This is a genomic window from Simplicispira sp. 125 (assembly GCF_003096555.1).
Lineage (GTDB): Bacteria > Pseudomonadota > Gammaproteobacteria > Burkholderiales > Burkholderiaceae_C > Simplicispira.
Genome location: NZ_QEKM01000001.1, coordinates 395,691 through 857,063, shown reverse-complemented (window position 1 = coordinate 857,063; position 461,373 = coordinate 395,691). Strand labels below are relative to the sequence as shown.

Below are 461,373 nucleotides of genomic sequence, written 5' to 3'. Positions count from 1 at the left end.
TGTCGAACAAGCTGGTGCAGAACCTCAAGCTGATCGATCTGCTCGTCGGCACCGGCACCGAGCACATGCGCCGCCCGCGCCTGCCGGTGATTGGCGAAGAACGTGCGTTCATTGAGCGCATTGTGAAAAAAGCGCTGGAAACGCGCCCAAGCAAGTACCAGTCGGTCGCCTGAGAAGGTGCATGGACAGGGGTGCAACGTTGCCTGGCGCTACACCCCTGAGAGCATTTCTAATAGAAGCACTGGAAATGCATTTAAACCAGGTTCACTCTGTATCCTGCCCCGTTTCACCGAAAGGATTCCTGATGAAATTTGCCATTTCCAGTACCGCTGTACTCGTCGCACTCGCCTTCGCTGGCACCGCCCAAGCGGACGAACAAGTCATCACCATTGGCCACAGCGGCCCGCTCTCTGGTCCGAACGCCTTTGCCGGCAAGGACAACGAGAACGGTGTTCGCATGGCCATTGAAGAACTGAACGCCAAAAAAATCGCCGTCGCAGGCAAGACGCTCAAGTTTGAACTGGTCTCCGAAGACGACCAGTGCGACGCCCGCACCGGTGTCAGCGTTGCGCAAAAGTTCGTGGACAGCAAAGTCCAATATGTGCTCGGCCCTTACTGCTCGGGCGTCACCATCCCCGCATCGCGCGTCTACAGCCAAGGCGGCACGATGGTCTCCACCGTGGGCACCAACCCCAAGGTCACGCAAGGCGGTTACAAGAACCTGTTCCGCATCATCGCCAGTGATACGCAGATCGGTTCGAACATGGCGGTGTACGCTGCCAACGTGATGAAGGTGAAGAACGTCGCCGTCATCGACGACCGCACGGCCTTTGGCCAGGGCGTAGCCGAAGAGTTCACCAAGGAAGCCAAGAAGCTGGGCCTGACCGTCGTCGGCCAGGAGTTCACCACCGACAAGTCCACCGACTTCCTCGCCATCCTGACCAGCCTGAAAGCCAAGCAGCCGCAGGCCATCTTCTTTGGTGGCTATGCGCCCCAAGCCGCTCCCATGGCACGCCAAATGAAGCAACTGGGCATCAACGCCAAACTGCTGGGCGGCGACACCCTGTGCAGCCCCGAAGTGGGCAAGCTCGGCGGCGATGCGGTCAATGACACCGTGATCTGCGCCCAGGGCGGCACCATGCTCGACAAGGTCGAAGGCGGCAGCGCCTTCAAGGCCAAGTACAAGGAGCGCTTCAAGCGCGACGCGGATGCTTATGCCGCCTCTTACTACGACCAGACACAGTTCATTGCCCATGCCATGCAAAAGGCCAACGCCACCAGCCCGGACAAGGTGGGTGCACAGATGTACCAGTTGAGCTACAAAGGCGTTGCAGGCACTTACGCCTACGACGACAAAGGCAACCTGAAGCAGGCCCCCATCACCGTGCTGACGTTCCGCAACGGAGCACCGGTGCCACTGGCAAGCTACTGATCGTCTCCTGCTCCCGCCTTGCGCGGGGGCTTATGGCCTGCAGCTATGTAGGCCTTTTTTTTGGATTTTTTATGCACCGCATCCCAATCATCGACTCCCACACCGGCGGCGAACCCACGCGGCTGGTGGTGGGCGGCTTCCCCGATCTGGGCAAAGGCAGCATGGCCGAGCGCCGCGCCCTGCTGGCCGCGCAGCACGACCGCTGGCGCACCGCCACGGTGCTGGAGCCACGAGGTAACGACGTGATCGTTGGCGCCCTGCTCTGCCCGCCGGTTGATGCGCGCAACGCTGCGGGTGTGGTGTTCTTCAACAACAGCGGGTATCTGGGCATGTGTGGCCACGGCACGATTGGCCTTGTTGCGTCGCTCGCCCACATGGGTCGCATCCAGCCCGGCGTGCACGGCATCGAAACGCCCGTGGGCACCGTGCAGACCACGCTGCACGACGACGGCTCCGTCAGCGTGCGCAATGTGCCGGCCTACCGCCTGCAGCACCAATTGACCGTGGACGTGCCCGGCCACGGGCCCGTGACCGGCGACGTGGCCTGGGGCGGCAACTGGTTCTTCCTGGTGACAGCGCACCAACAGCGCGTGGAGAGCAGCAACCTGGCCGCACTCACGGCCTTTGCCATCGCCGTGCAAAAGGCCTTGGAGGGCCAAGGCGTGCGCGGCAGCGACGGCGGCCTCATCGACCACATCGAACTCTTTGCCGACGACGACCAGGCCGACAGCCGCAACTTTGTACTTTGCCCCGGCGGCGCCTACGACCGCTCGCCTTGCGGCACCGGCACCAGCGCCAAGCTCGCCTGCCTGGCGGCCGACGGCAAGCTGCAACCGGGCCAAGTATGGCGCCAGGCCAGCATCATTGGCAGCCAGTTCGAAGCCAGCTATGCCATGGAGGGCGACCAGCTCATCCCCACGCTGCGCGGCCGCGCTTTCATGAGCGCCGAGGCCACGCTATTGATTGATTCGAACGACCCCTTTGGCTGGGGCATTCAGCTCTAACGCCGCATGCGCAAACCTGACGTCATCGTCATCGGCGCCGGCATCGTCGGCGCAGCGTGTGCCCATGCGCTGGCCAATGCGGGCCAGTCCGTTCTGGTGCTCGACGCACGCCTGGGCGGTGCCACCAACGCCGGCATGGGCCACCTGGTGGTCATGGACGACAACCCCGCCGAGCTGGCCATCAGCCAGGCCTCGCTCACCCAGTGGCACGCCTGGGCGCCACGCATGGCCGCCGAGGCGCCCAGCACGGCTTTCACCCACTGCGGCACGTTATGGGTCGCGGCCGATGCCCAGGAGATGCAGGAAGCCGAGCACAAACGCGCACGCCTGCACGCGCATGGCATTGCTTGCGAGTTGCTCAGCGCCCCACAACTCGCCGCGCTGGAGCCTGTGCTGCGCCCCGGCCTGCACGGCGCCCTGCGGGTGGGCGGCGACAGCATGGTCTATGCCCCCAACGCCGCCGAATGGCTGCTGGGCCATGCCTCAACCCCTATCCAGGTCGAAAATCTGCGCGTCAGCCGCATTGAAGGCCGCCGCTTGCACTGCCAGGACGGCAGCGTGCGCGAAGGTGGCGCCGTGCTGCTGGCCGCTGGCATCCACGCCACGCAGTTCTGCCCCGAACTGCCCATTCGCCCCAAGAAGGGGCACCTGGCCATCACCGACCGGGGTGGCGCGGTCGTACGGCACCAGCTGGTCGAGCTGGGCTACGTCAAAAACGCACACCAGACCGAGGGCACTTCGGTGGCCTTCAACCTGCAGCCACGCCCCACCGGCCAATGGCTGCTGGGGTCGTCGCGCCAGTTCGACACACTGGATCCGGCGGTGGACAACGCCGTGCTCGCGAAAATGCTGCGCCGGGCCATCGAATACGTGCCCTCACTGGCCGAGCGCAACGCCATCCGCACCTGGACCGGGTTTCGCGCTGCCACGCCCGACGGCCTGCCCATCATCGGACGCCACCCAGAGCACGAACACTTGTGGCTCGCGGTGGGGCACGAGGGCCTGGGCGTGACCACGGCGCCTGCGACGGCCAGCCTGATTGCATCCAGCATGCTCGGCACGGCGGCACCGATGGACCCAACACCCTATGCACCCACACGGTTTGTGCAGGAGCACGCCGCATGAAAAACACAGCAACCATGGTCGAAGTGCAGGTGGGTGGGACGCGGGTGCGCATACCTGTAGGCAGCAGCGTGGCCGCCGCTCTCGCGCAGCAACCACCGGGCCGCACGCGCCTGTCGGTCAGTGGGCAGTGGCGTGCACCGCTGTGCGGCATGGGCGTGTGCCACGAGTGCCGCGTACTGATCAATGGCCGCGAACGCCTGGCCTGCCAGACAGTGTGCGAGGACGGCATGCTCATTGCAACCAGCACCGCACACACGGGAGGTGCCACATGACACCCACACCGCAGGCCCGTTGCGACCTGCTCATCATCGGCGCAGGCCCTGCCGGGATGGCGGCGGCACTCGCCGCAGCGCCCAGCGGTATGCGCATCACCGTCGTGGACGACAATCCCGCCCCCGGCGGGCAGATCTGGCGCGACGGTCCCGGCGTGCAACTGCCGCCGCTGGCACGCCAGTACCGCGAAGGCCTGGCACACCACCCCAACATCGAAGTGCTCAATGGCACCCAAGTGGTCGGCTTGGGCGACCGGGCCAACGCAGGCGATGCGCCCGCCCTGATTCTGGAAAACACCACGCGCGGTTGGACACAGCACGCGGGCCAGATCATCCTCTGCACCGGTGCGCGCGAACTGCTGCTGCCCTTCCCCGGCTGGACGCTGCCCGGCGTTACGGGTGCCGGGGGACTGCAGGCGCTCATCAAAGGCGGGGTGGATGTGCTGGGCCAGCGCATCGTGATCGCAGGCACCGGCCCGCTGTTGCTGGCAGCCGCAGCCACCGCACGCAAGGCAGGCGCGCATGTGGTGCGTGTGGCCGAACACACACCGTGGCGTGACCTTGCCGCGTTTGCGGCGCAACTGGTTCGCTGGCCCGCCAAAGCCCTGCAGGCGCCGACGCTGCTGCACCCCAGCCTGCGCGCCAATACCCATGTGCTCGAAGCTCTGGGCAGTACCCAGGTCGAACAGGTACGCCTGCAACGCGGCAGCGGCACGGAGCTGCTGGACTGCGACCGCGTTGCCTGCGGTTTTGGCCTGGTGCCCAACACCCACCTGGGGCAAATGCTCGGCTGCGCGCTGGGCGACCGCCACGGCCTGCAAGTTGATACGTTGATGCAAACCAGCGTACTCGGTGTGTATGCCGCTGGCGAGTGCACCGGCTTTGGTGGCAGTGAACGGGCGCTGGTGCAAGGTGCCATGGCAGGCCACGCCGCCGCAGGCAATGCAGAGGCTGCGCAGACCTTGCAAAACACCTTGGTGCGCTGGAATGCATTTGCCGATGCGCTGCATCGCCACTTCCCGGTGCGCGCGCAAGTGCTGGCCGCCCTGCCCCTCGCCGACACCCTGGTCTGCCGCTGCGAAGATGTGGCACACAGCGACCTGCAACAGCGCAGCGGGTGGATAGACGCCAAGCTGCACACCCGCTGCGGCATGGGCGCCTGCCAGGGCCGCATTTGCGGCGCGGCGGCCCAGGTGCTGTACGGCTGGGCGCCGCAGCCCGCGCGGCACTTGCTTTCACCCGCACGCCTGTCCACCCTCGCGTCTGCAGCCCCCGACTTCATTCACGAACCTATTACCGAAAGCACTTCCAAGGCATGAACCCTACTCCCTCCCCCTCCCCAGCCATGGTGCATGTCCCTGAAGCGGAACTGAGCAACCTCGTTCACCGCGCCTTGGCCCGCATGGGCCTGTCTGATGCGCATGTTCAAGCGATTGCCAAAGTCATCGTCGCAGGCCAGCGCGACGCTTGCCAGTCGCACGGGGTGTACCGGCTGATCAGCTGCGTCGATGCCGTGCGCGCAGGCAAGGTGCAATTGGAGGTGGAGCCCGTGGTGACCGCCAGCGGCGGCCCTATCGTGCAGGTCGATGCGAAGTATGGTTTTTCGCCGCTGGCCTTCGAGCGCGGTCTACCAGCGTTGGTCGAGGCCACGCGCCGCCACGGCCTGGGTGCGCTGGTCATTCGCCATTGCTTTCATTTCTCGGCGCTGTGGCCCGAGATTGAAGCCATCACCGCGCACGGCTTGGCAGCCCTGGCACTGACACCCAGCCACGCCTGGGTAGCACCAGCCGGCGGCAGCAAGCCGCTTTTTGGCACCAACCCTATCGCCTTCGGTTGGCCGCGTCCCGGCCCGTATCCCTACGTATTCGACTTTGCCACCAGCGCCATCGCCCGCGGCGACCTGGAGCTGCACCGCCGCGCCGGCCAGCCGCTGCCCGAAGGCTGTGGCGTGGACGCCGATGGCCAGCCCAGCACCGACCCCGTCGCCGTTGCGCGCGGCGCCATGCTGGCGTTTGGTGGGCACAAGGGCTCTGCGCTCTCGACCATGGTGGAACTGATGGCAGGTGCCCTGATTGGCGACTGGACCAGCCGTGAATCGCTGGCCTTTGACGACGGCGCAGGCGTCACTCCCTGCCACGGCGAGCTGATTCTTGCGTTCGATCCGCTGGCCTTGGGCGGTGGCGACGCAGACGCCCAGACCGCACGGGCCGAACACCTTCTGCACGCCATCTCCGACCAGGCCCGCCTGCCTTCACAGCGCCGCTTTACAGCGCGGGAGCGCAGCCAGGCAGAAGGCATTGCCGTACCGGCAGCGATGTACCGGGACATCGTGCAACTCGCTGACTGAGCGCGAAGCCCTGTGCGCTGCGGCGCGCGTACAGGGCTAAAAAATTGGAGAAATCACTGGTTTTCCCTAGTAAGAATGCTTGTAATTTACTAATATATTTACAGCATATCTTCAAAATACCTGCACGACCAAGTCCGGTCTGCACCTTCGCTCCATGTCTGACCGCCCAGTGCCTTCCCCCTCCCTCGCAGCGTCACATGCACCCGTGCGCTGGGCCATGGCTTTGTCTACTGCTGTCTTGCGCGCAGAGCGCGCCGCACTCACAGTCTTGATGGGGCTGCTGGTGCTGCTCATCCTGCTCAACGTCGTCACACGCTACTCCGGCACCCCCATTTACTGGGTGGATGAGGCAGCAGTGTTCACCATGGTCTGGCTCACCTTCGTCGGCGCATCGGTCATGACGCGTTTGCGCATGGACTTTGCGGTGGGGCTGGTGTCCGACCAACTGCCGCCCGGCGGCGCCAAGGTACTGAAAGTCATCGCCACCCTCGGCGTGCTGGTGTTTGCACTGGCGCTCGTGTGGATGTGCTGGGTGTGGATGGACCCGCGGGGCATTGCTGCAGCCGGTTTCAATGCCAAGGACTACGCCGAGGCCAGCTTCAACTTCATCTACACCGAGCACACCCAGACGCTGGAGTGGCCCACCTGGGTGCTGCAGCTGATTCTTCCCCTCTTCTCACTCACCCTCACCGTGCACGCCTTTGCCAATCTCCTGGAAGAGCTGGAAGCGTCTCCACGGCTGGTGCACCCCGGTTTCGATGTGGTCAGCGCAGACGCGGTGAACTGATTTTCAACACGGCACACAACCCTGGTCACACCCTCCCATGATCACCAGCCTCTTCTTTCTCGCCATCCTGCTTGTGGGTGTGCCCATTGGCATTTGCCTGTGCCTGGCAGGTGCCGTCTTTATTCTCAACTCGGGCAGCACCGTGCTGTTCCAGTCGTTTCCCTTGCAGATGTTTGCCGGGGTGGACAGTTATGGGCTGATCGCCATCCCCCTGTTCATCCTGATCGGCGAAATCATGAACAGCGGTGGCATCACGCGGCGGCTGGTGGAGCTGGCCATGGCCTTCATTGGTTCGGTCAAAGGGGGCCTCGCCTACGTGAACATCCTGGCCAACATGATGGTGGCGTCCATCATCGGCTCGGCCACGGCGCAGGTGGCGATCATGTCGCAGGTGATGGTTCCCGAGATGGAAAAGCAGGGCTACGACAAGACCTTTGCAGCGGGCATCACGGTCTACGGCGGCATGCTGGGGCCGATCATTCCGCCCTCGGTGATGTTCGTCGTGTACAGCGTGCTGGCCCAGGTGGCCGTGAGCGACATGCTGATTGCCGGCATCATCCCCGGCATCCTGCTCACGCTGCTGTTTTTTGTGGTGATCGCCTGCATGGGCTTCTTCTACAACTACCCGCGCAGCGAATACCGCACCTTGCGCCAGCGCGCCCGCACCGCCCTGGGCGCCAGCCCCACGCTGCTGATCCCCATCGTCATCGTCGGCTCGATTCTGGGCGGCTTTGCCAACCCCACCGAAGCGGCTGCCGTGGGCGCCGTGGCGGCTGCCCTGGTGGGGCGGTTTGTGACCAGGGAATTTTCGTTTGTCAGCATGCCGCGCATCCTGCTGCGCTCGGCCATGTATTCGGCCATCGTGCTGTTCCTGGTGTCTGCCGCCGCAGTGTTCTCGTGGCTGCTGATCTACGGCAAGGTGCCGCAGGCGGTGGCCGCCTGGATCCAGACCGTGGCCCACGACCCAGTGACCTTTTTGCTGCTGACTAACGTCATCTTGCTCGTCATCGGTACGGTGATTGACGGTATCCCGGGCCTGATCATGACGGTGCCAATCCTGCTGCCGATTGCCACCGAGGTCTATGGCATCGACCCCCGTCATTTTGGTGTGGTGGCCGTTATCAACCTGGTGCTGGGCCTCATGTCGCCGCCCGTGGGATTGAGCTTCTTCGTGGCGTCTGCCGTGACCGGCGCGAAGCCCGGAAAGATGTTCATCGTCACCCTGCCTTTTTTCATCATCAGCTGCGTAGCGCTGGTGGTGCTGTCGCTGTTCCCCAGCCTGTCGCTCGGCCTGCTCAAGTAGCACTGTGCGTTGATGTGCCCGCCTGTTTCACCCTCACCCTGACCCACCCCCCGGAGACGCCAATGACAACCACCCGCCGCCACTTCATCCAGACCTCTGCTGCCGCCTTGGCAGCAGCCTCGCCCCTGGCTTTCCCGTCGCTCGTGCGCGCCGATTCGGCCAAGGAATTTCGCCTGGGCCTGATCACGCCCGCCGGGCACTCATGGAACCGGGCCGCGCTGCAGTTTGGCGAAGCGCTGAAGAAGGAAACCAACGGGCGCCTGAGCGTCACGGTCTTCCACTCGGGCCAGTTGGGCAACGAGGCGGCGATGATGCAGCAGATGCAATCGGGCGCGCTCGACATGGGCTGGATCCAGGCTGCCGAACTGGGCACGCGCGTCTCCAGCGTGGCGGCCATCAACGCGCCCTACCTGGTGCGCTCGACACCGGCCGTGGCCAAGCTCGTCAAAACACCCCAGGCCTTGAAGCTGCTGGACGTGCTGCCGCGCGAGACCGGCACCATCGGCCTGGGCTGGGGCATTACCGGCATGCGCGCCGTGTTTGCCACCAAGGATGTGAAGGTGCCCACCGACCTCAAGGGCCTGAAGCTGCGCATCAACCCCACCCCGGTGTACCGCGACTTCTACCAAATGCTGGGCGCCGCGCCCACGCCCATCCCCACGCCTGCGGTGTTTGACGCCATGAGCAACGGCCAGGTCGACGGGCTGGAGGCCGACATCGAGTTCTCGTGGAACCAGCGTTTCGACAAGGTGGCGAAATCCCTGCTGCAGATGAACGCACTGTTCATGCCCTTCGCGCCGCTGGTGTCGGGCCGCATCTGGCAAGGGCTCGAGGCGAAGGACAAAGACCTCATCCGCCGCCTGGTGGCGCAGTCGCTGGACGCACAGATCAACGACATCGTCACCACCGAAGCCGGCCTGATCGAAAAATTCAAGGCCACGCCGATTGCATTTCACACGGCGGCAGACTTCAAACCAGACAGCCTCATCGCGGAATTCGACAAGCTCTGGCTGCCCAAGGCGCCGCAGATTGCCGAGCTGCGCAAGGCCGGAGCAGCGCTCTGACCAGGCCCTGCGCAGGGCGGGCGCATAAGATCTATCCCTTATGCGCTCTGCCCCGTTTGCTCCGTCCATGACAACATCTACAGCACCCCACATCTCCGAAATGCAACCCAAGCGGCGTGCCGCTGACGTCGCCTACGACGCCATCGAGGCCATGATCTCCACCCTGCAACTGCAGCCCGGCAGCCCCGTGGTGGAAGCAGACATTACCGACAGCACCGGCCTGGGCCGCACGCCGGTGCGCGAGGCGCTCTTGCGCATGGTCTCCATCGGGCTGATCGTGCAGTTGCCGCGCCGGGGGCTGCAGGTCTCCAACATCGACCTGGCCGACCATCTGGATGTGATCCAGACGCGCCGCGCGCTCGAGCGCCTGCTGGCCTCCTGCGCGGCCCGCCGCGCCACCTCGCCCCAACGCGCAGCCATTCTCAGTTGCGGGCAGGCCATGGTGCTGGCCGCCGAGCGCGGCGATCTGGACGACTACATGCTGGCCGACCACCAGCTCGACATCGTGGTGCACCAGGCCAGCCAGAACCATTCCGCCGTGAAATGCGTGGCTCCGCTCATCGTGCAGTGCCGCCGCTTCTGGTATGCCTACCAGCACGAAGGCGATGTGGCCGAAGGCGCCCGCGCCCACATGCACCTGGCACAAGGCATTGCCACCGGCAACGAAGACCATGCCGTGGCCGGTGCCAACCAGTTGATGGACTACCTGGAACACTTTGCCCGGCGCATCATCGACCAATGACCCTGCACTGCGTTCCGGCACGACGGAAAGCTACGAATTCAATAGCTATTAACGCTCGTCAGCAAAGCGTTACAAGCCAAAAAGACTCATATTTTTGCAACGCTGACAAAGACCGCCTGCGTGACACCCACCTGCACTCTTTGTCTTTACCCTTGACCTTTTTCCCCGGAGTGAAACCGCTATGTCCACGCCCCTCGCCACCCTCAAAGACCCCAGCCTGCTCAAGACCCAAGGCCTGATCAACGGCCAGTGGGTCGCTGGCGCCAGCCACTTTGCCGTGCATGATCCGGCCACAGGAGCCCACCTGGTCGATGTTGCCAACCTGGGCCCCAAAGACGCCCAGGCCGCCATAGCCGCCGCCAACGCCGCCTGGCCTGCCTGGCGCAGTAAGACGGCCAAGGAGCGCAGCAGCATCCTGCGCAAGTGGTACGACCTGCTCATGCAGCACCAGGACGATCTGGGCCGCATCATGACGGCCGAGCAAGGCAAGCCTTTGCCCGAAGCCAAGGGCGAGGTCGCCTACGGCGCGAGCTTCGTCGAGTGGTTTGCCGAAGAAGCCAAGCGCGTCAATGGCGAAACCCTGCCCCAGTTCGACAACAGCCGCCGTTTGCTGGTCTTGAAGCAGCCCATCGGCGTGTGCGCCGCCATCACGCCCTGGAACTTTCCGCTGGCGATGATTACCCGCAAGGTGGCTCCTGCGCTGGCCGCTGGCTGCACCGTGGTCATCAAGCCAGCCGAGCTGACTCCGCTGACCGCCCTGGCCGCCGCCGAGCTGGCCCAGCGCGCGGGTATTCCGGCCGGTGTGTTCAACATCCTGTGTGCGGATGCGGACAACTCCATTGCCATTGGCAAGGTGCTGTGCGAGAGCCCCATCGTGCGCCACATCAGCTTTACGGGTTCGACCGAAGTGGGCCGCATCCTGATGGCGCAAAGCGCGCCCACCATCAAGAAGATGTCGCTCGAACTCGGTGGCAATGCGCCTTTCATCGTGTTCAACGACGCCGACATCGACAGCGCTGTGGAAGGCGCCTTTGCCAGCAAGTACCGCAACGCCGGCCAGACCTGCGTGTGCTCCAACCGTTTCTATGTACAAAGCGGTGTCTACGACGAGTTTGTGCAGAAGTTTTCCGCCAAGGTGGCGACCGCAAAAATAGGCAACGGCTTTGACGAAGGTGTGAACCAGGGCCCGCTGATCGAGGAAGCGGCCCTCGTGAAGGTGCAGCGCCATGTGGATGACGCCATCGCCAAGGGCGGCAAGGTGGTGACCGGCGGCAAGCGCCTCAAGACGCTCGGCTCAGGCCAGTTCTTCGAGCCCACCGTCATCTCCAACGCCAGCGCCGACATGCTGTGCGCTACCGAGGAAACCTTTGGCCCCTTTGCCCCGGTCTTCAAGTTCGAGACCGAGCAGGAGGCCATTGATGCGGCCAACAACACCGAGTTCGGGCTGGCCAGCTACTTCTACAGCCGCGATGTGGGGCGCATCTTCCGCGTGGGCGAGGCGCTCGAATACGGCATGGTGGGCATCAACGTGGGCATTTTGGCCACCGAGCACGTACCCTTTGGCGGCGTCAAGCAGTCGGGCCTGGGGCGCGAGGGCTCGCACTACGGCATGGACGACTATGTGGAGATCAAGTACCTGTGCCTGGGCGATATCCAGAAGTAAACGGCGCCTTTTATTTCGCACAAAGCACCCGGCCCGTGCGGTCGGTGTGCCTATAATCGCCAGCTTCGCGGGTGTCGTTCAATGGTAGGACTCTTGCTTCCCAAGCAAACAACGTGGGTTCGATTCCCATCACCCGCTCCATTTTTGATAGCTAGAGGCGCTTATCCACCAAGCGCTACAGCCCGATTTCCTTAAAAATCGGCGCACCCAATCCACTCCCCCTCGTTTTTCCAGGCTGCTCAGCCCAGCGGCGGCAGGCGGCGTGCGCTTTCAAAATGGCGGCGCTCACCGGTCAGCGGGTCGGTAAATTCCAGCGATTGCGCCAGCAACTGCAGCGGCCTTGAATAGTCACCCTCGGGCGGGTCATTGACCACCGGGTACAAGGCGTCGTTGCGCAGCGGCAAGCCCAGCGCCGCCATGTGCACGCGCAGCTGGTGGCGTTTTCCCGTGATGGGCGAGAGGCGGTAGCGCGCCCAGCCACCGGCCACCTCCAGCACGTCCATGCGGGTATGGGTATTGGGCGTACCGGGCACCTCGTGCATGCGAAAGAACTGTGGGCTCTCTTGCATGCGGCTCTTGTGCTCACGCGGAAATGCCACTTCGTCACGCCACGGTGCCACGGCTTCGTATTGCTTGGTGATTTGCCGGCCGCTGAACAATGCGTGGTACAGCCCGCGCGTGGGGCGCTGCACCGAAAACAGCACCAGCCCCGCTGTTTCACGGTCGATGCGGTGCAAGGGGACGAGGTCCTCCAGCCCCAGGCGATGCTTGAGCCGCACCAGCAGTGTCTGGTGCAGGTAGTGGCCCGAAGGCGTGACGGGCATGAAGTGCGGCTTGTCGGCTACCAGCAGATGCTCATCCTGGTACAGCACGGTCTCTTCAAACGGCAACTGCGGCTCGGCGGGCAGACTGCGGTAGTAATACAGCCGAAGGCCAGGCTCGAACACACGCGCGGGCGTGACCACCTCGCCGCGCTCGTCCACCACGTCGCCGGCTTCCAGGCGAGCCTGCCATTCGGTGCGGGTCACATACGGCAAGCGTTGTGCCAGAAAATCCAAAATGCGGCCCTGCCCCACCGGAGGGAGCGCCACGCAGCTGGGGCCTACCCCGTTGCGCAGGGGTAAAACAGGAAAAGGGTGGTTTTTGTGCATGGTGTCGCAGAAATGCGCTGCGCCCCGCAGGCACTGCCCAGAACACGAATACGCGCTTATGCGGCGATAGCGCCGCGTGCCTGGGCACGCACCCAGTCGCACCACCGCGCCACGGCCTGGTCCGCCGGTTGCGGCCCCTCCAGCACACCGGGCCATCGGCGCTGGCAGCTGTTGACGATGCTTTCGAGCTGCCACAGCGCCTCACGCACCACAAAAGCCACTTCGGCCAGCCCCTCGGCGTCGCCTTGCAATTGTTCGATGAGTTGCACCTGGTGGTTCGGGTGGGCACCGGCCTCGGTCAAGGCTTTTTGCAGCGCCTTCAGCCGCCCTTCGACAAAGGCCGCCGGGCTGTCTTTGTCCAGCAGTGCTGCGCCTTGCGCGGCCTTGGCACCGTCCCATTGTTCGAAAGCCTGCATCAGCGCACGGGCCATGGCATTGATGTGTTCGCCCGTGGGCAGCGCCTGGCTGCGGTCCTGGTCCAGCTCATCTTGCAGCACGGGCAGCACGTGGGCCACCAACTCAGCAGGAAACTTGCGGTGGTTCAGACGCAGCGCCAGCGACAGTTGCTGCGCGGGCATATCGATGGCTTTTTCGTAGAAAGCCGCCACCATTTCAGCCAGCATGAGGATGCGGCCCAGGGTCGATATCTGCGCCCCTGCCAGACCCCGTGGGTAGCCCGTGCCATCCATGCGTTCATGGTGCTCCAATACGGCTTCTTCCACCGCGCGGCTGTACACCTGGGCATCGCGCACCATCAGCATGGCGGTGATGGGATGGGCCACCAGCTGTCGGCGCTCCACACCAGACACCTTGTTCTGCGGATCGCGCCATTCGGGGGCCATGTGCAGCACCCCCATATCGTGCAGCAGCCCTGCGGCGGCCAGCGGAACGCAGTCGCGTTCGCTCATGCCGCATTTAATGCCCAGAAACAGTGCCACCAACATCATCTGCAGACTGTGGCGAAAGAGTTCGGGACGCTGCTCGCGCATCACGGTGAGCTTGAAAGCGATGGGTCCGGTCAACGGTAAAAATCGCAAAGGCGCCAGCAGACGATCGTGCGAACCCAGCGCCTTCACCAACCGCTGCAAGGGTTGCTGCTGGCACATGGCCCGCGCTGTCTCCAGCAGCGCATCCACGCTGACCACATTCTCGACCGAGAGGTTTTGATCAATCGGCTCACGCAGCTTGTGCTGCACCAGCCGGTCGTACAGGCGGCTGTCAATGCGTGCGCCCTTCTCCACCAGCTTGATGCCATTGGCGCTGTAGATCGCGTCCTGCGTCACCACAGCGCAACGCTCGGCCATGTCGGTGACGGCACGCAGGAAATTGGGGTTTTCAGTGGCGCGGGCACCAGCCTCAAGCAGGGTGTCGGTCATGGGCAGCAAGAGCGAAAAGACAAAGCATATACATATACAGCCCACGCTCAGCTGACAGCAGACAAAAGGCCCGCATTTGCGGGCCTTCTTGATGCAAATCAATGTTGCGGGATCACTGGATCAGCGGTACGCCCGTCTTGGACTGCAGGAACTCAAACGTCACGCCGGGCGCCAACTCCAGCACCTTCACGCCCTGGGGGGTGATGTCCATCACGGCCAGGTCGGTGATGATGCGGTCCACCACGCCCACGCCCGTCAGTGGCAGCGTGCAGCTGGGCAGGATCTTCATGTCTTCGGCCCCGTCCTTCTTGCGCGCCACATGTTCCATGAGCACGATCACGCGCTTGACGCCTGCCACCAGGTCCATGGCACCGCCCATGCCCTTGACCATCTTGCCCGGAATCATCCAGTTCGCCAGGTCGCCCTTTTCGCTGACCTGCATGGCGCCCAGAATGGACAGGTTGATCTTGCCGCCACGGATCATGGCAAAGCTCTCATGGCTGCCAAAGATGGACGAGCCGGGAATGGTGGTGACCGTCTGCTTGCCCGCGTTGATGAGGTCGGCGTCCACGGCGTCCTCGGTGGGGAACGGGCCAATGCCCAGCATGCCGTTCTCGGACTGCAGCCACACTTCCTTGTCACCGGTGAAATTGGCCACCAATGTGGGAATGCCAATGCCGAGGTTCACATAAAAACCGTCTTCGAGTTCCTGTGCGGCACGCGCCGCCATCTGGTCTTGGGTCCATGGCATGGTCGATCTCTCCTGTATGTTGGAAACAGCGCTGGCCGCTGCGCGGCTGCGGGCTGTCCCGCAAAGTTATTTGGCTTCGGTGATGGTGCGCTTTTCAATGCGCTTTTCGGGGTTCGGGTTGTGCACGATGCGGTGCACATAGATGCCGGGCAAATGCACCTGGTCGGGCACCATCTCGCCGGTTTCGACAATCTCTTCCACTTCCACGATACAGACCTTGCCCGCCATGGCTGCCGCTGGATTGAAGTTGCGCGCCGTCAGGCGGAACTGCAGGTTGCCCGACTTGTCGGCGCGGTGCGCCTTCACCAGCGCCACCTCGGGCACCAGCGCGCGCTCCATCACGTAGGTTTCGCCATCGAACTCGCGCAGCTCTTTGCCCTCGGCCACGATGGTGCCCACACCCGTCTTGGTGAAGAAGGCAGGGATGCCCGCGCCACCGGCGCGCAGTTTTTCGGCCAGCGTACCCTGGGGCGTAAATTCAAGTTCCAGTTCACCAGCGAGAAACTGGCGCTCAAACTCCTTGTTCTCACCCACATAGGACGAGATCATTTTCTTGATCTGACGGGTCTCGAGCAGCTTGCCCAGACCAAAGCCGTCCACCCCCGCGTTGTTGGAAACCACGGTGAGGTTCTTGACACCCGAATCGCGCAGCGCGTCGATCAGAGCCTCCGGAATACCGCACAGGCCAAATCCACCCACGGCCATGAGTTGGCCGTCTGCGACCACGCCCGCAAGCGCCTCGGCCGCCGAGGGAAATAATTTGTTCACGAAGGTCTCCTCAACAAGATTAGGTACGCTACGATACTACTTAGATTTATAAGTAGTTTTCCCTAAATATTTGCACTATGGACGTTGACTACAGACTCGCATTCGAAATGGCTCCCGTGGGCATGATCCTGTCGCGCAACCGGGCGATGGTGGACTGCAATCGCCATGTCTGTGAGATGTTCGGTTTCTCGCGCGAGTTGCTGCTCGGCCAGTCTTTCCAGATGCTTTACCCCAGCCCGGAAGAGTACGAACGCCTGGGCGCCCACATGGCGCCCATCCTCAACACCAAGGGGCTGTACGCGGACAGCCGCATCATGAAACGCGCCAATGGCGAGATGTTCTGGTGCCATGTTTCGGGGCGTGCACTCAACCGAGAAGCGCCCCACGAATCGGGCATCTGGAGCTTTGAAGACTTGAGTTCACAGCGCCCAGTGAAGGCCGAACTGACCGGGCGCGAGCGCGAGGTGGCCGCACGCCTGCTGCAAGGCCTGACCTCCAAGGAAATTGGCCGTGCCCTGGAGATCAGCCACCGCACGGTGGAAATCTACCGCGCACGGCTGATGCGCAAATACGGCGCATCCACCGCTGCCGATCTGGTGCACAAGCTGATCACGGGTTAGCGCGGCCAACAAAACTCTTCCGGCGTCGTTGCCGCGTCTTGTCGTACTGCTCGTACTGCCTGCGGCACAGCGCCTGGCCAGAACCGCTTCGCTGAGTTTTGTTACCCGCTTTGAGTCGGCGACTCCACCACGTCGGCGGCCGCGCGAAATGCATCGACCGCCAGTGGAACACCACAGTAAATCGCGGCGTGCAGCAGCACCTCCTGGATTTCGGCCACGCTAGCGCCGTTGTTCATCGCGCCGCGCACATGGCCTTTGAGCTCATGGCCCCGACCCAAAGCGGTCAGCATGGCCACCGTGACCAGGCTGCGCGTCTTGCGGTCGAGCACACCGCGCTGCCACACATCACCCCAGGCCGCACGGGTGATGTGCTCCTGCAAGGGCTCCGTAAATTCCGTCATGCCAGCAAAGGCGCGGGCCACAAAGTCCTCTCCCATCACCTCCCTGCGGGTCGCCAGCCCTTTGTCGAACATCGCTTGCTGCGCTGCGTCCATCTGCTTTCTCCTTCAAAAATGTGAACCTGCCTTGCCCATGGCCTGCACCAAGACTATGAGCGACTTGGGGAAATACTATGGCTGCAGGCTTGCAAAGCCCATAGAAAAAGAAAACAATAAATTATGACTCGATAGCAATTGACTCATCCCGCAATCCTGCGGAACCCGGGCGGATTGCGCCACACCACGAAAGGGAATTGCCATGTCCAAACTGACCACCGCCGCCGGCGCACCCGTGCCCGACAACCAGAACGTGATGACTGCAGGCCCGCGCGGCCCCATGCTGCTGCAAGATGTGTGGCACCTCGAAAAACTCGCGCACTTTGCCCGCGAAGTAATCCCCGAGCGGCGCATGCATGCCAAGGGCTCGGGCGCGTTTGGCCACTTCACCGTCACACACGACATTACGCGCTACAGCAAGGCCAAGGTCTTCTCGGCCATCGGCAAGAAAACGCCGCTGGCCATGCGGTTTTCCACCGTCGCCGGCGAGCGCGGCGCGGCCGACGCCGAGCGCGACATCCGTGGTTTTGCCATGAAGTTCTATACCGAAGAAGGCAACTGGGACCTGGTGGGCAACAACACCCCCGTGTTCTTCCTGCGCGACCCGCTCAAGTTTCCCGACCTGAACCGGGCCGTCAAGCGCGACCCGCGCACCAACATGCGCAGCGCCGAGAACAACTGGGACTTCTGGACCCTGCTGCCCGAAGCGCTGCACCAGGTCACCATCGTGATGAGCGACCGCGGTATCCCGAAGTCGTACCGCCACATGCACGGCTTTGGCAGCCACACGTTCAGCCTGCTCAATGCGCAAAACGAGCGCTTCTGGGTCAAGTTCCACCTGGTCACGCAGCAAGGCATTGAGAACCTGACCGACGCCGAGGCCGCTGAGCTCGTGGGCCGCGACCGCGAAAGCTCGCAATCCGACCTGCTGAACGCCATCGACAACGGCGACTTTCCACGCTGGAACCTGAAGATCCAGGTCATGCCCGAGAAAGATGCTGCCCACTACCCTATCAACCCGTTCGATTTGACCAAGGTCTGGCCGCACGGCGACTACCCGCTGATCGACGTGGGCGTGCTCGAACTCAACCGCAATGCCGAGAACTACTTTGCCGAGATCGAGCAGCTCGCCTTCAACCCGGCCAACGTCGTGCCCGGCATCAGTTTCTCACCCGACAAGATGCTGCAGTCCCGCTTGTTCAACTACGGCGACGCGCAGCGCTACCGCCTGGGTGTCAACCACCATCAGATCCCGGTGAACGCGCCGAAATGCCCGTTCCACAGCAACCACCGCGATGGCCAGATGCGCGTGGACAGCAACAACGGTGCCGAGGTGGGCTACGAGCCCAACAGCAAGGGCGCACTGCAGGAGCAGCCTGATTTTTCCGAGCCACCGCTGTTGCTCGAAGGTGCTGCCAGCCGCTGGAATCACCGCGAAGACACCGACTACTTCTCGCAACCCGGCAATCTGTTCCGTCTGATGACCCCAGCGCAGCAGCAGGTGCTGTTCGAGAACACGGCACGCTCGGTCGGTGGTGCCTCAGAAGCCATCCAGCAGCGCCATATCGCGCACTGCACCCAGGCCGACCCTGCCTACGGCGCAGGAGTGGCGAAGGCATTGGCAGCGCTCAAAGCAGGCTGATCCACCGCCCATGCTGACCCCAACGCCCGGCCTGTGCCGGGCGTTTTTCATGGCATAAGGTCTGCGCACGTATCATTCATCGCCCCCATGAAACCGAGGAGAACCCCATGAGCGCACGCTACCCCGTTCCCGATCTCAATACCCTGCCTGAAGACATCCAAGCCAAAGTGCTGGCAGTGCAGGAAAAGGCCGGCTTCATCCCCAACGTATTTCTGGGGTTTGCCCGCCGCCCGGCCGAATGGCGCGCCTTCTTTGCCTACCACGACGCGCTGATGGAGCCCGAAAGCGCCGGCCGCACCAGCAACCTCACCAAGGGCGACCGCGAAATGATCGTCACCACCACCAGCGCCGCCAACAAGTGCCTGTACTGCGTGGTGGCGCACGGCGCCATTTTGCGTATCTATGAGAAAAAGCCGTTCGTGGCCGACCAGGTGGCGGTCAACCACCGCAAGGCCGACATCACCCCGCGCCAACGCGCCATGCTCGACTTTGCAATGAAAGTCTGCCAACAGTCGCATGAGATCAGCGACGCCGATTTCGAGCCGCTGCACACGCATGGCTTTGACGACGAAGACATCTGGGACATCGCCGCCATTACCGCATTTTTTGGCCTCAGCAACCGCATGGCCAGCTTTGCCGGCATGCAGCCCAACCCCGAGTTCTACCTGATGGGACGGGTGCCACGGCAGAAGTGAAACTCCTGTATTGATAGCTGCCAGCGCCCACTGGGTAAGCGCTAGAGGCTAATTGAGCTTGAATTTATAGTAACGCTGCGCTTGCCCGCCGCAAGTGCGCTTCAGGCCGTCACCAGCGCCCGCATCCAGTCCGGCAGGGTCATGGCTTTTTGCTGCGGAAAGTCCACCCAGATGGTGGTGGCCCCACCTGCGGCGTACACCACGCCCGGCTGGTCGCTGCGCTCCAGCGTGCACCAGGCTTCGAACGTGGTGCGCCCGGGGTCGCTCACATACATCTTTGCCAGCACATCGCCGGGGTATTCCAGCTGCTTGTAGAAATTGCAAAAGGCGTTGACGATCACCGGCCCCTGGCCCTGCGGATCGGGGTTGCAGCCCACGGCACGCATCCACTCGATACGCACCGTTTCCATGTAGCGGAAATACACGGTGTTGTTCACGTGTCCCATGGCATCCATGTCACCCCAGCGGATGGGGAGACTCATCTCAAACACCAGCTTCTTTTTCTCGGGAATTTCAATCTTCACAACCAGCGCCTCCCGCAAAAATCACACTGCAAAACCATCGTCCGCAGCAATGACCGCGCCGTTGATGAAGTGGCTCTGGTCGCTGGCCAGCATGACGATGAGGGCGTCGAGATCCTGCGGCTGCCCGACGCGCTTGCGCGGCAGCATGGCGATCAACTTTTGGCCCTGCTCGGTACGCCAGTGGTCGTGATTGATCTCGGTGTCGATGTAGCCCGGGCACAGGGCGTTGGTATTGATGCCAAAGCGCCCCCATTCCAGCGCCATGGCCTTGGTCATTTGCACCACCGCTGCTTTGCTCATGCAGTAGGCACCGATCTGCGGCAGCACCTTCAGACCCGCCATCGAGGCGATGTTGATGATGCGCCCGCCAGTAAAGCTGCCGGGTGCGGCGCCGCGCGAGCGGGCCAGCATGCGCTTGCCCACTTCCTGCGCCACAAAGAAGGCACCCTTCACGTTGGTGTCGAAGATGAAGTCATAGTCGTCGGGTGTCACGTCCTGGATGCGCTGCGTGGTGCTCACGCCCGAGTTGTTGACCAGGATGTCGATGGAGCCCATTTCAGTCTCGGCATGTGCCACGGCAGATTTGATGGAGTCATGGTCGGTCACATCCAGCTCCACCACATGCGCGTCGCCGCCCTCACCCTCGATGCGCGCGCGCAGTTCCTTGAGCTTTTCAATGCGGCGGCTGGCGAGCACCACACCGGCACCGGCACGGGCCAGGGTTCGGGCAAACTGTGCGCCCAGGCCGCTGGAAGCCCCGGTAACAAACGCCACACGTCCGGACAAATCGATGCTGTAGGCCATTTAGAGTCTCTCCACTGAACAAAAAAGAACGGTCGTTCGATTGTCCATATTCCGTGAATACAATCAGTCGCACGACGGACAGGGATTACGGCCCCTGTTTGTAGAAAATCATCCCATTATCAAATGCCCGACGAGAAGCACATGACAAACGAAGAAATCCTCGCTCAATTTGGTCCGCGCGAAGCCATGGAATACGACGTGGTGGTCGTGGGCGGTGGCCCCGGCGGCCTGGCCACGGCCATCCGCCTCAAGCAGCTGGCGGCTGAACGCGGCCAGGATGTCTCGGTCGTGGTGCTGGAGAAAGGCTCCGAGCCCGGCGCGCACATCCTCTCAGGCGCCATCATGGACCCCAAGGCTTTGACCGAGCTGATTCCTGACTGGAAAGAGCGCGGCGCGCCTTTGAACCAGCCAGTGACCGAAGACGCCTACATGTTCCTGAGCGAGCGCTCGGGCTTTCGTGTGCCCAACATGGTGCTGCCCCCGTTTGCGCACAACCACGGCAACTACATCGTCAGCCTGGGCAACGTCAGCAAATGGATGGCCGAGCAGGCCGAGGCCCTGGGCGTGGAAATCTTCCCCGGTTTTGCCGCCGCCGAGGTGCTCTACAACGAACAAGGCGCCGTCAAGGGCGTGGCCACCGGCAACATGGGCGTGGGCAAGGAAGGTGAACCCACGGGCGACTTCCAGCTGGGCATGGAACTGCACGCCAAGTACACCGTGTTTGCCGAAGGCGCGCGCGGCCACCTGGGCAAGCAGTTGATCGCACGCTACAAGCTCGATGAAAACCGCGACCCCCAAAGCTTTGGCATCGGCATCAAGGAGCTATGGGAAATCGACCCGTCCCGCCACCAGCCCGGCTTTGTCATGCACTCCGCCGGCTGGCCCATGGACAGCAGCACCTATGGCGGCGCCTTCATGTACCACATGGAGGACAACAAGGTGGCTGTGGGTTTTGTCACCGGCCTGGGCTACACCAACCCCTACCTGAGCCCGTTCGAAGAATTCCAGCGCTGGAAGACGCACCCCAACGTCCGCTACTACTTCGAAAACGCCCAGGGCGAAATCACGGCCAAGCGCCTGTCGTATGGCGCGCGCGCCATCAACGCCAGCGGCATCAACTCGCTCCCCAAGACAGTGTTCCCGGGCGGTGCGCTGGTGGGCTGCAATGCCGGCTACCTGAACGTCAGCCGCATCAAGGGCAGCCACGCAGCCATCAAGACCGGCAAGCTGGCCGCCGAAGCCGCGTTTGATGCCATCGTGGCCGGTCGCCAGCACGACGAACTGAGCGCCTACCCCAAGGCTTTCGAGGCCAGCTGGCTGCACACCGAGCTGAACAAAGACCGCAACTTCAAGAACTGGTTCAAATACGGCCTGACCACGGCCACGCTGATGAACGGTTTCGAGCATTTCGTGCTGCGCGGCCATATTCCATGGACGCTGCACCGCGACAAGCCCGACCACGCCTACCTCAAGCCGGCCAGCGAGTGCAAGCCCATCGTCTACCCCAAGCCCGACGGCAAGCTCACCTTCGACCGGCTCTCGAGCGTGTTCATCAGCAACACCAACCACGCTGAAAACCAGCCTTCGCACCTCACGCTCAAGGATGCCAGCGTGCCGGTCCAGATCAACCTGGCAAAGTACGCCGGGCCCGAAGCCCGCTATTGCCCCGCTGGTGTGTACGAGTTCGTGCCCGACGAAGCCAAGGGCGGCAACGCGCAGCGCCTGCAGATCAACGCGCAGAACTGCGTGCACTGCAAGACCTGCGACATCAAGGACCCGACGCAGAACATCGTGTGGGTCACGCCCGAGGGGGGCGGGGGACCGAACTACTCGGGCATGTAAAAAACCATAGCGCTTTGCGCAATAGGGGCCTGCGTTGCAGGCCCTTTTTTATGCAGAAATGACCGCAGCAGATAACGCCGAGTGCTTACAACAGCACAGAGCCCCCCAAGACCAGGGCAATGCTGCGCTGCAGTAGACTTCCCCACGAGGCCCGGCGACCCTCCTGCGCCGGCCTTCTTTACGACAAACAGGAAACAACGATAGCAAGGTTGGAGATAGCAATGAAGCAAATGTCTTGGGCACCCCTGGGCGCATTGGCCCTGGCTGTGATGGCGGTGGTAGCACCCGCCCATGCCCAGCAGAAATCGGTCGCCGTGACGGCCATCGTCGAACACCCCGCGCTGGACGCCGTGCGCGATGGCGTGCAGGCCGCTCTCAAGGATGCGGGCTTCGAGTCGGGCAAGAACCTGAAGTGGCAGTACCAGAGCGCCCAAGGCAACACCGGCACGGCCGCGCAGATCGCGCGTAAGTTCGTGGGGGACAAGCCCGATGCCATCGTCGCCATCGCCACGCCCTCGGCACAGGCCGTGATCGCCTCTACCAAGTCCGTGCCCGTGGTGTTCTCGGCCGTGACCGACCCCGTCGCCGCCAAGCTGGTGCCCAACTGGGAAGCATCAAAGAACAACGTGACCGGCGTGTCCGACCTGCTGGCGCTGGACAAGCAGATGGACCTGGTCAAGCAGGTCGTGCCCAACGCCAAGCGCGTGGGCATGGTCTACAACCCCGGTGAAGCCAACTCGGTGGTCGTGGTCAAGCAGATGAAGGAGCTCCTGCCCAAGCTGGGCATGACGCTGGTCGAAGCGGCCGCGCCGCGCTCGGTCGACGTGGGCAGCGCCGCGCGCAGCCTGATCGGCAAGGTCGACGTGATCTACACCAACACCGACAACAACGTGGTCTCGGCCTATGAAGCGCTGGTCAAGGTCGGCCAGGAAGCCAAGATCCCGCTGGTGGCTTCGGACACCGACAGCGTCAAGCGCGGCGCCATTGCCGCTTTTGGCATCAACTACCGCGACCTGGGCGAGCAAACCGGCCGCATGGTGGCGCGCATCTTGAAGGGCGAAAAGCCCGGCGACATCAAGCCCGAAGTGAGTACCAAGATGGAACTCTTCGTGAACCCCGGCGCCGCCGAAAAGCAGGGCGTGAAGCTGTCTGACGCGCTGATCAAATCAGCGGCCCAGGTCGTTCAGTAATCCATTGACCGCACCCAGGGGCTGCAACCTTTGCAAAGCCCCGCTGCAGGAGCCATGCACCGCGTGGCTCCTGCTTTCTTTTCACCCACTGCCCTGCTGCCCATGTCTCTCTTTTCCTTGCTTGGCGCCATTGAAATCGGCCTGATTTTCAGCCTGGTGGCGCTGGGCGTGTTCATTTCGTTCAGGCTGCTGCGCTTTCCCGACCTGACCGTGGACGGCAGCTTTCCGCTCGGTGGCGCCGTCTGCGCCATCCTGATCTCCCACGGCACCAACCCCTACCTGGCCACCCTGGCCGCCATGGCCGCCGCTGCCGCCGCAGGCCTGCTCACGGGCTGGCTCAACGTTCGGCTCAAGATCATGGACCTGCTGGCCAGCATCCTGGTGATGATCGCGCTGTACTCGATCAACCTGCGCATCATGGGCGGGCCCAACGTGCCGCTGATCAATGACACCACCCTGTTCACCCTGCTGCAGCCCGAGGGCATGGAAGACTATGTGGCGCGCCCCCTGCTGCTGGCCGTCATCGTCATCGCCGCCAAGCTGGCACTCGACTGGTTCTTCGCCACCGAGCGGGGCCTGGCGATCCGCGCCACCGGCTCCAACGCGCGCATGGCGCGCTCGCAGGGCGTGAACACCGGCGCCATGGTGCTGCTGGGCATGGCCGTGTCCAACGCCCTGGTGGGCCTGGCCGGCGCGCTGTTTGCCCAGACGCAGGGCGGCTCCGACATTTCCATGGGCATCGGCACCATCGTCATCGGCCTGGCTGCCGTCATTGTGGGCGAGAGCATCCTGCCCTCGCGCCGCCTGATCTACGCCACGCTGGCCGTCGTCATCGGCGCCATCGTCTACCGCTTCTTCATCGCGCTGGCGCTCAACAGCGACTTCATCGGCCTCAAGGCGCAAGACCTGAACCTGGTCACCGCCGTGCTCGTCACCATCGCGCTGATCATCCCGCAGATCAAGCGCAAGCTGGCCAAACGCCGCTGAAATGAAGCACATCCCCCTGAGTAACCGTCTTCAAAGTCAAGTCCTATGAAGCGAAGCCCCACGGGCAAAGAATAGGAAACGCACCATGCTGAGCGCCCAAAACCTCGAAATCACCTTCAACCCCGGCACACCAATAGAAACGCGCGCCTTGCGCGGCATGTCGCTGAACATTCCCGCCGGGCAATTCGTCACCGTGATCGGCTCCAACGGTGCCGGCAAGTCCACCTTTCTCAACGCCATCTCGGGCGACCTGGGCGTGGACAGCGGGACCATCACCATCGACGGCATGGACGTGACGCGCCAGCCCGTGTGGGCGCGCGCATCGCGCGTGGCGCGTGTGTTCCAGGACCCCATGGCCGGCACCTGCGAAGACCTCACCATCGAGGAAAACATGGCCCTGGCGCAGCAGCGCGGCACGCTGCGCGGCCTGCGCAGCGCCGTCAAGGCCGCGCTGCGCGAGACCTTCCGCGCGCGCCTGGCCACGCTCGGCCTGGGACTGGAAAACCGCCTCACCGACCGCATCGGCCTGCTCTCGGGCGGCCAGCGCCAGGCCGTGAGTCTGCTGATGGCGGCGCTGCAGCCCTCACGCATCCTGCTGCTTGACGAACACACCGCCGCGCTCGACCCGCGCACCGCCGACTTCGTGCTGCAGCTGACCTCGCGCATCGTCGCCGAGAACCAGCTCACCACCATGATGGTCACGCACAGCATGCGCCAGGCCCTCGACGTGGGCGAACGCACCGTCATGCTGCACCAGGGCCAGGTGGTGCTCGACGTATCGGGCGAGGAGCGCAAGCGCCTGGACGTGCCCGACCTGCTCAGGATGTTCGAAAAAGTGCGCGGCGAAAAGCTCGCCGATGACGCCCTGCTGCTGGGCTGAACCCGTGGCTCCCTTCTGCGGTCTGTCCCGGGGCTGCAGGTTGATCTTAAATATCTAAATTAATAGCTGCTGACGCTTTACCAGCAAGCGCTAGAGGCCGATTAGGCCTCAAACAGGTTCAATCAGAGAACAGCGGCAGGTCGGCTTTTTTGAGCGTGCGCAGCACGAAGCTGGAGCGGCTGTGGCGTATGCCCTTGATCTTGTAGAGCTTCTCGCGCAGCAGGCGCTCGTAGTCACGCGTGTCCTTGACCACGATGCGCAGCAGGTAGTCGTAGTCGCCCGAGACCAGGTGCGCCTCGATCACCTCGGGAATACTGGCCAGGGTTTCGCCAAACTTCTCCAGCGTGTTGTCGGAATGGCTGTCGAGCGTGACCTGCACCAGCACCGTGTCGGCCAGGTCCAGCGACTGTGGATTGATCCGCACCGTGTAGCCCTGGATGACACCGGCCTCCTCCATCTTCTTGATGCGCCCCCAGCACGGCGACGGGCTCAGGCCCACGGCCTGGCCGATCTCTTGCAGGCTGGCGCGTGCATTGCCCTGCAGCACAGCGAGAATTTTTCTATCCAGTCGATCCATCGGCCTGATTATTCAGCAAAACCTATATTTGCAGAAAAATATTCTGCAAATATGCGCGAATGGCCCGATTTCAGCAAATTCATCTTCGCCCCACGGCGCATACTTCTTACATCAAGGCGCTCTTACCGGAGTGCACGAACTGACAAGGCCCCGGCTGGTTATCGCCAGCACGGGGCCCTTGGCATTTCGGGGCCGGGCGCGCAGCCAAGAACCCTGCGCCTTGCAGACAGGTTTCTGCAAGTTAATAAGCACGCTTACCGCATAAACCCCGATGCCCGCCGCGATGCTGCAGCACCATAATTTGCGAGAAGCAGGAGCGCATTCGCCCCTCTGACCCCAAGCGATCGCCCACCATCCACAGGAGACACCATGCAACTGACCAAACTCGTCGTCGGCCTGAGCCTTGCGCTCGGCTTTGTGGCCGCCGCTGCCGCGCAGACCACCATGCGCATCAGTATCTCGACCGCGCAGAACTCGCACCAGGGTGTCGCCATCGACGTCTTTGCCAAGGAAGTGGAAAAACGCACCGGCGGTCGCTACAAGGTACAGACCTTCTACAACGGCGCCCTGGGCGGCGAGCGCGAGTCGATCGAGGCGGTGCAGTTGGGCACGCAGGAGCTGGCTTTCAGCTCCACCGGCCCGGTGCCCAACTTCGTGCCGGAGGCCAAAATCCTCGACGTGCCCTTCCTGTTCCGCGACAAGGCGCACGCACGCGCCGTGCTTGACGGCCCCATCGGCCAGGAAATGCTGACCAAGTTCGACGCCAAGGGCTTCAAGGCGCTGGCCTGGGCGGAAAACGGTTTCCGCCACATGACCAACAGCAAGCGTGATGTGAACACGCCCGAAGACCTCAAGGGCCTGAAGATGCGCACCATGGAGAACCCGGTGCACATCGCCGCCTACAAGGGTTTTGGCATCATCACCACCCCCATGGCCTTCCCGGAAGTGTTCACCGCGCTGCAGCAGGGCACGGTCGATGGGCAAGAGAACCCACTGCCGGTCATCATCTCGGCCAAGTTCGACCAGGTACAAAAGCACCTCACGCTGACCGGGCACGTGTATTCGCCCTGCATCTTCCTGATGAACAAGGCGTCATTCGACAAGCTCTCGGCGGCCGACAAGCAGGCCTTCCTCGATGCAGCCAAGGAAGGCACGAAAGCGAACCGCGCGCGCGTGGACGAGGACGATTCCAAGGGCGTGGCCGATCTGCGCGCCAAGGGCATGACCGTGATCGACAACATCGACAAAGCCAAGTTTGTCGCTGCACTGGCGCCCGTGAACGCCGAGTTTGAAAAGCAGTTCGGCAAGGCCAACCTGGACAAAATCCGCAACTACAAGTGATTTAGCTACATTTATTGTAGCAATTAGCGCCCGTATCTATTAAGATAACGGGCGTTTTCATTTGAAATCACGACACCGACTGCGAACCTGGCGACTGCGCCCCATGAAAACCGCCTTCCTGACCTTTGAGCGCTGGACCAGTGCCCTTTCCCTGTGGTGTGCCTGCGCCATGCTGGTCCTGGCGGCTGCGCTGGGCATGTTCCAGATCATCATGCGCTTCGTGCTGGAGCAGCCGGCCGAGTGGACCGAGGTACTGATCCGCTTCAGCCTGATCTGGATGGTGTTTCTGGCCATCCCCACGGCCTTCCGCCAAGGAGCCATGGTGAGTGTGGATGTGCTTTACCGCTGGAGCCCGCCGCGCCTGCGCCGTGTGCTCGATGGTGTGGTGGCGCTGGCAGCGCTCATGCTCATTGCCATCATCGTGTGGTGGGGCTGGGACTACGCATTGCGCGGCCGCGTGCAGACCATGGCGGGCCTGGAGTCGCTGTCGATGTTCTGGGCCTATGTGGCACTCCCGGTGGGTGGCGTATTCAGCGCCCTGGGCATTGTGGGCAACCTGATCGACCCGCGCCGCATGGAATTGGAGACCGCGCAATGAGCGTTGTCATGATCTCCACCATGGTGCTGTGCTTTGCGCTCACCATCTCCGTTGCGGTGTCGATTGGACTGGCATCCATCCTCGGCATCCAGGCGTCCAACGCCCACATGCTCATCTCCGTCAAGGAGATGTTTGGCGCCATCAACAAGTTTCCGTTGGCGGCCATTCCGTTTTTCATCCTGGCCGGTAACCTGATGGAAGCAGGCGGCATCTCACGCCGACTGGTCGAGTTTGCCAAAAGCCTGGTCGGCGGTGTGCAAGGCGGCTTGCCCATGACCTGCGTGCTCACGTGCATGATTTTTGCCGCCGTTTCGGGCTCGTCGGTGGCCACCACCTTTGCCATTGGAGCCATCCTGATCCCGGCGCTCATCAAGCACGGCTACCCGACCAGCTATGCCGCCGCCCTGCAGGCCACCAGCGCCGAGCTGGGCGTGATCATCCCGCCGTCGATTCCGCTCATCCTGTACGGCGTGAGCGCCGAGGTGTCGATCGGCGAGCTGTTCATCGCCGGTTTTGGCCCAGGCCTCTTGATCAGCGGCGCGCTGATGCTGTTCGTCTGGGCGTATTGCAAGTGGAAGGGCTGGGGCAAGAACGATGGCGAAGGCCGCATGCCGCTGGGCCGCGCCACGCTGCAGGCGGGCTGGGCACTCTTCATGCCCGTCATCATCCTGGGCGGCATCTACGGCGGCGTTTTCACGCCCACCGAGGCCTCGGCCGTGGCGGTGTTCTATGCGCTGGTGGTGGGGGTGTTGATTTACCGGGAAATCGGCATCAAAAGCCTGGCGGCCGTGCTGCGGCGTTCGGTCATTTCGTCTTCGGTGATCATGTTCATCATCGCCAACGCGGGCCTGTTTGCCTTTCTCATCACCCGCGCGGGCGTCCCCGACGCCATTGGTCATTGGCTCGAAGCGGTGCTGCAGTCACCTGCGCTGTTTCTGCTGGGCGTGAACGCGGCGCTGTTCTTCATCGGCATGTTTATCGAGACCAGCGCAGCCATCATTGTGCTGGCGCCCATCCTGGCGCCCGTGGCCCAGCATTTTGGTGTGGACCCGGTGCATTTCGGCCTGATCATGGTGGTGAACCTGGCGCTGGGCATGGTTACGCCGCCCTTTGGCGTGAACCTGTTTGCTGCATGCACCGTGGCACGCATCTCGCTGGACCGCATCGTCGGGAGCCTGCTGCCGTTCGTGCTGGTGATCCTGGGCTGCCTGCTGCTCATCACGTACTTTCCGTCGATTTCGCTGAGTTTGCGCGATATCGTCTATGCAAAATAGGTAGAATTCGCCCGGTCAGGAGAGAGCGCCCCGCACTTCACCACGAAGCACGAGCGGCGCCGCCGAAGGCGCAGGCCCCCGCCGAACGCTCAGGCAAAAGGACTGACAAACGCCCGCAACGATGCCGGCGTACCCTAGCTGGAGAGAGATGTCCGCGCCCCAGGTGCAGGCCATCCACCGAAGGAGCAAACCGCACGGCCAGCCAGGGCGTTGCGGCGAATCTCTCAGGTAAAGCGGACAGCAGGCAAATCCCGCAGCCCCATGGGCTGTGGCCCCTATTTGCCCCGGAGTCCGCCATGTCTGCCACCGCCCCCCTGCTCACCACGCCGCTCAACGCACTGCACATCGAACTGGGCGCCCGCATGGTGCCGTTTGCCGGTTATTCCATGCCCGTGCAATACCCCGCAGGCCTGATGGCCGAGCATCTGCACACCCGCCAGGCCGCGGGCCTGTTCGATGTGTCGCACATGGGCCAGCTGCACCTGGTGGGGCGCGATGCCGCTGCCGCATTCGAGACCCTGATGCCGGTGGACGTGATCGACCTGCCCGTGGGCAAACAGCGCTACGGCCTGCTGCTCAATGACGAGGGCGGCATCATCGACGACCTGATGTTCTTCAACAAAGGCAATGGCGAGATCTTCGTCATCGTCAACGGCGCCTGCAAGGTGGGCGACATTGCCCACCTCCAGGAACGCATCGGCATGCGCTGCCAGGTGGTCCCCATGCCCGACCACGCCCTGCTCGCCCTGCAAGGCCCGCAGGCCGCCACGGCATTGGCCCGCCTGGCACCCGGCGTGGAGCAACTGGTGTTCATGACGGGGGGCAACTTCACCATTGCAGGCTGCACCTGCTTTGTCACCCGCAGCGGCTACACCGGCGAGGACGGCTTTGAAATCTCCGTGCCCGCCACGCAGGCTGAAACCCTGGCCCGCGCCCTGCTGGCGCAACCCGAGGTCAAGCCCATTGGCCTGGGCGCACGCAACTCGCTGCGCCTGGAGGCGGGGCTGTGCCTGTATGGCAACGACATGGACACCACCACCACCCCCGTGGAAGCAGGCTTGAACTGGGCCATACAAAAAGTGCGGCGCACCGGCGGCGCACGCGCCGGGGGCTTCCCGGGTGCCGACAAGGTGCTGGCGCAACTGGACAACCCCGCCAGCCTCACGCGCAAGCGCGTCGGCCTGGTCGCTACTGAGCGCGTGCCAGTGCGCGAGCCCGCCGTACTGGAAAACATGGACGGCCAGGAGATCGGCCAGGTGACCAGTGGGCTGCTGAGTCCTTCGCTCAATCAACCCATAGCCATCGCTTACGTCGGCCCGGACTACACCGCGACAGGAACCGAGATTTTTGCCATGGTGCGCGGCAAGCCCGTGCCCATGAAGGTCAGCACCACACCTTTCGTTCCCACACGCTATTACCGCGGCTGACCACCAGGTCATTCCGTTTTTCAATCAATCGAATACGCGAAGCCGACAAAGTCATCGTTTGATTTAGAAATGGAATAAGCAGCGGCTACATTCCCCTTTCCATCATCTTTCCAGGAGACATCCCATGACCGTCAAATTTTCCAAAGACCACGAGTGGATCAACATTGCCGACACCAACGCCGCCGTGGTGGGCATCACCGTGCACGCCCAGGATGCCCTGGGTGACGTTGTTTTCGTCGATCTGCCCGCCGTGGGCGCCAGCTTTGCCCAGGGTGACGTGGCCGGTGTGGTCGAGTCCGTCAAGGCCGCTGCCGACATCTACATTCCCGTCGCGGGCGAAGTGGTGGAAGTGAACGAGGCCCTGCGCGCCGACCCCTCGTTGGCCAACACCGACCCGCTGGGCGCTGGCTGGTTCTTCAAGGTCAAGCTGTCGGACCCGTCGCAGCTCGACACCCTGATGGACGAGACCGCCTATTCGAGCTTTGCCGCCAGCGCCTGAGCGTCACGACAACAAAAACCATAGCAGTTCGCGCTTGAATTCAGGCACTTTCAAAATATAAAGTGCCTGAATTCTTTTAGAAACAAGCGCAAGATGCTCTCTTTTTAATAGCCTTTCAGACTGGTTCCCGCCATGCAGATGCCTGCCGCCCTGCCCTTGTCCGCACTCGAAAACACCACCGAGTTTCTGCCCCGCCACATTGGCATCGATGCGGCCGATGAAGCGCACATGCTGTCGGTGATCGGCGAGGCCTCGCGCCGCGCCCTCATCGACTCCATCGTGCCGCGCTCCATCGCGCGCAGCCGCGCCATGGATGTGCCGCCCCCGGCATCGGAAGCTGCGGCGCTGGCCGAGCTCAAGGCGATTGCATCACGCAACCAGGTCCTCAAAAGTTTCATCGGCCAGGGCTACTACGGTACGCACACGCCCGGCGTGATCTTGCGCAACATCCTGGAGAACCCCGCCTGGTACACGGCCTACACGCCCTACCAGGCCGAAATTTCGCAGGGCCGCATGGAAGCCTTGGTCAACTTCCAGACCATGGTGTGCGACCTTACCGGCATGCCCATTGCCAACGCTTCCATGCTCGACGAAGCCACGGCCGCCGCCGAGGCCATGACGCTGGCCAAGCGCTCGGTCAAAAGCAAAAGCCACCGTTTCATCGTGGCGGGCGATGCCCATCCACAAACCATTGAGGTCATCCAGACCCGTGCCGCCCCCATGGGCATTGAGGTGGTGCTGGCCAACTCGCTGGAGGAATGGAACGCCGCCCTGGAAGGCGAGTACTTCGCCGTGCTAGCCCAGTACCCCGCCACCAGCGGCCGCATCGACAACTTGCGCGCCGACGTGGAAAAGGCCCACGGCAAACAGGCCGCCTTCATTGCCGCCGCCGACCTGCTGGCCCTCACGCTCATCACCCCGCCCGGTGAGTGGGGCGCCGACATTGTGGTGGGCACCACACAACGCTTTGGCATGCCCATGGGTGCGGGCGGCCCGCACGCAGCCTACATGGCCTGCCGCGACGACTTCAAACGCTCCATGCCCGGTCGCCTGGTGGGCGTCAGCGTGGACGTCCATGGCAAGCCGGCCTACCGCCTGGCACTGCAGACCCGCGAGCAGCACATTCGCCGCGAAAAAGCCACCAGCAACATCTGCACCGCGCAAGTACTGCCTGCAGTAATCGCCAGCATGTACGCCGTGTACCACGGCCCGCAAGGCCTGCGCCGCATCGCGCAACGGGTCGCCAGCTACACCGCCATCCTGACCAAGGGCCTGGAGCAATTGGGCGCCCCAGTGCGGGCACAGGCCACGTTTGATACCGTCAGCCTGAAAACCGATGGCGCTACCAAAACAATAGCTGCTCGCGCAGTACAGATGGGCGTTAACCTGCGCATTTACTTCGAAAATTACCTGTGCATCTCGCTGGACGAAACCACCACGCGCGAAGACATCGCGCTGCTGTGGAAGATTTTCGCCAAAGACGGCCAGGCACTGCCCAGCTTCGACGCCTTTGAACAGGGCGTGGAGTCGCTGATCCCCAGCGCGCTGCGCCGCACCAGCCCCTACCTCACGCACCCGGTGTTCAACACGCACCACTCTGAGACGGCCATGCTGCGCTATATCCGCCAGCTGTCCGACAAGGACCTGGCGCTGGACCGCTGCATGATCCCGCTGGGCAGCTGCACGATGAAGCTCAACGCCACCAGCGAGATGATTCCGATCACCTGGCCCGAGTTTGCCAACGTGCACCCCTTCGCACCGGCCCACCAGCTGGAGGGCTACCGCCTTCTGGACGAGCAGCTGAGCGCCTGGCTGTGCCAGGCCACAGGCTATGCCGGCGTGAGCCTGCAGCCCAATGCGGGCAGTCAAGGTGAATACGCAGGGCTGCTGGCCATCAAGGCCTGGCATGCAGCCCAGGGCCACAACGATCGCAACATCTGCCTGATCCCCAGCAGCGCGCACGGCACCAACCCCGCCAGTGCGCAGATGGTGGGTATGCAAGTGGTGGTGACCAAGTGCGACGACAACGGCAACGTGGACATGGCCGATCTCCAGGCCAAATGCGAGCAGTACAGCGCGCAGCTGGCCTGCATGATGATCACCTACCCCAGCACGCACGGCGTGTTTGAAACGCAGGTCAAAGAACTGTGCGAACTGGTGCACCAGCATGGTGGCCGCGTCTACGTAGACGGCGCCAACATGAATGCATTGGTTGGCGTGGCCGCCCCCGGCGAATTTGGGGGTGACGTGAGCCACCTGAACCTGCACAAGACCTTCTGCATCCCGCACGGCGGCGGCGGCCCCGGCGTAGGCCCGGTGTGCGTGGTGCAAGACCTGGTGCCTTACCTGCCCGGCCATGCCACGGCGGGTTTGGCGGGTGGCGTGGGCGCTGTATCCGCAGCCCCGCTGGGCAATGCCGCTGTTCTACCCATTAGCTGGATGTACATCCGCATGATGGGGGCCGAAGGCCTGCAGGCAGCGACCGAAGCGGCCATCCTCTCTGCCAACTACATCAGCGCACGCCTGAAGGACCACTACCCCACGCTCTACGCGAGCGAAAACGGCCATGTGGCGCACGAGTGCATCCTGGACCTGCGCCAGCTCAAGGACACCAGCGGCGTGATGGCCGAAGACGTGGCCAAGCGCCTGATTGACTACGGCTTCCATGCGCCCACGCTGAGCTTCCCGGTGCCCAACACACTGATGGTGGAACCCACTGAGAGCGAAAATCTATTCGAGATCGACCGTTTCATCGACGCGATGATCGCCATCCGCAATGAAATCCGGCAGATCGAATCAGGTGCCTGGCCGCAGGACAACAACCCGCTCAAGAACGCGCCGCACACCGCTGAAAGCCTGCTGGGTGCCGAATGGAACCGCCCTTATGCCCGCGAGACCGCCGCCTACCCCGTGGCCGCCCTGCGCAGCAACAAATACTGGTCGCCGGTGGGCCGGGTGGATAACGTGTGGGGTGACCGCAACCTGAGCTGCAGCTGCATCCCGGTAAGCGACTACGCGTAAAGCCTGCTGATGCAGCGCTGTGATGGTGCAGCCCTCTGAAACAAAGGCCCGTCACCGGGCCTTTGTTTTGTGCCCTACAAGGCGTCCAGCGGGCTCAAAATGCCGCGCCCGCCCTTGTTCAGCACATGCGTGTAAATCATGGTGGTGCTCACATCGGCATGGCCCAGCAGCTCTTGCACGGTGCGAATGTCGTAGCCGCCTGAAGCAAATGCGTGGCAAACGAATGCCGCAGCACATGGGGAGACACCGGCTTGGCGATCTGCGTACGCCGCGCCGCCTCGCGCACAGCGCGCTGCACCGATTCGAGGTACACATGGTGGCGCCGCTCCAGCAGCTCGCCCGTGCAGGCATCGGGGCGCGGATCGGTGGAGCGCACCGGCGACGGAAACACCCACTGTCAGGCCCAGCTTTGGTCGGCCTGGGGGTATTTGACGGCCAGCGCATGCGGCAGATACACACAGCCAAAACCAGCGGCCAGATCCTTTTCGTGCAGCGCGCGGGCCTTTTGCAATTGCGCATGCAAAGGCGCAATCAAGTTCTCCGGCAGCACCGTCACCCGATCTTTGTTGCCCTTGCCCTCGCGCACCACGATTTCGCGGCGGGCAAACTCCACATCCTTCACGCGAACGCGCAGCGCCTCCAACAGGCGCATGCCCGTGCCATAGAGCAACTGCGCAATCAGGCCCGTGCTGCCATCCATGTGCAGCAATAGCGTGCGCACCTCTGTGGGCGTCAGCACCACTGGTAGACGCTTGGGTGTTTTGGCTTGAACCACCTCATTGAGCCAGGGCAAATCCGTCTTCAGCACCTGCTTGTACAAATACAGCAACGCCGCCTTGGCCTGGTTTTGGGTGGAAGCAGAAACATTGCGCTCCACCGCCAAATGACTCAAAAATACCTCCACCTCAGCCGCACCCATCTCTTGCGGGTGGCGCTTGCCGTGAAACACGATAAAACGCCGTGCCCAATCGATATACGCCTCTTCGGTGCGAATGCTGTAATGCCGCGTGCGCAGGTGAATGCGCATACGTTCCAGCAGCTTGGGCGGTCGGGGCGCGGCGGGGTCGCTGGTGGGCTGTGAGGATTCAGCGGGGCGCTCTGTAATCCGCGAAATTTTAGGGTTGCCTAATTTTTCGGATGCCGGGGTTTACGCGAGACTTCTGTTCCGGTGGTTGTCTTGGCGGACTGATCGGGCTACCATGCTTGTCGTCTAAATCTAGTTCTTCGACATTAGAGCTGCGCCACATAATTAAATAGATGCGACCGATAACACAAACAACGGGTATTTATAAAGCAAGAAAAAACTGATAGCGTGTGCTGCACTTTCAAGTGCGCGACATAAGCGAGCTTATGTGGACGCATCTTTACAGCGCAGCATGAGAATCAGGCATTGTTTGGGCCAGTGGTTCACATCGTCTGCTTATAAAAAAACAGATTTTTTGGGCGCCCCGCCCCAACGTCGCAGAACCCGTCATTGAAGCAACGTTGCGCCTCGCGCCACATTGCTTAATTATTTTCGTTATGCCGCATTTTCTTCCACCCACCCCATTCGAAGGAGTTGTTCCATGAAGATGATTAGCATTATTGTTTTAAACGTCGCGCTTGCCGGATGTGCTATTAACCAAGGTACACCAAGCAATACACAGGCATCGCGCACAGAGAGTTGCAAAGCCACCTCAGAGCAAGAGATTGCAGAACTGTTTGATCGTTGGAATCAGTCGCTGCAAACTGGCGATCCTCATAAGGTAGTCGCCAACTACGCAGTACGATCAATTCTCCTTCCCACAGTATCAAACAAGCCGCGCCTTACCCCTGCAGAGAAAGAGGACTATTTCCACCACTTTCTAGAAAACCGCCCTTCCGGAAAGATTGAATTGCGCAGTATCGAGATAGGGTGTAACTCCGCCGTTGATGCTGGGCTCTATACATTCACTTTCGCCAAAACGGGAGCAATCGTCAGTGGCCGCTACAGCTACACATATCGTTGGGACGGGACACAGTGGTTAATTACAAGCCATCATTCGTCCGCCATGCCAGAGAAAATGTAACTGAGGCATAACTCGCGCGCCCAGTGGTGGGTGCCGGAGCACGCTTCCACGCCGATGAGGCAAGGCGGCAGCGCGGCAATGAGTTCGAGCAACTTGCCGCGCGGCACGCTGGGGCGCACCAGCGCGCTCTTGCCTGTGGCATCCACGCCGTGAACAGCAAAGACGTTCTTGGCGAGATCGATTCCAATGGTGACAATGGCAGACATGGACTTCCCCTTCCACAAAAACGAGTGAGTTGATGAGAGGTTGCACTTCCCATCGTGGCACTTTGATGCCGTACCCCGCAACTGCGCGGATCACTCGGGACGGGGAAGTCCCTTTCATTCGTTAACCGCTGAGGTTTGCCGTGCTGACTTAGTGTGTTTTCTGGCTCTAGCGCTTACTCCGCAAGCGCAAGAAGCTATTTTTTTCGTAGCATCTGCTTCTTCTGTCCTTTTAGCGCACCAGCGGCACAACCCCACCCCTCGCCTCAAACAGCCTACCATCGGGCCTTTGTTTTCCTCTGGAGCTTCCCTTCATGCGCGTTCTTTTCGCCCTGCTCGTCTCGCTGGCCATCGCCCCCGCCGCCATGGCACAAGCCAAGCCCACCACCACGGCCAGCGGCCTGGTTTATGAATCGCTCAAGGAAGGCACGGGCGATTCGCCCAAGGCCACGGACACCGTCAAGGTGCACTACAAAGGCACGTTCCTGGACGGCAAGGAGTTCGACAGTTCGTACAAGCGCGGCGAACCCACTGAGTTCCCGCTCAACCGCGTCATCCCCTGCTGGACCGAAGGCGTGCAGCGCATGAAACCCGGCGGCAAGGCCAAGCTGACCTGCCCACCCGCCATTGCCTACGGCGAGCGCGGTGCGGGCGGCGTGATTCCGCCCAACACCACGCTCAACTTCGAGGTCGAGCTGGTTTCCGTGCGCCGCTGATCCTTGCACTTGCAGGCCTGCGCGGGCGTACACTCGCCTGCACAGGCCGCGGCCTCGCTGCGCGGGGACATCTACCGAGGCCGGAGCCCCTTCGCCCATGAGCCTTCCTGACCTGTCCTTTCTGCTGCACGCCCAGTCCCCGCGCGACGGTCCGGGTGATACCCCCTTGCCAGAGCCCAGCGCGCCCGATGAAAGGATCGCATTGCAGCCCCAGGAGGCCCTGCCCGGGCTGATCGCCGAGCTGCGTGCCTACCAGGCAGAGCTGGAAGCGCAAAACAAGGTTCTGCAGTACAGCCAGGCTGCCGCCGAGAGCGCATCCGAGCGCTTCGAAGCCTTGTTTTCCAGCGTACCGCTGGCGCTCATGGTGCTGGACGAATATGACGTGGTGGTCCAGGCCAATGCCATGGCACACCGTTCGTTCCAGCCCACCGAGCAAGATCGCCCGCTCACGGCACTCATGCCATTCCTGCATGCCCGCGATAGCAGCCGGGTCCAGGACGCCTTTCACACCGCACGCCACCAAGGCCACAGCGAGGTGACCGAGATCGTTTTTTTGATCGGTAGCGAAGGGCACATTACGGGCGACCTGCACATTGCCTGCATCGAAGTGGCCCAGGAAAGCGACGCACCAGTGCACCAGTTTTTGTGCGCCGTGATCGATCAAAGCCCACTGCTGGCCGAGCGCCAGGCCTTGCAAGAACGCAACGAGCAGCTGCACGCCAGCGAAAAGCGCCTGGAAGCCGTCATCAACTCTGCCCTGGACGCCATCATCTGCGTGGACCAGCACCAGCGCATCACCGTTTTCAACCCCACGGCAGCGGCGCTGTTCCAGTGCAGTACGAGCGACGCGCTGGGTAGCCCACTGGGCCGATTTCTGCCCGACGCGGTGCAGGCCCTGGGGTTTGCCCAACTGGCCACCCAGGCCCTGCTGGGCGAGATGACCGCACGCACGGCGGCCGGCCGCGAATTGGCGGTCGAGGTGAGCGTGTCCTTCGAGCGCCATGCCGAAGGAGAAACCACCACGGTCTTTGCGCGCGACCTTACCGGCCGCAAGAAGGCCGAGGCGCACCGCACCGAGCTGGAAGCCCAACTGCGCGAGTCGCACAAAATGCAAGCCATCGGCACCATGGCCGGAGGCATTGCGCACGACTTCAACAACATCCTGGGCGCCATCCTGGGCAACGTGGAACTGGCCAAGGCCGACTGCGGAAGCCAGTCTCCAGTGCTCGAGAGCCTGATCGAGATCGAAAAAGCCGGCCGCCGCGCGCGCGACCTGGTGCGGCAAATCCTGACCTTCAGCCGCAACGAACCGCCCCGGCGCACAGCCGTCGCGCTGGCTGAGGCCATGCATGACACCGAGCGCCTGCTGCGCGTCACCTTGCCCCCCACGGTCGAGTTGCACATGGATCTACCGAGGGACATGCCCCCGGTGCTGGCCGATCCGACCCAGGTAGAGCAGGCCTTGCTCAACCTGTGCACCAACGCCATCCACGCACTGGGCACGAACCGGGGCATCGTGCAGGTAGCCGCTACCCCTGCCCGTCCAGACCAACGCCTGTGTGAACGGCTCGGTGTGGCGCCCGGCGACTATGTGGCCATCACCGTGCGCGACAACGGCCCGGGGATGGATGCCTCCACGATTGAGCGGGTTTTTGAACCCTTCTTCACGACCAAACCTGTCGGCCAAGGGACGGGGCTGGGCCTGTCCGTCGTGCATGGGGTGATGGGCAACCATGCCGGAGCGGTCGATGTGCAAAGCACACCGGGCAAGGGCACCCTTTTCACCCTGTACTTTCCGGCGGCCATGCCCTCGGCGCAGACGCATGCCGGCACCGAACCGGCAACGCCGCCCGTCACCACAAACATCACCGCATCCGCCATGCCGCAGCGCAGCCGCCATGTGATGTACGTGGACGACGATCAGGCACTGGTTTTTCTGGTGCAGCGCCTGCTGCGGCGGCGCGGTTACGAAGTCAGCGGTTTCACGGACCCCCGCGAAGCCGCTGCAGCCTTGCGCGCCGCCCCGCAGAAGTTCGATCTGCTGGTCACCGACTACAACATGCCTGGCTATTCGGGTGTGGATCTGCTGCGCGAGGTGCGCGAGATCCGCGCGGACCTGCCGGTGGCACTGGCTTCGGGCCATGTCACCGCCGAGATCGAACACAGCGCGCTGGCCGCAGGCGCCCGCGCCCTGATCCACAAGCCCAACGACGTGCAGGAGCTCTGCGACACCGTAGACCGGCTGGTCAATGGCGACGCCTGAGGGCCTGCCGCTGACTGCGGGCGAGGTGGTCTGCATGCATGCCGATGCAGAGATTCTCGTTCTGGACAAACCAGCAGGCCTGCTGTGTGTGCCCGGGCGTGGCCCGGACAAGCAGGACTGCCTGAGCCGCCGTGTTCAGCAGACATGGCCGGAGGCACTCATCGTGCACCGCCTCGACCAGGCCACGTCGGGCCTGGTGCTGATGGCCCGCAGCCCCGAGGCACAGCGGCGTCTGAGCCGGGCGTTCGAGTTGCGCCAGGTGCACAAGCGCTACCAGGCCGTCGTGGCGGGCCGCATGGAGGCTTTGCCAGACGGTGCCTGGGGCAGCATTGATCTTCCCATTGCCGCAGACTGGGAACGCCGCCCGCTGCGGGTCATCGACTCCACCACCGGCAAGCCCAGCCAAACCCGCTGGCAAGTTATGGCGCACGATGCGGTGGCTGACACCTCGCGCATTGCGCTGGAACCCGTGACCGGCCGCACACACCAGTTGCGCGTGCACCTGGCTGCTGTCGGCCATGCCATCTTGGGCGATGCTCTGTATGCAGACCCTGCCGTCTGCGCCAGGTCACCCCGTTTGCTGCTGCATGCGACATGGCTCGCCTTCGAACACCCCGGCACAGGCCAGTGGATGGAGTTTGCATCGTCTGCGCCGTTCTGATACGGGTGCCATCCGGTTCCTGTGCAGGCGCTGAAAGCACCGGCGTTTTCCCCGTGCGCCACCACTGAAGGGCCGTGGCGCAGCGCAGCGCGTTGCGCGGCAAGAGGGGTACCATAGGGTCATGTCTCAACACCTCACCATCCTGACGGGAGCCTCGCGCGGCATGGGTTTGGCCATGGCGCACCAGTTGCTGCAACCCGGGAACACGCTACTGTGCATCTCGCGCACCGCCAATCCCGTTTTAGCCCGTGAAGCCGCCGCCAAAGGCGCCACGCTCCTGCAATGGGAGCTGGATCTGACCCATGCCGAACCGGCCGCACAACAGCTGCGCGACTGGTTGCAGACAGCCACCGCAGACCGTTTTGCCAGCGCCACCCTCATCAACAACGCGGGCGTGATACCGCCTATTGCCCCTCTTTCGGCCAGCGTTCCGGGCGACTTGGCCGTGGCATTGCGCGTGGGGCTCGAGGCCCCCATGTTGCTGTGCGCAGCATTCCTGGGTGCCACGGACGACTGGAACCTGCCCCGCAAGGTGCTGAACATTTCCTCAGGCCTGGGCCGCCGCCCCATGGCGTCGCAAGCGGCCTACTGCGCGGCCAAGGCTGGTATGGACCATTTCACGCGCTGCATGGCGCTGGACGAAGAACGCAAACCCCACGGCGCCCGTGTTTGCTCTCTGGCGCCCGGCGTGATCGACACAGACATGCAGGTGCAACTGCGCTCGGCCCACCCGGATGCTTTTCCGGATGTGCAGAACTTCGCACAGCTCCAGCGCAGCGGCATGCTCAGCAGCGCGCACGATGCGGCCACCCGGGTTCTGGGCTGGCTCAATCGGCCCGACTTCGGCACCCAACCCGTCGCTGATGTGCGGGACGCCTGAGCCGCAATCACTTTGTTTTTGATAGCTACTTGCGCTTACCCATATTGCGTTAGACCCATTTTTTACCTTAAAAGGATTGAACCATGACCCGTGAAGTCGTCGTCGTCAGTGCCGTGCGCACCGCCATTGGAACCTTTGGTGGCAGCCTTAAAGACGTAGCCCCCACCGAACTGGGCGCACTTGTCGTGCGTGAATCACTGGCGCGCGCCAGCGTGGAAGGCAAGGATGTGGGGCATGTGGTGTTTGGCCATGTGGTCAACACCGAGCCCAAGGACATGTACCTCTCGCGCGTGGCAGCCATCAACGGCGGCTGTGGCGAAGGCACGCCTGCGTTCAACGTCAACCGCCTGTGCGGTTCGGGCCTGCAAGCCATCGTGTCGGCTGCACAAAGCATCCAACTGGGCGATGCCGATGTAGCCATTGGCGGCGGCGCCGAGAACATGAGCCGCGTACCCTTTGCCAGCCTGAACATGCGCTGGGGCGCCCGCATGGGCGACACCAAGATGGTGGACATGATGATGGGCGCGCTGCACGACCCGTTCCATAACATCCACATGGGGGTCACAGCCGAGAACATCGCCGCAAAATGGGGCATCACCCGCGAAGACCAGGACCGTTTGGCCGTGGAGAGCCACAACCGCGCCGAGCGCGCCACACAAAACGGTCTGTTCAAAGACCAGATCGTGCCCGTCACCCTGAAGAGCAGAAAAGGTGACGTGCAGTACGCCACCGACGAGCATTTCCGCCCCGGCGCCACCATGGAAGACCTGGCCAAGCTCAAGCCTGTTTTCCTCAAGGAAAACGGCACGGTGACCGCTGGCAACGCCTCGGGCATCAACGACGCCGCTGCCGCCGTGGTGCTGATGGATGCCGATACCGCCAAAGCGCGTGGCGCCAAGCCCCTGGCGCGCCTCGTGGCCTATGCCCACGCCGGCGTAGACCCCAAGTACATGGGCATTGGCCCAGTGCCCGCCACACAGCTGGCACTCAAGAAAGCGGGCCTGACGGTGAACGACCTGGATGTGATCGAAGCCAACGAGGCCTTTGCCGCCCAGGCCTGCGCCGTGACGCGCGACCTGGGACTGGACCCAGCCAAGGTCAACCCCAACGGCTCGGGTATTTCGCTGGGCCACCCCATCGGCGCCACCGGTGCTCTCATCACCGTCAAGGCTATTCACGAACTGCAGCGCATCCAGGGCCGCTACGCGCTGGTGACCATGTGCATTGGCGGCGGCCAGGGTATTGCGGCAATCTTCGAGCGCATCTGAGCGCCCCATGCCTGCAACCCCTCCACCCACTGACGATTCGCCCGCGAGCCTGCGCGCCCCGCGGCTGATCGCTTTGGGCGCTGCACTGGTGGTGCTGGCGCTGCTGTATGCGGCCTTTGCCGCACGCGCGCAGCCAGCGCGGCTGCTACCCGCGCCCGCAGGGCCTGCAGCAATGGGGCTGCAAAGTGCTGCGCACGCCAGCGTGGTGCTGGCGGGTGGGTGCTTCTGGGGGGTACAAGCCGTTTTTCAGCACACGCGCGGAGTGCTCAATGCCGTCTCGGGCTATACCGGCGGCACACCGGAACAGGCCAACTACCCGGCGGTCAGCAGCGGGAATACCGGCCACGCAGAGGCCGTACAGATCACCTACGACCCGAAGCAGATCACGTTGGGAGAGGTCTTGCAGGTTTTCTTCTCGGTCGCGCATGACCCCACGGAACGCAACCGCCAGGGGCCAGACCTGGGGCCACAGTACCGCTCTGCCGTGTTCTACACGGACGACGCCCAGCGCAATGTGGTCCAAGCCTATATCGCACAGCTCGACGCTGCCGCCGTACTGGGCGCCCCCATCGCAACCGAGGTTGTGCCGCTCACCGCGTTTTACCGTGCCGAGCCGGGGCACCAAGATTACGCAACCAGCAATCCTCACGCCCTCTACATTGCCACCTACGATGCGCCCAAACTGCGCAATCTGCAGGCATTATTACCAGAGCGTTATCGGGAAACCCCCGTGCTGACCGACGCCGTGGGCACCCCCTAAAAAAGGCGCCCACGGCGCCTTTCTTCAAGATGCCAAGGTACGGCGATCAGTCGCGCACCACCAGCACAGGCACACGCACCAGTCCCAGAACGCGCTGCGTCACACTGCCCAGCACCAGCTTTTCAATACCGCGACGACCATGGGAGCCCATGACGAGCAGATCGGCGCCGGTGCTCTCCAGCGCACGCGAAATTCCTTCCTGCACCGCATGGCCCTCGCCCACCACGGTATTCGCCTGCACCCCGGCATCCAGCATGGCCATCTTCGCAGCATCGAGTGCCGTATTCGCCTCGGCCGTCGCGGCGCTGAGGTACTGGGCCTGGCCGTAGGCAAAATCAGCACCCACGCCCGTGAAGGGATACGGATCGATCACATACAACACCGTCACCGCGCTACCAAAAGCCTTGGCCAAACCTGCTGCCTTGGATACCGCGAGCATGGAGGTGGGTGAACCGTCCACAGGAACCAGAATGTGCTTGAACATCGAAACTCTCCTTGGGTTGATGAAAACAGGTTGCGCCCTGATTCAGGCAGACGCGCATGGCTGGTTTCAAGTGTAGCGCGAGCCCCCTCCTCTGGCCATGATCTGCGTCCACAACCGCCTGAATAGCCAACACCATTGCCCCGTAGGAGATAAAGCCACAGGCGCCGGAAGGCGCTATCGATGATAGCTCTGAAATTTGAATAAAAACAGGCTCTAACGCTTATTTAGCAAGCGTTGAAAGCTCTCATTTTTATAGTCATTGAACGCCCATCAGCCAGCGCGGGAACACCGCAGGGCGGGCGGCACTCAGCGAGCCCGACAGAGATCGCACAAGAGCCCGAGCAAAACCCCCATGAGCAAGGCCCATGCGTGTAGCATGGCAGCTATCCACAGCCCCGCACCGCACCTGCCATGCCCCACGAACGCCGCCATTTCATTCGCGTGCACTTTGATGCACCGGCCTTGCTGGCCACGGCAACCAATACGCTGAGCGTGCAGGTGCTGGACTTGTCGCTCAAAGGCGCCCTGGTATCTCTTCCGCCGGGCACCGCGCTGGAATCAGGCACGCTGTGCCAATTGACCGTGCCACTGACCAGCACCAGCGACCACATCGCCATGTCCGTCGAAGTGGCCCACATCGAAAACCATTGCGTCGGCCTGCTGTGTCGCAGCATCGACCTGGACAGCGTGACCCACCTGCGCCGCCTGATCGAATTACAGCTGGGCGCGCCTTCACTGCTCGAAAGGGATCTGGCGGAGTTGACTGCACCCCTGCCGTAACGCCTGTCAGCGCCCGTTGCCACGGGTCGCAGGGATCAGGACGCGGGCGCCTCGGCCTCCTGCAAGGCTCGCCACATCACCTTGCCACTACCGCTTTTAGGGAGTGCGTCCACGATCTGCACCGTGCGCGGCGCCTTGTAGGCAGCCATGTTGGCACGGCACCAGTCGATGATTTCCTGCTCAGTCGTCTCTTGGTGGGTGCTGCGCAGTACCACCACCGCCTTCACGCTTTCGCCACGATAAGCATCGCGTGTCCCAATCACGCAGGCTTCTTGAATAGCGGGGTGACCAAACATCAAGGCCTCGACTTCGGCGGGCCAGACCTTGAAACCCGACGCATTGATCATGCGCTTGAGCCGGTCGGTCAAAAAGAAATAGCCATCGGCATCGACATGCCCCAGGTCTCCGGTCCGGAAAAACCGCTTGCCGTCCCTTTCAAAGAAAGCGGCCTGCGTAGCGTCGGGCCGGTTCCAGTAGCCTTCGAAAACTTCAGGCCCATGAACGACGATTTCCCCCTGCTCTCCCATCGGCAACTCAGCCAGGGTTTCGGGATCGACCACGCGCGCTTCGGTGCTCATGAAGGGAATCCCCAGACACTGCTGCTTGGGTGCGTCAGGTGGGTTCGAATGCGAGGGCGCAGCAGTTTCCGTCAGACCGTAACCTTCGGCATAGCGCAAGCCATACTGGTCCAGCAAGCGCTGGGCCACAGCCTGCGGCATGGCGGCACCCCCACCGCCGATGTAAACGAGGCTGCTGAGGTCGTATTGCGCAAAATTCGGGCTTCCCAGCAAATCGATGATCATCGTAGGCACATTGGTCCAGTTGGTCACCTTGTGGCGGGAAATCATGCGCCCTGCAAGATCCCTGTCCCAACGCGGCATCAGCACCAGTGTGCCGCCACTGTAGATGGTGGTGTGCATCACGCTCACCATGCCAGTGATATGAAAGATGGGCAGAACCGCCAGCGCAACGTTTTCGGATGACCCCGAGCCCCATAGCGCACTGGCAATGGCGTTGTGCATGATGCTGCGGTGCAGGTGCATGCATCCTTTGGGGAGGCCGGTCGTACCGCTGGTGTAGGGCAGGATGGCCAGGTCGCGAGCACCCACCGCATGCGCGGGTGCAGGCAAAGTGCAGGCCAAAGCCTTCTCCCAGCGCAGCACTTCGCCACCAGCCAGCGCAGGCACGGCATGCGCTGCGGTCAACCAGCCTATCCACGCAGCGGGTGGCGCATCCTCACCCTGTGCTGTGGAATCAAAGGCATCGGTGTAGTGCGTGACCACCAGATGCGTCAGGCCCTGCCCTGCCGGCAAGGCATTGCTGGCTGCTGCCAATTCGCCCGCCAGATCAGCCGTGGTGATGGCTACACGCGCCTGCGGGTCGGTAATGTAGTGCTTGAGTTCCTCGGCGCGGTTCATGGGGTTGACCGGCACCACCACGGCATTGGCACGCAGGATGGCAAAGTGGGCCATCACCAATTGCGGGCAGTTTTGCATGCACAAAACCACCCGGTCCCCGCGCTGCACACCCAGTGCATGCAGCTGGGCCGCCAATCTTTCAGCGCCTTCGGCCAGCTGGCGATAGCTGATCGCAGCGCCAAAAAACACCAACGCTTTCTTCTCCGGGTAGCGCCGAGCGTTGACGGCCAGGTTATCCCACAGAGATGTCTCGGGAACAGTGATCTTTTCAGGAAGACGGGCGGGCCAGAAAGCATGGTGCGGACGCATGAAAAACTCCTTTGTCCGGCAGTCTAGGACGACACCCCACCAACCTTTCGCGGGTTTGCACTAGGATGCTGTCGCCTGGGGGTCAGCTTCCTATCGACTCAAGTCAATCCACTGAAATAAGGGATTTTTACCTTGCACAACCCAGATTTAGCTTTGCTTAAATCAGTGAGGATTGACGTATCCCGCTGAAAGACCGTTCAGGACATCCCTCAGGTTCTTTCAGGGCAATGATCCTTTGAAGGAGTAGGACGATGCTCGACGCTACCCAAGCCACAAACCTCTTGCAATCGCTCGGTGTGTCCAGTTCGATGGCGTCAAAAGCTGTCGAACGAACAGCCCAGAACGACGCGACAAAGGATCCGCTCGCATTCCTTCAGGAACTGCAGGCCACCCTCAAATCACTCACCGCGGCCGCACAACAGTCTCAGGAGACCCCTGCTGCTTACGCCGTTTCGACTAAAGCCAACCAACAGTCAACGGTAGATGCCTTCCAGGGGACACAGAAACCTTTGCGTAATTCACCTGCAGAATCCAACGAAGCACTCGTTAAAGCACCGTTCAGCAATTTTGAAGAATTCAAGAACTGGGAAAAAGGGCTAGGGCATACATTCGCCGAAGACTACAAAGCACCTGACTACATTCACGTAATGGGCCTGTCTCTTGGCGGTGGAGACAGCGAAGCATTCAAGCGCTACGTTTTCTTTAAGAACAACCCCGAATGCGCCGTTGACTATGAAGGCATACGCAGCGGAAAATTATCGACATTACCGACTGATAAATCAACACTGATTAAAAGTGATTTATCAAAAATGCCAGTAGAGACCGCTGCTTTTTATCGAGAAAATCCAGATCAGCTCTTGCTGGCAGAAGGATTTAATATGGATCCCACCCTCTATAAAATGAGCAGGGATGGAGAAATCACCATCCCGAGCGATGTAGATGCATCGGAATGGTTGACGCAAAATAAATGGACGCCTGATGGCATTGTTGCCAATAACAATCGGGTCACTTTTGCGCAAGCCGACTTTCTAGGCATCAACGGCGACAGCGCTGGAAACTACCGTTTTGCAAAGTACGACTCTGCTACTGGTTTCATTGTTGACCTAGACGGTCAGAGCTACGATCCCACCACCGGCGAAGCCATGGCATAAGGGTGCTCTATCCCTTGGATAGAGCAAGTAGGCATACCGAGACCGGCGTCAGATCTCCCACTCCATCATCAACAAGGTCTCCGAAACCCGCGTGGTTAAAGGGATTGGCTGTGATCAACATAGGGCGTTACCGTCACTTTTACCGTAAGAAGCGCACATCTTTTGCTGGCGCGGGAGATGGAGCGATTTGCGGGGGAGCGACGTTTTCGACATCGTCATCAATCAGCTACAAGCATACCGAAAAACGCACCGCATCCCAAGATTCGCCGAGATCCGGTCATTCTGGTTGTAGTGGATCCCGAGGGCCTCGCCCAGTTGCGTGAGAACGGCTGCACGGCCGCCATCTTTTCCGAGTACGTTCAGAACGTCTTTTTCTTGCTTTTGTCCTTGGTACCAATGCACCAAGCCGTGAACAACGCCATGTCTCCTCCTGCCAGTTCTTGAGTTCCGGTTGGGATGGCTGCCCATCGACCGCTCCGGTTGACTTCGTCGTCCATCATCCCGCCGTCTTCGCAGGCAATTCAATTTCATATGCCTGGGCGATGCGGGCCACCAACTCGGTGACGGCGACGTTGCCGAGCTGCAGCGTTTTCGGGTCGATGGACGTGTCGGCAGAGACGGCGATAAGGAACCGCGTCATGTCTGCGCCGATCTTTTTATCGATCGGAATGCGTGTGGCTGGCGCCAGCAGTTGGGAAAGGCGCAGTACATCATTGAGGTGCTTGCGCACGTCCTTGGCGTCCACCTGGGCGCCCTGCTCTTTTCGCGCAGTCAGTTCAAGCCACGCGATGGCTTTGAGCGGAATCAGGCGGTCTTCGCCGACCCAGGGCAGGCCATCGACTTCGCGGCGCCCAGCCATGATGAATGCGTAGTAGACCTCGTCCAGCAATATGGCAGACAAGCTGGAAACGGCTTCATCCAGCGGTATGGGTGTGAGTTGACTGCCTTCGGCCGGTTGCAATCCGTCGGGAGCGCGCGCGAACAGTTCGACCATCGCCGGGTAGCGATCATCAGCGGGTTTCTGGAACCGGTAAAAGATGGGTTTTCCGGTGTCGCTGGCCTGGCGGATTTCGTAGCCTCCGTCCTCGACGAATTTCCAGAAAGCCTCGCCAAATGCCGGGGTCAGTGCCTCCACATGCAGGACGATGTCCAGATCTTTGGTAGCTCGGAATTCCAGCCCAGCCTCCTCCATCGTCAAGGTCGCGGCCGTGCCGCCAATCAGGACGTACTGGTCGACATATGCCGCAAACCGCTCCTGGAAGATGTCCAAGCCTCTCACCACGGGAGTTGTCCTTTCAGTTCGTCCAGTGCGAGTTGGATTCGGTCGTCCGCGTTCTCTTGCAGGCTGAGCGTCAGCGAGAGCGGGTCCACCGTGTTGGCGTCTGGCACCAATGCCGGGCTGTAGCTCCACAGCTGCCATTCTTGGGCACCCGCTTCGGGCTCAAGCAACTCGCGAACGCCGGCATCCGTCGCAGCCTTCCAGTCGGCGGCGGTCAACGCATACACCGGCCACTTCGGCTCGGTCAGCATGGAATAGCGCGCGAGCGCGCTCAGACCCGCGATGCGGCTGGGCCGATGTGCGACGAGCCCATGGGCTTTCACCCAGACCGTACGCCTGACCGGCGTTCGCAGTGCGGGCTTCGCACGCTCCCAGGTCTGCTCCGGTGGGAGTTCCATTCGTAGCCAGCGCGAGCGGCCGATCGTGTATGCGGTAGCCAGCCCTGCCGCAGTCAGTTCCTTGACTGCACGTGACAGTGTCATGGGCGTGTACCCCAAGGCGACTGCGACCTTGGAAGGCTGCCAACCGGGTTGCCACGGCTGGCGAAGCAAGGCCGTGATCAGCATGGCTTGCGCGGACGGGCTCAGCGCCGCTTCCGTGGCCGGAGCGCGCTGCCGAAAATACTCACGCAGGTCCAGACCTAGGTCCGGCAGATAGAGTTGGTTACCCGGAACGATGAACGGGACTTTTTGCTCGATCAAACGCCGCCGTTCATAGGAGGCCAGTGCGTCGGTGACGTAGACCGCCGGCTGACCGGCCAGCGCCTTAACCTTGTCCAGCCAGGTCCGGACTTCGCTGAGGGACTGCTTAGCCTCCGCGCGCCTTATCGCCAGGACAACGGGCTGCCCCACCAACTCTAGCTCGCTGAACTGGAAAGCGTCGCGCAGGAAGTACGGGAGTTCGTTTGCGCGCGCCCACGGCTTCACACCTGGCGCGTCAATGCCCAGGACCTCCTGAAGGTAGTGCAGGACGGCGGTCGCGAGGGTCGGCAAGGTCTATCCTATTTAACTTCAATTTTGCACAATAACACACTGACCGTTATCGTGCAAAATGGCGTTATGATGGCGTTTTTGATTCTCCCGCCCCCTACACCAAGCCGTCCGACGAAAGGAAACGACATACCTGCCGCGCGTCGCATAGCGCCTCGGAACGCCGCCGACCAGGATGCGCCTGATCGACCCGAAACGGCAGCTACATAGTCGGCCGTCGACTTGCACCACCATCACAGCACCGGGCCTGAGTGCAGATGCACCGCATTCATCACCCCGTACCATCGGCGCATGAGCAAGGGATCACAATCTGAACGAGCGCAACTGGTCGACATCGGCGTCAACTTCCACGCGGCGCACCGAAGTGCAAGCAGTTTTGATATCGCGCGATCAAGTCAAAGCGGCCAGTGGCGCCGGTCGCACTGCTACTCCGAAATGAAGAAAACGATCCCATTTTCTCTATGCAGCCCCTGTAGAATTTGTAACAGCTAAAACTCAATAGAGCCAAAATGGCCGTAGAGAAGAACTCGCTGCTTGGCCAAGGTCGGCGCATTGAACCGGGGGGTAGGGGAAGCCTTCGGACACACACGGACAACGTCAGCAGGTTGCTCCGGGAGATGGCGCACGCGTGACGGATACGCTGCTTCAAGACAAACCCCAACTGAGCCGATTTCTTAGAATGGCCGTGGTTGCGGGCGTCGAGAGCGCCGTCCAGATCCACATCAACCGCGGCGACGACCTCAACGCACGCGACGAGAAGGGCCAAACGCCCCTCATGCTCTCCGCAGCCCGCAATAAGGCCACCATTTGCAAGCTGCTGCTTGCAGCTGGAGCCGACTGTGGTTTGCGCGACCCATTGGGGCGTGACGCACTTGGCATCGCCCGGGCGGCCGGTGCGTATGCGGCAGCCTCAGCCATCGAGGCTGCGTGCATGCCTCAGACCTTGGAGGACGATGGTGCCGCGCTTGCGCAGGCCGCCAGCAATGCCTCAGCCTTCGAGTTCACGGACCTTAAGCCCGATCAACCCCCTTCACCAACTGCAGTTTCAGCACCGCCGGAATCTACCTTGATGGCCTTTGACGAAGGTCTCGGGTTCGATCTGAGCGGGTGGGAGTCCGAGGAGGAGCAAGCGCCCCCCGAAGGAGATCCGACCCTCGCCGTTGTCGCGATCGGAATTCAGGCGGCCATCACCGAACACCAGCCCATCGACACATCCGCCGACTGGGACAACTTTGACACCTTCTTGCCCGAGCGGGCGACTCCGCTACCTCGTACCGACGACGCTGAAGCCCGCGAGCGACTGCGTCTAGTCCTGCTTCGCGCCATCCGCGAAGGCAGCGTCCCGCAAGCGGACATTGAGGATCTGACGCGCGGCGGAGATAGAGAGTTCGACGCCGAGGCCTGCGCGCTACTTGGCATGGTCGTCAACGACCTCGGAGCCGAAATCGACGAACGTTTTGAGTATTCGACGCCTTACGAGAACTTTGAGGTCTTCGTCGTACCTGACGAGAAGCCCGATGAAGAAAGCGGAGTCGCCGACGCCTTGGCGTTTCTGGACGACTTAGCTGCGCGCCGCAACGAGCCCTTGCGCCTCTATCAGCGCGAACTCCAGCGCGAGGCCCTACTCACAGCCGAGGCCGAAGTCACGCTTGGCCAATCCATGGAGAGCGACGTCGAGAAGGCACTTGACGCCCTAGCCGCGTGGCCCACTGGCATCGCAGCAACGCTTGAGATCGCCCGTCAAGTGGCCAAAGGCGGCAAGCCGCTGCGCGCGATGTCCACCGGACCGCAAGTCGAGCCCCGGGACCCGCTATCCACGGCCACCACCGAAATTTTCCCGGACGCCGCATTGGAACCGCTTGTAGCCGAGGGCGAGTCCGCAGGCTCCGAGGACGATCCCGACTCGCAATTTGGCCTTGATCCTAAGGAGTCCACCGACGAGCTGGCAGAGTTTTGCGCCAACGCTGAGCTCTTGTCGGGCCTGCCTATCGGCGCGAGCCAGGATGCAACCGAATGGAGGGCCTGCCGCGGCGCGCTTGCCTCGATGGGCCTGACTCGCAGCTTTCTGATGGAGCTGGCCGACTCCAGGCTTGTCGGTGAGGAAGCGCCCGCCCATGCGTTCAACCACGCGATGCGGGCCTATAGGCACGCGCGCGACCGCATGGCCGTCGCCAACTTGAAGCTCGTCTACTCCATCGCCAAAAAATACCTGTTCAGCGGCGAGCCGCTCGACGACCTGCTGCAGGAGGGGAACATCGGCCTCATCAAAGCCGTGGACCGCTACGACTGGCGCAGGGGCTTCAAGTTCTCGACCTATGCGACTTGGTGGATTCGCCAGCAGGTCGGGCGCTTCGTCGCCGACAAGGGCAAGACCATCCGCATCCCAGTCCACGTCTACGAGAAGACCCAGCGCATCGCGCAGGCGGCCAGAACCTTCGAGCTCAGACATGGCCACGCACCGACGCTCGAAGAGATCGCCGACCAAGTCGAGCTGCCCGTCCGCAAGGTCGAGGCCCTGTCCCGCCTGGGCTTGGAGCCGCTGTCCCTCGACGAATTGCCCGACATCGACGGCCTCATTGCCGTCCACGCCAAGGACCAATTCGCCGGCCGCGATCCGATGGAATGCGTCGAAGACATCCAGTTGGGCGAGTCGGTGGACTACTTCCTGAGCACGCTCAAGGTCAAAGAAGAAAACGTGCTGCGCATGCGCTTTGGACTCGGCATTCAAGAGTCGATGACTTTGGAAGAAGTCGGCGCGAGGCTCCACGTGACCCGCGAGCGCATTCGGCAAATCGAAGCCAAGGCCCTGAGGCAGTTGAAGCACCCATCGCGACTTGATCGATTCCTGATTGAAATCGGAGTGACGCCAGAGCCGCGCCAACGCGCCCAAGCGCAGGGCGATGCCGACGCCGGTGGCGAAGACGAAATGGGCGAACCAACCGAGCAGGCGAAAGCCTCCGACAAGAAGCCCGCGCCGGCTGTGCAGGCCGGCGCGCGGCCCCAGCGGCGGTCTGGCTCCGATCCCACGGCGCTCGAAAAGCTACTGGAGCACATTCGAACCATCGGCTTCGCCATTGAAGACACTCTCGACGGCCCTGATCGAAGAATCTGGGTCCACATCACCGAGACCCCCGACAACCACTCTCGCAAGATCGTCCGAAAGCTGATCGAGCTTGGATTCGAATTCTGGCCAGGGAAAGGCTATTGGCGATGAAGCCCAAGACACGAAGCGCGCCGCCGCGCGCGATGGCGATGCTCGAGTCCCTCCGGGGCCTGGGCTACTCGACCGGCGCGGCCTTGGCCGACATCATCGACAACAGCGTCTCGGCCGGCGCCACGGAAGTCCGCGTCGATTTCGCCTGGGACGGCAAGAGCAGCCGCGTGGCGATCCTCGACAACGGGCGCGGGATGGACGATGCCGAGCTCGAGAGCGCCATGCGCCTCGGCGACAAGAATCCGCTCGACGCGCGCTCGGCCCACGACCTGGGCCGCTTCGGCATGGGGCTAAAAACGGCCTCCTTCTCGCAGTGCCGCCGCCTCACCGTCGCCTCCGTCAAAGGCGGCGCCACAAGCTGCCTGCGCTGGGACCTTGACGAGCTCGCGGCAGACCCTGACGGAGGCTGGCTTCTGTTCGAGGGGCCGGCCCAAGGCTCCAAGCCATTCATCGCGGCCCTGAAGGGAAAGAAGGCGGGAACCCTCGTGCTGTGGGAGTCGATGGACCGCATCGTTACCGCGGGCTACGGGTCAGACGACTTCCACGATCTCATGGACACGGTCGAGTCCCACTTGGCGATGGTTTTCCACCGCCTGCTCCAAGGGTCTCGCGCCAAGCTCAAGCTGCTGCTCAATGGCCGCGCCGTGACGCCGTGGGACCCCTTCATGTCGGGACATCCCGCGAAACCCTGGTCGTCGCCGCCTAGCAACCACCCCACCGACTACGGGACGGTCACGGTGCAGGCGCACGTCCTGCCGCACCGCGACAAGCTGACGGCCAAGGAGTTTGAGGACAACGCCGGGCCAGCCGGATGGACCGCGCAGCAAGGCTTCTATGTCTACCGCAACGAGCGCCTGCTGGTCGCGGGCGGCTGGCTGGGCCTGGGCGGCTCGCGGGCGTGGAACCGCGAGGAGGCCCACCGCCTGGCGCGCATTCGCCTGGACATCCCCAACACCGCCGACGCCGACTGGAAGATCGACGTTCGCAAATCGACGGCCCGGCCGCCCGTGTCGCTACGCCCCTGGCTCACCCTGCTGGCCGAGAACACCCGCGAGCGCGCGCGGCGCGTGTTCGCCTACCGCGGCACGCCCGCGCCCGCCAAAGGCAATGTCCCCATCGAGCAGGCTTGGCGCGTGGAGCGGGTCAAGGCCGGCATGCGCTACCGGATCGACGAGGCGCACCCATCCGTATCGGCCGTTTTGGAGAGCGCGGGCGCGCTCGCGCCGCTGGTCAAGTCGATGCTGCGCGTGATCGAGGAGACGGTGCCCGTGCAGCGCATCTGGCTCGACACGGCCGAAAACAAAGAGACCCCGCGCACGGGCTTTGAAGGCGAGCCCAACGCGGCCGTGGTCGAAGTCGCCAGCGTGCTCTTCAACGACCTGATCGAGCGCAAGGGCCTGAGCGTCGAAGAGGCGCGCAAGTCGATGGCGCGCACCGAGCCGTTCCAAAAATATCCGGCGCTTGTCGCAAAACTAGGGAGCAAGAAATGACCGCAGCAGAAGAGGCCGCAGCGCAAGCCCAGTTGCTTGAAGATGTCATCGCCACCGCGCAGCGGCTGGTGAAGGCGGAGAAGGACTCCTCCAAGATCACTCCGGCCTACATCGCCGAGAAAGTGAAGCTCGCCGCTGCGATGTTCGCCAGCGATCCGCCCGTGCCGCTCGACGAGGCCAAGGCGGTCTCGACGCTGATCCAGCGGTTCAGTCACCGCATGGGCAAGGCCACCACGCTCAAGGACGACGCCGGCCACATCGACTGGCTCAACGCCGCCCGCAAGAAGGACTGGCACTACTGGCGCCGCTACCGCGACTACCAAGAGTCGAAGCTCTCGGACGTGGTGGTCGATGGCCTCGACGAATCCACCAGCGACATCCTGGGCTTGCTCGAAGACCCGCTGCGGGCCGATCCGTGGGACCGGCGCGGCCTGGTCGTCGGGCATGTGCAGTCGGGCAAGACCAGCAACTACACGGGCCTCATCAACAAAGCCGCCGACGCCGGCTACAAGATCATCATCGTGCTCGCGGGCCTGCACAACAACCTGCGCTCGCAGACCCAGATTCGCCTCGAGGAGGGATTCCTGGGCTACGAGACGACGCAAGGCGGCGACCCCGGGGCGTCCATCGGCGTGGCCGCGTTTGGCGAAGACCTCAAAACCAACTCGGCGACGACGCGCGCGGAGAACGGAGATTTCAGCAAGGCCATCGCCAAACACTTCAACGGCATCTCGCCCGAGGAGCGGCCCTGGGTGTTCGTGATCAAGAAGCAAAAGACCGTCCTGACCGAGCTGCTCAAGTGGATTCAGAAGCGGGTGGCCGACACGCCCCACCCGCTCCCCTACTCGCTCCCGCTTCAGCACCCGATCCCGGACGGAAAGGACTGGAGGCTCGTGACGAAGCTGCCGCTGCTGGTGATCGACGACGAGGCGGACAACGCGTCGGTGGACACGGGCGAACAGCTCTTCAACGAGGACGGCACGCCCGACGAGGAGCACTCGCCCAAGACCATCAACAGCCTCATCCGTCGGGTTCTGCACTCGTTCAGCCGCAAGGCTTATGTGGGCTACACGGCCACGCCATTCGCCAACATCTACATCCACCACAAGGGCGCGACCGTCGCCGAAGGCCCGGACCTCTTCCCCAAGGCCTTCATCATCAACCTGGCGGCGCCGTCGAACTACGTCGGCCCCGCCCGCATGTTCGGCAAGCTCACCAAGGAGGGCCGCGTCGGCGCGCTGCCTCTCTCGCGCAGCATCCTCGACCACTACGACCCGGAGGCCGAGGCCGGGTGGATGCCGCCCAAGCACAAGAAGACCCACGTCCCGGTCCACAACGGCCAGGAGACGATTCCCCAGTCCCTGCGCGAGGCGATCCATTCCTTCGTCCTGGCCTGCGCGGTGCGCGAGCTGCGGGGCCAAGGGCTCGAGCACAGCTCCATGCTGATCCACGTCACCCGCTACGTCGCGGTGCAGGACCATGTGCGCGAGCAGGTCGAGGAGGCCGTGCGCCGGATGCGCCAGAAGATCACCCGCGGCAGCGGCGCCGACGAGCTGCTCGCTCAGATGCGCAAGCTATGGGACGAGGACTTCGTCCAGACCCGCGACAAGGTCGCCGAGCTTTCGACGCCCGAGGAGCTGCCTCCCTCGATACCCTCCTGGGACGACGTACTCGACAAGCTGCCCGACGTGCTCGACGACATCGACGTGCGCTCGATCAACGGCATGGCCAAGGACGCGCTCGACTACGCCACGCCCGGCGCCGCCCTCAAGGTCATCGCGGTCGGCGGCGACAAGCTGGCGCGGGGCCTGACGCTCGAAGGCCTCTGCACCAGCTACTTCGTCCGCACCACGAAGATGTATGACACGCTGATGCAGATGGGCCGCTGGTTCGGCTACCGGCCCGGATACCTGGACCTCTGCCGGCTCTACACGTCGCCGGACTTGGTCAAGTGGTTCGGCCACATCGCCGACGCCTCCGAGGAGCTGCGCGAAGAGTTCGACTTCATGGCCAAGGCAAAGCTCACGCCTGAGCAATACGGCCTCAAGGTCATGTCGCATGAGACGCTCACGGTCACGTCGCCCTTGAAGATGCGCAACGCTCAGACGCTCTCGCTGACCTACAGCGGCACGCGACCGCAAACCATCCTCTTCCACCGCGACGCGGCGATCCAACAGGCAAACCTCGACGCGACCGGCGCGCTGGTCGCGTCCCTGGGGACGGCGTTCGTGGACGCGCCGAAATACCCGCGAGACGGCGAGGCTGACTCTTGGCCCGGCGCGCGGCTGTGGCAAGACGTGGACGCGTCCCATGTCCTCGCGTTCCTCGCAGCCTACGCGACCCATCCGAACGCCACCACCGCCAAAGCCGCGGTGATCTCCGACTTCATCGCCAAGATGCTCGACATCGGCAAGTTGAAGAAATGGAGCGTCGCCCTGCTCTCCGGCGGCGATGGCGTCGGCGAGCCCTGCGCCTTCCCCAATGGCTTTGAGACCAAGTCGCTGCAAACGCGCAAGATCGACGACGCGCCGGGCGCGAAGGACGCAGGCGTGTTCGCCATCGGAGTTCTGACCGACCCGAAGGACGAGGGCATCGACCTCGACGACGACGCGTGGCGCGACGCGCTCGCCCGCACCCGCGCGGCGTGGAAACCCGACCCTGCGCGAGGCCGCGTCAATCTGCCAACGAGCCCGAGCGGCAAGGGCATCCGCGAGGCTCGCGACCGGCTCGGCGGCGACGCGGACCGCGGCCTGCTGCTGCTCTACACGCTGTCGCCATACAAGGGCAAGGCGGCCACGCCCGAGAACCTCGTCGTGCCCGGCTGGGACAAGCCCATCATGGCCTTTGCCATCGCCTTCCCGTCGGCCGAGCACGGCATCCGCGTGGAATACGAAGTGAACCTCCTCTACTGGATGCAGGAATATGGCCCGTCCGAGTAACGAATTCCTGATGGCCTGGTCGTCGCTCACCAGCGTCGACGCCGAGCCTGGCTGGCTGGCCATCGCCCTGCCCTCCGCCGGGCCGCTGCCGCTTCGGGCGGGCCGGCGCTCGCCTGACAACGCAGAGGCGGTTCTGGTGTGCTTTCCCAGTGCGAAGCTCGCCGCCGCCGACAAGCTGCCTGAAGGCCAGGGCTTTTCCGTCGAGCGCGCGGACCCCTATGGCAGCGGCAAGCTCTGGCTCGCGCTGACGCGCAAATCGGCAGGCAGCGCGGAGCTCTTCGCGTCCATGGCCTGCGATGTCGTGGGCGCACTGGACGACTCGGTCGCGGCCGGTTCCGACGAAGGCAAGCTCCTGCGCGTCTTCATCGGCCGCGTCGGCGCCTGGCAGGAGTTCATGCGCAAGGGGAGCCAGGCCCTGAGCCCCGAGGCCGAGGTCGGCCTCATTGGCGAGCTCACGCTGCTGCGGGCCATCATCGAAGCGGGCGTGGCTCCTGCCACGGCTATCGAGTCGTGGGTAGGGCCGCTCGACGGCATCCAGGACTTCGAGATCGGCGCAGGAGCCTTGGAGGTCAAGGCCACGCTGTCGTCAACGGGATTCCCCGCCCGCATCGGCTCGCTTGAGCAACTCGACGACTCCACGCGCCAACCCCTCTTCGTGGCCGGCGCGCGCCTTCGGCAATCGGAGGGTGGACAGAACCTGCCGGACATCGTCGAGGCCATGCGGCAGGCGATCAAGGGCGATGGAGAGGCTGAGCGGCTGCTGTCCGAGCGCCTGCTCGCGGCCGGCTACATCGACTCCCATGCCGACCGCTATTTGAGGAAGTTCGAGCAGGCCGGCACGCGCGTCGTGGAGGTCGGGGCCAACTTCCCCCGCATGACCGCGGGCTCGGTGCCTGCGGGCATCATGAAGGCCATGTATGAAATCGACCTCGACAAGGCGCCGGGCGAAAACGTCGGCGCCGAGGGCGCATTGAAGAAGCTGGGAGCGATCTAAGAATGAATTTGCCTGAATTCCTGCGCGAGACGCAGGCCGCCGTCCGCTCGCAGATGCGAGACGGCGCGCTCTATGAGGAGCTGGTGTTCTCCGGCATCGTGATGGACCACATGTCGGACATCGGCATGACGTTCGAGCCGGTCGAGTGCCACTTTGAGGGCAAGGTGGGCAACGCCAACCTGCGCCTGAGCGGCTATTCGCTGTCCGAGGAGAGCGACCAGCTCGACTTGTTCGTGAGCCTCTACGCCAACGTCGATGTCCCGACGCCCGTGCCGGACTCGGAGACCAAGACCGCCGTCGAGCAGTGCCTGCGCTTTCTGACGCTGTGCGCCGAGGGCAAGATGGCTCCCAAGCTCGACCCGTCCAGCGACGTGCGCTCGCTGGCCGAGACGCTGCAGGCCATCTACGACGACTTGGAGCAAATCCGCGTCTACGTCATCACCGACCGCGTCGCCAAGTCCAAGAGCTTCAAGACCCGCGACATCGGCGGCAAGGCCGTGCGCCTGGAAGTGATGGACATCGAGCGGCTGCACCGGCATTGGTCCGAGGGAAAGCCGCGCGACGAGTTGGTGGTCGATTTCACGGAAGTCTCAGGCGCGCCTCTGCCATGCGTGTTCGTGCCTGGCGAGAGCGACGACTACGACTACGCCCTCACGGCGATCCCTGCTGAGGCGCTGCGCCTGCTCTACGAGAAGTTCGGCGCGCGCCTGCTCGAAGCCAACGTGCGGTCGTTCCTCAGCGTCAAGGGCAAGGGCGTCAACGCCGGCATCCAGAACACGCTGCGCTCGGCCCCCGAGCGATTCATGGCCTACAACAATGGCATCGTCATCGTGGCCGACGAGATGCGCCTGGGCAAGCCCGGGGACGGCTCCGCCGGCATCGCCTGGCTCAAAGGCCTCCAAATCGTCAACGGCGGGCAAACCACCGCGTCGATCTACTTCGCAAAGAAGAAGTATCCCGACACGGACCTCAGCCGCGTGCGGGTGCCAGCCAAGATCATCGTCATGCGCGCGCAGGACTCGGCCAAGGAAGAGGCCCTCGTCTCGGACATCTCGCGCTTCGCCAACAGCCAGAACGCCGTGCGGCAATCAGACCTGTCGGCCAACAAGCCTTTTCATGTCGAGATCGAGAAGCTCTCGCGCTCGGTCTACTGCCCCGACGGCGTCGGCCAATGGTTCTACGAACGCGCCTCGGGCAGCTACAACACGCTGCTCGCCCGCGAGGGCACCACCCCAGCCAAGCTCAAAGCCTTGAAGGAGGCGATCCCGACGGCCCGCCGCGTCACCAAGACCGACTTGGCCAAATACATCACCGCCTGGGATAAGAAGCCCGACATCGTCAGCCTCGGCTCGCAGAAGAACTTCGACAAGTTCATGGCGGGCCTGACGCCGGCCGACGGCCAAGAGGCGCCGCTACCCAGCGTCGCCGACTTCAAGGCCATGATCGCCAAGGCGAAGATTTACCGCGACGCGCAGAAGCTATTGCGGCCGATGTTCCAAGCCTTTCAGGCCAACGTGACCGCCTACACGGTGTCGCTGGTCGCCGAAAAGCTCGGCGACCGCATCGACCTTGAGCGCATCTGGGCCAAGCAGGCGGCGTCTCCCGAGCTGCTCGCGCAAATCGCCGTCTGGGCCAGGGAGGTCAACGACGTGCTGCACTCGTCGTCAGGCGGCAAGATGGTCTCCGAATGGGCCAAGCGGCCCGAGTGCAAGGAGGCCGTGATGGGCGCGAGCTACTCTGCCCCGGCCGCCAACATCCCGGAAGTGAAATAGGCCAATTCGTAAGGATCCCCTCGAAATCTTCTCCACGAAGCTCATGCATGAAGCAGATGACACCGCGCAGTCGGCGGTGAAACTAGAGTTGCCCAACGACGCTCAGACGCTGACCGACGTCGTCACAGAGTTCTTGCTCGCTATCTCCTCGGGTCACGCGTTTGCCGTTGACGTCCCACTCCCCTCCGTCGGGAGTTCGAACTCGCATCTGGATCTGGCCGATGACTTTCTGGACGCGTCCCTTATCGCCGAGCGTCTGGGTGCCTATGCAACACGACGATCGATGTCGTGGACGAAGGTCGAGCATTTGAATGTGATCCGGCTTGAACTTGACAGCTACGACCCGCATGCGATGGCGCTGGAACTGGCGCGGATGGCGATATTCGTCGACTATCCCGATCACGAGACCGATGGTCTGCGCGGAGAATTCGAGCAAATCCGGGAAGCGAGATACGACTACGAGGAATCCCTGGAACAGAGCGAGCTCATGTTCCCCGAGATCGCCGATCACTACGTCGGCAACCTGATCATGTCGTATGGAGAGTGGGAGGACACCGAGGCGCTGAAAGAGCATCTTCAGCGCCATCCGGAACGGCGGTATGGCTTTTTCGTTAGTAGGTCCATCCGCGCAGGTGGTCGGGCCGTTCTTTTGTCGGATGGCGAGTTGATCCTACCGGCGGACGCGTCACTCGCAGAGGTGCTCGAGAGCGTGGGTTACAGCGGTGAAGCGCTCCTGCCTGCACGGATGGTCATGACCGAGCAAGAGGCCAGTTTCATTGGCGGGCATGTAGTTGTCGGTGTGCCTTCAGAGCTCGTCACTCAGGCGATCGCCTGCGGCGACGAGTTTGTTCGACGTACGCAGTCCGAGCCGGACTCCTATGACCTCGTTGCCTTCAAAGGGCGGGTCGCCGGGTCCGATGACGAGCCGTCCGCTTGGGTCGGCGATTTTTCGGGGTTTGCCGCACTCAGGTGCTCCGGATTCACCATCGTCTTCTTTAGCGAACACCAGCGCCCCACCCCGGGGCGCGCTGCTCAGGCCGAAGTCCTGCAATCTCTGGCAACAAGCCTGCACGATGGCGGGTCGGCCAAGTCGGCGCCCGATCTTCCGTGGGAGATTCTCGACGATGAGCTTTTCGAGCAGCTTTGCTGGGACTACCTGTACACATCGCCGCAGTTCGATCGAAACCGGCTGGAGAAGATCGGCAAGTCACGCTCGCGCGATGGCGGGCGGGACATAGTGGCCTGGACAAACCGCGCCCCCCCTTTCTATCGCCCCCCGGTCAAGTGGGTCTTTCAGTGCAAACACATCCGTGCTGACGACTCGCTGACTCCAAAGCACATCAAGTCCATCGGCGATGTGATCGAACAATACGATGCCGAGGGATACGGCGTGATGACCTGCGGGTACATCGACGCTACTCTCCACGACAGGGTCGATTCGATCTGCGGGAAGCGCGACGTGGAAGTGCGCAAGGTCGATCGCTTTCTACTTCAAGCTTTCGTATCGGCTCGCCCCCATCTCGTCGATAAGTATTTCCGGGTGCGCGGCCCAGTGAAGGGCTGATTTAGCCGAACGAGCCTCGGACAAGTCGTATTTCGTGACCGCCGTCGCTTCCTGAGCGTCTACGGGACGACGACACGCCAGACCAGGGGCGAACAAATCGGCGCTGCGAAATGAGTCACAATGGGCACGGCGTTCGGGCTCCACAGAATGTTGTCAGATGCAGCGCTGAATAGCGCAACCGGGAGTTGGCGTTTCTCACTGCGATTCGAAGGGGAAAGGGCGTCTGTTCGCAGTTCAAGCCATAGCGCGCAGGAAAGTCCCGGTGGGGCGCGCGGACCATGAAAACGTCCGTTCACCACGAGCCTCGGCGAGGCACCCGCCAAGGCTGACTGCTACACGTAACATCTAACGGTTGAACTAGAGAGTCGCACGTGCACAAGAGCGTACCATTTAGAGTCCAGTCGCATGTCCTGAAGCTGCTCGGTGATCAGCTCATCGGCCACGACCGGCTGGCCGTGTTCGAACTCGTCAAGAACTCCTACGATGCCGACGCAAAGACGGTGACCGTCACCCTGGATCTGCAGGCCCCCGTGCCGAAGATTAGCGTCAGAGACGACGGCATCGGGATGTCCGCCGACACCATAGAGAACGCCTGGTTGCAGGTTGGCACGGACTCTAAGCGGAACGCCGGGGCACGCAAGCGAAGCCCGCTTGGCCGGCTCCCCCTTGGAGAGAAGGGCGTAGGGCGTCTGGCGGTGCAGAAGCTCGGCGACACCATTCGCCTCGTGACAAGGCAGCAGGGCAAGCCCGAGCACTCATTCAAGATATCCTGGGGCCCCTTGATCGCTAGCGCACGCTACCTCGGCGACGGGCTGGCGGTGGAGGTTGAGGAGCATGCATCGCCCGAAGAATTCAAGTCCTCTTCCGAATCCGGTACGCTCGTCGAGATCACCGACCTGCACCACACGGACTGGTCGCGACGCGAGATCCGCGATCTCTACAGGCTCGTCACCTCGCTGTGCAACCCGTTCGATGACGAGTCTTCCTTCAAGGTCAACCTCGAACTGCCGGGAAACGAGGCGGCAGTGGCGGACCTCCCGACCCTCCAGGATATGCTCGCATCGGCCGCCTGGGAGTTCGAGTTCAAGATCGATGAGAGCGGAATGATCACCTGGGACTACAAGTTCCGTCCGCCCAAGTTCAAGAATCTAACTCCCCAGACCAAGGGGCCCATCACCGAAAAGCTAGCTCTGATCCCCGCAGACCCGGACGAAGTGCGTCCGCGACCAGCTCAACCCAAGGCCGTTGCGGATAAGGAAGACGATCACGTTCTTCTGTGGCCTGAAGATCTCGAAGGCATCGGTCCGATCAGCGGCGCCATCTACGCGTTCCACCGCCGTGACGAGATTTTGAAAGCCTCCGGCGCGCCACAGCAGCTGAAGAAGTGGCTCGACCAGCAGACGGGAGTCCGCGTCTACCGCGACAACATTAGGGTGTTCAACTACGGCGAGGCTGGAGAGGACTGGCTCGGGCTCGACACACGCCGGATCAACAGGCCTGCAGGAAAGCTCGGCACCCAGAGCGTGATTGCGCAGATTTCACTGGATCTGGCGAACAGCGCGGAGCTGAAGGAGAAGACCAATCGTGAAGGGTTCGACGAGAACGCGGCGTTCCGTCGCCTGAAACGCATCGGTGTCAGCGTATTCGATCTGTTTCAACGCCATCACGCGGAGGACCGCGCGGCAATCGACCGTGCATTGAAGGGCGACGATGAGCCGCCACCGGTGCAGGCCGCGTTGGCGCGCCTTGAGGCGCTCGGCAAAAAACACAACATCGAAAAGGAGGTCAAGCCGGTCTTACAGGCCATCAGGGCTGAGCTGAAGTCCTTTCAGGAGGTGATGGTAGCGTCCGGCCTCGCCGGCATGAATCTCGCGCTCATATTCCACGAGATCGTGCACAGCATCGACCGGATGCAGCGGCGGTTGCAGGCTGGCGTCGACCCGGAGGAAGTGCGCAAGGAAGTCGATCATCTGCGCAAGCTCATGGAGACGTTCAAGCCACTGCTTCAGCGCGACCCGGCAAGAAACGTCCCCGTTGATGATCTGGTGCGACGCGCGATCGGTTTCCATGCTGACCGCTTCGCGCGGCACGAGGTCGTGATGTCCAACTGGACTGCGGACCCGGACAAGCGCCATGACTTCTCTGTGAGCGTGCCCCGCGGCTTGGTGGTCGGAGCCCTCAGCAACGTAGTCGACAACGCCATCTACTGGACTCGATTCCGCAGAGAACGTGACAGTAGCGGTACGGCCGCGATCCTGGTGCTGGCGTCCTGGGATGAGGAGGCCGGCGGAATGATCGCAGTCTGCGACAACGGGCCCGGATTTCAACTGCCACGAGACTTTCTTGGCAAGCCGTTCTCGTCAACGCGAGCCGGCGGAATGGGGCTCGGGTTGTTCTACTGCAAGGCAGTGATGGAATCCATAGGAGGGAGCCTGGAAGTGGTGGATGCATCCGAACTGAACGACGTAGTGGCCCTACCGGCTGCCTACGACGGTACGGCCGTCGTCTTCAGGTTCCAGAAACAATGATTCCGCGCTATTCGCGAGTCGTGGCGATAGACGACAGAGAAGACCATCTGAAGGCCATCACGTGGGGGCTCAGCCAAGCCGGCTTCTGCCCGGTGCCGTTCCTCTTCGATGACGGTGACCTTCTGCCTGCACCCGAGGCGCCGATCACTGGCATGCGGATAGTCTTCACCGACATCCATATGGCTCCTGGGAACCTCGCCAACCTCAAGATGCACTCGGCCGTAATCATCCAGTGCCTTAACAAAATTGCCGCCGTGGGTCCCTACGCGTTGATCTTTTGGTCGATGTATCCGGGGGACGTTGAGCAAATGAAGAGCCTCATCGAGGCCGATGGCCCCAGCACGGGTCTTACACCGCCGATCGCCTTTGGCACTATCGACAAGAACATGGTGCTGGGCGCTGGCGGCTCAGGAACCTTCGATGCGGAGGCGTTGCGCAGCCTGATCGCCGAGCAGATGGAGAACTTCCCAACACTGGCGACAGCCGCGCAGTGGGAGATGCGCGCGGCACAGGCCGCCGCCAAGACGACGGACGCCGTACATTCCCTGACGCAAGCGCCTGTCGCAGAGCAGCGCACCGCGGAGTGGGAGAGTCTGCTTGCTTTTCTTGCTGCTGAAGCAGTCGGCCCGGACGTTGCTCCACTCAATATCGATGGCGCCCTAGATTCGGCATTGCTTCCGATTCTCGAAGATCAGCTCAGCTTCGTTGGTGGAACTTCCGAGACACCGATTCCCGAGACGCACCCGCTGCGCATTGCGATGTCAGTGAATCCCCGTCCGCCACGCCCCGATGGAGTATCGGTCGCGCGACTCAACGCGAGCTATCTCATCGACGAGGCAGGAGCGGCATCGCCCAAGGGTGAATTCGAACGGGGAATGGTCATCCAGCTTCCAAAAAGCTACATCAATTCGGGCCCGTTCATACGTCAGTTCGGAAAGGAAAGGTCTGATCTGGTGCGCGCGGAATTCCTGCTGAAGGACAAGGCAAGGATAGCCTCCGCCGAGGATATCGGCAAATTGGCGCTTCACGTCGTCGAGCTCGGGCCCGAGTGCGATCACGTCCAGGGCAAGGTATCCACTCACCGGTATCTGCTGGCGCTTCTCGTACCTTCAGCGTTAATCAGCCTTTGCCGGACGAAATCCGGCGTACTCAACAACGCGAGCGTGATCGATGCCGGCCTTATGGCCTTCAAGAAGGCGCCAGAGGAAGAATTCCATCTGCTCATCTCGACGAGGTGCTACATGACTCTGGCGCCGGGCTCCGCATTGGGCGGCCTGTGCAAGTTCAGACTACGTCGGCTGTCCATCGACGAAGTGGTACACCACTACACGACCCACGCAAGGCGCCCTGGCGTCATGCGATTCTGATTAGGACGACTAGAGGTGTCGCACGCATGTTCGGGGCCTGGCCGCCTTGGGCTTGGCGATCACTTCCACGACGGGTTCACCCTGACCCCGAAATTTCATGTTCTTCGAGCCCTGACACGGCGCACTGCCTTTTCGGTACCAGCGCATGGTTGATGTCGTCTCTCCCGCTGACCGCAGCCGGATGATGGCCGGCATCCAAGGCAAGAACACCAAGCCCGAGCTGATCGTCCGCCATATGCTCTTTGCCTCGGGTTACCGCTTTAGGCTACATCGGCGCGCCCTGCCTGGCGCTCCCGACATCGTGATGCCGGGACGCAAGGTAGCCGTGTTCGTCCACGGCTGCTTCTGGCACATGCACGAGGGATGCCGATTCGCCAAGATGCCGGCTACGCGGCCGGAGTTCTGGAAGACCAAGCTCGAGGCGAATGTAACGCGCGACCGCCGCGCAGTCGAGAATCTGCGAGCTCTCGGCTGGCGGGTGCTGTGCGTTTGGGAATGTTCGACGCGCGATGTCCACGCCGCTGCGGGCCTGCAAGCCGCCATGAGCGCCTGGATCGAGGGTGGCGCTCAGGTCGGCGAGATCGGCGCGCCATCGCGAGGCTGAGCCATGCCCGACTCAAACGCCCAAGCCCTCCGCGACCTGGCCGAAGCGCATTTAGCGGCGGTCCTCACGCGATTGCCCACCGACCGCATGGGCCGCTTTGTCCTGTTCATCGAAGTGGTCCGCGCGATGGATTACTGGGGCATCAGCGCTTATCCCGACAGCTTGGAGAAGGCAAAGGTCGGCCAATCGCTCGATCTCATGTATTGGGGGTGGAACAGAGCCGTCGCCGAACTCTTTGAGCCTCTGGATCAGCCTGGCGCCTTCCCACTCATGGAGAGCACGCCAGAGTCTCGTGGCTTCGCCGCTGGGCTCATGCAGGAGTTTGGCAAAGCGTCGCTCGCGCGCAGGCTGGCCGACATGTGCGAGCGGGGGATCATGGAGATCGCCAGGGATGGCGACGAGTTTCAAATCCGCATGAGCGAAGACGCGAAAGCGCAGTTCGCTGACGCAATGGAACATGACCGACTCAAGACGGCCGAGGAGCGCGCGCCTTCGTCGAACTCAGGCTGGACCATGGCCTCCATGCGCGACGCCTTGCGCTTCCCCGGCATGCCCGGGAACTACCTGGCCTTGGCCAACGCGCCGGTAAAGCGCTGGATCAGGGCCGACATCGAGGAGCTCATCAAGCCGCTCGTGCGGCCATGGGACACGGGGCGCGGCGTCATGGTGGCCTACGACGCCCGCATCGAGGTGGACAAGCACTACATGGCCGAGGCCCTTGCTCTGGCGACGCCATGGCGCGAAGACTCAGGCATCCACGCCGACGCAAAGCTCGGCTCCATCACTGGCGCCGACCTCGCGGGCGTGGGCGCAGCGCTTATCAGCCTTCACGTCAAGCATTTCGGTTGCGTGTCGGCCGCCAAGAAATTGTTTCCCGAAGTGTCGCTCGCCCAGAGCCTGACCATCTGGGGGCCGAGGGATGCGCTTGAACAATCGATCTCGACAATGAGCGGCAGCACCGAGCCTGTGGTGCACGCCGTCTTCAATGCGGTGGCGATGACGTCGGAGCAGGCCAAGAGGCTGGCGGATCACTCGACGCCATTGATCCCCCTGCTCTTCGACTTGGGCAACGGCTTTATCCTCCGACCGGTCTCGTGCCTTACCCGAAACCCCTTTACCGCTGCAAGGACACAGCATCAGTGGCTGGAGCCGCGCGCAGAGCACGGCGTCGCCGCCGACCGCGAAGCATGGATGCGCGAGCAGCTCTACGGCATGTTCGGCGGCAAGCGATATATCCGCTTTCCTGGCAACCTTAAGCTCCGCCGTGGCGGCGCGGTCCTCACCGACATCGACGCGATCATCTATGACCGGCTGACCGGCGACGTGGGGCTCTTCCAATTGAAGTGGCAGGACTACTCCACCAACGACGTGCGCCAGCTCCGAAGCAAGGCGGCCAATCTCTCAGCAGAGCTGGTGGACTGGTCGGGCAAGGTTAAGTCGTGGATCGAGGAAAACGGCATGTCGGCGCTCGACAAGTCGCTGCGGCTCAAGCAGAAGCGGCGCGAGGCCGTCAGGGGCGTGCTGCTCTTCGCCATTTCAAGGTCGTCGGTCCGCACGCAAGGCTATGGCGTCAAAACCGACGCGCCTGACTTGGCGATGGCCGTTTGGCCGCAGTTTGTTCGCGCCCGGATGGAAATTGGCCCCACTTCTTGGTCCATGCGAGACGTTCATGCGCGCCTGCTCGAAGAGCATGGGCGGGTGCCCAACGTCTACCCGCTCCCGGCGTCGTTGCGCGTGGCCGGCGCCACGCTTCACATTCACGACCTGTGGAATAGAACGGACGACGACGCACCTGCGGGCCGCGAGGCTGACGCCCCTATCCGCGCGCTATAACGGCCCATCGCCTCCTCCTACTGTGCCATGACGCCCACCGCCGACGCTCTCGCCCTCGAATTCAGCCAAGGACTCCATGCGTGCCTGGGGCGTGAGCAGATGCGGGAGGTTTTCGAGCGCAACCGCGCAGAGACAGCTCCCGGCGTCTGCCACTCGCATGACTTCTGCGACGCCAACATGGTCCTCTACGAAGTCTTCATGAGGCACAGCATGGACCCCGTCAGCGAGGAAGGCATGGAGCGGCACGGCGCCTTGTGGGACCAAGCCTGGAACTTGGCCAAGTCGCGGGAGTTTCGAATCGCGGACTGAACCGGCGCGCTCGGCGCCGCAGCTCACTTGCGAGGCGACGTCATGAACTTGTAGATAATTTCGGCGATCTGCTTGGCCAGCAGTGGCGGGACCGCGTTGCCGATCTGCCCGTATTGCTCGGTGCGGTTCCCCTCGAAGAAGTAGTTGTCGGGGAAGGTCTGCAAGCGGGCGGCCTCGCGCACCGTCAGGCTGCGGCACTGCGCGGGGTCCGGGTGGATGTAGTAGTGCCCGTCCTTCTTGATGTGGGCCACAACCGTGGACGATGGGTGCTTGCCCATCTGCACGCGGAACCGATCCTTGAATGGGATCGTCTCATCGTCCACGTTCCCATGGTCCGGCAACAGCTTGGGCGGGAAGTTGTGGAGGTTAGGCGCGTATTTCTGCGTGGCCGCGAAGCAGGCCGCGAACATGTAGCGGTGCAGGTCCGTCCGCATGTGACTGCGCGTCTCATGTTGCAGCACGCCTCCCACCTTCGGGTCCAAATACCACTCGCGAAGGTCTTTCGGCATGGCTTCCCCTGGGGCGACGTCCATGGGGATGAAGGTCGAGCCAAAGGTCGTTTGCTTCTCAGCGCGCTTGATGAATTTCTCCATCGCGGCCTCGATCTCACTGCGCACTGGAAGGCGCCAACCCACGAGTGAAGCCGGCGACTCGCGCACCGCCTTGATCCAAGCCTTCTGCGAGTCAGGCTCTTTGGACAAGCGGCTGCGCAGCGCCGGCAAGCCAGCCAGCGCGGCGCTCACGCCCACCTTCTTCTTCAACTTCGTGAGCAGGAAGCTCTCCGGGTTCTTGGCGAGCGCAGTGGTCGCCGCAGCGACATCCGAGCGAACACCGAACAGGATCACTCGGTGGCGGCTCTGCGGAATGCCGTGGTCGTCGGCCTCGATCACATAGTCGGTGGGGTCGAGCTCGCCCTCCTCTTTGTGGACCACAAGCGACCTGACCTCGTAACTCAGATCCTCTCGCGGAGATTTAAGGTCAGCAAGAATTCGCTCAAAGATGCGCTTGCCAGAGTTGGTGGAGTTGAGCATCCCTTTGACGTTCTCCATCACGAAGACAGCCGGGGCAAATTTCTGGATGATCCGCAGATATTCAGTGTAGAGGAAGTGCTTGGCGTCGGCCTCGAACTTTTTCGGATCCTTGCTGCGCAGGCGCGAGCGTCCTGCCAGTGAATAGGCTTGGCACGGCGGACCACCGATGAGTACCCAGTCGGTTTGGTTGCCCAGGGCTGCCCGAATCCAGCCATCTACCTCCTCGGATGGAGTGGCGCCAAGCTCCGCACAGCGCGCCTCCGTGGCTGCCTGCTCGGCCGCGTCCTTGATGTCGGGATGGGCCAGGAACGCATCGCGGGTGATCTTCCCGCTGATGTAATCGTAATAGCAGCTCGGGACCTTGCCTTTGGGAAACTTGCGAAAGATCGACCGCAGCAGCAGCGTCCGGTGGGCGATGGGGTCCATCTCGACCGAGACCTTGACGGCGAAGCGCCGCGCCCCGGTCTCGTCAAAGATGGACGAAAAGCCTTCGCATAGCCCTCCAGGCCCAGCGAACAGGTCGATCACCGGAATCTCACTGCGCCGCGACATCAGTTCTTTTTCTCATTCAGGTCATGGAGCCACCAGCCCCGCCCAATGGAGCGCATAACAGGGCCGACAGCGAAAAACTTGGACAAAGTCCAGGCAACTTTCTATCTTAGCGGTTTTCATGGAGCACTTCACCCGGTGCCCCTCACATGCGCTGCGCATTCGCGTCACCTCAGGACGGCACATTCAGAGGGGTTTTATTCTCCCGGCTTATTCTTCGAAAAGTTCGTAACTACCCTTTGCCCCCCAAAGCTCTCGAACATATCGCCGCCTCTTCTACGCATCCTGACGCAGCCAATCTCGTCGTCAGGCGTCTGGCGATTTAGTCAATGAAGTGCTTTGGGGCGTTCGTCTTCTTCCAAATGCTCGATCCCCTGCCATGAACGCTTCCAGCATGTGCGGGATCAGCGTCACTGCATCGATCGCCCCGCCATAGGTCTGCGCGTGCAGCGCGGCGTAGCGGTCAAGTTCAGCCTTCAGACTTGTCTGACAAGAGAACGTGATCTTCGTGCTCTCGGCCTTGGGCAGCGGCCCTATCCGCAGCTTCCTGGCCCCGTTCATTTCGCAGTTCCACGGTTGAAGAACATCGGCTGGTACTCCCGCAGCACAAGGTCCCGGTTCACGATGATCCGAACCCGCAGCCCAGGCCGCGCCGTGAGCGTCGGCTGGATGTTCATGTTGCGCCGGGTGATCTCCTGCCCAATCTGGTTCACGCTGTCCTGCACACTATCGCGCCCGGCAATGACGATGCGGTTTCCATCCTGCCGGTTCTCGGGCGCGGCCAGCTCGGCCCCCATGCCCAGCAGCGTGGTCAGCGCCGCACCCGCCAGGATGCGCCCCCAGTGCCGGTCCACGCCTTCCTCCAGCCCGGCATAGCCCGCCGGATCAGTGCCCACGAGGTTGTCCAACGTCAGCGACGAGGTATCGGGCAGGATGACGCGGTTCCACACCATCTGCACCCTGCTCTGCCCATAGCTCACCTGACTGTTGTACTTGCCAAGGATGCGTGAGCCCTGTGGGATCAGCAGGAATTTTCCCGTGGCCGTGTCGTAGACCGGCTCCGTCACCGTGGCAATCACATCGCCCGGCAGGTCGGACTTGATGCCCGTCACCAGCGCTGCAGAGATCACCGTCCCTGCCATGACCTGGTAGGGGGACGCCGGCATCTGCAGATTGCCGGAATTGCGGGTTTCCGTAGTTCCGGCTTTCTGGAATCCCTCTTTCTGGTCCTGCCGGTTCTGCACAGCCGTTGGATCGGAAGGCTGGGCCGCCGTCGAGGCAAGCCCCGCCGCGAGCGGGTCGAAGCCTGCCAAGCCGGCTGCCAGGGTGTTCGGTGCGGCGGCAGCCTGCCCTGCAGGTGCAGCAGCAGTACGCTGGCTGGCCGAGCGGAAGAACACCGATGAAGCCGCTGCCGCCTCCGCTTCCTTGCGCAGCGCGTCCTCGGGGTCGTGTCCGGGTGGCCCGTACACAGGCTGTTGGGACTTCACGATGGCCGGTCCCAGATCGCCCGGCAGCGGTGGCCCCAGTTCAGGCACCTTCCGCAGTTTCGAGTAGTCAGATGGAAGCTGGTCCAGTCCTTCCGACTTCGAGACGCGGTCCACGTTGAACAACTCGGTCTGCTCGCCAGCGCCGCGCCGATGCGGCTGCAGCGACCAGATCATGGCGCCGAGCACGGCGACCGACAGGCCACCGGTCAACATGGCCAGCGTGCGCCGGTTCAAGCGTGTCACCGGGCGGGGCTGGGCGCGCAGCGCTACGGCTTCAGGTGCCACCTTGCCTGCTTGCGGCGTGGCGAGAACGGGTGCGTCGTCCTGGCTCATACTCAGCCTCCCCGCTTGCCATCCGTGCGCTCGATCCGCACCACCTCGCCCTTGTCGCCACCCAGGCGCAACTCCGCTGCGCCGAACAGCCGATCCACGATGTAGTACGGTGCGCGAAACCGGTAGTTCACCAGTTGCCCATCCCCCTGCGCTCCGATCACAAACAGCGGGGGCAGCTCGCCTTGTGCGATGCCCTGCGGGAACTGGATATAGACCTTCTCGCCATCATCGAAGGCTCGCAGCGGCTTCCACGGCGGGTTGCTGCCGCTCACCGCATAGCGAAAACGGATCTTCTCCAGTGTCAAGCCAGACTCCACCGGCGCCGCAGCGCTGGCCGCCTGCGCCTGGCGCTGCAGGGCCAGCATCTTGTCCTTCGGGTACTCCCAGGACACCGAGGCCATCCAGGCCTTCTCGGTCGAAGTCAGCTCGACCAGGTAGGTCCTGCGGTTGGTCGTGATGACCAGGTTGGTCTTGAGCCCCGAGCGGATCGGCTTGACCATCACGTTGACGCGCAGCGCATCGCCCGCGCCGCTGGAGGTGTCACCCACGATCCAGCGCACCGTGTCGCCAGCGGCCACCGTTACCAATTCCTCGCCCATCTGCAGCGAGATCACCGTCACGCGCCCCACGGCCGCATAGACCTGGTACAGCGCACCATCGGTGAAGGGCCAGACCTGGATCGCGTTGACAAAGCCCTCGCGCGTGGGCGCGACACGCGCCTCGGCGTTGGCGCGTGAGACCCGTTGCCTTTCATCGGGGGACTCGGGCGGCGCCTTGACCTCGCCATCCCCCAGTGGCTTCATCTGCGCGGGCATCGGCAGCACCTTCGGCACCTCCACCACTTCGACCGGCTTGGGCAGCTCGGGCAGTGGACTGGCCTGAACTGGCTCGTCGAGCGCGATGGTCGGCGGGGGCTTACCTGGCGTGGCGCAAGCCGACAGGATTGCGACGACCACGAATGCACAGATGCGAGAAAGCAGTTTCAAGGGATTCATCATTTGGCTCCTTCGTTGGCATCCAGCTCCCGGCTCCACGACAGGCCGTTGACATAGATGCCCAATGGGTTCTTGCGCAGCCGCTGCTCGGTACGTGGGGCTTGCAGCACCGTGGAAACCACGGCGTTCCAGCGCTCCGTGCCGGCGGGCGCACCGTTGACAAAGCGCTGCTCCGTCCAGCGCACGTTGAACGAGGCATCGCTCGCCCGGACCACGCTGGTGATCTGCACCGACACCGACTCCTTGCCGATGCGGGTGAACGGGTCATTCACCCGTGCGTAGTCGTTGAGCACAACCGCGCCCTTGTCAGTGGTGTAGTCATAAGCGTCGAGCCAGTTCTGCCGCACCACGATGGGATCGATGGACAGCGAACGCACGAGGCCGATGAAGCGCCCCAGGTGGTAGGCCACCTGGGCATCGCTCGGTCGGTAGGGCGTGGCAGCCTCGCCCACCGCGCGCACCTGCCCGGCCTCGTCCACCTCGATCACATAGGGGGTGACGATGGACTGCGCCGAGCGCCAGACCAGGCCACCGGCCATCAGCAGCGCCAGCGACAGGCAGCCAAAGGCCATCAGCCGCCAGTTCTTTGCCTGCACGCGGGCCGAGCCAATGCGCTCGTCCCAGACCTGGGCGGCCGATTGGTAAGGGGTAGCAGGCTGCGGCGTATCGCCATAGCGCACCTGCGGTCGTTTGAATCGCATGGGGGTTCTCCTTGAGGATCAGGAATCGCTTCATTCATCAGGACGCAAGCTGGGCCCCTGGCTGGAGCCGCCGCCGTCCCCACCGCGCAGCGAGTGAGCGGCGGCCGTGGCGGCATGGGTAAGCTGCTGCCGGCGATGCAGGCGCTTGGCCCATGCCGGCTGCTCGGTGGCTGCGGCCGGGGCATTGCTTTCGGCGGCAGCGCTGCTGGATGTCGAGGCAGCGTCCTCAGGCCGGAACGCGGCAGCCGCGCGCTCCTTCAGCGAACGCGCTCCATCCGCTACCTTCTGCCCGGCGGCTTGCGCGCCGGCCTTGGCGACGTTGCCCACGCCGGCCGCAGCACCCCGGACGCCACCGCCCGCAGCCGCGGAGCCTTCGTCGAAGGCCGCCTTGGCGCCGCGCGCACCGTTGCCCGCAAGCCGGGCTGCTCCGGGTGCCATGCGAGCCCCAGCAGCCACCGCACCGCCAACACCGGCTGCGGCAGCCCCTAGGGCAACGGCAGCGCCTGCAGCTCCCACCGCCGCGCCGGCCATGGCTCCCGCGCCAAGCTGCGGGCCTCCAGAGACCAGCCCCGTCGCTATCCCAGGCCCAAAGATCCCGAGTGCCAGCAAGCTAAGTGACGCCAGCATGATGACCAACGCATGGTCGAGGGACGGCTCACTGGGATGCACCCGGAACTCGGCGAATAGCCCCGAGCCGATGCCCACGATCACCGCCAAAACCAGCACCTTGATGCCCGAGGACACCACATTGCCCAGCACCTTCTCCGCGAGGAACGCCGTCTTGTTCCAGAGCGCGAACGGCACCAGCACGAAGCCCGCAAGTGTCGTCAGCTTGAACTCGATTAGCGTCACGAAAAGCTGCACCGCCAGCACGAAGAAGCTCAAGACGACGATGAACCACGCAATGAAAAGCACCACGATGGGCGCGAGATTGACGAACACTTCGGGGAAGCCGGCCAGGTCGTTGATCTGCTTGAGGATGGGCGTTCCCGCGTCGATGCCCGCTTTCGCGAGCCGCCCTGGCTGCAGAAAATTACCCATGCTCAGGGACGAGCCGCTGGCCGTAAGCCCCAGTCCCGCGAAAGACCGGAAGACGATCCCCGCGAGCATGTTGAAGTTGCCGATGATGTAGGCGAAGGCCCCCACATACAGCACCTTGCGCAGCAGTTTGGTGAGAACGTCCTCACCCTGGCCGCTGGCATGGCCCATCGCCCAGAACAGCCCCGCCAGCGTCATATCAATGACGATCAGCGTAGCCGTCAAGAACGCCACTTCCCCCTGCAGCAGCCCGAACCCCGAGTCGATGTAGCGCGAGAAGGTATTGAGAAAACGATCGATGACCGTCACGTCGTTCATGGCCTGACCCGCTCAGTTGCCGTAGAAGCTGGTGGCCTGCGGCGAGTACGGGGTGCCCGTGCCCATGAACCTGCGCGTCACCTCCCGCCCGCGCTCGGCCGCCGCCGTCTGGCGGGCCAGTTCCAGCGATGCCGCCCGGTCTTGAGTGATCTGCAGCCGCTGCACCTGGATGGACTGCTTGGCCTGCAGGGCCAGCAGCTGGTTCGTGGCCTGCATGGCCTGCAGGGCGCCCACCGCCGACTGGCTCTGGCTCACCAGATCGGCCAGCACGCCTTCGTCCTCGCCCAGGTTCTGCGATGCCTGTGCCTGCATGCGCAAGGTGGTCTGCAAGCCTTGCAGCGTGTTCTTCCAGCGCTCCTGCGCATCGCGGTACATCTGGTCGCCACTGACCGTTGCGGCGTACTGCTCGGGGTACAGGCGCGCGAAATCCCGGTCCATGGTCGCCAGCTCAAAGGCCAGCCCCTTGGCCTGCGCAATCAGGCGCTGGGTGGTCGCCAGGTTGGCGCGCAGCCGGCCCACCGCATTGAATGGCATGCTGGCCAGGTTGCGCGCGTCGTTCTGCAACTGTTTGATCTGGTTGTTGATCTGTTCCAGCGTGCGGATGGCCGTCAACGTGTTCTGGACATAGTTAGACGGATCAAACACGATGCGCTGGGCCAAGGCTGGCTGCGCGGCGGCGAAGGCCAAAACGCCGGCGGTGACCAATGCGGTACGAAGGTTCATGGCAGTTCTCCTAGGGGTGGACGGGAAGGGAAGCAACTGCAGGCGCTGACGGCAGCAGCTCAGCGGCCCAGTGCAGGCCGCGATGTCGCAGCCATGCGTCCGCGAAGGGCGAAGACGATTGAGCGGAGGAAGCCGCAGACGCCAGCACCGTGTCGATGGCGTTCTGGTCCTGTGGCGTGGAGGCCCCCACGAAAGCCAGCGTGGCGGGCCCCAGGTCGAGGTCGAACAGGCGATTGCCCAGGCGCGACTGGTAGTAGTAGTCCCGTTTGGGCTCAGCGGTCGCGACGATCTCGATCTGCCTGGTGTTCAGCCCGAAGCCCTCGTAGATCGTACGGATCTGCGGCTCGGCGGCCTGCGGGTTGGGCAGGAAGATGCGGCTGGGGCAGCTCTCGATGATGGCGGGCGCGATGCTCGAATCCTTGATGTCCGCCAGGCTCTGCGTGGCGAAAATCACCGAGACGTTCTTCTTGCGCAGCGTCTTGAGCCACTGGCGGATGCGTGCGGCGAACACCGGGTCGTCGAGGAACAACCAGGCTTCATCGAGGATCAGCAACGTGGGCGCTCCGTCGAACCGCTCGTCGAAGCGTGCGAACAGATAGCCCAGTACGGCCAGCACCGCGGCCTTGCTGTGCATCAGCTCTTCCATCTCGAAGCACTGCATATCGGCGTCGCCCAGCCGGTCATGGTCCGCATCAAGCAGCTTGCCGTGCGCGCCCCCGAGCACATAGGGCGCCAAGGCCTGGCGCAGCGCATTGGACTGCAGCAGTACCGACAGACCTGTCAATGTGCGCTGCTCCAACGGTGCGCCAGCGAGGCTGAGCAAGGCCGACCAGATGGCGGCCCGCTCCTCGGGGCCGACCGCCACACCTTCTTGAAGCAGCCTCCCTTCCACCCACTCGGCAGCCCAGGTACGGTAGCCTTCGCGGTCGATACGCGCGAGTGGCTGGAAGGCGATCTCTCCGTCTGCGCCGAGGTCGTAGAACTCCCCGCCGAGGCCCAGCACCGTAGCCCGCATCGAGCGCCCCATGTCGAAGGCGAAGACGCGCGAGCCGGGATAGCGCCGGAACTGCAAGGCCAGCGTGGCCAACAGCACTGATTTGCCCATGCCCGTTGGGCCGGCCACCAGCGTGTGACCCACGTCCCCGATGTGTGTCACCAGCCGGAACGGCGTGGCGCCCTCGGTCCGCGTGACGATCAGCGGTGGCCCGCCGAGATGCACGTTCTTCTCCGGCCCGGCCCACACCGCAGACACCGGCATCAGGTGCGCCAGGTTCAGCGTCGAGACAATGGGTTGGCGCACATTGGCATAGGCATTGCCCGGCACCGACGACAGCCACGCTTCCACCGAGTTGAGGGTTTCCGGAATGGTGACGAAGCCCCGTCCCTGGATCACACGCTCGACCATGCGCAGCTTTTCGTTGGCCACGGCCGGGTCGGCGTCGAGCACCGTCAGCGTCGTGGTGACGTAGCCGAAAGCGACCTGGTCGCCGCCGAGCTCCTGCAGGGCCGCATCGGCGTCCGCTGACTTGTTGCTGGCATCGGTATCGACCAGTGGGGACTCCTGCTGGAAGATGGTCTCGCGCAGCAGCGCCACGATGTTCTTGCGCTTGGCGAACCACTGGCGGCGCAGGCGGCGCAGCTCCTTCTCGGCCTCCGCCTTGTCCATGCACAGGAAGCGCGTGCTCCAGCGGTAGGCAAAGCCCAGGCGATTGAGGTCGTCCAGAATCCCCGGCCAGGTCGTGGTGGGAAAACCCCGAATCGTCGCCACGCGGATGTGCTGGTCGCCCAGCATGGGTGCCAGGCCGCCCACCAGTGCGCAATCGGCCAACAGCGCATCAAGGTGGAATGGAACCTCGGGCACCGACGGCGCGTAGCGCCGTGTGGATACGGTTGCGTGCAGATAGGTCAGCGTCCGGCTGTCATCGAGCCAGGCCATCTCGGGCATCACGCCGTCGAGCAGGTCAAAGATGCGGTCGGTCTCCGCAATGAAAGCGGCCAGGCGCTCGCGCCAGTCCACGCCCTGTGTCGGCGTGTTCTCGTAGAGCATATTGGCCGCCCTCGCACGGGACTCTTCCGGCGGAAGGTAGACGAAGGTCAGGTGATAGCCGCTCTCGAAGTGCTGGCCCGATCCCTCAAAGGCAGCCCGGCGCTCCTCATCCACAAGCCAGGACAGCGGCTCCGGAAAGTCGGAATGCGGATAGTGCGCGGCAGGCCGCCGTTCGGCCTCGATGAACAGGGCCCAGCCCGAACCCAGCCGGCGCAGCGCGTTGTTCAGCCGCGCCGACGTGGCGATCAACTCGCCCTGCGTGGCGCTGTCCAGGTCCGGCCCCCGAAACCGCGCGGAGCGCTGGAACGCTCCGTCCTTGTTCAAGACGACGCCCGGCGCCACCAGGCCGGCCCAGGGCAGCCAGTCGGCCAGCAGAGCGGGCCGCTGGCGGTATTCGGCAAGGTTCAGCATGGCATCCCCTCACACATCCAACAGCGGCTTGTGCTTGATGTGCCGCGCGAAGACCTGCATGAACTGCGGATCCACGCGTGCCCCCAAAACCGCCAGCGCATGGCCGGTAATCCAGAGCACGGCTCCCGGAATCCACAGTTGCAGGCCCAGCCCCACGGCAGCGGACAGCGTGCCCATGGCGATGGCCACGGTGCGGGGCGCGCCGCCCAGCAGGATGGGCTCGGCCAGTGAGCGGTGCAGCGGTACCTCGAAACCCGCCGAGATGCTTTCGCGCGGGCTCATACGACCGCCCCGCCCGAGAAGCTGAAGAACGACAGGAAGAACGAGGACGCCGCGAAAGCGATGGACAGGCCGAAGACGATCTGGATCAGCTTGCGAAACCCACCCGACATGTCGCCAAACGCGAGCGCCAGCCCGGTCGAGATGATGATGATCACCGCGATGATCTTGGCCACCGGCCCCTGGATGGACTCCAGGATGGCTTGCAGCGGCCCCTCCCAGGGCATGCTGGAACCCGCGGCCTGCGCGGTGCCGGCCAGGAGCAGCAGCAGCGCGCCCAGCAGCAGGCCCTGCATGGCAGGACGGGCGAGGACCTGGAGCCCCGAAAACTTGGAATGCGGATTTGCAGAAAAACGGAAAGCAGTAGCGTGTGTCATGGAAGTTCTCCAGGTTGGGTTGAGGAAGGGACGGGAACGGAGGGAAGTGGTTGCGCCAGGGCGTCGCCGAGCTGGTAGCTGGAGGCGTCGAAGCCGACCACACGGGCGATCTGGGCGATGCGGCGCCTGTACCCACGCCCGGCGATGTGAATCACGACATTGACGGCCTCGGCGATCAGCGCGCGGGGCGGATTGACCGCCACTTCGAGGATCAACTGCTCCAGGCGCAGCAACGCGCCCAGCGCGGAGCCCGCATGGATGGTGGCGATGCCTCCGGGGTGGCCCGTGCCCCAGACCTTGATAAGGTCCAGCGCCTCGCCGCCGCGCACTTCGCCCACGACGACACGGTCCGGGCGCAGGCGCATGGAGGAACGCACCAGCTCCTGCATGGACACCACGCCCTGGCGCGTGCGCAGCGGCACATGGTCACGGGCCGCGCATTGCAGCTCTACGGTGTCTTCAAGCACCAGCACACGGTCGCCGGTGGCGGCAATCTCGGCCAGCAAGGCATTTGCGAGCGTGGTCTTGCCAGTGCTGGTACCCCCAGCGATCAGGATGTTTTGCCGTTCGCGCACGGCCTCCACCAGAAAGCTCGCCTGGTCGGCGGTCATCATCCCGTCGGTGACATAGCGCGCCAGCGGGATCACGCCCACAGCGCGCTTGCGCAACGCAAAGGCCGGCCCCGGCGCGGCCGGCGGCAGGATGCCCTCGAAGCGCTCGCCGGTTTCTGGCAGCTCTGCGGTCAGCAACGGCTGGCCGCGATGCACCTCCGCGCCGACGTGGGCCGCGACCAGGCGGATGATGCGTTCGCCGTCCGCTTCGGACAGCTCCACGCCCAGCGGTGCACGGCCCGACGACAGCCGGTCGATCCAGAGGGTCCGGTCGGGGTTGAGCATGATTTCCACCACGTCTGGGTCTTCCAGTGCTGCTGCGATCACCGGCCCCATGGCCGTGCGCAGCATGCGGATGCGACGGTCCAGCGAGGTCGCCATGGGCGATGGGGGAGCGCCACTCACTGGGATCGCTCCTGCGCTTCGGCCTTGGCTGCCGTCTCATGGAGCCGCGCGGTGTCGGGTTGAAGCTCTTCGACCACGTCGCGCACCAGGCTGCGCCCGCGCAGCAGGTGACGGCCCAACTGTTCGACGAACTGCTCGAAGCGCGCCTTGCCCTGGGCTCGGGCTGCTTCCTGGTGCGCCTCGGGCACCGGCGTGCTGACGGTCAGGAAGTAGCGGATGAACAGCGCCAGCGTTTCGATTTCGATGTTCTGATCGCGCTCCAGCCGCTCGAATTGGCGGGTCAGTCGGTCGAGCCGCTTGGCGATGGCCGCCTCGCGCTGGTCGCCCGCGTCCGGCGACAGCCAGGACGCGAGCGCTGCCGCGACGATGGACGACTTGGAGATCCCCTTCATAGCGGCCAACTCGTCCAGGCGCTTGGCGTGCTCGGGTTGAATGAAGAGATTGAGGCGGGTTTGGCTCATAGCTGGATTCCGTCGTCAGGGTCGAGGGACGCCAGTCGGGCCGTGCGCTGCATGGCCGGATCGAGCTGACGGGGAAGGGGTAGTGGCAGGTCGTCGTCATCGAGCAGCGCCAGGTCGTTGGCCTGCGGAAACTCTTCATGGCTGTACTCGGCAGCCTCGGACAGCTCGGGTTGCCGGCGCGGACTACCGTCATCGGCGGTGCCGGTTTCACCATCGGCCAGGCCTGCGGCTGGTGTCGTTGGGGCGGCTGGGATGGCCAGACCGCTCCAGTCGTCGGGCCGTGTGGGCGGCGCATCGGTGTAGTGGCTGGGTGCAAGCACAGGCGCAGGCAGCACGCGCTGTTTGAAATTGGCGTCCGCGAAGTAGCGCAGCTTCTTGGCCTTGATCGGTGCAACGCCCGACACCATGATCACCGCTTGATCGGGTGGGAGCTGCATCACCTCCCCAGGGGTGAGCAGCGGCCTTGCCGTTTCCTGGCGCGAGACCATCAGGTGGCCCAGCCACGGAGAGAGCCGATGGCCTGCATAGTTGCGCTGCGCGCGCAGTTCCGTGGCCGTTCCGAGGGTTTCGGAAATGCGCTTGGCCGTGCGCTCGTCGTTGGTGGCGAACGTCACCCGCACATGGCAGTTGTCGAGGATCGAATGGTTCTGACCGTAGGCTTTGTCGATCTGGTTGAGCGACTGCGCGATCAGGAAACTGCGGATGCCGTAGCCGGCCATGAACGCCAGCGCCGTCTCGAAGAAGTCCAGGCGACCCAGCGCAGGGAATTCGTCGAGCATCAACAGCAGTTTGTGGCGGCGTGCGATGCCGTCCGAGCCGTCGAGCGATTCGGTCAACCGCCGACCGATCTGGTTGAGGATCAGGCGCACCAGCGGCTTGGTGCGGCTGATGTCGGATGGAGGGACCACCAGGTACAGCGATACCGGGTGCTCGGCAGAAATCAGGTCGGCAATGCGCCAGTCGCAACGCGAGGTGACTTCGGCCACCGTGGGGTCGCGGTACAGACCAAGAAACGACATGGCCGTAGACAGCACGCCCGAGCGCTCGTTGTCGCTCTTGTTGAGCACTTCGCGTGCGGCTGAGGCGACGACGGGATGCGGCGCATCACCCAGGTGCCGCGTCGTCATCATCCGGTGCAATGTCAACTCGAACGGGCATGCCGGATCGGACAGGAAATTGGCGACGCCGCGCAACGTCTTGTCTTCGCCTGCATAGAGCACGTGCAGGATGGCGCCGACCAGCAGTGCGTGCGAAGTCTTTTCCCAGTGGTTGCGGCGCTCCAGGGCGCCTTCGGGATCGACCAGGATGTCGGCGATGTTCTGCACGTCGCGCACCTGATGTGCGCCGCGCCGCACCTCCAGCAGCGGGTTGTAGGCGGCCGACTTGGCATCGGTGGGGTTGAACAGCAGGCAGTGCGAGAAGCGGGAGCGCCAACCTGCGGTGATGGACCAGTTCTCGCCCTTGATGTCGTGGATCACGGCGGAAGCCGGCCAGGAGAGCAGCGTGGGGACCACCAGGCCGACACCTTTGCCCGAACGTGTCGGCGCAAAGGTCAGGATGTGTTCGGGGCCTTCATGTCGGAGGTATTGCCCGTCATGCTGGCCGAGGAAGACACCGTCAGGCTGGGTCAGCCCGGCCTCGCGGATGTCAGTGGCATGGGCCCAGCGTGCCGAGCCGTAGGTGGTGACCAGCTTGGATTGCCGCGAGCGCCATACCGACATGGAGATGGCAACCACCACAGCCACCAAACCGCTGCTACCTGCGATTGCGCCTCCGATGTCAAAGACATGCGGTGCGTAGGCATCGAAGAAGAACCACCACTCGAAAAGCCGCCAGGGGTGATAGACCGGTGTGCCAGAGAAATCGAACCAGGGCGAGCCAAGGCGTGCTTGATAGCCCAGGGTGGCGGCAGTCCATTGTGTGGCGCTCCACACGCCAGCGACCACGATGCCGAAGACAGCGGCGATCTGCCCGAATAGCACACCTTGACCTTGCATCCTGACCTCCCAATTTCTCCTGCGCGGCAAGAGGCACGAAAACGTGCCGCACACTCGAGACTGAGGGCTGGATCAAAGTCGGTCAAAGACCGTTATCGGAACAACGATGCTCTACAAGGCATCAATTCCCGTAGCGGCGAAGCCAATAAAAATGCCGCGAGCGGCGGCATGCTGCGGCGTATCGAGCAAATAATGCAGCTTTTTTGCAATTCGTCCAAGATCAGAACTTGGCAGGATCTTTCGGTGGTGTGTCGGTTGTTTTACGATCACCGAGAAAGCGTCGGTTCGTCGCTTCCGCCACCCGGTTACAGAGTTCATCGCCGAGCTTGGCGCGCTCAAGTTTGCATTGCAGGCGCAGTGCCTTCAGTCGTTCGGGGTTGGCAGCAAGCGATTCCACCGTATCGATGGCCGGGGAAGGGCTGCACGCAGACAACACCAGCGTAAACAACAATGTGGAGAAGTGGGACAGAGGTTTCATCGCGGTCACCATACAGAAGGTGGGCTATCGGACTGGCCACACCGGATTAATTCGTTCGATAAAGCGGCTCAATTCCTGCGGCGGCTCAGTATTTCGGCGCAGCAGGTATGTCGTAAGCAGGGGCGTGCGGCCCGCAAGCGGACGGGTCACGATGGCGGGGTGATTGCACGTCGACAGGTGTGCCTCGGTAGCAAAGCCGAGGCCGAAGCCGGCAGCTACCAACGTGATCATCAATTCGTGGCTCGCTACCTGTTCAGCCACAATTGGCTCTCGGTGGTTGGAACGCAGCACCTTGGCGAGTTGTCGGCTACACCCTTCACTGACATCTGGGTCGCACAGCACCAATGGGTAGCGCAGTATCTCGTCCAGCGGCAGCTTCTTGTATGCGAGCAAAGGATGCCGCACCGGGACAGCGACGACCATGGGATCATTCCACACGGGTAATGCAATCAAACCGTCGTCCACCTCTGCCGATTGTGCGAAACCGGCATCGTACAGGTCGCAGCACAAGCCTCTCATCTGCTGCGCAAAGGGCACCTCGTACAAGCGTATATCCACCTCGGGCTCCTGCTCTCGGCACAGGGTCAGTAAGGCTGACAAACGAGCTTGAGACAGGCAGTCCGACAATGCAATTCGCAATTGCCCATAGTAGCCTGCCGCCACAGCCTTCACACTTTCACGAGCTTGTTGCAGTGCAGCGAAAATACGGGGTACATGCTCCAGGAACACCCGCCCTGCGTGCGTCAACCGCGTGCAGCGGGTGGTGCGCTCGAACAACAGAACACCCAGATCGGATTCAAGTTCCTTGATCGCTCGCGACAGGGGTGATTGTTCGATGTGCAGCTTCTCTGCCGCGCGCGCGAAATGGAGTTCTTCTGCCACGGCCACGAAACAACGCAAATGCCGAATTTCCATTCTGCCCTCTCGGATGCTGCTACCGAATCGTGCACGAGCACATGCTGGTGTTCATAGGAAATGACTCAGCGCGATTTTCGTGAACGCCAGGTAGATAAGTGCAAATGCACAACTACGTCTCGTCCCGCATAAGTTCGCGTTCATTAGGGCGACGCAGAACAAGTAGCAGCGGGTGGCAACGCTATCGCAGTCTCGATCGAATTTGATGGTCTCGAGGCAGCATTGCAGGTTGCTGAAGTCCCCGGCTTGAGAAGCCATGATCGCTACCATCGCTCTCTGGGTGGCGTAGGCCATGTCGCCATAGCTACGACACTCCTTTCCGCACCACTGATTTGAGAATCGATCATATTGGCATTACCTGCACGCCGATATCGACCGGTAGAGCATGGTGAAGGCTACTGGTGACAAGCGCATCAACGCCAGTGGCGGCGTAGTCGGCGGCGTTGTGCCCGTTGATGCCGCCAGCCGCCAGCAAGGCCATATGCGGGTGCTGCGCCCGGAATAGCGGACACCACTCGCGCAGTTGGTCTGCACTGGCTTTGTCGAACTGCACAACGTTGGCGCCGACTTGGGCCGCCAGCAAGGCCTCTTCCAGCGTATGCACTTCGATTACGCATTTTTTCTCAGCGAGCGCCGGGGCCACAGCCGTCAGGCGCATTTGCAGCGCACTCCAATCGCCCAGCAGTGCGCGGTGCTGAGGGAATACCAAAACCGTCTCGCCAACACTGAGTCGATGTGGAAAGGCCCCACCGCAGAGTGTGGACTTGAGCGCAATGCGGCGCAGGCCGGGTGAATGTTTGCGCGTGGTCAACACCGCCACACCAGGCGCTGCGGCATGCACCGCCTGCACCATGCGCGCCGTGGCACCAGCCACGCCGCAGGCATATTCGAGCAAGTTCTGCACCACTTTCCATGCGCGCAAAAGGCTTGTCGCTTGACCGGTAGCGACCAACAGCACATCGCCCGCTACCACCCGCGTGCCGCTAGGCAAGCAGCGCTGCACCTCGCCACCACAATGCTGCACCACGCGCGCTGCCTCTTCGGTGCAGGCGGCCATGCAGGACTCGCGCACGGAGAAGCAAATATCCGCCTGCTGCGTATCGATCTGCAGCAGGTGCGTGGTCAGGTCGAGCAGAGGCGCATCCTCGGCAATCCAGGCATCGATGGTGGCGTGGTCAAAAAAAACGGAATTCATAGCGCTCCCAAACGGCGTAACAGAACAAAAGCCAGCAGCGCGGCCACCGCCAGCACCAGCGACAACGTGTTGGCACAAGCCAGGTTGCCGTCCAGCACATGGTTGTAGATGGCCAGCGACAGCGTTTCGGTGCGCCCGGCGATGTTGCCGCCCAGCATCAGCGACAGCCCCACTTCGCCCAGCCCGCGCCCGCCCGCCAAAATCACCCCGGCCACGACGCCGCGCCGCGCCAGCGGCAGGTCGACGCGCAAAAACACCGACCACGGGCGGTGGCCCAGCATGGCCGCCGCCTCGCGCAGGCGCGGCGACACCCCGGCAAACGCCGCCTGCGCGGGCTTGACCATTAAAGGCAGCCCGGCAATGAATGCCGCTGCCACCAGCCCAGTCTGCGTAAAAACGATGTCGGGCCGCAATCCCTCGGGCAGCCACTGCGTGAGCCAACCCTGGCGCCCCAAAAGCAGCAGCAATCCATAGCCCAGCACGATGGGCGGAAACACCAGCGGCAGTGTCACCAGGGCGTCGAGCAGGCCGCGCCCGGCAAAGCGGCGCCGCGCCAGCTGCCAAGCCAAGCCACCGCCCAACACCAGTTGCAGCGCCATGCTCCAAGCCACCACGTTGAACGTGAGAGGCAGCGGCGCGCCGGGGCAGCCGTTGAGCACGTCCATTCAGGCCTCCATGCTCACAGGCCGTGGCGCTCCAGCACGCGCCGCGCCTCGGGGGTTGCCAGGTAGTTGAGAAAGGAGCGAGCACCAGCGCTGCCGCTGCGCCCTTTGATCACGCCCACGCTCAGCTCGATGGGGTCGTAGCAGCTGCCCGGCACATCCAGGCGCGCATACGCGCGCCCGTCCAGCGCCAGCGCCTCGGTCAGGTTGATAAAGCCCGCATCGACCTCACCAGTGGCCACGTAGGTGCTTACCTGCGGTACCGTTGCCACTTCCAGCAGCTTGTCGGCCAGCGCGTGGTCCAGGCCCAGGCGCTGCAGGCAGGTGGCGGCAGCGTTGCCATACACCGCCTTGGTCCGGTCGGGCAGCGCAATGCGCTTGAAACGAGGCTCTTTCAGCTCAGCGATAGTGCCGATGGCCTGGCCGCGCGCCAGCACCAAAACCAGCCGACCCTGACCAAGCAACACATAGCGCTCGGCCAGTTGCATGGACTCCATGAACACCCGGTCACCAACGATGAATGCGACGTCGGGATTCTGCTGCGCCTGCGTCTCGACCTGCTTCATATTCCCGAAGCTGGCTTCCGCGCGGACGCCACTGACCTTGCTGAAGTTCGCCAATAGCTCCAGCACGGGTTTGCGATAGCCTGCGCCTGCAGCGAGCAGCACGCTATCGGCAGCCCGAATGGGGCTCGACGTCAGGACCAGCATGGCAATAAGAAGATGGCGCAACAGCATCAGGTTTTCCAGGTTTTCATGAAATAGTGGTTCAAGGCGACATCGCAGCTTGAGTCACGAAACCGACACGCGTCAGGCCATGGCGCGCGAGCGCGGACAAGGTTCGGGCCATGTCGCCATAAGGTACGGCTTCATCGCCTTTCAGATGCACTTCGGTGTCTGGTGCTCTGGCGGCGAGTTGGTCCGCGCGCTGCTCCAGTTCGGTGAGCGTGATGGGCACGCCGTTCCAATGCAATTGACCCTCTTTTTGCACCGCAATTTCGATTTGCTCGGCCTTGCTCACATTGGGGCGGCTACTGGCCTGCGGCAATTCCAGCTTGACGGCATGTGTGAGCAAGGGCGCCGTGACGATGAAAACCACCAGCAGCACCAGCATGACATCCACCAAGGGGATGATGTTGATTTCAGAGGTGGGACGGCCCGCGCCGCCCGCACCCAGTGTTCCGAGTCCCATCACACGGCCTTTGCAAGATGCAGGGGCTTGGCGCCCGGCTCCACCAAAGGATATGGCGCGAGCGAATTGGCCCCTGGCGTGCTGCGCACTAGCGGTGCGCCAGTCACGACCATGGTGAGCACGTCGTGGCCAAAGGCATCGAGCTGGCACAACGCCACACGGTTGCGCCGCCCCAGGGCGTTGTAGCCCAGCACGGCGGGAATCGCTACGGCCAAGCCGATGGCCGTCATGATGAGTGCCTCGCCCACAGGGCCAGCCACCTTGTCCAACGTGCCCTGGCCCGAGATGCCGATCGCCAGCAAGGCGTGATAAATCCCCCAGACGGTGCCCAGCAGGCCGACGAAGGGGGCCGTGGATCCGACAGAGGCCAGAACAGTCAGGCCCCGTTCCATGCGCTGCGCCTCATCCTCAATGCCCTGGCGCAGGACGCGGGTCAGAAACTCCGACAAACCACCGGCCCGGTCGATATGGCTGGCATCGTGGGCGTCGTAGTGGCGAACGGAATCGAGCGCCAGATGAACCAGTCGCGTGCAAGGCACATCAGCGGCTGAAGACAGGCCTGCGATGGCTTCTGGAAAGTTTCTCGCCCGGTGGAATCGGGCCAGAAACGCCTGGCTTTGGCGGCGCATCCGAAAGTTATCGATCAAGCGATCAACGATCAGTCCCCAGGTGACCACAGAGGCCACTAGCATGAAGCCAAGGATGAACCGGGCGACCACGTCGGCCTGCCCTAGAAAATGGGAAAACCCCAGCATGGAGTCATTCATTACGAAACCCTCATTACAAAAGAAACGGGCACCAGCACCCAGGCGGCAACCACTTCATCGCCGCGCCGTGCCGGCACGAAACGCCAGTCCTGCACCGCGTCCATCGCAGCGCGGTCCAGCCGGTCAAAGCCGGACGAGGTCTTGATCTCGACACGCTCAGCACGCCCCTTTGCAGAGACGTACACACGCAGCATCACCCGGCCTTCTTCACCCATGCGCCGCGATGCCGGTGGGTATTGCGGCACTGGGTTCTCAAGGTAGTTGGCGTTGAAGACCGGTGGCACCAACGGTGCCGGCGGAGCCGCAGGCGCGGCGATGACCGGCCCAGGATCCACCGCAGCAGCAGGAGTCGGCTCTACCAGCGCAGGAGCCGCCACAAAAGACTCCGGAGCCGCATCGGCACGCGGTACAGCCGCAAGCACAGGGGCGGGACGCGGCGGTGGCAGCACACGTTGCCTCTTCGGTGGCGATTGGGGTGCCGGTGGCTTGGGCTGCTCGGGTGGTGCCACCGGCAACGACTGGGGCAATATCAGGCTTGCCTGAATGACCTGGTCAAGCGCCTGGCGCGCCTGCGGCGAGATGCTGAGCACGAGTGCCACCACCACCCCGTGCGCCAGCACAACCGCCAACCACGAACCCGCACGCCGCTGCCAGCGCGCGGCGTGGCGGGCCACCGCCGGAGTCGGGCCCAATCCATACATGAATTCTTCAGCAACAAACATCACGCCCGCGGCCGCAAACGTAAGGTGACGCGCTCCACCGTCTTGCCAAAGAAGTGGTAGCCCGACCCGCCTTCGGCCAGCAAGTCGAGCAGCACATCGGGGTTGAGAACACGTGTTCCACCGACGACAGTGACGCCGCGCAGCGCATACGGCTCTGTCACCAGCGTGGCCGTCGGGCCAATGATGGCGGCCTCGGCCCCAGGGCGCAGCAACTTCAAGAGGCCATCCAGGGAGCCATTGATGAGCGTGGTGCCTGTCGTGATGAAAACATCCGCCTTGGGAATCACCTCAGGCGCACTCTCGGCAGGCATGTAGAACGGTAACTCTTCGGGTTTGAGCGTGGAGAGGTCAAGCTCCAGTACATGGAAAGGTTGCCCCCGTTTGCGCAGCTCGCGCATATAGGGCGGAAAGGCCCCCACCAGGGCCACCTGATCGCCGGGTGCCAGCGGCAAGGCATCGAAGGCATCGCTAGTGTGCAGCTCTACGTGGGCTGGCGGCCCATCGCGCAGCCACAGCGTTTCGGCCAATGCGTTGAGCGTTGCAATAGCGAGCGCACGGCGCAGGTCCTGTGTGCGGTAAAGGTCTTCCAGCACGTCGACCGCACGGCGTCCGGCAATCTTGCCCGGTGTGGGCATGGCCATGGCAGAACTGGGGCAGCACACCGCTTCGGGCACGCTTTTGATGGGCGTGGCGCATAAACCGCCAGCGCCGTTGTTGAGCTTGACCCCGGTAAAGAAGATGCCCATTACGGCGCGTTCGATCAGCAGGGTCTCGACCTGATCGCCCAGGCGGTCACACACGGCTGCGTGCAGTTCAGACAACAGCGAGGTCGTTCGTGGTTTGTTGCGGGTTGCAAGGTCTTGCATCGCACACTTTCAGCAGCCACACCCGCCACCGGTGCGGCGAGCGAAATGAAGCTTGGTGTTGCCATAGTCGCCAGCAAGGTCGGCGCGTTCCGCGTCTACCAGACCGGCATCTTCGAGCCGCTGGCAGAACTTCTCGACCCCGCACAGGGGGTGGCTGTCGGTGAGCACCGCTTTGTCAAGGTCACGCAATCCCCCAGGGGCAGACTCGCAGGCCTCCAGGCAAAACCAGTGTGCACAGCACAACTCGCCACCGGGCGCCACGCGCGCAGCCGCCGCAGCCAACGCATCGGTAGTGGACTTGCGCACCGGATACAGGCTGTGGAACAACACCACTTTGTCAAAGGTCTCGTTGGTCACAGAATCCAGCGGTGTACCCACCAGTACCTGGCAGCGCTCAGCCACACCACATTCGAGCAACACCTTTTCTGCGCGCTGCTGCGCACCGGGCGCCACGGCCACCGTTGCACGCACTTCGGGTAATCGCTGGCACAGCGCAGCCGCCAGCAGACCATCACCACCGTCAAAACACAGAAGTGATTTCATCGTGGCTCCGCTGCATCCGCCGGAGCGACGCGATGCGAGGGTGGCCGCCAGTTTCTGGGCCTCGGCCAGGAAGGGATGCAATGCCAGCGTCTGTGGTGCCTGCCACGTTTTGGGTGGCCAGCCTTCCGTCATGAAGGCCTGCATGTCTGCCCAACCATTGGACGGCGCCAGCAAGGCTTCGAGCGTCGCCGCTTGGCACCATGGGCTGCTGGTCGTCAAAGCCTCTTTCATTCCTACAGGCAAGGTGTAGGCTGTTGCTTCACGCGCCAGGAGACCAAGATCTTCCAGTGCTTGTAGAAACGCGCCCAAATGCGCTCCCCGCAGATTTAGTGCGGCGCCAATGGTGGCCTTATCCGCGGGACCGTTCTCTTCCAGCCAGTCAAACAAGCCGCTGCCATAGCCTGCCAGCAAAACCTGAAACTCCTTGAAACCATTGACAATGCCGCGTACCGTGGCAAGTGCGGGCGGTGCTGTCAGAGAGGCGAGTTCGGTTCTTTCAAGTACTTGGTTCATTTTCAAGCTCCAATTTCATGTGAATGCGGTCAGCGGGTGACCGGCAGGCCACGCGGCCCACCTGCCAGGATTTCGTCGACCTGGGCCGCAGACAGGTCGATACCGAAAAGGTCGCTATAAAAGCGCTGCGTCTCCTGTTGGATGGAAACGTGGTCAAAAATGCGCGGGTGGAAATGGGAGGCGGCCCACAACACGGTGAGCGGCTGTTCAGAAGTTCGATTGCTCCAGGTATGTGCACCGCAAGGGGCCACCAGCACGCTGCCAGAATGCACGGCCTTGAGACCTGCAAAACGTGGGTCTTGCAAAACGGCTGCAGCCTCTTCACGGCCAGAAACAATCAAGAAATCTGGATCCCAAGCCAGCAATTGCTCCAGCGTGAAACTGCGTGTTTCCATTTGCCGGCCGTCATCTGTCACGCTGTCACCACCGGCAGCGCGAATCCACCATTCGGCGATCAGGTGGGGTTGGCGCAACGTAGCGGGACTGAAATACAGCACGCGCGGCCGTTTGGGCGCCTCTCTCTGCAAGACTGCATCAACCCGCCCCAGGATTTCGTCAAAGCGCGCTGCATAGCGCGCAGCCGCCTCAGGCTTGTTGAACAATTGCCCCAGCAAGCGCACTACGGCTTTGACGTCCTCTGGCTTGCGCCATGCAAGGTACAAGGCCGGCAGACCTGTTCGGTTGAGGGTCTCCGCCGTGGCGCGGTCCATCGTCAACACCACATCGGGCGCTGCCTGCATCAGTGCTTCCAGGTTGGGCGCATAGTCCGGGCTTTGCATGGATGGCAGCAGTGCCGTATGGGGAGCAAAAACCGTCTGGTAGCCCCATCGGGGCTTTTGTGCGAATACGGGCAAGCCATTGACGATGCGCCGCCCCTCGCCCACCGCAAACACCAGGCTGTTGAGCACAGGGACAGAACCCACGGTCGCGACATGTTCGATCGGCACCGGTACGGTGACGGTACGGCCCGCCATGTCCTGCAGCGTGTGCACAGGCGCGGCGTAAACCCAGGGTGCGCACCACAAGAAGCACATGAGAAAAAATCGGGCAATCATCTGGAGCCTCCTAAAACATCAAAGTCGCAAGACACAGGCCACGGCCTGTGCATCTTGTTGCAGCACATCCACCGCCGTTCCGTACAAAGCTGTGAGGGTGTGTGCCTGCAGCACCTCTTGCGCGGGCCCGGTGGCCGCCAGCCGCCCAGCGGAAATCGCCACCACTTGGGCATTGAGCAGCAGTGCATGCTCTGGCTGGTGCGTGGTCATCAGCACCGTCATGCCATCGGCGGCCAGGTCGCGGATGGTGCGCAACACCCGCGCCTGGTTCCCCAGGTCCAGGCTGGCCGTCGGTTCATCCATCATGAAAAGCCGTGGCTGTTGGGCCAGTGCCCGGGCGATCAATGCCAATTGACGCTCACCACCGCTGACCCGGTTGAATGGACGGGTTGCCAAGTGAGGGATACCTACACGCGCCAGCGCAGCGTGGGCAATGTGTGTGTCGTGCCGACCCGGCAAGGCCAGGGGTGGCAAATGGGGGGTGCGCCCCATCAAGACGGTGTCAAGCAGAGACAGACCACTGTCGCCTGCGGCTTGCGGCACATACGCCATCTTGCGGGCCATCTCGCGTGTGGCGGTATAGGCCTGCCCGTCGATGCGTACCTCTCCACGCTCTGTTTTCAGCGCTCCAATCAGGCAGCGCAGCAAGGTGGTCTTGCCGGTGCCATTGGGACCGAGCAGGCACAGGATTTGCCCTGCGTTCAGTTGCAGATCGATCCCATCGAGCACAGGCGGTAGCCCTGGCGCACGGCGGTATGCCAAGTCTTTGACGGTCAAGACCATTGGCGCCTCGCCCGCATCAAGACGGCAACAAAAACCGGCGCACCCAGCACCGCCGTGACAATGCCCAGAGGCAGCTCGGATGCAAACGCGCTGCGGCACAGGTCGTCTACCAACAACAGGTAACCGGCCCCCATCAACGCCGAAGTCGGCAATAAAACGGCGTAGGCGGGGCCTACCAACAAGCGCGCCAGGTGCGGCACCAGCAAACCTACCCAACCCACCGTGCCGGAGATGCTGACCGCCGCAGCCGTCATCAACGTGGCCGCCAGAATCAGCAATGCGCGCAGGGCGCGTACTGGTATACCCATGGTGCGGGCCTCGTCATCCCCAGCCTCCAGCACCTGGGTCGGCCAGCGCAGCAAGAACAGCGAAGCCATGCCGGCCAGCGCAAACGGCGCAGCCCACGCGAGATCCGTCGTAGTAACCCGCCCGAGGCTACCCATCAACCAGAACACGATGGCAGGCAAAGTATCCAGGGGATCGGCCACGTATTTGAGCGCCGAAGTAAATGCCATGAACAGGGCCGAGACCACCATCCCCGCCAATACCAGCACCAGCGCGGAGCCTTGACCCAAGCGACCCGCAATGAACATGGCCGCGCCCACCGCCAACACACCGCCCGCGAATGCCGAGCCCTGCACCATCAACGCGCCCGCATGCAACAGCATGGCCAACGCGGCTCCAAACCCGGCACCTGCAGAGACGCCCAGGATGGCGGGTGACGCCAAGGGGTTGCGAAACAGCGTCTGGTAGGCGGCACCGGCCGCAGCCAGGCTCGCGCCGACCAGCATCGCGGCAAGAACGCGCGGCAAACGGACGGATAAAACGACGTTGTCCACCATCAGCGGTTGCCCAGAGTCAGTGCCTGACAGCGCTGCCCACAACACCTTCAACACCATTCGGGATGACAGCGGGTAGTGACCCAAGCCCATCGAAAAGACAGCAAGGGCCAAAACACATAGCCCCAGCAATACCAGCGGCGCCAGTCGCTGGCGGACTGACACGAAAGACGGGCGACCGATATGCGGCACGGGCATCGCGTCAAGACGCGGCCTGGCATCCAAGGCGTTGGAATGATCCATGTGCTCTCCGCGACTCAAAACTTCCCGCTTACCGTGAGCGCCACCGCACGCGGAGTGCCCGGCAAGTAGGTAGGGAGGCCCCCTACGGCGTAATCCGACGTATTTATGAGGCCGATGTAGCGCCGGTCAAAGAGGTTAGAGATGCTCAGGCCAATGTCCAGGCGCTTGAACCCCAAAAGGTTCCGGGCCTGATAGTCAATGCCCAGATCGGCCACGGTGTATCCGGAGACCACCTGTTTTTCCTCGGTATCGCCAAAGCGCTTGCCCGTGAACCGAACAGAGGGTGCGATCGACCAAGGGCCTATCCGCCATACGGCACCCACCTTGGCCATGTGCTTGGGCGCGTCCTGCATCTGCATGCCCTTGACGTTGACTACTTTGTTGCTGCCCGTGAGGGCGTCGTCGTCATAAACCGCCTGGTTGTAGGCGTACGAGAAGTACACATCCAGGTTTCTGAGTGGTGCAGCCCCCACCTCCAGCTCCAGACCGTTGGCGTGGGCCCGCGTTACGCTTTGGTGGTAGGCGACGCCCACGGCAGGATCAAACAGACTCAGCTGTTTGTTTTTGTAGCGGGTATGGAAGAACGTCGGTGCGATATAGGCGCTCCCTACATCAAAGCGTGCTCCCAGATCGAAGTTGTCCGATATTTCTGGTTGCAACTTGTACCAGAGGTCATTGAAACGGATACCTGCGGCATCAAAGGCAGCGCGGTTAGAAGTGAAAGCGCTGGCCACTGAGCCCCAGTTCTGGCGGCCGTAGGTGCGGCCATAGCTTCCCCGTAAAAGTGCTGTATCGGCCAGTGGATAGGTAAAACCAAGGTTTGGAAGTGCTTCCTGGAACGTGCGGCCGGTCGAATACATGCCTGCATCAGGCTGCGGCTTGTGGTCGAAAACTGACCCATAAGACACATCGGGCGCGGTTTTTCCAAGGTAGTACGCGAACGATGGATCGCGGTAAATCATGTACCGCAATCCCGCCGTCAACTCCGCCTTGCCAAGATGTGTCGTCGCCGAGATATAGGGGTTGTTGTAGATATGGCGCGTGGTTTTCGCCAAGGTGCTCCACTGCTCAAAGCGCAGACTGCCATCGGGCTGGATGCGATACAAGCGCTGGGAAGTGGGTGGTGGTGGTGCCGAGCTGCTTTGGTACCAATAGCCTACGGTCAAGTTACCCCAGCCATGCTTGGATTCATGGCGCAAATCAAACCCATAGGTATCGTGAACGATCTCCCACCACGTCACGCCTGGAGCACCCAGGGTGTTGGCGCTGCCCGAGAGCGAGTAACCAGTCTCTTTCCAGTAATAGGGCTTGAACACAAGGCTGGCATCCTCACCCGTGCGCAAGGTGGTTTTGCCGAGCAATGCGTTGTTGGTGAAGTCCTGGCGATTGAAGCCGTAGTAAAGCGCATCGGTGGCAGGTTTTCCTGTCAGCGCTCCATTGAACTCCACGTTCCTGTAAGAGGAAGGGGCCTGCACTTGTGCGTAGCTCAATGCTCGGTAGTCGTTCCAGCCCACCTTGTGGTGAACGCCGGTCAATTCGATGGCCAGGCGTTCGTTGACGTCCGTTTGCACTCCAAATTCAACGTTGGTACGGCTCTGATCGCCGGGGCCGCGCCATTTGTCGCTTCCCATGTCCGAAGCAGATACAAAGAAACGCAGAGGAGCAGACAGCTGCCCTGAATCAACCCGTACAAAAGTGCGGCGGAACTTGTCTGATCCAAAAGACTGGGAGGCCTCAACACCAAACGCCTTCTCCGGCCCGCGCAGCGTCATGTCTACCACTGACGAATTGGAAAAACCAAGGCCACTACCCGCCGGTACAGCACCCCGAAAAAGAGTGATGTCATTCATGTTCTCCATGTCGAACAAGTCGCCGCCACCTTTGCCACTGGCAAATCCCGGCTCCCCGGCGATGGGCAGGCCGTTGACAGTGCGACCTATATGCGAAGCACTCTTTCCGCGCACGCGCATGCTCAACTTGTTGCCCAGGCCATTGGAGTCTGCACTTTGCAGATTGACCGAAGGAGCCATTTGCAGGGCCTTCCAAGGATTACTTTGTGCGGGGCCACCCAATGTCCGAATGCCCTCGCGGCCAATCGTGGTGGCGGTATTGGCACGGCTATCGGGCGGCAGCACCATGGGTGCGGGTGCCTCACCGCTCACCGTGACTTCTTCGAGCAAGGCATCAGACCTATCGGCTTTGCCCGGATCCGCTGCCATGGAAAGGGTCGGCGCCCCACAGATCAATAGGGCGATGGCAGTAGCTATCGGGGTACGCATGAGCAATGTCCTCTGAGAATGAAAATTTCTGGAATTCGGCTACTGAGGCCTCGATGGAGCGGCCGCGTTCTCAACCCCTGCCAGCGCTACCGGCGTAAACCCAAGTTCCGCCAGACGCCGCTGGCCAGCGGGCGAAAGGATGTAGAGAGCCAAATCCGATGCCCTCGGATTGGCCGTACGTGCGAATGCTTATTTCTCCCACGAAATGAACGCCCAACGCATGGGGCTTCCCATGCGTTCATTGGGTGTGGCGCGCTCATACCAGGCATGCAGGCGACAGATTTCGTAAGCATCGAGCTCCCCCATCGACCAAGCCACCCGGCGCGCGAAGTCATCAAAATCCACCGCATCAGCGAGTCGGTTTTCGTGCGCGATGTAGTCCAGCCGAGGGTGGACACCCATGCGGTGCAGGATGTTCAGCAGGTAGATGTAGTCGGGCACGCTGGGCACCTGGCGGCCGATGACGGCCTGGATGGCCGGGTCGGTGAAATGGCCACCGACCAGGTGCGTGAGGTAAACGCGCAGGCGCGCCTTGGCGTGCAGACGCTCTAGCGCAGTGGAAATGTCATCCACCGTGGTCGAGCGTGAAGCGACCACGATGTCGCACTGCGGCACGTCGCTCCAGCATTCTTCCCAAGCGCGGTGCAAGGTTTCGACATTGCTCAACCTCATCTCTTCGGCTTTGGCACGCATAGCTTCCAGCATGGCGCAGCTGTAGTCCAGACCGACCACGCGCTGCAACTGCCCGGCTACCGCCAAACCAATCGTGCCAGGGCCGCAACCCACGTCGAGCAGAGAATGCGCGCCGGTCAGATCCATACGCACGATGAATTCGTCGGCATAGCTGCTGCGCAGCGCCTTGCTTGCCATGTCTGCGGCGCGGCGATCCCAAGCGCTTGCATCTTTTCGGGTACGCTGGGTGGTGGCCAGGTGGTCGCGGTAGAGACGGCCAAAGTCGATAGCTTCGATAGTCATACAGGGCTCATAAGGATGGTGATGGTGGGGAGGTGTTCAAGCTCGCGGCCACAGCGCGTTCGCTCACGCCATACAAAGCCGCCAGGCGCTCTGGGGTGGCTGTGCTTATCGGTGCGCCGACGGCCACTAGGCGGCCACCGCCGAGCAGGGCAATGCGATCGGCAATGCGCAGCGCGTGTTCGGGCTGGTGGGTGGAGAGCAGCACGGCCATGCCTTGCTGGCGCAGCTGGGCAATGTGTTCGAGCACGCGGATCTGGTTGCCAAAGTCGAGGCTGGCGGTGGGCTCGTCCATCACCAGCAGCACGGGCTCTTGCGCCAGCGCGCGGGCAATCAGCACCAGTTGGCGCTCGCCGCCGCTGATGGCGGTGTAGATGCGCTGGCGCAGGTGGACAATGCCAAGCGTTTGCAGGCAATGCAGGGCATGCTCACGGTCCTGCTGCGCGGGCGCTGCAAAACGGCCAATGCGGGCGGCGCGGCCCATCAGCACCACGTCTTCGACCGTGTACGGAAAGATGCCGGCATGCGCCTGCGGCACATAGCCCACATGGCGCGCAAAGGCGTTGCGCGACCAGGCAGACACGGGCTCGCCCAGCACCAGCACCTCGCCTGCCAGCGGCGCCAGCAGGCCGAGCAGGGTGCGGAACAGTGTCGTTTTGCCGCTGCCATTGGGACCGAGCAGGCACAGCACTTCGCCGGGCGCCATCGCAAAATCCAGGTCGCTGCCCACACGCCGCTTGCCGTGGCCGATGGTGAGGGCGCAGGCTTGCAGCACCGGCGCAGTGGCTTTCGTCGATTGCGGCGCGGCGCTCATTCGCCCCGCCCCGGCCGCGCCAGCAAGAACAAAAAGAACGGTGCACCCACCAGCGCCGTGAGGATGCCCAATGGCAGCTCGATGCTGGCGACGGTGCGTGCCAGTGTGTCGGTAGCTACCAAGAAACCGCCGCCCAGCAAGAGTGATGCTGGCAGCAGACGCGCAAAGTTGGGCCCCACCAACAGCCGCGCCACATGGGGAACCACCAGGCCAATCCAGCCGATGATGCCGGTCAGCGACACCGCCGCCGCCGTGCTCAAAGTGGCAGCCGCCACCAGCAGCAGACGCAGGCGCACGACGGAGATGCCCAGCGCCTGCGCTTCTTCGTCGGCCAGGCTCAACAGGTTCATGCGCCAGCGCAAGAGCGCCATGGGTACCAGGCCCACCAGCATGACCGGCGCCGTCACCGCGAGGTCGGCCGTGGTCACGGCGTTCAGGCCACCCAGCAGCCAGAAGGTGATGGAAGGCAGTTGCGTGGTCGGGTCGGCCAATATCTTGATGAGCGAAATGCCCGCGCCCAGCAGTGCGCCCACCGCAATGCCCGCGAGCACCAGCACCAGCACCGGGTCGTGCCGCCGCACCAGCCCCGCCACGCCCACCACCGTGCCGACTGCGAGCAATCCGCCCACGAAGGCCAGCGCCTGCACCACCGCCAGCGGCAGGCTCAGGTAGATGCCCAGCACCGCGCCCAACCCGGCACCGGCCGACACGCCCAGGATGTCGGGCGAGACCAGCGGGTTGCGAAACATGCCCTGGTAAGCCGCGCCCGCCGCCGCCAGCCCCGCGCCCACCAACAACCCGGCGGCAACGCGCGGCAGGCGGATATTCCAGACCACGGTTTCCTGGGCGGGCGAGAGGCCCGATTCCGTCCCCGTGATGCGCGCCAGCACGGCGCGCAACAGGTCGGCCGGGGCCATGGGGAACTTGCCGAGCGCAAACGCGGCGACCACCACGGCCGCCAACAGCACGCCTGCCACGGCCCAGGGCAGCCAGATGGCCCGGGCTGGCGGGCAGAGCATGGCGCTCGCCTGCGGAGCCTCTTTCACGCAGGTTGTCATAGGCGTATGACTACCAAATTGATAGCTAATAGCGCTTGATACATAAGCGCTAGAGGCCAATTTATTATCAATTTCACGCCGTACCTTCCAGCAAGGCCGCCACCGCTTTCTGCGACAGATCTGCGCCGTAGAACAGGCGGTAAAAGCGCTGCACAGCCACGGGCAAAGGTTCGAGCGCACGCACCGCCGGGTGCGCGGGGTGCAGCAGTTGCACCAGCCAGTGCACGCCGATGAGCCGGTTCACGCCGGGCGGGCCATCGAGCCAGCCAAACGGCATGCTGGGCGCGCAGTGCACGCGGCGCTTGCGCACGGCGGTGAGCGATTGCCACAGCGGGTCGCTCAAGGCACGGCGCGCAAAGGCAGGGTCTTGGGTGACGATGACCTCAGGGTCCCAGCCCAGGATCTGCTCCATCGAGACGCGGGTGAGCGAGCCCTTGCCGGCGGCAGCGGCCACGTTGCGGCCCCCGGCAAAGTCGAGCACCTCGAGGTTGATGGAGCCTTCCAGCCCTGTCTCCAGGCCGTCGGCGCTGCGGCCAAAGTACACGCGCGGGCGCTCACCCGGCGGCACGGTGACACGCACCTGGGCCGCCAGCGCCAACACCGTGTCGGCATAGGCGGCCAGGCGTTGGCCGCGTTCGGCCACGCCCAGCAGTTGCCCTACTTCGCGCAGCTGCGCTGGGTGGTCGGCCAGACGGCCGTGCACCAGCACGCAGGGCAGGCCGGTCTGCTCGGTCACGCGCTGGGCGGCCGAGATGTAGGTGGCGTCGGCCGTTCCGGAATCGAGGATCACATGGGGCTGCAACTGCACCAGGGTTTCCATGGGCACTGTGCTGCCCCGCCCGGCCAGGCGCCCCACAAACGGAAGATCGCGCAGCGGCGCGCCGAGCAGGCCGCGGGCGGCGTCGCTCAACTGCAGCGGCCAGCCCACCAGTTTTTCAGGGGCCAGAGCGGCCAGCAGCACGCCCGCAGGCGCACCCGCTGCAAACACCCGGCGCACGCGCTCGGGCGGTGGCAGTTGACCAAAACGGGCCGCGATGGTGCTGCCCGCCGGGCCTGCCCAGGCGGGCACACCCCACCAGGCAGCGGCCAGCCAAGGCAGGCCCGATTGCAAAAGGAGGCGTCGCTTCATCGTTCCTCCCACTCCATCGCCGTTTGGCTCTTTTGCATGTCGATGGCCAGGGAAAACCAACTTTGCAGCGCAGAAACGCGGGGCGGCAACTCTTCGCCCAACCCGCCGGTGAAGCGGCGCCAGGCTGGCAAATGTTTTTCACCGACCACCGTCAGCAGCGGGCGCTCGTCGGCCATCAGCGCCAGCAGCTCGGCGGCAAAACCACCGCCCGCCGCCTCCAGCGCGCCAAAACGGTTGGCCACGGTCAGATCAACCCGATCGCGCAGCGCCTGGCGCAGCGCACCGCTGGCTTGCGCCACACCGGCAGGGTCGATGCAGCACGATTGCGACTGCGCGCCCAGGTCTTGCGAGATGGAAAACTCCTCCCCGGTGCGCAGGTCCTGCAACAGCATCCATTTGCCGCCCCCGGGGCGCACCCGGTTGGCCTGCACCACCCCGCCCACGCACCAGCCCTGGGCCTGGAGGCTGCGGCAGAAGTCGGCGAGCAAGCTATCAACACCGCCAAGATGGTCGGGGTGCACGATGGCGGCCAGGGGCGAAGGCGGGATGATGCTCATGGCTTGGGTCCTACATACATTTTCAAAAGCGGTAGCTGCCACGAACAAACCAGGTGCGCCCGGGCAGCGGGAAGCCATCCGACAGCTCATACCATTTGTCGCCCAGGTTGGCCACGCCAAAGTCCAGCGCCATGTCTTTGCGCGGCTTCCAGGTGGCCTTCACACCCACAATCCCAAAGCCAGCCAGGTCGCGGTAGATGGTTTTGCCCGACCCCGCAAAAGCGACCTTGCGGCCCTGCTCGGTCTCCAACGTAGTGCGCAACTCCCAGGCGTCACTGGGCGCCCAAGTCAACGCCGTGTACAGGCGGTGGCGCGGTGTGTCGGTGAGCTGCACGCTCGCATCGCTGAGGTTGCGGCGTGCCAGATAGGTGTAGGCACCGGTCAGCGTCCACTGGCGCGCAAGGGCCTGGTCGAGCGACAGCTCCAGCCCCGCGTGGCGCGCGCGGCCCACGTTCTGGGCCTGTGCGCAGGTGTTGCTGCCCGCGCCACAGGTGCCCACCGGCGCCGCCACATAGACGTTTTGCATCAGGTCGGTGATGCGGCTGTAGAACACCGCCGCCTGGCCCTTGCCACCGGTCCAGGGCGATCCTTTGATGCCCAGCTCCAGGTGGTTGGCCACCTCGGGTTTGAGGTCGGGGTTGGGCAGCGCCGCGCCCATGCGGGCAGAGTAGCGGTCCTTGATGGTGGGAAAGCGCGTTTTGTGCGAGGCAATGGCATAGGCCTCGCTGCCGTGGTCATCGAGCAAGCGGGTCAATTCGACCAGGCCATTGGTGGCGCTGGTCGAGCCGGTGGGCCAGTCATACACCTCTTTGGCATCGCGCTTGTCGTGCGACAGGCCCACGCGCAAGCGCCAGTTTTTGGCGAGCGTGATGCTGTCTTCGACCGCCAGCGACGTGGTGGTGTCGCGGTAGTTTTTGGTCGGCGACGAAGGGTTGGAGTCGTTGTGCTTGTCTTCCTTGATGTGCACGGCCAGGCGCAACTCGTGGTTGGCCACCGCGTAGTTGGCCAGCTCCAGCGATGCGCCGGTGGAGCTGTCGTTGTACACGCTGGGGAAGCTGGTGTTGTTCAGCTGCGTGGCGTAGCTGGCGTTACTGAAGGCAAGAATGCTGTTCTTGTAGGTGTCGTGGAACACCCGGGCCTTGAGCACATTGTTCTGGCCGATGCGGGTGCTGCTGATGAAGTACACACTGTCCTTGTCCCAGAAAGGCCACTGCCAGTAGCGGATGCCGCTGGTGGACTGGCCGGTGTACACCGGGTTGCCTTTTTCGCCGTCCTGGCGCACGTAGCCCAGCGCGTATTCGTCGGTCGCATTGGGCGTGAGGCCCACTTTGAACGACAGGCGCTGGTCGGTGCGGTAGGCGTTTTCGCGCTGGCTGCCGGTATCGGTGGGCTTGGCCTTGTAGTCCTTGAAACCCTTGGGCAGCGGAAAGCCGTCGGCATCCAGGTACGACAGGCCCAGCTGCGCGTACCAAGCACCCTGCTGGGTGCCGAGGTTGACCGCACTCATTTTTTCGGAACCCGAGCCCACGCCCAGCCGCACATCGCCTTCAAAAACGCGCACCGGCTTGCGCGTGACCAGATTGATGGCGCCGCCCAAGGTGTTGGGGCCATAAAGCAGCGATGCGCCACTGGTGGCCACACGGATCTCGGCCAGGTCAAACGTGGTGAACCGCCCAAAGTCCACATAGCCGTCGTAGGGCACATAGAGCGGCACGCCATCGACAAACATGGGCACCTGGCGCGCATCAAAACCGCGCAGGTACACCGTGTCCTCGTTGCGGCTGTTGCGGGACAAACTGACACCGGGCATCTTGGAAACCGCCGCCCCCACCGTGTCACTCCCCGTGTTCTGTATTTCTTGCTTTTCAACGATGCGCTCATCCCCTGAAGACACATCGCCTGCACGATCCCCTGCACGTCCCGTAACCACCACCGTTCCCAATTCAAAGGCCCCCTCGGCGGCCACTGCGGGCAAGGCGGTGGAGAAAGCCAGAACGATATGCACCACCAAAGGCCGAACCACATGGCACGCCCTACTCCCACTATGGTGGACAGACATCACATTCGCGTGTGCTCTCGTGGCGGCATATCCGTTTTTTTCAAACACGCTTTTCCCCCTCATTTTTCATTCCTTTTCATTTGGCGTCATGCAAAAATGCTTGCGAAAAGCACATCACATGACGGATAAGAAGCCATAAATTTTCACATCGAAATGTTTTTGAAAACATAACGATATCCAAAAAAAGCCTCGCGGATCTGATACCCATCAAAAAAGATTGAAAGTTCCGTTCATGACATTGATGTCCATCCGCATGTATCGATGTGGTTGTCGCGATACATTACCTCCGCGTCACCCCTCACCGCCTCGTATCGCCATGAAATCAAAAGTCCAATTCCGTGTGCGTATTTACCGCGACGACTGCATTGCCATCGGCCCCGGCAAGGTACAACTGCTGGAGTGCATTGCCGAGACGGGCAGCATCTCCGCCGCCGCCCGACAATTGGACATGTCTTACCGGCGCGCCTGGCAGCTAGTGTCTGAAATGAACAGCGCATTGATTGAACCCGTCGTCAACACAGCAAAAGGGGGTGCCCACGGCGGCGGTGCCGGCCTGTCATCCACCGGCATCCGACTCATCAAGCATTACCGGGCCATGGAGGCTGCTGCGCGCGCAGCAGCGTCTGCGGATATCGCCGCACTCAACCGGCTCCTTGCGCCGTAGGGTAGGGAGTGCTGCATGCCGCTAGTACGACGGTCGGCATCGCCGCCACCGACAGGCCCGTCGACTCAAGGTAGGAGCCGTGGCGTTGTTGCTCACGCGGCCATAGTTCACCTGCTACTGTACCGAGACCAGCTCCAGCGATAGCGGTCCAAATGCCGTAGAGGATAGGAATTGGCTCACAGGCCCTCCCTGGTAGGGACTGTCTCCACCTCGTTCAGCCACGCGGTAAATACAGCCCGTGCCACCTGCGGCAAGCCGGATTGCAGAGCTTGCGCTTCGCTGCGCAAGGCACGCGCGTCGATGCCAGCCTGCGCCAGTTCGCAGGCATGACCAACGAGCCAGCGCTCAATTTGGCGCGGGTTGGCCTCCAGATGGCATTGCAGGGCCAGCACATTCGCCCTATGCTGAAAGCTTGATTGGCACAGGTTTGTGTCCCCGCCAGTCTCGTTGCTCCGTCGGGAATGCCGAAGTGATCGCCATGCCAGTGCAGCACCGGCGTTTGGCACAGCGCCGCCAATGGTGACCCCTCGCCATCCTGGGTCAGTGTCAGTGGCGCAAAGCCGATTTCCTTGACACCCATGCTGGCAACACTTGCACCAAGTGCGCGGGCAATCAGCTGTGCCCCCAGGCAGATGCCCAGCAGCGGGCGCCTGCTTGCCAGCCACTGCTGAACTACCGCCAGTTCGTCGCGGACGAAAGGGTAGATGTGGTCATCGAAGGCGCCTATGGGACCACCCAGTACCACCAGCAGATCAGCCGCTGCCATGTCAAGGGCATGCAAATCATCGGTGGTGGCATCTACATAGCGCACCGCATAACCGCGCGCCACCAGCAGGTGGCTCGAGCGTACCCAGGTCTTCAAAATGCAGATGTCGCAGGGCAATGACGGTTTTCACGGGCGTGGCTCCTTGGTACTGGGCTCGCCGGGCCAATAGTAGCTATCCGGCAAGGGGCGAGCGCCAAAGATGGCTTGGCCAACACGAACCACCGTGGCGCCTTCCTCGATGGCGATCTCGAAATCGCCGGACATGCCCATGGACAGCTCCTCCAAGGCGATGCTGGCGGGCGCACTCTGGCGCAACTGGTCGCGCAAAGTGCGCAGCAGAATGAAGCACTGGCGCACCCGCTCAGCATCGGAAGAAAACAGCGCGAGCGTCATCAGCCCTCGCACGCGCAGTGCCGGGAAAGCGGGCAGCGCGCGCAGGAAGGCCGGAACGTCCTCGGGCGACAGCCCGTACTTGCTGATCTCGCCCGAGGTGTTGACCTGCACGAACACATCCAGCGCGCGGCCCTCAGCCTGCAGGCGTCGCTCCAGCGCCTCGGCCACGCGCAGACTGTCCAGTGCCTGGAACTCACTGGCGAAGCGCGCCACCAGCCTGGCCTTGTTGGTCTGCAGATGGCCGATGACCGACCAGTGCAGATCAGTCAGATCCTGCATGGCCTCCCATTTGCCGAAGGCTTCCTGCACTTTGTTTTCACCCAGCACGCGGCAACCCGCCGCGTAGGCCAGGCGCAGGCTGGGCTCAGATTTGGTCTTGCTCACCGGCAGCAGGCGGACCGTTGCAGGATCGCGCCCGGCACGGTAGCAGGCGGCGTCCATGCGGGCGCGCACCGCAGCCAAGTTGTGCCGGAAGTCATCGACCGTGGCCGCCTGCGGATAGCGGCCATCCTGGTTGTGACGGGTCTGTGTGTGCGATGGCTCAGGCATTTGCTCTCTCCTCGTTGATCGCGGGTTTGGCAGTCGGTGCCGCGATGGCCTGTCGCCCATGGCGCGGCCGTTGTCCATTGAGCACGGCATGGGCCACCAATCCAATTACCAGGCCCCAGAATGCGCCACCGATGCCCAGCAATGTGATGTTGGCCGCCGAAGCCAGGAAGGTGATCAGAGACGCTTCTCGCGTCTTCATGTCGGCCAAGGCGGTGGCCAGGCTACCGCCAATGGTACCCAGCAGCGCCAGGCCCGCCAGCGTCGTGATGAAGGTCGCCGGAAGGGCCATGAAGACGGCGGCCAGTGTCACGCCGAACACGCCCACGAGGATGTAGCTCACGCCTGCGGCGATGCCTGCAATCCAGCGCTTGGACGGATCTTCGTGCGCTTCCCGGCCCGTTGCGATGGCTGCCGTGATGGCCGCAACGTTGAAGGCGTGTGAGCCGAACGGCGCCATCAGCAGCGAGCCGAGCCCGGTCAGCGTCACGATGGGATTGGCGCTGGTCTTGAACCCGTCGTTGCGAAGCACCAGCATGCCCGGCATGTACTGGCCGGTCAGCGTGATGACGAACAGCGGCAGTGCGACGCCCAGCAGCGCATTGAGCGAGAACACCGGCATGGTGAAGACCGGCGCGGCGAGCTTCAACGCCAACCCCGACAGGTCCACCCGATCCTGCATCAGCAGAAAGAGCAGCCCCAGCACCAGAATGCCAACGACGGCATAGCGCGCGCTGAATCGCTTGAGCACCACGTAGGTCACGATCAGCAAACCGGCCAACAACGGATCGATGCTCATGCCGCCGAAAGCCTTGATACCAAATTGCAGCAAGATGCCTGCGAGCAAACCTGCCGCCACACCATGTGGAATCAGTCGGATCAGGCGCTCGAACCATCCCGATAGGCCTAGCACCACAAAAGCAGCGGCTGAAATCAGATAAGCGCCCACCGCTTCGGCATAGGGCGTGGTCGCCAGCGCCGTCACCAGGAACGCTGCAGCCGGCGTGGACCACGCGGTAATGATCGGCTCGCGCGTCAGCCAGCTCAGGATGATTCCCGTGGCGCCCACGCCAATCGAAATCGACCACACCCACGATGCCGTCAACTCCGGGCTCAGGCCCGCCACCTTGGCCGCCTGGAACACCAAAATGAAAGTCCCGCCATAGTTGACGATGACCGAAATGAGACCCGCGACGATGGGATGGGTGAGGTCGAGCAAGCGGGAGGATGGGGAGGACGAGGCGGATGACATGGCTTGTATCGGGCTCTTGAGAGTGATCTATTGGACTGAATCTGGTAAGGATTTATAGATCTTTAATGGCATACTGCGCCCCACCAATTTTTTGATGCGATACCGGCCAATTGTTCAAGCATGCACAACTCGAATCCGTAAAAGCCTGGGTCCTTGATCCGGCAAATGGAGCGTTGCCCTTGCACGCGCGCATTCAACGCGCGATTCGGCAACTGATACTCGACGGTGCACTCGATGTCGCCACACCGTTGCCGGCTTCCCGCGCCCTGGCGAAGTCGCTGGACGTGTCACGCGACACAGTGGAGTCGGCATACAGCCAGTTGCATGCTGAGGGTTTTATCGAGCGACGCGTGGGCAGCGGCAGCTTCGTTTCGGAGCGGGCTTTGCGTTTGCCTGGACGTGGCACGGCGCGGCGCCTTGGACCACAGCGGGTACCTCTGCAGCTGAGCCAGCGCGGTGCGACCATGTACCGTGCTGGCGGGGTACGAGACTTTCTGACTCCTCGCCCGTTCGCTCCTGGCGTTCCGGAAACGCGCACTTTCCCACTGGCCACCTGGGAGCGGCTGGAGCGGCAGGTATTGAAGGACTGGGGCACCACAGCGCTGCTGCACAGCCCCCCGCAAGGGATGGAACCGCTACGGCGCGCGATTGCCAACTACGTCAACCTCGAACGCGGCGCGCATGCCACCCCCGAGCGTGTGCTGGTGGTCACCAGTTCCCAGCAAGCCTTGACCCTGTGCGCTACCGTGCTGCTGGACGCTGGCGACCGCATCTTCACTGAAGACCCCGTGTACCACGGCGCGCGCAAGGCGTTCGACGCCGCGGGGCTGGAATGCGTGCCCGTCCCGCTGGATGCCGAGGGAATGCAGGTGGGGCACCTGCGCAAGGTGCGACAACCGGGCAAGGCGGTGTTTCTTACGCCTTCGCACCAATTTCCGACCGGAGTCACGTTGGCACTGGACCGGAGGCTGGGCGTCATCGAATGGGCCCAGCAGCACCATGCCTGGATCATCGAGGATGACTATGACAGCGAGTTCCATTACGCGGGCAAACCCACGGCCTGCGTACAGGGGCTGGACCCGCATCAGCGAACGATCTACATCGGCACGTTCACCAAGTCGATGTTTCCGGGCTTGCGCATTGCCTTCATGGTGCTTCCGCCTGAGCTTGTGGCGCCGATGACCGCCGCACGCACCTTGCTGGATGGACACAGCGCGCCAATTGCGCAACTGACCCTGGCGCGTTTCATGGAGGGTGGGCATTTCGGGGCGCATGTGCGAACCATGCGTGCCGTCTATTGTGAGCGGCGCGATGTCCTGGCGCAGCTCGTGCGCGAGCACCTGGCAGACTTCGTGGAGCCAGAAGTGCCGGACGGCGGCATGCAAATGCCTTGTCGGCTAATTCGCGATATTTCCGAACTGGAAGTCATGGGCGCAGCGCAGCGTGCCGGTATCGATTTGCTGGGGCTTACGCCATTGCATGCATCGGGCGCTTGCCGACCCGGGTTCCTCATGGGCTTTGCCGCGTATGCGCCGAAGGAACTGGAGATCGCGGTGAAGAACCTTGCGGTTGTACTGCGTGCGCTAGACCGCTGAGTCTACTCGTCCAGTCAATTAGCCGATGCCAGGGCCACACTGTCGCCCGATCTCCCACGACACCCCGTCGCCGCGCAGCATCGCAGCTATCTGCTGCCCCAGTCGCTGTTCGATCACCGGCTTCCACGGCACCAAGCAAAGCCCCATCTCATCCTGTAATCGAGCATCGCATAGCGCCTGCTGGCGAGCATGGCACTGCGGCGGAAGATGCCCGCCACGCGCTGGCCGCGCCGCTCGGCCAGTCCCCATTCGGACAGGAAGTCGGCGCGCAGCTGCAGCGCCTCCCTGACTTCGCAGCCAAAGCCCAAGTCCCCCACCCCTTTGCCGCCGCCGATCAACTGTTGGTCCAGCCAGGTGGCGCCAATCACGCGCGCCTGCCGCTCGATGGGCAGGTGCGATTTCAGCTCCACGGCCACGCCGCCCAGGCGCTGCACATCGTAGCGGCGGCCCTGTTCGGGCAACTCGCCCGGCATCTTCCATAGCCCCTCAGTCACGCGCTTCACGATGCCGCCCCCGTGAAGGGGCTTCGAGCAGTGGATGTGGCCCGCAACGGCTTCAAACGGATCACGGCCCGGCCCGACCTAACTCGACGACTAGGTGATGATCGGTGACCGCGCTAGTCGAGCAAGCGGCGTGCCATAGCGTTGATGGCCAGATCAATCGCCGCGCACTCGCCCTCGTCGTCGCCCTCGTCGTCGCCCTCGTCGTCGCCCTCGCCGTCGCCATCGTCAATGAACCAGGCTGCCGACAAGCCGGTCCATGCAACGATCCAGCGCAGAAGCCGTTCCGGCTCGAGCCCCGGTCTCGGCGGCCACAATGCGGAGCCGGGCCTCCAGCCTGCCCGGCAGGACCGCAAGCGGCCGATCAGGGTCGCTGAGGTCCGGATTCGTGAAGATGTTGACATAGTCGAAGGTGCGCTCGCCCAGCAGCCCGTGCGGGTCGATGGCCAGCCACCCGCGGTCGCCGAAGTCGAGCACATTCTCGTGGTGCAGGTCGCCGTGGAGCGGGCACACCTCGCGTGGCGCCGCAAGAAGTTGGCGCGCCACGCTGGCGGCGGGCGCAAGTGCTGCGTGCTCAGCGGCCAACCTGAAAAGCGGCTGGAACCATTCCTGTAGGGGATGGAGCTCGGGCAGCGGTCCGGGCCGCGGAGCATGCAGGCGAGCGGCGGTGTCGCAGAGGATCTTGCAAGCGTCGTCGTCCTGGCCGGCCCAGGCCATCCGGGCAAGGTCACCAGCTCCGAACGCGCGCTCCATGAGCAGAGCGCCCGCCGCCGAGGCGAAGACCCGTGCGGCGCCCTGCCCGTCCCACCAGGTTAACAGGCGGTAACCCGCCTCTTCATCGGAAACGCGTGCGACCTTCAGCACCGCCGGTATGTGCCCCTGGCGAACAGCAAGCACCCAGCTCGAGTGGGTCGTGAGCAGCGCACCGTCGCCCTGCAGGCGCCAGCGCTCCATCCACGCAGTGACCTGGGGCGGAAAACGGGAAGGCGCGCTCATGAGATGCCTGCAAGCTATCCGTTCTGTATCAACCGCAAGAGCGTGCCATCCGGATCGACCAATGCGGCCATCGTGCCTCCCCACTCCTGCAGTTCGGGGGCGTGGATGCGGGGACAGCCTCTGCTGGTTTCCTGGATGCCGACGGATTTGCACCGCTCGTAGAACCCAGCGAGGTCGTCCAGCCTCAGGCAGCAACTGAACCAACTCGCGAGGGGATCGAGCTCTGGGTGGGCGAAGAACTCCAGCCTGAGATCCCCCCGCTTGAGGATCATCCAGCCGGAGTCCCGAAAAACGCTCCTGAAGCCCAGCTTTTCATAGAAGGCGGCGGTGGAAACGAAATCCCGTGATGGCAGGTTGGGCGTCGCTTGGTCGGTCATTTCGAACCCCAGAGCCCCGCTCAGAAGAACTCGTCAAGAAGGCGATAGAAGGCGATGCGCTGCGAATCGGAAGCGCCGATACCGTAGCGCACGAGGAAGCGGTCAGCCCATTCGCCGCCAAGCTCTTCAGCAATATCACGGGTAGCCAACGCTATGTCCTGATAGCGGTCCGCCACACCCAGCCGACCGCAGTCGATGAATCCCGAAAAGCGGCCATTTTCCACCATGATATTCGGCAGGCAGGCATCGACGAGATCCTCGCCGTCGGGCACGCGCGCCTTGAGCCTGGCGAACAGTTCGGCTGGCGCGAGCCCCTGGTGCGCTTCATCCAGATCATCCTGATCGACAAGGCCGGCTTCCATCCGCGCACGCGCCCGCTCGACGCGATGCTTTGCCTGGTGGTCGAACGGGCAGGCAGCCGGATCAAGCGCATGCAGCCGGCGCAGGGCGTCGGCCATGAGGGATACCTTCTCGGCGGGAGCAAGGTGAGACGACAGGAGATCCTGTCCCGGCACTTCGCCCAATAGCAGCCAGTCCGTTCCCGCTTCAGTGACAACGTCGAGCACAGTTGCGCAGGGAACGCCCGTCGTGGCCAGCCACGATAGCCGCGCTGCCTCGTCCTGCAGTTCATTCAGGGCACCGGACAGGTCGGTCTTGACAAAAAGAACCGGGCGCCCCTGCGCTGACAGCCGGAACACGGCGGCATGGGAGCAGCCGATTGCCTGATGGGCCCAGTCATAGCTGGATAGCCTCTCCACCCAAGCGGCCGGAGGACCTGCGTGCAATCCATCCTGTTCAATCATGCGAGACGATCCTCATATATCGTCGGTCAACGCCGGATGGGCAAAATACCAGGCAACCCGACTGGCGAAGAATTTGATTGCAAGGGGAAGATATGGTCATTAATTAGATCACTCTGGGGTGGAGCCTTACACAAAAAGACCAGTGATCATCCATGGCAACATCATGATGCAGCGCCGTGAATGACCGGGCGGGCGCTCACCATTTACGGAATAGCCATGCTGTGCATCCCTGCGACGATACGAGAAAAACTGCACGATGCCCTCTGTGCCTGCTCTGCTGAGAATCATATACAGCCTTCCAGATTACATTCCGGTCATGTGCAAGCGCCTACTTTGGCATGCCACCATCGACCTTCTATCGGGGTTGACCGGAATGCGACCGGATGCCCACGCAGTACTGCTCGGTCAATTCAAATAGCGGACATTCAGTGATGGCGACTATCCCAAGGCAGGCCCTCTCTGCCGTCCGATCTCCCACGACACCCCGCCGCCGCGCACCGTTGCGGCGATCTGCTGCCCCAGCCGCTGTTCGATCACCGATTTCCACGGCACCAGGCTGAACCCCGTGCCGTCATCGAGCATCGCGTAGCGCCCGCTGGCGAGCATGACGGAGCGCCGGTAGATGCCGGCAACGCGCTGGCCGTCCGTGACGGGCCGGTGCGCCAGGCCGGTTTCGACCGCGATGTCCTTCGCGGCTCGCTCCAGTTCGCGGCCACGCAGCGTGCCCAGCAGATTTCGGGTGAGGATCACGCGCTGCCCGCGCCGCTCGGCCAGTCCCTGTTCGGCCAGGAAGTCGGCGCGCTGCTGTATCGCCTGCTTGGCCTCACTGCCAAATCCCAGGTCGCCCAGGCCCGAGCCACCGTCAATCAACTGATGGTCGAGCCAGGTGGCACCGATCACGCGGGCCTGCCGCTCGATGGGCAGGTGCGATTTCAGCTCCACCGTCACGCCACCAAGACGCTGGGCGTCATAGCGGCGGCCCTGCTCGGGCAGGTCGGCGGGCACTTTCCATAGCCCCTCGGCTACGCGCTCCACGATGCCCGCCCGGCGCAGGGCTTCCAGGCGCCGGACGTGGGCTGCCACGACCTCCTGCGGGTCGCGGCCGGGCATGGCCTGGCCCTGCGCGATGGCGAGGTGATGGTCGGTGCGATACAGGCCATCGCTCGCCAGCGCGGCGATGTTGCGGTCGGCCGCCCGCACGTCGGCCGATCTCTTCACTTCCACCACGGCGCCGGTCGGATAGTTCGCCAGCTCGTCGCGGGCGTTGAGCGCGACGTAGTGAGCCTTGCCGTCCACCCCGTCGATGACCAGATAGCTCCGGTCGCGCAGCTCGTCGGCCAAGCCCTTGGCGGCCACGCGACCGACGATGGTTCGGCCATCGTTACCCGGCTCGAACACCGCCAGCTCGCGCGGCTCGCCGCGCATGGCCCGCTGCATGGTGCGGATGATGTCACCACGCTCGCCCAGGGCGCGTAGGGTCTTTTCCGCGTCGGCATGGACGGCCCAGGTGCCCGGCTGCATTTCGTCGGCCAGGCCCAGGAGCTGCAAGCGTTGCAGGCGGCCGATCAGCAGCAGACGCTGGCGTTGCAATCTCGGCTCGTTGAAGCGTTCGACATGCACCCGGCCATCGTCGCCGGCTTCACGCTTGAGCGTGCGATCCAGACTCGTCCACCGCTCCTGTTCCACCTCGCGCCGGAAGGACTGCTGGATCTCCAGCTCGGTGCGCGGCCCCAGCCATTCGGTCGCCAGCTCGGCGGCCCGATGACGGAAGCCATTGGCGATATAGTCGCCCGCGATGATGAGGTCTTTGCCGGTGTCGTCGCGCCCGCGCACGACGATGTGCGTGTGCGGGTTGTCGGTGTTCCAGTGGTTGACGGCCACCCATTCCAGTCGTGTGCCCAAGTCGGCTTCCATGCGGCCCATCAGGTGCCGCGTATAGGTGCGCAGGTCTTCCAACTCGGCGCCGTCCTCCGGCGAGAGGATGAAGCGGAAGTGGTGCCGGTCGTCGGCGCAGCGTTCCTTGAAGGCGTCGAGGTCGGCAGCATCGGTCTGCGGCCCGTAGGCTTGGCCTGGCTCGCCATCGCGGCCCACGCCATCGCGCTCGATGTAGCGCAGGTGCTTGGCAAGCGACTGCGGGCTGGCCTGGCGCTGGTTGACCAGCAGCGTCTTGATGGTCACGCGCCGCGACATGGGCGTCAGCTTCGCCCCGGCAAAGCGCGCCGCCGTGTGGCCGCGGCCCAGGCACGAGCCGGGCCGATGCCCGGTTCCTGCGCCCTTGCCAGCTCTCCCAGGACGGCGCACCGAGGACTTGCCGCTACTGGCCTTGCCCGCCTGCTTGAGCACCGTGGAAACGAAGCCCTGGCCCCGGTTCTTCGGGGCGCTGGGACGGATGCGGAAATCGTCGTCGCGGCGGTCGCTCATGGCTGTCTCTCCGTAAAGCTACGGCGTGTCCGGTCGTGCGAAGCACGCGGCCATGCCTGCATGGGCGCGGGCTTCGCGCCACAAGCGGCACGGCGGCGAAGCCGTTGCGTGCCGCGCCACCCCCATGTGCAGACTGGCTTTGCGGGCCGATAGGGGCCGCACCCTTTTGTCTTGCCTTCCGCCTTTGCCCCTCGCTGGCGCTCCGGGCGTCGGCGGCCCGGCGGCGCTGTACTGCTTGCAGCCAGCGCGCCGGCGAACGCGGCCATGGCCGCAGGCCGGGCGCGTTCGAGGCAAGACACCTGCACATGTGGAGGCGGCGCCGGATGTCGTGCGAAGTGCGGTACTAACGCACACGCACTGCACGCGCAGCGACACTGCGACAGCCGGCAGAACGACGCGCCCGATGGCACGATGAAGCGCAGCGAATTGGTAGCCGTCATGGTCGTGCTTCCGGCCAGATCGGATGCGCAACACCGATCACGGTGGATGCAGGAATCGGCCCGAAGTATCGGCTGTCGAACGACGACGGATTAGTCGCGCTTAGCAGGAACAACTCGCCGGGACGAAGCTGCCGACACTGCTGCCAGGATGGCAGCGGCCGGCCCATGCGATCCACAGGCAAAACAGCGGCCACCGGCACGCCATCGATATACACGCTGCGGCCGACGATGCACGCCCCCTGCAGTTCCACCGCCCCCACGCGCTTGAGCAACGGAACGCGCGTCGGTAGGTAGCCGCGCTGCGCAGCCAGAGCGGCGGCATCGGCCGGAAGCCGGACGAGCGCGACGCTGCCCACGGCCAATAGCTGTGGCTGCGAATCGGCTTGGTGGTCGATCAATTCGACGCGATACCAGCCGACCGCCACGCTGTCGGACGGGTTGTAGATCAGGCGCGGCAGTGCCGGCGCGCAGGACGCCCAGGCCAGCGCAGCGAGGCCGCAGGCGGACAGGCCCGCCAGTCCGATGCGATTGCGCCAGCGCGAGGGAGAAAGCGGCGCGGTTCCCGTGGTGTTGGCGGACGTGAAAGCCGTCGTCATGGCAGCCCCCGCCCCGCTAGCCACGCCGCGTGCCGTTCGGCGGTGTATTCGGGCAGCGCCAGGAATGCAGCGAGCCGGTTGCCCAGCGTGCGCCAGTACGCGGGCGACACGTCGATGGTGGCGATACCCAGTGCCTCGACGGCGTCGATCCGTGCCAGAACGGCGCGCACGGCCGGCTCGCCCTCGGCATGCAGTAACAGCCGCGCACCGGGCAGAACGCCAGGGATGCGCTGCGCCGCGTCCAGCGGCGTGCATGCCTGCATCACCATGAGTTGCCATCGGATCGTGCCGTAGTCGTTGGCATGCCAGCGAATGCGGCAGAACAGCGCACCGGGCGGGAACATCGCAACACGCCGCCAGCGATCGAGCCGAATGGTGCGCGCCGGTTCGCCGAAGCGCAGGTAGAGGTTGATGCGCTGCTCGACGTGGGCGAGCGATACACGGGTCAGCGGTGCGGCGCCGGCCCACCCGGCGAGCACTGCGAGAGGCGGCGTGACCGCAGGTAACGTGGCGGGCATGTCTGCCAGAGCGTGAGCGTTCATGGTGTGTTCTCCGGGAACTCGCGTTCCAGCAACCCGCGCAGAAGTTCGGCCACCGTCACACCCTGTGTGAAGGCCGAGACCTTGATGCGTGCGCGCATCGCGGGTGTGATGTCGAGGGTCAGGCGCGCGGTGTAGAGGTCGCCTTTCTGAAGGCCGTCGGCTTCGCCCTGTCGAACCCACGCCTCGGCATGCGGGTTCCCGGGCGGACGGGCGCCGATGCCTATGCGCTTGCCGCGCGTGGGTTGCTCCGAGGTCATGCCGGCCACCGCAGCAATTCATCGACCAGCGCGGCGATCTCGCGCGTGGCGGCGCTGTCGGGTGCCGTCTCGCGGGCCAGTCGGCCAGCGGCCACGCTGTCGGCGAAGACGATGCGTTGATGCACCTCCGAACACAGCGCGGGCAACGGCTGGTCAGCGAGCGCCTGGCGCGCCTCGCGGCCGATGATGGTCGTGCTGACGCGCCGATTGATGGCGAAGGCCGCGCGCAGTGCCGGCCGGAACACCTGCGCCTCGCGGATCAGCGCCACCATCTCAGCAGACGCCCACAAATCGTAGGGGCTGGGCTGCACCGGGATCAGCACGCGCTCGGCTGCGAGCAGCGCGGAGCGTGCCAAAGCGGCAATGCGCGGTGGGCCGTCGATGACGACGTGATCGGCCCGGCGCGCCAGCTCGGGGGCTTCCTGGTGCAGCGTCTCGCGTGCGAGGCCCACGGCGCTGAACAAGCGCGGCAAGCCCTGTTGGGCGCGCCGCTGCGTCCAGTCCAGCGCCGAGCCTTGGGGATCGGCATCGAGCAGAACGACTTGCTGGCCGCGCATGGCCAGCTCGCCCGCGATGTGTGTGGCGAGCGTGGTCTTGCCCACACCGCCTTTCTGATTGAGCAAAGCGATGATCATGGCGCGGCCCTCCTTTCTGGAAAGCCGGGTTTCCCTTGCCGTGCGAAACGCTGCGCGTCGTGCCGTTGGGCAGTTTTTCACCGAAACGGCGCGCTTCTACTAAAAGTTAGAGAAGTAAAGTTAGGGAAGTTAGACGGGACTGAAACCCGCGCCGTTATTGGCGTTCCGGCGGTTTCGCACGCCTGATAGCACGATAGGGACACGCCCGATAGCACGATACCCGGCACGCCTGATAGCACGAGGCCGTTCACAGGTTTTTCCTGAGTTATCCCCGTGCCGTCCGCAGCACGGGCCGGAAGGTCAGCAGTTCGGCTCCGTCGTCCGGCATTCGCTCGATGCCCAGGACGTAGCCCGGCATCGACTGGCGCGCCACCAGCGCGCGCAGGTCGCAGGCGAAGTCGTAGGGCTTGGCCGTGCTGCCCGACTTGCGGTGCAGGTGTTTGAAATCGAACTGCCAGCCGCCCGGCTGCTTGCCGCCGTGCTTGCGCACCAGGCGGTACAGCCAGCGCTCGATGCCACCCGTGAGCTTGAAATAGGCTGGGTCGATGGTCAACACCAGCGCCGCATCGAGCACGCCTGCGTAGAACCAGTCCGGCAGGATCAGCTCGATGCCCAGCGGCGTGCCGCGGGCGTCGGCCAGTTCCTTCCATTCGTTGATCCACGAGAAGCGATGCAGGCGCCGCCCCGTCGTCTCGCGGATGGAGGTGGCCACCGTGGTCGATTGCAGCCGATCCAAGGCTGCCTTGAGGCGCTGGTAGTCGCGCAGCGATGTGCCCCGCCCGATGAAGCGCAGGATCTCGTAGGGTGTGGCGCGCATGAGCCGCGACGGGCGGATGCCCGCGTCGCGTGCTTCCACGATCTGGCTCGCGGCCCAGATCAGGATGTCGGCGTCCCAGATCGTGGCGATGCCGTGCTCCAGCGTGCCCTCCACGCGGATCGTCACGCCGCTGGAGCGGAAGTCGATAGGCTGGATGCGCTTGGACTTCGCCAGCGAGAAAAACGGAAAGGCCATCAGGTCCTGGCTGTCGCGCGGCGCCATGTCGCCCGGCAGCGCGCGGAACAGGTCGAGCTGCTCGCGCTCCTGCGCTGATCGCTGCCCCGAGGATCGGGACGGCAGCGAAGGGCTGGGCATGGCGACGGCCACCGGCGAAGCGCCGATCACCGCGCACGGCTGTCGGCCGAGTGGTGCTCGGCGTATTCGGGATCGGATGTGGCCTCGAAGCTGCGCTCGTCGGCCCAGGCGTCGAGGTCGGCCACCGCGTACATCACACGACGGCCGAACTTGCGGAAGCGCGGGCCACCGCCGATCACGCGCTGTTTCTCCAGCGTGCGTGGCGACAGGCGCAGGTGTTCGGCCGCCTCGTCGTTGGTCAGATAGCGCTGGGGTTGTGCAGTAGCAGCGGGTTGCAACGCCGTGGTGTGCGCGGCAGCAGGCCGTAAGGGAGTGGGTCGCATTGGGTAAGCCTCCATCGGTCGGAATAGACCGGCCGCACCAGCGCAGCCAGATGGAGGCAGTCTCAAGAAAGGGATGCGTTTCGCTCAGGGTCGTTTTGCGACGAAGGCAAAACGACCCTGCCCAAGTCATTGGAGTTGGGCCAGGCGGCGATAGCCGCCGCGCATCAGTGTCAGGCCGCGTCGCACCAAGCGGCGCACGCGGGAGCGCAATCCGCCATCGGCGTGCCAGTCCGCGAGCACCACCTCGGTGCCGAACAGCCCTTCGGCGATCTCGCGCAAGGAGGCCCCCGCCAGCGTTGCGTCGAGCGTCTGCAAGGTGTGCAGCTCCTGCAGGGCCGTCGGCGCCGGCCGTGGCCGCGCCACTGCTGTAGGTGCTTCGTCGGGGGCAGTGGCCAACTTGTCCACCTCGGCACGGAACACACAATCGTGTGAGGAGGGCAAGGTACATGTGCGGGTGGCGTAGACGTAGGCCATGCCATCCTCCAGATGGGGTGCCAAGGTTAGGCGCAGACAGCAGCCCGGCCAGTGCGCGGCGAGCATCAGCCGCCGGCCATCGTGGATGAGGTTCTTTTCACCGGGAATGCGCCAGAACTCGAACCCCGTGGCATCCGGCGGAGGATCGATGTCGGGATGGAGCTGCGCCACGCAGGGGTGGCCGGCGACCCAGGTGGGATGGGCATCGCGCGCATCCAGGGCCGGATCTTCCATGAGATGAAGCCCCCAGGTGGAAGCAGTCTCCTGCGGGTTGCCCCGCTGCAGCCAGGCGCGTTGGTAGTCGGGATGGCGGCGCAAATACTCCCAGGCCAACGCGAGGTCGTCCAGGTGCAGCACGTAGAGGTACGCGGCAGTGGGATACCAAGGCTCAGTGCTTCGATCAACCATCAAACAACCTCCCGTTGGACAGAGATCGCCGCGACGGTGGTTGGGGGCTGGAGCTTCGCCAGGACCCATCGACACCATTCCAACAGAGGGATAAACTCAGCTGTAACTAGCGGTGTCAATTGTCAAGACTGATTGACTCCGAAGACTTGCACGACCTGTCCGAGTGCGACGGCTGCACATCCCCAAAATGGGGCGCAGCACCAGGTACCGTGCCGCAAGCCGCGCCGTGAATTGAGTCCGTTTGGGTCAGGACTGCACCGTGTTGGCGCAAGAGTGCTGATTCAGACCCCATATGTCTTGAATCAGACCGAGAAAGCCACAATGCGCTTTCTCAACCCCTTTTTTTGATGTCCCTGCCCGGGAATTTGTGGCTTGAACTAGTCAGGGATTGATCCGTCAAGCTGCGCCAATCGGACGTATTCCGACAGCGGGCGCGATGCTCGGAAGTACAGGTCGCGCAGAACGGGCTTTTGATGCGGTCCGACGATGCCTGCCAGGTCGGACAGCTTGACGGTTCCCAGTTCAGGCATGCCGATGCCGAGGTCAATGAGTCCCCAGGCCGTATCGCCATCGGCCGGATCGAGTGCAGCCAGCAACCAGGTTGCGCGCGCATCTGGAGTGAACAGCCGAACCACGGGTAACGGGTCGGTGTCGTTGCCGGCGGCGCGGGCCGCGCCGTTGGCGAGCAGTTGTGCTCGCAGGTCGGCGGTGGTGAATGGCTGGGTCATGGCCAGGATTCCTACGAAATCGAGGATGCACGGCAGTGCTTTTGCGTAAAAGCGGGAAACCACTGAACCGGATGCGCGCTTTCGTGCGCAGACACGGAAGCGCAACTCGCCGAATCCGTACATCCACGGACACGGAAAAGCGCAATTGTGCGAATCAACGAAGACACAGATATGGCTCCCCGGTTCTGTAGACGTCCACAGATGCGTTTTTGCGTAAAAGCACGAAAGCACGAAAGCACACAAAAGTGCACTCAATGAGTTAAAGATAACGTGGTTTTAATTGTCTCTAAATTGGACGCTTCTGTCGATGCAGAAGCGCTCAGTTCAGCCCGGCCGACCGGCCGGCGTCACCACCTACGATGCCGAACTGGCGAAAGCCTTCGGCGCTGCGGTGCGTGCGCTGCGCACAGGACGAGGCATCGCACAGGAGTCGCTGGCGAATCTGGCCAGCATCGAGCGTTCCCATTTGGGCAAGGTCGAACGCGGTGAGCACATGCCCACGCTGGCGATCATCTTCAGGATCGCCAATGCGCTGGAATACAGTACCGCTGCATTGATGGCCGAAACCGAAAGCCAGCTCGCTACGGCCAAGCCATAGCAGTTTTTGTGCTGCGATATGCGGCGGGGCGCTGGCCCGGCCGATCCGGCAACGCCGGTTCGGCGGTATTCGAGGGGGCGCCAAGCTGCGCGCGGCGGGGATGGGTCTTGCGCCGATCCCCTGGAGGCAAGCGGAGCGCGCAGCGCCGCAGGCGCGAAGGCGTGAGGGATTGAAGCCGAATGGCCGTGACGGAGAAGTCGGCATGGGGCGCAGCCCGAGAGCCCGGCGGCGCATTGCGCCGACACGCCCAAGGTATTCAACCGAACAGCGCAGACGGAAAGCGCTATGCCTTGCTGGCCTTCCACTTGGCAAACCAATGCGTGGCCGAACGATGCGAAATCCTCACCAGGTAAGCCACAGCCAACGGGGTCGCATGGGCTTCAAAGAGCTGGAAAACACATTCCGCTCCACGTTTGCTCAAGCTGCCGTTTTCCTTGATGTTCCTCGGATGGCCGGGTTGGGCGGATGCCATGACCGACCCAGGGATGGCCTGCATGATGCGGTCGTTTCCGCAATCACCTTGTTGGCCTTCTCGATACCTTGGTTGACCCGCTTCTTCAGCCGCTCAATCTCCGCAATGTAGGTCTTCTCCGCCGCTTCAAAGGCCAGGAAGTCGAGCGACGCCATCATCACGAACTTCTTCATCATTCCCGTACTCACCTTTTTCCGAAGCGCCTTGGCTCAAAAGCCCGGATTTTGAGAATGTCGGCCTCCCATGCAGTAGGACCTTCCCCGCGCGGACGATGTTCTTTACTCATCGGATATTGCCTCCCATATCACTTCACTTTAATAGAATCGTCGTTTATGGAGGCAATGGAAGAAGGCATCGCGCATGTGCGATGCCGTCAACGTCGCCGCCTGAGCGACAGGCCAGGCGGCGACGTTTTGATTAGGCTCTTCGGCTTCAAATCCGGGCGCGGCCACTGCCGCGCCCGGATTTCTGCGTTCACCACGCAGAGGGCGGAACGGTCTGGGCGCGGTGCTGATTGCTGCTATTCCTTCGTCTCAATTAGCCGCCACACGGCACGCGGCAAGGCGCGGCCGTGATGGGGTGAACATCCGTGAGTTCGGCACGGGCAGTCCAGCCCGAGCGCGGCCGATAGCCGCGCACTTCGCCCTCACCGTGCCAGCGGCGGGCACGCACCGCGCCGGGCGCATAGTTCGCCGCCATGCGCGAGCGGCTCGTGATGTTGGCAGTAGACATTTCTGACTCTTTGCAAGCCAACGCCCCGGCCGAGGCCGGGGCGTTGCTCTGCGTCAAGGGTCAAGCGGTCAATGCCTCGACCGGTTCATCCACCACAGCGGCGGCTTCATCCGCACCATCTTCCGGTCCTACCTCCCGCAGCCTTTCGCCCTTGAAGATTGCAGGCATCCAGCCCGTGCCCTCGACCAGCCGTTCGGCTTCGCTGGCAATGTCGGCCTTCTTGAGCTTCGCCAGCCGGTTGACCTGATCCGGTGCGAACTCGCCAACAGCTTGCAGAATCACCGCCTTGGGCACATGCCGGAAATACCCCTCGGCAGTCGGCTTCCACCATACAGTCATGTCGAGGCCCGCGGCTTGCGCCAGTTCCTCGCCCGGTTGCTGTCGCGCGGCGCGGGGCGTCACCACATCCACCGTAGCGGCCACGCACACAGCCAGCAGTTCGACCAGCTCGCCTTGCTCCATCGCCAACAGCACAGCGAACAGTTCGGCGCTGTCATGCGGCAGCTTGTCGCCCCATGCCTGTTGCAATTCGTTGAGTGCCACGGCAGCGGGGGACTCTGGCCAGTCCGCGGCCATGCCTTCCAACCGATCCTGCACGGTCAGGCGCAGCCCCAGCGGCAGGTCGTGCCCATAGCGGCGATCCTGCAGGACGGTCTGCACCATGCCATGCACCAGCGCGGCCAGCGCCACCTGGGGATGCCGGGCCATCTCGATCTGCAGCGCAGCGGTGCGGTGCTCACTCAAGCGCTGGGCCAGCCGGTCCGACACGGGGAGAGCCTTTGCTTCATCCGCTTCGCCGTCGGCACCCTCGGCCCCATCTTCCACACCGCCAAAACCCTGGCGCAGCTTTTCCAGCGTGCGCAGCGCCTTGGCCTCGGCCTCGCGCAGCAGCCCGCGATGGATCACGGCTTCGCCGTTACGGTCGATGGTGACGATGGCCCCAGCGGTGGCCTTCATGCTTGCGCTGTATCCCTCCAAGGCCTCTTCCAGCGCCTGCAACTGTTCACCCAGGGCCTCGCCCTTTTCCTGCAGGGCATCGGCCCTGTCCTCGTCCTCCGCATCCAAGGCCTCTGCCACTTCCCGCATCTTGGCTTGCAGCTTCTCGATGCGTTGCGCTTCGCGCTTGTTCGGCTCGCGCCGCTCCTTCGGGGCACGATGGAAGGCATGCAGGTCGGCGTGGGTCATGGCGGGTGTCGAATCCACCCAGGCCCATCCTTCACTGCGCACCTCAGCGGCAATGGCCTCCAGCTTGTCTTGCACCAGCCGTTCCAGCAAAGCGGTGTCGTTGAGGTACACGCCCGCATCACCCTCCGCGAACAGGTCGCGGCGGGTGCCGCCGCCTGCGGCTTCATAGGCGTTCAGCCCGAAGAAGCGCACCAGCGGATGCGATGCCCCGATTTCCCGCTCGGTGAAGTGTTCGCGCAGCGCGGACGGCGTGCGCTGCCACTGCGGTGCATCGTAGAACGCACTTTCCTGCGCGGCATGGTCATCCGTGATGGCAAGGGCCATCAACTGGTCCAGTGTGACGGCATCCGCCCGATAGTCGGCCATTAGCCGGGGCGAGACATTCGCCAGCTTCAAGCGGCGTTGCACCACCAGCGGCGTGACGGAGAAATCCGCCGCAATGTCTTCAATCGGTCGGCCCTCGCCCACCAGCGCCGCGAAGGCCTCGAACTGGTCCGCTGGGTGCATGGCCTCGCGCTGCACGTTCTCCGTGAGGCTGGCGGTGCGGGCCGTGCCATCGGCCACCTGCAGGCAAGGCACGTTCCAATCCTTGGCGATGCGGCGTTTCTTCGCCAGCAGCTTGAGGGCGGCAAGGCGACGGCCACCAGCCACCACCTCGTAATGCACCCCATCGCTGGCAAGGATCACGATCAGGTTTTGCAGCAGGCCCACGCGCAGGATGCTCGCTGCCAGTTCGGTGATGGACATGCGCGGCGTCTTGCGCACATTGCGGCCCGTGGGACGCAGGACCAGCCGCGACAGGGGAACCAGAATCATGTTCTTGGTCGGATCAGCAGCTTCCAGCGTGAGGACAGCAGGGGCTTCGGTGTGGGTAACAGCGTTCATGATGAGACTCCAATCAATCGAAAAACAGACAAGGAATGGAGGGGACGCCCCTCCGGGCGGGGGAAGGGGTCAGTCCTTGAGCTGGCGCATGCCATCGGCCAGCAGCCACAGGGCACGGTTCAGGCGGATGTCCGAATCAATGCCTTGCACGGGGCGCGTGCTCTGGCGGCGTCCGTTGGCACTGCGCCCGGACAGGCCGCCTTTGGTCAGGTTCTCCTGCGTGCGGTTGAACACGCTCCACAGGTCGGGGCGGCGGTCATCGAAACGGCGCGGTGCCAGGATTTGCGATTCCGTGATGGGCGCGGGCTTGTCCGGGTCGTCATACTTGAGGGCCAGCGCGGCGCGGGCGAACACTTCGGATTCACCATCGTCCAGCGTGATGCCGCGCATCAGGTCGCGGGATTCCTTCACCTGCTCAAAGCCGCTCAGCACCTGATAGGCGCCTTCGATGACATGCCCCGCCACATCGCCTTTGTGCGGCACGCGCACATCGGCCATGGTGTCACCGCACACCAGCCCGTTGGCACAGACGAAGCGGAACATGCCGGCCAGCATCTGGTAGCTGCTGGTGCCGTCATGGGAGTTCAGCAACACGATTTCCTGGGCTTCCGCGCCGTTGATCTGGCTGGCATGGCGCATCCTCAGCATGTGTTTCGTGTGCTCGCGCTTGCCTTCATCGCGCACGCGGGTTTGCGCCACCATGAAGGGCTGAAACCCCTCCTTGCGAAGCTCGGTCAGCACCGAGGCGGTGGGGATGTAGCTGTACCGCTCGGAACGGCTCTCGTGTGGGGCGTCCGCAAAGATGGATGGGGCCACCCTGCGGATTTGGTCATCGGACAATGGGGAGTCGCTGCGCAGTGCGGGGGAACGGGAAGCGAAACGGGATGCGAGTTGCACGGTCTTTCTCCTGATGAAGTTGGCTGTTGAAAAAGCCTCACCGGATTCCTAGATTCAGAGCCCTCTTCGGGCTTCCGGTGGGGTCGGCACGAAGAACCCGGTTGGCCTCGTTGCCACCGTCTTTCCTGAGTTCATCGCCCGCGACGGTCAGGAGCGCGCGGACGGGCGCCGTCAAGGAAGCAAGCGCAGGGTTGGTGCGGCCCGCAGGCGTAGCCGAGGACACGGCCCTGCGCGCCTTGATGGCGCACGGGAGCGGGCTACAGTCGCGAGCAAGGTGATGGATTCAGGAAAGATGGCTGGACAGGCAACGGCCGCTCGTCACGCCGATCCCACGCAAGCGAAGCGCGCAGCGCCGCAGGCGCGAAGGCCGATCCGGCACGGCCGGTTCGGCGGTATCACAGGGGCGCCAAGCCCAGCGCGGCGGGGATGGGCTGCATAGCCGATCCCCTGGAGGCAAGCGCAGCGCGCAGGTCCGGATCAACGAGCCGGGCCGAAGGCGTCAGCCGAGCAGAGCGAGGGAACGATGGAAGCCCGAAGGGGGCGAAACCCCGCAGGGGGTTCGATGCGCAGCACGACAGCGCGACCGGCCATGCCATGGCCGGGGACGCCCGGACTTCAGTGTGGACTAAACAACTGGAGCAGCATGAACTCACACTCAAGGCATGGCGAGGTTGGTTCTGCCACTACCGCTGCAACTTTTGAAGGCAGTTCCGCTACATAGGGGCAAAGCCAGAAAACTCGACGGTGTTTCACCATACAGCTCCAGCGCATCAACATGTAGCTCGTCTACTGCACCACGATCGTGCGGAACACCTCTGTGAAATGCGATGGAAACTCACGCAAGACTGCCTCAAAGTCACTGGGATACTTGCGTATCAATCTGCGAGCGCCATCCCTAGTCTTGGCAGATTCCCAGAGCATGTCATCGGACAACTCCTGCGCAATCACCCGCTCTGAGAATCCTGCTTCGTAATATGCGACGCAGTCTTGATCGGGCAAACCATACTTCAATCGCTTTTGCAGAAGATCGAAATGATCCGAGAGAGTATCTCCGGCCACTTCGATTGCACGGGCCAAGTACGACTCTTTCACTGACGCGAGCAGCAACGCGAACTCAAAGCCAAAGGTCTGTTCACAGAGATCGACAACCAAATCCAGGTCGAAGGCCCTAGCATTCTCCCCATAAGGGTAAGTGGCGTCTTGCGCATCAAGCCCCTGCAGGAGTTCGGCGAACGATTGACCTGCCAGCCATCCCGCAGCTAACGTCCTAAGCGCACCGACAGGAGTCGTGTCGGTCAACCGCTTCTCAGAAGAAAGCGTGGTCAACAGAGGCCACACCAATCCAAACAAATCATCGATCGATTCTGTTCCGCCGATCTTCTCTTCATTCTCAGTTACCCAAGCCTCGACTGCCAGAGCATGATCAATTCCCAAGAGGGTGCGCCCGAAGCGATGTTGGTTTTCAACATTGGGGACATGCAACTCAATGCGGCGCGCGATGGATTCAAATACTCCAGTCAATAGCGTCTTCTGTTCTTCGGTGGCGAGAGAAAAGGCCAACGTTTCGCTTGCCAGTACCTTGGCGTTGGCAACAAAAGTTTCGGCATCACCATCGCCGCGATAGGTCATCAAGAAGCTCTCAACGGCCTCGACGATTTTTTTCTTGGCCTTGAGCTGTTCCCGCAACGATCCGACAGAGAATTTCTTGCTTTGAAGATCAGCGGAAATATTGCCAATCGCCTCATACAGGCGTTCCCAATCGTCAACGATCATGGTTGCGAACTCGGCTGGGCTGGGTTTACCCAACGTTCGAGTTCCCGTCTCGTTTTTCATCGGATCGAAGAGCGACAGCAACGTACTTCCAGTTGGCTCAGCACTGTCGGGATTGATCAGCTTGACAGAGTTATCCCATCGACGTGATTCGGTGGCTCGCTCGTCGTACAGACGGTGGTCCGTGAAGATCACCGTGCCCTCACCATACATCCCGGCGCGCCCCGCTCGACCCATCAGGTTATGAAAATCTCGCGCCTTGATCAATTCTCGCCCCTGCATGGCGCTCGTCACAAGCAGGTATCGGATAGGGAGGTTGACACCCTGTGCAAGAGTTGATGTGCAGACGATCATACGGATGAGCTTTTGCCGCATCGCGTGTTCGATCGCAATCCGAATCCCTTGCGGGGTATTGCCATGGTGGGCGAAGATGCCGAGAGAAGCACCCTTCGTCAAGTAAGACTCAGCGCCAAAGTTTCTTGAGTAGAGATTTACGAAGCGGCGAATCTCTTCAGGATCACTGTGCGTTGATGGCGGCGCCAGCGATATTCCGCGCCGGAACGTTTCCCCAACTGCATCTCTCACAATTTTTGCAGCGGAAGCCTTTCGACCCGCATAAATCGCAACACCGCCATTTTCTAGAAGGCGCAAGCCAAGGTACAGCGCGATGGAGCCACTCTCTTCTGTTGGGAAGTATCGATCCTTCTTTTCTCTGGGAAGGCGTGGCTGCTTTTCGGGAACGATGACTCGGGGAACGAAAAAGTCCTGCTCACTATCGGATGCGACATTGAATTGCAGTTGACCATCTTTGCCATGAGGAAGGCTTGCGAACGCGACCAGTCGTCTGGCTTGCAAGGATTTGTCTGAAACCACCCGCGCACCATCCTTGAGGAGCCAGGTGGCAACAGCCGCCGCGTTCTGGATGACCGCAGAGATCAGCATGCTCTGGGCCGAATCCGGCAACAGTCTTTTGATCGAGGTAAGCAGCAGTTCGTAAGTCACCCCCCGAGTGCCGGTGTCGAATTGGTGCCCCTCGTCATAAACCACCAGACCAGCCTTCTGTACGATGTCGGGCTCCTGCCGCAACGTGTAGAGGAGCTTCTCCGGTGTAAGCACAACAACCTTAGGCGCCGACTCGATCGACATGTCGAAGATATCGAAATCGATGTCCGGCTGCAGCGCTTCGCTCAGTTGGTTGACGTTGTAGCCGTCGTCCTTGAATGCTCTTTCAAGATCGGTTGCAATCTCTTGGCATAGAGCACGGAACGGTGCGACAACCAAGGCCAGTTTGGTCCGCGACGACAGGAACGCCGACCGGATGACGAGTTCAGTTGCCCTGGATTTCCCGGCGCTTGTGGGCATCTGAACGACACCCGATTGTCCCTTGTAGAGGCCAGCCTCCCCTACCATTCTTTGGGATGGCCACATCTCTTTGATTGATCCGGGTCGGGATAGATAGGGTTGCCAGCTATCTCCACTCAGTTCACTATATTGCGGCAGCAAGGTCCAAGCCGAGTTCGCGATGCGTGTCGCGCTCACAGCGCCGAGCAAATCTGCCATCAGCAGTTCGTGCGCTGAAGCGCTTGCATATGCCCAACTACGCAACCTTCTGATCGCTGCGATAGCTCCTTCGCTCCCGCCGCCGGTCTTAAAGTGTTCGCCCAGCGCACCAAGGATGGCTGTGGCATAGGACGATTCAAGAGTGTTGTCTGCCTGGCTCCAGGGTTTGTCCATTGCGACCTTTGCAGCAAGAGCCAGTGGGTCGCCTTCCGGGTTTTGGAGCTGCGCGAGCTTGGATATCTGTACCGCAGCATTTCCCGGTACGTCGCCAAGGTAGAAGCCTGCAGCGGCTAACAAGCGCAGATTGAACGAAAGATCCTGGTTGAGTAGCGAATCATCAAATGCTTGAAGGACCTGCGCCGAGAAGATGACTTCGTCTCGAGGTGTGTGTGCATCGTCTTCCGCTCCAATGGCCTTCGCCACAGCTTCAGACGCAAAGTCCCCCACGGTTCCGACGGCCAAGGGAAATTGCATCTCCAGGTCTAGCCCTTCAGGAAGTGCAATGTGATCGTCCTCCGGTACACCGTACTCGTACATCTTGCCCTTCGAAAGGGTGACAGCAGCGGCGAAACGAGCGCGTCGTTCAGGCTTCATTGGCGGCCCTTTCGTAGAGCGCATGAACAAACGCCATGAGCGTAGCGGAATGCACGACCACGAGCATGAGATTGTTCATGTTTTCGTGCCCCGTGCAGTCGGTCTTGGATATCTGGCCAGGGTCGTAGACACTCGTGCAAAAGATAGCGGCGGCGCCCGATACACGGATGTAGGGCACCTCAAGTCCATCCTGGAACCGCTCTACTCGATCCGCACCCTCATCGTCTTCCCGCGCAATCAGGCGACGCTTCATAGCATTGAGCGACTCTGATATACGGTACACATCCTTAGCTGAATCACTGACTGCGTCCTGCAATCGTGCCTTTGCCTTCTTGCCACTGAGTTGTGCTTTGGACTCGAAGGAAATGAGGGTATCTTTTTTGGACGGCTTGGCAGGACCAACGCCACCGAACTTGAACCCGAGCACATCGGTGCCCTTCGGCGACTCGTTCCGCACCAACTTGTCATCGTAGCGGGTACGCGGTATCCAGAAACCCATCTGACTGTCAAGAAGATCTGCGATTAGGATTTCCGCGAAATCTCCAGAGCGCGTAGCGGGGCCGAAATCTTCCGATTTATCTGGAAAAACCAGGTCCAACAAGTATTGCTCGCGTGACTTCTTCGTGCCCTTTCTAAGGCGGTCAATCTGGCTATCCAAGCAGTAGTGCTCGCGAAAGTGCCTTGCCCAAGCCGTGAGAGTTGGGCTGTCGGCGTGATCGATGGTGAGCTCATATACAGCGACGGCCACCCCATCCACTGTTTGGATTTTGGCTCCAGTTTTCTTGAGCCAGTTGGTATGCGGTTTTGTCATCCCTATTTTTTCATCCTGTCGCCGCCCCTCGAAGCTGACGCCCCCGACTTCAATTTACAAATGAAACCTATTGATCCAGTGTAAGCCGGTTCGTTCGGCTTGCCAGGCGGAATTGCCCAGCCCTTCCAGCTCTCGGCGCAGCGCAAGCAGTCAAGGGTCTACGACGGCCGCAGGCCGCCAGCGTGCAAAGCCCGCGCAGCCCTTGCACGGCGAGCACGCCGTGGCACCATGAAGGGAACAGCAAGCCACCCCTCCTCAACAAGGGAACGCACCCATCCGATCCGGCGCAGCCGGTTCGGTACCTTCAGGGGCGCCAAGCCAGCGCGGCGGGGATAGCCCTCAGGGCTTTCCCCCGGAGGCAAGCGAAGCGCGCAGGCCCAAGAGGCCGCAGTACGCTAAGAACCGAAGCCAAAGGACCGTCAGTCGGGCCTAGCCTTCTTCTCGTACTGCGTGGCGAATTGGCGCCACCTCTGGTTATCGATAAGCGACGAGTGGTTCACCGTGAACGCAGCCCCTCCGCGTTGGGATTCGATAGTGGTTCGAACCGACTCGAAAACAGGCTTCGGCATCCACGGATTGAGGCTGATCCGTTCGATGATGTTGAGGTCGATCTCGACCTGCTTCAAGTGATCTTCTGCAGCCTTATTCTTGTAAACGGCACGGTACTCGCCCTCGTCGCCGAAGCCGAAACGCTTCAGGAAAGGTAGCGTTTCGATGGGGTGGTCATCGGCAACGAGCTGATCCAACTTCAGGTAATTGACCTTTTCGACCTTCACGCCGGCAGCTCGCATGGCCTGCTTGAACTCGTCTCGTCGAAAGTGGATGCAGACGCCATTGCTCTTATCAGTGAAGACCTTCCAGTGGTGATAAGTCTCGCCCCGGCTAGTCAAGCACAGGGCCAGCAGTGTCTTCAGCTCCAAGCAGTCCGCGTAGGTCTTCATCATGAGCCGATCATTCCGGTCGTCCCAGGTATCTGGCCTCAGAAGTGTGATGGCCCTGCGACGGAGCATATCGAGCAGTGACGCCAAGTCGGTGTAGCGGCGAAACACCTTGCTTGATTCGGTCATAGGGTAGGCCTAGTGAGGCTTGGTTTTTGTGAGCCAGTCCAAGTAGGCAGTATGCAGCGCCGTCTTGAGTGCGTCGATCTGCTCGGCCACTGGCCGAGTATCGGTTCGACGAACTGCGACCTGCCTGGCTTCATGGAGGATCTGCCAAGCCTCGTAGTCGTGAAACGGGTTCAAGCCCATGACGTTGCCCTCGGTGCCGTCCGCGGCGGGCGGGAGCGCCGTCAGACGCGCGAAAGCCGAGCTGGCTCGGGCTACGTCCCAGTTGTTCATGAACAGTAGCAGCGCGCATAGAGCCAGAAGCCCACGCCCCGCCGATTTAAGGCCGTCGATTCGCCAATGGTTCTTTGGCTTCTCGCCCACCTGATGGTAGAGGTAGATCGCTGCAAACTCCGACAACTGCACCACAGTCTCATATTTCTCTCGAAGAGCGGTTGGGTCAAGGACAGTGGCACTGCCTTTTAGTTCGATCAGCTTGAGCGCGCGCTGAATCGCCTCCGACCTGAAATGCACTCGTATCGGCCGTTCTTCGAACAGTCCGGCGTTTCGGCGGCACCATTCGCTTTTGGCCGCTTGAGTCCAATCGAAACCTGGCATTTGCCCATGCTCAGGCTGGAAAGGCAACTCCCGAGCAAACCTTGCGCCATCCATATCGACGCACCAGTTCAAGAGTTCGGGCGTCACGTCCAAGGGCATCGCATGCGCAATTTTCTCATCAAGGAACCATAGCCGCGTACGGCGGATATCGCCTTGACCGAAATGCCCTGCACGGATGCCCCTGCACACCAAGTCACGGACGACTCGGGTGAAAGTCGACTTATCGCTCGCGAAGTTCACGAGGTAGTCCGCATTGCGTGGTGCCTGTTCGTCGAAATAAAAGTCGCAGAACGGATGGTGAGGGTTGGCACCACCTGCTGTGCCGAATCGAAAGTGCCCCTGACTCACACTGCGGCCCACGCCACGTTGGCGGCCAACTGCCACCAGCATCGCACCGTGTGCACGGCAGCCACTGCATTCGATGTCGCGCGCGGCCTTCTCCCTCAGCTCGACCGGCATCCGCTCAAGCAACGGGTCGCCTTTGATCGAATAGTGGTTCAGCGTCAGCCACTGCTCAAGATCGACCTCGCGTGCAGCCTCTTTTGAATATGCTGTTATTGGCATTCGTACTCCCCAGCTCGAAAAACAAGGCACTGCTTCGGCCATTTGCACGACTATAGGGCAGCGTTCGCGAGACCGGCCGCGCCCGAAGTTGAGCCAGGACCAGTAAGCGGTCGATCAGATTTGCCTCACTTGTGTGCCCGAAGGCAAGGACATGGATACCGTCGCCATGCTCTCCCCCGCTTCCCTTGGCTACTTGTCTCCAACACGCCTCTCTACGCTCCTGTGAGTTTCCGCGATTGCCAATGAAAGCCACCATATCGTCATGCGATGGCAACCCATGCATCGCCGAACAATCACGGAGTTCGACATGGAGAGTAACCCGTTAGGAAAAATCGATCAGCACACCGACCTAGCGATGCGCCCGCAGCCCGCATCCCTCCCCTTGCCCGGCTCAAACGCCTACGACGATCTCCCGCAGTTTCCCAAACATGCCGCTTTGCCATTTCGGCGCACCATTCGCCGCCATGAGTTGCGGCAGATCGTCCCCCTGGCCGAAACGACGATCTACGAAATGGAGCGACGCGGTGAGTTTCCCCGGCGCTTCAATCTGACGCCGCGCTGCGTAGTGTGGGACCTGGCCGAGGTAGAGGCCTGGATCGACGAACGCAAGCAAACCCCGCGCACCGGCGCCACCAGGCCGGATGTCCACCTGCGAAAAACCCGCCCTGTTCGGGCGGGTTCCGCTCAGGGATGAGGCTGGCAACAGCCTCTCATCCAACAAGAGCGTCAAGCTCCTTGGAAGCCGAACGCGATAGCCGCCGCCCTTCCTTGGCCACATTGACCTGCAAGGCCGCGCGCGCCACCTCCAGAACGTCCAAGGCCAGCGAGTAGCTGCCCTTGGCCTGCAGCCAGGTCAACACATCCGCCAAGTGCCAGATCGACGCACTGCCCTCATGCACCGGCGCCGGGAAGCTGCCCGGATGGGCCAGCATCAGCTTGCGCATGTTCTGCCGCGACACGCCCACGATGTCGGCCACATCGGTCAGACCGACCAAATCCGGCGCGACCTCGATCAGCCTGGCCGACGGTACGGCGCGCCGCACGTCGGCCAGCGCGCTGCGCACAGCCGCGTCCGCACTGTCCGCCTCGCGCGTGAACTCCAGGGCGAGCCGGCCCGGCTGCCCGATGCCAACCAAGGCATCGTCGCAGCCGGCCTCGCCCAGGCGCTCGACCAGCGCATCCGGATCGCGGTCATCGTCGGCGAGTTGGTATTTCAGGGTGAAGGTGTATTCCATCGTGCTACTCCTCGGCATCGTCTGCCGCCTCCTGCTGCTTGCGGTGCGTGGTGCAGTTGTCCACGACGCGCCGCAAGGCGCGCGCGTGGTTGCCAGGGTTCTTTGGCGTGCTCCACACGCTGGTGATACAAAACTCGCCACAGCGACACTCCGCGTCGTTGTACGGGCAATAAATCCGCCCCCAGGCATGGCTGCCACCGACTTCCACGCGCCAGCCTTGCCCTTCAGCGTGCCTGAGCGCTCCCTCGACCTCTTTCTTCGGATGAGAGGAACGTGCCATCAACAGTCTCCAGTATGGGAAGAATCAGCAAGGTTGTCAAGTGACAACCTTGGCTCCACATCAAGCCAACGCACTCAACACCGGCACGACCACGTTGTCCGGCATCAGCTTCGGCACGTAGGTCTGCCCGTCGATCCAGGCATCGACCATATTGGCCCACTCCTGCAGCATGTGGCGCCGCTGCTCGGCGTACTCAGCCTTGTTGTAGATCGAGCGCGAGGAGCGCCCCTCCTCGTGCGCAAGGCACTTCTCGATCCAGTCACGGTTGAACCCGATCTCGTTGAGCAGCGTCGAGCCCGTGCGGCGCAGATCGTGGACGGTGAACGGCTCCAGCGGGAGGCCTGAAGCCTTCGCCCGCTGCGCCACGATCTGCGTGACCCGGTTGAGGGTCGCGTGGGACATGCAACGGTCGGAGTCGTAGCGCGACGGCAGCACGAACTTCGATCCGGCCGCACAGGTGTGCAACGCCACCAGGATGTCCAGCGCCTGGCGCGACAGGTAGACCACATGCGGGTTGCGCCCCTTCATCCGCTGCTTCGGAATGGTCCAGGTCGCGTTTTCGAAATCGACCTCGTCCCAGGTAGCCTCGATCAGCTCGCTCTTGCGCACCAGCGTCAACAGGATCATGCGCAACGCCAGCCGGATGGTGGGATAGGTGGCCACCGACTCCATCTGCCGCGACACCAGGCGAATCTCCAGTGGCGACAAGGCACGGTCCTTGGGCACGAAGGTCGCGATCGACGCCGCGCCCACGTCGGCCGCCGGGTTGTCCAGCTTCTCACCATGCAGGATGGCGAAGGCATAGACCTGCTTCACGATGTCGCGGACATGCACCGCGGTAGCCGGGGCGCCCCGCCCCTTCACCTTGCTGCACAAGGCGCGCAAATCATCGGCGCTGATTTCATTGAGCAAGCGGTTCTGGAAGGCCGGCAGGATGTCCCGATCGACGATGCTCTTGCGCATCGCTCGCGTGCTGTCGGCCATCCTGGCGCCGACCAGCCATTGGGCGGTCATGTCGCCGAAGTTCTTGGCGGCGGTCAGGCGACGCTTCTCACGCTGCTTCTCGTACGCCGGGGACTTGCCCTGGGCGACGGCCTTCTTGGCATCCAGCAGCTTTTCGCGGGCCATCGCCAGCGAAATACCGGACAGCCCATATCGGCCAATGGTCAGCGTCTCGCGCCGGCCGTTGAGACGGTAATCGAAGCGGAAGGTGACGGTACCGGTGGGCGATACCGTCACGTACATGCCGTCACGGTCGGAAGCCTTGTAAGCCTTGGACTTAGGCTTGAAGTTGCGCAATGCGGTGTCGGTAAGCATCGAGGTTTTTCCTCCTGTTCATGACGGCTTTTACCGTCAGGGGTCAGGAGACCTGCTGATGCCCGGAAAGCCGCATGAAACAAGCTTTCCAGAGGAATGATTTACCGTCAAAGACCGATTTGGTCTCGATAGTAAACAAGGGGGTCTTAATCCGGCCTCCGGTTCTTACCGTCACCTCTACCGTCAATCCGCTGCGCTGCCCGGCGATAGTCACCGATAGCTGCCGTGACGTATTTCCTTTGAAATCAAAACGTTACGACGAATTTTCGATTGGTGGCGATAGTCTCCGAAGGACCTGATTTCACTCCCACTCGATCGTTGCAGGCGGCTTGGAACTCACGTCGTAGGTCACTCGATTGATACCACGCACTTCGTTGATGATGCGGCCCGATACCTTCTTCAGCAGGGCGTAAGGCAGTTCAGCCCAATCGGCGGTCATAAAGTCACTGGTCTGCACGGCGCGCAGTGCGACGACATAGTCGTAGGTGCGGCCGTCGCCCATCACGCCCACACTTTTCACTGGCAGGAACACCGTGAAGGCCTGGCTCGTCAAGTCGTACCAGGTCTTGCCCGACGCAGCGTCGGTGAAATTGCGTAATTCTTCGATAAAGATGGCGTCTGCACGGCGCAACAGATCGGCGTATTCCTTCTTCACTTCGCCCAGGATGCGTACACCCAGGCCAGGGCCAGGAAAGGGGTGGCGGTAGACCATTTCGGGCGGCAGGCCCAGGGCCACGCCCAGCTCACGCACCTCGTCCTTGAACAGGTCGCGCAGAGGCTCCAAAAGCTTGAGGCCCAGCTGCTCTGGCAGGCCGCCCACGTTGTGGTGGCTTTTGATGGTGACGGCCTTTTTGCTCTTGGCACCGCCGGATTCAATCACGTCGGGGTAGATGGTGCCCTGGGCCAGCCACGTCGCGCCTTTGACGGTGCGACCTCCCGCCTCGCCCTTCGCTCCGTCGCCCTTGAGCTTGGCGGCCTCTGCCTTGAACACATCGACAAACAGACCGCCAATGATCTTACGCTTGGCTTCGGGCTCGCTCACACCGGCGAGCTTGCCCAGGAACAGCTCGCTGGCATCCACGCGGATGACTTTGGCGTGCAGCTTGCCGACGAACATATCCATGACCATGTCACCTTCATTGAGGCGCAGCAGGCCGTGGTCCACGAACACGCAGGTGAGCTGGTCGCCAATGGCACGGTGGATGAGCGCTGCGGCCACGGACGAATCCACACCGCCCGAGAGACCCAGGATGACTTCTTCATCGCCCACCTGCTGACGGATCTTTGCTACGGCCTCGGCGATGTGGTCGCGCATCACCCAGTCGGGTGTGGCGCCACAAATACCTAGCACAAAGCGCTCGAGAAGCGCCTTGCCCTGGACGGTATGCGTAACTTCAGGATGAAACTGCACACCATAGAAGCGCCGATCCTCGTCGGCCATGCCGGCAATGGGGCAGCTGTCGGTACTGGCCATGAGCTTGAAGCCCGGGGGCAATTCGGTAACCTTGTCGCCATGGCTCATCCACACATTGAGCATGCCATGGCCTTCGGACGTGGTGAAGTCGGCAATGTCCTTCAACAGCGCAGTATGGCCGCGCGCACGTACTGCAGCAAAACCGAACTCACGCTGGTGGCCGCCTTCTACCTTGCCACCGAGCTGGTGCGCCATGGTTTGCATGCCGTAGCAGATACCCAGCACAGGAATACCCAGCTCAAATACGGCCTGAGGAGCCTTGTCAGTGGTGTCCTCGTACACGCTGGCGTGGCTACCAGACAGGATCACCCCTTTGAGCGCACCGTCTTTGGCGTAATCACGCACCCATTCATCGGTCACATCGCAGGGATGCACTTCGCAATAAACATGGGCCTCGCGCACACGGCGGGCGATGAGTTGGGTGACCTGGGAGCCGAAATCAAGGATGAGAATTTTCTGGTGTTGCATGGCAGGCGACAGGAAAAAATGACAAAGGCCCGAACACCGTGGACTGGGTTCGGGCCTGCGGGGCTGCTGTATCAGTCAGCGCGGTAGTTGGGTGCTTCCTTCGTGATCTGCACGTCGTGCACATGGCTTTCGCGAATGCCTGCCGTGGTGATCTCAACAAACTCGGCCTTGTTGTTCATGTCTTCAATGGTGGCGCAACCGCAGTAGCCCATGGCAGCGCGCACACCACCAGCCATCTGGTAGACGATGGACACCATGGAGCCCTTGTAGGGCACACGGCCCTCAATGCCTTCGGGCACCAGTTTGTCGGCGTTGGGATTGCCCGTGCTCGACTCCTGGAAGTAGCGGTCCGCACTGCCCTGCTGCATGGCGCCAATGCTGCCCATGCCGCGGTAGCTCTTGTAGCTACGGCCCTGGAACAGAATGACCTCACCCGGAGCCTCTTCGGTTCCGGCAAACATGCCGCCCATCATGATGGTGCTGGCACCAGCGGCCAGGGCCTTGGCAATATCGCCGCTGTAACGCACACCACCATCCGCAATCAGCGGAACGCCTGTGCCCTTGAGGGCAGTGGCCACGCTGTCGATCGCCATGATCTGGGGCACACCCACACCGGCCACGATGCGGGTGGTGCAAATCGACCCGGGACCAATACCCACCTTGACAGCATCGGCACCAGCCTCGACCAGCGCCAGCGCGGCGGCGCCGGTAGCGATGTTGCCGCCGATCACATCGACCTGCGGATAGTTCTGCTTGACCCAGCGCACCCGCTCGATCACGCCCCGGCTGTGGCCGTGCGCCGTATCGACGACGATCACGTCAACGCCTGCCTTGACCAGCGCCTCTACGCGCTCTTCGGTACCCTCGCCCACACCGACTGCAGCGCCCACGCGCAGACGACCGGAGGCGTCGCGTGCGGCATTGGGAAAGCTGGTTTGCTTGGTGATGTCTTTCACCGTGATCAGGCCCTTGAGTTCAAAGGCGTCGTTCACGACCAAGATACGTTCAAGCTTGTGTTTGTTGAGCAGCGCCTTGGCCTGCGCCGGAGACGTGCCATCACGCTCATTCACCGTGATGAGCTTCTCTCGGGGCGTCATGATCTGGTGCACCTTGACGTCGTAGCGTGTTTCGAAACGCAGGTCGCGCCCGGTCACGATGCCGACCACCTTGCCCCCATCGCACACAGGAAAGCCCGAAATACCGAGCTGCTCAGAAAGCTGCAGCACTTGCAGCACTGAGTGCTCGGGCGTGATGACGACCGGATCCTGCACGACACCCGATTCATAGCGTTTGACTTTGGCCACGTGAGCGGCTTGTTCCTGCGCAGTCAGATTTTTGTGCACGATGCCGATGCCACCCTCCTGGGCAATGGCAATCGCTAGACGCGCCTCGGTCACCGTGTCCATGGCGGCGGACACCAGAGGCAGATTCAGCTGGATATTGCGGGAGAGTTTTGTCGCGAGGGACGTGTCCTTTGGCAGGACCTGGGAGTACGCTGGCACCAACAACACATCGTCGAAGGTGAGCGCTTTTCCAAGAAGGCGCATGAGAAGGCTCCAAAAGAAAGATTGTACCCGTGACAAGGGGTTACCCCGAGCTTGGCACTCAGAGATAAACTTGCAACATGAAATTGCACAAATACATTCTGATGGCAGTGGTCTGCGTTTGGTCCGCGGGGGCCATGGCGCAGTGGCAATGGCTGGACAAGGATGGGCGCAAGGTTTTCAGTGACCGCGCTCCTCCACAGGATATTCCAGAAGGCAAGATCCTGAAGCAACCTCGCTTTGTTCCAGCAGCCCGAACGGCACCGACCAACGACGCGGGCGAGACCGACGCGGCGGCTGCGCCTGCGCCAGCAAAACCCGCCAGCGCACCTGCTGCCTCCGGTAAGGACAAGGAGCTAGAGAAGAAGAAGGCCCAGGCTGAAGCCGACGAGGCAGCCAAAAAGAAGGCTCAGGACGAAAAGCAGGCCGCTGTCCGCGCAGAAAACTGCAAGCGGGCGCAGCAAGCCAAGGCTGGCCTGGAATCCGGCACACCCATGAAGCAGACCAACGCCCAGGGCGAACGGGTTTTTCTTGACGAAGCCGGCCGCAATGCCGAGATCAAGCGCATCCAGGGCATCATTGACGCCGACTGCAAACGCTGATCCCTTGTGTGCCAGGCGTCAATAACCCGCCTTGCCGCCCGGCCTTTGCCGGGCAAACAAGCCGGTGGTGCGGGCACCCTGGCGCGCAAAACGCTGCCGCCGGGCCGTTTTGGGGTCAACAGTGAGCGGGCGGTACATCTCCACGCGGTCACCCGCGCGCAGAACGCAGTCCTGCTCCACCACACGGCCCCAGATACCGCACACTGCACCGGGCCAAGGTGCCAAGCCCTCCAGGCAACTGGCGGCCAGTGCATCCGCCACGGTGGCCCCCTCTGGCAAGGTCACCATACATTCCTGCACGTCCCCCGGCGCCGCCGAGGCGACCACCGTGATGTGCAGAACCGCCTGAGAGGCGCTCGGATCACCCATAGACCTGCTCAGCACGTTTGACGAAGGCATCGACCATGCTCCCGGCAATGCGGTCAAAAACCGGCCCTATCAGCGCTGCCAAGGGTGCGCTATCAAAGCCGTAGTTCAGCTGCAACTCGACACGCGAAGCACGCTGGCTACCATCCCCCACACCATGAAAATGCCAATCGCCGTCGAGACGCGAAAATGGCCCCTTGACCAATTGCATCTGAACCCGTCGCCCCGGGTCGTGCAGATTACGGGTCACAAAGGTCTGACGAATGCCACTGAGCGAGATACCCACCTCGGCCAGCATGCCACTGTCGTCCTGCTCCAGCACCCGCGCCCGATCACACCAGGGCAGAAACAGCGGGTACTGGTCCACCCCGGTGACCAGGTTGAACATTTCTTCGGGGCTGTACCAGATCAGAACAGACTTGTTGACGGTTTTCATGCAGGTGCGCTGGGATGCGGACAAAAAACGGGCAAAGGCTGTGCGCAAGGCACGACGCCCTAGAATCGCTGCTGCGCGATGGTTGCAATTGTAGGGAGCGCTTTGATCTCCCGGCTTCCGACGCACCTATTTCCGATGGCCAAGAAACCCGATACCTCCTCCCGCATTGCCGACAATAAAAAAGCGGCCTACAACTATTTCTTTGAAGAACGCCATGAGGCGGGCATGGTGCTGCAAGGCTGGGAAGTGAAAGCACTGCGCGAAGGCAAGGTGCAGTTGACCGACGGCTATGTGGTGATCCGCGAAGGTGAGCTTTACCTGATCGGCTGCCAGATCAACCCACTCAAGACAGCCTCCACCCACGTCAACCCCGAAGCCGCACGCACCAAAAAGTTGCTCCTGCATAAAGAGCAAATCAAGCACCTGATCGTCAAGGTCGAGCAAAAAGGCTACACCCTGGTGCCCCTGAATCTGCACTGGAAAGACGGCCGGGTGAAGTGCGAAATCGCGCTGGCCAAAGGCAAAGCCGAGCACGACAAACGCAACACCATCAAAGACCGTGAAGGCAAGCGTGAAGTCGAGCGCGTCATGAAGAGCAAACACCGCTGACGAAGTGCCTGGCCCATGTCGGCGTTTTGCCTGACAGCGTGCCGGGGCGATAAGTCCTAAACTGATCCTCTTTTCTTTAGGAGCCTGGCATGAAAAACATCCTGATTGCATCCCTGTTCACCACCGCCCTGCTGGCCGGATGCGCGGGTGGCTCTTCATCATCGGCAAAAATGACGCCAGACATGCCTACTCGCAGCAGCGATGGCATGCTGATTGGACCGAACGGGCACACCCTGTACACCTTTGCCAAGGACACCACCAACGCCGGAACTTCAGCCTGCTACGCCCAGTGCGCACAAAACTGGCCACCCCTGGCCGCAGCGCCTGCCGCCAACGCCACTGGCGACTACAGCATCATCACCCGCACCGATGGGACCCGCCAGTGGGCGTTCAAGGGCCAGCCGCTGTACTACTTTGTCAAAGACGCCAAACCCGGCGACAAGGTGGGTGACGGCGTCTTGAACGGTGCGTGGAAGATCATCAAGCCCTGATCAAAACGACCGCGCCCATTGGGCGACAAGCATAAAAAAGCGATGCCCAGCATCGCTTTTTTGTTTCAGCACAGGCCGTTATTGCAAATGCGCCAGCGGATGCGCATGCGTTGGCCACGGGCTGATGAAGAACGGTGCCACCATCTCCGGCGTGACATCCTCGATACGCCCTGGCTGCCACTGCGGCGCATGGTCTTTGTCCACGGCCAGCGCGCGGATACCTTCCAGCGTTTCGCTCTGGCCGGGGCGCAGATAAAAACAATGGCGGACCAAATCGCGTTCCATGCGCAAATCGTCGGCCAGACCCATATTGCGAGCGCGGCGGATTTGCTCCAGCACCACATGCTGCATCAGCGGCGAGCGCTTGCGCAGCGTGGCCGCCGTGGTGCGTGCCCAATCGCTGTCGGCCGCCTCCAGCGCGGCCACAATGGCACCCACGCTGTCCAAAGAAAAATATCGGTCAATTTCAGCTTTAGACATTACTGGCTCTGCGCTACCAGCTATCAATTTTAAAGAAACAAAGTCTTTGACCGCGGCGCCGTCAGCAAACGACTCGCTGCCCAGCAGCTGCCACAACGGCTCCTGCTGATCGAGGTCGATGCGCCGATCGGCAAGGCCACAGGCAATGGCCTGCTCCGCACCAATCGTCTCGCCCGTCAAGGCCAGCCACTCGCCCACATGCCCCGGGCAGCGCGACAGAAAATAGCCACCGCCGACATCTGGAAACAGGCCAATCGCCGTCTCTGGCATCGCCATCTTGGTACGCTCGGTAACGATGCGCAGTGCAGCACCCTGGCTGATCCCCATGCCCCCGCCCATGACGATGCCGTCCATGAAAGCGATATAGGGCTTGCTGTAGTTGTGGATCAGATGGTTGAGCGCGTATTCCTCGGTGAAGAAGTCCTCAATCTCAGGATTACCTGTGCTGCCCGCCCGGTGCAAAAAGCGGATATCGCCACCGGCGCAGAAGGCGCCAAACGCACCCTCCTTGTTGCTACCCCGGATGGCCACGGCCAGCACGCGCGGATCGTGCTGCCAATCCAGCAATACCGTCATCAGGTCACGCACCATGCCCAGCGAAAGGGCATTCAGGGCCTTGGGGCGATTGAGCGTTATGCAGCCCACCTGGCCACGCACCTGCGCAAGCACCTCACCGGTCATCTCCGTCATTTCTGTTCCTTCCATCCCAAAATTTCATTAAAAACCAACGCACCAATCACCAACGCCCCCCCGGTCAACACGGCAGGCCCCGGACGCTCTCCAGCGCCCAGCCAGGCTAGCACAATGCCAAAAATCACCTCGAGCAGGCCCAGCAGTGCCATCTCGGGCGCCTTGAGTACGCGCCCGCAGCGCACCACCAGCAAACAGGGAATAGCCAGTTGCACCAGACCCAGAAAGGCCAGCAGCCAAAGATCATGCGAGGATGCTGCAAAGGGCCAAGCCAGTGGTGCCGTGGCCAGAGTGGACAGCACGGCCCCCACCAGCACGGCCGGCATCAGATCCACCGCGTGTCCTCGGCGCTGGGCATGTTGCACCACCGTCCAGTTGACGGCAGCGGCCAGCGGCACGCACAGAGCAACCAGAGTGCCCACCAGGGGCACATCGCGCACCTGGGTGCCAAACATCCAGGCAATGCCCAGCCCGGCCACCACAATGGCGCCCCAGGTGCGAGGGGCAATGCGGTGACCAATGAAAACACGTGCGACCAGCGCAGTAAGCAAGGGCCCCGAAGCCATGGTGACGAGTACGTTGGACACCGGCATCAGCGTGATCCCCACCATGAAGGCGGTGAACATCACGCTCCAGCACAGGCCCGAGAGCCACAGTGCCCGACCCCCATGGCGCAGCGGTGCAAAGGCGGTGCGCCCCTGCAGTGCAGGCAGCAGGATGAGCAACGAGATCAGCGTGAAAACGCTGCGCCAGAACGTCACTTCGAAACTGCGCGCATGCTCTAACTGGCGCGTCACCACGCCGGCAATCGACCACATAAAGGTGGCCGCCACCATCACCCAGACCGCACGCGCATGCGTGAGGACCGCAGGGGCCGATGCTCGCAGCGGCGCCTGTGCGGTATCAATCACGGTTGGCGCGCTTACGGTCACTTTCTTTCAGGTGCCGCTTGCGCAGGCGAATCGACTTGGGCGTGATTTCGACCAGCTCATCGTCCTCGACGAACTCCACGCCGTATTCAAGAGACAAATCGATGGGCGGCGTGATCTTGATCGCATCTTCCTTGCCGGACACACGGAAGTTGGTCAACTGCTTGGTGCGTGTGGCGTTCACGATCAGGTCGTTGTCGCGGCTGTGAATGCCGATGATCATGCCTTCGTACACGGGGTCATTCGCTTTCACGAACATGCGGCCACGGTCATCAAGCTTGCCCAGGGCGTAGGTGAAGATTTCACCATCGTCCATGGAGATCAGCACACCGTTCTTACGGCCGCCGATGTCGCCCTTGTGGGGCTCGTAGCTGTCGAAGATGTTGGAGATCAGGCCCGAACCACGCGTCAGGTTCATGAATTCGTTGGTGAACCCGATCAGGCCACGGGCCGGGATGCGGTATTCCAGGCGCACGCGGCCGCGGCCGTCCGGCTCCATGTTCACCAGCTCGCCCTTGCGCTCGCCCAAAGCCTGCATCACGCCGCCCTGGTGGGTTTCTTCGATATCGGCCGTCACCAGCTCGATAGGCTCGCACTTCTCGCCGTTGATTTCACGGAACACGACGCGCGGCTTGGACACGGCCAGCTCGTAGCCTTCGCGGCGCATTTCTTCGAGCAAGATGGTCAAGTGCAACTCGCCGCGGCCCATGACTTCAAAAATACCGTCTTCGTCGGTTTCCTTGACGCGCAGCGCCACGTTGGAGCGCAGCTCGCGCTGCAGGCGGTCCCAGATCTGGCGGCTGGTCACGAACTTGCCTTCACGGCCTGCCAGCGGGCTGGTGTTCACGCAGAAGTTCATGGTCAGGGTCGGCTCATCGACCTTGAGCATCGGCAGCGGTGAGGGGTTGAGCGGATCGGTCAGGGTCACGCCAATGCCCAGGTCGGCAATACCGTTGACCAGCACGATTTCGCCCGGGCCGGCTTCCGTCACCTGCACACGGTCCAGCCCCTGGAAGGTCAGCACCTGGTTGATGCGGCCTTTGTAGGATTTACCGTCCAGGCCTTCCATGACCAGCACGTCGGTGTTGGGCTTGATGGTGCCCTGGCTCACGCGGCCCACGCCAATGCGGCCCACGAAGGTCGAGAAGTCAAGCGCGGAAATCTGCACTTGCAGCGGCGCATTCGGATCACCCTTTTGGGTGGGCACATGCTTCAAAACGGTGTTGAACAGGGCCGACATGTCGGGGCCCCATTGCTCGCCGGGCGCACCTTCTTCCAGCGACGACCAGCCGTTGATGCCCGAGGCATAGACCACGGGGAAGTCCAGCTGTTCATCGGTGGCACCGAGCTTGTCGAACAGATCGAAAGCGGCGTTGACCACAAAATCGGGACGCGCGCCGGGCTTGTCCACCTTGTTGACCACCACGATGGGCTTGAGGCCCAGGGCCAGCGCCTTCTTGGTCACGAAGCGCGTTTGTGGCATGGGGCCTTCTTGCGCGTCGATCAGCAGCACCACGCCGTCGACCATGGACAGCGCACGTTCCACCTCGCCGCCGAAGTCGGCGTGGCCGGGCGTGTCCAGGATGTTGATGTGGGTGCCTTCCCAGCTCACGGCGCAGTTCTTGGCCAGGATGGTGATGCCGCGCTCGCGCTCGATGGCGTTGTTGTCCATCACCGTGTCAACGACCTTTTCGTGCTCGGCGAAGGTACCGGACTGGCGCAGCAGCTGGTCGACCATGGTGGTTTTGCCATGGTCCACGTGGGCGATGATGGCGATGTTGCGGATTTGTTTGCTCATAGTTTTTCCAATGTGCCGCTGGCTTTTAAACGCGGCGTGTTTTCAAGGATTTGTTGAATTTCCAGCGGACTCAGGAGCCTGTCGGGCACCAGCTCCCCCCCGGCGATATGACCCACACCCAGCAGGGCGTGGGGCTGTTGGCCGAACACTGCCACAGCGGGCGTGTCGGGCCAGGAACCACGGCGGCGCAGGCCCGAGAGAAAGCGCCCGGCATTCTCGCTGTCGAGTGTGATGCGCTCATGGTGCACCAGCAAGGACTCGGGCAGCTCCAGGCAGGCCAGGCGCTCGTCCTCATCCATGGCTTCGAGTTGCGCCAGCGTGATGCAACGCTCCACACCAATGCCCCCCGTATCGATGCGCCGCAAGAAGACCAAGTGCGCGCCACAACCCAGCGCGGCACCAATGTCTTCACCCAGCGTGCGAATATAGGTACCCTTGCTGCAAGTAACTATTATTTTAATAGCTGCTTGCGCTTTCTCAGTGTGCGTTAGAGCCAGATTTAATGCATGAATTACCACTGGACGCGGTGCACGCTCGACTTCTACGCCTGCGCGTGCGTATTCGTAGAGGGCTTTGCCATCCTTCTTCAGCGCGCTGTACATGGGCGGCACCTGCACGATGTTACCGGTGAACTGCTGCTGCACTGCAGCCAAGCGCTCGGGGGTGATCTGGCTGGGCTCCACAGCTTGCTGCTGCAACACCTCGCCCTCGGCGTCGCCGGTGGTCGTGGTCATGCCCAGCAGGGCGATAGCTTCGTAGGTCTTGGCGGCCTCCAACTGCAACTGGCTGAACTTGGTGGCAGCGCCAAAGCACAGGGGTAGCACGCCACTGGCCAGCGGATCGAGCGTACCGGTGTGGCCCGCTTTTTCAGCGCGCAGCAACCATTTGGCCTTTTGCAAGGCCTGGTTGCTGGTCATGCCCAGCGGTTTATCGATCAACAGCACCCCGTGCACAGGGCGCCGGACGACCCTCGTGCGCGGCGCGTTCATGGCTATTCGTCCGCTTCTTTGGCTCGGGAAGAGATCGCCTTGGCGATCAAGGCGTTCATGTCGGCGGCACGCTCTTGCGTGCGGTCAAACACGAAGTGCAGGGTCGGCACCGTGTGGATGTGCAGCCGCTTGAACAAGCCGCTGCGCAGAAAGCCCGCCGCTTGGCTCAAAGCCTCCTGCGTCTGCTGCGGGTCTCCGGTCAGCAGGCTGTAATAGACCTTGGCGTGAGCGTAATCGGGAGTCACCTCCACGCCCTGCAACGTCACCATGCCCACGCGCGGGTCTTTCAACTCGCGCGCGATCAGCTCCGTCAGATCACGCTGGATCTGATCGGCCACCTTGAAGGCGCGGTTAGGGGTAACAGATTTCTTCGCAGCCATATCAATTCCCCCCCTGAGTCGCTGCGCGCCTTCCCCCTGCAGGGGGACGACGCCCATGGCCTGGCAAAGCCAGTTCCATGGCGCCCGCTGGCATGGCTTGCTCCGCAGCCTTCGGAGAGGCTGTGTGCAATGCCTCGCTGACGAGGCGCTGGCTGAAGGGAATGCGAGAACTTTGCATCAAAGCGTCCGGGCGATTTCCTTGATGTCGAAGAACTCCAGCTGATCACCTTCTTTGATGTCGTTGTAGTTCTTGAGCTTGATACCGCACTCGAAGCCTTCCTTGACTTCCTTGACATCGTCCTTGAGGCGCTTGACCGAATCGACTTCGCCTGTGTAGACCACGACGTTGTCGCGCAGCAAACGGAACTTGGCATTGCGATGGACCATACCGGACGTGATGTACGAACCGGCAATCGTGCCGATTTTTGTCGCCACGAACACCGTACGAATCTCGGCCGTACCGATGATTTCTTCGCGCTGCTCGGGAGCCAGCATGCCGGACATCGCCACCTTCAGGTCATCCACCGCGTCGTAGATGATGCCGTAGTAGTGGAGATCGACATCATTGGCTTCGGCATGCTTGCGCGCACCGGCGTCGGCACGCACGTTGAAGCCGATGACGATGGCCTTCGACGCAATTGCCAGATTGATGTCGGACTCGCTGATACCACCCACACCGGTGTAAACCAGCTGCACCTTGACCTCGTCGGTCGAGAGTTTGAGCAGCGACTGCGACAGCGCTTCCTGCGAACCCTGTACGTCGGCCTTGACGATGATAGGCAGCATCTTCACTTCGCCTGCCGTCATGTCCGAGAACATGTTCTCCAGCTTGGCCGCCTGCATCTTGGCCAGCTTGGTATTGCGGAACTTGCCCGCACGGTAGGTCGCGATTTCACGGGCACGGCGCTCGTCCGTCAGCACCATGAATTCGTCGCCGGCTTGCGGCACTTCGGTCAGACCCTGGATTTCAACCGGAATCGAAGGACCAGCCGTCTTGGCTGGCTTGCCGTTCTCGTCCAGCATGGCGCGCACGCGGCCAAAGGTCTGGCCTGCCAACACCACATCGCCCACCTTCAGCGTGCCGGACTGCACCAGGATCGTGGCCACTGGGCCGCGTCCCTTGTCGAGGCGCGCTTCAATCACAAGACCCTTGGCCAGCGAATCCACCGGCGCCTTGAGTTCGAGCACCTCGGCCTGCAACAGCACCTGCTCCAGCAGGGTGTCGATACCCATGCCGGTCTTGGAAGACACGGGCACGAAGGGTGAATCACCGCCGTATTCTTCAGGCACCACCTCTTCGACCACCAGCTCTTGTTTGACACGGTCGGGGTTGGCATCGGGCTTGTCGGACTTGGTGATGGCCACCACGATAGGTACACCGGCCGCCTTGGCGTGCTTGATGGCTTCCTTGGTCTGGGGCATGACACCGTCGTCGGCCGCAACCACCAGAATCACGATGTCGGTAGCCTGCGCACCGCGGGCACGCATCGCCGTGAAGGCTTCGTGACCGGGGGTATCGAGGAAGGACACCATGCCGCGCGGCGTTTCCACATGGTAGGCGCCAATGTGCTGCGTAATGCCGCCGGCTTCACCCGTCGCCACCTTGGTGCGCCGGATGTAGTCGAGCAGCGAGGTCTTGCCGTGGTCCACGTGGCCCATGACGGTGACCACGGGAGCACGCGGCAGCAACTCGACATCTTTGTGTTCGGTCTCGTCCTGGGTGAAGGCTTCCGGATCGTCCAGTGCCGCCACGACCGCCTTGTGACCCATTTCTTCCACCACAATCATGGCGGTATCCTGGTCCAGCGGCTGGTTCATCGTGACCATCTGGCCCATCTTCATCAGCGCCTTGATCACCTCGGATGCCTTGATCGCCATCTTGTGCGCCAGTTCGGCCACGGTGATGGTCTCGGGCACATGCACCTCGAGGATGCGCATCTCGGTCGGTGCGGCGTGCGTATGCTGGCCGGAGCGGTCACCGCGATCGTTGCCACGTCGGCCACCGCCTCCGCGTGCGCCGCTGCGCCATGCACCGGCGGCTGGACCACGCCCACCCGAGGTATCGCCACGGGTAGGAATACCCTTTTTCTTGGCCGCATCGCCGGCCCAGCTGGAGGACAGCTTGGCCGACTTGACTTCTTTGCCAGCGCCCGCAGCAGGTGCAGCACCGGCGGGACCGCGCGGAGCGGTGCCTGGCGTGCCTGCGGGTTTGTGCAGGGTGCCCTTCTTGGCATCCGCACCCACAGCACGCACTGCGGGCTTGGGTTCTTCGGGCTTTTTGGCCACCAGCACCTTGGCAGGTGTCGACATCATCGAACGGATGGCGGCGGCTTCTTCCAGCGCCTTGCGACGGCGCTCATCCAGATCGCTGGCGCGGGCGTTTTCTTCCTCGGCACGGGCACGAGACTCGGCCTCGGCCTTTTCACGCGCCTCGGTCTGCGCAGCCACGCGTGCAGCGGCTTCGGCGGCTTGCTCGCGGGTGGCCTCCTGCTTCACGGCAGAGGCCTGGGCTTTCTTGTCGGCTTCTTGGGCTGCGTAGGCGGCTGCACGCTCGGCGGCTTCGCGTTCACGCTGCTCACGCGCTTCGCGTTCGCGGCGCTTTTCAACCAATTCAACTTCCTGGCGGCTGATCAACTCTGCCTGGCGGCGCGCCTCTTCTTCACGACGCACCAATTCAGGGTTGGGGGCCTGGGCTGGTGCAGGCGCGGCGGCCTGCTCTTCAGCCACTGCGGCCGATTCGCTGGCGGGCGCTTCAGCGCTCTCGTCTCGCTTGACGAAGGTGCGTTTTTTGCGCACCTCCACCTGGATGGTGCGCGCCTTGCCGGTGGCATCCGCCTGCTTGATCTCGCTGGTGGACTTGGTCACCAGCGTGATCTTCTTGCGGTCTCCCTGGGCCACACCATGGCTGGCCTGCAGGTGCGCCAGAAGCTTTTGCTTATCTGACTCGGTCAGGACATCGGAAGAAGCGGTCTTGACGACCCCTGCTGACTTGAGTTGTTCAAGCAGGACTTCCGGGGTTTTCTTGAGTTCGGTTGCAAACTCGACGACGGTATTACTGGACATATGTGGTTCGTGCCTCCCTGACCTTTACTCTTGCCCCGCGAACCAGTGTTCGCGCGCCTTCATGATCAAGGCCTTGGCTTCTTCTTCAGACTGTCCGGTCAGTTCGGTCAGTTCATCAATGGCCAAATCGGCCAGATCGTCACGTGTATGTACGCCGCCTTCGGCGAGTTTGGCGACCAATTCCGGGGTCACGCCCTCCAGGTCACGCAGATCCTGGGAAACGTTCTCCACGCTGTCTTCGCGGGCGATTTCCATCGTCAGCAGCACATCCTTGGCACGAGCGCGCAGTTCATTGACGGTTTCCTCGTCAAAACTCTCGATCTCCAGCATTTCCTGCAAGGGCACATAGGCCACTTCTTCCAGGCTGTTGAAACCTTCTTCGATGAGAATGTCGGCAATTTCCTGGTCCACATCGAGCTTTTCCATGAACAGACGGCGGGCCGTATCGGTCTCGTCAGCCTGCTTCTGGGCCGACTCGGCGGCGTCCATGATGTTGATTTTCCAACCGGTGAGGTCGGATGCCAGGCGCACGTTCTGGCCGCCGCGGCCGATGGCGATGGCGAGGTTTTCTTCGTCCACCACCACGTCCATGGCGTGTTTTTCTTCGTCCACCACGATGGACTGCACGTTGGCCGGGGCCAGCGCGCCAATCACAAACTGCGCCGGGTCTTCAGACCACAACACAATGTCCACACGCTCGCCAGCCAACTCGTTGGTCACTGCGTTAACACGGGTGCCGCGCACACCGACACAGGTGCCGATGGGGTCTACGCGGCGGTCATGCGACAGAACCGCAATTTTGGCGCGGCTGCCGGGATCGCGGGCGCAGCTCTTGATTTCCAGCAGACCTTGCTCGATTTCGGGGACTTCATGGCGGAACAATTCCACCATGAACTCGGGCGCCGAGCGCGAAAGGATGATGGGTGCGCCGCGCAGCGTCAGATCCACCTCCATGATCATGGCGCGCACACGGTCGCCGCTGCGCAGGTTTTCCTTCGGAATCATTTCGCTGCGGCGCAGACGGCCTTCGACACGGCCGGATTCAACGATCAGGTCGCCCTTGTCCATGCGTTTGACGGTGCCGGTGAAAATCTTTTCGCCGCGCGACATGAAGTCGTTGAGCAGCATCTCGCGTTCGGCATCGCGAATTTTTTGCAGAATGACCTGCTTGGCCGCCATGGCGCCAATGCGCCCGATGGGCACCGATTCAATGCCTTCTTCGATGTACTCACCCACCTCGACATCTGGTACGCGCTCGCGGGCGTCCATGAGCATTTCTTCGGCTTCCGGGTTCTGCAGACCCGCATCATCAGGCACCACCAGCCAGCGACGGAAGGTTTCGTAGTTGCCGCTGTCACGGTCCACCGCAACGCGGATATCGACTTCGCCTGAGTACAGTTTTTTCGTCGCCTGGGCCAGGGCGGCCTCAACGGCACCCAGAACCACATCGCGCTCGACACTCTTCTCGCGCGAAATGGCTTCAACCAACATCAACAATTCGCGATTCATGCAACGACTCTCCTGTTTCTATCACCCCGGAATCTCCGCTCTGCGGCAGTCCCGGCAACCATCCATCCAGCGACGCAACCCGGAATTCACCCAGGTTTCGCCCCCCGACCCTTGAAATCGACAATGGGCGCCAGCCGCGCATCGCGCAACTCGTCCAGCGTAAAACCCAGTACCTGCAACGGGGCTGGCGCGCGCTTTGCGCTGACCTTCTGGCCCGGCTTGATCGGCGGCTCATCACTCCAGATGATTTGCCAGCCACCCGCCTCGGCACGCGAAAGCGTGCCGCGAAATTTCTTGCGCAGGGGACTGACCTGCCCTGCTGCTGCCGCCCCCATGGGCGCCTTGAGCGCAATGTCGATCACCGATCCTGCAAAGCGCTGAAAATCCTGCTCATGGCGCAAAGGCCGATCAATACCGGGCGAGGACACCTCCAGCCGCGCGTACTCCACCGCATCCACCTCCAGTGCAAACTGCAGCTGGCGCGTGACCTTTTCGCAGTCTTCCACGGTGATGAACTGTTCTGGCAAAGGCTCCTCACCCTCCGCAGGCGCCGCCCATGGCAGATCAATAGTGATGCGCAGCAAGCCACCCGGGCAACGCTCGATCTCGACCAGGTCATAGCCCAGGCCAGCGACAATTTGCTCGACGATTTGCTGCAGTGCCACGTTGTTTGATTCAGTCCCGGAAAAACAAAAAACCCGATAACCCCCTGAGGCCTCGAGCTCCAAAAGCAAACGGCCAAAAAAAACGGGCGGTTGGTACCCGCCCGTTTGGTCGTGAGGGGCGTATTGTAGCCTGTAACGCCTTGATTTGCAAAGCGGCACTCACTCTTTTGATCGTCCTGCACGCCACCCGCTGCGGGCGCTTTAATTTATGACAAAAACCGGGCTGCGCGCTTTACCATCAATCGCCTGCAGCTATCAAAATAATAGTTCACAGTGCGCACTGTCAGCCATGGGCTGCAAGCACGCGCTCAAACACCGCCTGGGCTTGGGCGTCTGCTTGCAAGCTCCCAGAACCGGCCTGCAGGCTCTCCAGCAGCCTCGCCAGCACGGCCGCCTGGGGTAGCAAGGGCCCGAGAAAGCGCGCGGTCTGGCCGTCGGCAATCAGCAAGGTGGGGAAGGTTTCCACATCCAGATCACCGGCCACATCGGCCTCATCCTCAATATCGATCCAGACAAAGCGTGCAGAGGGATGCTCATGGGCCAGGCGATCGAACAAGGCGCGGTAGTCGCGGCAAGTGCCACACCATTGCGCGCACAGGCACACCACCCACCATGGGCTGGCCGAAGCCAAAGGGGCGGGGGCGGGCGTCGCAGCCGGGCTTTCCATCAACACTACTCCTTCGGGTTGGACTGGCACCGATGGTACCCACACCCGGATCGCCCGCGAGAATCACGCGCGCAGCTGCCCCACCTGAGCCAGGCAGTTCTCGCTTTGTCCGAGACGCCCGTGGGCGTTTGGGCTTTGCGTGAAGTGGTACACCGGGTACGCTTGGAAGCTAGGCCACCCACATTTCAGAGACATAACAGCCATCAGCGCACACAACACATGCACCAAGGAGAACTTCCATGAACAAGGTTTACGCCTGCATTGACGGCCTGGACACCACCACTGCGGTGGTCGACTGGGCCGCCTGGTCGGCCTTGCGGCTGCAAGTACCGCTGGAATTGCTGCACGTACTGGAGCGCCCGCCCCAGATGCCCCATGTGGGTGACTACAGCGGCGCCATTGGCCTGGGGGCGCAAGAGGTGCTGTTGCAGCAACTGAGCGCCCTGGACGAACAACGCGGCAAAGTAGCCCAGGAGGCAGGCGAACAGATGCTGGCCAAAGCCCGCGAGCATGCCGCTGCAGCCGGGGTCCAGCAACTGGACGCGCGCTTGCGCCATGGCGAGCTGGTCGACACGGTGCTGGAGTTCGAACCCGACGCCCGGCTGTTCGTGCTGGGTGCGCATTACCGAGCCAGCTCGCGTGCCCGCATCCACCTCGACCACCATGTCGAGCGCGTGATACGGGCCGTGCGGCGACCGGTGCTGGTGGCAACCACCGGGCAATTCAGTGCACCCGAACGGTTTGTGGTGGCCTATGACGGCAGCACCACAGCCAACACAACGGTAGAAATGGTGGCGCGCAGCCCGCTGCTCAAGGGCCTACCTGCGCTCGTCGCCATGGTAGGCGCAGACACTGCGCAGGCGCAGGAGCAACTTGCTGCTGCAGCCGAACAACTGCGCGCAGCCGGGTTCGCAGTGCAAACGCAATTGCTGCCCGGCGAACCCGAGCAAGCACTGCCCGATCTGCTCGCCAGCCAGGGCGCAGCCCTGCTGGTCATGGGCGCTTATGGCCATTCGCGCATTCGCCACTTGATTGTGGGTAGCACCACAACCACGCTGCTGCGGTTGTCGCAAGTGCCTGTATTGATTTTGCGATAACTCTGTTTTTGATAGCTGCTTGCGCTTATCCAGTAAGTGCTAGAGCTATTTTTGCTTACAATTTTTCCTAGACAGGCACCGCAACTCTGCGCCCCGCCCGGTTGACCAGTGCCACCAGCGAGAGCATCACCGGCACTTCCACCAGCACCCCAACCACCGTGGCCAGCGCCGCGCCCGAGTGCAAACCAAACAGCGAAATCGCCACGGCCACGGCCAGCTCGAAGAAGTTCGAGGTGCCGATCAAACACGCCGGCCCAGCCACCTCGTGCGGCAGACGGAGCCAGCGCGCGCCCCACCACGTAATCGCAAAAATGCCGTAACTCTGCACGATGAGCGGCACGGCAATCAGCGCAATCACCAGCGGCTGCGCGACGATGGTGCCCGCCTGAAAACCAAACAGCAGCACCACAGTGGCAATCAGCCCGGCGATCGACCAGGGCTTGAGGCGCGCGACGAAGTCGCCCACGGCATGCGCCGAGCGCCGTTGCAGGAGCGCCCGCGTGGCCATGCCCGCCGCCAGCGGCAGCACCACGTAGAGCACGGTGGAGAGCACCAATGTCTGCCAGGGCACCGTCACATCCGTCACGCCGAGCAGAAAAGCAGCAATGGGCGCAAAGGCGACCACCATGATGAGGTCGTTGACGGACACCTGCACCAGCGTGTAGTTGGCGTCGCCCTTCACGAGTTGGCTCCAGACGAACACCATGGCCGTGCACGGCGCCACGCCCAGCAAAATCATGCCGGCGATGTATTCGCTGGCCGATTGCGGGTCCACCCAGGGCGCAAACACGTAGCGGAAGAACAGCACGCCCAGCGCCGCCATGGTGAAGGGCTTGATGAGCCAGTTGACCACCAGCGTCAGCAACAGGCCGCGCGGCTTCTGGCCCACGTCCTTCACGGCGCTCCAGTCGATCTGGATCATCATGGGGTAAATCATCACCCAGATGAAGACGGCCACCACCAGGTTCACGTGGGCGAGTTCCAGGGCGGCAATGGCCTGGAAGGCGCCCGGAGCCAGCAGCCCCAGGCCCACGCCGGCCAATATTCCCAAGCCGACCCACACCGTCAGGTAGCGTTCAAAAAGACCCATTTCAGACTCCAGCCGCTTGTGCTTGAAATTGAGACCCGGCAAGCTCCAGCAGGCGCGCAATGCCCACCGGCTCCTCGCTCAGCAGCGGCACGATGGCCCAGCGCGTGGCGTGCTGCGTGGTCACGGCATCGATCTCGCGCAGTTCGTTGCGGGCGCGCTGACGCAGCAGCGGCGAGGTGACCCGAGCAGCCGCCACGCTGTTGTTGATGACCCAGGCCCAGGGCTCGATGCCGGCGCGGCGCAGGTCGTTCTGCAGGTTGGCGGCTTCCAGCACGGGCGTGGTCTCGGCCAGCGTGACCAGAACCACCTTGGTCTGCTTGGGGTCCTGGAGCTGCATCATCGGCGTGGTGAAGTGCACGCCCGTGCTGCCCATCTGGCGCACGATGTCGCGGTGATAGGCGCCCGTGGCGTCCAGCAGCAGCAGCGTGTGGCCGGTGGGGGCCGTGTCCATCACGACAAATTTCTTGCCCGCTTCGCGGATGGTGCGCGAGAAGGCCTGAAAGACGGCGATTTCTTCCGTGCACGGCGAGCGCAGGTCTTCTTCAAGCAGTGCGCGCCCTGCGGCATCAAGCTTGGCACCCTTGGCTGCCAGCACCTGCTGGCGGTAGCGCTCGGTCACTTCGTGCGGGTCGATGCGGCTCACGGTGAGGTTCTCCAGCGCGCCGCCCAGCGTTTGCTCCAGGTTGGCCGCCGGGTCGGATGTGGACAAATGCACCGCAAAGCCCCGGTGCGCGAGTTCCACCGCGACGGCGGCGGCCAGCGTGGTCTTGCCGACGCCGCCCTTGCCCATCAGCATCACCAGGCCGTGGCCGTCGGCGGCGATGCCGTCCACCAGCGCGGCCAGGCGCGGCAGGTCGATGTCGGGTTGCGCACCGGCATCGCCAGGCACTGGCGCCACCGCCGTTTCCACCAGCAACTGGCGCAAGGCCTCGCGCCCCACCAGGTTGAAGGGCTTGAGCGCCACGAGATCGGTGGGCAGCGCCTGCAAGGCGGGCGGCATGGCGGCGAGCACGGCCTGCTCGCGCCGGCAGATGGCAGCGGCCAGCGGGTCTTGCGCCGCTTCGCCGGGCGGAAACACGCCATTGACCACCAGGTACTGCTGACCCAAACCGATGGCGTGCAGTTCACCGTGCGTGCGCGCGGCCTCGCGCAGCGTGGACTGCTGCGCTCGGGCCACCAGCACCAGCCGGGTGCGCGTGCCGTCGGCCAGTGCCGCCACAGCCGCCTGGTATTGGCTGCGCTGCTTTTCCAGCCCGGCCAGTGGGCCGAGGCATGAGGCATCGCCCTTGCCAGACTCCAGAAAACCGCTCCAGGCCCCCGGCAATTGCAGCAGGCGGATGGTGTGGCCGGTGGGCGCGGTGTCAAAAATGATGTGCTCGTAGCGCGCGTCCAGGCTGTCGTCGGTCAGCAGCGCGGTGAATTCGTCAAACGCGGCAATCTCGGTGGTGCAGGCGCCCGAGAGCTGCTCTTCAATGCCCTTGACCACGTCGTCCGGCAGCACGCCGCGTACCGGCCCGACGATGCGGTCGCGGTAGCCCTGCGCGGCAGCCTGGGGGTCGATCTCCAGCGCCCACAGGCGCGGCACCTCCGGGACTGCCGTGACCTGGTTGCCTATGGCGACGCCAAACACCTGGCCCACGTTCGACGCCGGGTCGGTGCTGACCAGCAGCACGCGCTGACCCTGCGCGGCCAGTTGCATGGCCGTGGCGCACGCCAGCGAGGTCTTGCCGACGCCACCTTTGCCGGTGAAAAAGAGAAAACGCGGGGCGTTGTCGAGAAATTTCATAGGGTCTTTCGGCTCAGCAGCAGGCGCCGCCCGAGCAGTAATTGCCCGCGGACGGCGACTCGGTGGCAGGTAGCGCAATGCCGGCCCAGCGCGCCAGATCGCTGCGGCTGGGGTAGCGGCCGGCCAGCGCCACTTCGCCTGCCACCAGCGTGAGCGGCAGGGCTTCCTGGCCGGAGCGCTGCAGAAAGCCTTTCACCAAGGGGTTCTCGGCAAACGCCAGGGGTTGCTGCGCGAGGTTGAAGCGCTCGATCTGCGCGCCGTTCTGACGCGCCCAATCCACGTCGGCCGACGCATTGACGAGGTTCTGGTCCACCTCGGTGCCGCACACGCCGCTGCTGCAGCACAGGGCCGGGTCAAAAATCTGGATGGCACTCATGGTGAACTCCTAATTTTCAGTGGCAAGACAGGCCGCGCGCGGTGTCCTGCAACAGGTTTTTTTCCAGCTTTTCGGGCGGCAGGCTCAGCAGCAACTCCAGGCGGCGTTTGATAGCGTGCAGCGTCTGGCGGAAGGCCTCGCGTTTGACGGCATCCGGCGCATCGCCCGCCGACGGGTCGGCATAGCCCCAATGCGCGCTGGCCGGGTGGCCCGGCCAGATCGGGCACACCTCGCCCGCCGCGCCGTCGCATACGGTCACGATCAAATCCATGTGCGGCGCGCCGGGGGCGGCGAATTCATCCCAGCTCTTGCTGCGCAGGCCATCGGTGGAAATGCCGGCGTTTTGCAGCGTCTCCAACGCCAACGGGTGGGGCTGCTGCCCGGGCCGGGGGCTGCTGCCAGCCGACCATGCCCGCCAGTGCTGCGTGGGCGCTTGGGCGTCCAGGTGGTTGAGCAGCGCCTCGGCCAGGATGCTGCGGGCAGAGTTGTGGGTGCAGAGAAACAGGACATTGCGCATGGGGTGGGCCGATCAGAAGGATGGTGGAGTGAAAAGGAGCTGCGTTTTGCACGCGTCAGGGGCAGTTGGTGCAGGCGGCCATGGCGCCGGCCGGCAGGCAGGCCTCGGGGTGGCCGGCGCAGCATTCGTCGGTCAGGTAAGCAATCAGTTCGACCATCAGGGCGATGTTGGCGCGGTAGCGCTGGTAGCGCCCTTCTTGCGTGGCGCTCAGCAGGCCGGCCTGCGTCAACGCCTTCAGGTGGAACGACAAATTGGTGGCTGGCACCCCCAGCGTGGCCGCAATCTCGCCGGCCACCAGGCCTTCCGGGCCTTGCTTGACGAGCAGGCGGAAGACATCCAGGCGGACGCCCGATGCCAGCGATTCAAAGACAGTGGTGGCGGTGGTTTTGTCCATTCATTAATTATTCAACAATAATTGAATAATTGCAATGACAATCCAAAAATACCATCTATCACGCCTCAAAAGCTATCTATTGAATAGCTACCAACGCTTTCCTGCTATGCGCTAGAACCCGATTTCTCTTGATTCTCAGCCACGCCTCACTGCACCTGCTCGAAGTCGATGAACCCGCGCTCCACATTGGTGTCCACCAGCTTGACGCGGAGTTTGTGACCCACGTCCAGGTGGGTGCCGCCGCCCACCAGCATGCCTTCGGCGGGCGGGGAAAAGATGCGTACCCACATGGCGCGGTCGGTGACGCCGGTGACGACGGCGTCAAATTTTCTGCCCACCAGGCCCTGCAGGTACAGCGCCGCTTCGGACTTGCGCACGCTGCGCTCCACCTTTTGTGCGGCGTCTTCCTGCTGCGTGCAGTGCTCGGCCAGAAGCTCCAGCTCCGCCGCGCCGTAGGGCGAGCGCTCGCTTTGCAGCAGCGCTTTGACCATGCGCAGACTGACCAGATCGGGGTAGCGGCGGTTGGGCGCGGTGGAATGGGTGTAGTCGCGCACCGCCAGACCAAAGTGGCCGATGGGCTCGCCGTGCGGGTGCTCGACCACGTATTCGCCCGAGCCCATCAGCTTGATGATGACCAGCGACAGATCGGGAAAGCGCAGCGGATCGGCCTTGCGCTGGCGTGCCAGAAAGCCCTCCAACGCGCGTGAATCGGGCGTTTTGGGCAAGGATTCGCCGTATTTGCTGGCCACTTCGACGATGCGCAGCCAGCGCTCGGGCGAGCGCACCACCCGGCGCAGGGCACTGCCGCCGTGTTGCGCCAGGAACTGCGCCGTGCAGGTGTTGGTGGCGATCATGAATTCTTCGATCAGTTGGCGCGCACGGTTTTGCACCTGCTGGGCGATGCCCACAACGCGCTCGCCCTCGAACACGGCGCGCGGCTGGAAGGTTTCCAGTTCCAGCGAACCCTGGTCACGTCGGCGCACGCGCATGCGCTGGGCCACGGCGTCCTGCGTACGCAGTTGTTCGTCCATGTCTGGCACGGCGCGCGCTGCCTCAGGCAAATCACCCTCGCCTTCTATCCATGCGGCGACCGCGTCGTAGGCCAGTTTCGCCTGGTTGCGCACGCGGGCGCGGTGCACGGTGCTGTGCGTCACCACGCCATCCTTATCGACCACCATCTCGGTGACGATCGCTAGGCGTTCCTGCCCGTCATTGAGGGACGTCAGATCCGTGGAGAGACGCTCGGGCAGCATGGGGAATATCCGCGCCGAGGTGTAGACCGAGGTGGTGTTGGTGCGCGCATGCAGGTCAATCGCGGAGTTCTTCTTCACCAGCGCGTCCACATCGGCCACGGCGACAAAAATCTTCACCGCGCCGCCGCCCATGGCCCCGCAGGCGGTGAGCTGGTCCAGGTCGAGCGAGTCGTCGTTGTCGATGGAGCACCAGGGCAGCGCGGTCAGGTCGCGGATGGTGGGACTGGTGTCCACGCCCGGGCCGGTGAGCGCTGCCAGCTCGCGCAGCGCGCCTGCGGGAAACTCAGGCTCCAGGCCGCGCTCTTTCATGGCCTCGGTGGCAATGCGGACCAGATCGCTGCGGCGGAAGGTTTGTGGATGGCTCATGGTGTCACTGTAGGGCAGTCGTCAGCGCATGGGATGCGCGGCAGGCCGCACGCGCACAAAAATCACCATGGCCGCCAACGCCAACGCGGTGGCCAAGCCAAAGGCAAGGCTAGGAGACACCGTCCACAGCGCCCCTGCCACCAGCGAGGCCGGCAGGTACAAAGTCCCGGTGACGAAGTTGTAAGCCCCCATGGCCGTAGCGCGGCGCTCGGGCTCGATGTCGGCAATGAAGGCCTTGCTCTGCGACTCTTCAATCGCATAGAACACGCCATAAAGACAGAACACGGCCACCATCTCCCAGCGCGTGCTGGCAAACACCATCCACAGGTTCAGGCCGGCGTACACGGCGTAGCCCAGCAACACGATGCGGCTGCGCCCCACCCGGTCGCCCAGGTGGCCCACCAGCGGCGCGGCCACCACGCAGGTGGTGTTGAACAGGGCGTAAAGCAGCACCACATCCGTCAGGCTAAAGCCCACGCCGTGCGCGCGCAGCAAAAAGAAACCCAGGCTGAAGTAGGCCAACGCAAACACACCGGCGGGCAGCAGAAAGCGCTTGAAACCGGGGCTGAGTTGCTGCCAGTTCTCATGCAGGCTCTCGCGCGGGTGGGGCTGGCCCGGCGGGTTGTGGATCAGCGTAAGCACCACAACGCCCAGCACCGCAGGCACGACAGCCACCAGGAACAGCACACTGTAGGTGCTGGCCGATTCGCCCAGCCACTTCAACAAACCGTAGGCCACCAGGGGGCCGAATACGGCGCCCGATTTGTCCAGCGCCTTGTGGACCCCCAGCGCAAAACCGCGCGAGGACTCACCGGCCACCGACACCAGCCAGGCATCGCGCGGTGGCCCGCGAAAGCCTTTGCCCAGGCGCTCGATGACGCGGAACGCGGCCAGCCCGGTGATGGACGAGGACACCAGCAAAATCATCTTGGCCAGCGCCGAAAACCCATAGCCTGCGGTCGCGAACCATTTGCGCTGGCCAGTGCGGTCCGACAACCATCCAGCAAGGTAGTTGAGCGACGAGGCAGAGAAATCGGCCAGCCCTTCGATGAGCCCCAGCAGCGCACTCGACGCCCCGGCGACCGTGGTGAAGAACACGGCGAACACCGAGAAAATCATCTCCGAGCTCAGGTCGGTGAGAAAACTCACCAGGCCGAGTTTGAGCACATCGGGGTGCACCTGGGGCATGCGCTTACCTGGATGGGGCTGCGGGGCAGCCTGATCGTTGGATGGAAGGGATGGCATAGCGCGATCTGGGTTTGTGTGGCTCGGGCAGCGCGCAGGCGCCATGGGCAAGGAAACTCTTTAAATCATAGCTGCTCCCGCTTATCCAGAAAGCGTTAGAGCCACTTTTCATTCAAGCTGTCAGCATGCTGAGTGTGACGCTCAATGCCTCACGGGCTGGGCGCAAAGTCGATAAATCCCTGGGCCACATCGGTGCTGATCAGCTTGACGCGCAGCTTCTCGCCCACGTCGACCTCGGGCCCGGCATTCATCAGCTTTCCCTCAACCGGTGGCACAAGCGTGCGCACCCAAGTGCCCCGGTTGTTTTTGCCGGTGACGATGGCGTCGAACTCGGCACCCCTCTTGTCTTGCAAGAACAGCGCAGCCTCGGATTTGCGCAGGCTTCGTTCCACTTTTTTGGCAGCGCTTTCCTGGCGGTTGCAGTGCTCGGCCAGGGCCTGCAGCTCAGGCACGCTGTAGGGCGAATGCAGGCTCGCCAGCACGGCCTTGACCAGCCGGTGGCTGATGAGATCGGGGTAGCGGCGGTTGGGCGCGGTCGAGTGTGCGTAGTCCCGAATCGCCAGGCCAAAATGGCCATAGTCTTCGACCGCCACGGTTTTCGAATGGTCCACCGGGGCGCCAGGCTGGGCATCTTCAACCACGTATTCGCCCGCGCCCATCAACTGCACGATGGTGAGCGACAGGTCGGGAAAGCGCAGCGGGTCGGCCTCGCGGCGGCGCTCCAGAAAGGCTTCCAGTGCTTTCGCGTCGGGCTCGGCGGGCAATGTGTCGCCCAATTTTTTGGCCACCTCGACCACGCGGCTCCAGCGCTCGGGCGAGCGCACCACGCGGCGCATGGCCAGGCCACCGTGTTTCTCCAGAAACTGCGCGGTGCAAATGTTGGTCGCCACCATGAATTCTTCGATCAGCTGGCGCGCGCGGTTGTGCGCACGCTGGAGGATGGCGACCACCTGCTCGCCTTGCACCTGGGCGCGCGCCTCAAAAGTTTCGAACTGCAGCGCACCGTGTGCGGTGCGGCGTTTGCGCAGCGCCTGGGCGGCAGCGTCCTGACCTCGCAGCTGCGCATCCATACCGGGTACTGCGCGGGCGGCAGCGGGCAGCTCGCCATTGCCGTCCAGCCAGGCCGCGAGCGAGTCGTAGGCCAGCTTGGCCTGGTTGCGCACCTGGGCACGGCAGATTCTGAAACTGCTCACCTGCCCCTGCGCGTCCACCACCATTTCTGTGACGATGGCCAGGCGATCCTTGTGCGCACCCAGCGAGGTCAGGTCGGTGGAGAGCCGCTCGGGCAGCATGGGAAACACGCGCGCTGCGGTATAGACCGAAGCAGTGTTGACCTGCGCATGCAGGTCGATGGCCGAGTCTTTGTGCACCAGCGCATCGACATCGGCAATGGCGACCAGCACGCGCCAGCCGTCTTTTGCTTCGTGGCAGACGCTCAACTGGTCGATGTCCTGCGAATCATCGTCGTCAATCGAGCACCACAGCAGCGCGCGCATGTCCTCGATACCGGCGCCCGACTCCTGCGACGGACCGGCAATGGCCGCCATTTCGGCCAGTGCGTCGGCAGAGAACTCAGGGGCCAGTCCATGTGCCTGCATGGCCACCACGGCAAGCCGCACCAGATCGCTGCGGCGGGCAATGGTGGCGGTGGATGCGAGGGCGGCAGTTGGGTCGTTGGGGGTATCACTCATGCCGCGATAGTAAAACGTCCACGGCTTGCGCGGGCACCACCGGCGCGTGGTCGCGGTTCAAGCGGCGGCTCTGGCACGCACTGGTCCATTGCGTTCGTTTTTCCTTCGCCGTGCAAGGCCATCTGCTTTGGCGACAGCATCGAAAATATAAAAACAATAGCTGCTTGCGCTTGATAGACAAGCGTTTGAGGCCTATTTCATCTAAATTCTAAAAATCGCCAGATCCCCCCCTCTGGCGGCCTGTCTACACTGGCAACAGACCACACCCTGGATTGTTAGGGCCGAAAGCTGTGTACCCTGGCCCAGAGAAAAATCACGATGCCCGCCAACCAAGCCCCCCCACCCGGCACAATGCCACCCCAAACCGGCCTGAGCGCCGCCGAGGCAGCGCGCCTCCTGGCCCAAGAGGGCCCGAATCTGCTGCCCGGCAGCGCACCCAAGACCACCTTCGCCATCGTTCGCGATGTGCTGACCGAGCCCATGTTCCTCATGCTGCTGGCCGCAGGCGGCATCTACCTGGCGCTAGGCGACCGCGCCGAGGCGATCTTCTTGCTCAGTTTCGTGTTCGTGGTGATTGGCATCACGCTGGTGCAGGAGCGCAAAACGCAGCGCGCACTCGAATCGCTGCGCGACCTGTCTGCCCCGCGCGCACTGGTCATCCGAGACGGACAAGAGCAGCGCATTGCCGGGCGCGACGTGGTGTGCGGCGACCTGCTGGTGCTGCATGAGGGCGACCGCATCGCCGCCGACGCACAACTACTGGAAGGCTTGCTGGAAGTGGACGAATCGCTGCTGACGGGTGAGGCAGTGCCCGTGGCCAAACTGCCTGCTGCGCAAGGCGCACAGGGCTCTGCCAGCGCGGGGGCAACGGCCGCCAGCGCCGGGCCGCCCCAAGCCAGGCCAGCCCCCTTGGAGGGCAGCGCAGCACACGAAGTGGCAAGCGTGGGGGCTATGTTGTTCGCCAGCACCGTAGTGACCCGCGGCGTGGGCGTGGCGCAGGTGCAGGCCACCGCCGCCCACACGGCCGTAGGAAGCATCGGCGCCGACCTGGCCGCTACCACCGAGGCGGTGTCCGCGTTGCAAGAGGGTTCGCGCAAACTGGTGCGCCGGCTGGGTGCAGGCGCCTTGGTGCTGGCCAGCGCTCAAATCTTGCTGAACTGGGGGTGGAATGGCCGGCCTATGCTCGAGAGCCTGCTCTCGGGCATTGCCCTGGCCATGGCCATCCTGCCCGAAGAAATCCCCGTCATCCTCACCGTGTTTCTGGCGCTGGGTGCGTGGCGTATTTCGCAGCAAAAAGTGCTGACGCGGCGCATCACCGCCGTCGAAGCGCTGGGCGCCATCACGGTGCTGGCGGTGGACAAGACCGGCACGCTCACCACCAACCGCATGGCCGTCGCAGCACTGCAGACGGCGGAAGCGCAGTTCACGCCCGAAGGCGCCAGCGACAGGCCCGAGGAATTGCCCGAGGAATTCCACCGCCTGGTCGAATTCGCCATGCTGGCCACGCCAGGCGACCCGTTCGACCCGATGGAAAAGGCCATTCAGCACTTTGGCCACCAGTGGCTGGCCGGCACCGAGCACGTACACGACGGGCGCGAGCCAACCTTTGAATACGCGCTGTCGGGCGAAATCTTGGCCATGACGCGGGTGTTTGCCAGCACCCGCCCTGCGCAATATCTTTTGGCGACCAAGGGCGCGCCCGAAGCCGTGGCCGACCTGTGCCACCTTGGCACCGACCAAAGAGCCGCCATCCAGCGCCAGGTAGAAGCCATGGCCGAGCGCGGCCTGCGCATGCTGGGGGTGGCGTGCGGGCGCTGGAACGCGGCCCCATCGGGCCAGGACGGCGCCCCGCCGTGGCCGCAGAGCCAGCACGATTTCGACTTTGAATTCCTGGGCCTGGTCGCACTGGCCGACCCAGCGCGCCCCGAAGTGCCCACCGCCCTGGCCGAATGCCGGCGCGCCGGCGTGCGCGTGATCATGATGACGGGCGACCACCCCGCCACGGCCCGTGCCATCGCGCAGCAGGTGGGACTGTCGGAGCGCCCCGACGTCATCACCGGCGCCGAGATGGAGGCCATGAACGATGCCACCCTGCGCCAGCGCCTGCAACATGTGGACCTGTGCGCACGCCTCAAGCCCCAGCACAAGCTGCGCCTGGTGCAACTGCTGCGCGTCTCGGGCGAGGTGGTCGCCATGACGGGCGACGGTGTGAACGACGCCCCCGCCCTCAAGGCCGCCGACGTGGGCATCGCCATGGGCGAGCGCGGCACCGACGTAGCGCGCGAAGCCGCCGCACTGGTGCTGCTGGACGACAGTTTTGCCAGCATCGTGGCCGCCATCCGACAGGGTCGGCGCATTGACGACAACATCCGCAAGGCGGTGCGCTTCGTGTTCGCCGTGCATATTCCCATCATCGCCTTGGCGCTGGTGCCCACGCTGCTGCACTGGCCGGTGCTGCTGCTGCCGGTGCACATTGTGCTGCTGGAGCTGCTGATCGACCCGGCCTGCTCCATCGTTTTCGAGGCTGAGCCCGAGGCCGAGGACCTGATGGAGCGCGCGCCGCGCCCGGTGGCTGATTCGCCGTTTGCAGCCGCGCCGCTGCTCTACTCGGTATTGCAGGGCCTCGGCATGGCGGCTGTTCTGCTGGCCGGGCAGGCCTGGCTGATCGACCAGGGCTGGAGCCATGCACAAGGTCGCAGCGTGGTGTTTGGCACGCTGGTGCTGGGCGTGATGCTGCTCATCTGGGCCAACCGTGACCTCTCGCGCCCTGCCTGGTTTGGCTTCACCGACCGCAACCCCTGGCTGTGGGGCATGGCCGCCGGCATGGGCTTGCTGCTGCTGGCCGTGCTGGGCATCCCGTGGCTGCGCGCACTCATGGGGCTGGAGCTACCCGGCCGCCAGGGCCTGGCCGCGGCCGCCGTGCTGATCGCGCTGTGCCTGGCCTGGCTGGAGCTGGTGCGCACCGTGGGCCTGCGCTGGCGCCGCAACCGGCTCGCACCGCCCGCCACCACCTGACCCGCGAGGCACAGCCGCGCCCTGCGGTGCGGGGCGGCTTACTCTTGTGCGGTACTGCCGCGCACGGGCAGCGGCGCATGGTCCAGATCGGGCTTGCGCCAGGGGTCCACATGGGTCATCAGGTTGAGCACGCGGTGCCTTTGCAGCACCCGCTGGCGCGCCAGTACGGCAATGTCGTGACCTGCCTCGACAGTGAGCGCGGCGTTGACCTCCAGGTGCGCATCCACCACGACCATGTCGCCCATTTTGCGTGTACGCACATCGTGTACGCCACTCACACCTGGGGTGTCGAGCAGCGTTTGGCGGATGGCCTGCACCTCCTGCTCGTCCACCGAGCGGTCCATCAGGTCGTGCAGCGCGTCCCAGCCAAACTCCCAGCCCATTTTGGCCACCATAAAACCGACGATCAACGCCGCAATCGGATCCAGGAGCGGGTAGCCCATCAGGTTGCCGGCAATGCCGATCCCCACCACCAGCGACGAGGCCGCATCCGAGCGGGCATGCCAGGCATTGGCCACCAGCATGCTCGACTTGACGCGCTTGGCCACCGCCAGCATGTAGCGAAACAAAAGCTCTTTGCCCACCAGCGCCGCGCCAGCCACCCACAGGGCCATCACGTGCACCTTGGGCACTTCGGCGGGGTTTTCCAGCTTGATGGCGGCCTGCCACAGCATGCCTACGCCCACGCCCAGCAGCAACAGGCCCAGCACCAGTGAGGCGGCGGTTTCAAAGCGCTGATGGCCGTAGGGGTGCTCCTCGTCGGCCTCTTTCTGGGCATGGTGGTTGGCAAACAGCACCACGAAGTCGGCCACCAGGTCGGACAGCGAGTGAATGCCGTCGGCAATCAGGCCTTGCGATTTGGAAAAAACGCCCACCACGATCTGGATGCTGGAAAGCACCAGGTTGACCCCCACGCTCACCCAGGTGCTGCGCGACGCAGCGGCCGTGCGCTCTGCGCGGCTGTGTTCGGTGTCTTCGTGGCTGTCTGCGAGGTCGTTGAATTGCATGGTCTATGGCTGCCTGAGTGACGGCAAGGCATGCACCCTTTGCACGCCCTGCAGGCGCTAGCTTACCCGCACCCACCAGCGCTGCAGCCCCGCCCTGCCTGACATCGAATGCCAGCGTCGGCCTACAGGCACTGTTTGGCGGCCCGCCTAAAGTCAGGCATGCGCTGCTTTTGGCGCCTGTGCACAACACATCGACAAAGAGAGCACCCATGCATTTGCCTCCCCCTCTGCGCCGCGCCCCCTGGCTGCCCCTTGTCCTGGGCGGCGGCGCACTGATTTGCGTTCTGGCGCTGAGCGCCTGCGCCACGCGCGTGCCGCCGGGCATACAGCCGGTGGACTTTGATGTGGACCGCTACGCGGGCCACTGGTACGAGGTCGCGCGCATCGACCATATTTTTGAAAAAGGCCTGGTGCGCACCGGCGCCGACTACCGCCGCAACGACGACGGCACGATCCGCGTGGTCAACCGGGGCTTTGATCCCGAGCGACGGCAGTGGAAGCAGTCGACAGGCAAGGCTCGCTTTGTGGGTGCGCCCACGCAAGCGGCGCTGAAGGTGTCGTTCTTTGGCCCGTTTTATGGCGGCTACAACGTGGTGGCGCTCGACCCGCAGTACCAGTGGGCGATGGTGGTCGGCTCCAGCCTGGATTACTTCTGGATCCTGTCGCGCACACCCACACTGGCCCAGGATGTCAAAGACAAACTCATGGATCAGGCCCGTGCACTGGGCGTGGATGAGCAGCAGGTCCTGTGGGTGCCGCAAGAGGGTGCGAGCACCACAGACTGAAAAAAACCGCTCTGCTGCAACTATATTTTTAATAGCTGTCAGCGCTTACTGTATAAGCCTTAGAGTCATTTTTCTCTAAAAATTCGCATCAGCCACGCCAGCAGCAGCCACCAGTCGCTGGGTGTAAGGGTGGCGCGGCGCATCGAGCACCTGTGCCACCGGGCCGTTTTCAACGATTTCACCGTCTTTCATCACCAGGACCTGGTGCGCCATGGCGCGGATCACATCCACGTCATGGGTGATGAGCACGTAGCTCAGGCCCTTTTCACGCTGCAGCCGTTGCAGCAAGACCAGCACCTGCTGCTGGATGGTGACATCGAGCGCGCTGGTCGGCTCGTCGAGCACCAGCACCTGGGGCTGCACGATGAGCGCGCGCGCAATGGCCAGGCGCTGGCGCTGGCCGCCCGAGAATTCGTGCGGGTAGCGCGCCAGCAGGCCGGGGAACTGGTCTTCGCTCAAACCCACCTCATGCAGCGCCGCTTCGACCCGCTGGCGCAAGTCGGCCGCAGGCAAACCGGGCGCATGCACACGCAAACCCTCGCCGACAATTTCTTCCACCGTGAGGCGTGGAGAGAGCGACGAGAACGGGTCTTGGAAGACCACCTGGATCTGCTGGCGAAGGCGCTGGTTGTGCTGGGTATTGCGCGCTGCTGGCGCCTGCCAGGCGCTTCCGGCCACTTCCACGCTGCCTTGGTGCGGCAGCAGGCCCAGCAATGCCTGCGCGAGCGTGGACTTGCCCGAGCCCGATTCACCCACCACACCCAGCGTGCGACCAGGGAGCAGGCACATGTCGGCTCCGTCCACAGCAATGAACTCGCCTTTCTTGAACCACCCGCGCACGCCCGGCAAAGGCGTTGGATAAACAACGCGCAGGTTGTGCGCACGCAGCACAGCCTGTGCGTGCGCATCGGGCTCCTCTTCGACCACGTCGCGCTGGGGCTGGCTGGCAATCAGGCGGCGCGTGTAGGCGTGTTGGGGGTTTGCGAATACATCGGTCACCACCCCCTGTTCCACCAAAACGCCCTGCTCCATCACCGCCACGCGGTCGGCAAAACGGCGCACCAGGTTGAGGTCGTGCGTGATGAGCAGCACGGCCATGCCCGTCTGGCGCTGCAGGTCGGCCAGCAGGTCGAGAATTTGGCCGCGCAGCGTGACGTCGAGCGCAGTAGTGGGTTCATCGGCCAGCAGCAGCGCCGGTCGGCTGGCCAGGGCCATGGCAATCATGGCGCGCTGGCGTTGCCCGCCCGAGAGCTGGTGCGGGAAGGCCGCGGCCCGCCGCTCGGGCTCGGGGATGCCGGTGCTTGCCAGCAATTCAATCGCGGACTGCCAAGACTGTGCCTGCGACAGCGCCTGTTTCAGCTCCAGCACTTCACTGATTTGTCGGCCCACGGTCATCAGCGGGTTGAGCGCCGTCATGGGTTCCTGGAAAATCATGGCGATGTCGCCGCCGCGCACGCCGCGCATTTCGCGCTCAGAAAGCGCCAGCAGGTCGCGGCCCTTGAACACGGCACTGCCTTGCAAGACGGCATCGCTCGCCAAGCGCAGCAGGCTGAGCGCTGTAATGGTTTTGCCCGAACCCGACTCGCCCACCAGTGCGAATTTTTCGCCTGGCGAGATGTCGAAGCAAACATCCCGAACGACTTCTTTCGCGCCAAAACGCACGCGCAGACCACGCACTTGCAGCAGAGGGCTACCCCATGCTGTCGTCATTTTTCAGCCTTTCGAGGGTCGAGCGCATCGCGCAGCGCATCGCCCATAAAGGTCAGCAGCAGGAGCGTGACCACCAATACCGCAAAGGTGGACAGCGAGATCCACCAGGCATCGATGCTGTTCTTGCCCTGGCTGAGCAATTCACCCAGCGATGGTGTCCCCGGCGGCACGCCTAAACCGAGAAAATCGAGCGATGTCAACGCCAAAATGGCCGCACTCATGCGAAACGGCAAAAACGTGACCACCGGCGTGAGGCTGTTGGGCAGGATGTGGCGCCAGATGATTTGCCAATTGCCCACGCCCAGGGCCCGCGCAGCCTTCACGTAATCGAGTTGGCGGTTGCGCAAAAACTCGGCACGTACGTAGTCCGACAGGCCCATCCAGCCAAACAAACTCAGCAAGATGAGCAGCAGCGAAATGCTGGGCGCAAAAACGGCGCTGAAAATGATGAGCAGATACAGCTCAGGCATGGAGCCCCAGATTTCGATGAAGCGCTGAAACGCCAGGTCGGTCTTGCCGCCAAAGAAACCCTGGATGGCGCCAGTGACCACCCCCAATAGCACGCCGGTCACCGTGAGCGCCAACGCAAACAGAACACTGACCCGAAAGCCGTAAAGCAGCTGCGCCGCCAGATCGCGCCCCCGGTCATCGGTGCCTAGCCAGTTGTCCGGTGTGGGCGCAGAAGGGTTGGGCGCCTTGGCAAAATAGTTCAGCGTGTTGGGGCCGTAGGGGTTGAGGGTGTAGAGCGCCCAGTTGCTGCCTTGGCTGAGTTTTTGTTGGATGAACGGATCGAGATAGTCGGTGGGCGTGAGAAAGTCGCCGCCGAACGTGGTCTCGGGGTAGTCCTTGAGCATCGGGAAATAGGTCTGCCCCTCGTAGCGCACGATCAGCGGCCGGTCGTTGCTGACCAGCTCGGCGCACAGGCTCAGCGCCACCAGCACGCAAAAAACCACCAGGCTCCAATAGCCCAGGCGGTTGCGCTTGAACCGCAGCCAGGCGCGGCGCGAAGGGGAAAGGGAGGGCGCAACAGAAGACATCACGCTTTTGGGCGCCCAAGCAATACGGCTTGGCTGTATTGCAAGAATTCGTCAAGATGCTTCTCGATGATGGCCACGGTAATGGGAAGCTGAAGGGCTTTGTAATCGTGCACCGCAATGTTGCGAAAGCCCACCATGCGCTTCAACCCTTCGGCGAGGGCGAGAGCGATCCAGCCGCCTTGCGCCAGCAGTGCAAAGACATCGCGCGCACTTTGCGGTATGCCCAAGCGCTCGCGCCGTATCAGGTGCTGGCCCATGTCCAGCGCCGCTTCGCAGGCACGCTGTATGTTGAGGATGGCGGCGTCCTGCCGAGTGAAATCCGTGCCAAAGCTGCCGGGATCGCGGAAATACTCTTCCCGCGCTCGCGCCACGCAGCGCTCAATCGTTGCCACCTTGTTGATCAATACGTCATCATGCATACACGGTTCCACGCAGGGCAATGTCACCCAGCAATCCCGCCCTGGCCGTATCCAGGGCCGTTTTCTCACTCAGGATAGCGCTCTCGAACAAGGCCGCCTGTGCGTCCTTGGCCCACCAACGCACCCCGGTCGTGATGATCTGGTACTGCATCACGGTGGAAGCGGCGCGCAAATCCAGCAGATCGACCGCACACCCGGCGATGTCTGCCAGTTCGCCCGAGAGTTGCCAGAGCAGCAGAACGTCGGCATATCCCGCCACGAGTACAGCCATGTCGAGGTCACTGTCGGCACGCGCCGCGCCTTGGATCCGGCTGCCAAATCCGTAGACGGCAAGCAGCCCGGGCACGCGACGCTGCAGCATGCCTACGATGCGTTCGACCGTCTCTTGCGCCACAGAAATATCTATTGCCATGCGCCTGCAACCTTTCAATCGAACTTGACCCGCGGGTCTACCCACACATAACAAAGATCAGAGATCAGCTTGGTGAACAGGCCGATCAGCGTAAAAAGGTACAGCGTGCCCAGCACCACGGGATAATCCCGCCGAATCACGCTCTCGTAGCTGAGCAGACCCAGGCCATCGAGCGAGAACAGTGTCTCGATGAGCAGCGAGCCGGTAAAAAACGCCCCAATGAACGCCGCCGGGAAGCCCGTAATGATGGGAATGAGCGCATTGCGAAACACATGCTTCCAAAGCACCTGGCGTTCCGAGAGCCCCTTGGCGCGCGCCGTCAGCACATACTGTTTGCGGATCTCTTCCAGAAAGGCGTTCTTGGTCAGCATGGCTGTCACCGCAAAGCTGCCCAGCACCATAGCGATGATGGGCAGGGTGATGTGCCAGAGGTAATCCACGATGCGCGCACCCCAGCCCAGTTCATCCCAGTTGCTCGACGTCAGTCCGCGCAGCGGAAACCACTGCAACTGCCCACCAAAGATGACCAGCAAGGCCACCCCGAGCACGAAGCCGGGAATGGCATAGCCCACCAGGATGAGCAGCGTAGTCACCAGATCAAAGCGCGACCCGGCGCGCACCGCCTTGGCCACGCCCAGCGGCACGGCCACCAGATAGCTGATGAAGAAGGTCCAGAGCCCCAGGCTGATCGACACCGGGAGCTTCTCTTTCACCAGTTGCCACACATCCTTGTTCTGGAAAAAGCTGCGGCCCAGGTCGAAACGTGCGAACTGGCCCAGCATTTGCACAAAGCGCTCGGCCGGCGGCTTGTCAAAACCGTACTGCGCCTTGATCTGCTCCAAGCGCTTGGGGTCCACACCCTGCGCGCCCCGGTAGCCCATGCCACCACCTTCCGCGCCCGCCGCTCCGGCCTTGGCCTCGGCCAGGTACTGCTCCACCGGCCCGCCGGGAACAAACTGCACCACGGCAAAAGTAAGCAGCAGCACGCCCAGCAGCGTGGGCAGCATGAGCAGGATGCGTTTGAGGATGTAGGCAAACATGGCTCAGTGTGCGGTTGGCGTGGTCTGTGCAGACCGCTTTGCCCACCAGGTGTTGATGACCCAGGTCTCCCCCGGAGAATACGGCGGCACCATGTCCGGTTTGGCAAGCCGCCAGGCGTTGTAGGCCATGCGGTGCGTTCCCGCGGTCCACTGCGGAATCAGGTAGTGGCCCGCGACGATGATGCGTTCGAGCGCATGGCAGGCGGGCAAAAGCTGCTCCTGCGTCTTGGCGCTGGTCATGGCGCGGATCATGGCGTCCACGGCCGGGCTCTTCACGCCGGTGAAGTTGCCTGAATCCTCGGTGTCGGCAGCCTTGCTGCCAAACAAGTCCGCGAACTCCTGACCGGGGTTGTTCGTGCCCTGGTAGGCAATCGAGGTGATGTCAAAGTCGAACTTCTGCAGGCGCTGCTGGTACAGCGCGAAGTCGACAGAGCGAAAACGCAAGGCAATGCCGAGCTTTTCCAGGTTGCGCATCCACGGCGTGACAGTGCGCACGCCGCCCTCGTTGCTGTCCATGTATTCGAGCACCAGGGCTTCGCCCTGCGCGTTGCGCAGCGCCCCGTCCTTGACGGCCCAACCGGCTTCGTTGAGCAAGGCTTTGGCACGGCGCAGGTTGTCCCGCAGGCTGTGCGAACCATCCGTGCGCGGGGGCTGTGGCATGGGGCCGAAGGCAGCGGGCGGGATGCTCTTGCGCCAAGGCTCCATCAGTGCGAGTTCTTGCGGCGACGGGCTGCCGTGTGTCTCGCAGCGGGTGTTGCCAAACAGGCCGTGCACGCGCTGGTAGGCGTCGTAGAACAGCTGGCGGTTCATCCACTCGTAATCAATCGCCAGGCCCAGGGCTTCGCGCACGCGCTCGTCCTGCAAAAACGGCCTGCGGGTGTTGAGCACGTAACTCTGAAACCCTGAGGGCAGCTTGTGCGTGAATTCACCCTTCACCAGCTCGCCGGTATCAAATTTTTTGCCATTGACACGTCGCGCCCAGTCGCCTGCGCTGAAGAAACGCATCAGGTCAAATTCGCCTGCCTTCAAGGCTTCGAGGCGTGCCGTGGCGTCTTTGTAAATCTTCACCTCGATGCGGTCGAAATTGTTCTGACCCCGGCGTACGTTCAAGTCACGCGCCCAATACTGGGGATCACGCACGTAGGTAATGTCCTTGCCAAAGCGCACCGGGCCGATTTTGTAGGGGCCGCTGCCAATGGGAATGTCGGTCACAACCTGGTCAAAGGGCTTGTGCTTATCGCCTTCCATACCCCAGGCGCGACTGAAAATGGGCAGCCCTCCAACGGTCAGGGGCAGCTCGCGGTTCGGGTTTTTGAATCGAAACCGCACTGTGCGGTCATTTACCACATCCACCCCTGCAACATCGATCAGCAGCGTCTTGTAGGCGGGCGAGGTAAACGGCCCCACCAGCGTTTCATACGACCAGGCCACGTCCTGCGCCAGCACCGGATCGCCGTTATGAAAGCGCGCCTCGGGCCGCAGGCGAAAAGTGGCAGAGAGGCCATCGGACGCCACACCCACATCCTCGGCGAGCAGACCGTAACCCGTGGCGGTTTCGTCCAGCGAACCGGTCAGCAGGCTGTCGAACATCAGTTCGCTCAGGTAAGCGGGCGCGGCGCCACGCATGGTGAACGGGTTGTATTTGTCGAACGTGGAGGTGCGCACGTTGCTCACCAGGCGCAGGTCTCCGCCTTTGGGTGCATCTGGATTGACATACGCAAAATGAGTGAAGCCCGCCGGATACAGGGGCTCGCCCCAGAGTGCATACGCATGCGCAGCCCACGCCGGTACGGCGCAGACCCAGAGCATGAAAAGAGCCAAGTACCGCATGCGACAATTCTGCCCTACGTCGGCAGCATTTTTGCGCAGGCAGCGGGGTGAACGCCCCTCGGCCAGTGGTCTGCCGATATTCCGCATTCCACAGGAGAACAAACATGGGTTTTCTGACCGGCAAGAAGCTGCTCATCACGGGCGTACTGTCCAACCGCTCCATCGCCTACGGCATCGCCCGTGCCTGCCACCAGCAAGGCGCTGAACTCGCGTTCAGCTATGTGGGCGAGCGCTTCAAAGACCGCATCACCGACTTTGCCGCCGAGTTTGACTCGAAGCTGATTTTTGACTGCGACGTGGCCAGCGACGAGCAGATCGAACGCATGTTCACAGACCTCGCCCAGGCATGGCCTAAATTTGACGGTTTTGTGCACAGCATTGGTTTTGCGCCACGCGAAGCGATCGCCGGCAACTTCCTCGAAGGCCTCTCGCGCGAAGGGTTTCGCATTGCACACGACATCAGCGCCTACAGCTTCCCGGCCATGGCCAAGGCAGCGTTGCCTTACCTGAACGACAAGTCGTCGCTGCTGACGCTGTCGTACCTGGGTGCGCTGCGCTCCATCCCCAACTACAACACCATGGGCCTGGCCAAAGCCAGCCTAGAGGCCAGCGTACGCTATCTGGCCGAAGCCGTGGGCCGCACCGAGGATGGCCGTGCCATCCGTGCCAACGGCATCAGCGCCGGACCCATCAAGACGCTGGCAGCCAGCGGTATCAAGGACTTTGGCAAGCTGCTGGGCCGCGTGGCCGATGCCGCGCCCCTGCGCCGCAACGTGACGATTGAAGATGTGGGAAATGTGGCGGCATTCCTGTTGTCCGACCTGGCCAGCGGCATGACGGCCGAAATCACCTATGTGGACGGCGGCTTCAGCCAGACGGCGGGCCTTTCCGCCGACCAGGTCTGACCCGCCCCGCAGGATTAGCAGTAAAAATGGCTGCTAGCGACCACCCATAAAGCGCAAGCAGCTATATCTTCAATAGCACCCTCCATTGCGTAGCATGCGCCGCAGACACTGTCTGACTTGGCTGGCACTGTCCGCCCTGCCCGGCATTGGGGTCTATGCCGCGGATGCGCCAGCCTTGCTGCTGGCGACTGTGTACCGGCCAGGCATGTTGCTGGCCGACTACTGGGTGAGCGAAAAATACGACGGCGTACGCGGCTACTGGGACGGGCACACGCTGCGCACCAGGGGTGGTGAAACGGTGGCAGCGCCAGCATGGTTCACCACCGGCTGGCCTTCGACGCCCATGGACGGCGAACTGTGGGCCGGGCGTGGGCGCTTTGCGCATGCCCAGTCCACCACCCGCCAGCAGCGGCCTGACGACACCGCCTGGCGGGCCATGCGCTTCATGGTCTTTGACTTGCCCCAAAACGCGGGCACCTTCGACGAACGGATTCCCGCGCTCAACGCTGTGGTCGAACGCATCGGCCAGCCCTGGGTGCAAGCGGTGGCACAAAAGCGGGTCGCGACCGACACAGCGCTCCAGGCCCTTTTGCAACGCACTGTGCGCGCGGGCGGCGAAGGACTGATGCTGCACCGGGGCAGCTCGCGGTACCAGTCAGGCCGCAGCGACGATCTGGTCAAGGTCAAAACCCACGAAGATGCAGAAGCCCGCGTCATTGCCCACCTCCCAGGCAAAGGTCGCCACACCGGGCGCATGGGGGCTTTGCTGGTGGAGATGCCATCAGGCCAGCGGTTTCGACTGGGAGCCGGTTTCACAGACACACAACGACAGACGCCACCCCCGGAGGGAAGCTGGGTGACGTACCGCTTTCGCGGTACGCACGACGGCGGATTGCCGCGCTTTGCCAGTTTTGTGCGGATGCGCGAAGACATGCCACACTGATCGATAGCTACATATTTAATAGCTACCAGCGCTCTGCCACATTGCGCCAACGGCACTTATCACCAAAACTTTCACACCCCACCCGACGAGATGAGGCAGCATCGGGTTGCGGCAGCCCTCCAAGGCCTGCCCTGCAGGATCAGACGTTGCGACCGTAGGGCCCATCGTCACCTACCTGCACCAGATTCTTGGCGGTGGCCAAAGGCTTGGGGTTCTTCGGCGCGTTGCTGTCCGCCACGCAGTCGGCGTAATAGCGCACCTGTCCAGATTCATCTTCGACCTCGACCAGGCCGTGGATATCTGTCTCGAAGCCAGGGCACAGCTTGGCGAATTCGCGGGCGAACTTGAGATAGTCCACGATTTTCTTGTTGAACACCTCGCCCGGAATCAGCAGCGGAATGCCCGGAGGGTACGGTGTGACCAAGCCCACGGTGATGCGGCCCTCCAGGTGGTCGATTTCCACGCGCTCGGTTGTGCGGTGCGCGATGTGTGAGAACGCATCCGACGGCTTCATGGCCGGGGTCAGATCCGACAGGTACATCTCGGTGGTCAGGCGCGCAATGTCGTACTTGGCGTACATCTCATGCACATGCTGGCACAGGTCCTGCAAGCCCATGCGCTCATAGCGTTTGTGCTGCTGGCAGAACTCGGGAAGGATGCGCCACATGGGCTGGTTCTTCTCATAGTCGTCCTTGAACTGCTGCAGTGCGGTCAGCAAGGTGTTCCAGCGGCCCTTGGTGATGCCGATGGTGAACATGATGAAGAAGCTGTAGAGCCCTGTCTTCTCCACCACCACGCCATGCTCGGCCAGGTACTTGGTGACGATGGACGCTGGAATACCGGTCTTGTCGAACTTGCCGTCCAGGCTCAGGCCTGGCGTAACGATGGTCGATTTGATCGGGTCGAGCATGTTGAAGCCATCGGCCAACTGGCCAAAGCCATGCCACTTGCTGCCGGCTTTCTTGCTCTTGCTGTCGCTGCGGATGATCCAGTCTTCGGCGCGGCCAATACCTTCTGCCACCAGTTTTTCTGGCCCCCAGACCTTGAACCACCAGTCTTTCTTGCCAAACTCGGCTTCGACTTGGCGCATGGCGCGGCGGAAGTCGAGCGCTTCGAGAATGCTCTCTTCCACCAGCGCGGTGCCGCCGGGCGGCTCCATCATGGCGGCCGCCACATCGCAGCTGGCGATGATGCTGTACTGAGGGCTGGTGCTGGTGTGCATCAGGTAGGCCTCGTTGAACAGGTGGCGGTCGAGCTTGGTGGTCTGCGAGTCCTGCACCAGCACATGGCTGGCCTGGCTGATGCCGGCCAGCAGCTTGTGGATGGACTGCGTGGCGTAGGTCACCGAATGCTGGGGGCGCGCGCGCTTCTTGCCCATGGCGTGGTAGCTGCCATAGAACGGGTGGAAGGCCGCGTGCGGCAGCCAGGCCTCGTCAAAGTGCAGGTTGTCCACGTAGCCATCGAGCATGCCCTTGATGGTCTCGGTGTTGTAGAGCACGCCGTCGTAAGTGCTCTGCGTAAGCGTGAGCACGCGCGGCTTGACTTTTTTCGCGTCCACGCCCTTGAGCAGCGGGTTGGCCTTGATCTTGGCCTGGATGGTGGCCGGCTCGAACTCGCTCTGCGGAATCGGCCCGATGATGCCGAAGTGGTTGCGCGTCGGCTTCATGAACACGGGGATGGCCCCGGTCATGATGATGCTGTGCAGGATGGACTTGTGGCAGTTGCGGTCCACCACCACCACGTCGCCCGGCGCCACGGTGTGGTGCCACACCATCTTGTTGCTAGTAGATGTGCCGTTGGTCACGAAGAAGCAGTGGTCGGCGTTGAAGATGCGCGCGGCATTGCGTTCGCTCTCGCCGATGGCACCGTTGTGGTCCAGCAGCTGGCCCAGTTCTTCCACGGCATTGCACACGTCAGCGCGCAACATGTTCTCACCATAGAACTGGTGGTACATCTGGCCCACGGGGCTTTTCAAAAATGCCACGCCGCCCGAATGACCGGGGCAATGCCATGAATAGGAGCCGTCTTCGGCGTAGTCCAGCAGCGCCTTGAAGAACGGTGGCTTAACGCCTTCAAGGTAGCTCTTGGCCTCTCGGATGATGTGCTTGGCCACGAATTCGGGGGTGTCCTCGAACATGTGGATAAAGCCGTGCAGCTCGCGCAGGATGTCGTTGGGCAAATGGCGGCTGGTCTTGGTCTCGCCGTGCACGTAAATCGGCACTTCGGTATTCTTGCGGCGCACCTCACCAATGAAGTTGCGCAGGCTCAGCACGATGGGGTCCAGCCCTTCACCTACAGTGAACTCTTCATCGTCAATCGACAGAATGAAAGCACTGGCCCGGCTTTGCTGCTGCGCAAACTGCGACAGGTCACCATAGCTGGTGACGCCCACCACCTCGAACCCCTCGGCCTCAATGGCCTGCGCAAGCGCGCGGATACCAAGACCCGAGGTATTCTCGGAGCGATAGTCTTCATCGATGATGATGATAGGAAAACGAAATTTCATGCGCAGCCTCCGTGCAAACGTGCCCTGCCCGGCTAAAAAACGAATCAGGCGCGAAGTGTAAGGAATAAGCCTGACGAGCCTTTGAATAGCACCGCTTTTGACCCAGAATGTGGTGCACTAAAGACAAGTTCTTGTGGAGGTCAATATGGAGGAATCCACCATCTGGTGGTTGCTGGCGGGAGGTGTGATCGTTGCCGAGCTGCTCACCGGTACTTTTTACCTGCTGATGGTGGCCCTGGGTCTGGCTGCAGCCGCCCTGGTGGCCCACACGGGCCTGCCTTTGACGGGCCAAATCGTCACGGCTGCCGCAGTCGGTGGCGGCGCTGTCGTAGCCTGGCACTACGCCAAAAGAAGGCGCCCCGGCGATCCATCGGCCCGCGCCGACCGCAGCGTGAACCTGGACGTCGGCGAAACGATCGTCATCGACAGCTGGAACGCCGACGGCACCACCACCGTGAAATACCGGGGCGCCACCTGGACAGCCATCCATCGCCCCGGTGTCACCCCTTCCACGGGCATGCACCGGGTCGCAGAGCTGGTGGGCAGCCGCCTGCTCGTCGATCCGCTATAAGCCCTGACTGCATCACCCTCCCCTCGAAAGGTTCCCCAATGGAAATCGCCATCGTCCTCCTTGTCATCGCAGTGATCTTCATTGCACGCTCTGTCAAGGTGGTGCCCCAGCAGAACGCCTGGGTGAAAGAACGCCTGGGCAAATATGCAGGCACCCTCACGCCGGGCCTGAACATCCTGGTGCCCTTTATCGACCGCGTGGCCTACAAGCACAGCCTGAAGGAAATCCCGCTCGATGTGCCCAGCCAGATCTGCATCACGCGCGACAACACGCAGCTGCAAGTCGATGGCATCCTGTATTTCCAGGTCACCGACCCCATGCGCGCCAGCTACGGATCAAGCAACTACATCATGGCGGTGACCCAGCTGGCACAGACATCACTGCGCTCGGTGATCGGCAAGCTGGAGCTGGACAAGACCTTTGAAGAACGCGACATCATCAACGCCCAGGTCGTCCAAGCCATTGATGAGGCCGCACTGAACTGGGGCGTAAAGGTACTGCGCTACGAAATCAAGGATCTGACCCCACCGAAGGAAATCCTGCACGCCATGCAGGCGCAAATCACCGCAGAGCGAGGAAAGCGCGCACTGATCGCCGCCTCCGAAGGCCGCCGCCAAGAACAGATCAACATCGCCACCGGCGAACGCGAAGCCTTCATTGCCCGCTCAGAAGGTGAAAAACAGGCCGTCATCAACAAGGCCCAGGGCGAAGCTGCCTCGATCACCGCCGTAGCAGACGCTACAGCACATGCTATCGAACGGATCGCCGCAGCGATTCGCCAACCGGGCGGACAAGAGGCCGTGCAGCTCAAGGTTGCAGAGAAAGCCGTCGAGGCTTACAGCAAAGTGGCCTCCGACGCCACCACCACCCTCATCGTACCCAGCAACATGACCGAGGTATCGGCGCTGATCGGCTCAGCCATGAAGATGGTGCAGGCCAGCACAAAAACTGCCTGAAAGTAGTCTGCGAAGAAAGACGCACTGCTTTTTTGCCGTCTCCGCCGCTGTTTCTCTATATGCCCACACTCCTGTGGCTATAATCAAAGGCTTCGGAGAGGTGGATGAGCGGTTTAAGTCGCACGCCTGGAAAGCGTGTGTGGGTTTATCCCCACCGCGGGTTCGAATCCCGCCCTCTCCGCCATATACAACCCTAAGTGATTGATTCACTTAGGGTTTTTTCTTTGGTGATTGACATTCCCGCCCAAAGCGACTTTATTGTACAAAGGCGATCTTTTGGGCTGATAGCCTCGAACCCAAGGGCGCCAAGACCCGCTACAAAACAACCAAATGGGCTGCGTACAACGCTGCGCTCAAAGCCCGAGGGACGTCGATCTGGCTGGACAAAGACATGCAGAGGATCATCTCATCGACCTTCCGACTGGTGCAACAAAGCCCCAGCACAATAACCTGCAGCTTTAGGTGCAATGCAGCCGTGGCCCCTGCCCCGCCATATCAGACTGCATGCGCCCCACGATGGCCGCTTGCGCGAAACCATCGCCATGAAAAGCGCGCAGCACGGCATCCACAGCGCCCGGCGCGCAGCCCACTAACAGGCCGCCGCTGGTTTGCGGATCGGTGAGCAGGGTGCGCTGCCATTCGTGCGCAGTCTCAGGCCAATGCACCTCGGCACCGTAGGCGGCCCAGTTGCGGCCCGATGCACCCGTGGCAAGGCCGTCTTTGGCCCAAGCCACAGCACTGGCAATCAGCGGCAGGCTCGCCAAATCGATGTGAGCAGACAACTGCGAACCTCGGCAGATCTCCAGCAGATGCCCCGCCAGGCCAAAGCCGGTCACATCGGTCATGGCGTGCACACCGTCAATCTGCGCCAGTGCCACGCCCACACGGTTGAGCTGGGTGGTGTGGCACAGCATTTCGGCATAGCCCTCAGCGTCCAGCACTCCTTTTTTCAAGGCAGCAGAAAGCACGCCCACCCCCAGGGGCTTGCCCAGCACCAGCACATCGCCATCCCGTGCAGCGGCATTGCGGAGTACGCGCTGCGGGTGCACCAGGCCCAGGGCGACCAGGCCGTAGATGGGTTCAAGCACGTCGATGCTGTGTCCCCCTGCGATGGGGATACCGGCCTCGCGGCATACGGCGGCGCCGCCTTCGAGTACGCGGCCTATGACCTCGGGCGCCAGCTTGGCGATGGGCATGCCCACAAGCGCCAGTGCGAGGATGGGCGTGGCACCCATGGCGTAGATGTCGGACAGCGCATTGGTCGCGGCAATGCGGCCAAAGTCATACGGGTCATCAACAATGGGTGTAAAAAAATCCGTGGTTGCCACCAGTGCTTGCTGGTCGTTCAGGCGGTATACAGCGGCGTCGTCACTGGTCTCGGTGCCTACCAGCAGTTCGGGCGGCACCAGGCCCTGCGGTGCGCGTGCCAAAATCTCACGCAGCAAGCCCGGCGCAATTTTGCAGCCACACCCTCCGCCGTGGGCGAACTGGGTGAGCTTGACGGTTTCCTCGATCACGGGTGAGAAGTCATTCATGGTAATGGTCATTGTGCCAGCCATGCCACGGTCTTGCCCTTCTCCACTGGAGTTTTCCCATGAGCCACCGCAGCCCTGTGCGCGTGCAAGACCGACATGCGTTCGACGCACTGATTGACGCCCGCTCTCCGGCCGAATACGCGCTGGACCACTTGCCCGGCGCCATCAATTGCCCGGTGCTCGATGACGAGGAGCGGCGCATCGTGGGCACGCTGTACAAACAGCAAGGCGCCTTCGAGGCACGGCGTGTGGGCGGTGCTATGGTTGCGGCCAACCTGGCGCGCCACCTGCGCGAGCAGTTTGCCGACAAGTCCGCTGCCTGGAAGCCGTTGGTGTACTGCTGGCGCGGCGGCATGCGCAGCGGCTCGATGGTGACCTGGCTGCGCATGGTGGGCTGGGATGCGCAGCAACTGGCCGGGGGCTACAAATCCTGGCGGCGCCATGTGATCGAGCGCATTGACGCCCTGGCACCCCAACTGCCACTGCGCGTGCTGTGCGGTCCCACCGGCAGCGCCAAGACGCGGGTGCTGCAGGCCCTGGCCGCACGCGGCGCGCAGATGTTGGACCTGGAGGCCTATGCCCGGCACCGCGGCTCGGTGCTGGGCGCATGGCCCGGCGTGGCGCAACCATCGCAAACGGCGTTCGAGACCTTGCTCGCGCAGGCCCTGGAGCCGCTAGACATGCAACGCCCGATCTTTGTGGAAGCCGAAAGCAGCCGCATCGGCCGTGTGTCGGTACCGCAAGCGCTGGTACAGCGCCTGCGCGCTAGCCCCTGCATTGAAATCCAGGCGACGCCCTCGGTGCGCCTGGAGTTTTTGCTGCGCGACTATGCCAACCTGGGCGACGACCCGGCGGCCCTGGCAACACAGCTGGGTACCCTGCGCGAGTTGCATGGCAGGCAGACCATCGACCGCTGGCAAGCCTGGGCCATGGAGGGCGCACTGGCACCCCTGTTTTCCGAACTGATGGCCTTGCATTACGACCCACTCTACGCACGGTCGCAAAACGCACATTTGTTCCAGTGGCCGCAGCGGCAGACCGTGCAGGCGGCGGATTTGTCGCCCAGCGGCATTGACACGCTGGCAGAGCAGGTGCTGGCCCTGCCTGCAAAAATTGAATAAAAAGTGGCTCTAACGCTTATCTGTAAAGCGCTATCAGCTATATTTTTTATAGTATACAAGTGGGTGGGCTCAGACAGGGCCCACACACCTGTGCCATACCTTACTGCCGCACAAAGTCAATGACGATGGCGCCCGGCTCGCGCTGGCGGTATTCAATGTGCACCGCCTCGCCATAGCGCATCTGCAGTTGCTGCAACAAAGGCAGCGGGTCGTGGTCATTCACGAAGCGCATGGTCTCGCCGGGGTTGAGAGAATCAAGCGCGCCAAAAATGGCCGCATGGCGGAATCGTTTGGCAACGCCGCGTGCGTCAAAGGGATAGATAGCGTCGGGCGAGGTATGGACGTGGTTCATGGTGATGAAGCGGTGGTTTGCGCTAAAGATTCATATTTAATGAATTTAAAGTATACAGCGCGGCCCTGCCATCCACACCATCGCCCCTGTCGCCACAAGGGCGACACGCGGCACGCAAAGCGCGGGCTACACCATGCGGGCCGGTTGCACCCAGGCGTCGAACTGCTCGGCAGTGACATGGCCGCTGGCAATGGCGGCCTCGCGCAGGCTCAACCCCTGCTGGTGCGCTGCCTTGGCGATCTGCGCGGCCTTGTCATAGCCAATATGCGGGTTGAGCGCCGTCACCAGCATGAGTGAGCGTTCCACCAGTTCTGTGATACGCGCACGGTTCGGTACGATGCCCACAGCACAGTGGGCGTTGAAGCTGCGCATGCCATCGGCCAGCAGGCGCACGCTTTGCAGAAAGTTGTGCGCAATCATGGGGCGGAACACGTTCAGCTCAAAGTTGCCAGCTGCCCCTCCCATGTTGATGGCCACGTCGTTGCCCATCACCTGGCAGCACAGCATGGTCAACGCCTCGCATTGCGTAGGGTTGACCTTGCCAGGCATGATGGAGGAGCCCGGTTCGTTCTCGGGGATGGCAATCTCGCCCAGGCCGCTGCGTGGCCCGCTGGCCAGCCAGCGCACATCGTTGGCGATCTTCATCAGGCTGGCAGCCAGCCCCTTGAGTGCACCGTGGGCATGGACCAGGGCGTCGCAGCTGGCCAGGGCCTCGAACTTGTTGGGGGCGGTGACAAAAGGCAGGCCCGTCAGGTCGGCCAGGTCCTGCGCCACAGCCTGCGCATAGCCCGGCGGGGCATTCAGGCCCGTGCCGACGGCTGTGCCCCCGAGCGCCAGTTCGTACAAATGCGGCAACACAGCCCGCACATGCTGCTCGGCATGCTGCAGCTGCGCGGCCCAGCCCGAAATCTCTTGCCCCAGGGTCAGCGGCGTGGCGTCCTGTAAATGCGTGCGGCCAATTTTCACTACGTCGGCGAAAGCCTCGGCTTTGCCAGTCAGGGTGGCGCGCAACATATGCAGGGTCGGCAGCAGTTGGCGCGTGAGCGCATCGACCGCTGCCACATGCATGGCCGTAGGAAAAACGTCGTTGCTCGACTGGCTCCGGTTCACCTCGTCGTTAGGGTGCACGAGCCGCGCCGGGCCTCTGGCGCCACCCAGCATCTCGCTGGCGCGGTTGGCCAGCACCTCGTTCATGTTCATGTTCGTCTGGGTCCCTGAGCCGGTCTGCCAAACGACCAAGGGAAACTCGTCGCCCAGTCCCCCATCGATCACCTCGTCCGCCGCCGCCACGATGGCCGTGGTTTTGGCAGCATCCAGCAAACCCAATGTGTGGTTCACGTAGGCACAGGCGCGCTTGACCTGGGCCAGCGCACGCAGCAGTTCAGGCGCAATGCGCTCGCCCGAAATGGCGAAATGCTCCAGAGAGCGCTGCGTCTGCGCGCCCCATAGGCGCCCGGTTGGCACCTCGATGGGGCCAAAGCTGTCGAACTCGGTACGCAAGGCGGCTTGGGGCATCTTGGGGTCAGACATGGCATCTCCTGTGCAGTGGCGGCCCCCGCAGGATACGCCTTCCGAATACCCGGTGACAGATCCGCGCAAGCCCAGCAGAGGATAATTCGAGGCTTCGCGTAACCTGCTCTTCCCCACGCCATGACGACTATCCGCCAAGCCGACCTGATCGAATCCATTGCCGCCGCACTGCAGTACATCAGCTACTACCACCCGGCCGACTACATCCAGCATCTGGCCCGTGCCTACGAGCGCGAGCAAAGCCCCGCCGCCAAGGATGCAATGGCCCAGATTTTGACCAACAGCAAGATGAGCGCCACGGGCCACCGCCCCATCTGCCAGGACACCGGCATCGTCAACGTGTTCCTCAAGGTCGGCATGGACGTGCGCTGGGAAGGCTTTACCGGCAGCCTGGACGATGCCATCAACGAAGGCGTGCGCCGTGGCTACAACCACGAAGGCAATACGCTGCGCGCCAGCGTGGTGGCCGACCCGCTGTTTGCCCGCAAGAACACCAAGGACAACACCCCCGCAGTGATCTTCACTGAGATCGTGCCGGGCAACACGGTCGATGTGACCGTGGCCGCCAAGGGCGGCGGTTCGGAGAACAAGAGCAAGATGGTCATGCTCAACCCCTCCGATAGCGTGGTGGACTGGGTGCTCAAGACCGTGCCCACCATGGGCGCTGGCTGGTGCCCGCCGGGCATGCTGGGCATCGGCATCGGCGGCACCGCAGAGAAGGCCGTCCTCATGGCCAAGGAAAGCCTGATGGACGACCTGGACATGTATGAACTGCAGGCCAAGGCTGCCAAGGGCGAGAAACTCACCCAAACAGAAGAGCTGCGCCTGGAACTGTTCAACAAGGTCAACGCCCTGGGCATTGGCGCGCAAGGCCTGGGCGGCCTGACCACGGTGCTGGACGTGAAGATCAAGATGTACCCCACGCACGCTGCCAGCAAGCCTGTAGCCATGATCCCCAACTGCGCCGCCACGCGCCACGCGCATTTCGTGATGTACGGCAGCGGCCCGGTCTATATGGACCCACCGAGCCTGGACCTGTGGCCCAACGTGAACTGGGCGCCCGACACGCAAAAGAGCAAGCGCGTTCAGCTTGACACCCTCACGCCCGCCGAGGTGGCCAGCTGGAAGCCCGGAGACACCTTGCTGCTCAACGGCAAAATGCTCACCGGCCGCGATGCCGCGCACAAGCGCATCCAGGACATGCTGGCCAAGGGCGAGAAGCTGCCCGTAAACTTCACCAACCGCGTCATCTACTACGTCGGCCCGGTCGATCCCGTCAATGACGAGGCCGTAGGCCCCGCCGGCCCCACCACCGCCACACGCATGGACGGCTTCACCGAAATGATGCTCAGTGCGACCGGCCTGATCGCCATGATCGGCAAGGCCGAGCGCGGCCCGGTGGCCATAGAAGCCATAAAGAAACACAAATCTGCCTACCTGATGGCCGTTGGAGGAGCGGCCTACCTGGTATCCAAGGCCATCAAGACCGCCAAGGTGGTGGGCTTTGCCGACTTAGGGATGGAAGCCATCTACGAATTTGATGTGGTGGACATGCCCGTCACCGTGGCCGTGGACGCTGGCGGCACCAGTGCCCACATCACCGGCCCGGCCGAATGGCAAAAGCGCATCGCCACGGGTGAATTCAAAGGTATCGGAGTTTCCGCCACCTGAAGGCGACTTCCCTCCTGCCGGCCACGCCGGCTGGCAGGCACACGCACATGCCCACATCCCAGCAGCCTATCGGTGTTTTCGACAGCGGCGTCGGTGGGCTGAGCGTGCTCCAGGCGCTGCGCGCAGAACTCCCCCACGAACGTTTTGTGTACCTGGCCGACAGCGGCAATGCCCCCTACGGCGAGCGGGGCGACGCCTTTGTAGTCGCGCGCACCCATACCATCACCGACTACTTGCTCCAGCACCACCACATCAAGGCACTGGTGGTGGCCTGCAACACGGCCACGGCCGCAGCCATCCACGAGGCCCGCACGCGCCACCCCACACTACCCGTGGTGGGCGTAGAGCCTGCACTCAAACCTGCTGTCGCGGCCAGCAAAACCGGGCGCATCGGCGTCATCGGCACGCGCGGCACACTGACCAGTGCCAAATTTGCCAAATTGCTGGCGTCGTTGCACGGCCAAGCTGAGTTCATCGTGCAACCCTGTGACGGACTGGCCCATGCCATTGAGCGCAGCACCACTTTGGCCATCCCCGAGACACTCACCGCCACGGAAACCCTGGCACTGTGCGCGCGCTATACAGATGCCATGGGCAAATTTGGGACCCAGCCTGGAGAAATAGACACCTTGGTGCTGGGCTGCACCCATTATGTTTTCGTGCAGGACGACTTGCGCAGCCTGCTCGGCCCATCAGTCCAGCTGATTGCAACCGGCGAGCCGGTGGCACGGCACACGCGACACTTGCTAGATGCAGCCGATATGCTGGCCCGGGCGGCCGAAACGCCCGACTCCGCTGATGCCATTATTCTTTTAACTACGGGCACGCTCGCGCCATTGCAAAACGCGGCACAGCGCTGGCTACAGCTCCCCCCACGCTGCTGTGCAACTGTCGATTTACCAATGGACAAAACTGGGCCTGCCCAATAGCTAGTTGAAATGCACTTCCGTCGCCCATTGGTAGGTGCAAGCAGCTATTCGCTATGGCTGCAATTGAGCGATTCGTACCAAATCCAAGTCTTTTAGAAGCTTGTGCTGTCCCATAAGCGCTCTCCATCCAACTCCAGGTGCGTCAGGTACAGCCGCACATCCAACTCATACTGGTGGTAGCCGGGCTCCATATGCTCGCACAACTGGTAGAACGCCTTGTTGTGTTGCTTTTCGCGCAGGTGGGCCAATTCGTGCACCACGATCATCCGTAAAAATTCGTCCGGCACCTGCTTGAACATCGAGGCAATTCGAATTTCGTGTTTGGCCGCTAGCCGACTCCCTTGCACTCGGGACAGACTGGTATGCAGACCCAGCGCATGCCGCACAACATGGATCTTGCTGTCAAACAGCACCTTGTTCACCACATCGGCATTGCGCAAATGCCGGTTCTTGATCTCAGTGGCGTACTGGTACAAGGCCTTATCGGTTCGCACAGCGTGCGGCTGCGGGTACTTGCGCATCAGCAGCGGTGCCAGTGCACCACGATCCCCGTGCAACAAGTCGCGAACTTGCTCCTGTAGCGAGGAAGGGTATGCACCCAAATAGATCAATTCAGTCTGCATGGCGTGTGCTGCGCGCCCTGGCTGTGGCGCCAGAGCGATTCGTTCAAACGACCATTAATGCAGATGGCGTGGACGGCGGCCGCCTCCACTGCCATGCCCGCCACCGGAACCACCAGGGCCACGCGGAGGCTTGCCGATCTCCAGTGAATTCACCAAGGCATCAAAGCGCTGGCTGAACAGCTTGTCGATCTCAGCCACCACACCACCCAGTTCGGAGCCATCAAAATGACGCTCCATCATGTTAATCACATCTTGCACCAACAGATCGCGCTGTACCTGCATGATGGCCGCAGGCGTCGGCCCCACAAACAGCATGATGAAATCATCGCGTGATTCCGAGCCCTCATCGGCCTCATCTTCGTCAAAGTCCACATCGTAAAAAGTAACCTCAACGGCCGCACCTTGCTCAGCGAGGTCGTTCAGGTTCATGCACATTTCATCCAGAGACTGGCGAAAATCCTCATCCCCGCGCACCGTCCAGCACATCTGAAGCATGTGGCCCTTTGCGTCGAATTGGATGCCTGGCTCTTCCTCGTACACGCTGGCAGCCCCGTCGGCCAAGGAACGGGCCCCGGCATACTTCCAGAGGGGTTTGAGAGCCTCCTGCAACTGCTCATACCCTGTATCAGCACGCAGCGTAACCTGACCATGGACATGGATTTCGAATGGAGCGTTGTAATGTGACATGACTAAATAGTAATGGTGGTGCCCCGAGCCGGGATCGAACCGGCACGCCCCTTTTCAGGAAGCGGCGGATTTTAAGTCCGCAGTGTCTACCAATTTCACCATCGGGGCCTGCCGCTGCACAGCACCGGTGACAGCGTACCCCCGGTTTCGCACATACACAATGCCTCGGCGCGATGCCATGAGCCCTTGCACCAAATAGAAAAGGGAAGCCGAAGCTTCCCTTTTAAAACTGGAGCGGGAAAAGAGTCTCGAACTCTCGACCTCAACCTTGGCAAGGTTGCGCTCTACCAACTGAGCTATTCCCGCATTTAACCTATGTGCACTGTTTAAATACCACAGTGCTTTTCGGCAAGTCTCATATTATAGCGCAAAAATTCCTTGCCAGAAAAGTTGCAAAAGATTTTTTGAAGACCGCCAAGGCCGATCCCAGAAACAGGAACGCCCCGCTCATTGCTGAGAGGGGCGTTGCTGCGCTGTAAGAGCCTGACGATGACCTACTTTCACACGGGAACCCGCACTATCATCGGCGCAAAGTCGTTTCACGGTCCTGTTCGGGATGGGAAGGAGTGGTACCAACTTGCTATGGTCATCAGGCATAACTTGGTGCTGGGCAGTTTTTGAGGACTGCCTGGCGAATTCATAGAGTTTGGAATCAGCTTATATTTTGATTGCGACAACTTGGCATAACATCCCTGATCTGGAGAGATCAAAGTTATAGGGTCAAGCCGCACGAGCAATTAGTACTGGTTAGCTTAATGCATTGCTGCACTTCCACACCCAGCCTATCAACGTCCTGGTCTAGAACGACTCTTTAGGGGGGTCAAGCCCCCGGCAGATCTCATCTTGAAACGAGTTTCCCGCTTAGATGCTTTCAGCGGTTATCTCTTCCACACTTAGCTACCCGGCGATGCCACTGGCGTGACAACCGGTACACCAGAGGTGTGTCCACTCCGGTCCTCTCGTACTAGGAGCAGGCTTCCTCAAATCTGCAGCGCCCACGGAAGATAGGGACCAAACTGTCTCACGACGTTTTAAACCCAGCTCACGTACCTCTTTAAATGGCGAACAGCCATACCCTTGGGACCGGCTACAGCCCCAGGATGAGATGAGCCGACATCGAGGTGCCAAACACCGCCGTCGATATGAACTCTTGGGCGGTATCAGCCTGTTATCCCCAGAGTACCTTTTATCCGTTGAGCGATGGCCCTTCCATACAGAACCACCGGATCACTATGTCCTGCTTTCGCATCTGCTCGACTTGTCAGTCTCGCAGTTAAGCACGCTTATGCCATTGCACTATCGTCACGATGTCCGACCGTAACTAGCGTACCTTCGAACTCCTCCGTTACGCTTTGGGAGGAGACCGCCCCAGTCAAACTGCCTACCATGCACTGTCCCCGATCCAGATAATGGATCTAGGTTAGAACCTCAAACGCACCAGGGTGGTATTTCAACGTTGGCTCCACCAGAACTAGCGTCCTGGCTTCAAAGCCTCCCACCTATCCTACACAGATCCGTTCAAAGTCCAATACAAAGCTACAGTAAAGGTTCATGGGGTCTTTCCGTCTTTCCGCGGGGAGATTGCATCATCACAAACATTTCAACTTCGCTGAGTCTCAGGAGGAGACAGTGTGGCCATCGTTACGCCATTCGTGCAGGTCGGAACTTACCCGACAAGGAATTTCGCTACCTTAGGACCGTTATAGTTACGGCCGCCGTTTACTGGGACTTCAATCAAGAGCTTGCACCCCATCATTTAATCTTCCAGCACCGGGCAGGCGTCACACCCTATACGTCCACTTTCGTGTTTGCAGAGTGCTGTGTTTTTAGTAAACAGTCGCAGCCACCGATTTTTTGCAACCCCTTTGGGCTCGCCTTGTACAGGTTCACCTACTTGGGGCATACCTTCTCCCGAAGTTACGGTATCAATTTGCCGAGTTCCTTCTCCTGAGTTCTCTCAAGCGCCTTAGAATACTCATCTCGCGCACCAGTGTCGGTTTGCGGTACGGTCGTCAATAGCTGAAGCTTAGTGGCTTTTCCTGGAAGCAGGGTATCACTCACTTCGTCTGCAAGCAGACTCGTTATCACCCCTCATCTAAGCCCGGCGGATTTGCCTACCGGGCACGACTACAGGCTTGAACCAACATATCCAACAGTTGGCTGAGCTAACCTTCTCCGTCCCCACATCGCACTATTGATCGGTACAGGAATATTGACCTGTTTCCCATCAGCTACGCATCTCTGCCTCGCCTTAGGGGCCGACTCACTCTACGCCGATGAACGTTGCGTAGAAAACCTTGCGCTTACGGCGAGGGGGCTTTTCACCCCCTTTAACGCTACTCATGTCAGCATTCGCACTTCTGATACCTCCAGCACCCATTACCAGGCACCTTCACAGGCTTACAGAACGCTCTCCTACCACGTGCAATAAATTGCACATCCGCAGCTTCGGTAACTGGCTTAGCCCCGTTACATCTTCCGCGCAGGACGACTCGATCAGTGAGCTATTACGCTTTCTTTAAATGATGGCTGCTTCTAAGCCAACATCCTGACTGTTTTAGCCTTCCCACTTCGTTTCCCACTTAGCCAATTTTAGGGACCTTAGCTGGCGGTCTGGGTTGTTTCCCTCTTGAGTCCGGACGTTAGCACCCGGTGCTCTGTCTCCCAAGCTGTACTCGTCGGTATTCGGAGTTTGCATAGGTTTGGTAAGTCGCCATGACCCCCTAGCCTAAACAGTGCTCTACCCCCGACGGTAATACTTGAGGCACTACCTAAATAGTTTTCGGAGAGAACCAGCTATTTCCAAGTTTGTTTAGCCTTTCGCCCCTATCCACAGCTCATCCGCTAATTTTGCAACATTAGTCGGTTCGGACCTCCAGTACCTGTTACGGCACCTTCATCCTGGCCATGGATAGATCACTTGGTTTCGGGTCTACACCCAGCGACTATGTTCGCCCTATTCGGACTCGATTTCTCTACGGCTTCCCTATTCGGTTAACCTTGCCACTGAATGTAAGTCGCTGACCCATTATACAAAAGGTACGCAGTCACCCCTTTCGAGGCTCCTACTTTTTGTAAGCATGCGGTTTCAGGATCTATTTCACTCCCCTCCCGGGGTTCTTTTCGCCTTTCCCTCACGGTACTGGTTCACTATCGGTCGATGATGAGTATTTAGCCTTGGAGGATGGTCCCCCCATATTCAGACAGGGTTTCTCGTGCCCCGCCCTACTTGTCTGCAGCCTAGTACCACACGTCGGTTTTCGCATACAGGGCTATCACCTGCTATGGCTGGGCTTTCCATCCCATTTTGCTAACCGTCGTGCTATCACTGCACGGCTTCTCCGATTTCGCTCGCCACTACTTTCGGAATCTCGGTTGATGTCTTTTCCTCGAGCTACTGAGATGTTTCAGTTCACCCGGTTCGCCTCGCAACCCTATGTATTCAGGTTGCGATACCCCTAAGGGTGGGTTTCCCCATTCAGATATCTCCGGATCAAAGCTTATTTGCCAGCTCCCCGAAGCTTTTCGCAGGCTATCACGTCTTTCGTCGCCTATCATCGCCAAGGCATCCACCACATGCTCTTAGTCACTTGACCCTATAACTTTGACGTCTCTTGCGAAACATCTCCATCTAATTTTTCAAGGACTTGCAAGGTCTTTCACCTTGCGCGTTATGCCGTAATATGAATGTTTCTTCGGTATTGCTACCTAGAGAACAATTCGTCATTACTTGAATAAAACAAAGTTTCATTCGTGTTGACGCAATCAAATTTCATGTTGCTGATGGCACGGTGCATCTTTCGATGCTTTCCATCAGCAACGCTGATTCGACTCTATGAATTTTTAAAGAACAGCCGATTGATCGAACTATCTCGATCAACAACAAAACAGCCTTTTGCAAAGCTGCTTTGGTGTTGATTTGCTGCACTGCCTTGTGCAACTTTGGATGTTGGTGGAGGATGACGGGATCGAACCGACGACCCCCTGCTTGCAAAGCAGGTGCTCTCCCAGCTGAGCTAATCCCCCAGGAACCGCATTGTCTTCTCACGTGTCGCCCGCAGCACTTGGTGGGTCTGGGTGGTCTCGAACCACCGACCCCCGCCTTATCAAGACGGTGCTCTAACCAACTGAGCTACAGACCCAGGCCTGCCTCTACTCACTCACATGCTTTCACATATGCGCTTGCAGCGACTTTTTCCAACAACCGATAAGTGTGGGCGTTCAATTAGAACTGCAGTTTTCCAGAAAGGAGGTGATCCAGCCGCACCTTCCGATACGGCTACCTTGTTACGACTTCACCCCAGTCACGAACCCCGCCGTGGTAATCGCCCTCCTTGCGGTTAGGCTAACTACTTCTGGCGAGACCCGCTCCCATGGTGTGACGGGCGGTGTGTACAAGACCCGGGAACGTATTCACCGTGACATTCTGATCCACGATTACTAGCGATTCCGACTTCACGTAGTCGAGTTGCAGACTACGATCCGGACTACGACTGGCTTTATGGGATTAGCTCCCCCTCGCGGGTTGGCAACCCTTTGTACCAGCCATTGTATGACGTGTGTAGCCCCACCTATAAGGGCCATGAGGACTTGACGTCATCCCCACCTTCCTCCGGTTTGTCACCGGCAGTCCCATTAGAGTGCCCAACTAAATGTAGCAACTAATGGCAAGGGTTGCGCTCGTTGCGGGACTTAACCCAACATCTCACGACACGAGCTGACGACAGCCATGCAGCACCTGTGTTATGGCTCTCTTTCAAGCACAATCGCGTCTCTGCGATCTTCCATACATGTCAAAGGTGGGTAAGGTTTTTCGCGTTGCATCGAATTAAACCACATCATCCACCGCTTGTGCGGGTCCCCGTCAATTCCTTTGAGTTTTAACCTTGCGGCCGTACTCCCCAGGCGGTCAACTTCACGCGTTAGCTTCGTTACTGAGAAAGTAAATTCCCAACAACCAGTTGACATCGTTTAGGGCGTGGACTACCAGGGTATCTAATCCTGTTTGCTCCCCACGCTTTCGTGCATGAGCGTCAGTGCAGGCCCAGGGGATTGCCTTCGCCATCGGTGTTCCTCCGCATATCTACGCATTTCACTGCTACACGCGGAATTCCATCCCCCTCTGCCGCACTCCAGCTATACAGTCACTAATGCAGTTCCCAGGTTGAGCCCGGGGATTTCACATCTGTCTTATATAACCGCCTGCGCACGCTTTACGCCCAGTAATTCCGATTAACGCTTGCACCCTACGTATTACCGCGGCTGCTGGCACGTAGTTAGCCGGTGCTTATTCTTACGGTACCGTCATGGACCCTCTGTATTAGAAAGAGTCTTTTCGTTCCGTACAAAAGCAGTTTACAACCCGAAGGCCTTCATCCTGCACGCGGCATGGCTGGATCAGGGTTTCCCCCATTGTCCAAAATTCCCCACTGCTGCCTCCCGTAGGAGTCTGGGCCGTGTCTCAGTCCCAGTGTGGCTGGTCGTCCTCTCAGACCAGCTACAGATCGTCGGCTTGGTAAGCTTTTATCCCACCAACTACCTAATCTGCCATCGGCCGCTCCGTCCGCGCGAGGTCTTGCGATCCCCCGCTTTCATCCGTAGATCGTATGCGGTATTAGCCACTCTTTCGAGTAGTTATCCCCCACGATCGGGCACGTTCCGATGTATTACTCACCCGTCCGCCACTCGTCAGCCACCAAAGTGCTGTTACCGTTCGACTTGCATGTGTAAGGCATGCCGCCAGCGTTCAATCTGAGCCAGGATCAAACTCTACAGTTCGATCTTGATAAATTTAAAGTCTTCCGACTTCACTCATAAAAACGGAATTGAAGTGAACTTCACTTCTATCTCCATGAGCGTTTAAAGTCTTGCGACTTCAGTTCCAAAAGAACTTCGCAATTCGCTTCAAACGCCCACGCTTATCGGCTGTATATTTTTAATGTTCCCGCAAAAACCAGATTTGCATCTTTGTTTTTGCCAACTCCGCCGCGATCAGCAGAGCCTCAAATTATAACAGGTTTTTTTATTTCCTGTCAACACAAGGGGTCTTTCAACCCCCTGCATCTTTTCACTTCCCATCAGCACCGCAAGCAGCACTTCCGTTCAGCGAAGCCTTGCATTGTATACCGGGTTTTTACTCCCCACCACGCAAAACCGAAGATTTTTTATCCGCCCCTCTCAACAATCTCAGCCCAGGCTCTTCAACCCCCAGACCAGATCGGCTTAGTCGCTCTTCCTAGGAAGAACTTCTGTGCAGCGAAGCCCTCGACTGTAGCACAAGAAGGGAGGGTAAAACCAAAATTCCGAACTTCCCTTCACTTTCCTAGAACCTACTCTTCTTTGCTACACACGCCATTTCTCCAACAGCTTCTCAGGGCTCAGACTGTCGTATGTCTCAAAGGGCTGGTGAATCCATGGATTCGTCGGCAAAAATTCTACGGAATAGTCTGGCTGAAACGTAGACATACCTTTTGTCCAAATGACTGCACTTCGCAGCTCAGTGATCGGATCGTAGCTCGTCTTGAGCATATCGATCACCGCGTGCAATGTGTACCCAGTATCGGCCAAGTCATCGACGAGCAAGACACGCCCTGCAATCTCTCCTTTGGGCGTGGTGATAAACCGTGCAAGGTCTAGATGTCCTTGTACCGTGCCGGCTTCTGCCCGATAGGAGCTGGTCGACATGATGGCCAGAGGCTTGTTGAAAATCCGACTCAGGATGTCTCCAGGACGCAAGCCCCCACGAGCAAGACAAAGTATGGTGTCAAATTGCCAACCTGACTGGTGCACCCGGAGTGCCAGTTTCTCAATGAGGCTGTGGTACTCGTCGTAACTGACGTACAAGTGTTTGCCATCTTCGGTCAACATCTCAACTCCTAAATTGATAGCTTTTAACGCTTTATTTATAAGCGCTCATGGCTGAAATACCCTTAAACCGAAAGGTAGGGATGCTGCATCATGATGGTGTGGTCACGGTCCGGGCTGGTGGAGATCAATGCCACAGGCACGCCCGTCACATGCTCGATGCGTTGGAGATACAAACGAGCATTCACGGGTAACTTCTGGAACTCGGTCACTCCGACAGTAGATTCACTCCAGCCATCCATCGTTTCATATATCGGGATGCATCTAGTGATGTCATCTGCCCCCATTGGAAGCAAATCAATGTGCTGACCATCGAGCATGTAACCAGTACACAACTGCAACTCTTTCAGCCCATCCAATACATCCAACTTCGTAATGCAGAGACCGGAAAGGCCGTTGACCTGCGCACTGCGCTTGAGCAACGCAGCATCAAACCAACCACAACGGCGGCTGCGCCCCGTCGTTACTCCTTTTTCAGCGCCCACCGTGCTCATGTGGTAGCCCGGCGTTCCTGGAGTCTCCCAATCAAGTTCTGTAGGGAACGGGCCACCACCCACACGGGTGCAATAGGCCTTGGTAATTCCAAGAATGTAGTGCAGCAAACCCGGGCCCACCCCTGCACCAGCTGCCGCATTTCCAGCAACGCAGTTGCTGGAGGTGACATAGGGATAGGTTCCGTGGTCCACATCAAGCAGCGTGCCTTGGGCACCTTCGAAGAGAAGGTTTTCACCATTCAGATGTGCTTCATTCAACTCGCGGGACACATCTGCCATCATCGGCCGAAGCATTTCGGCATGTCGCATCGCTTCCTGGAATACTGGCTCAAATTGAATCTGTCCATCCTGCAGATATGGTTGGAGCGACTCAGCAAACACAAACTGAGAAGAATTCAGGAAAGTCCGAAGAACGTGGTTATGCAGGTCAAGCAATTCGCGCAACTTGGCAGAGAACCGTTCAGGGTATTTCAGATCCTGCACGCGCAGAGCTCGCCGTGCGATCTTGTCTTCATAGGCGGGTCCAATACCACGCCCCGTCGTTCCAATTTTTTCCGTACCGCCTTGTTCACGCGCCGCTTCACGCGCCACATCCAAGGCCACATGGAAAGGCAATATCAACGGACAGGCTTCGCTCACACGCAACCTTGAACGAACCTCGACGCCCGCTTTTTCCAAGCCCTCGATTTCCTCAAACAGCTTGGCCGCTGATACGACAACACCGTTACCGATATAACACTTCACCCCCGCCCGCATGATGCCGCTGGGGATCAGATGCAATGCTGTTTTTATGCCGTTGATGACCAGCGTATGCCCAGCATTGTGTCCGCCCTGAAAGCGCACCACGCCTTGCGCACTTTCTGTCAGCCAGTCGACAAGCTTGCCCTTGCCTTCATCGCCCCATTGGGTGCCCACTACAACGACGTTGCGACCTTTGGTTGTTTTCATTTCAAACCCGATTCAAATGTCTGAAGGCATCAAATAGACCTGACGGTCCAACTTCCTGCTTCCTTGAGAAGTTCTCGGTCACAGTGAAACTCATTCACTTCACTCTCATGACCAGGGAGAACACATACGACGGTTTCACCGCAGCGCCTAAGTTCTGCAATGGCCGCTTGAACATCTTTGGCTTCATTCCAGGCCACCCGGATAGCCAACTTAGGTGCACGAGCAGGCACGGCACTAACCAACTGCTTCAGATCCAGACTGAAGCCGGCCGCCGGACGATTGCGCCCGAATACCGCCCCCACTTCATCGTAACGCCCACCACGAACCAAAGCGTCACTGGCACCGTCGGCGTAAATGGCAAATCTTGCCCCACTGTAGTAGGAGTAGCCGCGCAAATCGGACAAGTCAAAAGTCACACGTGCACCATCTAGGCGCTCAGCAAGCCAGCGCAAATCGGACAGCAGCGCACCAATGCCAGGTGTACCGGAGAGAGCCTTTTCCGCCTCTTGAAGAACGGACTGGTCGCCATACAAGTTCAACAAGGCACGCAGCCCATCGCGGGAAGCATCAGGGAAATTGCGGGTGAGTGCAGACAGCTCGCTGGCATCCTTGGCAGCCAACGCGGCATAGACACGTCGCAGAGAGTCAGCAGACGCATTCACCCCATTCAACAAGCTACGCACGATGCGAACATCGGCCATGTCGACGGTAGCCGCACGCACACCCGCAACAGCCAGACAGGAGCGCGCCAACTCCAAAGACTCCAGATCAGCTTCAAGACCTGCATGACCATAGATTTCTGCGCCGAACTGCAGAGGCTCACGCGTTGCATGCGGGCGATCCGGCCAAGTGTGCAACACGGGCCCGCAATAGCAAAGGCGAGCGACGCCTCGACGATTAAGTAAATGCGCGTCAATGCGTGCGACCTGCTGTGTGGTGTCGGCACGCAAACCCAGCATGCGCCCCGAAATTTGGTCCACCAATTTGAAAGTTTGCAGATCGAGCGCCTCTCCGGTGCCTGTGAGTAAAGACTCCAGGTGCTCCAGCAGCGGCGGCATTACCAACTCATAGCCATAGCTACGTGCAGTATCGAGCAATCCTCGACGCAGCTCTTCGATGTGCCTGGCCTCTGAGGGCAGTACATCGGCAATATGATCCGGCAGGACCCAAGCAGACATGAAATATGAGGCGCTGTTAAAAAAGAGATTCTACCGGCATGAGCAATACACGTTGAAGCAGGCCCCCCTCTGAACACGCCTGCATCACGCTAGCACAAGCATCGCCACGCCAATGGCGACGCCTAGTAACGCAATGAATCGGATCTGCCCATCGCGCAACTGCATGAATTGAACAAACATGCGGCGCCAACCGGTAGGCGACACGAGAGGCAGAAGCCCCTCGATGACAAAGACCAGACCAACAGCAACCCAGATACCATCACCCCAGTCCATGCAGCGGAAGGTCTGGATTATTTACGAGGACTGGATGATGCAGTGGCGGCACCCGCCCCCCGCAACGACTTAAAGAACTCTGAAGAGGCAGGATCGAGCACCATGACGTCGCTTTTCTTGTTAAAGCTGGCTTTGTAGGCGTCCAGGCTTCTGTAGAACTGCGCAAACTGCGGATCACGTCCAAAGGCCTCTGCATACACGCGGGCAGCTTCCGCATCCCCTTCGCCTTTGACCTTTTGAGCATCACGATATGCATTGGCAATGGCGATTTCCCGTTGCCGGTCTGCATCAGCCCTGATTTTTTCACCCTCTGCCGCCCCCGTAGAACGCAGCTCATTGGCGACCCGCTTGCGCTCAGCCTCCATACGCCGGTATACCGACTCGGTGATCGCCTCTACATAGTCCACGCGTGTGATCCGCACGTCTACGACGTCAACACCCCAGGGCTTTGCTCCACGCACCGACTCCAGAACCTCGCGCTTAACATCGGACATCAGCGCCTCTCGCTTGAGAGACAGCAGTTCCTTAACGGTTCTTTTGTTGATTTCTTCCTGAAATGCATTTCGCACAACGCGGTTCAACTGCAGAGCACCTGAATTCTCATCCAGCCCCACATTTCGGATGTATTCCGAAGGTTCTGAGATGCGCCAGCGAACATACCAGTCAATCACGACGCGCTGTTTTTCAGCCGTCAACATGGGCTCGGTATCTGAGCTGTCCAGCGTCAAGAGCCTTTTGTCGATGTATGACACATTTTGGAAAGGCGGAGGCAGCTTGAAATTCAAGCCTGGCTCAGTGATGACTTCCTTGATCTGCCCCAATGCATAGAGCACGCCAAACTGGCGTTGATCGACCACAAAAACCATCGAACTCAGCAGCGCAAGCGCTACCAGTATGGAGGTTGCAAAAAATCCTACCCTGTTCACTTGGCTCTCCTAGCGCGATTCACGATCACGCGTGCGGCTGGTGTCTCGCGCACGGGCATCATTGGACAAAGGGGGTGGCATCGCCGGAACGGCGGCTGGTGCCGTTGATGCGGGCACATCCGTCAGACCTGCTGTCGAAGTCGCTCCTTGCAGTATCTTGTCGAGTGGTAAGTACAACAGATTCGAACCCTGGCGCGAATCTATGAGCACCTTGGAAACACTGCTATAAATTTGTTGCATGGTGTCCAGGTACATACGGTCGCGCGTCACTTGTGGTGCCTTCTGATACTCAGCCAGCACCGCACTGAACCGCTGCGAGTCACCTTGGGCCTGTGCAACGATGCGCGCCTTATAAGCGTCTGCTTCTTCTTTCAGACGCGATGCCGAGCCCACTGCACGCGGCACAACATCATTGGCATAGGCTTGTGCCTCGTTCTTCGCCCGCTCGCGCTCCTGGCCGGCCTTCAAGACATCATCAAATGCTGCTTGCACCTGCTCCGGCGGCCTCACACCACCTTGTTGCAGGTTGATGCCTACCACCTCGACACCCACTTTGTAACGATCCAGAATGGTTTGCATCAAAGCACGCACACGCGGCGCAATCTGATCACGTTCTTCAGCAAGCGCAGTATCCATTTTCATCTTCCCGACAACTTCGCGCACCGCCGTTTCGGCTGCCTGAACAACGGCATCCCCCGGGTTCTTGCTCTCAAACAACCAAGCACGCGCATCATTCAATCGGTACTGAACGGCAAACTTGATCTCAACGATGTTTTCATCTTCCGTCAGCATGGCTGATTCGCGTAAACCGGTGGCCTTGATCACCGTGTCACGACCTACATCCACTGAGCGAATTTGAGTCACAAACACCAGTTCATGTCGCTGAACAGGATATGGAAGTCGCCAGTTGAAACCAGCACCTGCCGTACTTTTGTATTTTCCAAATTGCGTAATGACGGCCTGCTGCCCTTCCTGCACAATGAAAAAACCTGTTCCTAACCAGATAAGAACGGCAATCCCGGCAATCAAGCCAACGCCGACACCTGCATTCTTCATGTCAGGCTGGTACCCGCCACCACCCGTACCGGGGCCGCGTCCGCCGCCATTCTTTCCACCAAAGAACCCAGACAACTTACGGTTTAGATCACGCCACAATTCATCCAGATCTGGAGGCTGCCCACCTTGTTTGGGATTGCGATCATCCCGCCCCCCAGAAGACTGGGGCGGCGGGCGCCCACCATCGTCCCGAGCGTCATCGTTTGATTTATCGTCGCCTCGACCCCAGCGAGGATCGTTCAGATTGAACATTCCTCGCAGACTTGCAGGCAAGAGAGCCCAGCGGCGGGCACTGTTTGGTGCATTCATGCGCAAATTCTCTAGTTTTCAAAAATTGGAGTGCACGGGCTATTGTGCCCAATCAAGGTTCCTGCGCATCCACAGGAACATCACATCCCGAGTGCATACCCAATGGATACGCATTCATCACAGTAGCAGCAAGGTGGGCACGCAATGTGTCCAAACCCTCCGCCCCACGGGCACTGACGAAGATGCGCGGAATCTGCTTTCCATCAATTTCAAAGGTGTCGCTCAACTGTACAGGACGGTTGTGCAACTCCAAGGCGTCGAGCTTATTGAACACAAGTAGTTGCGGGACATCCGCAGCGCCGATCTCATGGAGCACTTTCTGCACCTGCTCGATCTGCTCAGGAAAATGAGGATTGGCCGAATCCACCACATGTAGCAACAAGTCGGCATCGATGGCTTCTTGAAGCGTAGCCTGAAATGCATCTACCAAACCATGCGGCAAATCACGAATAAATCCCACGGTATCCGACAAAGACACCGATCGACGTGCCTCTGCTAAATACAACTGGCGCGTTGTGGTGTCAAGCGTGGCAAACAATTGATCTGCAGCATAAGCACGCGCCTTCACCAGCGCATTAAACAGCGTGGACTTACCTGCATTGGTGTAACCCACCAAGGAAATGTTGAAGGTGTCTTTGCGGTCGCGTTGACGCCGCTGAGTTGTGCGCTGGCGTTTGACCTTGACCAAGCGCTCTTTGATCCTTTTGATAGATTCATCGATCATTCGACGATCCAGCTCGATCTGTTTCTCGCCCGGGCCCCCACGAACTCCAGCGCCTCCAGTCTGACGCTCCAGGTGGGACCAACGCCGCACCAAGCGCGTGCTGAGGTATTGAAGCCGTGCCAACTCCACTTGCAGCTTGCCTTCATGGCTGCGCGCACGTTGCGCGAATATTTCAAGGATCAGAAACGTTCTGTCATAAACAGGCAGTTCCAGACTCCGCTCAAGATTGCGCTGTTGTGCCGGGCTGAGTGCTTGATCAAACAACACCTCCACAGCACCATGCATTTGGGCCAGAGTTCGAATTTCGTCAGCTTTACCACTTCCTACGAAGAGCGCAGCATCAGGCGCTTTGCGTTTACAGATTAAGCGGGCTACAGGCGTGAGCCCCGCCGTCTGGGCAAGCAGGCCAAGCTCCTCCAAATCGGCATCAAAATGGGGAAGCCCGAGATCCACCCCGACCAGAAGGACGGGGGCAGCCATGCGATCCGTTGTATCAGTAGTGCTCAAATCAGCGAGGATATGGCAGCCGATCGAAACGCATTTCCGAAGGATCGATCGAGCAGATCAAGTGCGAAATCAAGCATCTGGGTTCGCGTTTGCATCCGAAGCGTCACTTGTAGAAAAATTGACGGCCCGCCCGGGTACGATCGTTGAAATGGCATGCTTGTAGACCATTTGAGTCACCGTGTTGCGCAGCAGCACAACATACTGATCAAAAGACTCGATCTGACCCTGAAGCTTGATGCCGTTGACAAGATAGATGGAAACCGGCACATGCTCGCGGCGCAGGGCGTTGAGAAAGGGGTCTTGAAGAAGCTGACCTTTATTGCTCACGATATTCTCCGTGTTCAGAATTTTGTTGTAAACCAGCACCTTACCACAGCTGCCCTCTCATGCACCCGGTCGGAGCACGTTCCCACAGCGCACTACAGGACAAAGGGCAACTCAGGAATGATCCCCGTCGGTAAATGGGTTGTGGGAGGTTTTCATTTCAATCCGCAATGGCGTTCCGACCAAATCGAACTCCTTGCGAAAACGCCCTTCGAGGAAGCGTTTATAGGCATCTGTTACATGCTCCAGGGAGTTGCCATGAATCACAATGACCGGAGGGTTCATGCCTCCCTGGTGGGCATACCGCAGCTTCGGGCGAAACATTCCTGCGCGCTTGGGACTCTGGAACTGAACAGCTTCCAAAAGCAACCGCGTCAACACAGGTGTTGACATCTTGCACATCGCTGCCTTGTGCCCCTGCACAATGGATGCCCACAGTGGGCCCAGTCCCTGCCGCTTCTTGGCTGAAATGAAATGCAGCGATGCGAACTTCAAGAAAGTCAGTCGCGTCTCGATGGAGCGCTCCAAAAGTTGCTTTTGGTAGTCATCCACAGCATCCCACTTGTTGACCGCAATCACAACGGAGCGCCCGCTTTCTAGGATGTAGCCTGCAATATGGGCATCCTGATCCGTCACGCCCTGGGTTGCGTCTAGGAGCAGTAGCACCACATTAGCGGATTCAATCGCCTGGAGCGTCTTGACCACAGAGAATTTTTCGATCGCCTCAAACACCCTCCCCTTGCGACGCAAACCAGCGGTATCAATCAATTCGAATCGCTGTCCGTTACGCTCAAAAGGGACAGAGATTGTGTCGCGCGTTGTACCAGGCAAGTCGAAGGCCACTAAACGCTCCTCACCCAACCAGGTGTTGATGAGCGTTGACTTCCCGACATTGGGGCGTCCCGCTACCGCCAACCTGATAGTGGATTTGTCAGCCGGTTCGGCATCTTCCTGCGCTTCGGGCAAATGCAACAACTCCAAGGCAAGTTCCACGAGATCGCGGATCCCCTGCCCATGGGCCGCTGAAATGCCATGCACATCGCCCAGCCCCAGCTCATAGAACTCGGACAATTGCACACCCTCAAGCATGCCCTCTGCCTTGTTGGCAACCAGAACACAAGGTTTACCAAGACGGCGTAAATATTTCGCAATCTCATGGTCCTGCGCTGACACGCCAGCACGGGCATCCACCACAAAAACGACAACGTCCGCTTCAGCTACGGCTTGCTGCGTTTGTTTCGCCATCTCGCGGTAGATACCACTGACCGCATCGGGCTCAAACCCCCCGGTATCGATAACGATGTATTCATGCTTGCCCTGCTTACCGTTACCGTAGTGCCGGTCACGTGTCAGTCCGGCAAAGTCCGCAACGATGGCATCCCGGGATTTGGTCAGACGATTAAAGAGAGTCGATTTCCCGACATTGGGACGCCCTACCAAGGCAATCACTGGCTTCATGGAATACTACTTTTCATCAGTCCGGTCGATAGCCAAAAACACTTCCGTTGCGCGTAACAACGATCAGCGTGTCAGCCGCAACCACAGGCGTGACAGTAATACCAGAACCATCCGTCTGAACCCGGTTCAAAGGGGCGCCATCATCGCGCGACAAAAAATGCACCAGACCAGATTCATCACCAACAACGACCGATCGCCCCAGCACCAATGGCGCCGTCAACTTGCGGTATTGCAGTCTATCCGTCGACCAAAGTTTCCGGCCATCCCGACGACTCCAGGCCACCACGACTCCATTGCTTTCGGTTCCAACGACCAGCTCCTCATTTCCTTGGATGCCTTGACCACCAGAGGCCTTTTGCACCCAATCCACCATTCCACGGCCCACATTCACACACCCAACAGCCATTTGAAATGCGCGAACGCAGACACTCGAATCCACTCGGCTCACTGGTGCGACGAGATCTACGAGACGCTCGACATCGTTGGTTCCACGCGAGCTGGCAAGTGGAGCCTCCCAGCGGACAACGCCGTTGTCAGGGTTCAAACCAACTAGCCTGCCCGACGAACCCGTTACCAAGGTGTCATCCACCGCAAGCAGAACACCCGGTTGACGAAGCACCAAGGGCTCACCCGGCCTTGCCACATTCCACAAGCGCCCCCCATTGGCGGCATCAAATGCAGTCACAGATCGATCGGCGCCGAGCACGAAAACCCGCGCTCCAGCAACCAGCGGTGCGGTATACACCTGCGATGACAACCGCTTGCGCCAAAGCTCGCGTCCCGATTCCAGCACGACTATTTCATTGCGACCGGTAACCACCGCCGTCCATTTACCATCGCTGCCGACGCCCGCCGCCAGCGACTCATCCAGCGCAGTGCGCCAGAGATCTCCACCAGTACGTGCGTCAATACTGGCAACCATGCCATCCGCCGACGCCACACTGATCGTACTAGCTTGGACATGAACCATCAGCGGCATGCTCTTCAAGCCGCCAATCTGCGCAGCCCAGGCTTGACGCACTCCTAGAACCGGAACGTTTGCCCCGAGATCTGCAGGCTTCGGTTTTTCCGCACCGCCGCCCCACAAAGAACATCCCACCAAGGTCGAGGCCAGCAGAACCCCCACCGTACTCCGACCCAGAAAACCTGCTGTGCGCTTGATCGCCTTCACTTGCTTGACTCCAGGGGTGCGGCTATCGCCACAGCCTGCGGGCGCTCGCCCAAAGCGTTAAGTTTGATTTCCACCAAACGCCGATATTCGACATTGTCAGGAAATGCCTTGTAGGCCTTCAAATATTCGGCGACGGCTTCTGATCTTTTTCCTTGCAAAGCAAGTACATCACCCTTTCGATCAGCTACGACGGCTGCGTACTCCAACGAAAATGGCGCAGACAATCGCTGCAGCGCCTCGTCATAAGATTGTTGTGCCATCAGCAAACCGGACAGGCGAATCCGCGCCAACTCCTTGTGCCCATCATCAGCAGCATGATCGGCAATCCAAGTCAATGCTGACTTGGCCGCATCCAAATTGCCTTTGGTCGCTTCCATCTTGCTCACCAAAAAACCAGCCTGACTCGCCTGGATGGTGCCCGCATATTTGCCACGAAGATCTGAAAACGCTTGCTCCCAACGCCCTTGGTCACCGGAAGCAACCGCAACCTCCACCGCGTCATATAGCGCCGCTGCCTGCGTGGCTTGTCGGGCCTGCCAGAACTGGTATCCATTCCAGGCGGCCAACGCAGAGACGACCACCAACAGGACCGAGCTGATCAGCGTGCCCCAGGTGTTCCAGAAATGCTTGAGCTGATCTAATTGCTCTTGTTCTTCAAGATCGAGATGATTTGCCATGCTAGATGCTTCAATTAAGTGGTGGATTGTAGGGTGCTGGCCCAGTCCGCGACCTGGTTGATCGGGTGCTCGACTTGTTCACTGCCACTATCGCGGAGCGATTTCACAATCACACCACCGCGCGCCAGTTCGTCAGCCCCGAAAACCAATGCATAACGTGCACCACTGGCATCTGCTTTTTTAAACTGCGATTTCATACTTCCCATGCCCTCACCACGGATGCCAGGACTGTGCATCTGAACGCTGACGCCCAGGCCCCGCAATTTCTGTAGCAAGGCTATAGCGATCGGCAGCGCAGCCGCATCGGGAATAATGGCATACGCCATGGGTGCTGGCGGTAGTTGCGCCGCGCACTGCTCCTTGATCAGCTCAAGCACCCGCTCGACGCCGAGCGCCCAGCCCACGGCTGGCGCAGGCTTTCCGCCAATTTGCTCGATCAAATAGTCGTAACGCCCGCCTCCGCAAATGGTTCCTTGCGAGCCGAGTTGATGGGTCACAAATTCGAAAACGGTCAAATTGTAATAATCCATCCCTCGAACCAGACGAGGATTGAACTTCCATGCAACACCATTCGCATCCAGGATAGTTTTGACTACATTGAAGTGAGCTAGTGACTCCGCTCCAAGGAAATCGATCAATCGGGGCGCCTTTTCCACCAAGTCCTGCATGCTCGGGTTCTTGGTATCCAGAATACGCAAAGGGTTACTGTACAACCGCCGCCGCGCCTCTTCGTCCAGCAGGTCTATCCGCCCTTCCAGATAGCCAATCAATGCCGTCCGGTGTGCCTTACGCTCGTCCGGTTGTCCCAGGCTGTTGATTTCGAGTTGCACATCCTTCAGACCTAGCTCTTTCCATAGAGCGTCCGCCAAGAGTATGAGTTCGGCGTCCATTTCCGCCCCAGGAAAACCCAACGCTTCGGCACCGATCTGATGAAACTGGCGATACCGACCGCGCTGAGGCCGCTCATGGCGAAACATCGGCCCCATGTAATACAGCCGCTTGCCACCGTCGTACAGCAAAGAATGCTCCACCACTGCACGCACCACACCTGCGGTGCTTTCTGGGCGTAACGTAAGTTGCTCTCCGTTGAGTTTGTCTTCGAAAGAATACATCTCCTTCTCAACGATGTCTGTCACCTCTCCGAGGCCGCGAATGAACAACGCCGAAGGTTCAACAATAGGCGTACGGATGTTACGGTAGGCATACCGCTCCATCAATGATCGAATTTTGCTTTCCAGCCACTCCCATTGAGCGGAATCCGGAGGGAGGATGTCATTCATCCCCTTAACAGCCAAAAGACGCTCTGGCTTTGCAGATGGCCTATCTTTATCAATACTCACGACGTCAATTTCACTGGTATATAAAAAGAATGACGACTTAGTCATCGTCTAAAAAAATATGATTCTTACTGCATTAGCAGTTATTTATTTCGGACATCACGAATTTCTTGGTGGGCCAAAGCGCTGCTCGATGTATTGCTGCACCAGCTGATGAAATTCATGTGCAATATTGTCGCCACGCAACGTCAATGCCTTTTCCCCATCGATGAACACGGGAGCTGCAGGAGCCTCGCCAGTACCCGGCAGGCTGATGCCGATATCGGCATGCTTGCTCTCACCTGGGCCGTTCACGATGCACCCCATGACTGCCACTTTAAGCGCTTCAACACCTGGGTACTGTTTGCGCCAAACAGGCATTTGCTCTCGCAAATAGTCATCAATCTGCTTGGCCAACTCCTGGAACGTGGTGCTGGTCGTTCGACCACAGCCGGGACAAGCCGTCACACTGGGCACAAACATACGAAGCCCAAGCGACTGCAGGATTTCCGATGCAATCACCACTTCCTGCGTTCGTGATTCGCCAGGTTGAGGGGTTAAAGACACACGGATGGTGTCCCCAATACCATCCTGGAGCAACACCGCAAGAGCGGCGGCCGACGCCACTGTGCCCTTGGTCCCCATACCTGCTTCCGTCAACCCCAAATGCAGGGGATAGTCGCACCGCTTTGCCAATGCTCTATAAACCGACACCAGATCCTGCACACCACTGACTTTGCAGGACAAAATAATCTGGTTGCCGTCAAGGCCGATGTCTTCTGCCCGGCGCGCCGACTCGATCGCCGAAGTGATCAGCGCCTCATACATTACTTGCTTTGCATCCCAAGGCTGGGTGCGTGCGCTGTTGATATCCATCAACTGCGCCAGAAGCTCTTGGTCCAAACTACCCCAATTGACACCGATACGCACCGGTTTTTGCCAACGGATGGCGGCTTCAATCATTTGCCCGAATTGCTTGTCCCGCTTGTCGCCCTTGCCCACGTTGCCAGGATTGATGCGGTACTTGGACAACGCTTCTGCACATGCGGGATAATCGGTCAAAAGACGGTGGCCGTTGTAATGAAAGTCGCCGATCAGGGGCACATCGATCCCCATGCGATCGAGTTGTTCCCGCACATAAGGCACTGCAGCTGCCGCCTCGGGCGTATTCACGGTGATGCGCACCAGTTCAGAACCCGCTAGAGCGAGCTCTTTGACCTGAATGGCGGTTCCCACCGCATCGACGGTGTCCGTATTGGTCATCGACTGCACGCGCACCGGAGCATCTGCCCCAATCGTCACGACACGAATTCCCCAGGCTACGCGCGCCTGGCGCGTATGCCGTGCCAGCGGCGCTGCCACCGTCACAGGAGAAGTAGATTGATCTATCAAATTCACGGTTTCACCTCAAACCGGGCAACGTTATCTTTGGACACTGAAGCCAGATCAAAAACCTTGCCACGCACCAGCACTTCCGTCACGTCTGCCTTGCCCACCACCACCGAAAATGGTGGCTTTCCAGGCGCGACCACGGAGTCACCAGCGGTAAGGAGCTTTTGAAGAACCGTTGCACCCGAGGCATCCCGAACCTGAATCCAGGATTCATTTCGGGTACGAAACACGAGAATCTGGCTTTGCGCCTCATCCACTGAAACCATCGCGGCCGATGCACTAGGTGCTGGCGCAGATGCAACGAGAGCCATTGACTCCGCTGCTGCGGATGGACGGGTCAATCCCGCCTCTACGGCAGCAACCACAGCATCAGTAACGGGCTGCACCACCGAACTCTCAGTTACCGATGGCGCAACAATTGGAGAACCTTGTTTGCTGAGTTCGCTCACCATAGGCAGCGCCTGCTCTTGCGAACGAGGATAGAAAACCAAAACGGCAGCGCCCAGCAACAACGCCATCGCAGCCAGAAATGCAGGTCGCATCATGCGCGCCAACGCGGGTCCCATACGGGAATGCTCAGTACCGTCCTTGAATGCGGCATTGATACCCGCAGGATCGACAGACAGCTTGGGTGCTCCGCTTTGCGGCATAAGGGCCAGAACGGGTGCAGGATCCAGCTTCAACGACCGACAGACACTGGAGGCCAAGGCCCGCACGAACACTGCGTCCGGCAAGGCTTCAAAGTTATCCGCTTCCAATGCCTCCAACTTACTGATCGGCACCTTCAGCGACACAGCTAAAGCCTCGATATGCATCCCTGCCGCTTCGCGCGCTGCACGCAGCATGCCACCTGGAGAAACTTGGTGTGACGGGGTCAACTCTGGCCCTCCCGGTGAAAACTGTCCCTCTTCAGTCATTGAAAGCGCCCCGATCCAATGCAGACAGTTCACGTGAATCAGGGAACCGCTTGCGCAACTGCTCGGCCAACTGCCGGACGGCCACGGTATCACCAAGGCTGCGCTCTATCTTGATACCCAGCCACAAGGATTCGGCATTCGCGAACTCACTGTTATTGATACGACGGATATAAAACTGCGCTCGCGCCACATCACCACGCCGTACCAGCAGATCGGCAAGGTTGTAGCCAACCACGGGGTTGCCCGCATCCAGCTCATACGCGCGCAGCAAGGTCTGCTCCGCAACCGCGTTGTCACCTGCCCGCGCCTGACAGAGCCCCTGTGCCATCAGCGTCTTGCTGCGTGCAACATAGGTGGGGTTGGCCAAAACCTGGGCAAATTGCTTGTCGGCTTCCGCATATTTCTGCTGTTGGCACAGCAGCCATGCGTGGTTGTGCAATACGTTAGGGTCTAAAGGACGAATGGCAAGCGCCCTGCGAAAGCTGTCCTCGGCCTGTCCCATGTCATTGAGACGCATGTAAATCAGGCCGCGCAAATTGTAGGCATCGGCATACGTCGGATCATTGGCCAGCGACTGCTTGACCTCATCCAATGCCACCGCGGCCTTACCCATTTCAAAGTAATTGACCGCCAGTTCCAATCGGATACGGGCACGCCGCCGTACCTCAGGCTCATCAGACGGCGTAATGACCTCTTGACTGAACCCTGACCCAGCACCTCCTGCCGGCGTGGCACACCCCGTCAGCCCCACCAAACCCGTTAGCAACACAAAGACTGCCAGCGGCCCTTTGATTCTGATCTGGTGCCAGAGAGCTACGGTTTCTGCCATGTCATGTTTCCTTGTATGTCGGGGCTCCCGTGTCAGCCAACTGAATGTTGATGGTACGGCGCTTCGCCATACGCTCCATCACACGGGTTCTGTCTTGGACCTCGCCTGCCAACTGACCGCAGGCTGCATCAATGTCATCACCACGGGTTTTGCGCACCGTCGTCACAATTCCAGCATCACTCAGCATTCTTGCGAACGCCAGCACCCGCTCAGCTCCCGAACGATGCAAACCCGACGCAGGAAACGGATTGAAAGGAATCAGGTTAAATTTGCACCACACCCCTGGCCGAGCATTCTGTTTCACCAGTTCAATCAGCTGCACGGCATGCTCTGGCTGGTCGTTGACCCCATCCAACATGCAATATTCAAAGGTAATGAAATCCCGCGGCGCATACTCTAAGTAGCGGTTGCAAGCGTCCATCAACTCCTGGATGGGGTATTTGCGGTTCAACGGAACCAGGTCGTCGCGCAATATGTCACTCGGCGCATGCAGCGACACCGCCAAGGCGACGGGACAATCCTGGGCCAGACGGTCGATCATGGGGACGACGCCCGATGTGGAAACCGTCACCCGCCTGCGCGACAAGCCATAAGCATGGTCATCGAGCATGACCCGCAATGCAGGCACGAGCGCAGAATAGTTCTGCAAAGGCTCTCCCATGCCCATCATGACCACATTGGAAATCACCCGATCGGTCGTGCCCTGCCGCTTGCGGAGCACATGCTCGGCAAACCACAACTGGGCGACAATTTCGCTCGTCGTCAGATTTCGACTGAACCCTTGGTGCCCCGTTGAACAGAATCGGCACCCTACCGCGCAGCCGGCCTGGGATGAAATGCACAGCGTACCCCGATCGTCTTCCGGGATAAAGACTGCTTCTACCGCGTTGCCGGCACCCATATCAAACAGCCATTTGACGGTGCCATCGGCAGACTGGTGCTCACTGATCACTGGCAGTGCCAGCACCTGTGCACACCCTTGAAGCTTTTCGCGCAGTGACTTGGCCAAGTCACTCATTTGATCAAAATCGTCGGCACCACGCTGGTGTATCCAGCGAAACAACTGCGTGGCACGAAACCGCTTTTCTCCGAGCCGCTCACAAAAAGCGGCCAACCCATCAAGGTCGAAATCCAGAAGGTTGACCTTCATGGGCGGCCACCACCTTTGCCCGCGCGCAAACTCCAGGCGCACGACCACCCGCTACGGAGCGAAAAGTGCAGCCGGAGAAGTGCCATCTCAGCGGGAGTAAATTGCCAGACCAGGGAAGAAGAAGGCAATTTCTGCCTGCGCCGTTTCCGCAGCGTCAGAACCATGCACTGCGTTGGCATCGATGCTATCGGCAAAGTCGGCGCGAATGGTGCCGGCATCGGCCTTCTTCGGGTCGGTTGCACCCATCAGTTCGCGGTTCTTCAAGATGGCGTTTTCACCTTCAAGAGCCTGGATCATGACGGGGCCAGACACCATGAAATCCACCAGATCCTTGAAGAAGGGGCGGGCCTTGTGCACAGCATAGAACTGCTCGGCTTCCAGACGGGAAAGGTGCGCCATGCGGGCGGCCACAACCTTCAGGCCAGCCGCTTCAAAGCGAGCATAGATCTGGCCGATGACATTCTTGGCCACGGCGTCGGGTTTGATGATGGAAAGAGTACGTTCGATAGCCATTTTTCGATTCCTGGATAGGTATTGGTTGATTATTTTGCCTTGCAGACAAAGCCTTTGATTCTAACCCGGCGTCCTTCAAAGAGAAGCTCAGCGCCCGCCTCGACCGCCACCACGCCCACCCAAGCCCCCACGACTGTCTCGGCGTTGGGCCTGGCGCTGGCGCGCAAGACTGTCGGTACCGATATAGCCTACCGAGGTTTTTAATGGATCGGGCTGGGCAGAACCGCCTTGATTGCGCGTCGCATCGGAGTTTCTGTTCCTGACAGGCGCCGGGCGACCCTGCATACCCCGTCCTGCATCGCCTGAGTTACCACCTCGCCCGCGGGCATTTCTATCGTTGCGCCGCGATGCAGGCGCATCACGAGCCCCCTCCACCCGAGGCGCACGCTCTGCTCCGGCGGCTTTCATCAAAGCAGCAATATCCGATTCCTCCAGCTCCATCCAGGCCCCACGCTTGAGCCCCTTGGGCAAAACCATGGCACCGTAACGGATACGAATCAGTCGGCTGACGGCATGGCCCACCGCTTCCAGCATGCGCCGAACCTCGCGGTTCCGTCCTTCGGAAATCGTGACACGGTACCAGCAGTTGGAACCCTCCCCTCCACCGTCCTCAATCGATCCAAAAACCGCCATCCCGTCATCCAGCTGCACGCCTTCCAGCAACCGTGCTTTCTCTTCGTTGCTGAGAGCCCCCAGCACCCGAACGGCATACTCCCGCTCCAGACCAAAACGAGGGTGCATCAGATTGTTGGCAAGCTCCCCGGAGCTGGTGAACAAGAGCAAGCCTTCGGTATTCAAATCCAGGCGTCCCACCGACTGCCACTTGCCTTGCTGCAGACGCGGCAGTTTGCGAAAAACCGTGGGGCGATTTTGGGGGTCGTCATTGGTGACAACCTCGCCTACAGGTTTGTGATACGCAATAACACGGGGCGGTGGCGGATCGATACGGTAACGAATGGGCTTGCCATTGACCTTGACCTGGTCTCCATACTGAATCCGCTGGCCTATGTGCGCAGGCTCATTGTTGACCGAAATACGCCCTTCCAGAATCAGTTGCTCCATCTCCAGACGCGAGCCCAACCCGGCTTGCGCCAACACCTTGTGGAGCTTGGGTGTTTCGACCTGGGGCAACAGCACCCGCTTCACAGGTGTGATGTCGTCACTGGCTTCGTCTGCATCAAACTGCCCTGAGACGACGTCGGAAAACTGGTAGCCCTGGGCAGCCTTGCCCCGGGGTTCGGGAGCTTTGCCCGAGCGACGTTGCCCCCCCGCTGTTCGGGGCTGCGGCCCACCCCGCGCTGGCCGGTTTACCTCGTTGCTTTGCGGCCCGATGGCTGCGCCGGACTCGACAGGCGGGGCGCCACCTGCATCGTTATGCGACTCCATGGGAAGATTCTCTTTGCGCACCGGCTGCTTCGCGTCAGCCACATCAGACCCCACCAAGGGAGAAGCCTGCGCGATCCCGTCGTCGGTTGGCATATTGTCGTTCATGGTCATTATTCCAGGATGCTGCCTGCAGCATCTTCATGGTTAGGGATCGGGGCATCCGCATCACTGGGCTTGACAACTTCCGTCAAATTTCCAGCCCCCATCTCGTGGTCGTTGGCTGCATCCAAGGCCGGCAGCTCCGGCTGCGCCAACATTTCATCTTCGCGCAATTGCAGGGATTGCAGCACCCTCTCCTGCACCGATGGCTCATCAAGAACCGGCAATTGATCGAGTGATTGCAATCCAAGGTCATCCAGAAAATGCCGGGTCGTCGCCAGCAACGCCGGACGCCCCACCGTTTCTCGGTGACCAATCACTTCAACCCAACCCCGGTCTTCCAACTGTTTGATGATCAAACTATTGACCGTCACACCGCGGATGTCTTCAATATCGCCCCGCGTCACTGGTTGGCGGTAGGCAATGATGGCCAGGGTTTCCAGCGTAGCGCGGGAATAGCGCGGCGGCTTCTCCGGGTGCAGGCGATCCAGATACTCCCGCATTTCAGGACGGCTCTGGAAGCGCCAGCCGGTTGCCACCGGCACCAATTCCACGCCACGCAAGGCCCAATCCTGTTGCAAATCCAATAGCAGCGTCTTGATCGTATCCGACCCCAGCGCATCATTGAAAAGCACGCGCATATCACGCACAGCCAAAGGTTGCTGTGCACAGATCAACGCAGTTTCAAGAACCCGTTTGGCATCCACCGTATTCATGGTTCAGCAATTCCGGGAAAAGGGTGCGGCTCACGCACGAGCAGGGCACCAAACCAACAGAAAAATCGATCAATGGGGACTGTAGGGGTACAGGTATCACACCGCACCAACACCTTGCGGGAATCCGCCGGCATGCGAGCAAAGCCAAAAATGGCCGTCAGGCGCCATTGTATCTCAGCCCCAAAACATCCAGAGCCGAACGCATGTCTGTCGGAACAGGGGCCAAAAACTCCATCGCCTCGCCCGTCACCGGATGCGTGAATGCAAGGCGGAAGGCATGCAGCGCCTGGCGCTGCATGCCCGCCAAGGATGTTCCGCCATACAACCCATCGGCGACCAGCGGGTGGCCCTTGAAGGCCATATGCACCCGAATCTGGTGTGTGCGCCCGGTGTGCAGCGTGCAACGCACCCAACATACCTGTGTGCCGTTGGCCAGCAATTCCACATCGGTCCGCGCCACCTTGCCCGCATGCATAGCCAGATCGACTACAGCCATGCGCAAGCGGTTGCGGGGGTCGCGGCCAATCGGGGCATCTACAGCGATCGATCCCGCGGCTTTCCAGGGCCGGTGTGCCAACGCCAAATACTGGCGATGCACCTGCCTTTGCGCGATCATGTGGACCAAGGCATCCATGGAGGCACGGGTACGGGCAACCACCATCAGGCCACTGGTGTCCTTGTCCAGCCGGTGAACGATGCCTGCGCGCGGCACCAGCGCACTTTTCGGGTCGCGCGCCATCAGGCCATTGAGCAGCGTCCCACTCCAGTTTCCTGGCGCGGGGTGCACAACCAGTCCTGCAGGCTTGTTCACCACCAGCAGGTGTTCGTCTTCATGCACCACATCAATGGCCATGGACTCGGGTCGGAAGGCCTGGCTTTCCAGTGTCGGGCGCATTTCCAGCACCACCCGATCCCCGGCCTTGACCTTCTGGGCCACCTTAAAGAAGACGTGGCCATTGAGCTGAACCGCCCCATGCTCCAGCAATTGCCGAAGATAGCTGCGCGAAAACTCGGGAACCCTGTCGGCCAGCGCCTTGTCCAGGCGTTCGCCATGCTGGGCTATGCCCATGTCAATGACCCGCGATTCGGTCTCCGACAAAGCCGGTGATTCATCCTCGACCAGGTCTTGCGCCGAAACCTCGTCCAGCGCCACCTGGCGATCGCCCACCATGGTTAGCGCGAAGGCAGGAAACGCGCCGGATCGACCGGTTTGCCCTGGCGGCGAATCTCGAAATGCAGCTTCACGCGATCAGCATCGGTGCTGCCCATCTCGGCAATTTTCTGCCCCTTGCGCACGGACTGGTCCTCCTTCACCAGCAAGGTCTGGTTATGGGCATAGGCTGTCAGGAAGGTGTTGTTGTGCTTGAGGATGACGAGGTTGCCATACCCACGCAGGCCTGCGCCTGCGTACACAACCCGGCCATCGGCGGCAGCCAATACCGCATCACCGGCCTTGCCGCCAATATCAAACCCCTTGTTGCGCGCTTCGTCGAAGCCCGCCAACAAGGAACCGGAAGCCGGCCAGATGAAACCCATTTCGTCATCCCCGGCCGCTGGCGAAGGGGCTGGCGTTACTGCTACCGGGGTTGGTGCAGGCGCGGCCGGTTTTGCGGCGGACGCCGAAGTGGCTGGTGCTGGCGCAACACTGGAAGACGTCACAGGCCGTGTCACGACACCGCCGCTGTCATGCACAACAGGCGCAGCCACCACTGCCGCAGGAGAAGTAACCCGCAACACTTGCCCCACCTCAATCAGGTTGGGGTTGTCCATGTTGTTCCAGCGGGCGATGTCTTTCCAGCTCTGACCCGTGTCCAGGCCGATACGGATCAGGGTATCTCCTGGCTTGACGGTGTAGTAACCGGGGCGACCCGCGTTCTCGGCACCTGGCAAAGGTTTGACGGCCGACGAGGCCGCCACCTCACCCGACTGCACAACCACAGCGGTGCCCCGATCCTCCACGGGAGCCCTGGTCATGCGGGTACCGCAGCCCGCCAGTACAAGGCTTGCCAGCGCCACAGAAACCCACACCCCACGACTACGCGATACCAACATAAGCAATTTCCTTCAAGCAACGCCTGATTTTAGAGGGACAAAGTGCACTGGCTCGAGCACGGTTTGTTTCAATCCGTGCGCCGTCTTGTCGACTACCAACAACATTTGCTGCCCGTCGGCTCCGGCAATGGGGGCTACCAGCCGCCCGCCCACCGCCAACTGTTCACACCACTGGGGCGGAATCGCTGCACCGCCTGCAGCCGCCACGATACCGGCGTAGGGCGCACCCTGGGCAAAACCGACCATGCCATCGCCGAAAAGCAGGTGCACATTGGCAAGCCGCAAAGGGCGCAAATGAACACGCGCCTTGTCGTGCAGGCCTCGCAGGCGCTCAATGCTGTAGACCTCGCGGGCCAGTCGACTCAGCACAGCTGCCTGGTAACCACAGCCAGTGCCGACTTCCAGTACGCGACCGAGTGATCCTGACGAACGAATGACCTCGGCCCCCAGCAGCAATTCAGCCATGCGCGCCACGATGCTGGGCTTGGAGATCGTCTGTCCCAGCCCGATGGGCAGGCTGGTGTCCTCGTACGCCTGATTGACCAGGCCCGAATCAACAAAACGGTGCCGCTCCACTGCACCCATGGCTTGCAGCACCTTGGGCGACGTGATGCCGGCAGCCCCCAGGCGCTGCACCATGCGTGCGCGTACCGCCGCTGAATCGAGTCCCAGGCCCGTGGGCATGGCGACTGCCTGCGGCAACCCCGTCCGCACCGCAGGCGCAGCCACCGGCTTGCCTACGCCGGGAGCCGATGGAAGAATGCGTGCCGGAAATCCGGGGCGCCGTTGCTGCATCAGCTGCCTTCAGAAGCGGCGTCACCTGCCGCCAGGTGAGCGGCGGTCTGCGCCCAGTAACCCAGATTCTGGTAGTCGGTGAGATCCACCTTAAGGGGAGTGATGGACACATGCCCGTTCGACGTGGCATGGAAATCTGTGCCCTCGGCGTCGTCCTTGGCCGCACCAGCGCTGCCAATCCAGTACATGACTTCACCGCGTGGGCTTTCCTGGGTAATCACCCGTTCGGCGGCGTGGCGACGCCCCAGGCGGCACAGCTTCAGGGAGCGCATCGCATGCATCGGCAGGTTGGGAATATTGATATTGAGCAGCCAGGGCGCCTCACCCACCAGCTTCCGTGCAGCCATCTGTCGAACAATTTCTGCCGCCTTTTGTGCTGCGGCCTCGATCTCGCCCCAACCTTTGTCCACCTGCGAGAACGCAATCGCCGGAATTCCAAACAGATAGCCCTCCATCGCAGCACCCACGGTGCCGGAATAGATGGTGTCGTCGCCCATGTTGGCGCCGTTATTGATGCCCGACACCACCAGGTCGGGCCTATACCCTAGCAAGCCGGTCAACGCGACGTGAACGCAGTCGGCCGGTGTGCCATTGATGTAGCGAAAACCGTTGACCGCCGTTTGGACATACAGGGGGGAATGCAGCGTCAGCGCGTTGGACTTGGCGCTGTTGTTGTGTTCGGGCGCCACCACTTCCACATCAGCGACCTGGGCCAGTGCCGCATGGAGCGCCACGATGCCGGGAGCCTGATAGCCATCGTCGTTGGAAATAAGTATCTTCATGGTGCGGTATCGAGTGGCTGGATTGTAGGCGCCCACCCGGTACGGCAGACCGTCATAGCGGGGTCGCTCAAGGGACATGGAGTGCCTGCGGCACAGACCTATCATTTCGGTTTGCAACGACTGGAGACACCCCTCATGCACGCATGGCTATGCACCAACCCCACCGGCGTCGAAGCCCTGGCCTGGACCGAGTTGCCCACACCGACCCCCAAGGCGGGCGAGGTTCTGGTCGAGATCAAGGCCGCCAGTCTGAACTTTCCAGACCTGCTGATGGTCCAGAACAAGTACCAGATCAAGCCGCCACTGCCGTTTGTGCCCGGGGCCGAATACGCCGGCGTGGTGCAGGCCGTGGGCGAAGGTGTGACGCACCTCCAGCCGGGACAGAGCATTGCCTGCCTGTCGGGCACGGGGGGTTTTGGCACCCACACCATTGCACCGGCGGCCCTGTGCATGCCCCTGCCACCCGGTTTTTCCCATGTGGATGCAGCCGCGTTCATCATGACCTATGCCACGTCCCACCATGCCCTGGTGGACCGGGCGCAGCTCAAGGCCGGCGAGACCGTGCTGGTGCTGGGTGCCGCAGGCGGTGTGGGAACCGCTGCCATTCAGATCGCCAAGGCCCTGGGTGCCACCGTGATTGCTGCAGCCTCCACGGACGAAAAGTGCGCGCTGTGCTCCTCGATCGGTGCAGACAGCACCATCAATTACCAAAAAGAAGACCTGCGCGAGGCCGTCAAGCGCCTGACGGGCGGCAAGGGCCCGGATGTGGTGTACGACCCCGTTGGCGGCGACTTTGCCGAGCAGGCCTTCCGTTCGATCGCCTGGCGCGGTCGCTACCTGGTGGTCGGCTTTGCGGCGGGGCCTATTCCGGCACTACCCCTGAACCTGCCCTTGCTCAAGGGCGCATCCATCGTGGGTGTGTTCTGGGGTGAGTTTGCCAAGCGCGAGCCCAAGGCCAATAGCGCCATGATGATGGAATTGGCGCAGTGGTATGCCCAGGGCAAGATCAAGCCGGTCATTGACCGCACGATGCCCATGGCTGAACTGCCCGCCGCTTTTGCCCACATGGGCTCGCGCAGCGTGCAGGGCAAGCTCGTGATGGTGAACTAGGGTGTAGAGCGCGCGCCACGCACCTGCAGGCGCGCGCAGCGCACACCCTGTTCAAGCCCGGTGGCCTCTGTCACACTTGCGGCTTCCTGCATTTCCTGCCCTGGTGGCTGTTCATGGCCGAGAGACTTCCTTCGGATATCGCGCGCGAAACCCTCAAGCAACTGGCCTTGCGCAGGCTGACGCCCACGCCGGACAACTTCAGAACGTTGTACGACGAAATCTCCGGGAACATCACCCCACCGCCATTTCCTGAAGGGCAACTGCGGCAGATTTTGCGGGTGGTTCCCGGCCAGACACCCGCGCAAAAGCGCCTGCTCGGGCAATTTGAAGCCGCTGTGGCCCAGAAAGACTGGCAAGCCATGCAAAGCGTGTTTGTAGGCTACGCCAAATTAGGTGCCAGTGCACCCATCGAAGTGGGTGAGCCCGGTACTGACATGCCCGGAACCCCGGATGCATCCGCTGTCGCACCCACCACCCTCCTCCTCACAAGGACCCCGACCACGATCCCGGACGAACTGGCCGAACAGCTGGCGCGCATGGTAGAGCACACCCTGCATGGCCTGAGCAGCGATGACGCGCGCGTTCATCTGCTTGGCGGTCAGTTGGTGAAGTTTCTGCGCCAGCCTGCGCCGCCGATCAGCACGCTGCAGATCATGCTGGCCAATTTCAGCTTCCGTCTGTCGTTCGCCACCGAAGACCAGGCCTCCGTGCGCGCCATGCTGCTGGAATTGCTGCACATGGTGTTTGGCAACATCGCCGCGCTGAGCATCGACGACCGCTGGCTTCAGGGCCAGGCCGAGGCTCTGGTGGCCGCCACCGCCCAGCCACTCACCCTGCGCCGCCTCGACGATGTGCAACGCCGCCTGAAGGATGTCATCTTCAAGCAGACCGAGGCCAAGGGCCGCATGGTCGAGGCCCAGGAGCAGATGAAGGAGATGCTTTCTACCTTTATCGAACGCCTGTCCGACATGACCCAGGCCAGCAGCGGCTACCAAAACAGGATGGAGCGCTACTCCGAGCAGATCTCGCGGGCCAGTTCGCTGGCAGAGATCACCCCGGTCCTCAAGGAACTGGTGGGTGCCACGCGCTCCTTGGCGCTGGACAGCCGCGTGGTGCGCGACGAACTCACCGACCTGCGCGGACGCGCCCAAGAGAAGCAGACCGAAATGGTGCGGCTGCAACAGGAACTTGACCGCGTGAGCACCCAGGCCCGCCACGACCCGCTCACCGGCTCGCTCAACCGCAAGGGGCTCGACGAAGTCATAGAACGCGAAATTGCGCGCGCCCACCGCACCAATACCCCGCTGTGCGTATCCCTGCTCGACGTGGACAACTTCAAGCTGATCAACGATCGGCTCGGCCATGAGTCCGGCGACGCTGCCCTGGTGCACCTGGCCGATGTGGTGCGCGAAGTCATGCGCCCGCAAGACATGCTGGCACGCTACGGTGGCGAAGAATTTGTGGTGGTGCTGCCCGATACCGCACTGACCCAGGGCGTCGAAGCCATGCAGCGCCTGCAGCGCGAGCTGACCACGCGCTTTTTTTTGCGCAACAACGAAAAAATTCTCATCACCTTCAGCGCCGGCGTGGCCCAGCTGACCAGCACCGAAACCGCGGCCGAAGCCATCCACCGTGCTGACCAGGGCATGTACCTTGCCAAGCGCTCCGGCAAAAACCGCGTGATGCCTGCCTGACACCGCTGCGGGCACGCTTGCACAGCTTCCCCAACATGCACCAGCGCCGCCAGTTCCTGCACCTGGCCCGCAACGCCGCTGCCATGGCCGCCCTGCCCCGCTGGGCATGGGCTGGCAGCACACTGCGGCACAACCCCTTTGGCCTGGGCGTGGCCAGTGGCGAGCCTGCGCCCCAGGGCGTAGTGCTCTGGACGCGCCTGCTGCCCAGCATCTCCAACACCCCCGCCAGCCTGGCCGATACCCTCACCGTGCGCTGGGAAGTGGCCAATGACGAAGCGTTCCGCCGCATCGTGCGCCACGGCACAGCCCCCGCATTGGCTGCGCTGGGACACAGCGTGCATGTCGAGCTCACCGGCCTGGAACCCGACCGCTGGTATTACTACCGCTTCATGCTGGGCGATGCCATCAGCCGCACCGGCCGCACACGCACCGCCCCCTTGCCTGGGGCCATGCCCAGGCACCTGCGCCTGGCCTTTGCGTCTTGCCAGCGCTGGGAAGACGGCCACTATGCCGCCTGGCGGCACCTGTGCACCGACACACCCGACCTGGTGCTCTTCCTGGGCGACTACATCTACGAATACGCATCGCCCCGCGACACCACAGGCCTGGCGCGCGTGCACAGCCTGCGCCACGCCACCACGCTGGCCGACTTTCGCGACCGCCATGCCCTGCACAAAAGCGACCCGCACCTGCAGGCCGCCCACGCCAGCTGCCCCTGGGCCGTGACCTGGGACGACCACGAAATACAAAACGACTACGCGGGCAGCGCAGGCAAAGGGGATCCCGCCGCCTTCCTGGCCTTGCGCAGTGCGGCCTGGCAGGCTTTTTACGAGCACATGCCGCTGCGCGCATCCAGCCTGACTGCCCGCGGTTTTGCGCTGCACCGCCGCCTGGACTGGGGACAGCTGGCCCACATCCACCTGCTCGACACCCGCCAGTACCGCGACCTGCAAGCCTGCCGGCGCCCCCGGTCGAGCGGCGCGGGTGCCGTGCGCCCGGACGACTGCGCCGCCCTGCAAGACCCGTCCCGCAGCATGCTGGGCACCACCCAAGAGAAGTGGCTGGACCAGGGCCTGGCGTACGACGCACACACCCAGGCGCGCTGGAGCGTGCTGGCGCAAACCACCCTCTTCTCCCCACGCCACTACCCATCGGGACTGCGCTCGACCGACACCTGGGACGGCTACCCCGCCGCACGCCAGCGCCTGCTGAACGCCATAGAGCGCCATGCACCGCGCAATACCGTGCTGCTGGGCGGCGACATCCACCAGAACTACGTCTGCCGCGTTCCCGCCCACCCCGACCGGCCAGACGGGCCCACACTGGCCAGCGAGTTCTGCGGCACCTCCATTTCTTCACGCTCGGGCACCACGCAACAGAAAGTCGATGCCGTGGCCCGCCACAACCCCCATGTTCTGCTGGCACGCTGCGACCAGCGCGGCTATGGCCTGGCCGACCTGACCCCGGCACGCTGGACCACCACCCTGCGCTGCGTGGACGACCCACTGCGCGAGGACAGCGGCGTCCACACCCTGGCGCGCTTTGTGGTGCAAGACGGCAAGCCCGGGCCTCGACAAGACGGATGAAGCCGTACAAATTGCTATTATTTTTATAGCTTTTAGCGCTTGCCCTCAAAGCCTCAGAGGCCAAAAACACTGAACTTTTTGGATAACGCCATCCCCCGTTGGGCATAGCGCCACAGTGGCGTTTACCATGGCTGCCTCGCCTTGATCTCTGGAGATTGCCATGCCCCACTGCATCCCCGCGTTTCGTATCGGCCTGCTGGCCACCGCTGCCTGGCTGGCGGGCTGCGCCAGCACCCCCGCTTTGCACTACACCGTTCCCGCACAGCCTGAGGGCGCCTCGGGCTACACCGAGAAACCCGGCTGGGCCACAGCCCAATTTGCCGTTGCGGCCGCCAACCCGCTGGCGACCGATGCGGGCTACCAGGTCCTCAAGGCTGGTGGCTCGGCCATTGACGCCGCCATCGCCGTGCAGATGGTGCTCACCCTGGTGGAACCCCAATCGAGCGGTATTGGCGGTGGCGCCTTCCTGCTGCACTCTGATGGCCAATCGATCGAAGCCTACGATGGCCGCGAAACTGCGCCCACCAGCGCGGACGAAAAACTTTTCCTCGATGCCAACGGCAAGCCCATGGCTTTCCATGATGGCGTGGTAGGCGGCCGCTCGGTCGGTGTGCCCGGCACCCTGCGCATGCTGGAAATGGCCCACCGCGCGCACGGCAAGATGCCCTGGGCCGCCCTGTTCCAGCCCGCCATCGTGCTGGCCAAAAGCGGTTTCAAGGTCAGCCCACGGCTGCACACCCTGTTGGCGAATGAAAAATATCTGTCGAAGGACCCCGTGGCGGCAGCGTATTTCTATGACGCTAGCGGAAAGCCCTGGCCCGTGGGCCATGTGCTGAAGAACCCCGAACTGGCCGCCGTTCTGCACAACATTGCCACCGAAGGCAGCCGCGCGCTGCACGAAGGGCCGCTGGCCCAGGCCATCGTCGATAAAGTGCGTAAACACCCCAGCAACCCCGGCCAGCTCTCTTTGGCCGACCTGGCGGGCTACCAGCCCAAAAAGCGCGAGGCGCTGTGCCACGACTACCGCGCCCGCGCCCACGACTATCTGCTTTGCGGCTTTCCACCGCCCAGCTCAGGCGCCCTTGCCATCGGGCAAATCCTGGGCATCCTGAACCAGACCCAGGCCGCCACCCTGCCGCTGGACCAGGGCCTGCCATCACACCAGTGGCTGCACCTGTACACCGAGGCCTCGCGCCTGGCTTTTGCTGACCGCGCCCTGTACGTGGCCGACCCCGACTTTGTGCAGCCCCCGGGCGGCAGCTGGATGAGCCTGCTCGACCCTGCCTACCTGGCCGAACGCGCCGCGCTGATAGGCGCGCAAAGCATGAAAGTGGCGCAGCCCGGCACACCCGGCGCCCTCAAAACCAGCCAGGCCCCCATGCCCGAGCAGCCCGAATACGGCACCAGCCACATCAGCATTGTGGACAGCCAGGGCAACGCACTGGCCATGACGACCACCATCGAAGACGCCTTTGGCTCCCGGCAGATGGTGACCACCAACACGGCCCGCAGCGGGGGCTTTTTGCTGAACAACGAGCTGACCGACTTCAGCTTTGCCCCCACCGACGCGCAAGGCCAGCCCATTGCCAACCGTGTGCAGCCTGGCAAGCGCCCCCGCTCGTCCATGGCGCCCACGCTGGTGCTCGACAAGGCCACGGGCCAGGTGCTGATGAGCGGGGGCAGCCCGGGTGGCGCGCTCATCATCCACTACACGGCCAAGACCCTGTACGGCGTGCTCAACTGGGGGCTGACCCCACAAAAGGCCATCGACCTGCCCAACTTTGGGTCACTCAACGGCCCCTCGCTGCTGGAGGAAAACCGCTTTCCTGCGGCCACCGTGCAAGCGCTGCGCGAGCGCGGCGCCGAGGTGCGCGAGATGAACATGACCAGCGGCCTGCAGGTCATTACCCGCGGCCAGGCCCATGGCAAAACCCTGTGGCTGGGCGGTGCAGACCCCCGGCGCGAGGGTGTGGTCATGGGTGATTAATTTTAATAAAAACAGGCTCCAGCGCTTGATAATTAAGCGCTAGCAGCTACAAACAAAATAGCAAAAAACCCCTGCACGCCCAGCACGGCCGTGCAGGGCGGGTCAGACATCAATGGCGTCAGCCGACCCGGCGCGCTTGCGCAATTCAAACTTCTGGATCTTGCCGGTGCTGGTCTTGGGCAACTCGCCCATTACCACCGCACGCGGCACCTTGAAGCCAGCCAGGTGTTTCTTGCAGTGCGCCACGATGTCTTCCGGCGTGGTTTGCGCGCCCAATTTCAGTTCAACGAAGGCGCACGGCGTTTCACCCCACTTGGCATCGGGCCGCGCCACCACGGCAGCGGCGAGCACGTCGGGGTGGCGGTAAAGCACGTCTTCCACTTCGATGGACGAGATGTTCTCGCCGCCCGAGATGATGATGTCCTTGCTGCGGTCCTTGATCTTGATGTAGCCATCGGGGTATTGCACGGCCAGGTCGCCGCTGTGGAACCAGCCACCGGCAAACGCTTCTTCGGTCGCCTGCGGGTTCTTCAGGTAACCCTTCATGGCGATGTTGCCCTTGAACATGATCTCACCCATGGTTTCGCCGTCCTGTGGCACGGGCTGCATGGTTTCGGGGTTGAGCACGCGCACATCGCGCTCCAGGTGGTAGCGCACACCCTGGCGGGCATTGAGCCGGGCGCGCTCACCAATGTCCAGTGCATCCCAGGCGGCATGCTTGGCGCACACCGTGGCGGGGCCATATACCTCGGTCAGGCCGTAGACATGGGTCAGGTCGAACCCCATCTTCTCCATGCCTTCGATCATGGAAGCCGGTGGTGCAGCGCCCGCCACCATGGCCTGGATACCCGCGGGGACACCCGTCTTCATGGCCTCGGGTGCGTTGACGAGCAGGCCGTGCACGATGGGCGCACTGCAGTAATGCGTGACGCCGTGGTTACGCATGGCGTCAAAAATCGACTGCGCATCCACACGGCGCAGGCACACGTTGACACCCGCGCGCGCCGCCACCGTCCACGGAAAGCACCAGCCGTTGCAATGGAACATGGGCAGCGTCCACAGGTACACCGCGTGCTTGGGCATGTCCCACTCCAGCACGTTGCTGATGGCGTTGGCCGCCGCGCCCCGGTGGTGGTAGACGACGCCCTTGGGGTTGCCCGTGGTGCCACTGGTGTAGTTGAGCGCAATGGCATCCCACTCGTCGCCCGGCAACTCCCAGGCGAACCGGGCATCCCCCGTGGCCAGAAAAGCTTCGTAGGTGGTGCTGCCCAGTGTTTGGCTGGCTGGGCCATACAGGGCATCCTCCACATCGATCACCAGCAGCGGCGCCGTGCTTTGGCGCAGGGCCAGGGCCTTGGCCATGACGGGGGTGAACTCCGGGTCCACGATCACGGCCTTGGCCTCGCCGTGGTCCAGCATGAAGGCGACGGTCTCCGGATCCAGCCGGGTATTGATGGCGTTGAGTACCGCGCCCGCCATGGGCACCCCAAAGTGCGCCTCCACCATGGGCGGGGTGTTGGGCAGCATGACGGCCACGGTATCGTTCTTGCCAATGCCGCTGCGCTGCAGGGCGCTGGCCAGCTGGCGGCAGCGGGCATAGGTTTGCGCCCAGGTCTGGCGCAAGCTGCCGTGCACGATGGCCAGGCGTTCCGGGTACACCTCGGCCGTACGCTCGATGAAGCCCAGGGGCGACAGGGGCGCAAAGTTGGCCGCATTGCGGGGCAGGTTCTGGTCAAAGATGGAAGTCATGGGTAGTGCTCAGGAGGAAATGTGACTTTAGGACAGGCCATTGCGGCGGTTCATTTTGACCCGGTACATGGCAGCGTCGGCGCTGGCCAGCAGGGTATGGGCATCCTGCGCATCGCGCGGGAACAAACTGAGGCCCACACTGGCGCGCACGGCATAGGGTGTGCCCTGGATATCCAGTGGCTGCTCAAAGGCCTGCTGCAGCTTGAGGGCAATCTGCTCGGCGGCGGCTTCAGAATCGACGTTCTCGCACAGCACGGTAAATTCATCGCCGGCCAGTCGGGCCACGGTATCCACCTGGCGCACCGCCTCCAGAATTACCCGCGCCGTCGCCTTGAGCACAGCGTCGCCCACCGCATGGCCCAGGTTGTCGTTGATCGGCTTGAAATCATCCAGGTCCACAAACAACAACGCGCAGGGCCGGGTGCTGCGCCGCGACATCTCCAGCGCCTGTGTCAGCCGCTGCTCAAACATGCGGCGGTTGGGCAGGCCGGTCAAGGGGTCGTGGTAAGCCAGGTGCTCCATGGCGTCGCGGCTGGCATTGAGTTCGGCCATCTGCAGGCTGATCTGCTGTTCCATGTCGCTGAAACTGCGGGCCAGGTCGCCCAGTTCATCGTGCCGCCGCACCGGCAGCTCCCCATGCGCGCGCCCCTGCGAAAACGCCCGGGTCGCCCGCACCACCGCCTGCAGTGGCCCGGTCACCACACGGGACACCCAGGCCGCCAGCAGCACCCCTGCCAGGCACAGCGCCAGCAGCACTTTGAGAATGCTCTGCCCCAACCCGCCCACGTCGCTCTGGATCACAGCCATGGGCTGCGACAAGCCCACGACCAAAAACCGGCCATCTTCCTGAAACCCCAACGGCATGCGCACAAAAGCCAGCACCTGGGGGTTGCCATCATTGCCCAAATGCTCCAACACCACCTGGCGGCTTTCTCCCTGAAGAATTTGCCCAATCCCGGGCATGCTTTCCTGCGCCAGAATGCGTTGCCCGCGATCAAACCCATAGGTCTGCTGCCGATCGGAATGCGCCAAAAAATCGCCCCAGCGGTTGGTCAGGTAAAAAGCATAGGGCGGCGGAAGGCCTGCGCTGAAGTTGGCAAAAAACCCGCCAGCAGCCACCCGGATGACGACCACGCCCAGCACGCGCCCGTCCTGCACGACATTGGCCGCCATGTTGAACACTGGCTGCTCCGTGCCCTGGTCTGCACCACCTTCATGGTTGAGACCAAACTCGGACATATAAATGGAGTTGGCATCGAGCTTCAGCGTTTCGAAAACGAACGGGAAATGGGCTTTTTCCTGCAGCGCATCGCCCTCCACGCGCACCAGCCCCATACCGGAACGCTCCACGCGCACGAGTTCCAGGCCGTGGTCTTGCGCGCTGATCCACCGGATCTGCAGGTACGAAGGCCGCGCCACCAGCATGGCCTTGAAGGCGCTGGCAAGCCGGTCCCTTTCCAGCACCTGCGCATGCACATCGCCCGGTGCAACGACGGCCTGGGTTTGCGCCACCAGGGATGCCAGCATGGCCGTGTCGCGCGCCACGCTGCCAAACCCGGTCTGCATATGTTGCGTCAGAATCTGCGTGGCCACCAACAGAGAGCTGCGAGCCCGGTCGTTGAGCACGTCGCGGCCTGCCACAAAGGTGAAATAACCCACCAACAACGCCGCAATGATGCTGAAACCAGCCAGCAGCAGCCCCAGGCGAAAACCGATGGTCCAGCGCATGCGTCAGAACCTTTCGGGCCGGTCGCCCGAGACAATGCGCTGCCACAGCCTTTGCCGCCGCTCGGCATCTCCCACAGGCTCCAGCCAAAGGATGGGCCCCTTCACAGCGTCTCCCGCCAGCGCTTCTGGTTCTTCCAGCGTATTGGCCAGCCCCTGGCGGCGCGTCAGTTCACGGCCCACCTGCAGCTCAAGCATGTAGTTGATCCACTGCGCAGCCAGGGCCTGCTGCCTGGAGCGGCTGGAAATAGCCCAACAATCGAGCCATGCCAGCGCTCCCTCGCGGGGCACCACATAGCCGACATCCAGCCCGGCGTCCCGGAACAGCTTGAGTTGCTGCTGGCCATAGTTGGCATGCATCACCGCCACCCCATGCCGGCGGAACAGGTCCAGCGACTCTTCGGGCAGGTTGTAGAACGACAGCAGGTTGCGGCGCAGCGCGACCAAGTCCCGTGACACGGCACCCCACTGCGCCGGGTCCACGCGAAAAGGGGACATTCCCTGGTGCAGGGCCGCCAGCGAAAAAGCATGGCTACTGCCGTCAAAAGCAAGCACGCGCCCTTGCCAGCGCGGGTCCCACAGTACGGCCACCGAATCGGGGGGCTCTGGCAACTGCTGGCGGTCATAGATCAGCCCCATCTCGGAATAGGTATAGGGCAGTGCATACACCAGCCCTTGCCGCGTGATACCGGCAATGGCATCAAGCTGGCGAAAACGGGGCAGTTGCCGCGCCGCATTGGGAATGTCGGCCATGGGCAGGGGCGCCAGTTGCTGCAGTTCCACAAAACGGGCGATCTCGACCGTATTGGCGGCCACCACATCAAAGGCCGGCGCCTTGGTGTCTGCCAGTTTGGCGCGCAAAACATCGTCCGACCCCACAATGGTGACCTCTACCCGCACGCCATGGCGTTTTTCAAACACCGCCACCAGGTCCGGGTCGGCATAGCCAGACCAGGTCAGCACCCGCAAGGTGGTGGGCGCCGCCTGCGCCGAGCCCGCCAGCAAGGCCCACACCAACGCCATCCAAACGGGCAAAACCCACCAGCACCGCATCCGGATCGCGTTCAACGACATGCACAGTCCTTGGGGTGTAACCATAAGCAACGACAAGTTTACGCGGACAATAGCCGGGTGACGATCCCTCAGTCTTTTATCCAGGAACTGCTTGCGCGCGTTGACGTGGTAGAGATCGTCGGCCGCTACGTTCCGCTGAAAAAAGGCGGCGCCAACTTCATGGGACTGTGTCCCTTCCATGGCGAAAAATCCCCTTCTTTCAGCGTCAGCCCATCCAAGCAGTTCTACCATTGTTTTGGCTGCGGCAAGAACGGGAATGCCATCGGTTTTCTCATGGAACACGCCGGCATGGGCTTTGTCGAGGCCGTTCAGGACTTGGCACAGCAAGCTGGTTTACAGGTTCCGGACGATGACGTATCGCCCCAGGAAAAAGAACGCGCCGCCGCCGCGCGGCAAAAGCAGGCCACGCTCACCGATGTGCTGGAAAAGGCCGCCCAGGCCTACCGTGGCCAATTGCGCGTATCCCAGCGGGCCATTGCCTATTTCAAGGCGCGCGGAGTCTCCGGCGCAGTGGCCCGCAGCTACGGGCTGGGCTATGCACCCGAGGGCTGGCGCAACCTGGCCAGCGTGTTTCCCCAATACGACGACCCGCTGCTCGAAGAAAGCGGGCTCGTCATCGTCAACGCGGACGACGGCGACAAGCGCTACGACCGTTTTCGCGACCGGGTGATGTTTCCCATCCGCAACGTCAAAGGCGAATGCATCGGCTTTGGCGGGCGGGTGCTGGGCGACGACAAGCCCAAATACCTCAACTCCCCCGAAACCCCGGTATTCCACAAGGGGCGCGAACTGTATGGCCTGTTCGAGGCGCGTACCGCCATCCGGGAACAGGGCTACGCGCTGGTGACCGAGGGCTACATGGACGTGGTGGCGCTGGCACAGCTGGGTTTTCCCAACACAGTGGCCACCCTGGGCACCGCCTGCACCCCCGACCATGTGCAAAAACTCCTGCGCTTTACGGAGGCAGTGGTGTTCAGCTTCGATGGCGACAATGCGGGCCGCCGCGCCGCCCGCAAGGCACTCGACGGCGCCCTGCCCCATGCCAGCGACACACGCAGCATCAAGTTTCTTTTCTTGCCCCCCGAGCACGACCCGGACAGCTTTGTGCGCGCCCATGGCAGTGACGCCTTCGCCCGCCTGATCGGCGATGCCGTGCCCCTGAGCCGTTTCCTGGTCGATGCCGCCAGCGAGGGCTGCGACCTGGGCACCACCGAAGGGCGAGCCCACATGGCGAGCAACGCACGCCCCTTGTGGAGCCTGCTGCCCGACGGCGCACTCAAGCGGCAACTGCTGGGCGAACTGGCAGAACTGGCGCAACTCGACGTGCGCGACCTGTCCGACCTGTGGCAACAAGCCCATGCACACGAAGCAACCCGACGCCCTGCCGCGACAGCGAGCGACGCCCCTCACTGGGACAACCCGCCCCCCGATGCAGGCTGGTTTGCACCCAGCGACGCAGGCTATGGAAAGCCCACCGGACGCAAGAGCGGCGATTGGAAAAACAGCCGCGGGCCCCGCAAAAACGCCAGCCCCTGGCCGCCCCAGCCCCGCATGCCGCGCAGCCCCGCCACAGGCCGCATCGATCACGCCGCGCGGCTGCTGCTGTCCCACATGGATTTTCTCGAGCACCTGGGCCATGAGGACCACGCTGTGCTATGCGCCCAGCCCGCACCCCATGGCCTGCTCTTCGCCTGGCTGGAAGACCAGTTCCACAACCAGGGCGCCCAGCCCTGGGCCGTGCTGCGCGAGAGCCTGCGGGGCCATGCCTGCGAAGACCTGGCACAGAAGGTGATGACCGGGTCACACGCCCAGACCGAGGGTGACCTGCAGGAATTACGCCTGGAGCTGCGCGACCTGCTCGACCGCATGCTGATCGACGACATCAAGGAACAGCAAAAGACGTTGATCGCGCAGGCAACCCAAGACCCGAGTGCGCTCGAGCGCTACCGCACACTGGAACAAAAACGTAACGCCTTGCAAACAAAAATGGGCAGCCCGTCTTGAAATTTCCTGCTCTTGGTATAATTTAGGGTTGATCGGCAAGAGCGACAGCAGCACCTCCGGGCCGGGCCACCGTGACACACACGCACAACCGCCCAACATACCGCAAGGACTGCACTCCAAATGTTCGCCCAGACATCTTGCCTTTAAGGGTTTACCCCTCGAACCGCAAAGGCTCTGCCTTTGCCGTATCTCCCGCGCCGGAATCCGTGGCGCTTGCGTTTTCTTTGTTTCCTTTTTGATTCTGAGGTTGTCCATGCCCGCTCAAAAGCCCGCGAAGTCGCCCAAGTCCACCCCCGGCACCGCCGCCAAGGCCGCTTCCGCAACTGCCAAGAAACCACCAACCAAGACTGCAACGCCCGCCAAGAAGAGCGCCGCAGTGGCCCCGGTGGTCAAGAAAGCCAAAACTGTGCCCGTGACCAAGCCTTCCGCCAAGACAACCGCTACCGAAGAAACCAAGACCACCCGCGCCAAGACCGCGGTGGAAGCCGACGCAACCGAAACGCCCAAAAAACGCCCGGGCCGCCCTGCCAAAACCGCAGGTGACGCCACGACCAAAGCCCCGGCCAAGCGCGGACGCAAACCCAAGGCCGGCGCTGAATCGGTCGATAGCGACGACGCCGATCTGTCCGACATCGAATCCGACCTGGAAGGCGAAGTCGAGGAAAGCACCGAGACAACGGCCACGGTCGAAAAGGTCAAACCCCTGCGCATGAAAATCAGCAAGGCGAAGGAACGCGCCTTGATGAAGGAATTCGGCCTGGACGAAACCGTCCTGTCCGAAGAAGACATGGCCAAGCGCCGTTCGCGCCTCAAGACCCTGATCAAGCTGGGCAAAACGCGCGGCTACCTCACGCACGGCGAAATTTCCGACCACCTGCCCGACAAGCTGGTGGACCAGGAAACGCTGGAAGTCGTGATTTCGATGCTCAACGACCTGGGCGTGGCGGTGTACGAGCAAACGCCCGACGCCGAGCAGCTTCTGGTCACCAACACCGCCCAGACCGCATCTACCGAAGAAGAAGCCGAAGAAGCCGCCGAAGCCGCCCTGTCTACCGTGGACAGCGAGTTTGGCCGCACGACCGACCCCGTGCGCATGTACATGCGCGAGATGGGTACGGTCGAGCTGCTCACCCGCGAAGGCGAAATCGAAATCGCCAAGCGCATCGAAGGCGGCCTGATGGCCATGATGGAAGCCATCAGTGCATCCCCGGCCACGATTGCCGAAATCCTCAACATGGGCGAGGACATCCGCGAAGGCAAGGTTGTCATCACGACCATCGTTGACGGTTTCTCCAACCCCAACGAGGCCGACGACTACGTGGCCGAGGAAGACTTTGACGAGTTCGACGAAGAAGACGACGACGACGGCAAGGGCGGCAGCAAAGCCCTGACGAAAAAGCTCGAAGAACTCAAAAATGAAGCGCTGCGCCGTTTCGACAGGATGCGCGAGCTGTTCGAGAAGGTCCACAAGATCTACGACAAGGAAGGCTATGGCACACCAGCGTATGTCAAGGCGCAAAGCGCCCTGTCCGCCGAGCTGATGACCATCCGCTTCACCGCCAAAACCATCGAAAAGCTGTGCGACATGGTGCGCGGCCAGGTCGACGACGTGCGCAAAAAAGAGCGTGAACTGCGCCGCATCATCGTGGACAAGTGCGGCATGCCGCAGGAAACCTTCATCAAGGACTTCCCTGCCAACCTGATCAACCTCAAGTGGGTCGAAAAGCAGGCAACCGCTGGCAAGCCCTGGAGCACGGTGATGGGCCGCAACATTCCGCCCATCCAGGACCTGCAGCAAAAACTGATGGACCTGCAAGCGCGCGTGGTGGTGCCGCTGGCCGAGCTCAAGGGCATCAACAAGCGCATGAACGAGGGCGAAGCCACCTCGCGCGACGCCAAGAAGGAGATGATCGAGGCCAACCTGCGCCTAGTGATCTCGATTGCCAAGAAGTACACCAACCGTGGCCTGCAATTCCTCGACCTGATCCAGGAAGGCAACATCGGCCTGATGAAGGCGGTGGACAAGTTCGAATACCGCCGCGGCTACAAGTTCTCGACCTACGCCACGTGGTGGATCCGCCAGGCCATCACGCGCTCGATCGCCGACCAGGCGCGCACCATCCGCATCCCGGTGCACATGATCGAAACCATCAACAAGATGAACCGCATCTCGCGCCAGCACCTGCAAGAGTTTGGCTTCGAGCCCGATGCGTCCGTGCTGGCCGAGAAGATGGAGATCCCCGAGGACAAGATCCGCAAGATCATGAAGATCGCCAAGGAGCCGATCTCGATGGAAACCCCCATCGGCGACGACGACGACAGCCACCTGGGCGACTTCATCGAGGACGGTGCCAACACCGCCCCCATCGACGCCGCCATGCAGGCGGGCCTGCGCGATGTCGTCAAAGACATCCTCGACGGCCTGACACCGCGTGAAGCCAAGGTACTGCGCATGCGCTTTGGCATCGAGATGTCTACCGACCACACGCTGGAAGAAGTGGGCAAGCAGTTCGACGTAACGCGCGAACGCATCCGCCAGATCGAGGCCAAGGCGCTGCGCAAGCTCAAGCACCCCAGCCGCTCAGACAAGCTACGCAGCTTTATCGATTCGCTCTGACACCTGATTGAGTCAGGCTAAAAGCGCCTGTCTCCTTACGGAGGCAGGCGCTTTTGTTTTGGTTTTCAGGAATTTATGGCTCCAACGCATAGACAGCGGGTGCGAGCAGCTATCACATAAATAGCAAATCAAATCGCCATTAACGAACCGCGGCGGCTGCGCGCAGCGACTCCACATCCTCAAGTGCATACCCCAGCTGCGACAAAAGCTCCTGCGTGTGTGCGCCCAGCACCGGCGGCTGCAGCCGCACGCCCAGGCGCTGGCCGTCCATGCGCAGCGGGAACAAGGTAGTGCGCGCAGTCTGCCCGGCGCGCTCGCCGTCGGGCAGGGTGATGTCGGCCAGGCCGCCCGTGGCGTTGAGGTGCGGGTCGTCGTAGAGCTGCTCGGGCCGCACGATGGGTGCATACGGCAGGCCGTTGCGCTCGAACAGGTCGGAGAGTTCGGCCGCCGAACGCGTTGCCAGGCGGCTGCGCAGCTCGGGGAGCATCGTGGCACGCTGGCGCACGCGGTCGTTGTTGGTGGCCAGCTGCGGGTCGGCCTTGAGGTCGGCAAAGCCCAGCGCATCGCAAAAGGTGTTCCACTGCGCATCGCTCACCGCGGCCAAGAAGATCTGCTCGCCATCCTTCACACTGAACACGTCGTACAGGCCCCAGGACGAAATGCGCTCGGGCATGGGCGCGGCGGGCTGGCCGGTGACGGCGTACTGCAGCATGTGCTGGCCGACGAGGAAGACGTTGTTCTCGAACAGGGCCGAATCCACCTCCTGCCCGCGCCCGGTAATGCCGCGCTGCATGAGTGCGGCCATGGCACCGATGGCGCCAAACATGCCGCCCATGATGTCGTTCACGCTGGAGCCTGCGCGCAGCGGGTCGCCCGGGCGGCCGGTCATGTAGGCCAGGCCGCCCATCATCTGCACCACCTCGTCCAGCGCGGTGCGGTGCTCGTAGGGGCCAGGCAAGAAACCGGTGTGGTTGACGTAGATAAGGCGCGGGTTCACTGCGCTGAGTGCGGCGTAGTCCAGCCCGTACTTGGCGAGAGACCCGGGCTTGAAGTTCTGCAGCACCACGTCGGCCGACGCGGCCAGCTTTTGCGCCACGGCCATGCCCTGCGGGTGGCGCAGGTCGATGGCAATGCTTTTCTTGTTGCGGTTGAAGAGTGGAAAAAACCCCGCCCCTGCCCCCAGCAGGTGGCGCGTGCGGTCGCCCTCAATGGGCTCGACCTTGATGACCTCGGCCCCCAGGTCGCCCAGCACCATGCCGCAGGTGGGGCCCATGACCATGTGCGAGAACTCGACCACGCGCAGGCCGCTCAGCGGCAGCGCCGGGCTGGGCGTTGCCGCAGTGGCGCTGTGTGAAGCTGTCATGAAAATTCCTTCAAAAGCACCTGCCGCTCAAGCGCAGGCCGATACAGCCCGCCACGGCGGGCACCGGGATGATGCCAGAGCAATTCGTGGCAGAGTTGCAACACTTGTATGGCTTGTGCAGCTTTCTCCCATGCATGCGCCGCTGGCATGCGTTTGGAGCTATTAAACTTGTAGCAAATACGGTTCGGCGCTATAGTGCCCCACGCGCCCCGCCACAAGGCACCGCACCGCCACCCATCCCTTCATGCGCTAGGAGAAGCCTCATGAGCTCCAAAGAAAACGTCGCCATTTTCCAATTGTTCGAGCGGCTTGAGTGCCGGTACGCCCTGCGCGTGCTGTGGGCGCTGCGCGATGGCCATCCGCAAACCTTCCGGCTGCTGCAAGACAGCGTGGGTGGCATCACACCCAACACGCTCAACACCCGCATCAAGGAACTGCGCGAGGCCGGCCTGATCGACCATGGCAGCGATGGCTATGCCGTCACCGCGTCGGGCAGCGACCTGCTCAAGCGGCTGAGCGATGTGCAGGCCTTTGCCAACCGCTGGGCGGCCAACCGCGCCAAAAAATAATTCCATTTCTAAATCATCCGTGTCGTTGTTGCTGCGCCTTGTCGTACTGCAGCACTGCCTGCGGCTTCGCGCCGAGACACGAATGATTTGGAAACGGAATAAGGCAAACGCTCTGCCCTGCTCACCAGGGACTTTGAAAGAAATTGGCCTCCAACGCAATACCATAAAGCGCTGGAAGCTATTATTTTTATAGCTTATAAAAGGAAATCACCATGGCATTCACCACCACTGCCTCCGGCCTGCAATACGAAGACACCACCGTGGGCGAAGGCGCCGAGGCGGCCAAGGGCCAACAGGTCACGGTGCACTACACCGGCTGGCTCTACAACGACGGCTTGCAAGGCGCCAAGTTTGATTCCAGCCGCGACCGCAACGATCCCTTCGTGTTCGGCCTGGGCGCTGGCATGGTCATCAAGGGCTGGGACGAAGGCGTGCAGGGCATGAAGATTGGTGGCCAGCGCACCCTGATCATTCCGGCAGCACTGGGCTACGGCGCACGCGGCGCAGGCGGCGTGATTCCCCCCAATGCGACGCTGAAGTTCGACGTGGAATTGCTCAAAACCGGGCGCTGAACTAAATACCCCCTGCGGCGCTTCGCGCCTTCCCCTTCTCTCGCTTCGCTGCGCGATGCGGGAAGGGGGACACCGCCAGCGCCCGTACCGAGGATTGCTGGCGGCCCTTGCGCGGCGGTCACTGGCTTCGGCCACGCCGGTTTCAAGGGCTGCGGGCACCGCACAACGGCAGGCCCATCGCCTGGGCCTGTCGCCTACATCTCTAAGCGCACCGGGGGCCGCAGCGGCGGCGGCCTGGTCAGCCAGCTCACCAGCACGGCCGACACCAGCCCCGCCGGCACACCAAACACCCCCGCTGAAATGGGCTGAATGCCAAACCACAGGCCATCGGCCAGCAACCCGTGCGGCAAGACTGCCCGCAGGCTGGACACGTGCGAGAGCATGTAATACGCCGCCAGCCCCAGGCCACACAACATCCCGGCCACAGCGCCCTGGCGCGTGGTGCCGCGCCAGAAGATGCCCAGCACCATCACCGGCACAAACGCCGATGCCGCCAGCGAGAACGAGGCCGACACCAGCGGCAAAATGTCCGACGGCTTGAGTGCGGCCACAAACGCTGCCGCCAGCGCCACGGCCAACAGCGTGAACTTGGTCAGTATCACGCGCTGCTCGGGCGAGGCGTTGCGCGGCTTGGCCTGGAAATACAAGTCGCGCACCAGCGCATTGCTGATGGTGAGCAACAAGCCATCGGCGGTGGACAAGGCAGCCGCCAGCCCCCCGGCTGCCACCAGGCCCGACACCACATAAGGCAAACCGCCCAGCTCCGGCGTGGCCAGCATGATGAGGTCGGCGCCCAGGTGGATTTCGCCAAACTGCACAAGGCCATCGCCATTCATGTCTTCAATCGACAGCAGCGAGGCATCGACCCGCGCCCACTGCGCTATCCAGTTCGGCAAGGCGTCGAAATGGCTGCCCACCAGGTTGTTCATGACTTCAAACTTGACCAGAACGGCAAGGGCCGGGGCACTGAGGTACAGCAAGGCAATGAAGAACAGCGACCAGGCTACCGAGGCACGTGCCCCCGCCACCGTGGGCGAGGTGTAGTAGCGCATGAGCAGATGCGGCAGCCCGGCAGTGCCCACCATCAGGCAGAACATGAGCGCCAGAAAATTGCGCCGCGAATCGGTGAATGCTGCCTGCTCCTCCGGCGTGCCGTCGGGGTAGCCCGCATACGCATGGCTGTGCCGCGGCAGACCGCCCAGGGGCTGCGCACGCTCGTAGTTCTCCTGCATCAGCTTTGTCCAGCGCTCGCGCGCCGCCGTGGCGTCGCGTGGCAGGGCCGCCAGTTCGCGGCTAGCGGCAACGATCAGGCCGACATCGGCATTCTTGGCGCGCAGTACGCGGATTTTTTCGCGGATGGCGATGCGCTCGTCTTCCAGTGCGGCCTCGACGTTCTCCAGGCGTGCTTCGTAATCACGCGCCCGCGCCAGGTACGCAGCCACCACCTCGTATTCGGCAGGCGATGCCAGCAGTTGGGCCTCCATATCGGCGATCTTGCTGATCTGCGTGCCATAGACCAGAGGCGCCACGGGGTTGCCCAGCTGCTTGTAGGCCAGCCACGACACAGGAATCAGAAAAGCCAGCAGCAGCACCACATACTGCGCCACTTGTGTCCAGGTAATGGCACGCATGCCCCCCAGAAAGGAGCAGAGCAGCACCCCGCCCAGGCCGAGCATGATGCCGATCTCGAACTGCACCCCGGTCAGGCGCGAAGCAATCAGGCCCACGCCGTAGATTTGCGCCACCACATAAGTGAACGAACACACCACGGCGGCCAGCGCGGCAATCACCCGGGGCCAGCGCCCGCCAAAGCGCACCTGGAAAAAATCAGGCACGGTGTACAGCCCCATGGCCCGCAGGTGGGGCGCCACCAGAATCGCCACCAGACAAAACCCGCCCGTCCAGCCCAGCAGGTAGGCCAGCCCCCCGGCGTGGCCCGGCGTGCCCGAAAAGCCCTGCAGGTACAAGGCCCCCGAGAGGCTGATGAACGAGGCCGCGCTCATCCAGTCGGCGGCGGCCGCCATGCCGTTGTACATGGGCGGAATGCGCCGCCCGGCCACGTAGTATTCCTCGGCGTCGGTGGTGCGGCCATAGACCCCGATACCGGCGTACACCATGACGGAGAGGAACAGGAAGATCGGCCCGATCCAGTGGCGCGACAGGCCCCGGCTTTCGGCCCAGGTCATGAGCGCCAAAAATCCCAGAACCCCGAGCACGTAAGCACCGAGGATGCGGTGCAGCCGCCAGAGATAGGCCTTGTCGCCGTCCGCCGCGCCGTTTTCAGCCATGGCGGGTTGGTGGTGGCGGAGATGCCGAGGGCAGATCGGCCTGGGCCGCGTCCTGTCGCTCAAAGCGGTTCATGGCCCAGCAATAGACCACGACAATGGCCATGAACACCAGCACGGCGCCCTGTGCCGCGATCCAGAAGCCCAAAGGCCAGCCGCCCACCACGATGGTCTCCAGGTCGCGCGCAAAATACATGGCCACAAACGACACCAGCACCCACAGCAGCAGCAACCCCCCTTTGAGCTGCAGATGCCGCACATCGTGCAGATCGGGCGGGAACGGGCCCGCCAGCTCAGCCTCGTGGGAAGGTGGTGGCGGCTGCATCATGGGGTTTGCTGCGGGCACCGTGCGCAGGGGGTCTGGCCTGGCTCAGCGCGCCAGCTGCTGCCAGGTGGCAATCACGCTGTCGGGGTTGAGCGAGATGGACGTGATGCCCTCCTTGGCCAGCCACTGGGCAAAGTCTGGGTGGTCGCTGGGGCCCTGGCCGCAAATGCCGATGTATTTGCCCTGGGCAAGGCAAGCCTTGATGGCCATGTGGATCAAGGCCTCGACAGCGGGGTCGCGTTCATCGAAGTCGCGTGCCAGCAGCTCCAGGCCCGAGTCACGGTCCAGGCCCAGGGTGAGCTGGGTCAGGTCGTTGGAGCCGATGGAGAAACCGTCGAAGAAGGCGAGGAACTGCTCGGCCAGGATGGCGTTGCTCGGGATCTCGCACATCATGATGAGCTTGAGCTCGTTCTCACCGCGTTTCAAGCCATGCTGCGCCAGCAGTTGCGTGACCCGCTCGGCCTGGCCCAGCGTGCGCACAAAGGGCACCATGACCTGCACGTTGGTCAGGCCCATGTCGTTGCGCACGCGCTTCAAGGCCTCGCATTCCATGGCGAAGGCCTCGCCAAACTCCACGCTCACATAACGCGCCGCGCCGCGGAAGCCCAGCATGGGGTTCTCTTCCTCTGGCTCGTAGCGGCTGCCGCCGATAAGCTTGCGGTACTCGTTGCTCTTGAAGTCCGACAGGCGCACGATGACCGGCTTGGGCCAGAAGGCCGCGGCAATGGTGGCCACGCCCTCGGCCACTTTGTCCACATAGAAGGCACGGGGGCTGGCGTGGCCGCGCGCCACGGATTCCACGGCTTTCTTCAGGTCCGAATCGATGTTCGGATAATCAAGAATGGCCTTGGGGTGCACGCCAATGTTGTTGTTGATGATGAACTCGAGCCGCGCCAGGCCCACGCCTTCGTTGGGCAACTGGCAAAAGTCAAACGCCAACTGCGGGTTGCCCACGTTCATCATGATCTTGGTGGCAATGGACGGCATGGTGCCGCGCTGCACCTCGGTCACTTCGGTCTCCAGCAGGCCGTCGTAGATGTGGCCGGTATCGCCCTCGGCGCAGCTCACGGTGACCAGGGTGCCGTCCACCAGCTTGTCGGTGGCGTTGCCGCAGCCCACCACGGCCGGAATGCCCAGCTCGCGCGCAATGATGGCGGCGTGGCAGGTGCGCCCGCCCCGGTTGGTGACGATGGCGCTGGCGCGCTTCATCACCGGCTCCCAGTTCGGGTCGGTCATGTCGGTCACGAGCACGTCACCGGGCTGCACCTTGTCCATCTCGGAAATGTTGTGCACCAGCCGCACCGGGCCGGTGCCGATCTTCTGGCCAATGGCGCGGCCTTCGGCGAGCACCGGGCCCGTGCCCTTGAGCTTGTAGCGCAGTTCGGCCTGGCCCTGGACCTGGCTCTTCACGGTTTCGGGGCGCGCCTGCAGGATGTAGAGCAGGCCGTCTTCGCCGTCCTTGCCCCATTCGATGTCCATCGGGCGGCCGTAGTGCTGCTCGATGACCAGCGCGTAGTGCGCCAGTTGCTGCACGTCGGCGTCGGTGAGCGAATAGCGGTTGCGCTGCTCGGCCGGCACGTCGGTGGTTTTGATGAGCTTGCCTTTGAGCGCGCCTTCGGCTTTTTCTTCGGGCGTGGTGAACACCATCTGGATCAGCTTGGAGCCCAGGTTGCGCCGGATCACGGCCTGCTTGCCCGCTTTGAGCATGGGCTTGTGCACATAAAACTCATCCGGGTTCACAGCGCCTTGCACCACTGTCTCGCCCAGGCCGTAGCTGCTGGTGATGAAAACCACGTCCTCAAAGCCCGATTCGGTGTCGATGGTGAACATGACCCCTGCCGCGCCCAGGTCGGAGCGCACCATGCGCTGCACGCCCGCCGACAGCGCCACCACATCGTGCGCAAAACCCTTGTGCACGCGGTAGCTGATGGCGCGGTCGTTGTAGAGGCTGGCAAACACCTCTTTCATCTTGTGCAGCACCTCTTCGATGCCATGCACATTCAAAAAGGTTTCCTGCTGGCCCGCAAACGAGGCGTCGGGCAGATCTTCGGCCGTGGCGGACGAACGCACGGCGAAACTGGCGTGGGGGTTGTCGGCAGAGAAGCGGGCAAACTCGTCCCGAATGGCCTGCTCCAGATCGGCCGGAAAAGGCTGGATCTCGACCATGGCGCGGATCTCTGCGCCCACCTGGGCCAGCGCGCGCACATCCTCGGTATCGAGGCTGGCAAGCTTCTGGCTGATGCGATCGGCCAGGCCGTCATGCGCCAGAAACTGGCGAAACGCATGGGCCGTGGTGGCAAAACCGGTAGGCACACGCACGCCCTGCGGCAGTTGCGAGATCATCTCGCCGAGGGAGGCGTTTTTGCCGCCCACCGACTCGACGTCGGTCATTCTCAGGTTTTCAAACGGTACGACCAAGGCGGTCGCGTTGAACAATGCAGACATGGGAAAGCTCCAGAAGTTGAAACCGGGTCTGCGCCCACGCCCTGGAGGAGCAATGGGCGAGCGTCCAGGCGCGAGGCTCGGCTTTGTCGTTGTGGTTGTAGACCGACGGCGCGCATGGTGAGAATTCGGATAATGTTCACAATTGTAGGCCCGCGCTTCTGGCAAAGGGCTGACGCTTCTAAAAAGGCCCCTCATGCATTCGCGCACCGTGTTTTTTGTCTCTGACGGCACCGGCATCACCGCCGAAACCTTTGGCAACGCCATCCTGGCCCAGTTCGAATTGGTACCGCGCCGGGTGCGCCTGCCCTTTGTCGACACCGTGGACAAGGCGCACCAGGCCGTGCGCCAGATCAATCACACGGCCGAGATCGAAGGGCGCAAGAGCATTGTTTTCACCACCCTGGTGAACATGGAAGTGCTCAAAGTGATCCAGGAAGGCTGCAAGGGCAAGCTGCTGGACATGTTTGGCACCTTTGTGCACCCGCTGGAGGTGGAGCTGGGCGTCAAGTCGCACCACCGCGTGGGGCGCTTCTCGGACATCAGCCGTAGCAAGGAATACCACGACCGCATCGAAGCCATCAACTACAGCCTGGCGCACGACGACGGCCAGAGCCACAAGAACCTGGAAGCCGCCGACGTGATCCTGGTCGGCGTCAGCCGCAGCGGCAAAACCCCCACCAGCCTGTACCTGGCCATGCAGCATGGGCTGAAGGCCGCCAACTACCCGCTCATCCCCGAAGACTTCGACCGCCGCCAACTCCCCCCGGCTTTGGTGCCACACCGCAAAAAAATCTTCGGCCTGACGATCAGCGCCGAGCGACTGTCCGAGATTCGCAGCGAACGCCGCCTCGGGTCGCGCTACGCCAGCCTGGAGAACTGCCGCATGGAGGTGCAGGAAGCGGAGTCCATGATGCGCCGCTCGGGCATTCGCTGGCAGTCCACCACCACCAAATCCATCGAAGAGATCGCCACCACCATCCTGCAGGAACTGCACCCCGACCGCCTCAACTACTGAATTGATAGCTGCCAGCGCCTGTATCCATTGCCTTATCGGCTATTTTTACTTAAATTTTCCAGTACCCACCGGCCAGGCCAGCCTCAGCCCATCTGCGCAATCGCCTGGCGGAAACGGCGCAGCGACAGGGCAAACATCACCGCGCCAATCAGCAGCAGCGCCACGAAGGATGGCCACACCACAGCCAGGCCCGCCCCGCGGAACAAAATGGCCTGGCCCAGCTCGGTGAAATGCGTGGTGGGTGCGAGCGACATCACCGCTTGCACCCACTCGGGCATGCTCTCGCGCGGCGTCATGCCGCCCGAGAGCATTTGCAGCGGCAGCATCACCAGCATGACCAGCAGGCCGAACTGCGGCATGTTGCGTGCCAGCGTCGCCATGAAGATGCCCAGCGACGTGGTGGCAAACAGGTGCAGCACCACGCCACCAAAGAACAGCCACAGCGAGCCCTCCACCGGCACCCGCAGCAGCCCCAGCACAACGCCGTGCAGGGACAGCAGCGTCGCCACCACCACCACCAACCCCATGGCCCACACCTTGGCCAGCATGATTTCGGTGGGCGTCACCGGCATGACCAAGAGGTGCTCGACGGTGCCATGCTCGCGCTCGCGAATCAGCGCCGCGCCGGTCAGGATGATCGAGAGCATGGTGACCTGCGAGACCAGTTCCATCAGGGAACCAAACCACACATTCGAGAGCGTGGGGTTAAAGCGCATGCGCGTCACCAGCTCTACCGGGGGAGCCTGCGTGCCCCGGTTGCGCTGCACGAACTCACCCACCTCGCCCGCCACGATCTGCTGGGCCAGGCCGCTGCCTGCAAACGCCTGGCTCATGCGCGTAGCGTCCACATTGAGCTGCACAGTGGGCGAGCGCCCGGCCAGCACATCGCGCTGCAGGTTCGGCGGAATGACCAGCACCAGCGTGTAATGGCCTGCATCCAGCGCCGGATCGACCTGGGCATTGGTGATGCGCACCGGCGCATTGAACGCAGGCGGGTAAAACGCACTGAAAATACGCGCCGACAGGGCCGAATCGTCCTCGTCCACGATGGCCATCGGCGTGTGGTGCAGCGTTTCGGGCATGGCCGTTCCCGCGGTGTAGATCGCCACGGTAAAGGTGTAGACAATCAGGACCAACATCATCGGGTCGCGCCACAGGCTCCATAGCTCCTTGACGCCCAGCAGGCGGATGTTGGTCAGGTGGTGCAGCAGGCGGCGCATGCTCACTTTTCCTGCTTGCGCAGCAGCAGCACCGCCACGCCCAAAATCACCACCGGCGCCACGGTCAGCGGCCAGAACGAGGCGGCCAGGTCGTGAAACCCCAGCGCCTTGTTGAACACCCCCCGGCTGATGGTGAACATGTGGCTGGCCGGATAAATCTCGCCGATCCAGCGCCCCGCACCCTCCAGCGACGACACCGGGTTGATCAGGCCGCCAAACTGGATGGCAGGCAGCATGGTGCCGATCATGGTGAAGAACATGGCCGCAAGCTGGCTGCGCACCAGGGCCGACGCCAGCAGGCCCAGCCCGGTGGCGCTGATGGCAAACAGCAGCGTCGCCAGTGTGAGCGTGGCCAGGCTGCCGGTGACAGGCACGCCAAACACGGTCACGGCCAGCAGCAGCATCATGGCGAAATTGAGCATGGACAGCGCGAGATAGGGCAACTGCTTGCCCAGCAGAAACTCGGTGCGCGTGGTCGGTGTGACGTAGAGATTGATGATCGAGCCCAGCTCCTTCTCGCGCACCACGGCCAGCGCGGTCAACATGGCCGGCAGCATGAGCAGCAGGATGGGGATGACCGCTGGCACCATGGCCGGCAGGCTCTTGACGTCGGGGTTGTAACGAAACCGCGTTTCCACGTTCACGTTGCCCACAGGCGCTGCGCCGGTGCGCGCTGCAATCGTCTGCACCAGCCAGTACTGGTGCATGCCCTGCACATAGCCGGCCACGGTTTCCGCGCGCTGCGGCATGGCACCATCGATCCAGGCGGCGATCTCGGCCTGCTCGCCGCGCTCCGCATGGCGGGCAAAGCCGCTGGGGATTTCCAGCGCCAGCGAAATTTTGCCGCTGCGCAGGCGCTGGTCCATGTCGGCATCGTCCAGCAAAGGCGGCTGCTCGCTGAAGTAGCGCGAGCCCGCAAGCTGCAGCGCATAGTCGCGGCTCAGCGCGGTCTGGTCGCGGTCGAGCACCGCAAAGCGCAGGTCTTCGACATCCATGCTGATGCCGTAGCCCATCACAAACATCAGCAGCAGCGAGCCCAGCAGCGCCAGCGCGCCGCGCACCGGGTCGCGCTGCAACTCCAGCGACTCGCGCCAGGCATAGCTGTAGAGGCGCCGCAGGCTGCGCCGCCAGGCGGGCTCGCGGGGCGGCGCAGCAGTGGTAGCGAGCGGGTCCTGCGTGGCTTCGGGCGTATCCGCCGCGCCGCCGCCGGCCTGCACCAGGCAATCGATAAAGGCCTGCTCCAGCGTCTGCGCTGCGTGCGCCGCCACAATGGCCTGCGGCGTATCGCTGGCAAGCACCCGGCCCGCGTGCATGAGCGAAATACGGTCGCAGCGCGCAGCCTCGTTCATGAAATGGGTCGAGATGAAGATGGTCACCCCATCGCGGCGCGAGAGCTCGATCATGAGGCGCCAGAAGTTGTCGCGCGCGATCGGGTCGACGCCCGAAGTCGGTTCGTCGAGGATCAGCAGCTCGGGCTTGTGCACCATGGCGACGGCGAGCGAGAGGCGCTGGCGGTGGCCGAGCGGCAGTTTCTCGGGCAACAGATCCAGAGAGTCCTGCAGGCCAAAGCGCTGCGCCATCTCGGCGGCGCGGCCCGCGACTTGCGCTTCGGGCACATGGAACAGGCGCGCGTGCAGCAGCAGGTTCTGCTCCACCGTCAGTTCGCCATAGAGAGAGAAACCCTGCGACATGTAGCCCACGCGCTGGCGCGTGGCGATGTCCTTGGGGTCCACCGCATGGCCGAACAGCAGCGCACTGCCCTCGGTGGCGGGCAGCAGGCCCGTGAGCATCTTCATGGTGGTGGTCTTGCCGCAGCCGTTCGACCCCAAAAAACCAAAAATCTCGCCCCGGCGGATGCGCAGGCTGACCGCATCGACTGCGGTGAAATCGCCAAACCGCATGGTCAGGCCCTGCGCCTCGATGGCCACCTCTTGCGCCTGGGCGTCGGACAGGGGCGGAATGTCGACCGCCCGGTGCCCGCGCCGCCGCTCCTCGGGCAGCAGGCCGATGAAGGCGGCTTCCAGATCCGCAGCACCCGTGCGCTCCAGCAGGCCACCGGGCGTGCCTTGCGCCAGAATGCGGCCCTCGTCCATCGCGACGAGCCAGTCAAAGCGCTGCGCCTCGTCCATGTAGGCGGTGGCCACCACCACGCTCATGCCGGGGCGCTGCTGGCGGATGCCCTCGATCAGGTCCCAGAACTGCGCGCGGGCCAGCGGATCGACGCCGGTGGTGGGCTCATCGAGAATCAGCAGGTCAGGGTCGTGGATCAGCGCGCAGCACAGGCCGAGCTTTTGCTTCATGCCGCCCGAGAGCTTGCCTACAGGGCGCACCAAAAATGGCTGCAAGCCGGTGGCGCGGGTGAGCTGGTCGATGCGCCGGCGACGCTCCCGCGCGCCATGGCCGAACAGGCGCGCAAAAAACTGCAGGTTCTCTTCGACCGAGAGCGTGGGGTACAGGTTTTTGCCCAGGCCCTGGGGCATGTAGGCAATGCGCGGGCAAACGCGGCGCCGGTGGCCAGCACGCGCCATATCGCCCCCCAGCACCTGCACCCGCCCCTGCTGCACCACGCGTGCCCCCGCCATCAGCGCCAGCAGGCTGGACTTGCCCACCCCGTCGGGGCCGATCACGCCCACCATGCAGCCTGCCGGCACGTCCAGGTCGATATCGGCCAGGGCCTGTACCTGCCGGTAACGCAGCCCCACACCCGCCAGCCGCGCCACGGGCGCCAAGCCCGCGTCGTTCACGGCTGCCCTTTGATGGCCAGGTGCTCGGGCCACGCGGCCTGCGGGTCGGTGCGGATCCAGGCCATGCCGGGCAGCCCGGTCTTGACCTGCTCGATGTGGCGCAGCAGCAGTTCGCGGTCGATCTGAGCACGCACGCGGAACATGAGTTTTTGCCGCTCGCTGGCGGTTTCCACGGTCTTGGGGGTGAACTGGGCCGTGCTGGCCACAAAGGACACGCGCGCCGGAATCACGAACTGCGGCGCGGCATCGAGCACGATGCGCACCTCGCTGCCCAATGCCACCCGGCCTGCCACGGTCTCCGGCAGGAAGAAGGTCATGTACACATCCGACAGGTCGACAAGGCTCAGCACCCTGGCGCCCCCCGCCACGATTTCCCCAGGGTGTGCAATGAGAAACTGCACGCGGCCGTCGCGCGGGGCCTTGAGCTCGCTCTCCGCCAGATCCACATCAATGCGCTGCAGCGTCGCCTCCATGGCCTGCACATTGGACTGGGCGGCTGGAACCTGGGTGCGTGCGGCATCCACCCCGGCCTGGGCCGCACGGGCCTGGGCCTGGGCGGCGCTCAGGGCGGCCTGCAGGTTGCGCACCTTCCCCCGGTCGTCGTCGAGCGCCTGGTCGGACAGAAAGCCGTCGCGGGCGAGTTGCTCGGTACGCGGCAGGCGGCGCTGAGCCATCTGCAGATCGGTTTCGCGCTGCACCACCTGCGCCAGCACTGCCTGGTGGTTGCCCAGCGCCTGCGCCACCTGCACCTGGCTGGTGGCCACCGCCTGGCGCGCCTGCTGCAGCCGGGCCAGCGCCTCATCGCGCTGTGCCTGCAAACCGTCGAGCTGCAAGCGGGCCAGCACCTGCCCCGCCTTGACGAAATCGCCCTCGGACACCAGCAGTTCGCGCAAGCGGCCAGGCTGTTTGCTGGCCACGGCGATTTCCGTCGCCTCGATGCGGCCATTGCCGCCCACCAGAGCGGCCTGCGTGCCATCGGCGCGCCAGGGTGCCCAGGCGGCCACCAGCGCAGCGCCCACCACCAGCAGCGCACCCGCCGTGAATGCGGATTTCCATTGGATCTTCATGGGACTATTGTCCTGCGGATTGAGGCGCCTGCTTCGGCGCAAAGGGATTGCAGACCTCCAAACCCAACGCATGAAAGTCGGCCACGTTGCGCGTAGCCACGGTCAGCCCATGCACCTGGGCCGTGGCGAAAGTCATGGCGTTTTCATAAAGCGCGTCCGCAAGCAGCCATTGCTTGAACGACGGGCACGCAGCCGCCCGCAAGCATCGCCGCCTTTAATTTGATAGCTGCTAGCGCTTAATCCATCAGCGCTAGAGCCATATTTTCTTCAAACTCAAGCCGGTGCCGAGGTCCGGATCAGGTGGTCAAACGCGCTCAGCGCGGCGGTGGCACCTGCCCCTGCGGCAATCACGATCTGTTTGTACGGCACCGTAGTGCAGTCACCGGCAGCAAACACGCCGGGGACGTTGGTGCGGCCATGGGCATCGATCACGATTTCGCCGAACTTCGACAATTCGACCGTGCCCTTGAGCCAGTCGGTGTTGGGCAGCAGGCCGATCTGCACAAAAATGCCTTCCAGCGCGATCTGTCGCACCTCGCCGCTCGTACGGTCCTTGTAGGTGATGCCGTTGACTTTATGACCGTCGCCGTTGACCTCGGTGGTCTGGGCATTCAGGATGATGTTGACGTTGGGCATGCTGCGCAACTTGCGCTGCAGCACGGCGTCGGCCTTGAGTTCCGGCGCGAATTCAAGCACGGTGACATGCGCCACCACGCCCGCCAGGTCGATGGCGGCCTCGATGCCCGAGTTACCGCCGCCGATCACCGCCACGCGCTTGCCCTTGAACAGCGGGCCGTCGCAGTGCGGGCAGTAGGTGACGCCCTTGGTGCGGTATTGGTCCTCGCCGGGCACGTTCATGTTGCGCCAGCGCGCGCCGGTGGACAGGATCACGGTGCGGCTGCGCAGCGTGGCGCCGCTTTCGAGCTGCACCTCGATCAGGCCGCCTTCGGTGGTGGCAGGCGTCAGTTGCTTGGCCGCTTGCAGATTCATGATGTCGACCTCGTAGTCGCGCACATGGCGCTCCAGCGCGGCGGCGAACTGCGGGCCTTCGGTCTTCTGGATGGAGATGTAGTTTTCAATATCGACCGTGTCGAGCACCTGGCCGCCAAAGCGCTCGGCCGCCACGCCGGTACGGATGCCCTTGCGCGCGGCATACACAGCGGCCGCGGCACCCGCAGGGCCACCGCCGACGATGAGCACATCAAACGCCTCTTTGGCGTTGAGCTTGGCCGCGTCTTTGGCAGCAGCGCCCTTGTCGATCTTGCCGACGATTTCAGCCAGCTCCATGCGGCCTTGGGCGAAACGCTCGCCGTTGAGAAAAACCGTGGGCACGCCCATGATTTCGCGCTCGGCAATCTCGCTCTGGAACAGGCCGCCGTCGATGGCGGTGTGGGTGATGCGCGGGTTGAGCGCGCTCATGAGGTTGAGCGCCTGCACCACGTCAGGGCAGTTGTGGCACGAGAGCGAGTAATACGTCTCGAAGTGGAAATCCCCGTCGAGCCCCTTGATCTGCTCCAACAGTTCAGCCGCTTCCTTGGAAGGGTGGCCGCCCACATGCAGCAACGCCAGCACCAGGGAGGTGAATTCATGGCCCAGGGGCACGCCGGCAAAGCGCACGCCACTGTCCACGCCGGGGTTGGTGATGAGGAACGAGGGCTTGCGCACGCCCGGGTCGTTCTTCTCGACCACGGTGATCTTGTCCGACTGGGCGCAGATGTCTTCCAGCAGCTCGCGCAGCTCGTTCGACGTGGCGCTGTCGTCCAGCGTGGCCACCAGTTCTACCGGGCGCTGCAGGCGTTCCAGGTAGGCTTTCAACTGGGTTTTAAGGGTGTCGTCGAGCATGGCAAAACTCCTGAATTTTCGATTTATGGGCGTAAAAAAGCCCGGGCGCCAGGCACCCGGGCGTCTTGGTCAATGCAACTGACGGGGTGGCGATCCGCTTAGATCTTGCCAACCAGGTCGAGCGACGGGGCAATGGTCTTGGCGCCTTCGTTCCACTTGGCGGGGCAGACTTCGCCAGGATGCGCTGCCGTGTACTGGGCTGCCTTGAGCTTGCGCAGGGTTTCCTTCACATCACGGGCGATTTCGTTGGAATGCACTTCCATGGTCTTGATGATGCCATCGGGGTTGACGATGAAGGTGCCGCGCAGTGCCAGGCCTTCTTCTTCGATGTGCACGTCAAAAGCACGCGTCAGCTTGTGCGTGGGGTCGCCCACCAGCGGGAATTGGGCTTTGCCGACCGCAGGAGAGGTCTCATGCCAGACCTTGTGCGAGAAATGCGTGTCGGTGGTGACGATGTACACCTCGGTGCCGGCCTTCTGGAACTCGGCGTAGTGCTCGGCGGCGTCTTCCACTTCAGTGGGGCAATTGAAGGTGAAGGCGGCGGGCATGAAGATCACCACAGACCACTTGCCCTTGAGGCTTTCTTCGGTCACGGTGACGAATTTGCCGTTGTGAAAGGCTTCGGTCTTGAAGGGCTGGACTTGGGTGTTGATCAGGGACATGGTTGCTACCTTTCATGGATGGAATGTGAACACAGGGGAGAGTATGGGCCGGTTTTGCGAATAATTCCAATCAATTGATTGAATGACATCAATCGTTTTTAGCTATTCAATGCAATACCCCTATGGTTTTGGCTGTGCTGCTCCCCTACGGCGCCCAGTGGAGTAGGCTTGCAAATTCACGGCAGGCCGCTGCCCTCCTTTTTTTGAACCTTTCAGGAGTCACCCATGCAAGGCGATCCCCAAGTCATTGGCCATCTGCAGGCCCAGCTCAAAAACGAACTGACCGCCATCAACCAGTACTTTCTGCACTTTCGCATGCTCAAGCATTGGGGCTTCGACAAGCTGGCCAAGAAAGAATACGAAGAGTCGATTGGCGAGATGAAGCACGCCGACCTGCTGATGGACCGCATCTTCATGCTCGATGGCCTGCCCAATCTGCAGGACCTGGGCAAGCTGCAGATCGGCGAGGATGTGGCAGAAATCCTGGCTTGCGACCTGCGCGCCGAACAAGGAGCCCAGGCCACGGTCAAGGCGGGCATGGCGCATTGCGAGACCGTAAAGGACTATGTATCGCGCGACCTGCTGCAAAAAATTCTGAACGACACCGAGGAGCACATTGACTTCCTCGAAACCCAGATTGCCCTGATCGACAAGGTGGGCCTGCCCAACTACCTGCAGTCGCAGATGGGCGAGAACGAATAAGCTTGCGCCCTGCCCACGCAGGCCAGTGCTTCCAACGGGCTTCGGCCCGTTTTTTATGCCCGACCCTGGCTCCGCTCAACGCCTTATCCTTGCACCCATGAATGCCACCGAGCCCACCCCCGCCGACGACAGCCACGCAACCCCTGCGACACCGGCAAGCGCTCCGCCGCGCCCGCAGCAGCCGCGCAACCCTTTGCACGGCGTGACGCTGGAGGCCATGGTGACGGCACTGGCCGAATACTTTGGCTGGGAGGGCCTGGGCCAGCAGATCCCCGTGCGCTGCTTCCAGGTGGACCCCAGCGTGGGCTCCAGCCTCAAGTTTTTGCGCAAGACGCCTTGGGCGCGCGAGAAGGTCGAGAGCCTTTACCTGTTCATGCTGCGCGAGCAAAAGCGCAGCGCCGCCAGCGGGCGCTGAACAGCGCCTTATTCCGTATCCAAATCATTGGTGTCTAGGCGCAAAGCCTACGATCAGTGCTGTAGCACGGCTAGGCGAAGCAACAACGACACGGATGGTTTAGAAATGGAATTACCCGCCCGGGGTCGCCAGGAAGTCACGGCTGATGCCATCGCCCAGATCGCTCACACGGTCCAGAAACTGGGTCAGAAAGGCGTGCATGCCCGTCGCCAGGATGTCATCGATACTGCCGTACTGCAGGTCGGCCAGCAGCCGCCCGGCGCGCCGCTCGGTGTGGTGCGAATGTTCATTGGACACCAGGGCAAGGCTGTCCACCACCTCGCGCAGGCTGGCATGCAAGGAGCGCGGCATGTCGCGCCGCAATATCAGCAGCTCGGCCACGCGCTCAGGCGTGATCACATCGCGGTACACCTTGCGATAGACCTCGAAGGCAGACACGCTGCGCAGAATGGAGCTCCAGTGGTAGAAATCGGCCTCCGGCTCACGCCCACTGGCGGCGCCATGAAAATCGTTCGCCACGGCGTGGAACTTCACATCGAGCAGGCGCGCCGTGTTGTCGGCCCGCTCCAGAAAAGTGCCCAGGTGCAGAAAGTGGAAGGCCTCATCCTGCAGCATGGTGCCCAAGGTAACACCGCGCGAGAGGTGCGAGCGGTACTTCACCCACTCAAAGAACTGGCCCGGGTCGCGCTCGAAGGCGCCGCTGGCCAGCAAGCGGTTCAACTCCAGCCAGGTCTGGTTTTGCGTTTCCCAGACCTCGGTGGTGAGCGCACCGCGCACGGCGCGCGCATTCTCGCGTGCGCCGCGCAGGCACGAGAGGATGGACGATGAATTGCCGCCGTCGCGCACCATGAAGTCCAGCACGCCTTCGCGCGTGACCGTCCCGTGGCGTGCCGTGTAGGCGGGAATCAGCTCGCTGATCGAGAGCATGCCCAGCCAGCCCGCCTGGGCGCGTGCGGCGGACTGCGGCAGCAGTGCGGTCTCGTAGCCCACGTTCAACATCCGGGCAGTGTTTTCTGCCCGCTCGGTGTATCTCGACATCCAGAACAGGTGGTCAGCGGTACGACTCAGCATGCAACCTCCTCGGGCAGAAAACCCCGCACGCGCTGCGCGCGTCGGCCGTGTTTTAGTGAAAGCCCGCCTGCGACGGTCTTTTGGTGAACGCATAACAAGTGCTTCGCACAGTTGTTAGCGTCCCCCCTGTTTACTGGCGTAAACAGAACTGCCCGCTCGGTGTATCTCGACATCCAGAACAGGTGGTCAGCGGTACGGCTCAGCATGGCGTGCTCCCTTCTTCCTGCAGCACCCAGGTGTCCTTGGTGCCGCCCCCTTGCGACGAATTGACAACCAGCGAGCCCTCCTTGAGCGCCACCCGCGTCAGCCCCCCGGCCACCATCTGCACTTTTTCGCCCGACAGCACGAAGGGCCGCAGGTCGATGTGGCGCGGCGCGAGACCACTGTCCACAAAGGTCGGGCAGCTCGACAGGCTGAGCGTGGGCTGCGCGATATAGCGGGCCGGGTCGGCCACCAGAGCGCGGCGGAAATCCTCGATCTCGGCGCGCGTTGCCGCCGGACCGATGAGCATGCCGTAACCTCCCGCACCGTGCACCTCCTTGACCACCAGCTCGGGCAGGTGGTCGAGCACGTAGCGCAGATCGTCCGGTTTGCGGCACAGCCACGTAGGCACATTGGCCAGCAGGGGTTCCTCGCCCAGGTAGAAGCGGATCATCTCGGGCACATAAGGGTAGACCGATTTGTCGTCGGCCACGCCCGTGCCCACGGCATTGCAGATCGCCACGTTGCCTGCGCGGTAAACCTCCATCAACCCGGCGCAGCCCAGTGTGCTGCGGGAGCGAAACACCTGGGGGTCTAAAAAATCGTCGTCCACGCGGCGGTAGATCACGTCCACCCGCTGCAGGCCGCGCGTGGTGCGCATGTAGACGAACTTGTCGCGCACCACCAGGTCCTGCCCTTCCACCAGCTCCACCCCCATTTGCTGTGCCAGAAAGGCATGCTCGAAATAGGCGCTGTTGAGCATGCCGGGGGTCAGCACCACCACGGTGGGCTCAGACGCACCTGCGGGGGCGCTGGCGCGCAGGGTGTCGAGCAACAGGTCGGGGTAATGCGCCACGGGCGCCACCGGGTGCATGCCAAACAGGTCGGGGAAGAGCCGCATCATCATCTTGCGGTTTTCCAGCATGTACGACACGCCCGAGGGCACGCGCAGGTTGTCTTCCAGCACGTAGTACACGCCTTCGCCCTGCGCGTTGGCGGCGCGCACGATGTCGATGCCGGCGATATGCGCGTAGATGTCCCGGGGAACCTGCAGTCCGACCATTTCGGGGCGGTACTGGGCGTTGTGCAGCACCAGATCGGTCGGCACGATACCGGCGCGCAGGATGTCCTGGCCGTGGTACACGTCGCGAATGAAATGGTTGAGCGCAGCCACGCGCTGCACCAGCCCGCGCTCCAGTTGCGTCCACTCCTGCGCTGGAATGATGCGCGGCACGAGGTCAAACGGGATCAGGCGCTCGTTGCCCGCCCCGCCTTCGTCCTTGTCGCCATACACCGCAAAGGTGATGCCCACGCGGCGAAAAATCATCTCGGCCTCGGCACGGCGCGCCTCCATGGTTTCGGGCGCCTGGCGCGCAAGCCAGTGGCCATAGCGCTTGTAATGGGCGCGCACATCACTGCCATCAAAGGGCAACAGGGCGTACATCTCGTCAAATTTCTGCATCGCAGGCCTCCTGGGGTCAGGATAGCAAGTTGTACACCAGCTCTGTGCCCATCAGGGAACGCGGTGCTGCCAGTAGCGGGGATGTTCGTCCCGCTCACAGCGCGCCAGCCCCGGCTGGGCCGAATGCCATGTGGCAGCCCCGCAATGCGGCGAGACCACGGCATCGATACCCTGTGCCTGCAGGCGCTGCAAGACTTCAGGCGCAGGGTGGCCGAAGCGGCTGCGATAGGCCGCCTGCACCAACGCGGTGCGTGGCTGCACCGCAGAAAGAAAGACGGCACTGGACGAGGTTTTGCTGCCATGGTGGGGCAACAACAGCAGGTTGGCCTTCAAGGGTGCTGCGCGCGCCACCAGGGCCTGTTCTTGTGCGCTTTCGATGTCCCCAGCCAGCAGCGCTGCGGTTCCGTTGGCCGACGTGATGCGCAGCACACAGCTGAGGGTATTGGGGCGTACGGCGCGCTGGCCCGGAGCCCCTTCAGTCGCACCCGGCAAGGGGTGCAGCACTTCGAATGCCACGTGATCCCAGGTCCAGCGCTGGCCTGCTAGGCAGGGCGCAGCAGGCCCCAGCGCGCGCAGCGTTTCATCCCCGGCAATGGAGCCCGTCAGCACGGCCTGGGGCTGCTGTGCCATGACGGCCGCTGCCCCGCCGGTATGGTCGCTGTCGCGGTGGCTGAGCATGAGCATGTCGAGGCGCACGCCCAGCGCCCGCAGCAGCGGCACCAGCACGCGGCCACCGGCATCGCTGTCCACCCCGAAGCGCGGGCCGGTGTCGTACAGCAGGCTGTGCGTGGCGGTGCGTACCAGCACGGCATTGCCCTGGCCGACATCGGCTGCCAGCACCTCAAACTGCCCTGGCACCGGGCGCGGCGACTGCCACAGCAACACCGGCACCAATAACGGAACGCCCAATGCACGCACCGGCCACGGCAGCCGCAAGGCCAGCAGCACACCGCCGGCCACCCCTGCCACGCCCGCCCACAAAGGCGCCGCCGGTAGCCACAGCGAGGCCCAGGGCCAGGCCGCCAGCCATTGCAGCACGGCCACCAGCGGCAGCACTGCCGCACCCGCCCACTGCCACAGCGGTGCCCACAGCACACCCGCCAACGCCAGCGGCGTTACCACCAGGGTCACCCAGGGAATCGCCAGCAGATTGGCCACCAGCCCCACCAGCGACACCTGCCCAAACAGCAGCAACCCCAAGGGCGTGAGCGCCAGCGTGACGATCCATTGTTCACGCAATAAAGCATTAAATCTGCCTCTAACGCCCGCTGGATAAGCGCTAACAGCTCTACTATCAGTAGCAAACAAAACAGCCACCGCCACAAAGCTGAGCCAAAACCCCGCTTGCAGCAAAGCCCACGGATCGGGCACCACCACCACCGCGCAGGCCAGCAACCACACCTGCGGCCAGGGCCAGCGCCGCCCCGACAGGCGCAGCAGCGCCACCGTGGTCAGCATCAGCACGGTGCGCTGTGCCGGCAGCCCCCAGCCACTGAACAGGGCATACAGCGCCGCCAGCAGAACGCCACAGACCAGCGCGGCCGAAGGCGCCGGCACGGCAAGGCACAGGCGCGGTGAACGGCGCCAGAGCCACTGCACAGCCGCAGCGGCCAGCCAGGCAAACAGCGTGATGTGCAATCCAGAAATACTCATGAGGTGCGCTACGGACGTGGCGCGGAAAACATCCCAGTCGCCGCGGTCGATGGCGCGCTGGTCGCCCGTGACCAGCGCCGCCACCACACCGGCAACACGCACCGCCTGCGCATCCGTGCGGTCGGGCGCCAGGCGCGTGGTGATGGCGTCGCGTACCGTCTGGCGCAGGCGCTCAACCGGGTGCCGCCAGGTTTCCCCGATGCGCTGGGGCGGCGCATCCCGTGGCCCTGCACGCACATAGCCCGTAGCCTGCACGCCTTGCTCCCACAGCCAGAGTTCGTAATCAAACCCGTGCGGGTTGCGCGCCCCGTGCGGGGCCTTCAGGCGCACCATCATCTGCCAGCGCTCACCAGGGCGCATGGGCAGCGGCTGGCGCTGCAATGTGGCCAGATCCGGAGTCTCCTGCCACAAGCCCCGGTACCAGGCCAGGTCGATCAGCGTGGGCAGGCGCACCGGCTGCCCGTTCTGGTGTGCGGACTCCACCTCCAGGCGCAGCCGCAGCGCTGCATCGCCCAGCTGCGGCATGGTGGCCACGATACCGGTCACCTGGATGTCCTGGCCCTCCAGCGATGGCGGCAAAGATTGCGCGGCGAAATGCGCAGCGCGCAGTCCTGTCAGCGCCCCGACCAGCAGGGCCGCCAGCCCGGCCCAGGCCAGCGCCCGCCCCCACACCGGGCCGCGCTGCGGCGCCCAGCGCCACAGCACCACGGCGCTGATGCCTGCAAGACACAGCAGCACGCCATACACCCAGCCAGGCCATAGCGCTGCCTGCTGCATTTGCAGGGCGGCCCCCAGCACGGCGCCCAGCAGCGCCGACGCGCCCCCATCACTGTGCCGTGCAGCGGTATGCGGCGCTGCGGTGTCGGACAGGAGCGGGCGATCAGAAAGCAATGGCATGGACGCATGCTACGGCAGGCCCTGTGTTCTGAAAATGGCGGTCAACGCCACCTGGGAGTCTGTCGGGCTTGGGGCGTCGAAAGCGAGAATTGGCCCCAGCGAGGACAGTTTTTGCCGGATTTGCAGCCCCATAGCCCGGCTATGGGGCAAAAAGACGGTAAAAAATGGACCGCTGCGGCCGATTTGCAGCCGACGATTTCCAAGCCCGACAGGCTCCTGGGTCTGCGCAGCAAGCACGGGGCTGTGTAACATGCCAACCCTTGGCCCGGCCCTGCACGCAAAAATCCGTCTGCGTGGTGGAGCGCCCCGCTCCCGCAATGCCGGAATCTATTTTCTTCAAGGAACACCATGAGCGTTTACGACCAGCTTTCCGCCCTGAACATCACCCTGCCCCCCGTCAGCGTACCGGCGGCGGCCTATGTGCCCTATGTGCAGACCGGCAACCTCGTCTTCCTGAGCGGCCACATTGCCCGCAAGGACGGCAAGCCCTGGGTTGCACAGTTTGGCAAGAACATCACGACCGAAGAAGGCAAGGCAGCTGCCCGCGCTGTCGCCATCGACCTGATGGGCACGCTGCAAGCGGCAGCGGGCGGCGACCTGAACCGCGTCAAGCGCATCGTGAAGGTGATGAGCCTGGTGAACTCCACAGGTGACTACACCGAGCAGCACCTGGTGACCAATGGCGCCAGCGAACTGCTGGGCCAGGTGTTTGGCGAAGCCGGTGTGCATGCGCGCAGCGCCTTCGGCGTGGCGCAGATCCCCATGGGCGCCTGCGTGGAGATAGAACTGATCGCCGAACTGGCCTGATCGTCAGAGCCGGTCAGGTTCAGGGGCGGCATCCACCGCCGCCGCCCCTCTCACGTTCAAAAGGATTCCCAGTCGTCGTCACTGGCAGCAGCTTGGGCCCGCGGTGGTGCTGCCGGGGGCTGCGCAGCCGGTTTGTGGGCTGCAGGCGACGCCTTTGCTGAGGCCAGACGCACAGCAGGTGCCTTGGCCGCCGGGGTACGCAGCGGAGCCGGTTTGGCGGGCGCAGGCACGCCGCGCGCCGGGGCAGGTGCTGCCACCGGTGCACTGCGCCGCACGGGTTGTGCGGGTGGCAGACCCGAAGTATTGACCTTGAAGATCGATACCACCTGGGCCAGCTGCTCAGCCTGCTCGCGCAGGCTTTGGGCTGCGGCCGCACTCTCTTCCACCAACGCTGCGTTCTGCTGCGTCATTTGATCGAGGTTACCCACGGCCTGGTTCACCTGGGAAACACCCGCGCTTTGCTCGGTGGATGCAGCGGTGATTTCGCCAATCATGTCGTTCACGCGCTGCACCGACTGCACGATATCCTGCATGGTGGTACCCGCGTCCTGCACCAGGCGCGAGCCGGCTTCGACCTTCTCGACCGAGGTGTTGATGAGCTGCTTGATCTCCTTGGCCGCTTCGGCGCTGCGCCCGGCCAGGCTGCGCACCTCGCTGGCCACCACGGCAAAGCCCCGGCCCTGCTCGCCCGCACGGGCGGCCTCAACGGCCGCATTGAGCGCCAGGATGTTGGTCTGGAAGGCAATGCCGTCGATCACGCCAATGATGTCGGATATTTTTTGGCTGCTGTGCTGGATGGCCTCCATGGTGGAGACCACCTGGGTCACCACCTCGCCACCACGCTGCGCCACACCACTGGCTCCCGCCGCCAGGCTGCTGGCCTGCTGCGCACTGCTGGCGCTTTGCTGGATGGTGCTGGTGAACTCCTCCATGGCGGCCGCTGTTTCCTGCAGGTTGCTGGACGTCTGCTCGGTGCGCGCCGACAGGTCATGGTTGCCCGCCGCAATCTGGGCGCTGGCCGTGGCAATGCTGTCGGTGCTCTGGCGCACCTGGTGCACCATGCGTCCGAGAGAATCGCTCATGGCGTAGAGCGAGTGCAGCAGTTCGCCGAATTCGTCTGCCCGCGTGATCGTTTCACGCTGGCTCAGATCCCCCTCAGCAATGCGCCCCGCCAAGGTTGTCGCCTGCTGCAGCGGCTGCACAATGCTGCGAATCAGGTAGTAGGCCCCAATGATGATCGCCAGCAGCAAGGCTCCCACGGCCGCCCCAGCCATTTTGACGGTATCCATACCGGCACGGCCCAACTCATCGCGGGTTTCCTGCATGATCTGCTTTTCCAGCTGCACGAAGTCCCGCAGGGTTTGCAGATAGGCCGCCGAGGCCGGGTTATAGGTCTGGCGCACAAAGGTTTCGGCCTGGTCGCCCTGGCCATCGGCCTTGAGTTTGCGCGCCTGGTCGCGCTGCGCCACCATATTTTTGCGGGCTGCGGCAATCGTGTCCATCTGCGCTTTTTCACGATCTGACAGCGCCAGCGCCTCCAGCGACTTTTGCACCTCGCTGATCTTGGCCGAAGTAGCAGCCATGGCATCCTTGAACTCGGCCTGCATCGCGGGGTCATCACTGAGCACCAACGCCAGGGTGCGCACCGCGTTGGTTTCCGTCAGGCCCGCCCATTGCACGACCGCATCATGCCGCTGGACGGTTGCTTGCAAGATCACGTCGGCGTCGGCACGTGTCTTGGCCGACCGATAGCCCGAAAACCCAACGACGGCCACCAGCAACACCACAATGACCGTGACGGCCAGCCACAACTTGTGGCCCATTTTCAATTGCTGAAACATCGGAGTCTCCCTTCTTGCATTGAAACAATTTGTGCTTGTTACAGCGATATTGCACTGTTTTCTGTTGAAGCACAAAACCAGCATGCGCACACAGGAACATGCGCGACTCCCTGTAGCTTGAGAGCTACTCTATCCGCGTCACAGTGGCCGGCTTGAATCCAAGGTCCGCAGCCTTGCCCTTGCGTCCCCGTGCGGCGCGGGCGTTGTTGAGCGAGCGGATCTCCAGCGTTTCATCGCGCTGTTTTCCGCCCCGGCCCACGCCGTCGAGGCGGATGCTGCGGGTATAGGCCGCCGCACCCGCAAGCTGGTCCTTGTCTTCCAGGTCGATCAGCATCAGGCCACGACCGCCGTTGGCCATGGTTTTCAGCTCGGTGATCTCGAACGTGAGGATGCGCCCGCCCGTGGAGGCACAGGCCACATGCGTGGCCGGGGCCAACACCTGGCCCCCGCTGGAGCCTGCGGCGTGCGAAGGCGCGCACACGGTCTCGCCTTCGCCCAGCGTGAGAAACGCCTTGCCCCCCTTCTGGCGTGACACCATGTTCTCCACCGCCGCCAGAAAACCATAGCCGCCCGAACTGGACAACAAAAGCGTGGCGTTGGCCGGGCCCGCAAAATAATGCTGCACCTGCGTACCCGCTTCCAGCTCAATGAGCGTGGTCACCGGTTGACCATCACCGCGCGCACCGGGCAGCAGCGACACGGCTACCGAATAGATACGCCCATTGCTGCCAAAGGCGAGCAAGGTATCGACCGTGCGGCATTCAAACGTGCCATACAAGCCGTCGCCCGCCTTGAAAGCAAAGCTGGCCGCCTCATGCCCATGGCCGTTGCGCGCACGCACCCAGCCTTTTTGCGACACGACCACCGTGACGGGCTCGTCCACCACCTTGACTTCGGCCACCGCCTTTTTCTCGGCCTGGATCAGGGTGCGGCGCGGGTCGGCAAAGGTTTTGGCATCCGCCTCAATCTCCTTGACCATGGTGCGGCGCAGCGTGCCCGGGTTGTTCAGAATGTCTTCGAGCTTGCCCTGGCTGTCGCGCAGTTCTTTCAGCTCTTGCTCGATCTTGATGGCTTCGAGCCGCGCGAGCTGGCGCAGGCGAATTTCAAGAATATCCTCGGCCTGCCGGTCGCTCAGGTTGAAGCGTGCAATCAGCGCGGCCTTGGGCTCTTCGGCCGCGCGGATGATGGCGATCACTTCGTCGATGTTGAGCAGCACGGTCTGCCGCCCTTCAAGGATATGGATGCGGTCGAGCACCTTGTCCAACCGGTGCTGGCTGCGCCGCGTGATAGTGGTCTGGCGGAAGGTGATCCACTCTTCGAGCATCTGCCGCAGCGACTTTTGCACCGGTCGGCCATCGAGCCCCACCATGGTCAGGTTGATGGGCGCCGAGGTCTCCAGGCTGGTGTGCGCCAGCAGCGCGGTGATCAGCTCTTGCTGCGGCGTCTTGCCGGTCTTGGGCTCGAACACCAGGCGCACGGGCGCGTCCTTGCTCGACTCATCGCGCACCACGTCGAGCACGGCCAGGATGCTGGCCTTGAGCAGGACCTGGTCCTGACTCAGGGCCTTTTTGCCAGCCTTGATCTTGGGGTTGGTGATTTCTTCGATTTCTTCGAGCACCCGCTGCGTGCTCACACCGGGCGGCAGCTCGCCCACCACCAGTTGCCACTGGCCACGCGCCAGGTCCTCGATCTTCCAGCGCGCGCGCACCTTGAGGCTGCCACGGCCCGTGCGGTAGGCGTCGGCGATGTCGCCCGCACTGCTGATGATCTGGCCGCCCCCCGGGTAATCGGGACCGGGCACCAGCGCCAGCAACTCGTCCTGGCTCAGCGTTGGCGTCTTGATCAGCGCCACGCAGGCGTCGGCAATCTCGCGCAGGTTGTGGCTGGGGATTTCGGTGGCCAGACCCACGGCAATGCCGCTGGCGCCGTTCAGCAAGGCAAACGGCAGGCGCGCGGGCAGCTGGCGCGGTTCCTCCGTGCTGCCGTCGTAGTTGGGCATGAAATCGACCGTGCCCTCGTCGATTTCATCGAGCAGCAGGCTGGTGATGCGCGACAGCCGTGCCTCGGTGTAGCGCATGGCGGCAGCGCCATCGCCGTCACGGCTGCCAAAGTTGCCCTGGCCGTCGATCAGCGGGTAGCGCTGCGAAAAATCCTGCGCCATGCGCACCAGCGCGTCGTACGCCGACTGGTCGCCGTGCGGGTGAAAACGCCCCAGCACATCGCCCACCACGCGGGCACTTTTGACCGGTTTGGGCGCGCTGCTGCGCGTGGGGCCGCTGTACGACAGGCCCATGCGGTCCATTGCATACAGAATGCGCCGCTGCACGGGCTTGAGGCCGTCGCACACATCGGGCAGCGCGCGGCCCTTGACGACAGAGAGCGCGTATTCGAGGTAGGCACGTTGGGCGTAGCTGCCCAGGCCCGGTTCGTCGGGGGTCTCGGACGCGGAAAAGGCAAGGCCGGGTTGCTCACTCATAGGTCAATCACTATCTTTTTCATAGCTACTAGCGCTTGATGTATAAGCGCTAGAGGCCAATTTTGCTTGAATTTTGGCGATACTAAATAAATCACTGCGATGGCGCGCGCCGTGCTTCGGGATGGGATGCAAGGCGCAAACCGCCGTCATAGCCATCGCTATGGCGAGGATTTGCAACGCAGCAGACCGCCCGAGGCACGGATGCGCGGCGCGTGAGGGACTTGTTCAGCATGGCCTTAGAACCTGTTCAACATCTTTTGGGAGATCGCATTGGAGTGCAATCGGGAGGAGTGGGTGCTTCGGATGCGCCGCATGGGCTCGTGCCCATGCAAGCAGCCGGGGCGTCCAATCGCCCGATTTCACTCCAACCCTTCGGGCAAGTGCCTTGCCGGGCGGTCTGCGGCGTTGCGGCGCTTGTTGATAGCCGGGCTATCAACTGCACACCGCGCCTTGCATCCCATCCCGGCAAGGTACTTGTGCGACTCCAAAAAGACATTGAACAGGTTCTTAAACATCGATCTCGACGCTGTCACCGTGCAGCTCCATCAACTCGCGCCGCGACCCCGCCTCGCCCTTGCCCATGAGCTTGGTGATGAGGCCTTCGGTGGCGGCAAAGTCCATGCTGCCCAGCTGCACCGGCAGCAGGCGACGGGTGTCGGGGTTGAGCGTGGTGTCCCACAGCTGCTCGGCGTTCATTTCACCCAAGCCTTTGAAGCGGCTGATCTGGCACTTGTCGCGCGCCACGCCGTCTTTTTCGGCCTTGTCGAGGATGGCTTGCAGCTCGCCGTCGTCCAGCGCGTACTGCTTGGCCGCCGGTTTTTTGCCGCGCGCGGGCACGTCCACACGAAACAGCGGCGGGCGTGCCACGTAGATGTGGCCGGTTTCGATGAGTTTAGGAAAGTGCCGGAAAAACAGCGTGAGCAGCAGCACCTGGATGTGCGAGCCGTCCACGTCGGCATCTGACAGGATGCACACCTTGCCGTAGCGCAGGCCCGACAAATCAGGCGAATCGTTGGGGCCGTGCGGGTCCACGCCAATCGCCACCGAGATGTCGTGGATTTCGTTGTTGGCAAACAGCCGGTCGCGCTCGACCTCCCAGGTGTTGAGCACCTTGCCACGCAGCGGCAGGATGGCCTGGCTTTCCTTGTCGCGGCCCATCTTGGCGCTGCCGCCGGCCGAGTCGCCCTCAACCAGAAACACTTCGTTGTGCGCCAGGTCGCGGCTTTCGCAATCGGTCAACTTGCCGGGCAGCACTGCCACCCCCGAGCCCTTGCGCTTTTCGACCTTCTGGCCTGCCTTCTGCCGCGTTTGCGCGGCCTTGATGGCCAGTTCGGCGAGTTTCTTGCCATATTCGACATGCTGGTTCAGCCACAGCTCGAGCGCCGGTCGCACAAAGCTCGACACCAGCCGCACCGCGTCGCGTGAGTTCAACCGCTCCTTGATCTGGCCCTGGAACTGCGGGTCCAGCACCTTGGCCGAGAGCACGTAGCTGGCGCGGGCGAACACGTCTTCGGGCAGCAGCTTGACGCCCTTGGGCAACAGGCTGTGCAGCTCGATGAAGCTTTTGACGGCGGTGAACAGACCATCACGCAGGCCGCTCTCGTGCGTGCCGCCCGCGCTGGTGGGGATGAGGTTGACATAGCTCTCGCGCACCGGCTGGCCGTCTTCGGTGAACGCCACGCACCAGGCCGCGCCCTCGCCTTCGGCAAAACTCTCGTGCCCGCCATCGGCAAAACCTTCGCCCTCGAACAGCGGGATCACCGGTTCGCCGTTCAGGGTCTGCTGCAGATAGTCGCGCAGGCCGCCCTTGTATTGCCAGGTCTGGGTGTCACGGGTTTTTTCGTTGACCAGCGAAACGCTCACGCCCGGCATCAGCACCGCCTTGCTGCGCAGCAGGTGCGTGAGCTCGTTCATGGGCAGGTGGCTGGACTCGAAATATTTGGCGTCGGGCCAGGCACGCACCGTGGTGCCCTGCTTGCGGTCGCCTTCGCCCTTGGGCTGCGTGGTCAGCGGCTCGATCACATCACCGGCCGAGAACACGAGGCGCGCGACCTGGCCTTCGCGGTAGCTCGTCGCTTCGAGCCGGGTGGAGAGCGCGTTGGTCACGCTCACACCCACACCATGCAGGCCGCCCGAGAAGCTGTAGGCGCCGCCCTTGCCTTTGTCGAACTTGCCGCCCGCGTGCAGGCGCGTGAAGACCAGCTCGATCACCGGCGCGTTTTCTTCCGGGTGCAGGCCAAACGGGATGCCTCGGCCATCGTCTTCCACGCTCACCGAGCCATCGGCGTGCAAGGTGACCTTGATCTTTTTGCCGTAGCCGGCCAGCGCTTCGTCGGCGGCGTTGTCCAGCACTTCCTGGATGACGTGCAAGGGGTTGTCGGTGCGGGTGTACATGCCCGGCCGCTGCTTGACGGGCTCCAGGCCCTTGAGCACGCGGATCGAGCCTTCGGAGTATTCGCTATTGGAGGAAACGGGAGAGGGTTTGGCTGCCATGGGGGCGGATTGTAGTGTGCTGCTGCGCAAACAGCTGGATGAATACACAGGCACAAGATCTGCAGCCCATGGTTTTTGCCGCGTACCGGTCACCCGTGTTCCGGCGCATTTTGGACAAAATCGCTACATTTATGCGTATGCATACGAATTCCCAAAAATTGTCCATGTTCCAGGTGCTGGCGTGCGGCGCAGCCATTGTCACGCTGTCCATGGGCATTCGCCACGGCTTTGGTCTGTGGCTGCAGCCCATCACGCAGGAGATGGGCTGGACACGCCAGTCTTTTGCACTGGCCATCGCCATCCAGAACCTGTCCTGGGGGTTGATCGGCATCTTTGTCGGCATGGTGGCCGACCGTTTTGGCGCCTTTCGCGTGCTCGTTGCCGGTGCCGTACTGTATGCCTTGGGCCTGGCGGGCATGGCCCTCTCGCCCACCCAGACGCTGTTTGCCCTGACCACGGGCGTGCTGATTGGCGCGGCGCAGGCGGGCACCACCTATGCCGTGATTTATGGCGTGCTGGGGCGGCAGATTGCCCCCGAGAAGCGCTCGTGGGCCATGGGCGTGGCGGCGGCGGCGGGATCGTTCGGCCAGTTCCTCATGGTGCCGGTGGAGGGCCTTCTGATTGCCAACCTGGGCTGGCAAACGGCGCTGCTGGCGCTCGCGTTGATGGTTTTACTGATCGCGCCGCTGGCCTATGGGCTGCGGGAACCGGGCTTTCAGGGCGCGGCACCTGCACATCGCCAGCAAAGTATTGGCGAGGCGCTGACCGAAGCGGTGCGCAACCCCAGCTTTTTGCTGCTGACAGCGGGCTATTTTGTCTGCGGCTTCCAGGTGGTGTTCATTGGCGTGCACATGCCCAGCTACCTCAAGGACCACGGCCTGTCCCCCCAGGTGGCCAGTTTTTCACTGGCGCTGATCGGGCTGTTCAACGTGTTTGGCACCTATATCGCGGGCACGCTCGGCCAGCGCATGCCGCGCCGCCATATCCTGGCCTTCATCTATTTTTCCCGCGCCGTGGTCATCACCATTTTCCTGTGGGTGCCCCTGTCGCCCACGTCGGTGTATGTGTTCTCTGCGATCATGGGTGCACTGTGGTTGTCCACGGTGCCGCCGACCAACGCCACGATTGCGCAGATTTTTGGTGTGCAGCACCTCTCCATGCTCGGCGGGCTGGTGTTCTTCAGCCACCAGATCGGCAGCTTCATGGGCGTGTGGCTGGGGGGTTATCTGTACGACCGCACGGGCAGCTACGATATCGTCTGGCAGATCGCCATTGGCTTGGGGTTATTGGCTGGGCTGGTGAACCTGCCGATCCGCGAACAGCCCCTTGAGCGCGGCGCACCACAACCGGCCTGACCATGTCGATCACCCCCAACACCCCCACATCTGCACAGCGCAAGCACCGCCGCTGGATGGCCTGGGCGCTGGCCGTGGTGGCGCTGCTGGCGGTGTTTGCGCTCTATAGCCAGCCGGAATTCATGGTGATGCTCGCCGACCAGGTGTGGGCCTGTTTTTAGACAAATTGGCCTCTGGCGCTTATGCAGCAAGCGCAACCAGCTATGAATATGAAAGCAACCTATTCCCCACCCGTTGCGCTGGACAACGCTTCTGAATGGGTGCGGCGCTGGTCACACCTGGTGCCGCCGCAGGCGCCCATGCTCGATGTGGCGTGCGGCCAGGGCCGCCACCTGCGCTGGTTCCACACCCTGGGTCATCCGGTGACCGGCATTGACAGCAACCCACAAGCCATCGACGCAGCGGCCTCCGTGGGTGAGGCGATTGCCGCCGACCTTGAAAGCGGCCCCTGGCCGCTGCCCGGGCGCCTGTTCGGCGCGGTCGTGGTCACCAACTACCTCTGGCGCCCACTGCTGCCCATGCTGGTGCAGAGCCTGGCCCCGGGCGGGGTGCTGCTGTACGAAACCTTTGCCTGCGGCAACGAAACCGTGGGCCGCCCCGCGCGGGCAGACTTTTTGCTGCAACCCGGGGAACTGCTCACGGCCTGCGCCAGTCTGCAGGTGGTGGCCTACGAAAACGGATTTCTCGACCCCCCCGCACGCTTCGTGCAACGCATTGCCGCCGTGCGTATGCCACCGAGCGGCGTTTCACCGGCACGCCATCCGCTGCGCGCGCACTCCTAGTTAGAATGCTCTTTTACCGTTTACCACTGCGGACATGACCTCTTCCACCGTCCCCCTCACCGGCAGCATCGTCGCCCTCGTCACCCCCATGCACGAGGACGGCAGCGTGGACTACCCTGCCCTGCGCAAACTGATCGACTGGCATATCGCAGAAGGCACCGACTGCATCGGCGTGGTGGGTACCACGGGCGAATCGCCCACGGTGGACGTCCAAGAGCACTGCGAGATCATCCGCGTCAGCGTCGAACAGGCGGCGGGCCGCGTACCGGTCATGGCCGGGTGCGGCGCGAACTCTACCAAAGAGGCCATCGAGCTGGCCCGCTTTGCCAAGGGCGTGGGCGCCGACAGCCAGCTCCAGGTAGTGCCCTACTACAACAAGCCCACCCAAGAGGGCCAGTACCAGCACTTCAAGGCCATTGCCGAGGCCACGGGCGACCTGCCCATCGTGCTCTACAACGTGCCCGGCCGCTCGGTCGCCGATATGCAGCACGACACCGTGCTGCGGCTGGCGCAGGTGCCCGGCATCATCGCCATCAAGGAAGCCACGGGCAACATCGAGCGCGCGCAGTGGTTGATCCGCGACCTGCCGAAGAGCTTTGCCGTGTATTCGGGCGACGATCCGACCGCTGTGGCCCTGATGCTCTGCGGCGGCCACGGCAACATCAGCGTAACGGCCAACGTAGCGCCGCGCCTGATGCACGAACTGTGTGTGGCTGCCATTGCAGGCAATGCCCGCCGCGCCATGGAAATCCAATTCCAGCTGATGCCCGTGCACAAGCACCTGTTCGTCGAAGCCAACCCCATTCCCGTCAAGTGGGCCATGGCCCGCATGGGCCTGTGCGGCGGCACCATGCGCCTGCCCATGACGCCACTGAGCCAGGGCAACGAGGCCGTGGTCGAAGGCGCACTGCGCTCCGCACGTCTGCTGTAACCAGCCCCCCGATACTCAAGAGGATTTCCGCGTGAACCAAACTGCACGACTGGGCCTGCTGGGCCTGACCATTGCCTTGTCCGCCTGCTCGGTGCTGGAAGGCGAGAAGATCGACTACAAGAGCGCCAGCAAGGGCTCTTCGCTGGAGGTTCCGCCCGATCTGACGCAGCTCTCGCGAGAAACCCGCTACGCCGTGCCTGGCGGCGTGGTTTCGGCCAATGCGCTGCAGGCGGGTCAGGCAACGCAGCCCTCCGGCCCGCAGACAGCGCTGGCGCAAATGGGGGATGTACGCATCGAGCGCAACGGCGACCAGCGCTGGCTGGTCATCAATCGCCCGGCCGACAAGCTCTGGGAACCGGTGCGCGAGTTCTGGCTGGAAAACGGTTTCACGCTCGCGCTGGACCAGTCCAAGCTCGGCATCATGGAAACCGACTGGGCCGAAAACCGCGCCAAGATTCCGCAAGACATCATCCGTAGCACGCTGGGCAAGGTGCTCGATTCGCTCTACTCCACGGGTGAGCGCGACAAGTTCCGCACACGCATGGAACGCGCTGCCGATGGCAGCACCGAAATCTATGTCAGCCACCGCGGCATGGTGGAAGTCTTCAACAGTGCCACCAAGGATTCCACCGTGTGGCAGCCGCGTGCGGCCGATCCGGAGCTGGAAACAGAATTCCTGCGCCGCATGATGGTCAAGCTGGGCGTGAGCAAGGAGCAAGCGGCAGCCGTAGCGACCGCCTCCGCACAGCGCCCGCCCGCCGCGCGCGTGGCGACCGTGGGCGATGTCCCTGTGGTGCAGATTGACGAGGGCTTTGACCGCGCCTGGCGCCGTGTCGGCCTGGCCCTGGACCGGACCGGCTTTACGGTGGAAGACCGTGATCGCAGCCAAGGCGTGTATTTCGTGCGTTATGTAGCCCCCAAGGACGACAAGAAAGAAAAGGGCTTCCTGGGCAAGCTGTTCAGCTCCGAGAAAACCGTTCCGCCACTCAAATACCGCATCGTTGTCCGCAGCCAGGGCGAGGCCACCACGGTGTCGGTCCTCAATGCCGCTGGCGCACCCGAAACCTCGGCCAACGCGTCGAGCATCGTGCGCGTGCTGGCAGACGATCTCAAATAATTCACCCCGAATACGGCCTGGCCGCGGCGGCCAGTGCCGTGATCAAACCGCTATGAAGTTTTGATGCCGCTCTCGCCACCCTGGCGACACCATGGCAGGAAAAGCCGCTGCAGACGTGCGGCATAAGACCGACACAGCAAGAAAAAACCAGCCGGTCAGCATCCATTGCAGGGCGAGAAGCCTGCAGATGCTGAACCGGCTGGTTGGTTCAAGCCAAGATGCTCCCGGCTCGTTCCGTGCTTAGAGCTTCTGGCGCTGCATGAAGCTGTCGAAGGTACCTTCGGCAAAGCGGAACCACAGCACCTGATCGCGCTGGAAGTTCAGATAGTCGGCGTGGATCTTCTTCCAGTCCGGATTTTTTTCATTGAGCTCGGCAAAAACTTCCTTGGCGGCTTTGTACGAAGCGTCCATGACCGACTGCGGGAACGGCAGCACCTTGGCCTTGGCCGCCACCAACTGCTTGAGGGCACCTGGATTGCGTGCGTCGTAACGCGCCTGTGTGGTCACATGCGCTTCGTGCGCAGCGGCCTGGACAATAGCCTTGTTCTCACTCGACAGGCCGTTGAATGCCTTGTCATTGATGTAGAACTCCAGATTCAGACTGCCTTCCCACCAACCGGGGTAGTAATAGAAGGGCGCGACTTTGTTGATGCCCAGCTTCTGGTCATCGTAGGGTCCGATCCATTCGGCGGCGTCAATCGTGCCTTTTTCCAGAGCCTGGTAAATTTCTCCGCCCGGAATGTTCTGCGGCACGCCGCCCATGCGCTCGATAACCTTGCCGGCAAAACCGCCGACACGGAACTTGAGCCCCTTGATATCAGCGGGCGACTTGATTTCCTTGCGGAACCAGCCCCCCATTTGCGCACCCGTGTTACCGCCGACAAAGTTAACAATGTTGTATTGCGCATAAAAATCGCGCATGAGCTTGTGGCCGTTGCCATCCACAACCCAGGCGGTCAGTTGGCGCGAATTCATGCCGAACGGAATGGCACCACCAATGGCAAAGGCCTCGTTCTTGCCGAAAAAATAGTAAGGCGCTGTGTGCGCCATCTCCACCGTGCCACTCTGCACGCCATCGACCACACCAAAGGCAGGCATCAACTCGCCCGCTGCATGGACCGACACTTCAAACTTGCCACCCGACATTTCCTTGACGGCCTTGGCAAACACCTCGGCCGAGCCAAAGATGGTGTCCAGCGATTTAGGAAAACTCGATGCCAGACGCCAGCGCACTGCAGCTTGTGCATGCACCGCTGGCGCGACACCTGCCGCAAGCACCCCGGCAAGGCCGGCATTTTTGATAAGGGAACGACGATCCATTACAAGTCTCCTGTGGATTAAGAAAAGGTGCTGGCGGCGCTTGTGGCGCCCCAAAAAAAAGCCGAAGCCCGGCCCACACTTCTGCGGGCCGAAATCTCCGGCACTTGGGCGATCGCTGCATTGATCGCGCGATCGCAACAAGACGGTAACGGTTTACAGCTTGACCGTGGCCATGTAGCTGTCAAAGCGGAATTCCGAGAAACGACCCCACAGGATCTGGTCGCGCTGGAAGGCGCGCATGTCCTGGTGGATCTTCTTGAATTCGGCCGACTTGGCTTCGTGCTCGGCAAACACTTCCATCGAGGACTTGTAGCCGGCATCCATGAGTTCCTTGGAGAACGCCTTGAGCTGCGTCTTGGCGCCCACGAGCTTCTTGAGCGCGATAGGGTTGTAGGCGTCGTACTTGGACGTCATGTCGCGGGCTGCCACCGCTGTGGCGGCATCCACCATGGCCTGGAATTCGGGCGTCAGCGCGGCGTAGGCCTTGGCGTTGATGAAGAACTCCAGCTCGGCGCCACCTTCCCACCAGCCGGGGTAGTAGTAGTAAGGCGCGACCTTGTTGAAGCCCAGCTTTTCATCGTCGTAGGGGCCGACAAATTCACAGGCATCGAGCGTGCCCTTTTCGAGCGCCTGGTACACATCGCCCGCAGGCATGTTCTGTGGCACTACGCCCAGCTTCTGCATGGATTCACCAAACAGGCCTCCCCCCATACGCATCTTCAAACCCTTGAGGTCTTCGACGGTATTGATTTCCTTGCGGTACCAGCCGCCCATTTGCGTGCCGGTATTGCCTGCGCTGCGGCTCTTGATGTTGTACTTGGCATAGAACTCGTCCATGTACTTGCGGCCATTGCCGTGCTCCATCCATGCGTCCATCTGGCGAGCCGTCAGGCCGAATGGAACGGCACAGCCGAAGGCGAAGATGGAGTCCTTGCCGGTGAAATAGTAAGGTGCGGTCTGCGCCATTTCCACCGTACCGTTTTGCAGCGCGTCGACCACGCCAAACGCGGGCATCAGTTCGCCAGCGGCGTGCACGGACACGTCAAACTTGCCACCAGACAGTGCCTTGACAGTTTTGGCGAACATTTCGGCGCTACCGAAAATGGTATCGAGCGACTTGGGAAAGCTCGATGCCAGGCGCCAGCGCACTGCGGCCTGGGCATGCACAGCAGGAGCGACCCCTGCGGCCAGTACGCCAGCAATGCCAGCATGTTTGATGAGTGAGCGACGATGCATGAAAACCTCTTGATAAACGGGGTTGCAAGAATGCCGAACACGTGGCGAATCCGCCGCGCGGCACGGCCACTTTAGCAGCCCTCGGGGGATTGTAAAAATGTGCTTTGCATCGTCCGTGCGGGTTTTCCCGCGAAAATTGTCGGCCTTCAGGGTTCTGCAAGCATGCACTGATTCTGTTTCCAAATCATTCGTGTCCAGGCGCGAAGCCGCAGACAGTGCTGTAGCACGGCTAAGGCGATGCTGAATAAGTCACCGCGATGATGCGCGCCGTGCATCGGGATGGGATGCAAGGCGCAAACCGCAGCCATGGCCGCAGCTATGGTGAGGATTTGCAACGCCGCAGACCGCCCGAGGTACGGATGCGCAGCGCGTGAGGGACTTGTTCAGCATTGCCCTAAGCCAAGCAACAACGGCACGGATGGTTTAGAAATGGAATGACGATGGTTCATGCAGCGACCGCCGAACGCGCGCAGATGCAGAACACGCACACGGCGTGTTCTGCAAAATTCCAGGTGAATGTGCGAGCCTGTTTCCTGCGGTGGCGCAGGAGAAAACTCTCAGGCGGCGCGCTGGCCGATGGCGGACGACGGAGCGTCAAAGCGCGCGCGCACCGAAGCCTCGATACCTTGCGCATCCAAACCCTGCAACGCCAGGAGGCGCGCCGGATCACCATGCTCAATGAAGACATCGGGCAGACCCAGCTGCAACACCGGGCGCAGCACTCCTGCTGCAGCCAGGGCTTCCAGAACAGCGCTGCCTGCACCGCCCATGAGAGCGCCCTCTTCCACCGTCACCAACACGTCGTGGCTGGCCGCCACTTCCAGCAGCAAATCCACGTCCAGCGGTTTTGCCCAGCGCATGTTGACCACGGTAGCATCCAAGGCCTGTGCGGCCTGCAACGCCGGGTACAGCAGCGTGCCAAAAGCCAGGATGGCAATGCGCGTGCCAGTGCGATCGGCACGCCCTTCTCGCATGCGCCGAATCTCGCCCTTGCCATAAGGCAGCGCATCCAAACCGGGCAAGGGCTCGACACCCGCCCCCGCACCGCGCGGGTAGCGCACGGCCACAGGATGGTTCTGTGCGAAAGCGGTGCTGAGCAGTTGGCGGCATTCACGCTCGTCTGCAGGGCAGGCCATGGCCATATTGGGGATGCAGCGCACGAAAGGAATGTCGTAAGCGCCGGCATGCGTGGCACCATCGGCGCCCACCAGGCCCGCACGGTCGAGGGCGAACACCACGGGCAGGTTTTGTAGCGCCACGTCGTGGATCATCTGGTCATAGCCGCGCTGCAGGAAGGTGGAGTAAATGGCCACCACGGGTTTGACACCCTCGCAGGCCATGCCCGCCGCAAAGGTCACGGCATGCTGCTCGGCAATACCCACGTCGTAGTAGCGGTCTGGAAAACGTTTATGGAATTCGACCATGCCCGAGCCTTCGCGCATGGCGGGTGTGATGCCCACCAGCCGCTCGTCCTGGTCGGCCATGTCGCACAGCCATTGGCCAAACACCTGGGTGAACGTTTGTTTTGGAGGGGTGACGGGCGCCGTCAGCCCCACAGAGGGGTCAAACTTTCCGGGGCCGTGGTAAGCCACGGGGTCGGCCTCGGCCAGCTTGTAACCCTGGCCTTTTTTCGTGACCACATGCAGAAACTGCGGGCCCTGCAGGCCCTTGATGTTCTCCAGCGTGGGAATGAGCGAATCCAGATCATGGCCGTCAATGGGGCCGATGTAGTTGAAGCCGAACTTCTCGAACAAAGTGGCAGGCACCACCATGCCCTTGGCCTGCTGCTCCAGGCGCTTGGCCAATTCCAACAGCGGCGGCGCATTCTTGAGCACGCTCTTGCCCACGTTCTTGGCCGCCGCGTAGAACTGGCCGCTCATGAGCTGGGCGAGGTAGCGGTTGAGCGCACCCACGGGCGGGCTGATGCTCATGTCATTGTCGTTGAGGATGACGAGCAGGTTGCAATCCTGCACGCCCGCGTTGTTCAAGGCCTCGAAGGCCATGCCGGCCGTCATGGCGCCATCACCGATGATCGCCACCGCACGCCGGTCTTCGCCCTTTTGACGGGCTGCCAGGGCCATGCCCAGCGCAGCCGAGATGCTGGTACTGGAATGCGCCGTACCAAAGGTGTCGTAAGCGCTCTCGGCGCGCTGCGGAAACCCCGAAATACCGCCCAGTTGGCGCAGCGTGTGCATGCGGTCGCGTCGGCCCGTCAGAATCTTGTGCGGATAGGTTTGGTGGCCCACATCCCACACCAGACGGTCGTAAGGGGTGTTGAACACATGGTGCAGCGCCACGGTCAGCTCCACCGTGCCCAGGTTGGAGCTCAAGTGCCCCCCCGTCTTGGCAACACTGTCAATCACGAAGGCACGCAACTCCGCGGACAGCACCTTGAGCTCGCCGCGCGAGAGGCGGCGCAGCTCGGCAGGGTCGTTCACACTCGTGAGCAGGGGATAGGGGGTCGTTGACATTACTATTACTTTAATAGCTGCCAGCGCTTAGCAGACAAGCGCTGGTAGCTTTTTTCGTGGAACGGCATCAGTGTGAGCGGCTCACAACCATATCGGCCAGAGCCGCCAAAGCACGGGTGTCGGGCAGTGCTGTTTGTGCCAGCGCGGAATGGGCCTGATCGAGCAACTCCTTGGCCTGCGCTTTCGCGCGATCGAGCCCCAGCAGAGAGACATAGGTCGGTTTGTCCTGCGCGGCATCCTTGCCCGCTGTCTTGCCTAGCGTAGCGGAATCCTGCGTAACGTCCAGAATATCGTCGACCACCTGGAACGCCAGCCCTAAAGCAGCCCCGTAGGCCGATAGCCCTTGCAAGGCGGCGGTGCTGGCTTGCCCACAGGCTGCGCCCATCATCACGCTGGCCTGCAGCAAGGCGCCGGTCTTGAGGCGGTGCATCTCGCGCAGGCGGGCCTCGTCCAGCACCACACCCACACTGGCCAAGTCGATCGCCTGACCGCCCGCCATCCCGGAGGAACCCGCCGCATGCGCCAGCAAACGGCACAGCCGCGCCTGCACCGTCGCGGGTATTCCGACATCTTCGGGTGTCAGCAATTCAAAAGCCAGCGCCTGCAATGCGTCGCCCGCCAGCAAGGCCTGTGCCTGGCCAAACTGCACATGCACCGTGGGCTTGCCACGGCGCAGCACATCGTTGTCCATGCAGGGCATGTCGTCGTGCACCAGCGAATAGGCATGGATCAGTTCGGCGGCACAGGCCGCGCGCAAGGCCGCTTCCTGATAAACCGCAGCATGCTGCGCATCGCTGCCATCGGCCACGGCCTCGCGGGCCGCCATCACCAGCAGGGGACGCAGCCGCTTGCCGCCATCGAGCACGGCGTAACGCATGGCTTGCCCCAGGCCCGCCGGGGCATCTCCCCCGACCCAGCGCTCCAGCGCCTGCTCCACCCGCGCCAAATGGGCGCTGCTCCAAACTTGCAAAGACGCCTGATCCATGCCGCTCATTCCTGTGTCCAGGGTTGCAACGTGCCACCGTCGAGGACGCGCACCTGCTCCTGCACGGCCTCCAGCCGGTCGCGGCAGAACGCCAGCAGCGTGGCGCCGCGCTGGTAACCCGCCAGCAACTGATCCAGCGGCATCTGGCCCGATTCAATACGCACCACCAGTTGCTCCAGTTCTTCCAGCGCAGCTTCGTAGCTGGCCGGGTCGGCATTTTTGGGTTTGGGCATGGGCAGCGGGGCGGAAAGCAAAACAGGTGATTTTAGGCTGATACCGGTGTGCGCATCCCCGCGCCCAAGGCAGCCCCAAAACCTATGTGCCCTACCGAAGTCGGCCCACAGTCCAATACACGCATGGCCGCTGCGGGAATGGGCCGCTGCAATAACCCCACGTCCTATAATCCCATTCCCTACAGACCGGCGCCCTGCCGGTTTATTTTTTTCTCTCCGCGCCTCGAGCGCATCTCCCTGTGGGGAGTCTTTAGGTCAGGTCACCCATGTCTGATTTAAGTCTTCGACTGCAGCAGGCCGCAAGCCAACTACCAGTTTCAAGCTACTTTGACGAGGCGCTGTTCCAGCGCGAGATGGCAACGCTCTTCCAGCGCGGCCCCCGTTACGTGGGGCATAGCCTGAGTGTCCCCAACGTGGGCGACTACCATGCCCTGCCCCAGGAGCTCGGAGGCCGCGCCCTGGTGCGCAACGCCCAGGGCGAGGTGGAACTCATCTCCAACGTCTGCCGCCACCGCCAGGCCATCATGCTGCAGGGGCGCGGCTCGCTGCAGCAGCACCAAAAGGGCAGCGCCGGTGGCAACATCGTCTGCCCTGTGCACCGCTGGACCTACAGCCCCAGCGGCGAACTGTTGGGCGCGCCCCATTTCGCGCACGACCCCTGCCTGAACCTGAGCAACTACAAACTGCGCGAATGGAACGGCCTTCTGTTCGAGGACAACGGCCGTGACATCGAGGCCGACCTGGCCGGCATGGGCCCACGCAACGACTTGTCCTTTGAGGGCTACACCCTCGACCGTATCGAACTGCACGAGTGCAACTACAACTGGAAGACCTTCATCGAGGTCTATCTGGAGGACTACCACGTCGGCCCCTTCCACCCCGGGCTGGGCAACTTCGTCACCTGCGACGACCTGAAGTGGGAATTCCAGAAGGAATACTCGGTGCAGACAGTGGGCGTGGCCTCTACGTTTGGCCAACCCGGCTCTGCCGTCTACAAGAAGTGGCACGAGGTGCTGCTCAAATACCGCCAAGGCAAGCTGCCCGAGCGCGGTGCCATCTGGCTGACCTACTACCCGCACATCATGGTGGAGTGGTACCCGCATGTGCTCACTGTCTCCACGCTGCACCCCCTCAGTGCCCACAAGACGCTGAACATGGTGGAGTTCTATTACCCCGAAGAAATCACCGCCTTCGAGCGCGAATTCGTGGAAGCCCAGCAAGCGGCCTACATGGAAACCTGCATCGAGGACGACGAGATCGGCGAGCGCATGGACGCGGGGCGCAAGGCACTGTTCGAGCGTGGCGACAACGAGGTCGGCCCCTACCAGAGCCCCATGGAAGACGGCATGCAGCACTTCCACGAGTGGTACCGACGCGCCCTGGGCGACGCTGTCCCCAAGGGCTGACAGCCAGCGCACCACACTCTCATTACAATAGCTGCCAGCGCTTGCCCAATAAGCGCTGGCAGCTATTTTTATTTGAACCCCCCCGCACCTATGCAAGCCCTCTGGATGGTTCTGGCCGCCTTCATGTTTGCCAGCATGGGGGTGTGCGTGAAGCTGGCATCGGAGTATTTCAACCCTGCCGAACTGGTGTGTTACCGGGGGTTTATCGGCATGGCGATCCTGGCATTGCTGGCGCGCTCACAAGGCATCACGCTCGCCACCCGCTACCCTGGCATGCACGCCTGGCGCAGCCTGGTAGGCGTGACTTCGCTAGGGGCCTGGTTTTATGCCATTGCCCACCTGCCGCTGGCCACGGCCATTACCTTGAACTACATGAGCAGCGTGTGGATCGCCGCCTTTCTGGTGGGCGGCACGCTGCTGGCCTGGCGCCCCACGGCTGCAACGCCCCGGCCTGCCCTGCAGGGGCCGCTGATCCTCACGGTGCTGGCCGGTTTTGCCGGAGTGGTCATGATGCTGCGGCCCAGCATCGATCAAAGCCAGGAGCAGGTTTTCGCTGGCCTGGTGGGCTTGCTCTCAGGCCTGTCGGCCGCCTTTGCCTACATGCAGGTGGTCGCGCTCTCGCGCATGGGGGAGCCCGAAACGCGCACCGTGTTTTATTTTGCCGTGGGCTCTGCCGTGGCCGGCGGCGCGGCCCTGCTGGTCACGGGCACCTCGCCATGGCCTGGCTGGCCTGGACTATGGCTATTGCCCATTGGGGTGCTGGCCGCCGGCGGGCAACTGTGCATGACACGCGCCTATGCCAGCGCGCACACCCAGCGCGCCACGCTGGTCGTGGCCAACCTGCAGTATTCGGGCATTGTTTTCGCATCTCTTTTCAGTGTGCTGCTGTTTGACGACATCATCACCCTGCTGGGCTGGGTGGGCATGGCGCTCATCGTGGGCAGCGGCATTGTCGCCACCGTGCTGCGGGCCCGCGCAGCACCCGGCGCACCGGCCGAAGAACACTGAATCGGCGGAAGGCTCCATCAGCGAGACCACAATGACGTCTGCACCTTCTTTCACACGTTCATGTCCATGCACTACACCACGCTGATCTCCGTTCCTGAACTGCAAGCTCTGACGGCCAGCGGCACACCGCTGATGGTGTTCGACTGCAGCTTTGATCTGGCTGCCCCTGGCGCGGGCGAGCAGCAGTATCTTGCAGAACACATCCCTGGTGCCGTCTATGCCCACCTTGACAACGCACTCTCGGCCCGCCATGGCGCGCCAGGCGCTAGCGGCACCATCATTGCCACAGATGCCGACACACCCGCATCGGGCGGTCGCCACCCCTTGCCCAGCCGCGAAAAGTTTGCGGCCTGGCTCAGCAGCGTGGGGTTTTCCAACGATATGCAGGCCGTGGTGTACGACCGCAACGCCAGCAGTTATTGCGGACGCTTGTGGTGGATGCTGCAATGGCTGGGCCATGCCAACGTGGCCGTGCTCGATGGCGGGCTGCAGGCCTGGAAGGCGGCGAACGGGCCACTGTCACACGGCAGCGAACCGGCGCATTTCCAGTCACTTTTCCGCGTAGCGGCGCCTCTGCGCACGCTAGCCACCGTGGGCGACGTGCTGCAAGGCCTGGGGCAGTCCAGTCAAACCATCATCGACGCCCGCGCCGCACCACGCTACCGCGGAGAAGTGGAACCCCTGGACCCCGTGGCTGGCCATATTCCGGGGGCACTCAACCGCCCTTTCAGCGACAACTTTGGTCCAGACGGCCGCTTTAAAAACCCTGAGGTGCTGCGCGCCGAATTCCTGGCGCTGCTGGCGGGGCGCGACCCTGCCAGCGTAGTGCACCACTGCGGCAGCGGCGTCACCGCCAACCCGAATGTGCTGGCCATGGAACGGGCGGGGCTCGGAAAAACCACGCTCTTTGCAGGCAGCTGGAGCGAATGGTGCAGCGACCCTGCCCGCCCGGTCGAGCGCGGATAGGCAGCGGATTGGCTGCACGGGCAGCAGGCCTCATCACAGGCGTGACAGCGTTGATTGGCCCGCCCCTTGTAAGGCAAATTCCTACACGGCAGGCCGCGAAACCAGACGCGCAGCACAGCCAAACCCCGACTTAATTTTTGATTGGGGCGAATTCACAATCCATTTCAACGGATCGCGAAAACTTGCATGCGGCAAGTAGCCAACGATCCGGGAATGGAAAGGATGCCCCCATGACCAACGAACAACTGCTCGCCGAAATCCGCGAAGCCAACCTCACCTACCTGATGCTGGCGCAGACCCTGATCCGCCAGGACAAGGCGGAAGCAGTTTTCCGTCTGGGCCTGAACGAAGACGCCGCCGATATTTTGTCATCCCTGTCTGCCGCGCAAGTGATGAAACTGGCCTCCAGAAACACCCTTCTTTGCAGCTTCCGGGTGGACGACAACCTGGTGTGGAGCCTGTTGACCAACCATTCAGCCTCGAAGGTAGGCAACGAGGCCACGAACACGCTGCACGCCAACATCCTGATGGCCAGCCGGGTCTCCGAGGTGCTCTGAGCACCCCCGATCCTGTACAGACCACGCTGCCACCCCCACGACCAGGAAACGCCATGACCGCCACCACCACTCCCCCCAAAGCCGCCAAGCCCGCCGCCAAGAGCGTGCTCAATGAATCCCGGCAGATCGAACGCGCAGCCATGCTGATCGAGATGGGCGCACGCATGCAGGTATTGGAGTCGGAGACCACGCTGTCGTACGAGCGCCTGATCCGTCTGTACAAGGAAATCGCAGGCAAGTCCCCTTCCAAGGGACAGCTGCCGTTTTCCACCGATTGGTTTCTCACCTGGCAGGAGAACATCCACAGCTCGCTGTTCCTCAACATCTACGAGTACCTCTCCAAAGGCGTGGATCTGGACTCGGTGGAACTGCTGACCAAGGCCTACCGCCTGTACAACGAGCAAATTGTTGCCGCACAAGTCGAGCCCTTGCTGTCATTCACGCGCGCATGGCGCCTGGTGAAGTTTGTCGACGCCGGCATGCTGACCCGCACCAAATGCACTCAATGCAGTGGCCAGTTTGTGACCGAGCTGTACGAGAACCGCCACTTCACCTGCGGCCTGTGCAACCCACCGGCCCGGGCCGGCAAAAGCAAGAGTGCCGGCGCGCTGATGTTGCACTGATAAGAGCAAGCTCCAAAATATCCATAAAATATGCCTGTAGCGCTTATGTACAAAGCGCCAACAGCTATCATATTTAAAGCATCAATCAACGCCCCTGCAACAACCCACGGATGTTGTCATCCATCGGCAGCGCATAGTCACTCGCTGCCACCACTTGGTTGCCCAGCGGGTTAACAAGTTTGAGGCTCACGTACACCATGGCTCCAGACACCGCATAGGTGCCCACCACCACGGCCTGGGCATCATGCGCCTGGCTGACCTCGCGCAACTCGCGCGAGAGCAGCAATTCTCCATGTGCCGGCTGCAGCGCCAGTTGCTCACGCAGGCGCACTTCGGTGACGGGTACACCACGCTGCACGAGGCGACCGGCAATCTGCTCCGAGAAAAGCCGCCCCAGACGGGACGACTCATGGAGCCGGTCCACATTCACGATCGTGGAAACCAGCACGCTGCGCCGTGGATCCAACGGCGCGTTCTGGAGCAGGCGATCGGCCGCATCGTAGTTGGTCTTGAGCACATCCGTGCGCTGCAGAACGCCACCGCGCTCGCCGTAGTAATACTGCGCGCACCCCGAAGTTGCCAGCACCGCAGCGCACAGAACACCCCATCGCATGCGGCGCATCATGGCGTCACCACTTTCCAGGTTTTAACGGGAGACAGCGGCGCCACAGGGGTCGGAGGTTGGTACAACACGGCATCGGCACGCTCGATGTAATACATGTCTGCCGAACCGGCCAGATAGCGGTCGTGGGACTTGAGCGTGGTGGTAATGAGCACTTCGGTGCGCGTGGGTCCGCCCGCCGCATCGCCTTGGGTATGGCGCTGCGCCAAATCCAAGGCCAAGCCGACACCCACCCCGATCACGGTTGCCACACCGGGCAGTAACGTCCGATCGGAGTAATGCACATCCCAGTCGCGCCACACACCTACGCCCGAAGCCAGCATGGTCCAAGGCAGGGGAATGGGTGAATTACGGGGCCCGGTCGCTTCATGCTGTACCAGTTGCGTCTGCACCTCCAACTCAACGTCTGTAGGCACCACAGACAAAACCACGCCTCGATCCAACAAGCGCACGCGCAAAAGACTCAAAAAACCCTGATCGAAGCTGGAGCTGTTCGCCGCCTTGACATAAATGGGGTATTCCCCCGCAGGCCAAGCAACGATTTTTTCCGCGACGCGCGAAGCCACGTCATCGGCAAGCACGCTCCAGTGATGAACAGCGCGCGCCTTCTTCTGGCCGGTGGCAGGGTAGTTGTCAGCACGCGGCACATCCAAGGTACTGCAGCCAACCAATAACACCGCTGCGAGCAGCGCTGAAATACGGCAAATGGGTGAAGACATGCACGCCATCGTAGCGATTCGGGCCTGCTGCGATCGGTGCAACAGAGCACTTTTTTCAGGCCAGAACCAAGGCTTGGCACCGCCCCGCTGCAACAACAACCCGGCACAATGGCACCTGAAAATTCCATGGAGACTGTATGCACCATCACGTTCACTCCCCCTACCGCCTTGCCGCTGCACCCCTGTTTCTCGCTGCCATGCTGGCGGGCTGTGGGGGCGGTACCGAAAAAAATCCGCCTGTTCAACCCCCTCCGTCCGGAGTGGTCAGCCTGCGCTTCCTGAACGACATCCATGCCAACGTGTTCGACCAGGGGTCCACCTCGAACACTTTGTCTGTGCAAGCCACCAAGGATGGCGGCAATGCAGACGACGTTACGGTCGTTTTCTCGGCCACCCAGGGCACAACCAGCCCCGTATCAGTCCTGCCGAGGGGTGGGATTGCCTCGACCACGCTGAGTGTGCCTCTGGCCGCCACGACGGGCGCCATGTCCATCACGGCCAAGGCCACGGCGACCAATACGGTCCTTGAAAATTTTGCTGCCTACGTGCGCCCCGCCCCGGACAAGCTGCAAGTGCTGGTGCCCGCTTATTTCAGCGCCAGCACCAACGCCGCCGTTTGGACCGCGCTCACCACCGCAGCCCAAAGCTATCCAGACGTTCAGATCAACGTCATCGTGAAGCCCGACAACGCTGTCAGCGGCATCATCCCCACTGGCACCTACACACCGGACAGCGCGCTCGTCACCGCCATCGGCGCGCTCAAAACCGCACACCCCCGCACCAAGGTGCTGGGCTATATCGCCACCGGGGGCGGCACCACCGGCACGATCTCTTTGACCGACGTCCAGACCACCATCGACCAGTACAGTGCGGGCTACGGCACCAAGATCGACGGTTTCTACCTGGACGGCATGGCCGTTGACCGCAACCTCATCGCGTCGTTCTACCAACCCCTCACCGCCCGCATCGCAGAAAAAACGGGCCTGGGAACCACACCGCCCCTCGTGGTCGGCAACCCTGCCACCTACCCCGCCAAAGAGTACGCGGCCCTCGTCAACGTACTGGTGACCCACAGCGGCTCGGCCACCAACTACCAGACCACGGATCCGCAGACCGCCAGCGCCTCGTGGGTCTACGACAAGCAGAACGTCGCGCAGGCCATGCAGGTGCATTCGGCCAGTACCTGCTCGGACATGAAAGCAGCCGTGGCCCGGGCCCATTTGCCACGCATGAATACGGGCTGGATCTTCGTCACCGACCAGGCCGTTGGCGCCCCCTGGTCTACGCTGCCGGCCACCGCTTACTGGAAATCCTTCCTGGGCACCGTGGACGCCACCAACAAGGGCAACCCCCTTCCCACCTGCTGACGGCCTCGGGTGGCGCCTTGCGTGCCACCCGCCCCATCACCCCGTATTGCGCAACCCCGCCGCAATCCCGTTGATGGAAATGTGGATACCCGTCTGCACCCGCTCATCCCCCTGCCCCGCGCGCCAGCGGCGCACCAGTTCGACCTGCAGGTGGTGCAACGGGTCGATATAGGGAAAGCGGTGGCGAATCGAACGCGCCAGGGCGGTGTTGTGCGCCAGGCGCTGCTTGTCGCCGGTGATGCGCGTCAGCACGTCGGCCGTGCGGTGCCACTCTTGCTCGATGGCGCCGAACACCTTCTTGCGCAGGCGCGCATCCTGCACCAGCTCGCTGTAGCGTGAGGCCAGGGCCAGGTCGCTTTTGGCCAGCACCATGTCCATGTTGGACAGCAGGGTGCTGAAAAACGGCCACTGTCGGTACATCTTGCGCAGCAGCGCCAGCTGTGCCTTGGCGTCGTGTCCATCGGCGTTCAGAAAACTCTCTACAGCCGAGCCAAAACCGTACCAACCGGGCAGGGTCAGGCGGCACTGCCCCCAACTGAAACCCCACGGAATGGCGCGCAAGTCCTCGATCTTCTGGCTGGGCTTGCGCGAGGCGGGGCGCGAGCCGATGTTCAACTCGGCGATTTCGCGGATCGGGGTCGCGTTGAAAAAGTAGTCGGTAAAGCCCGGGGTTTCGTACACCAGCGCACGGTAGGCGGCCATGCTGGTCTGCGACAGTTGCGCCGCTGCCTGCAGAAAAGCGGGCGTGGCTGACTTGGTGGGCTGCAAAAGCGTGGCCTCCAGCGTGGCGGCCACCAGGGTTTCGAGGTTGCGCCGGCCAATTTCGGGGTTGGCGTACTTGGACGCAATCACCTCGCCCTGCTCGGTCAAACGGATCTGGCCGCGCACCGTGCCTGGCGGCTGCGCCAGGATGGCCTGGTAGCTGGGGCCGCCGCCGCGCCCCACCGTGCCGCCACGGCCGTGGAACATGCGCAGGCGGATGTGGGGCAGCTCGTCAAACAACTCCACCAGCGCAATTTCGGCGCGGTACAGCTCCCAATTGCTGGTGAAGATACCGCCATCCTTGTTACTGTCGGAGTAGCCCAGCATGATGTCCTGCTCGGCGCCCGAGCGCTGCACCAGGGCCGTCACGCCGGGCAACTGGTAGAACGCACGCATGATGGGCGCGGCGTTGCGCAGGTCTTCGATGGTTTCAAACAGGGGCACCACAATCAGGTCGGCGCTGGCTTCACCATCGAGGGTGCCGCGCATCAGGCCCACTTCTTTTTGCAACAGCAGCACTTCCAGCAAGTCGCTCACCGTTTCGGTGTGGCTGATGATGTAGTGGCGGATCGCCTCGGCCCCATAGCGCTGGCGCATGCGCAAAGCCGTCTCAAAAATGGCCAGCTCGCCCCGCGTGTGTTCGGAGTATTGCGTGCCCATCACGCGCAAGGGGCGGGCGTCCTGCAGCAGGCGCAGCAGCACGGCGCGGCGTTGCTCCTCGGACAGCGCGCTGTAATCAGGCTCGATGCGCGCCACGGCCAGCAGTTCAGCCACAACGCGCTCGTGCTGGTCGGAGCTTTGGCGCAAGTCCACCGTGGCAAGGTGAAAACCGAAAACCTCGACAGCGCGGATCAGCGGATGCAGGCGCTGCGCCGCCAGCGGCGTGCCGTGGTGGGCCTGCAGCGACGCCTCAATGGTGCGCAGCTCAGCGAGGAAACCGGCAGCGTCCGGGTAGGGGTTTTGCGGCGCCACGGCATGGCGTGCGGCGGCGCCTCCACTGAGTGTCTCCAAGGTAGCCGCCAGGCGTGCATAAATGCCGGTCAGCGCCCGGCGGTAGGGCTCGTCCTGGCGGTGCTCGCTGGTATCGGGCGAGCTGTTCGCCAGGGCCTGCATCGCGGGAGAAACGTCGACCAAGCGCGCCGACAGCGACAACTCGCCGCCCAGCAGGTGCACCTCTGTCAGATAGTGGCGCAACGCCACCTCGCTCTGGCGGCGCAGCGCCTGCGCCAGTGTGTCGGCGCTGACATTGGGGTTGCCGTCGCGGTCGCCGCCGATCCACTGGCCCATGCGCAAAAAACTGTGCACGGACTGGTCGCCCAGCTCACGCTCGAGCTCTGCGTAGATCTTGGGAATCTCGCGCAGAAAGGTGGCCTCGTAATAAGAAAGTGCGTTCTCGATCTCGTCGGCCACGGTGAGCTTGCTGTAGCGCAGCAGGCGTGTCTGCCACAGCTGCGCCACGCGGGCGCGCAACTGGGCTTCGTTGGCGGCCAGGGCGCGCGGGGTCAGCGCATCGCGGGCGGCGTTATAGATCTGGGCGCGCTCGGCGATGTCGTCGCGCACGGTGAGCAGTTGGGCGATGTCGCGTTCGGCATCCAGAATGCTCTTGCGCTGCACTTCGGTGGGGTGGGCCGTGAGCACCGGTGCCACGTAGCTGCTGGCCAGGGTCTGCGCCACCTGCTGCGATGAAATACCGGCCCAGCGCAAACGGGCCAACGCCACCTCGATGCTGCCCTCCTGCGTGTCGCCAGCGCGCTCGCGGATGGTGCGGCGGCGAATGTGGTGGCGGTCTTCGGCCAGGTTGGCCAGGTGGCTGAAATAGGTAAACGCCCGGATCACGCTCACCGTCTGGTCGGCCGATAGGCCCTTGAGCAGCTTTTTCAGTGCCTTGTCGGCCTCGTGGTCGGCATCGCGCCGGAAAGCCACGGAAAGCTGGCGCACCTGCTCGATCAGCTCGAACGCGGCCACGCCCTCCTGTTCGCGGATCACATCGCCCAGGATGCGGCCCAGCAGGCGAATATCTTGGATCAAGGGGCGGTCTTTGTCGGTCTTTTTGGTATTCACGGCGTTGTCTCCTGGTCGCACCCCCGCACCGGCAAGGCTGCTGCAGCGCAGCATGCTAGCATCCCGCGCTGGACCTTTCCCTGCAAAAGCATGACGCCCCAAAGCCCCCCTCTCCCACCCATCGTGATCGCCACCCGCGAGAGCCGCCTGGCCCTGTGGCAGGCTGAACATGTGCAGGCCCTGTTGCGCGCGCGCGGCCACCACGTATCGCTGCTGGGCATGACCACGCTGGGCGACCAGATTCTGGACCGTTCTTTGAGCAAAGTCGGCGGCAAAGGCTTGTTTGTCAAAGAACTTGAAACCGCTCTGGAAGACGGCCGAGCCGACATCGCCGTGCACTCGCTCAAGGATGTGCCCATGGTGCTGCCCGAGGGCATGCTTCTCGCCTGCGTGATGGAGCGCGAAGACCCGCGCGACGCTTTTGTCTCGCCCCGCTACGCCCGCCTGCAGGACCTGCCCCACGGCGCTGTCGTCGGCACCTCCAGCCTGCGCCGCCAGGTGCTGCTGCAGGCGCTGCGCCCCGACCTGAAGATCGAGCCGTTGCGGGGCAATCTCGACACGCGCCTGCGCAAACTCGATGAAGGCCAGTACGACGCCATCGTGCTGGCGGCGGCCGGCCTCAAACGCCTGGGCCTGCAGGAACGCGTTCGCACCGAATTCGACCGCACCGAGATGCTGCCCGCCGCCGGGCAAGGCGCTTTAGGCATTGAGGTGCGCAGCGACCGCCAGGATCTGGTGGCCGCACTGGCCCCACTGGCGCACATGCCCACCTGGCTCACCGTGACCGCCGAGCGCGCCGTCAGCCGCTGCATGGGCGGCAGTTGCTCAATGCCGCTGGCTGCGCACGCGCGTTTCGAAGGTGGTCAACTCCACATCGATGCCGCCTGGGGCGACCCCGAGGGCCGCATGGCCTTGGTGCGCGCCAGTGCCCAGGGCCCCGTCACCACGCTGGAGCAGGCCAACACCCTGGGCGAAGGCGTAGCAACCGAGCTGCGGGCAGGCGGCGCCACAGGCTGATACCATGCCCCGCGTGATCGTCACCCGGCCCGAGCGCGAGGCCCTGCAGTGGGTGGCCGCACTGCAGGCGCGCGGCATTGCTGCGCAGGCCCTGCCCCTGATTGCCATCTCCCCACCGACCGACGCAGATGCGCTACAGGCCGCCCGCGACCACATCACGAACTACCGCGCCGTGATGGTCGTCAGCAGCAACGCCGCACAGCATTTTTTTGATCAAAATACGGCTCTAACGCTTACTGGACAAGCGCAAGCAGCTATCAAAACAAGAGTCTGGTCACCCGGCCCAGGAACAGCCCACGCGCTGCAAATGCTGGGAGTGGATGCCGCCTGCATCGATCAGCCCGCTGCCGACGCTGCGCAGTTCGACTCCGAGTCGCTATGGGCCCAGGTGCAGCGGCAGATCGGCCCGGGCGACGCTGTTCTCATCGTGCGCGGCACCGAAGCGGGTGCCCACCAACAAGGCACGGGGCGCGACTGGCTGGCGCAGCAGATCACCGCCGCAGGGGGGCGCGTAGATTTTGTGGTTGCCTATACCCGTGGCGCTCCCGACTGGACCGAGGCGCAGCGCACACAGGCCCGCACGGCAGCCAGCGACGGTGCCCTGTGGCTGCTGAGCAGCTCCCAGGCCCTGGACAACCTGCGCGCAGCTCTGCCCGGCCAGGCCTGGGACCGGGCCCACGCACTGGCCACCCACCCGCGCATTGCGCAAGCAGCACGCGCCCTGGGCTTTGCCAGCGTGCACGAATGCCGTCCGGCGCTGACCGATGTCGCAGCCTCGATAGAATCGATGCCATGAGCGCCGCCCACCAACCTGACCCCACCCGCCACGCCCACGCGGCGCCTGCGCACGGCACCACGCCAAGCGCCCAGGGCAGCAAGGCACTGCTTTACGCGGTGGGAATCGTGGCCGTCGTCGCCCTGGCGGCCAGCGGCCTGTTGTGGCAAAAACTCAGCACCATCCAGGAAACCCTGGCTCGCCAGAGCCAGGACGCCAATGCCCAGGCCATCGAGGCGCGCACCATCGCACGCCAGGCCCAGGAACAAGTCGCCGAAGCCAGCGCACGCCTGACAGTACAGGAAACCCGTGTGAGCGAGGTGGCTCTGCAGCGCAGCCAGCTCGAAGAACTGATGCAGAGCCTGTCGCGCTCACGCGACGAAAATCTGGTGGTGGACATCGAATCAGGCCTGCGCCTGGCACAGCAACAGGCCCAGCTCACTGGTAGCCTGGAGCCTTTAATCGCGGCGCTCAAAAGCGCCCAGCAACGCATCGAGCGTGCCGCCCAGCCCCGGTTGGCACCCGTGCAGCGCGCCATCAGCCGCGACCTGGAACGCATCGCCAGCGCCAGTGTGGCCGACACGGCGGGCCTGCTGGGGCGCCTGGACGATCTGGTGCGCCAGGTGGACGACCTGCCCCTGCAAAACGACGTTGCCCAGGCAGCGGCCACACGCCGCATGAATGCCCGTGCAACCGCACCGGCACAAGCCTCCGGTCCAGCGCCCGAAGACCAGGCCTGGTGGCAGGCGGTGCTGCAGCGCAGTTGGGAAGTGGTGCGTGACGAAGCGCGTGGCCTGGTGCGCGTAAGCCGCATCGACCAGCCCGATGCCATTCTGGTATCGCCCGACCAGGCCTTTTTCCTGCGCGAAAACCTCAAGCTCAAGCTGCTCAATGCCCGCCTGGGCGTGCTGGCCCGCCAGACCGATGCGGCCCGCAACGACCTGGCCGGGGCCAGTGCAGCGCTGAACAAATACTTCGACCCGGCATCGCGGCGCACGCAAAGCGCGGCCACGGTGCTGCAGCAGGCCCAGGCGCACATCAAAACGGCCGAAATGCCGCGCCTGGATGAAACCCTGTCCGCCCTGGCCACAGCGGCCGCCGGACGCTGAAGACGCGCCAGGAAAACCCCATGCGCGCAGCTCTCTGGCTCCTGGCCCTGTTTGGCGTAGCGGTCGCGGCGGCACTGTTTGCCGGCAACAACCAGGGCACGGTCACGCTGTTCTGGCCACCGTACCGCGTCGATCTTTCCCTGAACATGGTGGTGCTCTCACTCACCCTGGGCTTTGTCACGCTGTATGCCGCTCTGCGCGGCCTCGCTGCGCTGCTGGAGCTGCCCCGCCAGGCGCAGCGCTGGCGCCAGCAGCAAAAAGAACGCGCCATGCACGGCGCCCTGCTGGACGCCCTGGCACAACTGCTGGCCGGGCGTTTTCTGCGTTCACGCAAGGCGGCGCTGACCGCGCTGGAACAGGAAGGAGCCCTGGGGCACGCCGGCGCCACAGTGCCCCACGGCCACCAGTTGCGTACCCTGGCACACATGGTGGCCGCCGAGACATCGCATGCGCTGCAAGACCGCACCCAGCGCGAACACCATCTGAACCAGGCCCTGGGCCATGCCACCGAACGCCGCACCGCGCAGGCGCAGGAACTGCACGAAGGCGCGCACATGCGCGCAGCACGCTGGTCACTGGACGACCGCGAGGCCGAAGCGGCGCTGGAACGCCTGGCCAACCTGCCGCACGGCGCTGCACGGCGCACACTGGCCTTGCGCATCAAGCTCAAGGCGGCACGCCTCTCAGGCCAGACACAGAACGCACTGGACACCGCCCGCCTGCTGGGCAAACACCGTGCGTTCTCAGCTTCTGCGGCACAAAGCATTGTGCGCGGCCTGGCCACCGAACTCATCCACGGCGCCCACGACCCAGCGCAGCTACAGGCCACCTGGCTGTCGTTCGAAGCCAGCGAGCGCGCCATGCCGGAGCTGGCCATCCACGCCGCCCAGCAATTGGCCCGGCTGGGGGGTAGCGCAGAACAAGTCCGCCAGTGGCTGCTGCCGGTATGGCAGCACATGGTGGACCTGCCGGGCTCCTTGGCCGAAAACAATGCACTCAAACTCATCCTGGCCCTGGAATCCGGCCTGGACGATGTGGACGCCGCCTGGCTGGCACGCATCGAAGCCGCGCAGCAAGCCAACCCGCGCGATCACCGACTGCAATACCTGGCGGGTATGGCCTGCGCGCAACGCCAGCTTTGGGGCAAGGCGCAGCAACTGCTGACCCAGGCGGCCCCGCAACTGCACGATGCCGTTCTGCGCCGCAATGCCTGGCGCAAGCTGGCCACACTCGCCGAGCAACGCGGCGACGCCCAAGCTGCAGCACAGGCCTGGAAGAAGGCCGCCCTGGCCGACTGAACAGCGATGGTGCGGTGGCCTGCTTTCCCCTCAGGCCCGCAATCACTACACTGGCACACCGGCCCAGCTTGGGCGAAGGCGATCGCCAACCACGGCCCCAGGATGGCGCGTTCGCACCCTGCCGTATCAGATCCGGTGTGAGTGCAGGTGCTAAGCAATGGGTATCTGGAATAAGAGCGGATAACACAACTCAGCAACGCGGTTCTGGCCAGGCGCTGTGTCGCAGGCAATACGGGTAGCCCGACCAGACGCGGCAACGACGCCAGAAAAGTTTTGTGAGCCGCTCTCAAAAGAACAACGGAGAAACAGCATGAATTTCACTCTGGCCAGCGACGACATCCAGATCATCATCCACCTCGTCAGCGCACTCACGGCCGGCGCCATCATCGGGCTGGAGCGCAGTTTCCATGGTCGCCCGGCCGGGTTTCGCACCCATGCCCTGGTGTGCCTGGCATCGAGCCTGCTGATGATGGTCACCATGTACCAGTCGCGCTGGATACCGGCGGGTATTGCAATCGAAACCATACGCACCGACCCCACCCGCATGGCCCAGGGCATCATGACCGGCATCGGTTTTCTCGGCGCCGGGGTCATCTTCAAGGAAGGGCTGTCCGTGCGCGGCCTGACGACCGCCGCGTCCATCTGGATCACTGCGGCCATTGGCGTCTTGATGGGTATCGGCTTTTACATGCCGGCCATTCTGGCCACCGCGCTGACGCTGGCCACCCTGTCCATCTTCCGCTGGATCGAAGCCCGCATGCCGGCCCATTTCTATGCCCACCATTTCGTGCGCTTTGCCCGCGAGGAGGTCATGCCGGAACCGCTGTTCAAGACCTTCCTGGCGGAGCATGGTTTCACTGTGGCCAATATGAGCCAGCGCCTCACCGACGACGGCCTGTTCTACGAATACCGCATGGTGATACGCACCCACAAGCCAGAAAACCTGTCAAAAATTGCAGTCACCCTGCGCCAGATGCCCAGCGTCCGGGCCTTTGGCATCTCCCCCACGGGAGATTGAACTGGCAGCGCCATTCGATTCAAAATATTCGAATAATGGCGTCAATCGTGTTGAAACCGAACGGGGCCTGGACTTCCTACACTGGGGGCAAGCACAGCAGCAAAACTTCCTCCCCTCGCTAGACCCCCATGCAACGCTCTCCCTCCGCTCCAGACACCGGCCGCTACAACGCCACGGCCATTGCCCTGCACTGGCTGCTGGGCCTGGTGCTGGTGGGTTTGTTTGGTCTGGGCACCTACATGAGCGACCTGCCCTTTTCCCCCCAGCGCCTGAAGCTCTACAACTGGCACAAATGGGCGGGTGTGGCAGTGCTGGCCCTGTCGCTTGTACGCATTCTGTGGCGTCTCACCCACCGGCCACCGGCGCTGCCTGCGGCGGTGGAGCAAGCCATGCCCGGCTGGCAGAAGTGGGCGCACCACGGCACACATCTGGCGCTGTATGCATTGTTCATCGCCGTACCGCTGGCAGGTTGGGCCTATAGCTCAGCGGCGGGTTTTCCGATCGTGTTTCTGGGCATCGTCCCGCTGCCCGATTTTGTTCCAGTGAGCAAGCCACTGGCCGATTTCCTCCAAGCCACCCACGCCACGCTGGCCTTTATGCTGGCAGGGCTGGTGCTGGTGCACGTGGCAGCGGCCCTCAAGCACCACTGGATTGATAACGACGGCCTGCTGCAGCGCATGCTGCCCGGCCGCCGCTGACCTCCGACACCCCCACAACCCAATGAACCTCAAGAAGCTTCGCTCCATCCCCAACCTGGCCTTCGCCAGCGCCCTCCTGTGGGCCAGCGTGCCCGCCCAGGCCCAACAACAGTTGGTACCCGCTCAAAGCAGCATTGAATTCAGCGCACGCCAGATGGGCGTCCCCCTGCAGGGCCATTTCAAAAAATTCGATGCACAACTGGCCTTTGATCCTGCCAAGCTGGCTTCGAGCCGCATCCGCTTTACGGTGGACACCGGCAGCGCCACCATGGGCGCGCGTGAAACCGATGCCGAACTACCCAAACCGGTCTGGTTCAACGTAGCCCAGTTTCCGCAGGCTGTTTTCGAGTCTTCCAGCATCAAGGCGCTGGGTGGCGGCAAGTTCGATGTCTCAGGCAAGCTCAGCATCAAGGGCACCTCGGCCGATGTGACGGTACCTGTGGTGCTGACCCAATCGGGCGCCACCACCACGGCCACTGGGAGCCTGCCCCTCAAGCGCCTGGTTTTCAAAATTGGTGATGGCGAATGGGCCGACACCTCGATGGTGGCCGACGAAGTTCAGGTGAAGTTCAAGCTGGCCCTCACTGGCGTGGGCAAGCTCTAACACATCTGCCGCCCACCCATTTTTCTCCCACGTTCTTCCCACCCTCTACAGGAGCTCTCCCATGCGCACTTCCTTCATCGCCCTGGCCGCAGCCGCAGCCCTTGTCACCGGCGTGGCCCAGGCTGAATCGGCCAGCTACACCATCGACCCGACGCACACCTTCGTCACCTTCGAGATCAACCACTTTGGCGCCTCCGTCAACCGCGGCCGCTTCGACAAGAAGGAAGGCACGGTGCAATTCGACCGCGCGGGCAAGGCGGGCAAAGTGGAGATCAGCTTTGACGCCACGTCCATCAACTCCGGCACCCCGGCGTTCGACAAGCACCTGCAAAGCGCCGATCTGTTCAACGCAGCGCAGCACCCCAAAATCACCTTTGTGTCCGACAAGTTCAGCTTCAACGGCGACAAGGTCAGCGAAGTGAGCGGCCAGCTCACGCTGCTGGGCAAAACCGGCCCTGTGACGCTCAAGGCCAACCAGTTCAACTGCTACCAGAGCCCCATGCTCAAGCGCGAAGTCTGCGGCGGCGACTTCGAGGCCACCATCGACCGCACGCAGTGGGGCATGAACTACGGCGTGGACTGGGGCTTTGCCAAGAACGTGCGCCTGGTGGTGCAGGTCGAGGCCGTCAAACAATAAACCTGTCCCCAGGTCGCCAACCCGCCACCCGTGCATTGCGGCTGGCGGGTTTTTTACACCCACAATTTACTCATCTATTGATAGCTGCAGACGCTTGACAGGAAAGCTTCAGAGGCCATTTTGTATCATTTTTTTATCACGCACCGATGCTCGGCTGGCTCCGCAGCGGAACGCACGGGACAGCGCTCTTTCGTCAAGAAAATCCTGGTACCTTGAACCAACCCTCGAACGCAATGCGCTCGTCGGCCCACTCCCGGCAGGGGTCACCTGCGCTCCTGCCGCACGGCCAGGCCATCGGTCTCTTACCCCAGTCATACCCGCCAGCCATCGGCCAGGGCGCGCAGGGGCTTGTGCAGCCTGGTGATCGCATAAAATGGTCGGTTCCCGACCTCTTATCCAGCCACGCCCGGTGGCCCAGCGGCATCCCCAGGGGTGCCGCTGTTATTTCAAGAAGACCCAGCGTACCCATGAACGATCCTGTCCAGCAACCCGGTCTGCAATCCCTGTCCAAATCCTTCGAACCCGCTGCGCTGGAAGCCCAGTGGGGCCCCGAATGGGAAGCCCGCGGCTATGGCAATGCAGGTTTCCGGGGCACCGGCATGCCCCAGGCGGGCGAGCCCGCGTTCTGCATCCAATTGCCGCCCCCCAACGTGACCGGCACGCTGCACATGGGCCATGCGTTCAACCAGACCATCATGGACAGCCTCACGCGCTACCACCGCATGCGCGGCTTCAACACGGCCTGGGTGCCCGGCACCGACCATGCGGGCATTGCCACGCAGATCGTGGTGGAACGCCAGTTGCAGGAGCGTGGCATCAGCCGCCACGACATGGGCCCCACCCCGCCCGAGGCGCGCAAGAACTTCGTCGCCAAAGTCTGGGAGTGGAAGGAACAGAGCGGCAACACCATCACCACCCAAATGCGCCGCATGGGCGACAGCGTGGACTGGAGCCGCGAATACTTCACCATGGACGAAAAGCTCTCCAAGGTGGTGACCGAGACCTTCGTGCGCCTGTACCAGCAGGGCCTGATCTACCGGGGCAAGCGCCTGGTGAACTGGGACCCCAAGCTGCAGTCCGCCGTGTCCGACCTGGAAGTGGAGAACGAAGAAAAAGACGGCTCGCTGTGGCACATCGCCTACCCGCTGGTTGACCCCGACGGAAGCCTGACGGCTTCGGGCTCGACCCAGCTCGTGGTGGCCACCACGCGCCCCGAGACCATGCTGGGCGACGTGGCCGTGATGGTGCACCCCGAGGATGAGCGCTACAAGCACCTCATCGGCCAGATGGTCAACCTGCCGCTGTGCGACCGCCAGATTCCGGTGATTGCCGACGACTACGTGGACCGCGAATTCGGCACCGGCGTGGTCAAGGTCACGCCCGCGCACGACCAGAACGACTACGCCGTGGGCCAGCGCCACAAGTTGCCCATGATCTGCGTGCTGACACTGCAGGCCACGGTGAATGACAACGCCCCGGCCAAATACCAGGGCATGGACCGCTTCGTGGCCCGCAAGGCCGTGGTGGCCGACCTCGAAGCCCAGGGCCTGCTGGTCGAGACCAAGAAGCACAAGCTCATGGTGCCCATCTGCACCCGCACCGGCCAGGTGGTCGAACCCATGCTGACCGACCAGTGGTTTGTCGCCATGAGCAAGGTCAGCGACCAGGACCCTACGGGCAAGAGCATCGCGCAAAAGGCGATCGACGCCGTGGCCAGCGGCGAGGTGACCTTTGTTCCCGAGAACTGGGTCAACACCTACAACCAGTGGATGAACAACATCCAGGACTGGTGCATCAGCCGCCAACTGTGGTGGGGCCACCAGATTCCAGCGTGGTACGACGAAGACGGCAAGGTGTATGTCGCCAAATGCGAAGCCGATGCCCAGGCCCAGGCGCCGGGAAAAACCCTGCGCCGCGACGAGGACGTGCTCGACACCTGGTACTCGTCCGCCCTCGTGCCCTTCAGCACCATGGGCTGGCCTGAACAAGGCGATGCGCCCACCGACGACTACAACCTGTATTTGCCCAGCAGCGTGCTGGTGACGGGCTACGACATCATCTTCTTCTGGGTCGCCCGGATGATCATGATGACCACGCACTTCACGGGCCGCGTGCCGTTCAAGCATGTCTACATCCACGGCCTGGTGCGCGATGCGCAAGGCAAGAAGATGAGCAAGTCCGAGGGCAACGTGCTCGACCCGGTGGATCTGATCGACGGTATTGCGCTCGAACCCCTGCTCGCCAAGCGCACCACCGGCCTGCGCAAGCCCGAAACCGCGCCCACCGTGCGCAAGAACACACAAAAGGAATTCCCCGAGGGCATACCGGCCTATGGCGCCGATGCGCTGCGCTTCACCTTCGCCGCGCTCGCGTCGCTAGGCCGCAGCATCAACTTCGACAGCAGGCGCTGCGAGGGCTACCGCAACTTCTGCAACAAGCTCTGGAACGCCAGCCGCTTCGTGCTGATGAACTGCGAAGGGTTTGACTGCGGCCTGGCCGAGCCCGGCAGCGCGGTCTGCAACGCAGATTTTCTGGCCTTCAGCCAGGCCGACCGCTGGATCGTCTCGCGCCTGCAGCGCGTCGAGGCCGAGGTGGCCAAGGGCTTTGCCGACTACCGCCTCGACAACGTGGCCAACACCCTCTACGACTTCGTCTGGAACGAGTTCTGCGACTGGTACCTGGAAATCGCCAAGGTACAGATCCAGACCGGCTCTGCCGCGCAACAGCGCGCCACCCGCCGCACGCTGATCCGCACGCTCGAGACCATCCTGCGCCTGGCGCACCCCATCATCCCCTTCGTGACCGAAGCGCTGTGGCAGACCGTGGCCCCCGTGGCCGGGCGCGCAGGCCCCTCGGTCAGCGTGGCCGCCTATCCCGAAGCCCAGCCCGAACGCATCGACGTGGCGGCCGAAGCGCACATGGTGCGCCTCAAATCGCTGGTGGACGCCTGCCGCACGCTGCGCGGCGAGATGAACGTCTCGCCCGCCACCCGCCTGCCCTTGTTCGTGGTGGGCGACCAGGACTTCATGCGCGGCGCGGCCCCCGTGCTGCAGGCGCTGGCCAAACTCAGCGAAGTCAAGGTGTTTGACGACGAGACCGCCTGGCAAGCGGCAGCGCAGGCTGCCCCTGTGGCCGTGGTGGGCGAGGCCCGCCTGTGCCTGCACATGGAAATCGACGTGGCCGCCGAGAAGGCCCGTCTGTCCAAGGAAATCACGCGCATCGAAGGTGAAATGACCAAAGCCAACAACAAGCTCTCCAACGAGGCTTTCGTCGCCAAGGCCCCCGCCGCCGTGCTCGACCAGGAAAAGAAGCGCCTGACCGACTTCGGCGCCCTGCTCTCCCGGCTGCAGGAGCAGTTGGTCCGGCTGGGTTGATATCAAAAAGAGAGCTGTCAGCGCTCTCTGGATAAAGATTTAAGATCAAAAACCATTTCAATTCCTTTATCTAAAAGCGCGAGCAGCTCATTTTTCAGGAGCACCTACTATGCACCAATCTTTCGTCCGCAAGGCCGTTTTCCCCGTGGCAGGCCTCGGAACCCGCTTCCTGCCTGCCACCAAGGCATCCCCCAAAGAGATGCTGCCCGTGGTGGACAAACCCCTGATCCAGTACGCCGTCGAGGAAGCCTACGCAGCCGGCATCCGGCACATGATTTTTGTCACGGGTCGCAGCAAGCGCGCCATTGAAGACCATTTCGACACCGCCTACGAGCTGGAAAACGAGCTGGAAACGTCAGGCAAGCACGATCTGTTGGCACTGGTGCGCTCGGTGCAACCCGACGACATGGACTGCGCCTTTGTGCGCCAGCCGCGCTCGCTGGGCCTGGGCCACGCGGTGCTGTGCGCCGAACCATTGGTCGGGAAAGAGCCCTTTGCCGTACTGCTGGCCGACGACCTGATGATGGGCCCCCAGGACGGCGAACCCGTGTTGGCGCAAATGGTGCAGGCCTTCCGGCAGCAAGGCCGGTCGCTGCTGGCCGTGCAGGAAGTGCCCGCAGACCAAGTGAACCGCTATGGCATCGTGGCGGGCGAACCGGCGGGCGGGCAGTTGATCCGCATCGACCGCATCGTGGAAAAACCCGCGCCGCGGAACGCACCGTCGCGCATGGGCGTGGCCGGCCGCTACATCCTCACGCCTGCAATTTTTGATGAAATCCGCAACCAGCCGACGGGTGCGGGTGGCGAGATCCAGCTCACCGACGCCATCGCCCGCCTGATGGAGCATGAGGCTGTCTACGCCTTTCAATACCAGGGCAAGCGCTACGACTGCGGGAGCAAGGAAGGCTTCCTGGAAGCCACGGTGGAGCTGGCGCTGCAGCACCCGCAGGTGGGGGAGTCGTTCCGGGAATACCTGAAGGGTCTGGCACTGTAAGTTGCTCTGCAACCAGTCGCGCCATGTGCACCCCGGATAGGCTGGTGATATGCGACACGATTCGTCGCACACCGGCGCCATGCACGTCCGGGAGGGATTCGTACAGGCAGGCAATGTCTTTCTGATTGCCACCGACGGCCTGCACGACACAGTAACCGTAGGCGGCACAGGGAGAGTACCTCGCGAATTGGGCTCGTGCACTTGGAGCCAGACGGCGAGCGGCTCGTCCCGTATATCGAACGGAGAACACCATGGGACACTTGACCTTCAGTATCAACGTCACCCTGGACGGCTGCGTCGACCACCAGGAAGGAATCGCCGACGACGAGACACACGCCTTCTTCACCCGCCTCATGGACGAGAGCGGGGCGATGCTGTGGGGGCGCGTCACCTACGAGATGATGGAGAGCTACTGGCCAGCGGTCGCCCGCGGCGACACGCAGGCACCGCCGGCGATGCGCGAGTGGGCGCTCAAGCTGGAGGCCAAGCCGAAGTACGTGGTGTCCAGAGCGCGAAAGGACTTCCCGTGGACCAACAGCCACCACATCACAGAAGACCTGCGCACGGGCGTACAGAAGCTCAAGGACGCAACCCCAGACGGCGTACTCCTCGGTAGCAGCAAGCTCGCGACCGCATTGGACCGGCTGGACCTGATCGACGAGTACAAATTGCTCGTCCACCCCAGAATCGCCGGTCACGGCCCAACCCTGTATCAAAGCGGGCTGCCCAGCACGCGACGGCTCGAGCTGGTCTCGGCGAAACCGCTGCGCAACGGCGCGGTCGCCATGCACTACCGGCGCGCACGCTGATGCAGAGATGGGTCATGTCGCTTCATTCCTTTTCCAAGTCATTCGTGTCTAGGCGCGAAGCCGCAGGCCGTGCTGTAGCACGGCAAGGCGAAGCAACAACGACACGGGTGATTTAAAAATGGCATAACAACAATGCGCTGCGCTCGAGCGGACCTCGCGTTGCCCGACTCTCCGATGAGCGCAGGTGTTCGAGCCCATGAGACACGTTCAAAAATCCGTAGCGACAACAGCACGGCTCCTGGTCTCTGGCCTGCCGTCGCATATGCTTCGAACGGCGTACTCATCTTGGTTGTCGGCATTCCGCTCCTGCCCGCTGCGTGCGCGTTCTGGGCGCTCATGCTGGTTTTTCGGTCACGCAAACCCGCCCAAAATGGCGTCCGCTGTTCTGTTTGCTCCGACGCTTGCCCACAGTCTGTACGTCTCGCTCGACGCCGTTGAATTGCCCAAGCACATCGGCTCAGAGAATCCCATGGTTGGGCTCGCCTTCTTTGGTCTGCTCATCCTGTCATGCGTGCTCTTCTACCTTGTCGTTAGTAGCCGGTCGGCCCGTGGGTAGTGGCTGCAGGTCGGCACTCACCGTTCAATCCGAGGCCACTTCCCCCGGCGATCCAATCCACTCTGGCCTCCACACCCGCCTGTGACTGCGGCCGGGCAGAACACTCACCCGACAAAACCTCACAGCAGCACGATGTCGTACTGCTCCTGCCCGAGCGCGGCTTCCGATTGCAATGAGATCGGCTTGCCAATAAAGTCCGACAGACCCGCCAGATGGGTGCTTTCCTCGTCCAGCAGCAGCTCCACCACCTGCGGTGCGGCCACCACGCGGAACTCGCGGGGGTTGAACTGGCGGGCTTCGCGCAGGATTTCGCGCAGGATGTCGTAGGCCACGCTGCGCGACGTACGTATGGCACCCCGGCCCTGGCAGGCGGCGCAGGGCTCGCACAGCATGTGCGCCAGCGATTCGCGGGTGCGCTTGCGCGTCATTTCCACCAAGCCCAGTTGCGAGAAGCCCCCCGACATGGTTTTGACGCGGTCGCGCGCGAGTTGTTTGCGAAACTCGGTCAGCACGGCGTCCTGGTGGCCGCTTTGCGCCATGTCGATGAAGTCCACGATGATGATGCCACCCAGGTTGCGCAGGCGCAGCTGGCGGGCAATGGCGCCCGCTGCTTCCAGGTTGGTCTTGAAGATGGTGTCGTCAAAATTGCGCGCGCCGACGTAGCCGCCGGTGTTCACATCCACCGTGGTCAGCGCCTCGGTCTGGTCGATGATGAGGTAGCCGCCCGATTTGAGATCAACCCGCCGCCCCAGTGCCCGGGCGATTTCTTCGTCAATGGAATACAGGTCGAAAATGGGGCGCTCGCCACGATAGTGCTGCAGCTTGCCCGCAGCGGCCGGCATGAACTCCTGGCCAAAGGCGCGCAGCCGGTGGAATTGCTCGGCCGAGTCGATGCGAATGCCCTGGGTGTGCTCACCCACCAGGTCGCGCAGCACGCGCTGCAGCAGGTCCAGGTCTTGGTGCAAGAGGGAAGTGGGCGGCAGGCGCAGCGAGGCCTCTTTGGTGCGCGCCCAGGTCTTGCGCAGGTAGGCAATGTCTTCGGCCAGCTCGGCGTCGGTCGAATCCTCGCCATTGGTGCGCAGGATGAAGCCCCCTCCGCCGCCCGTGGACTTATCGCCCACCAGGGCCTGCAGGCGGGCGCGCAGGGCATCGCGCTCAGCCACCGGGATTTTTTGCGAGATGCCGATATGGTCGTCCTGCGGCAAAAACACCAGCAGGCGCCCGGCAACGCTGATTTGCGTGGACAGACGTGCGCCCTTGGTGCCCAGGGGGTCCTTGATGACTTGCACCATCAGCGACTGGCCCTCGAACACCTGCTTCTCGATCGGCACCTGCGGCTCACCCTTGCGCGCGAACATGGGGGCTTCGCCGCCCTCCTGGCGCTGCCACACGTCGGCCACATGCAGAAAGGCCGCGCGCTCCAGACCAATATCGATGAAGGCCGACTGCATGCCCGGCAGCACGCGCGAGACCTTGCCCAGGTAGACATTGCCCACCAGGCCGCGCTCCAGCGTGCGTTCAATGTGCATCTCCTGCACTGCGCCATGCTCGACCACTGCCACGCGGGTTTCCTGGGGCGACCAGTTGATCAGAATGTCTTGTTGCATGGTGGGCATGGGGGTGTCACAACTTGTGGATCTCAGAAGGCAAAACCTGCGGTGCGCAGCAACTGCGCCGTCTCGTACAGCGGCAGGCCCATGATGCCCGAATAGCTGCCACTCAGGTGCGCAATCAGCGCCGCTGCACGGCCCTGGATGCCATAAGAACCGGCTTTGCCCAAGGGTTCGCCCGAATCCACATAGGCCGCAATGCGCGCAGGGGAAAGCTCGGCGAACGTGACCTGCGAGACCGACAGCGCCGCCCAGCGCTGTGCCCCGGCTTGCAAGGCCACGGCAGTCAGCACGCGGTGCGTGTGGCCCGATAGTTCGGCCAGCATACGCCGGGCATCGGCCGCGTCCACCGGCTTGCCATACAGGGTGGTGCCCATGGTGACCGTGGTGTCGGCGCACAGGATGGGCGCATCCGGCAGCCCCCGGCGCGCCCGGCGCTGCACGGCTGCGCCCAGCTTGAGGGCGGTCACGCGCTGCACATAGTCGTCAGGCGCCTCGTCGGGCAGGGCAAGCTCGATGGCTTCGGTATCTTCAGCCACGTCGCCCTCCACATTGGGCAGCAGCAGGGTGTGGCGCACGCCCAGTTGGTCGAGCAACTGGCTGCGCCGGGGGCTTTGCGAGGCGAGGTAGATGAATGCAGACATGCGGAAATTTTAATAGAAATAGGCTTCTAGCGCTTACTCAGTAAGCGCTAACAGCTATATATTCAATAGCACAACAACGAGAAGGTGCGCTATTCCCGGTGGTACGGGTGCCCGGCATTGACCGACCAGGCGCGGTAGAGCTGCTCGATCAGCAGCACGCGCACCATGGCATGCGGCAGGGTCAGGTCAGACAGGCGAATGCGCTCGTGCGCTGCCTGGCGAAAACCGGGGTCGAGCCCGTCGGGCCCGCCAATGACCAGGGCCACATCGTCCCCGCCCAGTTGCCAGCCTTGGAGGCGCTCGGCCAGCGCCTTGGTGGTCAGGCTGGTGCCGCGCTCATCCAGCGCCACCACACGGGTGCCCCGGGGAATGGCGGCTTCGATGCGCTCGCGCTCGGCGGCGTAGAGGGTTTCCAGCGACTTGGAGCCGCGCGGCTCGGTTTTGACTGCTTTGAGCTCCACCTTGAGCTCGTGCGGAAACCGCTTGGCATAGTCGTCGTAAGCGGTTTGCGCCCAGTCGGGCACCCGTTGCCCGACTGCGACGATCAGCAGCCGCATGGCCCGGGTCAGGCCTTGCGGGCGGGTGCTTTACGGGCGGGGGCCTTGGCAGCGGCCTCGGGCTTGGTCCGTGTCGTCTTGGCAGGCGCTTTGCCCGTGGGCTTGGTGGCCTCACGCGGCTTGACCACCACGGTCTTCATGGGGGTCTTGGCGGCCGGTACCTTGGTGGTCTTGGTTGCTGGCTTGGTGACCTTGGCCACTGGCTTGGCGGTCGTTTTGCTGACAGGGGTCTTGACCGCTGTTTTGGTTGCGGGGGTCTTCACGGCAGTCTTGGTGGCCGGTTTGCGGGCCACCTTGGCAGCGGGTTTGCTGGCAGGTTTGGCCGCGCTGGGGGCTGCTGCAGTTTTGGCGGCGGTGGCCTTGGCGACCTTGGCAGCCACCTTGCGGCCGGACTGGGCGGGCACAGTGCCCTGCTCGGCCGCAGCCTTGGCCGCACGGCGGGCGGCGGTCTTGGCGGGTACCTTGGCCGCAGCCGGGGCCGCGGGCTTGGCAGCGCCGAGCTTGAGGCGCACCGGGGTGTCGCCCCAGAGCTCTTCCAGGCGGTAATACTGGCGAATCGTGGGCTGCATGATGTGGGCCACGGCGGCGCCGCAGTCCACGATGATCCATTCGCCGTTGTCTTCGCCCTCGATGCGGGGCTTGACGAACCCGGCTTCCTTTACCTTGTCGCGCACACTGGCGGCCAGCGCCTTGGTCTGGCGATTGGACGTGCCCGAAGCCACGATGACGCGCTCGAAAAGCGGCGACAGGTGCTCGGTGTTGAAGACCTGGATGTCTTGCGCCTTGACATCTTCCAGGCCATCAACGATCGCGCGCTGGAGTTTGGCGACGTCTTTTTTGGCGGCGGATTCCGAGGTTTTGGTGGTGGTCATCAGGCAGTGGTTCAGAGGTGATAAGGTCAATATAACGTGCAACGCCGCAGGTCACCAGCGGAATGCTCCGCAGGTGTTGCGCATGCGCGCCGCACGGGTTTTTGGGTGTTTTTGGCCTTCAGGGCAAATGGGGCAAGCGCTTCAAGCTATTGAAATTATAGTAGACCAGCATCAAAGCCAGTCGCGCCGCACCAGGAAGCGGCGCGTGAGTTCGGCCTCAGGGCTGCCCTCGGGGGCCTCACGGCGGTACTCCCAGCTCGCCAGCGGCGGCATGGAGAGCAAGATCGATTCGGTGCGCCCGCCCGACTGCAGGCCGAAATGCGTGCCCCGGTCCCACACCAGGTTGAACTCGACATAGCGGCCCCGGCGGTAGAGCTGGAAGTCGCGCTCGCGCTCACCAAAGGCTGTGTTCTGGCGCCTCTCAACGATGGGCAGGTAGGCACCCAAAAAGGCATCGCCCACGGCCTGCGTCATGCCCAGGCTTTGTTCAAAACCCAGCTCGGAAAAGTCGTCGAAGAAGACTCCGCCCACACCGCGCTGCTCGTTGCGGTGCTTGAGGTAAAAATATTCGTCGCACCATTGCTTGAAACGCGGGTACTTGTCCTCGCCAAAAGGCGCCAGGGCATCACGGCAACTGCGGTGGAAGTGCACGGCATCTTCTTCGAAGCCGTAGTACGGCGTCAGGTCCATGCCGCCGCCAAACCAGCACACGGGCTCCTGGCCGAGATGCCCGGCCGCAATCATGCGCACGTTCATGTGCACCGTGGGCACATAGGGATTGCGCGGGTGGAACACCAGCGAAACACCCATGGCCTCGAACGGTGCACCGGCCAGTTCGAGCCGGTGCTGCGTGGCCGACGGCGGTAGCTGCGGGCCGCGTACATGCGAGAAGCCGCAGCCCGCGCGCTCGAACACGCGGCCGCCTTCGATGATGCGGGTAATGCCGTCGCCCTGCAGCAACTCACCCGGCGCCTTGTGCCAGGGGTCGGTGACGGCGCGGGCGCCGCGCGCGCCCTCTACCGCTTCGAGCGCACCGATGATGCGCGCCTGCAAATCGACCAGGTAGCCGCGCACACGGGCCACGGTGCTTTCGGTGTTGAAGGCTTGACTCATGGGTTCTTGATGGCGCGGTAGCCGATGTCGCGGCGCATCTGCGCACCATCGAAATGGATGCCGCGTGCCAGATCGTAGGCATGCTGCTGGGCCTGGCGCACGCTGTCGCCCAGGGCCGTAACGCACAGCACGCGCCCGCCGCTGGTGCGCACCACGCCGTCCACCAGCTCGGTCCCGGCATGGAACACCATGGCGTCGTCCTGGTCTTGCGGCAGGCCACTGATGGCGTCGCCCTTGCGCGGCGCCTCGGGGTAACCATGCGCGGCCATCACCACGCCCAGCGCAGTGCGGCGGTCCCACTGCAGCTCCACCTGGTCGAGCTTGCCATCGACGGCCGCGCCGAGCAGCTCACACAGGTCGCTTTTGAGGCGCATCAGGATGGGCTGGGTCTCGGGGTCACCCATGCGGCAGTTGAATTCCAGCGTCTTCGGGTGGCCCTGGGCGTCGATCATCAGGCCCGCATACAGGAAGCCTGTGTAGGGGATGCCGTCCTTTTCCATACCGCGGATGGTGGGCAGGATGATTTCGCGCATGGCACGGGCATGCACATCGGCCGTGACAACCGGCGCCGGCGAATACGCACCCATGCCGCCCGTGTTGGGGCCCTGGTCGCCATCCTGCAGGCGTTTGTGGTCCTGGCTGGTGGCCAGCGCCGCAACGTTCTTGCCGTCGCACAGCACGATGAAGCTGGCTTCTTCGCCCTCCAGAAACGCTTCGATGACGACGCGCGCCCCCCCTTCGTTGTGCACCGCGCCGTACTTGTTGTCCACCAGCATGAAGTCCACCGCATCGTGGGCCTCCTGCAGTGTCATGGCCACCACCACACCCTTGCCCGCTGCCAGGCCGTCGGCCTTGATGACGATGGGCGCGCCCAGGCGGTCCACAAAAGCGTGGGCCTGTGCCGGGTCGGTGAAAGTGTCGTAGTCGGCCGTGGGGATGGCGTGGCGGCGCATGAAGGCCTTGGAGAAGGCTTTGGAGCTCTCCAGCTGCGCGGCCGCCTTGGTGGGGCCGAAGATGCGCAGGCCATGGGCACGGAATTCATCGACCACGCCAGCGGCCAGCGGCGCCTCGGGGCCGACCACGGTCAGGCCAATCTTTTCCTTCTGCGCCCATTCGCGCAGAGCGCGCACATCGGTCATATCGATGTTCTGCAGATCGGCCGACAGCGCCGTGCCCCCGTTGCCCGGAGCCACATACACCTGGGTGACCTTGGGCGACTGCCGCAGCTTCCAGGCGATGGCGTGTTCGCGGCCACCGCCGCCAATGACAAGTACTTTCATTTTTCCGCCTGACTCAGAGGGCTGCGTTGTGAAAGACTTCCTGCACGTCGTCGAGGTCTTCGAGCACGTCCAGGAGTTTCTGCATGCGTTCGGCATCGTCGCCGGTCAACTCAATGGTGAGGTCGGGCCGCATGGTGACGCCTGCGTCGGCGGGAACCAGTCCCGCCGCCTCCAGCGCGTTTTTCACGGCCTCGAATTCGGTTGGCGCAGTCAGCACCTCGATGGCGCCTTCTTCGTCGGTGACCACATCGTCGGCGCCAGCTTCCAGTGCCACTTCCATCACCTTGTCCTCATTGGTGCCTGGCGCAAAAATCAGTTGCCCAACGTTCTTGAACTGGAAAGCCACCGAGCCTTCCGTGCCCATGTTGCCGCCATGCTTGCTGAAAGCGTGGCGCACTTCGGCCACGGTGCGCACGCGGTTGTCGGTCATGGTATCCACAATGATGGCCGCGCCGCCGATACCGTAGCCTTCGTAGCGGATTTCCTCGTAGTTCACACCTTCGAGCGTGCCCGAGGCTTTGTCGATGTTGTATTTGATGCGGTCGGCCGGCATATTGGCCGCCTTGGCCTTGTCCACCGCCAGGCGCAGACGCGGGTTGGTCGACAGGTCACCGCCACCGGCACGCGCCGTTACGGTGATCTCGCGGATGATGCGCGTCCAGATTTTTCCGCGTTTTTCATCCTGGCGCCCCTTGCGGTGCTGAATATTCGCCCATTTGCTGTGTCCTGCCATGGGAAGTCCTTCGTATTGATTTAATCTACTGTGCCCGATTTTACTTTTGCCCGCACCGCGACCCCCGAGGAAACCCGAAATGGCCGAACCCCTGCTGATTGCCAAGCACGACACCATCGAATGCCACCTGCTCCCGGGCCTGGCCAACCGCCATGGGCTCATCACCGGCGCCACCGGCACGGGCAAAACCGTGACCCTGCAGACCTTGGCCGAGAACTTCTCGCGCATCGGCGTACCCGTATTCATGGCCGACGTGAAGGGCGACCTCACCGGCATCAGCCAGCCCGGCAAGATCGCCGACAAGCTGGCCGCCGTGCTCAAGGAGCGCGGGCTGGAGCTGCCCACACCCGGCGCCTGCCCTACCACGCTGTGGGACGTTTTTGGCGAGCAAGGCCACCCCGTGCGGGCCACGATTTCAGACATGGGCCCACTGCTGCTGGGCCGCATGCTCAACCTGAACGAGACGCAGCTGGGCGTGCTCAACCTCGTGTTCAAGATTGCCGACGACAACGGCATGCTGCTGCTGGACCTGAAAGACCTGCGCGGCATGCTGCAATATGTGGGCGACAACGCGAAAGAATTTACAACCGAATACGGCAACATCAGCGCCGCCAGTGTGGGCGCCATCCAGCGCGGACTGCTGCAGATCGAGCAACAAGGCGGTACGCAGTTCTTTGGCGAGCCCATGCTCGACATCCAGGACTTCATGCAGACGGTGGACGGCCAGGGCGTGGTCAACATCCTGGCGGCCGACAAGCTCATGAACTCGCCACGCCTGTACGCCACCTTTTTGCTGTGGATGCTGTCCGAGCTGTTCGAGCAATTGCCTGAAATCGGCGACCCCGAAAAGCCCAAGCTGGTGTTCTTCTTCGACGAAGCCCACCTGTTGTTCAACGAAGCGCCCAAGGTGCTCATCGAGCGCATCGAGCTGGTGGTGCGCCTGGTGCGCTCCAAGGGTGTGGGCGTGTACTTTGTCACCCAGAACCCGCTCGACATCCCCGACAGCGTGCTGGCACAGCTGGGCAACCGTGTGCAGCACGCGCTGCGGGCCTTCACGCCGCGCGACCAGAAAGCGGTGAAAGCCACGGCCACCACCATGCGCCAAAAACCGGGGCTGGACATTGAGGCAGCCATCACCGAACTGGCGGTGGGCGAAGCCCTGGTGAGTCTTCTGGACGCCAAGGGACGGCCCAGCGTGACCGAGCGCGTTTATGTGCTGCTCCCTGGCAGCCAGCTGGGGCCCATCACGCCGCAGCAGCGCCAAAGCCTGGTGGCAGGCTCGCTGGTGGCGGGTGTCTACGAAAACACCGTCGACCGGGAGTCAGCCTACGAAAAACTCAAGAGCCGCGCCGCCGCCGCCGCAACACAAGCCCCGACAGGCAGCAACAAAGGCACTCCCCCGGCCCCTGCCAACGAAGGCGGTGGAATGATGGGTGGCCTGAACGATGTCTTGTTTGGCACCACAGGCCCGCGCGGCGGCCAGCGCGATGGACTGGCGCAAACCATGGCCAAGTCCGCTGTGCGCACCATGGGCACCACGCTGGGCCGCGAAATTTTGCGCGGCGTGTTGGGCAGCATCTTTGGCGGACGAAAGCGATAACACCATGCTTGCAAGCGCCAAAGTGGCACCGACCATGACCGGTTTTGAACACCTGCTGCTGCGGGTCTCCGGCCTTCTGGTGCCTTTGGCCGCCGTCCCCTGGGTCATCGCACTGGTCGGCGTACCGGTAGGCTGGTGGGAGCCCGAGGGGCGCTGGACCGTCTACCTGGTTTGCACGCTGCTGGCCGTCATGGGTGCCCGGCGCTGGGCGCTGGCCGTGCGCGAACGTTTCATACGCGAAGCCCCCCTGCCCCAGCTCCTCAAGCGCAAACTGCGCGACACCTATCCGCTGCTGAGCCCCAAGGACGCCGACCTGGTTGAGCGCGGCCTGCGCCAGTTTTTCATGGCCTGCCTGCGCAGTGACAAGCATTTTGTGGCCATGCCCTCGCGCGCCGTGGACGCCCTGTGGAACGCCTTTAGCCAAATTCCCCAGGCCTATCAGCACTGGTGCCAGAACGCGCTGGGCTACGTACCCGAACACTCACCCGCCCAGGTGCTGGGCAAAAAGGCCCACCACAACGATGGGCTGCGCCGCGCCTGGTACTGGGCCTGCAAGGACGAAGCGATCCACCCGCGACTCCCGAGCCGCCTCCCCCTGCTGTTTGCGCTTGATACCAAGCTGGCCATACCCGACGGTTTTCACTATGCGCCTGGGCCCCAGGGTATCGCCAAGCCCGATGGCCACCACAGACCCGCAGGCACGCCGTACTTCGGCACCGATTTTTCGGACAGCAATTTCACTGGCAACTTCTTGGACTTTGGGGGCGCCGAACCCGCACGAAGAAAAACCAGCGGCAGTGATGGCGGCGATAGTGGCTTTGGCGATGACGGCGACAGCGGTGATGGCGATTGATTCATCAAAATCCATAGCTGCAAGCGCTTTATTTACAAGCGCTACAGGGTATTTTCTTTGCTAAACACCGTGGTTCACCCTAAGATACCTCTCGGCGCAACACCTGCGCCCATGGCCCGAGGAAACTGACATGAACGTCCTGCCAGACCTGATTGCACCGACCGCCCACGATGTCGTGGAGGCCGCCCACAAGCTCAAGGGTGTTGCGCACCGCACGCCCGTGCTGCGTTCCAGCTCGATCGATGAAATGCTGGGTGCGCAACTGTTCTTCAAGTGCGAAAACCTGCAGCGCACCGGCGCCTTCAAGTTCCGGGGGGCCTTCAACGCGCTGGCCCAGCTGGACGCAGACCAGCGTGAACGCGGTGTCATCACCTTTTCGGCAGGCAACCACGCACAGGCCATCGCCCTGGCCGCACGGCTGCTGGACATGCCGGCGCTGGTGCTGATGCCCGACAACGCGCCCACCGCCAAAATGGCCGCCACGCGCGAATACGGCGCCCAGGTGTTGACCTACGACCCCGCCGCCGAAGACCGCGAAATCATTTGCCAGCGACTGGCCCTGGAGCGCGGCATGGTGCTGATCGCCCCCTCAGAGAACCGCCACGTTATCGCCGGGCAAGGCACCGCTGCACTGGAGCTGCTGGAAGAAGTGCCCCGGCTGGACTACCTGTTCGTGGGCGTGGGCGGCGGTGGGCTGCTGGCAGGCAGCCTGCTGGCCACCAAGGCCGTGGCACCGCTGTGCCGTGTTTACGGCGTGGAGCCCGAAGTAGCGAACGACGGCCAGCAATCGCTGCGGGCCGGACACATCGTGCGTATCCCGCTGCCGCGCAGCACCATTGCCGACGGAGCGCTAGCGCAGGCACTCGGCCCCATGGTGTTTGACATCGCCCAGCGAGAGGCCGAAGGCATCGTTACCGCCAGCGACGAGCAACTGGTGCAAGCCATGCGCTTTTTTGCTGAGCGCATGAAGATCGTGGTCGAGCCCACTGGCGCATTGGCCCTGGCGGGTGCACGGCATGCCGGGCTGGACATCCGCGGCTCCCGCGTGGGCATCATCATCAGCGGCGGCAACGTCGACCTGCCGCGCTACGCCCGCTTTCTGGCAGACTGAAACCTGCTTTTTATCCACCGAGTTTTCCCCCATGAGCAACGTCCACCTCATCGACCACCCCCTGGTACAGCACAAGCTGACCCTGATGCGCCGCAAGGACGCCAGCACCAACAGCTTTCGCCGCCTGCTGGGCGAACTCAGCACGCTGATGGCCTACGAAGTCACGCGCGACATGCCGTTGCAGGACATCGAGATTGAAACACCGCTGGAGACCATGACCGGCAAGGTCATCGACGGCAAGAAGCAGGTGCTGGTCTCCATCTTGCGCGCCGGCAATGGTTTTCTGGACGGCATGCTCAACGTGATTCCCGGCGCGCGCGTGGGCCACATTGGCCTGTACCGTGACCCGGCCACGCTGCAGCCGGTGGAGTACTACTTCAAGATGCCGTCCGAGATGGAAGAGCGCGACATCATCGTGGTGGACCCCATGCTGGCCACCGGCAATTCGGCCGCCGCCGCCGTGGCGCGCCTCAAGCAGACACACCCCAAGTCCATCAAGTTTGTCTGCCTGCTGGCCGCTCCCGAAGGCATTGCGACAATGCAAAAGGCCCACCCCGACGTACCCATCTACACGGCGGCCATCGACCGCGAGCTGAACGACCACGGCTACATCCTGCCGGGGCTGGGCGATGCGGGCGACCGGATTTTTGGCACCAAATAAGTGCCGCGGCCGCCCACCGGCGGCGCTCAGTCCTTGAAGCTGGGCGTCTGCTTGGTCATGCTGGCCGTCATTGCAGCGGTGAGGTCTTCGCTCATCAGCATGGCCGCGTTCCAGGTGGCGATGTAGTTCAGGCTGTCGGCCACCGAGTGGTCGCGGGCGTAGGTGATCATTTCCTTGGTGCCGCGAATCGACAGCGGTGACTTGGCGGCAATGGTGGCGGCAATCTCTTGCACACCTGCGTACAGGGCATCTCGCGAGTCGAAAACACGGTTCACCAGACCCATCTCTTTGGCTTCTGCCGCATCAAACTTGCGGCCGGTGTAGGCCAGTTCGCGTGTGATGCCCTCGCCCACCAGCTTGGGCAGGCGCTGCAGCGTGCCGACGTCGGCCGTCATACCGATGTCGATTTCCTTGATGGTGAAGTAGGCGTCGCTGCTCGCGTAGCGCATGTCGGCGCAGGTGATGAGGTCGATTCCACCGCCCACGCAGGCGCCATGGATCGCAGCCAGCACGGGCTTGCGGCAGCGCTCCAGGCTGGTAAGCGTGTCCTGCATGTCGAGAATGACGCGGCGCAGCGCCTCGCGCTTGCGCCCTTCGCAGTCGTTCTGGATCTGCGGGCCCAGGCCCATCATCATTTGCAGGTCGATGCCGGCGGTGAAGAGTTTGCCTTCGCCTTGCAGCACGGCCACGCGGGCCTCGGGGGTGGCATCGATCCATTGAAATGCCTGGCGGATCTCCTGCCACATGGCGGCATTCATGGCGTTGGCCTTGTCCGGGCGGTTCAGGCGCACAGTAGCGATGTGGTTTTCCAGCGAGACGGTCAGCGTTTCAAATTGCATGGAGGACTCCAATATTTAAGTTTTTTGGCCTCTAACGCTTGTTCAGCAAGCGTTACAAGCTATCAATTAAGTAGCGTTTCGTTATGCCTTGGCGCCCTTCATGGCGGCCAGATAGGGCGCCAGGCGCTTGGCCATCTCGTCACCCAGGGCCTGCAGGCCGCTCATGGGGCGCACCATGACTTCGAAGTCGACGATTTTTCCTTCGTCGTCGAACTGGATCATGTCGATGCCTTTGAGCTCTTTGCCGTTCACCTTGGCGCTGAACTCCAGCACCACGCTCTTGCCGTCGGCACTGGCCATTTCGCGGTGGTAGGCGAAGTCTTCAAACACCTTGACCACCGTACCCAGAATCAGCTGCACCGCCTGTGCGCTCGGGTACGGCGTGTGCGCCATGGGCGAGCGAAAAACCGCCTTGGGGTGCAGGATGGAGGGCAGCTCGGCCAGGCTAGCCTCAGCCACCATGGCATGCCATTTCGCCAGGCTCTCAGCCACCCTCGGCGTCAGCATCTGAGCGAAGCCCTTGGCCTGCGGGGCTTCTTCCTTCTTCGCAGAAGGGTCCAGGCGCAGTGCCAGTTCGGTGCCCTGTTGGATGGCCCGCTTAGCGTCGAGTTCGACCGCCTTGTCGGCGCCGCCAATCAGGTGCACGGTGCAACCTGCGGCTTCGAGTGCGGCCTGCAGTTCGCGCTGCGGGTCTTGCCCGGCGCAGAGGATGACGTTGTCCACCGGCAGCACGCTGTCTTTGCCGTCCACGGTGATGTGCAGGCCGGCGTCGTCCACCTTGCGGTACTGCACGCTGGGGACCATTTCCACATGGCGATTCTTGAGTGAGGTGCGGTGAATCCAGCCGGTGGTCTTACCCAGGCCCTCGCCCACTTTGCTGGTCTTGCGCTGCAGCAGGTAGATCTTGCGGGGAATCTCGCCCAGGTGGGCTTCTTGCAAGCCGCCCCGGTTGGCGCCCGTGGTGTCCACGCCCCATTCGGCGAAGAACTTCGGCTTGCTCAGGCTGGGGCTTACGCCCTCGTGCAGCAGGTATTCGGAGACGTCAAAGCCAATGCCGCCCGCGCCAATCACGGCCACGTTCTTGCCCACAGTTTTCTTGTCGCGCAAGACATCGAGGTAACTCAGTACCTTGGGATGGTTCACACCCTCAATTTCCGGTGTGCGCGGCACGATGCCGGTGGCGAGCACCACCTGCTTGAAGCCCTCAGCGACCAAATCGTGCGCTGCCACCTTGCGGCCCAGTTGGAGCTTGACGCCCGTCAGCTCGATCTGCTTGCCGAAGTAGCGCAAGGTCTCGTAGAACTCTTCCTTGCCCGGCACCTGCTTGGCGATATTGAACTGGCCGCCAATCTCCTGCGCCGCATCGAACAGCGTCACATCCAGGCCCCGGCGCGCTGCTTCGGTAGCAAACGCCAAACCTGCCGGGCCGGCACCCACGACAGCAACGCGCTCTTTGCGGGTCAAGGGCTGCATCACCAAAATGGTTTCGTGGCAGGCGCGCGGATTGACCAGGCACGAAGTGATCTTGCCGCCAAAGGTGTGGTCCAAACAGGCCTGGTTGCAGCCGATGCAGGTGTTGATCTGGTCTGACTGGCCGGCAGCCGCCTTGTTGACGAACTCGGGATCGGCCAGGAAGGGCCGCGCCATGCTCACCATGTCGGCCATGCCGCCCGCCAGAATCTCTTCGGCCACTTCGGGTGTGTTGATGCGGTTGGTCGCGACCAGCGGAATACCGACCTTGCCTTTGAGCTGCTGCGTGACCCAGGCAAACGCGCCGCGCGGCACCTTGGTGGCTATTGTTGGAATGCGCGCCTCGTGCCAGCCGATGCCGGTGTTGAGGATGGTAACGCCCGCTTTTTCCAGCGCCTGCGCCAGTTCGATCACCTCCTCGGTGGTGGAGCCGCCTTCTACCAGATCCAGCATGGAGAGGCGGAAGATCAGGATGAAGTTGGCCCCCACCCGGGCGCGCGTGCGCCGCACGATTTCCAGCGGGAAACGGATACGGCTGGCATACGGGCCACCCCATTCATCGTCACGGTGGTTGGTCTGCTGGGCGATGAACTCATTGATGAGGTAGCCCTCGGAGCCCATGATTTCCACACCGTCATAGCCAGCGCTTTGCGCCAGGGCAGCGGCATTGGCGTAGTCTTCAATCGTCTGCTCGACTTCTTCACTCGTCAACGCATGCGGACGGAAGGGACTGATGGGCGCTTTCAAAGCGCTGGGCGCCACCAGTTCGGGGTGGTAGGCGTAGCGGCCAAAATGCAGGATTTGCATACAAATCTTGCTCCCCGCATCGTGCACCGCCTGCGTCACCACCTTGTGCTTGTCCGCCTCGGCCTGGGTGGTCATGGCAGCACCGCCCGGCATGGGGCGTGCGCGGTCGTTGGGTGCAATGCCGCCCGTCACGATCAAGCCGACACCGCCACGCGCACGCTCGGCATAAAAGGCGGCCATGCGGGCAAAGCCGTCTTTGGCTTCTTCCAGGCCGACGTGCATGGAACCCATGAGCACGCGGTTCTTGAGGGTGGTGAAGCCCAGATCGAGGGGCGCGAGCATGTGGGGGAAGGCGGTCATCGTGGAATCCTTGTGGAAGTAGGAAAATCCAGTTGTCTATGCAACCAGTTGCACAAAAGTGTACGGGCGTTTTTTTATTTATGCAACCAGGTGCATAGTTTTTTGACGACGCTACACTTTGCCTATGTCGCTGGCCCATGCTGTTCTCACGTCATTGCTCGAAAAACCCTCCTCGGGCTACGATCTGGCGCGGCGGTTCGACAAATCGATTGGCTATTTCTGGCACGCCACGCACCAGCAGATTTACCGCGAACTGGCCCGCATGGAAGGCGCAGGCTGGATCGCCAGCAGCATCCCAGCCGATGCAGGCAAAACGCGAAAGAAGGAATATCGGGTCCTGGTGGCGGGTCGTGAGGAGCTGGCACGCTGGGCGGAGCAGCCCTCGGCACCCATGGACCTGCGCGATGAATTCATGGTCAAGCTGCGCGCAGACGCTGTGTTGTCGGAAATAGACCTGCGCCCGGAACTGGCGCGCCACCTGCAACTCCACCGCGAAAAGCTGGCGCACTACCAAACCATTGAAATGCGCGATTTTCCAGTCGGCCGCACGCTTTCCCGCCACGCACAAATCCAGCACATGATCCTGAAAAAGGGCATTCTGTACGAGCAAGGCTCCATCGCCTGGGCGCAGGAAATGTTGGGCGTTCTGGCGCAACTGGCAGCGCCCGAGGCAACTTCCACCCCATAAACAAAAAAGGCCACCAAATCCTCAGGGATCGGTGGCCTCGTTGCACGATACAGGCCCAGAGGCCTGCGCGCGCATTTGCACGATCAATACACGTCGTGCTGCGTGTTGTGCACGTTGAAGTGGCCGGTAGGCGTAATCAGACGTGGATCCTTGATCACCTTCTTCAGCTTGAGCGTCTTGTCGTCCACGATCACCATTGCGCTGATCTTGTTCTTGGCACTCCACACCGAGAACCAGACTTCGTCGCCGGCCTTGTTGAACTCAGGCTGCACGACGCGCTTGGCACCGTCGTCCTTGATGTCTGCCCACTCGGCGATCGGCAGCGTGACATAGCCCTTTTCCAGGTTCTTGATGTCGTACACCACCACCGACTGGGAAATCTTCGGATCAGGATTCAGAGGCGCATCCGAATACAGGTGGTTGGACTTGGGGTGGCTCTTGATAAACAGAGCGCCACCGCCAGGGCCTGTCAGCTTGGCCACTTCCTTGAAAGCGTACTGCTTGTTCTTCTTGGGATCGGTGCCGATCAAAGAGATCGTTTCGTCACCCAAGTGGCCCGTAGCCCAAACAGGACCAAATTTCGGGTGCGTGAAGTTCGCGCCGCGGCCGGGATGGGGAATCTTGCCCACATCGACGATGGCCGCCAGCTTGTCTTCTTTCAGGTCAAAAACCGAAATCTTGTTGCTGTTATTGGCCGCCACCATGAAGTAACGCTTGGTGGAATCCAAACCGCCATCATGCAGGAAAGGAGCCGAACCGATTTCGGTCATCTTCAGTGCCTTCAGGTCGGAGTAATCCACCATCAGCGTCTTGCCGGTCTCCTTGACGTTCACGACAAACTCAGGCTTGAAGTGGCTGCCCACGATGGAGGCCACACGGGGCTCGGGGTGGTATTCCTGCGTGCCCACCACGTTGCCGCGGGTCGAGACGATCTTGAGGGGCTCCAGCGTGTCGCCATCCATGATGACGAATTGGGGCGGCCAATAGGTTCCGGCAATCGCGTACTTGTCTTCAAAGCCCTTGAACTTGCTGCTCTCGACCGAACGCGCTTCAAGGCCCGTGCGGATTTCAGCCACGGTGTCGGGCTTTTCCATCCACATGTCAATCATGTTCACCTTGGCGTCGCGGCCAATCACGAACAAGTAGCGGCCCGAGGCCGACATGCGCGAGATGTGCACGGCATAGCCAGTCTTCAGAACGCTGATGATTTCCTTGGTGTCGCCGTCAATCAGCGCAATCTCACCCGCATCGCGCAGCGTGGTCGAGAAGATGTTGCTGATGTTGTAGTTGTTCATCTTCTTCTTCGGACGCTGGTCCGGAGGAATCACAACCTTCCACGTCTTCTTCATGTCTGCCATACCGAATTCCGGCGGGACAGGGGGATCTTGCTGCACGTAGCGAGCCATCAGATCCACATCGGCTTCGGTCATTTCACCGGAGGTTTGCCAGTTAGGCATACCAGCGGGTGAGCCGTAGGCAATGAAAACCTTGAGGTAATCCGTGCCCTTTTCCAGCGTGATATCGGGTGTCAGGGGTTTGCCGGTAGCACCTTTGCGCAACACGCCGTGGCAACCAGCGCAGCGCTCGAAATAGATTTGACGGGCCCGATCAAACTCGGCCTGCGTCATCTTCGGCGCCTTGGGGTTCGAACTCTGGTACATGGGCACGTCACCCAATGGCGACGAACCTGCCTGGTAATTCACCTCAGGGGCAGACATGCCCGGCTTATTCGTGCCTTGGGCCGTGGCAGCCAGTGCCAGCGTGGAAAGTGCCAGGGCCGTGAGTTGCGCCAGCTTGCGGGTTGTCATGGAAAGACTCCTTATATGCCGCTGCCCAGAAGGAGAGACCCTTCAAGGGACTGCCCGCTGAGGGCTGCGACGACTAATCCAGCGGGGCTTTCCTATATTATTCCTACTGATGATAAGGTCATTCATTGATCCAGAGCAAATTCACACGTGATCTGCAACTTTATGCAATCACGACCCCCAATAATTCAACAACGGCGCCACTCGGACGTGCCGACCACTCCCAAAACTCCATGTTCGCATTGAATTTTCACCGCCGACAAAAGGCTGCGCCCCTGCGCAGCTTGGTCGCACTGCTTTGGCTTGCCGGCCTGGCCCTGAGCACGGCCCAAGCACAGAGCAGCGCGCAAACCCATAGCGCACCAGCTACCCTGGGCGAAGTGGTGGTCAGTGGCTCACGCAACGAAAAAGCAGCGGACGATCTACCGCTGTCGTTCGATGTGATCGACGCGCGTGCGATGGGTGACCAGCAAAACCGTACCCTGCGGGAAGCCCTGCAGGATTTGCCCAATGCATCGGTCAAGCGATCCCCCTCCCGGTTTTCGGTGGGCGGCACCACCGCCAGCGCTGGGCGGGATGGCAACGTGGGCATCAACATCCGCGGCTTGGGGGGCAACCGGGTTTTACTGATGGTCGATGGTGTGCGCATGCCGCGCAGTTATGCCTTCCGCACCACCACATTCGACCGCGAATACCTGTCGCTGGAACTGCTCAAGCGGATTGAAGTGGTGCGTGGCCCGGCGTCCGCCCTGTATGGCTCCGACGGCATGGCCGGACTGGTCAACTTCATCACGATGGAGCCAACCGATTTCCTGGCGTCCAAAGATGGTGGCGCGCCACGCACCCTGGGGGGCCGCGTGTCTGCAGGCTGGAGCGGCGATGACAACGGTCACACGCTGGCTGGTACGGTGGCCGGTCAAGCCAGCGATACCCTGCAGTGGATGCTGACCGCCACCACGCACGGCGCCCACGCCATGGACAACATGGGCAGCAATGGCGAGCCCAACAGCAACCGCACCCAGCCCAATCCACAGCGCGACCGCGACAACGCATTACTCGGAAAGATCGTGCTGCGGCCACATGCCGGGCAACGACACATCTTCACGCTGGAACATGTGGAAAAGAAAACGGATGTCAACCTGCTTTCAAGCCGCGCACCCTTGCCGCTGCGGGGCACACCCGCCCAGATCGCAGGAGCCATCGTGGACGAATACTCTACGCGCTCGCTAGAGCGCGACCGCCTGACCTGGAATGCCCACTTCGACCTGGGCGCGCCTTGGGCCGACACCGCCCAGACGTTGATTGCCGTGCAGCATGCCGCATCGCGCCAACTGGGTACCAGCGTGCGCAATACCCTGCCCTTGCGCGTACGTGACAATTCTTACAGCGAAAAGACTTGGCAAGCCGGTCTACAGGCCGACAAAACACTGCGCAGTGGCGACTGGGCCCACAAAATCACCTACGGACTGGACCACGTGCGCAGCGACATCAGCAATGTGTACACAGGCCTGGAGCCACTGCCGCCCGAGGTGTTTCCTCTCAAGCGATTCCCCGATACCCGTGAGACCACGAGCGCGCTGTATCTGCAGGACGAATCGGTGTATGGAAATTGGAGCTTGACCCCCGGTTTGCGCTTCGACCACTTCGATCTCAATGTCACCAGCCAAGCCGGTTTCTCCCCACCTGCGAAACAGCCCGGCCAGTCACTCTCGGGATCTGCCCTGTCACCGAAAATCGGTGCGCTGTACCGTGCCACACCTATCTGGAGCGTGTTCGGCCAGTACTCAGCCGGCTTCCGTGCCCCTGACGCGGGTCAGGTCAATGGCTACTATGAAAACATGGCGGAACAGGTCGTCATCATCCCCAACCCCAACCTCAAGCCTGAGAAGAGCCGGGGATTTGAAGTTGGCGTACGTGGCCGAATGGAGCGCCTGAGCCTGGATGTGGCAGCGTTCACCAGCAACTATTCGAACCTCATCATGGACACTGTGCTTATACGGGGCACAGGCACGGCTGCAGATCCTCGCATTTTTCAGACCATCAACACTGAGCGTGCGCGCATCAGCGGCTTCGAAGTCAAGGGCCAATACGATTGGGGACGTTATGCCGGCGGACGCTGGGCAACCCCGTTCTCTTACGGGAAAACGCGCGGCGTAAACCGCGCTACCGGAAAACCGATCAACTCGATTGACCCGGCGCAGCTGGCCCTGGGCGTCAAGTACGACACCGCTGCCTGGGGCATGCGTCTCGACATGCGCCACCATGCAGCCAAAGCAAGCAAGGACATCGACAGCGCATCTTCTGTCAAGCTACCCAACACGCAGTTCACCATTCCATCGGCAACAACGCTCGACCTGTCCGCGCAATGGCGCTTTCAGAAGAACATGCGCTTAAATCTGGCAGTGCACAACCTCACCAACCAGAAATACTGGATGTGGCCCGACGTCTATGGCCTGACGGCAGCATCTACTACCAACGATGCCTATACCCAGCCTGGGCGCAGCTTTCACGTCGCTTTGGTCATGGATTTCTGAAGGCGCACGGCGCGTTCCGCGCGTCGGCAATAAAAATGCCGCTGCGCTCTCGATAGAGCCAGCGGCTTTTTATTGGGGAATATTTTTGGAGGCGCGGTCCGGAGTCGAACCGGACTAACCGGATTTGCAATCCGGGGCATAACCGCTTTGCTACCGCGCCAGAGAACCGTGTAATTTATAAAAAAGGGAAGCAATTGCTTCCCTTTTTTGAAAATTGGAGCGGGAAAAGAGTCTCGAACTCTCGACCTCAACCTTGGCAAGGTTGCGCTCTACCAACTGAGCTATTCCCGCATTTACTACAGCCTCACATTGTATAACGTTTGTCTGCAGTGAAGGTATTGTAGCGCAATTTTTTAAGGGCGCCAGAAAAAATCATCAATGTTTTACAGATTCCACCGACACGGCCACTGACGGTGCCGCCGCGACCGCCACCACAGCAGCAGCGGCAGCCACCTCGGCATCGGTCAGAGGCACGGGCTGGCGCTCCAGCGCCACGTCCAGCACTTTGTCGATCCACTTCACCGGCACGATCTCCAGGCCGCTCTTGACGTTGTCCGGAATCTCCTGCAAATCTTTGACATTTTCTTCGGGGATCAACACTGTCTTGATGCCTCCACGCAGGGCGGCCAACAGCTTCTCCTTCAAGCCCCCGATGGCCGTGATTTCACCGCGCAGCGTGATTTCACCAGTCATTGCCACATCACCACGCACGGGAATGCCAGTCAGCGCCGACACAAAAGCCGTAGCCATCGCTGCGCCAGCACTCGGGCCATCCTTGGGAGTCGCGCCATCGGGCACATGGATGTGCACGTCCTTCTTTTCGAAGGCTTCGTCCTTGATGCCCAGCATGCGCGCACGGCTGCGTACCACGGTGCGCGCTGCCTCAACCGACTCCTTCATCACATCACCCAGTGAACCCGTGCGGGTAATGACACCCTTGCCTGGCATGGTCACTGCCTCGATGGTCAGCAAATCACCACCCACCTCGGTCCAGGCCAGCCCAACGACCTGACCAACCTGGTTCTTTTGCTCTGCCCGCCCAAAGGTGTACTTACGCACGCCCAGAAAATCTGGAAGGTTGTCAGCCGTGACCACCACCTGTGGCTCCAGCTTCTTGAGCAACAGTGCCTTGACCACCTTGCGGCAGATTTTGGAAAGCTCACGCTCGAGCGAGCGCACACCGGCTTCGCGGGTGTAGTAGCGCACCATGTCGCGCACTGCAGCTTCGGTGATCTGCAGCTCCTCGTCCTTCACGCCATTGTTTTTGAGCTGCTTGGGCAGCAGGTACTTCATGGCGATATTGGTTTTCTCTTCCTCCGTGTAGCCCGACAGGCGGATGACCTCCATACGGTCAAGCAGCGCCGACGGAATGTTCATCGAGTTCGAGGTGGCGACGAACATGACGTCGCTCAGATCGAAATCCACCTCCACGTAGTGGTCGCCAAAGGTATGGTTCTGCTCGGGGTCCAGTACCTCCAGCAGGGCGCTCGACGGATCGCCCCGGAAGTCTGTGCCCAACTTGTCGATCTCATCGAGCAAAAACAAGGGATTGCGCGTTTCGATCTTGCCCAGGCTTTGCAGCACCTTGCCCGGCATGGCACCGATATAGGTGCGGCGGTGGCCACGGATTTCAGCCTCGTCGCGCATACCGCCTAGCGCCATGCGGACATACTTGCGCCCTGTGGCCTTGGCAATGGACTGGCCCAGCGAGGTTTTACCCACACCCGGTGGCCCCACCAAACACAGGATGGGCGCCTTGACCTTGTCCACGCGCTGCTGCACGGCAAGGTATTCCATGATGCGGTCCTTGACCTTCTCCAGTCCGTAGTGGTCCTCGTTGAGCACCGTTTCGGCATGGCCCAGGTCGTGTTTGATCTTGGTTTTCTTGCTCCAAGGCAGCGACACCAGCACATCGATGTAATTGCGCACCACGGTGGCCTCGGCCGACATGGGCGACATCAACTTGAGCTTCTTGAGCTCGCCCTCGGCCTTCTTGCGCGCTTCGGCCGGCATCTTGGCCTGCTTGATTTTTTTCTCGACCTCTTCCAGGTCAGCGCCCTCTTCACCTTCACCCAGCTCTTTCTGAATGGCTTTGACCTGTTCGTTCAGATAGAAGTCGCGCTGATTTTTCTCCATCTGGCGCTTGACGCGGCCACGGATTTTCTTATCGACGTTGAGGATGTCCACTTCACGGTCGAGCTGCTCGAACAGGTTTTCAAGCCGATCCTTGACATCCGAGAGATCGAGCACGGCCTGCTTGTTTTCCAGCTTGAGCGGCAGGTGCGCGGCAATGGTGTCGGCCAGGCGGCCCGGGTCATCAATGCTGGAGATCGAGGTCAGGATTTCGGGCGGGATCTTCTTGTTGAGCTTGACATACTGGTCAAACTGCTGCATTACGGCTCGGCGCAGTGCCTCAACTTCGCTAGGGCGGTGCTCGCCTTCTGCCAGTTCAACCGGCGTCACCGTCGCAGAAAAATGGGAATCGGCATCCTCGATCGCACCCACCGAGGCACGCTGCTGACCCTCGACCAGCACCTTCACGGTGCCATCAGGGAGCTTGAGCATCTGAAGGATGGTCGAGATGCAGCCCACATCAAACATATCGGTGACCGAGGGCTCATCCTTGGCTGCTGCCTTTTGAGCCACCAGCATGATGCGGCGGTCGGTCTCCATGGCCAACTCCAGCGCCTTGATGCTCTTGGGGCGCCCCACGAACAAGGGAATGACCATGTGAGGGAAAACAACGACATCGCGCAGCGGCAACAGCGGCAGCTCGAGGGGTGTAGCAGAAAGGGGGACGTGTCCGGACATGGAGATCCTCATGAAACTACAGGGAATATGGTCCGCAGACAGAAACTTTCAACCCCTGGTGCGCAAAATGCCGACACAGGGGCTCGTGACGGGCATGGGCGCCACAACGCCCACGCCGTGTAGTCAAGCCTTTTTCGCTGCTTCGCGGTACACCAGCAGTGGTGGCTTGTTTTCATCGATGGTGGACTCATCCACCACCACCTTGTCCACATTGCTTGTATTGGGCAAGTCAAACATGGTGCCCAGGAGCGCCTGCTCCAAAATAGAACGCAAACCACGTGCGCCCGTCTTGCGTGCCAGGGCCTTGCGGGCAATGGCTTTGAGGGCTGCAGGCCGGATTTCCAGCTCGGCACCCTCCATGGCCAGCAATTTGCTGTACTGCTTAACCAGGGCATTCTTAGGCTCGATCAGGATCTGCACCAGTGCATCTTCATGCAGCTCGGCCAGGGCCGTGACTACAGGCATACGCCCGACCAGCTCCGGAATCAAGCCGAACTTGATGAGATCTTCGGGCTCGATTTCCTGGAACACGTCCGACAATGAGCGTTGCTTCTTGCTCTTGACGGCCGCGCCAAAACCGATGCCTGAGGCCTCGGTGCGGTTCTCAATGACCTTCTCAAGGCCCGCGAACGCGCCGCCGCAAATGAACAGGATGTTGGTCGTGTCGATTTGCAGAAAATCCTGGTTGGGGTGCTTGCGCCCGCCTTGGGGCGGCACGCTGGCCATGGTGCCCTCGATGAGCTTGAGCAAGGCTTGTTGCACGCCCTCACCCGACACATCCCGCGTAATGCTGGGATTGTCGGATTTGCGCGAGATCTTGTCGATCTCGTCGATATAAACAATGCCGCGCTGGGCGCGCTCGACCTCGTAGTTACAGCTTTGCAGCAGCTTTTGGACGATGTTCTCCACGTCCTCGCCGACATAGCCTGCCTCCGTCAGCGTCGTGGCGTCGGCCATGACAAAAGGCACGTCCAGCATGCGTGCCAAAGTCTGCGCCAGCAGCGTCTTGCCCGAACCCGTGGGACCAATGAGCAGGATATTGCTCTTGGACAGCTCCACCTCGTCCTTGCCTGCCTTGTCTTTGTAGCGCAGGCGCTTGTAGTGGTTGTAAACAGCCACTGCCAGAGTGCGCTTGGCAATTTCTTGGCCAATGACGTAGTTGTCCAGGTTTGCCTTGATTTCGGCGGGCGTCGGCAAATCGGTACGCGCCTCGCGATTCGCGTCGCCCGGGGGCAATTCGTCCCGGATCACCTCATTGCACAGGTCGATACATTCGTCGCAGATAAAGACCGACGGACCGGCGATCAGCTTCTTCACTTCGTGCTGGCTTTTGCCGCAGAACGAACAGTAAAGCGTTTTTTCGCTGGAGGAGCCTTTTTTCTCGGCCATGGGGGCTTTACCTTGTATTACAGATAGTGGTCAGAATGATACCCAATGAAAAACAGGGTTGCCCGGAACGAAAAAAGTCCGGGCACGCCCTGCGCGCCACGGTCAGGGACGCTTGGAGATCACCTGGTCGATGATGCCGTAGTCCTTGGCTTCATCGGCGGTCATGAAATAGTCGCGCTCGGTGTCACGCTGAACCTTCTCCAGCGTCTGGCCCGTGCGCTCGGCAAGAATGCGGTTCATTTGGTCCTTGGTGCGCAAGATGTCGCGCGCATGGATCTCGATGTCCGTGGCCTGGCCGCGTGCGCCGCCCAGCACCTGGTGGATCATGACCTTGGAGTTAGGCAACGAAAAACGCTTGCCCTTGGCCCCTGCAGCGAGCAGGAACGCGCCCATGCTGGCGGCAAAGCCACAGCACAGCGTGGACACATCGGGCTTGATAAAGTTCATGGTGTCGTAGATCGCCATGCCGGCTGTAACGCTGCCCCCGGGCGAGTTGATGTAGAACGAAATGTCCTTGTCCGGATTCTCACTCTCCAGGAACAACAACTGTGCCACCACCAGGTTGGCCGTCTGATCATTGACCTCGCCCACGAGGAAGATCACGCGCTCTTTGAGAAGGCGCGAATAGATGTCGTAAGACCGCTCACCGCGGCCCGACTGCTCGATGACCATCGGGACCATTCCCAAGGCCTGTGTTTCCAGTGCACTCATATTTACTCCTGTCAGGCGGGTACTGTACCCAGAAATGAATTGGGGCTTGTGAACGTTGTCACAAGCCCCTGAAGGCGCAATACCCGGACACGGCCACCAAAAATGGGCCGCGTTCAAGCAGTTATCAGCCCTGTCCAGCCATCAGTTCGTCAAAGGACATGGCCTTCTCGGTCACCTTGGCCTGTGCCAGGACGAAATCGGCGACATTGTTCTCGATGACCACAGCCTCGACTTCGCCCAAGCGCTGGCGGTCGCCAAAATACCAGCGCACCACGTCTTCGGGCTTCTCGTAGCTGGCGGCCAGTTCGTCGATATGGGCCTTGAGCTGCTCAGGCTTGGCATGCAGGTTGTTGGTCTTGACCAGTTCTGCCACCACCAGGCCCAGGCGCACGCGGCGCTCGGCCTGGGCGCGGAAGATGTCGTCAGGGATTTCTGCCTTGTCGGCATCCTTGACACCACGCTGCTTGAGGTCAGCGCGTGCGCCTTCCTTCAGGCGATCGATTTCACCCTGCACACTGGCATTGGGCAGATCGAGTTCGGCCTTGGACAGCAGGGCTTCCATCACGGCTTGCTTGTTGCGTGCCAGCAAGCGGAACTTGACCTCACGCTCGAGGTTGGTCTTGATATCAGCGCGCAGGCCCGCCACGGTGCCGTCGGCAATACCGAGCGACTTGGCCAGGGCATCGTTCACTTCAGGCAGGTGGGCGGCTTCAATCTTTTTAACGGTGACCAGGAAGTCAGCGGTCTTGCCTGCCACATCCTTGCCGTGGTATTCCTCGGGGAAAGCCAACGGAAAAGTCTTGCTCTCGCCCGGCTTCATGCCGCGCACGGCATCTTCAAATTCCTTGAGCATCTGGCCTTCGCCCACCAAGAACTGGAAGTCCTCGGCCTTGCCGCCCTGGAAGGTCTCGCCGTCGAGCTTGCCTTCAAAGTCCACGGTGACGCGGTCGCCGTCCTGCGCTGCGGCGTCCATGGCGCGCTGTGCGAAGCTGCGGCGCTGCTTGCGCAGGATGTCAACGGTCTTGTCGATGGCGCCATCGTCCACAGCGGCCGACAGTTTTTCGATTTCGGCGCTGGTCAGGTCCCCAATTTTGACTTCAGGAAACACCTCGAACACCGCGTCAAAGGCGACCTCGCCCTCGGGCGCACCGTCTTTTTCAGTAATGCGCGGCTGACCGGCCACGCGCAGACTGGCTTCGTTGGCCGCCTGGGCAAAAGCCTCGCCGACCTTGTCGTTGAGCACTTCGTACTGCACCGAGTAGCCATAGCGCTGCGAAACCACATTCATGGGCACCTTGCCGGGACGGAAGCCGTCCATCTTGACGGTGCGGGCCAGGCGCTTGAGGCGCGTTTCCACCTCGCTCTGGATGGCGGACAGGGGCAGGCTCAGCGTGATCTTGCGTTCGAGCTTTTCAAGGGTTTCAACGGTAACAGCCATGGCTACTCCTAAATTTTTGGTTAAACGTGACCACTGCCGTGCAGTGACACCGTGTCCGGACTAGTTTCAAAAGGGGTGGTGCGCGGGGGGGGACTCGAACCCCCACAGTGTTGCCACCGTCAGGACCTAAACCTGGTGCGTCTACCAATTTCGCCACCCGCGCGGTCATCAAACAAGCAGGCGGCAAGAAAAACTGCCGCCTGCATGAAACTGGTTAACTTTTAATTTTAACCTGATACTGGCCCATCTCCGATGACAGGTTCCGGTCGGCGCACGCGGAACCAGGCCGCATACATGGCGGGCAGGGCCAGCAGCGTCAACACCGTGGCCACAATGAGCCCGCCCATGATAGCCACAGCCATAGGGCCCCAAAACACGCTGCGGGACAGCGGAATCATGGCCAGAACGGCCGCCGCAGCGGTCAGTACGATGGGGCGCAAGCGGCGCACGGCCGCCTCGACAATGGCGTCCCATGCCGGCACGCCGCGTGCGCGGTCTTTTTCTATCTGGTCGATCAGAATGACCGAATTGCGCTGGATCATGCCCATGAGCGCAATCACACCCAGCAGCGCCACAAAGCCGAACGGACGCCCCAGCAAAATCAGCGCCCCGGCCACCCCGGCGATGCCCAGCGGGCCGGTCAGGAAGACCAATACAGCCCGGCTGAAGCTGTGCAGTTGCAGCATCAGCAGGGTGAACGTGATGAACAGCATGATGGGCACACCTGCCGCGATGGACGACGAGCCCTTGGAGCTTTCCGCCACGGCGCCAGCCACCACGATGCGATAGGCCCCCTGCCCGCTTTGCTGCCATGCGGCCTCGATCTTTCGCAAACCAGGCAGCAGCATCTGCGTCACCGTAGCGCCCTGCATGCCCTCGACCACATCGCCCTGTACCGTGATGGCGTATTCACGGCCCTCGCGCCACATCACGCCTGGCTCCCAGGCAAACACCGGCTTGGCAATCTGCGTCAGCGGTATCGACTTGCCCGACGCCGTGGGCAGATAAGCGTTGCCGATATCGGTGATGGCGCGGCGCTCGTCCTCGGGCTGGCGCAGCACGATGTCGATGAGCTTGTCGTCTTCGCGGAACTGGCCTACCGTCATACCCGACTGCATGACCCGGGAGGCCTGGGCGATGGACTGGCTGCTCACGCCCAGGGCACGCGCCTTGTCCTGATCGACCTTCAGGCGCAACACCTTCACCGATTCGTTCCAGTTGTCGTTCACGCCGCGCATCTTGGCGTGTTCGCGCATCACGGCTTTCACTTCGTCGGCATGTGCGCGCAGCACCGTCGGGTCCGGCCCCACCACGCGGAACTGCACCGGATAAGGCACTGGCGGCCCATTGGGCAGCAGCTTGACGCGGCCGCGCACCTCAGGAAACTCCTGCGCCAGAACGGTCGGTAGCGTCCGCAGCAAGGCACCGCGTTTTTGGAGATCTTGCGCCAGCACAATGAATTGCGACACATTGCTTTGCGGAAACACCTGGTCCAGCGGCAAATAGAAACGTGGCACGCCCGAACCCACCCAGCCACTGACCGATGCCACGCCGGGTTGCTCCATCAGGCGCTTCTCCACGCGGCGGGTGACCTCCTCGTTTCCTGCAAAAGAGGTGCCCTCGGGAAACCACAGGTCGACCAGCACCTCAGGCCGGTTCGAATCGGGGAAAAACTGCTGCTGCACCACACCCATACCGGCAATGCCCAGCGCAAAAGTGAGCAGCGTGGCACCAATGGTGGCCCAGCGGTGCTCCACGCACCAGTGCACCAAACGGCGGAAGGCTTTGTAGAACGGGCTGTCGAACACCTCGCGCGGATCATCAGTGATGCCCGCTGCGGCCACATGCGCAGGCAGATCACTGGCCCCCACACTCGCCACTGCCTGTGCTTCGCTGCCCCCCAAGGGGGCGCCAGCCGCCTTGGGGCGGCCCGGCGGCGGCTGGAGCAGCAATGTGCCCAGGTACGGCACGAAATACACCGAGGCCAGCCAGCTCAGCACCAGCGCGATCACCGTCACGGCGAAGATGGCGAAGGCGTATTCGCCCACAGACGACCTGGCAATGCCAATGGGCAGAAAACCTGCCGCCGTGATGAGTGTGCCCGTGAGCATGGGCATGGCCGTCAGCTCATAAGCGAAGGTGGCGGCGCGCATCTTGTCGTAGCCCTCCTCGAGCTTGAGCACCATCATCTCCACGGCAATGATGGCATCGTCCACCAACAGGCCCAGGGCGATGATGAGCGAGCCCAGCGACACCTTGTGCAACCCAATCCCCCAGTACCACATGGCCAGAAAGGTCACGCCCAGCACCAACGGAATGGTGATGCCTACCACCAGCCCCGGGCGCGGGTCGATATACCAGCGCCGCCACCAGGGCTGCTGGCCTGCCCGCTTGTGCAGGCCCAGGCTGACAAAACTCACAGCCAGCACGATGGCCACGGCCTCGATGAGCACCTTGACGAATTCATTGACGGAACGGGCCACGGCCTGGGGTTGGTCCTGCACATTGGCCAGGCGCACTCCGGCGGGCAGTGTTTTTTCGATATCCGCCGTCGCACTGCGCAGGGCCTTGCCCAGACGGATGATGTCGCCGCCCTTGGCCATGGAGACCCCCAGGGCGACCACCTCGCGCCCCTCATGCCGTACCTTGACGGCGGTGGGCTCGACATACCCGCGCTGGATCGTGGCGATATCCCCCAGGCGCAACTGCGCACCCGAAGCGCCGCGAATCGGCATGGCGCTCAAGTCCTCCATGGCCCGGAACTGCCCGGCCACACGCACCTGCAACTGGTCCTGCGGCGTCTGCACAATGCCCGCACTTTCCACCGCGTTCTGCTGGCCCAGTTGTGCCAGCACCTGGTTCATGTCCAGCCCGAGCTGGGAGAGGCGGCTTTGCGAGATCTCGATATAGAGCTTTTCATCCTGCACGCCAAACAGCTCGACCTTGGCAACATCGGGCACACGCAGCAGCTTCTGGCGCACGTCGTCGGCAAACTGTTTGGCCTCGGCATAGCTGAACCCGTCGGCCTCCAGCGCATAAATCACGCCGAATACATCGCCAAAGTCGTCGTTGAAGAACGGGCCCTGCACGCCTTGTGGCAAGGTGTAGCGCATGTCGCCCACCTTCTTGCGCACGCTGTACCAAACGTTGGCGACCTCGTTCGAGCGCGAGCTGTCCTTGATTTCCAGAATGATCTGCGACTCGCCCGGCTTGGAATAGCTGCGGATCTTGTCGGCCAGCGGCACCTCCTGCAAGGTGCGCTCGATCTTGTCGGTCACCTGTTCGGCCACCTGCTGCGCCGTGGCGCCAGGCCAGTAAGTGCGCACCACCATGGCGCGGAAGGTGAAGGGCGGGTCCTCGTCCTGGCCAAGCTGGAAATAAGCGGCAATGCCCATCACCATCAGCACCACCATGAGGTAGCGCGTTAGCGGGGCATGGTTGATGGCCCAGGCCGAGAGGTTGAAGCCGTTGTTCTGTGGCGTTTGCTTCATGGTGCGCTCACCGGGTCGCCGAAGCAGAAGCCGCCGCAGCCGACGCTGGGGGCACAGACACTACATTTTTTGTAGCTGCTTGCGCTTTACCAGAGAGTGATTGAGCCGATTTTTGCTCAAAAATACTGACCTTCTGCCCTGGCGTCAGCACATGCACGCCGGTACTCACCACCTGCATGCCGGGCACCAGTCCGTCCGTAATCACAGCCTCATTGCCATCGGCCGTAACCACTTGCACCGCTTGTGAGCGCACGGTGCCTGTATCCGGCTCATACACCCACACAGCGGTTGCCGCGCCTTCCTGGCGCAGTGCCGTGGTGGGCAGCTTGATGGCGGACCGGCCTACCGCGCCGAGGGCTTCCGGCGTGACATGCACCGTGGCCCCCAGGGGCGGCACCTGGCCCGCCTCGATACCGGCCTTGACGACAAAGGTGCGCGTCACCGGGTCGGCACTGGCCGCCACCTCGCGCACGCGGGCCTGCAGGGTCTCGCCCCCGGACCACGAACGCACAGTGACTGCCTGGCCCACCCGCAGACGGGTGACCTTGTCTTCGGGCACGGCAAACACCACATCGCGTGCACCGTCCTGGGCAATGCGCAGCACCGGCGTGCCCGCACTCACCACCTGGCCCACCTCGGCATCCACGGCAGTGACGACACCGTCCACATCGGACACCAGCCGGGTGTAGGTGGCTTGGTTGCCCTGCGCCGAAGCCTGTGCCCGGGCCTGCGCCAACGTGGCCCTGGCGGCCTTGAGCGACGCTTCGCGCCGGTCCAGCTCGGCACCGCTGATGAAGTTCTGCGCTTTCAGGGCCGCAAACCGCTGGAAATCCGCTGCCGCCAGATCATGCTGCGTCTGCGCGGCGGACACCTGGGCCTGCGCTGCCGACGCGGCCAACTGGTAGTCCTGCGGATCCAGCTGGGCCAGCGCCTGCCCGGCACGCACGCGCTGCCCCAATTCGGCCTGGCGCTGCACGATCTTGCCTGCCACGCGAAAGCCCAGGCGCGACTCGGTGCGCGCGCGCACCTCACCCGAATAATCCTGGTACGCCTGCAAGGCCTCCACGCCAACGGTCACCAGTTTGACGGCCCGCACAGGCTCTGGCGGAGGCTCCGCAGGCGTGCAGGCGGCCAAAAACAAGGCGACTGCACCCACGCCACTGGCGTACCGCAGAAGTCGAAACGGGCCGAAAAAAAGCCCCTGCTGGGGCAACGGTGCTTGCGGTGTGCGCATGGAATGGGTCCGGAATATTACTGACTGACTGGTTAGTAATCTATGTGATCGTCCTTTTCTTGTCAAGCGACAATCAGCACCGTGAACACCCCCGCCCCTCAGCCCCCAGCCCCGCCCCAGGCCATTACTCACTACGAGAACTTTCCCGTGGCCTCGTGGCTGTGCCCGCCGCATCTGCGCACGCCCATTGCCGCCATTTACGCCTTTGCCCGCACCGCCGACGACCTGGCCGACGAAGGCAACGCCAACCCGGCCGAACGCCTGCACGACTTGGCCGCCTACCGGGCCGACCTGCATGCCACCGCCACGGACAACGCCGTATCGGCCCGCTGGCCCGAGGTGTTTGCACCCCTTGCAGGCGTTCTGCGCAGCCACCACTTGCCCGTACCCCTGCTGGACGACCTGCTCAGCGCCTTTGTGCAAGACGTGGAAAAAACCCGCGACAGCGCGGGTTATGCCAGCCGTGCCGAGCTGCTGGACTACTGCCGCCGCTCTGCCAACCCGGTGGGCCGTCTGCTGCTGCACCTGTACGGCGTGCACAGCGCGCAGGCCCTGCAGGAGAGCGATGCCATCTGCACCGCGCTGCAGCTCATCAATTTCTGGCAAGACCTGAGCGTGGACATTCCCCGGGGGCGCTTCTATTTGCCCGACGACGACTGCGCCGCCCACGGCGTGAACCGTTCGCAGTTGCAGGCACTGCAGCCGACGCCTCGTACCACCGCGCTCATCACCGAACATGCCCGCTGGGCACGCGCCACGATGCTGGAGGGCGCGCCGCTGGTGCACCGCCTACCGGGGCGCATCGGCTGGGAATTGCGGCTGGTGGTGCAAGGGGGCTTGCGCATCCTCGACAAGGTGGATGCGCTGCACGGCCACAGCCTGTGCCAGCGGCCGCGCATCCGGGGGTGGGATGCGCCGGTGATGCTGGGGCGGGCGCTGGGGATGTGAGAAGCTGGCCGGTTTTTGGTGTTTTTGGCATCTGTCGCTTGTTGGTCATACGTCAGCAGCTATATTTTTTGCAGCTATCAGCGTGCCTTTGCAAGGGGCGGGAGCCGGGGTGTGCGCCCGGCGGCGCAGTAACTTTCTTTCGCTTCGCCGAAAGAAAGTCACCAAAGAAAGGGCGACCCTACAGTCTGCGTCCCTTCGCTTCGCTGCGGGCAACCTGCGGTGCGCGGTCACGGGGTGCGCCGTGGAACTCGCTTTGCGCCTTCGGCGCGCCGCTCGAACAACCACGGCGAGTCAGATCACGAAGCGGGTGTGTCCTGCGGCACACCCGCCACCCCGCGCCCTGCGCTCCTCGGCGCATACAGAAGGGGCAGGGAAAGTCCAAACAGCCGCACGGGCCATCGCTTTGCTCGGCCTGGCCTGCGCAGCGCGAGGCGCTTGCGCCCGCGAATGCAGGGGCGAGCGCAGCGATGGCCCGTGTGGATTGCGGTCTTCAAACCCCCTTCTGGCTGCGCCTGCGGCGGGGCGTTTGCGGGGTGAGCATGCGCGCCCCCGCGCGCATGCTTCGTGAACTGACTCGCCGCGTCTGTCTGAATGGAGCGCCGCAGGCGCGCAGTGAGTTACGCGGCGCACCCCGCAAGCGCCCCGACGCAGGTTTGCCCCTTCGCTGCGCGAAGGGGTCGCAGACTGTGGGGCGCGTTTCTTTGCCTCCTTGCTTATCGCGCGACAAGAAAGGAGGTCGCCCGCCGGGGCGAGACCCGGCCTCCGCCCTCAACCGCCCCACCCGGCGCCTCTAAAAGAAAGATTCATGCCCCGCAATCCCAGCTGAAGTAAGTCCCAAATATTTGAGGCAGAACAGCCTCTAACGCTTACCAATAAAGCGCAAAAAGCTATTTATTTCATAGCAACCACACCACCTCCACCGCACAAGGCGCCCCACACGCTCAGGGATAGCGATCTTGCAGCCCCACTCGCACACACCTACCGTCAGCACCACCGATCCACGGCACCCACGGGGTGCCTTTTTGTTGGCCCCTTTTGCGCCCGGCCCCCGCGCACCCCACACACCATGACCGTCAGCGTTTTCGACCTCTTCAAAATCGGCATCGGCCCGTCCAGCTCCCACACCGTGGGCCCCATGATCGCGGCGCGCCATTTCGCCTGCCAGCTGCAACAGATGCCGGGGCTGGCCGCCGTGCATGGCGTGCGCGTGGAGCTGTTCGGCTCGCTAGCCGCCACAGGCATCGGCCACGGCACCGACCGCGCCATCCTGCTGGGGCTGGCCGGACACGAGCCCGACCAGATCGACCCCGAGCACATCACCCCGGCCATCGACACCATCCGCAGCCAGCAACGGCTGGCACTGCTGGGCGAACACCCTGTGCGCTTTGTGGAAAAGGAACACCTGCTGTACCGCCGCAAAAGCCTGCCACGCCACCCCAATGGCATGCGCTTTGCAGCCCTGGACGCGCAAGGAGCCGAAACCACCGTGGCCGAGTACTTCTCGATCGGCGGTGGCTTTGTGGTGGATGCGGCGGGTGAGCGCGTACTCAATGGCAGCGCGCCTGGCAACGCCACATCCACGGCACCCTACCCCTTTACCAGCGGCGCACAGCTGCTGGCACAGTGCCAAACCAGCGGCCTGGGCATCGCGCAGATCATGCGTGCCAACGAAGCGCAGTGGCGCAGCCCCGACGAAGTGCAGACGCAGTTGCGGGCCATCTGGCACACCATGGCTGGGGCCGTACGGCGCGGCTGCGCTACAGGCGGTACCCTGCCCGGGCCAATGCGCATCCGGCGCCGGGCTGCAGAGCTGCAGCGCAGCCTGAGCAGCAACCCCGAGGCTGCGCTGCGCGACCCGCTCTCCATGCTGGACTGGGTCAACCTCTACGCCATGGCCGTGAACGAGGAAAACGCTGCCGGGGGCCGCGTGGTGACGGCGCCCACCAATGGGGCGGCCGGGGTGATCCCGGCGGTGCTGCACTACTACATTAACTTTGTGCCGGGCGCCAACGAGGCGGGCATTTTCGACTTCCTGCTCACGGCAGGCGCCATTGGCAGCATCTACAAACTCAACGCCTCGCTCTCAGGCGCCGAAGTGGGCTGCCAAGGGGAAGTGGGCGTGGCCTGCTCGATGGCAGCCGGGGCTCTGGCCGCCGTGCTGGGTGGCACACCCGCGCAGGCAGAGAATGCGGCCGAGATCGGTATGGAGCACAACCTGGGCATGACCTGCGACCCCGTGGGCGGGCAAGTGCAGATTCCCTGCATCGAGCGCAACGCCATGGGCGCCATCAAGGCCATCAATGCCGCGCGCCTGGCACTGCGCGGCGACGGCCAGCACGTGGTGTCGCTCGATCAGGTGATCAAGACCATGGTGCAAACTGGCGCCGACATGATGTCCAAGTACAAGGAAACCTCGCGCGGTGGCCTGGCCGTGAACGTGGTGGAATGCTGAAAGATAGACACACCCCTATATCGCTACACGCTGCAAGAGAAGGGGGGGGAGCCACCAGCGCGCAGGGCAAGCCTTTGCGCGGTGGCCCCTGGCACAGGCTTGCCCATTTCACGCGCCGAGCAGCACGCTTACCAGCGGTCTGACCGCATGCGCAGCTCCCAATTGCCGCGCCGCAGTTCATACACGCCCACGGCGGCGTAGCGCTGCTCGCCTTTATCGTCCCAGGTCATGGTGCCGGTCACCGGTGCATAGCCGTTGATGGAATGCATCGCGGCCGTCACATCCTTGGGCTTGGCCGACTTGGCCTTCTGCAGCGCTGCCGACAGCACATACATGCTGTCGTAGGTGTAGTGGCCGCCATACGCCGGGGGCTTCTTGAAAGCCTCAAGGTACTTCTCCAGGAACTGGCGACCGGTGACGAATTCCTTGGCCTCCAGCACCGGCGAGGTGGCAAAAATACCTTCGATGATGCCGGCCGCCTTGGCCATATCGGTGGTTTTGATCGTGTCACCGCCGAGCAGGCGTACCCGGGTGTAGTCGATCTTTTTAAGCGCCTCAATCAGGGCCACAGCCTGAAAGTCATTCAACGTGGAGACGATGACCTCGACATTTGCGGCCTTGATTTCCTCCGCCAGCTTGTCAAACGCCACCGTCTTGTCGTCAAACGACTGGCGCAGCACCACCTCGCGCTTCTCGGCCTTGAGCTGGACCACGGCGCCATCGGTCAAGCCCTTGCCATAAGGCGTCCCATCGTCCAGCGCGGCATAGCGCACAGCCCCAAACTGCGACGCAGCAAACGAGCCAATGGCACGTGCCTGCAGATCGTCGTTAGCCACCATGCGGAAAGTGGTGGACAAGCCCAGCTGCGTGAACTTTGGGTTCGTGGAGATCGCAATCTGCGCAATATCCTTGGCACCGTAAATGGGCGCTGTCTCGATGCTCACGCCCGAATTGAGGTGCCCAATGACAGCCACGATCCCCGCATCCACCAACTGCTGCGCCACGGCTTTGCCTGTGGCAGCGTCGGCCCGGTCGTCCATTGCAACCACCTCCAGCGTGACGCGTTTGCCGTCAATGGCGTAGTTGTTCTTATTCAACTCGCTCACGGCCAGGTTCACGCCATTGAGCAAATCCTGCCCCAGGGCGGCCAGCGGGCCACTCAACGGCTGCGCTACCCCGATCTTGATGATGTCAGGGATATTGCTGCAGCCCGTCAGCAAGCCGCTGGCCGCCAAAGGGGCAAGCGCCAGTCCGGCAGTGAAATGGCGCCGTTTCAAAGAAGTCGTCATGCAGGAAACTCCGTCCAAAAAATGTTTGTGACTGGGTGTATACAAGGGCCTTGACCTCAGGCGTGACCGGGAAAGCCCTGCCATTAGCAAGTTTCAGGCATGAAAAGGCCGTGCAATACATCTTTCTGTACGGAACTTGCGATAACACCGCCATAAATGGCTTACGTATCGTGGCGAAGATCCTGGCCGTGACCGGCCTATTAGCATGCCCAGCCGCTGGCCAATCGCTTGCGGCAGCAGGCCACATTACCCATCAAACAAGGTGACTTGGAGTGTCAAATCCGCTGATTCATCCCGCATCAGCTGCATCGAAGGCTGATCTAAAGCCAGTGGACTACCCTCAGTCAAAGAGGCAAACCCGACCCAGGGGGGCTTGCCGTCGTTCAGCGGCGACCACCTGTGATGTAGTGCTCCAGCTGCTCGATGATAAATTTCTGCTCGGAGATGATGTCTTTCACCAAGTCACCGATGGAGATCATGCCCAGCAGCTTGCCGTCGTCCACCACCGGCAGGTGGCGCAGGCGCTTGCTGGTCATCAGCTGCATGCACTGCTCGCTGGTCTGGGTGGAATGCACGCACAGCACAGACGTCGTCATCACGTCGCGCACCAGGGTTTTGTCCGAGGTACGGCCCATGAGGGCAATCTTGCGGGCGTAGTCGCGCTCGGTGATGATGCCCACGATGGCGTCGTTCTCCATGACCAGCAGTGCGCCAATGCCCTTGTCGCCCATACGGCGCAGCGCTTCTAGAACAGTGTCCGTGGGCCCGATGGACTGCACGATGGAATCCGGTTTGGACTTGAGAATTTCGGCTACGACGGTCATGGAACACCTCCCTCGGGATAACAGGCTGCAAAAGCCTATTTCAGCCCATCCACGCCCATAGCGCAACGGGGCCTTGTACCAAGTTGTGTGCTGCCGTGTATACGCCCGATTTCTCACCCCAGACACGCCAATTATTCCAAATACCGGAATAGTCAATTATAGACTGAGTAGTTTTTTCATGACCAATAGGGGCGTACAGTTCAACCCATCGATGAGACGAACCCGCTAAGGCGACTCACCGAAACCGCCCCGCAGGACTCGATGGCTTCTGCGGCCAGCGGATCCACAGAGTACGTTTGAAAGGACACCATCATGAACACCGCACGCATTCTCTCTATTGCCGCCGTTGCCGCTTTTGCCTCGATCGGCGCACAAGCCGCCGAACTCAATGGCGACCTGTACGGCACCGACTTCGAAGCCCGCGTCCAGTCCACCCGCAGCAGCGCCGATGTGCGCGCCGAAGGTCAGCAGGCACTGGCTAGCTTTGCCAAGGGCCCTGTGGCCGACCACGCAGCCCGCGCTGTCAGCACCCAGGACCGCACCGCTGTGCGTGCAGAGGCCGTGACCGCCGCCCGTGCAGGCCTGATCGCCACTGGCAACCGCAGCTAAAAACCCCGGCGCCTGCAGACCTGGCAGGCGCCTTGAGCACCCCACCATTTTTTCTGCATCAAGGACACCACCATGAACACCGCACGCATCCTCTCCATTGCCGCCGTTGCCGCTTTTGCCTCGATCGGCGCACAAGCCGCTGAACTCAATGGCGACCTGTACGGCACCGACTTCGAAGCCCGCGTCCAATCCACCCGCAGCAGCACCGAAGTGCGCGCCGAAGGCCATGCAGCACTGCCTAATTTCGCCAAGGGCCCTGTGGCCGACCACGCAGCCCGCGCTGTCAGCACCCAGGACCGCACCGCTGTGCGTGCAGAGGCCGTGACCGCTGCCCGCGCCGGCAAAATCGCCACCGGCAACCGCAGCTAAACACTGCATTCCGACGCCAGAATTCTGGCGCCCCACAAGGCCCGCACCGTGCAAACGGTGCGGGCCTTTCGCTTTCTCTCTCGGTATGTGCGCCGCCATGGCGCAGACGCACCTTGCGACGCACCAGGCGCTGGCACAGCACCCCAGCATGGTGCAAACGCCTCAGGCACCGCACGGTTCTGGCCTACCGCACTGCCAGGGTGCGCACTCCTGTACCCATAGACAAAGCACACAAGCATTTCAACGCTGGCACGGTCATTGCATTGCAGTGCATACAGGCGCACATCCAACGCGCCCATGTTCTGCAATGCAATTGCCCAGGGAGGGGCTCCGATGAAAAAACCCAGGCTGGTCATGGTAGGCAACGGAATGGCCGGTGTGCGCACGCTCGAAGAGCTGCTCAAGATCGCACCCGGCCTGTACGACATCACGGTGTTCGGCGCCGAGCCGCACCCGAACTACAACCGCATCCTGCTCTCGCCCGTGCTGGCGGGGGAGCAGACGGTGGACGAGATCATCCTCAACGACTGGTCCTGGTACCAGGACAACGGTATCACCCTGCACACGGGCTGCACGGTCACCGATGTAGACCGCGTGCACCGCGTGGTGCACGGCACCAGCGCAGCGGGCGAGCAGATCAGCGCCGAATACGACCGCCTTATCCTCGCCACGGGCTCCAACCCGTTCATCCTGCCCTTGCCGGGCAAGGAGCTCGACGGCGTGCTGGCCTACCGCGACATTGCCGACACGCAGGCCATGATCGATGCGGCGGCCACCTACCAGCATGCGGTCGTCATTGGTGGCGGCCTGTTGGGACTGGAGGCCGCCAACGGCCTGATGAAACGCGGCATGCAGGTGACCGTGGTGCACGCCAGCGAATGGCTGATGGAGCGCCAGCTCGACAGCGTGGCCGGCAAGATGCTGCAAAAGTCGCTGGCCGAGCGCGGCATGCAGTTCCTCATGCAGGGCCAAACTGCTGCGCTGCTGGGCAACGAGAACGGCCGTGCAGACGGGGAAGAGGCCCCGTCGAAACAACGGGTCCGGGCCGTGCAATTCAAGGACGGCACCGAGGTGCCCGCCGACCTGGTGGTGATGGCCGTGGGCATCCGCCCCAACACGCAGCTCGCCGAAAAGATGCGCCTGCACGTGAACCGTGGCATTGTGGTGAGCGACACGCTACAAACCACCACCGACGCGCGCATCTACGCCGTGGGCGAGTGCGCGGCGCACCGGGGCATTGCCTACGGTCTGGTGGCGCCGCTGTTCGAGCAGGCCCGCGTGTTGGCCAACCACCTAGCGGAGTTTGGCATTGACCGCTACCAGGGCTCGCTCACGTCCACCAAGCTCAAGGTGACGGGCATCGACCTGTTCTCGGCCGGGGACTTCCAGGGCGGCGCGGGCACCGAGGAGATCGTCATGAGCGACCCGAGCGGCGGCGTGTACAAGAAACTGGTGCTCAAGGACGACAAGCTTATAGGCGCTTGCCTGTATGGCGACACGGTGGATGGCAGCTGGTACTTCAAGCTGCTGCGCGACGCCCGCCCCGTCGGCGACATCCGCGACAAGCTGATGTTTGGCGAATCCAACATGGGCGACGCCGGCCACCAGGGCCACAACAAGGCCGCCGCCATGCTGGACAGCGACGAGGTGTGCGGCTGCAATGGCGTCACCAAGGGCACCATCTGCAAGGCCATCAAAGACAAGGGCCTGTTCACGCTGGACGAGGTGCGCAAGCACACCAAGGCCAGCGCGAGCTGCGGGTCGTGCACCGGCCTGGTCGAACAGATTCTGATGTTCACCGCCGGGGGCGACTACTCGGCCACGCCCAAAACCAAGCCCCTGTGCGGCTGCACCGACCACGGCCACCAGGCCGTGCGCGACGCCATCCGCACGCACAAGCTGCTGAGCACGGGCGCGGTATTCCGTTTCATGGACTGGAAGACCCCCAACGGCTGCCCCGGCTGCCGCCCGGCCATCAACTACTACTGCATCAGCACCTGGCCCAAGGAGGCGCAGGACGACCCGCAAAGCCGCGCCATCAACGAGCGCAGCCACGCTAACATCCAGAAGGACGGCACCTATTCCGTGGTGCCCCGCATGTGGGGTGGCGAAACCACGGCCGACGAGCTGCGCCGCATCGCCGATGTGGTGGACAAATACAAAATTCCCACCGTCAAGGTCACGGGCGGCCAACGCATCGACCTGCTGGGCGTGAAGAAGGAAGACCTGCAGGCCGTGTGGCGCGACATCGGCATGCCCAGCGGCCACGCCTACGCCAAGGCGCTGCGCACGGTGAAGACCTGCGTGGGCAGCGAGTGGTGCCGCATGGGCACGCAGGACAGCACCCAAATGGGCAAGGACCTGGAACGCGCCTTTGTGGGCATGCACGCACCGCACAAGGTCAAGTTCGCCGTCAGCGGCTGCCCGCGCAACTGCGCCGAGAGCGGCATCAAGGACGTGGGAATCATCGGCGTGGACAGCGGCTGGGAGATGTACGTGGCGGGCAACGGTGGCATCAAGACCGAGGTGGCGCAGTTCTTCGTCAAGCTCAAAACCGCCGAGGAAGTCATGGAGTACACCGGCGCCTTCATGCAGCTCTACCGCGAGGAAGGCTGGTACCTGGAGCGCACCGTGCACTACGTAGCGCGCGTGGGTCTGGACTACGTGAAAAAGAAAGTGCTCGACGACCACGAAGGCCGCAAAGCCCTGTGGGCGCGCCTGCAAGGCGCGCTCGAAGGCGCGCCCGACCCCTGGTTCGATTTCGACAAAGCGCGGGTGGACCAGCGCCAGTTCACCCCCATCGCCGTAGTCTGAACAATATTTATACAAAAACAGCCCATAGCGCTTTATAGATAAGCGCTACCAGCTACAAAAGGAATAGCGATGACCACATGGAAACCCATTTGCCGCGTAGACGACATCCCTGTGCTGGGCGCACGCCGCGTTCAGCGCGCCCAGGGCCTGGAGGTGGCCGTGTTCCGGACCGAGGCGGGCGAGATCTTCGCCCTGCTCGACCGCTGCCCGCACAAGGGCGGGCAACTGTCGCAGGGCATCGTGTTCGGCCACAGCGTGGCCTGCCCGCTGCACAACTGGACCATCGGCCTGTGCGACGGCCAGGCCGCAGCGCCCGACGAGGGCTGCACGCCGAAGTTCCAGGTCAAGGTGGAGGACGGCCAGGTGTTCCTGGACGCCGACGAACTGGCGCACCACGCCACCACCGAGACGCGCCCTCTCGCCGGGCCCTGCCAGCGCAGCGCCACTACAGCCACCACGGCGTAACACCTTTTCGACCCCGACTACCGCAGAAAGAACACCATGGCCTACCTCGTCCCTTCCGAATTCGTCACCAAGATGGTGGATGCCGGTGAATCCAAGGTCTACATGTCCACCCGCGACACCCTGATTCGCGCGTATATGGCGGGCGCCATCCTGTCGCTGGCAGCCGTGTTTGCCGTCTCGGCCACCGTCATGACAGGCTCGGCGCTGGTGGGCGCCATCCTGTTCCCCGTGGGGTTTTGCATGCTCTACCTGCTGGGCTTCGATCTGCTGACCGGCGTGTTCGTGCTCACCCCGCTGGCCTGGCTCGACAAGCGCCCCGGCGTCACGGTCAAGGGGGTGCTGCGCAACTGGGGGCTAGTTTTTGTCGGCAATTTTCTGGGGGCGCTGACCGTGGCCTTCATGATGGCCTTCATCTTCACCTACGGTTTTTCGGTGCCCCCCAACGAGGTGGGCACCAAGATCGGCCACATCGGCGAGGCGCGCACCCTGGGCTATGCGCAACACGGCTTGATGGGCTGGATCACCATCTTCATCCGCGGCATGCTGTGCAACTGGATGGTGTCCACCGGCGTGGTGGGGGCCATGATTTCCACCACCGTCAGCGGCAAGGTCATCGCCATGTGGATGCCGGTGATGGTGTTTTTTGCCATGACCTTCGAGCACTCGGTGGTGAACATGTTTCTGTTCCCCTCGGGCCTGATGATGGGCGGCAACTTCTCCATCCTCGACTACTTCCTCTGGAACGAAATCCCCGTGGTGCTGGGCAACCTGGTCGGCGGCCTGGCGTTTACCGGGCTCACGCTCTACGTCACGCACATCCGCACGGCCCCCAAGCGCAAGCTGGTCTGACCAGTGGCCGACACCCTGCGCGTGCACATCGGTCAGCATTCGGACAAGGGCCACCAGGAGATCAACCAGGATTTCCATGGCGCCTGCGTCCCCGAAGGCCCGGCCCTGGCCAGCAAGGGCGTGGCCCTGGCGCTGGCCGACGGCATCAGCAGCAGCGACGTCAGCCACATCGCCAGCGCAGCCGCCGTGCATGCATTGCTGCAGGACTACTACTGCACGTCCGACGCCTGGAGCGTGCGCCGCTCGGTGCAGTGCGTGCTGGCCGCCACCAACTTCTGGCTGTACGCACAAGACCGCAATGGCCCCCACCGCTTCGATGCCGACCGGGGCCATGTGTGCACCCTCAGCGCACTGGTTCTCAAGTCGGCCACCGCGCACCTGTTCCATGTGGGTGATGCACGCATCTACCGCGTGCAGGGCAAGGCGCTGGAGCAGCTCACGCAGGACCATCGCGTGCAACTGCCCGGTGGCCACAGCCACCTGGCCCGCGCCATGGGTTTTCACCCCCAGCTCGACATCGATTACCGCGCGCTGTCCGTCGAGCCTGGCGACACCTTCGTGCTGGCCACGGATGGCGTGCACGAGCATGTGCCCGCCCCCTTCATCCTCCAGACGCTGCAGGACCACGCGTGCGACCTGGACCAGGCCGCACGCGCCATCGTGGCCGAGGCACTGCACCGGGGCAGCCCCGACAACCTGACGCTGCAGGTGGTGCGCATCGACGCACTGCCCCTGCAGGACAGCAGCGAACTGCAGCGCCAGCGCGCGGCCCTGCGCCTGCCGCCGATACTGGCCCCGCGCGACACCCTGGACGGCTACCAGATCGTGCGCGAGCTACATGCCAGCCACCGCAGCCACATCTACCTGGCCATGGCCCCGGAAAGCGGCGAACAGGTGGTGCTCAAGACCCCTTCCATCGACCTGCAAAGCGACGAGGACGCCCTTGACCGCTTTCTGCTGGAGGAATGGATTGCCCGCCGCATCCACAGCCCCCATGTACTGCGGGCCGTGGCCAGCACCCACCGGCGCGAGCACCTGTTTGTCGCACTAGAGCATGTGCAGGGCCAGACACTGGCGCAGTGGATGATCGACCACCCCCGCCCCGCGCTTGCCGAGGTGCGCAGCATCGTGGTGCAGATCGCACGCGGCCTGCAGGCCTTTCACCGCAGGGAGATGCTGCACCAGGACCTGCGCCCCGAGAACATCATGATCGACCACACCGGCACGGTGAAGATCATCGACTTTGGTGCGGTGCACGTGGCCGGGCTGGCTGAGACCGCCGTACACGGTGACAGCACGGCCATTCTGGGCACCGTGCAATACACCGCGCCCGAATATTTCTGGGGCGGGCCCAGCACACCGCAATCAGACCTTTTTTCACTCGGCGTCATCACCTACCAGATGCTCACCGGGCGCCTGCCCTACGGCACCCAGATGGCGGGCCTGCGCAGCCGCGCCGCCCTCACGCGGCTGCGCTATGCCAGTGCACTGCACGACGAAAGCCGGCCCATTCCCGCCTGGATCGATGCCGTGCTGGAACGTGCGGTGCACCCCAACCCGCTCAAACGCCAGGCCGAGCTGTCCGAGTTCGTGCACGAACTGCACCAACCCGGCGCAGCCACCCTGGCCCGCACGCGCCCGCCCTTGGCCGAGCGCAATCCGCTGATGTTCTGGCGCGCCACGGCATTGGTGCTGGCGATCACCGTCATCGCGCTGCTGGGTGTGCTCCACGCGCGGGGCTGAAGCCCAGGCACAAGGCTTGCCTGGTGTCCGGCACAGCACCGCACAAGAAACACCGCCATGCCCCACACGCATCCCGACCCACTTGGGGGCCGCCTGTACAGCAAGGCACCAGCCTGCACCACGCACGGCAGCGCCGCCGGAGCTTCATGGTGCGGCTGCAATCTGGCGCTGTACCCGACCGGCGCACTCCCCCCTGCGCAGCGCGCGCTGCAGTGCGGCTGCACTTGCACGACAATGCGCTCCCCACAGCAATACAGGCGTCAGACCCATGGGCATTAGCCAATACCTCAAAGTGATCGGACGCGGCAAAGTGGGTGCACGCAACCTGCCGCGCGACCAGGCCACCGACCTGATGGGCCAGGTGCTTGACGGCACGGCCAGCGACCTTGAAGTGGGCGCCTTCTGCATCGCCATGCGTATCAAGGGCGAAACACCAGAAGAAATGGCGGGCTTCCTCGACGCCGTGCACGAGCGCCTGGAGATGCTGCCCGCCAGCGCCCGCCCGCTCGTGGTGCTGCCCAGCTACAACGGCGCGCGCAAGCTGCCCGTGCTGACCCCGCTGCTGGCCCTGCTACTGGCACGCAACGGCCTGCCCGTGCTGGTGCACGGCACGGCCACGGAAGACCGCCGCGTCTCCAGCCAGGACGTGCTGGCCGCGCTGGACATTCCGGCATTGCAGGAACTGGACGAAATCGACAACGGTCAGGTGGCCTTCGCCCCCACCGCGCTGCTGCTGCCGGGCCTGGAGCGCCTGCTGGACGTGCGCCGCACGCTGGGCCTGCGCAACAGCGCCCACAGCCTCGTCAAGCTCATGGACCCTCTCTCGCCCGTGGCGGGCGACAGCCTCATCGTGGGCAGCTACACGCACCCCGAGTACGCCGAGTCGATGGCTGCCACCATCGCCCTCACGGGCGCCGATGCCCTGCTGCTGCGCGGCACCGAAGGCGAGCCCGTGGCCGATCCGCGCCGCACGCCGCAGATGGATGGCTTTCTCTCCGGGCGCGCCGTGCGCCTGCAGGAAGCCCAGGGCGGCCCGCTGACCGCACTGCCCACACTGCCCGCCACCACCGAAGCTGCCAGCACTGCGGCCTACACCCGCGCCGTGCTCAGCGGCGAACTGCCCGTGCCCGAGCCCATCGCACGGCAGGTGGAACATCTCTTGCATCTCGTCCAACAGATTGCACGATAGGCACCCCATGGCCCTTCCGCACAGTCCACTCCTCGGGAACGGACCACTGGGTACCCAAAAGCACTGGGCCAACCGGGGCGACGGCCACTGCGGCGACCCACACAGCGTGCACCTGAAACTGCGCGCGAAGTTCTGTGCGTGCCTGTTCAGAGTCCTTCCAGCTCCTTCTCCAGCGCCTTGAGCTGCTTGCGTAGCTCCTCGGAGCGCGCCTCGCAGGCAGCCTTGTCCTTGGTGCTGGCCGCCTCCAGCTCTTGCACGAACTGGGAGCCTTGCGGCAGGTTGCCGCGCCGCAGCGGCCCCGCGTGGGCGACGGCCTCTGCCGACGCCGCCGCGCATTCACTCTGGTTACGCTCAAGTGCCGCGCGCGCCTGCGGGATGCCCTGGGCTTGTAGGTAGTTCTTGCGCTGCCAGGTCGGCCCGAACGCGCCTTCTTGGGTGATGGAACGCGGGGGCTGGATGGGGGCGGCGCCCTTTACGACTGGCCGCACTTCAATCTTCTCGCCCTGGCCTTCGCAGGGTGCGTCTTGGAAAGACACCTTGCCATCGGAGGCGGTGCATTTGTTGATGGCCCACGCCGGGGCCAAAAAGCCCAGCGCCAGAGCGCAGACGGCACAGCGGATTTGATGCATGGAACATGCCCTCGGCAGATCAATGGCACATGCTAACGCACCGCACAACAAGCGGCGAACTCTGCAATCCGCCGCCCCATGACCGCAATGTCCCTGTACCAGGGGCGCTGTGCCAATGGGAGATAGGTCTGAGGCGTATACAAGGCCTGCGGACCCCCTGCAACCATCTGCACCTGCCCATTGGCATCGATCGTGCCAACGAGGGCATTGCCGTTTTCTCTCTCGTTACTGATCGTGTTGAGAAACGCAAAATAACGCTTGGCAAACCACAGCAGCCCCGCCGTCTCGGTCCGCAGGACTTGTACGTCCAGGTTGAGGAACATCCCTGTGGAAGCAAAATGGCTGGAACTTGTCCAGGTCAGCCAAGCAGCCAGCAGAGACGGCACAATCAGCGCCTTTGCCTCACCGCTTCCGACTGCCGTGCCGACGCTTCCCTTTTTTGATACCGTGATCGTCGGCGCAGGCGCCGCCGGTTTGTTTTGCGCAGGCCAGGCGGGCCAGCGTGGCCTCAAGGTGCTGCTCATTGACCATGCGCAGACAGTGGCCGAGAAGATCCGCATCTCGGGCGGCGGGCGTTGCAACTTCACCAACCGCGATCTCGACCCCACGGCCCCGCACAAATACTTTGTGGGGCAGAACCCGCAGTTTTGCCGCTCAGCCCTGTCACGCTATACCCCGGCAGACTTCATCGCCCTGCTGCAAAAGCACGGCATCGCGTTCCACGAAAAGCACAAAGGCCAGTTATTTGCCGACCGCTCGGCCGAGGACATCATCGCCATGCTGCTGGCCGAATGCGCCGCAGGTGGCGTGACGCACTGGCAACCCTGCAGTGTCAAAAAAATAGCCTTTTTGGCTTCTAGGGCAGAAGATACAAGCGCTGGAAGCTATCAAATTGATACTGATCGCGGCACGGTGCAGGCGCGCAGCGTGGTCGTGGCCACAGGCGGGCTTTCCATTCCAAAAATCGGCGCCACTGATTTTGGCTACCGGCTCGCACAGCAGTTCGGCATTCCGCTCATCGAACGCCGCCCCGGCCTGGTGCCGCTCACCTTCGACGGCGACGCCTGGGCGCCTTACGCGCAGCTCGCCGGCCTGGCGCTGCCGGTGCAGATCAGCACGGGAATCCAGGAAGGCCCCCACGCTCCACCGCTTCGCGGGTCGCTGCCCCCCGAGGGGGCCGCTTTTGCCTTGGGGCGACCCAGCGGCAAAAGAAAAACGCGCATGGCTTTTGACGAAGATCTGCTGTTCACGCACCGGGGGCTGTCGGGCCCGGCGGTGCTGCAAATCTCCAGCTACTGGCAGGAGGGCACGCCGCTGTCCATCAACCTGGCACCGGGGGCCGACCTGCCTGCCGCGCTGGCGCAGGCCAAGCTGCGATCACGCAAACTGCTGGCCAATGAACTGGCGCAGTGGGTGCCCAGCCGCCTGGCCGACGCCTGGGCTGCGCAAAGCAGCGACTGGCAGCGCCCCGTGGCCGAGGCCTCGGACAAGGCCCTGGCGCGGCTGGCAGAGCAACTGGCGCACTGGCAGCTCACGCCCACCGGCACCGAGGGCTACAAAAAGGCCGAGGTCACGCTGGGCGGCATCGACACGCGCGCCCTGTCGCAACAAACCATGGAGAGCAAGGCGCAAAGCGGCCTGTACTTCATTGGCGAGGTGGTGGACATCACCGGCTGGCTGGGGGGCTATAACTTTCAGTGGGCCTGGGCCAGTGCACATGCGTGCGCGCAAGCGTTGCCTGCCGCTTGATGCCTGGACACCCGCCGGACAAGCGCTATAATGTCCGGCTTTGCTGGCATCGCCCCGTCGGCCAAATACTAGTTACAGACGGGGAACACCGCCACGCAAGGTCTTGAGGCCCGATCTCCCCAAGACCCTCTGCGGGCAAAATTTTTGGAAACCATTAGCTAATGACCACCATCCGTGTAAAAGAGAACGAGCCCTTTGACGTTGCCCTGCGCCGTTTCAAGCGCACCATCGAAAAGCTGGGCCTGCTGACCGACCTGCGTGCCCGCGAGTTCTACGAAAAGCCCACCGCCGAGCGCAAGCGCAAGAAGGCAGCCGCCGTCAAGCGCAACTACAAGCGTATCCGCAGCATGCAGCTGCCCAAGAAGATGTACTGATCTTCGGCTCCGGGCTCTGCTTGGAACCTGGACTTGTCACCACAGGTCCCAACCCGCGCTAGGGACGCCAAGCGCGGGTTTTTGTTTTTTTGGGTCTGCACAAAGCCCCTCTGGCGTCGTTACAACGCCTTGCCGTAGCAACACTACTGTCTGCGGCGCTGCGCCTAGCCAGAGGGGCTTTGTGCAAACCCGACACCTCTGCCTAACCCACAAAAGGAAGCCGCCATGAGCCTCAAGGACCAGATCACCGAAGACATGAAAACCGCCATGCGCGCCAAGGACAGTGAGCGCCTGCTGACCATCCGGGGCCTGCTGGCCGCCTGCAAGCAAAAAGAGGTGGACGAGCGCGTGGTACTCGACGATGCGGCCGTGGTCGCCATCGTCGACAAGCTCGTCAAGCAGCGCAAGGACTCGATCGCTGCCTTCGAGGGCGCGGGCCGCCAGGACCTGGCCGACAAGGAAAAAGCCGAAATGGCGGTGTTGCAGGGCTACCTGCCCGAGCGCATGTCGGCCGAGGAAACCGCCGCAGCGGTGCAAGCCATCGTGATCGAGCTGGGCGCCAAGGGCCAGGGCGATATGGGCAAGGTCATGGGCGTGGTCAAAACCCGCCTGGCGGGCAAGGCCGATATGGGCCAGGTGTCTGCCGCTGTGAAAGCCGCGCTGGCGGGCTTGAGCGCCAACTGATGGGGGGGCCGCCATAGCGGCCCGGCGTGTCAAAGGCCTGGCGCTACGATAGCGGTCTGATCGTCTTTTTTGAGCGAACCCCACCGCCATGCCCGCCCACAATCCCTTTAAATCCGCCCTGGCCGCAGGCCAGCCCCAGATCGGCCTGTGGCTCTCCATGGCGGACGCCTACCTCGCAGAAGTGGCCGCCACGGCCCGCTTCGACTGGCTGCTGATCGACGGCGAACACGCCCCCAACGACCTGCGCAGCATGCTGGCGGCGCTGCAGGCCATCGCGCCCTACCCTTCGCACCCCGTGGTGCGTGTGCCGCAGGGCGACACAGCCCTCATCAAACAGGTGCTCGACATCGGCGCCAGGTCGCTGCTGGTGCCCATGGTGGACACGGCCGAGCAGGCCCGCGCCATCGCTGCAGCCACACAGTACCCGCCGCAGGGCGTGCGCGGCGTGGGCAGCGCCGTGGCGCGCTCGTCGCTATGGACCAGTCGCGCCGACTACATGGACATTGCCGATGACGAAATATGCCTGCTGGTGCAGGCCGAAACCGTCACCGCGATGCACAACCTGCCCGAAATCTGCGCGGTGCAAGGCGTGCACGGCGTCTTCATCGGCCCGGCAGACCTGTCCGCCTCCATGGGCCACCGCAGCAACCCGGGCCACCCCGAAGTGCAAGCCGCCATCGACAAGGCCATCGCCACCATTGTGGCCAGCGGCAAGGCGGCCGGCATCCTCACATCGGACCCCGCGCTGGCCCAGCACTACCTGCAATTGGGCTGCACTTTTGTGGCAGTGGGCGTAGATGTGCTGGTGTTTGCCCAAGCGGCGCGCCAGTTGCGCGCGCAGTTTGGTGCCCATCCCCTGTCCGCTGCTGTCAAGGCCACGAGCGCTGCGTACTGAAGCTCACAGCCGACCTGAGCACCACAACGGCCCCTCCAACCACGAGAGTGGCACCGGGGATTCAAATCCAAGGCCCGACAGACGTCGCCATCAGCTCCCAGCCACCGTCATGCGATTGACCAGAATCGACCCCACGGTCTTGGCACCGTAGTTATAGGTGTCGGCACCCACGGCCACAATGCCCTTGAGCATGGTCTTGAGGTTGCCTGCGATGGTGATCTCGTGCACCGGGAAGGCGATCTCGCCGTTTTCCACCCAGAAACCGCTGGCGCCGCGGGAGTAGTCGCCCGTCACGTAATTGACACCCTGGCCCATGAGTTCGACCACGAACAGGCCGGTCCCCAGCTTTTTCAGCATGGCGTCCAGATCGTCGCCTTTTTTGGTACGGCGCGATGTCAGCACCAGGTTGTGCGAGCCACCGGCGTTGCCGGTGGTTTTCATGCCCAGCTTGCGGGCCGAATAGCTGCTGAGGAAGTAGCCCTGCACGCGCCCGGCGTCCACCACCTTGCGGGGCTGCACGCGCACGCCTTCTTCGTCAAACGGCGAGCTGCCCTTGCCGCACAGGATGAACGGATCTTCAAGAATGTCGATATGCGCAGGAAAAACCGGCTTGCCCAGCGAATCGAGCAGGAATGTGCTCTTGCGGTACAGCGCACCGCCGCTGATGGCCTGCACAAAACCGCCCAGCAGGCCTGCGGCCAGCGATGACTCGAACAGCACCGGGCATTCGGTGGTGGCGATTTTGCGGCTACCCAGGCGGGACAGGGCCCGCTGGGCCGCATAGCGGCCTATCGCGGCAGGCGCTGCCAGTTCGGCCGCGCTGCGCTGGGAGCTGTACCAGGCGTCGCGCTGCATTTCGCCGTTCTTGCCCGGCAGCGAGGCAATGGGCGAGACCGACAGGCTGTGGCGCGAAGTGGCATAGCCACCGCGAAAGCCCCGCGTGTGCGCGCTGAAAAAATGGCTTTGCTGCGCCGACACGCCCGCGCCTTCACTGTTGGTGATGCGCCGGTGAGTGGCAAACGCTGCCGCCTCGCATTCGAGCGCGATGCGCGTCGCCTCTTCGCTGGTCAAGGCCCAGGGATGGAAAAGGTCAAGATCGCGGTGGGTTTCCGGCGGGGCGATGTCGTCGGCATCCGGCAGGCCGGCCATCGGGTCTGCGGCGGTGAAACGGGCGATGTCGTAGGCGGCTTGCACCGTGCGCTCGATCGCGGCGGACGAAAAATCGGACGTGCTGGCATTGCCCCGGCGGTGGCCGATGTAGACCGTCACGCCCAGCGATTTGTCGCGGTTGCGCTCCACGGTTTCCAGCTCGCCCTTGCGCACGCCCACGGAGAGGCCGCACCCTTCGGAGGCCTCGGCACCCGCATCGGTGGCGCCCAGCTTCTTGGCGTGCGCCAGGGCATGGTCCACGAGTTGTTCAAAAAACGGGCGGGAATAGCTGAAGCCCGTGTCGGCGGAGGAATGCGTATGGTTCATGGCGACGGCTATGATACTTGCCGCAGTGGCACCCGCCTGGCACGGCACCGTCGCCCGCTCCACGAGACCCTTTTCCCCCGGATTCCACCATGTCACGCAAACCCACCAAAGGCTACTTCGTGAAGGGCCAGTTTGTTGCCGAAGGCAGCGAACTTGACCTTGAGCTCAAGGCCGAACTCAAAGGCACCCACGATGCCAGCCGCACCGATCTCAAGCGCGAGAGCGACGAGCTGCAAGAGCTGGGCAAAGAGCTGTTGACCCTGCGCGCCGACCTGCTCACCCGACTGGACCTGCCCGACAAGCTGGCAGAGGCCTTGCGGGAAGCCCGGCGCATCACCAACTTTGAAGGCAAGCGCCGCCAGATGCAGTTTGTCGGCAAGCTCATGCGCAAGCTCGATCCCGAGGCAGTACAGGCCGTGCGCGACGCGCTGACCGAACAGCGCAGCGGCTCCGCCAAAGAAAAACTGGCCCTGCACCAGGCCGAGCAGTGGCGCGACCAGTTGCTGGCCCAGGACAGCGCCCAGGCCGAATGGATTGCCCACTACCCCGGTACCGACATCCAGCAGCTGCGCGCCCTGATCCGCCAGGCACGCAAGGACGCACCCACCGAGAACAACACCACCGTCTCGCAAGGCCTGGCCCCCCGCAAGGGCCGCGCCTACCGCGAGCTGTTTGCGCTGGTGCGCGAGCAGGTGTCAGGCGCCAGCACCGAGGAGCCCGACACCGCCTTGGACGAGGATTCCGATGGCAAATGAAACACTGGCCTGCGACCCGGTCAAGATCGGCATCGTCTCCGTGAGCGACCGCGCCAGCAGCGGCGTGTACGAAGACAAGGGCTTGCCCGCTCTGCAAGACTGGCTGGCACGCGCACTGAAAAACCCGCTTACGTTCGAACCCCGGCTGATTGCCGACGAACAGGACCGCATCAGCGCCACACTGATTGAGCTGGTAGAAGCGGGCTGCAGCCTGGTGCTGACCACCGGCGGCACGGGCCCTGCGCTGCGCGACGTGACCCCCGAGGCCACGCTGGCCGTGGCGCACAAGGAAATGCCGGGCTTTGGCGAACAGATGCGCCAGATCAGCCTGCGCTTTGTGCCCACGGCCATCCTCTCGCGCCAGGTGGCGGTGGTGCGGGGCCACAGCCTCATCATCAACCTGCCCGGCCAACCCAAGGCCATTGCCGAAACGCTGGAGGGTCTGAAGGACGCGGACGGCCAGCAGCTCGTGCCCGGGATTTTTGCTGCTGTGCCCTACTGCATCGACCTGATTGGCGGCCCCTACCTGGAAACGCACGACGCCGTGTGCAAGGCCTTCCGGCCCAAGAGCGCTGTGCGGCCCAGGGCGGCCTGAACACCCCCCTTTTTCCATCGCATCCACCATGCCGATTTACCGCTGCAACCAATGTGGTTTCGTCTCCGAAGAAGCCAGCACCCCCATCGGCACCCAGATGCCTTGCGCCCGCTGCGGTACCGCCGCAACGGTTTTTGGCACGGTCTTTTATGTGGAAAAGCTCGTGGAACGGTATTTTTCAGCCATGCGGGAAATCAAGGCGCTACAGCAGCCCGACGCGCCGCCCGAAGGCATGATGGATTCCCACGCAACGCCGCAGGCCACGCAGGCGCCCGAGAGCCCTGCGGCCGACGCCTCGCCGCTACAAGACGTCAACCTGCACAACACCAGCCTGCTGGCCACGGCAGAGCAGCACGCACCGCTGCAGGCCTGGTTCGCCGCGCGCCAGATCGAGGCGCAGTTTGACTATGCGCAGGTCGACACCAGCGGCTTCTTTGACGACGCAGCGCGCATGGTGGGCACGGGTTACACCCTGTTTTCCGAACTGATGGACCGCGTGTGCTTCGCCTATCGCAAAAGCCATAGCTGGGTCAACCTGGAACTCGCCAGCCTGTCCCAAAAGGATGCGCAGGCCATCAACACCCTGTGCCGCCAGCTCTATAGCCACACGTTTTTTGCCCGCTACCACTACCAAAAACCCGAGAAAATCGTGCGGCTCACACTACAGACTGCGCCCGCCGTGCGCCAGTTTTTCGATGGTGGTTGGCTGGAGTGGCATGCCTTCATCACCCTGATCGAGCTGGCCCAGCAACGCGGCAAAGATTTCTCCTGCGCACGCGGGGTCAAAGTGGTGTTCCCCAACGAAGACCTGCATGAACTCGACGTGGTGTGCCTGCCTGCAGGCCAGCCCCCGATCTGCATCGAATGCAAATCGGGCGAGTTTCGCCGTGACATCGACAAATACCTGCGCCTGCGCAAGCGCCTGGGACTGGACCGCCAGCGCTTCGTGGTCTGCGCCGCCGACCTCACACAGGAACAGGCGGCAGGCCTGACGGCCATGTACGAACTGACGTTTGTCAACCTGGAAACACTGACACCCCACCTGGCCACGCTGCTGTAACGGGTGCGTGCACCCTTGCTACGTTGTACTTAATTGATAGCACGTAGCGCTTGAATCTATTGGGTTTCAGATATTTTTCTATCTAAAACCCAATAGATTCAAGCGCAAGCAGCTCTCTTTTCAGAAGCAATCACTCGCCCACGAGGTCGTTGAGCTTTCCTGCCTCGAAGTGTTCTTGCAGCGCCGCATCGCGGGGCACGCAGTCGCGGGCTTGCTGGGGGCCGGACGACAGCTTTTCGATGGCCTGCCACAGCAGCGCAATCTGGTGCTCTTGTGACGAGGCGTTGTCGATCAGGCCGCGCAGGGCCTGGGAGAGCGGGTCGTCTTCCTGGGTGATGCCGTAGGCCGTGAACTTGGGCGCCTGCTGCGGCTCGGTCACGTCGGCGCTCTGGCCTTCCTTGGAAGGGATGATGCGCGCCGGAATCCCCACGGCGGTGGCGCCCGCAGGCACGGGCTTGATGACCACGGCGTTGCTGCCAATCTTGGCGCCATCGCCTATCTCGAAGCCGCCCAGCACCTTGGCACCAGCGCTCACCACCACGTCACGGCCCAGCGTGGGGTGGCGCTTGCTGCCTTTGTAGAGCGAAGTGCCGCCCAGCGTGACGCCCTGGTAGATGGTGCAGCCATCGCCAATCTCTGCCGTCTCGCCCACCACCACGCCCATGGCATGGTCGAAAAAAACACGCTCGCCAATTTTTGCGCCAGGGTGGATTTCAATGCCGGTCAGCCAGCGCGAGCTATGCGAAATAAAGCGCCCCAGCCATTTGAACCCGTGGTTCCAGCACCAGTGGGCGCGCCGGTGCAGCACCAATGCGTGCAAGCCGGGGTAGCAGGTCAGCACCTCCCAGCGGCTGCGCGCGGCAGGGTCGCGCTCAAGAATGCATTGGATGTCGGAGCGCAGGCGGGTGAACATGAAAGATGGTGCTGTGCAACAAAAGAACGCTCAGTCTAGCGCTTTGAATCGGCCGTCTCGATCATGGCCTTGGCAACACCGCGCAGGATGTGGATTTCTTCAGGCGCCAGTTGCGCACGGTTGAAAAGCTGGTTGAGCCGGGGCATGAGTTTTTTGGGCGCTGCCGGGTCGAGAAAGCCGATGGCGGTAAGCGCCTGTTCCCAGTGCGCCAGCATGCCCGCCACCTGGGCGGCATCGGCCAGCGTCGCCGTGGGCGTAGCCTCCTGCACACCAAAACCACCCAAGGCCTGGCGCCATTCGTAGGCCACCACCTGGATGGCCGCCCCCAGGTTGAGCGATCCAAAGCCGGGATTGGTGGGGATGGACAGCGCCACATGGCAGCGGTACACGTCTTCATTGGTCATGCCAAAACGCTCGGAGCCAAACAGGAAACCGATGCCAGCCTCGCCAGGCGACTCCGTGTTTTCTTGATTCATTTTTGCCTGCAAAGCTTTACCATCAAGCGCTGGCAGCTCCTTTTTCAATAGCATTTCAAAATGCGTACGCGGCGCGCGCGTGGGCGGGCCAAAGTCGCGCGGCGTCATGGCCGTGGCGCACAGGTGGCTGATGCCGTCCAGCGCCTCGTCCAGCGTTTCGACGATGCGCGCGTTGTGGAGCACGTCCAGGGCTCCGCTGGCGCGCTGGATGGTCTCCTCGCGCCGCAGCACATTGGGCCAGCGCGGGGCAACCAGCACCAGGTCGTCAAAGCCCATGGTTTTCATGGCGCGGGCGCAGGCGCCCACGTTGCCGGCATGGCTGGTATGGATCAGGATAAAACGGGTCTTCATGGGCGCGCAGGCACAGTCGATGGTGGGGGCGGGTAAAATACCGGGCTTATTGTCGCCGCCCGCATCGCCAGGCTGCGATATTTTCTGTTCCTGGCCCGCGCAACCACGCCACAAGCCGTGTTGCGCACACCTGCACAATCTATGTCGTCCAACCTGCACCCCATGCTCAACGTGGCCATCAAGGCCGCCCGCGCCGCCGGCGCCATCATCAACCGCGCGGCCCTGGACGTGGAGGCAGTGCGCATCTCGCAAAAGCAGATCAACGACTACGTCACCGAGGTGGACCACGCCAGCGAGGCGGCCATCATCGAGACGCTGCTCACAGCCTACCCCGGCCACGGCATCCTGGCCGAAGAGTCGGGCAACCAGCATGGCGCCAAGGATTCGGAGTTTGTCTGGATCATCGACCCGCTGGACGGCACCACCAACTTCATCCACGGTTTTCCCGTCTATTGCGTGAGCATTGCCCTGGCCGTGCGCGGCAAGATCGAGCAGGCCGTCATTTTCGACCCCTCGCGCAATGACCTGTTCACCTCGACCAAGGGACGCGGCGCTTACCTGAACGAGCGCCGCATCCGCGTGAGCAAGCGCACCCAACTCAAGGAGTGCCTGGTCTCGACGGGCTTCCCGTTCCGTCCGGGTGACAACTTCAAGAACTATCTGAGCATGATGGGCGACGTGATGCAGCGCACCGCCGGCCTGCGCCGCCCCGGCGCGGCCGCGTTGGACCTGGCCTATGTGGCCGCCGGTTACACCGATGGTTTCTTCGAGACCGGCCTGAACATCTGGGACGTGGCGGCCGGTTCGCTGCTGGTGACCGAGGCGGGCGGCCTGGTGGGCAACTTCACGGGCGAGTCTGATTTCCTGGAACAGAAGGAATGCCTGGCAGGCAGCCCCCGCATTTACGGGCAGCTGGTGCAAATCCTGGGCAAGTACAGCAAGTTTGCCGGTGCGGGCGACAAGGCCGCACTGCGCCAGGCGGCGCAAGAGCCCACTGCAGAAGATGCTGCGGAAGTGCCTGCCGACAGCGCAACCGACACCAGCGCCCCCGAAGACGACGCCCACGTCTGATCTGGCGGGCTGCGCGTAGCCCTGTTCAGTCCGGGTACTTCAACGCGATGTCGCGAAACTCTTCTGCGATATCAATGAAGGCATCCACCACATCGGGGTCGAATTGCGTGCCCCGCCCCTTCACAATGGCGCTGCAGGCCTGTTCGTGCGTGCTGGCACTTTTGTAGATGCGCCGGCTGATGATGGCGTCGTACACATCGGCCAGCGCCATCAGGCGCCCGGGCACGGGGATGGCATCACCCGCCAGGCACAGCGGGTAGCCCGTGCCGTCCCAGCGCTCGTGGTGGCAGCAGGCCATGTCCTTGGCCACGTTCAAAAACCGTACCCGCATGCCCAGGCGGCGCTCGGCACCCTCGATGGCCTTGCGGCCCAGCAGGGTGTGTTCTTTGACGACCTCGAACTCGTGGTCGGTCAGTTTGCCGGGTTTAAGCAGGATGTGGTCCGGGATACCAATCTTGCCAATGTCGTGCAGTGGCGCTGATTTGTAGATCAGATCAATCATCTGGGTGTTCAGAACGGCCTCGAAACGCGGGTGCGTGCTCAGCCGCTCGGCCAGGGCTTTCACGTAGAGCTGCGTGCGCCGGATGTGGTTGCCCGTTTCATCGTCGCGCGTTTCGGCCAGCGACGCCATGGCCATCATGGTGACGTCCTGCAGAGCCTGCACTTCGAGAGTGCGCAGTGTCACTTCGCGTTCCAGGTACGCGCTCTTGTCGCGCAGGAAATCAGCCGTGGCCTTGAGTGCCAGGTGGGTCTGCACCCGCGCCAGCACAATGGGCGGGCTCATGGGCTTGGTGATGTAGTCCACCGCGCCCAGCTCCAGGCCCAGGCGCTCGTCGTCGCGGTCGGCGCGTGCGGTCAGGAAGATGACGGGAATATCGCGCGTGGCTGCCGACGCCTTGAGCTGGCGGCACACCTCGTAGCCGTCCATCTCCGGCATCATGATGTCGAGCAACACCAGATCGGGCACGGGATCAGTCTGCGCGGCCTTGAGCGCACGCGCCCCACTGTTGGCCACCTTGACGCGGTAATGATCACCCAACAATTCGGACACCAGCACCAGGTTGTCTGGCGTGTCGTCTACCACCAGCACGGTGGGCGTCTGGCGGTTGCGCCAATCGACAGGTAGATCCTGCATTTCTTCACGCTGCATGGCTGCTCCCTTTTCGGCTGTGCCCGGTGGGGTGCCCAGGCCTCTGCGGTGGTTGTGCCAGCCACCCGGTCAGGGCGGCCAGCGCGGGCTCGAAATCAAACTGATCGATAGGGCCTTGCACGCCCGCCAGCGCCGGACCCAGCGCCTGGGCCAGCAGCGCCGCATGTTCCCGGACAAAACTGCGGGCGGCCGGGTCGTCGCGCTGCAAGAGCAGGTGCAGCTGCGCGACCGCCGCATGCGCCTGCTCATGGGGCGCGCAGGGGGCCTCGTTGCTGTGCTGCGTCTCAGCGGCCTGCGCACTATGCCAGGCCAAGAGCGGTTGCACCAGCGCATCCAACGCCGTGCGCAGCGTGTCCAGCAGGGAGTGGACTTCGTCAGAGGACATGGCGACCGGGCTGCGCAGGCCATCTTCCAGACGAGCGGCAGCATCTTGTAAGGCGATGGCTCCCACGGTGCCCGCCAGGCCGCGCAGGGTATGTGCGTCGCGCGCCGCCTGTTCCTGGTGGCCCTGTGCCAGGGCTTGCGCAATGCGCTCCGCCACGCCTCCCTGGCTGTCCATGAAGCGGTGGAGCAACTCGGCATAGAAGGCGGGCCGGCCCAGGGCATTGCGCAGGCCCTGGGTCATGTCGAGCTCCGGCAGGGGGGGCGGCAGCAACCCATCGGGCAGCGGGCCACGCTCAGCGCGCAATGCGGGGGCGGCCAGCGCACTGGACGCCGAGGCCGCAATCCAGCGCTCAAGGGTTTCCCACAACCGCGCGGGAACAATCGGTTTGGCCAGGTGGTCGTTCATGCCGGCGTCCAGGCAGCGCTGGCGGTCAACGTCCAGGGCGTTGGCGGTCATGGCGACAATCGGCAGCTTTGCCAGGCGCGGGTCGGTGCGCAGCTGGCGCGTGGCCTCCAGGCCGTCCATCACGGGCATCTGCATGTCCATCAGCACCAGGTCGTAGGGTTGGCTGCGCGCCAGGTCGACGCCTTGCTGGCCATCGGCGGCCACATCCACCTGCACACCCGCTTCCTGCAACAGCTCGCGGGCGACCTGCTGGTTGAGTTCGTTGTCCTCCACCAGCAGCACGCGCGCGCCCTGCAGCACCGGGCAAGCCTGCGGTGCGCTGGCCGGTTGTGCCGCGTCGTCCGGCAATAGCTGGCCCAGCACCTGCATGAGGGTGTCGAACATGACCGAGGCGCTCACGGGCTTGATGAGCACCTCTTCGATCCCCTGGCGCTGCGCCGAGCGCAGCACATCCTCGCGGCCAAAGGCGGTCACCATGACGCGGTGAGGCAAGCGGGGCAGACTCAATTCACCAATGCGCCGCCCGAGCTCCAAGCCATCCATACCGGGCATCTGCCAGTCGAGCACCACCAGGTCAAAAGGCCGCTCCTGCGCAGCCGCCTGCTGCACAGCCTCCAGCGCCTGGGCGCCGGAATGCACCTGCTGCACATCAAAGCTCATGGACTGCAGCATCTCGGCGATCACCGTAGCGGCATGGGCGTTGTCGTCCACCACCAGCACGCGCAGGCCGCGCAGATCGGGCGCTGGCAGCAAGGGCCGCGCAGGCGCACCCCGCTGCAGCGGCACGGTAAACCAGAAGGTGGAGCCCTGTCCCAGCTGGCTGTGCACGCCTACCTCGCCGCCCATCAGTTCGGCCAGACTTTTGCTGATGGCCAGGCCCAGACCGGTGCCGCCATAGCGGCGCGTGGTCGAGGTGTCGGCCTGCTGAAAGCTCTGGAACAGGCGCTCGATTTGATCGGCAGCGAGGCCAATGCCCGTGTCGCGCACCTCGAAGCGCAGGAGCACCTGGTCACCCTGCTGCTCCTGCATGCGCACCACGATGCCCACGTCGCCGCGCTCGGTGAACTTGATGGCGTTGTTGGTGTAATTGATGAGAATCTGCCCGATGCGCAGGGCATCACCCACCAGATTGGGCGGCACATCGGCCGCCACATCGCAAATCAGTTCCAGCCCCTGCGCACTGGCCTTGTGGCTGATGACGTCCACCACGCCACCCAACACCTGGTCGAGTACAAAGGGACATGTCTCGATATGCAGCTTGCCCGCCTCGATCCGCGAGAAATCAAGAATATCGTTGATCACGCCCATCAGGTGCTGACCGGCCTGCTGGATTTTGCTCACGTAATCGTACTGGCGTTGATTGAGCCCTGACTTGAGCGCCAGGTGCGACATGCCAATGATGGCGTTCATGGGCGTGCGGATTTCATGGCTCATGTTGGCCAGAAAATTGGACTTGAGCGCCGTCGCCTCCTCGGCCAACTCCTTGGCACGGCGCAGCTCCTCTTCTGCGTGCTGGCGATCGGTAATGTCGGCAAAAGTCCCGATGACCCCGCCCGGCGCACCATCGGGCCGGCGAAAACCCTGCAACCAGAAAAGCGTGCGGTGCATCTGGCCATCGGCATAGGGCATGTCCACCTCACGGTGCACCGCTTCGGTGCCATGCAGTGCAGCGATGGCATCCGCCTGAAACAGGTTGCGCTTATCGGCGGACAAGTGTTCCAGGCTCTGCACGGTCTTGCCCAGATAATCCTCACGCCGGATGCCAAATGCCTGCTCGTAAGCCCGGTTGAACCCGAGGTAGCGGCCTTGCTCATCCTTGTAGAAGATAGGCACAGGAATGGTGTCCATCAGCACATGCTGGAATTGCACCTGGGCCGCCACCTGCTCTTCGAGCTTCTTGTAGGCGTCGATGTCCACGTTGACGCCAACGATGCGTTCGGCTTTGCCTGATGCATCGCGCAGGATGTGGGCCGTGCAGGCATACCAACGCACACCGCCTTCAAAACGCTGCAAACGCCAGGCGTCGTGGAAACTGCTGGCATTGCCCTGCAGCGCGGCCTCCATGCGCGCCATGGCCGTAGCGACGTCTGCCGGCCACAGGCGCTCTTGCCAGGTGGTTCGCCAGTTTTCAAACACCCGCTCGGTAATGCCCTCCACGCCATCGACTTTCTGGCGCCAGATGCAGCGCCCGGTGCGCAGGTCGATGTCAAACACACTGGTTTTTCCCGCCTCCTGCACCAGCTCCAGGCGTTCGCTTGTCTCGCGCATGACCTGCTCGGCAAGGCGGGCCTCGGTCACGTCCTCGATCACCCACAGCGCGGCGCTGGCGTGGCCATCGACCTGCACAGCACGGCCCGACATGCGTACCTCGATCATCTGGCCATCAAGCCGCCGCACCCACCAATGCTCGCGCACCTGCAAGCCCTGCGCAAGCTGCGGTCCCACGCGCGCAGCGAATGCCGCATGCTGCTCCAGGCTGCCAAAGAGCATGCTCACACGCTGGTTCTGCAACTGGGCAGATGTACCTCCCACCAGGGCGATAAAGGCCGGGTTGAAGAGATGCATGACACCGTCACACGACAACAACACGGGCGGCGCACTGTCAAAAATGGCGTTCTGCTGTTCCAGCAGCTCCTTGAACCTGCGCTCGCTGCGCTGCAGCTTTTCCTGCTCGCGCATACGCTGCGTCACTTCCTCATGCAGACCCACCATGCCCACACAAACGCCGCGCGCATCGAGCACGGGCGAAAGCGTCGCCTCCTCGTGGTATTCGGTTCCGTCCTTGCGCCGGTTGATAAAGTGCCCCTTCCAGGAGTGGCCCGTCACAACGGCCGCCCACATCTCGCTGAAGGTTTCCATTGGCGTCTTGCCGCTGGCCAGCAGCGAGGGTTTTTGGCCCCGCACCTCGTCCAGGCGATAGCCTGTATTGCGCTCAAACTCGGGATTGACCCATTCGATCGTGCCCTGGGCATCGGTCACCACCACGGCCAGCGGGCTGTTCTCCAGCGCAGCGCCCAGCACCAACAGGCGCTGCTGCGTGGCCACCATGCGGGCCCGATTGCGCAGCAGCTCGAGCACCAGCATGCCCAGCAGGGCCAGCAAGGCAAAGGCCACGCCGCCATAGCGCCAACGATCGGGCAGCGGCATCACCTGCGACACATCTTCCAGCACCACCAGCGACCAAGCTCCTCCCGGATCGCTCCAGTCCACCACACGGCGCTGCACGGCATGCTGCACGCCGTCCATCAGCACCTCGGGCGACAAGGGTGAAAACGGCAGAGCCGAGGCGACCCCGTTGTCAAAATGGTGGCCAAACTGGCGCAGCCGTGCGATGTCGTCAATGCGGCTCTGGGTCAAAGGGGGCGCCACGGCATACATCCACTCCGGGCGGGTGGCTGAGATGACCACGCCTTGGGGCGACAGCAACAGGGTGGGCAAACCGGTGTGCGCCAGCAAGGCATCAATGGGCGCAAACGGCATCTTGAGCATGACCACGCCCAGTACGGGCGTCTGCGCGCTGGCCCCGGCATACAAAGGCGCTGCCACGTACAGGCCCCGTTCGTACGTGTGCGAGCCAAGGGCGGCATACACATTCACCCGGCCTTGCATGGCCTGCTGAAAATACGGACGAAACGCCACATCGGTACCAGTGGAATGGGACCCGGTCGTTTCGTGCGCCACGATGATTCCATTGGCGTTAATGACATAAGCGCCGTCCAGCCCAAAACGCTCCCGCGCTGTGGCAAGGGCTTCGAGCGCCGCTGGCGCATCGGGCACCTGCACGCCTTGCGCCACGGCCTTGAGTACCGGCTCAGTCAGGCCCATGAGTGCAGCCGCTCCCACCAGTGGGCCCCGGGTGGTTTGCTCATCCAGGGCAGCACCCGTTTGTTCGAGCACCTTCTGCCGCTGCACCTGCCGCTCGTCCAGGCGCTGGTTCTGCAGCACATCGACCATCAGTACCGCGCCGGCCAAAGACAGTGCCAACACGACCAGCACTCCGCTCAGCCAGGAGATGCGCTGCTTCGGGGCGTCACCCATCAACATAGGCAACTCCTGAGGGAATCGCACAGCGTAGCCGTTGCGGCCTTAGATCGTGCCATCGGCCAGCGCCTCCACATCCGAGGCAGGGCCAGGCCGCCCAAACAAAAACCCCTGGAACTGCTCGCAGCCATGCAGCCGCAAAAAGCCCAGCTGCCCCGCCGTCTCCACCCCTTCGGCCACCACGTCCAGGTCCAGGCTTTGCGCCAGCGCCAGGATGGTGCGCACGATGGCCGCGTCGTTCGGGTCGGTCAGCACGTCGCGCACGAAGCCCCGGTCGATCTTGACCTGGTCCAGCGGCAGGCGCTTGAGGTAGCCCAGGCTCGAATACCCGGTGCCAAAGTCGTCCAGCGCAAAGCCCACGCCTTCGCGCTTGAGTTGCACCATGCGCTCGATGGTGTCGTCCATGTCGCCCAGCAGCAGGCTTTCGGTCAGTTCGAGTTTCAGGCGCTTGGGGTTGGCACCGGTCTCGCGCAGGGTGTGCAAGACTTGCGCGGCAAAGTCGGGTTGGCGAAATTGCCGGGCGCTGACGTTGACGGCAATGCTCAGGTGGGCGGTTGCCTGCTGGGCGGCCCAGCGCACGAGTTGCTGGCAGGCGGTGTGCAGGATGTGCTGGCCCAGCGGCAGGATGAGGCCGGTCTGCTCGGCCAGGGGGATGAATTCCATCGGTGCGATGGCGCCGCGCTCGGGGTGGTTCCAGCGCGCCAGGGCTTCGGCGCCTTTGACGTGGCCGTGGTGGTCGACCACGGCCTGGTAGTGCACGAAGAGTTCGCCGCGCTGCAGGCCCTGGCGCAGGTCGGCTTCCAGGCTGGAGCGCTCGTGCAGGGCTTGCTGCATGCCAGGGTCGAAGAAGCGGTGGGTGTTGCGCCCGGCGGCCTTGGCTTCGTACATGGCCAGGTCGGCGCGCTTGAGCAGTTCGTCCACGCTCTGGCGTTCCTGGCCAAAGAGGGTCAGGCCGATGCTGGGGGTGCTGTAGTGCTGCTGGCCTGCCAGCTCAAAGGGGTTGTTCAGGGCCAAAAGCAGTTTGCGTGCCACGGCTTCGGCCTGGCGGGCGGCGTGGTCGGTGTCGGTGTCCAGGCCTTCGAGCAGGATGACGAATTCGTCGCCGCCAAAGCGCGCCACGGTGTCGCATTCGCGCACGCTGGCCGAGAGGCGGGCGGCCACTTGCGTGAGGAGCTGGTCGCCCATGTCGTGGCCCAGGGTGTCGTTGAGGTCTTTGAAGTTGTCCAGGTCGATGAACAGCAGGGCGCCGTGATGGTGGGTGCGCTGGCTGCTGAGCACCAGACGGTGCAGGCGGTCGAGCAGCAGGCGGCGGTTGGGCAGCTGGGTGAGGGCGTCGTAGAAGGCCAGGCGTTCGATTTCCTGGGCAGCACGCTTGCTGTCGGTCACGTCCAGCGTGTAGCCGTGCATCAGCACCGCACCATCGGGTTCGGCCTGCAAGGCCGCACTGGTCATCTGCCAGCGCACGTCACCGTCGGGCGCCCGCACCCGGTATTCGCAATGCCAGGGGCTCAGGTTGCGCACGGCACGGCGCATGGTACGGCGCACCCTGGGCAGGTCTTCCTCCAGCACATTGCGCTCCAAGGCCTGAATGTCTTGCCGCACCAGTTGGTCAGACACCCCCATCAAATCGTTCACGGCCTCGCTGACATAAGGCAGGCTCGGACTGCCGTCCGGGCGAATGCGGCACTGGTAGATGAAGCCGGGAATGTTGCTGGCAATGCTCTGGATGAAGTCCAGCTGACCGCGCAATTGCTCAGCAGAGCGGTGTTCCTCGGTCACATCCTGCACCACCCCCATCTCCACCATCACCCCGCCCTGCTGCGACGGACGGCGCACGCGCGAGCGCATCCAGCGCACCTGCCCGTCGGGGCGGCGCCAGCGGTATTCAATGTCGCCACCGTCCTGAGCGGCCTGGGCCGATGCGACGATATGCCGATCTTCGGGCAAGATACCGCTGAGGGAGCGTTCGGGACTGATCCATTCCTGGCGCTCAAAACCGGCGATGTCACACAGCCCGGGCGACCAAAGCAACACGGTCTCGCCCTCATCCCAGATGCGGCGCCAATAGCCCGTTCCCGCCATGCTCTCCATGGTGCCAAAGACCTCGGTCTGCTCGTCCAGTTCACGCCGTGTGTCTTGCAACGCCTCGTCGGTGCCCGCCAGCGTGATGCGCAGCAGCTCAGCCTCTGAAACGTCCTGCACGGTCACCAAAATACTGCCGATGCCGGTGGACTGGGCATGGATCTTCCAGGCCAGCACCAGCCGCCCCTGGTCGCGCAGCACGTGGCGGCACTCCAGCGGTTCGCCCGTGCGTGCCGCGGCATGGAGCTGCTCCAGCACATGGGTTTGCGCCAACAGCAAAAACACCTGGGCGGCAGACACTCCACTCGTACTCGCCGAACGCAGCCCATGCAGGCGGCGAGCGGCCGCGTTGGCGGAAACCAGTCGCAAGTCCCTGCCTTGCAAATGAAAACCCAGCAAGGCCACAGGAACAGCATCCAGCATGGACTGCAGGCTGGACTGCCCCACCTGCGCGGCAGTGGCTTCTGTAGGCAGGATGGAAGGCTCTGGCTGTACTGACGGGGTGACGTTCACGTAGAAGCCTCTCACAAAAAACACATGACACAGCAACGCAAAAATACTGCGCCCGCGACCCAAGCAAGCCATCGTATGGCAAAGCGTAACAACATGTACTGCCGTCGTAACAACTTACGGGTAAACACGCACATGCAACCATGGGTCGGTTGGCAGCATAGCCTCTGTACGGCCAGCCCCTCCCCACCGCCGCTAGACCCCTGCATCGAGAAGCGGGCCCAGGCCAGGTCTGCCTTCTGCCGCACGGCCTCCTAGAATGCGCATTCTGCGACCAGAACCCAGCCGCCCGGCAACCGCCTCTCCCACCATGCAAGAAACTGTGCCCCACGGCGCCCACCAACGCCCCCTGCTCTGCGTCAGCGAACGCGCTGCCATTGACCGGGGCCGCTGGTTTGCCGCGCTCTCCCCCTCGCTGCGGCACGACATCTTTCGCCTGGGTACCGTCACGCGCTATTCCCATGGCGAGATGATCGTAGAGCAGGGCCAACTGGCGCAGCACTGGTTTGCCTGCGCCAGCGGCGCCATCCGCTTTCGCCGTACCTCTCCAGGAGGACGGCAGGTGACCCTGGCCTATGTGGAGCCGGGCATCTGGGTCGGCGAAGCCGAAGTGCTGCACCGTGGCCCCAACACCTACGACGCCCATGCCCACGGAAACACCACCCTCCTGGGCGTGGCCGAGACCGTGTTCCGGCAACTCCTGCACGAACATGCCGAATTCGGCGAAGCCCTGCTGACCTTGCAGGCGCGGCGCATGCGCTTTCTCTACTGGATGATGGAAGACATGGCCACGCTGCCGCTGCGTGCCCGGCTGGCCAAGCAATTGCTGCACTTCATGCGCCGCTTTGGCCCCCGTACCCCGCAGCCCACGTGCGAGATGCCGGTCGGCATCAGCCTGGTGCAGGACGAAATGGCCCAGTTGCTGGGCTGCTCGCGCCAGCGCGTCAACGTCGAACTCAAAGCCATGGAGCGCGACGGCGTGATCCGCATGGCCCAGCGCGGCATCACCATCCTGGACCTGGCGCAACTCGAAGCTCTGGCACAACAGGAAAACCAGGCCTGACCCATCCCGCATGACCGACGACCGCAAAACCGCCCTGCCCACGGGGCTTGAAAACCACACCCCCATGATGGCGCAATACTTGTCCATCAAGGCCGGGTACCCCGACACCTTGCTGTTCTACCGCATGGGCGACTTTTACGAGGTGTTCTGGCAAGACGCCGAGAAGGCCTCGCGCCTGCTCGACATCACCCTCACACAACGCGGCCAGTCTGCGGGACAGCCGGTACTGATGGCAGGCGTGCCCTTCCATGCACTGGAAAACTACCTGGGCCGCCTGATCAAGATGGGCGAATCGGTGGCCATTGCCGAACAGGTGGGTGACGTGGCTACCGCCAAGGGGCCGGTGGAGCGCAAGGTGGTGCGCGTGGTGACCCCCGGCACGCTGACCGACGCCGAACTGCTGTCCGACAAGGCCGAGGCCCTGCTGCTGGCCGTGCACCAGGGCGCGCGGGCGCGCTGCGGTCTGGCGTGGCTGAGCGTGACGCAGGGCCGCGTATACCTGGCCGAATGCGCGCACGACGAGCTGGGCGCCTGGCTGGCGCGGGTGGCTCCGAGCGAGCTGATTTACAGCGCGGGCGTCACCGACCGCTTCGAGCAACAACTGCAGGTGCTGCGCCAGAGCGGCAGCTACGCCTGCCCCGCCAGCCCCCGGCCCGACTGGCAGTTTGACGGCGCCCTGGGCGAACGCAAGCTGCTCGAACACCTGGGCGCGGCCAGCCTGCAAGCCTGGAGCGCACAAGACCTGCACCACGCCCACGCCGCAGCCGCTGCCCTGCTGCAATACGCCGAACACACCCAGGGCCGCGCGCTCACCCATGTGCACAGCGTGCAGGTGCAGTGTGCGGACGACCTCATCGACCTGCCCGCCAGCACGCGGCGCAACCTCGAACTGGTGAAGACCTTGCGCGGCGAAGACGCCCCCACGCTGTTCTCGCTGCTCGACACCTGCATGACCGGCATGGGCAGCCGCTTGCTCAAGACCTGGCTGCTCGAACCCCCACGCGACCGCAGCGCCGCCCGCCAGCGCCTGGCGGCCACCACCGCCCTGCGCGGCCCCGGCGGTGCAGGCGGCGGCCACGGCCCCTGGAATGCCCTGCGCAGCGAACTCAAGGGCGTGAGTGACGTCGAGCGCATCACCGCCCGCACCGCACTGCGCCAGGTGCGCCCGCGTGAATTGGTGGCACTGGGCAATACGCTACAAAAAGCAGAGCTTCTAGCGCACAACGCACAAGCGCCAGAGTCCTATTTGGCTCAAATTTTCAGTCACCTGCAACCGCCGCCAAACTGCACCGACCTGCTGCAGCGTGCCATTGCCCAAGAGCCCGCCGCACTGGTACGCGACGGCGGCGTGATCGCCAGCGGCTTCGACGCCGAGCTGGACGAACTGCGCGCCATCCAGAGCAACTGCGATGCCTTCCTGCTCGACCTGGAAACCCGCGAGAAAGCCCGCACCGGCATCCCCAATCTGCGCGTACAGTTCAACAAGGTGCACGGTTTCTACATTGAAATCACCGGCAGCCACCTCGACAAGGTGCCCGAAGACTATCGCCGCCGCCAAACGCTCAAAAACGCCGAGCGCTTCATCACCCCCGAGCTCAAAGCCTTCGAAGACAAGGCGCTGTCGGCCAGCGAACGCGCCCTGGCGCGCGAGAAGTGGTTGTACGAGCAGGTGCTCGACCAACTGCAACCGCATATCCCCCAGCTCACCCGTCTGGCCCAGGCCCTGGCCACGCTGGATGTGCTGTGCACCCTGGCCGAACGCTCCCTCACCCTGGGTTGGTGCGCGCCACAGTTCGCGGGCGACCCCTGCATCGAGATCGAAGGCGGCCGCCACCCCGTGGTGCAAGCGCGCCTGGCTGAAACGTCGAGTGGCGCCTTCATCGCCAACCACACGCGGCTCAACGCCAACACCCGCATGCAGATCATCACCGGCCCCAACATGGGCGGTAAATCGACCTACATGCGCCAGGTAGCGCTCATCGTTTTGCTCGCCAGCATGGGCAGCCATGTGCCGGCCACCAGTTGCCGCCTGGGCCCCATCGACGCCATACACACCCGCATTGGCGCCGCCGACGACCTGGCCAACGCGCAATCGACTTTCATGCTGGAGATGGTGGAGGCCGCGCAAATATTGCACGCCGCCACGCCGCACAGCCTGGTGCTGATGGACGAAATCGGCCGCGGCACCAGCACCTTCGACGGCCTGGCGCTGGCCAGCGGCATTGCCACGCACCTGCACGACAAAACCCACGCCTTCACCCTGTTTGCCACGCACTACTTCGAGCTGACCGAGCTGCCTGCCAAGGCGCGCCACGCGGTCAACATGCACGTTGCCGCCGCCGAGGCAGGGGCCGACATCGTGTTCCTGCACGAACTGCAACCCGGCCCCGCCAGCCGCAGCTACGGCATCCAGGTTGCAAAATTAGCCGGGGTGCCCGCCCCCGTGCTGCACCACGCGCGCCACGCGCTGGCGGCACTGGAAGAACGCGCCAGCGAAGGCGAACTGCAGGTCGACCTGTTTGCCGCCCCCGCCGCCCTGGAGACCGCAGGCGCCAGCCCGGTCGAAGCGGCCCTGGCCGCCATCCACCCCGACCAGCTCAGCCCCCGCGAGGCGCTGGATGCGCTGTACCAGTTGAAGGCAGTCATGGGGAAAACGCCCCCGGCTTGACCCGCCCTTTTTCATGCCGCATGATGGCATGAAATTATTTGAAGGAGCACGCCATGCTCAAGGAAGTCGGGGCCAGCGGCCAGATATCGCTGGGCAAGAAGTACGCCGGGCAGTTGTTCGAGGTGCAAACAGCACCCGACGGCACCATCACCCTGATGCCGGTCAAAGTAGTGCCCGCGCCCCTCCCCGCACAGGAAGAGCCCGCCCGCTACGCAGCAGCGGCGGGCACTGCAGACGGCCGGCTCACCCCCGAACGCCTGGCCCGCCGTGCCGCAGCCGCTGCACGCAGCCCGGCTGAAAGGGAAGCAGCACGCACCCAATGGGAAGAAGACAACAAGGAAGCCATTGAGGCCATGAACCAGCGCATGGCCAACATTGGCTCCATGGCGCGCCGCATTCACGAGTGGCGCAAGGCCAAAGCGCAGCAGGCAGTGGCGATCGATGGCGCAGTTTGACGTTTACCCGCACCCGTTGGAGGAATTGCGCGCCACCCACCCCTACGTGGTGCAAGTGCAAAGCCATTTCCTCAAGCGCCCTGTAGCCGTCATGGCCGTTCCACTCGCCCCCCTGGACACCCCACAACACGCCACCGTGCTGAACCCCATGCTGGAAGTGGCAGGGCAAGCTTTCGTGCTGGAGACTTTGGCCATCGGTTCCTTTGAACCTGGCGAACTCTGCAGCCCACTGGCCAATCTCGGTCAGGATGCCCAGGCCATCTGGGACGCACTCGACTACGCCCTGCACGGCTACTGACCACCCACGGTGCCCCCATGTGGCCGAAGACCAGCCCGACAAGCTCGCCCTGCTGCGCCGCATCTGGACAGCGCCGGGCAGCTTCAAGCCACGCCAGACCAGCCGCGACATCACCGAAGCCGCCGCCCAAAGCTTTGCCGCCCTGGCCGAAAACCTGCGCCAGCGCGGCGCCACGGACGGAGAAACCGCCGCCGCCCGCCAGCAGCGTGCCAACCAGGAGGCGCACTTCCTCACGCAATGCCTGTTCTGCTTCTTTGCCGAAGACGTGGGACTGCTGCCGGGCCGCATGTTCGAGCGGCTGGTAGCCCACAAACAAATCACCCCCGAGCGACTCACCCAAGGCCTCACGCAGCTTTTCACCACCATGCAGACCGGCGGCCTGTATGGCGTGGACGACATTCCCTGGTTCAACGGCGGCCTGTTCCAGGCCATCGCGGTGCCCGCCCTCTCGGCACCCGACCTGGACTGGAGCGCCATCGACGTCTCCATCTTTGGCACCCTGTTCGAGCGCGGGCTCGACCCCGCCAAGCGCAGCCAGCTCGGCGCCCACTACACCAACCCGGCCACCATTGAGCGCCTGATCGACCCCGTTATCCGCTGCCCATTGCTACAAAAATAGGAGCTAGTAGCGCTTAATCTAAAAGAGCTTGCAGCCAAAATCACCAAAAAAAGCGACAAGCACTACCGCGCAGCGCATGCACTGTTCGTCACCTGGCTCGACGAACTCAAAAACTACCGTGCCCTCGACCCGGCCTGCGGCAGCGGCAACTTCCTGTTCCTGGCCCTCAAGTGCCTCAAAGATGTGGAGCACCACAGCCACCTGCAGGCCGCCGAACTGGGCCTGGACCGTGAGGCCGACCTGGTGACCGGCCCGCACAACGTGCTGGGCATCGAACTGAACGAATACGCCGCCGAACTCGCCCGCGTCACGGTATGGATCGGCGAGCTGCAATGGCGCCTGGCGCACGGCTACGAGTTCAAGACCAACCCCGTGCTCGACACCCTGGAACACATCGAATGCCGCGATGCGCTGCTGGACTGGGGCACAGCCCCGAGGTGCCCGCCGCCGTGCGCGCCAAGGTGCAGGCCCTGGCCCAACCGGGCGACCACCTGTGGCGCTGCCCGCGCCGCGCGGGCAGCTCGGCATTCTGGGTGTGGGCCAGCGCGATGTGGTGATCGAGTGGTGGCTGCTGGATGCGCAGGGCGAGCTGATCGAGGCGTTCTGGGAATTTTGAATGAAATAAACCTCTGGCGCTTACTGGATAAGCGTTAGCAGCTATTATTTTTATACCAACCTTCCGTAAAACGGAATCAGTGCAGGCTTGTTCTGGCGCAGCACTACACTCAGGGTTTTTCCTCTTTCACGCATTTCCCCATGACGTATTGCGTCGCCATCAAACTCAACGCCGGGCTGGTTTTCCTGTCCGATTCGCGCACCAATGCCGGGCTCGACCAGATCAGCTCGTTCCGCAAGATGATGGTGTACGAGAAAGCGGGCGAGCGCTTCATGGTGCTGCTGTCGGCGGGCAACCTGAGCATTTCGCAGTCGGTGCGCGAGATTCTGCAAACCACGCAGATCAAGGACGAGGTGGACGGCGAGCCCATCACCATCTGGAACGCGCGCAGCATGTTCGACGCCGCGCGCGTGCTGGGCGCAGCGGTGCGCCATGTGCACGAGCGCGACGGCGCCTCGCTCAAGCGCTCGGGGGTGGATTTCAACGTTTCGCTGGTGCTCGGCGGGCAAATCCAGGGCGAGGGCATGCGCCTGTTCCAGGTGTATTCGGCCGGCAATTTCATCGAGGCCACGTCCGAGACGCCGTATTTCCAGGTGGGCGAATCGAAGTACGGCAAACCCGTGCTCGACCGCGTGCTCACGCCTGAAACGCCGCTGGACGATGCGGCCAAGTGCGCGCTGGTGTCGATGGACAGCACGCTCAAATCCAATCTATCGGTGGGCCTGCCGCTGGACCTGGTGCTGTACGAAGCGGACCGCTTTTGCTCCGACAAGATCGTCTGCATCACCGAGGACAACCCCTACTTCCGCATGCTGCACGACAGCTGGGGCGAAAAGCTGCGCCAGGTGTTCGACAGCATCGAAAGCCCCAACTGGGGCGGCGAGGCGACCGAGGTGCCCATTTTGGTGGCTCCGGTGCGCTGCAAGCCACTCAAAAAAATCACTACGCCGCGCGACAAGCTCATCTGAGCGCGGCCCCTGCATTCACAAGGTATGACAAAAATCGTTTTCTCCCACGGAAACAGCTTTCCCTCGGGCACCTACAGCGTACTTTTTGACCACCTGCGCCAGCGCGGTTTCGATGTCAGCGCGGTGGACCGCTTTGGCCACGACCCGCGCTTTCCTGTCACCAACAACTGGCCCAACCTGGTGGAGCAGCTGGCCGAGTTCGCCGCCGAGCAGGTGCGCGCCTCGGGGGGACCGGTGTACCTCGTGGGCCATTCGCTGGGAGGCATTCTGAGCGTGATGGCCGCTGCCATGCACCCCGAGCTGGCACGCGGCGTGCTAATGGTTGACTCGCCCCTGATCAGCGGCTGGCGTGCCACCACGGTGGGCATGGCCAAGCGCACCCAGGTGGTGGGTTCGGTGTCGCCCGGCCGAGTGAGCCGCCTGCGCCGCAACAGCTGGGCCAGCACCGAGGAGGCCTTCGAGCATTTCCACAAGAAAAAGGCCTTCGTCCGCTGGGACCCGCAGGTGCTGCGCGACTATGTGACCCACGGCCTCTACGATGAAGAAGACCGCCGCGTGCTGGCCTTCGACCGCGCCGTGGAGACGGCCATCTACAACACCATGCCGCACCACCTGGGCGGCCTGCTGCGCAAGCACCCGCTGCGCTGCCCGGCCGCCTTTATTGGCGGGCGCGCATCGGCCGAGCTGAAACAGGTGGGCATGGCACTGGTGCAGCGCATCACCCAGGGGCGTATTTCCATGGTCGACGGCAGCCACCTCTTTCCGATGGAAAAACCGAAGATGACTGCCGCCGCCATTGAGGCCTCGCTGCTCAACCTGGCATCGCTGAACGGTTCGGACTGACCCGCTGCACTGCAGGGGCCGCCCAGCCAGAGTTTCGCTTTTAATTTACACTTTTTCACACTGGCCGCCTTGGCGCTGCCACAACCCCGACCCGCACACCTTCGCCCTACCCGCCATGAACCGCTCTCTTGCCTTGCGGCGCCTGATGCTCTTGACTGCAGGTACACGGTGCAGGGCGGGCATCCAGGGGATGGCCGTGTTGTGGGTGCTGCTGGCGCTGCTGCTGACAGCGCCCTGGGCCCGGGCGGACCAGGCCCTTGTGGTGCTGGACGACAACGCGCGATCCATCACACTGTGGTCGGCTCTGGCCATGTTGCCCGACCCCGAGCGCCGCTTCACGGCCCAGGAGCTGCTCGATCAAAACACCGATTTTGTCCCCATGCCCACCACCCAGGGCACCCTGGGCGTGCGCCCCGAGGCCGTCTGGCTGCGCGTTCCGCTGGCTCTGGCGCCCCAGTCGGACGGGCAATGGATACTGTCTATCGATTACGCTCCGCTCAACCGCATCGATGTGTTTCTGGCACGGGACGGACGCATCGTCCAGCAAACGGCTCTGGGCAACCTCGTTGGGTCGGCGCTGCGCCCACTGCCCAGCCGGGTGCCTACGGTGGCGCTGAGCCTGGCGCCGGACGCACAGCACGAACTGCTGCTGCGCGTGCAGGCCCAGGGCGCCATGATTTTGCCCATCACCCTGAGCAAACCCCCGGCATTGCTGCACCAGGCGTTGCAGGAGCAAATGCTGCAAGGTGTTCTCACCGGTCTGGCACTGTGCCTGCTGGCTTACAGCCTGGCCCTGTGGATCAGTCTGCGCGATGTGTTGTTCATCCAGTACGCCGTGCTGATTTCGGGAAGCCTGCTTTTTTCACTGCAATTCTTCGGTGTGGGTGCGCAGTACCTTTGGGGCAGCAACCTCTGGATGGAACAGCATGCCAGTGGCCTCTCAGCCCTCCTGGCCACCTGTGGCTCCTTTCTGTTCTTCGGCCAGGCACTGGCCGCAGACGACCCACGCAACCGACTCATGCGGGCCATGCGCGTAGGCGCTGCATGCACTGCCGCTCTGGCCGCAGCTTTTGCGCTGAACCTGTACGACACTCGAAAATTGACCGCCATCGTCAGCATCCTGGGCCTGTTGCCCGCGCTCATGGGCATTCCCGGTGCGGTGGCACGCATGCGCCAGGGCGACGCCGTGGGGAGCACGCTGCTATGGGCCTGGTTGATTTACTTTACGACCACCGCCACGGTGATTGGCGTCATCCGGGGCTGGGTCCCGGTGAACTTCTGGACTCTTCACTCCTTCCAGTTTGGCGCGACGATCGACATGCTGCTGTTCATGCGCGTGCTCGGCCTGCGCTCCAAAGCCCTGCGCACCGCTGCTGAAAGTGCCCGCGCCGAGCGCGACACCTTGCATTCACTCGCACACACAGACCCCCTGACCGGCCTGCCCAACCGCCGTGGCCTGGGCCTGGCCTTGTCAAGTGCCCTGGCGCACTGCAGCACCGAGCACATGGTGGCGGTCTTCGTGATGGACCTGGATGGGTTCAAGCCCGTCAACGACTTGCACGGCCATGATGCGGGTGATGAGCTGCTGGTAGCCGTGGCCCAGCGGCTGCAGGGCCAGGTGCGCCAGAACGATCTGGTGGCTCGCCTGGGCGGCGACGAGTTCGTCATCATGGTCAGCCAGATCACCAGTGCGCAGCAGGCACACGACCTGGGGCACAAGCTGCTGGAGTCATTCCATGTGCCATTCTCGCTGGGAGCGCAGCAAGTGCAGGTCGGGCTGACGATCGGCTACGCGCTGGCCCCGCAGGACAGCCAGGACGCTGTGGGCCTGCTCAAGCTGGCCGACGCCGCGATGTACGCGGGCAAACAACGCGGCAAGTTCTGCGTGCAGCGCAACCGGGGTGACCTGGCGCTGGCTTCGCGTTGAATACCGGCAACGCTGTCAGCGGCAGCAGCGGTAGGCCAGCCCGAACGAAACCCCATAACTGTCGGGCTTGACGGCCAGCGGACTGCGCCGCGCGTCGCCGCGCAGTTGCTGGTAACGCACGCCGCCAAACACCACCCAGCGGCCCGCCACGGCGGTCTTGATTTCCAGCCCCAGGTCGGTGCTGTGCATGCCGCTGCCAGGCCGGTACGCGGGCAGCGGGGTGGTCACACCGGCAGCGCCCACCGGCACGCCCATATAGCTGCGCATGTAGGTGGCATCCGCCATGGTGAAGCCCGCCGCGAGCGAGATTTCGGTACGGTCGCTGATGCGAAATTCGTAGCGTGCCGACGTCTGCAGCGTGGCCCCGCCCCCATGGCCCAGCAAGTCCTGGTTCAGGGTACTGCGCAGCGACAGGCGCCCTGGAAATTCATAAATGGCGCTCAGGCGTCCGCGCAGAGTGCGATCCACATCCGGCAGACCGCTCAGGATGGGATCGCCCTCACCCTTGCGGCCGCCATCGAGGCGCAGACCGGCACTCAGGCGAAAGTGGTCCCATTCAAACAGGCGGGCGGTCAGCCCGGAATCGCGGGCATCCAGGTCAAAATCAAGCAGCGAACCGCCGCCACCCGAACTGATGGTGTAGCGCCCCACCTCCAGGCCAATGACGGGGCGCACACCGGTGCTGCGCTCAGTGCTGCCCGGGTAGCTGGGGCCGTTGGCCAGATAGGCACCCAGCGCCCAGGTGTAGCCCTTCTCAGTCTCCTGGGCAGGCACGGGCCGCAGTTGGGCCATGGCAGCCAGGGGCAGCACCAGCAGCAATGCAACGGCAAGCGGTCGCCCAGGGTGAAATGCAAATAGATTCATGCGAACGATTATCAGCCTTCCCAGCGCACCCAGCCCATGCCCGCTGTCACAAGAACAAGCACCCCAAACACGATGCGGTACCAGGCAAAGGGCACAAAACTGTGGCTGCTGATGTAACGCAACAGCCAGCGCACGCAGATCCAGGCACTCAAAAAGGAAAACAGCAAACCAACCGCAAACAGCGGCGCATCCCCCATAGACAGCAGCGCACGCTCTTTGTACAGACTGTAGACACCCGCGCCGATCAAGGTGGGCATGGCCAGAAAAAACGAGTAATCGGTGGCCGCCTTGCGCGAGAGCCCCAGCAGCATGCCGCCAATGATGGTGGCGCCGCTGCGGCTGGTGCCCGGCACCATGGCCAGGCACTGCACCAGGCCCACCTTGAGCGCATCCAGCGGCGACATGTCGTCCACCGACGTCACCCGCGTGGCTACGGGTGAGCGCCGCTCGGCCCACAAAATGATGAAACCGCCCAGAATGAAGGTGCTGGCCACCACCACCGGGGTGAAAAGGTGCGCCTTAATGACCTTGCCAAACGCCAGGCCCAACACCACGGCGGGCAAAAAACCAATGAGTACATTGAGCGCAAACCGCTGCGCCTGGCGCGAGTTGGGCAACGCGGCCACGGTGGCGCGAATCTTTTGCCAATACACCAGGATGACGGCGAAGATGGCGCCGGTCTGAATGGCAATGTCGAACACCTTGGCCTTGTCGTCATCGAAACCGAGCAGTGCGCCCGCCAAGATGAGGTGGCCCGTGGAGGAGATGGGGAGAAACTCGGTCAGGCCCTCGACCACGCCCATGATGGCGGCCTTGACCAGCAAAACAATATCCACGCGCGCGTCCTTTGGCTTGAACAGCCGGATCAAAAACGTGGATTATCCCTTCTCCGTCACGGACGAAGCCGCCCGCCGGTGCATTTGCAGCCGCCGCAGTCAATGGAGGAGCACCACGGCCGCAACGGCACCTCGCCACTGGCGAGCCGCCCAGCGCAACTGGCGGTGCCAAAGCCGCATTTCGTCGCAGCCGCATAGCCAAGCCCGGCTTTGGCGACGACAGTCAGGCCTTCGCTCTTCCATTCGAAAGGTTTGCCATGCTTTTGACCCTTGCAACGCAGCAGCCACGCATGCTGATCACCATCGTCCAGCACACACCCACCTGGGTGTGGCTGCTGCTCGCCGCCCTGGTCTGGCTGGGCGCCAGCCAGTTTTTCGCGCGCAGCGCCGGCCTGCGCCGTGTGCTGTTGATGCCCATCGCCATGGCCGTCTTTTCCGCCTGGGGCTTGGGCTCTGCATTTGGGGCAGCGCCGCAGCTGGCGGGCGTGCTGGGCGCCTGGCTGGCTGTGGCCTGTGCGGTGGCCGGGCTTTCACTATGGCTGTTCCGTACACCGCCCGCAGGCACCCACTACGACGCCGCACACCAACGCTTTGCGCTGCCGGGAAGTGGCTGGCCTATGCTGCTCATCGTCGGCATCTTTCTGGTGAAGTGGGCGGTGGGTGTGGAGCTCGCATTGCAGCCGCCACTGGCACGCGATAGTGGCTTCGCGCTGCAGATCGCACTGGTCTATGGCGTCTTCAACGGTGTGTTTGCCGCCCGCACCGGGCGCCTGCTGCGCCTGGCAAAAGACCGCGCCCCGGCACAGCGCGTTATGGCCGCCTGAAAGGACAAGCCATGGCCCACGCCCCTTCTTCCAAAAGCGACGATCTCGAACGCCTGGCGCGCAAGCGCGCGGGTGCCAAGCTGGGCTGGTACGCCCATGCCTGCGTGTATGTGCTGGTCAACCTGTTTCTGGCCTTTCTTTCCTCGCGCAGCAACTACCCCTGGGCTGTGTTCCCGGCGCTGGGCTGGGGCCTGGGCCTGCTGATCCACGGCGCCGCCGTGTGGGTTGCCATGCCCGGCGGCAGCCTCTATGCCCAGTTGCTGGAGCGCGAACGCGCTGCGCTGCACCGCCAGCCACCGCTATGAGAACGCGGACGGCCTGCCGCACAATGGCAAGCCACACCCGCCCACCACGCCTCATGCCGCACTTTGACCTTCGCCCGCTTGCGCGCCACGGCCTGATCACGGCCGTGCTCTGCTGCCTGATCGCGCTGGCACTCACGCTGTCCAAAAACGGTGCCTGGGATGTGCAACTGGTGTATTCGCTCGGCATCGGCCTGACCAGTTGGCTGGTCATCGAGCTGGGCCGCCATGGGCTGCGAGGGCCCAGCAACACACCCTGGCCCATGGGCTGGCGCGGCATCGTGCTGGTGGCCTGCGGCATGGGCGTTGGCTTCGTACTCGGCACGGCCCTGGGCGATGCCTACAGCGGCAGCACCGCAGGTCTGCTGCAGGGCCGCGATGTGGTGCCTTCGTTGCTCATCACCGTCGCTGCCAGCGCCGCCATTTCGTTCTTCTTCTACAGCCGGGGCAAGGCCGCCTACCTGCAGGCCCATATCGCCCAGGCCCAGCGCGACGCCACCGAGGCACGGCTCAAACTGCTGGAGGCCCAGCTCGAACCCCACATGATGTTCAACACCCTGGCCAACCTGCGCGTGCTGATCGCTACCGACCCGCCGCGCGCCCAGGCCATGCTGGACCACCTGATCGCCTACCTGCGCGCCACCTTGGGCGGCGCGCGCTCTGCGTTGCACCCGCTGGCCGACGAGTTTGCACGCCTTGCAGACTATCTGGAGATCATGGCCGTGCGCATGGGTTCGCGCCTGGCCTTCACACTGGACCTGCCCGAGGCACTTCAAAGCACACCTGTACCGCCGCTGCTGCTGCAGCCGCTGGTAGAAAACGCCATCCGCCACGGACTCGAACCCCAGGTGGGGGGTGGCCACATCCATGTGCGTGCCAGTACCTTGCCCGGCCCATCCGGCACGCTGCTGGTCCTCGAAGTCGCGGATACGGGGGTAGGCTTGGCGCCGCTGCACACAGACCACACCGACAGCACCGCCAGCCACTTTGGGTTGGCGCAGGTACGCGAGCGCCTGGCCACTTTGTACGGCCCGCAGGGAACTCTTGAATTGATAGCTACCAGCGCTGGCGGGACAAGCGCCAGAGTCACTTTTCCCTTGAATTTTTCAGCCCCATGAACACCCCCGCCCCACGCGCCCTGATCGCCGAGGACGAGCCCCTGCTGGCCGCAGGCCTGCGCCACGAACTGGCCCTGGCCTGGCCTGCGCTGCAGGTGGTGGCCACCGTCGGCGATGGCCTGGCCGCCGTGCGCGAAGCATTGGCGCTGGAACCCGACGTGCTGTTTTTCGACATCCGCATGCCCGGGCAGAGCGGTCTGGACGCAGCCGCCGAACTGGCGGACGCCTGGCCGCAGCACAAGCCCTTTCCTGCGCTGGTCTTCCTCACCGCCTACGACCAGTACGCCGTGCAGGCGTTTGAGGCGCAGGCGGTGGACTATTTGCTCAAGCCCCTGCAGGCTGCGCGCCTGCAAAAAACGGTGGCGCGCGTGCAGCAGCACCTCACCGCGCGCACCGCCAGCACGCCGCTGGGCGATGACCCCGCGCTGGAGCAATTGCGCAAACTGCTGGCCAGCGCCGGCACGCCCGCGGCCGCCGCGCCGCTGCGCTTCATTCAGGCAGGGCACGGAAGCCGTATCGAAATGGTGCCGATGGACGATGTGCTGGTGTTCGAGGCCGCCGACAAATACGTGCGCGTATTGACCGCCCAGCGCGAGCATCTGATCCGCACGCCGCTGCGCGAGTTGCTGGCGCAGCTGGACACGCAGCAGTTCTGGCAAATTCACCGCGGCACGCTGGTGCGCGCGTCGGCCATCGCCAGCGCGGTGCGCAGCGAGAGCGGCAAGCTCAGCGTGCAGCTGCATGGCCGGTCAGAGGCATTTCCCGTCAGCCGACTGTATGCGGCGCAGTTTCGGGCCATGTAGTAAAAACTTTGGATCTTTTCGCCTGATTAGCGACATACCTCAGTTCGTCGTGAACGTTCCGCCATTGCCAGCCCTCCAACAACCAGTGCCGAGTCATCGGCCAAGGAGCAGGCAATGTCAATGAATGCCATCCAGTTCCAGCGCGGCCTGTCGCTGCCCCAGTTCCAAGCTCTCTACGGCTGTGAAGAACAGTGCGAGCGCGCCTTGGTGGCCGCCCGCTGGCCCCACGGCTGGCAGTGTGCCCACTGCGGCTGCAAGCGCTTCTTTCTCACCCGCAATGGCATCGGCCGCCAGCTGTGGGAGTGCTTTATCTGCGGCTACCAGAGTTCGAGCATCGTGGGCACCGTGATGGAGCACACCCATCTGCCCCTGCGGCTGTGGTTCCTGGCCATGTATTTGCTCACCCAGCACAAGAACGCCATCAGCGCCCTGGCGCTCAAGCGCCAGTTGGGTGTGTCCTACAAGACAGCGTGGCTGCTCAAACACAAGCTGATGCAGGCCATGGGCCAGCGCGATGCGCGCTATCTGCTGAGCGGGCGTGTGGAGATCGATGATGCCTACCTTGGGGGCGAGCGCGCAGGCAGTATCAACGGTGGACGCAAGGCGGCCAACAAATCCGCCTTTGTAGCTGCCGTACAGACCAGCGAGAACGGCAGGCCGCTGTACCTGCGCTTGGTGCCAGTGGCGGACTTCACGAATCAGGAGATGGCGCAGTGGGCGCAGCGCTATCTGGCGCCCGGCTGTCATGTGGTCAGCGATGGCACACCTGCCTTTGCCCAGGTGCGCCAGGTGGGCGCTATTCATGAGCCCCACGTCACGGGAGGTGGCCGCCAGGGGGCGCAGACGCCCCAGCTGCACTGGGTCAACACCCTGCTGGGCAATCTCAAGACCAGTGTGGCGGGAACGTACCACTCGTTTGATCATGCCAAATATGCTGCACGCTACCTGGCGGAGTTCTGCTACCGCTTCAACCGCCGCTTTGACCTGCCCGCCATGCTGCCAAGGCTGCTGCGGGCGCTAGTAACCACAAGGCCTCTTCCATTGAAAATGTTGCGGGTGTCTGAGGTACGTAGCTAATCAGGTCTTTTCGGCCTCCAGCGCAATACCATCAAGCGCTGACAGCTATCTTTTTTGAATGGGTTTGCACCGCATTGGGCAACACCCGTTGCGCAGCCCAGGGCGCGACCTCCAAAGGCACACCGTGCGCCACCCCGCTGATGCAGCCCAGCCAAGACACGCCATGCACCCACCTGTAAGGGCCTTGCACGGGAGCGACCTGGCGGCCCCACCACGGTAAAATCGCCCCTCTCACGCACAGCCGCCCTACGGCTAAAGCTCTTTATTCAGAAGCGACCAGCGCAATACCCGCAGGACTTCGACACCCCCTAGAAGGCTCCTTCATGGTCACCATCCCGCTCGACATCGCCCAGACCGTAGGGCTTTCTGCCGTATTGCTCGTGCTCGGTGAATTCATCAAAAAGCACGCCAGCATCCTGGCGCGCTACTTCATCCCCGGACCGATCATTGGGGGCGTGCTGTTTTCGGTGCTGACGCTCGTCGGCCACCAAACCGGCAGTTTCGAGTTCATCTTCAACGACAGCATCCGCGCCTTCTTGCTGCTGGTGTTTTTCACCACCATTGGGTTTTCTGCCAGTTTCGAGCTGCTGAAAAAAGGCGGCGTAGGCGTAGCGCTGTTTCTGGGCGCTGCGGTGGTGCTGGTGCTGATCCAGAACACCGTCGGCGTGGCCATGGCGAGCAGCATGGGCGTGCACCCGCTCATCGGCCTGGCCGCAGGTTCTATCTCGCTGACCGGTGGGCATGGCACTTCGGCGGCTTTCGGCCCGCTGCTGGAACAGGCCGGCGCTGTGGGCGCGCTGCCGGCCGCCATTGCCGCCGCCACCTACGGGCTGGTGGCCGGCTGCCTGATCGGTGGGCCGGTGGGCACGCTGCTGATGCGGCGCAACAAGCTGCAGCCGACCGTGGCGGCAACATCTGCAAGCGCTTCACCGCTGATCAAGGACACCGGCGAAGCCGATTCGCACGATACCGTGATGTACGCCACCATTTTGCTGGCACTGTCGATTGGCGCCGGCACCCTCCTGGTCAACTGGCTCAAGGACCTGGGCGTCACGCTGCCCGCCTACCTCGGCCCCATGCTGGTGGCCGCACTGATGCGCAACGTGATCGACTGGCGCGACTGGCACCTGCCGCTGCGCCAGTTCGAAGTGGTGGGCAACGTTTCGCTGGCATTCTTCCTGGCCATGGCACTGATGTCGATGAAGCTGTGGGAGTTGGCCCAGGTGGCTGGCCCGCTGCTGGCCATCCTGCTGGTGCAGACGGTGGTGATGTTTGCGTATGCCTACTTTGTCACCTTCCGCGTCATGGGCAGTGACTACGACGCTGCAGTGATTGCCGCCGGTCATTGCGGCTTCGGCATGGGCGCCACGCCCAACGCCATGGCCAACATGCAGGCCTTTGCGGCAGCCAACGGGCCGTCCATCAAGGCGTTTTTCGTCATTCCGCTGGTGGGCTCCCTGTTCATCGACTTTTTCAACGCCGTGATCATCACCGGCTACATGAACTACCTGCGCTGACCGCGCACGGGCAGCACACCCGTCAAGGGGCATCGGTCCAGCCGCCGCCCAGATTCTTCAGCAAGGTATTCACCGCCACCAGCTGCTGGCGTTGCAGCTCGATCAGACTGCGCTGACCCGCCAGCAAACTCGCCTGGGCGGAAAGCACATTGAGGTAGCCGACGATACCGGCCCGGTACTGGTTTTGCGCCACGGCAAGCGCACGCTGCGCAGCCGCCACGGCAAGCTGCTGCGCCTGCGCCTGCTGCTGCACGAAGGCACCGGTGCTCAATGCATCTTCCACCTCCTGCAAGGCGGTGATGACCACACCCCGGTAAATGGCCGCAGCCAGGTCCACATTGGCCATCGCGCCCTCCACGGCCGCTGTGCGTGCGCCGTTGTCGAACAACGCCAGTGCCAACTGTGGCCCCAGCGACCACACCAGGTTCGGCGCCGAAATGAGCGACGCGAAGCTGCTGGCACGGTAACCCGCGCTGGCCGAGAGCGTAAGGGCCGGGAAGAAGGCGCTGCGCGCCACACCCAGCTGGGCATTGGCAGCCGCCACGTTCAGTTGAGCGGCTGCGATATCAGGGCGGCGCTGCAGCAGTTCTGCGGGCAGCGCCAGCGGAACGGCGGGCGGTACTGGCAGTTGCGCCGTGGGCTCCAAAGAAAAAGTGGAAGCTGCCTCACCCAGCAGCGCGGCCAGGGCGTGCTCCCACTGGACGCGGGTGGCCTGCGCCTCCAGCCATTGGGCGCGCGTGCTCTGGTACTGGGACTCTGCCTGGTCGGCGTCGGACGGCGACGCCACCCCGGCCTGCACGCGGTTGCGCGTGAGCGTGCGGCTTTCGTCGTAGGCGGCAAGGGTGGCTTGCAACATTTGCTGCTGCGCTTCGGCGGTACGCAGTGCGAAGTAGCTTTGTGCCACCAGCGCCTGCAGCGACAAGAGGGCCGCTGCCAGGTCGGCGCTGCTGGCCTGGGCGTTGGCCTGGGCCGCATCGACCATTCCTGCCACGCGCCCCCACAGGTCGATTTCCCAACTGGCGGAAACACCCAGCGACTGGCTGTTGACCGGGCCTGCACCCGGTGTCGCCTGTGCACGCTGGCTGCTGGCCGAAATGCCCAGCTGAGGGAGCAGCGGTGCACGCGCACCGCCCACCGCCGCCTGTGCCGCCCGCAGGCGCGCTGCACTTTGCGCCAGGCCCGGGTTGCCGCTCTGCGCCCTGTCTTGCAGCGCATTCAGCGCCGGGTCGCCATAGCGCATCCACCAGTCGGCCTGCACGCCCTCCCCCGGCGTTGCCGGGTGCCAGAAGCCGGGCTGCGCGGCGGCACCCTCTTTCCATGCGGCGGGCACCGGCGCGTCGGGCAGCGCGTGCTGCACGGGCGCGGCGCAACCCGCAAGCAGGCCTGCGAGCGCCAGCGCAGCCGGGAGTGCGCCCGGCACACACCGCAATGATAAAAATTCAGACCACAGGGGCAGGACAGCCATCAGAGAGTCTCCAGACGGGGCACGGGAGCCCGCGGTCGCGGCAAGCGCCGCATCTGCACACGCTGGCGCAGGCGCTCAAACACCAGGTACACCACGGGCGTGGTGTAGAGCGTGAGCAACTGGCTCACCAGCAGCCCCCCCACCACGGCAATGCCCAGCGGCTGGCGCAGCTCGGCACCGTCGCCCCGCCCCAGCGCCAGCGGCAGCGCGCCAAAAATGGCGGCCATGGTGGTCATGAGGATGGGGCGCAGGCGCAGCCCGGCCGCGCGGTAAATGGCCTGGGCCGCACTGGCATGGCCACCGCGCTGGCGTGCCAGGGCAAAGTCGATCATGAGAATGGCATTTTTCTTGACGATACCGATCAGCAAGAAGACGCCAATGAGCGCGATGAGCGAAAACTCGGTTTTAAACAGCATCAGCGCCAGCAACGCGCCAACACCCGCCGAAGGCAGGGTCGAGAGGATGGTCAGCGGGTGCACCAGGCTCTCGTACAGCATGCCCAGCACCAGGTAAATGGTGGCGAGCGCCGCGAGAATGAGCAGCGGCTGGTTGGCCAGCGTCTTTTGAAAGGCGCCCGCGTTACCGCCAAAACTGCCACGCACCGACACCGGTACGCCCAGGCTGGCCACCGCCTGCTCGATGGCACTGGTGGCATCCGACAGCGACATGCCTTGCGCCAAGCCAAAGCTGATGGTGCTCGCCGGGGAGCCGCCTTCGTGGCTCACGGACAGCGGCGTGACGGTGCTGCGCAGCTTGGCAAAGGCCGAGAGCGGCACGCGCTGGCCGGTTTTTGAGATAAAGAAGAAACCGTCCAGCACTTTGGGGTCTTGCAGAAAACGCGGCGCCGCCTCCATCACCACGCGGTACTGGTTCAGCGGGTTGTAGATCACGCCCACCTGGCGCTGGCCGAATGCGTCGTTCAACGTGGCGTCCACCTGCGCCATCGTGAGGCCCAGGCGCACGAGAGCATCGCGGTCGATGTCCAGCGTCGTCTGCTCGCCGTGGTCCTGCACATCGCTGTTGACGTCTTCGAGCTGCGCCAGCGCCGCCAAGGCTTCGCGGATGCGTGGCTCCCAGGTGCGCAGGTCGGCCACGTCGTCGGCCTGCAGCGTATAGTCATAAGAGCCGCTGCTTTGGCGCCCGCCGATGCGAATGTCACGCTGGGGCACCATGAACAATCGCGCACCGGGCTCGTCCTTGAGCTGGCCGCGCAGGCGCGTGATCACGGCGTCGGAAGACTCTTTTCGATCGGTCTTGAGCGTCATGAACATGGCGCCCGCGTTGCGCTGGCCGCCGCCGGTAAAACCCGTCACATTTTCGACCGCGGGGTCGGCCTCCACAATGGCCAGAAAACGCTTGATACGCCGCTCCATCGCCTGGTAGGAACTGGCTTGGTCGGCGCGAATGAAGCCCATGATGCGGCCCGTATCCTGCTCGGGCATGAAGCCCTTTTCGATGGTGGTGTAGAGAAACACATTGAGCACGATGACACCGCCCAAGAGCAGCAGCACCAGCGGCTGGCGGCGCAGGCACCACGCAAGGCTGCGGCGATAGGCGCGCATGCCGCGCGCAGCCCGGGCGTCCACCCAGCGACCGATGCGCGTAGGAGCGTGCACCGCGCGGGGTTTGAGCAACAGCGCGCAGAGCGTGGGCGTAGTGGTGAGCGAGATAACCAGCGAGATCAGGATGGCTGCCGACATGACGACGGCAAACTCCCGAAAGAACCGCCCCACCACATCGCCCATGAACATGATGGGCACGAACACGGCCACCAGCGAAATGCTCATCGAGAGCACCGTGAAGGCAATCTCGCGCGAACCCACCAATGCCGCCTGCAGTGCGCTCTTGCCGTTCTCCATGTGGCGGGCAATGTTCTCCAGCACCGCAATGGCATCGTCCACGACAAAACCCGTGGCAATGGTGAGCGCCATGAGCGAGAGGTTGTCCAGCGTATAGCCGGCCAGGTACATCACGCCAAACGCACCCATGAGCGATGCCGGAACGGCCACGCTGGGCACCAGCGCGGCGCGGGCACTGCGCAAAAACAAGAAAACCACCATCACCACTAGCGCCACCGCCATGACCAGCGCGCGCTGCACCTCGCGCACCGAGGCGCGCAGCGTGGGCGTGCGGTCCGAGACGATCTGCACGTCGATCGCTGCCGGGATGGAGGCTTTGAGCTGCGGCAACAAGGCCCGCACGCGGTCCACGGCATCGAGAATGTTGGCACCCGGCTGTTTGTAGATCTGCAGCAGGATGGCCGGTTTGCCATTGGCCACGCCATAGTTGCGCGTGTCCTGCACGCCGTTGGTCACCTCGGCCACATCGCGCAGCAGCACCGCGCTGCCATTGGCGTTCCAGCGCAGCACCAATGGCGCGTAGTCGGCAGCAAGGCTCGCCTGGTCGTTGGCAGCAATCTGCCAGTAGTGGTCTTCGCGCTCTACGCCCCCCAGCGGCCTGCGGCCATTGGTGTTGCTGATGGCGTTGCGCACCTGCTCCAGAGAAATGCCGCTGGCCGCCAGACGCACCGGGTCAAGCTCGACGCGCACGGCCGGCAGCGCGCCCCCGCTGACCGTGGCCTGGCCCACGCCCTCCACCTGCGAGAGCTTTTGCGCCAGCACGGTCGAGGCCGCGTCATACATCTGGCCCCGGGTGAGCGTGGACGAGGTCAACGCCAGCATCAGGATGGGGGAATCCGCCGGGTTCACCTTGCGGTAGCTCGGGTTGCTGGGCATGCCGCTGGGCAGCAGCGTGCGCGAGGCATTGATCGCCGCCTGCACATCACGCGCCGCGCTGTCGACGGTGCGGCTCAGGTCGAATTGCAGCGTGACGCGCGTGCTGCCCTGGGCCGAGCTTGACGTCATCTCCGTCACCCCGGCAATGGCGCCCAATGCGCGTTCCAGCGGCGTGGCCACGGTGGCGGCCATGGTGTCGGGGCTGGCGCCGGGCAAGCTGGCAGATACGGAAATGGTGGGGTAATCGACCTGCGGCAGCGGCGCCACCGGCAGCTGAAAGTACGCCACGCTGCCTGCCAGGACCAACGCCAACGTCAGCAGCAGGGTGCCTACCGGGCGGTGGATGAAGGGGGTGGAGAGGCTCATGGGTTGAGCTTTCTTCCAGATTTATAGTGTTTTTGGCCTCTAGCGCTTATGGGTATTGCGGTAGCAGCTATATTTTTTGACGGTTTGTTTTTACTGAAGGCAGAGGCCGGGGTGTGCGCCCTCAAACCAGGCAAGAAATTGGAATCAGCCCCCACTTCCAAATCACTATGCTTTTTGACTGCCTCACGCAGGCAAGACGTGCGCTGGCGGCCGATTTTGCCTAAAAAATCAGGCAGGTGCATGGCCCGATTCCTTACGCGCCCGGCGCGCGTGCCAACGCTCGGCGGCATGCTCAAACGTCAGATAAATCACCGGCGTCGTGAACAAGGTCAACAGCTGGCTGACGATCAGCCCGCCCACCACCGTCACCCCGAGCGGAAAGCGCAACTCGCTGCCCACACCACCACCCAGCATCATGGGCAGCGCGCCAAACAGTGCCGCCAGCGTGGTCATGAGGATGGGCCGAAAGCGCAACCGGCAAGCCTCCACAATGGCGGCGCGGGCGGGCAGGCCGCGCTCGCGCTGCGCATCGAGTGCGAAGTCGATCATCATGATGGCGTTCTTCTTGACGATGCCAATGAGCAGCACGATGCCGATCACGGCCACGATGTCAAGCTCGGCGCCCGCCAGCTTGAGCGCCAGCAGCGCCCCCACCGTGGCCGAGGGCAAGGTCGAGAGAATGGTCACCGGGTGCACCACGCTCTCATAGAGCACGCCCAACACGATGTACATCGTGACCACCGCCGCCAGAATGAGCAGCAGCGTATTGGACAGTGACGCCTGAAAAGCCAGTGCGGCCCCCTGAAAGCGGGCATCCACCGCAGCGCTGACATCACCGCTGGCACGGGCATCCCCCAGCGCCTTTTGCACCTGGACAACCGCGTCGCCCAGCGCTACGCCCGGCGCAGCGTTGAATGACAGCGTGGCGGCCGGCAACTGGCCCACATGGTTCACGGCCAGCGGCATGCTGCGCTCTTGGACACGCGCCACCGCCGAGAGCGGTACCGGCGCACCACCGGCCACCGGCACATAGATACCCGCCAGCGCCTCAGGCCCAACGGCAAAGCGCGGCGCGACTTCCAGCACCACGCGGTACTGGTTGGACTGCGTAAAGATGGTGGAAATCAGGCGTTGGCCAAAGGCGTTGTAGAGCGCGGTATCTATCGCCGCCACGGTGACACCGAGCCGGCTGGCCTGCGCACGGTCGATGGTCACATAGGCTTGCAGCCCCTTGTCCTGCAGGTCGCTGGCCACATCGGAAAGCCCTGGCAACGCGCGCAGGCGCTCTTGCATCCGTTGCGTGGCCGCCTTGAGCGTGGCCGCGTCGGGCGACGACAGCAGCAACTGGTACTGGGTGCGCGCAACGCGGTCTTCAATCGTCAAATCCTGCACCGGCTGCACAAACAAGCGGATACCGGCAAGGCTCTGCGTGGCGGTCACCAGCCGCTGCTGCACCACCGGGGCGGCGTCGCGGGTACTGTGCGCCTTCAGGTTGATCAGCAGGCGGCCGCTGTTGAGCGTGGTGTTCTGGCCATCGACTCCAATGAACGAAGACACGCTTTGCACCGCAGGGTCTTGCAATATGCGCGCGGCCACGGCCTGCTGGCGCTCGGCCATGGCGGCGAAAGAAATGGACTGATCGGCCTCGGTGGTGGCCTGCAGCAGGCCCGTGTCCTGCGTCGGGAAAAAACCCTTGGGCACCCAAAAATACAGCAGTACGGTGAGCGCCAGCGTGGCCATGAAAACCACCCAGGTCAACACACTGTGGTCCAGCACCACTTCGAGCATGCGTCCATAGGCGGCGATGGTGCGGTCAAAGAAACGGCCGGTGGCGTGGTACAGCCATCCGTGGCGTTCATTTTCTGGTGCGCGCAGCAGGCGGGCACTGAGCATGGGCGTGAGGGTGAGCGAGACGACGGCGGAAATCACGATGGACACGGCCATGGTGATGGCAAATTCGTGGAATAGCCGCCCCACTACGTCGCCCATGAACAGAAGCGGAATCAGCACCGCAATCAGCGAGATCGTCAACGAGATGATGGTAAAGCCGATCTGGCGTGAACCCTCCAACGCAGCCTGTAGCGGCGTGAGGGGCACGGCGCCGGGCTCCTCCAGGTGCCGGGCAATATTTTCGATCATGACAATCGCATCATCGACCACAAAGCCCGTGGAAATGGTCAGCGCCATCAGCGTGAGATTGTTGATGGAAAAACCCGCCAGGTACATCACGCCCAACGTTCCCACCAGCGACAACGGCACCGCCACAGCGGGAATCAGCGTGGCCGAGGGGCTGCGCAGGAAAACGAAAATAACCGCCACTACCAGCGCAATCGCCAGCAACAGTTCGTACTGCATGTCGCGCACCGAGGCGCGGATGGTGACGGTGCGGTCGGTCAGCACCTGCACGTCGAGCGAGGTCGGCAGCGTGCTGCGCAGCTGGGGCAGCAGCGCCTGGATGCGGTCCACCGTGTCGATCACGTTGGCGCCAGGCTGGCGCTGGATGTTGAGGATGACACCGGCGCGGCTGCCCATGTCCGGCGTACCAGCCCATGCCGCCAGGCGCGTGTTCTCGGCGTCGTCCACGGTGGAGGCAATATCGGCGAGGCGGATCGGCGCGCCATTGCGAAACGCGAGCACCAGGTTGCGGTACTCAGCCGCCGACTGGAGCTGATCGTTGGCATCGATGCTCGACGCGCGGTCTGGCCCGTCGAACCCGCCCTTGGCCTGGCGCACATTGGCAGCAGCGATGGCCGTGCGCACGTCGTCCAGCGTGAAGCCCAGGCCCGCCAACGTGGCGGGGTTGACCTGGATGCGTACCGCAGGCCGGCGCCCGCCCGCCACCGCCACCAACCCGACACCAGGCACCTGCGACAGGCGCGGTGCCAGGCGGTTTTCCACCAGATCATTGACGCGAATGACCGGCAACGAAGGCGATGTGATCGCCAGCGTCATGATGGGCGCGTCCGCCGGGTTGACCTTGCTGTAGAGCGGCGGCATGGGCAAATCTGGGGGCAGCAGGTTGCTGCCGGCGTTGATGGCCGCCTGCACCTCCTGCTCGGCCACGTCCATGGCGATATCGAGTGAAAAACGCAGCGTGATCACCGAAGCACCACCCGAGCTGGTGGACGACATTTGCGCCAGCCCCTGCATCTGACCGAACTGGCGCTCCAGCGGCGCAGTGACGGTGGCGGTCATCACATCCGGGCTGGCGCCAGGGTAAAGCGTGGTGATCTGGATGGTCGGGTAATCGACCTCGGGCAGGGCCGACACCGGCAGCAGGCGCATCGCCAGCAAGCCGCTGAGCAGCAAGGCGAGCATGAGCAGCGAGGTTGCCACCGGCCGCAATATGAAGGGGCGCGAGATATTCATGCGCGAAACCGTCTGGACTGAGGCCGCCGCGCTTCAGGGCTTGGCCTTGCTCTCGGGGGCGCTGGCCGGGGCACTTGCGGCCAGCGCAGGCGCCGAGGCAGCAGCCTTGGCCCGGCGCTCGGTAATAAACGCGCGGCGCTCCTCTGGCGACATCTTGGCCAGCTTCTCACGCACCTCGGGCGGCAGCGTGGACGGATCAAACCGGCGCGCCTTCGCTACCGGCGCAGCACCTGGCACGGGGGGCGTGATCACGTTCACCTTGGCGCCATCGCGCAGGCGGTCGAGCCCGTCGGTCACGACCTGCGCGCCCACCGACAAGTCGCCCTGCACGCTCAGGCGATCACCATCCTGCGGGCCGGCGCGCACCGCCGTCCAAGCGACGGTGCCGTCATCCTTCACCAAGTACACATGGCCGTTTTGCAGGGCGGTGGCAGGCACGGTCAGCGCGTTCTTGAGCGTATCGAGCTGCAGCTTGATGTTGACGAACTGGTTGGAAAACAGCGCACCGTTCTCGTTGGGAAAGGCCGCCTTGACGCGGATGCTGCCCGTAGTGGTGTCAATGGCGTTGTCCAGCGCGCTGACCACGCCTGTCCCCAGGCGTTGGCGCATCTCACGGTCCCACAGCTCGACGGGCAGCGGGGTTTTGTCCGCCAGACGAGGGGTTATCTGCGACAGCAGACCCTCGGGCACCGAGAACACGGCGTCAATGGGCCGCACCTGGGCAATGGTGACGATGCCGTTCACATCTCCTGGCGACACCACGTTTCCGCGGTCAGCCTGGCGTAGGCCCAGGCGCCCGGAAATCGGTGCTGTGATGCGCGTGTACGAAAGCTGCAGCTGCGCTGCATCGCGCGCGGCGCGGTCTGCGGCTACAGTGCCTTCGAGCTGGCGCACCAGGGCAGCCTGCGTGTCCACCTGCTGGCTGGCAATGGAGTTCTGCTGCTGCAAATCACGGTAGCGCACGAGATCGATGCGTGCGTTGGCGAGCAGCGCCTCGTCGCGCGCCAACGCGCCCTGCACCTGGCCCAAGGCGGCGTGGTAGCTGCGCGGGTCCATTTCAGCCAGCAAAGCACCGGCCTTGACCTCATCGCCTTCCTTGAAATGCAGCGCGATCAACTGGCCCGTCACTTGTGCACGCACCACCGCCGTGGCGCGCGCGTTCAGGGTGCCAATGGCGCTCACCTGCACACGCACGTCCTCACGCCGCACCTCGCCGACCGATACGGGCTGTGCCGGGCTGCCACCAAACCGACCCGGGCCACCGGCCTTGCGTCCGTCGGAACCAGGGGCACCCGCAGGGGCGGCAGTCGCACCCTCACCCGCCTGACGGTGCATCCACCACCCACCACCACCGGCCAGCGCCACCACGAACAGGCCCAGGAGCCACCAGCGTGCGCGTCCCGACTGGCGCAATGCAGGGCTGCGGGGCCGGTGGATCAGACGGGAGGAGCGCATGGTAAATGCATGGCAAAGTGAAACCAAGGCGTATGGTAGCCAGCGCACCGCACCTGCGCTTGGCACGCCAGCGGGTTTACCTGGGCTTTACCGAGGCGCCAGCCAGCGGGCTCCCGCGGGTTCTGTGCGCAGCGAATGGCACGCCGCAAACGGCAGTCCAGTATCGTGGGTCGCATCAAGCATCAGGCAACTCCAGAACCTGGGACCAGGGAACGCCCGGCAGAGCCTCGTAATGGGCAACGACCAGGGCGCGTGGCTGCTGTGCATGGCGGGTCAGCGCGCGCTGCAGGTAGATCACCGAGGGCCGGTCCAGGCCCCCCACGGGTTCGTCGATCAGCGTGAGCGCAGCCCCCGAGGCCAGTGCCGCCGCCATCAGCACCTTGCGCCGACTGCCCGTGGACAGCATGTAAAAAGCCTTGTCCAGGTGAGGCTCCAACCCAAAACCGCGCACATGATCGGCCATCGCCTGCGCATCCCAGGCAGGATGCAGTGCGGGCAACGAATCCAGCCAAGCCTGCACAATGAGCGGATCAATGGCGTCCGCACGCGGATCGACCCAGAACACCTGCTGCCGATAGGCTTGTGGCGCATCGGCCAGCACCGTGCCGCGCAGCGCCAGACGACCACCATCGGCCGCCAGAGCACCTGCGAGCAAGCGCAGCAGCGTGGTTTTTCCGCTGCTCTCTCCCCCTTGCACCAGTATCACGCCAGCGCCAAATCGGGCAGACAAGCCCGCAAAAAGCGGGTGCTGCGGGTAAGAAAAACAAAGGCCCTCGACCTGCAGGACCGGTACCGTATCGTTCATGGTTTCACTTTCCGTGTGGCATGGTTCAGGGCCTGCATGCGCTTGCCGGACAATGCCATTTTCTGTCTTGCATCGCCGCACACCATGACCCTGCTTTACCTCGATTTTGACTACAGCGAAGACGATGAGGGCACAGGTACCTGGGATGCCATGGCATCGGTCACTCCCAAGCAGCTTTCAGCGCTGCTGGCCGAAATCGAGTGGGTGCTGGCGTGGGCCCACGAGGTTTTCCCTGGACGCTGCGGCGCCATCGAGGACGGAGGTGACTGGGACTATGACCTGCAAACCCTCTGTGAGGCGGCAGACACAACACCCTTGCACTTGGGCTACGACGCAGCCGAACATCACATCACCGTGCAGGGTGACCCCGCCCATGCTAGCTGCCATATCGTGACGCTATCGCTCAGCGGAAGGCCTGCTTTTGGCGCTGCGCTGCGCGCGCGCTTCGCCATCGACTGACAAATTTTTTTGGCTATGCATCGCCCCGGTCGCGATGCGCAACGCCGCTGTCGCTTACGAGACTTTGCTTTACGTCACCAACGGAAAACCCTTAACGACAAGACTGCGATGCCCCGCTATAAACCGGGACGCATTCACAAAACAGGGAGTCAACAGCGTGCAGTTTTTGCAGTTGGTCATCAGCGGTGTCTCGCAAGGCTGCATTTATGGCCTCATCGCGCTGGGTTTCGTGCTGATTTACAAAGGCACAGAAACCGTGAGCTTCGCCCAGGGTGAACTCATGATGCTGGGCGCCTTTGGCGGCCTGGCATGCATGACGCTGATGGGGTTTCCCTTTTGGCTTGCCGTGCTCAGTTCCATTGCGGGCATGGCACTCTTTGGCATGGCGATCGAGCGGGTCATCGTGCGCCCCATTCTGGGCCAGCCCGCGTTCTCCATCGTGATGCTGACCATCGGTGTGGGCTACACGGCGCGCGGCATCATCACCATGATTCCGGGCATCGGCACAGAGACCTATGTGCTGCCGGTGCCCTACAAGGACGAGATCTGGACCCTTGGCACACTGGTGGTCAACGTCGAGCAGTTCGTCATCATTGCCGCCACGGCCGTGCTGTGCATTCTGTTGTTCGCCTTGTTCAAGTACAGCAAGCTGGGCATTGCGATGCAGGCGTCTTCGCAGAACCAGCTGGCGGCCTACTACATGGGCATTCCGGTGCAACGGCTCAACGGCCTGGTGTGGGCACTGGCCGCAGCGGTGGCAGCCGTTGCCGGTCTGCTGCTGGCGCCCATCACCTTTGTGCATGCCAACATGGGCTTCATCGGCCTCAAGGCTTTTCCCGCCGCCGTGGTGGGGGGCTTTAGCAGCCTGCCCGGGGCCATCGTTGGCGGGCTGGTGATTGGCCTGGTCGAATCGTTCTCGGGCTTTTACTTGCCCGATGGCTTCAAGGATGTCGCCGCCTATGTGGTGGTGCTGATCATGCTGATGGTCCGGCCCAACGGGCTGTTCGGCGAAAAGCTCCGCAAGAAAGTCTGACGGGGCCAAACAACATGCGTTTCATTTTCAAAACCGATTACCGGCAGGACATCCGTCTTGCCAAGCACCCTGGCCACGTCTTCTGGTACAGCGCCCTGGGGCTGCTGCTGCTGGCCGCGCCCTGGCTGTTTGCCGAATACTGGCTGGCGCAGCTGACCTTTGTACTCATCTATGCCATCGCCGGCCTGGGCCTGATGCTGCTGGCGGGCTTCACCGGGCTGTTTTCGCTCGGCCATGCCGCCTTTTTGGGCGTGGGGGCCTACACCCAGGCGGTGTTGGTGGGCATGGGCTGGCCCTTTCCCCTGGCGCTGGCTTGCGCCGCCGGACTGTCGGCGGCCGTGGGGCTGGTGGTGGGGTTGCCTGCGCTGCGCGTCAAGGGCATCTACCTGGGCATGGCCACACTGTCCTTTGGCTTCATCGTGGAAGAAGTGTTTGCCCGCTGGGAATCGGTGACCGGCGGCAACGCGGGCATGCACGTGAAGGCGCCAACGCTCGGGGGATGGTCACTGTCGGGCGGTGATGCGTTTTATTTTCTCTGTCTGGGCATTACTGTGGCGGCCACGCTGGGCCTGCTCAACCTGCTGCGCGCGCCCACAGGACGAGCGTTCGTGGCCATCCGCGACTCGGAAATATCGGCGCAAAGCATGGGTATTCACCTGGCGCGCTACAAGACACTGTCGTTTGCCCTGTCGGCCGGGCTGGCAGGCATTGCGGGTGCGCTGTATGCGCACAAGCTGCAGTTCATTTCGCCCGACCAGTTCAACATTCTGCAATCGATCGACCTGCTGCTGATGATCGTGATTGGCGGCCTGGGTTCGGTGCATGGCGTATTCCTCGGCGCCATCTTTTTGATCACCATGCCGCAGGCCATTGGCATGGTCAAAGACCTGCTGCCCGATGCCATCGGTCAGGCGCCAGGTCTGCAGGCCGCCATCTACGGCATGGTGCTGGTTTCCTTCGTGCTGTTCGAACCCAACGGCCTGTATGGCCGCTGGCTGAAGATCCGAACCTGGCTGCAACTCTTTCCGTTCTACCGCAAAGGCATGTTCAAGCGGCAGAAGTCCTTCCAGAAATCGGACCGCCTCAAGTGAAACACTCCCCTATGTCGCTTCGCTCCTCCGTGCAGCCGCCAGAGGCAGCGGCCCCTCGGGGACGCCCCCAGCGCGGCGGGGCAGCCCTTGCGCGGGGGCCACTGGCCTGGGGCGCGCCGGTTTCCTGCGCCGCGCGTGGCACACGCATCGAAAGAAATCTTTGAGATGAGCGATATCCTCCTTTCTGCCCGCAACCTGAGCGTACGCTTCGGTGGCGTACTGGCCGTCAACAATGTCAGCTTCGACGTCAAGCGTGGTGAGGTGTTCACACTCATCGGTCCCAACGGCGCCGGCAAGACCACGGTTTTCAACCTGATCAGTCGCATCTACCAGCCCACCACGGGCGAAATCACCTACCTGGGCAAGAAGCTCACCGACCAGCCGGCGCACGCCATTGCCGCCATGGGCATTGCGCGCACCTTCCAGAACATCGAGCTGTTTGAGCACGCCACGGTGCTGCACAACCTGCTGATCGGACGACACACCCACCGCAAGACCGGTTTTCTGCGCGACATGTTTTTCACCGCCACGGCGCGCGAGGCCGAACTGCAGGCCCGCCTGAAAGCCGAGGAAGTGATCGACCTGCTGCACCTGCAGCATTACCGCGACACCCTGGTGGCCGGCTTGCCCTATGGCGTTCGCAAAGTGGTGGAACTGGCGCGCGCACTGTGCACCGAACCCCAGCTGCTGCTGCTTGACGAACCCTCATCGGGTCTCAACGTGGAGGAAACCGACGATATGGCGTTCTGGATCCAGGACATCCAGCAAGAGCTGGGCATCACGGTGCTCATGGTGGAGCACGACATGTCGCTCGTCTCCAAGGTGTCCGACCGGGTACTGGCCATGAACCAGGGCGAGGTGCTGGCCATGGGTACACCACGCGAGGTGCAGACCGACCCGGCCGTCATCGAGGCCTACCTGGGCACCGTGGACGATGTTTCTTCATTGCGGAGGGTTGCATGAGTACGCTGACCGACCGCGACGACGGCGCCCAGGCGCCCATGCTCAAGCTGCTGAACGTCGAAAGCTCCTATGGCCCCATCAAGGCCATCCGGGGCGTGAGCCTGAAGGTGCGCCGGGGCGAGATTGCCACCGTGCTGGGCTCCAACGGCGCCGGCAAGTCCACCATTCTCAAGACCATCTCGGGCATCCTGGACCCGCGCAAGGGATCGGTCGAATTCAAAAGCCAGGACATCACGGCGAAAGACCCCGCGTTCATCGTGCAGCAGGGCCTGGTGCACGTACCCGAAGGGCGCGAAGTGTTTCCGCTGCTCTCGGTGCACGACAACCTGCTCATGGGCGCCTACACGCGCAAGGACCGCGACGGCATGGCCCGCGACATGGAGATGGTGTACGGCTACTTTCCCATCCTGAAGGAACGCTCACAACAGGATGCCGGACTGCTGTCGGGCGGGCAGCAACAGATGCTGGCCATCTCGCGCGCCCTCATGGCCAACCCCGATCTGATTCTGCTCGACGAGCCCAGCCTGGGACTATCACCCAAGCTCACCAAGGAGATTTTCGAGATCGTGGTGCGCATCAACCGCGAGCGTGGCACCACCATCCTGCTGGTCGAACAAAACGCCAACATGGCCCTCAACGCCTCGGATTACGGCTATGTGCTGGAGAACGGCCGCATTGTCATGGAGGACTCCTGCGAGCGCCTGCGTGAGAAGGACGACATCAAGGAGTTCTACCTCGGCATGAAGGAAACAGGCGTGCGCGGCGAGCGGCGCTGGAAAAAGAAAAAGACATGGCGGTGAAGCAATGAGCAATTTGTGGGATGTAAGCCATATCCAGCCCCGGCAAGATATCGTCGTGCCGGGCGAGACCATTTCCGCTGTGTTCTGGAACGCGGTGGCCCTGCGCGGCGATCAGATCTGGATGCGGCAGAAAAAACTGGGCATCTGGCGCAGCTGGACCTGGCAGGAAACCGGCGTGGCGGTGCGCGAAATTGCGGGTGGCCTGATGGCCCTGGGGTTTGAGCGTGGCCATACGGCCTCGATCCTCGCCAACACCGTGGTCGAATGGGTGCTGGCTGACGTGGCCGTACTCAGTTGCGGTGGTGTCTCCAACGGCATTTACCCCACCGACGCGGCTTCCCAGGTGCATTACCTGTGCGAGGACTCGGCGACGCGCGTATTGTTTGTGGAAGATGACGAGCAACTGGACAAGGCCTTGGAAGTGCGCGAGCGCCTGCCTTTGCTGCAGAAGGTGGTCGTATTTGACATGAAGGGCCTGCGCGACCTGGACGACCCCGGCGTGATGTCGCTCGACGCCCTGCGGGCCCTGGGCCGCGAATGGCTGGAGAAGCGCCCTGACGCTGTGCAGCAAAGTGCGGCCGACTGCCAACCTGACGACCTGGCCATTCTGGTCTACACGTCGGGCACCACAGGCAAGCCCAAGGGCGCCATGCACAGCCACCGCGGACTGGTCTACACCACGCGCGGCTTCAACACCCTGGTGGCGCAAGACGAGCGCGATGAACGCATGTGCTTTCTGCCCCTGTGCCACATTGCAGAGCGCATGGGGGGCGAGTACTTTGCGCTCTACACAGGCGCCAAGCTGAACTTTGTGGAGAACCCCGAAACCATTCCCGAAAACGTGCGCGAGATTGCGCCCACCGTTTTTACCGCCGTTCCCCGGGTTTGGGAAAAATTCTATTCGGGCGTGATGATCACGCTCAAGGAGTCGAGTGCACTACAGCGTGCCGCCTACGCTTGGAGCATTGGTGTAGGCATGCGCATTGCCGAGAAGGTCATGGCCGGCGAAGCGGTGAACACCGGGCTGCGGCTGCGCTTCACGCTGGCGCGCTGGCTGGCCCTGAACAACACCCGTAAACTGATCGGCATCCACCGGGCGCGTTTTTGCGTCACCGGCGCGGCGCCGATCTCACCCGAGCTTGTCAAGTGGTACATGGCCCTGGGCGTTCCCATGCTGGAAGTGTGGGGCATGACGGAGACTTGCGGCGCCTCGACCGGCGTGCCGGCCACGCGCATGAAGCCTGGTTCCATCGGCCCGGCCGCCAGTTTCAATGAAGTGCGGCTCGACCCTGCCACAGGCGAGATCCTGGTGCGTGGCACCAACGTCTTCATGGGTTACCTGAACCTGCCCGAAAAAACAGCCGAAACCATTGATGCAGACGGCTGGCTGCACACCGGGGATGTGGGCGTGGTGGACGATGAAGGGTTCTTCCGCATCACCGACCGCATGAAGGACATCATCATCACGGCCGGTGGCAAGAACATCACGCCCAGTGAACTGGAGAACGAACTCAAGTTCTCGCCCTACATCACCGATGCCGTGGTCATCGGCGACAAGCGCCCATATCTCACGGTCATCGTCATGATCGACCAAGAGAACGTAGAAAAATTCGCCCAGGATGAGGACATACCCTTCAGTAATTACGCCAGTTTGACACGCGCCCCTGAAGTGCAAGAATTGATCCAGAACGAGATCAATCGGGTGAACCAGAAGTTTGCCCGCGTGGAGCAGATCAAGAAATTCTTCCTGCTCGACACCCAGCTCACGGCCGAAGATGAAGAACTCACTCCGACCATGAAGCTCAAGCGCAAGCTGGTAGAACAGAAGTACGCGGCACAGATCGATGCCATGTATTGACACAATTCAAAAGGAGACAGGACATGAAAATGACATCGACCGCAGCCTGGGCCGCGCTGGCATGCGCTGCCGCCATGAGCACGTCCGGGGTACAAGCCCAGGAAAGCCAGGGCGTGAGCAAAACCGAGATCACGCTGGGTTCCATCCAGGATCTGTCTGGTCCTCTGGCAGGCTTTGGCAAACAGTTGCGCAACGGCATGATGCTGCGCGTGAACGAAGTTAACGAGCAAGGCGGCGTCAACGGACGCAAGCTCAACCTGCTCGTGGAAGATTCAGGCTACGACCCCAAGAAAGCCGTTCTGGCGGCCCAAAAGCTGGTCAATCAGAACAAGATTTTCATGATGGTGGGCCACCTGGGCACGGCGCAAAACCTTGCCGCCATGCCCGTACAGTTTGAAAAGAACGTCATCAACTTCTTCCCGGTGACGGCTGCGCGTGAGATGTACGAGCCTTTCCACAAGCTCAAGTACGCTTTTGCTGCCACCTACTATGACCAGATGAAGGCTGCTACGCCGAAGCTGGTCAAGGAAAAGAAGGCCCAGAAGGTGTGCTCCATGTACCAGGACGACGAGTTCGGCCTGGAAGTACAGCGCGGCGCAGAAGACGGCCTCAAGGCCATCGGCATGACCATGGTCGAAAAAACCACGTTCAAACGCGGTGCCACCGACTTCTCTTCGCAAATGTCCAAGCTCAAGGCGGCCGAATGCGACATGGTGGTGCTGGGCACCATCATCCGCGAGACGATTGGCGGCATTGGTACAGCGCGCAAACTGGGTTTCAACCCGATCTTCCTGGGTTCCAGCGCAGCCTACACCGACCTGATCCACAAGTTGGGCGGCAAGGCCATGGATGGGCTCTACGCCACGATGACGGTGCAGAACCCCTACCTGGACGACGCATCGCAACCCATCCGTTTCTGGGCCACCAAATACAAGACGGCCTTCAACGAAGACCCTGCTGTGTTCTCGGTCTATGGCTATCTTGCGATCGACAGCTTCATCCGCGTCGCGCAGAAGGCGGGCACCAACCTGAGCACCGACAGCTTCATCAAGGCCATGGACACCATGGAAATCCCGCGCGACATCTTTGGCAGCGCAGTGCAGAAGTTCGGACCGCAAAAGCGCCTGGGCAGCAACCTCTCGCGCCTGTCGCAACTGCATGACGGCCGCTGGGTCATCGTGTCGAACTACATTACCGAATAAGTTCGCAAGTGTGCGCCCATGCTGGGCGCACCACAAAAAAACACCGCCCGGCTTGAACCGGGCGGTGTTTTTTCATGGACGCAAACAGCGATTCACTGGCCGTACCAAACCACCTTCTTGCCCGAGGTTTCCCAGCGCTCATAGTTGGCGGAATAAATGTCTTCGATGCGGTTGCGCTTGACCTTGAAGGTGGGCGTAATCAGATCGTTGTCCACCGTCCAGGGCGTGGTCACCAGGACGATGCATTGCAGTTGCTCATGCGGGTCCAGCGTGGCATTGACACTCTTGAGGTGCGCTGTCAGCGAGGCCTCCAGCGCGGCTTTTCCCTGCGGTTGTTCTGCCTTGGCCACAGCATCGGCATTGAGCATCACGATTCCGAGTGGCTGGCCCAGGTTGGCACCCGTCACCACACACGCTTCGACCGACTCGTGCGTGCCGAGTTTGTCTTCAATGGGCGCGGGAGCCACATATTTGCCCTTGCCGGTCTTGAACAAATCCTTCACGCGGCCCGTGATGTGCAGGCAACCCTGGGCGTCGATGCGCCCCTTGTCGCCGGTGCGCAGCCAGCCATCAGCAGTGAAGGCGTCGCGGCTTTGTTCCGGCTCCTTGTAGTAACCCAGCATCAAGGCAGGGCTGCGCATCTGGATTTCCCCGGTCTGCGGATCGGTGCGGTGTTCCACACCGTCGTAGGCCGGGCCTACGCTGCCTTGCTGGTTTTTGCCCGGCACGGTAATGTGCGAGACGGCCAGATTTTCCGTCATGCCATAGCCTTCATTGATATCCAGGCCCAGCTTGCTGTACCACTGCAGCAGGGACAAAGGCATGGGCGCCGCGCCCCCTGCTGCAATACGGCAATGGTTCAATCCCAGGGCTTTTTTCACCTTGCTGCGCACCAGGCCGCCAATCAGTGGGATGGACAGCAGGCGGTTGAGCTTGGCCGGTGGCATCTTGTGGTGAATGCCCTGCTGGAATTTGACCCACAGGCGCGGCACCGAGAAGAAAATCGTGGGCTGGGCCCGCTGCAAGTCCAGTGCAAACGTCTCCAGCGTTTCCGCAAAAAACAGCTGCATGCCCGTGCGCAGCCAGCCATGCTCCACCAGCACACGTTCAACCACGTGCGCCAGCGGCAGGTAGGACAGCATGCGGTCTTCCTGGCCCATGGGAATGCGCTTGATCCCCGAGCCCAGTGCCCAGGCGAAATTGCCGAAACTGTGCATCACCCCCTTGGGCTTGCCCGTGGTGCCCGAGGTGTAGATCAACGTGGCCAACTCGTCCGCACCGCGTACCGGCGCACCCTGCAGTGGCGGGGTGCGTGCGCAGATGGCATCCCAGCCTTCGTAGTTCTTGCGTGCATCTTCAGGCGACAAAGCGTAGCTGATGCAGGGCATGCCTTCAGGAACACCCGGCTTCATGCCTTCCCAGCCATCGAGCTTGCCAATGAAACACGCCTTGGCTTCGCTGTGCGTGAGAATCTGGTTCACCGTGTCGTGCGCCAGTGTGGGGTACAGCGGCACCGACACATACCCCGCCATCCAGATCGCCAGGTCGCTCATCAGCCACCAGGCACAGTTTTTGGACAGAATGGCCACCCGCGACCCGGGCTCCCAGCCTTGGGACTGCAGGTGTGCGGCCATGCGGCGCACCTGGTCGGCCAGCTGACCCCAGGTGAAATCCTGAACCACGCCCTGGCCCATGGGCTGGGTCAACGTCACGCGGTTGGGTGCTGCCTGCTCCCAATGGTAAAGGCGCTGCAATGCCAGCGTATCGGGTGCTACAGAGCTCATGAGTGCGTATCTCCTGTCATATGGGTTACAGGCGGGTCTGCGCCCACCCCGGGGCAGTATAGGAGTGCTTGGGCGCCGAAAACCCTCCTTATCCGCCCCCCGTGCTAGCGATTTACCCACCCCCGCCAAGGGGGCCACAGGACATGAAACAAGGCGTTTTACACCCTGGTGATAACCCTTATAGCTACAAAATCAATAGCACAGAATCAAGTCATTGCTGCGGGATAACACCGTCACGCTGCCGTCAGACTCCTATTAGAGTGCTCCGTAGAATCGCGCCGTTGCAAAAAGTTGCCGTACCCCTTGCCATACCTACGGCAAATCTGCAGCGCGACGCGCCCACATTTGATTGGAGACACCATGCAGGCATTACTGAAACTATCCAGAGGAATCGACTGGCTCAGTACCCAGATCGGCAAATACGTCATCTGGCTCATCCTGGCCTCGACGCTTATCAGCGGTCTGAACGCCCTCTCTCGCAAGCTGTTCAATCTCAGCTCCAATGCTTTTCTGGAAGTGCAGTGGTACCTGTTCGCCGCTTCCTTCCTGATTGCGGCCGGCTACACCCTGCTGCAGGGCGAGCACGTGAAGGTGGACGTGATCACCAGCCGGTTCTCCAAGCGCACCCAGATCTGGATCGACGTCGTGGGCTTTACGACCTTTCTGACGCCCATGTGCCTGGCCATCCTGTGGTACGGCATCCCTTTCTTTGTGCGTGGTTTCGAATCGGGCGAGATGTCGAACAACGCCGGAGGGCTGATCCGCTGGCCGGTGTACGCCATGATGCCGCTCGGCTTTGCACTGCTGCTGCTGCAAGGCTGGTCTGAACTGATCAAACGCATCGCTTTTCTCATGGGTCTGATCGAAGACCCGACCTTAAAGAAGGGCGACGAAAAAACCGCAGAACAAGAGCTTGCTGAATCCATCCGTCGCCTGGCCGAAGCGGCCAAGAGCAACGGCAAGGCCATCTGAACGCAGAGCACACACCATGGAATTCTTCACCACCAACCTCGCCCCGATCATGTTCGGGGGGCTGATCCTGTTTCTGCTCATGGGCTTTCCGGTGGCTTTCAGCCTCGGCGCCTGCGGTCTGTTCTTCGCATTCATCGGTATCGAGCTGGGCGTCCTGCCCGAAGCCCTGCTGCAGGCCCTGCCCTTGCGCATTTTCGGCATCATGCAGAACGACACTCTGCTGGCCATTCCCTTCTTCACCCTGATGGGGCTGATACTGGAACGCAGTGGCATGGCCGAGGATTTGCTGGAGACCATTGGCCAGCTCTTCGGCCCCATACGCGGCGGACTGGCACTGGCCGTGATCTTCGTGGGCACGCTGCTCGCTGCCACCACGGGCGTGGTCGCTGCCTCGGTCATTTCCATGGGCCTGATCTCATTGCCCATCATGCTGCGCTACGGCTATGACCGGCGCCTGGCCGCCGGCGTGATTGCGGCCTCGGGAACGCTGGCACAGATCATTCCTCCCTCGCTGGTGCTGATCATCCTGGCCGACCAGCTGGGCCGCAGCGTGGGCGACATGTACAAGGGCGCCTTCATTCCCGGCCTGATGCTGTGCGGCTTCTATGCCACCTACGTGATCTTGCTGGCCATCTTCAAGCCCCAATGGGTACCTGCCTTGCCACCTGAAGCGCGCACCCTGCGTGAAGACAGCGGCAAGAGCGGCATCACCTCGCTGCTGATCCTGACAACCATCTGCACCGCCGCATCCATCTACGTTGCCAAGAACATGCCTGCGCTGCACAGCTGGTGGTCGGGCGAGGTGGTGGAGAAGGTGGCACTGGACGAAACCATTGTCGTAGCCATGTGCTTTGGCGTGATCCTGGCTTTCATGGCCGCCAGTATCAACAAAATCACCCGCATGGGGCTGCTCTCGCGCATGGCCGAGCGCGTCACGTTTGTGCTGATCCCGCCGTTGCTGCTGATTTTCCTGGTGCTGGGAACCATTTTTCTGGGCATCGCCACACCGACAGAAGGCGGCGCCATGGGTGCACTGGGTGCCTTTGTCATGGCCATGGCACGCAAACGCCTGTCGATGAGTTTGCTCCGCCAGGCACTCACCACCACCACCAAGCTCTCGTGCTTCGTGTTGTTCATTCTGCTGGGGGCCACGGTCTTTGGCCTGACCTTCCAGGGCGTGGATGGCCCGCGCTGGGTGGAGCACCTGTTGTCGGGCCTGCCTGGGGGGCAGTTGGGCTTCCTGATCGTGGTGAACGTCATGGTCTTCTTCCTGGCTTTCTTCCTGGACTTTTTCGAGCTGTCGTTCATCGTCGTGCCGCTGCTGGCCCCCGTGGCAGAGAAGCTGGGCATTGACCTGATCTGGTTCGGCGTTCTGCTGGGCATCAACATGCAGACCTCGTTCATGCACCCGCCCTTTGGCTTTGCGCTGTTCTATCTGCGCAGCGTGGCCCCCACGGTGGAATACCTGGACAAGGTCACAAAGAAAATGGTCAAGCCCATTACGACCCTGCAGATCTATTGGGGCGCCGTACCGTTCGTGCTCATCCAGATCGTCATGGTGAGCCTGGTCATCATCTTCCCTGGCATCGTCTCCAGCGGGTTGGACAAAAAGGTGGTCTACGACCTGGACAAGGTGCGCCTGGAGATGGAGGCCTCGATGCCCGATCCAGGCGGCTTCAATACGCCCGACCCGGCCAGCGGAATGGAGGGTGCTGCTCCAGCGCCAGACGCCGCCTCGGACGCCGAACCGGCCTCCGGCAACGATGACCCCCTCAAGGCCATGCAGGATTCGCTGGCCGAAGAGCCCAAGCAGAAGTAAGCCTGCGGGGCCTCTGGCTCCATCCCCAAAAGCCCCTGCACCTTCCTAAGGTGCGGGGGCTTTTTGCATGGCGCTCGTGGCCCTGGCACATCGATACAGATCGGCGGGCTTCACATGGATTAAAAATTCAAAATTGATAGCTGCTACCGCAATATCCATAAGCGCCAGAGGCTATTTAGACCGCAATTTTCTGCAATACATCGGCCAGCATCAATTTCTCCAGCCCCGCCCGCTCCCACAGTGGCTGCAGGCTGGGTGAGCGCTCGACCAGCAAGCGCGCCAGCAGCGGCGCCAGTGGCGTGGTCTGCGGGTTGGCCAGCAGCACATAGCGGGGCTCGGCCTGGTGGGGAGAAGCGGCATCCACCTCTTCCAGGCGCCCCACCCAGTCCAGCCCAGTGAGCACATCCAGGGCGGGTTCCAGTTGCAGCGCTTGCACGCGCATGCGCTGTGCCAGTTCATCGGTGCGCAGGCCGCGCGCGCTGCCCTGGTGTGCGGCGTGCAGTTGCTGAACCACCTCCACCGCCAGTTCGAAACTCCAGCCCTGGTGGCCCGAGCGGCGGGCTACACCAGCGAGCAGACTGGGCAAGTAGGCTGCCACCACAGCACCGAGCAGGACGATGACCCAGGCCACATAGATCCAGATCAGCAAAATGGGCAGCGTGGCAAAGGTGCCGTAGACCGCCGAATAAGTGGGCACCTTGGCCAGGTACAGGGCCAGGCCTTTCTTGGCCAGCTCCATGCACACCGCCACAAAGATGCCGCCCGCCCAAGCGTGGCGCCAGCGCACCTGGGTATTGGGCACGTAGCGATACAAACCGGCCATGCCCGCGGCCAGCACCAGAAACTCCATCGAATCGAGCAGCAGGCGCAGCATCCCGGGCAGCGTTTCCACCAGGCCACGCGATTCCGACAGCGCATACGACGTCAGCGCCAGGCTGGCCCCGAGCAGCAGCGGCCCCAGGGTCATGGCGGCCCAGTAGATCAGCACCCGCTGGGCCAGCGGGCGCAGACGGCGCACGCGCCAGATGTTGTTGAGCGTGCGGTCAATCGTGAGGATCAGCGCCAGCGCCGTGGCCAGCAGCACGCTAAAGCCCAGCAGGCCCAGGCGGCTGGCCTTGGTCGAAAACTGCGTGAGGTAGCCCAGCACCTGGCGCGCAATGCTCTCGGGGATCAGACTATCGAGCAGCCAGCGCTGCAACACATCCTGCAGCTTGCCAAACATGGGAAAGGCCGTGAACACCGCCAGCACCACGGTAAAAAAAGGCACCAGGGCCAAAATGGTGGTGAAAGTCAGGCTGCTGGCTGTCAAGCCGAGGCGGTCTTCGCGAAAGCGCTCGCGCAGGGTGAGTGCGGTGTTCGCCCAAGGAAAATGCGAAAGATCAGCGGGCAATGACTCCAGGCGCTGCACCACGGTCTGTAGGGAAAAGGGCATGCTCGCTATGATGCCATCGCCATGAACCCAGTCGAACCCCCGCTTGCCCGCCCCACCACGACCCACCCGCTGGTACACGACGCCCGCCGCGTCGCTGTCGCCAGCTTGCTGGCCTTGATAGCGCTGTGCCTGGCTTGGGAGCTGTTCCTGGCGCCGCTGCGCCCCGGTGGCTCGTGGCTGGCGCTCAAAGCCTTGCCGCTGTGCATTCCTCTGGCGGGTTTTTTGAAGAACCGCATGTATACCTACCGCTGGGTCAGCCTGCTGGTGTGGCTGTATTTCACCGAAGGCGTCGTGCGTGCCTGGAGCGACCGCCCTCCAGGGCAATGGCTGGCGTTGCTCGAAGTTGTGCTGTGCCTGGTACTTTTTACCGCCTGCACGGCGCACATCCGCCTGCGCCTGCGCAGCGCCCCGGCGCCAGAGCCCGCTCCCACCGCCCCCTGATCCGGGCCACTGCCGTGCGCAGCCGCCCCACTGGAGAACCTGCCCCATGCAATACCTGATTGAAACCTTGCGCCTTGCCGTCGGCGAAGCCCATGTACTGACGGAGGGAGACCTCAGCGCCTGGGAGCAAGACTGGCGCCGCCGCGTGCACGGCAAGGCCCTTGCCGTGGTGCGCCCCGCCAATACGCAAGAAGTGGCCGCCGTGGTCAAGGCCTGCGCTGCAGCCGGGGTGCCCATCGTGCCGCAGGGCGGCAACACGGGCCTGTCGGTGGGCTCCACCCCCGACACCTCGGGCCGCGAAGTGGTGCTCAGCCTCACCCGCATGAACGCGGTGCGCGCACTGGACAAGGATAACCTCACGCTGACCGTGGAGGCTGGCTGCATTTTGCAGAACGTGCAGGATGCCGCCGAGCAGGCAGGCCTGTTGTTTCCGCTCTCGCTCGCCGCCGAAGGCAGTTGCACCATCGGCGGCAACCTGGGCACCAACGCCGGTGGCACCCAGGTGGTGCGCTATGGCAACACGCGCGACCTGTGCCTGGGCCTGGAAGTGGTCACGCCCCAGGGCGAGGTGTGGGACGGCCTGCGCGGCCTGCGCAAGGACAACACCGGCTACGACCTGCGCGACCTGTTCATTGGCAGCGAAGGCACGCTGGGCATCATCACCGCTGCCACGCTCAAGCTCTATCCCCGGCCCGCCGCCCAGCTCACCGCCTGGGCCGCGGTCGCCACGATGGAGCAGGCTGTACAACTTTTGGCACTGGCACACCAGCACCTGGGCGCAGGGCTGACGGGCTTTGAGGTGATGGGCCGCTTTGCGCTGCAACTGGTGGACAAGCACATGCCCCAGCTGCGCGTGCCCTTTATCGACCAGGAAGAAGCGCAGTGGGGCGTGCTGCTGGAGAACTCCGACAGCGAATCGGAAGAACACGCCCGCACCCGCTTTGAATCCCTGCTGGAGACCGCCTTCGAGGCCGGCTGCGTGCAGGACGCCGTCGTTGCCGAGAACATCGCACAGGCGCACCAGCTCTGGCATATCCGCGAAAGCATCCCGCTGGCCCAGGCCGAGGAAGGCCTGAACATCAAGCACGACATCTCCGTGCCTATCTCGCGCATCCCGGCCTTCGTGGAGCATGCCGACGCGCTGCTCACACGCGAGATCCCGGGCGTGCGCCTGGTCAACTTCGGCCACCTGGGCGACGGCAACCTGCACTACAACGTGCAGGCGCCCGAGGGCAGCGACGCCAAGGCCTTTCTGCGCGACCAGGAAGACCAGGTCAACCACCTTGTGTACGAGGCCGTGGCCGCCTTCGGTGGATCGTTTTCGGCCGAGCATGGCGTGGGCGCGCTCAAGACCGACAAGCTCGCGCGCTACCAGTCGCCCGTGGCGCTGACCATGATGCGCGCCATCAAGCAGGCGCTGGACCCGCAGAACACCATGAACCCGGGTCGGGTGCTGGGCAGCCAGGCCACACCACCACAACCTTGAGTGCTCTGTTTTTTATAGCTACCAGCGCTTACCCAGTAAGCGCCAGAGCCCTATTTCATCAAAACTATTAGAATAGTGCCCGGCCTACGCCGCCGCGCCTTTTCCGGGCGTTTCTTATCGCCTCGCAGAGACACCCCCATGCCCGCCCGCCCCATCCGCTCGCAGTACGAAGACTTCATGCGCCATGTGTTTAAACACGGCGTAGCCAAAGGCGACCGCACCGGCACGGGCACAAAAAGCGTGTTCGGCCACCAGATGCGCTTTGACCTGCGCGAAGGCTTCCCGCTGGTCACGACCAAGAAGGTGCACCTCAAGAGCATCATCGTCGAGCTGCTGTGGTTCCTCACCGGGTCGAGCAGCAACCTGTGGCTCAAGGAGCGCGGCGTCACCATCTGGGACGAATGGGCGCGCGCCGATGGCGACCTGGGCCCCGTGTACGGCGTGCAGTGGCGCAGTTGGCCGACACCGGATGGTGGCCACATCGACCAGATCCAGCAGGTCATCGACACGCTCAAGACCAACCCCGACTCGCGCCGCATCATCGTCAGCAGCTGGAACGTGGCCGAACTGGACAAGATGGCGCTGATGCCCTGCCACGCCTTCTTCCAGTTTTACGTAGCGCCCGCCACCGCGCCGGGTGGCAAGGGCACATTGAGCTGCCAGCTCTACCAGCGCAGCGCCGACATCTTTTTGGGCGTGCCCTTCAACATTGCCAGCTACGCACTGCTCACGCACATGGTGGCGCAGCAGTGCGACCTGGACGTGGGCGACTTCATCTGGACCGGCGGCGACTGCCACATCTACAGCAATCACCACGAGCAGGTGCAAACGCAGCTGGCGCGCGCACCCTACCCCTACCCCACGCTGCGTATCAAGCGCCGCCCCGACAGCATCTTCGACTACCAGTACGAAGACTTCGAGGTGCTCGATTACCAATGCCACCCGGCCATCAAGGCGCCGGTGGCGGTGTAGGCATGCGCATCGCCCTCATCTACGCACGCGCCGCCAACGGCGTGATCGGCAAGGACGGCACCATGCCCTGGCACCTGCCCGAAGACCTGGCGCATTTCAAGCGGCTGACCAGCGGTTGCCCGGTCATCATGGGGCGCAAGACCTGGGACTCGCTCCCGCCGCGCTTTCGCCCGCTGCCGGGGCGCAGCAACATCGTCATCACGCGCCAGCCCGATTGGCATGAAAATGGCGTGCAGCGCGCATCCAGCCTGCGCGAAGCGCTACAAATGTGTGAGTTATCTGAAACGGTGTGGGTGATTGGCGGCGCGCAAATTTACGCCCAGGCCTTGCCCCTGGCCGATGGCATTGAAGTCACCGAGATTGCCCAGCCCTTTGACGGCGACGCCTTCGCGCCCGAACTGGGCCCCGAATGGGTAGAGACAGCCCGCGAGGCGCACACCAGCGCCAGTGGCCTGCCCTTCAGCTTTGTGCGCTACGAGCGCCAGCGCTGAGCGACTGCCCTGCATCTCATTCCATTTCCAAATCATTCGTGTCTAGGCGAAGCCGCAGACAGTGCTGCAGCAAGGCAAGGCGAAGCAACAACAGCACGGGTGATTCAGAAATGGAATCACGCAGGCGCACCCACGATCACGCTGGAGGCCTTGAAAATAGCGGTGGCCGTGCCGCCCACCGCCAACGCCAGCGACTGACAACTCTCGTTGGTGATGATGGCCGCCACAGCGGCGCCGCCTTCCAGGTCGATCACTACCTCGGTATTCACCGCACCGGGCACCAGGCGTGCGATGGTACCGGTGAGCCGGTTGCGCGCCGAAAACTTTGCCCCTTCGGCATCGGTCACCACCACGATGGACGAGGCCTTGACGAGCGCAAACGCCTGCGCGCCCACATCCAGGCCCAGGTCTTGTGCGCTCTCGTGCGTCACGATGGCCACAATTTTGTGGCCGCCTGCAGCCTGGATTTCAATTTCGTCGTTGACGGCGCCGCGCTGAACGTGGGTCACGGGGCCTGCAAAATGGTTGCGTGCGCTGGTTCTCATGCTGATTCTCCGAATCAATAAAAAATCATCGGCAATACCGTTGGCCTGCGCGCTCAACTGCGCAATGAAGCGGCGGTGTTCGCTCTCAATCAGGTGAAAGTTCTCGACCAGTTGCGCACCCCGGCGCGTGAGCACCGTGCCGCCACCGCCCTTGCCACCCGTCACGCGCTGAACCAAGGGCTCGCCCGCCAGGTTGTTCATGGTGTCGATGGCATCCCACGCGGCCTTGTAGCTCATCTTCATGGCCTTGGCGGCGTGCGTGATGGAGCCGCACTCGGCAATGTGTGCCAGCAAGGCGATACGACCCGGCCCGCCCAGGCTTTCACCGCCCACCGTCATCCACACGGAGCCGCCCAGTTCAATGCGTTTGTCTTTGGAAGGCATCGTTGTTTGCTGCAAAGGGTGAAAACACCAGTGTAGAACAGCCGCGGCGGGCATCTGGGCCAGCGCGGCCATTGCGGTTATTGCGGCTCCATCTGCACACCCACATCGGCCGGGTGCGCGTAGTGCAGGCTGCTCGTCACCAGCGCATCCACCCCGCTGGCGGCGTAGTCGGCGGCGTTCTGGCCGTTCACACCACCGGCCGCCAAAAGCCCGAGCTTCGGGTGCCGTTCACGCAGTTGCGGGCACCATGCGCGCAATTGCTCTGGCATCACCTTGTCGAACTGCAGCACATCAGCTCCCGCGCCAATGGCGGCACAAGCGTCTTCGAGCGAGGTTACCTCCACCACGCATTTTTTCTCGGCCAGCGCGGGCGCAGCAAGTGCAAGCCGTGCCCGCACTGCATCCCAGTCACCCACCAACGCGCGGTGCTGTGCAAACACGAGCACCGTCTCGCCCACACCCAGCCGGTGCGGAAAAGCGCCGCCACTGAGCGTAGCCTTGAGCGCAATGCGCCGCAGGCCCGGCGCGTGCTTGCGCGTGGTCAGCACCGCTACCCCAGGGGCTGCGGCTTGCACCGCCTGCACCATGCGCGCCGTGGCGCCGGCCACGCCGCAGGCGTATTCGAGCAGGTTCTGCGCCACCTTCCAGGCGCGCAGCAGGCCAGCAGCCTCGCCCGTGGCCACCAGCAGCGCCGTGCCAGGCCGCACGCGCGACCCACTGGCCACGCAGCTTTGCACTTGCCCACCGCAGTGCTGCACCACACGCGCAGCTTCTTCAGTGCAGGCAGCCACCGTATCGCCACGCACGGTGAAGGTCATGCGCGCAGATTGCCCGCCGATGGCCAGCAGGTGCGTGGTGAGGTCGAGCAGCGGCGCGTCCTCGGCAATCCAGGCGTCGATGGTGGCGTGGTCGAAAAAGACAGAAGGCAGGCTGGTCATGGGTTCACACACAGGCTGACGCGCTCCACCGATTTGCCAAAGAAGTGGTAACCCGAGCCCCCCTCGGACAACAGATCCAGCAGCGCATCGGCGTCTGTCACGCGTGTGCCGCCCACCACCGTGGTCCCACGGCGCGCAAAGGGCGCAGGCCACAACGTAGCCGTGGGGCCCACCACAGCGGCCTGCGCGCCGGGGCGCAGGTGCTGCAGCAGGCCGTCGAGCGTGCCGTTGATGAGCGTGGTGCCGGTGGTGATGAGCACGTCGGCTTCGGCAATGGCTTGCGCTGCGCGCTCTTGTGGAATGTGAAACACCCGCTCGTCAGGCCGCAGGGTGGAGAGATCGAGCTCCAGCACACCAAACGACTGGCCCCGTTTGCGCAGCTCGCGCATGTAGGGCACAAATGCGCCCACCAGCACCACGCGTTGGCCGGGTGCGATGCCGAGCGCATCAAATGCATCGCCAGCCTGCCCCCGGGCGCCCGGGGGCGGGCCATCCCGCAGCCACAAGGTGTCGACCAATGCGTTCAGCGTGGCGATGGCCAGCGCACGGCGCAGGTCTTGCGGGCGGTAGAGGTCTTGCAGCCATTGCACCGCATTGCGCCCGGCGATCTTGCCCGGCACCGGCATGGCCATGGCTGAGCTGGGGCAACACACGGCCTCGGGCACACTTTTGATGGGCGTGGCGCACAGGCCACCCACGCCGTTGGACAGCTTGACGCCCGTGAAAAAGACGCCGAGCACGGCGCGCTCGATGCGCAGGGTTTGCGCCAACTCGGGACCCAAAGCGGCCACCACTTCGGCGTGCAACTCGGCCAGCAAGGTTTCGCCTTGTGTGGTGGGCGGCGCATCGAGGCGGGTGGCCGTGGTCAGCATGGTTCTTTCTCCCACGCAATAAACGCCCAACGCATGGGCGTACCCCTGCGCTCCTGCGGCGTAGCGCGTTCGTACCAGGTGCGCAGGCGCGTCCGTTCGTCGCCATCGAGGTCACCGACGGACCACGCGACACGGCGTGCAAAGTCATCAAAGTCCACCGCATCGGCCAGCCGGTCTTCGTGTGCGATGTAGTCCAGCCGTGGGTGGATGCCCATGCGGTGCAGGATGTTGAGCAGGTAGATGTAGTCGGGCACGCTGGGCACCTGGCGGCCGATGACGGCCTGGAGGGCCGGGTCGGTGAAATGGCCACCCACCAGGTGCGTGAGGTACACCCGCAGCCTTGCCTTGGCGTGCAACTGCTCCAATGCGGTGGCGATGTCTTCGACCGTGGTGGAGCGTGATGCCACGACGATGTCGCACTCGGGCACGTCGCTCCAGTCGTCTTCCCAGGCGCGGTGCAGGGTTTCGACGTTGGCAAGCTGCATCTCCGCCGCTTTGGCACGCATGGCGCCCAACATGGCGCTGCTGTAGTCCAGGCCCACCACGCGCTGCAACTGGTGGGCCACGGCCAGGCCGATGGTGCCGGGGCCGCAGCCCACGTCCAGCAGCGAGGTAGCGCCCTGCAGATCCATGCGCGCCACAAATTCCTCGGCATAGCGGCTGTTCAGGGCCTTGCTGGCCATGCCGGCGGCGCGGCTGTCCCATGCGCTGGCGGTTTTGCGGGTGCGGGCCGTGGTGGCCAGGTGGTCGCGGTAGAGGCGGCCAAAGTCGATGGCTTCGATGGTCATGGGGTGGTTTCCGGGGGATGGGATATGGCTGTGGTGGTGCCCAGGCTGGCGGCGAGGCTCGTGGTGACAGCGCGTTCGCTCACGCCGTACAAGGCGGCCAGGCGTTCGGGTGTCGCGGTGCTGGCAGGCGTGCCGATGGCCACCAGGCAGCCACCGCCGAGCAGGGCAATGCGATCGGCAATGCGCAGCGCGTGTTCGGGCTGGTGGGTGGAGAGCAGCACGGCCATGCCTTGCTGGCGCAGCTGGGCAATGTGTTCGAGCACGCGGATCTGGTTGCCAAAGTCGAGGCTGGCGGTGGGCTCGTCCATCACCAGCAGCACGGGCTCTTGCGCCAGCGCGCGGGCAATCAGCACCAGTTGGCGCTCGCCGCCGCTGATGGCGGTGTAGATGCGCTGGCGCAGGTGGGCAATGCCGAGGGTGTGCAGGCAATGCTGGGCATGGTCGCGGTCCTGCTGCGCAGGCGCTGCAAAACGGCCGATGCGGGCGGCGCGGCCCATCAGCACTACGTCTTCGACCGTGTACGGAAAGATGCCGGCATGCGCCTGCGGCACATAGCCCACATGGCGCGCAAAGGCGCTGCGGGGCCACGCGGCCACGGGCTCGCCCAGCACCAGCACCTCGCCCGCCAGCGGCGCCAGCAGGCCGAGCAGGGTGCGGAACAGTGTCGTTTTGCCGCTGCCATTGGGGCCGAGCAGGCACAGCACTTCGCCGGGCGCCATTGCAAAATCCAGGTCGCTGCCCACGCGCCGCTGGCCGTGGCCGATGGTGAGGGCGCAGGCTTGCAGCACCGGCGCAGTGGCTTTCGTCGATTGCGGCGCGGTGCTCATTCGCCCCGCCCCGGCCGCGCCAGCAAGAACAAAAAGAACGGTGCGCCCACCAGCGCCGTGAGGATGCCCAGCGGCAGCTCGATGCTGGCGACGGTGCGTGCCAGTGTGTCGGTAGCTACCAAGAAACCGCCGCCCAGCAAGAGTGATGCTGGCAGCAGACGCGCAAAGTTGGGCCCCACCAACAGCCGCGCCACATGGGGAACCACCAGGCCAATCCAGCCGATGATGCCGGTCAGCGACACCGCCGCCGCCGTGCTCAAAGTGGCAGCCGCCACCAGCAGCAGACGCAGGCGCACGACGGAGATGCCCAGCGCCTGCGCTTCTTCGTCGGCCAGGCTCAACAGGTTCATGCGCCAGCGCAAGAGCGCCATGGGTACCAGGCCCACCAGCATGACCGGCGCCGTCACCGCGAGGTCGGCCGTGGTCACGGCGTTCAGGCCACCCAGCAGCCAGAAGGTGATGGAAGGCAGTTGCGTGGTCGGGTCGGCCAATATCTTGATGAGCGAAATGCCCGCGCCCAGCAGTGCGCCCACCGCAATGCCCGCGAGCACCAGCACCAGCACCGGGTCGTGCCGCCGCACCAGCCCCGCCACGCCCACCACCGTGCCGACTGCGAGCAATCCGCCCACGAAGGCCAGCGCCTGCACCACCGCCAGCGGCAGGCTCAGGTAGATGCCCAGCACCGCGCCCAACCCGGCACCGGCCGACACGCCCAGGATGTCGGGCGAGACCAGCGGGTTGCGAAACATGCCCTGGTAAGCCGCGCCCGCCGCCGCCAGCCCCGCGCCCACCAACAACCCGGCGGCAACGCGCGGCAGGCGGATATTCCAGACCACGGTTTCCTGGGCGGGCGAGAGGCCCGATTCCGTCCCCGTGATGCGCGCCAGCACGGCGCGCAACAGGTCGGCCGGGGCCATGGGGAACTTGCCGAGCGCAAACGCGGCGACCACCACGGCCGCCAACAGCACGCCTGCCACGGCCCAGGGCAGCCAGATGGCCCGGGCTGGCGGGCAGAGCATGGCGCTCGCCTGCGGAGCCTCTTTCACGCAGGTTGTCATAGGCGTATGACTACCAAATTGATAGCTAATAGCGCTTGATACATAAGCGCTAGAGGCCAATTTATTATCAATTTCACGCCGTACCTTCCAGCAAGGCCGCCACCGCTTTCTGCGACAGATCTGCGCCGTAGAACAGGCGGTAAAAGCGCTGCACAGCCACGGGCAAAGGTTCGAGCGCACGCACCGCCGGGTGCGCGGGGTGCAGCAGTTGCACCAGCCAGTGCACGCCGATGAGCCGGTTCACGCCGGGCGGGCCATCGAGCCAGCCAAACGGCATGCTGGGCGCGCAGTGCACGCGGCGCTTGCGCACGGCGGTGAGCGATTGCCACAGCGGGTCGCTCAAGGCACGGCGCGCAAAGGCAGGGTCTTGGGTGACGATGACCTCAGGGTCCCAGCCCAGGATCTGCTCCATCGAGACGCGGGTGAGCGAGCCCTTGCCGGCGGCAGCGGCCACGTTGCGGCCCCCGGCAAAGTCGAGCACCTCGAGGTTGATGGAGCCTTCCAGCCCTGTCTCCAGGCCGTCGGCGCTGCGGCCAAAGTACACGCGCGGGCGCTCACCCGGCGGCACGGTGACACGCACCTGGGCCGCCAGCGCCAACACCGTGTCGGCATAGGCGGCCAGGCGTTGGCCGCGTTCGGCCACGCCCAGCAGTTGCCCTACTTCGCGCAGCTGCGCTGGGTGGTCGGCCAGACGGCCGTGCACCAGCACGCAGGGCAGGCCGGTCTGCTCGGTCACGCGCTGGGCGGCCGAGATGTAGGTGGCGTCGGCCGTTCCGGAATCGAGGATCACATGGGGCTGCAACTGCACCAGGGTTTCCATGGGCACTGTGCTGCCCCGCCCGGCCAGGCGCCCCACAAACGGAAGATCGCGCAGCGGCGCGCCGAGCAGGCCGCGGGCGGCGTCGCTCAACTGCAGCGGCCAGCCCACCAGTTTTTCAGGGGCCAGAGCGGCCAGCAGCACGCCCGCAGGCGCACCCGCTGCAAACACCCGGCGCACGCGCTCGGGCGGTGGCAGTTGACCAAAACGGGCCGCGATGGTGCTGCCCGCCGGGCCTGCCCAGGCGGGCACACCCCACCAGGCAGCGGCCAGCCAAGGCAGGCCCGATTGCAAAAGGAGGCGTCGCTTCATCGTTCCTCCCACTCCATCGCCGTTTGGCTCTTTTGCATGTCGATGGCCAGGGAAAACCAACTTTGCAGCGCAGAAACGCGGGGCGGCAACTCTTCGCCCAACCCGCCGGTGAAGCGGCGCCAGGCTGGCAAATGTTTTTCACCGACCACCGTCAGCAGCGGGCGCTCGTCGGCCATCAGCGCCAGCAGCTCGGCGGCAAAACCACCGCCCGCCGCCTCCAGCGCGCCAAAACGGTTGGCCACGGTCAGATCAACCCGATCGCGCAGCGCCTGGCGCAGCGCACCGCTGGCTTGCGCCACACCGGCAGGGTCGATGCAGCACGATTGCGACTGCGCGCCCAGGTCTTGCGAGATGGAAAACTCCTCCCCGGTGCGCAGGTCCTGCAACAGCATCCATTTGCCGCCCCCGGGGCGCACCCGGTTGGCCTGCACCACCCCGCCCACGCACCAGCCCTGGGCCTGGAGGCTGCGGCAGAAGTCGGCAAGCAAGCTATCGGCACCGCCAAGATGGTCGGGGTGCACGATGGCGGCCAGAAGGGATGGCTGGATCACGTTCATGGTTTTGTTTCCTCGTAACTTGCGGGAACCGTGTTGCGGCCAAAAATCCAGGTGCCGGTGGCAGGCGGCTGTGCCTGCAGCAGTGCGGCCTGCCCGGCTGTAGACACCAGATGGTCGGCCAGTTGCTCGGCACGGCGGCGTGTTTCCGCAGAGGCAGGATGGCGTGGGCCGGGGGTCAACACCACATAAGGTCTGCGCATGAGCGGGTCGCCCTGCAGCAGCACCTCGATACCGGGCGCAGCCATCCTGCCGAACGCCACGGGGATATGGCCCACCACGGCATACGCACCCAGGGCGGCCGCCTGCTGCAACACGTCCTGTGGTGTGTTGCCCGTGTCGATGCGTGCCCAGCGGGCATCGGGCCGGATGCCTGCGCGGCGCCACAGGCGCTGCACCACGGAGTAGCTGCCGGGGTCACGAAATGCGATAAACGACGCCTTGGCGTTGGCAATGCGGCGCAATGCGTCCTGGCCATCGCGTGCGTTGCGCACCTGGGCTGGGTCGGCAGCGGGCCCGACCAGCACATGTTCGTTCCAGGCCCAGACGCGCACCGGCGCTGCCAATGCGCTGGCCTCCAGGGCCATGGCCTCGTCGCTTGCGTGGATCAAGAGCACATCGACATCGCCGCGTGCAAACACGGGCACCACACCCTCTTTGGGACTGGCGGCCACGGTGAGCACCTGCACCCCCAAGGCTTTGCCCGCCTGCGTTGCCACCCGGGGCCAGACGCCGCTGAGCACCAGCCCACCCACCGCAGCCACGCGCACGGCGGGCAGCACCGCAGGTGTTTGCGCCTGTGCGCAGGCCGCGCCCAGCAGTACGCAGGCCAGCGCCCTGCGGCAAACGGTGTGCCAGCGATTAGAAACGGTAGCTGCCACGAACAAACCAGGTGCGTCCGGGCAGCGGGAAGCCATCCGACAGTTCATACCATTTGTCGCCGAGGTTGCTCACCCCAAAGTCCAGCGCCATGTCTTTGCGCGGCTTCCAGGTGGCCTTCACTCCCACAATCCCAAAGCCAGCCAGGTCGCGGTAGATGGTCTTGCCCGATCCGGCAAAAGCGACCTTGCGGCCTTGCTCGGTCTCCAGCGTAGTGCGCAACTCCCAGGCGTCACTGGGCGCCCAAGTCAACGCCGTGTACAGGCGGTGGCGCGGTGTGTCGGTGAGCTGCACGCTCGCATCGCTGAGGTTGCGGCGTGCCAGATAGGTGTAGGCACCGGTCAGCGTCCACTGGCGCGCAAGGGCCTGGTCGAGCGACAGCTCCAGCCCCGCGTGGCGCGCGCGGCCCACGTTCTGGGCCTGTGCGCAGGTGTTGCTGCCCGCGCCACAGGTGCCCACCGGCGCCGCCACATAGACGTTTTGCATCAGGTCGGTGATGCGGCTGTAGAACACCGCCGCCTGGCCCTTGCCACCGGTCCAGGGCGATCCTTTGATGCCCAGCTCCAGGTGGTTGGCCACCTCGGGTTTGAGGTCGGGGTTGGGCAGCGCCGCGCCCATGCGGGCAGAGTAGCGGTCCTTGATGGTGGGAAAGCGCGTTTTGTGCGAGGCAATGGCATAGGCCTCGCTGCCGTGGTCATCGAGCAAGCGGGTCAATTCGACCAGGCCATTGGTGGCGCTGGTCGAGCCGGTGGGCCAGTCATACACCTCTTTGGCATCGCGCTTGTCGTGCGACAGGCCCACGCGCAAGCGCCAGTTTTTGGCGAGCGTGATGCTGTCTTCGACCGCCAGCGACGTGGTGGTGTCGCGGTAGTTTTTGGTCGGCGACGAAGGGTTGGAGTCGTTGTGCTTGTCTTCCTTGATGTGCACGGCCAGGCGCAACTCGTGGTTGGCCACCGCGTAGTTGGCCAGCTCCAGCGATGCGCCGGTGGAGCTGTCGTTGTACACGCTGGGGAAGCTGGTGTTGTTCAGCTGCGTGGCGTAGCTGGCGTTACTGAAGGCAAGAATGCTGTTCTTGTAGGTGTCGTGGAACACCCGGGCCTTGAGCACATTGTTCTGGCCGATGCGGGTGCTGCTGATGAAGTACACACTGTCCTTGTCCCAGAAAGGCCACTGCCAGTAGCGGATGCCGCTGGTGGACTGGCCGGTGTACACCGGGTTGCCTTTTTCGCCGTCCTGGCGCACGTAGCCCAGCGCGTATTCGTCGGTCGCATTGGGCGTGAGGCCCACTTTGAACGACAGGCGCTGGTCGGTGCGGTAGGCGTTTTCGCGCTGGCTGCCGGTATCGGTGGGCTTGGCCTTGTAGTCCTTGAAACCCTTGGGCAGCGGAAAGCCGTCGGCATCCAGGTACGACAGGCCCAGCTGCGCGTACCAAGCACCCTGCTGGGTGCCGAGGTTGACCGCACTCATTTTTTCGGAACCCGAGCCCACGCCCAGCCGCACATCGCCTTCAAAAACGCGCACCGGCTTGCGCGTGACCAGATTGATGGCGCCGCCCAAGGTGTTGGGGCCATAAAGCAGCGATGCGCCACTGGTGGCCACACGGATCTCGGCCAGGTCAAACGTGGTGAACCGCCCAAAGTCCACATAGCCGTCGTAGGGCACATAGAGCGGCACGCCATCGACAAACATGGGCACCTGGCGCGCATCAAAACCGCGCAGGTACACCGTGTCCTCGTTGCGGCTGTTGCGCGAGAGGCTGGCACCCGGCAAGGCCACCACGGCGGAGCCTACGGTGTCGGCGTTGCGCGTCTGGATGGCATCCTTGCCCAGCACCTGCTCGGCGCCCTGCTCTGCGCCTTGCGCCGCGCCCGTAACCACCACCGTGCCCAACTGAAAGCTGCCGTCTTGCGCGGCGACAGGTGCAGCCGCAAAAGCCGCCAGCAACAAAGCCGTTAGCAACCGCAGCCGGGGAGGGGTGTGTGCCCAGGTTGTTGTGGTTGCGGCTTTCTTCCCGCCAAAGGGGTGGCAATACCTATCGCGCTTCGTGTTTTCCATGGGTGTTTCCATTTCGTTATGTATTTTTTTATACAACGGTAGTTAAAAAATTTTTACGCTGCGGATGTTGCCTGCATGCACTCTTGCGATTCGATTTCCCCATTGCGCATGTGTAGCACCTGCCCACCAAACACCTCTACGTCCTGCGGGTCGTGGGTGATGAGCACCATGGGCACCTGCAGGCGGCGCTGCAGGGCGTCGAGTTCGGCGCGCAGGGTAATGCGCAGGACCGGATCGAGTGCGGCAAAGGGCTCGTCGAGCAACAGCGCACGCGGCTGCGCCACCAGCGCGCGGGCCAGGGCCGTGCGCTGGCGCTGGCCGCCCGAGAGTTCGTGCGGCGCCTGGTGCGCCACCTCGCCCAGGTGAAAAGCATCGACCCAGTAGTCCACCGCTGCGCTGTCATGGTCCTGGCGCGGATTGCGCCAGCCGCGCGCCAGGCCAAAGGCAATGTTCTGGCGCACGCTCAGGTGCGGAAACAGCGCGTAGTCCTGGAACAGATAGGCCACGTTGCGCGCCTGCGGTGCCAGGTGGGTACGGGTGCGTGCGTCAAACAAGGTCTGGCCATCAAGCCGCACATGGCCGCTGTCAGGCCGCACCAGCCCGGCAATGGCCTTGAGCAGCAGGCTTTTGCCCGCCCCCGACGGCCCCACCACCACCACGCGCTGGCCTTGCGCACTGAAGCGCGCATTCAACTGGAACACACGCTGGCCCGAGCGCAGGGTTTTGCGGATGTCAATGTCGAGCTGCATGGCTTTGCCTCAGGAGCGGTGCGCAATGCGCCCCGGAGCCAGGCGCCCGGCGCCCAGCAGCACGACGATGCACACCAGCGACGTAATCAGCACCAGCGTGTTGGCCACGGCATCCTGCCCGGCCTGCACGGCTTCGTACACGGCGATCGACAGGGTTTGCGTCTTGCCCGGAATGCTGCCCGCCACCATCAGCGTGGCACCAAACTCGCCTAAAGCGCGCGCAAAACCCAGCAGCACACCGGCCAGAATGCCGCGCCAGGCCAGGGGCAGCGTAATGCGCAGAAAGATACCGATTTCTGAAACACCCAGCACGCGCCCGGCCTCTTCCATCTGGCCGTCAATGGCCTCGAACGCCGCACGCGCCGGTTTGAACACCAGCGGAAACGCCACCACCGTGGCCGCAATCACCGCGCCCTGCAAAGAAAAAATCAGGTTGATGCCCCAGGTGTCCTGCAGCCATTGGCCCAGCCAGCCCTTGCGCCCCAGCAGCACCAACAGGTAGTAGCCCAGCACCGTGGGCGGCATCACCATGGGCAGGGTCAGCACGGTGTCGAGCAGGTCGCGCCCCACAAAGCGCTTGCGCGCCAGCAGGTAGCCCACGCCAATGCCCAGCACCAGGTTGAGCAGCGTGGCCCAGAGCGCCACTTGCAGCGACAGGCTGAGGGCTGACCAGGCGACGTCCATGGTTCAAATCAAAGAAGTGAGAAGGCCAACAACCCGCGTCAGGGCTTGGCAAAGCCGTACTTGCCCACAATGGCTTGGGCCGCTGGCGTGGCCAGGTAGTTGATGAACGCAGTGGCATCCGCCGCGTTGCGGCTGGCCGCCGTCTTGGCGATGGGGTAGAGGATGGCGGTTGCCAGCGGCACCTCAAAGGCCACCTTGACCTTGTCCTTCATGATGGCGGCGTCCGTCGCGTAGACAAACCCGGCATCCACCTCGCCGCGCGCCACGTAGTCGAGCGACTGGCGCACGTTGAGCGTGCCCACGGCCTTGGCCTGCAGGGCGGGCCACAGCTTGGCCGCCTCTAGCGCGCTGTGCGCGTAGCGGCCCACCGGCACGCTGGCCGGATTGGCGATGGCCACGCGGGCAAAGCCGCTGTGGGCCAGGTCGCTCAGCTGGGCGGGCACGGTCTTGGCGTCCATCGGCACGATGAGCACCAGCGTGTTGCGCACAAAATCCTTGCGGTCTGCAGCGTGCACCAAACCCTCTTTTTGCGCCTTGTCCATGGTCTCCTGGTCGGCCGAGGCAAACACATCCACCGGCGCGCCCTTGGCCATCTGCTGCAGCAAGGCGCCCGATGCGCCAAAGTTCAGCAGCACCTTGGTGCCGGGGTGCTGCGCCTCGTAGCTCTGCGCAATGTCCTTGAAAGCATTGGTCAGGCTGGACGCCGCCGACACCACCAAGTCTCCCGCCATCACGGTACCGGCACAACCAGCCAAAAGACAGACAGCAAAGCTGCGTTGGAGGAAAGAGAGGCGCATGGGACGGTGCTCCGCAGTGTGACAAACAGGCGAAGTATACGCTTGGTTATAACGAAAATAACGGCACCGAACCTTGTCTTTGATACACCGCAATACCCTCCCCTTCGTCCCCCTGCGCCGCAACCACAGCACTACGCGCCGTGCGCACGGCAGACCCCGCACGAGCCCCACCCCAAGAACACTCTGGGAGATGACGCAGCGGTCACCAGGGCGCGCCGCCGCTGGCGGGCCATCAGCCGCAGTGCAGTGGGAAATATGGGTCAAATAATCTGCTAACGCTTACTGCATAAGCGCTAGCAGCTATCAATTTAGAATTTTCAGCTCAAAGCCGACCGCACAAGCAGCGGGCACGGCAACGCGCAACCGCTTCGGTCACACCATCAATGCGCGAATGGAGCCGCAAACCGAAAGCAGTTGCGGCGCATCCATGCGGCCGATGATGTTGCGGGCCACAGCCCCCATCACCTGCTGCGCACCCATCAGGCCCACATTGGCGGACTGCTCAATCAGAAAGCCCGCCTTGGCCTTCTTCAGCGAGGCGACGAAATAGCCGTCGAACCCGCTCTTCATCAGCTCGATCACCACGTCCGCCAAAGCGCCCCGGTGGGCAGTGGCATCGGGCGCGCCTTCGATCAATGCCAGCACCGCCAGCGTCTTTTTGCGCAGATCCGCAGAATGGTAGAAGCGCAGAAACGGCTGGGCGGGTTTGGCGGGCGCGGCACGGCGCGGCGTTGGCGGGCGGGCACTTTTTACCGCACCAACGGCTTTGGGCTTTGCGGGCTTTGCCGCAGGCTCAGGGGTTTTCTTCGTCGGCATGCGGCGCTCAGCCTTTCTTGCCGCCCATCACCAGCAAGAGCCCTCCCACCACAATGGCCCCGATGCCAGCCCACAGTGGAATATTGACCGTCTCCTTCTCCTTCGCGGAGATCTCGAACGTGCCAATCTTGACCACCGTGGTGTCTTTGGTATAGCTAAAGCCCCCATAGGCAAGACCAAGGATACCGGCCACGATCAGCGCGAGCGCTACGATTTTGATTGAGTTCATGGTGAAAGACTCCTGCGTTCAGCACCAATACCCTGGCGTCGAGGACGCAAAAGCTGGTGCCATTGCGCCCATTGAAGCACGAACGCTGCCGATTGAGACGGGAACAGGCAAGACCTGCTTGAAGCGCTTCTATGGGATCGATGCGGTAGCCGAGGGAGCGCCGCTGCGGGCGGAATGGCCGTGGCAGGGTATACGGGTAAAAATCGGGGTCAAATAGGGCTGTAGCGCTTATTCAATAAGCGGTAGCAGCTATTGATTTGATAGTTCTACATTTCTGGGAAAGCGCCATCGCCCATATTGCGGGCAAGTCATTGGTGTGCGGGTAAGGTTGGACCCCATACCTGTGGCCCGGCACCGCACGGGAAATAAGTAGGCGCAATAGGCGTCCTATCCCGTACATCACGATTGGGGCAACAACCTGCATCGGCCAGATACAGCTATTCACATTTCACGGGGATACGTCTGGTTCAGGCTGAGCTGCGACATTGGGGCTATCTATGCGAACAGCGCCCCCCCGCGCGAAGCAGTCATTCGAGGACCGCAATCTTGCTCGACCGCAGCACCTCCATCACCGGCCACTCGAATGTCACCGACTGACGCAGGTCGCCAACAGTCTCGATCTCGGCGTCACCGGCAGGCGGCGAATGGAAGGTTGCATAGGCGATACTCATCCGTCTTCTGACATTGATCAGCGACCTCGTACATGCAAAAAAATGATGGCCAAGGGAGGCTCAAGTGATTGCCATTCATCCGCAATACCTTACGTTATCCAAGCTGCTCGCTGGACGTTTATTCCGCATTCCAGAGTATCAACGTGCTTACAGCTGGACGAGCAAGCAGCGGACCGACCTGTTCGGTGACATCGACAAGACGCAGGCAAAGGGCAAGGACGCGGGCCACTTTATGGCCGCGACAGTCTGCCTCCGGCGTGCAAAGCAAGTCTTAGGAACCGATGAGTTTCAGGTGCTTGAGGTAGTTGACGGGCAGCAGCGCCTCACAACGCTAATCATCTTGTTCAAGGCTATCGAGCTGGCTCTCGATCGGGCCGTTGGAGTAGAAGCCAGACTCGCCGATGAGATCGCAGGATTGTTGATCAAGCAGGACGGCGACGAGTTGCTACTTTTGCAGACAAACCACGACAGCAGTCACCACTTTGAGAGGTTTCTACGCGAGGGGACGAGGCCTGACGTCGACACGGCAAAGACTCTAGCGGACCAAGAACTGCTCAAAGCCATATCTGAGTGCATGGCTTACGTTGATGGCTGGAGACGGCGTCAGGCGGACCTTTCGTCGCTGTTGGCGCTTCTTAAGAATCGGCTCCATTTTCTACTTCATGAGATCGACGAGGAGAACGCGGTCTACACGGTGTTCGAAGTGCTGAATAGTCGTGGGTTGGATGTGTCTTGGATCGACCGATTGAAGAGCATATTGATGGGCGCAGCATTCGAGTTGAAGGCCGCCGCGAATAAGACCCTGATCAAGGACCTTCATACAAAGTGGCGCGACATCTACGTGACCATAGGTCTGCGACAGGGCATGAGCACGGAGGCCCTACGATTTGCCGCAACCCTCCGTACGCCAGACATTCCTAGCAGACCGTTGGGTGAAGAAAGTTCAGTAGAGCTGCTGCGTGAGCAGGCCCCAGACGCTAAGGGGATTCGAAACGTTTCTGCCTGGTTGTTAAAGGTAGTGACGGCGCGCGATGCCGTCGCGGCCAATCCAAGAATCAACGCAGTCACTAGGATTTCCCAAGCACGGCTGCTAGCCGTGGCCATTCACTTGCGAAGTGACTTCAGCCCGAAGCAACGTGACGAGCTACTTGCGAAATGGGAGCGCGTGACCTTCCGGATATACGGAATGCTCTCGAACGACGCGCGTACACGGGTAGGTGACTACGTTCGCCTAGCATGGCGAATCATCAATGAGGACCTAGCACCAAAGGAGATTAGTCGAGGACTAGGGGAGATCGGCAGTGACTTCTCGATCTCGGATGCGGTTGATGCAATGCAAGCGAGGAACTGCTACGAAGATTGGGGTGAGGAGTTGAGGTACTTCATGTACCGATATGAGGAGCACCTGTCAGCAAAGAATCGTCAGAAATTCAGTAATGAGCAGTGGGAGCGCATTTGGATGGCAAGTGTTTCGGACTCCATCGAACACATTTGGGCCCAGAGCAAGGCTCCGGAGAAATCGAAGCACCGCCTTGGAAATCTGGTGCTCTTGCCACCTCGATTGAACTCCAGCTTGCAGGATAAGGAGCCAGCGGACAAGGCTGACGACTATAGAAAAACTGGCCTGCTCATCGCTCAGGAGGTCGCTGATGCCATCGGTGCAGGCAAATGGTCGACTAAGGCCGTGGCGGCCAGGGAAGATGCCTTGCTCAAATGGGCGAAGTTGGAGTGGGCTGACTAGTTCTATGGCCGCATTACCTCGAAGAACCGCCGTTCGGACAAGCGTTTGCCGCCGCGTCTAACGACTGCTCAATGCCCGGCTGCGTGAGTACGCCTGCCGGCAACCGCCGGCTGCACTCGCTGCAGAACAGACCTCCGGCGTGGCGGCTTCAGGCTGGATGCGGCCGGTAGAGTTTTGAGGCCCAACGACCGCTGTGTCCGAAAGCCTTCAAACGTAATTTCAATAGTTAGTATCCCGCTGTGGGAACCAAATCGGTCGCTCGGCCAGATGCAGTCGCTGGTGCATCAAAGACAGCTGTGGGCAAAGCAATGACCGAGCGCTCCGCAATCTGAAGGGACATATGGGGCATTTAACTGGGCACCTCGAAGCGTTCGTCCGCAAGAAGTCTGATCCGTCAAGACGTATGACGTTGATCGTATCGCGACGTCCAGCCGTCCCGTGCTAGCTTTTTGAGTTCAGATAGTGCAGCCACCATGGCGCATGGCCCGGCGTTCCGCTGGCGTTGGAAGTGAGACGCCACTTCGATCAAAGCGTGGTTCTGCTAGTCAGGATAATCGGCAGTCATGCACCATCCCGCCGTCACTCGTCTCTACAAGTACACGGCCTTAAACGCGCGCGCGATAGCAGCGCTCGCCACAGAGAAACTCTGGTTCGCCAACCCTAGCACGTTCAACGACCCTTTCGACTGCATGATCCCCAACCACGCAGTTGTTCACTTGGAGCGACTCCAGGGCCGCGCAACCAAGCAACGCGCCACGGCGGCGAGGCCACGTAAAGGCGAGAGTGCCGAGATCGCGCGGTTGATCCGTGGTCTGCACGACAGGGTCCTGAGCGGAGCCAGCGCAAAGGACATCGCTCTGGCGCAGAAGTTCGTCGATGGCCACGGTGCGCTGCAGTCATCCATCAACACCTTCGGCGTGCTCTCCCTGAGTGCCACGCCCAAAAGCATCCTGATGTGGTCCCACTACGGTGCGCAGCATGCGGGCATCTGCCTGGAATTCGAACGCACCGCGACCAACAAACTCGGAACCGATGCGCTGCCGGTGGTGTATTCCCGGCTGCGCGATCCTGACCCCGATCCGGTACTGGCAGTGCCGCCGAACCGCTTTTTCATGAAGTACAGCGGCTGGCGCTACGAACGCGAATGGCGAGTACTCGAAAGCACTGCGGGCCGGCACGATTTCCCGGGACGGCTGCTGTCCGTCATCTGCGGCGCAAAGATGCCCGGGCCGGAGCGGGAGGCCCTGGCGCGCATCGTGGCAGGGCTCAATGCTTCCCGAACCAAGCAGATCACCGTGCGAGTCGCCGCTATGAAACCCACGACGTACGAGCTGGTCATCCGTCCCTACCAGTGACTGCTGCCCGCGATCACGGGGGCGCGCCAGCGGGCGCGGGCGGCTCGACCGGCGACGGTTCGACGCCTGTGAAGCCAAGGAAGACGCCGCGGCCATCTCCGTTGGGGACGTTGCCCGGTCGCATGAATGCCCCATCGCTTGGGCGTGGCGTGATCGTGAAGCTGGATTCCATATGGGTTCCATCCGCGAAGCGCCGAATCGCATAGACGCGCTGCGGAACCATGGCAATGAAGTCTTGCTTGGCGATGCCGGCTGCCACATGGTTGAGGTCCAGCAGGCGTTGGTCCTTCGCCGCCATATGCCGCGTCAAGGTCGATTCCACGGTCTGCCCGTTCACGGTTTGGTGGAACCGCGCATGGATGGTCATCGCCGTCCAGTCCAGTTCGGCCAGGAACTCCCGGTCCGCGATCACCAGGTTGAAACCCGGAGCCAGGTCGTCCAGGTACCGTAGGCGGTAGCTCTTGTGCAGCAGGTCGATGAACTGGGCGTTGATCTGCTGCCCGAGCTGTGGATCGAAGTTCTTCAGGGCGTTGAACTGCGCCGCTTTCAGGTGTCCATGGGAAACATTGCCGCGGAAGGCCAGGATGGCCTTGATGTACTTCTCGATGGCGGTGCTGGCCAGCACCGCTCCCTGCGGCAGGAGGTCCGCCAACAGAAGCACCCTCGCTGCTACGTAGTCCTTGTAGGCCACGTCCAGGAACTCGTTGATCTGCTTCACACGTTCTAGTTGGTGGACAGTTTTCGGTTGTTTCATCATGTGGTCATTGTCAAGGCCCCGTGCCAACGAGCGGTCTAGAATCTTGCGCTCACCCTTCTGGCGCCTGCGACTCCAATCGGTGTGGAGCCGTCTGCTGTTTTAACTAGATCGGCTTCAGGCTGGGTCCAGACATTCGAAACTGAAGCCTGACGGTTTGCGAGCGCCGCATCCGGTCATTCGGCGAGCAAGACTTCAAGCTACCGCTTGACCCTCCAGACCGGTCACTCGATCGATGCCGGTTAGACCAAGTCCTTTGAGCGACGGCTCACGCCGGGAACGAACTGGCGCTCTCGACCCGTTGCAGCCGTTCGCGCAGACGACCGGAGTGACTGCTACGCAGCGGTTGCGGGTACTCGCCAGTGGCAGCTTTGTGGATGTTAAATTTCAACGATTGACTTGCCAGTCAGCGGTCGTTCTGCAATGCCCACTTCTCTGTTCGGGCACAATTTTCAAGCGCGCAGCGTCTTAGTATCCATTGGGTATGTCAAATAGAACGTCTCGGTGCAGCTTCTCTACGCAGTCGGGATCGGCCGCGAGGCCGATGCTGCACGCATTGGTCAGACGGAACGGAGACCTGCTGCCTCACGAAACGACGACCCTGCTGTCTAGCAGGCTCTATTCCGAGCCGTTGTCGTCGTGTCTGGAAGAGTGCGGCAGGTTCCACTTGTAGTGCAGCGATAGATAACGAAGCGCAAAGCACACCACTAAAGCAACCCAGGTTCGACTGCTCGACAACCATCCTAGGTGCTCGCCAAACACCTCGATGCTGGCACCCACCAGCGCAGCCGACGCATAGATCTCACGCTGAAGGATCACCGGCACCCGATTGAGCAGCACGTCACGCACCACGCCGCCGCCCACAGCAGTGACTATGCCCAGCAGAACCGCCACCTCCGCGTTATGGCCAAAAATCATGGCCTTCTGCGCGCCGGTCACGGCAAATAGACCCAGGCCGATGGTGTCGAAGAGGATCACCGGGTGCGCCAGGCGCACGACCAGCGTGTTTGCGGTTATCGTCATCGATGCCGCTGCCATGGCAACGGCGAGGTAGCGCCAATCGGTCAGCCCGGCCGGCGGCACAGCGCCGATGCACAGGTCGCGCAGCACGCCCCCGCCGCAAGCGACCGTGAACGCTATGGCGACGACGCCGAACCAGTCGAGGCCGCGGTCTCTGGCAGCGACGGCACCGCTGATGGCAAAGGCGAACGTGCCCGTCAGATCAAGAGTGGTGAACAGGCGGTGGTCGTTCAGGCCGGCAAGCGCCAATTCGTGGACGTTCATGTGTTCGTTTCAGGCCGTGGCGCCGGGGGGCACAGCCACGCGGCAGCGGCGGTCAGCATGGCCTGCAAGCCGGTCTCGAGCGTCGGGTGGATCTGCGGCGCGAACTTCGGCGAGTGGTTGCTGGGAATCTTGTTGACGGTCTTTTCCTGCTGGGCTTTGGCGTACACCGCTGGGTCGGTGCTGCCGACGAACCAGAACACATAGGGCACGCCCCAAGTGCGGCCGAAGATGCTGAAATCTTCGCTGGCCGACGCTGGGCTGGGCGCCAGTGAGGCGTTCTTGCCAAACTGGTGGCCGAACGCCTGCGCCACCTTTTGTGTCGCGACCAGGTCGTTCTCGGTCAGCGGGTAGCTGTTGATGGTGGTGAACTCGGGCGGCCGCTCGGCACCGGAGGCATCGCACTCGGCGCAGCAAATGCGGTGGATCGACTTGAGCATGTACTCGCGCGTATCCTCGCTGAAGGTGCGCATGTTCAGCTTGATGATGGCGTCGTCCGGGATGATGTTTTCCTTGGTGCCAGCCTGCAGCGAGCCGATCGTGAGCACCGCCGGCTCGGTTGGCGCGATCTCCCGCGAGACGATGGTCTGCAGGCGCAGCGTGGTCGCGGCGGCCATGATGACCGGATCTATTGAGGTTTGCGGCTGTGAACCGTGCGAGCCGCGCCCGAAGAGCTTGATTTTCAGGCTGTCTCCGGCTGACAGCGTGACGCCGGGACGGTAGTTCACGGTGCCGGCCGCACCGACCATCACATGCTGGCCGAGGATGATGTCAGGCTTTGGAAAGCGGTCTTCACCCCAATCGCGCACCATGGCGTTCGCGCCCTCGGCCGTTTCCTCGCCTGGCTGGAACACGATCATCAACGTGCCCTGCCAGGCGGCGCGATGCGTGGACAGGATGCGCGCGGCGCCGATCATCCAGGTCACGTGCATGTCGTGGCCGCAAGAGTGGGCAACGCCGACCTCGACGCCGTCCGCATCGCGTGCCGTCACGGTGCTGGCATACGGCAGCCCTGTGTTCTCGGCCATCGGCAGCGCATCCATGTCCGCGCGCAGCATCACGGTCGGGCCGACGCCGTTCTTCATCACGCAGACCACGCCGGTCACGCCGACGTTGCGCGTCACCTCGTAGCCGAGGCCCTGCATCGCGTCGGCGGCGATCTTCGCGGTGCGGACTTCCTGCATCGACAACTCGGGATGCCGGTGAAGGTCTTTGTAGAGTGCTTCAAGTTCAGTCATCAGGGCGGGTTCGGCGGAGCCGAGAGCTTGGGTGAGGACGTTCATGACAGCTCCAGAAGTGACGAAGCAAGGTTGAAAGATGTCCGGCAGAAAGCGTGCTTGAGGGAATGGTCGGCGCTTGAAATGATGGCTGGGGATTCAGGCTTGCGCCTTCGCTCCCTTGGGCACCGTGAGCATGATCGAGAGGATGGCCATCACGACCATCAGCACGTTGAAGCCCAGCGCAACGATGGCAGCCTCCCGCACGGCCAGGTTGTCCTGGCGGCCACTGAAGGTGATCACCCCCTCAAGCCAGTTCATGCTCGCGCTGTCGCCGCTGAGCGCAGTGAAAATGGCGGCGGAGATCCCCACGCCGAAGGCGGCGCCGAGCGACGAAGCCATCTTGTAGATGCCCGAGCCCGACCCCGTCTGGGCCGCCGGCAGGTTCGAGAGCGCCGCATCGGTCGAGGGGGTGGCGTAGAACGCGAGGCCGACACCGAACAGCGCGTAGCCGACGCTTGCGAGGATCTTGTAGTCCGACAGCAGCAGGTTGGCGGGCGACACCATCAGGATCGCCAGTCCCGTGATCAGGCAGCCCCAGATCATCGGCTTGCGTGGACCGAAGCGCTGTAGCAGCTTCTCGCCCACGCGAATGAAGGCGATGATGGCAATCGCGTAGCCCAGCGTCAGAAAGCCCGCCTGTTGGGCGTTCATGCCGCCGCCGATCTGCACCAGCTGCAGCGACACGATCAGCGTGCCGGCCGTTCCGTTGATCAGGAAGTTGGAAATCGTCGCACCGGTGTAGGTCGCGTTCTTGAACAGGCTGAAATCAAAGAACGCATTCAACGCCTTGTTCTCGATCCGCAAAAACAGCCAGCCGAACACCGCCGTTACCGCCAGCAGCGCCAAGCCCACCGGGCTGGCCCAGCCCAAATTGTTGCCCTGCGTCACCAGCACCTGCAACGCTACCATGGTGACCATGAAAGTCAGCACGCCGGTCAGGTCAAACTTGTACTCACCCGTGGTTTCGGCCTTGCTCTCGGGCGTGCCGTGCATCATCCACAGGCCGAGCACGCTTACAGCGATGGCCACCCAGAAGATCGAGCGCCAGCCGAAGTGCTGCGACATCAAGCCGCCGAAAAGCGCGCACAGGCCTGAACCGCCCCACGAACCGATCGACCACATGCTGATGGCACGCTGGCGCTCGGGGCCGTCCCAAAACGCCTTCACCAGCGCCAGACTGGCCGGCATGATGCAGGCAGCCGACAGGCCTTGCAGCGCACGGCCCAGCAGCATGACAGGTGCGGCCAACCGCCCCTGGGGCGTGATGGCCACCAGCAGCGAGCCGGCGATGCTCAGATAAAAGCCAATGCGAGTGATCTTCAGCCGACCAACACGGTCGGCCAAGCCGCCCATCACCACGATAAAGATGCCCGAAAACAGCGAGGTGATGGCCACCGCGACGTTCATCATGCTCGCATCCATGCCAAGGTCGCGGCCCATGTCGGGCGCGATATTGAGCGTCGTCTGGGCAAACAGCCAGAACGCGATGACGCCCATGATGATGCCGAATAGCAGCCGATCGTTGCCCTTGTATGCCACCTTGGGTTGAACGCTGGTATTCATCTCGTTCTCCATTACGCCTAGACAACTGGGCTTATCTCGACGGCTGCGTTACTGAGAAGCAGCGTCCGATCGGCCACTGCCACCGGCATCGGCGGTCATGCGTCGCGCGGCAGCACCGCCATGACGCGCGCGATGAACTGGTGGAAATCCGACATGTAGTTGCGCAGAAACTCCGCCGTGCTTGCGTTGGTGACGTCGCCATCTTCCGTGATGAGGCCGGGGGTGAAATGGATGTAGGCCTCCGGCGCGTTCATCTGCGGCGCGTTGCAGAAGCCGAGCACGCTGCGCAGGCTCTGCTGGGCCACCGCGGTGCCAATGGCGCCGGGCGATGTGCCAATCACGGCGCAGGGCTTGTGCGTGAAGGAGTTTTTCCCCCATGGCCGACTGGCCCAGTCGATGGCATTCTTCAGGCCGCCGGGGATCGAACGGTTGTATTCCGGCGTGACGAACAGCAGCGCATCGACATCGGCGATGGCCTCCTTGAAGGCGCGTGCCACCGGTGGATAGTCGGCGTCGTAGTCGTAGCTGTAGAGCGGTAGGTCCTTGATCGGTATCTCCGTAAAAACCAGCGCGGGCGGAGCCAGTTTCACCAGCGCCTTGGCGAGCTGACGATTGATGGAGGCCTTGGCGAGGCTGCCGATCAGGTAGCCAACTTTGTGTGTAGTCGTCATACGAACTCCCCTTTCAACATGAGACGTCGATGCGATCGTCCGGCCGGCTGTCGGCGCTCGGATTTCCATGACTGCATTTGCGGAAGCCGGTCCGGTCAAGGCCGACGAATCACAATACGCCTCTTGGCATTTCTGAGCAATACGTTTCTAATAGTTCTGACCGTTGATCAGCCAAGTCAGACACAGCTTGCTATCAGACGAACCTCTCCTTAAGGTCCTCAAGAACAATAGCCGCGAGCACTCCGGCCTCGCGCGCTTTGTTCGCCCTGTGGAAAGCTTCCGCATGGTCCAAGAAGTCGTCGAAAGTGGTAGCCACTACAACATCCTCAAGTCGCCGAAGCAGGCCATGCTCCGCTTCGTCCTTCAGCGAGGAGAGGAGCACGTGCATTTTTTGTACGAGCGCCCAAGGGGCTCAGCCTGCAAGCTCCTTGTTCGTGGTGATTCGCTCGAGTTCGTCGCGGAAGTAGCTCCCCGGAATGGTGGTCAGCGACACCAGGTTCGCAGAGGACGTCATCCACGCTTGCGCGTCCGGGATGAGGCCGGCATCCATCCAATATTCCGGGCCGTAATCCCTTTCGTGCCTGCGCCGGGAGAGAAGGCCCCCGCCGCGCTCAAGCAGTGCGTCGATGCGTTTCGAGAGGTCTGGAGTAAGAGACACGGCTGGCTCCTGGGGACTGACGTAATTGAGACCGCAAAACCTGCGGGATAAACAGGCCGATGCGGGATATTTTGAACACGGCGTCCTCCTGGAAGTCGCTTGCAGCCTAAGTTTGCAGCGGCCTTGCTGTGTAAACGTCCAAGTATAAAAATTCCGTGAAACCCGGCATGCTTGCAGCGGGGAAACTATAGCTTGCGAAGAGGTGAAATCTGGGCGCTCGCAGGGCAAGTTCTGGCTGTGGGAGCGCTGGGTAGCGCATCGCAGACCCCTTTGGAGAGTGATGCTCACCGTCGCCTTCGGGTCGGTACCGCCCATCCAGATGTCGGGGAAGCGGTCGGCGGCACAGCTTCACCAAGGTATCGGGGTACCTACGACCGCAGCACCTCATACAGCCGCCGTTCGCACAAGCGCCGGGTGCAGGATCCAACGGCCGCTTGGTGCCAGTCAGCGTGAGTTTGCCTGTTGGTGGCCACGGGCCGCAACCGCTGCAAAGCAGCCGACCAAACGTCAGGATCAAAAACCGCCGTGGGTCAAAACCAATCAAATTCGCCCCATCGCTCCCGCACCAAACCACCACGCCACTCCCGCCCTACCCCTCGCACCCCCACAATCCATCCGCCCGCACCCGCCACAGCACCGGCGCGATGAACACGCACAGCAATCCAAACGCGGCCACCCAGCACAGCCCGGCCAGCGCCATCCAGGCCACTGAAGAGTCCCCCGCCCACGCCGCCCCTGCGCGCAGCAGCGCGGCCAAGGCGATCAGGCCTGCGCCCCACACACCCCACGCACGCTCATCCATCGCCAGGCCGCAGTGCGCGCGCCCGGCGATGCAGATGACAGCGTAGATGGCCAGGCCCATGGCGCCCACAGTGAGCAGGTGGCGCCCCGCCGTCACGCCTGGGCCACCGGCCAGCAGGGCCCAGCCCATGAGCCCGTAGCCCAGCGCCATGCACAGGTACACGGTGTAGAGCATGAGCGGCCAGCGCCGCAGCAGCGGGCGGCCCACGTGCCAGTCGCCCAGCAGGTTGAACAGGGCGGCGGCACTGGCGCAGGCCAGCCAGCCGGAGGTAGCGCTGCCTTCGTGCACAAACTCGGCCAGGGTGAACAAGGCAATGCACAGCACGGCCAGGTTGCGCCGGGGTGGGCGGGCCAGATACGGCTCGGCGCCGGTGCCTGCCTGGTCGATGGCGCGGTTGACGATGCGCATGGAGATGCGGCTCATGGCGATGACGATGAGCACCATCAGCAGGCCCAGAAAGGCGTGCAGCCAGCGCATGGGGTAGGCGCCGCGCAGCGCATCAAGGTAAAAACCCGCCACCAGCAATACCATGCCTGCCAGCGCCCAGCCAAAGGCGTGGTGGCGCTGGCCTGCGGGCGTGCGCAAGGCGGGCCACAGCAGGGCGATGAGGGTACCCAGCAAGGCGAGCTGCGCCGCACCCGCCACGGCCAGTGCGGGCCACCCGGCCACGCCTGAGAGCCAAAAGCCCGCGCGGCCCAGCAGCCACAGCGCCACCAGTTGGCGCGCCGTGCGCGGGTTGGCACTGGCGGTGGCCGTGAATTCGGGCACCGCAGTCAGCACAAAACCCGCCACCGCCGCCAGGCCAAAGCCCAGCAGCAGCTCATGCGCGTGCCACACCAGCGCGCCGCCTGCCACGGGCGGCGGCGGCAGGCCCAGCGCCAGCACGGCGCTCCACAGGCCGATGAGCAGCACCGCCGAGCCCATGGTGAGCAGAAAGAAGGGGCGCATGGCGCACATCCACACCGGGTGCTGGGGCGACAGCAGGCCGGGCGGGGTCATCACGGGGGCGGTCATCCGCATCGCATCCTCCGCGCGGCGGGGGTGGCGTCGCCCGCCTGCGGCGCCAGTGGCAGGGGCAGCACGCGCGCATCGGGGGGTGGCAGGGTTTCGGCGAATTCATCGGCGCCACAGGCTTTTTCGTCCAGCAGCGCATCGAGCCCGAAGGCCGCACGCACGGCGGGCACGCGCAGCAGCTCGGCGGTGTCGTGGTAGACCATGGCATCGCTGCGCGCCAGCGCGGGCGCGGCAGGCGTGTGCCCGTGCACGATGCGGCCCGGCCCTGCGGCCATGACGAGCACGGTGTCGGCCAGGCGGACGGCCTCCATCAGGTCGTGCGTGATCATCAGCACCGCCGTGCCCATCTCGGCCTGGTGGCGCAGCAGCAGGCGGTGCAGCTGCGCCTTGAGGCCGATGTCCAGCGCGGCGAAGGGCTCGTCCATCAGCAGTAGATCGGGTTCGAGCACCAGGGCGCGCGCCAACGCGGCGCGGCTTTGCATGCCGCCCGAAAGCTGGTGCGGGTAGGCGGCCAGCGCCTCGGCGTCCAGCCCCAGCACGGCGCCCATGGCGTGGGCTTTGGCGCGGGCGTCGGCACGGGCCATGCCCCGTGCGCGCAGGCCCAGGGCGATGTTGTCCATCGTGGTCTGCCAGGGCAGCAGGCGCGGCTGCTGGAACATCAACGCGGGGTTCACAAAGGAGTTGTCCAGCCGACCCTCCTGCAGGTCGAGCAGGCCCGCGCACAGGTGCAGCAGCGTGGTCTTTCCGCAGCCCGAGGGCCCCACCAGCGCCAGCACGCCGCCCGCAGGCAAGGCCAGGCCCACGCAGCCCAGCACTTCGGTCAGCGCGTAGCTGTGGCGCACGTCTTTCAAAACAAGATTCATCGCGGTGCCTCCCGCCAGCGCTCGACTTCGCGCTTGAGCGGTTCCAAAAATCCATACTCGACCACCAGCAGGCAGCCCACCACGGCGGTGATCCAGCCCAGGGTGGTGGCGGTGTCCAGTTGCGAGCGGCTGGCCGCCAACGCGGCGCCCACGCCGTCGGTGCTGGCCAGCAGTTCGGCCATGACGGTCACTTTCCAGGCGCTGCCCAGCGCCGTCACCCAGGCCGGGAACAGGTACGACAGCACATGCGGGCCATACACCTCGCGCAGCGCCATCCAGCGCGGCAGGCGGTAGGCACGCGCCATGTCGCGCAGCTGCAAATCCAGCGTGCGCGTGCCCTGCAGGGCACTGGCAAACACCACCGGAAAGCAGGCGATGAACACGGTGAACACGGGCGTGCCGTCGCTCATGCCGAACCACAGCATGGCCAGCACCAGCCAGGCGATGGGCGGCGTACCCAGCAGCACCGTGACCAACGGGCGCGAAAGGACGGACGCGGTGACCGACAGGCCTGCGGCCAGCCCCAACAGGCTGCCCACCGCAACGGCCAGCGCCAGCCCCATGAGTGCACGCCGTGCGGTGGCGGCCAGCGCGGGCCAGGCACTGCCCTGCTCTACCAGGCCCCACAGCGCGGCAAAGGCGGTGAGCGGGTCGGGCAGGATGAGTGGGTCGTAGAAAGCAGCCACCGCCTCCCAGGCGGCCAGCAGCAAAAACAGGCTGGCGCACGCACCCCAGCCGCTCCACAAGTAGCCGGGCAGCCCCCGCAAAACACGCGCCAGCAGCCGCAGCATTACTGCACCACCCCTGCCGCTGCAGACTGCTCTGCACCTGCTTCGGGCACATACACCATGGAGCCATCTTTGAGGCGATAGGCCACGCCCGCCTTGTTGCCCTGGCCTTCGCCAATCTCGCCGCTGGCCTTGTAGCGCTCGATCTTCTGGCCGTCCTTGATCACGACTTCCATGTTGGGCTTGCCGGGGTTCTTGATGACGGTGACCGATTCGGTGCTGAACGGGTTCACCGGGTTGTTGGCCACCGCCAGCAGCAGCGCAGCGATGATGACCAGGAACACGTCGATCAGGTTCACCACCGACTGGATGGGGTCGTCGGCCTCCATGTCGTCCATCAAACGCAGCTTCATGCGGGCACCTCACTCACCAGGTGGCCCAGCATGTCTTGTGCGGGCGACTCCAGCGGAGCCACGCCTTGCTCAATGGCGGCCAGGTCGGTGGCGTACCAGCGCTTGCGCACGTTGACCACGCTGTAGCTGATGGCGGCGGCCAGCAGCGCCAAAATCACGGCGGAGAACGCCACCATCAGGCTGCGCGACACATCGGCCAGATTGCCATCGGCCAGTGCCATCAGCGCCGGGCCCATGGGGATCATGGTGGCCACCAGGCCCAGCATGGGCGCCACGCGGGTGGCGATGCGGGCAAATTCGAGCCGCTCTGCTGCCAGCACTTCCAGGTCGAGCACGGTGATGGCGGGGTTGGCGCGGCGTGCGGCCAGCATTTCAAAACCTGCGGCTTTGCCGCTGCGGCGCTGCCAGGCCTGCCAGGCAAAGGCGCCTGCCGCGTAGAAGGCATGCACGAACAGCGCGGCAATGGCCAGCAGCACGGGGAACAGGAAGAACTGGCTGACGCCATACATCATCGATTCAATGGGATTGCTCATTGGAAAACTCCAGAAAGTGAAGGGATTCGGTGGGGGCGCACCACGCTGCTGCGGCGCGCCTGCCGCATGGCACCGGCGCCGGTGATGCCCGCCAACATCAGCGCCAGCAGCGCAGCCTGCGTGGGGCCCACGCTGACCGGCTGGGCTTGCGGCACGGGCGCCATCAAGAGGCCGCTGACCACCGGGGGCTCTGCCGCGGGGGGCTCGGCGGATTGCGGCGGTGTGGTGGACTGCGATGGCTCGGCGGGCGGCGGCGCTGGCGCAGCGGCCTGTGCGACGGCAGGCGGTGCAGCCTGCGCCAACGGGGCATCGAGGCCGAACCCCGGTGCAGCGGGCGCCGCCGGGTTGTGGGCCGCAGGCGCTTTGCCTACATACGCTTGAAAGCGTGCGTTATCGGTGCGCACATCAAAGCGCTCCGCCAGGTCGCGCCAGCGCGCTTTCAGCTCGGCCACGGTTTTCGGGTCGGCCTTCCAGTAGCCCTGGCGGGCGGCTTCGAGCATGCGCTCCATGGTCTGCGCCAGCGCATGCGGGTTGTGCGCCTCGAACCAGCGCCTGAGGCCCAGTTGATGCTTGTCGCGCACGTACACGTCGGCCATCTCCTGCCACTGGTCGTCGCGCACGATCTCGCGCGCCACCGCTGTCCAGCCCCAGAAGTTGTTGGTGGCATCCAGCACCTGCAGCGTGCCCGCGTAGCCCTCGGCCATCAGACCTTTGATGTAGCCGGGGTGGAACTGGCGCGTGGCCAGCTCTTTGGCCAGGAACTGCGCCGCGCCTTCGACCTTGCCACTTCCTGCCCCGCGCAGGTTGCTGATGTAGAGCTGCGGCGCCTTGCCGTCCAGGTGCCGCACGGCCAGCGCAATGCCGCCCAGGTACTGGAACGGGTCGTCGGTGGTCAACATGCCATAGAGATTGGAGCTGCGCGAGAGCACCGCGCCCTCGGTGCCGCGCAGGTGCTCGGCATACAGGTTGAGCGCTTGACCGCCTTGGCCGCCTTTACCGCTTTTCCCCTCCTGGGCCGCGGTGGGCAGGCTGCCCCAGGTGGATTCGTCCGGTCCATAGGCGTACTGCATGCGCGAGAGGTACAGCTGCGCGAGCTTGCGGTCGCCCTCTTTCTTGCCCTGCCAGCTGTCGGTGGCCAGCGTGGCGTTGTCCAGGCCCGTGCCGTAGTTGCCCGATTCGGACGAGAAGATGCGCGTTTGCGCCGCCGCCAGCGCGGCCTGCTCGCCCATGCCCTGGGCGCGCAGCTTGGCGGCCATGCCGCGCGTGTGCGCCGCCACGGGGTTGGCCTCTTCGCCCGGCCCCTCGGCCTGCGCAGCCAGTTGCACGGCACGGGCCAGCTGCTTCATGGCATTAGGGAAATGGTCGCGGTACAGGCCGGTGGCCGACAGCACCACGTCCACCCGCTCGCGCCCGAGCACGTTGCGCGGCACCAGCTTCACGCCCGTCACGCGCCCGCCGTCGTCCCACACCGGTTCCACGCCCAGCAGCCACAGCGCCTGTGCTTCGAGCAAACCCTGGTGGCGCATGGTCTCCACCGACCACAGCGACACGGCCAGCTTCGTTGGCGCCTTGCCGGTCAGGCGTTGGTGCTCAGCGATCAGTTGCTCGGCAGCGTCCTTGCCGGCCGCCCAGGCCTGGGGCGTGGGCACGCGCGAGGGGTCAAAACCGTACAGGTTGCGCCCTGTGGGGTAGGCGTCGGGGTTCTTGATGGGGTCGCCGCCATACGACGTGGGCAGGTGGCGCCCGGCCAGCACCTGCAGCAAGGCAGGCAGCTCCTGGTCGGCGCCAATGTGGGCGTAGGCGGTGCGGGCCTTGGCGATGCCGGTTTGCAACGCCGCTGGCAGGGTCTCAAAGCTCTGGCCCTCGATCACATGGCGCTGTAGCAACTGGTAGGGCGCCGTTTGCGCCAAGCGGCTGTAGTCGCCAATCAGCGCCTCGTCCACATCGGCAGCCGGTGCTCCGGCGTGCAGTGCCGCAGCCTCCCAGAACGGGCGCCCCAGCATCAGCAGCACGGTGGCCAGGCGGTGCTGCTCCTCGGGCGCACGGCCCAGGGTGTGCAGGCCCAGCGGCTGGGCGGTTTCGGCCAGTTCGTGCAGGTGGTTGTGCAGCAGGTCCACAAAGGCCGGGAACGCGCTGCGCGTGCGTTCGGGCGTCCAGCCCATGTCGCGGTCGATGTGCTCTTTTTGCACGGCGGCCAGCAGGTCGGCCTTGATTTTTTCCTTGACCACGCCGTCGTCCTGCGCCAGCCAGGCGTGCAGCAGGTCGTGCATGTGGGTCAGCGCCTGGTGCAGGCCTGCCGGTTTGAACGGCGGCGTCTGGTGGCTGACGATGACCGCGCGGCCCCGGCGCTTGGCCTGCTGGGCCTCGCCGATGTTGTCGGCAATGTACGGGTAGGCCACCGGCACGTTGCCCACGGCGAGCATGCCGGGGTCGAACACCGACAGGCCACGCTCCTTGCCGGGCAGCCATTCCTGGCTGCCGTGGGTGCCAAAGTGCACCAATGCGTCGCTTTTGTGCTGCTCGCGCGCCCACAGGTAGGCGGCCAGGTAGTAGTGCGATGGCAGGGCGCTGGGCGAGTGGTACAGCGCCTTTTCCTTGTCGTCCCATTGCTCGCCGCGCGGCGGCTGCGGCAGGATGGCGACCTTGCCCAGCATCAGGCGCGGCACCACGAACACGGCTTCGCCGCCGCGCCGCAGCACCATGCTCGACGCTTCGGGCGCGCCCCAGCGCTCGCGCAGGGCTTCTTGCGTGGCCGCAGGCAGCGTGGCCAGCCACTGGCGGTACTGCGCCACGGGCAGGGTGGCGGCCAGGCCATCGCGCAGCAGGGGCTCCAACTCGCCTTGGCGGTAGGCCGGAGCCAGCAGGCGCTGCAAATTGCCGATCAACAGGGGCTCGGCAGGCGACTCGGTGTCGTAGCCCGCTGCCTGCAGCGCGGCCAGCGTGGTGTGCAGGCTGCGCGGCACGTTCAAAAACGAGGCAGACAGGTTCTTCTCGCCCGGTGGGTAGTTCCAGAAGAAGATGGACAGGCGCTTGTCGGCGTTCTGCTTGCGCTGCAAGCTAGCCAGGTTGAGCGCCTTGCCCACCACGGCGTCGGCCTGCGCGGCAATCGGCACGATCTGCTCATCCGAAGCACGGGTGGCGGCCGCCACCTGGATGTCGGTGACGCCCGCGTATTCGGCCTGCGCCAGGTAAAACGGCACATCCATCAGCGCCACGCCCTGCGGGTTGGCGGCCCAGGCGGCCTCGTCGCCGCGCCGGTACGGCATGGCCTGCAACACGGGGATGCCCAGCCGCTCGAACTCGGCGCGGCGCTCCTCGGCGTTCAGCATGATTTGCGTGTTGATGAGCACGTCGGCCAGCCGCGTGCCCGACGGCTTGAGCATCTGCTCCAGCGCGCCCGCCTCCAGCATGGGGCTGTAGAACGGCAGCGCCACGGCGCCGCCGGCTTCGATGCGCGCAATCAGGTCGTCGATGAAGGCGGTCTGCATGGCGGCGATGTACTGCTGGTGCAGCGCCAGCGCCACCACAGGGCGGCGGTTGGTGGCGGCTGGATCGACGCCTTGCGAGCGCAGCCACGCCACAGGGTCTGCCATGACCAGGCCCGGCGCACGCGGGTGGTAGACGGCGGTTTTGGGGAACACCACGGGCTCGGGCACGCCCTGGGCCTGGCGCCCCTGCAGCTGCGCGGCCAGTGTGGCGAAGAAGCCCTCGAAGTTCTGCTTGCCGCCATTGCTGTAGTAGGTGATGAGCCGCCGCGCCACGGGCTCGGGCAAGCCGCCGCCCCAGGCGGGTTTGGCGTCGTACAGCCAGGCGTGGGGCGCACGCAGGCCCGGTAGCGCATGCGCCAACCGGTCTTGCACCACATCCTGCAAATAGCTGTCGATAAACACCGCGTCGAAGCCCTTGAACAGGCCTTCGTCGGTCTCGGCGGGCAGCCTTTCCAGGTAGCGCACCTGCAGCTCGATGCCGTGGGGCCGTGCGATGTCGGCCAACTGGCGGAACTTGCCTGCGGGCACGTTGGACGTGGCGATGAACAACACCTGCGCCGCCTGCGCAGCGCCAAAGGGCGCCAGCACCAGCAGGCACAGGGCCAGCCAGCGCCGCACGCAGGCGATGGTGTTTGCAATAGTTTTATGAGTCAAATTGGCCTCTATCGCTTATCTATCAAGCGGTAACAGCTATCAAAATAGTAGTATTTGAATATTGATACAACCGGCCCCTGGCCCACACTTCCCCACCAGAGAGGGGGCCAGGGGAGGTTCAAAGAGTCCTTGTTGTCAGAAATCAACCCTTGCGGTCACGAACACACGGCGCGCGCGCTCGGCATAGCCAAAGCTCTCCGACTTCTCGGCCAGGTTCACGTTGCCAATGTTTTCCAGCCCGGCGCGCAGCACCAGCTTGCGGTGGGCGTCCAGCGCAAACTGCTTGCCCACGCTGGCGCTCCACAGTGCGTACGAGGGCAGCGCCGCGCCGTCGGTGCCGGTCTGGCTGCCGGTGAATTCGCCGGTGAGGCGGGCGCTCCAGCCCTCGGCGCCTTTCCATTCCAGGCGCGAGGTCAGGCTGCTCGATGGCCGGTCGGCCAGCTTCTTGCCGGTGCTTTTGTCGCGCGTGTGCAGCAGCGTCAGGTCGTTGCTCCAGGCAAGCTGGCGCGTCATGTCCCAGGTCATGCCCGCCTCCAGCCCCTGGATGCGCGCGGCGTCCACGTTGTCGTATTGGTAGAAGCGCCGCACGCCCTCCTGGCGCAGCAGGCGGTAGGTGATGAGGTCTTTGACCTCGGTGTTGAACACCGTGGCGCGCAGCGACCAGGCGGGCGCAACCTGCCAGTCGGCACCCACTTCAAACGAGTTGGACGACTCGGGCTGGATGTCGCCGTTGCCTGCAAAGGTGTGTGGTCCTTCGGCCCCCACGTAGTTGGGCGAGATCTGCTTGAGCGTGGGCGCCTTGAAGGCGTGACCAAAACCGCCCTTGACCACCAGCGCCGGGGTGGGCTCCCACACCAGGTAGGCGCGCGGGCTGACTTCGCTGCCAAACAGTGCGTGGTGGTCGGCACGCAGACCGGCGGTGAGCATCAGCGTGTCGGTCAGGGCGATTTCATCTTGCGCAAACAGGGCCTTGTGCGCCGCGTCGTCCACACCGTTTTTCAGGCCGGCGTTCTCCAGCGTCTCGCGGCGCCATTCGCCGCCCACGGTGATCTGGTGCGCGCCCAGGGCAAAGCTGGCATGGCCGTCCAGCACGTCGTCCACCATGTTCTGCGGGCGCGTGGGCGTAGCGCCGTTGCTGGCGCGGTTGGCAATGTCGATCTCGCTGCGGTAGGCGCGCAGCTTGCCGCGCCAGTTGTCAAACTGGCCCTCCCAGCCGACATGGGCCTGCGAACGATCGATGTCGTAGGTGCTGCGGTACACCCCCTTGGAGGTAGAGCTGGTGTCGTACACACGCTGCTCTTTGCCGCCACTCCACCCCGCCTCCAGGGTTTGTTCCGGCGTCAGCGCATAGCGGGCAGCCAGGCCACCGTTCTTGGCGTGGCTGCCTTCGATTTCCGACAGCAGCGGGCTCTGTCGATCGGCCACGGGGGCGCTGTGCGCCAGCTCGGCGTTCACGCGCAGGCTCAGGCGTTCGCCCACGGGCCCTGCGGCAAACACCGAGGTGGCGCCCGTGGGTTCGCCTTCGCTGGAGCGGGTAGGGGCGCTGGCCGAGACGCCCACCGAGCCGATCCAGCGGTCCTTGGGCTGGCGGGTAATGAGGTTGATGACACCGCCCAGCGCCTCGGAGCCATACAGCGCCGACATAGGCCCCCGGATGATCTCGATGCGCTCGACCGCCGACATGGGCAGCCAGCCGTATTGGTAGTCGGAATGGCCCACCACATCGTCCGTGGCGCTGATGCGCCGCCCGTCGATGAGAGTGAGCGTGTGCTTGCCTTCCAGCCCCCGCAACGCCAGCGTCTTGCGCCCGCCCACCTGGCGCGGCGAGAGCGTGAGGCCGGGGGCGCCGCGCACGGCGTCGAGCAGATCGGACGCATTGCGCGCAGCCAGCTCCTCGCGATCGATCACGGTGACGCTGGCGGGCGCGGTGCGCGCGTCCTGCTCGGTCAGCGTGGCCGTGACGGTGACCGCAGGCAGGGCCGCAGCGGCCTGCGCCACCTGCTGGGATGGTGCTTCCTGGGCACCCGCACCCGTCGGGCTGACGCCCTGGGCCTGAACGCCCGCGCCCGCAAACAACAGCATTGCGGCCCATGCCGCGGGACGGGGACGCAAGGAGTGCGAAAAGTTCAGGGCTGCGCTGGGCGCGCCGTGGGCCTCGGGGGAATACGTCATGACTGCAAACTCCTGGAATCAAAAAAACAAAGACCCAGGTGGCGGCGGCTGCCGGGGACAAACAATGAAAAACAACGAAAAGGAATACGAAGGTGTGCCCGCCGCAGCTAGGTCATCCCGTAGAACGCGCTGGCAGGCAGCTTGCCGCCCACCAGCGCCGGGTTGCGCACCATCAACTGGCCGAAGAAGAACTCCAGCTCGGGGCGCGCTGCGGCGGCAGGCACCGCATCGAGCTGGCTCACGGCAATGGCGTCGGCCACGGCCTCGGGGATGAGCAGGTCAATGTGTTGGGCCATCATGGCGCCGCACTCCAGGGGGTGTGCGCGGCACCAGGCGAGCGACTGGGCATAGGCGTTGGCCACGGCAGCCAGAACCTCGGGCTGCTGGCGCACCGTGCCCACGGCAGCGATACCCGCCTGCGGCAAGCGGGGTTTGCGCTCAAAAAGACGCCCCCACTCCTGCTGCAGGTCGGCACCCCGGTGCAACTCGGGCGCGATCAGGCCGATGGGGAAGGACTTGGTTTTGCGCAGCGCCAGCGATACGGCGGGCTCGGCCAGCAGCGCATGCGAGACACGGCGCGTGATGAGCAACTGCATGGCCTCCATGGGCGTGGGCACGTAGCGCACGCGAAAATCCTTGTGCAGATCCAGCCCCTGCTTCGCGGCCAGCAGCTGCAGCACGATGTCGGGCATGTCGCCCCGGAAGGGCACGGCAATTTCCTCGCCCCGGTAGTCGGCCAGCGCCTTGCGGTGGGCATCGCGCGTCACAAGCCACAGCGCGCCCCAGGTCGAGATGTTGAGCAGCGTGACGCCCGCGCCCCGGTTGAACAGGTTGGCGGCCACGTTGCTGGGCATGGCCAGCACGTCGGCCTTGCCGCCCATGGCCATCATGCGCAGTTGGTCGGGGTCGCGCCACGACACAAAAGCGGTTTCGCCCGCCACACCCGCCAACGCATGGGTCTCGGCCATGTGGATCAAGGGCGCCGACACAATCGCCGGAGGGCCCGACAGGGTGATGCGCGGCAGGCGCGGGGCAGAACACGCCACAGCGGGCAGGCCGGAGGCGGCCAGCGCCGCCAGCACCTGGCGGCGTGAGAGGGTCGGCACAGGCAGGGATGGCAGCATGGCGGGCCCTCAGAACTGGTAGCTCAGGCCTGCCGTGAAGCTGCGGCCCAGGCCCTGCAAGTAGCCCGGCTGCGCTGCGGTGGCCTGGTTGCGGATGGCGTAGGCGCTGGCATAGCGCCGGTCGGTCACGTTGTCGGCCTGCACATACAGCGCCAAGGGTCCATCGCGCCATTCGAGCTTGAGGCCCAGCAGCGCGTAAGCGTCTTGCTCGGCACCGGGCGTGTTGGCATGGTCGGTGGGCGTACTGACGGGCATCCAGCGCACATTGGGGCCGAAGCGCCAGGCGCCCATGCGGTAGAGCACTTCGGCATTGATGAGCTGGCGCGGCACACCGGCAATCTGCTTGCCCGCGTACTCACCGCCGCGAAAGCGGAAGTCGCTGTAGGTCCAGCTGGCACGGACGTCGAGCGCGCCCGTGCCCACGCGCTGGCTGCCCGAGAGGCCCAGCTCCACGCCCTGGTGGCGCGTGCCGCCCGCATAGTTGTACGTGCCCACCTTGATGCCGTTGGCGTCGGTCGTCGAGATCAACTCGTCGGCCAGCACGCTGCGGTACACAGCGGCCGTCCAGTGCACGGCATGGGCGCCCTCGCCCCAGCGACCGGCACCGCCGAGTTCGAAGGTGGTGGCGCGCTGCATCTTCAGGCGCACCAGTTCGGCCTGGGCCGTGGCCGGGCTATTGGGTGCCACGGTGGCGCTGACGATTTCCCAGAAGGTGGGCGCCTCGTGGCTGCGGCTCAGGTTGGCCCACAGGCGCGTGGTGGGCGTGGCAGCCCAGTTCACACCAATCTTGGGCGTGGCAAAGCTCCAGTCCTGGTCGAGCTGCGCGGCGCTGCTGCGGCTTTGCGCATCGCGCGTGAGATGGCTCCATTGCACGCTGCCCAGCAGCGTCCAGCCCGGCGCCAGGCGCCAGTCGGTCGCCGCCAGGGCCTGCAGGTTTTGGGCACCCAGGTCATAGCTGCCAAAGCGCTGCATTTGCTGGCCATTGGCCGGGTTGGTGGCGTACAGGTCGCGCTGCATGGCACTGTCGGCCCACGACAAAGCCGTGCGCCAGCCCAGGGCGCCATCACGGCCTGCGGGGCGCCCGGTCGCCTGCCACTGCGCGCCAGCGGTGCGGCTGTGGGTGACGGTGTGGCTGGTCATGTTGTTGAACAGGTCGTCCGTGTCTTGCCAGTACACGCCCACTTCCTGGCGCAGGGTGTCGCTGCCCCAGCGCGAGCGGTTGGCCAGGCGCAGTTGCGTGGCAGCGCGGCGCGGGTCGCGCTTGTAGACGTTGAGCAACTGGTCCTGCGGGGTGGCGCCATCGCCCATCACGCCGCGCGGGTCCGATTCGATGCGGTCCTTGGGCACCACGTTGGGGATCTGGAAGGCCAGGTCGGTCCAGCCCAGGTAGGTGCGGTTCTCGAAACTGCCATCGCCCTGAAAACCCACATTGGCCTGCACGCTGTCGCGCCGCGAGGCCGAGTGGTGGCGGTAGCCGTCGTAGCGGTCACTGCTGACGGACACCCGGCCATCGACCCTCTCGCCCACACCTCCCACCGCAGCCTGTAAGCCCTGGCGGCCAAAGCTGCCGTATTCAGCACGCACCCGGCCGCGCTCGTCGGCACCGGTCATCGACACAAAGTCCAGCTCGCCACCCAGCATGGTGGCGCTGGGCGACGTGGCGTTGGCGCCGCGCCGCGCGCTGACCAGGGCCGCGTTGCGCGGTTCGATCAGGCCGATGATGAAGGAGCCATCGGCCTCGTTGAGCGGCAAGCCGTCCTGCAGCAGCAGCACGCCCCGGTTCACCGGGTTGCTCTGGATGCCCGAGCCACGAATGCCCAGGCGCGGCTGGTCGGTGCCACCAAAAAAGTCCTGCAGCACGATGCCGGGCTGGTAGTCCAGCGCATCGCGCAGCGTGGCCAGGCGCGCTTCTTTCTGCGGCTCGGCCAGGTTGGTGCCGCCGGGCACTTTGTCCAGTTTTTCGCGTTCGGCCTGCACGGTGCTGCGCAGAGGCACCGTGGCGCTGGCGCGGGTGGACTGCACGGTGACGGATGGCAGCGCCATGCCCTCTTGCGCCAGAGCAGGCGTGCCGAGGGCGGCGACCATCACAGCGCTGGCGGTGGCTCGCAAAGGGAAACGATGGGTTTTAGGATTCATACAAAACTTATTGGGATTCATTCGCATTTGCAATATCATCCTTGAAACCACCGGTATCCGGCAATGACATTTATCAACGTTTCTCCCGCCACGCCCCAATCCATCCTGGCGGCGCACCCCTTGTTCCAAGACCTGCCAGCCGCTGTGCTGCAGGCCATGTGCCAGCAAGCCGACTTGCATTCATTCCACCCGGGTGAAGTGGTTTTCCACGAAGGCGACGCTGCCCGCCACTGGTTTCTCGTGGTGCAGGGCCATGTGGAGGTGGTGCGCTTTGGCTGCGATGGCGATGAGCGGGTGTTTCACCGCTTTGGGCCGGGCCAGTGCGTGGCCGAGGTGGCCATGTTCATGGCCCATGGGCGCTACCCCATGCAGGCGCGCAGCGTGGGCACCACCGCTGCCTGGCGCCTGTGCCGCTGCGCCCTGCAGTGTGCCTGCGAAGCCCACTCTGCCCTGGGTTTGTGCCTGCTGCAAGACCTGAGCCGCAGGCTCTACCACTACATCAATGAGGTGGAATGGCTTACGGTCAGCAGTGCGCCGCAAAGGTTGGCCGCCTGCCTGCTGCGCCTGTCGGCCGACCAGGGCACCCGGCTGGAGCTGCCGGGCACCCAGCGGCAGGTGGCCGCCCACCTGGGCATTCGTGCGGAAACCCTCAGCCGTCTGTTGTCGCAATGGCAGTCACGCCGCTGGGTGCAGGGCGAGCGCCGCCACTGGACGGTGCTGAACCCGGCCGCCCTGGAGAGCCTGACGGGCGCATTGGCGCGGGCCTTTTAGAACCTGCTTATTCCATTTCTAAATCATCCGTGTCGTTGTTGCTTCGCCTTGCCGTGCTACAGCACTGTCTGCGGCTTCGCGCCTAGACACGAATGATTTGGAAACAGAATTACGGGGTGCCGGGGGCCGTGCAGGCCACGATGCGGCAGGCTTTGCCGCTGCGCCCACGCGGCACGGGCTGGCCCAGTTCGGCCTTTACCTGCAAGGGCGCCAGCCCTTGGGCGAGCGCAAAGGCCTTGAGGGCGGCACGGCAGCGCGCCATGGCGGCGCGGCCTTCCTCGCCGTGCAGGGGCAGGCGCAGCGCCAGGCTGTGGTCGTCCAGCTGGCGCAGGTGAAAGTCGAACACCCCCGCAACATCTTCCAGCACAGCCGTCAGCGCGAGGGGCAGCAGCGTGACCGTGCCGCCGTGCCGTCCCGCCATGTGCAGCGGATCGTCCTGGCGACCGCGCACCGTGATCATGGGCAAGGGCGAGCCGCAGGTGCACGGTTCGGCGTGCACGGTGACATGGTCGCCCAGTTCGTAGCGGATCAGGGGCTGCACCGTGTTGGCCAGGTTGGTCAGCAGCACGGCGTAAGGCGGCTCGCCCGGTGGCACCGGCCGGTAGCGTTCGTCCACGGGCTCCAGGATGACCCAGTCGGCATTGAGGTGCATGTGGCCGTTCTGGCACTCCCAGCCCATGGCCAGGAACTCCGAGGCCCCATAGCTGTTGCGCAGCGCACAGTCCAGGCTGCGCTCGATGTGGGCGCGCACGGTGGGTCCCAGGGTTTCGCCACCGGTCCAGACCTCGCGCGGGGCAATGCGCAGGCGACCGGCGCACGCTTCATCGGCCAGCAAGGCCGCCACGGTCGGGTAGGTGATGAGCACGCTGGGTGCAAAGTCGTTGAGGGACTGCACCAGTTCGGCCGTGGGCGCCTGGATGGAAAAGCTGCGCGTGCTGGCAGCCAGCCAGGGGTTGATACCGCACAGGCGCCGCAGCGAGACCAGGCTGGCGAAATGCCCGCCCGTGGCGCCCACAAAGGCATAGCGCTCGGCCAGTTGCAACGGGTCCATCCAGTGCGCCAGCGGACGCGGTGCGCTGCGGCGCAGGGCTTCCAGCGCGTCGTACACGGCCATGGCCTGCGCGTCTTGCACAAACATGCCGGGCTGGCCGGTGGTGCCCGAGCTTTCCCACACCATGTAGCGGCCCAGCCAGGGTTCGGCAATGCGTTCGGGGTCGGCGGTAAAGGCGCGCAGTTCGTCGAGCTTGAGGCGCGGATCGGTCACCCAGTCGTCAAAGCGCTCCATGAGCTGGCCGCGCGTGACCACGGGCAGTTGCTGCAGCGGCGTGCGGGCGCTGCAGCCCGGGGGCAGCAGTTCCTGGTACAGGCGCGATTCGCGCAGTGCCACGTCGAGCAACTGCGCCAGGCGCCGCTGCTGCAGCTGGGCAATGCCCTGGGCCGTGCCCCGGTGGGCTGCCGCCACGTCGAGCGACACGGTGGACAGGCGCAGCAGATCGAACACGGCGCTCATGGTGCGCTGGCCCCCACGGTCTGCGACAGCAATATCTGCTGGTCGGTACCCAGGGACATGGCCTGGGCCAGTGCCTGGCGGTCGATCCAGGCCCGAATCACGGTGGACAGGCCCGCGCTTGCGCAATACAGGTAGACGTTTTGCGCCATGGCACCGGCCGCCACCGAGGCATAGGATTCACGCTGCGCCGCAGGCACGAGTTTCATGCGCGCATGGTCGGCCACATACACCAGGTCAAGCGGCGCGGTGTCCACGAAGTCCTGGTAGCCCGTCACACGCCGCACGTCGGCCGCCACCACGCGCTGCAGGGTGTGGGCCACGGGGTCGTAGCGGTACAGACCCTCGGGCAGGGCGACGTACACATCGATCTCCTGGGCGTTCAGGGCGCTGGGGGTGGTGCGGCCTGCGTGGTCGGCGCGGTTGATGCCGGCCGCGGCCCACAGCAGGTCGGAGAGGGTTTGCAGCGGCAACGCAGCCGGGTCAAAAGTGCGCGCCGACTGGCGCCGTGCCAGCGCCTGCATCAGCGGCACGCCGCCCGCCCTGTCGGGTGGCGGCAGCAGCAAAGCCGGGCTGCCATCGCCGGTGGGGGCCTCGGGGCGCAACTGCCCGATCAGGCCCAGGGCCATCTTGGTGAGCGTATTCATGGGCCCTCCTTGCGCAACAACGATAGGGCCATCATAGAAGCCCTCATTCCGCACCCCTTGCGGCAAGTCACGTATCGCATAAATGGAGGGGCCACGACCTATCATGGAGACAGGACTCAACCCATCCCGACACACCATGGCCCAACGCACTACTCCCACGCCCCCCCTCCCCGGCCAGTACACCGCGCCTGCCACGGAGACCCCGACCCAAAAACTCGACCGGCTGACGCAGGCGGCCATCGCTCCCCTCACAGGCGGGCTGTCGCCGGTATCGCTGGGCCTGGCCACGGCGGACTGGGCCTGGCATCTGGCGCTGTCACCAGGCCGTCAGCTGGAGCTGGCAGCGCTGGCCACCCGGCTCGCTGGTGACACCCTGCGCTCGGCCGTGACCAGCACCACCGACGAGTCGGCCCCGCCCGACGAAGACCCGCGCTTTCGGCACCCCGCCTGGTCCCAATGGCCTTTCAACCAAATGCGCACAGGTTTTCACAACACCGAAGCGTTTTGGCGCGAAGCTGCCCAGGTGCCCGGCATGACGGCGCACCACACCGACCTGACCCAGTTCTTTGCGCGGCAGTGGCTGGACATGCTTTCGCCAGCCAACATGCCCACCACCAACCCGGTGGTGCAGCGCGACGTGCTCGAATCAGGCGGTGCGCACCTGCGCAAGGGGTTGCAGCACTGGCTGGCAGATGCCACGGGCATGCCCACACCGGACAAGGACGAACAAGCCGAGCGCTTTCGCGTAGGGCACGACGTGGCCGTGACGCCGGGCAAGGTGGTGTTTCGCAATGCACTGATCGAGCTGATCCGCTACGCGCCGCAAACCCCTCGGGTCCACCCCGAGCCGGTGCTGATCGTGCCGTCGTGGATCATGAAGTACTACATCCTCGACCTCTCGCCCCACAACTCGCTGGTGCGCTATCTGGTGGGCCAGGGCCATACCGTCTACATGCTGTCATGGCGCAACCCCGACGCCGCCGATGCAGAACTTTGCATGGATGACTACCTGCGCCTGGGCGTGTTCGATGCGCTGCAGGCCGTGGGAGCACAAAGCACCCCCAACACGCCGGTGCACGCCATGGGCTACTGTCTGGGCGGCACGCTGCTGGCCATTGCCGCCGCCGCGATGGCGCGCAAGGGCGGCGTGCAGGGCCAGGAAGAATTCCCGCCCCTGCAGTCACTCACGCTGCTGGCGGCGCAGACCGACTTCTCCGAGCCGGGCGAGCTGGGCCTGTTCATCGACGAAGGCCAGATCGCCCTGCTGGACCACATCACGCGCGGTCAGGGCTACCTGTCGGGCAAGCAGATGGCGGGGTCCTTCCAGTTTCTGCACTCACGCGACCTGGTATGGGCGCGGCGCATGCGCGAATACCTGCTGGGCGAGCGCGACCAGCCCAACGATCTGATGGCCTGGAACGCCGACACCACGCGCATGCCCGCCCGCATGCACCACGAATACCTGGTGGCGCTGTACCTGAAAAACGCCCTGGCGGCACACACTTACCGCGTGGAAGGGCGTGCGGTGTCACTGGGAGACATCCGGCTGCCCCTGTTCGTGGTGGGCACACAGCGCGACCATGTGTCGCCCTGGCGCTCGGTCTACAAGCTGCACCGTCTTTGCGATGCGGAAATCACCTTCGTGCTGACCAGCGGCGGACACAACGCCGGCATCATCTCCGAGCCTGGCCACCCACGCCGCAGCTACCAGATGGATACCCGCCCGGCGTACGGCACCTGGGTAGAACCCGACACCTGGGCCGCCACCGCGCCCCAAACCGAGGGTTCCTGGTGGCCGGCCTGGCATGGCTGGTTGGCGGCCCATTCGTCCACTCCACGGCCCGCCAAGCCGCTGGGCACGGCCCACACCCTGGGCGACGCGCCCGGCAGCTATGTGCTCCAGCGCTATCAAGAATAATATGAAAAATGGCTCTAACGCAATACTGCAAAGCGCCAACAGCTATTATTTATATAGCATTTAGCTATGCACCAATAGGAGGGCGTTCCACTTGGTCGTGCGCCACGGTGGTGCGGGCACCGGGCATGGCCTTGCGCACCTGTAGGTACTCCCCGAACCGGCTCAACACACCTGGAAAGGCTCCAGTCTGTAGCCTGCCCTTACAAAATACCGAAGCGCTTCAACGCTGGCCCAACGCCTGTTCCACACCATAGTTGGCCAGGGCATCGGCCCGCTCGTTGCCGGGGTCGCCCGAATGCCCCTTCACCCAGCGCCAGTCGATCTGGTGGCCGCCCTGTGCCACCAGTGCATCAAGGCGCTGCCACAGTTCCACGTTTTTGACGGGCTGCTTGGCGGCGGTGCGCCAGCCCCGGGCTTTCCAGCCGTGGATCCACTCCGTAATGCCCTTGCGCACGTATTCGCTGTCGAGAAACAGCGTGACAGCACAGGGGCGCTTGAGGGCGGTGAGCGCCTCAATCACTGCCAGCAATTCCATGCGGTTGTTGGTGGTGCCCAGTTCGCCGCCGAAAAGCTCTTTTTCAGTCGAGCCCGAGCGCATCAAAACGCCCCAGCCGCCGGGGCCAGGGTTGCCCTTGCAGGCCCCGTCGGTATAAATCTGTACCTGGTTCACTCAATGTTCCTGTCGGTCAATGTTTCCCGTGGCGCCGTGCAATCGGCATGGTGGCCGTAGCGCGCTGTGGGCTGGCGCGCCACGCGGGTTCCAGCAAACGCATGCCGTGCACCCGCTTGATGCCCACCACGAAATAGACGGCGCCCAGTATGGGCCAGCAGCGGTCGCCCACCGCGTCCATCCATGAAAATTTTTCCAGCCACTGCTCGGTGCGCACCGCCGGGCGGTAGCAGCCAAACTGGGTGTCGTCCACTTCGAAGTTGAGCAGGCGCAGCCAGTCGCGCAAGCGCCAGTAGCCAATGAACTCGTTCACATCGGGCAAAAACGAACGCCCTCGCCGGCCGCTCAAACGTTGATACAAGCGAATGCGGCGCTGGCGCAGCCCCCACAGGCTGGCCGGGTTCAACCCGGTGATGACTACACGCCCTTCGGGCACGAGCACCCGCGCCACCTCACGCAATGCCGTGTGCGGGTCGTGGCTCAGTTCCAGCGCATGGGGCAGCAGCACCAGATCGAGGCTGTTGTCCGGAAATGGCAGCGCAACGGCATGGCTCAGCAGGTCGGGAATGGGGCCCGCACCCGGGGCCGAGGCCTCATCCAGCGCCAGCCAGCGGTGCGGCATGCGGTTGGCGCGCAGGCCATCGAGCAGCGGCATTCCCAGCTGCAGACTGTGGTAACCAAAGACATCGGCAACGGCCTCGTCAAAGCGCGCCTGCTCCCATCCCAGCACGTAGCGCCCTGCCGGTGAATCGAACCAATGGTGCAAACCTATAATTTGATTGCTCATGAACCTGCTTGCATTGCCCGCCTTCTCCGATAACTACCTGTGGCTGCTGCACGATGAGCGCCATGCGGTGGTGGTCGACCCCGGCCAGTCGGAGCCTGTCCTGCAGGCCCTCGAAGAACGGAATCTGCAGTTGCAGGCCATTCTAGTCACCCACCACCATGCCGACCACGTCGGTGGTGTGCAGGCGCTGCGTGAAGCCACGGGGGCTGCCGTGTACGGTCCGGCGCGCGAGCGCATTCCCGCCCCGTTCGTGCCGCTGGTGCAGGGCAACCGGGTCGAAGTGCTGGGCCTGGGCTTTGACGTCATCGACGTGCCGGGCCACACCGCCGGGCACATTGCCTACTATTGCCCACAGATGGACGGGGCGCCGCTGCTGTTTTGCGGCGACACGCTGTTTTCTGGCGGCTGTGGCCGCCTGTTTGAAGGCAGCCCGGCGCAGATGCTGGCATCACTGGATGCCCTGGCAGCCCTGCCCGGCGATACGCGGGTGTGCTGCGCCCATGAATACACACTTTCGAACCTGAAATTTGCCCGCGCCGTGGAACCCGGCAACACAGACCTGCTCCACTACAGCAGCCGCTGCGAAGCGCTGCGTGCACAGGGCCTGCCTACGCTACCCTCGCGCATCGCCACCGAGCGCGAGATCAACCCCTTTCTGCGCACCCGCACGCCTGCCGTGGCAGCGGCTGCAGCAGGTTTTGACCCATCCACCCCCACGCAGGATGCCGTCGCTGTATTGGCGGCGCTGCGCGCATGGAAAAACGAGTTCCGATGAAGTTTCTGCACATTGCCTGCCTGTCAGGCCTGCTCTGGCTGACCGGCTGCGCCACCCCCGTGGGCACCCAGGACACCACGAGCAACACGCCTGCAATCCCTTCCGAGGCCCCGGCAGCACCCCTCTCCCCCATCATCCCCTCGGGCCCACTGCGGCCCATCACCGCAGCGCAGGCCACGGGCCAGCAGGTCATGCCGCTGTTCACGCCGTCAGACCTGTGGGACCGCATCCGTCGTGGCTTTGCCATGCCCGACCTTCAGCACGAGTTGGTGCAGGACCGCGAGCAGTGGTATGCCACCCGCCCCGAATACATGCAGCGCATGACCGAGCGCTCACGCAAATACCTGTTCCATATCGTCGAGGAACTGGAGCGCCGGGGCATGCCGACCGAACTGGCGCTGCTGCCCTACATTGAAAGCGCTTTCAACCCGCAGGCGGTCTCCACGGCCAAGGCTGCGGGCATGTGGCAGTTCATGCCCGCCACAGGCAATTATTTTGACCTCAAGCAGAACGCTTTCCGCGACGACCGACGCGACGTACTCGCTTCGACGCGGGCCGCACTGGACTATCTGCAAAAGCTGTACGGCATGTTTGGCGACTGGCACCTGGCCCTGGCTGCTTACAACTGGGGCGAAGGCAGCGTGGGCCGCGCCATCGCCCGCAACCAGAAAGCGGGCCTGGGCACCCGCTACACCGACCTGACCCTGCCGGGCGAGACGCGCATGTATGTTCCCAAGCTGCAGGCGGTGAAAAACATTGTGGCCCGCCCCGACGCCTATGGCACCGAACTGCCATTGATTGAAAACCACCCCTACTTCCAGACCGTAGACATCACCCGCGACATCGACGTGGCCCTGGCAGCCAAACTGGCCGGTGTGCGCGAGGAAGATTTCAAGGCCCTGAACCCCTCTTTGCACCGGCCCTTGATCCTCGCTGCGGGCACCCCGCAGATTTTGCTGCCCTGGGACAACGCCAAGGTCTTCGAGCGCAATTTCGAGGCCTACAACCAGGGGCAGTATGCGAGCTGGACTGTCTGGACCCTGCCCTCGACCATGTCGACGGCCGAAGCTGCACGCCGGGTGGCCATGGACGAGTCGGACTTGCGCAATCTCAACGGCATCCCGCCGCGCATGCTGATCAAGGCAGGGTCGGCACTCATCGTGCCCCGCTCCACTACATCGCGCGCCGACGTTGCCGAAAGTGTGGCCGACAACGGCCAGATCTCGCTCACGCCCGAACAGGTGACGCGCCGCACCACGGTGCGCGCACGCAAGAACGAATCGGTCGCCAGCATTGCCCGCCGCTACCGCGTGAGCGCAGCCAGCGTGGCCGACTGGAACGACGTCAAGGCCAATGCGGCCTTCAAGCTGGGCCAGCAGGTGGTGCTGTTCGTGCCGGTTCGCACCGGCCCTTCCACACAGGCCCGCGCGGGCAAGCGCACTGCGGGCAAAAGCGCGCCCGTGCGCCGGGGCGGCAAGCCGTCCAAAGTCAAGCGTCGCTGAGTTCAGAGGCCCTGGTCAGGCGCTTCGTCCCACACGCAGACGAAAAACGACACCAGGGGACGCCTGTGCGCCGCTCTAAGGCGATGCTGAATAAGTCACCGATGATGCGCGCCGCCGTGCATCGGGATGGGATGCAAGGCGCACACCGCAGCCATAGCCGCAGCTATGGCGAGGATTTGCAACGCCGCAGACCGCCCGAGGTACGGATGCGCAGCGCGTGAGGGACTTGTTCAGCATTGCCCTAAAGACGCCACTGGTGCAATCCGAGCAAGCCAATGATGCCGATGGCGATCAGGTACAGCGCCACGATGGTGCTGAGCAGGCGCGGGAACACCAGAACCAGGATGCCTGCAATCAGGGAGATCAGGGGAGCAATGCTGAGATGAAGCGTCATAGGGGCAAAAGAGCAAAAGGGTTCATACAATCCGAACCCAGGAGTATCGGCGCATCAGGCGCTGAATTGTTGCTTGGCCTTGCGCGCAAACTCTTGCGTGTAAGCCCGCGCCAGCAAGGAGCGGCGGGCGTCGAGGGTCGGGTCCAGCATGGCCAGGGTTTTCGCAGCGGTCAGCGCCCCTCCCTCGGGCACTAGGCCATCGGGCGAGATGGATTCGCGCACACGGTCCAGCGCAGCCAGAAACAGGCGGCGGTCGCCCATCAAAGACTCCGCAGGAATCACTTTGACAATATCCGCTGGGGCGGCTGTCTGCAGCCACTTGAGCGCGTGCACAACGCCATCAGCCAGCGACTGTGCCCGCGCAGGATACGTTTGTAGAAACTGCGGCAGCGCGGCCAGGCAGCTGCCGGGCAGGCTCCCGCCGAACACGGCCTGCGCACCCGCCAGGCTGCGGGTGTCGTACACCATACGCAACTCGCGGCTGCGCTCCAGCCGGGCCAGGACCGGGGCACCGTGGCACAGCGCCTGCACCTTGCCGGCCCGCAGGGCCGCCACAGCCTGAACCCCATCGCCCACGACCACGAAACCCACCTCCTGCATGCCTACCCCGGCCTGCTCCAGCACCCGGCAGGCCATTGCATGCGCAAGCCCGCCCCATTCGTCCACGCCAATCTTGCAACGGCGCAGATCCTGGGGGGTGCGGTAATGGGGTAATGCGCGGGTCGATACGGCCAGGACCAATTGCGGCGTCCGCGCCTGCAACACCAGCGAACGCACAGCCTGTGAGCGCCCCTGGGAACGCAGGGCCTGCTCGAAACCCATCGCACCCACGTCTGCCACACCTTCCTGCACGGCCTGCAAAGCCAAAGCGTCATTGGGGTAGGAGAGCCAGGTGACATCCACACCCTTGGGTCGAAAATAATCCAACTGGGTCGCAACGGTCAGCGGCAAATGCCGCAGCGCCTGTCCCTCACCACCTCCGACCGCTACCCGCACCCGCGCCGGTGGTGCGGCGGCACGCGCCCACAACGTCGGCAACAGGCCGGCCACCGCCAAGGCAGAGACAGCCCCTAGAGTGCGACGACGGGAAAAGGAGAAAGACACAGCGGGCAATTCAAAATTGGTGCAATGCAGCAATTTTGCCCAAACCCCACGCGCAGCACATCAGGGTGAGCCCGTCAGGATTACTACGTACCGCCGATTTGGCTCAAGCCAGTCACCACTGTTTATTAGCGATAACCAACAAAGAAAATGGCAATGTTCACCAACAAAGCAACGCCCCAGACCGCACTGCGCGCCCTGGGCATGTCGGACACATACATCATGATGTAGAACAGGCGCAGCAGCACATAGAACACGGCCAACAGGTCGAGCACCGTTTGTCCCGCACCAAGCTGGTGCGCCACCAGTACGGCGCCAATGAAGAACGGCAGCGCCTCAAAACTGTTGGCCTGCGCGGCATTGGCCCGGGCCGAGGCGCCTGATTGCTGCGCCAGCCAGGTCCGCGGATCGTGGTTGTCATACCCGCCTTGGGAGCGCTTCTTGCCAAAGCTCCCCCGCTTGGCAAGGACAGAACACAGCAAGGGCAGCATCGCCGCCACGAAAACGCACCAATAGGCAACGGTGAAATGGGGCAGCATGGCTGTACTCCTGGCATTCAAAAAGGCTTCAAACGCTTAACTGTCAAGCGGCAATAGCTATTGTATCAATAGCACATCAGCGGCGATCGGCCAAGGCATGGGCGATGGTCCCCAAGTCCACGTATTCCAACTCACTGCCCACGGGTACCCCCCGCGCCAGGCGCGTGACGGTCAGGCCACGGGCCTTGAGCGCCTCGCCAATCACATAGGCTGTGGTTTCACCCTCGGCAGTGAAATTGGTGGCCAAAATGACCTCTTGCACCACACCGTCGGTGGCGCGCTCCAGGAGCTTTTGCACACCAATGTCCTTTGGGCCCACGCCATCGAGCGGCGACAACCGCCCCATGAGCACAAAATAAAGCCCTTGAAAGGCCCCAGTGCGCTCCAGTGCCGATTGGTCGGCTGGAGTTTCCACCACGCACAGCCGCGTCGCATCACGCCCCGGGTCAAGGCAGGCATCACACACCTCGGCCTCCGTGAAAGTATGGCAGCGCGTGCAATGCTTCACATGGTCTGCCGCATGCGCCAAGGCCTGCGCCAGCACCTGGGCCCCTGCACGGTCGTGCTGCAGCAAATGGAAAGCCATGCGCGCAGCCGACTTCACCCCCACCCCCGGCAGCCGTCGCAGGGCCTGGACCAGCACCTCAAGCGCGTTGGTGGTCGACATGAAAACCAGAATCCGTCAAAAAGGGAATTTCATTCCGCCAGGCAAACCGGGCATGCCCTGGGTCAGCTTACCCATCTTCTCGGCCGAGGTGTCCTCGGCCTTGCGCACTGCGGCATTGAACGCGGCAGCCACCAAATCTTCGAGCATGTCTTTGTCTTCGGCCAACAGGCTCGGATCAATGGTGACGCGCTTGACGTCGTGCTTGCAGGTCATCAGCACTTTCACCAATCCGGCGCCCGCCTCGGCTTCGACCTCGATGTGGGCCAGCTCGTCCTGCGCTTTCTTGAGGTTGTCCTGCATGGCCTGCGCCTGCTTCATGAGACCGGCGAGTTGTCCTTTGTTGAACATGGAAAGAGTCCTTTCGTGATGGGAAATAAGGGATCAGAGGGGCTGAATGCTGCCGGGCACAATGCGGGCGTCAAACTCGCGCACCATGGTCTGTACGAAGGGATCGTTCATGACGATGTCGAGCGCACGCTGCTGGCGTTCGTTCTCAAGGGCGGCATTGCGACGGGCGGGGCTGTCGATGACCACACCCAACTCCACGCTGATGCGCTGCGCGTGGCCCGCCGCAGCCAAAGCACCGCGCAAGCGCTCGCGCGTGGTCGGTTGATTCAGAGATTCGCGCTCCACGCGCAACAGCCAGTGGTCACCATCGCGGGCCACCAATTGCGCCTGCAGAGCAAGTTCGCGCACCAGCGCGGTGATCGCCTCGCTGGCGACCAACTGCTGCACCGTGGCGTGCCATATTTCGCCCTCTTCAGTCGGTGTGAAACGCGCCGCAGCGCCGCGCCCTTCTCCACTGGCCTGGGCTTGCAGGCGTGCACCCGGTTCGGGCGTCTGGCGTACAGGAATCGCAACGACGGTCGGGACTGGTTCGGCAGGTGCAGGCCCAGATACCGCCCCTGCGTCCGCAGCCACGCCCTCCACAATACGCGCGGGCAGCACCTGCGCTGGGGGTGAAGGCAGCGCCGACACGGCCATGGGCGCCGCAGCTACCGTTGACTCCACCGAAGAAGCATTTACTATCAAAACAGTAGCTAACGACGCTTTATCAGCGGTCGCGAAAGCCTGTTTTTCTCCATATTCTGGTGCCTCTGAAACCATGTACTCAGAGACTGGCGCAGATCCCTGCGCAGCGGCGGGCGCGGCCACCGGTGCTGTAGAAATCGCCGGTGATGGCGTTAACGCGGGACGGTCAGGCTGCGACAGTGTTTTTTTTTCCAGGGCGCCGCCTACAGGCTTGAAAGCCAGCAGGCGCAGCAACACCATGGTGAGCGCCGCATATTCGTCGGGGGCCAGACCCAGGTCACCACGCCCATGCAGGCAGATGCTGTAAAGCAACTGGGTCTCGTCAGCCGGCAACAATGCCGCCAGGCGTGCCGTTTCAGCAGCATCGGGGTCTTCGGCGTCGGTCGGCCTTCCTTCCATGCCCGGAACCGCCTGCAGCACGGCCATGCGCTGCAGCACGGTCGCCATGTCCTCCAGCGTCGAGGCCGCCGACAAGCCATTGAGGCGCAGCACATCCACAGTTTCGACCACCGTCCGGCCATCGCCTTGCGCCAACGCATCCATCAGCCGGAACACATAGCTGCGGTCCACGCTGCCCAGCATCTGGCGCACAGCTGCTTCTTCGATCTGTCCACAACCAAAAGCAATGGCCTGATCGGTCAGGGACAGCGCATCGCGCATCGAGCCACGCGCCGCCTGTGCCAGCAGGCGCAATGCCTGGGGTTCAGCCGCCACGTTTTCGGCCTGCAACACCTGCACAAGATGCTCCCGCACGGTTTCAGGCGCCATGGGACGCAGGTTGAACTGCAGGCAGCGGCTGAGCACCGTGACCGGCACCTTCTGCGGGTCGGTCGTAGCCAAAACAAATTTCAGGTACTCGGGCGGCTCCTCCAGCGTTTTCAGCATGGCATTGAAAGCGGTGTTGGTCAGCATGTGCACCTCATCGATCATGAAGACCTTGAAGCGCCCTTGCACCGGCTTGTACACCGCTTGCTCCAGCAAGCTCTGCACCTCGTCCACACCCCGATTGGAAGCTGCATCCAGCTCGGTGTAATCCACAAAGCGGCCGCTGTCGATGTCCCGGCACGCCTGGCATTGTCCGCACGGTGTGGCTGTGATGCCACCTTGCCCATCCAGCCCCTGGCAATTGAGCGACTTGGCCAGGATGCGCGACACCGTGGTCTTGCCCACGCCCCGCGTTCCCGTGAACAGGTAGGCATGGTGCAGCCGCTGCTGGGTAAGTGCGTTGGTCAGGGCCTGCACCACGTGCTGCTGCCCCACCATCTCGGTGAAGTTGCGCGGACGGTACTTGCGGGCGAGCACGAGGTAAGACATCGGGGCGATTCTACGGGCTGCGCAAGCCCCGCGGGCTCAAACGGTACGCCAAGTCAGCGTACAATCGACCCTGACGGGCCTCCCCGCATGGTGAAGCGGCCAACCGGGTCAGGTGGGGAACCAAGCAGCCCTAACTGTGGAGCCAGTGCCGGGGGTAAGGCTCGTCAACTTCTTCTGGCTTTCACCAGCCATCCATCAGCAGCCCTCTCGTGGCTGCGGTGCCTGCAGCTCAGCTCCAGCGGCCAAGCGCATCATCCCCACGATCCAAAGACAATTCCCTCTTGGAGTGCAACCCTGTTTTGGGGGTGCAGAATCCTGAGCAAATACCACCAACAAAAAAAACCCGAACTTCTTTCGAAATTCGGGTTTTTCTTTTACTTGGGGTGGCTGATGGGGCTCGAACCCACGACAACAGGAATCACAATCCTGGACTCTACCAACTGAGCTACAGCCACCGTAGCTTTAAATTATAACCTGTAAATAGATGCCTTCCGCACTAGTACATCATTTTTCGGCGCCAGCCGGTGCCGGGCGTGGCACCTTGACCTGCGCTTTGTAGCGCTGCTTGAGCGTTTCATAGTAGGCAAGGCCTTCGGCCTCCGACCACCACTGTACGTATTGCTGGTGGCGCTGCGCATTGACTTGCGGCTCGGGCGTGACCTGGGGCAGTACGCGGTTGACCTTGGCTACCACGTAGCCCATGTCGCCCATGTCCACACCGGTCCATGCAGGCAGTTCGTCCGCACGAACGCTCAAAACGGCATCCACCACCGCACGTGGCTGGTTTTGGGGCTGGTCACGCGCGACCACAGTCGGTGCGGAAAGGCCCGTTGCGCTGCCGGCCTTCTCTGCCCACGCTGCGCGCTTGGATTCACCTTCCTTGCGCGCCAGTTCTGCAGATTTTTCGGCGACATAACGCTGGCGTACCTGGGTTTGCACTTCATCGAACGCCAGTGTGCGCGCTGGGGTGTACTCCGTAACCCGGCCTGCAACCATCTGGCTAGGGCCAAACTCCACGGCTTCGGTGTTGCGCTTGTTCTCCAGAGAATCCGACGAGAACAGGGCCTCCAGGAATTTGGGGTTGGCCAAGGCACCCGCGACTCCGAGCGCTGGCGTGCGTACCACGCCCTTAGCGGTCTGGATCTTCAGCTTCAGTTTGTCCGCCACAGGCTGCAGGCTATCGGACTGCTCATAGACCGTATTGGTGAAAGACTCGGCCACCTCAGCAAACTTGCGTTGCGCCTGCTGCTGCTTCAACTCGGCTTCCATGCTCGGACGCAATTCGTCGAAAGTGGGGGTGCGCGGTGCTTTGATGTCCGTCAGTTGGATGACGTGGTACCCGAAATCGCTCTCCACCACATCGCTGATGTCACCTTTATTCAAGGCAAAAGCGGCATCTTCAAAGGGCTTGACCATAGCGCCCCGTGCAAAGAAGCCCAGGTCACCACCTTGTGTGGCCGACCCCGAATCCTGGGAATTCTTTTTGGCCAAATCAGCGAAGGCGCCAGGGGTCTTGCGCGCCTGCTCGAGCAATTCGGTGGCGCGTGCGCGGGCCTTTTCGCGCTCAGCCGCTGGGGCATCCTTGCCCGCAGTAATCAAGATGTGGCTGGCACGGCGCTCTTCTTTGCCGGCCATGCGCGCCGCGTTTTCCTTGTAGTAGGTGCGCAGGTCGTCTTCGTTGAGCACCATGCCGGCGCGCAGACTCTCGAGGTCTAGCACTACATACTCCACCGTGGCCTGCTCGGCCTGCTGGAACTGGTCGGAGTGCTCCTTGTAGTAGGCCTGCAATTGCTCGCCGGAGGGTTTGACCTGGCCGGCGAAATCGGCTGGCTTGAACCATGCCACCTGGATCTCGCGCTGCTGGAACAGCGGGCCGATGGCTGCATTGGTTTGCGCATCCGTGGCAAAACTGGTGCTCATGACCCCACCGAGCACCTGGCTCACGGCCAGGTCACGCCGCATGGTGGCTTCAAAGCCTTCCGGTGTCATGCCCTGGGTGGCGACCAGGGCACGATAACCTTCGCTGTCCAAGGAGCCATCGGGCTTGCGCAGCGCCGCGATTTGCGGAATTTCCTGCAGGCTGCGAGCCAGACGGGCGTCACTGGTCGCCAGGTGCATCTTCTGCGCAGCGATTTGCAGGACGCGATCCCGCACCATGCGCTCCAACGTGGCATAGCGCGCCTCAGGTGAATCGAGCAGCTTGGCATCCATCGTGGGCTGCTGCGACCGCATGCGATCCGACTCCATTTTGTGGGCGGAATCCCATTCCGCTTGCGTGATGTCATGGCCATCAACACGGGCAACTACCGGGCTGCTGCCGGAGAAGTAGCTACTGTCGATACCGACAAGCACGAACGAGGGAATGATCAGCAAGAACAGCAAGAACATAGCGATCTTGGTGTGCTTGCGGATGGATTCAAACATGGTCAATCTTTCTGTGACATAAAACAAAAGGCGAACTTTCGTTCGCCTTTGCATCGGTGGTGGGTGCTGACGGGTTCGAACCGCCGACCTACGCCTTGTAAGGGCGCCGCTCTACCAACTGAGCTAAGCACCCCACCGTTAACTTGCCATCAGTTCAAGGCATCCTTCAATGCCTTACCTGGACGGAACTTCGGAACTTTAGCAGCCTTGATTTTAATCGCATCGCCCGTACGGGGATTGCGACCCGTGCGCGCGGCACGCTTGCCCACGGCAAAGGTGCCAAAACCGACGAGTGAAACAGTACCGCCCTTTTTCAGCGTCTTCTTCACGGCTTCGATCGTGGCCTCCAGTGCCCGCGCAGCCGCAGCCTTGGAGATATCGGCATTGTTCGCAATATGCTCAATCAGTTCGGTTTTGTTCACAAGAAGCCTCTCGGGAAAAATGGTTGGATTGTCTCTGGATGGTCTGGTCACCATACGCCAATGGGCTCTTAAGCGGCATTGTGGTGGCGAATGATTGACTGGTGGGCACAGCAGGCGCCGCCGTGTCAGATTAAAGCCATCGACTCTCCGGGTGTCAATACAAGGGGCCGGAATGCAACGGCGTTGCGGGCAATTCTAGACGCATTTATGGCACCCATTGCCCTTGCGTGCGTTTTTTGACACCTCTGCCACGCTTGGCATCTTTACGGATTGACAACGCGCTTTCACAGTGCATTGGCAATGGCGCGCCCCAGATCCTGCGTGGACGCCCGACCACCCAGGTCCGGTGTTCGGGGGCCGTCCGCACGGGGATCCAGTACGGTTTCGATGGCGGCCAGGATCGCATCGTGCGCGGCCCGGTAACCCAGAAAGTCGAGCATGAGCGCTCCACACCAGATCTGGCCAATGGGATTGGCAATGCCCTGGCCCGCAATGTCCGGCGCTGAGCCATGCACAGGCTCAAAAAGCGAAGGGAACAAACGGTCTGGATTGAGGTTGGCGCTGGGCGCAATGCCAATCGTGCCGGTGCAGGCGGGCCCCAGGTCCGACAGGATGTCGCCAAACAGGTTGCTGGCCACCACCACATCAAACTGATCGGGCCGCTGCACGAAGTGCGCCGTCAGAATGTCGATGTGGAACTTGTCCACCCGTACTTCAGGGTAGTGCCGCGCCATCTCGGCCACACGCTCGTCCCAGTAGGGCATGGTGATGGCGATACCGTTGGACTTGGTGGCACTGGTCAGGTGTTTTTTCGGGCGCGCTTGCGCCAGATCAAACGCATAGCGGAGCACGCGGTCCACGCCATGGCGGGTCATCACGGTTTCCTGCAGAACGATCTCTCGCGGAGTGCCCTCGAACATGCGCCCGCCAATGCTGGAATATTCGCCTTCGGTGTTTTCACGCACGATGAGCATATCGATCTCACCTGGCAGGCGCGCACTGCCGTCTCGCCGCACCACAGGTGCCGTGATGCCCGGCATGAGGCGGGCCGGGCGTAGGTTCACGTACTGGTCGAACTCGCGCCTGAACAGCAACAGAGAGCCCCACAGCGAGATGTGATCCGGGATTTTCTCGGGCCAGCCTACGGCGCCAAAGTAGATGGCATCGTGGCCGCCGATCTGCGCCTTCCAATCGTCGGGCAGCATCTTGCCGTGGCGTTCAAAATAATCCCAACTGGCGAAGTCGAAATGGTCGAATCGCAGGTCGATGCCCTGTTTGCGGGCCACGGCGTCGAGCACCCGCAACCCCTCGGGAACGACCTCTTTGCCAATACCATCTCCGGCCACAACGGCAATGCGGTGCGTGGGCATGGAATACTCCTCTATTGATAGCTGCTTGCGCTTATCCATCAAGCGCTCAAGGCTGATTTCGCTTTAAAACTGTTGAGAACTGAGCGGAGCAACCCAGCCAAGGGCGCTTTCAGCCGCGTTGACTACTTCACGCGGGCGCGGATTTCCGGCAAGGCCTTTTGCAGGTAATACACCATGGACCACACCGTGAGCACTGCCGCAATCCAGATCAGCCAGGTGCCCCAAACGCCGGTGTCGATGCGCTCGAACACGCGCCCGTCGTAGAGCAAGAAGGGGATGGCCACCATCTGCACCGTGGTCTTGAGTTTGCCCAGCATGTGCACGGCCACGCTCCTGCTGGCACCGATTTGTGCCATCCATTCGCGCAGGGCCGAGATGGCAATTTCGCGCCCGATGATGATGAGCGCCACGAACACATCAGTCCGCTGCAGGTGCACCAGCACCAGCAGCGAGGCGCAGACAAGGAACTTGTCGGCCACGGGATCGAGAAAGGCGCCGAAGGCCGAAGTCTGGTTGAGTTTGCGGGCCAAAAAACCATCGAGCCAGTCGGTGGCCGCGAACACCACGAACATCACCGTGGCGATGAGGTTGCGCATCGCCGGGTCCAGTGGCAGGTAGAACACCCCCACGATCAAAGGTATCGCGACGATGCGCGTCCAGGTCATGATGGTGGGAATGGTCCAGAACATGGCTGCGATTGTGTCACGCCCCAGCGCCCTTGGCGTCAGGCATTGCGGCCTTGTCAGCGCAGCGCGCGGTAAATCTCTTCGGCCAGCTCGTGCGAGATTCCGTCTACCGTGGCCAGGTCGGCTACGCTGGCCTCGGCCACGCCGCGCACGCCACCAAAGCGCTGCAGCAGGCGCGCACGTTTTTTCGGCCCGATGCCGGGAATATCTTCCAGCCGACTGCCGCCCACCCGCACCTTGGCGCGCGCTGCGCGCATGCCAGTGATGGCAAAGCGGTGCGCTTCGTCGCGGATCTGCGCGACGAGCATCAGCGCAGCGGAATCCTTGCCCAGGTACACCTTCTCGCGCCCGTCGGCAAACACCAGTTCTTCCAGGCCGATCTTGCGGCCTTCGCCTTTTTCTACGCCAATGATGCGCGTGACATCCAGCCCCAGGGCGGTGAACACCTCGCGCGCCATGGACACCTGGCCCTTGCCGCCATCGACCAGCACCAGGTCGGGCAAGCGTGCCTGCGCCCCCGTGGGCTCGGCGCCGCCTGCTTCGCGCTGCGCCTCGGCCACCTTGCTGTAGCGACGTTCGAGCACCTGGCGCATCGCAGCGTAGTCATCCCCGCCGGTAATGCCCTCGATCTTGTACCGGCGGTATTCGCTGCCCTGCATCTTGTGGTGATGGAACACCACGCACGAGGCTTGGGTTGACTCGCCCGCCGTGTGCGAGATGTCGAAACATTCGATGGTGAGCTGGTCCAGATCTTCCCCCGGCAGGTCCAGCGCCTCGGCCAGCGCCCGCGTGCGGGCCTGTTGCGAGCCTTCCTCGGCCAGCAGCCGGGCCAACTGCAGCTCGGCATTCTTTTCCGCCATGTCCAGCCACGCACGGCGCTGCGCCCTGGGCTGGTGCACCGCTCCCACCTGCACGCCGCATTGCTCCGACAAGGCCTGCAGCAGCCCTTTGTCCACCGCCTCGGTGGTCACCAACACCGGCGGCACAGGCACCCCAATGTAGTGCTGCGCAATAAATGCATGCAGTACCAGGGCTTCCACCGGACGGTCTGGCATGGCGGCGTCTTCGGCCTCGAAAACAGCGGCGGCATCTTCCACATGCACGGGAAAATAGGCCCGGTCGCCCAGGTGCCTCCCGCCGCGCACCATCGCCAGGTTCACGCACGCGCGGCCCCCTTGCACCTTCACGGCCAGGATGTCCACGTCCTTGTCGGAAACGGTTTCGATGGACTGCTGGTGCAGCACACGCGCCAGTGCCGTGATCTGGTTGCGCAGTTCGGCCGCCTGCTCAAACTCGAGACGTTCGGCGTGCGCCATCATGCGCGACTCCAGCGTCTGCAACAGCGCCTGTGTTTCGCCGCGCAAAAGCGCCTCGGCGTGCGCCACGTCCTGTGCATAGGCTTCGGGCGAGACCAGACCCACGCACGGGGCCGTGCAGCGCTTGATTTGGTACAGCAGGCAGGGCCGGGTCCGATTGGCAAACACCGTGTCTTCGCAGGTACGCAGGCGAAACACCTTTTGCAGCAGCTGGATGGTCTCCTTGACAGCCCAGGCACTGGGGTACGGCCCGAAATAGCGGTGCCGCCGGTCGATGGCGCCCCGGTAATAGGCCATGCGGGGAAACTGCTGGCCCGGCGCATCGCCCTGGCCATCCTTGGAAGCCACGCCCGTGATCTTCAGGTAGGGATAACTCTTGTCGTCGCGGAACAGGATGTTGTACCGGGGGTTCAACGACTTGATGAGGTTGTTCTCCAGCAGCAGCGCCTCGGCCTCGGAGCGCACCACGGTGGTCTCCATGCGCACGATCTTGCCCACCATGTGGCCGATGCGCGTGCCGCCATGGGTTTTCTGGAAATAGCTGGACACCCGTTTTTTCAGATTGCGCGCCTTGCCCACGTAAAGAAGCGCGTCCTCGGCGTCGAAATAGCGATAGACGCCGGGCAGCGGAGGTAGCGCGGCCACCTGGGCCAGCAGTTCGTCGGAATGCAGATCGGGCATCGCGCCTATTGTGGCGCCACACACGGCGCCACCCTGGCCACGGGGGTACTTCACCAACCCCCACCCACCTGCGCCGCGCCTGCGGTACGACAATGCCCCGACAATGCGCCCCTATGCCACCTCTGTACTGGGACATTTTTTGCCAAGTCATCGACAACCACGGCGATATTGGCGTGTGCTGGCGACTGGCCAGCCAGCTCGCCGGCCACGGCCACGCCGTGCGCCTGTGGGTGGACGATGCATCTGCCTTGGAGTGGATGGCCCCCGCTGGCGCACCAGGCGTGGAACTGCGCGACTGGGCCTGCCCGCTTGGAACCGGCGACGCCGCGCCCGACGTGCTGGTGGAGGCCTTTGGCTGCGACATTCGACCGGATTTCATCGCAGCCTGCGCAGACCGGGTCAGCGCTGGCGCCCGCAAACCCGTATGGATCAACCTGGAATACCTCTCGGCCGAAAACTGGGTGCCACGCCACCACACCCTGCCCAGCCCGGTAATGCAGGGCCCCGCAGTCGGCTGGACCAAGTGGTTTTTTTATCCGGGCTTCACCCCTGACACTGGGGGGCTGCTGCGCGAGCCCGGTCTGCTGGAGCGCCAGGCACGCTTTGACGCCGCAGCATGGCGCAGCCAGCACTCTGGCGCCCCGATCGATGCGAAGGAACACTGGATTTCGCTGTTCTGCTACGAGCCGGCAGCCCTGCCCGCCCTGCTGGCACAGAGCACGAAACAACCGACACACTTGCTGGTCACCCCTGGTCGCGCGGCCCAGGCTACGCGCATGGCCTTGCCGAAGGCTTTGAATGAAACAAGCCGCCAGGGCTTACCCATCAATCGCGAGCAGCTATCAATTTCATATCTGCCGTACTGCACCCAAGCAGCCTTTGACGAAATGCTCTGGGCCAGCGACCTCAATTGCGTACGCGGCGAAGACTCGTTGGTGCGTGCGCTGTGGGCAGGGCGCCCGCTGGTCTGGCAAATCTACCCCCAGCACGACAACGCGCACCACGACAAACTGCACGCCTTTCTGGACTGGCTGCAGGCTCCCGCCTCGCTGCGGCAGTTCCATGCCGCTTGGAACGCAATCGGCGATGCGCCGCTGGTTTTGCCAGACGCATCCACGCTGACGGAATGGGCCCTGTGCGTGCAGTCCGCGCGGGCCCGCTTACTGGAGCAAGACGACCTGGTGACGCACATTTTGGGGTTCGTTTACGAAAAACGGTAAAATCCAAGGCTTTGCGCAAAATGCTGTGATCCACTGGCACAGCGACCCTCGCGCATTCCCGCCGCGGAACATGCGTCGGCACAGCAGTCCATCGGGCTGCAGGCCTGCGCATTGAGCGGCCCCAACCCAGGCAATATGCTATGAAAATCGCTCAAGAAATCCGCGCCGGCAACGTCATCATGCACGGCAAAGACCCCATGGTTGTGCTCAAGACAGAGTACTCGCGCGGCGGCCGCAACTCAGCCACCGTGCGCATGAAGCTCAAGAGCCTGATCGCCAACTTCGGCACCGAAGTCGTGTTCAAGGCCGACGACAAGATGGACCAGGTCATTCTGGACAAGAAGGACTGCACCTACTCCTACTTCGCCGACCCGATGTACGTGTGCATGGACGAAGAGTTCAACCAGTACGAAGTGGAAGCCGAAAACATGGGCGACTCGCTCAATTACCTCGAAGACGGCATGGCCGTGGAAGTGGTGTTCTATGACGGCAAGGCCATCTCGGTCGAACTGCCCACCAGCGTCGAGCGCGAAATCACCTGGACCGAGCCCGCTGTCAAGGGCGACACGTCCGGCAAGGTGCTCAAGCCCGCCAAGATCGCCACCGGCTTTGAAGTGCCCGTGCCCCTGTTTGTCTCGCAAGGCGACAAGATCGAAATCGACACCCGCACGGGCGAATACCGCAAGCGCGTGTAATTATTCTGTTTCCAAATCATTCGTGCCTAGGCGCGAAGCCTACGATCAGTGCTATTGCACGGCAAGGCGAAGCAACAACAACACGGATGGTTTAGAAATGGAATTACGCCCTGCGCCCGCCACGGGCGGCAAAAACAAAAAAGGCTTCCCGAGGGAAGCCTTTTTTATGGGCACTGCGCTGATAAGCGCTATGGAAAAATGAGCTAGTAGCGCTTTTCATGCAAAGGATTCACTGTTAAAACAGGTCGAAATCCACTGCCATCAAGCGCGACTAGCTCACTTTTTAGATGGGTTGCGCCACCAAGTCGTGGCCTTGCACGCCGACGATGCGGGCCTTGGTGAATTCGCCCACTTTCATGGTCTTGCTGATCTTCTCGGGCGGCAGCAGGCGCACGGTGCCGTCGATCTCGGGCGCATCGGCGTAGCTGCGGCCCACGCCCCCCTTGCGCCCCAGGCCCGGAGCCGAATCCACCAGCACCTGCATGGTCGCGCCCACGCGGCGCTGCAGCTTGGCAATCGAGACCTCCTCGGCCACCGCCATGAAGCGTGCCCGGCGTGCCTCACGCTCCTCCAGTGGCAGCATGCCGGGCAGCTTGTTGGCCTCGGCACCCGTGACGTCGCTGTAGGCAAAGCAACCGGCGCGGTCAATTTGCGCCTCGCGTATGAAGTCCAGCAGGTGCTGAAATTCTTCCTCGGTCTCGCCGGGGAATCCGGCGATGAAGGTGCTGCGGATCACGATGTCGGGACAGGCTTCGCGCCAGCGCTGGATGCGCTCCAGGTTCTTCTCGCCGCTGGCCGGACGCTTCATGCGGCGCAGCACATCGGGATGGCTGTGCTGGAAAGGTACGTCCAGGTACGGCAGCACCCGGCCCTGCGCCATGAGCGGGATGATCTCGTCCACGCTCGGGTAGGGATACACGTAATGCAAACGCACCCAGGCGCCATAAGGCTCTGCCATTTCGCCCAGCGACTGCACCAGTTCCAGCAGACGGGTCTTGACGGGCTTGCCGTCCCAGAAGCCGGTGCGGTACTTCACGTCCACGCCATAGGCCGAGGTGTCCTGGCTGATGATCAGCAGCTCTTTCACGCCGCCCTCGAACAGCGCCTTGGCCTCCTTCAGCACGTCGCCAATGGGGCGCGAGACGAGGTCGCCGCGCATCGAGGGGATGATGCAGAAGGTGCAGCGGTGGTTGCAGCCTTCGCTGATCTTGAGGTAGGCGTAGTGGCGCGGCGTGAGCTTGATACCGGCCACGCCCATGGCACCGGGTACCAGGTCAATAAAGGGATCGTGCGGCTTGGGCAGGTTGTGGTGCACGGCATCCATCACCTCCTGCGTGGCCTGCGGGCCGGTCACGGCCAGCACGCTCGGGTGCATTTGCTGCACCATATTGCCGCCGTCCTTGCCCGCACGCGCCCCCAGGCAGCCGGTGACGATGACCTTGCCATTCTCGGCCAGGGCCTCGCCAATGGTGTCCAGGCTTTCCTTGACGGCGTCGTCGATGAAACCGCAGGTATTGACGATAACCAGATCCGCGCCTTCAAACGTCTTGGCGGTCTCGTAGCCCTCTGCGCTGAGCTGGGTGAGGATGAGTTCGGAGTCGGTCAGGTTCTTGGGGCAGCCCAGGCTGACAAAACCGACCTTGGGAATTTTCGTGGGGGAGGAGACTTCAGTCATCCCCGTATTGTCCCAGTATTGCGAAACCAGTGATCAGCGCTTGAGTCCCAGCACGCCCATCATCTGCTCGGTCTGTTTCTGCATCTGTTCCTGCATCTGCGTGAACATGTTGCGCGACTGATCGGCATAACTGCCCATCAGCCCCTGCACCATGGGCGACTGCGCGCCCATGAACTGGGACCACATCTCCGGGGTCACGCTTTGCGATTGTTCCTTCAGGCGG

The 461,373-nt window shown here is 62.9% G+C and carries 395 protein-coding genes, 11 tRNA genes, 3 rRNA genes, 1 other RNA gene, 7 pseudogenes and 2 riboswitches (2 of these 419 running past the window's edge); of the genes and pseudogenes, 159 read left to right on the top strand and 258 right to left on the bottom strand.

The window, feature by feature from the left end:
• From C8D04_RS03985 to C8D04_RS03925, 13 genes are all read left to right on the top strand, one after another.
• Nucleotides 1-173, top strand: the 3' portion of a protein-coding gene (locus C8D04_RS03985; protein ID WP_116003693.1) for a dihydrodipicolinate synthase family protein. It extends 742 nt beyond the left edge of the window; 173 of the gene's 915 nt are visible here — the last part of the coding sequence; its start codon lies off the left edge, out of view; its stop codon occupies nt 171-173.
• Nucleotides 174-304: 131 nt separating this feature from the next.
• Nucleotides 305-1,432, top strand: coding sequence for a branched-chain amino acid ABC transporter substrate-binding protein (locus tag C8D04_RS03980; protein WP_116003692.1), 1,128 nt, complete (start codon nt 305-307; stop codon nt 1,430-1,432).
• Nucleotides 1,433-1,503: 71 nt separating this feature from the next.
• The gene (locus C8D04_RS03975; protein ID WP_116006003.1) at nt 1,504-2,436 is read left to right on the top strand and encodes a 4-hydroxyproline epimerase; all 933 of its coding nucleotides are present in this window, start codon (nt 1,504-1,506) and stop codon (nt 2,434-2,436) included.
• Between the two features lie 6 nt (nt 2,437-2,442).
• Nucleotides 2,443-3,561, top strand: a complete 1,119-nt coding sequence (locus C8D04_RS03970; protein WP_116003691.1) for an FAD-dependent oxidoreductase — start codon at nt 2,443-2,445, stop codon at nt 3,559-3,561.
• Entirely contained in the window at nt 3,558-3,833 is a 276-nt protein-coding gene (locus C8D04_RS03965; RefSeq protein WP_199562967.1) for a 2Fe-2S iron-sulfur cluster-binding protein, read from the top strand. The genes C8D04_RS03970 and C8D04_RS03965 overlap by 4 nt, the downstream gene beginning before the upstream one ends.
• Nucleotides 3,830-5,152 carry an FAD-dependent oxidoreductase gene (locus C8D04_RS03960; protein ID WP_116003690.1) on the top strand — a complete coding sequence of 441 codons (1,323 nt, stop codon included), beginning with the start codon at nt 3,830-3,832 and terminating at the stop codon, nt 5,150-5,152. Before C8D04_RS03965 ends, C8D04_RS03960 begins: the two co-directional genes overlap by 4 nt.
• A 26-nt stretch (nt 5,153-5,178) precedes the next feature.
• The gene (locus tag C8D04_RS03955) at nt 5,179-6,180 is read left to right on the top strand and encodes an Ldh family oxidoreductase (protein WP_233521230.1); all 1,002 of its coding nucleotides are present in this window, start codon (nt 5,179-5,181) and stop codon (nt 6,178-6,180) included.
• Nucleotides 6,181-6,334: 154 nt separating this feature from the next.
• On the top strand, nt 6,335-6,967 hold the full coding sequence (locus C8D04_RS03950) for a TRAP transporter small permease (RefSeq protein ID WP_116003688.1): 633 nt from the start codon (nt 6,335-6,337) through the stop codon (nt 6,965-6,967).
• A 37-nt stretch (nt 6,968-7,004) separates the two neighbouring features.
• Nucleotides 7,005-8,270, top strand: coding sequence for a TRAP transporter large permease (locus tag C8D04_RS03945; RefSeq protein ID WP_116003687.1), 1,266 nt, complete (start codon nt 7,005-7,007; stop codon nt 8,268-8,270).
• Nucleotides 8,271-8,332: 62 nt separating this feature from the next.
• Nucleotides 8,333-9,334 (top strand): TRAP transporter substrate-binding protein, encoded by a 1,002-nt coding sequence (locus C8D04_RS03940; RefSeq protein ID WP_116003686.1) that lies wholly within the window; start codon nt 8,333-8,335, stop codon nt 9,332-9,334.
• A 67-nt stretch (nt 9,335-9,401) separates the two neighbouring features.
• A complete protein-coding gene (locus tag C8D04_RS03935; protein WP_116003685.1) occupies nt 9,402-10,076 on the top strand; it encodes a GntR family transcriptional regulator in 675 nt (224 codons plus the stop codon).
• A gap of 181 nt (nt 10,077-10,257) precedes the next feature.
• Entirely contained in the window at nt 10,258-11,739 is a 1,482-nt protein-coding gene (locus C8D04_RS03930; protein WP_116003684.1) for an NAD-dependent succinate-semialdehyde dehydrogenase, read from the top strand.
• 67 nt (nt 11,740-11,806) lie between these two features.
• A tRNA-Gly gene (locus C8D04_RS03925) sits at nt 11,807-11,880 on the top strand.
• A gap of 98 nt (nt 11,881-11,978) precedes the next feature.
• On the opposite strand, the gene C8D04_RS03920 is transcribed toward C8D04_RS03925, so the two are convergent.
• From C8D04_RS03920 to C8D04_RS03905, 4 genes are all read right to left on the bottom strand, one after another.
• Nucleotides 11,979-12,890, bottom strand: coding sequence for a pseudouridine synthase (locus tag C8D04_RS03920; protein WP_116003683.1), 912 nt, complete (start codon nt 12,888-12,890; stop codon nt 11,979-11,981).
• A gap of 56 nt (nt 12,891-12,946) precedes the next feature.
• Nucleotides 12,947-14,266 (bottom strand): HD domain-containing phosphohydrolase, encoded by a 1,320-nt coding sequence (locus C8D04_RS03915; RefSeq protein ID WP_165829117.1) that lies wholly within the window; start codon nt 14,264-14,266, stop codon nt 12,947-12,949.
• A gap of 112 nt (nt 14,267-14,378) precedes the next feature.
• Nucleotides 14,379-15,017 (bottom strand): 3-oxoacid CoA-transferase subunit B, encoded by a 639-nt coding sequence (locus tag C8D04_RS03910; RefSeq protein WP_116003682.1) that lies wholly within the window; start codon nt 15,015-15,017, stop codon nt 14,379-14,381.
• A gap of 66 nt (nt 15,018-15,083) precedes the next feature.
• Nucleotides 15,084-15,785 (bottom strand): CoA transferase subunit A, encoded by a 702-nt coding sequence (locus C8D04_RS03905; protein WP_116003681.1) that lies wholly within the window; start codon nt 15,783-15,785, stop codon nt 15,084-15,086.
• Nucleotides 15,786-15,862: 77 nt separating this feature from the next.
• On the opposite strand from C8D04_RS03905, the gene C8D04_RS03900 reads away from it, so the two are divergent.
• Entirely contained in the window at nt 15,863-16,405 is a 543-nt protein-coding gene (locus C8D04_RS03900) for a PAS and helix-turn-helix domain-containing protein (protein ID WP_116003680.1), read from the top strand.
• A 101-nt stretch (nt 16,406-16,506) separates the two neighbouring features.
• Here the strand turns inward: C8D04_RS03900 and pcaC are convergent, their stop codons facing one another.
• Nucleotides 16,507-16,899: a 4-carboxymuconolactone decarboxylase gene (gene pcaC, locus C8D04_RS03895; protein WP_116003679.1), complete on the bottom strand. Its 393-nt coding sequence runs from the start codon at nt 16,897-16,899 to the stop codon at nt 16,507-16,509.
• 202 nt (nt 16,900-17,101) lie between these two features.
• Between pcaC and C8D04_RS03890 the strand changes: the two genes are divergently transcribed.
• Nucleotides 17,102-18,541, top strand: a complete 1,440-nt coding sequence (locus tag C8D04_RS03890) for a catalase (protein ID WP_116003678.1) — start codon at nt 17,102-17,104, stop codon at nt 18,539-18,541.
• 107 nt (nt 18,542-18,648) lie between these two features.
• Entirely contained in the window at nt 18,649-19,236 is a 588-nt protein-coding gene (locus C8D04_RS03885) for a peroxidase-related enzyme (protein WP_116003677.1), read from the top strand.
• A 101-nt stretch (nt 19,237-19,337) separates the two neighbouring features.
• On the opposite strand, the gene C8D04_RS03880 is transcribed toward C8D04_RS03885, so the two are convergent.
• Both C8D04_RS03880 and C8D04_RS03875 read right to left on the bottom strand, forming a co-directional pair.
• Entirely contained in the window at nt 19,338-19,760 is a 423-nt protein-coding gene (locus C8D04_RS03880) for an acyl-CoA thioesterase (protein ID WP_116003676.1), read from the bottom strand.
• Between the two features lie 21 nt (nt 19,761-19,781).
• On the bottom strand, nt 19,782-20,564 hold the full coding sequence (locus C8D04_RS03875; protein WP_116003675.1) for an SDR family oxidoreductase: 783 nt from the start codon (nt 20,562-20,564) through the stop codon (nt 19,782-19,784).
• 141 nt (nt 20,565-20,705) lie between these two features.
• Here C8D04_RS03875 and C8D04_RS03870 point away from each other — a divergent pair, with 141 nt between their 5' ends.
• The 4 genes from C8D04_RS03870 (at nt 20,706) to C8D04_RS03855 (ending at nt 25,463) form a co-directional block, all read left to right on the top strand.
• A complete protein-coding gene (locus tag C8D04_RS03870; RefSeq protein ID WP_116006000.1) occupies nt 20,706-22,406 on the top strand; it encodes an electron transfer flavoprotein-ubiquinone oxidoreductase in 1,701 nt (566 codons plus the stop codon).
• Between the two features lie 221 nt (nt 22,407-22,627).
• Nucleotides 22,628-23,596 carry an ABC transporter substrate-binding protein gene (locus tag C8D04_RS03865; RefSeq protein WP_116003674.1) on the top strand — a complete coding sequence of 323 codons (969 nt, stop codon included), beginning with the start codon at nt 22,628-22,630 and terminating at the stop codon, nt 23,594-23,596.
• A 102-nt stretch (nt 23,597-23,698) separates the two neighbouring features.
• Entirely contained in the window at nt 23,699-24,583 is an 885-nt protein-coding gene (locus C8D04_RS03860) for an ABC transporter permease (RefSeq protein ID WP_116005999.1), read from the top strand.
• An 85-nt stretch (nt 24,584-24,668) separates the two neighbouring features.
• On the top strand, nt 24,669-25,463 hold the full coding sequence (locus C8D04_RS03855) for an ABC transporter ATP-binding protein (protein WP_116003673.1): 795 nt from the start codon (nt 24,669-24,671) through the stop codon (nt 25,461-25,463).
• Between the two features lie 118 nt (nt 25,464-25,581).
• On the opposite strand, the gene C8D04_RS03850 is transcribed toward C8D04_RS03855, so the two are convergent.
• Nucleotides 25,582-26,040, bottom strand: a complete 459-nt coding sequence (locus tag C8D04_RS03850; RefSeq protein WP_116003672.1) for an Lrp/AsnC family transcriptional regulator — start codon at nt 26,038-26,040, stop codon at nt 25,582-25,584.
• Nucleotides 26,041-26,409: 369 nt separating this feature from the next.
• Here C8D04_RS03850 and C8D04_RS03845 point away from each other — a divergent pair, with 369 nt between their 5' ends.
• From C8D04_RS03845 to gcvP, 6 genes are all read left to right on the top strand, one after another.
• Nucleotides 26,410-27,381, top strand: a complete 972-nt coding sequence (locus C8D04_RS03845) for a TRAP transporter substrate-binding protein (RefSeq protein ID WP_116003671.1) — start codon at nt 26,410-26,412, stop codon at nt 27,379-27,381.
• A 103-nt stretch (nt 27,382-27,484) separates the two neighbouring features.
• Nucleotides 27,485-27,979 carry a TRAP transporter small permease gene (locus C8D04_RS03840; protein ID WP_116003670.1) on the top strand — a complete coding sequence of 165 codons (495 nt, stop codon included), beginning with the start codon at nt 27,485-27,487 and terminating at the stop codon, nt 27,977-27,979.
• Nucleotides 27,976-29,253 carry a TRAP transporter large permease gene (locus C8D04_RS03835; protein WP_116003669.1) on the top strand — a complete coding sequence of 426 codons (1,278 nt, stop codon included), beginning with the start codon at nt 27,976-27,978 and terminating at the stop codon, nt 29,251-29,253. The genes C8D04_RS03840 and C8D04_RS03835 overlap by 4 nt, the downstream gene beginning before the upstream one ends.
• A gap of 6 nt (nt 29,254-29,259) precedes the next feature.
• Nucleotides 29,260-29,364, top strand: a riboswitch (glycine riboswitch).
• 17 nt (nt 29,365-29,381) lie between these two features.
• Nucleotides 29,382-29,503, top strand: a riboswitch (glycine riboswitch).
• A 46-nt stretch (nt 29,504-29,549) separates the two neighbouring features.
• Nucleotides 29,550-30,680 carry a glycine cleavage system aminomethyltransferase GcvT gene (gcvT, locus tag C8D04_RS03830; protein ID WP_116003668.1) on the top strand — a complete coding sequence of 377 codons (1,131 nt, stop codon included), beginning with the start codon at nt 29,550-29,552 and terminating at the stop codon, nt 30,678-30,680.
• 124 nt (nt 30,681-30,804) lie between these two features.
• Entirely contained in the window at nt 30,805-31,179 is a 375-nt protein-coding gene (gcvH, locus tag C8D04_RS03825; RefSeq protein WP_116003667.1) for a glycine cleavage system protein GcvH, read from the top strand.
• Between the two features lie 132 nt (nt 31,180-31,311).
• Nucleotides 31,312-34,200, top strand: a complete 2,889-nt coding sequence (gene gcvP, locus C8D04_RS03820; RefSeq protein WP_116003666.1) for an aminomethyl-transferring glycine dehydrogenase — start codon at nt 31,312-31,314, stop codon at nt 34,198-34,200.
• A gap of 74 nt (nt 34,201-34,274) precedes the next feature.
• Here gcvP and C8D04_RS03815 read toward each other — a convergent pair.
• Nucleotides 34,275-35,227 (bottom strand): annotated as a pseudogene (locus C8D04_RS03815) (integron integrase).
• Nucleotides 35,228-35,765: 538 nt separating this feature from the next.
• Between C8D04_RS03815 and C8D04_RS03810 the strand changes: the two are divergent.
• Nucleotides 35,766-36,248, top strand: coding sequence for a nuclear transport factor 2 family protein (locus C8D04_RS03810; protein WP_116003665.1), 483 nt, complete (start codon nt 35,766-35,768; stop codon nt 36,246-36,248).
• A gap of 11 nt (nt 36,249-36,259) precedes the next feature.
• Here the strand turns inward: C8D04_RS03810 and C8D04_RS03805 are convergent.
• Nucleotides 36,260-36,454: pseudogene (locus C8D04_RS03805) on the bottom strand (IS110 family transposase); the annotation flags it as partial.
• A 311-nt stretch (nt 36,455-36,765) separates the two neighbouring features.
• Between C8D04_RS03805 and C8D04_RS03800 the strand changes: the two are divergent.
• The 6 genes from C8D04_RS03800 (at nt 36,766) to msrA (ending at nt 42,999) form a co-directional block, all read left to right on the top strand.
• Nucleotides 36,766-37,167, top strand: coding sequence for an FKBP-type peptidyl-prolyl cis-trans isomerase (locus C8D04_RS03800; RefSeq protein ID WP_116003664.1), 402 nt, complete (start codon nt 36,766-36,768; stop codon nt 37,165-37,167).
• Nucleotides 37,168-37,264: 97 nt separating this feature from the next.
• Nucleotides 37,265-39,430 (top strand): PAS domain-containing sensor histidine kinase, encoded by a 2,166-nt coding sequence (locus C8D04_RS03795; RefSeq protein WP_116003663.1) that lies wholly within the window; start codon nt 37,265-37,267, stop codon nt 39,428-39,430.
• The gene (locus C8D04_RS03790) at nt 39,417-40,091 is read left to right on the top strand and encodes an RluA family pseudouridine synthase (protein ID WP_116003662.1); all 675 of its coding nucleotides are present in this window, start codon (nt 39,417-39,419) and stop codon (nt 40,089-40,091) included. The genes C8D04_RS03795 and C8D04_RS03790 overlap by 14 nt, the downstream gene beginning before the upstream one ends.
• A 121-nt stretch (nt 40,092-40,212) precedes the next feature.
• Nucleotides 40,213-40,971: an SDR family NAD(P)-dependent oxidoreductase gene (locus tag C8D04_RS03785; RefSeq protein ID WP_116003661.1), complete on the top strand. Its 759-nt coding sequence runs from the start codon at nt 40,213-40,215 to the stop codon at nt 40,969-40,971.
• 83 nt (nt 40,972-41,054) lie between these two features.
• Nucleotides 41,055-42,239, top strand: a complete 1,185-nt coding sequence (gene bktB, locus C8D04_RS03780) for a beta-ketothiolase BktB (RefSeq protein WP_116003660.1) — start codon at nt 41,055-41,057, stop codon at nt 42,237-42,239.
• Nucleotides 42,240-42,246: 7 nt separating this feature from the next.
• Complete coding sequence (gene msrA / locus C8D04_RS03775; RefSeq protein ID WP_116003659.1) at nt 42,247-42,999, top strand: peptide-methionine (S)-S-oxide reductase MsrA; 753 nt, start codon at nt 42,247-42,249, stop codon at nt 42,997-42,999.
• Between the two features lie 46 nt (nt 43,000-43,045).
• Here msrA and C8D04_RS03770 read toward each other — a convergent pair whose 3' ends face one another.
• A complete protein-coding gene (locus C8D04_RS03770; protein WP_116003658.1) occupies nt 43,046-43,483 on the bottom strand; it encodes a universal stress protein in 438 nt (145 codons plus the stop codon).
• A gap of 411 nt (nt 43,484-43,894) precedes the next feature.
• Here C8D04_RS03770 and C8D04_RS03765 point away from each other — a divergent pair, with 411 nt between their 5' ends.
• A complete protein-coding gene (locus tag C8D04_RS03765; RefSeq protein ID WP_116003657.1) occupies nt 43,895-44,263 on the top strand; it encodes a PilZ domain-containing protein in 369 nt (122 codons plus the stop codon).
• Nucleotides 44,264-44,298: 35 nt separating this feature from the next.
• Here the strand turns inward: C8D04_RS03765 and C8D04_RS03760 are convergent, their stop codons facing one another.
• The gene (locus tag C8D04_RS03760) at nt 44,299-45,990 is read right to left on the bottom strand and encodes a long-chain fatty acid--CoA ligase (RefSeq protein WP_116003656.1); all 1,692 of its coding nucleotides are present in this window, start codon (nt 45,988-45,990) and stop codon (nt 44,299-44,301) included.
• 251 nt (nt 45,991-46,241) lie between these two features.
• Between C8D04_RS03760 and C8D04_RS03755 the strand changes: the two genes are divergently transcribed.
• The gene (locus C8D04_RS03755; protein ID WP_116003655.1) at nt 46,242-47,141 is read left to right on the top strand and encodes a hypothetical protein; all 900 of its coding nucleotides are present in this window, start codon (nt 46,242-46,244) and stop codon (nt 47,139-47,141) included.
• A 359-nt stretch (nt 47,142-47,500) separates the two neighbouring features.
• On the opposite strand, the gene C8D04_RS18630 is transcribed toward C8D04_RS03755, so the two are convergent.
• Genes C8D04_RS18630 through C8D04_RS03745 form a run of 3 tightly spaced genes read right to left on the bottom strand, consistent with a single transcriptional unit; the run spans nt 47,501 to nt 49,412 of the window.
• A complete protein-coding gene (locus C8D04_RS18630; RefSeq protein ID WP_158550277.1) occupies nt 47,501-47,641 on the bottom strand; it encodes a hypothetical protein in 141 nt (46 codons plus the stop codon).
• Nucleotides 47,638-48,411, bottom strand: coding sequence for a hypothetical protein (locus tag C8D04_RS03750; protein ID WP_233521101.1), 774 nt, complete (start codon nt 48,409-48,411; stop codon nt 47,638-47,640). The genes C8D04_RS18630 and C8D04_RS03750 overlap by 4 nt, the downstream gene beginning before the upstream one ends.
• 5 nt (nt 48,412-48,416) lie before the next feature.
• Entirely contained in the window at nt 48,417-49,412 is a 996-nt protein-coding gene (locus tag C8D04_RS03745; RefSeq protein WP_116003654.1) for a hypothetical protein, read from the bottom strand.
• Nucleotides 49,413-50,037: 625 nt separating this feature from the next.
• Between C8D04_RS03745 and C8D04_RS03740 the strand changes: the two genes are divergently transcribed.
• The 11 genes from C8D04_RS03740 (at nt 50,038) to C8D04_RS03690 (ending at nt 68,023) form a co-directional block, all read left to right on the top strand.
• Nucleotides 50,038-52,623, top strand: a complete 2,586-nt coding sequence (locus C8D04_RS03740) for a sigma-70 family RNA polymerase sigma factor (RefSeq protein WP_133243601.1) — start codon at nt 50,038-50,040, stop codon at nt 52,621-52,623.
• Nucleotides 52,620-54,113 carry an ATP-binding protein gene (locus C8D04_RS03735; protein WP_199562965.1) on the top strand — a complete coding sequence of 498 codons (1,494 nt, stop codon included), beginning with the start codon at nt 52,620-52,622 and terminating at the stop codon, nt 54,111-54,113. Before C8D04_RS03740 ends, C8D04_RS03735 begins: the two co-directional genes overlap by 4 nt.
• A complete protein-coding gene (locus tag C8D04_RS03730) occupies nt 54,110-57,052 on the top strand; it encodes a Z1 domain-containing protein (protein ID WP_116003652.1) in 2,943 nt (980 codons plus the stop codon). The genes C8D04_RS03735 and C8D04_RS03730 overlap by 4 nt, the downstream gene beginning before the upstream one ends.
• Nucleotides 57,036-58,046 carry a PD-(D/E)XK motif protein gene (locus tag C8D04_RS03725; RefSeq protein ID WP_116003651.1) on the top strand — a complete coding sequence of 337 codons (1,011 nt, stop codon included), beginning with the start codon at nt 57,036-57,038 and terminating at the stop codon, nt 58,044-58,046. Before C8D04_RS03730 ends, C8D04_RS03725 begins: the two co-directional genes overlap by 17 nt.
• 2 nt (nt 58,047-58,048) lie before the next feature.
• A complete protein-coding gene (locus C8D04_RS03720; RefSeq protein WP_116003650.1) occupies nt 58,049-59,818 on the top strand; it encodes an AIPR family protein in 1,770 nt (589 codons plus the stop codon).
• Between the two features lie 43 nt (nt 59,819-59,861).
• Complete coding sequence (locus tag C8D04_RS03715; RefSeq protein ID WP_116003649.1) at nt 59,862-61,382, top strand: restriction endonuclease; 1,521 nt, start codon at nt 59,862-59,864, stop codon at nt 61,380-61,382.
• A gap of 371 nt (nt 61,383-61,753) precedes the next feature.
• Entirely contained in the window at nt 61,754-63,910 is a 2,157-nt protein-coding gene (locus C8D04_RS03710) for an ATP-binding protein (RefSeq protein ID WP_116003648.1), read from the top strand.
• On the top strand, nt 63,907-65,277 hold the full coding sequence (locus tag C8D04_RS03705; RefSeq protein WP_116003647.1) for a hypothetical protein: 1,371 nt from the start codon (nt 63,907-63,909) through the stop codon (nt 65,275-65,277). The genes C8D04_RS03710 and C8D04_RS03705 overlap by 4 nt, the downstream gene beginning before the upstream one ends.
• A 145-nt stretch (nt 65,278-65,422) precedes the next feature.
• A complete protein-coding gene (locus tag C8D04_RS03700) occupies nt 65,423-65,881 on the top strand; it encodes a very short patch repair endonuclease (RefSeq protein ID WP_116003646.1) in 459 nt (152 codons plus the stop codon).
• 3 nt (nt 65,882-65,884) lie between these two features.
• On the top strand, nt 65,885-67,714 hold the full coding sequence (locus C8D04_RS03695; protein WP_116701307.1) for a hypothetical protein: 1,830 nt from the start codon (nt 65,885-65,887) through the stop codon (nt 67,712-67,714).
• A gap of 27 nt (nt 67,715-67,741) precedes the next feature.
• The gene (locus C8D04_RS03690) at nt 67,742-68,023 is read left to right on the top strand and encodes a hypothetical protein (RefSeq protein WP_116003644.1); all 282 of its coding nucleotides are present in this window, start codon (nt 67,742-67,744) and stop codon (nt 68,021-68,023) included.
• A gap of 23 nt (nt 68,024-68,046) precedes the next feature.
• Here C8D04_RS03690 and C8D04_RS03685 read toward each other — a convergent pair whose 3' ends face one another.
• The 33 genes from C8D04_RS03685 to C8D04_RS03520 all read right to left on the bottom strand — a co-directional run bounded on the left by C8D04_RS03685 (nt 68,047) and on the right by C8D04_RS03520 (nt 101,426).
• The gene (locus C8D04_RS03685) at nt 68,047-69,606 is read right to left on the bottom strand and encodes a DNA cytosine methyltransferase (protein WP_116003643.1); all 1,560 of its coding nucleotides are present in this window, start codon (nt 69,604-69,606) and stop codon (nt 68,047-68,049) included.
• A gap of 303 nt (nt 69,607-69,909) precedes the next feature.
• Nucleotides 69,910-70,164: a DUF2274 domain-containing protein gene (locus tag C8D04_RS03680; protein ID WP_116003642.1), complete on the bottom strand. Its 255-nt coding sequence runs from the start codon at nt 70,162-70,164 to the stop codon at nt 69,910-69,912.
• Nucleotides 70,161-71,423 carry a TrbI/VirB10 family protein gene (locus C8D04_RS03675; RefSeq protein WP_116003641.1) on the bottom strand — a complete coding sequence of 421 codons (1,263 nt, stop codon included), beginning with the start codon at nt 71,421-71,423 and terminating at the stop codon, nt 70,161-70,163. The genes C8D04_RS03680 and C8D04_RS03675 overlap by 4 nt, the downstream gene beginning before the upstream one ends.
• 2 nt (nt 71,424-71,425) lie before the next feature.
• Entirely contained in the window at nt 71,426-72,418 is a 993-nt protein-coding gene (trbG, locus tag C8D04_RS03670; protein ID WP_116003640.1) for a P-type conjugative transfer protein TrbG, read from the bottom strand.
• Nucleotides 72,418-73,119 (bottom strand): conjugal transfer protein TrbF, encoded by a 702-nt coding sequence (trbF, locus tag C8D04_RS03665; RefSeq protein WP_116003639.1) that lies wholly within the window; start codon nt 73,117-73,119, stop codon nt 72,418-72,420. The genes trbG and trbF overlap by 1 nt, the downstream gene beginning before the upstream one ends.
• Nucleotides 73,120-73,149: 30 nt before the next feature.
• A complete protein-coding gene (gene trbL, locus C8D04_RS03660) occupies nt 73,150-74,475 on the bottom strand; it encodes a P-type conjugative transfer protein TrbL (RefSeq protein ID WP_116003638.1) in 1,326 nt (441 codons plus the stop codon).
• Nucleotides 74,476-74,487: 12 nt separating this feature from the next.
• Complete coding sequence (trbJ, locus tag C8D04_RS03655; RefSeq protein WP_116003637.1) at nt 74,488-75,198, bottom strand: P-type conjugative transfer protein TrbJ; 711 nt, start codon at nt 75,196-75,198, stop codon at nt 74,488-74,490.
• Between the two features lie 10 nt (nt 75,199-75,208).
• A complete protein-coding gene (trbE, locus tag C8D04_RS03650; RefSeq protein WP_116003636.1) occupies nt 75,209-77,656 on the bottom strand; it encodes a conjugal transfer protein TrbE in 2,448 nt (815 codons plus the stop codon).
• A gap of 9 nt (nt 77,657-77,665) precedes the next feature.
• A complete protein-coding gene (locus C8D04_RS03645) occupies nt 77,666-77,938 on the bottom strand; it encodes a VirB3 family type IV secretion system protein (RefSeq protein WP_116003635.1) in 273 nt (90 codons plus the stop codon).
• Nucleotides 77,935-78,312: a TrbC/VirB2 family protein gene (locus C8D04_RS03640; RefSeq protein WP_116003634.1), complete on the bottom strand. Its 378-nt coding sequence runs from the start codon at nt 78,310-78,312 to the stop codon at nt 77,935-77,937. The genes C8D04_RS03645 and C8D04_RS03640 overlap by 4 nt, the downstream gene beginning before the upstream one ends.
• A complete protein-coding gene (trbB, locus tag C8D04_RS03635; protein ID WP_116003633.1) occupies nt 78,309-79,304 on the bottom strand; it encodes a P-type conjugative transfer ATPase TrbB in 996 nt (331 codons plus the stop codon). The genes C8D04_RS03640 and trbB overlap by 4 nt, the downstream gene beginning before the upstream one ends.
• Nucleotides 79,305-79,324: 20 nt before the next feature.
• Nucleotides 79,325-79,789, bottom strand: coding sequence for a ribbon-helix-helix protein, CopG family (locus tag C8D04_RS03630; RefSeq protein WP_116003632.1), 465 nt, complete (start codon nt 79,787-79,789; stop codon nt 79,325-79,327).
• Nucleotides 79,786-81,786, bottom strand: a complete 2,001-nt coding sequence (locus C8D04_RS03625) for a conjugal transfer protein TraG (RefSeq protein WP_116003631.1) — start codon at nt 81,784-81,786, stop codon at nt 79,786-79,788. The genes C8D04_RS03630 and C8D04_RS03625 overlap by 4 nt, the downstream gene beginning before the upstream one ends.
• Before the next feature lie 220 nt (nt 81,787-82,006).
• Nucleotides 82,007-82,264, bottom strand: coding sequence for an EexN family lipoprotein (locus C8D04_RS03620; protein ID WP_116003630.1), 258 nt, complete (start codon nt 82,262-82,264; stop codon nt 82,007-82,009).
• Nucleotides 82,265-82,288: 24 nt separating this feature from the next.
• The gene (locus tag C8D04_RS03615) at nt 82,289-83,179 is read right to left on the bottom strand and encodes a LysR family transcriptional regulator (protein WP_116003629.1); all 891 of its coding nucleotides are present in this window, start codon (nt 83,177-83,179) and stop codon (nt 82,289-82,291) included.
• Between the two features lie 343 nt (nt 83,180-83,522).
• A complete protein-coding gene (gene modD, locus C8D04_RS03605; protein WP_116003627.1) occupies nt 83,523-84,374 on the bottom strand; it encodes a ModD protein in 852 nt (283 codons plus the stop codon).
• Entirely contained in the window at nt 84,371-85,039 is a 669-nt protein-coding gene (modB, locus tag C8D04_RS03600) for a molybdate ABC transporter permease subunit (RefSeq protein WP_199562964.1), read from the bottom strand. The genes modD (C8D04_RS03605) and modB (C8D04_RS03600) overlap by 4 nt, the downstream gene beginning before the upstream one ends.
• Before the next feature lie 14 nt (nt 85,040-85,053).
• Complete coding sequence (gene modA / locus C8D04_RS03595) at nt 85,054-85,773, bottom strand: molybdate ABC transporter substrate-binding protein (protein WP_199562963.1); 720 nt, start codon at nt 85,771-85,773, stop codon at nt 85,054-85,056.
• A 31-nt stretch (nt 85,774-85,804) separates the two neighbouring features.
• Nucleotides 85,805-86,227: a biopolymer transporter ExbD gene (locus C8D04_RS03590; protein ID WP_116003626.1), complete on the bottom strand. Its 423-nt coding sequence runs from the start codon at nt 86,225-86,227 to the stop codon at nt 85,805-85,807.
• Nucleotides 86,227-86,994 (bottom strand): MotA/TolQ/ExbB proton channel family protein, encoded by a 768-nt coding sequence (locus C8D04_RS19095; protein WP_116003625.1) that lies wholly within the window; start codon nt 86,992-86,994, stop codon nt 86,227-86,229. The genes C8D04_RS03590 and C8D04_RS19095 overlap by 1 nt, the downstream gene beginning before the upstream one ends.
• Nucleotides 86,994-87,716 carry an energy transducer TonB gene (locus C8D04_RS03580; protein WP_199562962.1) on the bottom strand — a complete coding sequence of 241 codons (723 nt, stop codon included), beginning with the start codon at nt 87,714-87,716 and terminating at the stop codon, nt 86,994-86,996. The genes C8D04_RS19095 and C8D04_RS03580 overlap by 1 nt, the downstream gene beginning before the upstream one ends.
• Nucleotides 87,716-88,582 carry a DUF364 domain-containing protein gene (locus C8D04_RS03575; RefSeq protein WP_116003624.1) on the bottom strand — a complete coding sequence of 289 codons (867 nt, stop codon included), beginning with the start codon at nt 88,580-88,582 and terminating at the stop codon, nt 87,716-87,718. Before C8D04_RS03575 ends, C8D04_RS03580 begins: the two co-directional genes overlap by 1 nt.
• Nucleotides 88,583-88,591: 9 nt before the next feature.
• The gene (locus C8D04_RS03570) at nt 88,592-89,638 is read right to left on the bottom strand and encodes a methyltransferase dimerization domain-containing protein (protein ID WP_116003623.1); all 1,047 of its coding nucleotides are present in this window, start codon (nt 89,636-89,638) and stop codon (nt 88,592-88,594) included.
• A gap of 29 nt (nt 89,639-89,667) precedes the next feature.
• Nucleotides 89,668-90,693, bottom strand: coding sequence for an ABC transporter substrate-binding protein (locus C8D04_RS03565; protein WP_116003622.1), 1,026 nt, complete (start codon nt 90,691-90,693; stop codon nt 89,668-89,670).
• Nucleotides 90,694-90,711: 18 nt separating this feature from the next.
• The gene (locus C8D04_RS03560) at nt 90,712-91,470 is read right to left on the bottom strand and encodes an ABC transporter ATP-binding protein (protein WP_158550276.1); all 759 of its coding nucleotides are present in this window, start codon (nt 91,468-91,470) and stop codon (nt 90,712-90,714) included.
• A complete protein-coding gene (locus tag C8D04_RS03555) occupies nt 91,467-92,558 on the bottom strand; it encodes an iron ABC transporter permease (protein ID WP_233521099.1) in 1,092 nt (363 codons plus the stop codon). Before C8D04_RS03555 ends, C8D04_RS03560 begins: the two co-directional genes overlap by 4 nt.
• 14 nt (nt 92,559-92,572) lie before the next feature.
• On the bottom strand, nt 92,573-94,696 hold the full coding sequence (locus tag C8D04_RS03550) for a TonB-dependent receptor (protein ID WP_158550275.1): 2,124 nt from the start codon (nt 94,694-94,696) through the stop codon (nt 92,573-92,575).
• Between the two features lie 330 nt (nt 94,697-95,026).
• Nucleotides 95,027-95,812 (bottom strand): class I SAM-dependent methyltransferase, encoded by a 786-nt coding sequence (locus C8D04_RS03545; protein WP_116003618.1) that lies wholly within the window; start codon nt 95,810-95,812, stop codon nt 95,027-95,029.
• A 7-nt stretch (nt 95,813-95,819) separates the two neighbouring features.
• The gene (locus tag C8D04_RS03540) at nt 95,820-96,623 is read right to left on the bottom strand and encodes an ABC transporter ATP-binding protein (protein WP_116003617.1); all 804 of its coding nucleotides are present in this window, start codon (nt 96,621-96,623) and stop codon (nt 95,820-95,822) included.
• Entirely contained in the window at nt 96,620-97,642 is a 1,023-nt protein-coding gene (locus tag C8D04_RS03535) for an iron ABC transporter permease (protein WP_165829114.1), read from the bottom strand. The genes C8D04_RS03540 and C8D04_RS03535 overlap by 4 nt, the downstream gene beginning before the upstream one ends.
• A 112-nt stretch (nt 97,643-97,754) precedes the next feature.
• Nucleotides 97,755-98,810, bottom strand: a complete 1,056-nt coding sequence (locus C8D04_RS03530) for an iron ABC transporter substrate-binding protein (RefSeq protein WP_116003393.1) — start codon at nt 98,808-98,810, stop codon at nt 97,755-97,757.
• Nucleotides 98,807-99,367 carry a DUF2478 domain-containing protein gene (locus tag C8D04_RS03525; RefSeq protein WP_233521098.1) on the bottom strand — a complete coding sequence of 187 codons (561 nt, stop codon included), beginning with the start codon at nt 99,365-99,367 and terminating at the stop codon, nt 98,807-98,809. The genes C8D04_RS03530 and C8D04_RS03525 overlap by 4 nt, the downstream gene beginning before the upstream one ends.
• A gap of 22 nt (nt 99,368-99,389) precedes the next feature.
• Nucleotides 99,390-101,426, bottom strand: a complete 2,037-nt coding sequence (locus tag C8D04_RS03520; RefSeq protein WP_116003616.1) for a TonB-dependent receptor — start codon at nt 101,424-101,426, stop codon at nt 99,390-99,392.
• A 316-nt stretch (nt 101,427-101,742) separates the two neighbouring features.
• Here C8D04_RS03520 and C8D04_RS03515 point away from each other — a divergent pair, with 316 nt between their 5' ends.
• Entirely contained in the window at nt 101,743-102,090 is a 348-nt protein-coding gene (locus C8D04_RS03515) for a LysR family transcriptional regulator (RefSeq protein WP_116003615.1), read from the top strand.
• Between the two features lie 176 nt (nt 102,091-102,266).
• Here the strand turns inward: C8D04_RS03515 and C8D04_RS03510 are convergent.
• The 3 genes and pseudogenes from C8D04_RS03510 to C8D04_RS03500 all read right to left on the bottom strand — a co-directional run bounded on the left by C8D04_RS03510 (nt 102,267) and on the right by C8D04_RS03500 (nt 105,047).
• A pseudogene (locus C8D04_RS03510) lies at nt 102,267-102,986 on the bottom strand (glutamine amidotransferase).
• Entirely contained in the window at nt 102,983-103,798 is an 816-nt protein-coding gene (locus C8D04_RS03505) for a YggS family pyridoxal phosphate-dependent enzyme (protein WP_116003614.1), read from the bottom strand. The pseudogene C8D04_RS03510 and the gene C8D04_RS03505 overlap by 4 nt, the downstream one beginning before the upstream one ends.
• A complete protein-coding gene (locus C8D04_RS03500; protein WP_116003613.1) occupies nt 103,791-105,047 on the bottom strand; it encodes a benzoate/H(+) symporter BenE family transporter in 1,257 nt (418 codons plus the stop codon). The genes C8D04_RS03505 and C8D04_RS03500 overlap by 8 nt, the downstream gene beginning before the upstream one ends.
• Nucleotides 105,048-105,157: 110 nt before the next feature.
• On the opposite strand from C8D04_RS03500, the gene C8D04_RS03495 reads away from it, so the two are divergent.
• Nucleotides 105,158-106,642: a PLP-dependent aminotransferase family protein gene (locus C8D04_RS03495; protein WP_116003612.1), complete on the top strand. Its 1,485-nt coding sequence runs from the start codon at nt 105,158-105,160 to the stop codon at nt 106,640-106,642.
• An 18-nt stretch (nt 106,643-106,660) separates the two neighbouring features.
• Here C8D04_RS03495 and C8D04_RS03490 read toward each other — a convergent pair.
• The 13 genes and pseudogenes from C8D04_RS03490 to C8D04_RS03425 form a co-directional block, all read right to left on the bottom strand.
• Nucleotides 106,661-107,251 (bottom strand): annotated as a pseudogene (locus tag C8D04_RS03490) (DUF3363 domain-containing protein); the annotation flags it as partial.
• A gap of 7 nt (nt 107,252-107,258) precedes the next feature.
• Nucleotides 107,259-108,138: pseudogene (gene aph(6)-Ic, locus C8D04_RS03485) on the bottom strand (aminoglycoside O-phosphotransferase APH(6)-Ic).
• 14 nt (nt 108,139-108,152) lie between these two features.
• Nucleotides 108,153-108,515 carry a BLMT family bleomycin binding protein gene (gene ble / locus C8D04_RS03480; protein ID WP_116003611.1) on the bottom strand — a complete coding sequence of 121 codons (363 nt, stop codon included), beginning with the start codon at nt 108,513-108,515 and terminating at the stop codon, nt 108,153-108,155.
• A 20-nt stretch (nt 108,516-108,535) separates the two neighbouring features.
• Nucleotides 108,536-109,318, bottom strand: a complete 783-nt coding sequence (locus tag C8D04_RS03475) for an APH(3')-II family aminoglycoside O-phosphotransferase (protein WP_116003610.1) — start codon at nt 109,316-109,318, stop codon at nt 108,536-108,538.
• 438 nt (nt 109,319-109,756) lie between these two features.
• Nucleotides 109,757-111,739 carry a relaxase/mobilization nuclease and DUF3363 domain-containing protein gene (locus tag C8D04_RS03470; RefSeq protein WP_116003609.1) on the bottom strand — a complete coding sequence of 661 codons (1,983 nt, stop codon included), beginning with the start codon at nt 111,737-111,739 and terminating at the stop codon, nt 109,757-109,759.
• Nucleotides 111,740-112,175: 436 nt separating this feature from the next.
• Nucleotides 112,176-112,775: a S26 family signal peptidase gene (locus tag C8D04_RS03460; RefSeq protein WP_116003607.1), complete on the bottom strand. Its 600-nt coding sequence runs from the start codon at nt 112,773-112,775 to the stop codon at nt 112,176-112,178.
• Nucleotides 112,772-113,317 carry a DUF2840 domain-containing protein gene (locus C8D04_RS03455; RefSeq protein ID WP_116003606.1) on the bottom strand — a complete coding sequence of 182 codons (546 nt, stop codon included), beginning with the start codon at nt 113,315-113,317 and terminating at the stop codon, nt 112,772-112,774. The genes C8D04_RS03460 and C8D04_RS03455 overlap by 4 nt, the downstream gene beginning before the upstream one ends.
• Nucleotides 113,314-113,574: a chromosome partitioning protein ParB gene (locus C8D04_RS03450; protein WP_116003605.1), complete on the bottom strand. Its 261-nt coding sequence runs from the start codon at nt 113,572-113,574 to the stop codon at nt 113,314-113,316. Before C8D04_RS03450 ends, C8D04_RS03455 begins: the two co-directional genes overlap by 4 nt.
• Entirely contained in the window at nt 113,571-114,209 is a 639-nt protein-coding gene (parA, locus tag C8D04_RS03445) for a ParA family partition ATPase (protein WP_116003604.1), read from the bottom strand. The genes C8D04_RS03450 and parA overlap by 4 nt, the downstream gene beginning before the upstream one ends.
• A gap of 265 nt (nt 114,210-114,474) precedes the next feature.
• Nucleotides 114,475-115,341 carry a replication initiator protein A gene (locus tag C8D04_RS03440; protein ID WP_116005992.1) on the bottom strand — a complete coding sequence of 289 codons (867 nt, stop codon included), beginning with the start codon at nt 115,339-115,341 and terminating at the stop codon, nt 114,475-114,477.
• A 26-nt stretch (nt 115,342-115,367) separates the two neighbouring features.
• Entirely contained in the window at nt 115,368-115,664 is a 297-nt protein-coding gene (locus C8D04_RS03435; protein WP_116003603.1) for a helix-turn-helix domain-containing protein, read from the bottom strand.
• A gap of 126 nt (nt 115,665-115,790) precedes the next feature.
• Complete coding sequence (locus C8D04_RS03430; RefSeq protein ID WP_116003602.1) at nt 115,791-116,546, bottom strand: DUF2285 domain-containing protein; 756 nt, start codon at nt 116,544-116,546, stop codon at nt 115,791-115,793.
• 377 nt (nt 116,547-116,923) lie between these two features.
• The gene (locus C8D04_RS03425) at nt 116,924-117,274 is read right to left on the bottom strand and encodes a DUF2958 domain-containing protein (RefSeq protein WP_116005991.1); all 351 of its coding nucleotides are present in this window, start codon (nt 117,272-117,274) and stop codon (nt 116,924-116,926) included.
• 307 nt (nt 117,275-117,581) lie between these two features.
• Between C8D04_RS03425 and C8D04_RS03420 the strand changes: the two genes are divergently transcribed.
• The gene (locus C8D04_RS03420; RefSeq protein ID WP_116003601.1) at nt 117,582-117,872 is read left to right on the top strand and encodes a helix-turn-helix transcriptional regulator; all 291 of its coding nucleotides are present in this window, start codon (nt 117,582-117,584) and stop codon (nt 117,870-117,872) included.
• 417 nt (nt 117,873-118,289) lie between these two features.
• On the opposite strand, the gene C8D04_RS18880 is transcribed toward C8D04_RS03420, so the two are convergent.
• The 8 genes and pseudogenes from C8D04_RS18880 to C8D04_RS03370 form a co-directional block, all read right to left on the bottom strand.
• Nucleotides 118,290-118,520 carry a hypothetical protein gene (locus C8D04_RS18880; protein ID WP_233521097.1) on the bottom strand — a complete coding sequence of 77 codons (231 nt, stop codon included), beginning with the start codon at nt 118,518-118,520 and terminating at the stop codon, nt 118,290-118,292.
• A gap of 344 nt (nt 118,521-118,864) precedes the next feature.
• Nucleotides 118,865-119,076 (bottom strand): annotated as a pseudogene (locus C8D04_RS03400) (hypothetical protein).
• Between the two features lie 60 nt (nt 119,077-119,136).
• Complete coding sequence (locus C8D04_RS03395) at nt 119,137-121,146, bottom strand: ParB N-terminal domain-containing protein (protein ID WP_116003600.1); 2,010 nt, start codon at nt 121,144-121,146, stop codon at nt 119,137-119,139.
• Nucleotides 121,147-121,215: 69 nt separating this feature from the next.
• The gene (locus C8D04_RS03390) at nt 121,216-122,043 is read right to left on the bottom strand and encodes a DUF932 domain-containing protein (RefSeq protein ID WP_116003599.1); all 828 of its coding nucleotides are present in this window, start codon (nt 122,041-122,043) and stop codon (nt 121,216-121,218) included.
• Nucleotides 122,044-122,829: 786 nt separating this feature from the next.
• Nucleotides 122,830-125,967, bottom strand: a complete 3,138-nt coding sequence (locus C8D04_RS03385; protein WP_199562961.1) for a DEAD/DEAH box helicase — start codon at nt 125,965-125,967, stop codon at nt 122,830-122,832.
• Nucleotides 125,957-126,778 (bottom strand): DUF1837 domain-containing protein, encoded by an 822-nt coding sequence (locus tag C8D04_RS03380; protein WP_116003598.1) that lies wholly within the window; start codon nt 126,776-126,778, stop codon nt 125,957-125,959. Before C8D04_RS03380 ends, C8D04_RS03385 begins: the two co-directional genes overlap by 11 nt.
• A 419-nt stretch (nt 126,779-127,197) precedes the next feature.
• The gene (locus C8D04_RS03375; protein ID WP_116003597.1) at nt 127,198-127,845 is read right to left on the bottom strand and encodes a DUF2971 domain-containing protein; all 648 of its coding nucleotides are present in this window, start codon (nt 127,843-127,845) and stop codon (nt 127,198-127,200) included.
• A gap of 9 nt (nt 127,846-127,854) precedes the next feature.
• Nucleotides 127,855-129,045: a hypothetical protein gene (locus C8D04_RS03370; protein WP_233521096.1), complete on the bottom strand. Its 1,191-nt coding sequence runs from the start codon at nt 129,043-129,045 to the stop codon at nt 127,855-127,857.
• Between the two features lie 313 nt (nt 129,046-129,358).
• Here C8D04_RS03370 and C8D04_RS03365 point away from each other — a divergent pair, with 313 nt between their 5' ends.
• Entirely contained in the window at nt 129,359-129,697 is a 339-nt protein-coding gene (locus tag C8D04_RS03365) for an AlpA family phage regulatory protein (protein ID WP_233521229.1), read from the top strand.
• Between the two features lie 16 nt (nt 129,698-129,713).
• On the opposite strand, the gene C8D04_RS03360 is transcribed toward C8D04_RS03365, so the two are convergent.
• The 5 genes from C8D04_RS03360 to guaB form a co-directional block, all read right to left on the bottom strand.
• Nucleotides 129,714-130,238, bottom strand: a complete 525-nt coding sequence (locus tag C8D04_RS03360; RefSeq protein WP_116003595.1) for a DNA-binding protein — start codon at nt 130,236-130,238, stop codon at nt 129,714-129,716.
• Nucleotides 130,239-130,242: 4 nt separating this feature from the next.
• Nucleotides 130,243-130,518 carry a hypothetical protein gene (locus tag C8D04_RS03355; RefSeq protein ID WP_116003594.1) on the bottom strand — a complete coding sequence of 92 codons (276 nt, stop codon included), beginning with the start codon at nt 130,516-130,518 and terminating at the stop codon, nt 130,243-130,245.
• A 60-nt stretch (nt 130,519-130,578) separates the two neighbouring features.
• Nucleotides 130,579-131,835, bottom strand: coding sequence for a site-specific integrase (locus tag C8D04_RS03350; RefSeq protein WP_116003593.1), 1,257 nt, complete (start codon nt 131,833-131,835; stop codon nt 130,579-130,581).
• Nucleotides 131,836-132,136: 301 nt separating this feature from the next.
• A complete protein-coding gene (guaA, locus tag C8D04_RS03345) occupies nt 132,137-133,777 on the bottom strand; it encodes a glutamine-hydrolyzing GMP synthase (protein ID WP_116003592.1) in 1,641 nt (546 codons plus the stop codon).
• Between the two features lie 71 nt (nt 133,778-133,848).
• Nucleotides 133,849-135,324: an IMP dehydrogenase gene (gene guaB / locus C8D04_RS03340; RefSeq protein ID WP_116003591.1), complete on the bottom strand. Its 1,476-nt coding sequence runs from the start codon at nt 135,322-135,324 to the stop codon at nt 133,849-133,851.
• 77 nt (nt 135,325-135,401) lie between these two features.
• Between guaB and C8D04_RS03335 the strand changes: the two genes are divergently transcribed.
• A complete protein-coding gene (locus C8D04_RS03335; protein WP_116003590.1) occupies nt 135,402-135,923 on the top strand; it encodes a DUF4124 domain-containing protein in 522 nt (173 codons plus the stop codon).
• A gap of 18 nt (nt 135,924-135,941) precedes the next feature.
• Here the strand turns inward: C8D04_RS03335 and C8D04_RS03330 are convergent, their stop codons facing one another.
• Nucleotides 135,942-136,292 carry an RnfH family protein gene (locus tag C8D04_RS03330; protein WP_116003589.1) on the bottom strand — a complete coding sequence of 117 codons (351 nt, stop codon included), beginning with the start codon at nt 136,290-136,292 and terminating at the stop codon, nt 135,942-135,944.
• Nucleotides 136,285-136,725 carry a type II toxin-antitoxin system RatA family toxin gene (locus tag C8D04_RS03325; protein WP_116005988.1) on the bottom strand — a complete coding sequence of 147 codons (441 nt, stop codon included), beginning with the start codon at nt 136,723-136,725 and terminating at the stop codon, nt 136,285-136,287. Before C8D04_RS03325 ends, C8D04_RS03330 begins: the two co-directional genes overlap by 8 nt.
• A gap of 135 nt (nt 136,726-136,860) precedes the next feature.
• Here C8D04_RS03325 and smpB point away from each other — a divergent pair, with 135 nt between their 5' ends.
• Together smpB and C8D04_RS03315 are read left to right on the top strand one after the other, a co-directional pair.
• Nucleotides 136,861-137,334, top strand: coding sequence for an SsrA-binding protein SmpB (gene smpB, locus C8D04_RS03320; RefSeq protein WP_116003588.1), 474 nt, complete (start codon nt 136,861-136,863; stop codon nt 137,332-137,334).
• An 89-nt stretch (nt 137,335-137,423) separates the two neighbouring features.
• A complete protein-coding gene (locus tag C8D04_RS03315) occupies nt 137,424-137,825 on the top strand; it encodes an ATP-binding protein (RefSeq protein ID WP_116003587.1) in 402 nt (133 codons plus the stop codon).
• A gap of 78 nt (nt 137,826-137,903) precedes the next feature.
• On the opposite strand, the gene C8D04_RS03310 is transcribed toward C8D04_RS03315, so the two are convergent.
• The 9 genes from C8D04_RS03310 to C8D04_RS03265 all read right to left on the bottom strand — a co-directional run bounded on the left by C8D04_RS03310 (nt 137,904) and on the right by C8D04_RS03265 (nt 148,995).
• Nucleotides 137,904-138,995 carry an enoyl-CoA hydratase/isomerase family protein gene (locus C8D04_RS03310; protein ID WP_116003586.1) on the bottom strand — a complete coding sequence of 364 codons (1,092 nt, stop codon included), beginning with the start codon at nt 138,993-138,995 and terminating at the stop codon, nt 137,904-137,906.
• A complete protein-coding gene (locus C8D04_RS03305) occupies nt 138,992-139,831 on the bottom strand; it encodes a DMT family transporter (protein ID WP_116005987.1) in 840 nt (279 codons plus the stop codon). The genes C8D04_RS03310 and C8D04_RS03305 overlap by 4 nt, the downstream gene beginning before the upstream one ends.
• Nucleotides 139,832-139,898: 67 nt before the next feature.
• Nucleotides 139,899-141,722 (bottom strand): translational GTPase TypA, encoded by a 1,824-nt coding sequence (typA, locus tag C8D04_RS03300; protein ID WP_116003585.1) that lies wholly within the window; start codon nt 141,720-141,722, stop codon nt 139,899-139,901.
• A complete protein-coding gene (truB, locus tag C8D04_RS03295; protein ID WP_116003584.1) occupies nt 141,719-142,711 on the bottom strand; it encodes a tRNA pseudouridine(55) synthase TruB in 993 nt (330 codons plus the stop codon). The genes typA and truB overlap by 4 nt, the downstream gene beginning before the upstream one ends.
• 2 nt (nt 142,712-142,713) lie before the next feature.
• Nucleotides 142,714-143,091 carry a 30S ribosome-binding factor RbfA gene (gene rbfA, locus C8D04_RS03290; RefSeq protein WP_116003583.1) on the bottom strand — a complete coding sequence of 126 codons (378 nt, stop codon included), beginning with the start codon at nt 143,089-143,091 and terminating at the stop codon, nt 142,714-142,716.
• A 177-nt stretch (nt 143,092-143,268) separates the two neighbouring features.
• Complete coding sequence (infB, locus tag C8D04_RS03280; RefSeq protein ID WP_116003582.1) at nt 143,269-146,154, bottom strand: translation initiation factor IF-2; 2,886 nt, start codon at nt 146,152-146,154, stop codon at nt 143,269-143,271.
• Nucleotides 146,155-146,178: 24 nt separating this feature from the next.
• Nucleotides 146,179-147,663, bottom strand: coding sequence for a transcription termination factor NusA (gene nusA / locus C8D04_RS03275; RefSeq protein ID WP_116003581.1), 1,485 nt, complete (start codon nt 147,661-147,663; stop codon nt 146,179-146,181).
• An 86-nt stretch (nt 147,664-147,749) separates the two neighbouring features.
• On the bottom strand, nt 147,750-148,328 hold the full coding sequence (gene rimP, locus C8D04_RS03270) for a ribosome maturation factor RimP (RefSeq protein ID WP_116003580.1): 579 nt from the start codon (nt 148,326-148,328) through the stop codon (nt 147,750-147,752).
• 283 nt (nt 148,329-148,611) lie between these two features.
• A complete protein-coding gene (locus C8D04_RS03265) occupies nt 148,612-148,995 on the bottom strand; it encodes a thioredoxin family protein (protein ID WP_116003579.1) in 384 nt (127 codons plus the stop codon).
• Nucleotides 148,996-149,234: 239 nt separating this feature from the next.
• Between C8D04_RS03265 and C8D04_RS03260 the strand changes: the two genes are divergently transcribed.
• Nucleotides 149,235-150,092 (top strand): universal stress protein, encoded by an 858-nt coding sequence (locus tag C8D04_RS03260; RefSeq protein WP_116003578.1) that lies wholly within the window; start codon nt 149,235-149,237, stop codon nt 150,090-150,092.
• A 67-nt stretch (nt 150,093-150,159) separates the two neighbouring features.
• Here C8D04_RS03260 and arsB read toward each other — a convergent pair whose 3' ends face one another.
• From arsB to C8D04_RS03220, 8 genes are all read right to left on the bottom strand, one after another.
• Nucleotides 150,160-151,182, bottom strand: a complete 1,023-nt coding sequence (gene arsB, locus C8D04_RS03255) for an ACR3 family arsenite efflux transporter (RefSeq protein ID WP_116003577.1) — start codon at nt 151,180-151,182, stop codon at nt 150,160-150,162.
• 1 nt (nt 151,183) lies between these two features.
• Nucleotides 151,184-152,968 (bottom strand): arsenical pump-driving ATPase, encoded by a 1,785-nt coding sequence (gene arsA / locus C8D04_RS03250; protein WP_116003576.1) that lies wholly within the window; start codon nt 152,966-152,968, stop codon nt 151,184-151,186.
• A 13-nt stretch (nt 152,969-152,981) separates the two neighbouring features.
• Nucleotides 152,982-153,344 carry an arsenite efflux transporter metallochaperone ArsD gene (gene arsD / locus C8D04_RS03245; RefSeq protein WP_116003575.1) on the bottom strand — a complete coding sequence of 121 codons (363 nt, stop codon included), beginning with the start codon at nt 153,342-153,344 and terminating at the stop codon, nt 152,982-152,984.
• 16 nt (nt 153,345-153,360) lie between these two features.
• The gene (locus C8D04_RS03240) at nt 153,361-153,861 is read right to left on the bottom strand and encodes an arsenate reductase ArsC (RefSeq protein WP_116003574.1); all 501 of its coding nucleotides are present in this window, start codon (nt 153,859-153,861) and stop codon (nt 153,361-153,363) included.
• Between the two features lie 55 nt (nt 153,862-153,916).
• Nucleotides 153,917-154,255 carry a helix-turn-helix transcriptional regulator gene (locus C8D04_RS03235; RefSeq protein WP_116003573.1) on the bottom strand — a complete coding sequence of 113 codons (339 nt, stop codon included), beginning with the start codon at nt 154,253-154,255 and terminating at the stop codon, nt 153,917-153,919.
• Between the two features lie 146 nt (nt 154,256-154,401).
• Entirely contained in the window at nt 154,402-155,874 is a 1,473-nt protein-coding gene (locus C8D04_RS03230; protein WP_116003572.1) for an RNB domain-containing ribonuclease, read from the bottom strand.
• A 21-nt stretch (nt 155,875-155,895) separates the two neighbouring features.
• A complete protein-coding gene (locus C8D04_RS03225; RefSeq protein ID WP_233521095.1) occupies nt 155,896-157,119 on the bottom strand; it encodes an MFS transporter in 1,224 nt (407 codons plus the stop codon).
• Between the two features lie 149 nt (nt 157,120-157,268).
• A complete protein-coding gene (locus tag C8D04_RS03220; RefSeq protein WP_116003570.1) occupies nt 157,269-158,810 on the bottom strand; it encodes an RNB domain-containing ribonuclease in 1,542 nt (513 codons plus the stop codon).
• A 351-nt stretch (nt 158,811-159,161) separates the two neighbouring features.
• On the opposite strand from C8D04_RS03220, the gene C8D04_RS03215 reads away from it, so the two are divergent.
• Complete coding sequence (locus tag C8D04_RS03215; protein ID WP_199562960.1) at nt 159,162-161,825, top strand: cation-translocating P-type ATPase; 2,664 nt, start codon at nt 159,162-159,164, stop codon at nt 161,823-161,825.
• 38 nt (nt 161,826-161,863) lie between these two features.
• Here C8D04_RS03215 and C8D04_RS03210 read toward each other — a convergent pair whose 3' ends face one another.
• Entirely contained in the window at nt 161,864-162,832 is a 969-nt protein-coding gene (locus tag C8D04_RS03210; RefSeq protein ID WP_116003568.1) for a cation diffusion facilitator family transporter, read from the bottom strand.
• Nucleotides 162,833-163,041: 209 nt separating this feature from the next.
• On the opposite strand from C8D04_RS03210, the gene C8D04_RS03205 reads away from it, so the two are divergent.
• Entirely contained in the window at nt 163,042-163,617 is a 576-nt protein-coding gene (locus C8D04_RS03205) for a lipocalin family protein (protein WP_116003567.1), read from the top strand.
• A gap of 75 nt (nt 163,618-163,692) precedes the next feature.
• On the opposite strand, the gene C8D04_RS03200 is transcribed toward C8D04_RS03205, so the two are convergent.
• The 6 genes from C8D04_RS03200 to C8D04_RS03175 are packed head-to-tail and all read right to left on the bottom strand — an operon-like array spanning nt 163,693 to nt 170,065.
• Nucleotides 163,693-165,327, bottom strand: a complete 1,635-nt coding sequence (locus C8D04_RS03200) for a dipeptide ABC transporter ATP-binding protein (RefSeq protein WP_116003566.1) — start codon at nt 165,325-165,327, stop codon at nt 163,693-163,695.
• Nucleotides 165,324-166,364 carry an ABC transporter permease gene (locus C8D04_RS03195; RefSeq protein ID WP_116003565.1) on the bottom strand — a complete coding sequence of 347 codons (1,041 nt, stop codon included), beginning with the start codon at nt 166,362-166,364 and terminating at the stop codon, nt 165,324-165,326. Before C8D04_RS03195 ends, C8D04_RS03200 begins: the two co-directional genes overlap by 4 nt.
• Nucleotides 166,364-166,783, bottom strand: coding sequence for a DUF86 domain-containing protein (locus C8D04_RS03190; protein WP_116003564.1), 420 nt, complete (start codon nt 166,781-166,783; stop codon nt 166,364-166,366). The genes C8D04_RS03195 and C8D04_RS03190 overlap by 1 nt, the downstream gene beginning before the upstream one ends.
• Nucleotides 166,776-167,195, bottom strand: coding sequence for a nucleotidyltransferase domain-containing protein (locus C8D04_RS03185; RefSeq protein WP_158550274.1), 420 nt, complete (start codon nt 167,193-167,195; stop codon nt 166,776-166,778). Before C8D04_RS03185 ends, C8D04_RS03190 begins: the two co-directional genes overlap by 8 nt.
• 14 nt (nt 167,196-167,209) lie before the next feature.
• On the bottom strand, nt 167,210-168,235 hold the full coding sequence (locus tag C8D04_RS03180; protein ID WP_116003563.1) for an ABC transporter permease subunit: 1,026 nt from the start codon (nt 168,233-168,235) through the stop codon (nt 167,210-167,212).
• Nucleotides 168,236-168,238: 3 nt separating this feature from the next.
• Nucleotides 168,239-170,065 carry an extracellular solute-binding protein gene (locus C8D04_RS03175; protein ID WP_116003562.1) on the bottom strand — a complete coding sequence of 609 codons (1,827 nt, stop codon included), beginning with the start codon at nt 170,063-170,065 and terminating at the stop codon, nt 168,239-168,241.
• Between the two features lie 104 nt (nt 170,066-170,169).
• Here C8D04_RS03175 and fabI point away from each other — a divergent pair, with 104 nt between their 5' ends.
• Nucleotides 170,170-170,970 (top strand): enoyl-ACP reductase FabI, encoded by an 801-nt coding sequence (gene fabI, locus C8D04_RS03170; protein ID WP_116003561.1) that lies wholly within the window; start codon nt 170,170-170,172, stop codon nt 170,968-170,970.
• Between the two features lie 94 nt (nt 170,971-171,064).
• Nucleotides 171,065-171,913: a DNA ligase gene (locus C8D04_RS03165; protein WP_116003560.1), complete on the top strand. Its 849-nt coding sequence runs from the start codon at nt 171,065-171,067 to the stop codon at nt 171,911-171,913.
• A 139-nt stretch (nt 171,914-172,052) separates the two neighbouring features.
• On the opposite strand, the gene C8D04_RS03160 is transcribed toward C8D04_RS03165, so the two are convergent.
• Nucleotides 172,053-174,419 (bottom strand): arginine/lysine/ornithine decarboxylase, encoded by a 2,367-nt coding sequence (locus C8D04_RS03160; protein WP_116003559.1) that lies wholly within the window; start codon nt 174,417-174,419, stop codon nt 172,053-172,055.
• 145 nt (nt 174,420-174,564) lie between these two features.
• Here C8D04_RS03160 and C8D04_RS03155 point away from each other — a divergent pair, with 145 nt between their 5' ends.
• The 3 genes from C8D04_RS03155 to C8D04_RS03145 all read left to right on the top strand — a co-directional run bounded on the left by C8D04_RS03155 (nt 174,565) and on the right by C8D04_RS03145 (nt 176,130).
• Complete coding sequence (locus C8D04_RS03155; protein WP_116003558.1) at nt 174,565-174,990, top strand: NfeD family protein; 426 nt, start codon at nt 174,565-174,567, stop codon at nt 174,988-174,990.
• A gap of 38 nt (nt 174,991-175,028) precedes the next feature.
• Nucleotides 175,029-175,946, top strand: coding sequence for a stomatin-like protein (locus C8D04_RS03150; protein WP_116003557.1), 918 nt, complete (start codon nt 175,029-175,031; stop codon nt 175,944-175,946).
• Nucleotides 175,947-176,040: 94 nt separating this feature from the next.
• Nucleotides 176,041-176,130 (top strand) — tRNA-Ser (locus C8D04_RS03145).
• A gap of 274 nt (nt 176,131-176,404) precedes the next feature.
• On the opposite strand, the gene selD is transcribed toward C8D04_RS03145, so the two are convergent.
• The gene (gene selD / locus C8D04_RS03140; protein ID WP_116005985.1) at nt 176,405-177,481 is read right to left on the bottom strand and encodes a selenide, water dikinase SelD; all 1,077 of its coding nucleotides are present in this window, start codon (nt 177,479-177,481) and stop codon (nt 176,405-176,407) included.
• A gap of 59 nt (nt 177,482-177,540) precedes the next feature.
• Between selD and mnmH the strand changes: the two genes are divergently transcribed.
• Complete coding sequence (mnmH, locus tag C8D04_RS03135) at nt 177,541-178,602, top strand: tRNA 2-selenouridine(34) synthase MnmH (protein WP_116003556.1); 1,062 nt, start codon at nt 177,541-177,543, stop codon at nt 178,600-178,602.
• 100 nt (nt 178,603-178,702) lie between these two features.
• Here mnmH and C8D04_RS03130 read toward each other — a convergent pair whose 3' ends face one another.
• The gene (locus C8D04_RS03130; RefSeq protein ID WP_116003555.1) at nt 178,703-178,960 is read right to left on the bottom strand and encodes a DUF2249 domain-containing protein; all 258 of its coding nucleotides are present in this window, start codon (nt 178,958-178,960) and stop codon (nt 178,703-178,705) included.
• Between the two features lie 120 nt (nt 178,961-179,080).
• On the bottom strand, nt 179,081-180,484 hold the full coding sequence (fumC, locus tag C8D04_RS03125; RefSeq protein ID WP_199562959.1) for a class II fumarate hydratase: 1,404 nt from the start codon (nt 180,482-180,484) through the stop codon (nt 179,081-179,083).
• A 120-nt stretch (nt 180,485-180,604) separates the two neighbouring features.
• Here fumC and C8D04_RS03120 point away from each other — a divergent pair, with 120 nt between their 5' ends.
• Nucleotides 180,605-182,155: a fumarate hydratase gene (locus C8D04_RS03120; protein ID WP_116003554.1), complete on the top strand. Its 1,551-nt coding sequence runs from the start codon at nt 180,605-180,607 to the stop codon at nt 182,153-182,155.
• Nucleotides 182,156-182,202: 47 nt separating this feature from the next.
• Nucleotides 182,203-183,084 carry a glutamate racemase gene (murI, locus tag C8D04_RS03115; RefSeq protein WP_116003553.1) on the top strand — a complete coding sequence of 294 codons (882 nt, stop codon included), beginning with the start codon at nt 182,203-182,205 and terminating at the stop codon, nt 183,082-183,084.
• Between the two features lie 92 nt (nt 183,085-183,176).
• On the opposite strand, the gene C8D04_RS03110 is transcribed toward murI, so the two are convergent.
• The 32 genes from C8D04_RS03110 to surE all read right to left on the bottom strand — a co-directional run bounded on the left by C8D04_RS03110 (nt 183,177) and on the right by surE (nt 213,250).
• Entirely contained in the window at nt 183,177-183,707 is a 531-nt protein-coding gene (locus tag C8D04_RS03110; RefSeq protein ID WP_116003552.1) for a YgjP-like metallopeptidase domain-containing protein, read from the bottom strand.
• Nucleotides 183,708-183,761: 54 nt separating this feature from the next.
• Nucleotides 183,762-184,394, bottom strand: coding sequence for a DUF6806 family protein (locus C8D04_RS03105; protein WP_116003551.1), 633 nt, complete (start codon nt 184,392-184,394; stop codon nt 183,762-183,764).
• A 16-nt stretch (nt 184,395-184,410) separates the two neighbouring features.
• Nucleotides 184,411-184,502, bottom strand: a tRNA-Leu gene (locus C8D04_RS03100).
• A gap of 122 nt (nt 184,503-184,624) precedes the next feature.
• Nucleotides 184,625-184,700, bottom strand: a tRNA-Gly gene (locus C8D04_RS03095).
• 175 nt (nt 184,701-184,875) lie between these two features.
• Nucleotides 184,876-184,988, bottom strand: a 5S ribosomal RNA gene (rrf, locus tag C8D04_RS03090).
• Nucleotides 184,989-185,110: 122 nt separating this feature from the next.
• Nucleotides 185,111-187,990: ribosomal RNA gene (locus C8D04_RS03085) — 23S ribosomal RNA — on the bottom strand.
• Nucleotides 187,991-188,344: 354 nt separating this feature from the next.
• Nucleotides 188,345-188,420, bottom strand: a tRNA-Ala gene (locus C8D04_RS03080).
• A 39-nt stretch (nt 188,421-188,459) separates the two neighbouring features.
• Nucleotides 188,460-188,536, bottom strand: a tRNA-Ile gene (locus C8D04_RS03075).
• A gap of 103 nt (nt 188,537-188,639) precedes the next feature.
• Nucleotides 188,640-190,172, bottom strand: a 16S ribosomal RNA gene (locus tag C8D04_RS03070).
• Together the 16S, 23S and 5S rRNA genes with 4 tRNA genes alongside form the textbook arrangement of a ribosomal RNA operon.
• Nucleotides 190,173-190,736: 564 nt before the next feature.
• Nucleotides 190,737-191,261 (bottom strand): phosphoribosyltransferase, encoded by a 525-nt coding sequence (locus tag C8D04_RS03065; protein WP_116003550.1) that lies wholly within the window; start codon nt 191,259-191,261, stop codon nt 190,737-190,739.
• Nucleotides 191,262-191,323: 62 nt separating this feature from the next.
• Complete coding sequence (locus C8D04_RS03060) at nt 191,324-192,700, bottom strand: adenylosuccinate synthase (protein ID WP_116003549.1); 1,377 nt, start codon at nt 192,698-192,700, stop codon at nt 191,324-191,326.
• Nucleotides 192,701-192,729: 29 nt separating this feature from the next.
• Entirely contained in the window at nt 192,730-193,878 is a 1,149-nt protein-coding gene (locus C8D04_RS03055; protein WP_116003548.1) for an ATP phosphoribosyltransferase regulatory subunit, read from the bottom strand.
• A gap of 84 nt (nt 193,879-193,962) precedes the next feature.
• On the bottom strand, nt 193,963-194,151 hold the full coding sequence (locus C8D04_RS03050) for a DUF2065 domain-containing protein (protein WP_116003547.1): 189 nt from the start codon (nt 194,149-194,151) through the stop codon (nt 193,963-193,965).
• 17 nt (nt 194,152-194,168) lie between these two features.
• On the bottom strand, nt 194,169-195,077 hold the full coding sequence (hflC, locus tag C8D04_RS03045) for a protease modulator HflC (RefSeq protein ID WP_116003546.1): 909 nt from the start codon (nt 195,075-195,077) through the stop codon (nt 194,169-194,171).
• A gap of 9 nt (nt 195,078-195,086) precedes the next feature.
• Nucleotides 195,087-196,442, bottom strand: a complete 1,356-nt coding sequence (gene hflK / locus C8D04_RS03040) for an FtsH protease activity modulator HflK (protein ID WP_116003545.1) — start codon at nt 196,440-196,442, stop codon at nt 195,087-195,089.
• Between the two features lie 52 nt (nt 196,443-196,494).
• A complete protein-coding gene (gene hflX, locus C8D04_RS03035) occupies nt 196,495-197,646 on the bottom strand; it encodes a GTPase HflX (protein WP_199562958.1) in 1,152 nt (383 codons plus the stop codon).
• A 96-nt stretch (nt 197,647-197,742) separates the two neighbouring features.
• Complete coding sequence (gene hfq / locus C8D04_RS03030) at nt 197,743-198,000, bottom strand: RNA chaperone Hfq (RefSeq protein ID WP_233521094.1); 258 nt, start codon at nt 197,998-198,000, stop codon at nt 197,743-197,745.
• Nucleotides 198,001-198,111: 111 nt separating this feature from the next.
• Nucleotides 198,112-199,455: a ribosome biogenesis GTPase Der gene (der, locus tag C8D04_RS03025; RefSeq protein WP_116003543.1), complete on the bottom strand. Its 1,344-nt coding sequence runs from the start codon at nt 199,453-199,455 to the stop codon at nt 198,112-198,114.
• A 16-nt stretch (nt 199,456-199,471) separates the two neighbouring features.
• A complete protein-coding gene (gene bamB / locus C8D04_RS03020) occupies nt 199,472-200,596 on the bottom strand; it encodes an outer membrane protein assembly factor BamB (protein WP_233521228.1) in 1,125 nt (374 codons plus the stop codon).
• A gap of 26 nt (nt 200,597-200,622) precedes the next feature.
• A complete protein-coding gene (locus C8D04_RS03015) occupies nt 200,623-201,303 on the bottom strand; it encodes a tetratricopeptide repeat protein (RefSeq protein ID WP_116003542.1) in 681 nt (226 codons plus the stop codon).
• A 14-nt stretch (nt 201,304-201,317) separates the two neighbouring features.
• Nucleotides 201,318-202,583, bottom strand: coding sequence for a histidine--tRNA ligase (hisS, locus tag C8D04_RS03010; RefSeq protein ID WP_233521227.1), 1,266 nt, complete (start codon nt 202,581-202,583; stop codon nt 201,318-201,320).
• Nucleotides 202,584-202,739: 156 nt separating this feature from the next.
• Nucleotides 202,740-204,008, bottom strand: coding sequence for a flavodoxin-dependent (E)-4-hydroxy-3-methylbut-2-enyl-diphosphate synthase (ispG, locus tag C8D04_RS03005; RefSeq protein WP_116005981.1), 1,269 nt, complete (start codon nt 204,006-204,008; stop codon nt 202,740-202,742).
• Nucleotides 204,009-204,013: 5 nt separating this feature from the next.
• Entirely contained in the window at nt 204,014-204,889 is an 876-nt protein-coding gene (locus tag C8D04_RS03000; RefSeq protein ID WP_233521093.1) for a helix-turn-helix domain-containing protein, read from the bottom strand.
• 31 nt (nt 204,890-204,920) lie between these two features.
• Nucleotides 204,921-205,757: a type IV pilus biogenesis/stability protein PilW gene (gene pilW / locus C8D04_RS02995; protein WP_116003539.1), complete on the bottom strand. Its 837-nt coding sequence runs from the start codon at nt 205,755-205,757 to the stop codon at nt 204,921-204,923.
• 1 nt (nt 205,758) lies between these two features.
• On the bottom strand, nt 205,759-206,907 hold the full coding sequence (gene rlmN, locus C8D04_RS02990) for a 23S rRNA (adenine(2503)-C(2))-methyltransferase RlmN (RefSeq protein WP_116005980.1): 1,149 nt from the start codon (nt 206,905-206,907) through the stop codon (nt 205,759-205,761).
• Between the two features lie 87 nt (nt 206,908-206,994).
• The gene (ndk, locus tag C8D04_RS02985) at nt 206,995-207,420 is read right to left on the bottom strand and encodes a nucleoside-diphosphate kinase (protein ID WP_116003538.1); all 426 of its coding nucleotides are present in this window, start codon (nt 207,418-207,420) and stop codon (nt 206,995-206,997) included.
• A gap of 87 nt (nt 207,421-207,507) precedes the next feature.
• On the bottom strand, nt 207,508-208,911 hold the full coding sequence (locus C8D04_RS02980; protein ID WP_116005979.1) for a pseudouridine synthase: 1,404 nt from the start codon (nt 208,909-208,911) through the stop codon (nt 207,508-207,510).
• Between the two features lie 5 nt (nt 208,912-208,916).
• Entirely contained in the window at nt 208,917-209,621 is a 705-nt protein-coding gene (gene scpB / locus C8D04_RS02975; protein ID WP_233521092.1) for an SMC-Scp complex subunit ScpB, read from the bottom strand.
• Nucleotides 209,622-209,778: 157 nt separating this feature from the next.
• Nucleotides 209,779-210,792, bottom strand: a complete 1,014-nt coding sequence (locus C8D04_RS02970) for an RluA family pseudouridine synthase (RefSeq protein WP_233521091.1) — start codon at nt 210,790-210,792, stop codon at nt 209,779-209,781.
• A gap of 2 nt (nt 210,793-210,794) precedes the next feature.
• The gene (locus tag C8D04_RS02965) at nt 210,795-211,673 is read right to left on the bottom strand and encodes a peptidoglycan DD-metalloendopeptidase family protein (protein WP_116003537.1); all 879 of its coding nucleotides are present in this window, start codon (nt 211,671-211,673) and stop codon (nt 210,795-210,797) included.
• A 12-nt stretch (nt 211,674-211,685) separates the two neighbouring features.
• Nucleotides 211,686-212,468, bottom strand: coding sequence for a protein-L-isoaspartate(D-aspartate) O-methyltransferase (locus tag C8D04_RS02960; RefSeq protein ID WP_116003536.1), 783 nt, complete (start codon nt 212,466-212,468; stop codon nt 211,686-211,688).
• Nucleotides 212,468-213,250 (bottom strand): 5'/3'-nucleotidase SurE, encoded by a 783-nt coding sequence (gene surE / locus C8D04_RS02955; protein WP_116003535.1) that lies wholly within the window; start codon nt 213,248-213,250, stop codon nt 212,468-212,470. Before surE ends, C8D04_RS02960 begins: the two co-directional genes overlap by 1 nt.
• A gap of 135 nt (nt 213,251-213,385) precedes the next feature.
• Between surE and C8D04_RS02950 the strand changes: the two genes are divergently transcribed.
• From C8D04_RS02950 to C8D04_RS02935, 4 genes are all read left to right on the top strand, one after another.
• Nucleotides 213,386-214,360: an NADPH:quinone oxidoreductase family protein gene (locus C8D04_RS02950; protein ID WP_116003534.1), complete on the top strand. Its 975-nt coding sequence runs from the start codon at nt 213,386-213,388 to the stop codon at nt 214,358-214,360.
• Between the two features lie 113 nt (nt 214,361-214,473).
• Complete coding sequence (locus C8D04_RS02945) at nt 214,474-216,054, top strand: GGDEF domain-containing protein (RefSeq protein ID WP_116003533.1); 1,581 nt, start codon at nt 214,474-214,476, stop codon at nt 216,052-216,054.
• 35 nt (nt 216,055-216,089) lie between these two features.
• The gene (locus tag C8D04_RS02940) at nt 216,090-217,640 is read left to right on the top strand and encodes an alkaline phosphatase D family protein (protein WP_116003532.1); all 1,551 of its coding nucleotides are present in this window, start codon (nt 216,090-216,092) and stop codon (nt 217,638-217,640) included.
• A gap of 160 nt (nt 217,641-217,800) precedes the next feature.
• Nucleotides 217,801-219,627, top strand: coding sequence for a gamma-glutamyltransferase family protein (locus C8D04_RS02935; RefSeq protein ID WP_116003531.1), 1,827 nt, complete (start codon nt 217,801-217,803; stop codon nt 219,625-219,627).
• Between the two features lie 102 nt (nt 219,628-219,729).
• Here C8D04_RS02935 and C8D04_RS02930 read toward each other — a convergent pair whose 3' ends face one another.
• The 3 genes from C8D04_RS02930 to C8D04_RS02920 are packed head-to-tail and all read right to left on the bottom strand — an operon-like array spanning nt 219,730 to nt 224,175.
• Complete coding sequence (locus tag C8D04_RS02930; protein WP_116003530.1) at nt 219,730-221,376, bottom strand: acyl-CoA synthetase; 1,647 nt, start codon at nt 221,374-221,376, stop codon at nt 219,730-219,732.
• Between the two features lie 27 nt (nt 221,377-221,403).
• Entirely contained in the window at nt 221,404-223,104 is a 1,701-nt protein-coding gene (locus C8D04_RS02925) for a diguanylate cyclase (RefSeq protein WP_116003529.1), read from the bottom strand.
• Nucleotides 223,105-223,107: 3 nt separating this feature from the next.
• Entirely contained in the window at nt 223,108-224,175 is a 1,068-nt protein-coding gene (locus C8D04_RS02920) for an extracellular solute-binding protein (RefSeq protein ID WP_347708406.1), read from the bottom strand.
• A 57-nt stretch (nt 224,176-224,232) separates the two neighbouring features.
• Between C8D04_RS02920 and dnaG the strand changes: the two genes are divergently transcribed.
• On the top strand, nt 224,233-226,179 hold the full coding sequence (dnaG, locus tag C8D04_RS02915) for a DNA primase (RefSeq protein WP_116003527.1): 1,947 nt from the start codon (nt 224,233-224,235) through the stop codon (nt 226,177-226,179).
• 253 nt (nt 226,180-226,432) lie between these two features.
• On the top strand, nt 226,433-228,796 hold the full coding sequence (gene rpoD, locus C8D04_RS02910) for an RNA polymerase sigma factor RpoD (protein WP_116003526.1): 2,364 nt from the start codon (nt 226,433-226,435) through the stop codon (nt 228,794-228,796).
• Between the two features lie 139 nt (nt 228,797-228,935).
• Here the strand turns inward: rpoD and C8D04_RS02905 are convergent, their stop codons facing one another.
• Nucleotides 228,936-230,159, bottom strand: a complete 1,224-nt coding sequence (locus C8D04_RS02905; protein WP_116003525.1) for a CaiB/BaiF CoA-transferase family protein — start codon at nt 230,157-230,159, stop codon at nt 228,936-228,938.
• Nucleotides 230,160-230,422: 263 nt separating this feature from the next.
• Between C8D04_RS02905 and C8D04_RS02900 the strand changes: the two genes are divergently transcribed.
• The gene (locus tag C8D04_RS02900) at nt 230,423-230,728 is read left to right on the top strand and encodes a winged helix-turn-helix transcriptional regulator (RefSeq protein ID WP_116003524.1); all 306 of its coding nucleotides are present in this window, start codon (nt 230,423-230,425) and stop codon (nt 230,726-230,728) included.
• A 212-nt stretch (nt 230,729-230,940) separates the two neighbouring features.
• A complete protein-coding gene (locus C8D04_RS02895; RefSeq protein WP_116003523.1) occupies nt 230,941-231,300 on the top strand; it encodes an FKBP-type peptidyl-prolyl cis-trans isomerase in 360 nt (119 codons plus the stop codon).
• Nucleotides 231,301-231,494: 194 nt separating this feature from the next.
• On the opposite strand, the gene C8D04_RS02890 is transcribed toward C8D04_RS02895, so the two are convergent.
• From C8D04_RS02890 to ppsA, 3 genes are read right to left on the bottom strand one after another with little or no spacing between them, the layout of a single operon-like run.
• On the bottom strand, nt 231,495-233,588 hold the full coding sequence (locus tag C8D04_RS02890) for a VC_2705 family sodium/solute symporter (protein ID WP_116003522.1): 2,094 nt from the start codon (nt 233,586-233,588) through the stop codon (nt 231,495-231,497).
• Nucleotides 233,581-233,913 (bottom strand): DUF4212 domain-containing protein, encoded by a 333-nt coding sequence (locus C8D04_RS02885; protein WP_116003521.1) that lies wholly within the window; start codon nt 233,911-233,913, stop codon nt 233,581-233,583. Before C8D04_RS02885 ends, C8D04_RS02890 begins: the two co-directional genes overlap by 8 nt.
• 42 nt (nt 233,914-233,955) lie before the next feature.
• Nucleotides 233,956-236,355: a phosphoenolpyruvate synthase gene (gene ppsA / locus C8D04_RS02880; protein ID WP_116003520.1), complete on the bottom strand. Its 2,400-nt coding sequence runs from the start codon at nt 236,353-236,355 to the stop codon at nt 233,956-233,958.
• A 193-nt stretch (nt 236,356-236,548) separates the two neighbouring features.
• On the opposite strand from ppsA, the gene C8D04_RS02875 reads away from it, so the two are divergent.
• On the top strand, nt 236,549-237,370 hold the full coding sequence (locus C8D04_RS02875) for a pyruvate, water dikinase regulatory protein (RefSeq protein WP_116003519.1): 822 nt from the start codon (nt 236,549-236,551) through the stop codon (nt 237,368-237,370).
• Between the two features lie 83 nt (nt 237,371-237,453).
• Here the strand turns inward: C8D04_RS02875 and C8D04_RS02870 are convergent, their stop codons facing one another.
• The 6 genes from C8D04_RS02870 to ahpC all read right to left on the bottom strand — a co-directional run bounded on the left by C8D04_RS02870 (nt 237,454) and on the right by ahpC (nt 244,905).
• Entirely contained in the window at nt 237,454-238,590 is a 1,137-nt protein-coding gene (locus C8D04_RS02870) for an ABC transporter permease (protein WP_116003518.1), read from the bottom strand.
• 2 nt (nt 238,591-238,592) lie between these two features.
• Complete coding sequence (gene rbbA, locus C8D04_RS02865; RefSeq protein ID WP_116003517.1) at nt 238,593-241,334, bottom strand: ribosome-associated ATPase/putative transporter RbbA; 2,742 nt, start codon at nt 241,332-241,334, stop codon at nt 238,593-238,595.
• Nucleotides 241,331-242,401, bottom strand: coding sequence for an HlyD family efflux transporter periplasmic adaptor subunit (locus C8D04_RS02860; protein WP_116003516.1), 1,071 nt, complete (start codon nt 242,399-242,401; stop codon nt 241,331-241,333). Before C8D04_RS02860 ends, rbbA begins: the two co-directional genes overlap by 4 nt.
• Before the next feature lie 4 nt (nt 242,402-242,405).
• Nucleotides 242,406-242,537, bottom strand: coding sequence for a hypothetical protein (locus C8D04_RS19090; protein WP_255415502.1), 132 nt, complete (start codon nt 242,535-242,537; stop codon nt 242,406-242,408).
• 137 nt (nt 242,538-242,674) lie between these two features.
• Nucleotides 242,675-244,243: an alkyl hydroperoxide reductase subunit F gene (gene ahpF, locus C8D04_RS02850; protein ID WP_116003514.1), complete on the bottom strand. Its 1,569-nt coding sequence runs from the start codon at nt 244,241-244,243 to the stop codon at nt 242,675-242,677.
• Between the two features lie 98 nt (nt 244,244-244,341).
• Nucleotides 244,342-244,905: an alkyl hydroperoxide reductase subunit C gene (gene ahpC, locus C8D04_RS02845; RefSeq protein WP_116003513.1), complete on the bottom strand. Its 564-nt coding sequence runs from the start codon at nt 244,903-244,905 to the stop codon at nt 244,342-244,344.
• 225 nt (nt 244,906-245,130) lie between these two features.
• Here ahpC and bfr point away from each other — a divergent pair, with 225 nt between their 5' ends.
• On the top strand, nt 245,131-245,607 hold the full coding sequence (bfr, locus tag C8D04_RS02840) for a bacterioferritin (RefSeq protein ID WP_116003512.1): 477 nt from the start codon (nt 245,131-245,133) through the stop codon (nt 245,605-245,607).
• 97 nt (nt 245,608-245,704) lie between these two features.
• Nucleotides 245,705-246,022 carry a VF530 family protein gene (locus C8D04_RS02835; RefSeq protein WP_116003511.1) on the top strand — a complete coding sequence of 106 codons (318 nt, stop codon included), beginning with the start codon at nt 245,705-245,707 and terminating at the stop codon, nt 246,020-246,022.
• Nucleotides 246,023-246,133: 111 nt separating this feature from the next.
• Here the strand turns inward: C8D04_RS02835 and C8D04_RS02830 are convergent, their stop codons facing one another.
• From C8D04_RS02830 to C8D04_RS02815, 4 genes are read right to left on the bottom strand one after another with little or no spacing between them, the layout of a single operon-like run.
• Nucleotides 246,134-247,093 carry an alpha-E domain-containing protein gene (locus C8D04_RS02830; protein ID WP_116003510.1) on the bottom strand — a complete coding sequence of 320 codons (960 nt, stop codon included), beginning with the start codon at nt 247,091-247,093 and terminating at the stop codon, nt 246,134-246,136.
• Complete coding sequence (locus C8D04_RS02825; RefSeq protein WP_116003509.1) at nt 247,087-247,299, bottom strand: alpha-E domain-containing protein; 213 nt, start codon at nt 247,297-247,299, stop codon at nt 247,087-247,089. Before C8D04_RS02825 ends, C8D04_RS02830 begins: the two co-directional genes overlap by 7 nt.
• Nucleotides 247,293-248,756, bottom strand: coding sequence for a circularly permuted type 2 ATP-grasp protein (locus C8D04_RS02820; protein WP_116003508.1), 1,464 nt, complete (start codon nt 248,754-248,756; stop codon nt 247,293-247,295). The genes C8D04_RS02825 and C8D04_RS02820 overlap by 7 nt, the downstream gene beginning before the upstream one ends.
• A gap of 51 nt (nt 248,757-248,807) precedes the next feature.
• The gene (locus tag C8D04_RS02815) at nt 248,808-251,186 is read right to left on the bottom strand and encodes a DNA internalization-related competence protein ComEC/Rec2 (RefSeq protein WP_233521226.1); all 2,379 of its coding nucleotides are present in this window, start codon (nt 251,184-251,186) and stop codon (nt 248,808-248,810) included.
• A gap of 468 nt (nt 251,187-251,654) precedes the next feature.
• Here C8D04_RS02815 and C8D04_RS02810 point away from each other — a divergent pair, with 468 nt between their 5' ends.
• Nucleotides 251,655-252,113, top strand: coding sequence for a RidA family protein (locus C8D04_RS02810; RefSeq protein WP_116003505.1), 459 nt, complete (start codon nt 251,655-251,657; stop codon nt 252,111-252,113).
• A gap of 56 nt (nt 252,114-252,169) precedes the next feature.
• Here C8D04_RS02810 and C8D04_RS02805 read toward each other — a convergent pair whose 3' ends face one another.
• The 3 genes from C8D04_RS02805 to C8D04_RS02790 form a co-directional block, all read right to left on the bottom strand.
• A complete protein-coding gene (locus C8D04_RS02805) occupies nt 252,170-253,954 on the bottom strand; it encodes a methyl-accepting chemotaxis protein (protein WP_116003504.1) in 1,785 nt (594 codons plus the stop codon).
• A 124-nt stretch (nt 253,955-254,078) separates the two neighbouring features.
• Nucleotides 254,079-256,430 carry a DNA topoisomerase IV subunit A gene (gene parC, locus C8D04_RS02800; protein WP_116003503.1) on the bottom strand — a complete coding sequence of 784 codons (2,352 nt, stop codon included), beginning with the start codon at nt 256,428-256,430 and terminating at the stop codon, nt 254,079-254,081.
• 507 nt (nt 256,431-256,937) lie between these two features.
• On the bottom strand, nt 256,938-258,923 hold the full coding sequence (locus C8D04_RS02790) for a DNA topoisomerase IV subunit B (RefSeq protein WP_116003502.1): 1,986 nt from the start codon (nt 258,921-258,923) through the stop codon (nt 256,938-256,940).
• 137 nt (nt 258,924-259,060) lie between these two features.
• On the opposite strand from C8D04_RS02790, the gene C8D04_RS02785 reads away from it, so the two are divergent.
• From C8D04_RS02785 to bamC, 5 genes are read left to right on the top strand one after another with little or no spacing between them, the layout of a single operon-like run.
• On the top strand, nt 259,061-260,278 hold the full coding sequence (locus C8D04_RS02785; RefSeq protein ID WP_116005977.1) for an MFS transporter: 1,218 nt from the start codon (nt 259,061-259,063) through the stop codon (nt 260,276-260,278).
• A gap of 2 nt (nt 260,279-260,280) precedes the next feature.
• A complete protein-coding gene (locus C8D04_RS18625) occupies nt 260,281-260,439 on the top strand; it encodes a hypothetical protein (RefSeq protein ID WP_158550273.1) in 159 nt (52 codons plus the stop codon).
• A gap of 42 nt (nt 260,440-260,481) precedes the next feature.
• On the top strand, nt 260,482-261,060 hold the full coding sequence (locus tag C8D04_RS02780) for a class I SAM-dependent methyltransferase (protein ID WP_233521090.1): 579 nt from the start codon (nt 260,482-260,484) through the stop codon (nt 261,058-261,060).
• 34 nt (nt 261,061-261,094) lie between these two features.
• Entirely contained in the window at nt 261,095-261,991 is an 897-nt protein-coding gene (gene dapA / locus C8D04_RS02775) for a 4-hydroxy-tetrahydrodipicolinate synthase (RefSeq protein ID WP_116003501.1), read from the top strand.
• Nucleotides 261,992-262,022: 31 nt separating this feature from the next.
• Nucleotides 262,023-263,108, top strand: coding sequence for an outer membrane protein assembly factor BamC (gene bamC / locus C8D04_RS02770; protein WP_116003500.1), 1,086 nt, complete (start codon nt 262,023-262,025; stop codon nt 263,106-263,108).
• A 240-nt stretch (nt 263,109-263,348) separates the two neighbouring features.
• Here bamC and dctP read toward each other — a convergent pair whose 3' ends face one another.
• The 5 genes from dctP to C8D04_RS02745 all read right to left on the bottom strand — a co-directional run bounded on the left by dctP (nt 263,349) and on the right by C8D04_RS02745 (nt 269,353).
• Entirely contained in the window at nt 263,349-264,428 is a 1,080-nt protein-coding gene (gene dctP / locus C8D04_RS02765; protein ID WP_116003499.1) for a TRAP transporter substrate-binding protein DctP, read from the bottom strand.
• Between the two features lie 153 nt (nt 264,429-264,581).
• A complete protein-coding gene (locus C8D04_RS02760; RefSeq protein WP_116003498.1) occupies nt 264,582-265,664 on the bottom strand; it encodes a TRAP transporter substrate-binding protein in 1,083 nt (360 codons plus the stop codon).
• A 557-nt stretch (nt 265,665-266,221) separates the two neighbouring features.
• Nucleotides 266,222-268,135: a 1-deoxy-D-xylulose-5-phosphate synthase gene (gene dxs / locus C8D04_RS02755; RefSeq protein WP_116003497.1), complete on the bottom strand. Its 1,914-nt coding sequence runs from the start codon at nt 268,133-268,135 to the stop codon at nt 266,222-266,224.
• Between the two features lie 67 nt (nt 268,136-268,202).
• Nucleotides 268,203-269,129: a polyprenyl synthetase family protein gene (locus C8D04_RS02750; RefSeq protein ID WP_116003496.1), complete on the bottom strand. Its 927-nt coding sequence runs from the start codon at nt 269,127-269,129 to the stop codon at nt 268,203-268,205.
• Nucleotides 269,126-269,353 (bottom strand): exodeoxyribonuclease VII small subunit, encoded by a 228-nt coding sequence (locus C8D04_RS02745; RefSeq protein ID WP_116003495.1) that lies wholly within the window; start codon nt 269,351-269,353, stop codon nt 269,126-269,128. The genes C8D04_RS02750 and C8D04_RS02745 overlap by 4 nt, the downstream gene beginning before the upstream one ends.
• Before the next feature lie 266 nt (nt 269,354-269,619).
• Here C8D04_RS02745 and C8D04_RS02740 point away from each other — a divergent pair, with 266 nt between their 5' ends.
• From C8D04_RS02740 to flhC, 5 genes are all read left to right on the top strand, one after another.
• Nucleotides 269,620-270,759 (top strand): aromatic ring-hydroxylating dioxygenase subunit alpha, encoded by a 1,140-nt coding sequence (locus C8D04_RS02740; RefSeq protein WP_116003494.1) that lies wholly within the window; start codon nt 269,620-269,622, stop codon nt 270,757-270,759.
• Between the two features lie 90 nt (nt 270,760-270,849).
• A complete protein-coding gene (locus C8D04_RS02735; protein WP_116003493.1) occupies nt 270,850-271,767 on the top strand; it encodes a DMT family transporter in 918 nt (305 codons plus the stop codon).
• A gap of 66 nt (nt 271,768-271,833) precedes the next feature.
• A complete protein-coding gene (locus C8D04_RS02730; RefSeq protein WP_116005975.1) occupies nt 271,834-272,733 on the top strand; it encodes a sulfurtransferase in 900 nt (299 codons plus the stop codon).
• A gap of 230 nt (nt 272,734-272,963) precedes the next feature.
• Nucleotides 272,964-273,290 (top strand): flagellar transcriptional regulator FlhD, encoded by a 327-nt coding sequence (gene flhD, locus C8D04_RS02725; protein ID WP_116003492.1) that lies wholly within the window; start codon nt 272,964-272,966, stop codon nt 273,288-273,290.
• 53 nt (nt 273,291-273,343) lie between these two features.
• Nucleotides 273,344-273,913, top strand: coding sequence for a flagellar transcriptional regulator FlhC (gene flhC / locus C8D04_RS02720; RefSeq protein ID WP_116003491.1), 570 nt, complete (start codon nt 273,344-273,346; stop codon nt 273,911-273,913).
• Nucleotides 273,914-273,998: 85 nt separating this feature from the next.
• Here flhC and C8D04_RS02715 read toward each other — a convergent pair whose 3' ends face one another.
• Nucleotides 273,999-274,538, bottom strand: coding sequence for a FlgO family outer membrane protein (locus C8D04_RS02715; protein WP_233521089.1), 540 nt, complete (start codon nt 274,536-274,538; stop codon nt 273,999-274,001).
• A complete protein-coding gene (locus C8D04_RS02710) occupies nt 274,535-275,254 on the bottom strand; it encodes a hypothetical protein (RefSeq protein WP_116005974.1) in 720 nt (239 codons plus the stop codon). Before C8D04_RS02710 ends, C8D04_RS02715 begins: the two co-directional genes overlap by 4 nt.
• Nucleotides 275,255-275,391: 137 nt before the next feature.
• On the opposite strand from C8D04_RS02710, the gene C8D04_RS02705 reads away from it, so the two are divergent.
• Nucleotides 275,392-276,621 carry a spherulation-specific family 4 protein gene (locus C8D04_RS02705; protein WP_116003490.1) on the top strand — a complete coding sequence of 410 codons (1,230 nt, stop codon included), beginning with the start codon at nt 275,392-275,394 and terminating at the stop codon, nt 276,619-276,621.
• A gap of 36 nt (nt 276,622-276,657) precedes the next feature.
• Here C8D04_RS02705 and ppc read toward each other — a convergent pair whose 3' ends face one another.
• Nucleotides 276,658-279,444, bottom strand: a complete 2,787-nt coding sequence (gene ppc / locus C8D04_RS02700; RefSeq protein ID WP_233521088.1) for a phosphoenolpyruvate carboxylase — start codon at nt 279,442-279,444, stop codon at nt 276,658-276,660.
• A gap of 90 nt (nt 279,445-279,534) precedes the next feature.
• Between ppc and hemC the strand changes: the two genes are divergently transcribed.
• The 11 genes from hemC to C8D04_RS02645 all read left to right on the top strand — a co-directional run bounded on the left by hemC (nt 279,535) and on the right by C8D04_RS02645 (nt 291,777).
• On the top strand, nt 279,535-280,461 hold the full coding sequence (gene hemC / locus C8D04_RS02695; RefSeq protein WP_116003488.1) for a hydroxymethylbilane synthase: 927 nt from the start codon (nt 279,535-279,537) through the stop codon (nt 280,459-280,461).
• Nucleotides 280,462-280,465: 4 nt separating this feature from the next.
• The gene (locus C8D04_RS02690; protein WP_116003487.1) at nt 280,466-281,257 is read left to right on the top strand and encodes a uroporphyrinogen-III synthase; all 792 of its coding nucleotides are present in this window, start codon (nt 280,466-280,468) and stop codon (nt 281,255-281,257) included.
• The gene (locus tag C8D04_RS02685) at nt 281,254-282,345 is read left to right on the top strand and encodes a uroporphyrinogen-III C-methyltransferase (protein ID WP_233521087.1); all 1,092 of its coding nucleotides are present in this window, start codon (nt 281,254-281,256) and stop codon (nt 282,343-282,345) included. Before C8D04_RS02690 ends, C8D04_RS02685 begins: the two co-directional genes overlap by 4 nt.
• A 20-nt stretch (nt 282,346-282,365) precedes the next feature.
• On the top strand, nt 282,366-283,643 hold the full coding sequence (locus C8D04_RS02680) for a heme biosynthesis HemY N-terminal domain-containing protein (protein ID WP_116003485.1): 1,278 nt from the start codon (nt 282,366-282,368) through the stop codon (nt 283,641-283,643).
• Between the two features lie 310 nt (nt 283,644-283,953).
• Nucleotides 283,954-284,661, top strand: coding sequence for an MgtC/SapB family protein (locus C8D04_RS02675; RefSeq protein WP_116003484.1), 708 nt, complete (start codon nt 283,954-283,956; stop codon nt 284,659-284,661).
• Between the two features lie 128 nt (nt 284,662-284,789).
• Entirely contained in the window at nt 284,790-285,359 is a 570-nt protein-coding gene (locus tag C8D04_RS02670; RefSeq protein WP_116003483.1) for a cytochrome b, read from the top strand.
• Between the two features lie 22 nt (nt 285,360-285,381).
• Complete coding sequence (locus C8D04_RS02665; RefSeq protein WP_116003482.1) at nt 285,382-285,963, top strand: YceI family protein; 582 nt, start codon at nt 285,382-285,384, stop codon at nt 285,961-285,963.
• A gap of 61 nt (nt 285,964-286,024) precedes the next feature.
• Nucleotides 286,025-286,600 carry a YceI family protein gene (locus tag C8D04_RS02660; protein WP_116003481.1) on the top strand — a complete coding sequence of 192 codons (576 nt, stop codon included), beginning with the start codon at nt 286,025-286,027 and terminating at the stop codon, nt 286,598-286,600.
• 467 nt (nt 286,601-287,067) lie between these two features.
• Nucleotides 287,068-289,974 carry a valine--tRNA ligase gene (locus C8D04_RS02655; RefSeq protein WP_116003480.1) on the top strand — a complete coding sequence of 969 codons (2,907 nt, stop codon included), beginning with the start codon at nt 287,068-287,070 and terminating at the stop codon, nt 289,972-289,974.
• 109 nt (nt 289,975-290,083) lie between these two features.
• Nucleotides 290,084-290,968: a UTP--glucose-1-phosphate uridylyltransferase GalU gene (gene galU, locus C8D04_RS02650; RefSeq protein ID WP_116003479.1), complete on the top strand. Its 885-nt coding sequence runs from the start codon at nt 290,084-290,086 to the stop codon at nt 290,966-290,968.
• 251 nt (nt 290,969-291,219) lie between these two features.
• Nucleotides 291,220-291,777: a dihydrofolate reductase family protein gene (locus C8D04_RS02645; RefSeq protein ID WP_116003478.1), complete on the top strand. Its 558-nt coding sequence runs from the start codon at nt 291,220-291,222 to the stop codon at nt 291,775-291,777.
• A gap of 675 nt (nt 291,778-292,452) precedes the next feature.
• Here the strand turns inward: C8D04_RS02645 and rng are convergent.
• From rng to C8D04_RS02605, 7 genes are all read right to left on the bottom strand, one after another.
• Nucleotides 292,453-293,940: a ribonuclease G gene (rng, locus tag C8D04_RS02635; protein WP_116005972.1), complete on the bottom strand. Its 1,488-nt coding sequence runs from the start codon at nt 293,938-293,940 to the stop codon at nt 292,453-292,455.
• 32 nt (nt 293,941-293,972) lie between these two features.
• Nucleotides 293,973-294,587 carry a Maf family protein gene (locus C8D04_RS02630; protein ID WP_116003476.1) on the bottom strand — a complete coding sequence of 205 codons (615 nt, stop codon included), beginning with the start codon at nt 294,585-294,587 and terminating at the stop codon, nt 293,973-293,975.
• 89 nt (nt 294,588-294,676) lie between these two features.
• Complete coding sequence (rlmH, locus tag C8D04_RS02625) at nt 294,677-295,144, bottom strand: 23S rRNA (pseudouridine(1915)-N(3))-methyltransferase RlmH (protein ID WP_116003475.1); 468 nt, start codon at nt 295,142-295,144, stop codon at nt 294,677-294,679.
• Between the two features lie 8 nt (nt 295,145-295,152).
• Nucleotides 295,153-296,016: a ribosome silencing factor gene (rsfS, locus tag C8D04_RS02620; protein ID WP_116003474.1), complete on the bottom strand. Its 864-nt coding sequence runs from the start codon at nt 296,014-296,016 to the stop codon at nt 295,153-295,155.
• A gap of 171 nt (nt 296,017-296,187) precedes the next feature.
• On the bottom strand, nt 296,188-297,129 hold the full coding sequence (gene hemF / locus C8D04_RS02615) for an oxygen-dependent coproporphyrinogen oxidase (RefSeq protein WP_116003473.1): 942 nt from the start codon (nt 297,127-297,129) through the stop codon (nt 296,188-296,190).
• Entirely contained in the window at nt 297,126-298,409 is a 1,284-nt protein-coding gene (gene purD / locus C8D04_RS02610) for a phosphoribosylamine--glycine ligase (RefSeq protein WP_116003472.1), read from the bottom strand. The genes hemF and purD overlap by 4 nt, the downstream gene beginning before the upstream one ends.
• Before the next feature lie 13 nt (nt 298,410-298,422).
• Complete coding sequence (locus tag C8D04_RS02605; protein WP_116003471.1) at nt 298,423-299,142, bottom strand: YebC/PmpR family DNA-binding transcriptional regulator; 720 nt, start codon at nt 299,140-299,142, stop codon at nt 298,423-298,425.
• Between the two features lie 79 nt (nt 299,143-299,221).
• Here C8D04_RS02605 and C8D04_RS02600 point away from each other — a divergent pair, with 79 nt between their 5' ends.
• From C8D04_RS02600 to upp, 4 genes are all read left to right on the top strand, one after another.
• Nucleotides 299,222-300,742, top strand: coding sequence for a helicase HerA-like C-terminal domain-containing protein (locus tag C8D04_RS02600; RefSeq protein WP_116003470.1), 1,521 nt, complete (start codon nt 299,222-299,224; stop codon nt 300,740-300,742).
• A gap of 4 nt (nt 300,743-300,746) precedes the next feature.
• The gene (locus C8D04_RS02595; protein ID WP_233521086.1) at nt 300,747-301,595 is read left to right on the top strand and encodes a hypothetical protein; all 849 of its coding nucleotides are present in this window, start codon (nt 300,747-300,749) and stop codon (nt 301,593-301,595) included.
• Nucleotides 301,596-301,725: 130 nt separating this feature from the next.
• Nucleotides 301,726-302,706: a threo-3-hydroxy-L-aspartate ammonia-lyase gene (locus C8D04_RS02590; RefSeq protein WP_116003469.1), complete on the top strand. Its 981-nt coding sequence runs from the start codon at nt 301,726-301,728 to the stop codon at nt 302,704-302,706.
• Between the two features lie 31 nt (nt 302,707-302,737).
• Entirely contained in the window at nt 302,738-303,367 is a 630-nt protein-coding gene (gene upp, locus C8D04_RS02585; protein ID WP_116003468.1) for a uracil phosphoribosyltransferase, read from the top strand.
• Nucleotides 303,368-303,393: 26 nt separating this feature from the next.
• On the opposite strand, the gene C8D04_RS02580 is transcribed toward upp, so the two are convergent.
• Both C8D04_RS02580 and C8D04_RS02575 read right to left on the bottom strand, forming a co-directional pair.
• On the bottom strand, nt 303,394-304,206 hold the full coding sequence (locus tag C8D04_RS02580; RefSeq protein ID WP_116003467.1) for a crotonase/enoyl-CoA hydratase family protein: 813 nt from the start codon (nt 304,204-304,206) through the stop codon (nt 303,394-303,396).
• A 558-nt stretch (nt 304,207-304,764) separates the two neighbouring features.
• Nucleotides 304,765-306,783 (bottom strand): annotated as a pseudogene (locus tag C8D04_RS02575) (NADPH-dependent 2,4-dienoyl-CoA reductase); the annotation flags it as partial.
• A gap of 124 nt (nt 306,784-306,907) precedes the next feature.
• On the opposite strand from C8D04_RS02575, the gene C8D04_RS02570 reads away from it, so the two are divergent.
• Complete coding sequence (locus C8D04_RS02570) at nt 306,908-307,471, top strand: PadR family transcriptional regulator (RefSeq protein WP_116003465.1); 564 nt, start codon at nt 306,908-306,910, stop codon at nt 307,469-307,471.
• 83 nt (nt 307,472-307,554) lie between these two features.
• Here the strand turns inward: C8D04_RS02570 and C8D04_RS02565 are convergent, their stop codons facing one another.
• Nucleotides 307,555-309,279 carry a nitrite reductase gene (locus C8D04_RS02565; protein ID WP_116003464.1) on the bottom strand — a complete coding sequence of 575 codons (1,725 nt, stop codon included), beginning with the start codon at nt 309,277-309,279 and terminating at the stop codon, nt 307,555-307,557.
• Between the two features lie 230 nt (nt 309,280-309,509).
• On the opposite strand from C8D04_RS02565, the gene C8D04_RS02560 reads away from it, so the two are divergent.
• Complete coding sequence (locus tag C8D04_RS02560) at nt 309,510-311,810, top strand: TonB-dependent hemoglobin/transferrin/lactoferrin family receptor (RefSeq protein WP_116003463.1); 2,301 nt, start codon at nt 309,510-309,512, stop codon at nt 311,808-311,810.
• 86 nt (nt 311,811-311,896) lie between these two features.
• On the opposite strand, the gene C8D04_RS02555 is transcribed toward C8D04_RS02560, so the two are convergent.
• From C8D04_RS02555 to C8D04_RS02515, 9 genes are all read right to left on the bottom strand, one after another.
• A tRNA-Cys gene (locus tag C8D04_RS02555) sits at nt 311,897-311,970 on the bottom strand.
• A gap of 55 nt (nt 311,971-312,025) precedes the next feature.
• Nucleotides 312,026-312,101, bottom strand: a tRNA-Gly gene (locus tag C8D04_RS02550).
• Nucleotides 312,102-312,185: 84 nt separating this feature from the next.
• The gene (lon, locus tag C8D04_RS02545) at nt 312,186-314,621 is read right to left on the bottom strand and encodes an endopeptidase La (RefSeq protein WP_116003462.1); all 2,436 of its coding nucleotides are present in this window, start codon (nt 314,619-314,621) and stop codon (nt 312,186-312,188) included.
• Nucleotides 314,622-314,744: 123 nt separating this feature from the next.
• Complete coding sequence (gene clpX / locus C8D04_RS02540) at nt 314,745-316,010, bottom strand: ATP-dependent Clp protease ATP-binding subunit ClpX (RefSeq protein WP_116003461.1); 1,266 nt, start codon at nt 316,008-316,010, stop codon at nt 314,745-314,747.
• Between the two features lie 102 nt (nt 316,011-316,112).
• Nucleotides 316,113-316,721, bottom strand: a complete 609-nt coding sequence (clpP, locus tag C8D04_RS02535) for an ATP-dependent Clp endopeptidase proteolytic subunit ClpP (protein WP_116003460.1) — start codon at nt 316,719-316,721, stop codon at nt 316,113-316,115.
• Nucleotides 316,722-316,845: 124 nt separating this feature from the next.
• Entirely contained in the window at nt 316,846-318,159 is a 1,314-nt protein-coding gene (tig, locus tag C8D04_RS02530) for a trigger factor (RefSeq protein ID WP_116003459.1), read from the bottom strand.
• A 76-nt stretch (nt 318,160-318,235) separates the two neighbouring features.
• A tRNA-Leu gene (locus tag C8D04_RS02525) sits at nt 318,236-318,322 on the bottom strand.
• A 64-nt stretch (nt 318,323-318,386) separates the two neighbouring features.
• Complete coding sequence (locus tag C8D04_RS02520; RefSeq protein ID WP_116003458.1) at nt 318,387-321,650, bottom strand: efflux RND transporter permease subunit; 3,264 nt, start codon at nt 321,648-321,650, stop codon at nt 318,387-318,389.
• A gap of 7 nt (nt 321,651-321,657) precedes the next feature.
• Nucleotides 321,658-322,884 carry an efflux RND transporter periplasmic adaptor subunit gene (locus C8D04_RS02515; protein WP_116003457.1) on the bottom strand — a complete coding sequence of 409 codons (1,227 nt, stop codon included), beginning with the start codon at nt 322,882-322,884 and terminating at the stop codon, nt 321,658-321,660.
• Nucleotides 322,885-322,965: 81 nt separating this feature from the next.
• Here C8D04_RS02515 and hpnC point away from each other — a divergent pair, with 81 nt between their 5' ends.
• Together hpnC and C8D04_RS02505 are read left to right on the top strand one after the other, a co-directional pair.
• Nucleotides 322,966-323,832 (top strand): squalene synthase HpnC, encoded by an 867-nt coding sequence (gene hpnC, locus C8D04_RS02510; RefSeq protein WP_116003456.1) that lies wholly within the window; start codon nt 322,966-322,968, stop codon nt 323,830-323,832.
• A 1,066-nt stretch (nt 323,833-324,898) separates the two neighbouring features.
• Complete coding sequence (locus C8D04_RS02505) at nt 324,899-326,284, top strand: L-serine ammonia-lyase (RefSeq protein ID WP_116003455.1); 1,386 nt, start codon at nt 324,899-324,901, stop codon at nt 326,282-326,284.
• A 128-nt stretch (nt 326,285-326,412) separates the two neighbouring features.
• Here C8D04_RS02505 and C8D04_RS02500 read toward each other — a convergent pair whose 3' ends face one another.
• Both C8D04_RS02500 and C8D04_RS02495 read right to left on the bottom strand, forming a co-directional pair.
• Nucleotides 326,413-327,573: a branched-chain amino acid ABC transporter substrate-binding protein gene (locus tag C8D04_RS02500; RefSeq protein ID WP_116003454.1), complete on the bottom strand. Its 1,161-nt coding sequence runs from the start codon at nt 327,571-327,573 to the stop codon at nt 326,413-326,415.
• 383 nt (nt 327,574-327,956) lie between these two features.
• Complete coding sequence (locus C8D04_RS02495; protein ID WP_116003453.1) at nt 327,957-328,397, bottom strand: CBS domain-containing protein; 441 nt, start codon at nt 328,395-328,397, stop codon at nt 327,957-327,959.
• 312 nt (nt 328,398-328,709) lie between these two features.
• Between C8D04_RS02495 and C8D04_RS02490 the strand changes: the two genes are divergently transcribed.
• From C8D04_RS02490 to ybiB, 7 genes are all read left to right on the top strand, one after another.
• Nucleotides 328,710-329,006, top strand: a complete 297-nt coding sequence (locus C8D04_RS02490) for a DUF4148 domain-containing protein (RefSeq protein WP_116003452.1) — start codon at nt 328,710-328,712, stop codon at nt 329,004-329,006.
• A 72-nt stretch (nt 329,007-329,078) separates the two neighbouring features.
• A complete protein-coding gene (locus C8D04_RS02485) occupies nt 329,079-329,375 on the top strand; it encodes a DUF4148 domain-containing protein (protein ID WP_116003451.1) in 297 nt (98 codons plus the stop codon).
• A gap of 333 nt (nt 329,376-329,708) precedes the next feature.
• Nucleotides 329,709-332,189: a nitrite reductase large subunit NirB gene (nirB, locus tag C8D04_RS02480; RefSeq protein ID WP_116003450.1), complete on the top strand. Its 2,481-nt coding sequence runs from the start codon at nt 329,709-329,711 to the stop codon at nt 332,187-332,189.
• A 69-nt stretch (nt 332,190-332,258) separates the two neighbouring features.
• Entirely contained in the window at nt 332,259-332,654 is a 396-nt protein-coding gene (gene nirD, locus C8D04_RS02475) for a nitrite reductase small subunit NirD (protein WP_116003449.1), read from the top strand.
• A 36-nt stretch (nt 332,655-332,690) separates the two neighbouring features.
• Nucleotides 332,691-333,503: a formate/nitrite transporter family protein gene (locus C8D04_RS02470; RefSeq protein ID WP_116003448.1), complete on the top strand. Its 813-nt coding sequence runs from the start codon at nt 332,691-332,693 to the stop codon at nt 333,501-333,503.
• A 3-nt stretch (nt 333,504-333,506) separates the two neighbouring features.
• Entirely contained in the window at nt 333,507-335,246 is a 1,740-nt protein-coding gene (locus C8D04_RS02465) for a bifunctional protein-serine/threonine kinase/phosphatase (RefSeq protein WP_116003447.1), read from the top strand.
• 268 nt (nt 335,247-335,514) lie between these two features.
• Entirely contained in the window at nt 335,515-336,435 is a 921-nt protein-coding gene (ybiB, locus tag C8D04_RS02460) for a DNA-binding protein YbiB (protein ID WP_116003446.1), read from the top strand.
• Between the two features lie 146 nt (nt 336,436-336,581).
• Here the strand turns inward: ybiB and C8D04_RS02455 are convergent, their stop codons facing one another.
• Both C8D04_RS02455 and C8D04_RS02450 read right to left on the bottom strand, forming a co-directional pair.
• A complete protein-coding gene (locus tag C8D04_RS02455) occupies nt 336,582-337,064 on the bottom strand; it encodes a DUF4124 domain-containing protein (protein ID WP_116003445.1) in 483 nt (160 codons plus the stop codon).
• 32 nt (nt 337,065-337,096) lie between these two features.
• Complete coding sequence (locus C8D04_RS02450) at nt 337,097-337,387, bottom strand: hypothetical protein (protein WP_116003444.1); 291 nt, start codon at nt 337,385-337,387, stop codon at nt 337,097-337,099.
• A 97-nt stretch (nt 337,388-337,484) separates the two neighbouring features.
• Here C8D04_RS02450 and C8D04_RS02445 point away from each other — a divergent pair, with 97 nt between their 5' ends.
• From C8D04_RS02445 to hpaI, 4 genes are all read left to right on the top strand, one after another.
• Nucleotides 337,485-338,813, top strand: a complete 1,329-nt coding sequence (locus C8D04_RS02445; RefSeq protein WP_116005970.1) for an NAD(P)/FAD-dependent oxidoreductase — start codon at nt 337,485-337,487, stop codon at nt 338,811-338,813.
• 161 nt (nt 338,814-338,974) lie between these two features.
• Nucleotides 338,975-339,187 (top strand): 30S ribosomal protein S21, encoded by a 213-nt coding sequence (gene rpsU / locus C8D04_RS02440; RefSeq protein WP_094477962.1) that lies wholly within the window; start codon nt 338,975-338,977, stop codon nt 339,185-339,187.
• A 225-nt stretch (nt 339,188-339,412) separates the two neighbouring features.
• Nucleotides 339,413-339,871 (top strand): GatB/YqeY domain-containing protein, encoded by a 459-nt coding sequence (locus tag C8D04_RS02435; protein WP_116003443.1) that lies wholly within the window; start codon nt 339,413-339,415, stop codon nt 339,869-339,871.
• 88 nt (nt 339,872-339,959) lie between these two features.
• On the top strand, nt 339,960-340,766 hold the full coding sequence (gene hpaI, locus C8D04_RS02430) for a 4-hydroxy-2-oxoheptanedioate aldolase (RefSeq protein WP_116003442.1): 807 nt from the start codon (nt 339,960-339,962) through the stop codon (nt 340,764-340,766).
• Between the two features lie 90 nt (nt 340,767-340,856).
• Here hpaI and pmbA read toward each other — a convergent pair whose 3' ends face one another.
• The gene (gene pmbA / locus C8D04_RS02425) at nt 340,857-342,242 is read right to left on the bottom strand and encodes a metalloprotease PmbA (protein WP_116003441.1); all 1,386 of its coding nucleotides are present in this window, start codon (nt 342,240-342,242) and stop codon (nt 340,857-340,859) included.
• A gap of 89 nt (nt 342,243-342,331) precedes the next feature.
• Here pmbA and yjgA point away from each other — a divergent pair, with 89 nt between their 5' ends.
• Genes yjgA through C8D04_RS02410 form a run of 3 tightly spaced genes read left to right on the top strand, consistent with a single transcriptional unit; the run spans nt 342,332 to nt 344,652 of the window.
• Complete coding sequence (yjgA, locus tag C8D04_RS02420) at nt 342,332-342,997, top strand: ribosome biogenesis factor YjgA (RefSeq protein ID WP_116003440.1); 666 nt, start codon at nt 342,332-342,334, stop codon at nt 342,995-342,997.
• Nucleotides 342,987-343,592 carry a molybdopterin adenylyltransferase gene (mog, locus tag C8D04_RS02415; protein WP_116003439.1) on the top strand — a complete coding sequence of 202 codons (606 nt, stop codon included), beginning with the start codon at nt 342,987-342,989 and terminating at the stop codon, nt 343,590-343,592. Before yjgA ends, mog begins: the two co-directional genes overlap by 11 nt.
• A gap of 28 nt (nt 343,593-343,620) precedes the next feature.
• Nucleotides 343,621-344,652 carry a hypothetical protein gene (locus C8D04_RS02410; RefSeq protein WP_116003438.1) on the top strand — a complete coding sequence of 344 codons (1,032 nt, stop codon included), beginning with the start codon at nt 343,621-343,623 and terminating at the stop codon, nt 344,650-344,652.
• A 130-nt stretch (nt 344,653-344,782) separates the two neighbouring features.
• Here C8D04_RS02410 and cysE read toward each other — a convergent pair whose 3' ends face one another.
• Together cysE and C8D04_RS02400 are read right to left on the bottom strand one after the other, a co-directional pair.
• On the bottom strand, nt 344,783-345,565 hold the full coding sequence (gene cysE / locus C8D04_RS02405; RefSeq protein ID WP_116003437.1) for a serine O-acetyltransferase: 783 nt from the start codon (nt 345,563-345,565) through the stop codon (nt 344,783-344,785).
• 35 nt (nt 345,566-345,600) lie between these two features.
• On the bottom strand, nt 345,601-346,392 hold the full coding sequence (locus tag C8D04_RS02400) for an RNA methyltransferase (protein ID WP_116003436.1): 792 nt from the start codon (nt 346,390-346,392) through the stop codon (nt 345,601-345,603).
• Between the two features lie 141 nt (nt 346,393-346,533).
• Between C8D04_RS02400 and C8D04_RS02395 the strand changes: the two genes are divergently transcribed.
• Nucleotides 346,534-347,463, top strand: a complete 930-nt coding sequence (locus tag C8D04_RS02395) for an inositol monophosphatase family protein (RefSeq protein ID WP_116003435.1) — start codon at nt 346,534-346,536, stop codon at nt 347,461-347,463.
• Nucleotides 347,464-347,488: 25 nt separating this feature from the next.
• Here the strand turns inward: C8D04_RS02395 and C8D04_RS02390 are convergent, their stop codons facing one another.
• From C8D04_RS02390 to C8D04_RS02380, 3 genes are read right to left on the bottom strand one after another with little or no spacing between them, the layout of a single operon-like run.
• On the bottom strand, nt 347,489-348,613 hold the full coding sequence (locus C8D04_RS02390; RefSeq protein WP_116003434.1) for a two-component system response regulator: 1,125 nt from the start codon (nt 348,611-348,613) through the stop codon (nt 347,489-347,491).
• A complete protein-coding gene (locus C8D04_RS02385) occupies nt 348,603-353,447 on the bottom strand; it encodes a response regulator (RefSeq protein WP_116003433.1) in 4,845 nt (1,614 codons plus the stop codon). Before C8D04_RS02385 ends, C8D04_RS02390 begins: the two co-directional genes overlap by 11 nt.
• A 42-nt stretch (nt 353,448-353,489) precedes the next feature.
• On the bottom strand, nt 353,490-356,039 hold the full coding sequence (locus C8D04_RS02380) for a GGDEF and EAL domain-containing protein (RefSeq protein WP_233521085.1): 2,550 nt from the start codon (nt 356,037-356,039) through the stop codon (nt 353,490-353,492).
• Nucleotides 356,040-356,346: 307 nt separating this feature from the next.
• Between C8D04_RS02380 and C8D04_RS02375 the strand changes: the two genes are divergently transcribed.
• From C8D04_RS02375 to C8D04_RS02355, 5 genes are read left to right on the top strand one after another with little or no spacing between them, the layout of a single operon-like run.
• Nucleotides 356,347-357,099, top strand: a complete 753-nt coding sequence (locus C8D04_RS02375) for a Crp/Fnr family transcriptional regulator (protein ID WP_116005968.1) — start codon at nt 356,347-356,349, stop codon at nt 357,097-357,099.
• A gap of 10 nt (nt 357,100-357,109) precedes the next feature.
• Nucleotides 357,110-359,767 carry a DNA mismatch repair protein MutS gene (gene mutS, locus C8D04_RS02370; protein WP_116003432.1) on the top strand — a complete coding sequence of 886 codons (2,658 nt, stop codon included), beginning with the start codon at nt 357,110-357,112 and terminating at the stop codon, nt 359,765-359,767.
• Between the two features lie 53 nt (nt 359,768-359,820).
• Nucleotides 359,821-360,222 carry a hypothetical protein gene (locus tag C8D04_RS02365; RefSeq protein ID WP_133243600.1) on the top strand — a complete coding sequence of 134 codons (402 nt, stop codon included), beginning with the start codon at nt 359,821-359,823 and terminating at the stop codon, nt 360,220-360,222.
• On the top strand, nt 360,209-360,520 hold the full coding sequence (locus C8D04_RS02360) for a CcdB family protein (RefSeq protein ID WP_116003430.1): 312 nt from the start codon (nt 360,209-360,211) through the stop codon (nt 360,518-360,520). Before C8D04_RS02365 ends, C8D04_RS02360 begins: the two co-directional genes overlap by 14 nt.
• Before the next feature lie 19 nt (nt 360,521-360,539).
• Nucleotides 360,540-361,139, top strand: coding sequence for a type IIL restriction-modification enzyme MmeI (locus C8D04_RS02355; RefSeq protein ID WP_116003429.1), 600 nt, complete (start codon nt 360,540-360,542; stop codon nt 361,137-361,139).
• Nucleotides 361,140-361,157: 18 nt separating this feature from the next.
• Here C8D04_RS02355 and C8D04_RS02350 read toward each other — a convergent pair whose 3' ends face one another.
• Nucleotides 361,158-361,532: a hypothetical protein gene (locus C8D04_RS02350; RefSeq protein ID WP_116003428.1), complete on the bottom strand. Its 375-nt coding sequence runs from the start codon at nt 361,530-361,532 to the stop codon at nt 361,158-361,160.
• Between the two features lie 13 nt (nt 361,533-361,545).
• Here C8D04_RS02350 and C8D04_RS18525 point away from each other — a divergent pair, with 13 nt between their 5' ends.
• The 4 genes from C8D04_RS18525 (at nt 361,546) to C8D04_RS02335 (ending at nt 365,493) form a co-directional block, all read left to right on the top strand.
• A complete protein-coding gene (locus C8D04_RS18525; protein ID WP_133243599.1) occupies nt 361,546-361,755 on the top strand; it encodes a hypothetical protein in 210 nt (69 codons plus the stop codon).
• A gap of 140 nt (nt 361,756-361,895) precedes the next feature.
• The gene (locus C8D04_RS02345) at nt 361,896-362,723 is read left to right on the top strand and encodes a proteasome-type protease (RefSeq protein ID WP_116003427.1); all 828 of its coding nucleotides are present in this window, start codon (nt 361,896-361,898) and stop codon (nt 362,721-362,723) included.
• A gap of 24 nt (nt 362,724-362,747) precedes the next feature.
• Nucleotides 362,748-363,566 (top strand): alpha/beta hydrolase, encoded by an 819-nt coding sequence (locus tag C8D04_RS02340; protein ID WP_116003426.1) that lies wholly within the window; start codon nt 362,748-362,750, stop codon nt 363,564-363,566.
• A 115-nt stretch (nt 363,567-363,681) separates the two neighbouring features.
• Nucleotides 363,682-365,493 carry a diguanylate cyclase gene (locus C8D04_RS02335; protein WP_233521084.1) on the top strand — a complete coding sequence of 604 codons (1,812 nt, stop codon included), beginning with the start codon at nt 363,682-363,684 and terminating at the stop codon, nt 365,491-365,493.
• A 15-nt stretch (nt 365,494-365,508) separates the two neighbouring features.
• Here the strand turns inward: C8D04_RS02335 and C8D04_RS02330 are convergent, their stop codons facing one another.
• Together C8D04_RS02330 and C8D04_RS02325 are read right to left on the bottom strand one after the other, a co-directional pair.
• Nucleotides 365,509-366,357, bottom strand: a complete 849-nt coding sequence (locus C8D04_RS02330) for a MipA/OmpV family protein (RefSeq protein WP_116003425.1) — start codon at nt 366,355-366,357, stop codon at nt 365,509-365,511.
• Between the two features lie 11 nt (nt 366,358-366,368).
• Entirely contained in the window at nt 366,369-367,193 is an 825-nt protein-coding gene (locus C8D04_RS02325) for an undecaprenyl-diphosphate phosphatase (RefSeq protein WP_116003424.1), read from the bottom strand.
• Nucleotides 367,194-367,450: 257 nt separating this feature from the next.
• On the opposite strand from C8D04_RS02325, the gene C8D04_RS02320 reads away from it, so the two are divergent.
• From C8D04_RS02320 to gltS, 6 genes are all read left to right on the top strand, one after another.
• The gene (locus C8D04_RS02320) at nt 367,451-368,017 is read left to right on the top strand and encodes a DUF6622 family protein (RefSeq protein ID WP_116003423.1); all 567 of its coding nucleotides are present in this window, start codon (nt 367,451-367,453) and stop codon (nt 368,015-368,017) included.
• An 11-nt stretch (nt 368,018-368,028) separates the two neighbouring features.
• Nucleotides 368,029-368,322, top strand: a complete 294-nt coding sequence (locus tag C8D04_RS02315; RefSeq protein ID WP_116003422.1) for a 2TM domain-containing protein — start codon at nt 368,029-368,031, stop codon at nt 368,320-368,322.
• A gap of 23 nt (nt 368,323-368,345) precedes the next feature.
• Nucleotides 368,346-369,437: a histidine kinase gene (locus C8D04_RS02310; protein WP_233521083.1), complete on the top strand. Its 1,092-nt coding sequence runs from the start codon at nt 368,346-368,348 to the stop codon at nt 369,435-369,437.
• The gene (locus tag C8D04_RS02305) at nt 369,434-370,240 is read left to right on the top strand and encodes a LytTR family DNA-binding domain-containing protein (protein WP_116003420.1); all 807 of its coding nucleotides are present in this window, start codon (nt 369,434-369,436) and stop codon (nt 370,238-370,240) included. Before C8D04_RS02310 ends, C8D04_RS02305 begins: the two co-directional genes overlap by 4 nt.
• Before the next feature lie 114 nt (nt 370,241-370,354).
• Nucleotides 370,355-371,317, top strand: coding sequence for an IS1595 family transposase (locus tag C8D04_RS02300; RefSeq protein WP_116003419.1), 963 nt, complete (start codon nt 370,355-370,357; stop codon nt 371,315-371,317).
• A 323-nt stretch (nt 371,318-371,640) separates the two neighbouring features.
• Entirely contained in the window at nt 371,641-372,834 is a 1,194-nt protein-coding gene (gene gltS, locus C8D04_RS02295; protein WP_116003418.1) for a sodium/glutamate symporter, read from the top strand.
• Between the two features lie 22 nt (nt 372,835-372,856).
• Here gltS and C8D04_RS02290 read toward each other — a convergent pair whose 3' ends face one another.
• From C8D04_RS02290 to C8D04_RS02270, 6 genes are all read right to left on the bottom strand, one after another.
• On the bottom strand, nt 372,857-374,299 hold the full coding sequence (locus tag C8D04_RS02290) for an efflux transporter outer membrane subunit (protein WP_116003417.1): 1,443 nt from the start codon (nt 374,297-374,299) through the stop codon (nt 372,857-372,859).
• Complete coding sequence (locus tag C8D04_RS02285) at nt 374,299-377,400, bottom strand: efflux RND transporter permease subunit (RefSeq protein ID WP_116003416.1); 3,102 nt, start codon at nt 377,398-377,400, stop codon at nt 374,299-374,301. Before C8D04_RS02285 ends, C8D04_RS02290 begins: the two co-directional genes overlap by 1 nt.
• Nucleotides 377,397-377,642, bottom strand: a complete 246-nt coding sequence (locus C8D04_RS18520; protein ID WP_133243598.1) for a hypothetical protein — start codon at nt 377,640-377,642, stop codon at nt 377,397-377,399. The genes C8D04_RS02285 and C8D04_RS18520 overlap by 4 nt, the downstream gene beginning before the upstream one ends.
• A complete protein-coding gene (locus C8D04_RS02280) occupies nt 377,629-380,769 on the bottom strand; it encodes an efflux RND transporter permease subunit (protein WP_116003415.1) in 3,141 nt (1,046 codons plus the stop codon). The genes C8D04_RS18520 and C8D04_RS02280 overlap by 14 nt, the downstream gene beginning before the upstream one ends.
• 33 nt (nt 380,770-380,802) lie before the next feature.
• Nucleotides 380,803-382,224 carry an MdtA/MuxA family multidrug efflux RND transporter periplasmic adaptor subunit gene (locus tag C8D04_RS02275; protein WP_116003414.1) on the bottom strand — a complete coding sequence of 474 codons (1,422 nt, stop codon included), beginning with the start codon at nt 382,222-382,224 and terminating at the stop codon, nt 380,803-380,805.
• 175 nt (nt 382,225-382,399) lie between these two features.
• Entirely contained in the window at nt 382,400-383,029 is a 630-nt protein-coding gene (locus C8D04_RS02270) for an ATP-binding cassette domain-containing protein (RefSeq protein ID WP_116003413.1), read from the bottom strand.
• 84 nt (nt 383,030-383,113) lie between these two features.
• Between C8D04_RS02270 and C8D04_RS02265 the strand changes: the two genes are divergently transcribed.
• The 7 genes from C8D04_RS02265 to C8D04_RS02235 all read left to right on the top strand — a co-directional run bounded on the left by C8D04_RS02265 (nt 383,114) and on the right by C8D04_RS02235 (nt 390,435).
• The gene (locus tag C8D04_RS02265) at nt 383,114-383,488 is read left to right on the top strand and encodes a hypothetical protein (RefSeq protein WP_116005966.1); all 375 of its coding nucleotides are present in this window, start codon (nt 383,114-383,116) and stop codon (nt 383,486-383,488) included.
• Nucleotides 383,489-383,645: 157 nt separating this feature from the next.
• Nucleotides 383,646-384,521, top strand: a complete 876-nt coding sequence (locus C8D04_RS02260; RefSeq protein ID WP_116003411.1) for a branched-chain amino acid ABC transporter permease — start codon at nt 383,646-383,648, stop codon at nt 384,519-384,521.
• Between the two features lie 14 nt (nt 384,522-384,535).
• Complete coding sequence (locus tag C8D04_RS02255; RefSeq protein WP_116003410.1) at nt 384,536-385,612, top strand: branched-chain amino acid ABC transporter permease; 1,077 nt, start codon at nt 384,536-384,538, stop codon at nt 385,610-385,612.
• Nucleotides 385,613-385,777: 165 nt separating this feature from the next.
• A complete protein-coding gene (locus C8D04_RS02250; RefSeq protein ID WP_116003409.1) occupies nt 385,778-386,575 on the top strand; it encodes an ABC transporter ATP-binding protein in 798 nt (265 codons plus the stop codon).
• Nucleotides 386,572-387,375 carry an ABC transporter ATP-binding protein gene (locus tag C8D04_RS02245; protein ID WP_116003408.1) on the top strand — a complete coding sequence of 268 codons (804 nt, stop codon included), beginning with the start codon at nt 386,572-386,574 and terminating at the stop codon, nt 387,373-387,375. The genes C8D04_RS02250 and C8D04_RS02245 overlap by 4 nt, the downstream gene beginning before the upstream one ends.
• Nucleotides 387,376-387,379: 4 nt before the next feature.
• Nucleotides 387,380-389,233 carry a long-chain fatty acid--CoA ligase gene (locus tag C8D04_RS02240; RefSeq protein WP_116003407.1) on the top strand — a complete coding sequence of 618 codons (1,854 nt, stop codon included), beginning with the start codon at nt 387,380-387,382 and terminating at the stop codon, nt 389,231-389,233.
• A 23-nt stretch (nt 389,234-389,256) separates the two neighbouring features.
• Complete coding sequence (locus tag C8D04_RS02235; RefSeq protein ID WP_116003406.1) at nt 389,257-390,435, top strand: ABC transporter substrate-binding protein; 1,179 nt, start codon at nt 389,257-389,259, stop codon at nt 390,433-390,435.
• Between the two features lie 92 nt (nt 390,436-390,527).
• Here C8D04_RS02235 and C8D04_RS02230 read toward each other — a convergent pair whose 3' ends face one another.
• A complete protein-coding gene (locus C8D04_RS02230) occupies nt 390,528-392,219 on the bottom strand; it encodes an AMP-binding protein (RefSeq protein ID WP_116003405.1) in 1,692 nt (563 codons plus the stop codon).
• Nucleotides 392,220-392,579: 360 nt separating this feature from the next.
• On the opposite strand from C8D04_RS02230, the gene C8D04_RS02225 reads away from it, so the two are divergent.
• Nucleotides 392,580-393,191 (top strand): TRAP transporter small permease subunit, encoded by a 612-nt coding sequence (locus tag C8D04_RS02225; RefSeq protein WP_116003404.1) that lies wholly within the window; start codon nt 392,580-392,582, stop codon nt 393,189-393,191.
• A gap of 16 nt (nt 393,192-393,207) precedes the next feature.
• Complete coding sequence (locus C8D04_RS02220; RefSeq protein WP_116003403.1) at nt 393,208-395,010, top strand: TRAP transporter large permease subunit; 1,803 nt, start codon at nt 393,208-393,210, stop codon at nt 395,008-395,010.
• 175 nt (nt 395,011-395,185) lie between these two features.
• Here C8D04_RS02220 and C8D04_RS02215 read toward each other — a convergent pair whose 3' ends face one another.
• Complete coding sequence (locus C8D04_RS02215) at nt 395,186-396,442, bottom strand: YhjD/YihY/BrkB family envelope integrity protein (protein ID WP_116003402.1); 1,257 nt, start codon at nt 396,440-396,442, stop codon at nt 395,186-395,188.
• Between the two features lie 21 nt (nt 396,443-396,463).
• Here C8D04_RS02215 and C8D04_RS02210 point away from each other — a divergent pair, with 21 nt between their 5' ends.
• From C8D04_RS02210 to C8D04_RS02195, 4 genes are all read left to right on the top strand, one after another.
• A complete protein-coding gene (locus C8D04_RS02210) occupies nt 396,464-396,883 on the top strand; it encodes a DUF2069 domain-containing protein (RefSeq protein WP_116003401.1) in 420 nt (139 codons plus the stop codon).
• A gap of 46 nt (nt 396,884-396,929) precedes the next feature.
• The gene (locus tag C8D04_RS02205) at nt 396,930-398,369 is read left to right on the top strand and encodes an FAD-binding oxidoreductase (protein ID WP_116003400.1); all 1,440 of its coding nucleotides are present in this window, start codon (nt 396,930-396,932) and stop codon (nt 398,367-398,369) included.
• Between the two features lie 138 nt (nt 398,370-398,507).
• Nucleotides 398,508-399,341, top strand: a complete 834-nt coding sequence (locus C8D04_RS02200) for a thymidylate synthase (protein WP_116003399.1) — start codon at nt 398,508-398,510, stop codon at nt 399,339-399,341.
• A 2-nt stretch (nt 399,342-399,343) separates the two neighbouring features.
• Nucleotides 399,344-399,832 (top strand): dihydrofolate reductase, encoded by a 489-nt coding sequence (locus tag C8D04_RS02195; RefSeq protein WP_116003398.1) that lies wholly within the window; start codon nt 399,344-399,346, stop codon nt 399,830-399,832.
• 116 nt (nt 399,833-399,948) lie between these two features.
• Here the strand turns inward: C8D04_RS02195 and C8D04_RS02190 are convergent, their stop codons facing one another.
• The 15 genes from C8D04_RS02190 to C8D04_RS02120 form a co-directional block, all read right to left on the bottom strand.
• On the bottom strand, nt 399,949-400,761 hold the full coding sequence (locus C8D04_RS02190; protein ID WP_116003397.1) for a TOBE domain-containing protein: 813 nt from the start codon (nt 400,759-400,761) through the stop codon (nt 399,949-399,951).
• Between the two features lie 77 nt (nt 400,762-400,838).
• Nucleotides 400,839-401,699: a ModD protein gene (gene modD / locus C8D04_RS02185; RefSeq protein WP_233521082.1), complete on the bottom strand. Its 861-nt coding sequence runs from the start codon at nt 401,697-401,699 to the stop codon at nt 400,839-400,841.
• Complete coding sequence (locus C8D04_RS02180; RefSeq protein ID WP_116003396.1) at nt 401,696-402,571, bottom strand: DUF364 domain-containing protein; 876 nt, start codon at nt 402,569-402,571, stop codon at nt 401,696-401,698. Before C8D04_RS02180 ends, modD (C8D04_RS02185) begins: the two co-directional genes overlap by 4 nt.
• Entirely contained in the window at nt 402,565-403,359 is a 795-nt protein-coding gene (locus tag C8D04_RS02175) for a class I SAM-dependent methyltransferase (RefSeq protein WP_116003395.1), read from the bottom strand. Before C8D04_RS02175 ends, C8D04_RS02180 begins: the two co-directional genes overlap by 7 nt.
• On the bottom strand, nt 403,356-404,186 hold the full coding sequence (locus C8D04_RS02170) for an ABC transporter ATP-binding protein (RefSeq protein ID WP_116003394.1): 831 nt from the start codon (nt 404,184-404,186) through the stop codon (nt 403,356-403,358). Before C8D04_RS02170 ends, C8D04_RS02175 begins: the two co-directional genes overlap by 4 nt.
• On the bottom strand, nt 404,183-405,205 hold the full coding sequence (locus C8D04_RS02165) for an iron ABC transporter permease (protein WP_165829114.1): 1,023 nt from the start codon (nt 405,203-405,205) through the stop codon (nt 404,183-404,185). The genes C8D04_RS02170 and C8D04_RS02165 overlap by 4 nt, the downstream gene beginning before the upstream one ends.
• A gap of 112 nt (nt 405,206-405,317) precedes the next feature.
• Complete coding sequence (locus C8D04_RS02160; RefSeq protein WP_116003393.1) at nt 405,318-406,373, bottom strand: iron ABC transporter substrate-binding protein; 1,056 nt, start codon at nt 406,371-406,373, stop codon at nt 405,318-405,320.
• Nucleotides 406,370-406,930 carry a DUF2478 domain-containing protein gene (locus C8D04_RS02155; RefSeq protein WP_116003392.1) on the bottom strand — a complete coding sequence of 187 codons (561 nt, stop codon included), beginning with the start codon at nt 406,928-406,930 and terminating at the stop codon, nt 406,370-406,372. Before C8D04_RS02155 ends, C8D04_RS02160 begins: the two co-directional genes overlap by 4 nt.
• Entirely contained in the window at nt 406,927-407,808 is an 882-nt protein-coding gene (locus C8D04_RS18780) for a tungsten ABC transporter permease (protein WP_199562957.1), read from the bottom strand. Before C8D04_RS18780 ends, C8D04_RS02155 begins: the two co-directional genes overlap by 4 nt.
• A complete protein-coding gene (locus tag C8D04_RS02145; protein WP_116005963.1) occupies nt 407,789-409,861 on the bottom strand; it encodes a TonB-dependent receptor in 2,073 nt (690 codons plus the stop codon). The genes C8D04_RS18780 and C8D04_RS02145 overlap by 20 nt, the downstream gene beginning before the upstream one ends.
• A 53-nt stretch (nt 409,862-409,914) precedes the next feature.
• Nucleotides 409,915-410,610, bottom strand: coding sequence for an ATP-binding cassette domain-containing protein (locus C8D04_RS02140; RefSeq protein WP_116003391.1), 696 nt, complete (start codon nt 410,608-410,610; stop codon nt 409,915-409,917).
• A 9-nt stretch (nt 410,611-410,619) separates the two neighbouring features.
• Nucleotides 410,620-411,294 (bottom strand): molybdate ABC transporter permease subunit, encoded by a 675-nt coding sequence (gene modB / locus C8D04_RS02135; protein ID WP_116003390.1) that lies wholly within the window; start codon nt 411,292-411,294, stop codon nt 410,620-410,622.
• A 38-nt stretch (nt 411,295-411,332) separates the two neighbouring features.
• Entirely contained in the window at nt 411,333-412,091 is a 759-nt protein-coding gene (gene modA, locus C8D04_RS02130; protein WP_116003389.1) for a molybdate ABC transporter substrate-binding protein, read from the bottom strand.
• Nucleotides 412,092-412,463: 372 nt separating this feature from the next.
• Nucleotides 412,464-412,907 (bottom strand): hypothetical protein, encoded by a 444-nt coding sequence (locus C8D04_RS02125; RefSeq protein ID WP_116003388.1) that lies wholly within the window; start codon nt 412,905-412,907, stop codon nt 412,464-412,466.
• A gap of 7 nt (nt 412,908-412,914) precedes the next feature.
• On the bottom strand, nt 412,915-413,136 hold the full coding sequence (locus C8D04_RS02120) for a hypothetical protein (RefSeq protein ID WP_116003387.1): 222 nt from the start codon (nt 413,134-413,136) through the stop codon (nt 412,915-412,917).
• On the opposite strand from C8D04_RS02120, the gene C8D04_RS02115 reads away from it, so the two are divergent.
• Nucleotides 413,135-413,353, top strand: coding sequence for a hypothetical protein (locus C8D04_RS02115; RefSeq protein WP_116003386.1), 219 nt, complete (start codon nt 413,135-413,137; stop codon nt 413,351-413,353). The two genes, C8D04_RS02120 and C8D04_RS02115, sit on opposite strands and share 2 nt — an antisense overlap.
• A gap of 310 nt (nt 413,354-413,663) precedes the next feature.
• Here the strand turns inward: C8D04_RS02115 and C8D04_RS18620 are convergent, their stop codons facing one another.
• Nucleotides 413,664-413,807, bottom strand: a complete 144-nt coding sequence (locus C8D04_RS18620) for a hypothetical protein (protein WP_158550272.1) — start codon at nt 413,805-413,807, stop codon at nt 413,664-413,666.
• 64 nt (nt 413,808-413,871) lie between these two features.
• Here C8D04_RS18620 and C8D04_RS02110 point away from each other — a divergent pair, with 64 nt between their 5' ends.
• Together C8D04_RS02110 and C8D04_RS02105 are read left to right on the top strand one after the other, a co-directional pair.
• Complete coding sequence (locus C8D04_RS02110; protein WP_116003385.1) at nt 413,872-415,548, top strand: DUF262 domain-containing protein; 1,677 nt, start codon at nt 413,872-413,874, stop codon at nt 415,546-415,548.
• A gap of 563 nt (nt 415,549-416,111) precedes the next feature.
• Nucleotides 416,112-416,903 carry a DUF2971 domain-containing protein gene (locus tag C8D04_RS02105; protein WP_116003384.1) on the top strand — a complete coding sequence of 264 codons (792 nt, stop codon included), beginning with the start codon at nt 416,112-416,114 and terminating at the stop codon, nt 416,901-416,903.
• 13 nt (nt 416,904-416,916) lie between these two features.
• On the opposite strand, the gene C8D04_RS02100 is transcribed toward C8D04_RS02105, so the two are convergent.
• From C8D04_RS02100 to C8D04_RS02025, 16 genes are all read right to left on the bottom strand, one after another.
• Nucleotides 416,917-417,657 carry a HEPN domain-containing protein gene (locus C8D04_RS02100; protein ID WP_207780321.1) on the bottom strand — a complete coding sequence of 247 codons (741 nt, stop codon included), beginning with the start codon at nt 417,655-417,657 and terminating at the stop codon, nt 416,917-416,919.
• A gap of 618 nt (nt 417,658-418,275) precedes the next feature.
• Nucleotides 418,276-418,941: a trimeric intracellular cation channel family protein gene (locus tag C8D04_RS02095; protein WP_233521081.1), complete on the bottom strand. Its 666-nt coding sequence runs from the start codon at nt 418,939-418,941 to the stop codon at nt 418,276-418,278.
• A complete protein-coding gene (locus tag C8D04_RS02090) occupies nt 418,938-420,221 on the bottom strand; it encodes a M20 family metallopeptidase (protein ID WP_116003382.1) in 1,284 nt (427 codons plus the stop codon). Before C8D04_RS02090 ends, C8D04_RS02095 begins: the two co-directional genes overlap by 4 nt.
• Nucleotides 420,222-420,314: 93 nt before the next feature.
• On the bottom strand, nt 420,315-421,781 hold the full coding sequence (locus C8D04_RS02085; RefSeq protein WP_116005961.1) for an MFS transporter: 1,467 nt from the start codon (nt 421,779-421,781) through the stop codon (nt 420,315-420,317).
• 95 nt (nt 421,782-421,876) lie between these two features.
• A complete protein-coding gene (locus tag C8D04_RS02080) occupies nt 421,877-422,452 on the bottom strand; it encodes an NADPH-dependent FMN reductase (protein ID WP_116003381.1) in 576 nt (191 codons plus the stop codon).
• A 193-nt stretch (nt 422,453-422,645) separates the two neighbouring features.
• The gene (locus C8D04_RS02075) at nt 422,646-422,840 is read right to left on the bottom strand and encodes a hypothetical protein (RefSeq protein WP_116003380.1); all 195 of its coding nucleotides are present in this window, start codon (nt 422,838-422,840) and stop codon (nt 422,646-422,648) included.
• Nucleotides 422,841-422,864: 24 nt separating this feature from the next.
• A complete protein-coding gene (locus C8D04_RS02070; RefSeq protein ID WP_116003379.1) occupies nt 422,865-423,110 on the bottom strand; it encodes a hypothetical protein in 246 nt (81 codons plus the stop codon).
• Nucleotides 423,111-423,699: 589 nt separating this feature from the next.
• Nucleotides 423,700-424,926, bottom strand: a complete 1,227-nt coding sequence (locus C8D04_RS02065; RefSeq protein WP_233521080.1) for an NnrS family protein — start codon at nt 424,924-424,926, stop codon at nt 423,700-423,702.
• A complete protein-coding gene (locus tag C8D04_RS02060) occupies nt 424,923-425,789 on the bottom strand; it encodes an ATP-binding cassette domain-containing protein (protein WP_116003378.1) in 867 nt (288 codons plus the stop codon). The genes C8D04_RS02065 and C8D04_RS02060 overlap by 4 nt, the downstream gene beginning before the upstream one ends.
• Nucleotides 425,786-426,580, bottom strand: a complete 795-nt coding sequence (locus C8D04_RS02055) for an ABC transporter permease subunit (RefSeq protein WP_116003377.1) — start codon at nt 426,578-426,580, stop codon at nt 425,786-425,788. Before C8D04_RS02055 ends, C8D04_RS02060 begins: the two co-directional genes overlap by 4 nt.
• Nucleotides 426,580-426,924 carry a DUF2149 domain-containing protein gene (locus C8D04_RS02050; protein ID WP_199563035.1) on the bottom strand — a complete coding sequence of 115 codons (345 nt, stop codon included), beginning with the start codon at nt 426,922-426,924 and terminating at the stop codon, nt 426,580-426,582. The genes C8D04_RS02055 and C8D04_RS02050 overlap by 1 nt, the downstream gene beginning before the upstream one ends.
• A gap of 2 nt (nt 426,925-426,926) precedes the next feature.
• A complete protein-coding gene (locus C8D04_RS02045) occupies nt 426,927-427,463 on the bottom strand; it encodes a MotA/TolQ/ExbB proton channel family protein (RefSeq protein ID WP_116003375.1) in 537 nt (178 codons plus the stop codon).
• Nucleotides 427,460-431,605 (bottom strand): cobaltochelatase subunit CobN, encoded by a 4,146-nt coding sequence (cobN, locus tag C8D04_RS02040; protein ID WP_233521079.1) that lies wholly within the window; start codon nt 431,603-431,605, stop codon nt 427,460-427,462. The genes C8D04_RS02045 and cobN overlap by 4 nt, the downstream gene beginning before the upstream one ends.
• Nucleotides 431,606-431,740: 135 nt before the next feature.
• Nucleotides 431,741-433,777 (bottom strand): TonB-dependent receptor, encoded by a 2,037-nt coding sequence (locus C8D04_RS02035; protein WP_116003373.1) that lies wholly within the window; start codon nt 433,775-433,777, stop codon nt 431,741-431,743.
• A 107-nt stretch (nt 433,778-433,884) separates the two neighbouring features.
• On the bottom strand, nt 433,885-434,901 hold the full coding sequence (locus C8D04_RS02030) for an MqnA/MqnD/SBP family protein (protein ID WP_116003372.1): 1,017 nt from the start codon (nt 434,899-434,901) through the stop codon (nt 433,885-433,887).
• Between the two features lie 9 nt (nt 434,902-434,910).
• On the bottom strand, nt 434,911-437,037 hold the full coding sequence (locus tag C8D04_RS02025; protein ID WP_116003371.1) for a TonB-dependent receptor: 2,127 nt from the start codon (nt 437,035-437,037) through the stop codon (nt 434,911-434,913).
• A gap of 63 nt (nt 437,038-437,100) precedes the next feature.
• Between C8D04_RS02025 and C8D04_RS02020 the strand changes: the two genes are divergently transcribed.
• Nucleotides 437,101-437,808, top strand: a complete 708-nt coding sequence (locus C8D04_RS02020) for a Crp/Fnr family transcriptional regulator (protein WP_116003370.1) — start codon at nt 437,101-437,103, stop codon at nt 437,806-437,808.
• A gap of 109 nt (nt 437,809-437,917) precedes the next feature.
• On the opposite strand, the gene C8D04_RS02015 is transcribed toward C8D04_RS02020, so the two are convergent.
• Together C8D04_RS02015 and C8D04_RS02010 are read right to left on the bottom strand one after the other, a co-directional pair.
• Entirely contained in the window at nt 437,918-439,318 is a 1,401-nt protein-coding gene (locus C8D04_RS02015; protein ID WP_116003369.1) for a phenylacetate--CoA ligase family protein, read from the bottom strand.
• A complete protein-coding gene (locus tag C8D04_RS02010) occupies nt 439,315-439,962 on the bottom strand; it encodes a SagB/ThcOx family dehydrogenase (RefSeq protein WP_116003368.1) in 648 nt (215 codons plus the stop codon). Before C8D04_RS02010 ends, C8D04_RS02015 begins: the two co-directional genes overlap by 4 nt.
• Before the next feature lie 136 nt (nt 439,963-440,098).
• On the opposite strand from C8D04_RS02010, the gene C8D04_RS02005 reads away from it, so the two are divergent.
• Complete coding sequence (locus C8D04_RS02005; RefSeq protein WP_116003367.1) at nt 440,099-441,880, top strand: alpha/beta fold hydrolase; 1,782 nt, start codon at nt 440,099-440,101, stop codon at nt 441,878-441,880.
• Between the two features lie 220 nt (nt 441,881-442,100).
• Here the strand turns inward: C8D04_RS02005 and rnhA are convergent, their stop codons facing one another.
• Entirely contained in the window at nt 442,101-442,550 is a 450-nt protein-coding gene (gene rnhA, locus C8D04_RS02000; RefSeq protein ID WP_116003366.1) for a ribonuclease HI, read from the bottom strand.
• A 16-nt stretch (nt 442,551-442,566) separates the two neighbouring features.
• Nucleotides 442,567-443,337, bottom strand: a complete 771-nt coding sequence (locus C8D04_RS01995) for a methyltransferase domain-containing protein (RefSeq protein WP_116003365.1) — start codon at nt 443,335-443,337, stop codon at nt 442,567-442,569.
• Between C8D04_RS01995 and gloB the strand changes: the two genes are divergently transcribed.
• Both gloB and C8D04_RS01985 read left to right on the top strand, forming a co-directional pair.
• The gene (gene gloB, locus C8D04_RS01990) at nt 443,336-444,112 is read left to right on the top strand and encodes a hydroxyacylglutathione hydrolase (protein ID WP_116003364.1); all 777 of its coding nucleotides are present in this window, start codon (nt 443,336-443,338) and stop codon (nt 444,110-444,112) included. The genes C8D04_RS01995 and gloB overlap by 2 nt on opposite strands.
• Complete coding sequence (locus C8D04_RS01985) at nt 444,109-445,614, top strand: transglycosylase SLT domain-containing protein (protein WP_116003363.1); 1,506 nt, start codon at nt 444,109-444,111, stop codon at nt 445,612-445,614. Before gloB ends, C8D04_RS01985 begins: the two co-directional genes overlap by 4 nt.
• Nucleotides 445,615-445,855: 241 nt before the next feature.
• On the opposite strand, the gene C8D04_RS01980 is transcribed toward C8D04_RS01985, so the two are convergent.
• The 6 genes from C8D04_RS01980 to dnaX all read right to left on the bottom strand — a co-directional run bounded on the left by C8D04_RS01980 (nt 445,856) and on the right by dnaX (nt 450,661).
• Complete coding sequence (locus tag C8D04_RS01980) at nt 445,856-446,008, bottom strand: DUF3096 domain-containing protein (RefSeq protein WP_116003362.1); 153 nt, start codon at nt 446,006-446,008, stop codon at nt 445,856-445,858.
• A 54-nt stretch (nt 446,009-446,062) separates the two neighbouring features.
• Nucleotides 446,063-447,112, bottom strand: a complete 1,050-nt coding sequence (locus C8D04_RS01975; RefSeq protein WP_116005959.1) for an ABC transporter substrate-binding protein — start codon at nt 447,110-447,112, stop codon at nt 446,063-446,065.
• Between the two features lie 125 nt (nt 447,113-447,237).
• Nucleotides 447,238-447,648 (bottom strand): MAPEG family protein, encoded by a 411-nt coding sequence (locus C8D04_RS01970; protein ID WP_116003361.1) that lies wholly within the window; start codon nt 447,646-447,648, stop codon nt 447,238-447,240.
• 76 nt (nt 447,649-447,724) lie between these two features.
• On the bottom strand, nt 447,725-448,315 hold the full coding sequence (gene recR / locus C8D04_RS01965) for a recombination mediator RecR (RefSeq protein ID WP_116003360.1): 591 nt from the start codon (nt 448,313-448,315) through the stop codon (nt 447,725-447,727).
• Nucleotides 448,316-448,330: 15 nt separating this feature from the next.
• Entirely contained in the window at nt 448,331-448,663 is a 333-nt protein-coding gene (locus C8D04_RS01960) for a YbaB/EbfC family nucleoid-associated protein (protein ID WP_116003359.1), read from the bottom strand.
• A gap of 33 nt (nt 448,664-448,696) precedes the next feature.
• The gene (gene dnaX, locus C8D04_RS01955; RefSeq protein ID WP_116003358.1) at nt 448,697-450,661 is read right to left on the bottom strand and encodes a DNA polymerase III subunit gamma/tau; all 1,965 of its coding nucleotides are present in this window, start codon (nt 450,659-450,661) and stop codon (nt 448,697-448,699) included.
• Nucleotides 450,662-450,733: 72 nt separating this feature from the next.
• On the opposite strand from dnaX, the gene ffs reads away from it, so the two are divergent.
• Nucleotides 450,734-450,830, top strand: an RNA gene (gene ffs / locus C8D04_RS01950) — signal recognition particle sRNA small type.
• A gap of 210 nt (nt 450,831-451,040) precedes the next feature.
• Here ffs and C8D04_RS01945 read toward each other — a convergent pair.
• The 7 genes from C8D04_RS01945 to uvrC all read right to left on the bottom strand — a co-directional run bounded on the left by C8D04_RS01945 (nt 451,041) and on the right by uvrC (nt 457,560).
• Nucleotides 451,041-451,116: transfer RNA gene (locus C8D04_RS01945), tRNA-His, on the bottom strand.
• A gap of 49 nt (nt 451,117-451,165) precedes the next feature.
• Nucleotides 451,166-453,085, bottom strand: coding sequence for a SurA N-terminal domain-containing protein (locus tag C8D04_RS01940; protein ID WP_116003357.1), 1,920 nt, complete (start codon nt 453,083-453,085; stop codon nt 451,166-451,168).
• Between the two features lie 57 nt (nt 453,086-453,142).
• Nucleotides 453,143-453,218: transfer RNA gene (locus tag C8D04_RS01935), tRNA-Val, on the bottom strand.
• 16 nt (nt 453,219-453,234) lie between these two features.
• A complete protein-coding gene (locus C8D04_RS01930) occupies nt 453,235-453,507 on the bottom strand; it encodes an HU family DNA-binding protein (protein WP_116003356.1) in 273 nt (90 codons plus the stop codon).
• 284 nt (nt 453,508-453,791) lie between these two features.
• Nucleotides 453,792-454,877: a tartrate dehydrogenase gene (locus C8D04_RS01925; protein WP_116003355.1), complete on the bottom strand. Its 1,086-nt coding sequence runs from the start codon at nt 454,875-454,877 to the stop codon at nt 453,792-453,794.
• A 122-nt stretch (nt 454,878-454,999) separates the two neighbouring features.
• Nucleotides 455,000-455,566, bottom strand: a complete 567-nt coding sequence (pgsA, locus tag C8D04_RS01920; protein ID WP_116003354.1) for a CDP-diacylglycerol--glycerol-3-phosphate 3-phosphatidyltransferase — start codon at nt 455,564-455,566, stop codon at nt 455,000-455,002.
• Nucleotides 455,567-455,619: 53 nt separating this feature from the next.
• Nucleotides 455,620-457,560 (bottom strand): excinuclease ABC subunit UvrC, encoded by a 1,941-nt coding sequence (gene uvrC, locus C8D04_RS01915; protein WP_116005958.1) that lies wholly within the window; start codon nt 457,558-457,560, stop codon nt 455,620-455,622.
• A gap of 113 nt (nt 457,561-457,673) precedes the next feature.
• On the opposite strand from uvrC, the gene earP reads away from it, so the two are divergent.
• Nucleotides 457,674-458,780 carry an elongation factor P maturation arginine rhamnosyltransferase EarP gene (gene earP, locus C8D04_RS01910; protein ID WP_116003353.1) on the top strand — a complete coding sequence of 369 codons (1,107 nt, stop codon included), beginning with the start codon at nt 457,674-457,676 and terminating at the stop codon, nt 458,778-458,780.
• A 140-nt stretch (nt 458,781-458,920) separates the two neighbouring features.
• Nucleotides 458,921-459,475 carry an elongation factor P gene (efp, locus tag C8D04_RS01905; RefSeq protein ID WP_116003352.1) on the top strand — a complete coding sequence of 185 codons (555 nt, stop codon included), beginning with the start codon at nt 458,921-458,923 and terminating at the stop codon, nt 459,473-459,475.
• 283 nt (nt 459,476-459,758) lie between these two features.
• On the opposite strand, the gene rimO is transcribed toward efp, so the two are convergent.
• Both rimO and phaR read right to left on the bottom strand, forming a co-directional pair.
• The gene (rimO, locus tag C8D04_RS01900) at nt 459,759-461,150 is read right to left on the bottom strand and encodes a 30S ribosomal protein S12 methylthiotransferase RimO (RefSeq protein ID WP_116003351.1); all 1,392 of its coding nucleotides are present in this window, start codon (nt 461,148-461,150) and stop codon (nt 459,759-459,761) included.
• Between the two features lie 33 nt (nt 461,151-461,183).
• On the bottom strand, nt 461,184-461,373 hold the end of the coding sequence (phaR, locus tag C8D04_RS01895; RefSeq protein WP_116005957.1) for a polyhydroxyalkanoate synthesis repressor PhaR. It continues 368 nt past the right edge of the window; 190 of the gene's 558 nt are visible here — the last part of the coding sequence; the start codon falls outside the window, past its right edge; it ends in the stop codon at nt 461,184-461,186.

Excerpts from the sequence above, each read along its gene's own strand:
- C8D04_RS02520 (WP_116003458.1), bottom strand. The coding sequence starts at position 321,650 with ATGAAGCAAACGCCACAGAACAACGGCTTCAACCTCTCGGCCTGGGCC.
- C8D04_RS03310 (WP_116003586.1), bottom strand. The coding sequence starts at position 138,995 with ATGACGGAGATGACCGGTGAGGTGCTTGCGCAGGTGCGTGGCCAGGTG.
- C8D04_RS02200 (WP_116003399.1), top strand. The coding sequence starts at position 398,508 with ATGCCCGCCCGCCCCATCCGCTCGCAGTACGAAGACTTCATGCGCCAT.
- C8D04_RS03065 (WP_116003550.1), bottom strand. The coding sequence starts at position 191,261 with ATGTTGACCGAAGATGGCAAACACTTGTACGTCAGTTACGACGAGTAC.
- C8D04_RS02680 (WP_116003485.1), top strand. The coding sequence starts at position 282,366 with ATGCGCGCAGCTCTCTGGCTCCTGGCCCTGTTTGGCGTAGCGGTCGCG.
- gloB (WP_116003364.1), top strand. The coding sequence starts at position 443,336 with ATGAACCTGCTTGCATTGCCCGCCTTCTCCGATAACTACCTGTGGCTG.
- C8D04_RS03890 (WP_116003678.1), top strand. The coding sequence starts at position 17,102 with ATGTCCAAACTGACCACCGCCGCCGGCGCACCCGTGCCCGACAACCAG.
- ndk (WP_116003538.1), bottom strand. The coding sequence starts at position 207,420 with ATGGCTATCGAACGTACTCTTTCCATCATCAAACCCGACGCCGTGGCC.
- C8D04_RS03980 (WP_116003692.1), top strand. The coding sequence starts at position 305 with ATGAAATTTGCCATTTCCAGTACCGCTGTACTCGTCGCACTCGCCTTC.
- C8D04_RS03105 (WP_116003551.1), bottom strand. The coding sequence starts at position 184,394 with ATGTCACATTACAACGCTCCATTCGAAATCCATGTCCATGGTCAGGTT.
- C8D04_RS02885 (WP_116003521.1), bottom strand. The coding sequence starts at position 233,913 with ATGATGCAGCCGCCACCACCTTCCCACGAGGCTGAGCTGGCGGGCCCG.
- C8D04_RS02300 (WP_116003419.1), top strand. The coding sequence starts at position 370,355 with ATGTCAATGAATGCCATCCAGTTCCAGCGCGGCCTGTCGCTGCCCCAG.
- uvrC (WP_116005958.1), bottom strand. The coding sequence starts at position 457,560 with ATGCCCGATCTGCATTCCGACGAACTGCTGGCCCAGGTGGCCGCGCTA.
- earP (WP_116003353.1), top strand. The coding sequence starts at position 457,674 with ATGCCACCTCTGTACTGGGACATTTTTTGCCAAGTCATCGACAACCAC.
- rbfA (WP_116003583.1), bottom strand. The coding sequence starts at position 143,091 with ATGGCTGCGAAGAAATCTGTTACCCCTAACCGCGCCTTCAAGGTGGCC.
- C8D04_RS02015 (WP_116003369.1), bottom strand. The coding sequence starts at position 439,318 with ATGAGCGCCGTGTTCGATCTGCTGCGCCTGTCCACCGTGTCGCTCGAC.
- C8D04_RS03730 (WP_116003652.1), top strand. The coding sequence starts at position 54,110 with ATGACCGCAGCAGAAGAGGCCGCAGCGCAAGCCCAGTTGCTTGAAGAT.
- C8D04_RS03845 (WP_116003671.1), top strand. The coding sequence starts at position 26,410 with ATGCAACTGACCAAACTCGTCGTCGGCCTGAGCCTTGCGCTCGGCTTT.
- C8D04_RS02780 (WP_233521090.1), top strand. The coding sequence starts at position 260,482 with ATGAATATGAAAGCAACCTATTCCCCACCCGTTGCGCTGGACAACGCT.
- C8D04_RS02735 (WP_116003493.1), top strand. The coding sequence starts at position 270,850 with ATGCAAGCCCTCTGGATGGTTCTGGCCGCCTTCATGTTTGCCAGCATG.
- C8D04_RS02360 (WP_116003430.1), top strand. The coding sequence starts at position 360,209 with ATGGCGCAGTTTGACGTTTACCCGCACCCGTTGGAGGAATTGCGCGCC.
- C8D04_RS02175 (WP_116003395.1), bottom strand. The coding sequence starts at position 403,359 with ATGACCATCGAAGCCATCGACTTTGGCCGCCTCTACCGCGACCACCTG.
- C8D04_RS03120 (WP_116003554.1), top strand. The coding sequence starts at position 180,605 with ATGACGACTATCCGCCAAGCCGACCTGATCGAATCCATTGCCGCCGCA.
- C8D04_RS01995 (WP_116003365.1), bottom strand. The coding sequence starts at position 443,337 with ATGAGCAATCAAATTATAGGTTTGCACCATTGGTTCGATTCACCGGCA.
- C8D04_RS03920 (WP_116003683.1), bottom strand. The coding sequence starts at position 12,890 with ATGCACAAAAACCACCCTTTTCCTGTTTTACCCCTGCGCAACGGGGTA.
- C8D04_RS02220 (WP_116003403.1), top strand. The coding sequence starts at position 393,208 with ATGGAATTCTTCACCACCAACCTCGCCCCGATCATGTTCGGGGGGCTG.
- trbL (WP_116003638.1), bottom strand. The coding sequence starts at position 74,475 with ATGAACGACGTGACGGTCATCGATCGTTTTCTCAATACCTTCTCGCGC.
- C8D04_RS02315 (WP_116003422.1), top strand. The coding sequence starts at position 368,029 with ATGGCCCACGCCCCTTCTTCCAAAAGCGACGATCTCGAACGCCTGGCG.
- ahpF (WP_116003514.1), bottom strand. The coding sequence starts at position 244,243 with ATGCTCGACGACACCCTTAAAACCCAGTTGAAAGCCTACCTGGAACGC.
- modD (WP_116003627.1), bottom strand. The coding sequence starts at position 84,374 with ATGAATTCCGTTTTTTTTGACCACGCCACCATCGATGCCTGGATTGCC.
- C8D04_RS02860 (WP_116003516.1), bottom strand. The coding sequence starts at position 242,401 with ATGAAGATCCAATGGAAATCCGCATTCACGGCGGGTGCGCTGCTGGTG.
- C8D04_RS03200 (WP_116003566.1), bottom strand. The coding sequence starts at position 165,327 with ATGACGACAGCATGGGGTAGCCCTCTGCTGCAAGTGCGTGGTCTGCGC.
- C8D04_RS03180 (WP_116003563.1), bottom strand. The coding sequence starts at position 168,235 with ATGTTTGCCTACATCCTCAAACGCATCCTGCTCATGCTGCCCACGCTG.
- C8D04_RS02230 (WP_116003405.1), bottom strand. The coding sequence starts at position 392,219 with ATGAGCTCTGTAGCACCCGATACGCTGGCATTGCAGCGCCTTTACCAT.
- scpB (WP_233521092.1), bottom strand. The coding sequence starts at position 209,621 with ATGAATACGGTGGATGCCAAACGGGTTCTTGAAACTGCGTTGATCTGT.
- C8D04_RS02030 (WP_116003372.1), bottom strand. The coding sequence starts at position 434,901 with ATGCTGCCATCCCTGCCTGTGCCGACCCTCTCACGCCGCCAGGTGCTG.
- C8D04_RS03840 (WP_116003670.1), top strand. The coding sequence starts at position 27,485 with ATGAAAACCGCCTTCCTGACCTTTGAGCGCTGGACCAGTGCCCTTTCC.
- C8D04_RS03680 (WP_116003642.1), bottom strand. The coding sequence starts at position 70,164 with ATGAACGGGGCCAGGAAGCTGCGGATAGGGCCGCTGCCCAAGGCCGAG.
- fumC (WP_199562959.1), bottom strand. The coding sequence starts at position 180,484 with ATGTCTGACCCCAAGATGCCCCAAGCCGCCTTGCGTACCGAGTTCGAC.
- hflX (WP_199562958.1), bottom strand. The coding sequence starts at position 197,646 with ATGGCTGCCCCCGTCCTTCTGGTCGGGGTGGATCTCGGGCTTCCCCAT.
- C8D04_RS01940 (WP_116003357.1), bottom strand. The coding sequence starts at position 453,085 with ATGTTTGAATCCATCCGCAAGCACACCAAGATCGCTATGTTCTTGCTG.
- trbJ (WP_116003637.1), bottom strand. The coding sequence starts at position 75,198 with ATGAACCTTCGTACCGCATTGGTCACCGCCGGCGTTTTGGCCTTCGCC.
- C8D04_RS01985 (WP_116003363.1), top strand. The coding sequence starts at position 444,109 with ATGAAGTTTCTGCACATTGCCTGCCTGTCAGGCCTGCTCTGGCTGACC.
- C8D04_RS03375 (WP_116003597.1), bottom strand. The coding sequence starts at position 127,845 with ATGACCGAATCAAGCAAGGTGTTTCGCCGCTACACCGACTTGGCGTCA.
- modA (WP_199562963.1), bottom strand. The coding sequence starts at position 85,773 with ATGCTGTTGCGCCATCTTCTTATTGCCATGCTGGTCCTGACGTCGAGC.
- gcvP (WP_116003666.1), top strand. The coding sequence starts at position 31,312 with ATGCAGATGCCTGCCGCCCTGCCCTTGTCCGCACTCGAAAACACCACC.
- C8D04_RS02470 (WP_116003448.1), top strand. The coding sequence starts at position 332,691 with ATGGCCTACCTCGTCCCTTCCGAATTCGTCACCAAGATGGTGGATGCC.
- C8D04_RS02690 (WP_116003487.1), top strand. The coding sequence starts at position 280,466 with ATGCCCCGCGTGATCGTCACCCGGCCCGAGCGCGAGGCCCTGCAGTGG.
- C8D04_RS02920 (WP_347708406.1), bottom strand. The coding sequence starts at position 224,175 with ATGTCGTTGAACGCGATCCGGATGCGGTGCTGGTGGGTTTTGCCCGTT.
- C8D04_RS02670 (WP_116003483.1), top strand. The coding sequence starts at position 284,790 with ATGCAACGCTCTCCCTCCGCTCCAGACACCGGCCGCTACAACGCCACG.
- recR (WP_116003360.1), bottom strand. The coding sequence starts at position 448,315 with ATGTCGACCACCAACGCGCTTGAGGTGCTGGTCCAGGCCCTGCGACGG.
- C8D04_RS03795 (WP_116003663.1), top strand. The coding sequence starts at position 37,265 with ATGAGCCTTCCTGACCTGTCCTTTCTGCTGCACGCCCAGTCCCCGCGC.
- bktB (WP_116003660.1), top strand. The coding sequence starts at position 41,055 with ATGACCCGTGAAGTCGTCGTCGTCAGTGCCGTGCGCACCGCCATTGGA.
- C8D04_RS02715 (WP_233521089.1), bottom strand. The coding sequence starts at position 274,538 with ATGATGCGCCGCATGCGATGGGGTGTTCTGTGCGCTGCGGTGCTGGCA.
- C8D04_RS03540 (WP_116003617.1), bottom strand. The coding sequence starts at position 96,623 with ATGAGCGCCGCGCCGCAATCGACGAAAGCCACTGCGCCGGTGCTGCAA.
- C8D04_RS02235 (WP_116003406.1), top strand. The coding sequence starts at position 389,257 with ATGAAAATGACATCGACCGCAGCCTGGGCCGCGCTGGCATGCGCTGCC.
- C8D04_RS03770 (WP_116003658.1), bottom strand. The coding sequence starts at position 43,483 with ATGTTCAAGCACATTCTGGTTCCTGTGGACGGTTCACCCACCTCCATG.
- C8D04_RS03865 (WP_116003674.1), top strand. The coding sequence starts at position 22,628 with ATGAAGCAAATGTCTTGGGCACCCCTGGGCGCATTGGCCCTGGCTGTG.
- parA (WP_116003604.1), bottom strand. The coding sequence starts at position 114,209 with ATGATCATCGCTTTGCTCAATCAGAAAGGCGGTGTGGGCAAGACCACG.
- C8D04_RS02115 (WP_116003386.1), top strand. The coding sequence starts at position 413,135 with ATGGTGAAAGACTCCTGCGTTCAGCACCAATACCCTGGCGTCGAGGAC.
- C8D04_RS02280 (WP_116003415.1), bottom strand. The coding sequence starts at position 380,769 with ATGAATATCTCGCGCCCCTTCATATTGCGGCCGGTGGCAACCTCGCTG.
- mutS (WP_116003432.1), top strand. The coding sequence starts at position 357,110 with ATGACCGACGACCGCAAAACCGCCCTGCCCACGGGGCTTGAAAACCAC.
- C8D04_RS02580 (WP_116003467.1), bottom strand. The coding sequence starts at position 304,206 with ATGCAATTTGAAACGCTGACCGTCTCGCTGGAAAACCACATCGCTACT.
- C8D04_RS02485 (WP_116003451.1), top strand. The coding sequence starts at position 329,079 with ATGAACACCGCACGCATCCTCTCCATTGCCGCCGTTGCCGCTTTTGCC.
- C8D04_RS03555 (WP_233521099.1), bottom strand. The coding sequence starts at position 92,558 with ATGGATCATTCCAACGCCTTGGATGCCAGGCCGCGTCTTGACGCGATG.
- C8D04_RS02265 (WP_116005966.1), top strand. The coding sequence starts at position 383,114 with ATGACCCTGCTTTACCTCGATTTTGACTACAGCGAAGACGATGAGGGC.
- C8D04_RS03150 (WP_116003557.1), top strand. The coding sequence starts at position 175,029 with ATGGAAATCGCCATCGTCCTCCTTGTCATCGCAGTGATCTTCATTGCA.
- C8D04_RS03220 (WP_116003570.1), bottom strand. The coding sequence starts at position 158,810 with ATGAGTGATACCCCCAACGACCCAACTGCCGCCCTCGCATCCACCGCC.
- C8D04_RS02645 (WP_116003478.1), top strand. The coding sequence starts at position 291,220 with ATGGGACACTTGACCTTCAGTATCAACGTCACCCTGGACGGCTGCGTC.
- C8D04_RS02190 (WP_116003397.1), bottom strand. The coding sequence starts at position 400,761 with ATGCCTTCCAAAGACAAACGCATTGAACTGGGCGGCTCCGTGTGGATG.
- C8D04_RS01925 (WP_116003355.1), bottom strand. The coding sequence starts at position 454,877 with ATGCCCACGCACCGCATTGCCGTTGTGGCCGGAGATGGTATTGGCAAA.
- C8D04_RS03720 (WP_116003650.1), top strand. The coding sequence starts at position 58,049 with ATGAATTTGCCTGAATTCCTGCGCGAGACGCAGGCCGCCGTCCGCTCG.
- C8D04_RS02665 (WP_116003482.1), top strand. The coding sequence starts at position 285,382 with ATGAACCTCAAGAAGCTTCGCTCCATCCCCAACCTGGCCTTCGCCAGC.
- C8D04_RS02960 (WP_116003536.1), bottom strand. The coding sequence starts at position 212,468 with ATGCAGCAACGGCGCCCCGGATTTCCGGCACGCATTCTTCCATCGGCT.
- trbF (WP_116003639.1), bottom strand. The coding sequence starts at position 73,119 with ATGCGATTCAAACGACCGCAGGTGCGCTATGGCGATACGCCGCAGCCT.
- C8D04_RS03885 (WP_116003677.1), top strand. The coding sequence starts at position 18,649 with ATGAGCGCACGCTACCCCGTTCCCGATCTCAATACCCTGCCTGAAGAC.
- C8D04_RS02570 (WP_116003465.1), top strand. The coding sequence starts at position 306,908 with ATGTCGCTGGCCCATGCTGTTCTCACGTCATTGCTCGAAAAACCCTCC.
- dapA (WP_116003501.1), top strand. The coding sequence starts at position 261,095 with ATGACCTCTTCCACCGTCCCCCTCACCGGCAGCATCGTCGCCCTCGTC.
- yjgA (WP_116003440.1), top strand. The coding sequence starts at position 342,332 with ATGTCACGCAAACCCACCAAAGGCTACTTCGTGAAGGGCCAGTTTGTT.
- C8D04_RS02705 (WP_116003490.1), top strand. The coding sequence starts at position 275,392 with ATGCACCATCACGTTCACTCCCCCTACCGCCTTGCCGCTGCACCCCTG.
- C8D04_RS02385 (WP_116003433.1), bottom strand. The coding sequence starts at position 353,447 with ATGTTGATGGGTGACGCCCCGAAGCAGCGCATCTCCTGGCTGAGCGGA.
- C8D04_RS03700 (WP_116003646.1), top strand. The coding sequence starts at position 65,423 with ATGGTTGATGTCGTCTCTCCCGCTGACCGCAGCCGGATGATGGCCGGC.
- C8D04_RS03165 (WP_116003560.1), top strand. The coding sequence starts at position 171,065 with ATGCGCCGCAGACACTGTCTGACTTGGCTGGCACTGTCCGCCCTGCCC.
- C8D04_RS03110 (WP_116003552.1), bottom strand. The coding sequence starts at position 183,707 with ATGCAGACTGAATTGATCTATTTGGGTGCATACCCTTCCTCGCTACAG.
- C8D04_RS02870 (WP_116003518.1), bottom strand. The coding sequence starts at position 238,590 with ATGCGCCGCCTGCTGCACCACCTGACCAACATCCGCCTGCTGGGCGTC.
- hpaI (WP_116003442.1), top strand. The coding sequence starts at position 339,960 with ATGCCCGCCCACAATCCCTTTAAATCCGCCCTGGCCGCAGGCCAGCCC.
- C8D04_RS03215 (WP_199562960.1), top strand. The coding sequence starts at position 159,162 with ATGCCACCCCAAACCGGCCTGAGCGCCGCCGAGGCAGCGCGCCTCCTG.
- C8D04_RS02450 (WP_116003444.1), bottom strand. The coding sequence starts at position 337,387 with ATGTTCCTCAACCTGGACGTACAAGTCCTGCGGACCGAGACGGCGGGG.
- C8D04_RS03685 (WP_116003643.1), bottom strand. The coding sequence starts at position 69,606 with ATGTCGCGGCGCAGTGAGATTCCGGTGATCGACCTGTTCGCTGGGCCT.
- C8D04_RS02390 (WP_116003434.1), bottom strand. The coding sequence starts at position 348,613 with ATGCAGCGTGAAGAAATGCAGGATCTACCTGTCGATTGGCGCAACCGC.
- C8D04_RS02980 (WP_116005979.1), bottom strand. The coding sequence starts at position 208,911 with ATGAACGACAATATGCCAACCGACGACGGGATCGCGCAGGCTTCTCCC.
- C8D04_RS02760 (WP_116003498.1), bottom strand. The coding sequence starts at position 265,664 with ATGCATCGTCGCTCACTCATCAAACATGCTGGCATTGCTGGCGTACTG.
- selD (WP_116005985.1), bottom strand. The coding sequence starts at position 177,481 with ATGAATGACTTCTCACCCGTGATCGAGGAAACCGTCAAGCTCACCCAG.
- C8D04_RS01960 (WP_116003359.1), bottom strand. The coding sequence starts at position 448,663 with ATGTTCAACAAAGGACAACTCGCCGGTCTCATGAAGCAGGCGCAGGCC.
- truB (WP_116003584.1), bottom strand. The coding sequence starts at position 142,711 with ATGAACGCGCCGCGCACGAGGGTCGTCCGGCGCCCTGTGCACGGGGTG.
- C8D04_RS02140 (WP_116003391.1), bottom strand. The coding sequence starts at position 410,610 with ATGCAGCTCGACATTGACATCCGCAAAACCCTGCGCTCGGGCCAGCGT.
- C8D04_RS03875 (WP_116003675.1), bottom strand. The coding sequence starts at position 20,564 with ATGGCCTACAGCATCGATTTGTCCGGACGTGTGGCGTTTGTTACCGGG.
- C8D04_RS02025 (WP_116003371.1), bottom strand. The coding sequence starts at position 437,037 with ATGAATCCTAAAACCCATCGTTTCCCTTTGCGAGCCACCGCCAGCGCT.
- C8D04_RS03470 (WP_116003609.1), bottom strand. The coding sequence starts at position 111,739 with ATGAGCGACCGCCGCGACGACGATTTCCGCATCCGTCCCAGCGCCCCG.
- C8D04_RS02605 (WP_116003471.1), bottom strand. The coding sequence starts at position 299,142 with ATGGCAGGACACAGCAAATGGGCGAATATTCAGCACCGCAAGGGGCGC.
- C8D04_RS03175 (WP_116003562.1), bottom strand. The coding sequence starts at position 170,065 with ATGCGGTACTTGGCTCTTTTCATGCTCTGGGTCTGCGCCGTACCGGCG.
- C8D04_RS02045 (WP_116003375.1), bottom strand. The coding sequence starts at position 427,463 with ATGAGCAATCCCATTGAATCGATGATGTATGGCGTCAGCCAGTTCTTC.
- C8D04_RS03760 (WP_116003656.1), bottom strand. The coding sequence starts at position 45,990 with ATGCGTCCGCACCATGCTTTCTGGCCCGCCCGTCTTCCTGAAAAGATC.
- C8D04_RS02255 (WP_116003410.1), top strand. The coding sequence starts at position 384,536 with ATGCGTTTCATTTTCAAAACCGATTACCGGCAGGACATCCGTCTTGCC.
- C8D04_RS03355 (WP_116003594.1), bottom strand. The coding sequence starts at position 130,518 with ATGGCACGTTCCTCTCATCCGAAGAAAGAGGTCGAGGGAGCGCTCAGG.
- C8D04_RS02565 (WP_116003464.1), bottom strand. The coding sequence starts at position 309,279 with ATGACAACCCGCAAGCTGGCGCAACTCACGGCCCTGGCACTTTCCACG.
- C8D04_RS01980 (WP_116003362.1), bottom strand. The coding sequence starts at position 446,008 with ATGACGCTTCATCTCAGCATTGCTCCCCTGATCTCCCTGATTGCAGGC.
- rpsU (WP_094477962.1), top strand. The coding sequence starts at position 338,975 with ATGACCACCATCCGTGTAAAAGAGAACGAGCCCTTTGACGTTGCCCTG.
- C8D04_RS02095 (WP_233521081.1), bottom strand. The coding sequence starts at position 418,941 with ATGAACGTCCACGAATTGGCGCTTGCCGGCCTGAACGACCACCGCCTG.
- C8D04_RS02950 (WP_116003534.1), top strand. The coding sequence starts at position 213,386 with ATGCACGCATGGCTATGCACCAACCCCACCGGCGTCGAAGCCCTGGCC.
- tig (WP_116003459.1), bottom strand. The coding sequence starts at position 318,159 with ATGGCTGTTACCGTTGAAACCCTTGAAAAGCTCGAACGCAAGATCACG.
- C8D04_RS03525 (WP_233521098.1), bottom strand. The coding sequence starts at position 99,367 with ATGAGCATCATCCCGCCTTCGCCCCTGGCCGCCATCGTGCACCCCGAC.
- C8D04_RS02590 (WP_116003469.1), top strand. The coding sequence starts at position 301,726 with ATGAACGTCCTGCCAGACCTGATTGCACCGACCGCCCACGATGTCGTG.
- der (WP_116003543.1), bottom strand. The coding sequence starts at position 199,455 with ATGAAGCCAGTGATTGCCTTGGTAGGGCGTCCCAATGTCGGGAAATCG.
- arsD (WP_116003575.1), bottom strand. The coding sequence starts at position 153,344 with ATGAGTGCCATCCAGATTTTTGACCCGGCCCTGTGCTGCAGCAGCGGC.
- C8D04_RS03695 (WP_116701307.1), top strand. The coding sequence starts at position 65,885 with ATGCCCGACTCAAACGCCCAAGCCCTCCGCGACCTGGCCGAAGCGCAT.
- C8D04_RS18625 (WP_158550273.1), top strand. The coding sequence starts at position 260,281 with ATGTCGATCACCCCCAACACCCCCACATCTGCACAGCGCAAGCACCGC.
- C8D04_RS03590 (WP_116003626.1), bottom strand. The coding sequence starts at position 86,227 with ATGGGACTCGGAACACTGGGTGCGGGCGGCGCGGGCCGTCCCACCTCT.
- C8D04_RS03395 (WP_116003600.1), bottom strand. The coding sequence starts at position 121,146 with ATGAACGCTGTTACCCACACCGAAGCCCCTGCTGTCCTCACGCTGGAA.
- C8D04_RS03450 (WP_116003605.1), bottom strand. The coding sequence starts at position 113,574 with ATGACCTCGGAGCAACCCACGCGCGGCAAGCGCATAGGCATCGGCGCC.
- C8D04_RS03580 (WP_199562962.1), bottom strand. The coding sequence starts at position 87,716 with ATGTTTGTTGCTGAAGAATTCATGTATGGATTGGGCCCGACTCCGGCG.
- arsB (WP_116003577.1), bottom strand. The coding sequence starts at position 151,182 with ATGGGTCTTTTTGAACGCTACCTGACGGTGTGGGTCGGCTTGGGAATA.
- C8D04_RS02290 (WP_116003417.1), bottom strand. The coding sequence starts at position 374,299 with ATGGCTGTCCTGCCCCTGTGGTCTGAATTTTTATCATTGCGGTGTGTG.
- C8D04_RS03330 (WP_116003589.1), bottom strand. The coding sequence starts at position 136,292 with ATGGGTGATCCGAGCGCCTCTCAGGCGGTTCTGCACATCACGGTGGTC.
- modB (WP_199562964.1), bottom strand. The coding sequence starts at position 85,039 with ATGGACGTGCTCAACGGCTGCCCCGGCGCGCCGCTGCCTCTCACGTTC.
- C8D04_RS03860 (WP_116005999.1), top strand. The coding sequence starts at position 23,699 with ATGTCTCTCTTTTCCTTGCTTGGCGCCATTGAAATCGGCCTGATTTTC.
- C8D04_RS03625 (WP_116003631.1), bottom strand. The coding sequence starts at position 81,786 with ATGCAAGGTCAAGGTGTGCTATTCGGGCAGATCGCCGCTGTCTTCGGC.
- C8D04_RS02500 (WP_116003454.1), bottom strand. The coding sequence starts at position 327,573 with ATGACGACTTCTTTGAAACGGCGCCATTTCACTGCCGGACTGGCGCTT.
- C8D04_RS03365 (WP_233521229.1), top strand. The coding sequence starts at position 129,359 with ATGCGCCCGCAGCCCGCATCCCTCCCCTTGCCCGGCTCAAACGCCTAC.
- C8D04_RS03430 (WP_116003602.1), bottom strand. The coding sequence starts at position 116,546 with ATGGTTGATCGAAGCACTGAGCCTTGGTATCCCACTGCCGCGTACCTC.
- C8D04_RS03800 (WP_116003664.1), top strand. The coding sequence starts at position 36,766 with ATGCGCGTTCTTTTCGCCCTGCTCGTCTCGCTGGCCATCGCCCCCGCC.
- C8D04_RS03705 (WP_116003647.1), top strand. The coding sequence starts at position 63,907 with ATGATTCCGCGCTATTCGCGAGTCGTGGCGATAGACGACAGAGAAGAC.
- C8D04_RS03945 (WP_116003687.1), top strand. The coding sequence starts at position 7,005 with ATGATCACCAGCCTCTTCTTTCTCGCCATCCTGCTTGTGGGTGTGCCC.
- C8D04_RS02730 (WP_116005975.1), top strand. The coding sequence starts at position 271,834 with ATGCACTACACCACGCTGATCTCCGTTCCTGAACTGCAAGCTCTGACG.
- C8D04_RS03185 (WP_158550274.1), bottom strand. The coding sequence starts at position 167,195 with ATGGCAATAGATATTTCTGTGGCGCAAGAGACGGTCGAACGCATCGTA.
- C8D04_RS02205 (WP_116003400.1), top strand. The coding sequence starts at position 396,930 with ATGCAATACCTGATTGAAACCTTGCGCCTTGCCGTCGGCGAAGCCCAT.
- C8D04_RS03870 (WP_116006000.1), top strand. The coding sequence starts at position 20,706 with ATGACAAACGAAGAAATCCTCGCTCAATTTGGTCCGCGCGAAGCCATG.
- C8D04_RS03225 (WP_233521095.1), bottom strand. The coding sequence starts at position 157,119 with ATGCCATCCCTTCCATCCAACGATCAGGCTGCCCCGCAGCCCCATCCA.
- C8D04_RS02345 (WP_116003427.1), top strand. The coding sequence starts at position 361,896 with ATGACGTATTGCGTCGCCATCAAACTCAACGCCGGGCTGGTTTTCCTG.
- C8D04_RS02165 (WP_165829114.1), bottom strand. The coding sequence starts at position 405,205 with ATGCTCTGCCCGCCAGCCCGGGCCATCTGGCTGCCCTGGGCCGTGGCA.
- C8D04_RS02100 (WP_207780321.1), bottom strand. The coding sequence starts at position 417,657 with ATGAAACAACCGAAAACTGTCCACCAACTAGAACGTGTGAAGCAGATC.
- C8D04_RS02245 (WP_116003408.1), top strand. The coding sequence starts at position 386,572 with ATGAGTACGCTGACCGACCGCGACGACGGCGCCCAGGCGCCCATGCTC.
- pilW (WP_116003539.1), bottom strand. The coding sequence starts at position 205,757 with ATGGCAGAAACCGTAGCTCTCTGGCACCAGATCAGAATCAAAGGGCCG.
- upp (WP_116003468.1), top strand. The coding sequence starts at position 302,738 with ATGAGCAACGTCCACCTCATCGACCACCCCCTGGTACAGCACAAGCTG.
- ble (WP_116003611.1), bottom strand. The coding sequence starts at position 108,515 with ATGACCGACCAAGCGACGCCCAACCTGCCATCACGGGATTTCGTTTCC.
- C8D04_RS02675 (WP_116003484.1), top strand. The coding sequence starts at position 283,954 with ATGAATTTCACTCTGGCCAGCGACGACATCCAGATCATCATCCACCTC.
- C8D04_RS03360 (WP_116003595.1), bottom strand. The coding sequence starts at position 130,238 with ATGGAATACACCTTCACCCTGAAATACCAACTCGCCGACGATGACCGC.
- guaA (WP_116003592.1), bottom strand. The coding sequence starts at position 133,777 with ATGCAACACCAGAAAATTCTCATCCTTGATTTCGGCTCCCAGGTCACC.
- C8D04_RS02685 (WP_233521087.1), top strand. The coding sequence starts at position 281,254 with ATGAGCGCCGCCCACCAACCTGACCCCACCCGCCACGCCCACGCGGCG.
- hemF (WP_116003473.1), bottom strand. The coding sequence starts at position 297,129 with ATGAGTCAAGCCTTCAACACCGAAAGCACCGTGGCCCGTGTGCGCGGC.
- C8D04_RS02825 (WP_116003509.1), bottom strand. The coding sequence starts at position 247,299 with ATGCTGAGCCGTACCGCTGACCACCTGTTCTGGATGTCGAGATACACC.
- C8D04_RS02905 (WP_116003525.1), bottom strand. The coding sequence starts at position 230,159 with ATGACAGCTTCACACAGCGCCACTGCGGCAACGCCCAGCCCGGCGCTG.
- C8D04_RS02900 (WP_116003524.1), top strand. The coding sequence starts at position 230,423 with ATGAGCTCCAAAGAAAACGTCGCCATTTTCCAATTGTTCGAGCGGCTT.
- C8D04_RS03505 (WP_116003614.1), bottom strand. The coding sequence starts at position 103,798 with ATGCCTGAGCCATCGCACACACAGACCCGTCACAACCAGGATGGCCGC.
- C8D04_RS02830 (WP_116003510.1), bottom strand. The coding sequence starts at position 247,093 with ATGCTGAGTCGTACCGCTGACCACCTGTTCTGGATGTCGAGATACACC.
- C8D04_RS18525 (WP_133243599.1), top strand. The coding sequence starts at position 361,546 with ATGCGCTGCTGGACTGGGGCACAGCCCCGAGGTGCCCGCCGCCGTGCG.
- C8D04_RS02250 (WP_116003409.1), top strand. The coding sequence starts at position 385,778 with ATGAGCGATATCCTCCTTTCTGCCCGCAACCTGAGCGTACGCTTCGGT.
- C8D04_RS03205 (WP_116003567.1), top strand. The coding sequence starts at position 163,042 with ATGCATTTGCCTCCCCCTCTGCGCCGCGCCCCCTGGCTGCCCCTTGTC.
- C8D04_RS02005 (WP_116003367.1), top strand. The coding sequence starts at position 440,099 with ATGGCCCAACGCACTACTCCCACGCCCCCCCTCCCCGGCCAGTACACC.
- purD (WP_116003472.1), bottom strand. The coding sequence starts at position 298,409 with ATGAAAGTACTTGTCATTGGCGGCGGTGGCCGCGAACACGCCATCGCC.
- C8D04_RS18520 (WP_133243598.1), bottom strand. The coding sequence starts at position 377,642 with ATGCACCTGCCTGATTTTTTAGGCAAAATCGGCCGCCAGCGCACGTCT.
- C8D04_RS02240 (WP_116003407.1), top strand. The coding sequence starts at position 387,380 with ATGAGCAATTTGTGGGATGTAAGCCATATCCAGCCCCGGCAAGATATC.
- C8D04_RS03910 (WP_116003682.1), bottom strand. The coding sequence starts at position 15,017 with ATGCCATGGACCCAAGACCAGATGGCGGCGCGTGCCGCACAGGAACTC.
- C8D04_RS02270 (WP_116003413.1), bottom strand. The coding sequence starts at position 383,029 with ATGAACGATACGGTACCGGTCCTGCAGGTCGAGGGCCTTTGTTTTTCT.
- C8D04_RS03565 (WP_116003622.1), bottom strand. The coding sequence starts at position 90,693 with ATGATTGCCCGATTTTTTCTCATGTGCTTCTTGTGGTGCGCACCCTGG.
- C8D04_RS02435 (WP_116003443.1), top strand. The coding sequence starts at position 339,413 with ATGAGCCTCAAGGACCAGATCACCGAAGACATGAAAACCGCCATGCGC.
- C8D04_RS02930 (WP_116003530.1), bottom strand. The coding sequence starts at position 221,376 with ATGACTTCCATCTTTGACCAGAACCTGCCCCGCAATGCGGCCAACTTT.
- pcaC (WP_116003679.1), bottom strand. The coding sequence starts at position 16,899 with ATGGACGCAGCGCAGCAAGCGATGTTCGACAAAGGGCTGGCGACCCGC.
- C8D04_RS02820 (WP_116003508.1), bottom strand. The coding sequence starts at position 248,756 with ATGCAGAAATTTGACGAGATGTACGCCCTGTTGCCCTTTGATGGCAGT.
- C8D04_RS03690 (WP_116003644.1), top strand. The coding sequence starts at position 67,742 with ATGACGCCCACCGCCGACGCTCTCGCCCTCGAATTCAGCCAAGGACTC.
- C8D04_RS03425 (WP_116005991.1), bottom strand. The coding sequence starts at position 117,274 with ATGACCCAGCCATTCACCACCGCCGACCTGCGAGCACAACTGCTCGCC.
- C8D04_RS03190 (WP_116003564.1), bottom strand. The coding sequence starts at position 166,783 with ATGCATGATGACGTATTGATCAACAAGGTGGCAACGATTGAGCGCTGC.
- pmbA (WP_116003441.1), bottom strand. The coding sequence starts at position 342,242 with ATGAACCATACGCATTCCTCCGCCGACACGGGCTTCAGCTATTCCCGC.
- bfr (WP_116003512.1), top strand. The coding sequence starts at position 245,131 with ATGCAAGGCGATCCCCAAGTCATTGGCCATCTGCAGGCCCAGCTCAAA.
- infB (WP_116003582.1), bottom strand. The coding sequence starts at position 146,154 with ATGTCCAGTAATACCGTCGTCGAGTTTGCAACCGAACTCAAGAAAACC.
- C8D04_RS03530 (WP_116003393.1), bottom strand. The coding sequence starts at position 98,810 with ATGAAGCGACGCCTCCTTTTGCAATCGGGCCTGCCTTGGCTGGCCGCT.
- dxs (WP_116003497.1), bottom strand. The coding sequence starts at position 268,135 with ATGTCAACGACCCCCTATCCCCTGCTCACGAGTGTGAACGACCCTGCC.
- C8D04_RS03965 (WP_199562967.1), top strand. The coding sequence starts at position 3,558 with ATGAAAAACACAGCAACCATGGTCGAAGTGCAGGTGGGTGGGACGCGG.
- C8D04_RS02710 (WP_116005974.1), bottom strand. The coding sequence starts at position 275,254 with ATGTCTTCACCCATTTGCCGTATTTCAGCGCTGCTCGCAGCGGTGTTA.
- C8D04_RS03195 (WP_116003565.1), bottom strand. The coding sequence starts at position 166,364 with ATGTCTTCTGTTGCGCCCTCCCTTTCCCCTTCGCGCCGCGCCTGGCTG.
- C8D04_RS03645 (WP_116003635.1), bottom strand. The coding sequence starts at position 77,938 with ATGAGCCCGCGCGAAAGCATCTCGGCGGGTTTCGAGGTACCGCTGCAC.
- C8D04_RS03240 (WP_116003574.1), bottom strand. The coding sequence starts at position 153,861 with ATGCGCAATGTCCTGTTTCTCTGCACCCACAACTCTGCCCGCAGCATC.
- C8D04_RS02745 (WP_116003495.1), bottom strand. The coding sequence starts at position 269,353 with ATGCCCAAACCCAAAAATGCCGACCCGGCCAGCTACGAAGCTGCGCTG.
- flhD (WP_116003492.1), top strand. The coding sequence starts at position 272,964 with ATGACCAACGAACAACTGCTCGCCGAAATCCGCGAAGCCAACCTCACC.
- C8D04_RS03475 (WP_116003610.1), bottom strand. The coding sequence starts at position 109,318 with ATGATTGAACAGGATGGATTGCACGCAGGTCCTCCGGCCGCTTGGGTG.
- C8D04_RS03785 (WP_116003661.1), top strand. The coding sequence starts at position 40,213 with ATGTCTCAACACCTCACCATCCTGACGGGAGCCTCGCGCGGCATGGGT.
- rlmN (WP_116005980.1), bottom strand. The coding sequence starts at position 206,907 with ATGAAGGTCAACCTTCTGGATTTCGACCTTGATGGGTTGGCCGCTTTT.
- surE (WP_116003535.1), bottom strand. The coding sequence starts at position 213,250 with ATGAAGATACTTATTTCCAACGACGATGGCTATCAGGCTCCCGGCATC.
- C8D04_RS03370 (WP_233521096.1), bottom strand. The coding sequence starts at position 129,045 with ATGGCCGAAGCAGTGCCTTGTTTTTCGAGCTGGGGAGTACGAATGCCA.
- C8D04_RS02075 (WP_116003380.1), bottom strand. The coding sequence starts at position 422,840 with ATGCACGTGCTCCTCTCCTCGCTGAAGGACGAAGCGGAGCATGGCCTG.
- dctP (WP_116003499.1), bottom strand. The coding sequence starts at position 264,428 with ATGGATCGTCGTTCCCTTATCAAAAATGCCGGCCTTGCCGGGGTGCTT.
- C8D04_RS02810 (WP_116003505.1), top strand. The coding sequence starts at position 251,655 with ATGAGCGTTTACGACCAGCTTTCCGCCCTGAACATCACCCTGCCCCCC.
- C8D04_RS02515 (WP_116003457.1), bottom strand. The coding sequence starts at position 322,884 with ATGCGCACACCGCAAGCACCGTTGCCCCAGCAGGGGCTTTTTTTCGGC.
- rng (WP_116005972.1), bottom strand. The coding sequence starts at position 293,940 with ATGCAACAAGACATTCTGATCAACTGGTCGCCCCAGGAAACCCGCGTG.
- rlmH (WP_116003475.1), bottom strand. The coding sequence starts at position 295,144 with ATGCGGCTGCTGATCGTCGCAGTCGGGCAACGGGTGCCCGACTGGGCG.
- hisS (WP_233521227.1), bottom strand. The coding sequence starts at position 202,583 with ATGAATGACATCCTCCCTCCGGATTCCGCTCAATGGGAGTGGCTGGAA.
- C8D04_RS02155 (WP_116003392.1), bottom strand. The coding sequence starts at position 406,930 with ATGAACGTGATCCAGCCATCCCTTCTGGCCGCCATCGTGCACCCCGAC.
- ppsA (WP_116003520.1), bottom strand. The coding sequence starts at position 236,355 with ATGTCTGCATTGTTCAACGCGACCGCCTTGGTCGTACCGTTTGAAAAC.
- C8D04_RS02655 (WP_116003480.1), top strand. The coding sequence starts at position 287,068 with ATGAACGATCCTGTCCAGCAACCCGGTCTGCAATCCCTGTCCAAATCC.
- C8D04_RS03535 (WP_165829114.1), bottom strand. The coding sequence starts at position 97,642 with ATGCTCTGCCCGCCAGCCCGGGCCATCTGGCTGCCCTGGGCCGTGGCA.
- trbB (WP_116003633.1), bottom strand. The coding sequence starts at position 79,304 with ATGGCGACCTCGCTGGACCGTCGCATCCGCATGCTGCGCACGGCCATG.
- C8D04_RS03050 (WP_116003547.1), bottom strand. The coding sequence starts at position 194,151 with ATGGACTGGGGTGATGGTATCTGGGTTGCTGTTGGTCTGGTCTTTGTC.
- C8D04_RS01970 (WP_116003361.1), bottom strand. The coding sequence starts at position 447,648 with ATGCTGCCCCATTTCACCGTTGCCTATTGGTGCGTTTTCGTGGCGGCG.
- C8D04_RS02805 (WP_116003504.1), bottom strand. The coding sequence starts at position 253,954 with ATGTTTCAGCAATTGAAAATGGGCCACAAGTTGTGGCTGGCCGTCACG.
- C8D04_RS02120 (WP_116003387.1), bottom strand. The coding sequence starts at position 413,136 with ATGAACTCAATCAAAATCGTAGCGCTCGCGCTGATCGTGGCCGGTATC.
- C8D04_RS02505 (WP_116003455.1), top strand. The coding sequence starts at position 324,899 with ATGACCGTCAGCGTTTTCGACCTCTTCAAAATCGGCATCGGCCCGTCC.
- C8D04_RS02890 (WP_116003522.1), bottom strand. The coding sequence starts at position 233,588 with ATGGCTGAAAACGGCGCGGCGGACGGCGACAAGGCCTATCTCTGGCGG.
- C8D04_RS03955 (WP_233521230.1), top strand. The coding sequence starts at position 5,179 with ATGGTGCATGTCCCTGAAGCGGAACTGAGCAACCTCGTTCACCGCGCC.
- C8D04_RS02895 (WP_116003523.1), top strand. The coding sequence starts at position 230,941 with ATGGCATTCACCACCACTGCCTCCGGCCTGCAATACGAAGACACCACC.
- C8D04_RS03640 (WP_116003634.1), bottom strand. The coding sequence starts at position 78,312 with ATGACACACGCTACTGCTTTCCGTTTTTCTGCAAATCCGCATTCCAAG.
- C8D04_RS02210 (WP_116003401.1), top strand. The coding sequence starts at position 396,464 with ATGAACCCAGTCGAACCCCCGCTTGCCCGCCCCACCACGACCCACCCG.
- C8D04_RS03350 (WP_116003593.1), bottom strand. The coding sequence starts at position 131,835 with ATGCTTACCGACACCGCATTGCGCAACTTCAAGCCTAAGTCCAAGGCT.
- C8D04_RS02330 (WP_116003425.1), bottom strand. The coding sequence starts at position 366,357 with ATGAATCTATTTGCATTTCACCCTGGGCGACCGCTTGCCGTTGCATTG.
- typA (WP_116003585.1), bottom strand. The coding sequence starts at position 141,722 with ATGAGCAAACAAATCCGCAACATCGCCATCATCGCCCACGTGGACCAT.
- C8D04_RS02060 (WP_116003378.1), bottom strand. The coding sequence starts at position 425,789 with ATGAATCTTGTTTTGAAAGACGTGCGCCACAGCTACGCGCTGACCGAA.
- clpP (WP_116003460.1), bottom strand. The coding sequence starts at position 316,721 with ATGAGTGCACTGGAAACACAGGCCTTGGGAATGGTCCCGATGGTCATC.
- C8D04_RS03155 (WP_116003558.1), top strand. The coding sequence starts at position 174,565 with ATGGAGGAATCCACCATCTGGTGGTTGCTGGCGGGAGGTGTGATCGTT.
- C8D04_RS02225 (WP_116003404.1), top strand. The coding sequence starts at position 392,580 with ATGCAGGCATTACTGAAACTATCCAGAGGAATCGACTGGCTCAGTACC.
- rpoD (WP_116003526.1), top strand. The coding sequence starts at position 226,433 with ATGCCCGCTCAAAAGCCCGCGAAGTCGCCCAAGTCCACCCCCGGCACC.
- C8D04_RS02875 (WP_116003519.1), top strand. The coding sequence starts at position 236,549 with ATGCATTCGCGCACCGTGTTTTTTGTCTCTGACGGCACCGGCATCACC.
- C8D04_RS03440 (WP_116005992.1), bottom strand. The coding sequence starts at position 115,341 with ATGCCCAGCCCTTCGCTGCCGTCCCGATCCTCGGGGCAGCGATCAGCG.
- C8D04_RS02495 (WP_116003453.1), bottom strand. The coding sequence starts at position 328,397 with ATGACCGTCGTAGCCGAAATTCTCAAGTCCAAACCGGATTCCATCGTG.
- C8D04_RS02020 (WP_116003370.1), top strand. The coding sequence starts at position 437,101 with ATGACATTTATCAACGTTTCTCCCGCCACGCCCCAATCCATCCTGGCG.
- C8D04_RS03960 (WP_116003690.1), top strand. The coding sequence starts at position 3,830 with ATGACACCCACACCGCAGGCCCGTTGCGACCTGCTCATCATCGGCGCA.
- fabI (WP_116003561.1), top strand. The coding sequence starts at position 170,170 with ATGGGTTTTCTGACCGGCAAGAAGCTGCTCATCACGGGCGTACTGTCC.
- C8D04_RS03055 (WP_116003548.1), bottom strand. The coding sequence starts at position 193,878 with ATGTCTGCTTGGGTCCTGCCGGATCATATTGCCGATGTACTGCCCTCA.
- ybiB (WP_116003446.1), top strand. The coding sequence starts at position 335,515 with ATGGGCATTAGCCAATACCTCAAAGTGATCGGACGCGGCAAAGTGGGT.
- clpX (WP_116003461.1), bottom strand. The coding sequence starts at position 316,010 with ATGGCCGAGAAAAAAGGCTCCTCCAGCGAAAAAACGCTTTACTGTTCG.
- C8D04_RS03810 (WP_116003665.1), top strand. The coding sequence starts at position 35,766 with ATGAAGATGATTAGCATTATTGTTTTAAACGTCGCGCTTGCCGGATGT.
- C8D04_RS02410 (WP_116003438.1), top strand. The coding sequence starts at position 343,621 with ATGCCGATTTACCGCTGCAACCAATGTGGTTTCGTCTCCGAAGAAGCC.
- C8D04_RS03015 (WP_116003542.1), bottom strand. The coding sequence starts at position 201,303 with ATGGCAAATCATCTCGATCTTGAAGAACAAGAGCAATTAGATCAGCTC.
- C8D04_RS02630 (WP_116003476.1), bottom strand. The coding sequence starts at position 294,587 with ATGTCTGCATTCATCTACCTCGCCTCGCAAAGCCCCCGGCGCAGCCAG.
- C8D04_RS03230 (WP_116003572.1), bottom strand. The coding sequence starts at position 155,874 with ATGAGCCATCCACAAACCTTCCGCCGCAGCGATCTGGTCCGCATTGCC.
- C8D04_RS03915 (WP_165829117.1), bottom strand. The coding sequence starts at position 14,266 with ATGACCGACACCCTGCTTGAGGCTGGTGCCCGCGCCACTGAAAACCCC.
- C8D04_RS02180 (WP_116003396.1), bottom strand. The coding sequence starts at position 402,571 with ATGCTGACCACGGCCACCCGCCTCGATGCGCCGCCCACCACACAAGGC.
- C8D04_RS02375 (WP_116005968.1), top strand. The coding sequence starts at position 356,347 with ATGCAAGAAACTGTGCCCCACGGCGCCCACCAACGCCCCCTGCTCTGC.
- C8D04_RS02945 (WP_116003533.1), top strand. The coding sequence starts at position 214,474 with ATGGCCGAGAGACTTCCTTCGGATATCGCGCGCGAAACCCTCAAGCAA.
- C8D04_RS03970 (WP_116003691.1), top strand. The coding sequence starts at position 2,443 with ATGCGCAAACCTGACGTCATCGTCATCGGCGCCGGCATCGTCGGCGCA.
- trbE (WP_116003636.1), bottom strand. The coding sequence starts at position 77,656 with ATGCTGAACCTTGCCGAATACCGCCAGCGGCCCGCTCTGCTGGCCGAC.
- C8D04_RS02835 (WP_116003511.1), top strand. The coding sequence starts at position 245,705 with ATGAATGCCACCGAGCCCACCCCCGCCGACGACAGCCACGCAACCCCT.
- C8D04_RS03385 (WP_199562961.1), bottom strand. The coding sequence starts at position 125,967 with ATGAAGCCTGAACGACGCGCTCGTTTCGCCGCTGCTGTCACCCTTTCG.
- C8D04_RS02925 (WP_116003529.1), bottom strand. The coding sequence starts at position 223,104 with ATGCGCTGGACCATCGGTTTTCGCCTGGGGCTGCTGCTGGCTGGTTTC.
- modA (WP_116003389.1), bottom strand. The coding sequence starts at position 412,091 with ATGCGCCTCTCTTTCCTCCAACGCAGCTTTGCTGTCTGTCTTTTGGCT.
- C8D04_RS02170 (WP_116003394.1), bottom strand. The coding sequence starts at position 404,186 with ATGAGCACCGCGCCGCAATCGACGAAAGCCACTGCGCCGGTGCTGCAA.
- C8D04_RS03900 (WP_116003680.1), top strand. The coding sequence starts at position 15,863 with ATGGACGTTGACTACAGACTCGCATTCGAAATGGCTCCCGTGGGCATG.
- C8D04_RS19095 (WP_116003625.1), bottom strand. The coding sequence starts at position 86,994 with ATGAATGACTCCATGCTGGGGTTTTCCCATTTTCTAGGGCAGGCCGAC.
- C8D04_RS03615 (WP_116003629.1), bottom strand. The coding sequence starts at position 83,179 with ATGGAAATTCGGCATTTGCGTTGTTTCGTGGCCGTGGCAGAAGAACTC.
- C8D04_RS02365 (WP_133243600.1), top strand. The coding sequence starts at position 359,821 with ATGCTCAAGGAAGTCGGGGCCAGCGGCCAGATATCGCTGGGCAAGAAG.
- C8D04_RS18630 (WP_158550277.1), bottom strand. The coding sequence starts at position 47,641 with ATGATGGACGACGAAGTCAACCGGAGCGGTCGATGGGCAGCCATCCCA.
- C8D04_RS02395 (WP_116003435.1), top strand. The coding sequence starts at position 346,534 with ATGTCGTCCAACCTGCACCCCATGCTCAACGTGGCCATCAAGGCCGCC.
- C8D04_RS02790 (WP_116003502.1), bottom strand. The coding sequence starts at position 258,923 with ATGGCAGCCAAACCCTCTCCCGTTTCCTCCAATAGCGAATACTCCGAA.
- C8D04_RS02215 (WP_116003402.1), bottom strand. The coding sequence starts at position 396,442 with ATGCCCTTTTCCCTACAGACCGTGGTGCAGCGCCTGGAGTCATTGCCC.
- C8D04_RS02600 (WP_116003470.1), top strand. The coding sequence starts at position 299,222 with ATGGCCGAACCCCTGCTGATTGCCAAGCACGACACCATCGAATGCCAC.
- C8D04_RS03725 (WP_116003651.1), top strand. The coding sequence starts at position 57,036 with ATGGCCCGTCCGAGTAACGAATTCCTGATGGCCTGGTCGTCGCTCACC.
- C8D04_RS03790 (WP_116003662.1), top strand. The coding sequence starts at position 39,417 with ATGGCGACGCCTGAGGGCCTGCCGCTGACTGCGGGCGAGGTGGTCTGC.
- C8D04_RS02750 (WP_116003496.1), bottom strand. The coding sequence starts at position 269,129 with ATGAGCGGCATGGATCAGGCGTCTTTGCAAGTTTGGAGCAGCGCCCAT.
- C8D04_RS02195 (WP_116003398.1), top strand. The coding sequence starts at position 399,344 with ATGCGCATCGCCCTCATCTACGCACGCGCCGCCAACGGCGTGATCGGC.
- C8D04_RS03575 (WP_116003624.1), bottom strand. The coding sequence starts at position 88,582 with ATGCAAGACCTTGCAACCCGCAACAAACCACGAACGACCTCGCTGTTG.
- C8D04_RS03160 (WP_116003559.1), bottom strand. The coding sequence starts at position 174,419 with ATGAAATTTCGTTTTCCTATCATCATCATCGATGAAGACTATCGCTCC.
- msrA (WP_116003659.1), top strand. The coding sequence starts at position 42,247 with ATGCCTGCAACCCCTCCACCCACTGACGATTCGCCCGCGAGCCTGCGC.
- C8D04_RS03975 (WP_116006003.1), top strand. The coding sequence starts at position 1,504 with ATGCACCGCATCCCAATCATCGACTCCCACACCGGCGGCGAACCCACG.
- C8D04_RS02035 (WP_116003373.1), bottom strand. The coding sequence starts at position 433,777 with ATGACGTATTCCCCCGAGGCCCACGGCGCGCCCAGCGCAGCCCTGAAC.
- modD (WP_233521082.1), bottom strand. The coding sequence starts at position 401,699 with ATGACCAGCCTGCCTTCTGTCTTTTTCGACCACGCCACCATCGACGCC.
- C8D04_RS02065 (WP_233521080.1), bottom strand. The coding sequence starts at position 424,926 with ATGACCGCCCCCGTGATGACCCCGCCCGGCCTGCTGTCGCCCCAGCAC.
- C8D04_RS02400 (WP_116003436.1), bottom strand. The coding sequence starts at position 346,392 with ATGAAGACCCGTTTTATCCTGATCCATACCAGCCATGCCGGCAACGTG.
- rimO (WP_116003351.1), bottom strand. The coding sequence starts at position 461,150 with ATGACTGAAGTCTCCTCCCCCACGAAAATTCCCAAGGTCGGTTTTGTC.
- C8D04_RS03935 (WP_116003685.1), top strand. The coding sequence starts at position 9,402 with ATGACAACATCTACAGCACCCCACATCTCCGAAATGCAACCCAAGCGG.
- C8D04_RS02785 (WP_116005977.1), top strand. The coding sequence starts at position 259,061 with ATGCATACGAATTCCCAAAAATTGTCCATGTTCCAGGTGCTGGCGTGC.
- gcvH (WP_116003667.1), top strand. The coding sequence starts at position 30,805 with ATGACCGTCAAATTTTCCAAAGACCACGAGTGGATCAACATTGCCGAC.
- C8D04_RS02965 (WP_116003537.1), bottom strand. The coding sequence starts at position 211,673 with ATGTTGGTATCGCGTAGTCGTGGGGTGTGGGTTTCTGTGGCGCTGGCA.
- gltS (WP_116003418.1), top strand. The coding sequence starts at position 371,641 with ATGGTCACCATCCCGCTCGACATCGCCCAGACCGTAGGGCTTTCTGCC.
- C8D04_RS03550 (WP_158550275.1), bottom strand. The coding sequence starts at position 94,696 with ATGGTGCTGCCGCCCGATAGCCGTGCCAATACCGCCACCACGATTGGC.
- dnaX (WP_116003358.1), bottom strand. The coding sequence starts at position 450,661 with ATGTCTTACCTCGTGCTCGCCCGCAAGTACCGTCCGCGCAACTTCACC.
- C8D04_RS03620 (WP_116003630.1), bottom strand. The coding sequence starts at position 82,264 with ATGAAACCTCTGTCCCACTTCTCCACATTGTTGTTTACGCTGGTGTTG.
- C8D04_RS03940 (WP_116003686.1), top strand. The coding sequence starts at position 8,333 with ATGACAACCACCCGCCGCCACTTCATCCAGACCTCTGCTGCCGCCTTG.
- C8D04_RS02970 (WP_233521091.1), bottom strand. The coding sequence starts at position 210,792 with ATGGTGGGCGATCGCCAGGTGGCGCTGGACGAGGTTTCGGCGCAAGAC.
- C8D04_RS02340 (WP_116003426.1), top strand. The coding sequence starts at position 362,748 with ATGACAAAAATCGTTTTCTCCCACGGAAACAGCTTTCCCTCGGGCACC.
- C8D04_RS03930 (WP_116003684.1), top strand. The coding sequence starts at position 10,258 with ATGTCCACGCCCCTCGCCACCCTCAAAGACCCCAGCCTGCTCAAGACC.
- C8D04_RS02660 (WP_116003481.1), top strand. The coding sequence starts at position 286,025 with ATGCGCACTTCCTTCATCGCCCTGGCCGCAGCCGCAGCCCTTGTCACC.
- C8D04_RS19090 (WP_255415502.1), bottom strand. The coding sequence starts at position 242,537 with ATGACTTTCGCCACGGCCCAGGTGCATGGGCTGACCGTGGCTACGCGC.
- C8D04_RS18620 (WP_158550272.1), bottom strand. The coding sequence starts at position 413,807 with ATGAGTATCGCCTATGCAACCTTCCATTCGCCGCCTGCCGGTGACGCC.
- C8D04_RS03545 (WP_116003618.1), bottom strand. The coding sequence starts at position 95,812 with ATGACTATCGAAGCTATCGACTTTGGCCGTCTCTACCGCGACCACCTG.
- C8D04_RS03325 (WP_116005988.1), bottom strand. The coding sequence starts at position 136,725 with ATGAAAACCGTCAACAAGTCTGTTCTGATCTGGTACAGCCCCGAAGAA.
- C8D04_RS03835 (WP_116003669.1), top strand. The coding sequence starts at position 27,976 with ATGAGCGTTGTCATGATCTCCACCATGGTGCTGTGCTTTGCGCTCACC.
- C8D04_RS02085 (WP_116005961.1), bottom strand. The coding sequence starts at position 421,781 with ATGAATACCAGCGTTCAACCCAAGGTGGCATACAAGGGCAACGATCGG.
- C8D04_RS02320 (WP_116003423.1), top strand. The coding sequence starts at position 367,451 with ATGCTTTTGACCCTTGCAACGCAGCAGCCACGCATGCTGATCACCATC.
- pgsA (WP_116003354.1), bottom strand. The coding sequence starts at position 455,566 with ATGTTCTGGACCATTCCCACCATCATGACCTGGACGCGCATCGTCGCG.
- C8D04_RS03420 (WP_116003601.1), top strand. The coding sequence starts at position 117,582 with ATGCAGAAGCGCTCAGTTCAGCCCGGCCGACCGGCCGGCGTCACCACC.
- galU (WP_116003479.1), top strand. The coding sequence starts at position 290,084 with ATGCACCAATCTTTCGTCCGCAAGGCCGTTTTCCCCGTGGCAGGCCTC.
- modB (WP_116003390.1), bottom strand. The coding sequence starts at position 411,294 with ATGGACGTCGCCTGGTCAGCCCTCAGCCTGTCGCTGCAAGTGGCGCTC.
- C8D04_RS02105 (WP_116003384.1), top strand. The coding sequence starts at position 416,112 with ATGCACCATCCCGCCGTCACTCGTCTCTACAAGTACACGGCCTTAAAC.
- C8D04_RS03630 (WP_116003632.1), bottom strand. The coding sequence starts at position 79,789 with ATGAGCCAAACCCGCCTCAATCTCTTCATTCAACCCGAGCACGCCAAG.
- C8D04_RS02285 (WP_116003416.1), bottom strand. The coding sequence starts at position 377,400 with ATGAGCCTCTCCACCCCCTTCATCCACCGCCCGGTAGGCACCCTGCTG.
- C8D04_RS02125 (WP_116003388.1), bottom strand. The coding sequence starts at position 412,907 with ATGCCGACGAAGAAAACCCCTGAGCCTGCGGCAAAGCCCGCAAAGCCC.
- C8D04_RS03335 (WP_116003590.1), top strand. The coding sequence starts at position 135,402 with ATGAAATTGCACAAATACATTCTGATGGCAGTGGTCTGCGTTTGGTCC.
- C8D04_RS02815 (WP_233521226.1), bottom strand. The coding sequence starts at position 251,186 with ATGCAGCAGGCAGCGCTATGGCCTGGCTGGGTGTATGGCGTGCTGCTG.
- C8D04_RS03675 (WP_116003641.1), bottom strand. The coding sequence starts at position 71,423 with ATGAGCCAGGACGACGCACCCGTTCTCGCCACGCCGCAAGCAGGCAAG.
- arsA (WP_116003576.1), bottom strand. The coding sequence starts at position 152,968 with ATGAAATTTCTCGACAACGCCCCGCGTTTTCTCTTTTTCACCGGCAAA.
- nusA (WP_116003581.1), bottom strand. The coding sequence starts at position 147,663 with ATGAATCGCGAATTGTTGATGTTGGTTGAAGCCATTTCGCGCGAGAAG.
- C8D04_RS03715 (WP_116003649.1), top strand. The coding sequence starts at position 59,862 with ATGCATGAAGCAGATGACACCGCGCAGTCGGCGGTGAAACTAGAGTTG.
- C8D04_RS02740 (WP_116003494.1), top strand. The coding sequence starts at position 269,620 with ATGTCTGATTTAAGTCTTCGACTGCAGCAGGCCGCAAGCCAACTACCA.
- C8D04_RS03735 (WP_199562965.1), top strand. The coding sequence starts at position 52,620 with ATGAAGCCCAAGACACGAAGCGCGCCGCCGCGCGCGATGGCGATGCTC.
- C8D04_RS02595 (WP_233521086.1), top strand. The coding sequence starts at position 300,747 with ATGCTTGCAAGCGCCAAAGTGGCACCGACCATGACCGGTTTTGAACAC.
- ahpC (WP_116003513.1), bottom strand. The coding sequence starts at position 244,905 with ATGTCCCTGATCAACACCCAAGTCCAGCCCTTCAAGACCGAAGCCTTT.
- lon (WP_116003462.1), bottom strand. The coding sequence starts at position 314,621 with ATGTCCGGACACGTCCCCCTTTCTGCTACACCCCTCGAGCTGCCGCTG.
- C8D04_RS02055 (WP_116003377.1), bottom strand. The coding sequence starts at position 426,580 with ATGCTGCGGCTGCTGGCGCGTGTTTTGCGGGGGCTGCCCGGCTACTTG.
- C8D04_RS03060 (WP_116003549.1), bottom strand. The coding sequence starts at position 192,700 with ATGAAAACAACCAAAGGTCGCAACGTCGTTGTAGTGGGCACCCAATGG.
- hflK (WP_116003545.1), bottom strand. The coding sequence starts at position 196,442 with ATGAATGCACCAAACAGTGCCCGCCGCTGGGCTCTCTTGCCTGCAAGT.
- nirD (WP_116003449.1), top strand. The coding sequence starts at position 332,259 with ATGACCACATGGAAACCCATTTGCCGCGTAGACGACATCCCTGTGCTG.
- C8D04_RS03460 (WP_116003607.1), bottom strand. The coding sequence starts at position 112,775 with ATGACGACGGCTTTCACGTCCGCCAACACCACGGGAACCGCGCCGCTT.
- rsfS (WP_116003474.1), bottom strand. The coding sequence starts at position 296,016 with ATGACCACCACCAAAACCTCGGAATCCGCCGCCAAAAAAGACGTCGCC.
- C8D04_RS02160 (WP_116003393.1), bottom strand. The coding sequence starts at position 406,373 with ATGAAGCGACGCCTCCTTTTGCAATCGGGCCTGCCTTGGCTGGCCGCT.
- mog (WP_116003439.1), top strand. The coding sequence starts at position 342,987 with ATGGCAAATGAAACACTGGCCTGCGACCCGGTCAAGATCGGCATCGTC.
- murI (WP_116003553.1), top strand. The coding sequence starts at position 182,203 with ATGCCCACATCCCAGCAGCCTATCGGTGTTTTCGACAGCGGCGTCGGT.
- C8D04_RS02490 (WP_116003452.1), top strand. The coding sequence starts at position 328,710 with ATGAACACCGCACGCATTCTCTCTATTGCCGCCGTTGCCGCTTTTGCC.
- C8D04_RS02080 (WP_116003381.1), bottom strand. The coding sequence starts at position 422,452 with ATGACGACTACACACAAAGTTGGCTACCTGATCGGCAGCCTCGCCAAG.
- hemC (WP_116003488.1), top strand. The coding sequence starts at position 279,535 with ATGACGCCCCAAAGCCCCCCTCTCCCACCCATCGTGATCGCCACCCGC.
- C8D04_RS02305 (WP_116003420.1), top strand. The coding sequence starts at position 369,434 with ATGAACACCCCCGCCCCACGCGCCCTGATCGCCGAGGACGAGCCCCTG.
- trbG (WP_116003640.1), bottom strand. The coding sequence starts at position 72,418 with ATGAATCCCTTGAAACTGCTTTCTCGCATCTGTGCATTCGTGGTCGTC.
- C8D04_RS02310 (WP_233521083.1), top strand. The coding sequence starts at position 368,346 with ATGGCAAGCCACACCCGCCCACCACGCCTCATGCCGCACTTTGACCTT.
- C8D04_RS03520 (WP_116003616.1), bottom strand. The coding sequence starts at position 101,426 with ATGTCTGTCCACCATAGTGGGAGTAGGGCGTGCCATGTGGTTCGGCCT.
- C8D04_RS03500 (WP_116003613.1), bottom strand. The coding sequence starts at position 105,047 with ATGTCATCCGCCTCGTCCTCCCCATCCTCCCGCTTGCTCGACCTCACC.
- C8D04_RS03235 (WP_116003573.1), bottom strand. The coding sequence starts at position 154,255 with ATGGACAAAACCACCGCCACCACTGTCTTTGAATCGCTGGCATCGGGC.
- C8D04_RS03570 (WP_116003623.1), bottom strand. The coding sequence starts at position 89,638 with ATGAACCAAGTACTTGAAAGAACCGAACTCGCCTCTCTGACAGCACCG.
- C8D04_RS03380 (WP_116003598.1), bottom strand. The coding sequence starts at position 126,778 with ATGACAAAACCGCATACCAACTGGCTCAAGAAAACTGGAGCCAAAATC.
- C8D04_RS02455 (WP_116003445.1), bottom strand. The coding sequence starts at position 337,064 with ATGCATCAAATCCGCTGTGCCGTCTGCGCTCTGGCGCTGGGCTTTTTG.
- mnmH (WP_116003556.1), top strand. The coding sequence starts at position 177,541 with ATGAGCCACCGCAGCCCTGTGCGCGTGCAAGACCGACATGCGTTCGAC.
- gcvT (WP_116003668.1), top strand. The coding sequence starts at position 29,550 with ATGTCTGCCACCGCCCCCCTGCTCACCACGCCGCTCAACGCACTGCAC.
- C8D04_RS02560 (WP_116003463.1), top strand. The coding sequence starts at position 309,510 with ATGTTCGCATTGAATTTTCACCGCCGACAAAAGGCTGCGCCCCTGCGC.
- C8D04_RS02940 (WP_116003532.1), top strand. The coding sequence starts at position 216,090 with ATGCACCAGCGCCGCCAGTTCCTGCACCTGGCCCGCAACGCCGCTGCC.
- C8D04_RS03265 (WP_116003579.1), bottom strand. The coding sequence starts at position 148,995 with ATGGAAAGCCCGGCTGCGACGCCCGCCCCCGCCCCTTTGGCTTCGGCC.
- C8D04_RS02010 (WP_116003368.1), bottom strand. The coding sequence starts at position 439,962 with ATGAATACGCTCACCAAGATGGCCCTGGGCCTGATCGGGCAGTTGCGC.
- C8D04_RS03850 (WP_116003672.1), bottom strand. The coding sequence starts at position 26,040 with ATGGATCGACTGGATAGAAAAATTCTCGCTGTGCTGCAGGGCAATGCA.
- C8D04_RS03455 (WP_116003606.1), bottom strand. The coding sequence starts at position 113,317 with ATGAACGCTCACGCTCTGGCAGACATGCCCGCCACGTTACCTGCGGTC.
- parC (WP_116003503.1), bottom strand. The coding sequence starts at position 256,430 with ATGAGTGAGCAACCCGGCCTTGCCTTTTCCGCGTCCGAGACCCCCGAC.
- C8D04_RS03515 (WP_116003615.1), top strand. The coding sequence starts at position 101,743 with ATGAAATCAAAAGTCCAATTCCGTGTGCGTATTTACCGCGACGACTGC.
- C8D04_RS03260 (WP_116003578.1), top strand. The coding sequence starts at position 149,235 with ATGAACAAGGTTTACGCCTGCATTGACGGCCTGGACACCACCACTGCG.
- cysE (WP_116003437.1), bottom strand. The coding sequence starts at position 345,565 with ATGTTCACCCGCCTGCGCTCCGACATCCAATGCATTCTTGAGCGCGAC.
- C8D04_RS03315 (WP_116003587.1), top strand. The coding sequence starts at position 137,424 with ATGAAAAACATCCTGATTGCATCCCTGTTCACCACCGCCCTGCTGGCC.
- C8D04_RS02275 (WP_116003414.1), bottom strand. The coding sequence starts at position 382,224 with ATGCGCTCCTCCCGTCTGATCCACCGGCCCCGCAGCCCTGCATTGCGC.
- guaB (WP_116003591.1), bottom strand. The coding sequence starts at position 135,324 with ATGCGCCTTCTTGGAAAAGCGCTCACCTTCGACGATGTGTTGTTGGTG.
- C8D04_RS02145 (WP_116005963.1), bottom strand. The coding sequence starts at position 409,861 with ATGGAAAACACGAAGCGCGATAGGTATTGCCACCCCTTTGGCGGGAAG.
- C8D04_RS03765 (WP_116003657.1), top strand. The coding sequence starts at position 43,895 with ATGCCCCACGAACGCCGCCATTTCATTCGCGTGCACTTTGATGCACCG.
- C8D04_RS02335 (WP_233521084.1), top strand. The coding sequence starts at position 363,682 with ATGAACCGCTCTCTTGCCTTGCGGCGCCTGATGCTCTTGACTGCAGGT.
- C8D04_RS03210 (WP_116003568.1), bottom strand. The coding sequence starts at position 162,832 with ATGCAATTCAACGACCTCGCAGACAGCCACGAAGACACCGAACACAGC.
- C8D04_RS03305 (WP_116005987.1), bottom strand. The coding sequence starts at position 139,831 with ATGGTGGCGGCCACCTTTATGTGGTCGATTGCCGGCGTGGTGACGCGC.
- C8D04_RS03755 (WP_116003655.1), top strand. The coding sequence starts at position 46,242 with ATGCTCGACGCTACCCAAGCCACAAACCTCTTGCAATCGCTCGGTGTG.
- C8D04_RS03435 (WP_116003603.1), bottom strand. The coding sequence starts at position 115,664 with ATGCGACCCACTCCCTTACGGCCTGCTGCCGCGCACACCACGGCGTTG.
- C8D04_RS03855 (WP_116003673.1), top strand. The coding sequence starts at position 24,669 with ATGCTGAGCGCCCAAAACCTCGAAATCACCTTCAACCCCGGCACACCA.
- C8D04_RS02935 (WP_116003531.1), top strand. The coding sequence starts at position 217,801 with ATGCCCCACTGCATCCCCGCGTTTCGTATCGGCCTGCTGGCCACCGCT.
- flhC (WP_116003491.1), top strand. The coding sequence starts at position 273,344 with ATGACCGCCACCACCACTCCCCCCAAAGCCGCCAAGCCCGCCGCCAAG.
- C8D04_RS02090 (WP_116003382.1), bottom strand. The coding sequence starts at position 420,221 with ATGAACGTCCTCACCCAAGCTCTCGGCTCCGCCGAACCCGCCCTGATG.
- C8D04_RS03950 (WP_116003688.1), top strand. The coding sequence starts at position 6,335 with ATGTCTGACCGCCCAGTGCCTTCCCCCTCCCTCGCAGCGTCACATGCA.
- C8D04_RS18880 (WP_233521097.1), bottom strand. The coding sequence starts at position 118,520 with ATGATGAAGAAGTTCGTGATGATGGCGTCGCTCGACTTCCTGGCCTTT.
- nirB (WP_116003450.1), top strand. The coding sequence starts at position 329,709 with ATGAAAAAACCCAGGCTGGTCATGGTAGGCAACGGAATGGCCGGTGTG.
- smpB (WP_116003588.1), top strand. The coding sequence starts at position 136,861 with ATGGCCAAGAAACCCGATACCTCCTCCCGCATTGCCGACAATAAAAAA.
- efp (WP_116003352.1), top strand. The coding sequence starts at position 458,921 with ATGAAAATCGCTCAAGAAATCCGCGCCGGCAACGTCATCATGCACGGC.